The organism is Enterococcus sp. DIV0210g (assembly GCF_050559705.1).
GTDB classification, from domain to species: Bacteria; Bacillota; Bacilli; order Lactobacillales; family Enterococcaceae; genus Enterococcus_B; species Enterococcus_B faecalis_A.
Genome location: NZ_CP187903.1, coordinates 230,686 through 685,000 on the forward strand (window position 1 = coordinate 230,686; position 454,315 = coordinate 685,000).

Annotated in this window: 426 protein-coding genes, 3 tRNA genes, 4 rRNA genes, 1 other RNA gene, 10 pseudogenes, 1 riboswitch and 2 other annotated features (2 of these 447 running past the window's edge); of the genes and pseudogenes, 334 read left to right on the top strand and 110 right to left on the bottom strand. The window is 38.2% G+C overall.

From position 1 onward, the window contains the following. A protein-coding gene (locus IGI64_RS01145; protein WP_429939205.1) for a zinc-binding dehydrogenase crosses the window boundary here: on the top strand, positions 1-896 show its 3' portion. 151 nt of this gene lie to the left of the window's left edge; only the last 896 of its 1,047 coding nucleotides appear in the window; its start codon lies beyond the left edge, outside the window; it ends in the stop codon at positions 894-896. Between the two features lie 88 nt (positions 897-984). Here the strand turns inward: IGI64_RS01145 and fni are convergent, their stop codons facing one another. From fni to mvk, 4 genes are read right to left on the bottom strand one after another with little or no spacing between them, the layout of a single operon-like run. Beyond that, entirely contained in the window at positions 985-2,028 is a 1,044-nt protein-coding gene (fni, locus tag IGI64_RS01150) for a type 2 isopentenyl-diphosphate Delta-isomerase (RefSeq protein WP_429939206.1), read from the bottom strand. After that, positions 2,025-3,110: a phosphomevalonate kinase gene (locus IGI64_RS01155; protein ID WP_016623671.1), complete on the bottom strand. Its 1,086-nt coding sequence runs from the start codon at positions 3,108-3,110 to the stop codon at positions 2,025-2,027. The genes fni and IGI64_RS01155 overlap by 4 nt, the downstream gene beginning before the upstream one ends. A gap of 12 nt (positions 3,111-3,122) precedes the next feature. Then, positions 3,123-4,103, bottom strand: coding sequence for a diphosphomevalonate decarboxylase (mvaD, locus tag IGI64_RS01160; RefSeq protein ID WP_429939207.1), 981 nt, complete (start codon positions 4,101-4,103; stop codon positions 3,123-3,125). Continuing rightward, positions 4,096-5,031, bottom strand: a complete 936-nt coding sequence (gene mvk / locus IGI64_RS01165; protein WP_429939208.1) for a mevalonate kinase — start codon at positions 5,029-5,031, stop codon at positions 4,096-4,098. Before mvk ends, mvaD begins: the two co-directional genes overlap by 8 nt. A 317-nt stretch (positions 5,032-5,348) precedes the next feature. On the opposite strand from mvk, the gene IGI64_RS01170 reads away from it, so the two are divergent. Beyond that, positions 5,349-6,002: a deoxynucleoside kinase gene (locus IGI64_RS01170; protein WP_429940737.1), complete on the top strand. Its 654-nt coding sequence runs from the start codon at positions 5,349-5,351 to the stop codon at positions 6,000-6,002. 90 nt (positions 6,003-6,092) lie between these two features. Here the strand turns inward: IGI64_RS01170 and IGI64_RS01175 are convergent, their stop codons facing one another. Both IGI64_RS01175 and IGI64_RS01180 read right to left on the bottom strand, forming a co-directional pair. Further along, positions 6,093-6,689, bottom strand: coding sequence for a hypothetical protein (locus tag IGI64_RS01175; RefSeq protein WP_429939209.1), 597 nt, complete (start codon positions 6,687-6,689; stop codon positions 6,093-6,095). A 282-nt stretch (positions 6,690-6,971) separates the two neighbouring features. Then, positions 6,972-7,604, bottom strand: coding sequence for a pentapeptide repeat-containing protein (locus IGI64_RS01180; RefSeq protein ID WP_429939210.1), 633 nt, complete (start codon positions 7,602-7,604; stop codon positions 6,972-6,974). 94 nt (positions 7,605-7,698) lie between these two features. Then, positions 7,699-7,823, top strand: a sequence feature (ribosomal protein L20 leader region). Positions 7,824-7,888: 65 nt separating this feature from the next. On the opposite strand from IGI64_RS01180, the gene infC reads away from it, so the two are divergent. The 13 genes and pseudogenes from infC (at position 7,889) to IGI64_RS01245 (ending at position 18,662) form a co-directional block, all read left to right on the top strand. Then, positions 7,889-8,392, top strand: coding sequence for a translation initiation factor IF-3 (gene infC, locus IGI64_RS01185; protein WP_195742395.1), 504 nt, complete (start codon positions 7,889-7,891; stop codon positions 8,390-8,392). 70 nt (positions 8,393-8,462) lie between these two features. After that, positions 8,463-8,663, top strand: a complete 201-nt coding sequence (rpmI, locus tag IGI64_RS01190; protein ID WP_016623662.1) for a 50S ribosomal protein L35 — start codon at positions 8,463-8,465, stop codon at positions 8,661-8,663. A 53-nt stretch (positions 8,664-8,716) separates the two neighbouring features. After that, positions 8,717-9,076 (top strand): 50S ribosomal protein L20, encoded by a 360-nt coding sequence (gene rplT / locus IGI64_RS01195; RefSeq protein ID WP_016623661.1) that lies wholly within the window; start codon positions 8,717-8,719, stop codon positions 9,074-9,076. Positions 9,077-9,254: 178 nt separating this feature from the next. Beyond that, complete coding sequence (locus IGI64_RS01200; RefSeq protein ID WP_429939211.1) at positions 9,255-9,596, top strand: ribonuclease G; 342 nt, start codon at positions 9,255-9,257, stop codon at positions 9,594-9,596. 338 nt (positions 9,597-9,934) lie between these two features. Further along, on the top strand, positions 9,935-10,267 hold the full coding sequence (locus IGI64_RS01205) for a DUF7006 family protein (RefSeq protein WP_429939212.1): 333 nt from the start codon (positions 9,935-9,937) through the stop codon (positions 10,265-10,267). A 475-nt stretch (positions 10,268-10,742) separates the two neighbouring features. After that, positions 10,743-11,936, top strand: coding sequence for a glycine C-acetyltransferase (locus IGI64_RS01210; RefSeq protein ID WP_429939213.1), 1,194 nt, complete (start codon positions 10,743-10,745; stop codon positions 11,934-11,936). Between the two features lie 28 nt (positions 11,937-11,964). Then, positions 11,965-12,966, top strand: coding sequence for an NAD-dependent epimerase/dehydratase family protein (locus IGI64_RS01215; RefSeq protein WP_429939214.1), 1,002 nt, complete (start codon positions 11,965-11,967; stop codon positions 12,964-12,966). Positions 12,967-13,142: 176 nt separating this feature from the next. Further along, the gene (locus IGI64_RS01220) at positions 13,143-14,495 is read left to right on the top strand and encodes an APC family permease (RefSeq protein WP_429939215.1); all 1,353 of its coding nucleotides are present in this window, start codon (positions 13,143-13,145) and stop codon (positions 14,493-14,495) included. 289 nt (positions 14,496-14,784) lie between these two features. Beyond that, the gene (locus tag IGI64_RS01225; RefSeq protein ID WP_429939216.1) at positions 14,785-16,284 is read left to right on the top strand and encodes a helix-turn-helix domain-containing protein; all 1,500 of its coding nucleotides are present in this window, start codon (positions 14,785-14,787) and stop codon (positions 16,282-16,284) included. 114 nt (positions 16,285-16,398) lie between these two features. After that, positions 16,399-16,914 (top strand): annotated as a pseudogene (locus IGI64_RS01230) (lytic polysaccharide monooxygenase); the annotation flags it as partial. A 39-nt stretch (positions 16,915-16,953) separates the two neighbouring features. Continuing rightward, positions 16,954-17,406 carry a MarR family winged helix-turn-helix transcriptional regulator gene (locus IGI64_RS01235; protein WP_429939217.1) on the top strand — a complete coding sequence of 151 codons (453 nt, stop codon included), beginning with the start codon at positions 16,954-16,956 and terminating at the stop codon, positions 17,404-17,406. 13 nt (positions 17,407-17,419) lie between these two features. After that, the gene (locus IGI64_RS01240) at positions 17,420-17,947 is read left to right on the top strand and encodes a GNAT family N-acetyltransferase (protein WP_429939218.1); all 528 of its coding nucleotides are present in this window, start codon (positions 17,420-17,422) and stop codon (positions 17,945-17,947) included. Between the two features lies 1 nt (position 17,948). Beyond that, on the top strand, positions 17,949-18,662 hold the full coding sequence (locus IGI64_RS01245; protein ID WP_429939219.1) for a B3/B4 domain-containing protein: 714 nt from the start codon (positions 17,949-17,951) through the stop codon (positions 18,660-18,662). Between the two features lie 402 nt (positions 18,663-19,064). On the opposite strand, the gene IGI64_RS01250 is transcribed toward IGI64_RS01245, so the two are convergent. Both IGI64_RS01250 and IGI64_RS01255 read right to left on the bottom strand, forming a co-directional pair. Next, entirely contained in the window at positions 19,065-20,822 is a 1,758-nt protein-coding gene (locus IGI64_RS01250) for an ABC transporter ATP-binding protein (protein ID WP_429940738.1), read from the bottom strand. A 76-nt stretch (positions 20,823-20,898) separates the two neighbouring features. Then, positions 20,899-21,684 (bottom strand): MarR family winged helix-turn-helix transcriptional regulator, encoded by a 786-nt coding sequence (locus IGI64_RS01255; protein ID WP_016623633.1) that lies wholly within the window; start codon positions 21,682-21,684, stop codon positions 20,899-20,901. Positions 21,685-22,250: 566 nt separating this feature from the next. Here IGI64_RS01255 and IGI64_RS01260 point away from each other — a divergent pair. The 7 genes from IGI64_RS01260 to IGI64_RS01290 all read left to right on the top strand — a co-directional run bounded on the left by IGI64_RS01260 (position 22,251) and on the right by IGI64_RS01290 (position 30,554). Continuing rightward, positions 22,251-22,949, top strand: coding sequence for a WxL domain-containing protein (locus IGI64_RS01260; protein WP_429939220.1), 699 nt, complete (start codon positions 22,251-22,253; stop codon positions 22,947-22,949). 26 nt (positions 22,950-22,975) lie between these two features. Further along, entirely contained in the window at positions 22,976-23,674 is a 699-nt protein-coding gene (locus tag IGI64_RS01265) for a WxL domain-containing protein (protein ID WP_429939221.1), read from the top strand. Between the two features lie 48 nt (positions 23,675-23,722). Next, a complete protein-coding gene (locus IGI64_RS01270) occupies positions 23,723-24,778 on the top strand; it encodes a WxL protein host-binding domain-containing protein (protein ID WP_429939222.1) in 1,056 nt (351 codons plus the stop codon). 17 nt (positions 24,779-24,795) lie between these two features. Next, complete coding sequence (locus IGI64_RS01275) at positions 24,796-25,107, top strand: LPXTG cell wall anchor domain-containing protein (protein WP_429939223.1); 312 nt, start codon at positions 24,796-24,798, stop codon at positions 25,105-25,107. Further along, the gene (locus IGI64_RS01280) at positions 25,088-28,501 is read left to right on the top strand and encodes a WxL domain-containing protein (RefSeq protein ID WP_429939224.1); all 3,414 of its coding nucleotides are present in this window, start codon (positions 25,088-25,090) and stop codon (positions 28,499-28,501) included. Before IGI64_RS01275 ends, IGI64_RS01280 begins: the two co-directional genes overlap by 20 nt. 306 nt (positions 28,502-28,807) lie before the next feature. Further along, on the top strand, positions 28,808-29,875 hold the full coding sequence (locus tag IGI64_RS01285) for a glycosyltransferase (protein ID WP_429939225.1): 1,068 nt from the start codon (positions 28,808-28,810) through the stop codon (positions 29,873-29,875). 148 nt (positions 29,876-30,023) lie between these two features. Then, positions 30,024-30,554, top strand: coding sequence for a hypothetical protein (locus tag IGI64_RS01290; protein ID WP_429939226.1), 531 nt, complete (start codon positions 30,024-30,026; stop codon positions 30,552-30,554). A gap of 45 nt (positions 30,555-30,599) precedes the next feature. Here the strand turns inward: IGI64_RS01290 and IGI64_RS01295 are convergent, their stop codons facing one another. Beyond that, on the bottom strand, positions 30,600-31,037 hold the full coding sequence (locus IGI64_RS01295; RefSeq protein WP_016623625.1) for an acyl-CoA thioesterase: 438 nt from the start codon (positions 31,035-31,037) through the stop codon (positions 30,600-30,602). Between the two features lie 9 nt (positions 31,038-31,046). Next, positions 31,047-31,886, bottom strand: a complete 840-nt coding sequence (locus tag IGI64_RS01300; protein ID WP_429939227.1) for an NAD(P)H-hydrate dehydratase — start codon at positions 31,884-31,886, stop codon at positions 31,047-31,049. 221 nt (positions 31,887-32,107) lie between these two features. On the opposite strand from IGI64_RS01300, the gene pepV reads away from it, so the two are divergent. Next, positions 32,108-33,526, top strand: a complete 1,419-nt coding sequence (pepV, locus tag IGI64_RS01305) for a dipeptidase PepV (protein ID WP_429939228.1) — start codon at positions 32,108-32,110, stop codon at positions 33,524-33,526. A 94-nt stretch (positions 33,527-33,620) separates the two neighbouring features. Here pepV and IGI64_RS01310 read toward each other — a convergent pair whose 3' ends face one another. Further along, positions 33,621-34,604 carry a glycosyltransferase family 2 protein gene (locus IGI64_RS01310; RefSeq protein WP_429939229.1) on the bottom strand — a complete coding sequence of 328 codons (984 nt, stop codon included), beginning with the start codon at positions 34,602-34,604 and terminating at the stop codon, positions 33,621-33,623. Positions 34,605-34,779: 175 nt separating this feature from the next. On the opposite strand from IGI64_RS01310, the gene IGI64_RS01315 reads away from it, so the two are divergent. Beyond that, positions 34,780-35,571, top strand: a complete 792-nt coding sequence (locus IGI64_RS01315; protein WP_429939230.1) for a tryptophan-rich sensory protein — start codon at positions 34,780-34,782, stop codon at positions 35,569-35,571. 120 nt (positions 35,572-35,691) lie between these two features. Here the strand turns inward: IGI64_RS01315 and IGI64_RS01320 are convergent, their stop codons facing one another. Next, complete coding sequence (locus tag IGI64_RS01320; RefSeq protein ID WP_429939231.1) at positions 35,692-36,042, bottom strand: peptidase; 351 nt, start codon at positions 36,040-36,042, stop codon at positions 35,692-35,694. Positions 36,043-36,233: 191 nt separating this feature from the next. On the opposite strand from IGI64_RS01320, the gene pepA reads away from it, so the two are divergent. The 4 genes from pepA (at position 36,234) to ytpR (ending at position 39,039) form a co-directional block, all read left to right on the top strand. Further along, complete coding sequence (gene pepA, locus IGI64_RS01325; RefSeq protein WP_016623617.1) at positions 36,234-37,313, top strand: glutamyl aminopeptidase; 1,080 nt, start codon at positions 36,234-36,236, stop codon at positions 37,311-37,313. 139 nt (positions 37,314-37,452) lie between these two features. Further along, positions 37,453-37,773 (top strand): thioredoxin family protein, encoded by a 321-nt coding sequence (locus IGI64_RS01330; protein ID WP_016623616.1) that lies wholly within the window; start codon positions 37,453-37,455, stop codon positions 37,771-37,773. A 21-nt stretch (positions 37,774-37,794) separates the two neighbouring features. After that, the gene (locus IGI64_RS01335; protein ID WP_016623615.1) at positions 37,795-38,259 is read left to right on the top strand and encodes a universal stress protein; all 465 of its coding nucleotides are present in this window, start codon (positions 37,795-37,797) and stop codon (positions 38,257-38,259) included. A 168-nt stretch (positions 38,260-38,427) separates the two neighbouring features. Beyond that, on the top strand, positions 38,428-39,039 hold the full coding sequence (gene ytpR / locus IGI64_RS01340) for a YtpR family tRNA-binding protein (protein ID WP_429939232.1): 612 nt from the start codon (positions 38,428-38,430) through the stop codon (positions 39,037-39,039). Between the two features lie 334 nt (positions 39,040-39,373). Here the strand turns inward: ytpR and IGI64_RS01345 are convergent, their stop codons facing one another. Then, positions 39,374-40,669, bottom strand: coding sequence for a S1C family serine protease (locus tag IGI64_RS01345; protein WP_429939233.1), 1,296 nt, complete (start codon positions 40,667-40,669; stop codon positions 39,374-39,376). A 410-nt stretch (positions 40,670-41,079) separates the two neighbouring features. Between IGI64_RS01345 and rlmH the strand changes: the two genes are divergently transcribed. The 4 genes from rlmH to IGI64_RS01365 all read left to right on the top strand — a co-directional run bounded on the left by rlmH (position 41,080) and on the right by IGI64_RS01365 (position 43,628). Continuing rightward, positions 41,080-41,556, top strand: coding sequence for a 23S rRNA (pseudouridine(1915)-N(3))-methyltransferase RlmH (rlmH, locus tag IGI64_RS01350; RefSeq protein ID WP_016623611.1), 477 nt, complete (start codon positions 41,080-41,082; stop codon positions 41,554-41,556). Positions 41,557-41,758: 202 nt separating this feature from the next. Beyond that, the gene (locus IGI64_RS01355; protein ID WP_010726126.1) at positions 41,759-41,920 is read left to right on the top strand and encodes a hypothetical protein; all 162 of its coding nucleotides are present in this window, start codon (positions 41,759-41,761) and stop codon (positions 41,918-41,920) included. A gap of 82 nt (positions 41,921-42,002) precedes the next feature. Next, complete coding sequence (locus IGI64_RS01360) at positions 42,003-42,956, top strand: IS30 family transposase (RefSeq protein ID WP_100970591.1); 954 nt, start codon at positions 42,003-42,005, stop codon at positions 42,954-42,956. 165 nt (positions 42,957-43,121) lie between these two features. After that, entirely contained in the window at positions 43,122-43,628 is a 507-nt protein-coding gene (locus tag IGI64_RS01365) for a hypothetical protein (protein WP_094940919.1), read from the top strand. A 388-nt stretch (positions 43,629-44,016) separates the two neighbouring features. Here IGI64_RS01365 and IGI64_RS01370 read toward each other — a convergent pair whose 3' ends face one another. After that, the gene (locus IGI64_RS01370) at positions 44,017-45,330 is read right to left on the bottom strand and encodes a hypothetical protein (protein ID WP_260318611.1); all 1,314 of its coding nucleotides are present in this window, start codon (positions 45,328-45,330) and stop codon (positions 44,017-44,019) included. Positions 45,331-45,483: 153 nt separating this feature from the next. On the opposite strand from IGI64_RS01370, the gene IGI64_RS01375 reads away from it, so the two are divergent. The 6 genes from IGI64_RS01375 (at position 45,484) to IGI64_RS01400 (ending at position 49,147) form a co-directional block, all read left to right on the top strand. Continuing rightward, the gene (locus IGI64_RS01375; RefSeq protein ID WP_002317115.1) at positions 45,484-45,792 is read left to right on the top strand and encodes a DUF960 domain-containing protein; all 309 of its coding nucleotides are present in this window, start codon (positions 45,484-45,486) and stop codon (positions 45,790-45,792) included. A 26-nt stretch (positions 45,793-45,818) separates the two neighbouring features. Further along, positions 45,819-46,118, top strand: a complete 300-nt coding sequence (locus IGI64_RS01380) for a 4'-phosphopantetheinyl transferase (protein WP_100970590.1) — start codon at positions 45,819-45,821, stop codon at positions 46,116-46,118. Between the two features lie 173 nt (positions 46,119-46,291). Continuing rightward, entirely contained in the window at positions 46,292-46,837 is a 546-nt protein-coding gene (locus IGI64_RS01385; protein ID WP_129201247.1) for a DUF1643 domain-containing protein, read from the top strand. A 155-nt stretch (positions 46,838-46,992) separates the two neighbouring features. Next, positions 46,993-47,289: a hypothetical protein gene (locus IGI64_RS01390; RefSeq protein WP_002324318.1), complete on the top strand. Its 297-nt coding sequence runs from the start codon at positions 46,993-46,995 to the stop codon at positions 47,287-47,289. After that, on the top strand, positions 47,282-48,172 hold the full coding sequence (locus IGI64_RS01395) for an EcsC family protein (RefSeq protein WP_086310348.1): 891 nt from the start codon (positions 47,282-47,284) through the stop codon (positions 48,170-48,172). The genes IGI64_RS01390 and IGI64_RS01395 overlap by 8 nt, the downstream gene beginning before the upstream one ends. Before the next feature lie 81 nt (positions 48,173-48,253). Beyond that, entirely contained in the window at positions 48,254-49,147 is an 894-nt protein-coding gene (locus IGI64_RS01400) for a DUF4767 domain-containing protein (protein WP_081125820.1), read from the top strand. Positions 49,148-49,586: 439 nt separating this feature from the next. On the opposite strand, the gene IGI64_RS01405 is transcribed toward IGI64_RS01400, so the two are convergent. After that, positions 49,587-50,963: a hypothetical protein gene (locus IGI64_RS01405; RefSeq protein WP_283597275.1), complete on the bottom strand. Its 1,377-nt coding sequence runs from the start codon at positions 50,961-50,963 to the stop codon at positions 49,587-49,589. 175 nt (positions 50,964-51,138) lie between these two features. On the opposite strand from IGI64_RS01405, the gene IGI64_RS01410 reads away from it, so the two are divergent. The 19 genes and pseudogenes from IGI64_RS01410 to IGI64_RS01500 form a co-directional block, all read left to right on the top strand. Next, positions 51,139-51,510: a hypothetical protein gene (locus IGI64_RS01410; RefSeq protein WP_002390894.1), complete on the top strand. Its 372-nt coding sequence runs from the start codon at positions 51,139-51,141 to the stop codon at positions 51,508-51,510. Further along, a complete protein-coding gene (locus IGI64_RS01415) occupies positions 51,503-52,909 on the top strand; it encodes a DNA primase family protein (RefSeq protein WP_024636247.1) in 1,407 nt (468 codons plus the stop codon). The genes IGI64_RS01410 and IGI64_RS01415 overlap by 8 nt, the downstream gene beginning before the upstream one ends. A gap of 430 nt (positions 52,910-53,339) precedes the next feature. Continuing rightward, positions 53,340-53,579 (top strand): hypothetical protein, encoded by a 240-nt coding sequence (locus IGI64_RS01420; protein ID WP_430596462.1) that lies wholly within the window; start codon positions 53,340-53,342, stop codon positions 53,577-53,579. Positions 53,580-53,594: 15 nt separating this feature from the next. Next, a complete protein-coding gene (locus IGI64_RS01425) occupies positions 53,595-54,968 on the top strand; it encodes a recombinase family protein (protein ID WP_144339726.1) in 1,374 nt (457 codons plus the stop codon). A 3-nt stretch (positions 54,969-54,971) separates the two neighbouring features. Then, positions 54,972-56,609 carry a recombinase family protein gene (locus tag IGI64_RS01430; protein WP_430596463.1) on the top strand — a complete coding sequence of 546 codons (1,638 nt, stop codon included), beginning with the start codon at positions 54,972-54,974 and terminating at the stop codon, positions 56,607-56,609. 80 nt (positions 56,610-56,689) lie between these two features. Then, entirely contained in the window at positions 56,690-56,851 is a 162-nt protein-coding gene (locus tag IGI64_RS01435; protein ID WP_010721775.1) for a hypothetical protein, read from the top strand. A gap of 515 nt (positions 56,852-57,366) precedes the next feature. Beyond that, complete coding sequence (locus IGI64_RS01440; protein WP_010721777.1) at positions 57,367-58,272, top strand: EcsC family protein; 906 nt, start codon at positions 57,367-57,369, stop codon at positions 58,270-58,272. A gap of 442 nt (positions 58,273-58,714) precedes the next feature. Beyond that, complete coding sequence (locus tag IGI64_RS01445) at positions 58,715-60,307, top strand: type I restriction-modification system subunit M (protein WP_284590216.1); 1,593 nt, start codon at positions 58,715-58,717, stop codon at positions 60,305-60,307. Next, positions 60,300-61,463 carry a restriction endonuclease subunit S gene (locus IGI64_RS01450; RefSeq protein ID WP_430596464.1) on the top strand — a complete coding sequence of 388 codons (1,164 nt, stop codon included), beginning with the start codon at positions 60,300-60,302 and terminating at the stop codon, positions 61,461-61,463. The genes IGI64_RS01445 and IGI64_RS01450 overlap by 8 nt, the downstream gene beginning before the upstream one ends. 12 nt (positions 61,464-61,475) lie before the next feature. Then, complete coding sequence (locus tag IGI64_RS01455; RefSeq protein ID WP_429939241.1) at positions 61,476-64,625, top strand: type I restriction endonuclease subunit R; 3,150 nt, start codon at positions 61,476-61,478, stop codon at positions 64,623-64,625. A gap of 575 nt (positions 64,626-65,200) precedes the next feature. Further along, positions 65,201-65,320, top strand: a pseudogene (locus IGI64_RS01460) (IS256 family transposase); the annotation flags it as partial. A gap of 68 nt (positions 65,321-65,388) precedes the next feature. After that, a protein-coding gene (locus IGI64_RS01465; RefSeq protein WP_430596444.1) for an IS3 family transposase occupies positions 65,389-66,530 on the top strand; the annotation gives its coding sequence in 2 pieces (ribosomal slippage) (positions 65,389-65,617 and positions 65,617-66,530; 1,143 coding nt in all). Between the two features lie 195 nt (positions 66,531-66,725). Beyond that, positions 66,726-69,515 carry a phage tail spike protein gene (locus IGI64_RS01470; RefSeq protein WP_430596465.1) on the top strand — a complete coding sequence of 930 codons (2,790 nt, stop codon included), beginning with the start codon at positions 66,726-66,728 and terminating at the stop codon, positions 69,513-69,515. Between the two features lie 28 nt (positions 69,516-69,543). Then, positions 69,544-71,877, top strand: coding sequence for a phage baseplate upper protein (locus tag IGI64_RS01475; protein ID WP_430596466.1), 2,334 nt, complete (start codon positions 69,544-69,546; stop codon positions 71,875-71,877). 53 nt (positions 71,878-71,930) lie between these two features. Next, on the top strand, positions 71,931-72,941 hold the full coding sequence (locus IGI64_RS01480) for an acyltransferase family protein (RefSeq protein WP_430596467.1): 1,011 nt from the start codon (positions 71,931-71,933) through the stop codon (positions 72,939-72,941). A 202-nt stretch (positions 72,942-73,143) separates the two neighbouring features. After that, positions 73,144-73,434, top strand: a complete 291-nt coding sequence (locus tag IGI64_RS01485; RefSeq protein ID WP_430596468.1) for a hypothetical protein — start codon at positions 73,144-73,146, stop codon at positions 73,432-73,434. Positions 73,435-73,436: 2 nt separating this feature from the next. Beyond that, the gene (locus tag IGI64_RS01490; RefSeq protein ID WP_430596469.1) at positions 73,437-73,628 is read left to right on the top strand and encodes a phage holin; all 192 of its coding nucleotides are present in this window, start codon (positions 73,437-73,439) and stop codon (positions 73,626-73,628) included. Between the two features lie 65 nt (positions 73,629-73,693). Beyond that, a protein-coding gene (locus tag IGI64_RS01495; protein WP_430596444.1) for an IS3 family transposase occupies positions 73,694-74,835 on the top strand; the annotation gives its coding sequence in 2 pieces (ribosomal slippage) (positions 73,694-73,922 and positions 73,922-74,835; 1,143 coding nt in all). Between the two features lie 177 nt (positions 74,836-75,012). After that, positions 75,013-76,063: pseudogene (locus IGI64_RS01500) on the top strand (IS256-like element ISEfm2 family transposase); the annotation flags it as partial. 239 nt (positions 76,064-76,302) lie between these two features. Here IGI64_RS01500 and istB read toward each other — a convergent pair. Both istB and IGI64_RS01510 read right to left on the bottom strand, forming a co-directional pair. Further along, positions 76,303-77,063, bottom strand: a pseudogene (gene istB / locus IGI64_RS01505) (IS21-like element helper ATPase IstB). A gap of 10 nt (positions 77,064-77,073) precedes the next feature. Continuing rightward, on the bottom strand, positions 77,074-77,721 hold the full coding sequence (locus IGI64_RS01510) for a Mu transposase domain-containing protein (protein ID WP_411245463.1): 648 nt from the start codon (positions 77,719-77,721) through the stop codon (positions 77,074-77,076). Positions 77,722-78,341: 620 nt separating this feature from the next. Between IGI64_RS01510 and IGI64_RS01515 the strand changes: the two genes are divergently transcribed. The 6 genes and pseudogenes from IGI64_RS01515 to IGI64_RS01540 all read left to right on the top strand — a co-directional run bounded on the left by IGI64_RS01515 (position 78,342) and on the right by IGI64_RS01540 (position 83,696). Next, a complete protein-coding gene (locus IGI64_RS01515) occupies positions 78,342-78,914 on the top strand; it encodes a Dps family protein (RefSeq protein ID WP_002292150.1) in 573 nt (190 codons plus the stop codon). Between the two features lie 144 nt (positions 78,915-79,058). Continuing rightward, positions 79,059-79,763 (top strand): Crp/Fnr family transcriptional regulator, encoded by a 705-nt coding sequence (locus tag IGI64_RS01520; protein ID WP_429939242.1) that lies wholly within the window; start codon positions 79,059-79,061, stop codon positions 79,761-79,763. 228 nt (positions 79,764-79,991) lie between these two features. Continuing rightward, entirely contained in the window at positions 79,992-80,330 is a 339-nt protein-coding gene (locus IGI64_RS01525) for a hypothetical protein (RefSeq protein WP_081123411.1), read from the top strand. Further along, a pseudogene (gene lgt / locus IGI64_RS01530) lies at positions 80,315-81,092 on the top strand (prolipoprotein diacylglyceryl transferase). The gene IGI64_RS01525 and the pseudogene lgt overlap by 16 nt, the downstream one beginning before the upstream one ends. A gap of 146 nt (positions 81,093-81,238) precedes the next feature. Next, positions 81,239-81,472, top strand: coding sequence for a heavy-metal-associated domain-containing protein (locus IGI64_RS01535; RefSeq protein WP_003703288.1), 234 nt, complete (start codon positions 81,239-81,241; stop codon positions 81,470-81,472). Between the two features lie 319 nt (positions 81,473-81,791). After that, positions 81,792-83,696, top strand: coding sequence for a heavy metal translocating P-type ATPase (locus IGI64_RS01540; protein WP_005225221.1), 1,905 nt, complete (start codon positions 81,792-81,794; stop codon positions 83,694-83,696). A 221-nt stretch (positions 83,697-83,917) separates the two neighbouring features. On the opposite strand, the gene IGI64_RS01545 is transcribed toward IGI64_RS01540, so the two are convergent. Next, entirely contained in the window at positions 83,918-84,598 is a 681-nt protein-coding gene (locus IGI64_RS01545) for an IS6-like element IS1216 family transposase (RefSeq protein WP_396001227.1), read from the bottom strand. 791 nt (positions 84,599-85,389) lie between these two features. Here IGI64_RS01545 and IGI64_RS01550 point away from each other — a divergent pair. From IGI64_RS01550 to IGI64_RS01585, 8 genes are all read left to right on the top strand, one after another. Then, on the top strand, positions 85,390-85,638 hold the full coding sequence (locus IGI64_RS01550; RefSeq protein ID WP_429939243.1) for a GlsB/YeaQ/YmgE family stress response membrane protein: 249 nt from the start codon (positions 85,390-85,392) through the stop codon (positions 85,636-85,638). 199 nt (positions 85,639-85,837) lie between these two features. Continuing rightward, positions 85,838-86,242 (top strand): organic hydroperoxide resistance protein, encoded by a 405-nt coding sequence (locus tag IGI64_RS01555; RefSeq protein WP_002292291.1) that lies wholly within the window; start codon positions 85,838-85,840, stop codon positions 86,240-86,242. A 162-nt stretch (positions 86,243-86,404) separates the two neighbouring features. Beyond that, positions 86,405-87,448, top strand: a complete 1,044-nt coding sequence (locus IGI64_RS01560; RefSeq protein ID WP_002292292.1) for a hypothetical protein — start codon at positions 86,405-86,407, stop codon at positions 87,446-87,448. Positions 87,449-87,462: 14 nt separating this feature from the next. Beyond that, positions 87,463-88,026: a restriction endonuclease subunit S gene (locus IGI64_RS01565; RefSeq protein ID WP_002294754.1), complete on the top strand. Its 564-nt coding sequence runs from the start codon at positions 87,463-87,465 to the stop codon at positions 88,024-88,026. 356 nt (positions 88,027-88,382) lie between these two features. After that, a complete protein-coding gene (locus tag IGI64_RS01570; RefSeq protein ID WP_429939244.1) occupies positions 88,383-89,102 on the top strand; it encodes a DUF4767 domain-containing protein in 720 nt (239 codons plus the stop codon). A gap of 233 nt (positions 89,103-89,335) precedes the next feature. Beyond that, positions 89,336-90,274, top strand: coding sequence for a 2-dehydropantoate 2-reductase (locus tag IGI64_RS01575; RefSeq protein WP_429939245.1), 939 nt, complete (start codon positions 89,336-89,338; stop codon positions 90,272-90,274). Between the two features lie 12 nt (positions 90,275-90,286). Beyond that, entirely contained in the window at positions 90,287-91,339 is a 1,053-nt protein-coding gene (locus tag IGI64_RS01580) for a PTS sugar transporter subunit IIC (protein ID WP_429939246.1), read from the top strand. A gap of 170 nt (positions 91,340-91,509) precedes the next feature. Next, on the top strand, positions 91,510-91,779 hold the full coding sequence (locus tag IGI64_RS01585) for a hypothetical protein (protein ID WP_429939247.1): 270 nt from the start codon (positions 91,510-91,512) through the stop codon (positions 91,777-91,779). Between the two features lie 64 nt (positions 91,780-91,843). Here the strand turns inward: IGI64_RS01585 and IGI64_RS01590 are convergent, their stop codons facing one another. Both IGI64_RS01590 and IGI64_RS01595 read right to left on the bottom strand, forming a co-directional pair. Beyond that, complete coding sequence (locus IGI64_RS01590) at positions 91,844-94,849, bottom strand: LTA synthase family protein (protein ID WP_429939248.1); 3,006 nt, start codon at positions 94,847-94,849, stop codon at positions 91,844-91,846. 227 nt (positions 94,850-95,076) lie between these two features. After that, positions 95,077-95,994, bottom strand: a complete 918-nt coding sequence (locus tag IGI64_RS01595; RefSeq protein WP_429939249.1) for an NAD(P)H-binding protein — start codon at positions 95,992-95,994, stop codon at positions 95,077-95,079. A gap of 96 nt (positions 95,995-96,090) precedes the next feature. On the opposite strand from IGI64_RS01595, the gene IGI64_RS01600 reads away from it, so the two are divergent. Next, a complete protein-coding gene (locus IGI64_RS01600; RefSeq protein WP_429939251.1) occupies positions 96,091-96,684 on the top strand; it encodes a TetR/AcrR family transcriptional regulator in 594 nt (197 codons plus the stop codon). A 106-nt stretch (positions 96,685-96,790) separates the two neighbouring features. On the opposite strand, the gene IGI64_RS01605 is transcribed toward IGI64_RS01600, so the two are convergent. Then, positions 96,791-98,407, bottom strand: coding sequence for a hypothetical protein (locus tag IGI64_RS01605; RefSeq protein ID WP_429939252.1), 1,617 nt, complete (start codon positions 98,405-98,407; stop codon positions 96,791-96,793). 149 nt (positions 98,408-98,556) lie between these two features. Here IGI64_RS01605 and IGI64_RS01610 point away from each other — a divergent pair, with 149 nt between their 5' ends. From IGI64_RS01610 to truA, 3 genes are read left to right on the top strand one after another with little or no spacing between them, the layout of a single operon-like run. Further along, positions 98,557-100,197: a hypothetical protein gene (locus IGI64_RS01610; protein ID WP_429939253.1), complete on the top strand. Its 1,641-nt coding sequence runs from the start codon at positions 98,557-98,559 to the stop codon at positions 100,195-100,197. A gap of 35 nt (positions 100,198-100,232) precedes the next feature. Next, positions 100,233-101,897: a hypothetical protein gene (locus IGI64_RS01615; RefSeq protein ID WP_429939254.1), complete on the top strand. Its 1,665-nt coding sequence runs from the start codon at positions 100,233-100,235 to the stop codon at positions 101,895-101,897. Positions 101,898-101,945: 48 nt separating this feature from the next. Continuing rightward, a complete protein-coding gene (truA, locus tag IGI64_RS01620) occupies positions 101,946-102,686 on the top strand; it encodes a tRNA pseudouridine(38-40) synthase TruA (protein WP_429939255.1) in 741 nt (246 codons plus the stop codon). Positions 102,687-102,751: 65 nt separating this feature from the next. Here the strand turns inward: truA and mprF are convergent, their stop codons facing one another. After that, positions 102,752-105,346, bottom strand: a complete 2,595-nt coding sequence (gene mprF / locus IGI64_RS01625; protein ID WP_429939256.1) for a bifunctional lysylphosphatidylglycerol flippase/synthetase MprF — start codon at positions 105,344-105,346, stop codon at positions 102,752-102,754. A 344-nt stretch (positions 105,347-105,690) separates the two neighbouring features. On the opposite strand from mprF, the gene IGI64_RS01630 reads away from it, so the two are divergent. The 4 genes from IGI64_RS01630 to IGI64_RS01645 all read left to right on the top strand — a co-directional run bounded on the left by IGI64_RS01630 (position 105,691) and on the right by IGI64_RS01645 (position 108,055). After that, positions 105,691-106,008 carry a PTS sugar transporter subunit IIB gene (locus tag IGI64_RS01630; protein WP_016623601.1) on the top strand — a complete coding sequence of 106 codons (318 nt, stop codon included), beginning with the start codon at positions 105,691-105,693 and terminating at the stop codon, positions 106,006-106,008. Between the two features lie 15 nt (positions 106,009-106,023). Beyond that, positions 106,024-106,341: a PTS lactose/cellobiose transporter subunit IIA gene (locus tag IGI64_RS01635; RefSeq protein ID WP_034861628.1), complete on the top strand. Its 318-nt coding sequence runs from the start codon at positions 106,024-106,026 to the stop codon at positions 106,339-106,341. Between the two features lie 30 nt (positions 106,342-106,371). Beyond that, positions 106,372-107,625, top strand: coding sequence for a PTS sugar transporter subunit IIC (locus IGI64_RS01640; RefSeq protein WP_429939257.1), 1,254 nt, complete (start codon positions 106,372-106,374; stop codon positions 107,623-107,625). A 139-nt stretch (positions 107,626-107,764) separates the two neighbouring features. Continuing rightward, positions 107,765-108,055 carry a putative quinol monooxygenase gene (locus tag IGI64_RS01645; protein ID WP_429939258.1) on the top strand — a complete coding sequence of 97 codons (291 nt, stop codon included), beginning with the start codon at positions 107,765-107,767 and terminating at the stop codon, positions 108,053-108,055. 325 nt (positions 108,056-108,380) lie between these two features. Here the strand turns inward: IGI64_RS01645 and IGI64_RS01650 are convergent, their stop codons facing one another. Both IGI64_RS01650 and IGI64_RS01655 read right to left on the bottom strand, forming a co-directional pair. Continuing rightward, entirely contained in the window at positions 108,381-108,467 is an 87-nt protein-coding gene (locus tag IGI64_RS01650; protein WP_429940739.1) for a putative holin-like toxin, read from the bottom strand. Between the two features lie 161 nt (positions 108,468-108,628). After that, positions 108,629-108,997: a hypothetical protein gene (locus IGI64_RS01655; RefSeq protein WP_429939260.1), complete on the bottom strand. Its 369-nt coding sequence runs from the start codon at positions 108,995-108,997 to the stop codon at positions 108,629-108,631. Between the two features lie 278 nt (positions 108,998-109,275). Between IGI64_RS01655 and celB the strand changes: the two genes are divergently transcribed. Then, entirely contained in the window at positions 109,276-110,616 is a 1,341-nt protein-coding gene (celB, locus tag IGI64_RS01660) for a PTS cellobiose transporter subunit IIC (RefSeq protein ID WP_429939261.1), read from the top strand. Positions 110,617-110,653: 37 nt separating this feature from the next. On the opposite strand, the gene IGI64_RS01665 is transcribed toward celB, so the two are convergent. Next, a complete protein-coding gene (locus IGI64_RS01665) occupies positions 110,654-111,448 on the bottom strand; it encodes an SDR family NAD(P)-dependent oxidoreductase (protein WP_429939262.1) in 795 nt (264 codons plus the stop codon). A 22-nt stretch (positions 111,449-111,470) separates the two neighbouring features. Further along, positions 111,471-112,310: an aldo/keto reductase gene (locus IGI64_RS01670; protein ID WP_429939263.1), complete on the bottom strand. Its 840-nt coding sequence runs from the start codon at positions 112,308-112,310 to the stop codon at positions 111,471-111,473. Positions 112,311-112,442: 132 nt separating this feature from the next. Between IGI64_RS01670 and IGI64_RS01675 the strand changes: the two genes are divergently transcribed. The 19 genes and pseudogenes from IGI64_RS01675 to abc-f all read left to right on the top strand — a co-directional run bounded on the left by IGI64_RS01675 (position 112,443) and on the right by abc-f (position 130,017). Then, on the top strand, positions 112,443-112,799 hold the full coding sequence (locus IGI64_RS01675) for a winged helix-turn-helix transcriptional regulator (RefSeq protein WP_429939264.1): 357 nt from the start codon (positions 112,443-112,445) through the stop codon (positions 112,797-112,799). Positions 112,800-112,876: 77 nt separating this feature from the next. After that, on the top strand, positions 112,877-112,984 hold the full coding sequence (locus IGI64_RS01680) for a putative holin-like toxin (protein ID WP_429939266.1): 108 nt from the start codon (positions 112,877-112,879) through the stop codon (positions 112,982-112,984). A gap of 524 nt (positions 112,985-113,508) precedes the next feature. Beyond that, positions 113,509-114,807, top strand: coding sequence for a type II CRISPR RNA-guided endonuclease Cas9 (gene cas9 / locus IGI64_RS01685; RefSeq protein ID WP_429939267.1), 1,299 nt, complete (start codon positions 113,509-113,511; stop codon positions 114,805-114,807). 16 nt (positions 114,808-114,823) lie between these two features. Further along, the gene (cas9, locus tag IGI64_RS01690) at positions 114,824-115,990 is read left to right on the top strand and encodes a type II CRISPR RNA-guided endonuclease Cas9 (RefSeq protein ID WP_429939269.1); all 1,167 of its coding nucleotides are present in this window, start codon (positions 114,824-114,826) and stop codon (positions 115,988-115,990) included. After that, positions 115,987-116,853, top strand: a pseudogene (cas1, locus tag IGI64_RS01695) (type II CRISPR-associated endonuclease Cas1). The gene cas9 (IGI64_RS01690) and the pseudogene cas1 overlap by 4 nt, the downstream one beginning before the upstream one ends. Then, positions 116,850-117,191 carry a CRISPR-associated endonuclease Cas2 gene (gene cas2 / locus IGI64_RS01700; protein WP_429939271.1) on the top strand — a complete coding sequence of 114 codons (342 nt, stop codon included), beginning with the start codon at positions 116,850-116,852 and terminating at the stop codon, positions 117,189-117,191. The pseudogene cas1 and the gene cas2 overlap by 4 nt, the downstream one beginning before the upstream one ends. Then, the gene (csn2, locus tag IGI64_RS01705) at positions 117,181-117,843 is read left to right on the top strand and encodes a type II-A CRISPR-associated protein Csn2 (protein ID WP_429940740.1); all 663 of its coding nucleotides are present in this window, start codon (positions 117,181-117,183) and stop codon (positions 117,841-117,843) included. Before cas2 ends, csn2 begins: the two co-directional genes overlap by 11 nt. Positions 117,844-118,444: 601 nt before the next feature. Beyond that, positions 118,445-120,466, top strand: coding sequence for a BglG family transcription antiterminator (locus IGI64_RS01710; RefSeq protein WP_429939272.1), 2,022 nt, complete (start codon positions 118,445-118,447; stop codon positions 120,464-120,466). 1 nt (position 120,467) lies between these two features. Then, positions 120,468-120,755, top strand: a complete 288-nt coding sequence (locus IGI64_RS01715) for a PTS sugar transporter subunit IIB (protein WP_016625139.1) — start codon at positions 120,468-120,470, stop codon at positions 120,753-120,755. Between the two features lie 30 nt (positions 120,756-120,785). Beyond that, on the top strand, positions 120,786-122,162 hold the full coding sequence (locus tag IGI64_RS01720) for a PTS ascorbate transporter subunit IIC (RefSeq protein WP_429939273.1): 1,377 nt from the start codon (positions 120,786-120,788) through the stop codon (positions 122,160-122,162). A 97-nt stretch (positions 122,163-122,259) separates the two neighbouring features. Further along, positions 122,260-122,979 (top strand): DUF2087 domain-containing protein, encoded by a 720-nt coding sequence (locus IGI64_RS01725; protein ID WP_429939274.1) that lies wholly within the window; start codon positions 122,260-122,262, stop codon positions 122,977-122,979. A 12-nt stretch (positions 122,980-122,991) separates the two neighbouring features. Further along, positions 122,992-123,351 carry a GIY-YIG nuclease family protein gene (locus tag IGI64_RS01730; protein ID WP_429939276.1) on the top strand — a complete coding sequence of 120 codons (360 nt, stop codon included), beginning with the start codon at positions 122,992-122,994 and terminating at the stop codon, positions 123,349-123,351. Between the two features lie 55 nt (positions 123,352-123,406). Then, on the top strand, positions 123,407-124,141 hold the full coding sequence (locus IGI64_RS01735; RefSeq protein WP_429939277.1) for a class I SAM-dependent methyltransferase: 735 nt from the start codon (positions 123,407-123,409) through the stop codon (positions 124,139-124,141). A 202-nt stretch (positions 124,142-124,343) separates the two neighbouring features. Then, positions 124,344-125,237, top strand: a complete 894-nt coding sequence (locus IGI64_RS01740; protein WP_429939278.1) for an Rgg/GadR/MutR family transcriptional regulator — start codon at positions 124,344-124,346, stop codon at positions 125,235-125,237. 181 nt (positions 125,238-125,418) lie between these two features. Beyond that, the gene (locus IGI64_RS01745; RefSeq protein ID WP_429939279.1) at positions 125,419-125,700 is read left to right on the top strand and encodes a WXG100 family type VII secretion target; all 282 of its coding nucleotides are present in this window, start codon (positions 125,419-125,421) and stop codon (positions 125,698-125,700) included. Positions 125,701-125,921: 221 nt separating this feature from the next. Then, positions 125,922-126,647, top strand: a complete 726-nt coding sequence (locus IGI64_RS01750) for an ABC transporter ATP-binding protein (protein WP_429939281.1) — start codon at positions 125,922-125,924, stop codon at positions 126,645-126,647. Continuing rightward, a complete protein-coding gene (locus IGI64_RS01755; protein WP_429939282.1) occupies positions 126,644-127,735 on the top strand; it encodes an ABC transporter permease in 1,092 nt (363 codons plus the stop codon). Before IGI64_RS01750 ends, IGI64_RS01755 begins: the two co-directional genes overlap by 4 nt. Positions 127,736-127,768: 33 nt before the next feature. Beyond that, positions 127,769-128,248 (top strand): flavodoxin family protein, encoded by a 480-nt coding sequence (locus tag IGI64_RS01760; protein WP_429939283.1) that lies wholly within the window; start codon positions 127,769-127,771, stop codon positions 128,246-128,248. A gap of 299 nt (positions 128,249-128,547) precedes the next feature. Then, the gene (gene abc-f / locus IGI64_RS01765) at positions 128,548-130,017 is read left to right on the top strand and encodes a ribosomal protection-like ABC-F family protein (RefSeq protein ID WP_429939284.1); all 1,470 of its coding nucleotides are present in this window, start codon (positions 128,548-128,550) and stop codon (positions 130,015-130,017) included. Between the two features lie 86 nt (positions 130,018-130,103). Here abc-f and IGI64_RS01770 read toward each other — a convergent pair whose 3' ends face one another. After that, positions 130,104-130,745, bottom strand: coding sequence for an ankyrin repeat domain-containing protein (locus IGI64_RS01770; protein ID WP_429939285.1), 642 nt, complete (start codon positions 130,743-130,745; stop codon positions 130,104-130,106). A 322-nt stretch (positions 130,746-131,067) separates the two neighbouring features. Between IGI64_RS01770 and IGI64_RS01775 the strand changes: the two genes are divergently transcribed. After that, positions 131,068-132,378 (top strand): NCS2 family permease, encoded by a 1,311-nt coding sequence (locus IGI64_RS01775; protein WP_429939286.1) that lies wholly within the window; start codon positions 131,068-131,070, stop codon positions 132,376-132,378. Positions 132,379-132,551: 173 nt separating this feature from the next. Further along, positions 132,552-132,701, top strand: a complete 150-nt coding sequence (locus IGI64_RS01780) for a hypothetical protein (RefSeq protein WP_429939287.1) — start codon at positions 132,552-132,554, stop codon at positions 132,699-132,701. 131 nt (positions 132,702-132,832) lie between these two features. Here IGI64_RS01780 and IGI64_RS01785 read toward each other — a convergent pair whose 3' ends face one another. From IGI64_RS01785 to IGI64_RS01795, 3 genes are all read right to left on the bottom strand, one after another. Beyond that, positions 132,833-133,435 (bottom strand): alpha/beta hydrolase, encoded by a 603-nt coding sequence (locus tag IGI64_RS01785; RefSeq protein WP_016625121.1) that lies wholly within the window; start codon positions 133,433-133,435, stop codon positions 132,833-132,835. Positions 133,436-133,457: 22 nt separating this feature from the next. Next, positions 133,458-134,078, bottom strand: coding sequence for a flavin reductase family protein (locus tag IGI64_RS01790; RefSeq protein WP_429939288.1), 621 nt, complete (start codon positions 134,076-134,078; stop codon positions 133,458-133,460). 113 nt (positions 134,079-134,191) lie between these two features. After that, complete coding sequence (locus tag IGI64_RS01795) at positions 134,192-135,166, bottom strand: ring-cleaving dioxygenase (protein WP_429939289.1); 975 nt, start codon at positions 135,164-135,166, stop codon at positions 134,192-134,194. A 205-nt stretch (positions 135,167-135,371) separates the two neighbouring features. Between IGI64_RS01795 and IGI64_RS01800 the strand changes: the two genes are divergently transcribed. Genes IGI64_RS01800 through IGI64_RS01810 form a run of 3 tightly spaced genes read left to right on the top strand, consistent with a single transcriptional unit; the run spans position 135,372 to position 136,518 of the window. After that, positions 135,372-135,845, top strand: a complete 474-nt coding sequence (locus IGI64_RS01800) for a DUF2975 domain-containing protein (protein ID WP_430596470.1) — start codon at positions 135,372-135,374, stop codon at positions 135,843-135,845. A gap of 11 nt (positions 135,846-135,856) precedes the next feature. Beyond that, positions 135,857-136,072, top strand: coding sequence for a helix-turn-helix domain-containing protein (locus IGI64_RS01805; RefSeq protein WP_016625117.1), 216 nt, complete (start codon positions 135,857-135,859; stop codon positions 136,070-136,072). Further along, positions 136,069-136,518: a GNAT family N-acetyltransferase gene (locus IGI64_RS01810; protein ID WP_429939291.1), complete on the top strand. Its 450-nt coding sequence runs from the start codon at positions 136,069-136,071 to the stop codon at positions 136,516-136,518. Before IGI64_RS01805 ends, IGI64_RS01810 begins: the two co-directional genes overlap by 4 nt. 96 nt (positions 136,519-136,614) lie before the next feature. Here the strand turns inward: IGI64_RS01810 and IGI64_RS01815 are convergent, their stop codons facing one another. Next, positions 136,615-136,935: a putative heavy metal-binding protein gene (locus IGI64_RS01815; RefSeq protein WP_429939293.1), complete on the bottom strand. Its 321-nt coding sequence runs from the start codon at positions 136,933-136,935 to the stop codon at positions 136,615-136,617. A 337-nt stretch (positions 136,936-137,272) separates the two neighbouring features. On the opposite strand from IGI64_RS01815, the gene IGI64_RS01820 reads away from it, so the two are divergent. From IGI64_RS01820 to IGI64_RS01890, 15 genes are all read left to right on the top strand, one after another. Next, complete coding sequence (locus tag IGI64_RS01820; protein WP_016625114.1) at positions 137,273-137,629, top strand: iron-sulfur cluster biosynthesis family protein; 357 nt, start codon at positions 137,273-137,275, stop codon at positions 137,627-137,629. 170 nt (positions 137,630-137,799) lie between these two features. Beyond that, complete coding sequence (locus tag IGI64_RS01825; RefSeq protein ID WP_429939294.1) at positions 137,800-139,293, top strand: helix-turn-helix domain-containing protein; 1,494 nt, start codon at positions 137,800-137,802, stop codon at positions 139,291-139,293. A gap of 11 nt (positions 139,294-139,304) precedes the next feature. Then, entirely contained in the window at positions 139,305-140,084 is a 780-nt protein-coding gene (locus tag IGI64_RS01830; RefSeq protein ID WP_429939296.1) for a sulfite exporter TauE/SafE family protein, read from the top strand. An 89-nt stretch (positions 140,085-140,173) separates the two neighbouring features. Beyond that, on the top strand, positions 140,174-140,803 hold the full coding sequence (locus tag IGI64_RS01835) for a cysteine hydrolase (RefSeq protein WP_016625111.1): 630 nt from the start codon (positions 140,174-140,176) through the stop codon (positions 140,801-140,803). 114 nt (positions 140,804-140,917) lie between these two features. After that, complete coding sequence (gene trxA / locus IGI64_RS01840; RefSeq protein ID WP_429939297.1) at positions 140,918-141,232, top strand: thioredoxin; 315 nt, start codon at positions 140,918-140,920, stop codon at positions 141,230-141,232. Positions 141,233-141,545: 313 nt separating this feature from the next. Continuing rightward, positions 141,546-142,136 (top strand): TetR/AcrR family transcriptional regulator, encoded by a 591-nt coding sequence (locus IGI64_RS01845; protein WP_034862872.1) that lies wholly within the window; start codon positions 141,546-141,548, stop codon positions 142,134-142,136. Between the two features lie 380 nt (positions 142,137-142,516). Beyond that, entirely contained in the window at positions 142,517-145,408 is a 2,892-nt protein-coding gene (locus IGI64_RS01850) for a hypothetical protein (protein WP_430596471.1), read from the top strand. A gap of 25 nt (positions 145,409-145,433) precedes the next feature. Then, a complete protein-coding gene (locus IGI64_RS01855) occupies positions 145,434-145,754 on the top strand; it encodes an LPXTG cell wall anchor domain-containing protein (protein WP_429939299.1) in 321 nt (106 codons plus the stop codon). Next, positions 145,744-146,337, top strand: a complete 594-nt coding sequence (locus IGI64_RS01860) for a WxL domain-containing protein (protein WP_429939300.1) — start codon at positions 145,744-145,746, stop codon at positions 146,335-146,337. Before IGI64_RS01855 ends, IGI64_RS01860 begins: the two co-directional genes overlap by 11 nt. A gap of 32 nt (positions 146,338-146,369) precedes the next feature. Further along, positions 146,370-147,014: a hypothetical protein gene (locus tag IGI64_RS01865; protein WP_429939301.1), complete on the top strand. Its 645-nt coding sequence runs from the start codon at positions 146,370-146,372 to the stop codon at positions 147,012-147,014. A gap of 78 nt (positions 147,015-147,092) precedes the next feature. Next, a complete protein-coding gene (locus tag IGI64_RS01870) occupies positions 147,093-148,130 on the top strand; it encodes a DUF916 and DUF3324 domain-containing protein (RefSeq protein ID WP_429939302.1) in 1,038 nt (345 codons plus the stop codon). Positions 148,131-148,483: 353 nt separating this feature from the next. Next, the gene (locus IGI64_RS01875; RefSeq protein WP_016625102.1) at positions 148,484-149,269 is read left to right on the top strand and encodes a glucose-1-dehydrogenase; all 786 of its coding nucleotides are present in this window, start codon (positions 148,484-148,486) and stop codon (positions 149,267-149,269) included. A 27-nt stretch (positions 149,270-149,296) separates the two neighbouring features. Beyond that, positions 149,297-150,661 carry an FAD-dependent oxidoreductase gene (locus IGI64_RS01880; protein WP_429939303.1) on the top strand — a complete coding sequence of 455 codons (1,365 nt, stop codon included), beginning with the start codon at positions 149,297-149,299 and terminating at the stop codon, positions 150,659-150,661. Between the two features lie 108 nt (positions 150,662-150,769). Further along, the gene (locus IGI64_RS01885; protein ID WP_429939304.1) at positions 150,770-152,101 is read left to right on the top strand and encodes an FAD-dependent oxidoreductase; all 1,332 of its coding nucleotides are present in this window, start codon (positions 150,770-150,772) and stop codon (positions 152,099-152,101) included. 132 nt (positions 152,102-152,233) lie between these two features. After that, positions 152,234-152,890, top strand: a complete 657-nt coding sequence (locus IGI64_RS01890; protein ID WP_429939305.1) for an HI_0552 family protein — start codon at positions 152,234-152,236, stop codon at positions 152,888-152,890. A gap of 38 nt (positions 152,891-152,928) precedes the next feature. Here IGI64_RS01890 and IGI64_RS01895 read toward each other — a convergent pair whose 3' ends face one another. Next, a complete protein-coding gene (locus tag IGI64_RS01895) occupies positions 152,929-154,422 on the bottom strand; it encodes a helix-turn-helix domain-containing protein (protein ID WP_429939306.1) in 1,494 nt (497 codons plus the stop codon). Positions 154,423-154,661: 239 nt separating this feature from the next. Here IGI64_RS01895 and IGI64_RS01900 point away from each other — a divergent pair, with 239 nt between their 5' ends. Both IGI64_RS01900 and IGI64_RS01905 read left to right on the top strand, forming a co-directional pair. Further along, positions 154,662-155,066 (top strand): hypothetical protein, encoded by a 405-nt coding sequence (locus IGI64_RS01900; protein ID WP_429939307.1) that lies wholly within the window; start codon positions 154,662-154,664, stop codon positions 155,064-155,066. A gap of 26 nt (positions 155,067-155,092) precedes the next feature. Next, positions 155,093-156,583 carry a helix-turn-helix domain-containing protein gene (locus IGI64_RS01905; protein WP_429939308.1) on the top strand — a complete coding sequence of 497 codons (1,491 nt, stop codon included), beginning with the start codon at positions 155,093-155,095 and terminating at the stop codon, positions 156,581-156,583. 27 nt (positions 156,584-156,610) lie between these two features. Here IGI64_RS01905 and IGI64_RS01910 read toward each other — a convergent pair whose 3' ends face one another. Continuing rightward, positions 156,611-158,077 (bottom strand): helix-turn-helix domain-containing protein, encoded by a 1,467-nt coding sequence (locus IGI64_RS01910; RefSeq protein ID WP_429939309.1) that lies wholly within the window; start codon positions 158,075-158,077, stop codon positions 156,611-156,613. A gap of 594 nt (positions 158,078-158,671) precedes the next feature. Between IGI64_RS01910 and IGI64_RS01915 the strand changes: the two genes are divergently transcribed. The 10 genes from IGI64_RS01915 to IGI64_RS01960 all read left to right on the top strand — a co-directional run bounded on the left by IGI64_RS01915 (position 158,672) and on the right by IGI64_RS01960 (position 168,380). After that, positions 158,672-158,950, top strand: a complete 279-nt coding sequence (locus IGI64_RS01915) for a hypothetical protein (protein WP_429939310.1) — start codon at positions 158,672-158,674, stop codon at positions 158,948-158,950. Between the two features lie 216 nt (positions 158,951-159,166). Beyond that, entirely contained in the window at positions 159,167-161,344 is a 2,178-nt protein-coding gene (locus IGI64_RS01920; protein ID WP_429939311.1) for a leucine-rich repeat domain-containing protein, read from the top strand. Further along, positions 161,325-161,849, top strand: a complete 525-nt coding sequence (locus tag IGI64_RS01925; RefSeq protein ID WP_429939312.1) for a hypothetical protein — start codon at positions 161,325-161,327, stop codon at positions 161,847-161,849. The genes IGI64_RS01920 and IGI64_RS01925 overlap by 20 nt, the downstream gene beginning before the upstream one ends. Positions 161,850-161,851: 2 nt before the next feature. Beyond that, a complete protein-coding gene (locus tag IGI64_RS01930; RefSeq protein WP_429939313.1) occupies positions 161,852-162,088 on the top strand; it encodes a hypothetical protein in 237 nt (78 codons plus the stop codon). After that, complete coding sequence (locus IGI64_RS01935) at positions 162,075-162,686, top strand: hypothetical protein (RefSeq protein ID WP_429939314.1); 612 nt, start codon at positions 162,075-162,077, stop codon at positions 162,684-162,686. The genes IGI64_RS01930 and IGI64_RS01935 overlap by 14 nt, the downstream gene beginning before the upstream one ends. Positions 162,687-163,008: 322 nt before the next feature. Then, positions 163,009-163,743 (top strand): WxL domain-containing protein, encoded by a 735-nt coding sequence (locus IGI64_RS01940; protein ID WP_429939315.1) that lies wholly within the window; start codon positions 163,009-163,011, stop codon positions 163,741-163,743. Positions 163,744-163,819: 76 nt separating this feature from the next. Next, positions 163,820-164,821 carry a DUF916 and DUF3324 domain-containing protein gene (locus tag IGI64_RS01945; RefSeq protein ID WP_429939316.1) on the top strand — a complete coding sequence of 334 codons (1,002 nt, stop codon included), beginning with the start codon at positions 163,820-163,822 and terminating at the stop codon, positions 164,819-164,821. A 16-nt stretch (positions 164,822-164,837) separates the two neighbouring features. After that, positions 164,838-165,104 carry an LPXTG cell wall anchor domain-containing protein gene (locus IGI64_RS01950; protein ID WP_429952183.1) on the top strand — a complete coding sequence of 89 codons (267 nt, stop codon included), beginning with the start codon at positions 164,838-164,840 and terminating at the stop codon, positions 165,102-165,104. Continuing rightward, complete coding sequence (locus IGI64_RS01955; RefSeq protein ID WP_429939318.1) at positions 165,101-167,509, top strand: bacterial Ig-like domain-containing protein; 2,409 nt, start codon at positions 165,101-165,103, stop codon at positions 167,507-167,509. Before IGI64_RS01950 ends, IGI64_RS01955 begins: the two co-directional genes overlap by 4 nt. A 160-nt stretch (positions 167,510-167,669) precedes the next feature. Continuing rightward, positions 167,670-168,380, top strand: coding sequence for an MgtC/SapB family protein (locus tag IGI64_RS01960; RefSeq protein WP_429939319.1), 711 nt, complete (start codon positions 167,670-167,672; stop codon positions 168,378-168,380). A gap of 155 nt (positions 168,381-168,535) precedes the next feature. On the opposite strand, the gene IGI64_RS01965 is transcribed toward IGI64_RS01960, so the two are convergent. Beyond that, positions 168,536-169,252, bottom strand: a complete 717-nt coding sequence (locus IGI64_RS01965) for a DUF92 domain-containing protein (protein WP_429939320.1) — start codon at positions 169,250-169,252, stop codon at positions 168,536-168,538. Positions 169,253-169,358: 106 nt separating this feature from the next. Here IGI64_RS01965 and IGI64_RS01970 point away from each other — a divergent pair, with 106 nt between their 5' ends. Further along, entirely contained in the window at positions 169,359-170,492 is a 1,134-nt protein-coding gene (locus IGI64_RS01970; RefSeq protein WP_016625078.1) for an AI-2E family transporter, read from the top strand. A 40-nt stretch (positions 170,493-170,532) separates the two neighbouring features. Here the strand turns inward: IGI64_RS01970 and nrdF are convergent, their stop codons facing one another. The 3 genes from nrdF to nrdH form a co-directional block, all read right to left on the bottom strand. Continuing rightward, complete coding sequence (gene nrdF, locus IGI64_RS01975) at positions 170,533-171,498, bottom strand: class 1b ribonucleoside-diphosphate reductase subunit beta (protein WP_016625077.1); 966 nt, start codon at positions 171,496-171,498, stop codon at positions 170,533-170,535. A gap of 54 nt (positions 171,499-171,552) precedes the next feature. Further along, the gene (gene nrdE, locus IGI64_RS01980) at positions 171,553-173,712 is read right to left on the bottom strand and encodes a class 1b ribonucleoside-diphosphate reductase subunit alpha (RefSeq protein WP_429939321.1); all 2,160 of its coding nucleotides are present in this window, start codon (positions 173,710-173,712) and stop codon (positions 171,553-171,555) included. A gap of 176 nt (positions 173,713-173,888) precedes the next feature. Next, entirely contained in the window at positions 173,889-174,113 is a 225-nt protein-coding gene (gene nrdH / locus IGI64_RS01985; RefSeq protein WP_016625075.1) for a glutaredoxin-like protein NrdH, read from the bottom strand. 393 nt (positions 174,114-174,506) lie between these two features. Here nrdH and IGI64_RS01990 point away from each other — a divergent pair, with 393 nt between their 5' ends. From IGI64_RS01990 to IGI64_RS02025, 8 genes are all read left to right on the top strand, one after another. Then, a complete protein-coding gene (locus IGI64_RS01990; protein WP_429939322.1) occupies positions 174,507-174,980 on the top strand; it encodes a FeoA family protein in 474 nt (157 codons plus the stop codon). Further along, positions 174,977-177,109 carry a ferrous iron transport protein B gene (gene feoB, locus IGI64_RS01995; protein WP_429939323.1) on the top strand — a complete coding sequence of 711 codons (2,133 nt, stop codon included), beginning with the start codon at positions 174,977-174,979 and terminating at the stop codon, positions 177,107-177,109. Before IGI64_RS01990 ends, feoB begins: the two co-directional genes overlap by 4 nt. 1 nt (position 177,110) lies before the next feature. Next, positions 177,111-177,239: a FeoB-associated Cys-rich membrane protein gene (locus tag IGI64_RS02000; RefSeq protein WP_154213313.1), complete on the top strand. Its 129-nt coding sequence runs from the start codon at positions 177,111-177,113 to the stop codon at positions 177,237-177,239. Between the two features lie 103 nt (positions 177,240-177,342). Beyond that, the gene (locus tag IGI64_RS02005; RefSeq protein WP_016625072.1) at positions 177,343-177,975 is read left to right on the top strand and encodes a GntR family transcriptional regulator; all 633 of its coding nucleotides are present in this window, start codon (positions 177,343-177,345) and stop codon (positions 177,973-177,975) included. Between the two features lie 421 nt (positions 177,976-178,396). After that, positions 178,397-179,590 carry a quaternary amine ABC transporter ATP-binding protein gene (locus IGI64_RS02010; RefSeq protein ID WP_429939324.1) on the top strand — a complete coding sequence of 398 codons (1,194 nt, stop codon included), beginning with the start codon at positions 178,397-178,399 and terminating at the stop codon, positions 179,588-179,590. Further along, positions 179,583-181,295: an ABC transporter permease/substrate binding protein gene (locus tag IGI64_RS02015; RefSeq protein WP_429939325.1), complete on the top strand. Its 1,713-nt coding sequence runs from the start codon at positions 179,583-179,585 to the stop codon at positions 181,293-181,295. The genes IGI64_RS02010 and IGI64_RS02015 overlap by 8 nt, the downstream gene beginning before the upstream one ends. A 242-nt stretch (positions 181,296-181,537) precedes the next feature. Next, positions 181,538-182,728, top strand: coding sequence for an MFS transporter (locus IGI64_RS02020; RefSeq protein WP_429939326.1), 1,191 nt, complete (start codon positions 181,538-181,540; stop codon positions 182,726-182,728). Between the two features lie 18 nt (positions 182,729-182,746). Further along, positions 182,747-183,094, top strand: a complete 348-nt coding sequence (locus tag IGI64_RS02025; RefSeq protein ID WP_016625068.1) for a MerR family transcriptional regulator — start codon at positions 182,747-182,749, stop codon at positions 183,092-183,094. A 119-nt stretch (positions 183,095-183,213) separates the two neighbouring features. Here the strand turns inward: IGI64_RS02025 and IGI64_RS02030 are convergent. Then, positions 183,214-183,286: transfer RNA gene (locus IGI64_RS02030), tRNA-Lys, on the bottom strand. A gap of 342 nt (positions 183,287-183,628) precedes the next feature. Here IGI64_RS02030 and IGI64_RS02035 point away from each other — a divergent pair. From IGI64_RS02035 to IGI64_RS02065, 7 genes are all read left to right on the top strand, one after another. After that, positions 183,629-184,198 carry a DUF1836 domain-containing protein gene (locus tag IGI64_RS02035; protein ID WP_429939327.1) on the top strand — a complete coding sequence of 190 codons (570 nt, stop codon included), beginning with the start codon at positions 183,629-183,631 and terminating at the stop codon, positions 184,196-184,198. Further along, positions 184,191-185,051, top strand: coding sequence for a DegV family protein (locus IGI64_RS02040; RefSeq protein ID WP_429939328.1), 861 nt, complete (start codon positions 184,191-184,193; stop codon positions 185,049-185,051). The genes IGI64_RS02035 and IGI64_RS02040 overlap by 8 nt, the downstream gene beginning before the upstream one ends. Positions 185,052-185,253: 202 nt before the next feature. Beyond that, positions 185,254-185,958, top strand: coding sequence for a response regulator YycF (gene yycF, locus IGI64_RS02045; protein ID WP_016625064.1), 705 nt, complete (start codon positions 185,254-185,256; stop codon positions 185,956-185,958). Positions 185,959-185,962: 4 nt separating this feature from the next. Then, positions 185,963-187,795 carry a cell wall metabolism sensor histidine kinase WalK gene (gene walK, locus IGI64_RS02050; protein ID WP_016625063.1) on the top strand — a complete coding sequence of 611 codons (1,833 nt, stop codon included), beginning with the start codon at positions 185,963-185,965 and terminating at the stop codon, positions 187,793-187,795. Next, entirely contained in the window at positions 187,792-189,099 is a 1,308-nt protein-coding gene (locus IGI64_RS02055; protein WP_429939329.1) for a YycH family regulatory protein, read from the top strand. The genes walK and IGI64_RS02055 overlap by 4 nt, the downstream gene beginning before the upstream one ends. Continuing rightward, on the top strand, positions 189,100-189,978 hold the full coding sequence (locus IGI64_RS02060; RefSeq protein WP_016625061.1) for a two-component system regulatory protein YycI: 879 nt from the start codon (positions 189,100-189,102) through the stop codon (positions 189,976-189,978). A gap of 57 nt (positions 189,979-190,035) precedes the next feature. Then, positions 190,036-190,845 (top strand): MBL fold metallo-hydrolase, encoded by an 810-nt coding sequence (locus IGI64_RS02065; RefSeq protein WP_034862848.1) that lies wholly within the window; start codon positions 190,036-190,038, stop codon positions 190,843-190,845. A gap of 191 nt (positions 190,846-191,036) precedes the next feature. Here the strand turns inward: IGI64_RS02065 and IGI64_RS02070 are convergent, their stop codons facing one another. The 3 genes from IGI64_RS02070 to IGI64_RS02080 form a co-directional block, all read right to left on the bottom strand. After that, positions 191,037-191,666, bottom strand: coding sequence for an NAD(P)-dependent oxidoreductase (locus tag IGI64_RS02070; protein WP_429939330.1), 630 nt, complete (start codon positions 191,664-191,666; stop codon positions 191,037-191,039). A gap of 146 nt (positions 191,667-191,812) precedes the next feature. Next, complete coding sequence (locus tag IGI64_RS02075) at positions 191,813-192,253, bottom strand: nucleoside 2-deoxyribosyltransferase (protein ID WP_429939331.1); 441 nt, start codon at positions 192,251-192,253, stop codon at positions 191,813-191,815. Then, positions 192,253-192,828, bottom strand: a complete 576-nt coding sequence (locus IGI64_RS02080; RefSeq protein WP_429939332.1) for a TIGR00730 family Rossman fold protein — start codon at positions 192,826-192,828, stop codon at positions 192,253-192,255. Before IGI64_RS02080 ends, IGI64_RS02075 begins: the two co-directional genes overlap by 1 nt. Positions 192,829-193,287: 459 nt before the next feature. Between IGI64_RS02080 and IGI64_RS02085 the strand changes: the two genes are divergently transcribed. The 5 genes and pseudogenes from IGI64_RS02085 to IGI64_RS02105 all read left to right on the top strand — a co-directional run bounded on the left by IGI64_RS02085 (position 193,288) and on the right by IGI64_RS02105 (position 198,799). Continuing rightward, entirely contained in the window at positions 193,288-194,133 is an 846-nt protein-coding gene (locus IGI64_RS02085) for an acyltransferase domain-containing protein (RefSeq protein WP_429939333.1), read from the top strand. 192 nt (positions 194,134-194,325) lie between these two features. Then, on the top strand, positions 194,326-195,093 hold the full coding sequence (locus tag IGI64_RS02090) for a MurR/RpiR family transcriptional regulator (RefSeq protein ID WP_429939334.1): 768 nt from the start codon (positions 194,326-194,328) through the stop codon (positions 195,091-195,093). Between the two features lie 254 nt (positions 195,094-195,347). Continuing rightward, positions 195,348-196,742: pseudogene (locus IGI64_RS02095) on the top strand (PTS sugar transporter subunit IIC). Between the two features lie 18 nt (positions 196,743-196,760). Then, a complete protein-coding gene (locus tag IGI64_RS02100) occupies positions 196,761-198,224 on the top strand; it encodes a 6-phospho-beta-glucosidase (protein ID WP_429939335.1) in 1,464 nt (487 codons plus the stop codon). Between the two features lie 143 nt (positions 198,225-198,367). Continuing rightward, positions 198,368-198,799, top strand: coding sequence for a GNAT family N-acetyltransferase (locus tag IGI64_RS02105; RefSeq protein WP_429939336.1), 432 nt, complete (start codon positions 198,368-198,370; stop codon positions 198,797-198,799). Positions 198,800-198,861: 62 nt separating this feature from the next. Here IGI64_RS02105 and IGI64_RS02110 read toward each other — a convergent pair whose 3' ends face one another. The 4 genes from IGI64_RS02110 to IGI64_RS02125 form a co-directional block, all read right to left on the bottom strand. Further along, positions 198,862-199,542 carry a hypothetical protein gene (locus IGI64_RS02110; protein ID WP_429939337.1) on the bottom strand — a complete coding sequence of 227 codons (681 nt, stop codon included), beginning with the start codon at positions 199,540-199,542 and terminating at the stop codon, positions 198,862-198,864. Positions 199,543-199,823: 281 nt separating this feature from the next. After that, complete coding sequence (locus IGI64_RS02115) at positions 199,824-199,898, bottom strand: type I toxin-antitoxin system Fst family toxin (RefSeq protein ID WP_429940741.1); 75 nt, start codon at positions 199,896-199,898, stop codon at positions 199,824-199,826. Positions 199,899-200,215: 317 nt separating this feature from the next. After that, on the bottom strand, positions 200,216-200,314 hold the full coding sequence (locus tag IGI64_RS02120; RefSeq protein WP_429939338.1) for a type I toxin-antitoxin system Fst family toxin: 99 nt from the start codon (positions 200,312-200,314) through the stop codon (positions 200,216-200,218). 421 nt (positions 200,315-200,735) lie between these two features. Further along, complete coding sequence (locus IGI64_RS02125; RefSeq protein WP_429940785.1) at positions 200,736-201,269, bottom strand: hypothetical protein; 534 nt, start codon at positions 201,267-201,269, stop codon at positions 200,736-200,738. Positions 201,270-201,303: 34 nt separating this feature from the next. On the opposite strand from IGI64_RS02125, the pseudogene IGI64_RS02130 reads away from it, so the two are divergent. Both IGI64_RS02130 and IGI64_RS02135 read left to right on the top strand, forming a co-directional pair. After that, positions 201,304-201,648: pseudogene (locus IGI64_RS02130) on the top strand (class II aldolase/adducin family protein); the annotation flags it as partial. Between the two features lie 280 nt (positions 201,649-201,928). Continuing rightward, the gene (locus IGI64_RS02135) at positions 201,929-203,239 is read left to right on the top strand and encodes a glycoside hydrolase family 28 protein (RefSeq protein ID WP_429939339.1); all 1,311 of its coding nucleotides are present in this window, start codon (positions 201,929-201,931) and stop codon (positions 203,237-203,239) included. Between the two features lie 77 nt (positions 203,240-203,316). On the opposite strand, the gene IGI64_RS02140 is transcribed toward IGI64_RS02135, so the two are convergent. Next, entirely contained in the window at positions 203,317-203,985 is a 669-nt protein-coding gene (locus tag IGI64_RS02140) for a CPBP family intramembrane glutamic endopeptidase (protein ID WP_016623953.1), read from the bottom strand. A gap of 189 nt (positions 203,986-204,174) precedes the next feature. On the opposite strand from IGI64_RS02140, the gene groES reads away from it, so the two are divergent. Together groES and groL are read left to right on the top strand one after the other, a co-directional pair. Continuing rightward, positions 204,175-204,459, top strand: a complete 285-nt coding sequence (groES, locus tag IGI64_RS02145) for a co-chaperone GroES (protein ID WP_016623954.1) — start codon at positions 204,175-204,177, stop codon at positions 204,457-204,459. 33 nt (positions 204,460-204,492) lie between these two features. Then, on the top strand, positions 204,493-206,118 hold the full coding sequence (groL, locus tag IGI64_RS02150; RefSeq protein ID WP_016623955.1) for a chaperonin GroEL: 1,626 nt from the start codon (positions 204,493-204,495) through the stop codon (positions 206,116-206,118). Between the two features lie 61 nt (positions 206,119-206,179). Here the strand turns inward: groL and IGI64_RS02155 are convergent, their stop codons facing one another. Continuing rightward, a complete protein-coding gene (locus tag IGI64_RS02155; RefSeq protein ID WP_034861920.1) occupies positions 206,180-206,479 on the bottom strand; it encodes a hypothetical protein in 300 nt (99 codons plus the stop codon). 232 nt (positions 206,480-206,711) lie between these two features. On the opposite strand from IGI64_RS02155, the gene IGI64_RS02160 reads away from it, so the two are divergent. After that, entirely contained in the window at positions 206,712-208,112 is a 1,401-nt protein-coding gene (locus IGI64_RS02160) for a PTS sugar transporter subunit IIC (RefSeq protein ID WP_429939340.1), read from the top strand. A 191-nt stretch (positions 208,113-208,303) separates the two neighbouring features. Here IGI64_RS02160 and IGI64_RS02165 read toward each other — a convergent pair whose 3' ends face one another. Beyond that, the gene (locus IGI64_RS02165; protein ID WP_429939341.1) at positions 208,304-209,062 is read right to left on the bottom strand and encodes a MerR family transcriptional regulator; all 759 of its coding nucleotides are present in this window, start codon (positions 209,060-209,062) and stop codon (positions 208,304-208,306) included. 354 nt (positions 209,063-209,416) lie between these two features. On the opposite strand from IGI64_RS02165, the gene IGI64_RS02170 reads away from it, so the two are divergent. Together IGI64_RS02170 and IGI64_RS02175 are read left to right on the top strand one after the other, a co-directional pair. After that, complete coding sequence (locus IGI64_RS02170) at positions 209,417-209,776, top strand: DUF1827 family protein (protein WP_034861923.1); 360 nt, start codon at positions 209,417-209,419, stop codon at positions 209,774-209,776. A 169-nt stretch (positions 209,777-209,945) separates the two neighbouring features. Then, entirely contained in the window at positions 209,946-210,968 is a 1,023-nt protein-coding gene (locus tag IGI64_RS02175) for an alpha/beta hydrolase (protein WP_429939342.1), read from the top strand. 71 nt (positions 210,969-211,039) lie between these two features. On the opposite strand, the gene IGI64_RS02180 is transcribed toward IGI64_RS02175, so the two are convergent. Then, positions 211,040-212,326, bottom strand: a complete 1,287-nt coding sequence (locus tag IGI64_RS02180) for an adenylosuccinate synthase (RefSeq protein WP_429939343.1) — start codon at positions 212,324-212,326, stop codon at positions 211,040-211,042. Positions 212,327-212,543: 217 nt separating this feature from the next. On the opposite strand from IGI64_RS02180, the gene IGI64_RS02185 reads away from it, so the two are divergent. From IGI64_RS02185 to IGI64_RS02250, 14 genes are all read left to right on the top strand, one after another. Continuing rightward, complete coding sequence (locus IGI64_RS02185; RefSeq protein ID WP_429939344.1) at positions 212,544-213,140, top strand: TetR/AcrR family transcriptional regulator; 597 nt, start codon at positions 212,544-212,546, stop codon at positions 213,138-213,140. A 13-nt stretch (positions 213,141-213,153) separates the two neighbouring features. Beyond that, positions 213,154-214,086, top strand: a complete 933-nt coding sequence (locus tag IGI64_RS02190; RefSeq protein ID WP_429939345.1) for an ABC transporter ATP-binding protein — start codon at positions 213,154-213,156, stop codon at positions 214,084-214,086. Positions 214,087-214,090: 4 nt separating this feature from the next. After that, on the top strand, positions 214,091-214,837 hold the full coding sequence (locus IGI64_RS02195; protein WP_429939346.1) for an ABC transporter permease: 747 nt from the start codon (positions 214,091-214,093) through the stop codon (positions 214,835-214,837). A gap of 844 nt (positions 214,838-215,681) precedes the next feature. Next, positions 215,682-217,154, top strand: coding sequence for a nicotinate phosphoribosyltransferase (locus IGI64_RS02200; RefSeq protein WP_016623966.1), 1,473 nt, complete (start codon positions 215,682-215,684; stop codon positions 217,152-217,154). A gap of 12 nt (positions 217,155-217,166) precedes the next feature. Continuing rightward, positions 217,167-217,994, top strand: a complete 828-nt coding sequence (gene nadE / locus IGI64_RS02205; RefSeq protein ID WP_429939347.1) for an ammonia-dependent NAD(+) synthetase — start codon at positions 217,167-217,169, stop codon at positions 217,992-217,994. Positions 217,995-218,192: 198 nt separating this feature from the next. Then, a complete protein-coding gene (locus IGI64_RS02210) occupies positions 218,193-218,513 on the top strand; it encodes a PadR family transcriptional regulator (protein ID WP_034861932.1) in 321 nt (106 codons plus the stop codon). A 3-nt stretch (positions 218,514-218,516) separates the two neighbouring features. After that, the gene (locus IGI64_RS02215) at positions 218,517-218,852 is read left to right on the top strand and encodes a DUF1048 domain-containing protein (protein ID WP_016623969.1); all 336 of its coding nucleotides are present in this window, start codon (positions 218,517-218,519) and stop codon (positions 218,850-218,852) included. Positions 218,853-218,854: 2 nt separating this feature from the next. Beyond that, a complete protein-coding gene (locus tag IGI64_RS02220; RefSeq protein WP_429939348.1) occupies positions 218,855-219,763 on the top strand; it encodes an ATP-binding cassette domain-containing protein in 909 nt (302 codons plus the stop codon). Beyond that, the gene (locus IGI64_RS02225; RefSeq protein ID WP_429939349.1) at positions 219,760-220,542 is read left to right on the top strand and encodes an ABC transporter permease; all 783 of its coding nucleotides are present in this window, start codon (positions 219,760-219,762) and stop codon (positions 220,540-220,542) included. Before IGI64_RS02220 ends, IGI64_RS02225 begins: the two co-directional genes overlap by 4 nt. Before the next feature lie 27 nt (positions 220,543-220,569). Next, positions 220,570-221,010 carry a VOC family protein gene (locus tag IGI64_RS02230; RefSeq protein WP_429939350.1) on the top strand — a complete coding sequence of 147 codons (441 nt, stop codon included), beginning with the start codon at positions 220,570-220,572 and terminating at the stop codon, positions 221,008-221,010. Positions 221,011-221,189: 179 nt separating this feature from the next. Then, complete coding sequence (locus IGI64_RS02235; protein WP_429939351.1) at positions 221,190-222,344, top strand: NAD(P)-dependent oxidoreductase; 1,155 nt, start codon at positions 221,190-221,192, stop codon at positions 222,342-222,344. Between the two features lie 86 nt (positions 222,345-222,430). Then, positions 222,431-224,278 carry an LTA synthase family protein gene (locus IGI64_RS02240; protein WP_429939352.1) on the top strand — a complete coding sequence of 616 codons (1,848 nt, stop codon included), beginning with the start codon at positions 222,431-222,433 and terminating at the stop codon, positions 224,276-224,278. Between the two features lie 87 nt (positions 224,279-224,365). Next, positions 224,366-224,800 carry a hypothetical protein gene (locus IGI64_RS02245; RefSeq protein WP_429939353.1) on the top strand — a complete coding sequence of 145 codons (435 nt, stop codon included), beginning with the start codon at positions 224,366-224,368 and terminating at the stop codon, positions 224,798-224,800. Between the two features lie 284 nt (positions 224,801-225,084). After that, positions 225,085-226,269, top strand: coding sequence for an FtsW/RodA/SpoVE family cell cycle protein (locus tag IGI64_RS02250; RefSeq protein WP_429939354.1), 1,185 nt, complete (start codon positions 225,085-225,087; stop codon positions 226,267-226,269). 63 nt (positions 226,270-226,332) lie between these two features. Here IGI64_RS02250 and IGI64_RS02255 read toward each other — a convergent pair whose 3' ends face one another. Both IGI64_RS02255 and IGI64_RS02260 read right to left on the bottom strand, forming a co-directional pair. After that, entirely contained in the window at positions 226,333-226,494 is a 162-nt protein-coding gene (locus tag IGI64_RS02255) for a hypothetical protein (RefSeq protein WP_195742396.1), read from the bottom strand. 13 nt (positions 226,495-226,507) lie between these two features. Next, positions 226,508-227,530 (bottom strand): lactonase family protein, encoded by a 1,023-nt coding sequence (locus IGI64_RS02260; protein ID WP_429939355.1) that lies wholly within the window; start codon positions 227,528-227,530, stop codon positions 226,508-226,510. Between the two features lie 117 nt (positions 227,531-227,647). Here IGI64_RS02260 and IGI64_RS02265 point away from each other — a divergent pair, with 117 nt between their 5' ends. Together IGI64_RS02265 and IGI64_RS02270 are read left to right on the top strand one after the other, a co-directional pair. Further along, positions 227,648-228,001 (top strand): PTS glucitol/sorbitol transporter subunit IIA, encoded by a 354-nt coding sequence (locus IGI64_RS02265; RefSeq protein WP_429939356.1) that lies wholly within the window; start codon positions 227,648-227,650, stop codon positions 227,999-228,001. A 10-nt stretch (positions 228,002-228,011) separates the two neighbouring features. After that, entirely contained in the window at positions 228,012-229,178 is a 1,167-nt protein-coding gene (locus tag IGI64_RS02270) for an AI-2E family transporter (RefSeq protein WP_016623981.1), read from the top strand. Positions 229,179-229,217: 39 nt separating this feature from the next. Here the strand turns inward: IGI64_RS02270 and IGI64_RS02275 are convergent, their stop codons facing one another. Further along, on the bottom strand, positions 229,218-229,838 hold the full coding sequence (locus IGI64_RS02275) for an NAD(P)H-dependent oxidoreductase (RefSeq protein ID WP_016623982.1): 621 nt from the start codon (positions 229,836-229,838) through the stop codon (positions 229,218-229,220). Positions 229,839-230,023: 185 nt separating this feature from the next. On the opposite strand from IGI64_RS02275, the gene IGI64_RS02280 reads away from it, so the two are divergent. The 7 genes from IGI64_RS02280 to upp all read left to right on the top strand — a co-directional run bounded on the left by IGI64_RS02280 (position 230,024) and on the right by upp (position 237,101). After that, positions 230,024-231,169: a cation:proton antiporter gene (locus IGI64_RS02280; protein ID WP_429939357.1), complete on the top strand. Its 1,146-nt coding sequence runs from the start codon at positions 230,024-230,026 to the stop codon at positions 231,167-231,169. Positions 231,170-231,340: 171 nt separating this feature from the next. Continuing rightward, a complete protein-coding gene (locus IGI64_RS02285) occupies positions 231,341-231,925 on the top strand; it encodes a thymidine kinase (RefSeq protein WP_016623985.1) in 585 nt (194 codons plus the stop codon). A gap of 2 nt (positions 231,926-231,927) precedes the next feature. Next, the gene (gene prfA, locus IGI64_RS02290) at positions 231,928-233,001 is read left to right on the top strand and encodes a peptide chain release factor 1 (RefSeq protein ID WP_016623986.1); all 1,074 of its coding nucleotides are present in this window, start codon (positions 231,928-231,930) and stop codon (positions 232,999-233,001) included. Continuing rightward, on the top strand, positions 232,994-233,830 hold the full coding sequence (gene prmC / locus IGI64_RS02295; RefSeq protein ID WP_429939358.1) for a peptide chain release factor N(5)-glutamine methyltransferase: 837 nt from the start codon (positions 232,994-232,996) through the stop codon (positions 233,828-233,830). The genes prfA and prmC overlap by 8 nt, the downstream gene beginning before the upstream one ends. A gap of 192 nt (positions 233,831-234,022) precedes the next feature. After that, complete coding sequence (locus IGI64_RS02300; protein WP_429939359.1) at positions 234,023-235,051, top strand: L-threonylcarbamoyladenylate synthase; 1,029 nt, start codon at positions 234,023-234,025, stop codon at positions 235,049-235,051. A gap of 76 nt (positions 235,052-235,127) precedes the next feature. Continuing rightward, positions 235,128-236,375: a serine hydroxymethyltransferase gene (gene glyA, locus IGI64_RS02305; protein ID WP_429939360.1), complete on the top strand. Its 1,248-nt coding sequence runs from the start codon at positions 235,128-235,130 to the stop codon at positions 236,373-236,375. Positions 236,376-236,471: 96 nt separating this feature from the next. Beyond that, the gene (gene upp / locus IGI64_RS02310; protein WP_016623990.1) at positions 236,472-237,101 is read left to right on the top strand and encodes a uracil phosphoribosyltransferase; all 630 of its coding nucleotides are present in this window, start codon (positions 236,472-236,474) and stop codon (positions 237,099-237,101) included. Between the two features lie 51 nt (positions 237,102-237,152). On the opposite strand, the gene IGI64_RS02315 is transcribed toward upp, so the two are convergent. Beyond that, the gene (locus tag IGI64_RS02315; RefSeq protein ID WP_034861940.1) at positions 237,153-237,389 is read right to left on the bottom strand and encodes a hypothetical protein; all 237 of its coding nucleotides are present in this window, start codon (positions 237,387-237,389) and stop codon (positions 237,153-237,155) included. 127 nt (positions 237,390-237,516) lie between these two features. Here IGI64_RS02315 and IGI64_RS02320 point away from each other — a divergent pair. Next, positions 237,517-237,589: transfer RNA gene (locus IGI64_RS02320), tRNA-Thr, on the top strand. 129 nt (positions 237,590-237,718) lie between these two features. Here IGI64_RS02320 and IGI64_RS02325 read toward each other — a convergent pair. After that, entirely contained in the window at positions 237,719-237,940 is a 222-nt protein-coding gene (locus IGI64_RS02325) for a DUF378 domain-containing protein (protein WP_016624534.1), read from the bottom strand. Between the two features lie 273 nt (positions 237,941-238,213). On the opposite strand from IGI64_RS02325, the gene IGI64_RS02330 reads away from it, so the two are divergent. Beyond that, complete coding sequence (locus tag IGI64_RS02330; RefSeq protein WP_016624535.1) at positions 238,214-238,411, top strand: cold-shock protein; 198 nt, start codon at positions 238,214-238,216, stop codon at positions 238,409-238,411. A gap of 77 nt (positions 238,412-238,488) precedes the next feature. Here IGI64_RS02330 and IGI64_RS02335 read toward each other — a convergent pair whose 3' ends face one another. The 4 genes from IGI64_RS02335 to IGI64_RS02350 all read right to left on the bottom strand — a co-directional run bounded on the left by IGI64_RS02335 (position 238,489) and on the right by IGI64_RS02350 (position 242,036). After that, on the bottom strand, positions 238,489-238,902 hold the full coding sequence (locus IGI64_RS02335; RefSeq protein ID WP_429939361.1) for an amino acid decarboxylase: 414 nt from the start codon (positions 238,900-238,902) through the stop codon (positions 238,489-238,491). Between the two features lie 2 nt (positions 238,903-238,904). Further along, complete coding sequence (locus IGI64_RS02340; RefSeq protein WP_429939362.1) at positions 238,905-239,477, bottom strand: UbiX family flavin prenyltransferase; 573 nt, start codon at positions 239,475-239,477, stop codon at positions 238,905-238,907. A 105-nt stretch (positions 239,478-239,582) separates the two neighbouring features. After that, complete coding sequence (locus tag IGI64_RS02345; protein WP_430596472.1) at positions 239,583-241,064, bottom strand: UbiD family decarboxylase; 1,482 nt, start codon at positions 241,062-241,064, stop codon at positions 239,583-239,585. Positions 241,065-241,160: 96 nt separating this feature from the next. Then, positions 241,161-242,036, bottom strand: a complete 876-nt coding sequence (locus IGI64_RS02350; RefSeq protein WP_429939364.1) for a LysR family transcriptional regulator — start codon at positions 242,034-242,036, stop codon at positions 241,161-241,163. A gap of 138 nt (positions 242,037-242,174) precedes the next feature. On the opposite strand from IGI64_RS02350, the gene IGI64_RS02355 reads away from it, so the two are divergent. Then, positions 242,175-242,906 (top strand): DUF554 domain-containing protein, encoded by a 732-nt coding sequence (locus IGI64_RS02355; RefSeq protein ID WP_016624540.1) that lies wholly within the window; start codon positions 242,175-242,177, stop codon positions 242,904-242,906. 267 nt (positions 242,907-243,173) lie between these two features. Beyond that, positions 243,174-243,464, top strand: coding sequence for a DUF1905 domain-containing protein (locus tag IGI64_RS02360; protein ID WP_016624542.1), 291 nt, complete (start codon positions 243,174-243,176; stop codon positions 243,462-243,464). A 49-nt stretch (positions 243,465-243,513) separates the two neighbouring features. On the opposite strand, the gene IGI64_RS02365 is transcribed toward IGI64_RS02360, so the two are convergent. Next, complete coding sequence (locus IGI64_RS02365; RefSeq protein ID WP_429939365.1) at positions 243,514-245,853, bottom strand: ATP-binding cassette domain-containing protein; 2,340 nt, start codon at positions 245,851-245,853, stop codon at positions 243,514-243,516. Positions 245,854-245,984: 131 nt separating this feature from the next. Between IGI64_RS02365 and IGI64_RS02370 the strand changes: the two genes are divergently transcribed. The 10 genes from IGI64_RS02370 (at position 245,985) to IGI64_RS02415 (ending at position 253,777) form a co-directional block, all read left to right on the top strand. Continuing rightward, positions 245,985-246,659, top strand: a complete 675-nt coding sequence (locus IGI64_RS02370; protein ID WP_429939366.1) for a response regulator transcription factor — start codon at positions 245,985-245,987, stop codon at positions 246,657-246,659. Next, positions 246,656-247,699, top strand: a complete 1,044-nt coding sequence (locus IGI64_RS02375) for a HAMP domain-containing sensor histidine kinase (RefSeq protein ID WP_016624545.1) — start codon at positions 246,656-246,658, stop codon at positions 247,697-247,699. Before IGI64_RS02370 ends, IGI64_RS02375 begins: the two co-directional genes overlap by 4 nt. Positions 247,700-247,879: 180 nt before the next feature. Beyond that, entirely contained in the window at positions 247,880-248,197 is a 318-nt protein-coding gene (locus IGI64_RS02380) for a PadR family transcriptional regulator (protein WP_016624546.1), read from the top strand. Continuing rightward, positions 248,190-248,807, top strand: coding sequence for a DUF1700 domain-containing protein (locus tag IGI64_RS02385; RefSeq protein ID WP_016624547.1), 618 nt, complete (start codon positions 248,190-248,192; stop codon positions 248,805-248,807). The genes IGI64_RS02380 and IGI64_RS02385 overlap by 8 nt, the downstream gene beginning before the upstream one ends. A gap of 18 nt (positions 248,808-248,825) precedes the next feature. Beyond that, positions 248,826-249,647 (top strand): DUF4097 family beta strand repeat-containing protein, encoded by an 822-nt coding sequence (locus IGI64_RS02390; RefSeq protein WP_429939367.1) that lies wholly within the window; start codon positions 248,826-248,828, stop codon positions 249,645-249,647. A gap of 126 nt (positions 249,648-249,773) precedes the next feature. Continuing rightward, on the top strand, positions 249,774-250,271 hold the full coding sequence (locus IGI64_RS02395; RefSeq protein WP_016624549.1) for a DUF5348 domain-containing protein: 498 nt from the start codon (positions 249,774-249,776) through the stop codon (positions 250,269-250,271). Between the two features lie 13 nt (positions 250,272-250,284). Then, complete coding sequence (locus tag IGI64_RS02400; RefSeq protein ID WP_429939368.1) at positions 250,285-250,668, top strand: iron chaperone; 384 nt, start codon at positions 250,285-250,287, stop codon at positions 250,666-250,668. A 166-nt stretch (positions 250,669-250,834) separates the two neighbouring features. Next, positions 250,835-251,200, top strand: a complete 366-nt coding sequence (locus IGI64_RS02405) for a YxeA family protein (protein WP_016624551.1) — start codon at positions 250,835-250,837, stop codon at positions 251,198-251,200. A gap of 1 nt (position 251,201) precedes the next feature. Further along, the gene (locus IGI64_RS02410) at positions 251,202-251,954 is read left to right on the top strand and encodes an ABC transporter ATP-binding protein (protein ID WP_429939369.1); all 753 of its coding nucleotides are present in this window, start codon (positions 251,202-251,204) and stop codon (positions 251,952-251,954) included. A 14-nt stretch (positions 251,955-251,968) separates the two neighbouring features. Continuing rightward, the gene (locus tag IGI64_RS02415) at positions 251,969-253,777 is read left to right on the top strand and encodes an ABC transporter permease (RefSeq protein WP_016624553.1); all 1,809 of its coding nucleotides are present in this window, start codon (positions 251,969-251,971) and stop codon (positions 253,775-253,777) included. Positions 253,778-253,977: 200 nt separating this feature from the next. Here the strand turns inward: IGI64_RS02415 and IGI64_RS02420 are convergent, their stop codons facing one another. Then, on the bottom strand, positions 253,978-254,883 hold the full coding sequence (locus IGI64_RS02420; RefSeq protein WP_429939370.1) for an AraC family ligand binding domain-containing protein: 906 nt from the start codon (positions 254,881-254,883) through the stop codon (positions 253,978-253,980). 190 nt (positions 254,884-255,073) lie between these two features. Here IGI64_RS02420 and IGI64_RS02425 point away from each other — a divergent pair, with 190 nt between their 5' ends. From IGI64_RS02425 to IGI64_RS02435, 3 genes are read left to right on the top strand one after another with little or no spacing between them, the layout of a single operon-like run. Then, complete coding sequence (locus IGI64_RS02425) at positions 255,074-256,525, top strand: glycoside-pentoside-hexuronide (GPH):cation symporter (protein WP_429939371.1); 1,452 nt, start codon at positions 255,074-255,076, stop codon at positions 256,523-256,525. 11 nt (positions 256,526-256,536) lie between these two features. Then, entirely contained in the window at positions 256,537-257,571 is a 1,035-nt protein-coding gene (locus tag IGI64_RS02430) for an aldose epimerase family protein (RefSeq protein ID WP_429939372.1), read from the top strand. Between the two features lie 10 nt (positions 257,572-257,581). Beyond that, a complete protein-coding gene (locus tag IGI64_RS02435; RefSeq protein ID WP_429939373.1) occupies positions 257,582-258,769 on the top strand; it encodes a galactokinase in 1,188 nt (395 codons plus the stop codon). 82 nt (positions 258,770-258,851) lie between these two features. On the opposite strand, the gene IGI64_RS02440 is transcribed toward IGI64_RS02435, so the two are convergent. Together IGI64_RS02440 and IGI64_RS02445 are read right to left on the bottom strand one after the other, a co-directional pair. Further along, positions 258,852-260,993 carry a glucosaminidase domain-containing protein gene (locus IGI64_RS02440; RefSeq protein ID WP_429939374.1) on the bottom strand — a complete coding sequence of 714 codons (2,142 nt, stop codon included), beginning with the start codon at positions 260,991-260,993 and terminating at the stop codon, positions 258,852-258,854. Between the two features lie 196 nt (positions 260,994-261,189). Continuing rightward, on the bottom strand, positions 261,190-261,777 hold the full coding sequence (locus tag IGI64_RS02445) for an isochorismatase family protein (RefSeq protein ID WP_429939375.1): 588 nt from the start codon (positions 261,775-261,777) through the stop codon (positions 261,190-261,192). Between the two features lie 320 nt (positions 261,778-262,097). Here IGI64_RS02445 and IGI64_RS02450 point away from each other — a divergent pair, with 320 nt between their 5' ends. The 3 genes from IGI64_RS02450 to treC all read left to right on the top strand — a co-directional run bounded on the left by IGI64_RS02450 (position 262,098) and on the right by treC (position 267,228). After that, positions 262,098-262,799 carry an ABC transporter ATP-binding protein gene (locus IGI64_RS02450; protein WP_429939376.1) on the top strand — a complete coding sequence of 234 codons (702 nt, stop codon included), beginning with the start codon at positions 262,098-262,100 and terminating at the stop codon, positions 262,797-262,799. Between the two features lie 12 nt (positions 262,800-262,811). Continuing rightward, positions 262,812-265,430, top strand: coding sequence for an FtsX-like permease family protein (locus IGI64_RS02455; RefSeq protein WP_429939377.1), 2,619 nt, complete (start codon positions 262,812-262,814; stop codon positions 265,428-265,430). A 169-nt stretch (positions 265,431-265,599) separates the two neighbouring features. Further along, entirely contained in the window at positions 265,600-267,228 is a 1,629-nt protein-coding gene (treC, locus tag IGI64_RS02460; protein WP_429939378.1) for an alpha,alpha-phosphotrehalase, read from the top strand. 96 nt (positions 267,229-267,324) lie between these two features. Here treC and IGI64_RS02465 read toward each other — a convergent pair whose 3' ends face one another. The 5 genes from IGI64_RS02465 to IGI64_RS02485 all read right to left on the bottom strand — a co-directional run bounded on the left by IGI64_RS02465 (position 267,325) and on the right by IGI64_RS02485 (position 271,419). Further along, positions 267,325-268,542, bottom strand: coding sequence for an AI-2E family transporter (locus IGI64_RS02465; RefSeq protein WP_429939379.1), 1,218 nt, complete (start codon positions 268,540-268,542; stop codon positions 267,325-267,327). Positions 268,543-268,657: 115 nt separating this feature from the next. Continuing rightward, complete coding sequence (locus IGI64_RS02470; RefSeq protein ID WP_016624565.1) at positions 268,658-269,383, bottom strand: LytR/AlgR family response regulator transcription factor; 726 nt, start codon at positions 269,381-269,383, stop codon at positions 268,658-268,660. 13 nt (positions 269,384-269,396) lie between these two features. Further along, positions 269,397-270,677, bottom strand: a complete 1,281-nt coding sequence (locus IGI64_RS02475) for a sensor histidine kinase (protein WP_016624566.1) — start codon at positions 270,675-270,677, stop codon at positions 269,397-269,399. A 48-nt stretch (positions 270,678-270,725) separates the two neighbouring features. Continuing rightward, the gene (locus IGI64_RS02480; RefSeq protein ID WP_080120487.1) at positions 270,726-270,836 is read right to left on the bottom strand and encodes an AgrD family cyclic lactone autoinducer peptide; all 111 of its coding nucleotides are present in this window, start codon (positions 270,834-270,836) and stop codon (positions 270,726-270,728) included. Beyond that, positions 270,817-271,419, bottom strand: coding sequence for an accessory gene regulator B family protein (locus IGI64_RS02485; protein WP_429939380.1), 603 nt, complete (start codon positions 271,417-271,419; stop codon positions 270,817-270,819). Before IGI64_RS02485 ends, IGI64_RS02480 begins: the two co-directional genes overlap by 20 nt. 234 nt (positions 271,420-271,653) lie before the next feature. Between IGI64_RS02485 and IGI64_RS02490 the strand changes: the two genes are divergently transcribed. Beyond that, positions 271,654-271,860: a hypothetical protein gene (locus IGI64_RS02490; protein WP_430596473.1), complete on the top strand. Its 207-nt coding sequence runs from the start codon at positions 271,654-271,656 to the stop codon at positions 271,858-271,860. 58 nt (positions 271,861-271,918) lie between these two features. On the opposite strand, the gene IGI64_RS02495 is transcribed toward IGI64_RS02490, so the two are convergent. After that, positions 271,919-272,605 (bottom strand): YoaK family protein, encoded by a 687-nt coding sequence (locus IGI64_RS02495; RefSeq protein WP_016624569.1) that lies wholly within the window; start codon positions 272,603-272,605, stop codon positions 271,919-271,921. Positions 272,606-272,790: 185 nt separating this feature from the next. On the opposite strand from IGI64_RS02495, the gene IGI64_RS02500 reads away from it, so the two are divergent. From IGI64_RS02500 to IGI64_RS02510, 3 genes are all read left to right on the top strand, one after another. Then, positions 272,791-274,971 carry an ATP-dependent helicase gene (locus tag IGI64_RS02500; RefSeq protein ID WP_429940742.1) on the top strand — a complete coding sequence of 727 codons (2,181 nt, stop codon included), beginning with the start codon at positions 272,791-272,793 and terminating at the stop codon, positions 274,969-274,971. Between the two features lie 293 nt (positions 274,972-275,264). After that, positions 275,265-275,666 carry a transcriptional regulator Spx gene (gene spx, locus IGI64_RS02505; protein ID WP_429939381.1) on the top strand — a complete coding sequence of 134 codons (402 nt, stop codon included), beginning with the start codon at positions 275,265-275,267 and terminating at the stop codon, positions 275,664-275,666. A gap of 30 nt (positions 275,667-275,696) precedes the next feature. Further along, on the top strand, positions 275,697-276,065 hold the full coding sequence (locus IGI64_RS02510) for an ArsC/Spx/MgsR family protein (protein WP_016624572.1): 369 nt from the start codon (positions 275,697-275,699) through the stop codon (positions 276,063-276,065). Between the two features lie 68 nt (positions 276,066-276,133). Here the strand turns inward: IGI64_RS02510 and IGI64_RS02515 are convergent, their stop codons facing one another. Further along, the gene (locus IGI64_RS02515; RefSeq protein WP_429939382.1) at positions 276,134-277,339 is read right to left on the bottom strand and encodes an MFS transporter; all 1,206 of its coding nucleotides are present in this window, start codon (positions 277,337-277,339) and stop codon (positions 276,134-276,136) included. 45 nt (positions 277,340-277,384) lie between these two features. Then, positions 277,385-277,714, bottom strand: a complete 330-nt coding sequence (locus IGI64_RS02520) for a hypothetical protein (RefSeq protein ID WP_016624574.1) — start codon at positions 277,712-277,714, stop codon at positions 277,385-277,387. A 236-nt stretch (positions 277,715-277,950) separates the two neighbouring features. Between IGI64_RS02520 and IGI64_RS02525 the strand changes: the two genes are divergently transcribed. The 5 genes from IGI64_RS02525 (at position 277,951) to rrf (ending at position 285,035) form a co-directional block, all read left to right on the top strand. Beyond that, the gene (locus tag IGI64_RS02525) at positions 277,951-278,610 is read left to right on the top strand and encodes a Crp/Fnr family transcriptional regulator (protein WP_429939383.1); all 660 of its coding nucleotides are present in this window, start codon (positions 277,951-277,953) and stop codon (positions 278,608-278,610) included. A 167-nt stretch (positions 278,611-278,777) separates the two neighbouring features. Then, a complete protein-coding gene (locus IGI64_RS02530; protein ID WP_429939384.1) occupies positions 278,778-279,707 on the top strand; it encodes an alpha/beta hydrolase in 930 nt (309 codons plus the stop codon). 436 nt (positions 279,708-280,143) lie between these two features. Further along, positions 280,144-281,703: ribosomal RNA gene (locus IGI64_RS02535) — 16S ribosomal RNA — on the top strand. Between the two features lie 225 nt (positions 281,704-281,928). Beyond that, positions 281,929-284,842, top strand: a 23S ribosomal RNA gene (locus tag IGI64_RS02540). A gap of 77 nt (positions 284,843-284,919) precedes the next feature. Further along, positions 284,920-285,035 (top strand): 5S ribosomal RNA (rrf, locus tag IGI64_RS02545). The 16S, 23S and 5S rRNA genes sit together here, the layout of an rRNA operon. A gap of 125 nt (positions 285,036-285,160) precedes the next feature. Here the strand turns inward: rrf and IGI64_RS02550 are convergent. Continuing rightward, complete coding sequence (locus tag IGI64_RS02550; protein WP_016625870.1) at positions 285,161-285,631, bottom strand: glutathione peroxidase; 471 nt, start codon at positions 285,629-285,631, stop codon at positions 285,161-285,163. 76 nt (positions 285,632-285,707) lie between these two features. Further along, on the bottom strand, positions 285,708-286,166 hold the full coding sequence (locus tag IGI64_RS02555) for an S-ribosylhomocysteine lyase (protein WP_016625869.1): 459 nt from the start codon (positions 286,164-286,166) through the stop codon (positions 285,708-285,710). A 227-nt stretch (positions 286,167-286,393) separates the two neighbouring features. Between IGI64_RS02555 and efp the strand changes: the two genes are divergently transcribed. Continuing rightward, a complete protein-coding gene (gene efp / locus IGI64_RS02560) occupies positions 286,394-286,957 on the top strand; it encodes an elongation factor P (protein WP_016625868.1) in 564 nt (187 codons plus the stop codon). Between the two features lie 92 nt (positions 286,958-287,049). Here the strand turns inward: efp and IGI64_RS02565 are convergent, their stop codons facing one another. Continuing rightward, on the bottom strand, positions 287,050-287,853 hold the full coding sequence (locus IGI64_RS02565) for a TraX family protein (RefSeq protein ID WP_429939385.1): 804 nt from the start codon (positions 287,851-287,853) through the stop codon (positions 287,050-287,052). 183 nt (positions 287,854-288,036) lie between these two features. Here IGI64_RS02565 and IGI64_RS02570 point away from each other — a divergent pair, with 183 nt between their 5' ends. The 14 genes from IGI64_RS02570 to IGI64_RS02635 all read left to right on the top strand — a co-directional run bounded on the left by IGI64_RS02570 (position 288,037) and on the right by IGI64_RS02635 (position 301,412). Next, entirely contained in the window at positions 288,037-288,354 is a 318-nt protein-coding gene (locus IGI64_RS02570; protein ID WP_016625866.1) for a PadR family transcriptional regulator, read from the top strand. A gap of 12 nt (positions 288,355-288,366) precedes the next feature. After that, positions 288,367-289,311 (top strand): permease prefix domain 1-containing protein, encoded by a 945-nt coding sequence (locus IGI64_RS02575; protein ID WP_016625865.1) that lies wholly within the window; start codon positions 288,367-288,369, stop codon positions 289,309-289,311. Between the two features lie 117 nt (positions 289,312-289,428). After that, positions 289,429-290,103 (top strand): NAD(P)H-dependent oxidoreductase, encoded by a 675-nt coding sequence (locus IGI64_RS02580; protein WP_429939386.1) that lies wholly within the window; start codon positions 289,429-289,431, stop codon positions 290,101-290,103. Beyond that, the gene (locus tag IGI64_RS02585; RefSeq protein ID WP_429939387.1) at positions 290,100-290,273 is read left to right on the top strand and encodes a hypothetical protein; all 174 of its coding nucleotides are present in this window, start codon (positions 290,100-290,102) and stop codon (positions 290,271-290,273) included. Before IGI64_RS02580 ends, IGI64_RS02585 begins: the two co-directional genes overlap by 4 nt. Before the next feature lie 109 nt (positions 290,274-290,382). Beyond that, the gene (locus tag IGI64_RS02590; RefSeq protein WP_429939388.1) at positions 290,383-291,294 is read left to right on the top strand and encodes a LysM peptidoglycan-binding domain-containing protein; all 912 of its coding nucleotides are present in this window, start codon (positions 290,383-290,385) and stop codon (positions 291,292-291,294) included. Between the two features lie 216 nt (positions 291,295-291,510). Then, complete coding sequence (locus IGI64_RS02595; protein ID WP_429939389.1) at positions 291,511-292,260, top strand: metal ABC transporter ATP-binding protein; 750 nt, start codon at positions 291,511-291,513, stop codon at positions 292,258-292,260. Beyond that, positions 292,257-293,108, top strand: a complete 852-nt coding sequence (locus IGI64_RS02600; protein ID WP_429939390.1) for a metal ABC transporter permease — start codon at positions 292,257-292,259, stop codon at positions 293,106-293,108. The genes IGI64_RS02595 and IGI64_RS02600 overlap by 4 nt, the downstream gene beginning before the upstream one ends. Next, on the top strand, positions 293,105-294,043 hold the full coding sequence (locus tag IGI64_RS02605) for a metal ABC transporter substrate-binding protein (protein ID WP_016625859.1): 939 nt from the start codon (positions 293,105-293,107) through the stop codon (positions 294,041-294,043). Before IGI64_RS02600 ends, IGI64_RS02605 begins: the two co-directional genes overlap by 4 nt. A gap of 112 nt (positions 294,044-294,155) precedes the next feature. Continuing rightward, positions 294,156-294,884 (top strand): hypothetical protein, encoded by a 729-nt coding sequence (locus IGI64_RS02610; RefSeq protein ID WP_016625858.1) that lies wholly within the window; start codon positions 294,156-294,158, stop codon positions 294,882-294,884. 38 nt (positions 294,885-294,922) lie between these two features. Next, positions 294,923-296,089: a tRNA epoxyqueuosine(34) reductase QueG gene (queG, locus tag IGI64_RS02615; RefSeq protein ID WP_016625857.1), complete on the top strand. Its 1,167-nt coding sequence runs from the start codon at positions 294,923-294,925 to the stop codon at positions 296,087-296,089. Between the two features lie 377 nt (positions 296,090-296,466). After that, positions 296,467-297,057, top strand: a complete 591-nt coding sequence (locus tag IGI64_RS02620; RefSeq protein ID WP_034860911.1) for a LysM peptidoglycan-binding domain-containing protein — start codon at positions 296,467-296,469, stop codon at positions 297,055-297,057. Positions 297,058-297,322: 265 nt separating this feature from the next. Next, positions 297,323-299,161 carry a type 1 glycerol-3-phosphate oxidase gene (gene glpO / locus IGI64_RS02625; RefSeq protein WP_429939391.1) on the top strand — a complete coding sequence of 613 codons (1,839 nt, stop codon included), beginning with the start codon at positions 297,323-297,325 and terminating at the stop codon, positions 299,159-299,161. Between the two features lie 4 nt (positions 299,162-299,165). Beyond that, positions 299,166-300,677 (top strand): glycerol kinase GlpK, encoded by a 1,512-nt coding sequence (glpK, locus tag IGI64_RS02630; protein ID WP_429939392.1) that lies wholly within the window; start codon positions 299,166-299,168, stop codon positions 300,675-300,677. A gap of 15 nt (positions 300,678-300,692) precedes the next feature. After that, entirely contained in the window at positions 300,693-301,412 is a 720-nt protein-coding gene (locus tag IGI64_RS02635; RefSeq protein WP_429939393.1) for an MIP/aquaporin family protein, read from the top strand. Positions 301,413-301,461: 49 nt separating this feature from the next. On the opposite strand, the gene IGI64_RS02640 is transcribed toward IGI64_RS02635, so the two are convergent. After that, the gene (locus IGI64_RS02640; protein ID WP_429939394.1) at positions 301,462-302,568 is read right to left on the bottom strand and encodes an NAD(P)/FAD-dependent oxidoreductase; all 1,107 of its coding nucleotides are present in this window, start codon (positions 302,566-302,568) and stop codon (positions 301,462-301,464) included. A 352-nt stretch (positions 302,569-302,920) separates the two neighbouring features. Here IGI64_RS02640 and IGI64_RS02645 point away from each other — a divergent pair, with 352 nt between their 5' ends. The 4 genes from IGI64_RS02645 to IGI64_RS02660 all read left to right on the top strand — a co-directional run bounded on the left by IGI64_RS02645 (position 302,921) and on the right by IGI64_RS02660 (position 307,341). Beyond that, complete coding sequence (locus tag IGI64_RS02645) at positions 302,921-304,291, top strand: SLC13 family permease (RefSeq protein WP_429939395.1); 1,371 nt, start codon at positions 302,921-302,923, stop codon at positions 304,289-304,291. A gap of 18 nt (positions 304,292-304,309) precedes the next feature. Next, positions 304,310-306,439 (top strand): hydantoinase/oxoprolinase family protein, encoded by a 2,130-nt coding sequence (locus IGI64_RS02650; RefSeq protein ID WP_429939397.1) that lies wholly within the window; start codon positions 304,310-304,312, stop codon positions 306,437-306,439. Then, positions 306,414-307,088: a hypothetical protein gene (locus IGI64_RS02655; RefSeq protein WP_429939398.1), complete on the top strand. Its 675-nt coding sequence runs from the start codon at positions 306,414-306,416 to the stop codon at positions 307,086-307,088. Before IGI64_RS02650 ends, IGI64_RS02655 begins: the two co-directional genes overlap by 26 nt. A gap of 169 nt (positions 307,089-307,257) precedes the next feature. After that, positions 307,258-307,341, top strand: a tRNA-Leu gene (locus IGI64_RS02660). A 343-nt stretch (positions 307,342-307,684) separates the two neighbouring features. On the opposite strand, the gene IGI64_RS02665 is transcribed toward IGI64_RS02660, so the two are convergent. Then, a complete protein-coding gene (locus tag IGI64_RS02665) occupies positions 307,685-309,064 on the bottom strand; it encodes an MFS transporter (RefSeq protein WP_429939399.1) in 1,380 nt (459 codons plus the stop codon). A gap of 243 nt (positions 309,065-309,307) precedes the next feature. On the opposite strand from IGI64_RS02665, the gene IGI64_RS02670 reads away from it, so the two are divergent. From IGI64_RS02670 to IGI64_RS02725, 12 genes and pseudogenes are all read left to right on the top strand, one after another. Next, positions 309,308-309,934: a GyrI-like domain-containing protein gene (locus tag IGI64_RS02670; protein WP_429939400.1), complete on the top strand. Its 627-nt coding sequence runs from the start codon at positions 309,308-309,310 to the stop codon at positions 309,932-309,934. 62 nt (positions 309,935-309,996) lie between these two features. Next, the gene (locus tag IGI64_RS02675) at positions 309,997-310,452 is read left to right on the top strand and encodes an arginine repressor (RefSeq protein ID WP_016625845.1); all 456 of its coding nucleotides are present in this window, start codon (positions 309,997-309,999) and stop codon (positions 310,450-310,452) included. 38 nt (positions 310,453-310,490) lie between these two features. Continuing rightward, positions 310,491-310,694 carry a hypothetical protein gene (locus tag IGI64_RS02680; RefSeq protein ID WP_016625844.1) on the top strand — a complete coding sequence of 68 codons (204 nt, stop codon included), beginning with the start codon at positions 310,491-310,493 and terminating at the stop codon, positions 310,692-310,694. A 70-nt stretch (positions 310,695-310,764) separates the two neighbouring features. After that, on the top strand, positions 310,765-311,166 hold the full coding sequence (locus tag IGI64_RS02685; protein ID WP_429939401.1) for an organic hydroperoxide resistance protein: 402 nt from the start codon (positions 310,765-310,767) through the stop codon (positions 311,164-311,166). A gap of 508 nt (positions 311,167-311,674) precedes the next feature. Further along, entirely contained in the window at positions 311,675-312,649 is a 975-nt protein-coding gene (locus tag IGI64_RS02690) for a hypothetical protein (protein ID WP_429939402.1), read from the top strand. Between the two features lie 115 nt (positions 312,650-312,764). Beyond that, a complete protein-coding gene (locus IGI64_RS02695; protein WP_429939403.1) occupies positions 312,765-313,766 on the top strand; it encodes a hypothetical protein in 1,002 nt (333 codons plus the stop codon). 194 nt (positions 313,767-313,960) lie between these two features. Then, positions 313,961-314,173: pseudogene (locus tag IGI64_RS02700) on the top strand (hypothetical protein); the annotation flags it as partial. Positions 314,174-314,758: 585 nt separating this feature from the next. Next, a complete protein-coding gene (locus IGI64_RS02705) occupies positions 314,759-315,775 on the top strand; it encodes a peptidase inhibitor family I36 protein (RefSeq protein ID WP_429939404.1) in 1,017 nt (338 codons plus the stop codon). 274 nt (positions 315,776-316,049) lie between these two features. Continuing rightward, complete coding sequence (gene sapR / locus IGI64_RS02710) at positions 316,050-316,724, top strand: two-component system response regulator SapR (RefSeq protein WP_034860902.1); 675 nt, start codon at positions 316,050-316,052, stop codon at positions 316,722-316,724. Between the two features lie 436 nt (positions 316,725-317,160). Next, positions 317,161-318,186: a two-component system sensor histidine kinase SapS gene (gene sapS, locus IGI64_RS02715; protein ID WP_016625840.1), complete on the top strand. Its 1,026-nt coding sequence runs from the start codon at positions 317,161-317,163 to the stop codon at positions 318,184-318,186. Between the two features lie 89 nt (positions 318,187-318,275). Further along, complete coding sequence (locus tag IGI64_RS02720; RefSeq protein WP_016625839.1) at positions 318,276-319,142, top strand: GRP family sugar transporter; 867 nt, start codon at positions 318,276-318,278, stop codon at positions 319,140-319,142. Positions 319,143-319,336: 194 nt separating this feature from the next. Next, complete coding sequence (locus tag IGI64_RS02725; protein WP_429939405.1) at positions 319,337-320,722, top strand: amino acid permease; 1,386 nt, start codon at positions 319,337-319,339, stop codon at positions 320,720-320,722. Between the two features lie 43 nt (positions 320,723-320,765). Here the strand turns inward: IGI64_RS02725 and IGI64_RS02730 are convergent, their stop codons facing one another. Further along, complete coding sequence (locus IGI64_RS02730) at positions 320,766-321,959, bottom strand: toxic anion resistance protein (protein WP_429939406.1); 1,194 nt, start codon at positions 321,957-321,959, stop codon at positions 320,766-320,768. 20 nt (positions 321,960-321,979) lie between these two features. After that, entirely contained in the window at positions 321,980-322,648 is a 669-nt protein-coding gene (locus IGI64_RS02735; protein ID WP_429939407.1) for a 5-bromo-4-chloroindolyl phosphate hydrolysis family protein, read from the bottom strand. 235 nt (positions 322,649-322,883) lie between these two features. Between IGI64_RS02735 and IGI64_RS02740 the strand changes: the two genes are divergently transcribed. Genes IGI64_RS02740 through IGI64_RS02755 form a run of 4 tightly spaced genes read left to right on the top strand, consistent with a single transcriptional unit; the run spans position 322,884 to position 325,019 of the window. Next, positions 322,884-323,447 carry an NUDIX hydrolase gene (locus tag IGI64_RS02740; RefSeq protein ID WP_429939408.1) on the top strand — a complete coding sequence of 188 codons (564 nt, stop codon included), beginning with the start codon at positions 322,884-322,886 and terminating at the stop codon, positions 323,445-323,447. Positions 323,448-323,455: 8 nt separating this feature from the next. Continuing rightward, a complete protein-coding gene (macP, locus tag IGI64_RS02745) occupies positions 323,456-323,731 on the top strand; it encodes a cell wall synthase accessory phosphoprotein MacP (RefSeq protein ID WP_429939409.1) in 276 nt (91 codons plus the stop codon). Between the two features lie 16 nt (positions 323,732-323,747). Then, on the top strand, positions 323,748-324,440 hold the full coding sequence (locus IGI64_RS02750) for a 5'-methylthioadenosine/adenosylhomocysteine nucleosidase (protein WP_034860897.1): 693 nt from the start codon (positions 323,748-323,750) through the stop codon (positions 324,438-324,440). Between the two features lie 12 nt (positions 324,441-324,452). Then, positions 324,453-325,019 carry a cysteine hydrolase family protein gene (locus IGI64_RS02755; protein ID WP_429939410.1) on the top strand — a complete coding sequence of 189 codons (567 nt, stop codon included), beginning with the start codon at positions 324,453-324,455 and terminating at the stop codon, positions 325,017-325,019. A gap of 157 nt (positions 325,020-325,176) precedes the next feature. Here IGI64_RS02755 and IGI64_RS02760 read toward each other — a convergent pair whose 3' ends face one another. Next, on the bottom strand, positions 325,177-327,081 hold the full coding sequence (locus tag IGI64_RS02760) for a M13 family metallopeptidase (RefSeq protein WP_429939411.1): 1,905 nt from the start codon (positions 327,079-327,081) through the stop codon (positions 325,177-325,179). Between the two features lie 157 nt (positions 327,082-327,238). Between IGI64_RS02760 and IGI64_RS02765 the strand changes: the two genes are divergently transcribed. The 4 genes from IGI64_RS02765 to IGI64_RS02780 all read left to right on the top strand — a co-directional run bounded on the left by IGI64_RS02765 (position 327,239) and on the right by IGI64_RS02780 (position 331,094). Continuing rightward, positions 327,239-327,778: a C39 family peptidase gene (locus IGI64_RS02765; protein ID WP_430596474.1), complete on the top strand. Its 540-nt coding sequence runs from the start codon at positions 327,239-327,241 to the stop codon at positions 327,776-327,778. Positions 327,779-327,854: 76 nt separating this feature from the next. Then, positions 327,855-328,829, top strand: coding sequence for a ribose-phosphate diphosphokinase (locus tag IGI64_RS02770; RefSeq protein WP_016625829.1), 975 nt, complete (start codon positions 327,855-327,857; stop codon positions 328,827-328,829). A 658-nt stretch (positions 328,830-329,487) separates the two neighbouring features. Then, the gene (locus IGI64_RS02775) at positions 329,488-330,624 is read left to right on the top strand and encodes a cysteine desulfurase family protein (RefSeq protein WP_429939412.1); all 1,137 of its coding nucleotides are present in this window, start codon (positions 329,488-329,490) and stop codon (positions 330,622-330,624) included. A 125-nt stretch (positions 330,625-330,749) separates the two neighbouring features. Then, the gene (locus IGI64_RS02780; protein WP_016625827.1) at positions 330,750-331,094 is read left to right on the top strand and encodes a DUF1831 domain-containing protein; all 345 of its coding nucleotides are present in this window, start codon (positions 330,750-330,752) and stop codon (positions 331,092-331,094) included. Positions 331,095-331,166: 72 nt separating this feature from the next. Here IGI64_RS02780 and IGI64_RS02785 read toward each other — a convergent pair whose 3' ends face one another. Further along, positions 331,167-331,943 (bottom strand): hypothetical protein, encoded by a 777-nt coding sequence (locus IGI64_RS02785; protein WP_429939413.1) that lies wholly within the window; start codon positions 331,941-331,943, stop codon positions 331,167-331,169. Positions 331,944-332,145: 202 nt separating this feature from the next. On the opposite strand from IGI64_RS02785, the gene IGI64_RS02790 reads away from it, so the two are divergent. Further along, complete coding sequence (locus IGI64_RS02790) at positions 332,146-333,411, top strand: MFS transporter (RefSeq protein WP_429939414.1); 1,266 nt, start codon at positions 332,146-332,148, stop codon at positions 333,409-333,411. Positions 333,412-334,444: 1,033 nt separating this feature from the next. Further along, positions 334,445-335,050: a metallophosphoesterase gene (locus tag IGI64_RS02795; protein WP_429939415.1), complete on the top strand. Its 606-nt coding sequence runs from the start codon at positions 334,445-334,447 to the stop codon at positions 335,048-335,050. 46 nt (positions 335,051-335,096) lie between these two features. Here the strand turns inward: IGI64_RS02795 and IGI64_RS02800 are convergent, their stop codons facing one another. From IGI64_RS02800 to IGI64_RS02810, 3 genes are read right to left on the bottom strand one after another with little or no spacing between them, the layout of a single operon-like run. After that, positions 335,097-335,603, bottom strand: coding sequence for a PH domain-containing protein (locus IGI64_RS02800; protein WP_429939416.1), 507 nt, complete (start codon positions 335,601-335,603; stop codon positions 335,097-335,099). Continuing rightward, positions 335,573-336,478, bottom strand: a complete 906-nt coding sequence (locus IGI64_RS02805) for a hypothetical protein (protein WP_429939417.1) — start codon at positions 336,476-336,478, stop codon at positions 335,573-335,575. Before IGI64_RS02805 ends, IGI64_RS02800 begins: the two co-directional genes overlap by 31 nt. Further along, the gene (locus tag IGI64_RS02810; RefSeq protein ID WP_429939418.1) at positions 336,478-336,852 is read right to left on the bottom strand and encodes a GntR family transcriptional regulator; all 375 of its coding nucleotides are present in this window, start codon (positions 336,850-336,852) and stop codon (positions 336,478-336,480) included. The genes IGI64_RS02805 and IGI64_RS02810 overlap by 1 nt, the downstream gene beginning before the upstream one ends. Before the next feature lie 176 nt (positions 336,853-337,028). Between IGI64_RS02810 and mnmA the strand changes: the two genes are divergently transcribed. The 3 genes from mnmA (at position 337,029) to IGI64_RS02825 (ending at position 338,914) form a co-directional block, all read left to right on the top strand. Next, positions 337,029-338,150, top strand: a complete 1,122-nt coding sequence (gene mnmA, locus IGI64_RS02815) for a tRNA 2-thiouridine(34) synthase MnmA (RefSeq protein WP_429939419.1) — start codon at positions 337,029-337,031, stop codon at positions 338,148-338,150. 156 nt (positions 338,151-338,306) lie between these two features. After that, positions 338,307-338,609, top strand: coding sequence for a hypothetical protein (locus IGI64_RS02820; RefSeq protein ID WP_429939420.1), 303 nt, complete (start codon positions 338,307-338,309; stop codon positions 338,607-338,609). 122 nt (positions 338,610-338,731) lie between these two features. Further along, the gene (locus IGI64_RS02825; RefSeq protein WP_429939421.1) at positions 338,732-338,914 is read left to right on the top strand and encodes a hypothetical protein; all 183 of its coding nucleotides are present in this window, start codon (positions 338,732-338,734) and stop codon (positions 338,912-338,914) included. Between the two features lie 70 nt (positions 338,915-338,984). On the opposite strand, the gene IGI64_RS02830 is transcribed toward IGI64_RS02825, so the two are convergent. Further along, positions 338,985-340,289 (bottom strand): multidrug efflux MFS transporter, encoded by a 1,305-nt coding sequence (locus IGI64_RS02830; RefSeq protein WP_016625817.1) that lies wholly within the window; start codon positions 340,287-340,289, stop codon positions 338,985-338,987. A 114-nt stretch (positions 340,290-340,403) separates the two neighbouring features. Between IGI64_RS02830 and IGI64_RS02835 the strand changes: the two genes are divergently transcribed. The 3 genes from IGI64_RS02835 to IGI64_RS02845 all read left to right on the top strand — a co-directional run bounded on the left by IGI64_RS02835 (position 340,404) and on the right by IGI64_RS02845 (position 343,477). After that, entirely contained in the window at positions 340,404-340,976 is a 573-nt protein-coding gene (locus IGI64_RS02835; protein WP_034860879.1) for a TetR-like C-terminal domain-containing protein, read from the top strand. Between the two features lie 118 nt (positions 340,977-341,094). Next, a complete protein-coding gene (locus tag IGI64_RS02840) occupies positions 341,095-341,466 on the top strand; it encodes a DUF1033 family protein (protein ID WP_016625815.1) in 372 nt (123 codons plus the stop codon). After that, positions 341,405-343,477, top strand: a complete 2,073-nt coding sequence (locus IGI64_RS02845; RefSeq protein WP_429939422.1) for a DNA topoisomerase III — start codon at positions 341,405-341,407, stop codon at positions 343,475-343,477. The genes IGI64_RS02840 and IGI64_RS02845 overlap by 62 nt, the downstream gene beginning before the upstream one ends. Before the next feature lie 96 nt (positions 343,478-343,573). Here the strand turns inward: IGI64_RS02845 and IGI64_RS02850 are convergent, their stop codons facing one another. Then, entirely contained in the window at positions 343,574-344,059 is a 486-nt protein-coding gene (locus IGI64_RS02850; protein WP_429939423.1) for a prolyl-tRNA synthetase associated domain-containing protein, read from the bottom strand. A gap of 94 nt (positions 344,060-344,153) precedes the next feature. After that, positions 344,154-344,387: a binding site (T-box leader), on the top strand. Between the two features lie 159 nt (positions 344,388-344,546). Between IGI64_RS02850 and IGI64_RS02855 the strand changes: the two genes are divergently transcribed. The 9 genes from IGI64_RS02855 to IGI64_RS02895 all read left to right on the top strand — a co-directional run bounded on the left by IGI64_RS02855 (position 344,547) and on the right by IGI64_RS02895 (position 356,184). Then, a complete protein-coding gene (locus IGI64_RS02855) occupies positions 344,547-345,188 on the top strand; it encodes an amino acid ABC transporter permease (protein ID WP_429939424.1) in 642 nt (213 codons plus the stop codon). Positions 345,189-345,200: 12 nt separating this feature from the next. Further along, on the top strand, positions 345,201-345,842 hold the full coding sequence (locus tag IGI64_RS02860; protein WP_016625811.1) for an amino acid ABC transporter ATP-binding protein: 642 nt from the start codon (positions 345,201-345,203) through the stop codon (positions 345,840-345,842). 6 nt (positions 345,843-345,848) lie between these two features. Beyond that, on the top strand, positions 345,849-346,679 hold the full coding sequence (locus tag IGI64_RS02865) for an amino acid ABC transporter substrate-binding protein (protein ID WP_016625810.1): 831 nt from the start codon (positions 345,849-345,851) through the stop codon (positions 346,677-346,679). Between the two features lie 207 nt (positions 346,680-346,886). Continuing rightward, complete coding sequence (locus IGI64_RS02870; protein ID WP_429939425.1) at positions 346,887-348,323, top strand: glycoside hydrolase family 1 protein; 1,437 nt, start codon at positions 346,887-346,889, stop codon at positions 348,321-348,323. 203 nt (positions 348,324-348,526) lie between these two features. After that, positions 348,527-350,965, top strand: a complete 2,439-nt coding sequence (locus IGI64_RS02875) for a DNA translocase FtsK (RefSeq protein ID WP_429939426.1) — start codon at positions 348,527-348,529, stop codon at positions 350,963-350,965. Positions 350,966-351,154: 189 nt separating this feature from the next. After that, positions 351,155-351,970: a Bax inhibitor-1 family protein gene (locus tag IGI64_RS02880; RefSeq protein ID WP_429939427.1), complete on the top strand. Its 816-nt coding sequence runs from the start codon at positions 351,155-351,157 to the stop codon at positions 351,968-351,970. Positions 351,971-352,076: 106 nt separating this feature from the next. Then, positions 352,077-353,144 carry a 23S rRNA (adenine(2503)-C(2))-methyltransferase RlmN gene (gene rlmN, locus IGI64_RS02885; protein WP_016625805.1) on the top strand — a complete coding sequence of 356 codons (1,068 nt, stop codon included), beginning with the start codon at positions 352,077-352,079 and terminating at the stop codon, positions 353,142-353,144. 500 nt (positions 353,145-353,644) lie between these two features. After that, a complete protein-coding gene (aac(6'), locus tag IGI64_RS02890) occupies positions 353,645-354,193 on the top strand; it encodes an aminoglycoside N-acetyltransferase AAC(6')-Ii (RefSeq protein ID WP_429939428.1) in 549 nt (182 codons plus the stop codon). 323 nt (positions 354,194-354,516) lie between these two features. Then, positions 354,517-356,184, top strand: a complete 1,668-nt coding sequence (locus tag IGI64_RS02895) for a peptide ABC transporter substrate-binding protein (protein ID WP_016625803.1) — start codon at positions 354,517-354,519, stop codon at positions 356,182-356,184. A 174-nt stretch (positions 356,185-356,358) separates the two neighbouring features. Here the strand turns inward: IGI64_RS02895 and IGI64_RS02900 are convergent, their stop codons facing one another. Next, entirely contained in the window at positions 356,359-356,694 is a 336-nt protein-coding gene (locus IGI64_RS02900) for a DUF3899 domain-containing protein (RefSeq protein ID WP_016625802.1), read from the bottom strand. Between the two features lie 83 nt (positions 356,695-356,777). On the opposite strand from IGI64_RS02900, the gene opp3b reads away from it, so the two are divergent. From opp3b to IGI64_RS02930, 6 genes are all read left to right on the top strand, one after another. Next, positions 356,778-357,719, top strand: a complete 942-nt coding sequence (gene opp3b / locus IGI64_RS02905) for an oligopeptide ABC transporter permease (RefSeq protein ID WP_034860865.1) — start codon at positions 356,778-356,780, stop codon at positions 357,717-357,719. Next, complete coding sequence (opp3C, locus tag IGI64_RS02910) at positions 357,719-358,762, top strand: oligopeptide ABC transporter permease (RefSeq protein ID WP_016625800.1); 1,044 nt, start codon at positions 357,719-357,721, stop codon at positions 358,760-358,762. The genes opp3b and opp3C overlap by 1 nt, the downstream gene beginning before the upstream one ends. A 5-nt stretch (positions 358,763-358,767) precedes the next feature. Next, positions 358,768-359,823 carry an ABC transporter ATP-binding protein gene (locus tag IGI64_RS02915; protein WP_016625799.1) on the top strand — a complete coding sequence of 352 codons (1,056 nt, stop codon included), beginning with the start codon at positions 358,768-358,770 and terminating at the stop codon, positions 359,821-359,823. Positions 359,824-359,825: 2 nt separating this feature from the next. Continuing rightward, positions 359,826-360,776: an ABC transporter ATP-binding protein gene (locus tag IGI64_RS02920; RefSeq protein WP_016625798.1), complete on the top strand. Its 951-nt coding sequence runs from the start codon at positions 359,826-359,828 to the stop codon at positions 360,774-360,776. Positions 360,777-360,869: 93 nt separating this feature from the next. Then, positions 360,870-361,751, top strand: a complete 882-nt coding sequence (locus tag IGI64_RS02925; protein ID WP_429939429.1) for an alpha/beta hydrolase fold domain-containing protein — start codon at positions 360,870-360,872, stop codon at positions 361,749-361,751. Continuing rightward, entirely contained in the window at positions 361,744-362,310 is a 567-nt protein-coding gene (locus tag IGI64_RS02930; protein ID WP_016625796.1) for a GNAT family N-acetyltransferase, read from the top strand. The genes IGI64_RS02925 and IGI64_RS02930 overlap by 8 nt, the downstream gene beginning before the upstream one ends. A gap of 774 nt (positions 362,311-363,084) precedes the next feature. Here the strand turns inward: IGI64_RS02930 and IGI64_RS02935 are convergent. Together IGI64_RS02935 and IGI64_RS02940 are read right to left on the bottom strand one after the other, a co-directional pair. Beyond that, positions 363,085-363,918 (bottom strand): NUDIX hydrolase, encoded by an 834-nt coding sequence (locus IGI64_RS02935; protein WP_034860856.1) that lies wholly within the window; start codon positions 363,916-363,918, stop codon positions 363,085-363,087. Between the two features lie 92 nt (positions 363,919-364,010). Then, positions 364,011-364,289: a hypothetical protein gene (locus IGI64_RS02940; protein ID WP_016625789.1), complete on the bottom strand. Its 279-nt coding sequence runs from the start codon at positions 364,287-364,289 to the stop codon at positions 364,011-364,013. Positions 364,290-364,443: 154 nt separating this feature from the next. Here IGI64_RS02940 and metG point away from each other — a divergent pair, with 154 nt between their 5' ends. After that, positions 364,444-366,453 carry a methionine--tRNA ligase gene (gene metG, locus IGI64_RS02945; protein ID WP_429939430.1) on the top strand — a complete coding sequence of 670 codons (2,010 nt, stop codon included), beginning with the start codon at positions 364,444-364,446 and terminating at the stop codon, positions 366,451-366,453. A gap of 70 nt (positions 366,454-366,523) precedes the next feature. On the opposite strand, the gene IGI64_RS02950 is transcribed toward metG, so the two are convergent. Then, a complete protein-coding gene (locus IGI64_RS02950) occupies positions 366,524-367,222 on the bottom strand; it encodes a hypothetical protein (protein ID WP_429939431.1) in 699 nt (232 codons plus the stop codon). 162 nt (positions 367,223-367,384) lie between these two features. Between IGI64_RS02950 and IGI64_RS02955 the strand changes: the two genes are divergently transcribed. The 5 genes from IGI64_RS02955 to IGI64_RS02975 all read left to right on the top strand — a co-directional run bounded on the left by IGI64_RS02955 (position 367,385) and on the right by IGI64_RS02975 (position 371,707). Then, positions 367,385-368,698 (top strand): APC family permease, encoded by a 1,314-nt coding sequence (locus IGI64_RS02955; RefSeq protein WP_429939432.1) that lies wholly within the window; start codon positions 367,385-367,387, stop codon positions 368,696-368,698. A gap of 90 nt (positions 368,699-368,788) precedes the next feature. Then, the gene (locus IGI64_RS02960) at positions 368,789-369,565 is read left to right on the top strand and encodes a TatD family hydrolase (protein ID WP_429939433.1); all 777 of its coding nucleotides are present in this window, start codon (positions 368,789-368,791) and stop codon (positions 369,563-369,565) included. Then, positions 369,558-370,130 carry a ribonuclease M5 gene (gene rnmV / locus IGI64_RS02965; RefSeq protein WP_016625784.1) on the top strand — a complete coding sequence of 191 codons (573 nt, stop codon included), beginning with the start codon at positions 369,558-369,560 and terminating at the stop codon, positions 370,128-370,130. Before IGI64_RS02960 ends, rnmV begins: the two co-directional genes overlap by 8 nt. Then, positions 370,117-370,995 carry a 16S rRNA (adenine(1518)-N(6)/adenine(1519)-N(6))-dimethyltransferase RsmA gene (gene rsmA / locus IGI64_RS02970; RefSeq protein ID WP_016625783.1) on the top strand — a complete coding sequence of 293 codons (879 nt, stop codon included), beginning with the start codon at positions 370,117-370,119 and terminating at the stop codon, positions 370,993-370,995. Before rnmV ends, rsmA begins: the two co-directional genes overlap by 14 nt. Before the next feature lie 91 nt (positions 370,996-371,086). Beyond that, positions 371,087-371,707 (top strand): hypothetical protein, encoded by a 621-nt coding sequence (locus tag IGI64_RS02975; RefSeq protein WP_429939434.1) that lies wholly within the window; start codon positions 371,087-371,089, stop codon positions 371,705-371,707. 334 nt (positions 371,708-372,041) lie between these two features. On the opposite strand, the pseudogene IGI64_RS02980 reads toward IGI64_RS02975, so the two are convergent. From IGI64_RS02980 to IGI64_RS02990, 3 genes and pseudogenes are all read right to left on the bottom strand, one after another. Then, positions 372,042-372,179, bottom strand: a pseudogene (locus IGI64_RS02980) (type II toxin-antitoxin system PemK/MazF family toxin); the annotation flags it as partial. Further along, positions 372,173-372,394, bottom strand: a complete 222-nt coding sequence (mazE, locus tag IGI64_RS02985) for a type II toxin-antitoxin system PemI/MazE family antitoxin (protein WP_429939435.1) — start codon at positions 372,392-372,394, stop codon at positions 372,173-372,175. The gene mazE and the pseudogene IGI64_RS02980, both read right to left, overlap by 7 nt. Positions 372,395-372,633: 239 nt before the next feature. After that, entirely contained in the window at positions 372,634-373,743 is a 1,110-nt protein-coding gene (locus IGI64_RS02990) for an ABC transporter ATP-binding protein (RefSeq protein WP_016625778.1), read from the bottom strand. Between the two features lie 173 nt (positions 373,744-373,916). On the opposite strand from IGI64_RS02990, the gene mgsA reads away from it, so the two are divergent. Together mgsA and IGI64_RS03000 are read left to right on the top strand one after the other, a co-directional pair. Beyond that, positions 373,917-374,339, top strand: coding sequence for a methylglyoxal synthase (mgsA, locus tag IGI64_RS02995; protein WP_034860845.1), 423 nt, complete (start codon positions 373,917-373,919; stop codon positions 374,337-374,339). 103 nt (positions 374,340-374,442) lie between these two features. Then, a riboswitch (THF riboswitch) is annotated at positions 374,443-374,542 on the top strand. Between the two features lie 42 nt (positions 374,543-374,584). Next, the gene (locus IGI64_RS03000) at positions 374,585-375,121 is read left to right on the top strand and encodes a folate family ECF transporter S component (protein ID WP_429939436.1); all 537 of its coding nucleotides are present in this window, start codon (positions 374,585-374,587) and stop codon (positions 375,119-375,121) included. A gap of 59 nt (positions 375,122-375,180) precedes the next feature. On the opposite strand, the gene IGI64_RS03005 is transcribed toward IGI64_RS03000, so the two are convergent. Beyond that, complete coding sequence (locus IGI64_RS03005; RefSeq protein WP_429940743.1) at positions 375,181-376,944, bottom strand: ABC transporter ATP-binding protein; 1,764 nt, start codon at positions 376,942-376,944, stop codon at positions 375,181-375,183. Positions 376,945-376,946: 2 nt separating this feature from the next. Further along, positions 376,947-378,662 (bottom strand): ABC transporter ATP-binding protein, encoded by a 1,716-nt coding sequence (locus tag IGI64_RS03010; protein WP_429939437.1) that lies wholly within the window; start codon positions 378,660-378,662, stop codon positions 376,947-376,949. 381 nt (positions 378,663-379,043) lie between these two features. Here IGI64_RS03010 and IGI64_RS03015 point away from each other — a divergent pair, with 381 nt between their 5' ends. From IGI64_RS03015 to IGI64_RS03075, 13 genes are all read left to right on the top strand, one after another. Continuing rightward, positions 379,044-379,607: a coiled-coil domain-containing protein gene (locus tag IGI64_RS03015; protein ID WP_429939438.1), complete on the top strand. Its 564-nt coding sequence runs from the start codon at positions 379,044-379,046 to the stop codon at positions 379,605-379,607. 89 nt (positions 379,608-379,696) lie between these two features. After that, positions 379,697-380,638: a 3D domain-containing protein gene (locus IGI64_RS03020; RefSeq protein WP_429940744.1), complete on the top strand. Its 942-nt coding sequence runs from the start codon at positions 379,697-379,699 to the stop codon at positions 380,636-380,638. Positions 380,639-380,778: 140 nt separating this feature from the next. Then, the gene (locus tag IGI64_RS03025) at positions 380,779-383,553 is read left to right on the top strand and encodes a sigma 54-interacting transcriptional regulator (RefSeq protein ID WP_429939439.1); all 2,775 of its coding nucleotides are present in this window, start codon (positions 380,779-380,781) and stop codon (positions 383,551-383,553) included. A gap of 70 nt (positions 383,554-383,623) precedes the next feature. After that, positions 383,624-384,040 carry a PTS sugar transporter subunit IIA gene (locus IGI64_RS03030; RefSeq protein ID WP_429939440.1) on the top strand — a complete coding sequence of 139 codons (417 nt, stop codon included), beginning with the start codon at positions 383,624-383,626 and terminating at the stop codon, positions 384,038-384,040. 13 nt (positions 384,041-384,053) lie between these two features. After that, the gene (locus IGI64_RS03035) at positions 384,054-384,524 is read left to right on the top strand and encodes a PTS sugar transporter subunit IIB (protein WP_016625770.1); all 471 of its coding nucleotides are present in this window, start codon (positions 384,054-384,056) and stop codon (positions 384,522-384,524) included. A gap of 22 nt (positions 384,525-384,546) precedes the next feature. Then, entirely contained in the window at positions 384,547-385,323 is a 777-nt protein-coding gene (locus IGI64_RS03040) for a PTS mannose/fructose/sorbose/N-acetylgalactosamine transporter subunit IIC (protein WP_016625769.1), read from the top strand. Continuing rightward, the gene (locus IGI64_RS03045) at positions 385,310-386,128 is read left to right on the top strand and encodes a PTS system mannose/fructose/sorbose family transporter subunit IID (protein WP_016625768.1); all 819 of its coding nucleotides are present in this window, start codon (positions 385,310-385,312) and stop codon (positions 386,126-386,128) included. The genes IGI64_RS03040 and IGI64_RS03045 overlap by 14 nt, the downstream gene beginning before the upstream one ends. A gap of 15 nt (positions 386,129-386,143) precedes the next feature. After that, a complete protein-coding gene (locus IGI64_RS03050; protein ID WP_429939441.1) occupies positions 386,144-387,190 on the top strand; it encodes an SIS domain-containing protein in 1,047 nt (348 codons plus the stop codon). Positions 387,191-387,201: 11 nt separating this feature from the next. Further along, positions 387,202-388,206 carry an SIS domain-containing protein gene (locus IGI64_RS03055; protein WP_429939442.1) on the top strand — a complete coding sequence of 335 codons (1,005 nt, stop codon included), beginning with the start codon at positions 387,202-387,204 and terminating at the stop codon, positions 388,204-388,206. A 320-nt stretch (positions 388,207-388,526) separates the two neighbouring features. Continuing rightward, entirely contained in the window at positions 388,527-388,901 is a 375-nt protein-coding gene (locus tag IGI64_RS03060; protein WP_016625765.1) for a hypothetical protein, read from the top strand. Between the two features lie 848 nt (positions 388,902-389,749). Continuing rightward, positions 389,750-390,343, top strand: a complete 594-nt coding sequence (locus tag IGI64_RS03065) for an SIS domain-containing protein (protein ID WP_429939443.1) — start codon at positions 389,750-389,752, stop codon at positions 390,341-390,343. Positions 390,344-390,404: 61 nt separating this feature from the next. Further along, positions 390,405-391,124, top strand: coding sequence for a hypothetical protein (locus IGI64_RS03070; protein ID WP_429939444.1), 720 nt, complete (start codon positions 390,405-390,407; stop codon positions 391,122-391,124). 148 nt (positions 391,125-391,272) lie between these two features. Then, a complete protein-coding gene (locus IGI64_RS03075; protein WP_429940745.1) occupies positions 391,273-392,208 on the top strand; it encodes an LCP family protein in 936 nt (311 codons plus the stop codon). Between the two features lie 208 nt (positions 392,209-392,416). Here IGI64_RS03075 and spx (IGI64_RS03080) read toward each other — a convergent pair whose 3' ends face one another. Then, entirely contained in the window at positions 392,417-392,824 is a 408-nt protein-coding gene (gene spx / locus IGI64_RS03080) for a transcriptional regulator Spx (protein ID WP_034860836.1), read from the bottom strand. Positions 392,825-392,866: 42 nt separating this feature from the next. Then, positions 392,867-393,646 (bottom strand): CPBP family intramembrane glutamic endopeptidase, encoded by a 780-nt coding sequence (locus tag IGI64_RS03085; protein WP_429939445.1) that lies wholly within the window; start codon positions 393,644-393,646, stop codon positions 392,867-392,869. Between the two features lie 603 nt (positions 393,647-394,249). On the opposite strand from IGI64_RS03085, the gene IGI64_RS03090 reads away from it, so the two are divergent. From IGI64_RS03090 to IGI64_RS03105, 4 genes are all read left to right on the top strand, one after another. Continuing rightward, positions 394,250-394,429: a hypothetical protein gene (locus IGI64_RS03090; protein ID WP_429939446.1), complete on the top strand. Its 180-nt coding sequence runs from the start codon at positions 394,250-394,252 to the stop codon at positions 394,427-394,429. 461 nt (positions 394,430-394,890) lie between these two features. Beyond that, positions 394,891-396,630 (top strand): putative basic amino acid antiporter YfcC, encoded by a 1,740-nt coding sequence (yfcC, locus tag IGI64_RS03095; RefSeq protein ID WP_034860830.1) that lies wholly within the window; start codon positions 394,891-394,893, stop codon positions 396,628-396,630. Positions 396,631-396,817: 187 nt separating this feature from the next. Next, complete coding sequence (gene iadA, locus IGI64_RS03100; protein WP_429940746.1) at positions 396,818-398,002, top strand: beta-aspartyl-peptidase; 1,185 nt, start codon at positions 396,818-396,820, stop codon at positions 398,000-398,002. A gap of 101 nt (positions 398,003-398,103) precedes the next feature. Beyond that, positions 398,104-398,334 (top strand): CsbD family protein, encoded by a 231-nt coding sequence (locus IGI64_RS03105; protein ID WP_016625752.1) that lies wholly within the window; start codon positions 398,104-398,106, stop codon positions 398,332-398,334. A 90-nt stretch (positions 398,335-398,424) separates the two neighbouring features. Here IGI64_RS03105 and IGI64_RS03110 read toward each other — a convergent pair whose 3' ends face one another. Both IGI64_RS03110 and IGI64_RS03115 read right to left on the bottom strand, forming a co-directional pair. Next, positions 398,425-399,105: an ABC transporter ATP-binding protein gene (locus tag IGI64_RS03110; protein ID WP_429939447.1), complete on the bottom strand. Its 681-nt coding sequence runs from the start codon at positions 399,103-399,105 to the stop codon at positions 398,425-398,427. A gap of 14 nt (positions 399,106-399,119) precedes the next feature. Further along, positions 399,120-400,622 (bottom strand): ABC transporter permease, encoded by a 1,503-nt coding sequence (locus IGI64_RS03115; protein WP_429939448.1) that lies wholly within the window; start codon positions 400,620-400,622, stop codon positions 399,120-399,122. A 590-nt stretch (positions 400,623-401,212) separates the two neighbouring features. Here IGI64_RS03115 and IGI64_RS03120 point away from each other — a divergent pair. From IGI64_RS03120 to IGI64_RS03150, 7 genes are all read left to right on the top strand, one after another. Then, positions 401,213-402,892, top strand: a complete 1,680-nt coding sequence (locus IGI64_RS03120; RefSeq protein ID WP_034860829.1) for a ribonuclease J — start codon at positions 401,213-401,215, stop codon at positions 402,890-402,892. A gap of 155 nt (positions 402,893-403,047) precedes the next feature. Then, complete coding sequence (locus tag IGI64_RS03125; protein WP_429939449.1) at positions 403,048-404,487, top strand: MFS transporter; 1,440 nt, start codon at positions 403,048-403,050, stop codon at positions 404,485-404,487. A gap of 185 nt (positions 404,488-404,672) precedes the next feature. Further along, positions 404,673-405,353 (top strand): metal-dependent hydrolase, encoded by a 681-nt coding sequence (locus tag IGI64_RS03130; RefSeq protein WP_429939450.1) that lies wholly within the window; start codon positions 404,673-404,675, stop codon positions 405,351-405,353. A gap of 8 nt (positions 405,354-405,361) precedes the next feature. After that, positions 405,362-406,693: a DRTGG domain-containing protein gene (locus IGI64_RS03135; protein ID WP_429939451.1), complete on the top strand. Its 1,332-nt coding sequence runs from the start codon at positions 405,362-405,364 to the stop codon at positions 406,691-406,693. A gap of 13 nt (positions 406,694-406,706) precedes the next feature. Further along, positions 406,707-407,672 (top strand): DHH family phosphoesterase, encoded by a 966-nt coding sequence (locus IGI64_RS03140; RefSeq protein WP_429939452.1) that lies wholly within the window; start codon positions 406,707-406,709, stop codon positions 407,670-407,672. A gap of 135 nt (positions 407,673-407,807) precedes the next feature. Next, on the top strand, positions 407,808-408,149 hold the full coding sequence (locus IGI64_RS03145; protein WP_034860824.1) for a zinc ribbon domain-containing protein YjdM: 342 nt from the start codon (positions 407,808-407,810) through the stop codon (positions 408,147-408,149). Positions 408,150-408,226: 77 nt separating this feature from the next. After that, positions 408,227-408,931, top strand: a complete 705-nt coding sequence (locus IGI64_RS03150; protein WP_429939453.1) for a zinc metallopeptidase — start codon at positions 408,227-408,229, stop codon at positions 408,929-408,931. Positions 408,932-408,972: 41 nt separating this feature from the next. Here IGI64_RS03150 and IGI64_RS03155 read toward each other — a convergent pair whose 3' ends face one another. Continuing rightward, positions 408,973-410,451 (bottom strand): helix-turn-helix domain-containing protein, encoded by a 1,479-nt coding sequence (locus tag IGI64_RS03155; protein ID WP_429939454.1) that lies wholly within the window; start codon positions 410,449-410,451, stop codon positions 408,973-408,975. Positions 410,452-410,853: 402 nt separating this feature from the next. Between IGI64_RS03155 and IGI64_RS03160 the strand changes: the two genes are divergently transcribed. Both IGI64_RS03160 and IGI64_RS03165 read left to right on the top strand, forming a co-directional pair. Continuing rightward, positions 410,854-411,405 (top strand): TetR/AcrR family transcriptional regulator, encoded by a 552-nt coding sequence (locus IGI64_RS03160; protein WP_016625740.1) that lies wholly within the window; start codon positions 410,854-410,856, stop codon positions 411,403-411,405. A gap of 119 nt (positions 411,406-411,524) precedes the next feature. Then, complete coding sequence (locus IGI64_RS03165; RefSeq protein ID WP_016625739.1) at positions 411,525-411,863, top strand: hypothetical protein; 339 nt, start codon at positions 411,525-411,527, stop codon at positions 411,861-411,863. A gap of 100 nt (positions 411,864-411,963) precedes the next feature. Here IGI64_RS03165 and IGI64_RS03170 read toward each other — a convergent pair whose 3' ends face one another. After that, a complete protein-coding gene (locus IGI64_RS03170) occupies positions 411,964-412,827 on the bottom strand; it encodes a PucR family transcriptional regulator (RefSeq protein WP_429939455.1) in 864 nt (287 codons plus the stop codon). Between the two features lie 113 nt (positions 412,828-412,940). On the opposite strand from IGI64_RS03170, the gene tadA reads away from it, so the two are divergent. From tadA to IGI64_RS03245, 15 genes are all read left to right on the top strand, one after another. Next, a complete protein-coding gene (gene tadA / locus IGI64_RS03175; protein ID WP_429940747.1) occupies positions 412,941-413,450 on the top strand; it encodes a tRNA adenosine(34) deaminase TadA in 510 nt (169 codons plus the stop codon). Positions 413,451-413,477: 27 nt separating this feature from the next. Then, an RNA gene (ffs, locus tag IGI64_RS03180) (signal recognition particle sRNA small type) lies at positions 413,478-413,562 on the top strand. 586 nt (positions 413,563-414,148) lie between these two features. Beyond that, positions 414,149-416,758, top strand: coding sequence for an immunoglobulin-like domain-containing protein (locus tag IGI64_RS03185; RefSeq protein ID WP_429939456.1), 2,610 nt, complete (start codon positions 414,149-414,151; stop codon positions 416,756-416,758). A gap of 48 nt (positions 416,759-416,806) precedes the next feature. Beyond that, on the top strand, positions 416,807-417,259 hold the full coding sequence (locus IGI64_RS03190) for a DUF4352 domain-containing protein (RefSeq protein ID WP_429939457.1): 453 nt from the start codon (positions 416,807-416,809) through the stop codon (positions 417,257-417,259). Positions 417,260-417,332: 73 nt separating this feature from the next. Further along, a complete protein-coding gene (locus tag IGI64_RS03195) occupies positions 417,333-418,751 on the top strand; it encodes an oligosaccharide flippase family protein (protein ID WP_429939458.1) in 1,419 nt (472 codons plus the stop codon). Then, positions 418,748-419,875: a non-hydrolyzing UDP-N-acetylglucosamine 2-epimerase gene (gene wecB / locus IGI64_RS03200; RefSeq protein ID WP_429939459.1), complete on the top strand. Its 1,128-nt coding sequence runs from the start codon at positions 418,748-418,750 to the stop codon at positions 419,873-419,875. The genes IGI64_RS03195 and wecB overlap by 4 nt, the downstream gene beginning before the upstream one ends. An 18-nt stretch (positions 419,876-419,893) precedes the next feature. After that, positions 419,894-420,667: a YveK family protein gene (locus IGI64_RS03205; protein WP_429939460.1), complete on the top strand. Its 774-nt coding sequence runs from the start codon at positions 419,894-419,896 to the stop codon at positions 420,665-420,667. Further along, positions 420,660-421,343 (top strand): CpsD/CapB family tyrosine-protein kinase, encoded by a 684-nt coding sequence (locus tag IGI64_RS03210; protein ID WP_429939461.1) that lies wholly within the window; start codon positions 420,660-420,662, stop codon positions 421,341-421,343. Before IGI64_RS03205 ends, IGI64_RS03210 begins: the two co-directional genes overlap by 8 nt. A 17-nt stretch (positions 421,344-421,360) precedes the next feature. Then, positions 421,361-421,972: a sugar transferase gene (locus IGI64_RS03215; RefSeq protein WP_429939462.1), complete on the top strand. Its 612-nt coding sequence runs from the start codon at positions 421,361-421,363 to the stop codon at positions 421,970-421,972. A 2-nt stretch (positions 421,973-421,974) separates the two neighbouring features. Continuing rightward, a complete protein-coding gene (locus IGI64_RS03220) occupies positions 421,975-422,853 on the top strand; it encodes a glycosyltransferase (protein WP_429939463.1) in 879 nt (292 codons plus the stop codon). Between the two features lie 11 nt (positions 422,854-422,864). After that, complete coding sequence (locus IGI64_RS03225; RefSeq protein WP_429939464.1) at positions 422,865-423,587, top strand: WecB/TagA/CpsF family glycosyltransferase; 723 nt, start codon at positions 422,865-422,867, stop codon at positions 423,585-423,587. Beyond that, positions 423,584-424,087: a polysaccharide pyruvyl transferase family protein gene (locus IGI64_RS03230; RefSeq protein WP_429939465.1), complete on the top strand. Its 504-nt coding sequence runs from the start codon at positions 423,584-423,586 to the stop codon at positions 424,085-424,087. The genes IGI64_RS03225 and IGI64_RS03230 overlap by 4 nt, the downstream gene beginning before the upstream one ends. A gap of 147 nt (positions 424,088-424,234) precedes the next feature. Continuing rightward, positions 424,235-425,443 carry a hypothetical protein gene (locus IGI64_RS03235; RefSeq protein WP_429939466.1) on the top strand — a complete coding sequence of 403 codons (1,209 nt, stop codon included), beginning with the start codon at positions 424,235-424,237 and terminating at the stop codon, positions 425,441-425,443. A 94-nt stretch (positions 425,444-425,537) separates the two neighbouring features. Next, a complete protein-coding gene (locus IGI64_RS03240) occupies positions 425,538-426,383 on the top strand; it encodes an NAD-dependent epimerase/dehydratase family protein (RefSeq protein WP_429939467.1) in 846 nt (281 codons plus the stop codon). Between the two features lie 92 nt (positions 426,384-426,475). Further along, the gene (locus IGI64_RS03245) at positions 426,476-427,489 is read left to right on the top strand and encodes an acyltransferase family protein (RefSeq protein WP_429939468.1); all 1,014 of its coding nucleotides are present in this window, start codon (positions 426,476-426,478) and stop codon (positions 427,487-427,489) included. 114 nt (positions 427,490-427,603) lie between these two features. On the opposite strand, the gene IGI64_RS03250 is transcribed toward IGI64_RS03245, so the two are convergent. The 3 genes from IGI64_RS03250 to IGI64_RS03260 all read right to left on the bottom strand — a co-directional run bounded on the left by IGI64_RS03250 (position 427,604) and on the right by IGI64_RS03260 (position 431,545). Beyond that, positions 427,604-428,869, bottom strand: a complete 1,266-nt coding sequence (locus IGI64_RS03250) for a GHKL domain-containing protein (RefSeq protein WP_429939469.1) — start codon at positions 428,867-428,869, stop codon at positions 427,604-427,606. A 24-nt stretch (positions 428,870-428,893) separates the two neighbouring features. After that, positions 428,894-429,646 carry a LytTR family transcriptional regulator DNA-binding domain-containing protein gene (locus IGI64_RS03255; protein WP_429939470.1) on the bottom strand — a complete coding sequence of 251 codons (753 nt, stop codon included), beginning with the start codon at positions 429,644-429,646 and terminating at the stop codon, positions 428,894-428,896. Between the two features lie 757 nt (positions 429,647-430,403). Further along, a protein-coding gene (locus IGI64_RS03260) for an IS3 family transposase (protein WP_430596444.1) occupies positions 430,404-431,545 on the bottom strand; the annotation gives its coding sequence in 2 pieces (ribosomal slippage) (positions 430,404-431,317 and positions 431,317-431,545; 1,143 coding nt in all). Positions 431,546-431,953: 408 nt separating this feature from the next. Here IGI64_RS03260 and IGI64_RS03265 point away from each other — a divergent pair. From IGI64_RS03265 to IGI64_RS03290, 6 genes are all read left to right on the top strand, one after another. Continuing rightward, a complete protein-coding gene (locus IGI64_RS03265; RefSeq protein ID WP_429939471.1) occupies positions 431,954-433,315 on the top strand; it encodes a hypothetical protein in 1,362 nt (453 codons plus the stop codon). A gap of 295 nt (positions 433,316-433,610) precedes the next feature. Then, complete coding sequence (locus IGI64_RS03270; RefSeq protein WP_016625736.1) at positions 433,611-434,015, top strand: Ohr family peroxiredoxin; 405 nt, start codon at positions 433,611-433,613, stop codon at positions 434,013-434,015. A gap of 162 nt (positions 434,016-434,177) precedes the next feature. Beyond that, positions 434,178-435,560 carry a bifunctional metallophosphatase/5'-nucleotidase gene (locus tag IGI64_RS03275; RefSeq protein WP_429939472.1) on the top strand — a complete coding sequence of 461 codons (1,383 nt, stop codon included), beginning with the start codon at positions 434,178-434,180 and terminating at the stop codon, positions 435,558-435,560. A 37-nt stretch (positions 435,561-435,597) separates the two neighbouring features. After that, entirely contained in the window at positions 435,598-436,257 is a 660-nt protein-coding gene (locus IGI64_RS03280; protein ID WP_429939473.1) for a YutD family protein, read from the top strand. 4 nt (positions 436,258-436,261) lie between these two features. Continuing rightward, a complete protein-coding gene (locus tag IGI64_RS03285) occupies positions 436,262-437,026 on the top strand; it encodes a TIGR01457 family HAD-type hydrolase (protein ID WP_016625733.1) in 765 nt (254 codons plus the stop codon). 1 nt (position 437,027) lies between these two features. Beyond that, positions 437,028-437,666, top strand: coding sequence for a TIGR01906 family membrane protein (locus tag IGI64_RS03290; RefSeq protein WP_429939474.1), 639 nt, complete (start codon positions 437,028-437,030; stop codon positions 437,664-437,666). 454 nt (positions 437,667-438,120) lie between these two features. On the opposite strand, the gene IGI64_RS03295 is transcribed toward IGI64_RS03290, so the two are convergent. Both IGI64_RS03295 and IGI64_RS03300 read right to left on the bottom strand, forming a co-directional pair. Next, a complete protein-coding gene (locus IGI64_RS03295) occupies positions 438,121-438,630 on the bottom strand; it encodes a phosphatidylglycerophosphatase A family protein (protein WP_034860819.1) in 510 nt (169 codons plus the stop codon). A gap of 35 nt (positions 438,631-438,665) precedes the next feature. After that, positions 438,666-439,658 (bottom strand): NAD(P)/FAD-dependent oxidoreductase, encoded by a 993-nt coding sequence (locus IGI64_RS03300; RefSeq protein WP_016625730.1) that lies wholly within the window; start codon positions 439,656-439,658, stop codon positions 438,666-438,668. 169 nt (positions 439,659-439,827) lie between these two features. Between IGI64_RS03300 and IGI64_RS03305 the strand changes: the two genes are divergently transcribed. Further along, a complete protein-coding gene (locus tag IGI64_RS03305) occupies positions 439,828-440,412 on the top strand; it encodes a peptidylprolyl isomerase (RefSeq protein WP_016625729.1) in 585 nt (194 codons plus the stop codon). Between the two features lie 73 nt (positions 440,413-440,485). Here IGI64_RS03305 and IGI64_RS03310 read toward each other — a convergent pair whose 3' ends face one another. Continuing rightward, on the bottom strand, positions 440,486-441,655 hold the full coding sequence (locus IGI64_RS03310) for a MalY/PatB family protein (RefSeq protein ID WP_429939476.1): 1,170 nt from the start codon (positions 441,653-441,655) through the stop codon (positions 440,486-440,488). Positions 441,656-441,743: 88 nt separating this feature from the next. On the opposite strand from IGI64_RS03310, the gene IGI64_RS03315 reads away from it, so the two are divergent. Continuing rightward, positions 441,744-442,118 carry a CvfD/Ygs/GSP13 family RNA-binding post-transcriptional regulator gene (locus IGI64_RS03315; RefSeq protein WP_034860817.1) on the top strand — a complete coding sequence of 125 codons (375 nt, stop codon included), beginning with the start codon at positions 441,744-441,746 and terminating at the stop codon, positions 442,116-442,118. Between the two features lie 80 nt (positions 442,119-442,198). Continuing rightward, positions 442,199-442,561: a hypothetical protein gene (locus IGI64_RS03320; protein WP_034860815.1), complete on the top strand. Its 363-nt coding sequence runs from the start codon at positions 442,199-442,201 to the stop codon at positions 442,559-442,561. Between the two features lie 147 nt (positions 442,562-442,708). Here the strand turns inward: IGI64_RS03320 and IGI64_RS03325 are convergent, their stop codons facing one another. The 5 genes from IGI64_RS03325 to IGI64_RS03345 are packed head-to-tail and all read right to left on the bottom strand — an operon-like array spanning position 442,709 to position 449,694. Beyond that, positions 442,709-444,454 (bottom strand): glycoside hydrolase family 35 protein, encoded by a 1,746-nt coding sequence (locus IGI64_RS03325; RefSeq protein WP_429939477.1) that lies wholly within the window; start codon positions 444,452-444,454, stop codon positions 442,709-442,711. After that, complete coding sequence (locus IGI64_RS03330) at positions 444,441-446,663, bottom strand: alpha-galactosidase (protein ID WP_429939478.1); 2,223 nt, start codon at positions 446,661-446,663, stop codon at positions 444,441-444,443. Before IGI64_RS03330 ends, IGI64_RS03325 begins: the two co-directional genes overlap by 14 nt. Before the next feature lie 14 nt (positions 446,664-446,677). Then, positions 446,678-447,499 (bottom strand): carbohydrate ABC transporter permease, encoded by an 822-nt coding sequence (locus IGI64_RS03335; RefSeq protein ID WP_429939479.1) that lies wholly within the window; start codon positions 447,497-447,499, stop codon positions 446,678-446,680. Continuing rightward, a complete protein-coding gene (locus IGI64_RS03340; protein ID WP_429939480.1) occupies positions 447,496-448,365 on the bottom strand; it encodes a carbohydrate ABC transporter permease in 870 nt (289 codons plus the stop codon). The genes IGI64_RS03335 and IGI64_RS03340 overlap by 4 nt, the downstream gene beginning before the upstream one ends. Before the next feature lie 42 nt (positions 448,366-448,407). Continuing rightward, positions 448,408-449,694 carry an ABC transporter substrate-binding protein gene (locus IGI64_RS03345; protein WP_429939481.1) on the bottom strand — a complete coding sequence of 429 codons (1,287 nt, stop codon included), beginning with the start codon at positions 449,692-449,694 and terminating at the stop codon, positions 448,408-448,410. Positions 449,695-449,876: 182 nt separating this feature from the next. Here IGI64_RS03345 and IGI64_RS03350 point away from each other — a divergent pair, with 182 nt between their 5' ends. The 3 genes from IGI64_RS03350 to IGI64_RS03360 form a co-directional block, all read left to right on the top strand. Then, complete coding sequence (locus IGI64_RS03350; RefSeq protein ID WP_429939482.1) at positions 449,877-451,388, top strand: response regulator transcription factor; 1,512 nt, start codon at positions 449,877-449,879, stop codon at positions 451,386-451,388. Beyond that, positions 451,385-453,085, top strand: a complete 1,701-nt coding sequence (locus tag IGI64_RS03355; RefSeq protein ID WP_429939483.1) for a sensor histidine kinase — start codon at positions 451,385-451,387, stop codon at positions 453,083-453,085. Before IGI64_RS03350 ends, IGI64_RS03355 begins: the two co-directional genes overlap by 4 nt. A 510-nt stretch (positions 453,086-453,595) precedes the next feature. Continuing rightward, a 16S ribosomal RNA gene (locus IGI64_RS03360) occupies positions 453,596-454,315 on the top strand (it continues 840 nt past the right edge of the window).

A 454,315-nucleotide genomic window follows, 5' to 3' on the forward strand; every position in this document is an offset into this window, starting at 1 on the left:
AAGAAGCACATTCTGTGAATGATGGACATGAGGCACTTGGTATTGTTGAAGAAATTGGTTCAGATATCACAACTGTGAAACCTGGCGATTTTGTGATCGTACCGTTTACTCACGGCTGCGGTGAATGTGATGCTTGCCGTGCTGGTTTTGATGGAACATGTGACCGTCATCAAGGCGGTACGAACTGGTCTAAAGGGTTCCAGTCCGAATATATTCGTTTCCATTACGCAAATTGGGCGTTGGTCAAAGTTCCTGGGCAGCCGTCCGATTATACAGAAGGCATGATCAAATCACTACTGACTTTGGCAGATGTAATGCCAACCGGATACCATGCCGCGCGATGTGCCAATGTCCAAAGAGGGGATAAAGTGGTCGTTATCGGGGATGGCGCTGTAGGTCAATGTGCTGTGATTGCAGCTAAAATGCGTGGTGCATCCCAAATCGTTCTCATGAGCCGACATGAAGATCGTCAGCAAATGGCGCTTCAGTCAGGCGCTACAGCTGTTGTAGCAGAACGTGGAGAAGAAGGGATCGCTAAAGTACGTGAAATTCTCGGAGGCGGTGCAGATGCTGCGCTTGAATGTGTAGGTACAGAAGCTGCTATTGAGCAAGCGATTGGTGTTCTTCACAATGGCGGACGTATTGGTTATGTAGGTGTTCCGCATTATAACAATCGGCCACTTGGTTCAACTTTTGCTCAAAATATCTCAGTAGCAGGCGGTTCTGCTTCTGTGACGACCTATGATAAAGATTTTCTTCTTAAAGCAGTTCTTGACGGCGACATCAATCCAGGACGTGTCTTTACTGACACATACAGCTTGGATGAAATCAATCAAGCGTATCAAGATATGCAAGAACGTAAAACAATCAAGTCAATGGTTGTTGTTTCTGAATAATCATCGGCATAAAAATAGTTAGATTTCAGTTTTAAAAAAAGACCGAAGAATGGACAGTTCCGTTCTTTGGTCTTTTTGCGTTGTTTGCTTATGCACGCATGCTGTATTTGGAAAGAGGAATATCCCTTGATTGGCACCAATCTTTAACGGAACCAGAAAAAATCAAGGATTGTTTTTGCACGTCATTGGTGTTTTTTGCGCCAACCATTGTGTACAGCATTTGCAATTCTTCTTGCCATTTTTTCACCATTTGGATCGTTTCATCTACACCATTTTTCATCAACTGATTCAAAATCGTTCCAGAAACGCCTACAGCATCTGCTCCTAAACAAAGAGCTTTGAAAATATCGTACGCATTCCGAATGCCGCCGGAAGCGATGCGTTCAAAAGATGCTTCAACTTCGTTTGCTTCTAAGAGTGAAATAACTGCTGATTGCCCCCAATCGTTTAAATAAGCCAATTCGCGTTGGGGACGGCGAGCATTCTCGATTTGTGTGAAACTAGTACCGCCTTGCCCGCTGATATCGATTGTTTTAACGCCTAATTCAACGAGTTGAGCAATTGTTTGCCGTGTCATCCCAAAACCAACTTCTTTTACAATGACGGGGACAGAAAGAGAAGCAGTGATTTCTTGGATCGTTTCAGCCCAATTGGTAAAATCTCGGTCTCCTTCAGGCATCACAAGTTCTTGTGGTACGTTCAAATGGATCTGAAGGGCATCTGCTTGGAAAAGTTCAACTGCTTTTTTTGCTGCTTCCAGCGTATTTCCTGCACCAATGTTCGCCAAAATACGTCCATCTGGATATTCCTCCCGCATGACCTGATACGTTTCAGCTAATGAAGGATCTTTTAAAGCAGCGCTGACTGAACCTGTGGCAATCATTAATCCAGCTTCTCGGGCAACGATGGCTAATTGCTGGTTGATTTCTTTGGTTCTTTTGCTTCCGCCAGTCATCGCATTGATATAAAAAGGACTAGACAAAGTGAACCCTAAAAGTTCTGTTTGGATATCAGTCGTTTCGACTTTTGATAAAGGTAAAGCATTATGAACGACTTTAACTGCATCAAAATCATTTGGTTTTGCCGTGTGAAATGCTTTTGCTAAAGAAACATGTTCGTCTTTGCGATTCATTCTTTTTCCTTTCTCTGACAGTCATAAACATGCAGCGGTAAAGGGGTGATATCGGCATTTTCCCAAGAACTCATCAATGGCAGGATACCAGATTTTTGATCAACGATAACAATGCCGCAGTCGCCGCCGCCAGCGCCAGATGATTTTGCGGCACCTTGGTATTCTTCTGCTAGGCTGCATAATTTTTTCAATGCAGGCGTTTCGATGACAACACCTGTGATTTTTGCTAGTTCATTCAGCAGTTGACGATTTTTGCGAATCATCTGCTGGATCTTTTTGACATTATTTTCTTTGAAACCGCGAATCATTTCGTTCACGCATTCTTTGCTTTCTTCGAGAAAGGCAGTATAACAAGCTTCTTGTTCTTTTCTGGATTGATGTACTTGGTCGACTAAATCAGAAGTAGAAGCAGGGCTGCCTGTCCAACCAATCAGTAAACGCAAATCTTTTGGCGCTGTTAAAGGTTCGATCGACAGACCCGGCCAATCCATTTCTAATAGTTCGACGAGTGAAGAGTCTTGTTGTTTTTCTTTGATCCATGCGTGGTCAAATGTAGAAAAAGCAATCCAACCGCCATAACAGCTTGCTGCAATATCGCCGCAAGAACCGTTATCTTGAACGGCTAGATTGGCTAAAGCAGCAATCTTGAATATTTGAAGTTGTGTCAAATTCAAATCATAAAATATATTTAGTGCTTTGACTGTAGCGACTGTCACTGCGCCGCTCGAACCTAGACCGTATTTTCGGCCATTTGAGCTGTCCAGTTCGCTGATAACTTTCAAGTCATAAAAAGATAATAAAATATTTTTTTCCTGTGCGTATTTTTCAGTCAAACGAATCGCAGCAAGAATGTAATGGAAAGGATTTTCCCGAATATCTAAAACCAGTTCTCCTTTACGTCGTGTCCAGCGAATCGGAAGATCACTGTACTGTGCAGATTGGATACTACCGACTTTGCGTGCTGCTTCAACTGTCACTGTGACAAATTGATCCACAGCAACAATAATCGCAGGGTGGCCAGTTTCTACTACTGCATATTCTCCAGCAATGTAAAGTTTTCCTGGGGCTGATACTTCAATCATAAAAACGCTCCTCTAATTATCGATAATAGTGATTCCTGGACCTGCTTGAGCAGTAATGACTTGTTTTTCGTTGAAAAGTTTGGCGAATGCTTGTGTCACTGCTTCTAGATTCTTTTTCTCTGTCAGTACTTTGACATTTGGCCCAGCGTCCATAGTGAAATAACAAGGGATTCCTTGGTTGCGAAGTTCTCTCACAGCTTGCATCGCCTTCAAACTATCTGGCGACCAGTAAGTGAAAGGAGGAACAGCAGCTAATGTTGTACCGTGCATTTTCAACCCATTGCGTTCCATTGCTTCACCAAGCATCTGGAAATCTTTTCTCTCAATCGCTTCTTTGACTTGGGCTAAATCTGCCTCTAATGTATCTAACCAGCCTTGGTAAAAACTAGATGTTTCTACCGTTCGTCGCATGCCATCTCTGCTGGAAACATCTTTTTTCTGATCGTTTATCAAAACAAAGACCATAGCTAGCTCTTCTTCAAAAGAATCTGAGACAACAGGATGTGCATAAGAACTCTGGTCATCTGTTCCTTTTTTCCATTCGACAAATCCGCCAAAAATACTGCGGCAGGCAGAACCTGATCCTCTCCGTGCTAAACGTGAAAGTTCAGTAGGAGAAAGTTTTAATCCTAATGCTTCGTTACAAGCGCCAGCTAAAGCAGCCAGACCACTGGCAGAAGAGGCTAGACCAGCAGCAGTCGGCACAAAATTGATACTAACAACTTTGGCTTTTTTCTGCGTATCTGCTTTTTCCCGAACAAGGTCTAGAAAACGAGAGATTTTTGCAGTTGCTTTTTGATCTTGCAATACGTCATCAAGATAAAATTGATCCTTGGTATATTCATCGGAGAAAATCACTTCAGTTTCTGTATAAAAAGCATCCAATGTGAGTGACAAACTATTGTTCATTGGCAAAATCAATGTCTCGTCTTTTTTCCCCCAATACTTGATAAGGGCGATATTTGTATAAGCGCGTGCTTTTCCTTTAAACATGTGTATGTACTCCTAATCCTTGAATCCAAGTCGCCGCCGCTCCTGCTTCCAGCAATGCTTGACTAACTTCTTGGGCTTTTTGTTTTGTTGTTGCCAAAGCGATCATGCATCCGCCGCGTCCGCCGCCGGTTAATTTAGCAGCAAGGGCACCGTTTTCTACCGCTGTATGGATCAGCAAGTCAAGAAATTGATTACTGATCGTCAAGTCTCTTAAAATCGTTTGAGCATGGTTCATCGTTTGGGCAAGTTGTTCGGTATGGTTATCCGTAATGGCTTGTTTTGCGAGCTGGGTCAGTAAACCAAGCTGCTGGATTTTTTTACCAACTGATTTTGGCGATTGGGTAAACAAATGAGCAACGTCTTTGACTGCTTCTCTTGTCTGACCTTTGATCCCGGTGTCTGCTACAATCAAAAAAGCATCGATATTCAATGGGAAATAATCGAAAGGCTGTCCCTTTGTAAAATAAATCGGATCTTTGCTGCTTGTTGCCGCTGCATCGATACCGCTGGGGTTGCCATGGGCGATTTTTTCCGAAGTCTGAACATGATCCAATAACCGTTCTTGCGAAAGAGGCACAGATAAATAATCATAAAAAGCACGAGTGACTGCGACAGCAACTGCTGCACTTGACCCCATGCCTCGCTCTGCTGGGATCGTACTTTCAATGATTATCTTTAGTGACTCGATCAAGTCATAGTCTTTTTTCAATCGGAAAACCAATTGCTTGATATTCTTTAAAGCGTGAGGAGCATTGGCTAATTCTCCTGTGTAATAAGAAGAAACAAGGGTATCTTCAATCGCTGGTTCGATCGTTGCAACGACTTTGGCAGCATAAAAAGGAAATGCGATTGCAGGCTCCCCATATACAACCGAGTGTTCCCCCATCAAAATAATCTTTCCGCTCGATTCTCCTTGACCCTTTATCATAATAAATAAAACTCCTTCACTGACAGCCTGTAAGGCAAAAAATAAAGCGCTCAAAATTGCGCTGGCTGCCAAAAATTGTCAAAATATATCCGGCTTCAAAAAACATTTCCTTTTTATTTTACTAAAACACACGAAGAAGTAAAATAAAGAATTCGTTTTCCAATAAAAAAAGTGCGTTTTCTTAAGAATTTTTTTGTTTTTCTGCTAGTTTTTTGAAATGAAAGTTTGTTTGACATCACAAGATATTGGGGCTATATTTAATAATGTTAGTTTTATATACAATATTTAGTAATCAAAGTGAGTTGGGGGAAGCAATCGTGATTGTTTTATCAGGAACTATTGGAGCAGGGAAGACAAGTTTGACGACAATGCTGGCGGAACATTTTGGTACGCAAGCATTTTATGAATCGATTGAAGAAAATGAGATTTTGCCATTATTTTATGAAAACCCGGAGCAGTACGCGTTTTTGCTGCAAATTTATTTCTTGAATCATCGTTTTGCTAGTATCAAACAAGCTGTACAAGAAGAAAACAATGTGATGGATCGTTCGATTTACGAAGATTCATTATTGTTCCATTTGAATGCAGATTTAGGCAGAGCAACCGCAGCAGAAGTGAATGTCTATGATGAGCTTCTAGGGAATATGATGGAAGAATTACCTTATGCTTCCCACAAAAAACATCCAGATCTTTTAGTTCATATCCGAGTCTCTTTTGAAACGATGCTGAGAAGAATTGAAAAACGCGGCCGTGAGTATGAACAATTTGCAGAAAATACAGCGTTGCGTGACTATTATCAAGAATTGCATGCACGTTATGACGACTGGTTTGAATCATATAATGAAAGTCCTAAAATGCTGATTGACGGCGATGTATATAATTTTGTGGAATGTCCAGAAGCGAAAACAGAAGTGCTGAAAATGATTGAAGAGAAATTAGCAGAAATCAAAGAAGAACAGCTTATCTCATAAAAACTGAAAACAAAAAAGAACGGAACAGCGGAGTAGGTCTGCTGTTTCGTTCTTTTTTTTTACAACACAAATGAGTGTTTTCTTTATCAATTAAAAAGGTACACTTGAATGATGGACATTGATTCTTAAGTTTCCATCCTCATCTTGGATATAACCAAAAGTATATTCGACTCGTACTTCTTCTTCAGTTTCACCAGAAGTAAAGTAGTAGATACCAGAAGCTACGGCATTGTCGCCGTTTAAGATCGTATCATGGTTTTCGAAGCGGACATCTGTCCAAGGCTCTAAAGCAAATCCTGTGTCTTCCTCGATATCTCCGCCGACAAAGTAAGACAAAGCATCTTCTCTAGTCGAACGGAAAGGAACTTCAGAAGCTTTTGTCGGCTTGAATAACACTGTACCGTAATCATAGTTGTACAAAGTATCCAATACATTTTCTGCTTCTTCTCGAGCGGCATCTTCGCTGATCAAACTCGCTTCTCCAATGGCAACGATGCTTTCAGCCCATTCTTCTTGTGCTGCTTCGACATCCAACTTAGTAATGGCCGGGGCAGCTTCTGGAGCATCAATAGACTCCGCTGTTTCGATCGTATCTTCTGTTGGTTCCTCAGCTGCTGCATTATTTGTGCATCCTGCTAATCCTACTGCAAAAAGTAAAACTGAACTTAATAAAATTTTCTTTAACAAAATATATCACTCTCCCTTAACTTTCATGCTAATGGATAACAATGTTATTTAAAATAGATACAAATGTTATTTAAAGTTTCAGTTTATTTTTTTAAAAGAAAAAAAAGAATCGTGGAAAAAGTGTGAGCTTATCAATAGAAAAGATAGAAAGATGGAGGGAAGGGGAAAATAAAATGCTATAATAATTTGTTATTCATAACCAGCGTGATTATTTTGGAAAAAACAAAAAAAGCACAAAATACACGTATCTTGTACTTTAAATGTTTTGTATCAACTGGGATTTTATTCTTGGATAACCAATCCTAAACTTTCAGCGATGGTCAATGCTTGTTCTTGGTTGACGATAAGGCCGGATAACTGCTCTTGCGACAACATGATCGAATGGAAATCATTGGTTGTCAAATCTAGATTCTTCAATGGTGTCCGCAGCCAGTTTGAACCAGACAGCTGGTTATTTTGCAAAGAGAGATGCTGCCATTTGGTTTCATAAAATTCTGTGTTTTCTAATTGGCAGTTCTCAAAAGCAACCACTTTAAGATCTGTATTACTGAAAGAAGCCATTGAAGCAACACAATCAATAAATTGACAGTCGCGCAAATAACTTTCAGAAAAATTTGTTCCAATAAGTTTACATTGTTTGAACGTCACTTGGCGAAAACTGCCGCTCAGCCATTCCAAATTGGAGAAATCACAATTTTCAAATAGAACATTGCTGCATTCGACGTTTGTCAGTACTGATTTTTGCATGACCAGTTTAGAGACATGGCTTTCACTGATCCGCAAATTATCAGCGGTCAAGTAACTTTGATCACCGTCTTGGATGTCGAGACCAACGAAATCAGCTTCATCTTCAAGATAGAAATCACCAGCAGCTAAAGAAGGAAGCATGGGAGAGATAGGTATTTTTTTCTTCATAAGAACCGTCCTTTTTTCTTCGATTATATCAAAGACAAGCTTTAAATACTTTATTGACAAGGTAATAGAAAAATGGTAAGATAGCAGAGTTGAGAAATAAAAGCAGAAGCACCCGCTTCTCGCCTTAGTTGAGAAAATCACTGGGCTAGATAGTTTTTACTTGTTTTACAGGTAAAGTACGTGCGGGTTCTATAGAGGAACTCGTTTTTTTTATGGCCGATTATTCGGTACGCTTTTCTTTCTCTCAAAATATTTGGAGGTGAACGACCATAGCAAAGGATATGATGGTAAACGACGGCATTCGTGCACGTGAGTTACGATTGATCGGTTCAGATGGCGAGCAATTAGGAGTTAAAACAAAAGCCGAATCTCTAAAAATCGCTGAACAAGCGAATTTGGATCTAGTTTTAGTTGCTCCAGGAGCTAAGCCACCGGTTGCGCGAATCATGGATTACGGTAAATTCCGTTTTGAACAACAGAAAAAAGAACGTGAAGCGCGTAAGAAACAAAAAGTGATCAACGTAAAAGAAGTTCGTTTGAGTCCGACGATCGACGTCAATGACTTCAACACAAAGCTTCGTAATGCACGTAAGTTCTTAGAAAAAGGGGACAAAGTGAAAGCTTCGATCCGTTTCAAAGGCCGTGCCATTACCCATAAAGAAATTGGTCAGAAAGTCTTGACTCGCCTAGCTGAAGAAACTGCGGATATTGCCACAGTGGAACAAAAAGCGAAGATGGACGGACGCAGCATGTTCATGACGCTGGCACCGAAAAGCGATAATAAGTAATTCGAATGACTGGCTGGCTGTTGAACAGTCAATAGTCGGATAACGAAAGATTTTGAGGAGGAAATTAGACATGCCAAAACAAAAAACACACCGCGGATCAGCAAAACGCTTCAAACGTACCGGTAAAGGCGGATTGAAAAGATTCCGTGCGTTTACAAGTCACCGTTTCCACGGCAAAACTAAAAAACAACGCCGTCAATTGCGTAAAGCAAGCATGGTTGCTAAAGGCGATTACAAACGTATCCGTCAACAATTAGCAGGAATGAAATAAAAAAACGCAAAAAAATAATTTCAAGAAGAAGATTTATTTAGGAGGAATTAAACATGGCACGTGTTAAAGGTGGAACAGTAACTCGTAAACGTCGTAAAAAAGTGCTTAAATTAGCAAAAGGTTACTACGGTTCAAAACACACTCTATTTAAAACAGCAAAAGAACAAGTAATGAATTCATACAACTACGCATACCGCGATCGTCGTCAGAAAAAACGCGACTTCCGTAAATTGTGGATTGCACGTATCAACGCTGCAGCTCGTATGAATGGCTTAAGCTACTCAAAATTGATGCACGGCTTGAAATTAGCTGAAATCGACATCAACCGTAAAATGTTAGCTGACCTAGCTGTAAACGATGCAGCTGCATTTACTGCATTGGCTGACCAAGCTAAAGACGCTTTAGCTAAATAATCAAACAACCGTTTACCCCCGCTTGAAGAAGCGGGGGTTTTTGTGTTTTCTAGAGATTATGTGTTTTTCCGCAAAACACTTTTACTCACATAAATCTTCCCCATTTTTTCTATAGAAGATTAGCCGCTTTTAATGTTGGTTTGATAAAATAATCTTTATAGAAAGGAGCGTGAAGCTGATGGAGGAACAATCAATGGAATTCATCCCGCAAGAAATAAAAGGTTGGAATTGGGGTGCATTTATGTACAATATCGTGTGGGGAATCGGAAACAAATCATATCTGCCGCTTTTTTGTTTGATCCCGATTTTTAACATCGTATGGGTTTTTGTATGCGGATTCAAAGGGAACGAATGGGCATGGCAAAAAGGGGACTATCAAGATATCGAAACATTTTTAGCTGTACAAAAAACCTGGAATCGTGCAGGATTTGTGGCATTTATTATAACAATAGCCGTTTTGATACTGTATCTCGTAGTTTTTTTCTTGTTGGTAAGCTCAATAATAAATCAGTTGGATTAAGTAAAAAAAGCGAATTGGAATGTTGATTTGGAGAATCTCTGCTTTTTGATGAGTAAATCAAGAAATAGGGATTTTTTTATTTGAAGTTTATATATTCTATAACGAAATAGTTATTTTTTATAAGGGATAATTCTGGGTAAATGTACGCTTGTATTGATATAAAACGAGTTATTTAAATGGTTTCGCATAATAGTACCACTTGTCTGTTTAAGAAAAAGTATTTTTTACATAACATTTTTATTATTTGTGTTACTCTATGATAAGGTTTTCATGTATACTAGTAATAAATGACAGCTTATCGTCAAAAAATTTCTTATTAGTAATTCAAAGGAGTAACTATGTGTTATTTATGGAACTATGTACTGACAGAGAAATATGAAATGCAAGTGGACCAAGTGTTTGAAAAGTATTATTCTGATTTAGCAGAGCGTGCAGAAAAGCTCATTTCGGCGATTTCCAGTGATTCTTTTCGGGATATCCTGCAAGAGCTTCACGGAATCGAGGAACGTTGCCGATTACTGCTGTTTTATTTGGATCACCCAGATTTGTGGAAACATTCGTCTTCTGAACAAGTGATCGATACGATCGAAGAAGAGTACAAGCAATCTTATCTGGAAAATCTGATGCACGTAGACGAAAAAATTGGTACATCTCTTTTGACATTGATTTAAAAATTTATAATTGAAAAGCCGAAAATGGATAAACAATCTGTTTTCGGCTTTTTCTTCATGAAACCATTTTAATTTAAGAAAACTCTAAATGAAAAAACGACATAATTGATTTTTTTTGGTATAGACAGATTGTAAAAATGTTTTTTGATAAAAATTGTGTCTTTTTGAACAAGCGAAAAAACATTCGATTTTGAAAACAGCAAGTAAAAAAGAAGAATATCTTGTTGTTTCAAAATTGCTTGTGAAAAAATAGATAATAAAAAAATACGCGATTCGGTAAGCGATTTCTTTGTTAGGCTGATTTCGTATATGTTATTAAAAAAATCCAATTAAAAAGTAATGGTTGATTATTATAATTTAAAAAGATGTTAAATCAATTTATTGTAAGCGTTATCATTAATCGGTAGACTAATTATGTAAAGAGCGATTTTGAATTATGAGTATAAAATAGCATGGAAAAAGAGAGGGAGAGAGTATGAGCTCGAAAGTACTGGATCAATTTTTAGAAGAAAACTTGAAAGATTTAAAAGAAAAAGGCTTATTCAACACCATCGATGTATTAGAAGGCAGTAATGGTCCAATGATTACAGTAGAAGGCCAAGAATTGATTAACCTAGCTTCGAACAATTATCTAGGATTTGCAACACGTCCTGAATTGATCGAAGCAGATATTCAAGCAACAAAAAAATATGGTGTGGGTGCAGGAGCGGTGCGAACAATCAATGGAACGTTATCCATCCACCAAGAATTAGAAGAGAAAATCGCTGAATTTAAAGGAACGGAAGCTGCGATTGTTTTCCAATCTGGTTTCAACTGTAATATGGGTGCGATTTCCGCAGTGATGAAAAAAGGAGATGCTATTTTATCCGATGAACTCAACCATGCCTCGATTATTGACGGCTGCCGCTTATCTGGCGCGAAAATCATTCGGGTCAAGCACCAAGATATGACAGATTTAGAAGCAAAGGCGAAAGAAGCAGCCGAAAGCGGTGAATACAACAAAATCATGTATATCACAGATGGTGTTTTTTCAATGGACGGAGATGTAGCGAAAGTCCCTGAAATCGTCGAAATCTGTGAAAAATACAATGTCATTACGTATGTCGACGATGCTCACGGAACTGGCGTGATGGGGAAAGGTGCAGGAACGGTCAAACATTTTGGCATGCAAAAGCATATTGATTTTCAAATGGGGACACTTTCTAAAGGAATTGGTGTGGTCGGCGGCTATGTTGCTGGAACAAACGAATTGATCACATGGCTGAAATCTCAAGCGCGGCCGTTTTTATTTTCTACTTCATTGATCCCAGGAGCAGCCGGCGCGTGCATCAAAGCAATCGAACTGATTCAGGAACATCCAGAATATGTCGAAAAACTGTGGGACAATGCAATGTATTTCAAAGATGAATTAAAACGGATTGGCTATGATATTGGGCATTCTGAAACGCCGATTACACCAGTGATTGTTGGTGACGAGAAACTAGCACAAAAATTTTCTAAAAAATTGATCGAGAATGGCGTATACGCAAAACCAATCGTTTATCCAACTGTACCGCTTGGAACCGGGCGTGTGCGAAATATGCCAAATGCGGGCCATACAAAAGAAATGTTAGCTGATGCAGTGAAAGTATATGAAAAAGTAGGGAAAGAATTAGGGATCATCAAATAAACAATCAATTGAGAAGGGAAGAAAACACATGAAAAAAGTATTGATCACAGGTGCATTAGGACAAATTGGTTCAGAATTGACAGAACGTCTTCGCAAAGACCTGGGTGCAGAAAATGTTATTTCTACAGATATTCGAACGGTATCTGGGAGTCCAGTCGTAGAAAATGGCCAGTTTGAAGAGTTGGATGTCACCGACCACGAAAAGTTTTTAGAAATTGCACAACGCTACCAAGTCGATACGATTATTCACTTAGCAGCTCTGTTATCTGCGACTGCAGAAAAACGTCCAGCTTTTGCTTGGCAGCTGAATATGACTGGTTTGATGAATGCGTTGGAAATTGCTCGGGAAATCGGACCAAAAACGAAATTCTTTGCTCCGTCGTCGATTGCGGCTTATGGGCCAGATGCTGAGCCGGACAATACACCGCAAGACACCGTCATGCACCCAACGACGATGTATGGTGTTACCAAAGTTGCTGGTGAATTACTAGCAGACTATTACCACACGAAATACGATGTCGATACTCGATCTGTGCGCTTTCCTGGATTGATTTCCTACAAAGTTGAACCTGGCGGCGGCACGACTGATTATGCAGTGGATATTTACTATGAAGCCTTGAAACAGAAATCTTATACTTCATTTATTGATTCAGGCACTTATATGGATATGATGTACATGGATGATGCAATCGATGCGGTTGTTCAGTTGATGAACGCAGATCCAGAATGTTTGAAACATCGGAATGGTTTCAATATCACAGCGATGTCATTTGATCCGGAACAAATCGCAGCTTCGATCCGTCGCCGCATCCCGGATTTTGAGCTGAGACATGATGTTGATCCTGCTCGTCAAAAAATTGCGGAATCTTGGCCAAATGCAATTGATGATAGTGATGCGCGAAATGAATGGGGATTTTCGCCTTGTTTTGATTTGGATAAAATGACCGATGAGATGTTGGAAAAATTATCTAAAAAATTTGAAAAAGAAGGTATAGAAACGGCAATTTCTATTGATACTGTCATCTCTTGAGTAATAAATAACAATAGTAGAATGAGAGGAAGATAAAAAAAGCGGAAATGTAGGGCATTTAGCATTTCCCTTTTTCCTCCTTCATATTAAAATAGATTTCAAGCTGCCAAGCAGTTTGGATTTTATTTGAAAAAAATCAAAGGAAAGAAGGTCGACACTTCAGAATAGGAGGAAATATGGTGGAAAACCAGCAAAACGAAGTAAAATTACACGAAGGTGATTTAAAACGGACGATGACGTTTTTTCCAGCACTTTCAACGGTTATGGGAACAGTCATCGGAGCAGGTGTATTCTTTAAAGCGGCAAGCGTCGCAGAAGTAACGGGTTCAGCAAGCTTGCATCTGTTTTCTTGGTTTTTAGGCGGCTTGATCAGTGTCTGTGCAGGGCTGACAGCGGCGGAATTAGCAGCAGCGATTCCTGAAACAGGCGGGATGCTGCGTTATATCGAACGTTCTTACGGTGAATTCTGGAGTTTCTTGCTTGGCTGGGCACAAGTAATTATTTATTTTCCAGCAAATGTCGCGGCATTATCTATTATTTTTGGTACACAATTCAAGAATTTATTCGACTTGCCGAATGAAACGATTATCCCGATAGCAGTTCTTGCAGCATTTACGATCATGCTGATCAACTTTTTAGGCTCAAAAGCCAGCGGGATGTTCCAATCAATCACGTTGGTCTGTAAACTTGTTCCATTAGCGCTGATCGTTATTTTTGGACTTTTGCGTGAAGGGGATGTAGCAGTGAGTCTTTTCCCAGTTGAAGCTGGATCGCATGTTGGCGGATTTTGGGCAGCATTAGGAGCAGGTTTGTTATCAACAATGTTTGCTTATGACGGCTGGATCCACGTTGGGAATATTGCAGGAGAACTGAAAAAACCTGCACGAGATCTTCCTAAAGCAATCGCAGGCGGGATTTTGGGAATCATGGTAGTTTACTTATTCGTCCAATTTGCCTTTTTACGCACACTGGATATTTCTCAATTAAGCGGTAATGAGAATGCAGCGATGGAAGTAGCTGGCAAGATTTTTGGCGGCATCGGTGGTAAATTAGTAACAATCGGTATCTTGGTTTCTGTTTATGGTACAATCAACGGCTATACGATGACCGGGATGCGTCTTCCTTATTCGATGGGCTTAGAAAAACAATTACCTTTCTCTGATAAACTTGCAAAGTTGAACAAAAACAAAGTTCCGTATATTGCAGGTATTTTAGAGTTGGCTATTGCCATTGTCATGATGATGATCGGTGGTTTCGATATGCTGACAGATATGCTGATTTTTGTTATTTGGATTTTCTATACATTGGTTTTTGCAGCAGTGATCAAATTACGTAAAACAGAGCCAGATTTGGAACGGCCATATCGTGTGCCTTTCTATCCGGTTATTCCAATCATTGCGATTTTAGGTGGGATCTTTATCTTAGCGATGACTCTGATCAATCAATTCCAATTGGCGATGACAGGAATCTTGTTAACGTTGATAGGCATACCGTTTTATCTATATATGAAAAAGAAATATAATCAATAGAATAAAAAGAATCCAGAACTGTTTTTTACAAATTGTTAAAACAGTTCTGGATTCTTTTTGCGTTCAATTTAGGATAAATCAGCAGTAATATTTTTTATTGAGGCTGACAAAAAGCAAAGTATATGGAATACACTTTCCCTCTTGCAGTTAGTTATTATATAAAATAAAATTATTATAAATAAGGAGGTTGGATGCTTTTATATCAATATTTTATATTAGTTTTCTGTTTTTATTATTTTTATATTAGTTATTTTGGTCATAATAATCGTAGGAAGTGAAGGGCAAGTATATGAGAAGAATATTAAACAAAGTAGACCAGCGGCACTTAAGATTATTGGAAATACTCTGGGGACATGGATGGAAACGTATCACTGAAACAGCAAAGATACTTAAAGTAACGGAACGTACCCTTAAAAAGGATATCCAAGTAATCAATGATTTTATACAACCTCTATACTTGGAGACTACAGATAAGGCAGAAATATACTTACATACACAACCAGAACAAGGAAAAAGCTATGTATATGCGAAAATATTGGCGAAAAGTTGGGAGTTTTCTCTAATTGAATATTCTTTTTTAAAAGACTTCTCAGATTTGTATGACTTTTGTGAAATGAATTTCTTTTCTGAAGAAACAACGAGAAAAAGAATGCGCAGATTAAATATGGTGCTAAAAGAAAAAGGATTTTCTTTTGATACTTCGGGACATCTGATTGGATCAGAGCACACGTTAAGGAATTTTATGGCCCAATTTATGATAGAAAAATATGAACATGTTTTTTATGTATGTGACAGAAAACAGATGAATCTAATCAATGAACTTGTTGATTATTTTTTATTGAAAAATCTCCCTAAAATAGATGCCTCCTTTTTTTACTATGGCGAATTGAATCGTCTGAAAATGAGTATCTATTTGTCAATCAAACGAATCCAGCTAGGACATTATATTGCGCAAAAAACTGTGAACGAAAAGAAACAAATAGATATAGTAGTTGAAAAAAACTTAGCAAAAAAATTTGAAGAACAGTTCCACATACCTCTGACCGATAACAATATTCAGGATTTGTTTTATCTAGCTATCGAACAATTGCAAGTCAGCAGTTTTGAAGATTTGCTGCTTGTAACAGAAAAAAGTAAAAAAGGACAAAATCTGCTGAATCGCTTGTTAGATTTGATCCATGAACTAGAAGAGGTTTTTGAAATCGCATGCACGAATAAAGAACAGCTGTTGATTAAACTATACCGAGTATTATCTATCAGCGGACCATACTATATTATTTACGACAAAATCCAGGATTTCTTTGTTGGGATTTCTTCTGAATGTAATTTTGTCGTTGATTTTTTAGAACAGAAAATTGAAAAGCAGCTCCTAGATGGGAAAAATGATTCCCAATTGACACATCAAATCATCTTCGAATTATTGACAAGCTGGAATGGCTTGCTCGAGCAAATCAAAAGTTTCATGCCGAAAATCCGGGCATGTTTATTCTTAGATTCTACTAAAGAACATGCCGAATTCTTAAAAGATAAATTAGGACATCATCTTCACCCGCGCTTCGTTTTTGAAATTGCCAATGTGACGATGACAGAAAATCTGATAGAAAATGCAAGCAATTATGATTGCATATTGACCAATGTATCTTGTTTAAAACTCTCAAATATACCAGTTATTTCCATATCTAATTATGTGAATGCAGCTGAACTTGATTTATTACTCAAATTTTACGAGAACAATGTAACGACATGGGACAAGATTTCCCCTGAAAGTATCAATAATGATCATATTTAGGTAAAAAAATTCCATTTTTTGGAAATTTTATGCCTTTTAAGCGCTTTACTGGTGTTCTATATTATAAGTGTAATGTTATTAAAATAATTTTAAAGTAGAAAAGGGGAGTTTAAGATGTTTTTGAGTAAAAAAAAGGTAAGTGCAGTGTTATTAACAGTTGGTATTGCCGGAGCATTTTTTATGAATGGAGATGTTGCTGATGCGCATGGGTACGTTGAAGCTCCAGCAAGCCGCGGTTACCAAGGTTCGCTGGATAAAGAATCTTCCATTTTAGGATATGATAAAGCCTTCGAACTTTATGGAGCGGTCATCAATAATCCTCAATCATTAGAGGCACGCAAAGGATTTCCTGAAGCGGGACCTGCTGATGGGAAAATTGCTTCAGCAGAAGGCGGACTTGGTCAAATCAATGACTTTGTTCTAGATAATCAAACAGCAGATCGTTGGAAAAAACAAGATATCAAAACGGGTCCTTTAAGTGTTACTTGGCATTATACGGCTGCTCACAGTACAACAAAATGGCACTACTACATGACTAAACCAGGATGGGATCCAAATAAACCACTTGTCCGCAGTGAATTTGAAGAAATCGGCGTAATTAATCATGACGGCTCAGCAGCATCGAATACTATTCTTTAAATGTTGCAAATGCAACAAAAAGGAGAAGCGATGACAGAAGTACTTAGAGATATCGGTGTGATTTCTAGAGCCCTGGATTCAATTGCCAATATCGAGTTCAAAGACTTGGACTTGACGCGAGGACAATATTTGTACCTCGTTCGCATCAAAGAAAATCCTGGGATCATCCCAGACCACTTGGCAGAAATGATCAAAGTCGATCGTACAACGGCCTCTCGAGCAATCCAAAAGTTGGAGAAAAATGGTTTTATTGAAAAAAAGAATGACCAAACGAACAAAAAAATCAAACGGCTGTATGTTACGGAAAAAGGTGCAGAAGGTGCGGCATTTATTCTTAGAGAAAATGAGTATTCCAATCGCACCGCATTGCAAGATTTTACTACAGAAGAAGCAGAAGAATTTTCGAGATTATTGAAAAAAATGAAAAGAAACGTTGAAAAAGATTGGAACTACATCAAGGATGGCAACAAACGGATTTATTAAAGGGGATGGAAAGATGTCGAAAGAATTGATTCGTTGTGAAGCACAAGATCTTTTCGCGCTGCAAGAATTGAGTATCGAGACCTTCAAAGAGACTTTTGCTGCACAGAATCAGGCAGAAAATCTGAATGATTACTTGAAACGAGCATTTACTTTAGAAAAGCTTGAAGCAGAATTGAACGATCCAGAATCGTTTTTCTACTTTTTGAAAAAAGACAGCCAAACTGCTGGTTATTTGAAATTGAATATTGGCGCGGCGCAAAGTGAAGAACAAGGGACAGATGCCTTGGAAATTGAACGGATCTATCTCAAAAAAGCGTATCAGAGGATGGGTCTGGGAGAATATTTAATAAAAGAATCAGAAGAAAAAGCAAAACAATTGCAGAAAAAAAGAGTTTGGCTTGGCGTCTGGGAGGAAAATAGCCCAGCACGCTCCTTTTATGAAAAGATGGGTTATCATGCATTTTCCGCCCATACTTTTATGATGGGAACAGATAAGCAAACGGATATATTGTTAGAAAAAAAGATAAGAGGAGCCATTTAAAATGAAAAAATTTATTGTTGATCCAGAATTTTGGGAGCTATTTCCCGAAGCAGCCATCCATGTATTGGTTGTTGAAAATATTGATAACAAAGCTGACACAGAAAAAGAAGCAGCGTACACTGAATTATTAGCGCAGGGGAAAAAGGAAGCACAAAAATTTTTAGGTGAAGAAACCTTTAGTCAAAATCCTGTCATTGAGCAATGGCGAAATGCGTTCAGCCAATTCAAAACGAAGAAAGGTGCCCGTTCTTCAATCGAAGCATTATTGAAAAGAGTCAGCCAAGACCGCGATTTTTATCCAATCAATCCGTTGGTAGATATATATAACAGTGTATCTATGAAATACGCAGTTCCTTGCGGGGGCGAAGATTTAGAAGCAATCAGCGGCGATTTACATTTAGGAAAAGCAGCTGGCGGAGAATCATTCTTTCCATTGGGTGCCGAAACAGATGCACCAGCACTTCCAGAAGAAATCATTTACTTTGATGATGAAGGAGCAGTGTGCCGATGCTTGAACTGGCGGGAAGCACAACGAACAATGCTTCAAGAAACAACGAAACAAGCAGTCTTAGTCATTGAGGCAGTTAACGAAGAACAAGATCAACGTGCTGCGCAAGCTATGCAAGAATTAAAAGAATTGATTGTACAACATCTAGGTGTTGAAGGGAAAAGTTATACAGCGACAAAAGAAAATCCAGAAGTTCCTTTGGTATAAAAAGTGGTTGAATAGCTGATTTCTTAGATAGAACAAAAAAGCAGCAAAACATGAAAAATGTTTTGCTGCTTTTAGTGTTGGAGCGGTTCGTTTATAACCTCCCACTAAACGGTGTTTTCTCAGTTGTTCCTCGACATTAAGCTTTCTGATTGAAAAATATGAGAAGCTATTTCCCAATCAGAAAGAGGGTTAATGCTGTGAAACACGAAGAATGGAATGATTCGATGTCTAATAGTACCTACTTGGTGTTCGGAACAGAACACTGAGAAAACGACCTCTCATTAAACGGTGTTCGAGAGCTAGCTCCTTAACGATAAGCTTTTATCAGAAAAAATGTGAAAAGCCATTTTCCCTGATAAAAGAGTCTTATCGCGTTGGAGCTGAACAGCTCTCTCACAACCTCTAATTAATAATCTGCTCACTTACATACTGCGCATAAAGCGGATGTTTTTGGATAAGCTCGCCATGCGTTCCGTTCCCGGTGATTTGCCCTTTTTCGATAAAATAGATTTGATCTGCATCAACGATCGTCGATAGGCGGTGCGCGATGACTAAGGTTGTGCGTCCTTCCATCAATTGTTCTAAAGCACGCTGCACTTTTTCTTCAGATTGGGAGTCCAGACTGGCTGTAGCTTCATCAAGCATCAAGATTTTTGGATCACGTAAAAATGCTCGAGCAATAGCAATTCGCTGTTTTTGTCCGCCAGATAACTTCACGCCGCGTTCGCCGATCTCTGTTTCTAATTGTTCAGGGAAATCTTTAACAAATGCATCTGCATAGGCTAAAGATAAGCCGTGCCAAAGTTCTTCGTCAGATAACGTACGATCAAGTCCATATTGCAGATTTTCACGGATGCTTCCAGCAAAAACTGCACTATCTTGAGAAACATAACCGATTTGTTTCCGCCAATTCGATAAGCGTATATCACGGATATCTTGACCGCCAATAGTTAGTTTTCCGCTAGTTGGCTGGTAAAAACGTTCCAGCAAAGCAAATATAGTCGATTTCCCGCCGCCGCTTGGTCCTGCAAAAGCAATGACAGAGTTGGGGGCTGCTTTGAAAGAAATATTTTGCAGTACAGGATGTTCTTCATCGTAACGGAAAGACACATTTTCAGCACTGATTTCTTGACCTGTGACATCAACTTCTTTGCCTTGATCAGCTAGTTCGATCTCTGTTTGCAAAATTTGTTCAATACGTTCGGTTGCTCCCATGGCTTTTGGCACTTGAGAGAAGAACATTGCAAGACTTGCTACCGGCATGATGATATTGAACAGGTACAAAAGAAAGGCAATCAACTCACCACTGGTTAATGAACCAGCTTGCACACGAACAGCGCCATAGCCTAATACTCCAACGAATAAACCAAGCATCGTCGTCATCATGATCGGCTGCAAAACAGCTTCGACTTTGGCATCTTTGACTCCTAGTGAAAAAATCCGATTTACAAGCGCATGACCATTTTCTGATTCGAATTTTTCACCGTTACTTGATTTGATCAAACGAATCTCTGATAGTTTTTCGCTGGCCTCGCCGTTAAAATCAGCGGTTGCTGCTTGAAGCTGTTTTCCTATTTTTGACATGATTTTACCAATTGGCATCATGATCAGTCCGATGATCGGTACCGATAAAAACATGATCGAAGCCATTTTCCAGTCCATGATGAACAAGATGATCATAGAACCGACTAATTGGATCGCGCCCGTGATGAAGTTTGGAAATTGCGAACTGACAAGGTCTTTGATAACTGTTGTGTCATTGACAAGGCGAGAACTGCTTTCGCCAGATTTGTGGTCGTCAAAATAACTGACAGGCAATTTCAATAAGTGGTTCCACAATCTTTCCCGTAATGTTTTTACAGCACTTTCGCCAACAAAACGCAGAAAATAGCTGCCAAGTGTTCCAAATCCTAGTTGAGCAGCAAATGCTAAGATAAGGACGATAAGCATTTTGCCATCGATTTTTGCTAACTGGCTAGTGTCGATCAGCCCTTTTGTTAATTGCGGGACGACCAAACTTGCACCGCTCGTGGCTAAACTAAGGAGCAAGCCTAAAGCGAAAAGCCCTTTTTTAGGATTGACGCTGTTAATCAATTTGATAAAGTCTTTTAATTTAAATGTTTTGGCTTTTGCCGTTTTGTCTGCTGCTGCAGGATTCATTTGTTCCAATTTTTTTCCTCCTAAGAGCTGCTAAGGCAGTCTTACACATAATTCTGAAAATAATGACCGTTTGGATTTAAAAATCTTTCCAGTCATCTTCAGTTGGTTCTTGATTTCTGTCTTTTGGATCATATCGGTCAGGTTTTTGTCCGCCTTCTTGCCAAAATGGAGGGAAGGGGCGAGAGCCGTTTGGTGGAAATCCGCCATGGTGGTTTCTTCCAAAACGATGCATATTACGGAATTCTTCTCTCATTTCTTTTTTGAGGTTCTTTCGATCTTCTCGAGACATGTTCCGCCAATTCTCATCCATCTTTCTTCGTATATTTTTCCGTTCTTCCCGCGACATGTTTCGCCAATCTTCACCGCGTTGTTCAAAAAATATTTGTCTAAGATCCTGCATTTGGCGCAAACGATCGATAGGATCTGCAAAACGTTCAGATTGCTGCTGGAATTTTGGGTCCCAGCCATCGATGATTTTTGTTAGAGAAGCTTGGAACTGCTCTTGTTCGTCCTTGTCGAGACCAGCAAAAAAGGCTTCGCTTTGCGTATGATTATTATATTCTGCTGCTTTTTCTTTGCCTTTTTCTGTTAGATAAACACGTTTGAGCCGTTTGTCTGTTTCGTCTTCTACACGATAGACTGTTTCATTCATTTCCATTTTTTTGATTAATTCTGCTAATGAACTTGGCCGAATATCAAGAATCTCTGCTAAATGGCTCTGAATCAATCCGTCTTCTTCTTTCAAAATGACCAATACTCGTTGCTGCCCAGAAAACTTTTCTTTTCTTTCCTGCATGAACATCTCGCTTGCCGCATGGACAAAGCGTAATTGTTTTAGTAAGTCGTCAGTAAATCTGCTCATAAAAATAGCCTCTTTCTTTTTTTGTTAGGTACCTAACTTGTTTCTTCGCTTTGCATTATAGTTCGGTACCGAACGAAATGTCAAATGTTTTTTATTTTTCTTGCTGCGAAAAATTAGTCAAGAATACTTTGTTTTTGGATAACATCGTTATTTAAAAACACTTTTTTTATTAATTTCAAAATAATACAAATTACATATTGACTATAGTTTATCAGTAAAATATAATTTAGTTAATTTGGATTTAATATTTTGTTCCATTTTTTATTTTAAAAAGAAAAATAATAACACTTTTTTAAATAAAGATAGTTATAAATAAAGCTTTAAATAACAGGTTTTATAAAGAAATACCAGTTGATGTTGCTGTTATAAAAATTTCGTTAGTTTTTTTATTTTTTGAATTCGGAATAACTGCGTGTATTCGTTTTCATTTAATCGTATTTTAATATTTCGGTATAGTAAGAATCGGGTTTGTTTTTCATTTTTTTCTGTAAAAATAAATTTTTGATTCTTAGTTATTTTTTAGGGTGGGGGCGTGGGGAAAGTTTCTTATTGAAGGAGGTGAATAAATGAAAAAATGGCTGTTTGGAAAATCAGTTTTTGCAGTGTTAGTCAGTTTGGTAGCAAGTAACGGAATTCCTGTAACAGCAAGTAGTCATGGAACAAATTCAGAAGGAACCGTACGTCTTGAAGAAAATCGGCAGACGACAGATCCAAAAAATCCAACTGATCCTTCGAGACCGCAGCAGCCAGATCCGAATAATCCGCCGACAAATAATCGCGGCCCTTTGTCACTTGATGTTGCGCCAAAAGGTTTTTATTTCGGCAACCAGAAAATGTACCATACAGAGCACGAATATCAAGCGCAAGGAAAAGAAAATCATATCCAATATCTGCAAGTGACAGACAATCGGGATGAAGGGATTTACGGCTGGATGGTAAAAGTTCGTCAAGATGGCTATTTGAGGGATGAAGAGTCAGGGCATGAACTAAAAGGAGCAGTGCTAACGCTGCCTAAAGGAGAAGTTAGAAACAGTATTGACAGAAAAGAGTCAGGATTAAGGGGGGAATCAATCGAAATAACAAATGAAGAGCAGACGATTTTTAGTGCATCGGCAGATAAATCTGTAAAAGCAGGAAAAGCCGCTTCTACGTATTTCTGGCAGTCGCAAGAAGTTACATTGACGATTCCAAGAAACACCGCACGAGCAGGAGAATATTCAAAAAAAATTTATTGGATCTTAATGGATGGAGGTCCAGAAAATTAAACTAAAAATGAAAGAGGTAATAGAGGATGAAAAAATTGAAATTAGCAGCAACGGGGATGTTGTTGGCAGGAATGTTTGCAGTAAATAGTACGGTAACAGTTTTAGCAGCAGATTCGACAGCAGAAGTGGGATTGACTCCCAATCAAGGTGGCGGTTCAGGTCCGACAGATCCAACAGATCCAGGAACTCCAAATCCAAATCCAGTTGACCCTACACCAGAAGCAGGGCCGCTGATTTTGAAAGTTGTTCCGCGTTTTAACTTTGGGACGCATGAAATCGAACAAACTGGGGGAACTCACGAAGATACTGAACCAAACACAAACTATATTGAAGTACGCGACAATCGAGAAGCTGGAACGAATGGATGGTCCGTTACCGTTTCTCGTACTGAATTTGCTGACGGGCAAAATACATTGACAGGTGCTTCGATCGAGCTTCCAGCAGGTGTGGTTCGGAACAGTATCGCAAGTAGCCCACAAGGAAATAGTACAACAGCTGACCCTGTTGACGCAACTGCTATTCGCTCAACTTCTGGAGAAATCCCAGTCACAGGCAGTTCATTGACTGTTTTAGAAACCCTTGTGGATAATGATACAGTAGGAAAAGGGATTACTACAAGCAATATCATTGAAAATGGACGCGCAAAATTAAAAATCGCACCTGGAACAGCTAAAACAGGTACCTTTACTTCAACTATCACCTGGACAGTGACAGCAGCACCATAGATTTTTTAGCGATCAGACAAAATCAATTGGTTGGAAAGGAAGATTACCGTGCGAAAGATTCAGCGATTTTTTTCAGCGCTTATCATTGTGGTTGCTATCCAGTTTGCCCCTTTCGTCTACGCGGAAGAAGGTGAGAGTGCTGGCTACAGTGTAGCGAAAGTCACACCAGATGTATCTCAAGTAAATGAATCAAGTGCGTTTTACGATTTGTTGGTAAAACCTGGCGAAGAATTCACGATCAAAGCAGAATTGAACAATCATGGTTCAGAAAATGTGACAGTTCGGATGGGTGTGTTTACTACCTATACAAATGATAATGGGGAAATCAATTATTCTGCTGCGCTCCCTGAAGAAGACCGAGATGAAAGTTTAGAAATACCTTTTGAAGACATCGCAGAACTTGAAGGCGACAATCCTGTGACACTAAAAGCAGGAGAAAAAAAGACAGTCTCTATGACGGTCGCGGTGCCTAAAGACGCTGCAGAAGGTGTTATTTTAGGGTCATGGTATTTTGAAAGAGAAATCAAAGACAGTCAAAAAACATCTTCAGGGATCACGATCGAGAATCGTTTTGCCTATGCAATGGCTGTGAAATTGACCGTCCAGCAAGAAATCGAAACACCAAATTTGAATCTTTTGAGCGCTGCACCTGGATTGAACAACTATCGCAAAGTAATCAATGCTAATGTGCAAAACGATCAGCCGGCGATTATCTCTAATTTGGATTTTGACGGAAGGATCACGAAAAAAGGAAGTGACCGCACGCTTTATTCAGGAAGTCTGACGAACAGACAAATGGCGCCGAATTCCAATTTCAACATCCCTTTTTTCCTAGAGCAGGCTCAATTAGCTCCAGGCGACTACACGCTTCATCTATCTGCAGTGACGACAGATGAGAAGTGGGACGAGAAAACGTGGGAATGGACAGAAGATTTTACCATCACAAGAGAAGAAGCACAAAAACTGAATAAAGAAGCGATCAATGATCCTGAACCAGAGGCAGAAAATAATCCGTTGATTTATGTTCTGATCGCTATCATTGCTGTACTTGCTGTTCTCTTATTTATTGTTTTGATACGCCGAAAAAAAGAGCGTAAAAACTAAAGAAAGAAGGGAAAGCCGTGAAACATGTATTTCGAGTAATCTGTTGTGCACTGCTGTTCCATTCCATTCTTTTTCCTCCAGTCTTTGCAGACGCTGCTGATGCAGTCTCAGAAGCAGCAATCACTTTATCTGGTTGGGGAGATAAATCGGACGAAAAAGCAGGAGAACAAAAGATTTCAGCCGGTATCTCGGAAGCAAAACCATTGCCGAAAACAGGAACAGCTTCCAGCAGATCCATGTTCTTTTTGGGGCTGATACTGCTTTCAGTCATGTTCATTGCTGTTTTTAGAAGGCAAAGGGGAGAAAAAAATGAAAAGCAAGATTTTTAAAAGCATGATGTGTTTTTTACTGCTTTGCCATTCTTTGTCAGGAACAGTAATGGTTCTTGCAACAGAAAATGAACAAAGCAATTTTGCACAAGAAACATTGCCCGAAAATACAGCTGATATTTCTGCAGATGATCAGAATGCTGTAAATGGGACAACTACTTCTTCCGTTGAAAAGGAAAAAGATACTGATACTGAGTCATCGGGAGAAAAAACAGAAATCGATGAAACTGCAACGGAAAATGGAACAGAAAATACTGAAGAGTCGTCGGAAGAAACGACAGAGAATGCAGATGTAGAAACGACAGAGTCAACCAATGAAGAGACAGCAGAAAATGAACCCGCTTCTGATGTCGTGCCGCTTAATACATTGGATATGGCGACGCCGACAACTAGACAGCTGCCGATCCAATCTGTGACAGCAGGAGAATTCAGCAATGTGAGCTATTTTGATGTTGGAACCTTCAATCAGTGGACCAATGCATTGACTACCAGCAACAATAATCAAAATGAAATCACCTATATCAATTTGACAGCTAATATCACATTAGATACAGCAACGAGTTCGATTATCGGAACTTCGAATCGCACGTATCATTCTACCCGCTCAGGTAAAAAATTAGTTGTCAACGGGAATGGGCATACCATTGACTTGCGGATTCGCCACCTTCGTTTTACAGGAACGAGCTGGGATGTCATTTTCCAAAATATCAATTTGCAAAGTGCCAATGAATGGGGCGTGATCAACGGGTATGATTCAGCCAATCGAGGGACGTACACATTCCACAATGTCACACATTATGGACATCAGCTATATGAAGGTTCAAGAGGACGAGTGATTCTTTCTGGGACGACTTCTACAGTAATGTCTCCTAATGGCAACTACACTTCTTTTACAGGAGAGAATGTTCGGCTGAATTCTGCATACGGAAGTGGAAACGGAAATATAGAAGCTGGGGAAATCTACATCAAGGCGGGCTCGAATTTAACGATTGAAAACAGTCATCTAGGTTCAAGCCTTGCTGTTTTTCGAGATGGGAATATCTTTTTTGAAGAAGGTGGAACGACTTCCCTCACCATCGACAATTTGACGTCCAATTCTCTAGGATGGAATTCTTGGACAGGTACCCGAGATTATTCTGTCGCTTCGATGTCAATTACCAATCAAATCGTTTCTGGCGCGCAATGGGCAGCAAATGAACGGCCGGCTGGTTCTGCTCTTGTCGGCTTGCAAAATAGTATTTATATTGCGGATAATACCCAAGTGACGATTCGCAACGGAGTACAGCGAAGAAACTTTCCAAGTGCTATCCAAATCGGTCATTCTGGCGGACGTTTTCATGTTGGAGAAAACGCTGATGTGGATATTTTGATTGAAGAAGATGCAGGGAACGACAATACGACGAACTGGTCAATGCGAGGAAACAGCCAGACGCCGGTATTCTTTACCCATGATATACCGATCGAATTGAAAGATAATGCAAGTTTCAGGCTTGTTGTCGGTCAACTTGCTAGTACTGGGACACTTTTAAATGCGCAAGGGCCTGCTTTTCGAGCGGGGAATGGCGGAAATGCAAACTTTGCCTTAACACTTGGGGAAAATGCTCATTTTGAAATAAAATCGACGAGCTCCGCTGCGTTAATACAAGCCAATAAAAATGGTTCGACCATCAATGTAGGGAATCAAGCTGTTTTAGATTTGGAAAGCAGGGCGACGGTCAATCCTATTTTATTCAGTTTGCCTAATGCGCAATTGAATGTTCCGGGAAGCGGGAATTATATTCACCGAATCAGCCAATGGAATAACGGAAATAGAGATCCAAACATACCATCTTTTCAATTTGAGCCGCTTGATCAAACGAGTATCCCGATTCAAGGAACGACTTTAGGCAATGTGTCAACTCAGCTGGCCGATGGTTTTGATGATTCTGTTCCAAGTGTGGCAGATTATTTTCGGACAAACATCAACTCTTTAAGTCAGCGTTGGAAAATCGAACCAATCGTTTTTAATGTCAAAACGATTGAAGATATTACCAATGAAACTAAATCGACTTACACAGTTAGAGGAACGGCTGAACCACCAGGAGGGTATGTGTCATTGTCTGGCGGACCGTTTGACAACTCTTCTTTGACAGATGAACAAAAGAAAGTACGTATTCAATCAAATGGTACATTTGAATGGACTGGCGCACTTGATCGGCCATTTTATTGGGGCGAAACCATCAGAGTCACTTATGTTGGGCACACGGGAAATTTCCATGAAACGAATGTTAAAGACGTGACCAAGCCTACTGGTGTCGGACGAACGATCCATGTGAAAGAGCAAGAAACGACACCTGCAGCAAAAGATTTCATTGCCAGCGTAGAGGATACAAATGCTTTAGAAACAGATAAAGACAAGTTTGGCTATCGTTTTTTAGGAACAACAATCCAAGATGGCATGCCGGCAGGAATCTTCAATGGAGAAGATGTCCAAGAATTCGAAGATCAAATCATTATTGATGATACGCGGGGAAATGAATCAGATCCTGTTGATGTCAAATTAGTTGTTCACAAAAGGTCGACGATTGATGAGATCAAAGCAGCAGATATTTCTGTCCGTTTGAGTGATGTGTCGAGCTTTACGCCAAACAGTCCAGAATATGCTGAATACTTGATTCGTTCAGCAGGCGGGAGTGCCACTACAATCATAAATGGTGAACTTGTTGATTTGTCTTCCTCAATTGAAGTGGAAAACTTAGCAGCGGTTCCTAACAATGTGGGTGGTCCGTATCCTGTAAAATTGGTCGTAAGAAAAACAGCGCAAAATCAGTTAGCAGACGATTTGGAAATCGAGGTAAACTTGACGATCCGTTCGAATCTCATCAAGCCTAGAGATCCTTCATTGGAGAATCCAGATAATCCAGAAAACGGCGGAACAGGCGAAAATGGTGAATTGCGGATCGATTATGTACCGACTGCTTTTGATTTTGGCGAAACCGAGATCGAATGGAAAGAAAGAAGTATCAATGCTGTTGGGACAAATGATCAATGGGTCCAAGTAGCAGATGAGCGAACCAATGCTACTGGTTGGAAACTTCAAGCAGCAGCAACAGACTTTATTGCAAATGATGATCGCTTAACAGGTGCATATCTGACAATTCCAGCTGGCGATCTCTACAATCGGAGAACGACTTCAACGTTGAATCCAGCAGGTTTATCCTCACAAGGAGACGTAGCCTTGTCTACTTCACCAACGACGATTTTCAGCGGTGCTGGAGAAAATTCCAAAGATGAATCAACGTATGTCTGGCAGCAAGACCAAGTGAAACTAACGATTCCAGCTGGCCAAGGAAAAGTTGGACGAAATTATCAAGCTACGATCACTTGGACGCTGACGGCGGGAGTAACGAATTAAAGATTTTCTATTTAAAAAAGCTGCAGCTGTTTTTAAGCGCAAGGAGAATCGCCGCAAAGGCATCTCTTTGCGCTTTTTTTGAAAATTATTATAAAAAAATTTGTATATACATAGGATTAGAGAAAAATTTTTTTAAGTTAGGATTTTCAATTGACTTTGAATATCGCTTTTTTTATTATGAAATTGTTTATTTTGGTCGTTTTCATTTTCTGAAAATGTTTGTTTTTTTCTAAAATAAGTAGGATCTATAAAAGTTTCACCAACTTTTTAGAGAATATAAACAAAAAATAGAAAAGGAAGATTGAAATGAAAGTGGATGTAGAATTTATTTTGAATCTCGTGTTTTTCTATCCTTTTTTCATGAGTATTTTAGTCACGATGGAAGGATTGAATTTTCATTGGACAAGAAGAAAACATGAAAAAGAAATAAAGCAGTATTTTCCTGATAAAAAACGTCTAGTCTCCATTCTTGTCCCCTGTTATAACGAAGAAGAGACAGTGATAGAAACAATTGAGATGCTGGAACGGGAAACGACTTACCCAAATGTAGAATTCATATTTATTGATGACGGTTCCAAAGATAAAACGGGCATTTTGTTAGAAGCAGCTTTAGCAAGCGGGAAATATCCGCATTTGAACGTAATCAAAATCGAGCAGAACATGGGGAAAGCACATGCGCTGACGCAAGGAGCAATTGCCGCAAATGGAGAGTTATTGTTAGTAGTCGATGCTGATTCTTTTCTTGAAAGAGGAAGCATTGAAAAAATGACTGCGTATTTTGACGGCGAGCAAGGAATGAGCGTAGGTGCAGTAACTGGGCAGCCAATCGTGCGTAATCGGTCAACTTTGCTGGCAAAAATCCAATTAGCGGAGTATGCAAGTATTGTGAGTCTGACAAAACGTGCGCAAAGTGTTTATGGAAAATTGAACACCGTTTCCGGAGTCTGCGTGATGTTTAGAAAACAAGCATTGTTAGATGTTGGCTGGTGGGATCAAGATATGATTACTGAAGATATATCAATTACTTGGCAGCTGCAACGTGCAGGCTGGGAAGTAAGATATGCGCCTGAAGCATTGTGCTGGATGCTTGTACCAGAAACGATCAGAGGTTTATGGAATCAGCGTGTACGTTGGGCTCAAGGTGGGATAGAGGTGCTTATTCGCCATCTCGACATTATTACTTCTCCTAAAAATTGGGGATTATTACCGCTTATTTTAGAACAAATCACTAGTTTGATTTGGTGTGTATTATGGTATGTGTCGCTTTTTTATTTGTTTATGATTGGATCGCAGCAGGCACGCCTAATCAAATTTCGATCATCCTTGGTTCTTTATTGGTTATCACTTGTTTGTTCCAATTCTTTATTTCTTTAGTTGTAATGAGACAATACGATAAAACCGCTTTTCGCTATATTTTTTGGGCCGGATGGTATCCATTTTTATATTGGCTGATCAACCCGCTGACAAGTATTGCTGCTTTGCCAAAAGCGATTATTCGAACAATCAAAGGAGGTCAAGCTGTATGGAACAGTCCAGACAGAGGGATAAACATAAAAGAGGAGATTTAGTTGTTGAGACTAAGGTGTCGAAAGTCAGACGATGTATCGAATGTTTTGTGACAGTTTTCTTTTGGCTGCTGATTTTATTTTTTATCCTTTTCGTCGTCGTTTCAGTCATTTATCACTTTAGACACTTTGTACCGGAATTTTTCCGAGTGATCTATCTTCAAATTGGCTGGTTTGGGATGAGCTTGGGATTCTTCGGAGCAGTTTTGCTGTATATTTTCTTTTTCTTATGGGTCAATGCACGAGCAATCTATCGAAAGAAAAAGAAAGAGGCTAGTTCCGTTACCTGTGAGAAGATCGCGGGGTTTTTCGAATTAACAGAAGAAGAGGTACAAGAACGACGTATGCAAAAAATGATCGTTATCAAATCTTATCAGAATTTTGACTCAAGCAAGATGGCGGAGCTGCGTAAGAAACAGTTGGATAAAAAAGAGACCAGAATTGTTGAAGAAAGAAACCAAGGCAGATTTATGGATGAAGTGTTTTAGTGAAAACTAAAAATACGGGCGCATTTTTTATGCGCCCGTATTTTTTTATTTCTGTTCTTCTAAAGCAGCATATCCATGAAAAATCTCGTCTAATGCTGGGATAACTTTTCCTAGTTTAACTAAGCGCTGCGTTTCTTTTGAAAGAAAGCAATGTTTGCTTGTACCAGTGGTCAGCAGTTTTTCTCCAGAAGTATCACGGATCTCATAAGAAAAATCTAAGCGTGTTCCTGTATATTTTGCGATCTTAGGAATGATCCTCACGGTTTCCCCATAACGAATCATTTCTTTATATTGGCAGCTGACTTCGAGTACAGGAATGATGACACCATTTTCTTCGATTTTCAGGTAGCTGTAATCCAGATGTTCTAACAGGGCAACCCGAGCTTCTTCAAACCAGCGGATATAGTTGCTGTGGTGGATGATTCCCATCTGATCTGTTTCATAGTAAAAAGGCTGACGTACATAACCGTCAAAGCGTTCCATTTTGTTTCCTCATTTCTGTTCGTTTTTTGCACAAAATCTTTTCATATAACGCGGTAATTCCGCACTTATAGCAGTAGGAAGTACAACATAATTCTCTTTGGCTAATTCATCGCCAATCAAACTGTGGAGGTAGACGGCAGCTGCAATCGTTTGATCCGTTTTTGGAAATTGCGCTAGAAATCCAGTGATGATGCCGGCAAGTGTGTCACCCATGCCGCCTGTTGCCATAGCAGGAGAACCAACTGTATTTTCGTAGATTTCTTGCTGCCCGTAAATCGTTGTTCGATGGCTTTTCAAAACAACAGTTGCACCAATCTTTTTCTGAACAGCTTTATTTTGTTCAGGCTGCTGTTGCGCAACTGGGATTTTACTTAGACGCTGCCATTCCATCTGATGTGGTGTCAGTACTGTTTTTTCTGGGTAAGAAAGCTTGATATTGGCTTTAGCTAAAAGCGTTAAAGCAGATCCATCGACTACTAGCCATTGTTCCGGCTTTTGCTTGCCTAAAATAGTTTTCAACAATTCCTGACTTTCTTGTGAAGTGCCCATTCCAGGTCCAATCAAAAGAACATCTGATGAATCAAGCACATCCGTTATTTCTTCCGTTGCGTGCCAATCCAGAACCATTGCTTCAGGGAGCAGCGTGTGAAGAGGTGTATGGTTTTTCGGATCGGTCAAAACGGTCGTCAATCCTGCTCCACTGGATACAGCTGCCAAGGCACTCATCATGATGGCTCCGCCGTATTGCGCATTGCCGCCGATCAAAACCACACGTCCAAATGTTCCTTTGTGGGATTCTTGGGGGCGTGGTGTGATGACTTCTGTTAAGATTTTATCAGTCAATTCCATAAAATACCTCCTTTTTTTCATTATAACGCAGAAATTTCTCCCCAGCTGTAAATAACTATGGTTTCCTGAACCTTTTTTCACCTATTTTTTTTGCTTTTTTGTGGTATCATGAAACAATAATAGTCAGAATCGTTTCACTTTTTCAATTTGTATCAGTTTTTTTCGAAACAAATACTTTCTGAAAAACAAAACGGTTTCTTAAGAAGTGGAGGAATATTTTTATGACAATCGATTGGCAAAAAGAAGTAGAAGCGCGCAAAGATGACTTGTTGGAAGACTTGAAAAATCTTTTACGTGTGAAAAGTGAGCGTGATGATTCACAAGTGACGCCAGATGCGCCATTTGGACCTGGTCCCCGTGACGCGCTGAAACACATGCTTGCATATGGTGAGCGCGATGGTTTTGTCGTGAAAAACGTGGATAACTACGCTGGACATATCGACATGGGTGAAGGTGACGAAACATTAGGGATCTTTGGGCACATGGATGTCGTACCTGCTGGAGACGGCTGGGATACAGATCCTTATGAACCAGTTATCAAAGACGGCAAAATCTATGCCCGCGGTTCAAGTGATGACAAAGGCCCAAGTATGGCTGCGTATTACGCAATGAAAATCATCAAAGATTTAGACTTAGAATTGTCTAAAAAAGTTCGTTTTGTCGTAGGTAGTGACGAAGAAAGCGGCTGGGGCGACATGGCTTACTACTTTGAACATGAAGAAGAACCAGACTTCGGTTTCTCTCCAGATGCGGAATTCCCGATCATCAATGGAGAAAAAGGAAACGTTTCTCTTAAACTTCACTTTGACGGAAGCAACGAAGGCGATTACGTCCTTGAATCATTCAAATCAGGGTTGAGAGAAAACATGGTTCCAGGAACAGCAAGTGCAGCATTCACTGTACCAACGATCGATGAAGCAGCTGCAATGGAAAAAGCTTTCCTAGCATTTGTTGAAGAGCATCCAATCAGCGGTATGTTTGAAGCTGAAAATAATGTCGTAAAAATCGATGTAACAGGTAAAGGTGCACATGGCGCAAGCCCTCAATCAGGAATCAATGCTGGTTCATTCTTAGCTCTTTTCCTAGACAACTACGGTTTTGGCGGCGGAGCAAAAGAATTTATCCACACATCAGCTGCATATATCCATGAAGATTTCTACGGTGAAAAAATCGGAGCGGCACATGAAGACGAAAAAATGGGCAAACTAACAATGAATGCTGGTTTATTCGCTTTTGAAGCAGGCACTGAAAAAACAGAAAACTTCATCAATATGAACTTCCGTTATCCAAAAGGTGTGACTGCGGATGATCTAGAAAAAGAAATTGCTGAAACAATCGGGTTAGATGCTTCTGCAATCTCTCGCGGACCACGCAACATGGCACCTCATTATGTACCAATCGATGATCCTTTGGTAGCAACATTGCTGCAAGTTTACGAAGATCATACAGGTGAAAAAGGCTACGAACAAATCATCGGCGGCGGAACTTACGGACGTTTGCTGAAACGAGGCGTAGCTTACGGTGCGATGTTCCCAGGATACACAGACACAATGCACCAAGCAAATGAATTTATGAACTTAGACGATCTGTTCCGTGCAACAGCTATCTATGCGGATGCGATTTACCGTTTGGCGAAGTAAGCTTGTTGAATAAACAAAAAGAAGAAGACCGAGATTTTGGTCTTCTTCTTTTTTTGAAAATAAATTGTTATAAATATCAAACTTTATTCAAATTTTACTTTTCAGATAACTGAGTTTCTTCTTCTTTTGTAATAATTACTGTTTTCGCTTCATTATAAACATGATACAAATTCAATTCATATTCCTTTTTTGTGTTTGTTACCACGGTATCCAAAATCAAACCCGTAACGAGGGAAAGGGAAGATAATGTCATTAAACCAGTACTTAGAATGGCAGAAGGGATTTTGCTGATCAAACCAGTCAGCATAAATTCACGGATAACTGGAATGCCAAATAACAAACCTAATACTAAGAAAAAGATGGTCCAAATCCCAAAGAAAAATAATGGTTTATAATCTTTGAACATTTTGATGATCATCATAATAACTTTGAAACCATCAGAAAAAGTATTCAATTTTGATTCGCTGCCTTCTGGACGATCGCGATAGTCGATTGGGACTTCGACTAATTTGAATTTCTTGTCTAAGGCGTGAATCGTAAATTCTGTTTCAATTTGGAAACCTGTACTCATAACAGGAAAACTTTTAACGAAAATACGATTGAATCCACGATAGCCGGTCATAACATCGCGGATTTTAGTTTTATACAGTCTAGTAATTGAATTTTTCACTAGATTGTTTCCAAAATCATGGAAAGGTCGCTTGTTTTCTTCAAAATAAGTCCCATTTGACAAACGATCCCCGATTACCATATCTGCTTCGCCTGAACGTAGTCGTTTCAGTAATTCGTGAACATATTCGGCAGGATAAGTATCATCACCATCTACCATCAAATAATAATCTGCTTCAATGTCAAAAAACATTTGACGAATAACGTTTCCTTTTCCTTGGCGCGGCTCTTTTTTTACGATGGCGCCTCCTTGAATAGCCAGTTCATAAGTTTTATCAGTTGAGTTATTGTCATAGACATAAATATCTGCTTGTGGTAATTCTCGTTGAAAGTCGGAAATGACTTTCGAGATAGTTGCTTCTTCATTGTAGCAAGGAATCAACACAGCGATTTTTTCTTGTTGCGTCATTTCTACACTCCTTCATCATTAAACATTAATTTAAGAATACGTTATTTCTATAGGAAAAGCTAGACTTGGGGATAGTTTTTGGCAATAAATAAATGCCGTTTTCTTATTATTATCCAGAAAAGGCCGAAGATGGTAAAGTAAAAATGAGGAATAAATTTTGAAGGAGAGGATAAAAATGGAAAAAAATAAACATATAGGGAGAAAATGGATCGTTACGATTTCGTATCTAATCATGGTCGCTGCAAATGCCGCCGCTGTGTTGCTGCCAGTGAACGGCGTGACGACACAGGAAGTTTCAGATTATTATGCTAATCTATTTGCTCCGGCTGGTTTTACTTTTATGATCTGGTCTGTGATTTATGTACTTTTAGCAGCATTTGTCGTTTATCAATGGGTTGTGAGAGATCGGAATTCTGCTTTGAGAGATCAGCAAACAAACAACAGGATCAGTATAGCATTTATCATTTCATCACTTTGCAACGGTGCGTGGCTGATTGCATGGCAATATTTCAAAGTAGATTTATCTGTTGCTATCATGTTAGTGCTGCTTCTTTCCTTGATTTATGTCAATCATTTGCTGACATCGATTCATTCAGGTAAAGATTATTGGTTGATCCGATTGCCGTTCAGTATTTATTTCAGTTGGATCACAGTTGCAACGATCGCTGATATTACAGCAAGCATTGTTGACAAAAAAATATCATTGTTTAACGATCACCAAGAAATCTGGATGATTATTATTCTTTTAGTTGGGTTGCTGATTATTTGCGCAACAACGCTTAGAAACAATAATACAGCCTATGGAGTAACTGCTTTGTGGTCTTACAGCGGTATTTTAGTAAAACATACATCTGCAAGCGGCTGGGATGGAAAATACCCATTGATCATCTATCTTACTGGTTTTTGTCTAGTGGTTATTGCGGCTGTCAGTATTTATAATCTGGTGAAAAACATGCGAAAAGCCTAACACGGAAAAAATAATAACGAGGTTATGAAAAATAAAAGTTCCTAAAACCATACACGAACCAGCGTGTGGTTTTAGGAACTTTTTTGTGTTATTTAGTCTGTTAGTCAAAAAACTCGAAATCTATACAAGGCTGTCTTTTTTGCGGACGATCTCTAAAACACTGCCAGTATAAGCATCTGCTAAAAATTCATAGCGAACCAATTCGCCATCTTCCATTCTTGAAATACCGCCTCGGAATCCTTTTGAGTGGACAGCGAATTTGCGCACAGGCTCTTTTTCAAATGAAATCCAAGAACCTTCGATAGGACCTTCTTTTAAAAATGCGTTTTTTATATGTGTCAATACTTGATCTGCATCAAGCGTTTTTTTGCGATGATACCAGATGGCCGAAGCGATACCGCTTAAAAGCCCAACGCCCATTCCTAAAGCAAGGCCGCCTTTAAAATAATTCAATTCGCTTTCTTCATACATCGACGATTCCTCCTTCGCACGTATATTTTCTTCACTAATATTCTAACATACTCCAAAGGTTTTCTTGGAAATAAATATCCAGGAAGTAAAAAAATGCGTTATAATAAGTACGATTGACTTATTATAGAAGAAAAGATAGGTTGAATTTTAACTTTTGAGAGGAGTGACGTCTGAATTTCAGACAGCTGCATATGGAAGAAAAAACATTTCAACGAATCAAAGAATTAACAGAATTACAAGGAACAAGCGGATTTGAGCAAGACATTCGCGATTACATGGAAAGTCGCATGGAACCTCTTGTGGATGAACTGCAAGCAGATGGACTTGGTGGCATTTTCGGCTTGCGCCATCATGAAGCAGAAGATGCTCCACGCGTAATGGTTGCGGCTCACATGGACGAAGTGGGCTTTATGCTAACACAGATCCAAGACAATGGTTTATTCAAAGTTGTACCTTTAGGCGGCTGGAATCCGTATGTTGTCTCTGCACAACGCTATACTCTAAAAACAGCTTCCGGCAAAAACTATCCTTGCATCTCTTCATCTGTACCGCCTCATTTATTGCGCGGAACAAGCGGACAAAAATCAGTAGAAGTAACAGATATCTTGTTCGATGCTGGGTTTGAATCTCGCGAAGAAGCAATCAGCTTTGGTGTATTGCCAGGCGATACGATCGTTCCTTTTGCTGAAACAGTGAAAACAGCGAACGGCAAAAACATCATCAGCAAATCATGGGATAACCGTTATGGCTGTACAATGGTCTTAGAAGCATTGGAAGCTTTGCAAAATGAAAAATTAGGACATACATTGATCGCTGGTGCAAATGTACAAGAAGAAGTTGGTTTGCGCGGATCAAAAGTCTCTGTCAATAAATTCAAACCAGATCTTTTCTTTGCCGTAGACTGCTCTGCAGCAGATGATACAGTAACGAAAAAAGGAACATTCGGCCACCTAGGAGAAGGAACATTGATGCGTATCCAAGATCCCGGCTTGATCATGCTTCCGCGTTTACGTGAATACTTGCTGGATATTGCAGAAACAAACAATATCCCTTACCAATATTTTGTTTCAAAAGGCGGAACAGATGCTGGAGCTGCCCATACACAAAACGAAGGTATCCCAAGTACAGTTATTGGTGTCGTTGGTCGTTATATCCATACCCATCAAACAATGTTTAGTATCCGAGATTTTGAAGCAGCACGAGAAATGCTGATCCAAACATTAAAAGGGCTAGACAAATCAACAGTTAACACGATTGTTTACGGAAAATAAAAGAGAGAGGAGCTGCAGCATTTGCTGGCGAGCTCCTTTTTTCTTTTTAGAAAAACTGAGACTCTTAAATTGTTGGTCAGTAAGCAAGAAAGGTGTATAATTTAAGTGAGAAAGCCATAGAAAGCAGGGAAATCAAGCAATGATCATTCCAAAAAATTTAGAAGAACTAGCAAGTTACGTTGAAAAAGGGAAAAACATCTTTTTCTTCACAGCAGGCTGGTGCGGCGATTGTAATTTTATCAAACCACAAATGCCGGAGATTGAAAAAGACTTTCCAAACTGGAACTTTATTGAAGTAGACCGTGACAAATATATCGACGTGGCTGCTGAATGGAGCATTTTCGGTATCCCAAGTTTTGTTGTGATTGAAGATGGCAAAGAATTAGGTCGTCTAGTGAACAAAAACCGCAAAACAAAACAAGAAATCGAAGACTTTTTAAAAAGCGTTCATGTAGACTGAGACCTGTTAGGAGGAAGCAAGATGGATCAAGAGTATAAGAATATTTTAGTAGGGATCGATGGAAGCAAACAAGCAGCTGATGCCTTTAAAAAAGCGGTAGAAGTTGCCCGCAGAAACAACGGAAAAGTTTATGCGGCAAATGTCATTGACCAGCAATTTTACAATTTTATGGGGTATACCCCAATGGATCAGAGTTTGATTGATCAAGAAACCGAAACTGCTAAAGAACTTATCGAAGACTGTAAAAAATATGGCGCCTCTGTAGATTTCACCGATATCGAAGGAGTCGTAGCTTACGGTTCTGCCAAAGAAGCAATGGCTGTCAATCTGCCAGAAAAATATGGAATCGATCTAGTGATGGTCGGTCAATCAGGATTGAATGCTGTTGAACGCTTCATGACAGGAAGCGTAGCAAGCTATGTTATCCGTCAAGCACCTTGTGATGTCTTGATCGTCAGAGGAGTACCAGAAAACGAAGAAGAATAAGATTTTTTGTAAATAGAAAACGGCAAAAGCGCCAAGCTTAGGACAGGATACTGTCCTAAGCTTTTTCTATTTGATTGGATCTCTTTATGTCAAATGAAAAATGGCATGCATTTTCTCTATTTTTTTGTTAAGATGAGTTGTCAGCAAGTAATATTGGAGGTAAAGACAATGATTTTTGCTTATAACAAAGCACATGTCGGGGACACATTGATGGTCGTTGCGGCAGATGATAAAGGAACTGAAAATACTGTAGAACGAAAATGGAACGTAGCGCAAGTCAAAGACGCAGAAGGCCAAATCGTTGCTTGGAACTTTTTCCACATTTCAGAACATTTGACAATTGAAGGAAATGGCCAAGTAGAACTAACAGATGAACAAATCGAAAAATTAAATCAATTGATCAAAGATGCTGGTTTCAAGGAAACGTTAGAACCAGACCATGAACCAAAAATCGTTGTCGGCTTTGTGAAAAGCTGCAAGAAACATCCGGATTCAGATCATTTGTCGATCACACAGACAGACGTAGGAAACGGTGAGATCCTGCAAATCGTTTGCGGGGCACCAAATATCAAAGCAGGTCTGAAAGTCGTAGTAGCAAAACCTGGAGCAATGATGCCGGACGGACTAATGATCTGGCCAGGTAACTTGCGCGGTGTAGAAAGCTATGGCATGATCTGCTCTGCAAAAGAACTTCATTTACCAAATGCGCCGGAGAAAAAAGGGATTTTAGAATTACCTTTTGATTCAGAAGTCGGCGAAGCATTTGCAGTAGACAAATAATAAAGAACCCCCAACGTTTGAAACGTTGGGGGGTTTGTTTTTTCGAGGAAAAAGGAGGTTAAAGCTTGAGGCTGGAAAGCTTTTTTACCACCTCTTTAAATAGTGTTCACTCAGCTAACTTTCGGTATTAACTCAAAAAACCGCAAAACATAAGGTACTGTTTCACGGTTTTTCTCTTTAATACTCAAGTCATAACGCTGAGTTCACGACCTCTATCCACGGTGTTCAAGAACCAGCTCTTCGGCAATAACTCACAAAAATATAAAATATGAGAAGCTATTTTTTATTTTTTTTCGTTATTGCTCAGAGCTGAACGGTTCTTTCACAACCTTTTTTATTGATTTCCATTCGTCGTACTATTTTGCTTCAAAGCAGATTGATCGATTGTCAAATCCACAGTGACTGTTTTTTCTTCTGATTCATCGTAATAAGTGATTTTCACACTGTCGCCGACTTGTTTTTTGAACAATGCGGCTTGTAATTCAATGCCAGAAGAAACTTCTGTATCATCGATTTTTGTGATTACATCATATTGTTTCAAGCCTGCTTTTTCAGCAGGTGTCGCAGATTGAACAGATGTCACGATCACGCCATTTGTTACAGAAGATGGGATTTTCAAGACTTGTTCTTGCTGCTGGGTTGAAACAGAAGATAAGTCGACCATCGTGATACCTAATGCAGGGCGTGAGACTTTGCCATCTTTTTCAAGTTGATTGATCACATTGACAACATCGTTACTTGGAATTGCAAATCCCATACCTTCGATACTTACATCTGAACTAGATTCAGATGAGCTGGCGATTTTGCTGGAGTTGATCCCGATTACTTGACCTTCGATATTTACTAAAGGCCCACCGGAATTCCCAGGATTGATTGCGGCATCTGTTTGGATAGCATTGATATTGACTGTTTCATTTGATTCATTGGTACTTGTCACTTGGCGGTTCAGAGAAGAGACGATACCTGAAGTAACAGAGTTTGCATATTCTGAGCCAAGAGGAGAACCAATCGCAATGGCCGGTTCACCGACTTTCAATGCACTTGAGTCACCAAAAGAAGCTACGGTGTCGACTTTATCTGACTTGATTTTTAAAACGGCCAAATCAGAATAAGAATCGGTTCCGACAAGTTCAGCTGTTACTTTGCTGCCGTCTTTCATTAGGACTTCTAATCCTTCCTGACCTTCGACCACGTGGTTATTTGTTACTACATAAGCAGTGTCGCCGTCTTTCTTATAAATCACACCGCTTCCTTCACTATAAGCTTCTAGACTTCCATCATCTGAGCTGGATTCACTTTCGTTTTGCTGTTGACCAAAAAGTTCACCGAAGCTATTGCTGGATTGTTTATTGCTTTGAAGATTGATAACAGATACGACCGCATCTTGTACTTTTGAGACAGCCGCTGTGATGTCAGAATTTACATCGACTTTCACATTATCCACAACTGTTTCGCCTTTTGTATTTTGATTCCCGCTGCTTGTTGGAGAATCATTATTTGTTCCGACAGCTACATAGAAGATTCCTACTGTCAATAATCCGCCAACGATCCCTCCTAAAAGTCCTAAGCCGAATCGGCGCCAAAAATGATTATTCTTTCGATAGCTTGGGGTCACATTTTTTCTAACCATATACGTTTCCTCCGTCCATTTACTATGTAATTTCAGTATAGCGTTATTTGCTAAAATTAGTCTACTTTTAGACTGTGAACTTTTTATGAAAAAGGTTGGTAAAATTCATTTTTTTCGAATGAAAAATTTTTCCACAGAAAGCGATTAAAAGTCGTGGAAAGAATTGGGGAAAAATAAATAAAACAGTTATCCACAAACTGTTGATAACGTGGATAAATCTATAAAAACACATGTTTGCTTATGAAATACTTAAGAAATCAAGGTTAATAACGTGCTGTTTTGTGGATAAGTCTGTGGATGATGTGTATAAGTCTGTGAGAAAAATTGGGTATAACTATACACAAGATAAAAACATAAGAAGAAAAATCGTGGTAAAATAGGGAAATGGAAAAAACGAAAGGAATCAAAAAATGAATATCAAAATAATCAGCGTAGGAAAACTAAAAGAAAAATACTTGATCCAAGGTATCGCAGAATATGTAAAACGTCTGGGCGCTTATGCAAAAATCGAATTGATCGAGGTACCAGACGAAAAAGCTCCTGAAAATTTAAGCGAAGCACAAATGCTGCAAGTCAAGGAAAAAGAAGGCGAACGGATCTTAAGCAAAATCAAAGAGGAATATGTTTTTGCCTTAGCCATCGATGGCAAAAATCCGACCAGCGAAGCTTTTGCCAAACAAATCGAACAACTTGGTATCCAAGGAAAAAGCCAGCTTGTCTTTGTGATCGGCGGTTCGCTGGGACTAAGCGACGCAGTAATGAAACGAAGCAATGCCCAAATCTCATTTGGCAAGATGACTTATCCACATCAATTGATGCGCTTGATCCTGGTCGAGCAAATCTACCGAGCGTTTCGGATCAATGCAGGGGCTCCATACCACAAATAATGATATTTTTTAAGAGAAAAAATTATCCCTATTTTAAATAATAGCAATAGGTAGTGGTAGGGAGAAATTTATAAATAACTTTTTTATTTGCTTTGGTAGCCAAGTAAGTTGCAAAAGAAAAATAGATACTGTTAAAAAGATAATGTAGACATAGAAACAAATACGTAAAATTTTAGTTAGAATAATGGCAAGGAGAAAAAACATGATAGATGAAAAAAAGTGTTTAAAAAATCTATTGGAGGATATGGATGATATTGAAGAAAAACTATCTAAATGGACTGGGAAAACAAATATATTTCAGATACTTAAGCTATCTAAAAATGAAATAAGACATAGTAATTTTTTAGCTTCGCCGTTTGTATAATTAAGCGAGACAAATAAAAAAGCCATTTATGTTACACTCAAATTGTAATACCCGCTAAAGCATACAAGGAGAGTGAACATAAATGACTTATACCCATCTTACACCAAACGAGCTTGTAATGATAGAAGCATATTTTCATCAAGAAACTCCGGTTGCTATCGCTGCGAAGCAGCTTAAACGTGGACGCCAAACAATTTACAATGTCTATAACTTTCTCAAATGTGGTGGAACAGCACTTGAATACTTTGAACAATACAAAGAAAATAAGCGACGTTGTGGGAGAACCGAAATCATTTTTCCTGCTGAGGAAAAAGAATACATTGCAAAAAGATCAACTGAAGGTTGGACCCCAGACGTCATTATTGGCCGTGCAGAGCGAACCTTCTCTTGTTCAGTAAGTACCCTCTATCGCCGGTTTAAGACGGGAGAATTCAATGTTTTACATTTACCGATGCAAGGAAAACGAAAACCAAATGGTTATAAGGAAAAACGTGGAAAACAGGCATTCAAAAGAAATATTTCTGAACGTAAAAAAGATTATGTCGTTTTCGAAGAAGAATTTGGACATTTAGAGGGTGATACGATTGTCGGCATCCACCATAAAAGTGCCGTCATCACACTCGTTGAGCGACTTTCAAAAGCCATTATCGCCTTGAAACCAGAAGGCCGTAAGGCAGTTGATATTGAAAATTCGATTAATGAATGGTTTCAATCCGTACCCAAAAATCTTTTCAAATCAATTACCTTTGATTGTGGAAAAGAATTCTCTAATTGGAAAAGTATTAGTAATACGAATGATATTGATATTTATTTCGCAGACCCAGGAACGCCTTCCCAACGGGGATTAAATGAACATTCAAACGGATTCCTCCGAAAAGATGGACTACCAAAAGAAATGGACTTCAACCAAGTCAATCAAGGATTCATCTCATCCGTTGCGTCCAAAAGAAACCATATCCCTAGAAAATCACTAAATTACCAAACACCATTAGAAGTTTTTTTGAGTTACGTAAATGGAAAGTTTTGTCTCGCTTAATTTGACAAATAATAGATATAAAAGAAAAAGCCAGTGAATACGAAAAGATAAAAAATAATTTTATTCTGAAGTCAGAGAATAGTATAATAAATTTTGAGAAAACAAATGTAAATTTAATTGAATAGAAGTTCAGATACATTCTTTGGGAGGTAAGTATGAATATTAATGAAATTTGGCAAATCAGAAGATGAAGAAATTTGGAAAAAAGCTTTAACAGAAGCTATGGTAGAAACCGGTAGAGATAATTGTATTGAAACAAAATTATCGAGGATTAATATTGATTATGTGAGTCAACTTGAAGTAGAAGATTTTTATGATTTTTTATACGATAGTTATTTCGTTTGGAAATATACGGCAAAAAATAGATTAGCTACTTCAAGATCACATTTTGAAAAACATAAAAATAATCTATCAGAGTTAAGTAAAATTCAAAAGGAAATTTTTAGTTTTGAATTACCTAATACTAAGTTGGGATTAATGTACGCTACACAAATCAACGGATTTGGTGTAGCTGGTGCATCAGGATTACTAGCGTTATTATTTCCAAGCTACTTTGGTACGGTGGATGAAATGGTTGTTCGATCGTTATTAAAAACTGAAGAATTTAAAACTGATGAAAAAATAAAACAAATGAATCCACAAAATTTGAAGATAGAAGATGCAGTATATTGAATTGATGTCTATCGTAAAAAAGCAAATCATTTAAATAAAATTTTTAAAACTTACAGCTGAACACCTGGAAATATTGACGTTATTCTATGGTATTTCCGGTAGTATTAGTTATCTGAAATAAATATAAATCCAAATATATTATCGATGAAGTCCAATTTTCTCTGTAGAAGATTGGACTATTTTTAATGACAAAGGATTTGTGCGCGTTTATTCATATCTTGTTTTGAGACATCTGGATATACCTAAAATTTATGCTTTTATTTTAACGGATAAAAAAGACAAAGCACTAAAACCTCAGTACTTTGTCTATAGTCTGAAACCACTAGCTTGCACCAATGGTTTTAATTAATTGAATTACTTGTATCACGTTTTTTACCAACTGAATTTTTTATTCTTTTTCCTCTTCTTCTTTTTCTAAAGTTTCTATTAACTCCGGAAAAGATATTATGAATTCCCCTTCTATTTTGAGCGTATCAATAAATTCTATAAGAAAGGCTTTTTCCAATTGTATTTCTAGCAAGAAGACTTTTTCAGGAAACAGTTTTCTTAAATTCTCATGTTCTAGTCTATGTTTAATTTTAGAGTTTAAATTTTCATCCTCGTGGTGAGAGACAGCCTGAAGATCGTAGATGTTAAAATTGAAATATGTCTTTGTTAAAGTTTCAAGAATTTTCATATGATCGTAACCATTCCAAGGACCTTCATATTTCATTTGCATAAGATGAATTTTTTCTATCCATTCACTCCACGAATTCTTTTTTTCTCGAATTATTGGTAAAGCGTATTCAACTATATTATTTATAATATCTTTATAGTCAATAGTTAATTCAAATTCTCCTCCATTTAAATTATTATATTTATATATATCATAATTTATTTGTACAGGACAATTATTTTTAAGATACTCACTAACTTTATCGAAAACGGACTTATTTATAGTAGAATAAGAAAACCCATCACAATTTATAAAAAGTTCCACATGTTTTTTCATAATTTCTTTTATACTTCGAATTCTTGGAGTTGATTCACATTCATAATAATCAGCAACACGACTACGATCATTAATATATATATTCATATCCCATTTTTCCGCTTCACCAATGGAACACAATGCTGTTACTTCACATAAAATATCAATTAGTATTTTGTTTACATATTCAAAGTCTAATTTATTCCAACCTAATTTTTCTAAATTTGTTCTAGTTTCAAAGTCTAATTTATGCCAACCTAATCTTTCTAAATTTGTTCTAGTTTCATTAGATAAAAATTCACTGGGAAAGATGGGGAGATGATAGCATACTTTTTTTATATTAAATATATCAGGGTGTAGATAACTCTGGTTACCAGTAATAGCTGTTGCTGGATACCAAGTGCCATTTACTATGCTTTTTCTAGTAAATAATTCATTTATCAAAAGTATTAGTTTTCTTATTTCGCCATCTTCAAGTAGTCTTCTTGCTTCATTTAAATAAGAACTAGAAAAATTATTATAATCTTGAAAAGTCCATTCCTTAGAACGATAAGTTATTTCGTGTTCTAATTGTTCTTTTCTATATTCATCTATTTCAAGTTCATGTCTTTCAATATTGTTTCTTAACATTGTTAGTTGTAAATCATTTGTAGCACGTTGTTTATCTTGCTTTTTTCTATAGTTAATATCTTTTATAGCTTTTATGGAAAAAATATCATTAATCCAAGACATATAAGAATTCCTCCGATAAATTATTTTTAGTACTATCTGTGTTTAATAGTATAAAATGAATCAAATTGAATATCAAATATATATTATATCCATGAAGCCCAATCTTCTTTAATAGAAGATTGGGCTATTTTTATGGCAAAGGAGGGAAAAGAAATGTTTCAAAATAAAGGACAACGTTATGTCACAAAGGGAGTAATGGACAGTTTACCAGTGGAATTACAAGCTTTATGTTGGAATCTAATCGATCAAAACGTTCAAAAGCAACTTCCTTTAGACTATCTTCAAATTTTTGAATTTTCTACGGAAAAAGGAAATCAAAAGTTGGTTCATCGTCAAGAAGAACCGGAAGAAAGAAAAGAGTATCTGATTTCACCTAAGCTTCGTTTGAAATCAGTGTCTCAAAAAATATGGGTCATTGATTCGGGTGAGTATCAAACGATGTTATTACCAGAAGAATACTAATATCTAAAAGAAAGGAGAGAAATGACTTGTTAGAAACGGCTATCGAAGTACTGGAAAAGTGTGCACAGCTAGTCACTACTCCTGAAGAGTGGGGCTATGAATCCGTTACGATGGAAAAAGAGGAAATTGAAATGGGTACGCTTCCTAAAGATGTTCATCTACCACGTTTAGTGATGACACATCTTTATATTTATTGCGCACCAGAAGATGGAAAAGACTATATAGTTTATTTCATTACAGATATTACCAGCCAGCGAGAATTTGTTCGTGGGTTACTGGTAGAAGGACGATTGGTTTGGAGTCAGATTGGAGGAACGAATGAATAAGATCGATTATTTGAGAATGATTGCGAAATGTTTAGAAGATATCCTTATAGCGATTTATCAAATTCTGAAGAAAAAAGGAGAAAGAATATGAAATATTTTCAACTAGTATTGACACTTATAACGGCAATGGTGATTGAATTGCTTGAACAAAAATTAGCATAGGAGAAAAAGAGATGATTGAAAAAGAATTAGTGACCACACAAACAGAAGTTTGGCGAGATCCTCATCAAACCCATCGCTATGTTTTCAAACGACAATGGGCGATCAAAGGAAAAGAAGTGGAAGAGAAATTAGCGGTAGTCATTACTATTCGTCCAACAGATACAGAACCATTTACGAATGATTTGAGTATGTTATTAATCGAAAAGAATATCCGACAATTAGGATTTACTGGTTTTATTGCCGTGAATCTTTTTTCGTATACAAAAGCGAAAAGTCCTCGGGTATTTCCTCGTGGAAATGATGAACAATCTTTGGAAATATTAACGACTGTTTTCACAGAAAAGAAAATCAATACCATTATTTTTGCTTGTGGTTCGATTACAGCGACGAGTCAAGTGGCTTATGAACAAGCGAAGACTATTTACGATCAATTGAGTGCGAAACAAAAGAAGATGACCAAAGTATTGATAAATGCAGAAGGTAAGTTATCCCACCCACTAAGTATTCATGTTCGTAATGAATGGCAATTGGCGGATCATTCTTTGTTATTTCAATAAACAAAAATAAGTATTCAATGTATATGTTTCTTTTTCTGTTATTTTACTTGTTCTTTTACAGACTAAACAACTTGTAAAACCTCTTGTTATATGCATTATCAATGAAGGAATCAATATGATATTTTTAAAATGTCAGAGGAAATGGAGGTGAGCAAGTGAAAGTAGATGGGGAATGTTTGACGAGTTCGTATAAAAGTATCTATGAATTTTTTGAGGAAAAAGGACTAGACACGGATTTACTTTATCAGTTTTATATTGCTTTTCGTGGGCAACAGTTATCGTTTCCAATGAAAATGTATGACCGAGAATTAGTCGCTCAAAAAATTGAAACAATGGTACAAGAAAACCATTCCATTGATTCTAGGAAATTAACGGATCGGTATGGTTTTTCAACGAGATGGATTCAAAGTATTATCAGACAACAACAAAAGGAGCAACATGTACATGGCTAATGAAGAAACAGTAGGTTTGAGAATCATAGAAGAAGCATTCAAATTACCAATGGTCAAAGTTGATCGTCGAGCATTTTTGATTCAAACATTTCAAGGGAAAGTTTCTGATATTGAAGGACTCATAGAAAAGGGACCACAAGCGTTTTTATCCAAAGAAATGCTAGATCGTGAAGCACAAAAATGTATTCAATCGATTACCTTGAAATCAAGTGCGGTATCGTTAGCAACTGGACTTCCAGGAGGCATTGCTATGGCAGCAACTATTCCAGCGGATCTCCTTCAGTTCTTTGGTTATTCATTACGATTAGCACAGGAAATTTCATATATTTATGGATTTAAGGATTTAATGGGAGAGAATGGAGAGCTCAGTGAAGAAGCAAAGAATACGTTGATACTGTATTTGGGAATTATGCTTGGAGTAACTTCTGCAGGTTCTGCCGTACGAGCGTTGTCTGGAAAGCTGTCTACACAAGCATTGAAAAAAATTCCTCAAAAAGCATTGACTCAAACGTTGTATTATCCAGTAATCAAACGAGTACTAGGCATTTTTGGTACAAAGTTAACTAAAAATACCTTTGCGAAAGGTATTTCTAAAGCAGTACCAGTCGTGGGAGGCGTTGTTTCAGGAGGCATCAATTACTTGTCTATGAAACCAATGGCAACAAAGCTTCAAACAGAGTTAGGGAAAAATGTAGCGTATACAGAAGAAAGTCTCCAACAAGATTTAGATATTTTAGAAGGTGAATTTGAAGAAGTATCTTCTGATATCGCGTCTTCTGATACAGTTCTTTCTCAATTAGAAAGACTTTCTCACTTGTTGGAAACGAATATGATTACAGAAGAAGAGTTTCAACAATTGAAGCAAGAGCTGTTAAAGAAATAATTATTTAGAAAAAGCAACCACTTATACGGGTGGTTCTTTTTCTTGAATGAATTCAAATTTATTATTAGGAGAAGAAACAGGATGAAAGCAAAACGATTATTCCTATTAGGCACGATTCTTTTACTTGGAGGATGTTCTACTGTCTCTCAAAACGAACAAAAGAAACAAGTGGATTCAACAACTCATGAAATTGAAACAACAAGAAAGGAATCTTCTACAAAAGAAATAGAAAAAACTACTCAAGAAACTAACACAACAGAGTCTAGTAAGGCAACGAGTTCAGATACGAGTGATTCTCAAATAAAACAAGAATTATGGGATACAAATAAAGCATCTCAATTAGAAACTTTTGTCCCACAATGGGGAAAGACATTAGGTCAAGAATATAAAAGCTACAATCCTCAGAGCAATGTAAGTCTGTATGGCACTCCTTTACCCCAAGCTGTGATTAATGGCAATTGGAAAATGGCAATCAATGAAGCACCAGTTACCGTACAATGGTCAGAAGATGGAACTGGTCATGCAGATTTCAATTTAGTAGCAGTTTATTCTGATGTAGAAACTGGAGAATATTTAGGGCAGCATGTTTACTTTTTCGGTTTTCAAAATGGACAACCTAAAGTTTATTTAACGCAACAAAATCAAGGCAATGATAAAAACTACATGTACTTCAATGAAACTCAGAACCAACAGTTAAAACAAGGTTTCAGTGATATTGTGAATGGACAAACTCCTCAAACTCCAGTAGTAGAAGAATCTACTCAACAAGCAACAACTGATTCAGCTATGCCAAGTTCACATGAAAGAGCACAAGCAATTAGGGAAATATTAAAACAAAATCAAGGATTTAATGAAGAGGTATTAAACTCAATTCCAGATGAAGAAATACTTGATTCTTTCGTAGGTAATGCGACCAATGCACAACTTGCACAAAGTACAACGAATCTATTAGAAAAATACCCTAATTTGAAATAAGAGTTACAAATGGACGAGGCTTTTAGGATGATTCATCATTCTAACATGGTTCAATAATTAGAGTTATACATCATCAAGTAATAACTGATTCTTAAAAAGCACCATAAGCTTTTTAAGAATCAGTTTTATCTATAAAGAGGGAGAAAGAATGTATTAAATGACTTTTTAACTAATATACATAAAAATAATAGTAACGATAATTGAAAGAGCACAAGCATTCTTTTGAATGAGATATTTAATTGAAAACCAATACAGTACTAGAAGTACCCAAAGTGACCAAAAGATAGTTGATAAAAAATGAGTAAGAAAAGTAAAATGAAATAAAAAATTGTCACTTTAAGTACTTTGGTACTTAGAAAAGGCTTATTTTTATCTATTTGTTTTAATTATCTATATAAAAAGTGTACAAGAAATCATAGAAATCTTGTACACTCTATTTTTACTTATCTAAAGGCATAGCAGATAAAGTAATTTGTTCGAAGTCTTTTTTACAGAATGCAGAAGAATCAGTCCGTCCTTGAACAAACTTATTTTTAAAATCATAGGTATTTAGATACGCCATGATTTCATCTAGATTATTTGAGATGTTATCGAACGAATATAGCTTCTTGAATTTGTCTATAAAAGTTTTTTGTAAATTTATAGATGTTAATAAAAAACAGTCGACATCCTCAAATATTAAGTAACAACTTTGGAAGAAAGATTCGTAACTGGTATAATCAAATGCCATGAATTGAGCAGCTAATTCAAAAAATAAAAATTGATTAAAAGTTAAGAGGGGAGAACCATTCAAGATTTTGTTGCATAAAGTAATAAATCTATGAACCGATAGTTCAATTTGTTCTTTCGATACTTTCTTATTTTCTAAATGGACTTTCAATCTTTTAGAAGCGGTAATGAGTGCAAATTGCTGATTGAATTGGAATCTACGTTCGATCCGATATTTTTCTATTATTGAGTTATAGACAGGTGGTTGCTCAAATAGGAAATTTTGAAAACCTTGGATTTGAGAAAAAGTTATATTTTCAGGCTTCTTATCTATATTACAGAGTTTATTATAGCTATTTTTTATTTTAGGATTTTCATCTAAAATAGAAATCATTACATTAAGAACATTTTCATGAATATCTCCTAAATGGTTTAAGGAAGTTGATAATAATTTTTCTGTTTGGTCCACTAGATTACTTACTTCTTCCACATTGTCATTTTTTGATTCATTTGTAAAAAATCTTATTAGGTTACTTAGGTTATTTGAAAGCTTGCTTATGTTTTTATTATTAACAGCAGCTTGATTGCTTAGTTTAATTATAAAATGTTGTAACACTATTAAGTTCTTACGAACTTCTTCTTTGTCGATTGTTTGAATAGACGTGGATTTTAGTTTATTGTTTACCATTCTTAAAATAAATTTAGGATAATCCAGATACGTAGGAAATGAGTGCGTATCTAAATTTTTTAATAGACGTGTGTACTCCAATTTAGGATCAATTTTTGTAGTTTGTTCAATTATATTATTAATTTTTAAATGAGTGGATTTTTTAAAATTGTCTGCATCTAAAATTGAGCCGATGGCTAGAATTGGTACGATTTGACTAATATCGTACCAAAAAAGTTCTCTCAAGTATGCATCTTTTTTATCTATAGGATCTTCTGTTAAGCTTGTCTTTGGCAAAAAATCCCAGAAAAACTTTCTATTAATTAATAGATCCTTTCTGTAGTCCAAATAAAAAGAATTATTATAAATGCCATAATCACCTACATTTTTTCTTTGATCATAAATGAAAGCATTCATGGTCGATTTGATATTAAGGCTCATACTGTTATTCTCCTAATCTTCAAAAATTAATTCCAAGTAAATTGGAATCTTTTTTATTTTAACTTATGAAAACGGTTACTTAGTAGCCTTTTGGAAGCATTCAAATCTTTTAAAGTTCGATAAGATTAGATTGTCGAAAAGACCTCTATAAAATATTTGATAGGAGCGAAGGAATATGTTGAAGAATACTAAAGTATCAGTCAATCAAGTGTTAGGAGAAACTTATCACTTTTATGGAGTGGTGAAAGAAATTAGTGCCGCGAATAATGGAATCGTCACTATTCAACTGAATATGTTTCAAAGTACACATCCTAATCAAGGATTATTTGAAATTAACCTGAACAATCAGTTTGAATATGAGCGACTCTTAACGAGTATTTCCAGATATATAGAAAGAGATATCATTGACTTAAGTTTCCTAATTAACAAAGAAATTTTACTTGTATATATGGATACTTGTCGAAATGATCGTTGTTACTGTAATTTTCATGGGCTAGTAATTTTGGAGGAATTAATAAACGAAGGAGAAGAAGTGAATCATGAATAAAAAAGAAATGGATAATACACAAATCTTCAAGAACTATCTAAATCCCACTAAACTACGATCAGTTGAAGAAGTCAAAAAAGCTTTTTTTATGCTCATTGAAGCTATTCCCAAAAACTTGACTGAAGAAGCATTTAACGAGCAGGTGGCAGATCTAATAATAGAATATACACATATGGTCATGTTGAAATCAACCAATGGTGTGTATATCTATAATTACACTACTCATAGATGGGAATCAAAAGGAGAAATCTGGTTGCAAAGATTGGTGTATGAAGTCACAAAAAGTGTAGATGAAACAAACTTATGGTATCGCGAAAGAAATACGTGTGAACATATTAAAAGGAAACTTTGTATGCTTGAGACTTTCTCTGATGATTATTTAGTGTTGACAAATGGCACTTTTGATAGGCGAACTGGAGAGATTATTGAGAGTCAATCCAATCACTATGCTTATTTTTTTAGCACGGTTGTGTATGATTCCGAAAAGAAGTGCGCTCGATTTCTTCAATTTCTTAATGAAGTTTTCTATTCTGATCAATCAACAATTGCGTTTGTTCAAGAATGGTTCGGCTATGTTCTTTTGTCGAGCCATCAGGCGAATGCTTTTCTGATTGGATATGGATCGGGAGCGAACGGTAAATCTTTGTTGTTTGCTCTTTTAGCAAAGCTTGTTGGCGAATGTAATACGAGTTCTTCTGGAATTTCAGCTTTTCAAAGTCGATTTGGAATGGAAGTGATGCACAATAAGTTACTCAACTTAGCTACAGAAAGTGATGTAAATAGTTTTGAAACAGCTACTTTAAAAGCTGTTACAGCGGGAGAGCCAATCACGTTAAATCGGAAAGGCATCAAAGAAATCACTTGTATACTTCCTACTAAGTTCATTTTTTTAATGAATCATTTGCCTTTGATAACGGATTCTTCTTACGGATTTTCTCGTAGATTACTGATTCTTCCATTTCCTCGAACGTTTCGTCCAGAAGAGCAAGATCCTTTTCTACTAGAAAAAATGACACTTGAAATGTCTGGAATTTTAAACTTTGCCTTAGAAGGGGCGAAGCGATTAATTAAGAACGGATATCAATTTACTATATCTGATTTGATGAATGAGGCAAAAGAACAGTTTTTAGGATGCGTACATCCTTTGTCCTATTTTAAGGCGCATTATTTATCGAAAAATCCAACAAGAAAGGTGGAGAGTAACCTTCTTTTTCAAACTTTCCAAAAAATGTTAAAGGAAAAGAATTGGTCGGCTAGACAATACGGAACGCTTCGTTCATTCAACAAAGGGTTGATTGAACTTTTTGAAGCAGAAGGCTTTGTTATTTCCACTAAAAAAAGTAATGGCAAAACCTATCTCTCTGGAATTGTCTTAAATCAGTCAATACAAGAACTGTAAGACATTAATAAGGGAGAGTGAAAAAAATTGATGGAACAAGAAAATTTCAATTCTTTGGTTTTAGAATTGATGAAAGCAGAAAACGGGGATTTTTCTATTGACCTGAGCATTTTTTATGAGGATATGGGGGTGGAAAAATAATGGAAGAATTTTTATCTCAACTTGCAAAAGACATGATTTCTTATTTTCATCATGAAAAAGATCTCGAAAAGCGAGCGATCGAAGACTAAATTCAATCGAAAGAGGAACAGTCAAAGTTTTTCTTTCAGTTGGTTATAGGAAATAGACAAGGGAAAGTTATTGGCTGCGATTTCAAAGCTACTGATTACTTATTTATATGATAGCGAGCAAACCCAAACGGAAGTAAATGAAGCTTGATCTATGCTTCATTTACTTCATTCAATCAAACATTTAAGAAAGGGGAATTCTAATGACTAAAAATAAAATGACACTAAAAGCAGAGGTTCTTCTGTATATTCAAGAACATTTTTCTAATCAAGCCTTTTTTACAAAACCAATTTACTTGTCTTTCGAAATAAGAGGGGTATCTGCTGGATCTATTGGAGGTACTCTTCAAGCGTTGAAGAACGAAGGATATTTAGAAAATCACTTTGTGCAACGTTCGTTCAATGGAAGAGATGTGAAAGAATGGTATTTAGTTCATTCATAGAGAGGGGAATCAAGCATGCGTGTGGCTTGTTATGATCGAACGTCTGTTTATGAAGAAGCGAAAATCAGTAATGACGCCCAATATGATGCAGTGAAAGAGTACGTTTTAGAGAAATATGAACAAATTCCCCAACGATTTTCAGACAAAGGAGAATCAGGGGGAAAAGCGGATCGTCCAGCTTTTCGACAGCTTAGAGCTTGGGTTTGTGCGTCAGAAGAAGAGGGGGTGATCTATGTCTGGCGTTATGATCGATTGGCACGTCAAGCCAAAATAGCCTTAGAATTTATTGAGTTGTGCCAACAACATCAAGTTCAAGTTTGTTCGATTTCTGAACCTCTTCCTGCTTCTTTCTCGCACACTTCAACGAATAAACTATTTGTGCAATTATTGTTCACTTTTGCAGAACAACAACGAAACGTCATTATTGAAAATGTTCGTGCCGGACTTGCCTATAAAAAGCAACAACGGCAATATTTGTCTTCTGCGGTTCCATATGGGTATCGTTTAGTGAATGGGAAAATCCAACAAGAAGCACACGAAGCAAAAGTTGTCCGCCATATCTTTCAACTTTATTTGACTAAAAAATATGGCTACAAAAAGCTTTGTCAACGATTGACGCAACAAAAGTTCTTCTTCCGTGAACGTCCTTTTCAGCCCTATCATATTTATAGTATCCTAAAAAATCCATTGTACTATGGCGAAATCAAAGGAGGATCTTTGGGGAAGTATCTAGGAACCTTTGAACCGATTCTCTCGAAAACAATCTTTTTACAAGCCCAAGAGATTCGCCAATCAAGGTGTACAGCTAAAAAAGATACGTATCCGTACTTATTACGTCAAAAAATTCGGTGTCCCTTCTGTGGTCGTCATCTGAGTTCGAAGTATCAATGGAATACAAAGAAGACGAAGACGCTTCATTATTATCATTGTACCGACCGAAGCTGCCAAGGAATCTTTCTTCGGGCAGAAAGGGTTGAGTCAGAAGTATTGGAAAAGATACAGGCTTTTTTTCAATACGAAGGTGTCTATCAAGCCTTGATTGCCCAATTGACGCAACAATTAGCCGAAAAGCGAAAAGATGAAAAACACAAAGTAATCCAACAAAAGAAACAAGAAGCACAATGGCTCAAGGCATTTGAAGAGGGCAATTGTTCACTGGAAGAACTCAAGCAACAGCTGCAAGCTCTTCAAAAGCCGAGGTCTACTTCTTCGTTTCTTTCACTCCAACAGTGTGAAGCAAAAGTGAAAGAATGGCTTCAACTAAAAGACCTCTCTAGTCGACAATTGTTATGTGACCATGTTTGTCGGATCGAGGTAACAAAGGAAAAAACAGTCTGTGGGATTTACTTCCGACAAATGACACAAAATATTTTAGAAGGGAACAAATGATCTATGGAAACGACACCAACCAAACGAGTCGCATTGTATATTCGGGTGAGTACCCAAGAACAAGCTTTAGAAGGACATAGTATTCAAGCACAAGAACAAAATGGACGACAGTTTGCCGAACGGATGGGCTATGAAGTGGTAGAAGTTTATGCCGATGAAGGGATTAGTGGGAAATCCACAAAAAATCGGTTCGCCTATCAACGAATGATGAACGATGCTCGGTACCATCGTTTTGATCTACTAGTGATTTGGAAATTGACCCGTCTCGGACGCAATATGTTAGATGTCTTACAAACCGTCGAGGAACTATTGCGATATGATGTGGGGTTACATTCGATCTCGGAACAATTTGACGTGACTACTTCGACAGGAAAACTAATGTTACAACTCCTTGGGAGTTTCGGTGAATTTGAACGCAACCAAATTGCGGAGAATGTTCAGATGTCAATGCAAAGCTTAGTGAAAGATAAAAAGCGTTATGCAGGAGGACGACGTTTAGGCTATGTCAGTGGTATTGACGCGAACGGTCAAAAACAATTGGTCATTGAACCAGAAGAGGCGAAAATTGTTCGTCTGATTTATGCAAAATATTTAGGTGGAGCAGGGTATCGAGCGATTGCCAATTTTTTGAATCGTCAAGGATATCAAACAGTCAAAAAGAATGCTTTTTCTACCACGGCAGTCAAAGATATCTTACGCAATAAAATTTATGCAGGGTATTTAGAATATGCGCGCTATATCAATTGGGAAACCAAACGACGGAAAGGAAAAAATCCGAAACCGATTTTAGTGAAAGGAACCCATGAGCCGATTATTTCGGAAGAAGATTATCAAAAAGTACAAGAACGCCTTGCTTTAGAAGGAAAACAACCCAAATGGAACCATACAGGTGAAAATGTATTGACGGGGTTGTTAAGATGTCCAGAATGTGGGGCACCGATGGCAGCGAGTAATGTCACAAATACCCTAAAGGATGGCACAAAGAAACGGATTCGATATTATTCTTGTTCAGTTTTTCGAAATAAGGGAGCAAGTGTGTGTCATGCCAATTCGATTCGTGCCGAACAAGCGGAAACATTTGTCGCCGACCGATTAAAGGAGATCGTTCAGCTACCAGAAGTTCTTCCCCGATTGGTGGCAGCATTAAATGAAGAAATAGTGCGACAAAGCCAACCATTGGAACAAGAACTCGTGGTGTTACTGGAACGAAAGGAAGAATTGAAGACTAAAATTGAAAAATGGGAAGTTGCTTTGGAAGATAGTCCTGAATTGTTTCCGATGTTAAAAGACCGCTTAGACGAATTGACTGAAAAACGACGACAGTTGCACATTCGAGAAAATGAAATCTTAGGGATCTTTCAACAACAAGGAGAGCCGATTCAAGTCAAAGATGTCCAACGGATATTGACTAGTTTGGATCGTTTTCTTGCCCAGAGTGAGAAGAAGCAAATCAAAGCCTTGTATCGTACCTTTATTGAGAAAATCACCTTTGATCCTAACCATAAGGAGATGTTGGAAATTACGATGAAATTCACGCCTGCCGTGGTACAACAATTGAATGAGCAATATCAAATAGCCGTATCCAAAACAAAGGATACGGCTATTTTTGTGTTAAAAACACCCTTTACGTTAACGATCTAGTCTAGGTTATATCAAACAACGTTAGAGGGGCGCTAACACTTCTCTAGCGATTTGAAATCGTTAGAGGAGTCGTTAGGGAGGTGCGTATCGACAATCAAGATTCTAAGAAAACTATTCAGAAAACAAATATAGATGCTTCTATTTCATGGAAAAAAGATAAAAATAAAATTTCAGAAGTATCTATTGAAGAAATAGCCCTTACTCACAAGGCTCATACGATTTTGATATATTTCAGAGAATAGCAAAAGAGGGGAGAAAATATGGTTTATTAATGTGTGTGTCCACACAAAGACCCAGTGATTTATCTAAAACAGTAGTTTCACAATGTAGTAATTTTATTGTCCACAGAATACAGAATCCTGATGACTTAATCTACATATCTAGCATGGTACCTTATATTGATAAAGATACAATCAATAGATTAACCTATTTGCAAACTGGTCATGCTTTAGTATTCGGATCATCAATACGAATTCCTATGTTAACTGCTTTTGAAGAAGCAATACCTAATACAGACGGTAATAGTGCGCGTATTTCAGAAAAATGGTATATCGAATCAAGAGATAAAAATAGGTCAATATAAATTCTATAGTTCTCAAATTGATATTTTAAGAGGGGAAATTATTAGTGAAATAAGCTCATATTTTCATATATTTATTTGAGACAGAGGTGTATAATATTTTTATTGGAAATAGAAATATTATATACAAAGAGATGTTTATGTAAAACTGTTTATAAATGAGGGGAAGGAATAAATTTGGAAAATAATGAAAGCTTGGCATTAAGGGTAGTAAATGAATCGCTGAAATTACCTGTCGTAAAAGTGAATCGGTCAGAATTTTTAGTGAAAGTATTTGGTGACAAGGTAGAAGATATCAATCAATTGATTGAAGAGGGACCACAAGCATTTTTATCTATAGAGGACCTAGATCGAGCTGCGAATAATCGAATCTATTCTATCGTTGCTCAGTCGAGTACATTGTCATTTGCTACAGGATTACCCGGAGGATTAGCTATGGCAGCAACAATACCAGCAGATATCACACAGTTTTACGGCTATTCTTTAAAATTGGCACAAGAAATTTCTTATATCTATGGGTATGAAGATATTTGGAATCAACAAGGAGAATTGACTGAAGAAGCTAAAGAAACGCTGATCTTGTACTTAGGGATCATGTTAGGTGTAACAACTGCTAGCTCTGCTGTTAGGGTATTATCAGGAAAACTTTCTGTACAGGCTCTGAAAAAGATCCCACAAAAAGCATTAACAAAAACGATCTATTATCCAGTTATAAAGAAAGTACTTGCAGTATTTGGAACAAAACTAACAAAAGCAACATTTGCAAAAGGAGTTTCCAAAGTGGTGCCTGTTGTAGGTGGTGTAGTATCAGGAGGATTGAACTATTTTTCAATGAAACCGATGGCTACAAAATTAAAAAATGAATTGAGAAAAGGCATCAATTATTCTGAAGAAAATTTGAAACAAGATTTGAAAATTTTAAACGTTGAAGACATCATCATCGAAGAATCTAATTTATCGGAAACTAGCATGAAAGGTGAAAATGTCATCGAACAAATAGAAAAGGCACATGAATTGTTGAAACAAAAAATTATTACTGAAGAAGAATTTATATCAATTAAACAAAACATACTTTCGAAATAATTAACTAATTACATGTCATAGAAAAGTACTTAGCACTCAATAAAATTCAGAAAATAAGAGCTTCATTTTTAATTTCTTAGTTATAGAAGTAATAAATTTGATAGATTATATTCGCAAAGCCCATTCATCTATATCAAATGATTAGGCTATTCTTACTAGAATCAAAAGCCCTAAGTCGAGAAAATCACCTTTGATCCTAATCAGAAGGAGATATTGCCGATTCCGATAAGGTTCACACCTATTGTGATTTGACAATTAAATGAATAATATCAAATAGCCGTATCCAAACCAAAGGATATGGCTATTTTTGTGTTAGGGATATACGTCATGTAGCTTGTTATCAAGAATAAAATTCTTTCTTTTTTTTTGCTTTTTCTAAAAGGGAGTATGCTAAAATAAGAGGGTATATAGCAACTTTAAATAAGAGATAGGAGTGTATCTTTTGGGTGCAGAATTAAATCAAAAATTATTTAGTGCGGCAGATAATCTCCGTAGTAAAATGGATGCGTCAGAATATAAAAATTATTTATTGGGGCTGATTTTCTATAAATATTTATCCGACCGTTTGCTGGAACAAGTGGTTCTTTTAGCAGATGAATCCTTAGAGGAATATGACACAGTAAGCAAACAAACAATGTTGTATCGTGAATTACTTTCAGATGAAGAATCAAAAGAAGATCTGATTGCCACAATCGTGGATATTTTAGGTTATGCGATCTCACCAGAGTATCTTTTCAATGTGTTAGCAGATCAAGCAAAACAAGCAATTTTTCAATTGAATGATTTAAATAAAGCATTTGTACAACTTTCAACGACCTATGACCAATTCAATGGGTTATTTGATGATGTGGATCTCCAATCGAAAAAACTTGGGACAGATGAGCAACAACGAAATGTCACGATTACCGAAGTTATCAAGAAATTAAACGACGTAGATGTTTTAGGACACGATGGAGACGTGATCGGTGATGCATATGAATTTTTGATCAGTCAATTTGCTTCAGAAGCAGGGAAGAAAGCCGGAGAATTTTACACGCCTCATATGGTTTCTGATATGATGGCACAAATCGTGACGTTGGATCAAAAAGAACGACGATTCTTTAGTGTTTTTGATCCAACGATGGGTTCAGGTTCATTGATGTTAAACGTACGTAACTACTTAACTCACCCAGATAACGTTAAATATCATGGGCAAGAATTAAATACAACGACATACAATCTAGCAAAAATGAACTTGATTTTACATGGAGTAGATGCCGAAGAAATGAATCTCCGCAATGGGGATACGTTGAATAAGGACTGGCCAACAGATGAACCTTACACATTTGATGCAGTAGTAATGAACCCACCTTATTCGGCTAATTGGTCAGCAGATACGACCTTCTTAGACGATTCTCGATTTAATCGTTATGGAAAATTAGCACCAAAATCCAAAGCAGATTTTGCGTTTCTTCTTCATGGGTTCTATCATTTGAAGGAAACAGGTACCATGGCTATCGTCTTGCCACACGGGGTTTTATTCCGTGGCGCTGCAGAAGGGGTCATTCGTCAAAAATTATTAGAAGACGGCAGTATTTACGCCGTGATTGGTATGCCTGCGAACTTGTTCTTTGGTACATCGATTCCAACGACGGTTATTGTATTGAAAAAGAACCGCCAAACTCGAGATGTATTATTCATTGATGCTAGTCGAGAATTTGTCAAAGGAAAAAATCAGAATAAATTATCGGAAGAAAACATTCAAAAAATTCTCGAAACCTACGCTGAAAGAAAAGATGTTGAGAAATACGCTCATTTGGCAACCTTTGAGGAAATCAAAGAAAATGACTATAACTTAAATATCCCACGCTATGTAGATACGTTTGAAGAAGAAGAACCAATTGATATGGTTCATGTCGGAAATGACATCAAGAAGATACGACAAGAACAGCAAGTGCTAGAAAAAGAACTTTTAGAAGCGATCTCTTCCCTGCAAACAACACCTGAAAATGAAGCGTGGTTACAAGGTGCGCTGGAGGTGTTTAAGCATGAGTAATGATACACGACCAGAAATTCGTTTTCCGGGATTTACGGAAGATTGGGAAGAGCGTAAGTTGGGAGAAGTTTTTCAACAAACAGTTGAATATATTGACCCCAAAGAAGTAGGTCTTGAACTTTGGAGTGTAACTGTCGAAAATGGTTTAACTCCAAAATCAGAAAGATATAATCGAGAGTTCCTAGTTAAAAAGAATGATAAATTCAAAGCAATTCATCCAGATGAAATTGTATATAATCCTATGAACATGACATTAGGGTCAATCGGGTTCAATAATTCAGGGAAAAATGTTGCTGTATCAGGTTATTATGTGACCATGAAATTAAATAAAGGCTTTGATAGTAAGTATTTTGCTGCGTGGTTGCCTTCTCCAAATGCAATTAATTTATATAAGTTGTATGCAACAGGTTCATTAATTGAGCGTCAACGTGTTCAGTTTCCAACTCTTTCAGGAATTAAAACTTTAATGCCTATTTTGAACGAACAAAAACAAATAGGTTTATTTTTTAAACAACTCGACGACACTATCGCTCTTCATCAACGTAAGTTAGATTTGCTGAAGGAAACGAAAAAAGGATTCTTACAAAAAATGTTCCCTAAAAACGGAGCAAAAGTGCCAGAAATCCGGTTTCCTGGATTTACGGAAGATTGGGAAGAGCGTAAGTTAGGAGATATTACTAAAATAAGCACCGGAAAATTAGATGCAAATGCAATGGTTGAAAATGGCAAGTATGATTTTTATACTTCTGGAATTAAAAAATATAGGATCGATGTAGCAGCGTTTGAAGGACCGTCCATTACAATTGCAGGTAATGGAGCAACAGTTGGATACATGCATTTAGCGGATAATAAGTTCAATGCCTATCAACGAACTTATGTGCTCCAAGAGTTTCTAGTAGATAGAAGTTTTATATTTTCAGAAATTGGAAATAAGCTGCCTAAAAAAATAAAACAGGAAGCTCGTACAGGAAATATTCCGTACATTGTTATGGACATGTTGACTGAACTGAAGCTATCGATTCCTCAGAATAATTCAGAGCAACAAAAAATAGGTTCATTCTTTAAACAGCTAGATGACACTATCGCTCTTCATCAACGTAAGTTGGATTTACTAAAAGAAACGAAAAAAGGCTTCTTACAAAAGATGTTTGTCTAGGAGGGAAGAAAAATGAAAATTAGTCATCGTGAGGAAGCGGAAGTCGAAGAACAGTTGATTCGTGTACTGGGAGAAGGGCATAATCAGTGGACGTATCGTCCGGATCTAAAATCAGAAGAAGATCTTTGGGTTAATTTACGCCAAAAAATCATCTCAAATAATCAAGCAGAACTGAATGATTCTCCTTTGACCGATAAAGAGTTTGAAACGATCAAAACCGAATTATTGCTACGGACGAAAACCCCATTTGATGCTGCGAAATGGTTAAAAGGTGAAAATGGGATGGCTCGGATCACGATTGAACGGGAAAATCCGCAATTGGGTTCTGTCTCACTTATCCTTTATTCCAATCAAGACATTGGTGGAGGAATCTCTACTTATGAAGTGGTCCATCAAATTGCAAAACGTGGAAGTAACATAGAAGCACGAGATCGACGTTTTGACGTCACCTTATTGATCAATGGATTACCGATTGTTCAAATCGAGTTGAAACAAGTAACCGCAAGAGATGGCGTCTATCAGGCGTTTAACCAAATCAAAAAGTATGCAGAAGAAGGCATGTTTCGGAACAATATCTTTTCGACCTTGCAGTTGTTTGTGGTTTCCAATGAACAAACGACCCGGTATTTTGCAAATGCCTTACCGAAAGACTTGCACCCTAAGTTTTTATTTAGTTGGCGAACGAAAGACAATGAAAAAGTAGAAAACTTATATGAGTTTTGTAAACAAGTGCTAAATATCCCGGATGCCCATCGCTTGATTGCGGATTATACGATTGTCAGTGAAGATCAAGACAATAAAACCCTCATGGTGTTACATCCTTATCAAGTTCATGCGATTCAAGCCTTGTTTATTGCCGCAAATAAACATCAATCAGGGTATGTGTGGCATGCGACTGGTTCAGGAAAGACGTTGACTAGTTTTGTATCTACTAAGCTTTTAGCACGAAAATCGGGGATCGATCGAACGATCATGTTAGTGGACCGCAAAGATTTAGATAATCAGACCACCACAGAGTTTACGAAATTTGCTTCGGAATTTAATACGGGGATTTCTTCCGGGAATGCTAAAGCGAATAGCTTGATCGTTGGAACAGGAAGTGCCAAAGAATTAAGTGAAACCTTATTGGCAGATGCCAATGCGAATGTTGTAATCATTACAACCCGTCAAAAGCTGGATGCGGCGTTGAAATATGCAAAGAAACAAGAAGAGAAAAAAGGAACCAATCGCTTCCAAAAATTAATGGGGCAACATATCGTGTTTGTAGTCGATGAGTGTCATCGAGCGCTAAGTGCTGAAAATATGGAAGAAATCAAAAAAATGTTTCCGAAGTCCACTTGGTTTGGCTTTACAGGTACACCGATTTTCCCTGAGAATCGGAAACAAGCCAAAGGGCAATTGGCACGTACAACCCATGATCAGTATGGAGAGGTCTTGCACACCTATACCATTAAGAATGCGCTAGAAGATGGCTCTGTCTTAGGATTTCAAGTAGAGCATGAAAATACCGTTGAGCCGACTTCATTAGAGAATAAAATCTATCGGAAATTAAAAGAAGTAGAAACATATGCAGAGTATTCATCAGAACAGATCAATCGTATGATCGATCAAATGGAGCCTGTCAAAAAAGAAAGTTATTTGGACCCTGCTGTTTTTGAAGCAGATGAACATATCCAAAAAGTCATCCATAAAATGTTCCGTCCAGATAATGCCTATACAAAATTTGATTTTCGAAATGGCCGTCCAACGAAATCTGCAATCTTAACCACGAGTTCCATTGACATGGCCAAAAAGTATTATCGGGCCATCAAAGAGATGACGAAAGAACCTGACTGGTTAACAAAAGAGTTTCCTAATCAGCCCATTCGTGAAGGAAGAACGATGGAGGATCCTGATTTTCCACGAATCGCTATTACCTATTCATTAGAAGAAAACAGCCGAGATTCAAGTGTCCAACAAGAAGAAATGCAAAAAATTATTGAGGAATATAATCAGTATTATGATACTTCCTGGTCATTAGCAGACATTGAGCGTTATAACGGAGACATCAATAATCGTTTGGCACGAAAAAGAGCGGAATTTAAACAATTTGGGAAACAAATTGATTTAGTGATTGTAGTGGATCGTCTATTGACAGGTTTTGACGCACCTACGATTCAAACCCTATTTGTGGATCGTAATCTAGAGTATGCAGGATTGATTCAAGCTTTTTCACGTACGAACCGTACGTATCCTGAAAAGACAAAAGGATTGATTGTGACGTTTCGTAAGCCAGCGACAATGGAGAAGAATGTCGAGGATGCGACAAAACTGTATTCAGAAGCAAAAGAAGAATCGGGTTTGATTTATCCAAGTTATCAGGAATCCAAAAAAAGATTCAAGCAGGCATATGGTAAGTTAAAAGAGGTTTCATCCATGGAATCCATTGATGAACATACGCCACTTGAAATCCGTATCGAATATGTCAAAGCATTTCAAGAATTGAATCGTGCGTATGAATCGTTAGTGACTTATGACGATTACAATGATGACATGGTGAAATCTCCAACCTTGAACAATCAAATTCAACTTTTGGAAGAACAAATTGGCGTGTACGAGACCGTGAAGGGTTCATTAATAGAGGAAGAACCAGAAAAAGAAGGAGAAGATTTTTCAACGATCGAATTTTATAGTGAAAATACCACGAAGTTGTATGATATTGATTCAACTTATATTGATCAATTACTAGGAACTTATGCTGCAAATAGTTCAGATGCACGAGAAGAAATTGAAAAAGCTTTGGCTAAATTGAATAAAACAGAAGGAGTCAAAGAAGTTTACCGACAAATTTTAAATGCATTTGATGTGGGGACTTTAGATAGCAATGAAGATATCTTTGTCATTAAACGTCGCTATTTTACACAAGCAAGTGATGATTTGATTCATGCCTTTTCCAATGAGTGGTTTGTCTCTGAGAAAGAATTACATGCTTCTAATCTGCAATATCTACCAGGTGAAGATCCAATTCCTAATATGAAAGCAATTATCAACAGTAAGGATTACGAAGGATATAAAGCCAAACATCCAGAAGCGAAGCCATTTAAATACCCACAAGAAATGAAGCGAGCATGGCGTAAAATGTTAGATGATGAGTTGATTCCACTTGAAAATGAATTGAGGTAAAAAAATCATTATTTAATTCTTTTAATTATTACCGATAACAAGTGATATTTATAGATTCTGTAACAAGCTGATATCAAAAATAGAACTAAGGGGAAATTTTTATACCCATTTCTAGATATTAATTCCATGAGTTTATACTTTTTCATTTATGATCGGAATCATGTGGACACATTCTTCTAGAGACTCTTGAAATAGAATCCTATTTCTCACTTGAAACTAACCAGCTAATTTTTTTATTGTGTTATTTTATTTGGAAATTTAATGATAAAGAGGAATAGAATATTTAGAGTATAGTGGATGTGAGGAGGTAACACAACTGGATGATTTGCAAGAAAAAAGAATTTTAAAAAAATTAATCGATTTTGGCATTACAGATATAGAATCGTTTCTTAAATTAAATTTTAGAAGAAACTAGTTAAATTAATAATAGATATGTTTATATTATGGGTTATACAGTATCTATGAAAGCTGGAAATAAAGCGAGAGTGTAAAATATTTTGTGTAAATAGAAAAAAGGAAGTCCCTTCTGTAGAATAGAGTTACCACAACACATTCACAGAAAAGAGGACTTCCATATGAACGATTTTACTACAGAAATTCTAAAGACTCTAGCGAACAAAGGCGATTTGAATGAATTATTCCGTGTCCATTTGGAAAAAGCTGTTAATACGCTTCTCAAAACGGAGTTAACGGCTTGATGTTAAGATGATTTCATGGACACGATTTGGTAGAATTTAACTACTAAGAAAAGGACGTGTCCAAGATGGCAAAAGCCAAGAAAAAATTTGATGAAGACTTTAAGAAGATGATTTTAGATTTAAACCAGTCTGGCCAATCGGTCGAGGAACTGGCAGAGCAATATGGTATCGCTACACAAACGATTTATCGCTGGAAGAAGCTTCATACAAAGAATGAAGCAACCGGCATGACTGAGGCAGAAATCCTAGCAATGAAAAAGGAAATGGCCCGCATGCAGGAGGAAAACACCATCCTAAAAAAGGCTTTAACCATATTCGCTCAAAAGTAAAAACGAGTGATGTCTTCGAATTTATTCAATCAAATGCAAATGATCATGACGTAAAACAGATGTGTACCGTTTTGGAAACACCAAAATCCAGCTACTATGACTGGAAGAAAAAGAAGCCTTCCAAACGCCAATCAGAAAACGAACGCCTAAGCCGCTTGATTTCGGGGATTTACTTTGAAAACAAGGGTATCTATGGTGCGCCCAAAATTCATAAGATTCTTGTTGGCCGCGGCGAAACCTTGTCCCTAAAGCGAGTACAAAAACTGATGAGAAAGTTGGGCTTACGTTCAATCACCCTCAAAAAATACAAGCCTGGCAAGCAAGCGAAAGTTAAAAGTGAAGGACGCAAAAACCTGTTAAACCAAGATTTCACCACTACGTCGATCAATCAAAAATGGGTGACAGATATCACCTATATTCATACCCTAAAAGATGGCTGGACCTACCTCTCCACTATCCAAGACCTCCACACAAAGAAAATCATCGGTTGGAAGTTTGGCAAGCAGATGACCAAAGAATTGGTCATCGAAACCCTTGACCATGCGCTCTTAAACCACATACCCTCCGAGAACCTAGTCATCCACTCAGATTTGGGTTCTCAGTACACCAGCGAAGCCTACGAGGTAAAGCTGAAAGAATTAAACATCCGGCACTCCTTCAGTCGTAAGGGCTGTCCCTACGATAATGCCGGTATCGAATCATTTCACGCATCACTCAAAAAAGAAGAAGTCTATCCATCAAAAGCGTATGAAAACTTTGAAGCCGCTCATTTAGCGTTATTTCAATACATTGAAGGATTTTACAATCGCAAGCGAATCCATAGCAGTATTAATTATTTAACACCAAATCAGATGGAGGAGTTGGCATTGCAGGCATAGTTCCTAGCTGCCACCTACATTTTTTTTGCGAGATTTCCACAGGGCTTCAACTTCATCGCTTCGATCAGCGGTCAAACGGTTTTGGTTTGACGGCTGGTCGAAACGATGAGATACTCGCCCGCCGGAATCTCGAAAAAAACTCTCGCAAATCGTGTCCGAGGTCTTGACTCAAATCCACTTACTGATTGGGAAGATTTGCCAGAAATTAATCGTATTTTAAATAACGACTTTACTTTTTATGGTAATTACTCAATTAATGGACAAAACGTAAATTATTTAAAAGAAGGCAACTTTGTTCGCGCAAAAGACGAGAATGGAAAAAATCAATACTTTGAAATTTATAAAGTTGTAAAAAACCTTAACTCGTTTTCTATTTCCGCAAGAGCAATTGGTTATATGTTAAGTCGCAATTTTATCGAAAATGCGTTCGTATCTTCTGGAAACGGCACAACAATCATGAACAAATTAAAGGCTAGCTTGGCATTCGAGCAGCCTTTTTCTTTTTCTTCCACAGTTTCAACCGTCCATCAATTTACAGTAAAACAGACAAATCCAATCGATGCACTAATTGGGTCTAATAATGGGAACGAAAATCTAGCTAGCGTAACCGATGGTGAGTTAGATATGGATAATTACAACATTAAGTTATTGAGCCGAATTGGTGAAGATAACGGCTATCGTGTGGACTTAGGTGTCAACCTAGAATCAATCGAAGAAGAAGTAGATAATAATTATTACAATAGTTTGTACTTAGTCGGGGGCGTACCTGAGGGGGATTATGACGAGAACAAAGAACCAATCACTTACAAATATTTAGAAATTGATGGTGTAACTGATAAAAATAGACGAATTGGAAAATACGAAAATTCTGAATGTTTGACGGTCGAAGATTTAAAAAAATGGGGTCAAACAAAATTTAACAATGATCGTGTGCATGAACCTTCCGTTACTCATTCTGTGTCTATGGTCAACTTAGAACACACATTGGAGTACAAAGATATTTATGATACGATTGCTAGTTTACATTTTGGAGATACGTGTCATGTTAAAGTTGCAAAATTGGGAATTGAAGTGTCTGAACGAATGGTGGAATATACCTGGTATCCTACTTTAGGTAAATACAAAGAAGTTATTTTGGGTAACGATATTACATTTTACACAAACAATGTAGCAACAGAAACAGCAAAATTAAAGCAAAAAGTAGAAAAAAGAACAGAAGTTTTAGTTGAAGCTGTAAGAAATGCGTCCAGCTGGATTACTGGTACAAAAGGCGGTTACGTACGATTTAGACCGGAAAAAGCACCTAGTGAAATTTTAATCATGGATAAACCTGATGCTTCAGAAGCTGAAAAAGTTTGGCGGTGGAATTTAGGTGGATTAGGTTACTCAAACAATGGTATCAACGGTCCGTTCGAATTGGCTATGACACAAGATGGCGCAATAGTTGCTGATTTTATCACTGCTGGCATTCTGTCAGGTATCCTCGTTCAAGGGGTAGCTTTAAAGACATTGGATGATAAATCATTCCAAGTGGTGGTTGAAGGCGGTAAAGTTTCTTTTGAAAAGAAAGTTATTTCTACAGGCTTGGATGATGTTCATGGAGAATCATTAGGGTCGATTACATCTACCTATGGAGCAGATAAAAATATCAACGGCTTTGCCATTTGGAAAAACCCAAACTACATTTTCTCGATTAACACTGGTGGAGGCGATGGAAAATCAATTGCAGTCTTTCAAATTCCGAAAGAAAGTACACCTGACAAACCACTGTATAGACTAACCGGCGAAGGAACTTTTCGCAATGGGAAAGTGACGTTTGAAGATGCGGTTGCAATGAATGGTCGTTTGGATGTCAAAGAACTATATGTAAATGGCGTTAAAATTGATACAAATGGCGGAGGTTCAAGTGGTGGCGGTGGCGATGCTGGCGGAGATTTAAGTATATTTGTCAGAGTGTTAGCATTAACAGCCAAGTACGAAATGGGCGATAGAAGTTCAGGATATTATCACGAGCCTTTAAACGATGGAGCTGGATGGAATTATGGTAAATACTCGTTTACACAAGCCTATGAGATGGATAATTTCTTGAGTTGGTTAGCTGATAACTATCCAGAAACCAGAAGTGCATTACAAGGTGAAGTGGGGTCAACAGAGTTTAACAATTCATGGGAAGCCTATGGTAATGCGAACGATGAACTGTTTACTGGCCTGCAAGCAGAGTATTTCTGTCGCAAAAAACTGAAACCGATGATTGATTACTTAAAATCAAACACATCTGTTGATTTTAACGATGGTTCTAAGTGGCTAGGTACTCTATCGCTATTAAGTTCTATCACAAACTGGTATCCAGCAGCGGTTCAAGGCGGCTTTTTCTATAGCTTCGTACAGCAATATTCTAGCAATTGGAACGATGGCGCTTTTATTACTTCTGTGTGCGATTATATCGTTGCAAACGCAGAATCAATGGTTGCTCCGGAATACGCACAAGGCATAAGAAATCGATTTACAAACGAAAAACAAGATGCTTTGCAATTAACCGCAGCAACGAAAATACCATTCGATGCAGCTTCAAGTGGATGGCAAATGCCGATTGCTAAACCTGTGACAGTTACAAGTGAATTTGGACCAAGAACACTTGATGGAGTGGAAGAGTTTCACAATGGGATTGATATTGTTAATAACAATTCAACTACTCCAATTTATGCAGCACAAGCAGGAGAGGTTATTATATCAACGTTCGAAAATAGCTATGGGAATTACGTTGTTATTTTACACGCTGATGGTATTTATACAGGTTATGCGCATATGTCTGAACGGATTGTTAGTGTAGGTGATACAGTAAATCGTGGTCAACAAATTGGTAATATGGGAAATACTGGTAATAGTTATGGTGCACATTTACACTTCCAGTTCTTTAGAAATGGTCCATGGCCTCAAGACTGGCCGAACGATTTCATTAATCCGCGCGACATGATGCAATTTTGATACAATATAATAAAGGAGTGTGATACGAGTGGCAATTAAACATGAGATAACACTGTCGACAACAGAGCCTAACAACGAGATTGGATTGCTTAAAATTCGGCAATCCGACGAAGAAACTCAAACATTAGTAGTACAAATCACCGAAAATGGGTTACCAAAGTCCTATGCCGGATTGGAAGTCTTTTTTTGTGCGAAACTAGGACAGACAGCTGGATTGGGGATTATAGAACAAAAATTAAAGCCAAACGAAATGACTAGCCCTGGTACAGGACAATTGAAGTACACACTACGTGATGAGGATTGGCAACAACTAGGTAGACAAACGGCTTATTTTAGTTTTCGAAAAATGAAAAATGCACATGAATGGACAGAACAATTTTCTACGAGAGATTTTACTTACAATGTTACTAAAAATGTATTTTCCGAAGGTGTAAAGGAAGTTAAAAAAGACGGCTCAACTTACGTGTGGACAATCGAAGATTTAATCCGATTATTCAAGGAATACATCCAATCAGGCAAAAATGATTGGGAAGAATTTATAGAACAAAATAAAGAGATTATTGAAAACGTTGATCCGGGTGGTAAAGTGTTAACAGAATTGATTGAGGCTAGAAAACCGTTTGGAGAAGAGGCGTATCCGAATTTAGGTAAAAGATTAGATGCAGATTATAGTAAATTATCAAATTTAATTATATTATCTAACACTCACGCAAGCGCACGCCGACTGGGGCGATTTTATAGAAAATCAAACGAAATCCCATCGAATAATCAAGCTTTTTGTGCATTAAACTCTAATATTGTTGTACAATATATGCAAAATGATGGGGATAGAGACAAACAATATGGCTCGTTAGTAAAATTTGATATTAATACGGGTCAAATTTTACTCGAAAATGTAATTAAAGGTTATCATGGCAACTCGATGACATATTGCAAAAAAGATGGATATATTTATTTTTGTCCATCAGAGGATAGTACTACTGTTGATAGAACACAGCAGTTTAAATTATATAAAATTGATACAGCAACTTTAGAGGTGACTGACGAGTTTGATTTTAGTGATAAAACTACTTTGTCAATTCTGCATTCGGTTGGCTATGACGATGTAAGTGAGTCGTTTTTTGTTGCAAACAATAAAATAATTGAGTGTTATGGTTATGATCTAGAATTTAAATTTAAAGTAAATTTAGAAAGTCTGCTAGGTTATGAGCCGACTTATGGCCAAGGTATACAAGTAAATAATGGAGTATTATATTACATTGGAGGCCGTAAGAGTCAGATATGGACATTTAAGATTAATGTTAAAAAAGAAAAACTGGAATATATGACCACATATGAATTCGATGTTTATCAAGAAAATTTTTACGCTCTAGGAGAAATAGAAGGTATAGGATTTAATGATGTAGATGGTTTAATCTATTTATCAACACAAGCTAGATTGAGTACTTTCGGGGGATTATCTCAGTACTTTGTTACTAATAATAATTTTAGTCATCCGTCAAGCGGGAGTGGCGTAGTCAAATTGCCTCATTACAGTACAGCATCGAGCGCAATTTTTTACGGTAATAATACAGGTTATAACCCTGATGGCACACAAAATAATCCTTTTCCGACTTTATTAGAGTGTGGATTGTCTATCACATCACCTTATTTATCAAAAAGAGAAATTAATTTTTTAAATGACGGTCGAGAAGACACATTAGCATTATTTGATGCACATAATGTAACGATTGTCACAAATGGTTACAAGATAAGAGCTGCTGTTTTAGTTAGTTGTACAAATATTTATGCGCATCAATTAGATTGTGTTTATTTTACAGGATACAATAACAATGCTTTTTATGCATATCACTCTAGCTTTCGGATAAATAATTTAACAACAAGTGACAATGGATTGTTATATCCAAACTTTATCGAGCGCTGTGACTGTGTGATTGCAAATATCACAGCAAAGACATTTGTTAAAAATTCCAGTATAACAATGCCCACGGAATCAGAACTTTTATTAAAAGAAAATATGATGGCAAGATTAAGTGGTTTAAAGCGATTAGGTGAAATCAATAATATTACCGATTTTGGTACAATTTTATCTCAAGATTTTAGCTACTACAATAAAATTGCTGTTGATTTAACTATTGTTGCAGATAAAACTATATATATGTCAGCAGATGCAATCCGTAAATCATCAACAGATTTGTCAATGATTGGTCTTGCGAGTGGTACAACTTATATGTGTATTTTGCATTTAGTATCATCAGTTCCGACTAATAGTACGATAGATTTATATAAACTTACAGCAGGTAATTGGACTAAAATTACAATCGTAAGCTTCGAATTAACGGTACGATTATCAGATATCTAATTGACTGTTAAAAGCGAATACTGTATCCTTTTAAATGGATAGGAGTGGATAAATTGAAGGCGTTTTTAGTATTTACATTGTTTTTATTAATTTTAGTAATAGCTTCATCACTTGTTAAAAAGAAAAAATTTAATTTTTTTGATAAAACACATACAAATTTATTAAAAGGCTTTGCTATACTAACTGTTTTTTGGGCACATATAGGAAGTTCCTATGATATCGGAGGGATTCAGTGGATTGCGGCTATTGGAGTTTCTTTGTTTTTAATTGCTTCAGGATATGGGCTTCGTTACTCATATAAAAAATCAGGTTTGAATAATTTTTGGAAGAAACGATTTTTTACGGTTATTGTACCCTATTGGTTTGTCTATTTAGTAGGTGCGATTTTTACAGCGAAGGTTTATAACATAAAGTTAGTTTCCGAGATATTTTTTTTTACTAGAGCAAACTGGTACATTAGGTATATCCTAATTATTTATATTGTTTATTGGATTATAATGAAACTAGTCAGTCGATATAAATTAAACGACGGAATATTTTACGGCCTGTTACTCGCATCTTTTACAGTATGGTTTATTGTGGAGTCAGTGTATTTTGCTAAAGCAGATGCACCATCTCTGTTAGCTCGTCAGATGTTTGCCTTTCCGTTAGGCACCATATTTTGTGATTACTACGGAAAAATTAAATTATTCTTCACAGAAAAAAAATATCATTTCGCACATATTTTAATAGGAATTGGATCTTTCTTGATATTCGTATTCAGTCAAACATCAACAATTCTCAACCTACCATACTTGCTATCAAATACCATAGCTTTGTTTACAGTCTTACCAATGGCATTAACAGTAATTTGGATGTCTATTATTATCCAAAGACTCTTTAATAACTATTTATTTTCTTTATTAGGGACAATATCATATGAGATTTTTCTGGTACAGTATATGTCGCGTAACTTAGTAGTTGAAGGTCAGCAACTTTCATTGTATATTTGCTTCTTTGCTACTATATTGATTTCATACTGTGTTCATTATGGCTATAAAAAACTTGTTTTAAGTAAAATCTAAAATAATAAAAAGAGACTATATTTTTAGTCTCTTTTTATTATGCCAAAAATTAAAAAGGAGTAATCAAATGAAAAATATTTTATCCCTATTCATCGACCAATTATCAAAAAATGGCAGATTGTACGTATTTTACAATTAAACAAATGTTTGACTGAGCATACTCAATCGAGTGTGTTACTTAATTTTATGCAGGAGGTGTCAAATGTTAGATGTATTAACAATCGCGGCTTGGAGTGGCGCAATCATGACAATAATCGGACTTGTATCTTATTTGGTAAAGCCGATTATGTCTAATTTTACTAAAATATCCGATAATTTAACTAAAATGAGTCACACGTTAGATATGATTAACAAAGATTTAGAATCGAGTAAATCAGATAGAATCGCTATCCATGACGAGTTAAAGGAGCATGACAGACGTTTGGATAGTCACAAAGAAACTCTCATTGAACATGGAGCGCAATTAAAATCCATTTGGAAGAAGGTGGGATAACCATGATTTTATCAGATAAACAGTATCAAATTATTAAGTGGGTAGTGCTAACCGTACTGCCCGCTTTATCTGTACTTATTAGCGTGTTAGGCAAGGCTTACAGCTTTGAGTATACAGATTTAACCGTATTGACAATTAACGCTGTAGCGGTGTTCCTAGGGGCTGTAACAGGCGTTAGTCAATTAAATTACTGATGTTAAGATGATTTCATGGACACGATTTGGTAGAATTTAACTACTAAGAAAAGGACGTGTCCAAGATGGCAAAAGCCAAGAAAAAATTTGATGAAGACTTTAAGAAGATGATTTTAGATTTAAACCAGTCTGGCCAATCGGTCGAGGAACTGGCAGAGCAATATGGTATCGCTACACAAACGATTTATCGCTGGAAGAAGCTTCATACAAAGAATGAAGCAACCGGCATGACTGAGGCAGAAATCCTAGCAATGAAAAAGGAAATGGCCCGCATGCAGGAGGAAAACACCATCCTAAAAAAGGCTTTAACCATATTCGCTCAAAAGTAAAAACGAGTGATGTCTTCGAATTTATTCAATCAAATGCAAATGATCATGACGTAAAACAGATGTGTACCGTTTTGGAAACACCAAAATCCAGCTACTATGACTGGAAGAAAAAGAAGCCTTCCAAACGCCAATCAGAAAACGAACGCCTAAGCCGCTTGATTTCGGGGATTTACTTTGAAAACAAGGGTATCTATGGTGCGCCCAAAATTCATAAGATTCTTGTTGGCCGCGGCGAAACCTTGTCCCTAAAGCGAGTACAAAAACTGATGAGAAAGTTGGGCTTACGTTCAATCACCCTCAAAAAATACAAGCCTGGCAAGCAAGCGAAAGTTAAAAGTGAAGGACGCAAAAACCTGTTAAACCAAGATTTCACCACTACGTCGATCAATCAAAAATGGGTGACAGATATCACCTATATTCATACCCTAAAAGATGGCTGGACCTACCTCTCCACTATCCAAGACCTCCACACAAAGAAAATCATCGGTTGGAAGTTTGGCAAGCAGATGACCAAAGAATTGGTCATCGAAACCCTTGACCATGCGCTCTTAAACCACATACCCTCCGAGAACCTAGTCATCCACTCAGATTTGGGTTCTCAGTACACCAGCGAAGCCTACGAGGTAAAGCTGAAAGAATTAAACATCCGGCACTCCTTCAGTCGTAAGGGCTGTCCCTACGATAATGCCGGTATCGAATCATTTCACGCATCACTCAAAAAAGAAGAAGTCTATCCATCAAAAGCGTATGAAAACTTTGAAGCCGCTCATTTAGCGTTATTTCAATACATTGAAGGATTTTACAATCGCAAGCGAATCCATAGCAGTATTAATTATTTAACACCAAATCAGATGGAGGAGTTGGCATTGCAGGCATAGTTCCTAGCTGCCACCTACATTTTTTTTGCGAGATTTCCACAGGGCTTCAACTTCATCGCTTCGATCAGCGGTCAAACGGTTTTGGTTTGACGGCTGGTCGAAACGATGAGATACTCGCCCGCCGGAATCTCGAAAAAAACTCTCGCAAATCGTGTCCGAGGTCTTGACTCAAATCCAGCTTTCCTCGATTACGAAAAGTACGATCGCATTGGTTTTAACACGGGTAATTCTCGTAACGGCTCCTATGACCGTACGGTCAAGACCGAGTACGGGGAACTTCATCTCCAGATTCCGCGCGACCGCAACGGCGAGTTCAAGCAACAGACTGTTCCTGCTTATAGACGGACGAATGATACCTTAGAGGAGACCGTCATTCACCTCTTCCGAAAAGGTATTACCATGTCGGAAATCGCAGACTTGATTGAGAAAATGTATGGGCATCACTACACGCCCCAAACCATGTCCAACATGACTAAAGTGCTGACTGAAGAAGTAAATGCATTTAAAGTTAGAACTCTAAATGATAAGTATGTCGCTATTTTCATGGATGCTACTTATATTCCTTTAAAACGGCAAACCGTCTCCAAAGAAGCAATCTATATTGCCATTGGTATACGAGAAGACGGCACTAAAGAAGTACTAAGTTATGCGATTGCTCCGACTGAATCGACCTACGTTTGGAATGAGTTGTTACAGGACATTTACTCCAGAGGGGTTCATGATGTCTTACTGTTTATTACCGATGGCTTAAAAGGCATGAAAGATACGATTCACCAGATTTATCCTAAAGCTAAATACCAACATTGCTGTGTTCACGTTTCCCGTAATATTGCTCATAAAGTACGTGTCAAAGATCGAAAAGAAATCTGTGATGATTTTAAGGCTGTTTATCAAGCTAGCTCAAAGGAAGAGGCAAATACCTTTTTAGGGAGTAAGATAGAGAAGTGGCAGAAAACTTATCCTAAAGTGACGCAGTCACTGATAAAAAATCGAGATTTATTGACTTTTTATGAGTTTCCGCCGAAGCATTTACTCAACTAATTTAATCGAATCTTTCAATAAACAAATCAAGAAATACAGCCGCAGAAAAGATCAGTTTCAAAATGAAGAATCACTAGAGCGTTTCCTAGTATCCATCTTTGATACATACAATCAAAAATTCTTAAATAGAAGCCATAAAGGCTTCCAACAAGTGACGGATACATTAGCTTCAATGTTTACTGAGTAACCCATTATTTTGCAGAAGGACGAGTTATTTACACAAAATTATTGACGCTCCCTAAAAAAATATAATACAATTTGCAAGGAGAATAAAGATGACAGATACATATAAGTATATTGATAAATTCACAGTTGAGACTATATTTAAAGATTTCTATTTTTTTAATGTGGGTTACGAAACATGTCTATCAAGGGCCATAATAAAATGTTGGTTTTGGGCCATTGAAATTGTAGGTAGTTTTCTCTTTATCGTTTCGTTTCTTTTCCTTTCGTTTCACTATAACTTTTCATTCGATAGGAAGGTCCTGTAATTTGAATAATTTTAGAATGATGGACCAATCGGTCCAATAAAGCATTAGTCAATTTCTTATTACCAAAAATTTCGGATCATTGAGACAGAGGAATATTCGTTGTAATAATCGTTGATTTTCTTTCGTATCGCATATTAATTAGTTGAAACAGTAAGTTAGATCCTTCTTTTGAGAAGGGGAGATACCCGACTTCATCAATAATTAATACAGAATAGCTCGCATATTTTTTGAGCATGGTATCACTTGTCCCACGTTTATGTGCCCGGATAAGTCGATTAACCAGTTCTGTACTAGTGATAAATAAACAGCTCTGCCCTCTATCAATACACTCTAAACCAATTGAAACGGCTAAATGGGTTTTTCCAACACCGCTATTCCAATGAATAAAAGGTTGTCATACGTGTCTAAAAAGCGTAATGTCACTAAATCTTGAATTTCACTTTTTTTGATTTTGGGTTGAAAATCAAAGTTAAAATCAAGAAGGCGTTTATGATAGGGAAACATTGCCCGTTTTAAAATTTTTCTTTGGGTCTCCTTTCTACGATAGCTAATTTCTTGATGTGTTAATTCAAATAAAGAATCAACTAGAGATTGTTCATTTTTAGCTACTTCATCTAAATGGGCAGGTAAAATTTCTTTGATACAGGTAAGATTTAAATCTGATAATTGATTTAATAACTGATGGTAATTTGACATATGAGCCTCCTTATAATTCATCGTAAGCATCTAAATTTTCTTCTACAAAGCGCTCCAATTCTTCGTCTTCTAAGTATTTGAAGACATCAGATCGAAGAATCTCAAGAGAGTCATCACGTTGATAATTTAAGGTTTTTTTGCTTAATGGGTGCGAGCGAATACATTGATGGCCATACCAAATGAATAGACTGTCCTTACGGACATCTAAAGTTACCTCTTTACCAATATATTTCATGGGAACAGAATACTTTGAGTTTTGATATTGGACCATGGATTCAATGGAAACTTTTCTAATTACGTGTTGGGTTCTAGAAACATATCTGACTAGTTCTGAACGATTGAAAGGACGCAACACCGATTGTTCATCTATAAGAAGCTTAGAGGGATGATTATTCACTGCTTGAGAACGTTCATTATTTAAGTCATTCATAAACTCATAGACGATTCGTTTTAGCTCCTGCTCATTTTCAAACTCGTAGTTAAAGACCATTAAGCGGTTAACAGTACGAGCTAAAGCTTCAACTTTGCCTTTGGTTTGTGGACGAAAAGGGCGACAAGCAATCGGATTGAATCCAGCATCTTTAGCAAATTGACGAAATTTTTCGTTAAAAACGGTTTGACTAAATTGGCTTTTACTTCTATCAACAACTGTTTTCATATTGTCAAACCAAATTTCTTGAGGAACACCATTCCCGCAGTACTCAAACGCATTGACCAAACAATTGAAGACATTCGCTTGGGTTCGATCAAAGGTTACCTCTAAAGAACCATTTACACAAAATTATTGACGCTCCCAAGCTAAAACTCCTATTAATCGATCTACTAAAAATAAATAAAAAATTCTTTTCAATTTTTATTTATGGTATGACATAAATAAAGTAAAGTTATTCTTCTAGGTTAATCTTATTAATACTCTTTCTCACTAGTGTTGCATGCAACACTAGTGAGAAAGAGCATTAAATATACTGCAAGGCAAGACATTTGGTAATTGAAGAATAACAAGTAAAAAAATAGCAGTCAGGTCTCTTGACAAAGTATAGTTGCTATTCTTTTTTTAGGACCTACTTTAATGAAATTTTTGTTTGGAGGGAACGACTTCATTCCTTTGATTATTTCAGTTGAATTTAATAGAGAAGCCTGGCGTCTATTAAGAAATACTTTTCTTGATGAGCGTCAATTTTTTTAACGGAAATCTATCCTATACTAAATTCAGTAAAGAAAAAGGAGGAATCAAAGAAAGCTATTTTAAACAAACCAAAATTATAGGAGGAATAAATCATGACTGAAAATAAAGCTACTCAAGAAAGAACACCCCAAGAAAGATTGCAAGAAGAACAAGAACACAAGGAACATGTTCATCATACGAAAATTAATGCAGCGGCCATTGCGGATCATCTTTTAGGCAACATGCATACATTACATGTGAAACTGCACCAATATCACTGGTATGTAAAAGGAGCCAATTTCTTTACGTTGCATGAAAAATTTGAAGAGTTGTATAACGAAAATGAAAAATGGTTCGACAAACTTGCGGAGCGTCTAATTACTTCTGGGCATAAACCTGCTTCGACAACGGTTGAATTTGAAAAATATTCGATGCTTTCGGAAGATGCAGTTAATAAATACGCTAAAGCAGAAGACATGGTTGAAAATATTATCGAGGACTTCAGAAGCACTCGTGACCTAACTATTCGCGCGATTCGTTTAGCTCAAGACGAGGGTGACGATGCTTTAGAAGATACATTGATTGCTTTTAAAAATGACTTAGACAAGAACATTTGGATGCTGCAAGCGTTCATTGGTAAAGAAGCATTAGAAGATGATGACGCTCTTGATGAGGATGAAGATTAAGGTAAAAGTAGAAGCTGATTTAGGGATTGGAATTCTTTCCAGTCCTTTTTCCATTTTCTTGATGTGCATCAATTTTTTTGTAGTAAGAGACTTATATAATAAAAGCAGCGAATATAAACAAAATAAATAAAGGGGGAGAATGAATTGACTAAACATATCCATCATGAAATTGGCGACCACGCAGCCTGTATCCGCTTGGTTCCAATATTCAATCACTTAGAGGATAGCGCGATGAATTACATTGCTGAAAAAGCCCACACGAAACAGTATCGAAAAGGAGAGTTTCTGTTTCGTTCACAAGAAAAAGATGATGCCTTGTATATTGTGAATCGCGGAAAAGTCCGTATTTATCGATTGGCAGACTCTGGCAAAGAGCAGCTAGTGCGGATCTTGAACCCTGGTGATTTCACCGGAGAATGGACCTTGTTCAACCCGGATGCAGTACACGAGGAATATGCCGAAGCAACCCGAGATACCGTTGTCTGTATGATTCAGCAAAAAGATGTCCAAGATTTTCTGGAACAATACCCAGCTATTTCTTTAAAACTATTGGCGGAAATGTCTAAACGATTAGAAAGTTCAGAACGTCAAACGACACAAGTAGCCTTGGAGAGTGTCATTACCCGTTTAGTTTTGTTTTTGGCAGAAAATGTGGAACCTGAAATGGGCAACTCTCCCACCATCACCCTGCCGATGGGAAAAAAGGACATTGCTTCCTATTTAGGAACGACACCTGAGACCATCAGTCGCAAATTTGGAGAATTGGAGGACGAGGGATTGATTCAACAGCTGTCTGGGAAAAGGATCAAGATTCAGGATTTAGATGATTTATTGCTTTACAGCGAATAATCGGACACACTTTTTTCTACACGTTGGTGTTCTGTCGCTCTTCATTAACAACGGGACAGAACTCAGTGCTTTTACTTCCATCTGTCCGTTTTTGGCTTTTTTAAGACAGAACGACCTTCATTCATTGGAAAAATAAAAGCACAAACATGATAACCCTCAAGTTTTTTTGTTTTATTTTTCTTTAAGATAGGGTTGTCGAACAAAACGTAAAAATAAGTAGGGGTGAATGTGCATTATTTTTGGGTGATAGTTGCCATCACGTTGTCAGCAGCGGGTGCATTCTTTGTCGTCCCTTTCACCAAGAACACGATTGGCGGCGAAGCAAAAACGTCTAACGTTGTTGAGGCAGGTAGGTTAGCTATGGAAAAAGAAGAGGAAGTTGTAAAAGGAGCCGGCGTAATCGGACACGGAAAAGTGGCGTATTACGAAGCGAGTGATCAGGGAGATAAAAGTGTATTCACTGTTTGGTTTCCATGGAGCTTAGCCGGAATCTTGTTCAGCATCACCATGACTAGAATGACGCGAAAAATTGAAGAAATGGAGCAAATAGAATGGAATTCGTATTAGGCGTTTTGAATCCCCATGCGGTGGAGATTGGTTCTGTTGTGATTCATTGGTATGGAGTCATTATCGATATGGCCTTATGGGCAATTCCGATTGGACTCCTCGGCGCTCGGCTTTATTATGTGTTATTTGAACTTGGTTATTATCTGCAAAATCCAGGACAAATCCTTGCGATTTGGAATGGCGGCATTGCGATTTATGGGGGATTGATTGCAGGAGGGGGTACGCTATATTGGTATGCAAAGAAAAAAGGTACTTCTTTGGCACTCGTTCTTGATATTTTAGCGCCCAATGTATTGTTAGCCCAGTCCATTGGTCGTTGGGGCAATTTTATGAATCAGGAAGCTCATGGTGGACCGGTTACTCGTCAATTCTTGGAAAATCTTTATTTACCTGAATTTATCATTTGAACAAATGAATATCAATGGTACCTACTACCATCCGACTTTTTTATACGAGTCATTGTGGAGTTTGTTGGGCTTTGTCCTCATCGTCACTATACGGAACCGAAAACAGCTTTTGCTTCAAGGAGAAGTCGCTTTGAGTTACGTTTTGTGGTACTCAGTGGGTCGGTTCTTCATTGAAGGTATGCGAACGGACAGTTTATGGATTGGCGAGTGGATCCGCGTTTCGCAAGCCTTGTCTCTGGCCCTGTTTATTGGCGCGATTGTAGTATGGTTTATACGCAGACAAGACTATCCACCAATTTCTTATTATTCTGATGGCAATAAGGGGCAGAAAAAGACTATTAAGATGGTGAATTGAGCAAAAAGATAAAAAGAAGTGCAAAACTTGATATGCGTCAATTTTCGTTTGCTAAAAGTGAGCTATACTACAGTTGTAAAGAGGAAAAGGCAGTGTTCATTAATCTGCTGCGGATAAAATAAAAACACATAAAGGAGATAGGAATTATGGAAAAAGCTATATTGCAATTAGAAACGTTGTCTTGTCCAAGTTGTATGCAAAAAATTGAAGGTGCCTTGAAATCAGTTAACGGTATTGATAAAGACAGCATTAAAGTATTATTCAACTCCAGCAAAGTCAAAATCAATTTTGATTCAGCTGTCACTTCGATTGAAGAGATTCAAAAAGCTATCGAAAACGTAGGCTATCCGGTCCTTAAAGCAAAAGTCAAGGCCGCTTAACAGATTAAATGAACTAGGCAATTCTGGAAGAAAAGCTATTTTTCCGGGATTGCTTTTTTGTTGCAATCTGATTCGAGGTGCTTAGAAACGATAAAAGAGAACTTTCTAAACTTGATAGCCGTAAATTTTTATTCGATAAAAAGAGGGTATCGTTATAACTGTAAAGAGGAATAAATGTCATTGAGGCTGTTAGATCAAAAAAATAGTGAGAAGGGACACGTATTTTTTCAAAACTTGATGTCAGTCAATTAATTACTTAGGCAATTATCTTATACTGTATTTATCAATAAAAGAGAAATTAAATTTGGAGGGAAAAAGCATGCAACAATATATATTAAGCAAGAAAAATGTTATCACCGTCATCAGTGGATTGTTAATTGCACTCGGTTTCTTCAGTCACTTTGTTTTAGAAAACGTAGGACTTTCAGAGTGGTCTTTGATCATCGCCTCTGTCTTTGGGATTACGCCAATTGCCATTCAAGCGTTTCAAGCAATGAAAGTCAAAGTCATCAGTATTGATGTCTTAGTCAGTATTGCAGCGATTGGTGCGCTTTTTATTCAAAATTATGAAGAATCGGCTATTGTCACGTTCTTATTCTTATTCGGACACTACTTGGAACAACGAACATTGAACCAAACACGATCTGCTATCAAAGAATTGACTGAAATGGCACCCGAAAGCGCCTTGAAACAAATGGATAATGGCGAATTTGAAGAAGTAGAAGTGGATGATGTAGATGAAGGGGATATCTTGCTCGTTAAAACGGGTGCGAAAGTTCCAGTGGATGGCACAGTCCTTACGGGCGAAGGGCATATCAATGAAGCTAGCATTACAGGGGAAGCTGTTCCGGTCAACAAGCTAGCTGATGCAGAAGTTTTTGCAGGAACCATTTTAGAAAACGGAACGATTCAAATCAGAGCTGACCGAGTTGGTGAGGACACCACATTTGGAAAAATTATTGAACTCGTGGAAGAAGCACAAGATTCTAAATCCGAAGCGGAACGGTTCATTGATCGCTTTTCTAAATACTACACACCAGCTGTCTTGGTTCTGGCAATTGTTGTATGGGCGTTCAGTCAAAATATTGAGTTAGCAATCACCATCTTGGTTCTAGGTTGCCCAGGCGCATTAGTTATCGGAGTGCCTGTCTCAAACGTTGCCGGTATCGGGAATGGTGCTCGTAACGGTGTTCTTTTAAAAGGGAGTGAAGTCATTCAAGACTTCAGCAATGTGGATACAATTGTATTTGATAAGACAGGTACTTTAACTGTCGGAAACCCAACCGTTGCAGCGACTGAACTGTATGAAAAAGATTCTGCTGAAACGCTTGGCTATCTGGCCAGTGTGGAACGGGAATCAGATCATCCATTAGCAAAAGCGGTCTTAAATCAAATTGGAGAAACAAATTTTTATCCTGTTGAAGGAACTGAAGTCGTGAAAGGCGGCGGAATCGTTTCAAGTGTAGCTGGACATAGAGTGGCTGTTGGGAATGTGGCCTTGATGGAAAAAGAAAATGTCACTCTCAGCAAAAAAGTGCAAAAAGATGTCAAACGGTTTGAACAACAAGGGAACTCTCTCGTTTTGACAGCGGTCGACGGTGAATTAAAAGTACTGATGGGCATTCGCGATCAAGTCCGTCCGGGTGTGAAAGCTAATTTGCAGGAATTAAAAGACTTGGGCGTGAAAAATCTAGTCGTTCTTTCAGGAGATAACCAAGGAACCGTTGATGTGGTCGCCGGCGAACTTGGTTTGACCGAAGCTCACGGCCACATGTTGCCGGAAGACAAATCGGCTTATATCGGAAAACTTCAACAACGTGGTCAAATTGTAGCCTTTGTTGGAGATGGCGTTAACGATAGTCCGTCCTTAGCTTTAGCAGACATTGGAATCGCAATGGGAAGCGGAACGGACGTAGCGATTGAAACATCCGATGTCGTTTTAATGAACTCGAACTTCAGCAACTTGCCTCACGCATTAGGATTAGTAAAAGCCACCGCAAATAATATGAAACAAAATATCGTGATTTCAATTGGAGTAGTGTTGGTCTTGTTGACCAGCGTCTTCTTCAGCGAATGGATGAATATGTCTATCGGAATGTTGGTTCATGAAGGTAGTATCTTGGTGGTAATTTTCAATGGCATGAGATTAATGAAGTATAAGTTGAAAGGTCGAAAAGAACAAAAAGAAGTATCAGCACCTGCAGAGAAAGTAAAAATATCTTAAGAATAAATTAGAAGAGGCTGAGACAATAGTCCATCCTTGAAATGACAAAAGCGGAAACTCAGATTTTTAAATCTGGGATTTTCCGCTTTTTTGAGTTCTTGAAAAAAAAGAAGAGTATAGAGTATGCTCTTTATAAAATTAATTTTCGTGTAAATGATTAAAAAATCGGTTCTGTTGCAAAGTTTTAAATAAAGAATAAAATCCCTTACGGTATCTATGATTTAAGCTGGGATTCCCAATAATACCTTGATTTCAGTACAGACCGAAAACCCGAAGAGAGTACCTTCTTTTCGGGTTTTCTTATATAATCCTCGGATGGCTTCCATGCCTTTAATCGTGGTAGAGGCAGTGCGTAAACTTCGATAGAATTTATTGCGTCTCTTTACTGGACGAAGGTCTTGTTCAATCAAATTATTCAGGTATTTAATGGTACGATGTTCTGTCCCTTGATAAAAGCCGTATTCTTTTAGTTTCTTAAAGGCACTTGTAATAGAGGGGGTTTTATCTGTGACTACAACCTTCGGTTCATCAAACTGCTTCACTAACCGCTTAAGAAAAGCATAGGCTGCTTGTGTGTCCCGTTTTTTACGTAACCAAATATCCAAGGTTAAACCATCTGCATCGATGGCTAGATACAAATAATGCCATTTTCCTTTAATTTTGATGTACGTTTCATCCATTTTCCATGAATAAAAGGATTTTTTATTTTTCTTTTTCCAAATTTGATAGAGTAGTTTGCCATATTCTTGCACCCAACGATAAATCGTCGTATGAGAAACGTTAATGCCACGATCATATAAGATTTCTTGAACTTCACGATAGCTAAGGTTATAACGAAGATAGTAGCCCACGGCTACAATAATCACATCCTGCTGAAATTGCTTTCCTTTAAAATGATTCATCGTCATTCCTCCTGCTATCTTTTTCTATTATTCTACCTTATTTGATAGTAGATTTAAAACTTTGCAACAGAACCGTTATGAGTCTCATGGTAAAAAAGGAAGTCTCCCGAAGACTGTTGAAACAGCTATGGACGAAAACAGATAAAAAGGTATCTATTCAAACACCTAACAACCATAGTGGTTATGTTGTATTACTCGTCATTTTTGTTCCTAGTCCGAATAAACTTTCTCTTTTGAAGAAGCAAGAACAAGAAACTATTATTAATATCCATATTAGGGATTCAGAAGATGTAGAAGAATTAAAGAAAAAAGTGTGAGAATATTAGTATACCCCTTCAAAGTAATGTTAACTTGATTCAAGCGCAACAGATTGATTAATTTTGAAATAAGACTCTATTATTACAAGTTCATCCGTTGTAAGATGGGTATAGGTCATTTGTACTCACTCCTTATAATTCTTTGGTCGGAACTATTTTGAGTGTAGCACAAATGACTTTTTTAGTTGTCTAGCTTAATTTTACAATCGGCGTTCCGCAAGCTGCGTCAAGTTATTTGGAATTTGTAGAACAGATGAGAGAGATAGAAGCAGCACTACAAACTACTTTTCAATAAGTAGGAATTATAGAAATGTTACTCAAAAAATCTTCATTAAAAAATCTGACTAAATAAGTTGAGAAAACAGAATATACTTCAATATCTAGTGATTTATAAATATCATTCACTCATGATACCCAGCTGAGAGTGTAAAATATTTTGTGTAATAAATATTTCACAGAAAGAAAGAGAAAATTATGCATTGGTTATGGGTATTAATCGTAGGAGATATTATCGGTTTGATTGCCGGAGCAATTACAAATAAAGGTGGATCAATGGGATGGATAGCTAACATCGTTGCAGGTTTAGTTGGTTCAGCAATTGGACAAGCATTGTTAGGTAGCTGGGGTCCTCAATTAGCAGGAATGGCTTTGATTCCTTCTATCATTGGTGCGATCATCGTTGTTGCTGTAGTATCATTTTTCTTGGGACGTTCAAGAGGTTAATCGTCAAATATATCAGCAATTTTACCTATTATCTTAAGGAGCAGCTTTTCGCTGCTTCTTTTTTTGTATAGATAAACTGCTTCTATCACTGATCATCGATGTTGTCTAACTGATGTCGCCGAATGCAAGCATTACCTTTGTCAGATTAAAAAATACTCGTTACACTTAATATAGAACGACGAAAGAAAGGATGATCTCAATGAAAAAAATGTACGAAACAGCAATGATCAATCGTGGAGGCCGTGATGGCGAGGTTGAGGCACCAAACGGAAGTATGCACATGAAGATCGACCGCCCAGGAATCCATAGTGAAGGGACAAATCCGGAACAACTTTTTGCGGCTGGATACGCATCTTGCTTCAACGGCGCGGTTCAACACATGCTGGAAGAAAATAATCTTGAGTCTGATTCTGAAGTCAAAGCACGGGTATCTTTATTTCAATTAGAAGATGGGGGCTACCAAATCGGGGTTGTTTTAGAAGTTTCTTTGCCAGGACTTGAGAAGGACCAAGCAGAGAAAATCGCAGAAGAAGCCCACGCATTTTGCCCATACTCTAAAGCAACAAGAGGCAATATTGATGTGGAAGTGACTATAGTAGAATAAGGGATTCTTAATGTTACTATAAATGAGATTATGAAAGATCCTATAAAGAAACGCTAGTAAAAGAAACGCTAGTAAAAGAAACGCTAGTAAAAGAAACATGTAGTTACGGTAATTAATAGCGGTATATGTACGATTGATCGAATAGAACAAGGAGGCAAAAAAATGACACAGCGGGTAGCAATAATGATTTTAGTGTTGCTGGTCATTGGCCTCCTTGTTTACTATGTCCTAAAGTTTAAGCATTGGAAGCAGCAACGGATACATCAGGATATTGAAAAAAAGTTAAAACGGTATCCTATTGTTCAAGCAGCTTGGGAAAAGGCTGAAGCAAAACAATATAACATTCCTGGATTAACAGAAACAAGAATGGTGGTGCCGGAAACCGGCGAAAATGAGGTTTGTCAATGGATGACGCCGCAAGGGTTGGCTTTTTCTCAAGATTTTGTGTTTATTTCTGCCTACTGCTATGACCATCAGCATCATTCTATTATTCATGTACTGGATAGAGAAACAGGACAGCCGATCAAACTGCTGATTTTACCTAAACGGCCACATGTAGGGGGCTTAGTATATGATACAAAACGGGAACTTTTATGGTTGACAATCACAGGATCTGCTACTGGACGAGTAGCCGCTTTACGTTTGATCGATATCTTAGCAGATACATCTGAAGAGACGGGACAGCCAATCGCTTATTGGCTGACAACTGATCTCTCAGAGATTCCACAAGCATCGTATTTGACTCAAAACAATGATCAACTGGTATCTGGCAACTTCACACTAAAAGGTGAAGGACAGTTGACTTTCTATCTATTGCCGACGATAGCTGAAATGAAAACAGCAATTCGCCGCAAAGACAAAATCCAACCAACCGTGACAATGAGCAGAAAAACATCTGATAAGATTCAAGGTGTGGCTTTTTATGGCCATTATCTCTTAGCCAGTCGTTCTTATGGTCCTTATACCTCGGAACTCTTAGTGTCCGAGCGGGACTCTCCTAGCCGGATCCTAAAACGAATCAAATTTCCACCGTATTTGGAACAAATCGTTGTTGTAGAAGATCGTCTAGCAGTATTGTTTGAAAGTGGCGCCGCAGCGTATCGCGAGAAAGCCAATCCTGTGTTAGCCAATGTTTTATTACTAGACTTAGCAACGTTGCTTCATGCAAATAAGCGTCCCAAAAAGATTGCTGCAACTAAAAAATAGTCGGACAACTCAAGATGATCACTGTTGTTCATAAAGAACGACAAGAAAAATCATCTAGCGATGTTCGACTATGGGTTTATTTAGGAAGTATTTCTACTAAGATTCAATATGGCTATACAGATTCGGCGAAAAAACAAGGCAATGTTAAGTTTTTGAGAATCACAGATATACAAGAGGGACGTGTAAATTGGTCCAGTGTGCCTTACTGTGATATTAGTAATTCTAAACTAGTTGATTTAAGATTGGAAGAAAATGACATTTTGATAGCAAGGACAGGAGGAACTATGGGAAAAAGTTTCTTGGTTAAGGAAATAAGTGAGGAATCTGTTTTTGCTTCTTACTTGATTCGAATTAGGTTAGTTGAGAAATTATTATCAGAATACGTAGACTGCTTCTTAGACTCGCCATTATATTGGAAGTTATTAGAAAAAATTTCTTACGGAACTGGGCAACCAAATGTAAATGGTACAAATTTATCTAAACTACTTATACCATTACCACCTTTAGAAGAACAACAACGCATGACTACTAAAATAGAAATGATAAGAAGATCTATTCGTAGAATCAATTTTGAGTAAATATAACGGACCTAGCATCCATTTTATACCAGATGATGCTAGGTCTATTATTTATATTTTATGGAATTTAATTGATTTGTGCTAGTGTTTTAATATTATTACGACAGTAAAAAAATAGTTTGATTCTTCTAACATGAATGACCATCTAGAAGTGGAAATGTATAAAAGATTTATTTTATGAAGTTTTCCTAATATCATTCACTCATGATACGCAGCTCCTTATCATAAGTGATTCTTACAACATCCCTATCAAAGATGAGATTCCCACAAAAAAACTCATCAAAACGTTAAGACATATTTCACCTATTGTTTGCTAAAATAAACAGGGTAAACAATAGACGGAGGGAGTCTTTTAAATGAAAAAAGGAATAGCTGCAATTGGATTGCTTTTCTTGTTGACGGGTTGTGCAGCAAATGGGGGAAAGGAAGCTTCTGCTAAAGTAGCGAATGCAACAACAGAAATAACAGAAACAAGTGCCAACGAATCATCAAGTTCAGAAAAAGAAAGTTCAACTGTTTCAACAACAGTATCAGATACACAAACAACTGTTTCTTCGGAGCCGACAACAACTACCTCAGAAGCCCAAAGTACGACTGAATCTAGTCAGTTTACTGCTTCAAGTACTTCGGAGACAAGCGTTCAAATGGAAGAACAAACATTGTGGAATGTAACCAAAGCTTCAGAACTAGCAGCATTTATGTCAACGTGGGGACAAGAAATGGGTCAGCAATACAGAAGTTATAATAATCAAGCAAATGTTAATTACTATGGTATGCCAGTACCACAAGCGATTTTAGCTGGCGAATGGACCATGGTCATTGATCAAACGCCGGTCTCTGTGGAATGGACAGGAGACGGTACAGGACAAGCAAACTTTCAATTAGCAGCAGTTTATTCTGATATAGAGGATTCAAAACCAGGAGTTAAACATCTTTATTTCTTTGGATTCCAGCAAAACCAGCCGAAAGTTTTAGTTACACAGCAAAATCAAGGCAACCCAAACAATTATCTTTATTTTAAAGAAACTGGTAATGCAGAATTGAAAAATGGGTTTGATCAGATCATCAACAGCTAAGTTTCAAAAAATTTTTTAAATCAGATATAAAAGAGTTATGATTTTTGTCATAGCTCTTTTTTGCAACTATTTTTTTATATCCGTTTACTTAATCGCCAAGCGAAGTTGCAAAAATCTCTACTTATTAAAAAATAAGGGAAAGAAAACAGTATAGCAGAATATAGTATTTAAACAAGATTGTGAAACCGATATCAAACAAGTATAATATAAAGAAAAAGAAGGAGGAAGTACAAATGAAAATTGCGATTGCAGGGGCTGGAGCAATGGGAAGCCGTTTTGGGTTGATGCTTCACCAAGGCGGAAATGATGTATTATTGATTGATGGATGGGCGGAACATGTCCAAAAAATCAAAGAATCGGGACTGAAGGCAAATTTTAATGGGCAAGAAATGTCGGTTCAATTACCCATCGTTCTTCAGTCAGAAGTGAGAGAAGAAGATAAAGTAGATTTGATTATTTTATTTACAAAAGCGATGCAGTTAGAAAAAATGCTGCAAGATATCCAATCCTTGATCAAAGAAGATACAGAAGTCTTGTGTTTATTAAATGGTATCGGACATGAAGATATTATTGAAAAATTTGTACCAATGGAAAATATCTATATCGGAAACACGATGTGGACTGCTGGTTTAGAAGGACCCGGACAAGTCAAATTATTTGGAAGCGGTTCTGTAGAATTGCAAAATTTAGGTGTTGGAAAAGAAACAGCTGCGAAAGAACTAGCGGATAAGTTATCTGAATCAGGGTTAAATGCTCAATTCTCTGAAAATATTCATTATTCTATTTATCGTAAAGCATGTGTAAATGGAACAATGAATGGATTATGTACGATTTTAGATGTCAATATGGCAGAACTTGGGAAAACGTCAACAGCACATAAAATGGTGGAAACAATTGTCAATGAATTTGCTAAAGTAGCAGCAATAGAAAACATTGAATTAGATATTCCGGAAGTGATTGCACATTGCGAATCTTGTTTTGATCCAGAAACGATCGGGTTGCATTACCCTTCTATGTATCAGGACTTGATTAAAAACCATCGATTAACGGAAATCGATTATATCAACGGAGCAATCTCAAGAAAAGGAAAGAAATATGGTGTTGCAACACCATATTGTGATTTTTTAACTGAACTCGTTCATGCAAAAGAAGATAGTTTGAACGTAAAATAAAGGGAGAATTAAATGGAAACCACACAAAAGATAACACCAAAAATTTTTTTGAATAAAGTTTTAGCTGGAACAGCCACTGGTATTATTATCGGATTGATTCCTAACGCTGTACTAGGCGCGATTTTAAAATACTTTAGCGAATATCCTTTTGCAGTAACGATTGCACAATTAGCAGTTATTTTTCAATTAGCGACACCTTTGATCATTGGTGGTCTGATTGCATTGCAATTTGGTTTTAATCCGATGAAAATGATGGTTGTAGCAGGAGCTTCGTTTGTTGGTTCTGGCGTGGTCAAATTTGTTCCAGAACTGGGTGAAGCTGGTGTTTACGTCGGTTCTGGTACAGGAGATATCATCAATACAATGATCACGGCTTCGATTGCTGTTGGATTGATTTTGTTGATTGGCGAACGTTTTGGTTCTGTTTCGATCGTACTGACACCGATTGTTGTAGGCGTAGGAGCAGGATTGCTTGGTTTTTATCTGTTTCCTTATGTAACGGCGATTACTTCCGCAATTGGAGCATTGATTAATAATTTCACCACTTTACAACCATTGCTTATGTCAATATTGATTGGCTGTTCATTCGCATTTCTGATTATTTCTCCAATTTCAACAGTGGCTATTGGGATGGCGATTCAATTGGACGGTGTTTCTGCTGGTGCTGCTGCGATGGGCGTGGCTGCAACAACGCTTGTTTTAGTGGTGAATTCTTGGAAGGTCAATAGATCAGGAGTGACGATAGCGATTGCTTTAGGCGCGATGAAAATGATGATGCCGAATTTATTCAGAAAACCGATCATTTTAGTTCCGTGTTTAATTAGTGCAGTGATCACAGCTATACCGGTCGCGCTATTCTCCATTTCTGGCACGCCTGCTTCTGCTGGTTTCGGCGTAGTAGGACTTGTTGGGCCGCTTGCTTCATTAGATGCGGGATTAAATCTTTTACTTGTTTTCCTATGCTGGTTGATCATCCCAGTGCTTGCAGCGCTTCTTACTCAATTTTTATGTGAAAAAGTCTTAAAATTATATGATAGAGAAGACGTATTTAGATTTTTGGGTTAATGTTCTTTGTTAAACAATTCTTTTGGTAGTTTTAAGCTATAAATGATGAAAAAGACACGCAAATCAGTTATTTCACGATCTGCGTGTCTTTCTTTGTTACTTGCTTACAATCGTTTGTGCTTTCGGTCCGTTTCTGTTTTAGTAATTTTTAGTTATTTTTCAGGCTGAAGATGAATTGTGCTAATAGTAGGTGGGGAGTGATTGGCGCGATTTTTGCTATTACAATACCTGCACTTGCGAAACCAATTATCCGAAAGTATCAGTATGAAGTATTATCGATTCGTTTAATAGCTGATTTTGATATTTTGTGGAATCAATTAGAAAAAATTATCAACGAACGTAAATATAATGAATTTCGTTTAGGAGAACTTTATGGATTTGATGTTAGCGACTTTGATAAAGTAGATTATCAGCCATTTTTACGTGAATTGAAACAATAAAACAGACACGCAAACCGTTTTTACAGCGGACTGCGTGTCTGTTTATTATTTATTTCCCAAAAAGCTATTCATACAAATCACTAACTTTTTGCTCTGCCCAAGCAGCACTGTATTGGTTGCCAGCCACAAGATCATATTGAATCAATCGGAAGTCTTCCAAAAGCTGCTTTTGTTCTTTTGTTAAATCGTCTTCTCGAATGATTTTATTCTCATCTGTAATGAACACTTGTTTACCGTTGAAGCGATTGGTTGAACTTTCTATTGGGTCAATTGTTGCGGCAGGAAGTTTTTCAGCAATTTCAGTCAACAGTGCATAGTAAGGAGTTACTTTGATATTTGCTTGTTTAAGAGCCATTGCACCAAAATTATCAGTGGAAACAACAGGTTTATTTAATTTTACTGCTTGTTCGCGACTATATTTGTTGCTATAGATAAAATAGTCTGTTTGGTGTTGTTCTAAACCGTATTTCTTTGAATCATTCCCGCTATAAAGAGCAGGCAAATGGTCTCCATAAAAGACAAAAGTAATCGGTTTTTCGATTTTATCGATTTCTTGGATAAATTCTTTCACCGCTTCATCCGTATAGTGGATTCCCTGCATATAAGTCTGTAATTCTTTTTTCCGGCTAGCTGGTACAGCAGAACCTTCGCTTGTGTAATCTAATGAATCATAATAATTATTTTCGTAAGGCATATGATTTTGCATAGTAGACAATTGGATGAATTGTGAAGTTTCTGTATTGCTTCGCAGTGCCTTTAATGTTTCTTTATAGGCTGATTCATCCGATACTCGAGGACTTTGACCAAGTTTATCAGTATAAGTCAGTTTATCTGGACTATCTAAATAGTAAAATCTATCAAATCCAAATTTTTCAAAAACCTGCTTTCGACGATAAAGAGTAGAAGTAAAAGGATGTATCGCAATTTTTTCATCGAATAGATTTGTAATATTTGGACTTGTCTCTTGTTTCTCAACTAGCTGAGTATATGGCGTAACTAATGAAGGCGCCAGATTACTGATATTCAAACCTGTTAGACCTTCCCACTCCATGTTAGCTGTTCCGCCGCCATAACCAGCAGATAACATCAAGCCGCCTGTTTCACTCTGTATCTTACTGTTGATAAAAGGAATAGGATCTGCTGACAAAGTTAGGTTAGGGACGCGTGCTGGGTTACTGAAACTTTCGCTTAAATTGAGAATAATCGTTTGATTGGCTAACCATTCATTTCTTGTTTGATTGATTTCGTTTGCTTTTTTGGTGTATTTTTTCATCAATTCATCGATTTTTTCCTGAGAATAGTTGTCTGGTTTTTCCATGATTTTAATATCGATGTTGTTTAAAAATTGGATAACAGGACCATTGTCTCTCACGGCGCCTTGCTGATTAAAGAAAGCTTTATTTACTTTGAAAAGGTTAAACAATAGGAACGAAGGTGAATTTTTATGATTGATAAAGAAAACACCTGAAAAACATGCCAACAACACAGCAATACTGATAAATCGACGTTTCCAATGAATTTTCAACGAATATTGTTTTTGTAATCTTCGCTGAACGATAATGCTCATAATCAGTAAGAAAAGTAAGATAATACTGCCGACAATTAATACGATAGGGCTGACCATAGAAAGTAATTCGGAAAAGCCAGCTAACATTTTTAAATCAGAAGGAAAAACAGGTTCTTCCCGCATCTGCATTTTGATTACTGTAGAAATCGTCAATAATAAATTGATGATCAAAGTAGCTGTAAAAGCATACCAAAAGCGATTCGCAAGTAATAACAACAAGAAAAAGAATCCCATGATGATGATAACTGTCAAAATCATTGGTGCTTGTCGCTGTGTCAATATTTTCAAAGCAGCTTGGATGGTTTGTTTCCAACCCTCTTTTGGCTCTAACACAAAGATTTGAACAAACGTAAAGAAATAAAAGAATGCGGCAACAAAAAAGTAACTCTTATTTTTAGAAAACCATCTTGCTGTACGACTAAAACCTTGCATCAACTGTTCAATAGAATCAAAAGCGAAAGTATCGAACAACCGTTGAATGAATCGTATTTTTTGCAGATAATAGAATACTGCAGTCAAAATAACGATTACTAAGAGGTAATAACCAAAAAATTCGCCCATATTGAACAACCATGCTCTACCAGAATTTGGAAAATCCCGTTTCATAGATGCAGATACGCGATAAGCAATAATGGGCAAGTTGCAGATAACTTGAGACGTGATCAAAAGTGTAGCCAGAAAACGTCCAGTTCCTTTGAATTTTATTTTGTCAGAAATCGATTCCAAGGATAAAAACAGAGCAAGTGTATAATACATTGCAAAAATCGAATATGGCGCAGAAAATCGCGTAGCAGTTCCAGCATTTCCTCTAAGGATCAGAGAGATTTGCGTCATCAAAAGGACCAAAGCACATAGAATACCCAGACCAATGATTGCTTGCGGAAGTTTCCAACGAATTTTTTCTTTCCAGTTCCATTCCTTCATTCCGTAACCGACTAAAAACAAATAAAAAATCCAAATAACACTTTTTCCTTGTTGAAGAGCAAATGGGTCTTTATTGAATAAAGTAGAGCTGCCTACTAAAACAATCGTTAAAAGCAAAAGAAGACGTTTTAGCGTTACCATTGATAACTGTTTTAGCAAGTTGACAATATAAGGGATACTGCAAAAGAGCAGAACGCAAGAAACGGCATAGGTGAAATAACTTTGGCTGATTGGGGTGAACAGCACCCAAAAATCGCGAATATTTAAATAACTAGCTGTGACATAAAAAAAGATATTACATCCCAGTGCTGTGGTTATGAAGATAAAACTAAACCGGCTTAAGTAATGCAGAACTTTTAGTCGAGCTATTTTTTGATACTGGTAACCCATATAAAGTGGGATCAAATTTGTTCCAATCACTACAGCCGCTTGTAAAAACGAGTAGATATAAAATCTTCCAGGATTCGTTTCATATGTAGGGACAGTTATCGCAGTAATCAGTACACGTTGCAAAACAATCATTGCACAAGCAATAAAAATCGTTAGGAGACCATAACGCTCCTCATACCTTTTTTTCAAAAATAAACACCTCACAAAATATTGAACAAAGCTAAAAATAAGAGATTTTTAGCTTCTGTTGACTAGTAATATCCTAACTTAATCTATAGTAAAAAACAATGTGAGTTGTGAAAAAATGAAAGATTACTAGCAAAAAAGCAGTTGTATTTGTATAAACATTCGTTTTGAGCATAAAAATCATTAGCAAACAAAAAAGGAGCTGATAAAAATCAGCTCCTTTTTCAAGTTTATTTGCTTACAATCGTTTGTGCTTTTGGACCGTTTCCGGTAGTGTTTTGTACTGCTTTAGCATAGGTATCAACAAAGTCATTCAATTTTACTTGTCCGAAGTTTGGCGCATAAGCAGCAAGATCTTTGTAAGCAGCTTCAGAATTTCTTTGATAAACAGTCATTTGGATAAACGCATCAATGGCTTGTTCTGGAACATTGTTTTTTTGCAGTGCAGCTCTATAGTGTTCATCAGAGATTTCAACAATAGTCAAATCGTTCCAGCCTAATTTTTGTTTCAACGCTTCAGTAAACTCTTTTAAAGAAAAAGAATCACTTACAGCATAATGGACTGTATGACCGTTGGGAGTGCTCTCCAGAAGCGGTAAAACGACTTCTGCAATATCAGCAGGAGAAGCATAATAACTAGTTATATCTGGTGAAAGGTTTGTGTAAATCTTATGTTCATTTTGAATTGTTTGTAAATGACTGAAAAGATTATTATAGAAGGCAACTGGGCGAACATAAGCAATATTCACAGGAAGTTGATTCAACCGTTCTTCAATCAAGTTATATGCATAAAGAGCACCTGCTTCCGGACCCGCATCTGCACCAACACTGCTCAAGTTGACAACATTCTTGACTCCAGAATTCTGAATTGCTTCAGCAAAAATGTCTGCTCGTTCTTTGGCCTCTTGGAATATATCAGCAGAGCCGCCGCTAATCATCAAGTAAACAACGTCTTGACCAGTAAATGTTTGGGTTAAGAAAGCTGCATCTTTCATTGTTCCAATTGCGGCTTTTGCGCCTAATTCTTGAATAGCTTCTTTTTTATTTTCATTGGTCGTGATAACTGTTACTTCATGACCATCCGCGACTAAATGCGGAATGACAAATTGATTGATATTACCTAATGAACCTAATAAAGTGATTTTCATGTTATATGCTCCTTTTATTAAAGATAGTTCTATCTTTTAATTATCGGAATAATAACAGATAGATCTATCTTTGTCAATGTTGCAGTTTTTGTCTATTTGTTTTACACTCAAATCATGAGAAAAAGAGATGATAGTAAAGAAAGAAAAATCCAAAATGCAGTAGCAGAAATTATTTTGACAGAAGGAGCTGCGGCTGTTTCTACAACACGTGTTGCGAAAAAAGTCGGAATCGCGCAATCGAATGTTTACCTTTATTTTAAGAACAAGGAAGCACTGATCGATAGTGTATTTGAAAGAGAGATGAGTAAAGTACGGAAAGCCCAAGGAATGGATCAGCTGCAAGATCAGTCATTATCGTTAGAAGAGCGGATCAATAGTTATCTAAACAGCCTTTTGCGTTTTGCTGTAGAAAATCCTGAAAGTTTAATGTTGATCGGGGATATAAAGTTCTTGAAAAAAGTAGAGACAGGAACAGCGCTTGCCGAAACACCGGCAAATAATGCAGTGATAAAACTTTTGACAGAGGGCAAAGCTGCAGGAATCCTAAAAGAACTGCCAATATCTTTAATGATGGCTTTCATCTTCACGACAGTCCAAGCGTACGGATTAGGCGTCAAAAAAGGAGAATACGTTGAGTCAGATTCTCGTGAACTTGTTCTGCAAACGTTACGAGATGCAATCAAAAAATAGTGGTTTAAAGAAGCGTGTCTATCTAGATACGCTTTTTTATATAAAAGAAAGACCACTTGAAATAGCAAGTGGTCAAAATGGTAATGCATTTAAATGTGTTTATCTTTTATTTAGAGAAAAATATTCTTCTGATCAGTGTGTAAAGAAGACAAATAATTAATGTTAAGATAGAAAGGTACCTTGCAGCAAGGGCTAAATTATCGTAACGATAAGAGATTTTAATTGTATTTTTACCTGAAGGAATTTTGATTTCAGTAGTACCAATAGCAGATAAAGTACTTGAAGCTTCTTTGCCGTTTATTGAAACTTGCTGTCCTTTATAACGATACAAAGGAGTAACCAAATTGCCAGTCTCTTGAGTCGGGTTATTAACGATGATTGTAAACTCACTACTTGAGAAATCTGTTTGCGGCTTAATTTCTTCATCATTCAAAGTATAATGATCATTCAAAACAAAGTCCAAATGATTCATAGATTCAGCATTTGCATAATCGGTATGATGATAATTCCCTACAGCTTCTACAATTCTATCAGATGGAATTGTAGAAATATTTTCTCGATTGCTCGTATACAAATTGATGATACTTGATCCATGAAGAAACATTGTCAGCAAGATAACAGAGAAAACAGTATAGCCGTTACGTTTGTTGTTGGCGAATCCATAAAAGATTGCAACACTCATAATGTAAGCAATAAATAAAGCAGTAAAAGTATTCAATCGCCAAACAAATTGCAGCTTATCAATAGGGGTGTCTGTAAAAAATCTCCAAGGAAAAAGGTTCGTTGAACAAAATATAACTATTATTCCAAGAGCAAAAATAAACCAATCACTGTTCGTAAAATATTTTTTAAATGCAATTGAAATTATGATGCCAGCAAGTAAAAGCAGCCCAGGATTGGGACTAGCTAGGTTATTGTTTAAAGCTTGTACCAACATGTCAGCAGGCAACATTCCAGAAAGAACTTTGCCAGCAGGAACATGTAAACTTTGGGCAAAAGATTGCTGAATAAAAGGAATCAAAAATCCAGCTGACAATAATATAGTAAGAATAGTTGCTTTAGTTAAACTGACAAGACGATGCATTTTGTCGTTCCAAAAATAAAAGGTGAGAATAAAGGATGCAGCAATCAAAACTGCTGTCATCGCTACCGAGAGCAAGTGTGTGTAAACAATAAATGTCATCCCGATAGTAAGAAAATACCATTTCTTGTAGTTGCCAACATATATTTCATAACATCCTAATAAAACGAAAGGGAGAAAAGTAAGTGCTACAGCTTCTCCTAAAGAAGCGCGATGGAAAATGTCCGTTGCTCTATAGGCGGAAAATGTATAGATAATAGAAAAAAGTAAAGAAATGACTCTGTTATTCTTGATTTTCCCCATCGAATAATATGCAATCAACATGGTGAGGACTGTGATGAACCAATAATAAAGTCCATATCCAAGAGTAAGATTGTTCGTTAAATGGTAAAAAAGATAAGCTGGATATAAAGTAAGCCAAGGATAGAATATATTCATCATTGTGCCATTATGTCCGAAATTATTGAAATTCACAGGACTAGACCAAACATTATCTAACCCAATTAAACGAGATAGGTGAAAATAAGTATCTTGATTTCTGGTATGTAAAACACCGTCGGGCAAAAATAAAGGCAAAACATAAAAAGTGCTCATAAAAAGTATGATAATTATGTCAATAATACGTGCATGTTTTTTTCTCATCGTATACTCCTAAAAATGATTATTAAAAAGCCTTCTATAAGTATAACATACTGAAAATATAGATAAAAACTAGAAATAAATTACAAAATTATTTAATAAATCAGTTATACTTAAATGAAATGGTTTATGAAAGGAGAACACAAGTAATAATGAAAGTGCAAAAAAAAATAATTTTGTTGTCTCTTTTAGCAGTTATTGCTAGTCTTTACTCAGTTATCTTTTTTAGAAATGCTCATATAATCTACACGACAGGGGATCTTTCTTTCCATCTATCAAGAATTAAAGGATTGGCTTCTGTTTTTTCTGGTCCTGTCAATTTTACGATATTTAATAATTACGGAAGCGGAGTCAATTATTTTTATCCTTATTTAACGATTTTTCCGGCAGTTATTTTCTATTGGATCACAAACAATTTGGTATTAAGCTATGTTTTGTATGTATGGGTATTAAATATCTGTACGATTTTGGTGATTTTTCACTATGGACAAAAGTTTTTGAAACGGATAGACGCAGCTTTTTTGTTCAGCTGTTTATATACATTTTATGGTTACAGAACTATTGACATTTATCATCGTTCTGCTATTGCAGAAGCAATTGCACTCACAATTATTCCGGCGGTTTTATACTATGCTTATGAAATTATTTTTGAAGGGAAAAAGAGTGCGGTTCCTTTAGCAATCAGCATGAGTTTGCTCGTTTACACCCATGTTCTTTCAACTTTGATGAGCAGCGTTATTATTGGTTTGCTGATAGTTGGTTGTTTACTCATGAAAAAAATAACAAAAAGGAATATTACTCGACTGCTTTCCAGTATGGCTCAAGCTGTTGGTATGACAATAATTTTATCAGCATATTTTTGGTATCCGATGATTCGTCAGGCACTCTACCAGGAAGTAAATAAACCTTTTAAGACAGAACTGCAGTCGCAAGCATTGAGTATTTTTGACAGCTTTAAAGGTGCATTGAACAATGATATGACTACTTATACCATGGGGATCATTGGTATGGCTTCTTTAATCTTACCGCTTATTATTTTCAAAAAATTTACCGGGAAAGAAAAAATTATTTATATCAGTGCGGTCATTTCTTGGTTTTTATCGACTACTCTTTTTCCTTGGGTAATAGTACAAAACACACCGGTTCAACTAATACAGTTTCCTTGGCGAGTATTAGGTTTTCAAGTGCTTTTCGGTTCATTGATACTGACAATCACGTTCATGAAAAGTGTTGCTGATAAGAAAAAAAGTTCATGGATCATCCTTGGTTCGGTGCTATTATTAGTTGTTATGGCGGTGGCAGCCAAAGAAAATTACTTACAAAAAATTGAGTCTATACATGGTCATATCGTAGTAACAGAAGAAAAACTAGATTATTATACAACTTCAGGAACAGGCGGGTTATATGATTATGCACCAATAGAGGCATTGAACTATAAAGAGCATTTGGAAAAGCATGAGGTAAGAGTTGGCAATAAATGGGAGGCGTCTTCTCATGAAGTTTTTGATTCAAGTATCGTTTATAAGGTACAAGATGCAGATGGACAAAAAATCACATTACCCGTGTATGAATACTGGGGAACTGTTGTAAAAGTAAATGGAGAAAAAAGAAGAGCAGAAAGTCACGCGGGTCTAGTTACCGTTGAAGGAACAGAAGGAGTAAATACAATTGAAGTTTCTTCCCGATATCCACTAACAATGTTGATTGCTTTATTTATCAGTTTAGTATCATTCATTTTTATGATAAGTAGAATTTGGCTAGAATATCGGAAGAATAAAATGAACTTATTTTAAAGCAATAAAAACTATAAGAGGAGCAGTTAAAAGCAATGAAAGTGCAGAAAAAGTTAATTTTGCCTATAATACTTATTTTATTAGGCAGCCTTTATTCAATTGTCTATTTCAGAAATGCCCAAACGATATACTCGACAGGCGATTTATCTTTTCATCTATCTAGGATAAAAAGTTTGTCTTCTATTTTTTCTGGACCTATAGATTATTCTACATTCAATTTTACTGGGTACGGTGTCAATTATTTTTATCCATTTCTCACATTTTTTCCGTCAGTATTTTTTTATTGGATAACAAATAATCTGATTTTAAGTTATGTTCTTTATGTTTGGTTATTGAATGTATGTACTATTCTGATCATTTTTTATTATGGTAAAAAGTTTTTAAAACATACTGGGGCAGCGTTTCTGCTCAGTTGTGTATATACATTTTCTGCTTATAGAACAATCAATATTTATCATCGTTCCGCGATAGCAGAAGCAATAGCAATGACGATTGTCCCAGTAGTATTATATTATGCTTACAAAATTATTTTTGAAAATGAAAAGAAATATATTGGTTTATCGATAAGTATGAGTCTGTTAGTTTACACACATGTATTGTCTACGTTGATGTGCAGTGCAGTTATTGCTGTTTTTATTGTGACAAAAATCATTTCAGGGAAAGTAGATAGAAAAACATTTTTAGAAATGATAAAAGAGATGGCCAAAGCTGTTGTTGGAACAGGGATTCTATCGATTTATTTTTGGTACCCTATGCTGCAGCAAATGTTGTATCAGCAAATCAATAGGCCTGGAAAAACGGATCTTCAAAGTAAAGCATTCACCTTATCAGATAGTTTGATTAACGCAATGAATAATGATTTAACTACCTACACGATGGGAATCGTGGGAATCATGTCTTTGATTTTACCATTGATTTTTATAAAATTATTGAATAAACGTGAGAAATTTGTTTATTACAGTACAGTAGTTACGTGGTTGTTAACAACTACTTTTTTTCCATGGATCCTTGTTCAAGAAACTCCTCTCAATCTTATTCAATTTCCTTGGAGAATTTTAGGATTACAAGCATTTTTTGGTTCTCTCATATTAGTGATGCTTTATTCAAAAAGTGAAAAAAGAAAGAAGAATCAAGTAGTATGGATAACATTAGCTGTGATTTCTCTGCTCTTTCTATCCATAGCAACAAAAAGAAATTATTCTGCTAAAATCCAAGACTTTCCAGGACATATTAGAGTTGATAAGGAGTCGATCAAAGAGTACACGACAAAAGGGATGGATTATTTCTTGTATGATTATTCTCCAGTAGCTGCATTAACTTATAGAGAACAGATAAGGAATCGAGAGATTAAAGTAGGAAATGATTGGAAAGAAAGTCTTTATGAAGCGACAGAAGACCATATTACTTTTAAGGTTCAAAGTGCGAATAAACAAACTATTCAACTACCTGTTTATGCATATATTGGAACAAAAGCATTGGTAAATGGTAAAGAAGTCACTTCTTCTATTAATCAAGAGGGATTAGTAACAGTTGTGGGGACGAGAGGGACAAATACGATTAAAGTTTATACCAACTACACGTTTACTTCAATTATTGCCTTTATTATTTCTTTAAGTGGCTATCTTTTACTGTTGGTCCGTTTACTAGTAAGTAAATCAGCGGGTTCTAAAAAGAAACTAAATCATAGTGTTATAAAGTAAGAAATAAATTAAACAGTAAATAAACAATCAAGGGAGCACATAAAAAAGATGAGAAATATCAAATTAACGATTGAATATGACGGGAAAAGATATGCTGGCTGGCAAAGATTAAATGGATCAGAAAAAACAATTCAAGGAAAAATAGAAAGTATCTTATCTCAAATGACAGGTGAAAAAATAGAAATCATCGGTTCTGGACGCACAGATGCGGGAACCCATGCAAGAGGCCAAGTCGCCAATTTTAAAACGAACACTCAAATGGCGCTCCCTGAGATCCTTGATTTTCTGAACCGTTATTTGCCGCAAGATATTGTCGTAAAAGCAGTAGAAGAAATGCCTGAACGATTCCATGCAAGATATAATGCTGTGAGAAAACAGTACAGCTATTATGTTTGGAATAATCCAATTCCGTCAGCATTTGAACGTCAGCATAGTTTTTTCTTTCCGCAAAAACTTGATATTGAAAAAATGGAACAAGCTTGCAAAAAATTGGAAGGCAGCCATGATTTCTTAGGGTTTTCTGCACTAAAAAAATCAAAAAAGTCCACCGTTCGAACGATTGAAAAAATAGCTGTCGAACAAGAAGGAAGCATGCTGCATGTTACTTTTATAGGAGAAGGATTTTTATACAAAATGGTGCGTATCATCACGGGGACTATTTTGGAAATCGGCGCTGGAACGATGGAATTAGAAGATATCGATAAGGTGTTTGAAACAAGAATCAGAGAAAATGCAGGAGAAACGGCTCCTGCACAAGGATTGTTCCTTGATGAAGTCGAATATCGCTAAATTCGACACTCTTTAGAAAAAGCACGCTGCTACCTAAGTTATGATCTTAGGCAGCAGCGTGCTTTTTATTCGTTAGTCTCTGTTTTTTTGTTTCGAGCCAACCAGAAAAAGGAAGAATTTTTTTCTTTGTTGACTGGCATATTATCAGTGATCAGTAAAGCAATCATGATATAAGCAATCCAGCTGTCGCGAGAATAAAGAACATATTCTGCGATCCATTTATTCGAAAACTTGTCTTTGTAATCTTTTAATCCGCCAAAAGAATAGAAGCGGGAACCAAAATTATAGACAAGATAAGCGATCCGCTCTTGTGTAAAACTTTTGCGAGAAGTTCCGACATTTGCCAACGGAGCCATCCCCAAATCGAAATATTCCAGCTGTTCTTCATCTCTCATGTATTGGAAGAGATTGATAAACAAAAAGTCCATCGTGCCGCTTGGTGCTTTAGAAGGGCTGTGGCGCATCAAGTCGATCGTTCCGATATTATCTGTATAAGTCGGCATAAAGTTAGCAAAGGCAACGATTGTATCATCCTTGTCTTTAATAACAGCAATTGGCGCACGTTGCAAGTAGTCTTCTGAAAAGAATCCTAATGAAAATCCTTTTTCTTTTCGTCCGCCTAGCCATTCATCAGAGACTTCTTTTAAAGCTGCCATCGTTTGCGCTGAAAAAGGAGGCTGGAGAACGTCGAAAGTGAAGCCTTCTTTGAGTACTTTATTGAAACTTGCCCGCTGACCCTTCCTCTTTTTCCCGCTCATAGTGAAATCAGGCAGATAAACCAGAGCGCGTTCGCCAAATTTGATGAAATCATAGCCGAATTCATGCAGGATCATGACCATATCTTCCGTATTTTCATAGAAAACCGGCAAATAATTATAAAGATCTGCTTCTTGGATCAACGCTTCTGTAGCAGCTTCAAAATCAGTGCTTTTACCAGAAGGATTTCCCATGATCAGCAGTTTATTGTTGAATGTTGCCAATTGGAAAAAGACGGTATCTTCTGTGCCATCATTATAATAGTAAACTTCTTTGTCCATCAAAAACACCAGTTGACTGTCGCAATTTCCGCCATAGGTATGCAAGATGTGGTTCAAGCGCGCCTCATTTGGTTTTTCGCCGATTTTGATTCGTTTGTTTTTCAAAAAAGTGATAAACAGCAATATCACAAATGAAACGATCAGAATAGCAACAAACCCAGCCATCCAGATTTTTTCGTTAGGGAACAAAAAGAAATCAGGCAAGCGATGCCGATGATGGATATTCGGACGATTGTACACACCAATGGCGATATACAAGATAGCAAGTCCGCCAATGATAATCCCATCGATCGTCATCCATTCTGCTGAATAAACCAGTTGTTTGCGGTAAAGTTCTCCTTTTGAAAAGATAACAAATAGAAGAAGTAAAGCCAAAAACAAACCTGTTGAAACGCGAAAACCAGCAGCAAAAGCATATAAAAAAGTCAAGAAAACGATAGAAATCGTCGGCAAGTAAGCGCGCTTCACTCGTGCACTAATCCCGCGACCAGCAATAATCAACAAGAATCCCAGCAAGATTGCTGGAAAAACAACGATGACTCTCGAATGAATCGGGTTCAAGTGCTGCAAGAAAGGCAACCGTATAAATGCTTCTGGTATTGTTGCAGATAAAACCAGCATCGTACCTGTAAAATAGAGAAAGAAAACTTCCAATTTATGGGATAGTTCTTTCATCAAGCTAAGCGGTATCTCGTTATAACGGCTGTTGATCGTACTGCCAAGATTCTTGAAGAAGAGAACGAGTCCAATGAAAAATGGCACAATATAATAGAATAAACGAAAAAGCAACAGCCAAACAATCACTGTTTCTTTTGGGATACCCAAAACTGAAAGACCAATAATCATCATCAAGTCAAAACTTCCTAATTCTCCTGGGATCATCGAAACGATACCGATCACAGTTGCTGCGATAAATAGCGGAAGAACGTCAAGAATACTTAAATGAAGACCCATCAAAAGACCAGTTGAAATAAAACTGATCAGCACCCCTGTCCATTCAAAGAAAGAAACAGCAACAAGTTGAAGGCGCTGTTTGCTTTTTAATCCGCCTAAATAATTTCCTTTTCCAAAAATACTTAGACAAAAAACAATTGGAAAGTACAAACCACCGCCAATCAGCCAAATCCAATATTGCTGCAAATATTCATTATGATCATTGAAAATGACCAAAAAGAAAGAAAGCAGCGCATAAATCGACAAACCAGACATGGTAAAAATCAATATTTTTGACAATGCTTGGACAACTTCTTTACCAGAATTCTTTTTCCCATAAAATTCAGATCGAAGTCCTGCACTAATAAATCCGCCAAAACCAGCAAGATTGTTCAAGGTATTCACTAACCAGCTTGTTTCGATAATATATGATTTTTTGGGTTTCTGATCCAATATATTGTTTAAAATAAAATCATACCCGAGCATCGGCAGTATCGAAAGAAGACCAATAACAGCCATTAACCCAATATTAGGTAACGGAATCTCTTTAAAAATATGTGCAAGCTGCGAAACAGAGACATTTTTTGCGAGATTCATGATTTCAAAAACAATGATAACGATCACGGAAAGCAAAAAAATAAGCTTGAACTTGCTTGCGTGTGTTTTAAACCATTGGATTATTTTTCCCACTTAATCACTCCTTTCAATTTATACTAACATTCATTTCCAACTGTCTCAATGGAAGTGAGAATCAACTGGGGATTTGAGGAAATATTTTTGCTTCTTCTTAAGAAAGAGTACGGAAAGCTGGGCTGTTCTAAGCATAATTTTTTTGGTTTCTAAGAAAATGGTGTTTGTGCACAAGTTTGTGAAGTGTTTTGCACACTAAATATAACTTACGTACTTTATTCTTTTAGTGTGCGCACACTAAAAGATGAGCAAAAGCTTTGAAAGCGCTATTCGTAAGCGTTTTACTTTTGGCACGCTTCTTGCATTATAATTAAGTGTAAAACAAATGAAGAGGAGTGGAGAATATGGCGAAAAAAACAATCATGTTAGTATGTTCTGCCGGAATGAGTACAAGTTTATTAGTAACAAAAATGCAAAAAGCAGCGGAAGAAAAAGGAGTGGAAGCTGATATCTTTGCAGTATCTGCTTCAGATGCGGACAACAACTTAGAAGCAAAAAACGTAGATGTTTTACTTTTAGGGCCTCAAGTTCGTTTCATGAAAGGTCAATTTGAACAAAAATTAGCACCAAAAGGAATTCCTTTAGATGTTATCAATATGCAAGATTACGGTATGATGAACGGTGCCAAAGTATTGGAACAAGCTGAAAAATTGATGAAATAATTGGAGGGTACAATGATGGAAACAGAACAAAACTTAGAAGCAATCATGGGTTTGATCATGTATGGCGGCAATGCAAAAAGCGATGCAATGGAAGCGATTGCGGCTGCGAAAAAAGGGGATTTCGAATTAGCAGATCAAAAAATCGCTGATGCGGAAGAATCATTAGTGCAAGCACACCATTCTCAAACAGAGATGCTGACACAAGAAGCACAAGGAAACCATATACAAGTAACATTATTAACAGTCCACAGTCAAGATCACTTGATGACTTCGATTGCCTTTACAGACTTAGCAAAAGAAATCATTGATTTATATCGTCGTGTGGATGCATAAAAGTTTTTAAAAAGAAAAGAGGAAGAAAAGATGGATAAATTTGTTGCATTTATGGAAAAACATTTTATACCCGTTGCTTCAAAAATCGGCGCACAACGCCACCTGATCGCTATTCGTGATTCATTTATGGTCAGTATGCCGTTGATGATCCTAGGAGCTTTAGCTGTTATGATCAATAACTTGCCGATTCCTGGATTCCAAGAATTGATGAATTCGATTTTTGGCGGTGAAGCATGGAAAGGATTTGGAGCTGCGGCTTGGAACGGAACGTTTGCCATTCTTTCCGTATTGATTGCTTTCTTGCTTGCTTATCATTTAGCACATGGCTACCAAAAAGACGGCGTATCTGCCGGCGTTATCTCATTAGGTTCATTCTTCGCATTAGGCGGAGCTTTAGGAATGAGTTCAAACGGATTATTCATTGCAATTATTGTAGGGATTATTTCAACAGAGATTTTTGTACGTTTGAGCGGAAACGAAAAATTGATCATCAAAATGCCTGACGGAGTACCGCCAGCAGTTGCTAAAGCTTTTGCAGCATTATTGCCTGCTATGATTACTATTTCTATTTTTGCATTGATTGCAGCGATTTTCGCAGCATTTGGCGTAGACGATATCGTGGGCGCATTCTACACTGCAGTTCAAGAACCATTTATGGGACTTGCAAATTCTTACCCATCAGCATTATTACTTGCTTTCATTACACCATTCTTATGGTTCTTTGGTCTTCATGGTGCCAATATGATCGATCCTTTGATGCAAACAATCAATGCACCAGCTATTGAAGCAAACGTTCGCGCTTTGGGAGCAGGACAAGAAGCACCATTTATCGTAAACAAACCTTTCTTTGACAGTTTTGTAAACTTAGGTGGTACAGGAGCAACGATCGGTCTGCTGCTAGCTATCTATCTAGTTGGACGTAAAAACAAACCATACATGGTCGTAACAAACTTATCGATTGCACCAGGTATCTTCAACATCAATGAACCAACAATGTTTGGGTTGCCAATCGTTCTGAATCCAATCATGTTCATTCCATTTATCTTGACGCCAATGGTCTTGGTAAGTGTGGCATATTTCGCAACATCAACAGGATTGGTTCCAGCTGCAACAGTTATGCCGCCATGGGTAACACCTCCTATTATCGGTGGTGTCTTGGCTACAAACAGTATTGCCGGCGGAGTGCTAGCTGCAGTAAACTTAGTTATTTCCGTTCTGATCTACATGCCTTTTGTTAAAGTAGCAGCAGTTCAAGAACAAAGAAGAGAAGCAGCAAACGCTTAAAATATCACTTAAAACGAGATCGGCTGAAACGAAGCCAATCTCGTTTTTTTATGCAGAGAATACCAAAAAATATTTTTGTTAGAAAAAGAGATGGTATACTTTAAGAAAGGGTTTGCACACAAACTTAGGAGGAATCGGGATGAGTATAACAGTTACTATTTTATACACAGGAAAAAATGGCAGTGCGAGAGATTTTGCCAAAGAAATGACAGATAGCGGAATTATTGCTGATATATGTGCAGAAGAAGGGAATGAACGATATGAGTATTTTTTTCCAATGGAAGATCCTGAATCTGTTTTATTGATCGATCGCTGGAAAAACCAAGAAGCGATTGATTTTCATCATCAGACAGAAATGATGAAAAAAATAGCAGATTTAAGAAAGAAATACCAGCTGAAAATGAAAGTAGAAAGATACGAAGACCTATAAGTAAAGAAAGAACAGATCGATTTGTCTATTTTTTAGCAAAATGCTATACTAGAAACAGAAAAGAGGCTATGCGTCAACATAGCCCCGATGCAGAACCGTTAAAAAGACGGCAGCTTTGTTTTAGTGGTTTAACCATCTATCCTCGTCAAAGTGTTAGATGATTATTTTTTGGTTTTTTGGTCAATAATCAGCAAAAATGCTATACTAGAAACAGAAAAGAGGCTATGCGTCAACATAGCCCCAATGCAGAACCGTTAAAAAGACGGCAGCTTTTATTAGTTTGATATTGTAACCATCTAATTACTAGCCAAAGTGGATTAGATGGTTACTTTTTTTGGTCTTTGCGGTCAATAATCAGCAAAACCAACGTCGCAAAAGCGATCATCAGTTGAATTGCTTCAAAAGTTGACACGTGCTCGCCCCCTTCTAGGGATAAAGCGCTGAACCATAGGCATCACCCCTTTTTTCAAGAGATTAGCCACCATCTTTTCACTTTTCTACGTTTTCATTGTACCATAAGCGATAAAATGAAAGCGATACTTTATAAGGGTTTTCGATGCTTTATTTCAAAAATTATTCAGATGTATGTGTTATTTTTAGATCATTTTTTCGATAAAAAATAGCAGCAGCTTGAGCGGCAAAAAGGATAGCCAAGACAATAAGATAGGACCCGATTGTTAAGCTTATTTTTTCTGTACCAAAGAAATCAACTACTTTTAATGGCAAATAAAAACTCATAAAAGTAACTATCCAATATCTAAACTTTTTCCAACCTTTACCAATTGTCAGCTCATTCATCACGATAAGTCCAAGCGGATATTCATAGAAAATACTGGAAAGAGTAAATGAATGACGCCCTTCTAAAACGAAATAAATGATTCCTCTCAAAATAAACATCACCATAAATGCTCCGATTATGTATCTGACATCCAACTTCTTCATTTTTGCTCCTTTTCACTGTTTTACATAGTATTCCTTAAAATATGTTTGTGTTTATCAGCATTTAGTGAATCAACTTTTATGCTAAATGTATTAAATCATATTTTTTTCAGAGGTGATGTATAATGTGTGTTTTTTTATCTAATGAATGTTGTCTGTTCTTTAACTAAAGATAACAGAACTTTTCATTTGTTAAGTAATCGCTTACGTAATATGCTTAATACATATAAAAATTTCTTGTATTTACGATGTTTTTTAGTTGTTAAGAAAGGAGAGAAGCGATGTTTCGATTCTTGCAAAATTATTTGTCTGGACCAGCAGAGAAAATTGCACAGTATAAAATCATTCGAGCGGTCATGGCTGCTGGAGTAGCGACATTGCCATTTACAATCGTCGGTTCAATGTTTTTAGTATTGGATAACTTGCCAATGCATTTGCCATTTTTAGAGGGTTTATTTAAAATAAGCGATTTATATAGAATTATCTATACTATGACTTTAGGCATCTTAGCAGTTTACTTCACGGCAGCCTTTGCCTATGAGCTGACGTCTATAGAGAAAGAACAAGACCTCGATGTCAACCCGTTAACTGGTGCGTTATTATCGGTGCTGGCTTTCTTTATGTGTGTGCCAGAATTGATAGTCGAAAATGGACGAATCAGCTTAGTTTCTTCAATCAATGAAACAGAGACCGTGGTAAATGGCATACGAATGGGTGCATTTGCTGAACGATTGGGGACATCAGGGATTTTTACAGGTATTATTGTGGCGATTTTGGCAGTAAAGTTATATTGTTTTTGCGTCAAACATCACTTAGTTATTAAAATGCCAGCTAGTGTTCCCCCTGGCGTTTCACAGTCATTTTCTTCACTGATTCCGACAGTTGTTATTGTTTTTGCAATTACTCTTATTAATGGAAGTTTGATCATCTTAGGAACAGATATTTTCAATATTCTTTATCTGCCATTTAGTTTAGTCATCTATCTGACCAATACTTGGATGGGGCTGATAGTGATTTATTTCTTTATCCATGCGCTTTGGATCGTTGGTATTCACGGAGCAAACATCATTACTTCTTTTTTAGCTCCTGTCGTCTTAGCAAATATGGCAGAGAATGCAACGGGCGCAAGCTATCCTTTAGCAGGCGAATTTAATAATTCTTATGTCACTATCGGCGGATCAGGTGCCACATTAGGGTTGGTTCTCTTTATTGCTTTTTTTGCGAAATCCAAACAATTGAAGGTACTTGGGAAGGCTGCATTGATTCCTGGACTTTTTAATATTAATGAACCAATTATTTTTGGTATGCCAATCGTTTACAATCCTTATTTAGCTTTTCCGTTTTTTTTGGCTCCTATGGCTTCAGCGTCACTTGCCTATTTTGCTATTCGTTTTGGATTTGTTCAGCCGATGATCGCCCAACTGCCTTGGCCGTCACCAGTAGGAATCGCTGCTTTGATTGGGAGCGGAGGCGATTGGAAAGCGGCTGTTTTAGCAATTTTGTGTGCGCTCCTCGCTTTTGTTATCTGGTTTCCCTTTATCACATTTTATGACAATAAGCTTTTGAAGGAAGAAAATACTGCACTTTCTGACCAAACAGAAAAAAAGAACGCCGGAATTTAAATCCGGCGTTCTCATTTTTAGCAAAAATTTTTTCAATTTAATAAATCGTCGGTACCAAACCGCCGTCTAATCGCAATGCAGCACCAGAAAAGGAAGAAGCATAGGGGCTGGAAACAAAAGCTGCAAAACGACCGATTTCTTCTGGGCGGATCAATCGTTGGATCTGAGAAAGAGGACGATGGTTTTTCATAAAATCCTGCTCCCATTCAGATTGGGGAATATCACTATCGGCATACATATTTTCCAACATTTCTTGTACGCCTTCTGTCAACGTAGAGCCGGGCATAATCGTATTGACAGTCACTTGAGAGCCTGCCGTTAATTTAGATAAGCTTTTTGCTAAAGAGAGGTTCATCGTTTTTGTCATACTATACTGCGCCATTTCTCCAGAAGGCATGATTGCTTCCTCGCTGGCAATAAAAATGACACGGCCAAAATCTTGTTCCAGCATCTTAGGTAAATAAAATTTTGCTAAAGCATTGCCAGACAAAACATTGACATGGAAAAATCGTTCCCAGACTTCATCTGTAATGTCCATGTAATCCATTGGTTCAAAAATACCCATGTTATTGATCAAGATATCTACTTTAGGACATTGGGCAAATAACGCTTCACGGGCATTCGGATCAGCTAGATCAAAAGGCGCACTTTGCGGATTTGTGTCCGGAAAACGTTCTTTAAGTTCAGCTGTCACTTGGTCAACAACAGATGCTTGGCGGCCATTGATGATAACATCAGCGCCTTCTTTAGCTAATTCAATAGCGATTGCTTTTCCAATACCTTTTGTTGAACCAGTAACTAGAGCAGTTTTATGTTTTAAACCTAATTCCATGCTGCACACTCCATTCTATTTATTAAAAATCAAAAGTATCAGGATTTGGTCCGACACGCCAATCTTCATTTAAATTATTCAAAGCTGTCATCTCTTCGTTAGAAAGTACAAAATTGAAAATATCTGCATTGCTTTGCATCCGTTCTGGCTTCACTGATTTGACAACCAATAAGATTTCTTGCTGTACATCCCAGCGCAAGATGACTTGAGCCGCAGAAACGTTATGTTTTTCAGCGATTTCCAATACAACTGGATGATTTAACAACTGACCTTGCATCAAAGGAGACCACGCTTGGATCTTGATATCATGTTTGGCACAAAAATCACGTAGTTCTTTTTGTGATAATTTTGGATGAAGTTCAATCTGGTTGATAACAGGAACGATCTCAGTTTCTGCTAATAATTTTTCAAGATGGTGTACTTGAAAATTGCTGACGCCAATTGCTTTGATTTTTCCGTCACGATACAATGTTTCCAATGCGCGCCAAGCTTCTAAATAGGCATCTTCTCCAGGCCAGTGGATCAAATAAAGATCCAGATAATCCAAGCCTAAGCGTTCTAGACTTTCTTCAAACGCACGAATCGTTTCGTCATAGGACAAGTGAGCGTTCCACACTTTTGATGTTACAAATAACTCGTCACGGGAAAGACCCGCAGTTTCGAGCCCTTCTTTGATCCCAACACCTGTACCAGTTTCATTATCATATATCTGTGCAGTATCAATCAAACGATAGCCCTTCAAAATCCCTTCTTTTACAACCTCTGCCGTTTCAGCATCTGGAATTTGAAAGACCCCTAACCCCATACCGGAAATGCTTGTTTGATTATTTAATATGATTTTATCGTTCAATGAATGAATCATGTTTATTTCCTCCTTTGAAATTCAATAGATATACTGTATACTAGAAAAGTTCAAATGGATAGTACCTACTTTTTTGTATCATAGTATCTAAAAAGTAACTTTTGTATAATAAAAGCTTTTTTGGAGGTAAAAATGAACGAAAAAACATATAATATCGGCGTAGAAGCAACAATGGACGTTATTGGCGGTAAATGGAAGCCGATAATTTTGTGCAATCTTCGTCATGGTTCGCTGCGCCCAAGCGATTTGAAACGAAAAATCCCTAATATCAGTCAAAAGATGTTGACTCAACAACTGCGAGAATTAGAAGCAGATAACATTGTTTTGCGAACATCCTATCATCAAGTTCCGCCAAAAGTAGTGTATTCTTTAAGTGATTACGGTGAAACATTAAGCAGTGTCCTAGATGCATTATGCAGTTGGGGAGAAATGCATGTGTCTGCATTACAAGAACAAGGTGCACCCGTGATATTGCGTTGTGAAGACTAAATAAAAAACCAGCAAGCGAGCACTTTTGAAAAGTGGGTTTGTTGGTTTTTTGTTATATGTTATTTTAAAAGGTGTTTATGGTACATTCAAGGAGCAGGCACGTGTCAACTTTTGAAGCAATTCAGCTGATGATCGCTTTTGCGATGTTGGTTTTACTGATTATTGACAAAAAAGTAACCATCTAACACTTTGACCGGCGTTTAGATGGTTAAAATACTATTTATATCGTAGTCACCGTCTTTTTAACGTTTCTGCAAGAGGGCTATGTTGAGAGCATAGCCTCTTTTCTATTTTTAGTATATCATTTTTGCTGATAGATACAAATCTTTAACGGAGGATAAATGCTCACTTCATTTTTGAAGAGAGGGTTTGTTGGTTTTCTTAATATATAAAGTTGTTATTATAAAAAATACGAGATAAAGAAATGAAAAAGTTTTAAAATAGTACAGCAACTGAATTTTTCATGGTAAATTTATAATAAGTTGTTTTAGAAAGCGTTTGCTTTTTGCGTAATAAAAAAAGCACCGAAACAGTGCCCCAAATAGGTGATAACGGACTAAGCCTTATTTTAACTCGCTATGCTGTTTTGAATAGTTCCAATAATTTAACTATAGCAAATTTTTTGAAAGATGCAAGCATAATAAAAATATTTTTTAATATTGCTGTTTATGTTTGGTTATTTTATCTGGTAAATGAAAAAGGAGGAAACATGAAGCAAGAATACACAATTGCATTAGATATCGGGGTCGCTTCTGTCGGATGGGCTGTGTTAAAGGATAACGATGACTTGATCAAGAAAAAAATGACTGTCCTGGGAAACACAGAGAAAAAATCAATCAAAAAAAATTTTTGGGGCGTTCGACTTTTTGATAGTGGAAAAACAGCCCAAGAACGCAGGTTGAAGAGAACTAACAGAAGACGGATTGCCCGTCGCCGAAATAGAATTTTAATACTGCAAGAAATATTTAGTGACGATATACAAAAAATCGATACAAATTTTTTTCAAAGATTAGACGAAAGTTTTTTGACGATTGAAGACAAAAAAACAGAAAAGTATCCAATTTTTGGGACGATTACAGAGGAAACTGAGTATCATGAAAAATTTCCAACAATCTATCATTTGAGAAAATATTTAGCAGACACCAAGAAAAAAGCGGATCTTCGTTTAGTGTATCTTGCAATGGCACATATATTAAAATTTCGCGGTCATTTTTTGATTGAAGGAACGTTGAATACACAAAATACTTCGATTGAAGAGACATTCAAAATATTTATCAAAAACTATAATCAGCAATTTCTAGAAGAAAATGAATGGTTAGATAACAAACATGCAGCAGAAGCAGCTGTTATTTTGAATGGATCTTTCTCGCGAACCAAAAAATCAGAGAGGATTTTGTCTCTTTTTCCAAGTGAAAAAAGCAATAGTACGTTTGCCCAGTTTGTAAAAATGATCGTAGGGAATCAAGGGAAGTTCAAAAAAGCATTTGGATTAGAGGAAGATATGAATCTTCAGATGACAAAAGAAGAGTACGATACAAATCTAGAAGAGTTACTAGGTAAGATCGGTGATGAATTTAGCGATGTGTTCGTCGCTGCTAAAAATACGTATGATGCGGTGGAATTGTCAGGAATATTGACCACCAAAGATTCTTCGACTAATGCTAAACTTTCTGCAAGTATGATTGAACGTTACGACCAACATAAAACAGATTTAAAAAAATTCAAATTATTTATCAAAGAAAACTTGCCAGAAAAATACGCAGAGATTTTTAAAAACGAAGCTGCAAATGGCTACGCAGGATTCATTGATGGAAAAACGAAGCAAGAAGATTTTTATAAATATATCAAGAAAGAGATAAGTAGTGCGCGAGGAGCCGAATACTTTCTGGAAAAAATAGAAGAAGAGAGTTTTTTAAGAAAACAGCGCACCATAGATAACGGAGTAATCCCGCATCAAATACATCTAGAAGAACTATCCTCAATCCTAGAACAACAATCTGTTTACTAAGCATGTAGCAGGAATCTTGCACCAGCGGTTTAATACAGAAAAAAAACGAAAAACACAAATTATTACGTTGAAATCACTATTGACTAGTCAGTTTAGAAAAAATTTCAAACTATATAAAGTTCGTGAAATAAATGACTACCATCATGCACATGACGCATATTTGAACGGTGTGATCGCGAATAAATTATTAAAAGTATATCCAAAGCTGAGACCAGAATTTGTTTATGGTGAATATAAAAAAGTGGATTTTCGTTCAGACGAAAAAGCTACCGAAAAAAAATATTTTTATAGTAATATCATGAAATTTTTCGCAGAGGAAAAGAAAATCTCTGATGAAAACGGGGAAGTCGTTTGGGACAAAGAAAAAAGCATTGCCAGAATCAAAAAGGTTCTAGAATATCGTCAAATGAATATTGTGAAAAAAACGGAGATCCAAACGGGTGCATTCTCAAATGAAACAATCAAGCCAAAAGGACCGTCCGCGAAATTGATTTCTCGGAAAAATGGCTGGGATCCTGTAAAATATGGAGGATTTGATAGTCCAATCGTTGCCTATTCAGTAGCCATTATGCACAAGAAAAAGGAAAAGATAAATAAAGCAATTGTAGGAATAACGGTAATGGAACAAGAGGCATTTGAAAAAAATAGTATCAAGTTTCTTGAACAAAAAGGATTTATCCAACCAGAAGTGTTGCTAAAATTACCTAAATATACTCTTTATGAATTAGAAAATGGACGCAGAAGAATGCTTGCCAGCGCGAGTGAGGCTCAAAAAGGAAATCAACTGTGTTTGCCGCGTTCTTTAGCAGGTCTGTTATATCACGCAAAAAACTATGAGAAGAGTGCTGAAAGTCTTGAATATATCGAAAAAAATCGAGAAAGTTTTTCTGAATTATTGGATCATGTTCGAGTATTTGCCGAAAACTATACATTAGTACCGAAAAACTTGAAATTGATTCTGGAAACTTACGAGAAGAATAAGCAAGCAGATATAAAAGATACTGCTCGTTCTTTCATAGCATTAATGCAGCTGAACATGATGGGCGCGCCATCAGATTTCAATTTTTTTGGAGTAACTATACCACGCAGCCGATATAAAGGAGTGAAAGAACTACTGGAAGGTGTGATCATCCAGCAATCAATTACTGGTTTATATGAGACTAGAAACAGGTTTGTTGAATGAGTTGGCGAACAATCGTAATCAACACACATTCAAAACTAGCTTATAAAAATAATCACTTGATTTATAAATCAGCTACACAAAATGAGATTATCCATTTATCGGAAATCGATGTACTTTTATTGGAAACAACAGATATAACGATCACGACGATGCTTATAAAAAAGTTGATAGATCAAAATGTTCTGGTGCTATTCTGCGATGATAAGAGACAGCCGATTGCAAAGCTTCTGCCTTTCTATGGTCGTCATGATAGCAGCTTGCAATTAACGAAACAAATCAAATGGATAGATGAAAGAAAAGCTTTAGTTTGAACAGAGATTATTACTCAAAAAATAACTAATCAGAGTCAATATTTAATCACGCAAAAGTATCATGACAAAGCGTTAGCTGTTTTAAAACTAAATGAAGGACTCGAAACTTTTGATCCCTCAAATCGTGAAGGACATGCGGCGAGAATTTATTTCAACACACTGTTTGGCCAAACATTTTCTCGTGAACAAGAAAATCCAATCAATGCTGGTTTGGATTATGGATATACATTATTGATGAGTTTATTTGCTCGAGAAATTGTAAAGAATGGTTGCATGACACAATTTGGGCTCAAACATGCTAATCAATTTAATGATTTTAATTTAGCCAGTGATTTGATGGAGCCATTCCGAATATTGATCGATCAAATCGTCTATGAAAACAAGTCCAATTCGTTTCCTGTGATAAAACGGGCGTTGTTTAGTTTATTTTCAAATAATTATTTATATAACAACAAGTCTATGTTCTTGACGAATATCGTTACGGATTACACGAAGAAAGTGATAAAAGTATTGAACCATGAAGAAGAAAGGATCCCGGAATTCAGGATATGAGTTATCGCTATATGAGAATGTTATTGATGTTTGATATGCCGACAGAAACGGCTGATGATAGGAAATCTTACCGGAAATTCCGGAAATTTTTATTGAATGAAGGGTTCATCATGCATCAGTTTTCTGTCTACAGCAAGCTTTTATTAAATGGGACGGCAAGCAATGCAATGGTTGCTCGTTTGAAGCAAAATAATCCTAAAAAAGGTATGATCACGTTATTGAAAGTGACAGAAAAACAGTTTTCAAGAATGATTTATTTAAATGGAGAACAGGATTTCAGCATTGGAAATACAGATTCAAGAATTGTTTTTTTAGGAGACGATTATGCTGAATCTTAATTTTCCATTGCTAGATGGTTCGATACGATTCTCTTCTTCCACATTTCTTGTTGTTGAAGATATAACAATGTTTGCTCATTTGATAAAGTTGTTTTATTCCTATCCAGAGAAAGATGAGTTAAAGTTATTTGATCAAAAACAAAATGAAATCAAATCTTCAGAGCTGCTTTTGATTACTGATATATTGGATTATGACTTGAATTCTGCGTCCGTAATAAAATTGATTTACGCAGATTTGAGTGGGCAGATAAATGAAAAACCTGAAGTTAAGACAGAAATAGAAAAATCAATTGCAGCAATCAGTGAGCTGATTGAAGTAGAATTATTGGAACATGAACTTGACTTGGAACAAAAAGAAATTACTTTGACAGAGTTGTTTAAAATGTCTGGGGTAAAAATCGAAACAAAAAGTGATACGATCTTCGAAAAAACATTAGAAATCATCCAAGTCTATAAATATTTGGGAAAGAAGAAGTTGCTTGTGTTTTGTAATATATGTTCATACCTTACGCAACCAGAATTAAAAGAATTATCCGAGTATATTTCTTTAAATGGCGTTACTGTATTGTTTATTGAACCCAGAAAAGTGTATAATTTTCCGCAATTTATTTTAGATGAGGATTATTTTCTAAATCTAGAAAACATGGTATAGTTGTTAAAAGTAAACTGTGAATAATTGATTCGTTCTAGACAAAACTTTGCTATGAGGGAGTAGCGCGATTACGAAATCTTGTGCTGATATTTTTTGTGCGAGGTTTTAGAGCTATGCTGTTTAGAATGGGTCCAAAACAAGTATTCAGTAAATGGGCGCAGGAACAGGGTTTTAGAGCTATGCTGTTTAGAATGGATCCAAAACTAAAACATTCACACCGCTGTTCGTATTTCGAGTTTTAGAGCTATACTGTTTAGAATGGGTCCAAAACGATGAAATCTGTGTCAAGTTTCGTTAGTTCGTTTTAGAGGTATGCTGTTTAGAATGGGTCCAAAACCTACACCCTGATGCGCCCCAGAACGTAACTGTTTTAGAGCTATGCTGTTTAGAATGAATCCAAAAATCATAGACATGTGTTCGTGCTCGTCTGTTTTAGAGTCACGCTGTTTAATTCCAATTAATCACCCCAAGCCTGCCTACCAGCAGGCTTTTTTGTTGGTTCGGTTCAATCAAGTTGGCCGGCTATTTGAAAATTGTACCGAATACCGCTTGTTTTAAAAGCGTTTTCCTAATAAAGTTGAACTAGGAGGTGGACAGCGCTGTGGACCACAAAATAAGTTATCTCCTGAAACTATATTCCGGAAAAGAACTAACACTTGATCAAGCGGTACAAAAACTCAACTGTTCAATAGAGCAAGCTGAAATTGAACTAAAAGAATTTACCACACAAAAATCAGAGAACACTTTTTTTGTAAAATCTATAACACCAGTGTTCTGGACAGAAAAATTTCTGAATCTTTCTAGATATGACATCGTATATACAGAGATGGAAAGAAAACAGCTGATTTATTTACTGGTATATGCGAATACAGAAAAACTATCGATTTTTCATTTTCAAGATTTCTTGAAGTTATCAAAAGGGACTGTTTTGGCAGAAATCAAGAAAATCCGCAGTCATTTGAAAAAAGAAGGTATCGAACTTCTTTACACAAGAAAGACAGGATTCACTCTTAAAGGAAAAGAATTTTCGATTCGCAGAAAAGCGAAAAATGCAATCGTTCAGCTGTTAGAATCAGAGACTGGAAAATTTGGCTTAGCATTTTGGTTAGCTTCTGTATCCATTGATTACTATGCACAGATTAGAGATATCATCAGTGAAGCAGAAAAGAAGATGAATTTAAATCTTGCGCCAAGCAGAATGGAAGAACTTGCTTATTTTCTTGCTTTTTCAAAAGAACGGATCAATAAAAAAGAACTTGAATGTTTAAAAGATGAAAAATTATTATCGAAATTGAGTGTTGCGAAAGCAAGCCGATTTATTTTGGAGAATTGGCTCACCGAACCTATTTCAAAAAAAGAGCTGAGTTTTTTTTCATTATGTCTGGCAGCAACAGTTCAAGGGGATCCTAAAGACAGAAATTTAGATTTTCTATTAGGCTGTTCTGCGGAGGTTATCTATCGAGTGGAAGCATCAATGGCGATTGAATTTGATTCTTTCAGGGAACTATTGACGAACCTGTTTTATCATTTAGTTCCGACTTATTTTAGAGCTTCTTATGGATTTCAGATGCCAAATGTCATGATTGAACAAATCAAACAACAGTATTTTTCACTTTTCGAGCTGACTCGTAAAGCATTATTGCCTTTTGAAAAACTGACTGAACAAACTCTTTCTGAAGACGAACTTGGTTTTGTCACGATCCTTTTTGGCGGAGAGATGCGAAAAAAACAAAATGATCCAGTTCAAAAAGAGATCAGAGCAGTGATTGTCTGTCCGAATGGGGTCAGTTCTTCATTGATAGTAAAAAGAGAACTTCAAGAGCTGTTTCCTGGCATATGTTTTGCTGGCACAAATTCCATTAATCAATTACAAGAAATCGAAAAAGAATCCTACGATATCATTTTTTCTACGGTTACTCTAAAAGAAAAATTTACAGGGAAATCTGTTTATCTGCTGAGACCGCTGATGAGCGAAAAAGAAAAAAATCAACTGATCCGCCAAGTCCAAAAAGAATGGTTAGTACCAGGATTTACTTTGCCAACACCCCAAGAGATTTTGCAGGTGCTGAGTCCGTATATCACTTTGAAAGAAGGCGTGACAGAAGAAAAACTATATGCAGTATTGAATCGTAAAATGGATAGACTACTAGAAAAAAGCGAGGCTGGACGACCTATGTTATCTGAACTTTTAACTGAAGAAATGATCCAATTGACAGAGCGGCAAGAAGATTGGGAAAGTGCGATCCGATTAGCGGCAGATCCGTTGAAAAAAACAAACAAAATCACGGAAGAATACGTACAAGCCATGATTGATCGAGTGAAAAAATATGGAGCTTTCATCCACATTGGAGAATACACAGCATTACCTCATGCACGCCCAGAAGAAGGAGTCAATCAAGTAGGGATGTCTTTACTAAAGGTAGACGAATCAGTAAATCTCATTGATGACCCGAAACATCCAATCAAATTATTTATTTGTCTTGCTGCGATAGATAATGATGCGCATTTGCGTGCATTAGCCAACTTAACGAAATTATTATCAAATAAAGAAAACTTGAAGGATTTGCTTCAAGCAACAACGAAAAAAGAAATCTTAGCAATCATTCAAAAAGGAGACGAATAAAATGAAAATTTTAGCAGTTTGTCAAAGTGGCTTAGGGACAAGTTTCATGGTGGAGATGAATATCAAACAAGCGTTAGAAGATGCAGGTGAAGATTTATCACAATTTGAGATTGGTCATGCAGATGTCGGCAGTGTTTCAGGCGATATGGCCGATTATTTCTTTATTGAACACACGCTTAAGGATACTTTGACTGCGATACCGGAAGAGAAGCTGGTATTACTTCAATCAATCATTGATATGGATGAGATAAAAGAGAAAATTGGCAAATTGTTGTTGGAAACGCATTGAGAACAAACTTGACGAAGGGGAGGTCTTTTTATGGACGCATTATTAAATCTGTTTGTTTCGATCGTAAGCCAACCTGCAATTCTTGTTTCTCTGATTGCATTGGTTGGTTTGGTACTTCAAAAAAAGAAATTTTCTGAAATCATTCAAGGTACATTTAAAACATTTGTTGGCTTTTTAGTATTGATTGGCGGAGCAGGTTTAATCAGTAATTCTCTCACACCATTTGCGGCGATGTTTCAGACAGCGCTGCATACGCAAGGAGTAGTGCCCAGTAACGAAGCAGTAGTGGCAATTGCTTTGCAAGAATTTGGTACACCCACTGCATTGATTATGTTTGTAGGGATGATCGTCAATATTCTTCTTGCTCGATTTACTCGCTATAAATTCATCTTTTTGACAGGTCAGGCAATGCTGTATGTTTCTTGTCTGACAGCAGTTATTTTAGTTAGTGCAGGATTTCGTTCATCATTAGGAATGATTCTTCTTGGTGGAATTTTCGAAGGAACGTTGCTGACGATCACACCAGCCCTCTGTCAGCCTTTTATGAAAAATATCACTGGAAACAATCAAGTATCTATGGGGCATACTGGGAATATTGGTTATGCTGCTAGTGGCTGGATCGGCAAGTTTTTTGGAAACAAAGAAAAATCGACAGAAGACATCAAAATACCAAAAAGTTTCAGCTTTTTACGAGATTCAACAATCTCGATCATGCTGTTGATGTCGATCGTATATGTTTCGTTGACTTTGCTAGCAGGTCCAAGTTATGTAGCACAAGAATTGAGTAATGGAGATAATGCTGTGATTTTTGCATTGATCCAAGCGGGAACATTTACTGCAGGATTTGTGATTGTGCTTCAAGGTGTACGGATGCTTTTAGCAGAAATCGTACCTGCTTTTCAAGGGATTGCGAAGAAACTTGTTCCTGATTCCAAACCAGCCTTGGATGTGCCAATCATATTCCCTTATGCACCCAACGCTGTATTGATCGGCTTTTTCGTTAGTTTTCTTACAGGAACGTTGTCTATGTTTGCGATGATTGGTCTGCAAACTACTGTGATTATTCCTGGAGTTGTTGGACACTTCTTTTGCGGCGCAGCTGCTGGTGTTTTTGGCAACTCGACTGGTGGACGAAAGGGTGCCGTTTTGGGCTCGGCGTTCAATGGCTTATTGATTAGCTGGCTACCGTTGCTGATTTTACCAGTTCTTGGGGATTTGCAGCTTGCTTCCTCGACTTTTGCAGATACAGACTATTTGATTCCTGGCTTTATTTTAGGCAAATTAGGAGAATATGGACAAACAACATTGACCGTTGGTATTTTAGGTTTCTTAGCTGTGGTTGTTTTATCAAGTATTTTAGGGACACTTCGTTCAAAGAAGACACTGCCGGAACAAAGAAACAGCTGAAAAAACAACTAAACGACTGATGCAGAATTTTGCATCAGTTTTTTTGTTGACAAAATTTATAAACTGTTTATAATTTTAATAAACAAGGAGGGCGGCTATGAATATTTCTGAATGGACATTACAGCAAATAGAAAAAGGTTATCAAAAACAAAAAAATAGTTTTGTCTGTAATTATTGTGGACAAAATTTTGTAGATGAAGGCGAAAATCCTGAAAAACAGATAAAGGAACATATCCAAGAAATTCATCAAGGGAATGGCTATCAGCTGATTCATGCAGACACTAAATATAACACGTTGACAGAAGTACAGAAAAAATTGCTTGAAGCATTTCTCCAAGGAAAAAAAGACAAAGAAATCGCAGAAGAAATGGGGATCACTCCCTCAACTGTTCGGCATCAGAAATTTACATTTAGAGAAAAATACAAACAAGCAAAATTTTATATGGCGATGTATCAGCAGGTTTTTGCTTCTAAAAGTTCTTCAGAGAATCTATTAGCCGTGCCCGATAAAATGAATAAAGTCGATGAACGTTTCTTTATCACAGAAGAAGAATATGATATAGCGATTCGAAAATATTTTGATTTTTCGCAAGGAAAAGTTGTCTTAAAGCAATTGCCAAGAGGACAAAAGAAAGTCATTACTGTATTGAATCGAATCATTGAAGAATTTGAAAAAGACAGACATTATACAGCAAAAGAAACGGATGAGATCCTAAGCAGTATCTATTTGGATTATGTCCTGCTTAGAAGATATCTGGTTGACTACGGTTTTCTTAGCCGCACGGTAGATGGACGTTCTTATTGGCGCGAAACGTAAAGGAGAAATAAAATGGATATCAAACGAAAAAGAGAGCTGCTACAAGCTTACAGAGAAATGCCGACTTATTACGGCGTGATCCAGATAAAAAATAATGAAAATGGAAAAATCTTTATCGAAACTGTTCCTAATACGAAAAATCGTTGGAATTACTACAAATTGAATTTGAATGAAAACTTCTTCGTCAACAGCGAACTGCAAAAAGAGTGGAATCAATATGGAGAAGCTGCTTTTTCTTTTGAGGTTTTATGGGAAAAGAAAACTGATGATGTCACGAATATGAAAGACGAATTGAAAAAGTTGAAGAAATTGTGGCTTGAAAAACTGCAGCCGTTCGGTGAAAAAGGGTATAATAAGCCCATGAAAGATTAACTCTCTCAGAATCGTTTTTTAGAATAAAACGTTGGTAAAACAAGGAGAAAACTTTATGAAAAAGCCGATTTATGACAACGAAGATTTTTTTGAAAGTTACAGCCAAATGACACGAAGCAAGCAAGGTTTAGAAGGTGCTGGAGAATGGCAAACGCTGCAGCAGCTGCTTCCTGATTTTAAGGGCAAACAGGTACTCGACTTGGGCTGTGGTTATGGCTGGCACTGCATTTACGCAGCTGAAAATGGCGCAGAGAAAGTAGTAGGTGTCGATATTTCCGAAAAAATGCTGGCTGTTGCCAGAGAGAAGACTAAGTTTGAGAACGTTTCGTATCTTCATGAATCGATAGAAGATGCGTCTTTTGAAGAAAATCAATTTGATGTCGTTATCAGTTCGCTTGCTTTTCATTATCTGGAATCTTTTGAAGAAATCGTCAAGAAAATCCAGCGCTATTTGAAGCCAGATGGGCAGCTGATTTTTTCAGTAGAACATCCGATTTTTACAGCACAAGGCTCTCAAAATTGGGCGTATGATAAAGAAGGGAATATTCGATTTTTCCCAGTAGATAACTATTTCTATGAAGGAGAAAGAACAGCGGATTTTCTCGATAAACAAATAGTGAAATATCATAGCACCTTGACCACTTACTTAGAGAGTTTGCTTTGCAACGGCTTTCGATTGATACATGTCGTAGAGCCGGCACCACCAGAGAGTATGCTGGATCTGCCAGGAATGAAAGATGAATTCAGACGTCCGATGATGCTGATCATTTCCGCGGAAAATAAAAAATAAGGAATAGGTAAGCAGGTTTTGCATACAGCAGAGCCTGTTTTCTCTTTTCATAAACAAGATACGCTGAAAATCATTTCTTTTTTTCTTTTTTGAAAAAAATCCGTGCAGCTAGGCTTTTTGAAAGAGCTTGATTTTTACTAAGTTATCATGAATAATTATTATAACTTAATAAAAATTTTGCTTAGCGCAAAGGAGATGACAAATGTATATTGGCGAAACCATCGACCATGTAAGGAAACAAAAAGGATTAACGATCAAGCAAATCTGCGGAGAAAAAATCAGCCGCACGACCTACCATCGTTTTGTAAAAGAACAGTCTGATACCAGTATCGGCAATCTGACCTATTTGCTCCAAAAAGTAAATCTCTATTATGATGAACTCAAAACGTTTGACTATCCTGAAAATGTCAATTGGATCAATCAAATAATGAAAGAAATCAAACAAGCTTTTTTTGCGAAAGATATCGACGAACTGAAAAGAATCCAAGCGTTTTGTTCTGAACAGACGATTGAAATAGCAGAACAGCAAACCAAAAGAGTACATATGGCTAGTTTATGTGATTTATTGATCGCAAAACTGGAAAATAAAAAATTCAATGTGACTTGTACAGAAATTTATTCTTACTTGATCAATGCCCAGACATGGACACGTTATGAATTAGTCCTTTTCAACAATTGTATGTATGCCTTCCATGCCGAATTTTTGGAATCTGTTTTAGAAAAAGCAGTCAGAGGAATCGGTCATTATAGAGGAACCGGCGAAGGGAAAAGTGAAGGATTTCGAATGTTGGCAAATGCAGTCATCCACTTTATACAAATGCATAACTTGAATAGTGCCTGGAAATACTTAGAAAAAATGAATAACTATCCTTTGAGCGAAGAGATGTTTTTCGAAAAGAGTTTAAAGCTGATCATCAACGGCATCTGGGAATGTTTGAGAAGAAACACGAAAGGAAATGAAAAAATCAAGCAAGGACTCCAAGTCTTCAAATCTTTGGAGGCAAAAAATCATTACAAAATGAATGTTGAACTGATCCGTTTTATTGAAAAAAGATACGGAATCGAGTTCGATATTGTTCTGGATAATCACGAATAAACACTGGATGTTTTCTAAAGTAATTTTAGAAAGCATCCAGTATTTATTTATGTAACGTTTTTGCTACTTATAAAACGAATAGGCTACTAAATCTATTTTTATAAAAAACAAATGATATTGTGGCTCTGACTGGGAATAATCAGTAATAGTTTTATTTAAAAATAAAAAGGAGCAAAAAACGATGGCAAGTGAAAACATACTTACACCAGAACAACTTAAAGAACAAGCGAAAATCTATCAGCAAGCAGCTTTGCAGATCCAAGAAGCAACACGCCGGATAAATTCAATGAATCAACAAATCACACAAGAAGAGACTTTTCGTGTTTATTTAGAACAGTATCAGCAACTAGAAGAAAAAGTAAAACAAATGGAGCAGCTGCTTGAAAATTTTCATCAGCAATTGATGGCGTATGCAGAAACTGCGGCGGAAAGCCAAAAGGAGGAGGCGACGGGATTAGGCTGAACTCTTTTTTTGGACCTATAAAGCGCGTAACTGACTTCAAGTTTAGCTGATAGAAAATACATTAAATTTGAACTCTTTTTACAGTTCCCCAAAAAGTACTTCCTGCTAGAGAAACCGCTCTCTGTGGTATACTTATGCCTAACCATAGTATATTTAAATAAAGTGTTTTGTTCGCCTGATAGGTTTAGGCACAGCAAAACAGTTTCAAAGGGAGTGGGAAAATGGCGCAGCATATTGCATCGATCCAACATGCGCATAAATCTTTTGGGAAAAGGGAAGTGCTGAAAGATGTTTCTTTGGAAATTAAGGAAGGAACGATTTTAGGACTGATAGGTCCCAGTGGTTCAGGAAAAACGACCACAATCAAATGTTTGTTAGGAATGGAAAAGCTGGACCAAGGTACAACGAAGGTTTTCGGCACACCCATGCCAAATCGGAAAGTCTTAGAAAAAATCGGATTTATGGGCCAAAGCGATGCGCTCTACGAAAGGCTTACTGCTAAAGAAAATCTAGTTTTTTTTGGTCATTTGATGGGAATGAAAGGAAAAGAATTAACAGAAGCTATCCAAAAACATACTGAACTAGTCAATTTAACTGATTTTTTGGATCAACCTGTAAAAAGCTTTTCTGGAGGCATGAAACGGCGATTGTCTTTGGCTGTGACACTTCTTTCAAATCCGGAATTTATTTTATTAGATGAGCCTACTGTTGGGATTGATCCTAGCCTACGGATCGAGATCTGGAAGCAGCTGCGCGCGCTGGCAGAGGAACAAAAAGCAATCATTGTGACGACACATGTTATGGATGAAGCCGAGCGATGTGACTTTGTTGGGTTGATTATCGAAGGGCAGCTTTTCGCATTTGGCACACCTGCTGAATTAAAGGAACGGTTTTCTGCTGAAAGCATTGAAGAAGTCTTCTTGAAGGCGGAGGTGTCAGCAAAATGATTCGATTAAATGCTGTTTGTCAGCGAGTTATCCATGAATTGATCCGAGACAAGCGAACCTTAGCTTTGATGCTGATTGCGCCAATGTTTATTTTGACATTGATGAACATCGTGTTTGATGCAAATGGAAATACTGATGTGCGTATCGGAGTAGATCAAACGGTTCCTGCAGAAGTCAAAAAAGCATTGCCTTCTGATGATGTTTCAATCAAGTCCTATACTAAAGAGGAAGACATAGAAAAAACAGTAAAAAATGATGAACTGGACGCATTTATCACTTTAAAAGATGACGCATTCCATATTACTTATGAAAATGCCGATCCAAGTAAAACAGCACAAATCAAAAATCTATTTCGCAGTGCTTTAACAGGAGTAAAGATAGAGACACTCACTAAAGAAGTCCAAAAGGCAGCACAAACTTCTGGACAGCCGCTGGCAATGAAGGATTACTCTATACAAAACAGCTATATTTATGGTGATGGAAACAGCACATTTTTTGATAAGATCTTTCCGATTTTGATTGGCTTCTTCATCTTTTTCTTTGTTTTTTTAGTTTCAGGAATCGCCTTGTTGAAAGAGCGTACTTCAGGAACATTAGAACGGCTTTTGGCTACACCGATCAAACGTAGTGAAGTGATTTTCGGATATTTAGCAGGTTATGGTTTATTTGCAATCATTCAAACAGTCTTGATCGTTGCTTTTTCTATTTTTGTATTGGATCTAGAAATCGCAGGCAATATCGGCTGGGTATTAGTAACTGCGATATTGTTAGCTTTAGTGGCGTTGTCAATGGGGATTTTTGTATCGACATTTGCAAATTCGGAATTTCAAATGGTACAATTTATTCCAGTGATCGTCGTTCCGCAGATTTTTTTCTCAGGACTTATCCCGTTAGAAACAATGGCAGATTGGGTCAAAGAAATAAGCTATATCTTTCCTTTGAAATACGCTGGTGATGCTTTATCGAATGTTATTTTGAAAGGTCAAGGATTAGCAGACATTTGGCTGGATTTGTTGATATTGTTTTTATTTATCGTAGTTTTCACAATGATAAATATCGTAGGGATGCGGCGTTATCGAAAAGTATAGCGTGAGCAGTACGCTTAGCGGAGGTGCACAGCAGTGAAATGTATTTTCCTCAATGCGAGTCCAAACAAAGAAGGTATCACAACGAAATGGGCAGCGAAAGTAATGGAAGGACTTGAATATGAGACCCTGCATCTGGTGGATTATCAAATCCATCAGTTGGGACAAAGCAGTGAATACGATGAGTTTAAGCAAGTAATAGAGACTATCGCACATGCGGATCTTTTGGTGATTGGTACGCCGATTTATTGGTGGGATGTCACAGGACTGTTGAAAACATTTATTGACCGCCTGACTGATTTGTTCCAGCAAGATATTTCTTCGCCAGAAGCACCACTTTATCAAGTGCCAGTGCTATGGATAGTTCAAGGTTCTACACCCAAGGAAGCTATTTCTGGTATCAAAAATATGTTAGAAAAAGTTAGTGACCGTTTTTATATGGAAAATTTTGGTGTTCTTTACCAAAAAAGTGAAATCAAACCAATGAATACGCAATTGAAAAAATCGTATTCATGATTTATGTTGAAAACGGATAAAAGTCATGATATGATAAAATAAATAACGAAAAAGGAGAACTGATATGACTGCATCCATGAGATTACGTATGAAACTTTTGAATAAGTAATTAAATAAAACTTTCAAAAGTCTTGTAATATGCGATTTCAAGGGATAAGTGTCGGCTTTTTTCGTAAAATCAATTAATAAAAACAGGCTTATGAAAGCTGCTTTATGCAGTTTTTTGTAAGCCTGTTTTTGATTAAAATAACAAAAATCTGACCTCTCTTTTTGCTTTTGCAAGTAAAGGAGCGGAAAATATGGAAACATTAGCAGTTAGATTAGAAAACATCACCATGAGTTTTGGTGCAAAAGATATTTTAGATATTCAAGAGTTATCAGCTTATCAAAATGATCGAATCGGGATCATCGGCGGCAATGGACAAGGAAAATCAACATTGATCAAGCTGATTGCTGGTAAAATCCAGCCTAGCCAAGGGAAAATCCAGAGAGAAACAGAATTCAGCTATTTTTCACAAGTGGCTGAGATCGACGAGCTGGACCAAGCAGATTCTTTGGATTGGGAGTTGATGGGACAACTAAAAGTACCTAAAAATGACAAAGACACGTTAAGCGGTGGTGAAGAAGCGAAATATCGTTTGGTCCAAACATTATCGGTTTATCAAACAGGCTTGCTGCTGGATGAGCCAACTACCCATTTAGATGCAGCTAGCGTCAAAAAACTAGCAGAAGAATTACGATATTATTATGGTACGCTTCTTTTTGTTAGTCATGACCGCTACTTTTTGAACCAATTAGCGACTAAGATATGGGAAGTCAAAGATGGACGAGTGCGAGAATTTGTTGGAAATTACGACGATTATAAAAAGCAGATCGCATTAGAAAAACTGGAAAATGAACGAAAAGAAGCTGTGTATGTAAAAGAGAAGCGGCGTTTAGAGCAAGCAGCAGAAAAGAAAAAAGAGCAAGCGGAAAAAATGGCTCAGGTCTCCGCTAAAAAGAAGAAGCAAAATATTCGTCCAGATCGTCTTTCTTCCTCTAAACAAAAAGATACTGTTCAAAAAAATGTCCAAAAAACAGCCAAAGCGATTGAAAAACGATTGACTCAGCTTACGGAAGTTTCTGGCATAGAAAAAGAAACAAAGATTTACTTTCCAAAACCGCGTTCAGTGGAAATCCACAATAAGTTTCCTATCCGAGGAGAAAGTGTCTTTCTGCAAAAAGGAGAAAAAGTCTTACTGGAAAATGCAGATTTTCAATTTTCTTTGGAAAAGAAAATCGCAATCGTCGGCGAAAATGGTATTGGAAAATCAAGTTTACTTGAACATATTTTGTCTTATGGTGAAGGAATCGTTATTTCTCCTAAGGTTGTGTTTGCGACATATCAGCAAATGGATTATAAGATAAAAGCAGAAGAAACCATTTTGAGTTATCTGATGAAGCAAACAGAGTATAGTGAGCAAGTTGTTCGCAGCCTTTTGAATAATCTGGGGTTTTCTCAAAGTGAGATTTTAAAATCGATGCACGTATTGAGTGGAGGAGAAGCAACGCGAATTTCAATCGCGCTGCTGTTTGTAAGACCATCGAATGTTTTGATTCTTGATGAACCAACGAACTTTATTGATCTGCCGACGATGGAAGCATTAGAAATGCTGATTCAGGCTTATCCGGGTACAGTTGTATTTACTTCTCACGATCCTTATTTTGTTCGCCGAACTGCGGACGAAATTTATCATTTAGAAGAGAAGAAACTTGTTTTAAAAGAATGATCAGTTATTAGTTGTTCAACGAAATGTAAATAAAGCAGCGGCAGGAAGTTTTAGTGGACTTTCTGGCGCTGCTTTTTTCTTGTGAACTAAGTGTTTTCTAACAGTTTCTGCATTTCTGGATAATTTAATTCTTTTGCATAATCTAAAGCGGTTTTCCCGTCGTTATCTCTGAGTTCTTTATCTGCACCAGCAGCTAGCAATTCAGTTGCGATTTTTTGATAAAGAGGAGAGCCGTCCCGCAAAGCAACTGTTTCGATCAATGCAGTGTACCCGTAATTATTTTGGTGGTCGATATCTACTGAACCGTCTGCTAAAAGTAATTTCACATTATCTAAATGACCTTTTTCTGCGGCTGGGATCAGTGCGTTTCCGCCAAAACGATTATAAACGGTTTGGTCAGCTGTTCCTTTTTCCAACATGTAAGATAAGATCTCATTTTTGCCTTGAGCACTCGCGTAGAGGTAAGGGCTGTCTTTGATATGGTCTTGTTTATTGATATCTGCTCCGCTGTCAATCAGTTCTTTTGCAATAGAAATTTGATTGTTATGCACAGCTGCCAGCAAAGGTGTTTCTCCACGATGATTGGTTTCATCGATGGGAAAATCTGTTTTTAAAATAGCCTGTACTGTTTCGATTTGATTGTTTTGGACTGCTTCAAGTAACGCGCCAGGTGAATAACTCATGATTTTTCCTCCTTTTAGTTCGTTCTTTGGTAGTTTTAAAAACATTGTTTATTTAATAGTAAAGGTTTTGTTCTTATTTTTGAACTAAGACGCTGTGGTAAGTTTTTAAAAAAAGAATGTATAAGAAAAGTTTTTTTGAAATGATTTTTTATTTTCAGAATAAAGGGCGAAGAAACAGTTTTATTGACAGTTTCTTTTAGTGAGGATTACCATGAAAATACACAAGAAGACGTCAGATAAAATAGGAAATTTCCCCCGTATGTTATTTACTTATTTTGAGATTTATTATATGATAAGTTCCGTTGTCTTGATGAAAAGATGAATTTTGACGAATGGTTTATTGTTCGGATTTTAGGAGGATAAAGAAATGAAGGAAAAATTGGTTTCCTATTTCGACATTGAAAAATTAGGCACGACGATCAATCGGGAAATCTTAGCTGGGTTTACGACATTTATCTCAATGGCATACATTTTATTTGTAAATCCAACAGTTCTTGGTGCCACAGGTATGGATGAAGGTGCTGTTTTCACAGCAACCGCATTATCAAGTGCGCTAGGCTGTATTTTAATGGGTGTGCTAGCAAAATATCCGATTGCTTCTGCGCCAGCATTAGGTGTCAATGCGTTTTTTGCTTATTCTGTTTGTATCGGCATGGGGATTCCATGGCAAACAGCATTAGCAGGAGTTTTTGTTGCTTCGCTGATTTTTATCGTAATCACGATTTTCAAATTACGTGAAATGATCATCAATGCGATTCCTGAAGACCTTAAACATGCGATTTCAGGCGGTATTGGTCTGTTTATTGCTTTTCTTGGCTTGAGTGAAGGCGGATTGATCGTTGCAAATGATTCAACATTAGTAGGGATAGGTTCATTGAGTGTTCCTACTACTTGGCTGACGATTTTCGGACTTGTTGTAACAGCAATTTTGATGGTGCGTCGTGTGCCGGGCGGTATCTTTATTAGCATGGCGGCAACTACAGTGTTAGGTTTAGTTACAGGTTTGATAGAAATGCCTGATACGATCATTTCAAGTGCACCAAGTATGAAACCGACATTCCTTGTTGCATTGAATCATCTAGGGGATATCAATACGGTACAGATGTGGGTAGTCGTTTTAACATTCTTGCTAGTTACATTCTTTGATACAGCAGGAACGTTAGTAGGCTTGGCAAACCAAGCTGGATTCATGGAAGACAATAAAATGCCTCGGGTTGGCCGCGCATTAGCTTCTGATTCAACAGCAATGTTGGCTGGTTCACTGCTTGGGACTTCACCAGTAGGCGCATATGTAGAATCATCAGCAGGGATCGCAGTTGGCGGTCGTTCTGGTTTGACAGCTGTTGTGACAGGGATTTTCTTCTTGTTTGGATTATTCTTCTCACCCTTGCTATCTGTAGTTACTTCCCAAGTAACAGCGCCTGCTTTGATCATCGTGGGTGTTTTGATGGCACAATCACTTCGACAAATCAAATGGGAAGAAATGGAAACAGCTATTCCTTCATTCTTGATTTTGTTGGGGATGCCGTTGACCTATAGTATTTCGGATGGGATTGCTCTTGGTTTTATCTTTTATCCAATCACGATGTTAGCAGCAAAACGCGGCAAAGAAGTTTCGCCGATCATGTACATCTTATTCTTTATTTTCCTTGGATTTATGTGGATCATGAACGCGTAAACGAACAATAGTAAATAAAACGAAAAGGAACTGACCGTTATGGATCAGTTCCTTTTTTCTTATAAAACACTTAATTAGCTATTATTTATCTGCCATGCTATAATAATAAATGGAATTTCGTTATTAACGTTATCGTTGCCTTTCAAAAGAAAACACAGAAAGGAGAATGCCCTATGACATTCTATAACAAAGAATTAGAATATCGAGTAACACTGGATACAAAAATGAATATGTTTGTCGTTTTTAACAAAAACAATTCAAATCATTTTGCTACAGGCGTTACAATCGAGCAAGCAGTCCAAGAACTTAAAAAATCGGCTTAAGGAGTGAACCTTCTGATGGACGCAAGCAGTTCTCTGTAAAAGCATCTACTGAAATCAATCGGTAGGTGCTTTTTTGTATACAAAAAAATCCCTTAAAAAAGCTGAAAAACGCTTTTTCAAGGGAAGTCTGCTTAGTCTTGGTCATTAAGCCAGTCTTTGGCAGCATCTACTTCTTCTTGAATGATTTGATGCCCCATTGGTGTTTTTGCAACTGTCACGTCAGCATCACGTTCATAAAACGCAGTAATCAATTCTTCAAAATCAGGCTGGTTGACGATTGGATCGTTTTCTCCATAAGAAATCCAGACTTTTTTATCACTTAATAGTGTTTCTTTTGTATGGACACCTAAAGAAATAGGATGGAAAAAAATTCCTTTTGTTAATTCAGTTTCGCGTTCTAAAAGCAGGTGAGCCCCAATATTCGCACCATTAGAATAGCCGACCAAGATCCAGCTTTCTAAAGGAACGTTTTTTTCAGCACTGATTTTTTTGATTTCTTCATAAAGAAGATCGGTTTCTTCTTCCAAACTTTCAATATCGAACTGGTTTAAGCCATTACGTTTAAAGTATCGGTTCATTCCATTTTCTTGGATATTGCCTCGAAAAGAAAGAATGCGGCTAGTGTCATCTAGATAATGGGCAATATCAACTAAAGAATATTCATCTCCGCCAGTTCCGTGAAGGAGAAGCAAGTTTTTGCTGCTGTTTGGTTTTTCGTCATAATAATAATTCATAATAGCCTCCTAAATGATAGTGTTATTTTGGTCGAATCTCTTCAAAGGTGTTTCCTAACGTACCATAAAAATTGCCAGCTAAACGTGATACTGGTTTTAATTTTTCTGGTAAAACATATTCTTTTTCTGGATCAAAGACCTTTTCATCAAAAAAATACTCTTTGATTTCTAAGATAAATAAATCGCTGATAATTGTACCAGCTGGATCTTTTATAGGTACATATTGATAGAGAACAGTTTCAAAGCGGATCAGTGCTTCTTTGATTGCTGGTACAGTTACGCTGCTGCTTTTTGCAAGTGTTGCAGGAATCAATTGCAGTTCACTTTCTTCTGAGGAAAGCGAAGCAGCTGTTTCATTCATTTGTTTGACCAATTGTTCATCCACGATGTGTACCACTGCTTCGTTAGCAACTAAAAGATTTCTAGCTGTATCTTTTAATTCACCGTTTTTTCGATTGATTGATACGCTGATCAAAGGAGGCAATTTAGAAATAACAGTAAAATAGCTGAACGGCGCAGCATTGATGATTTCTGATTCTTTATTTTGTGTCGTTATCCAAGCGATAGGGCGAGGAATCACGCTGCCTGTAAGAAATTTGTAATGCTGTTTATCAGTTAATTGATCCGCTTGATAATGAAACATAAAAGTCCTCCTAACATAAAAATAAAAAAAGTATTTCTGTGTAGTTCTGAATAAGAAAATTGGACAGAAATCTATTGAAAAATTCCCGTCCAACTTTTATTATTCGATTGGTTTTATTGACGTTTTTTGTTGGCGTCTGAAGTATCGAAAGGACGTACATAGTCTTCGATTTCTTGACGTTTAGGTTCTAAGAATGGTGGTAAAGATAATTTTTCCCCAGCTGTTTCATAGGTTTCATCTAGCAAGAAGCCAGGACCGTCAGTTGCTAATTCAAATAGTACATGTTTTGCTGCCAAGAAGTATTCAGATTCAAAATAGAATCGTTCAACAAATCCAGAATTAGGGAATTGCAATTGGCTGATTTTATCGACCCATTCTTCTAAAGCTTCGCGATCTTTTACACGTAATGCAAGATGGTGGACGTTTCCGTATCCTTCTCGAGCATAGGGCAGATCATCTCTGAATTCAACAATGATGCTTGCACCATTTCCGCCTTCAGCAATTTCGAATAAGTGGAACGCGCCGTCTGCATCAGTTTCTTTAAAGCCTAAAACATCTTCAAGTACACGTTTCATGTGGTCGAAATCTTCAACGGTAACAAATACTGGGCCTAAGCCTAATAATGAAAATTCTGCCGGAACATTACTATTTTTCCAAGGAAGACCTGCTTCAACGCCTGTATTGTTTTCATCTGAAATCAATTGATAACGTTGTTCATCAAAGTCTTCGAATTCCAAATATTTTTTGCCGAAACGTTCCATTACTTGACTATGTTCGATATTGTGTTCTTCGAAACGCTCAACCCAGAAATCTAAAGCAGCGTCACTAGGAACGCGGAAGGACGTACGAGAAATCGAATTTGTTCCTTTTGTTCCTTTTACGATATTTGGGAAGTCAAAAAATGTCATGTCTGTACCAGCTGCACCAGTGTCATCTGTAAAGAAAAGATGATAAGTAGCTATGTCGTCTTGGTTAACTGTTTTTTTGATTAAACGTAAACCTAAAATATCAGTAAAAAAGCGGTAGATTTTTTCAGCGCTTGATGTCATTGCAGTTACGTGGTGAATTCCTCTAATTTGTGTGTCCATTATGTACCTCCTAAGATTATCACTTACAAAAAGTAAGTTAATTTATGTACCTAGTATACTGACACTCGTATAGTTTGGCAATCAATTTGTCTCGCAAAATAAGAAGGTGTTTAATAAAAAGTAAAGAAATATTGTATTTCGATATTTTTTTATCGTTTTTCGATAAAAAGTATGCTATATTTTTTTTGAGAGGAGAGATAAAAAGATGAAACAAACAACACTTTTTTTAAAAGCAGCAATAGGGTTGTTAGCAGCTATGGTCGCTTTTTTTGACTTTATGCTGGCAATGGGTTTGAATAATTCTGCTGAAAACACAACTTTATATGGAGAAAAAATACTTTGCGGAGCAGCGTTATACATAACAAGTTTTCTGATATTCTTTGGATTGTATCAAATATATCGTTTGCTGAAATTGATTGACAAAGATTTGGCTTTTTCTAATGATTCATTGAAAATCGTACGAAAAATCAAAAACACGATCTTGGTTATTTTTCCGATATTGTTAGGAATATTGCCAATGGCTTATCGAATCGCAGATGGAGAAGATGCACCAGGGATCATGGTGATAGGATTAGGGATAACTATGATACCTTTAGTTGCAGGAGCTTTTGCAGCAACGATCGAAAAACTTTTAAGAAATGCGATATCTATCAAAAATGAAAATGATCTGTCAGTTTAGGCGGTGAAAAAATGGCAATCAAGGTTAATATCGATTTGATGCTGGCAAAAAGGAAGATGAGTGTCACAGAATTGTCTGAAAAAGTCGGTATCACTATGGCAAATATCTCTATTTTAAAAAATGGAAAAGCAAAAGCAATACGTTTTTCGACATTGAATGCGTTATGTAAAGTATTAGACTGTCAACCAAAAGACTTGCTTGAATACGTAGAGGAGGAAGAAGAATGAAGATAGAAGTACTCAGAAAAGATTCTTCAAATTGGCTTGACTATGCAGAAAAAATTGCTGAAAAAGATTGGGCAGCAGCGGACTATCTAGCAAAAAATATGCGGCAAGGAAAATTTGCCGATTGGGAAGCTGTTATTATAGTAGAAGAAAAAGATCGATTGGCTGGCTTTTGCTCAATCGTCAAACATGACATCGTTGATACCATCGATTATCAGCCGTATATTGCTACGGTTTATGTCGATCCAGCTTTTAGAGGACAGAATCTCAGTGAAAAAATTGTTTCTTACGCAGAAAAAGAATTGAAAAAACAAGGATTTGAAAAAATCTATATCGTAACTCAGCTTGTTGATTTTTATGAAAAGCTTGGCTATCAAAAAATCGGAGAAGCGAATGACCGATTCGATCGTAAAATGTCGGTCTATTGCAAAGCTATCACCAACAAATAACTTTTATATATAGGAAGAAAACCGAAAAGCAGGTTAGATATGCTTTTCGGTTTTCTTCCTATTATACATTTATTGTGTCAAAGACTGCTTTTCTTTTTATCGCGTAACAACTGCTGTACCGCTGCAAGTGACCATCAGCATACCGTTGTCACTGCCTAAAACTTCATAATCCATTTTCATACCGATAACTGCGGTAGCACCTAAAGCAGCAGCGCGTTCTTCCATTTCGCCAAGTGCTTCGTTACGAGCTTTCATCAATTCATCTTCATAATTTTTTGAGCGGCCGCCGAATACGTTACGCAATCCTGCACCAATATCTTTGATGATGTTGATCCCAGTGATGACTTCACCGAACACGATACCTTTGTATTCAGTAACTGTTTGACCCTCAATACTGTTTGTCGTTGTGATAATCATATTATCAACCTCCTTTTTACCTATTATAACAATAAAACCATTTGATCGTTATGATTCTTTCTTCTCTTCTCGCTTTCGAACGAAAATAAATATCTCTTATTCTTGAAAGTGGAGAAAAAATGAAATTGACTGAAAGCGAGTTAAACTAAATAATAATGAAGTGTAAACAAGCGTTTTACCTATTTTAGGTAGAAAAAGAGTGCGGCCTCGGCTATGTGTAGAAGTGAAAAGTTTTGTAAAAAAATGGAAATTAATTGAAAATGAGCAAAATAATTTACAATCATGAGAAATCTTGTTATTGTGTACCTACCGAACGGTAAAGAAAGGGTGCTGACAAATGAAATTGGAAATTACAGAAGATGCAAAACAAATGATCGAAAAGAAACTAGCTGAAGGGGACAAAATTTTCTTAGATTACGAAAATGGCGACAGCATTTTTAGTTCTAAAGGATATAGTTGTGGTCTTGACTTTGTTTTCAAATTGATCCTTTTAGGCAAAGAGTCAACAGGATATGACACTTCTTCTTACGATATTCCATTAGAAACAAGCTTAGGCACTGTCTGGATCAACAAGAGCGCAGAACATTATTTAGATAAAAATATCAAATTTTCTTTTGATAAAAGCTACTATAGTTTACGACTATCCGGCGACAGCGGTTTGATTACCGGTGATGTCACTATCGAACGCAAATAATGATTTAGATAATCTTGCTTCTAAAAAAATAAAGCCGGCGAAAAATCAGCAAATACGATTTTCCGTCGGCTTTTTCTTGTATATTTAAGAAAAAAATGCACAAAGAGAGCGCTTTTTTTGTTTACCTGTTAAATTAGTGATAAGCAAATAAAAATAAAGGGATGAAAAAAATGGAATTATTGGATTTGCTGGATGCCTCAGAAAGACGAAAAGCAGCTTTGCTGAAATATATTATTCAGAGTGGTGGGAAAACAACGATTGCACAAGCGAGTCAACAGCTTGGCGCAGATCGAAATACGATCAAGGAGGCCGTCTCTAGTTTGATCGATGATTTTTATCACAGTAATTTAGAAATCAAATTGGCTTTGGTGAAAGAAAAAATCGAGCTGGATTCAGATGGAAGTATCAGTCTTATTGAATTATTGTTTCCTTTATATTCTCAATCAAAAAAATATCAGCTGCTTCTTTATCTATTTCTAAATGGGGAAACCACCGCAGATGATGCAATCGATAATCTGCTGATCAGCCGGGCAACTTTGTTTAGAAAAACGAAAGAGCTGAATCAACTGATGAATGCAAAAAATCTAGGCATCAAAAGCGGTAAATTCATTGGTTCAGAAAGGCAGACCCGTTATTTCTTTTATTCTTTATTTACAGCAGTTATGCCTTGTTATATGATTCGAGATTATTTTTCGATTCCGCCGGCAAAAGATTTGTCTGAAAAAATCATTGATAAATTTGGGACATCTTTGGAAGATTTCTCTGTTTTGAAAATCCAGCTTTGGGTTTTTATCAATGCACACCGAGATGCGCAAGGATATTATTTAGAAACAAGAGAAGGCGAAGAATTTGAATTGATCGAAGCTGAAAAATTATCGATTTTCTTTGAAGAAAACGAGATTGTTTTAGCGGAAAAAAGCACCGAATCTTCAAGAAAGCTGTTAGCGATATTTTTATTTGCGAATTTCATTTTACCGAGCCAAACAATTACGGAACAGCTGCTGGAAAAAATGCCGCCGCTTTTTTTGGATATCATCCAGTTGTTTTCCAGTGAGATTGAGCAGATGGTGCCAGGAGAGATCGATGCAGAATTGTTAGCAGAAAGTAAGATTTCTTTGTTTCAAATATTATTAGGTTTTTCTACATTTGATACGTTTTTCCATGCCTTCAACTCGGAACGTTTCCATACATTGATTGAAGAGTATATCAATAAAGAAGCAACTGACAGAGCCAAGAGACTAGTACAGCAAACAGGAATCATTTTACAGCAATATCAAATTAGCCTTACAGGAAAAGAAGATCTTATCCCTTATCTGTTTTATCGTTATTCCGTACTGATCAGCAATATCCAACTGGTCTATTCTGAAAAAATAAAAGTTGGTTTGGATCTTCCATTTGAACGTTCCGTTGGTCATGCAGTACTTAAACTGATGGAAAGCCGCTTTTCTAAAAAATTGAATTTGGAAATTACTGCGTATGATAAAAGAGAGCAGTATGATCTGGTGCTGACAATCCAACGTAAAAAATTCCCAGAACAGCAGTCAGCAAAAATATATATCTTTTTAGGAGTGGAATATGAATATGACACTGCTAAAATCGACCAAATCCTTCAAGAAATAGAACACACAAAAATCAAGCAAGCCGTTAAATCGATACACGAATAGGAGGAATGCTGATGCGAACTGGTTTTATTTATTTTCTGATCATCTTATTAGCCAATACATTCGGATCTATTTCTGGGATGGGCGGCGGCGTCATCATCAAACCGGCGCTGGACTTTTTCCAACTGCATACAATTGAAGAGATTTCTTTTTATTCAACTACTGCTGTTTTTATTACAGCTATGGTCTCGACCGCTTTTCACCTTAAAAGCGGTCCGACATTCAAATGGAGTTTGGCACTATGGCTTTCTTTTGGCTCGATCGTCGGAGGATATTTAGGGAATGCTGCCTTTGAGTATCTCTTAGGCATCATGACTGCTGAGAGTGTCAATCTTTTACAAATCGTCACGATGTTCATTTTGCTGCTGTTGTCTTTGATCTATGGAGTAAAAAACAAACCTTCTTATCATTTGAAAAACGTCAGCTGGTATGTCATCAGCGGATTGATCCTAGGATTCATTGGGAGTTTGTTAGGCATCGGGGGAGGACCGATGAATCTTGCTTTACTGATTTTACTGTTTTCTGTTCCCATCAAAGAAGCAGCTGCATACTCTATCACGGTCATTTTCTTTTCACAGCTCACAAAGATCTTGGCAATCACTACATCTGGAGAATTAGCCAATTATGATTTGTCGATGCTCTGGTTTATTGTTCCAGCAGCTGTGATTGGAGGCGTCTCGGGAGCATTAATCAGCGACCATGTTTCGTCTGGTTTTGTTCGAAACACATACTTAGTGATTGTCTTATTAGTGCTAGGGATCAACGTTTACAATGGATTTGAGATTTTTTTCTAAAAAGGTGAGCAACATATTTTACCTTATTGGAAAAACGTGGTATATTCTTTTTGTACCGACCGGTATGTAAATAAAAGGAGGAATATAAAATGTTTGAAAATAAAAATGTAGCTATCGTTGTTACTGACCCTCAAGTAGAATTCTTGAAACCCGCTGGTGGAGGCTATGGTCTGACAAAAGACATTTTAGAAGAAGTAAACACTATCGATAACTTGACTACTCTTTTGAAAGAAGCAAAAGAACGTGGATTTAAAGTATTTATCTCACCACATTACTTCTATCCTCATGACCACAAATGGGAATTTGGCGGTGCTGGCGAAAAAATGATGATCGAACAAGGTATGTTTGCTCGTCCAAACCAATACAGTGAAGTTGCTGAAGGATCAGGTGCTGATTTCATCGAAGAAATCAAACCAATGTTAGATGAAAATACAATCATCACATCACCACACAAAATCTTTGGTCCAGAAAGTAATGACTTAGCATTACAATTAAGAAAAAATGGTATTGATACTGTGATTTTAGCTGGTATGAATGCGAACCTATGTGTTGACTCACATATGCGTGAATTAGTCGAAGACGGCTTCAAAGTAGTTGTTGCTACAGATGCTATCGGCGCTCCTGGTAAAGATGCTTACAATGCAGCATTGACAAACTTTGGATTCATCGCAGACGAAGTATTGACAACAGCTGAAACACTTGAAAAATTAAGCAAATAATAGATTGAAGAAAACTTTTCTTCTATATTAATAGTTATTCGACTGGGCGGCCGATCGATGAAAGACGAGCCGCTCAGAGCTACATATTTACTGAAAAAATTGGAGGAAAAAAGAATGATCCAAACATTGACTAAAGAAAATTTTAACGAAAAAACAGATAAAGGCGTAGTTTTGATTGATTTCTGGGCATCATGGTGTGGTCCTTGTAAAATGCAAAGCCCGATTTTAGATGATTTAGCTTCAGAATATCCAAATAATGAAGTAACGATCGCGAAAGTGAACGTAGATGAACAACCAGAACTAGCACAAGCATTCGGTGTGATGAGTATTCCAACATTGCTTGTGAAGAAAGATGGTGCTATTGCAGACCGTTTTGTCGGTGTGCAAATAAAAGATCGTTTGAAACAAGTTTTGGATAGTAAACTATAATCATTTCATTGCTAAATAGACAATCAACGTGATTTGTCTAGAAATATATAGTAGAAAGAATTTTTGTGTTGAAAAATTTTTGGGGAACTATTGGGTATTTTAAATACCCAATAGTTATTTAGAAGCGCAACGATTTTGGCTAGTATGAATAGACAAAGCATTTTTTTGAATAGCGCTTCACAAGTGTGCATGAGCGGTAGAGGTTATGAGCAGTTTGACTTGCATATAACCTCTATATTGACGTATATTTTTTGTTTTGTTATACTCGCCCTAGCATTTTCAGTTTTTCTCAATGAAAGGGGGGATTACTACCATGGGATCTAAACAAAAGTTATTGCAAAGTGCCAGAGAATTGATATACAAAAATGGATACAACAATACTTCGATTCGAGACATTTTAATTGATGCAGATGCAGGAAAAGGTCAGCTTTATTATTATTTTGATTCGAAGAAAAGTATTGGTTTGGCTGTGATCCAGGCAAATATCGAAGAATGGCGTACAGAATTGTTTACAGATATTTTAGCGCCAAGTGTTGAGCCAGAGAAAGATTTTTTAGACATGCTGAATTGGTTTTATTCATTTCATAATAGTCAATCGCACTATTATGGCTGTCCAATCGGCAATCTGATTATTGAACTATCGATGGAAGACGAAGAGTTCCGTGAAGTCTTGGAAGATTTCATGACGGAATGGATCAATGTTTTAGCTGCCAAATTGATTGAATTGGATTCAGAAGCGTATTTGAACTTTGAAGAAGCTCAAGATGAAGCACGAATGATCATCTCGCAAATCCAAGGTAGTATCGTCTTATTGAAAGCAACACAAGATTTGACGATTTTGAAAGAAACATTTACACGATTAGAGAAGAAATATGTTTATTCAAACACATTAAAGGCAGAATAAGAAGAGAAAAAAAGGATGTCTTTATTCGCTGATAGACATAGGTTATCGGGTATTTCTACTCGTTTTTCTCCTTATTTTCTCGATATAATTGCATTTAGGAAAAAAAGACAAGAAAAAGCAAATTCGCTTTTTCTTGTCTTTTTTGTTTTTATAACTGTTGTATTTTTTTATAAACGCTTTATTTGTGATTTTTTTAATTAATTCGATTATCAATGTTCGGAATATTGAATAACAACGTAATCTCTTTTTTTCTTTTCGGTAAGTGAAAAAAAGAAATTGACGGGAGGTGTCTAGACACTGCATAATTCATTCTGTAATCACGTTTGGTTACTTTTTGTAAGTAAGTTAGTTAGAAAATTATTGAAAGGAGTGGAGCAAATATGCTGCGTTCTTCCAAAAACGTTCTGCATTTAGTGATGTCTGCTATGCTGGCAGGTTCAATCGGTTTAGAGGCCGGAGTAACAGTTGCTGCGGAAACAGCTGCAGACAGTGCAGTATTTCCGGCTGTTAAAAGCCCAGAAGCAGAATCTGAATTATCTTATCAAGCCGATAGAGAAAACAAGATCGTCAATTGGACACTGAAATTCAAAAAAATTGCTGATCCAGAAGTATTGCGCCAGATGCAATTTAAACTGACGGATAAAAATGATCAAACTGCAGTTGTTGATTTCGGAGAAGAGGATCAAACGCTTGAAGGATTGAAAGATGATTGGATAGGAATCGGCAGTCACACAAATACAGAGGATCAAGCAACGATCCATTTTCAAACGAAAATACCAGAAGATGCTGGAAACTACACGTTGAAACTTTGGACAAGATTAAGCGAGCAGCAAGACAGTGAACCAGAAAAAATAGTTCCTATCGGCGATTCGGAAAATGTTACTTATTCCATTGACTTCCCCAATGAAACAGAAGAATCGGTTGTTGAAACTTCAACAGAAAATCAAACAGAAAGCGCATCAGAAAGTACTGTTTCATCTGTTAGCGGTTCAAATGACACCGAAACAGAGACAAACAGTTCTGAAAATGACCAAATTGCTGAAACCTCGGAAACAACGAGTGAAGCAGCCAAAGAAACAACTGCGGAAACGAAAGCAGAAAAACAAAAAGCAGCTGTTTCGTCAAGATCGGCCAGAAGCGTCATTCCCCAAAGTTTAACAGGCGCTGGGCTCTCTTCCATTCCTTTTGGAGCAAAAAAACTAACAGGACTTTTTGCAGAAGTGAACCAAAACGGTGGTCAAGGATCTGGAGCAGTTAAGCCGCAAAATCCAGTTGACGGAACAAATGATAATCGTCCTTACGATATGGTTGAACTTTCCGGAAGTAAAAACTGGCTTTCGATTTGGTCAAATGAATCCAGTAAATTGAATTTCAATTCAAATTTCAAAGGACGCACATATATCAAATTTGATAAAGCCAATTCAGATGGATTAGCTTTTGTCATGCACAATGATTCTCGAAAAACAACTGCAATCACTCAAGCGCAAAGAAGCAGTGATGGACAGAACTTAGGTGTTTATGGAACCAATAATGGACGAAACAAAGGCCCTCAAAGCGAAGCTGTCCAAAATTCAGTAGCTGTCGAATTTGATATGAAAGCCAGCTTGAGCAATACCCAGGCAAATGCGTTGGATAGTACCGGCGGACATGCCTTTGATATTGGAACGGGTGTAACTGATTCGGAAGCAGCGCATATGGCGTATTCTTTTCCTGGTAACCCGAATACGTATGTTCCGCTAAAAGATAATGCTGGAGACACTAGTGGTTGGACTGCTTTCCCAGCTGTTGTACGAAATGCGCGAGTCCGGCATTATAGTTCTCCAAATGTTGAAGGTGTCCAATCCCTTTCAGGAATCAGCAGCGGCTGGTATGAATTTCGTTTTAATTATACAGTCGGAGCGGGTATGACTTATTATTTGGTCAATCCTGCAAATGGTTCTCAAACAACGCCGGTAACTATCGGTGAATCTGAGCTGCGTACCAACCTTGCATTAGCAAGTAACAACAACCAAGCGTATTGGGGATTTACAGCAGCAAATGGGAGCGCGCAAGGAACGACGGATTTTGTCTTTACTGAAACGCCATCAGATGCGCAATTGGATTTGATCAATGATGTCAAAGATACAAATAACCAATCTGTTCAAACAGGAAAAGATACCCCGCTAACAGATAAATATATTACAAGTGCATCACCAGCAAATTTTGAAACAGTTTTTCATTTAAAAGAAAGTGAGCGAACATTTTCTCTTTCAAAATGGACAGGAAAAGTCGACCCAACATATTACGACATCCCGGTAGATGGAACGATAAAAGTTTCGTATAAAATCGACGACGGTGTTTTACAAGAAACATCTGCAACAATCGATCCAAATGGAAATATCGCTCTTTCTTTAAGTGGGGTGACAATCAACAAAGGCCAAAAAGTAACTTTTACAACAAATCTGCCAACGAAAAAATCGTCTGGCGATCATCAAACTTCTTTTTACAGCCAGTTGACAGGAAAATACGGCACAGATACAACTGAAACGAGTGTCGAAAGTACTTCGATTTATTTTTGGATAAAAAATGCACCGATAGCGCCAAATATCAAACGTCTGGCAGCTGCTCCGAGTGATCAGCTAACCGATTTCGTGGACACTTTCGGACTTCAATTTGATTATGAAGATCTAGATGCTGCGTCAAATGAACTAAACTACGAAATAACAATCAATGGTAAAAGTGCTGGTAAAGGAACTCTGGCTGATGCAATTGCAACCAATCAGCAATGGAGCGACACTGGAAAAATCGATCTTTTAAGCAGCGGATTTTATCATCGAGGCGAAAATATTGCTGTTTTGAAAATCACGGATGCAAATGGATTGAGTGATGAAGAGACGATTACGTTCAACGTAGCTGGTTACAAAGGATTTGAGATCGTGACAGAAAACTATGACTGGTCCTTTGATAAAACGCAGCTGCCAGACGAAAAAACAGCTCAAAACCGTCTGCAAGACATGACGATCAAAGGCAGAGATACAACACAAGATAACAGTACAGCCAAAATCGTTGCTTCGGCTACCGATATCGTGAATGAAAAAGGGACAGTGATCAGCAAAGAGAATTTCACTTTCAAAGATTCTGGTACAGAACAGCCATTAGCAAATCAGCAGTTATCTTTGAATGAAACACATGCGTATTCATCATCGGAAGGATTATTACTTTCGTTATCCGATCAAAATGATACAGGTCAGTACAAAGGAACGATTACTTGGACAATCAGTGATGCACCATGACAATTCATTTAAGGAGGTGGTTTTAGTGGAAAAGGTCAAAAGAACAATCGTTGCGGCAGGTTTGACAGCAATGTTTTTAATGGGACTTTCACAAAAAATCTATGCCGCAGAAACACCTTCCTCAAAAGCATACCTCGACACGAAAGATTATCTTTCGATCACACATGAGGAAGCTGGAAAATCTGGCGGGTGGTTTGACCTGCAAGGTGTAAAAGAAAGCTTGATAGATATGTTCCCAAAAACCAATGAAGCAGCAACTATTTGGTGGCTGCTCCTAGGCCTCGCATTGATTGTACTCGTTCTTTTGATTTTTCGACGTCAAAAGGAGAAGAAAGATGAAAAATAACTTTTTATACTTTTTACTTTTCTTAACTCTGGGAACAGCAGGCACATTTTTATTCGCACCAGAGGTAAAAGCGGACATAGCGGACAGCGGTACTGGGCGAAGCGCGTTAACGATTGTTCCGTTAGATGAAGATGTACCAAGAATCTATGAAATCAATGATTTGTATTTTGGGACGCATCAAGATACAGAAACAAACAGAAAACACCAAGCAGAAAATGATTTGACGATCCGTATCTTGGATGCAAGAAAAAACCCGACAGATTGGGAATTACAGCTGCAGATCGAATCCTTCAAAGAAGAAGACGGAGGAAAACTAAAAGAGGCCGTCTTGAATCTAGGCAAAGGAACCTTCGAAACAGCTTCAACCGATGCAGCATCAGGATTGACTGGAAAAACGTATCAAGAAGATTTTGATACAGGCGAATACGCTACAGTCATTACCTCAACTGGACAAAAAAACAGAGGCTGGGTCGTTTACCATATTCCTAAAGAAAAAATATCTTTAGCATACGGCAAAGGAAATCCAGTCGGCAACTATCAAACGACAAGCCATTGGCGCTTAATCAATGCCAATTTGACTTAATAAAATCAGGTAAAAAAATGGAGGAATTTAAAATGAAATTACGAGTATTAGGTGGATTATTAGCAGGAGCAACAATTTTAACAGTATCAACACCAGCAATGGCAGCAGAATTGAACGTACAAAGTGATCCAGGAACAACAACTTTGGAAATCACAGATTACACAGTAGATCCAACAACACAACTACCAAGTGATCCAGGTGCATTTACATTCAAAAATGTACCAAATATCGACTTTGGTACACACAGCTTAGACAGCATTGCAGATACAAATGCAACATTTGACGGAACATTTGACGCAGCATTGCAAATCAAAGACACACGTCCTACAGCACAAAGTATCACAGATGCTAAAGCACAAATCGCTACAGCTGCAACAGCAGGAGCCGACCAAGCTTTAGTAGATGCAGCAACAGCAGCTTGGGATAACGCAGTAGAAGCAGGCGCTTGGAAAATCGACGCATCTGCTACACAACTTGACGGTATTGGCACATCTTTGACAATCGACGGTACAGAAGTTTTAGCTGCACCAGGAACAGTAGTCACTGAAAATGCAACAACACCAGTCGGAACAAAAGATTACACATTGAACAACCCAGTTTTAACAATTGCCAATAACAACTTGGAAGTAAAAACGTACAACGGAACAATCACATACACAGCAACAGCAGCAGTTTAATGTTGTAAAGGAAGCGGAGCTGCGGTCTATGCCGCGGCTCCTTGCTCCTTTTTATCCTGAAAGAAAGAGGTATTTTATATGAAAAAGACGAACGTATTTATTGTTTTATTCGCACTTATTGCATTTATTTATCCATCACAAACGATTTTTGGTGAAGAAGCAGAAACCGGCGGAGCTGACTACAGCGTAAAAGCAATTTTACCAGATAACCAGATAGACAAAGAAAAGAGTTTCTATGATTTACGCGTGTCACCAGGACAAAAAGAAACGATCCAATTGCAAGTAAACAATTATTCTGATAAAGAACAAACATACGATATCAGTGTAAATACAGCACAAACAACAGGAAATGTGACCATTGATTATGGCGTAAAAGACCTTCCTGACAAATCAGTAAATAATCTGCCAATCTCAAATTATGTCTCTTATCCTGAAACAATCAAGATTCCAGCAAAAAAAGCGGGGCTTGTTTCAATCGAGATCAACGTTCCTAAAGAAAAATGGGATGGTATTTTATTAGGCGGTATCCAAGTCAAAAAAGATTTCACAGAAGAAAAAGAAGAAAGTGATCAAGCGATTTTTAGTGAATATGCCTATGTGGTTGGCCTAATGCTTTCTCAAAATGATACAAAAGTCGAACCAGATTTGACCTACGAAGGGATCGAAGCGAAGTCGATTGCACGAAATGCAGGGCTGATCGCTACCTTGAAAAATACCCAGCCAATGAATATCAGCAACGCACATCTTGTAGGAAAAATCTATAAAGAAGGCGAAGAAGAACCAGTCATCACAAGAGAAGTCAAGGATGGCGGAATCGCCCCTGATTCTACTGTGGATGTACAGCTTTTTAATGGCGAAGCTGGTCATACAAAACCGCTGGAAGCTGGAAAATATCGTTTAGAAATCGCTGTCGATGACAAAGAAAACCATCATTGGACATTTACAGATGAGTTTGAAATCACCAAAGAAGCAGCCGAAAAAGTAAACAATAAAGTCTTCACAGTCAAAAAAGAACAAAACTATCTATTGTATTTCATTATTGGACTTTTGGTTCTTTTGATTTTGATTCTGTTCATTTTCTTAGCCAAAAACAAAAAGAAAAAAGAAGAAAACTAAACATGTCGTCTTTCATTTCAAATGAAATGCTTTAACAATACCGCTTCTTTCAGAGAAAACACAACATCAATAAAAAGTCTTGGTCAAAAAACGGTTATCTGTTTTTCGCTCAAGGCTTTTTTGCAAAACTGTCTAATAGCGTAAGCGGAGCCTTTTCAGGTCGAATTGCTTTCCATTTATATGATAATCTCTATAATAAAAAGTGTATCTAACAAAAGATAAAAAATAACAATTTTATTTATTAATGAATATCAAAAAATCTGTTTATGAGTGTTGATTGTGCGACTGGAGTGTACCAGATTTTTTACTATCAATAAAAAAATAAACAGTTTAAAAAATAGGAGGAATTTAGGATGTATACAGAATTGACAGGCAAAACTGCCGTTGTTACTGGCGGCTCAAAAGGGATCGGAACAGCAATCGCTGAACGTTTCGGTAAAGAAAAAATGAATGTTGTCATCAATTATCATTCTGACAGTAAAGGAGCCGACGAAGCTGTTGCAGCAGTTATCAAAAACGGCGGCCAAGCAATCGCTGTCCAAGCAGATCTAGGTTCAGAAAATGGCGCCCAAACCTTACTGGATGCAGCTGTCGAAACGTACGGACAACTAGATGTTTGGGTCAATAACGCCGGAATGGAAAACCAGCATGAAACGCATGAACTTTCTTTAGAAGATTGGGAAAAAGTCCTCAACGTAAACTTAACAGGCGTATTTCTTGGTACAAAAGCAGCATTAGCTTATTTTGTTAAAAATGACGTCAAAGGAAACATCATCAACATGTCTTCTGTCCATGAACAAATCCCTTGGCCTACATTTGCTCACTATGCAGCTTCAAAAGGCGGCGTGAAATTATTTACCCAAACAGTAGCCATGGAATATGCAGCAAGAAATATCCGTGTAAATGCAATCGGACCTGGCGCAATCAATACACCCATCAACGCAGAAAAATTCTCTGATCCTGAAAAATTGGAAACAACAACAAGTATGATCCCTATGCAAAGAATCGGTAAACCAGAAGAAGTCGCAGCAGTTGCAGCATGGCTTGCTTCAGACGAATCAAGCTATGTCACTGGTATCACATTGTTTGTTGACGGCGGTATGACATTGTATCCTTCATTCCAAGGTGGAAGAGGTTAATCAAAAATTTATAAGGAGTGCGCGGATATGAAACAAGCACAAAACGTTTTTATCGGTTTTGGGAAGGCAGCCAAAACGTTAGCAGTCAAAATGGCAGCAAAAGGCGAAACAGTTATACTCATAGAAAAAGATGACCACAATTATGGCGGAACATGCATCAATCAAGCCTGTATTCCGTCAAAAAATCTTTATCTAGCCTCACAACAGCGCATCGTTGGCAGCAAATCATTCAACTATCGCCAAGCAATCAGCCGAAAAAATGAATTAACAAGTGATTTGAGAGAAATGAATCTGCATAATCTAGCAGACAAAGAACGAATCGATGTTATCAATGGACAAGCTGTTTTTCAAAATGATGAACAGATTCTTGTAACCATGAAAAACGGTGAAACCGAAGAAATCACAGGTGATCGGATTTTTATCAATACGGGCAGCCAGCCGAATATGCCGGCTATTCCTGGTATCGACAGCCCTTTTGTCGTAAACAGTACAGAACTGATGGAACAAAAAGAATTGCCTGAGAAACTTGTGATCATCGGCGGCGGCTATATTGGGTTGGAATTTGCCTCTATTTATCGAAATTTCGGCAGTGAAGTAACAGTTATTGATCAAAGAAAAACATTGCTTCCTCAAGCCGATCCTGATATCGCAGTGGAAATCGCCAAAAGTTTCGATCAAGATAAAATCAAACGAATCCATTCTGCTGCAATTGAAAAAATAGAAGATAAAGCAACTCATGCTGTTGTGACGCTTACAGCTGAAGGAACGACACAAAATATAGAAGCTGATTTGATTTTAGTAGCTGCTGGCAGAAAACCAAATGTCTACGGACTAGGTTTGGAAAATACTTCTGTCCAATATAACGAACGTGGGATAATCGTTGATCGCGTATTAAAAACAACTGCTGAAAAAATCTGGGCAGTTGGTGACGTCAAAGGCGGACCGCAATTTACTTATATTTCTCAAGATGATGCACGAATCATTGAAAATCAGTTATATGGTGATGGTTCTCATACACTTGATCAGCAAGTCGATTTTGCAACAACGGCATTTTTGAACCCGCCTTATTCTAGAGTAGGCTTAAGTGAAGCAGAACTTCAAAAAACTGGCCGTCCTTATGGTAAATCACAAATGAAAATCGCTGCTTTGCCAAAAGGAAGAATCTACGACGATCCTCGTGGAATGGTCAAGATCCTGGTCAATGAAGACCATAAAGTCGTTGGTGCAGAATTATTCTGCCGTGAATCTCCTGAAATGATCAACTTGCTTTCTGTCTCCATCAAATTAGGCGCAGACTATGAAATATTGAGAGATCATATCTATACGCATCCAACAATGACTGAAATCTTGAATCCTGTATTGAACAAAATGGAATGGATCGAAAATCAGTAAGAATAATCAAAAACGAATACACGAAAGAAGCAAAAAGTTTTGTTTCTTTCGTGTTCTGTTGTATACTAAATGTACCTACCGAACGGTACAAAAATAGGAGGCAGTCTCATGGAAAAATATAAAAATATTGTTATCGGCTTTGGTAAAGGCGGTAAAACATTAGCAAAAAACCTAGCATCTAAAGGTGAATCCGTATTAGTGATCGAAAAATCACAACGCATGTATGGAGGAACTTGTATCAATGTCGGCTGTATTCCTTCAAAATCATTGATTATCAATGGTGAAAGAAAACTTGACTTTACAGATGCAGTCGAACACAAAGAAAAATTAACAGGCATGTTGCGTAACAAAAACTATCACATGATTGCCGATGAAGAAACTGGAACGGTGATGGACGGAACGGCAAAATTTGTTTCTGACCATGTATTAGAAGTAACATTACCTGATGGCACAACAACTCAAGTAGAAGGAGAACGTATTTTCATCAATACAGGAGCAACTTCTGTTATTTTGCCAATCCAAGGATTACGCGAAAGCCGCTACTTATTAGATTCTACAAGTGCAATGGATCAAACAACGCTTCCTGAATCATTAGTAATCATCGGAGCGGGTTACATTGGCTTGGAATTTGCTTCTATGTTTGCAAGCTATGGTACAAAAGTCACTGTTTTAGATGCAAATCCTAACTTTATTGCTCGTGAAGACGACGATATTGCTGAAATGATCTACAAAGATTTAACAGACAAAGGAATCGAATTCCATTTAGGCATTTCAGTAGATGAAGTTACAGATGGAGAAGATTTTGTCCAAGTAGCCTATACTGAAAACGGCGAAGCTAAAACTGTGAAAGCTGCGAAAATCCTTGCTGCTACAGGAAGAAAACCAAATACAGAAAACTTAGGACTAGAAAACACAAATGTCGAAGTAGACGCACGCGGCAGTATTATCATAGACGATCAATTAAAAACAGGCGCAGAAAACGTGTGGGCAATTGGAGATGTCAAAGGCGGATTACAATTTACGTATATCTCTTTAGATGATTACCGAATCATTATGAGTCAATTGCAAGGAGACGGTTCAAGAAGAATCTCTGATCGTAAAGTAGTACCTTACAGTGTCTTTATCACTCCGCCATTATCAAATGTCGGACTGACTGAAAAAGAAGCAAAACGTCAAGGTGTAGACTACAAACTATTCAAATTCATGACCGGCGGCGTGCCAAAAGCGCAAGTACTCGAAGATCCAAAAGGAATGTTCAAAGTGTTGGTTGATCCAACAACAGAACAAATCTTAGGAGCAAGTATCTATGCAGAAGAATCTCATGAAGTCATCAACTTGATTGCTTTAGCAATGAAAGGCAACTTGCCATATACAATGCTGCGTGACCATATTTATTCTCATCCAACAATGAGCGAAGCATTGAATGATGTATTAAAATAAACTTTTAAAAACACTTGTCTGGATCAGTTGATCGATCCAGATAAGTGTTTTTTACATAACCAGCTATTGAACAAGTAAAGAAGCAGCAGTAAGATAAGAAATAAAAACTACAGAGGAGCACACGCGTACGAAATGGATTTGACGAAAGCAGACTATGAATTATTTGATCAAGAAGAATTTACCTTCAAAAAATTAAAAGAGCAGCGTACAGAAGCTGAGATCGAACAAATCAAAACCTTATATAAAAAGCATTGGACGAAATGGAAAGAAATGCAGCTTTTAGCCAACGAGTCAGTATCTGAAAGTTTGAACATCACAAAACCTAAAATCGAAAGCTGGACGAACGGCTGGAATTTGAGAAATCACTTTTGGAGTGCTTATCGCAGTGATGACAGACAGAACGAAAATGCCTGCTTAGCTGTTTTATTGAACAAGAAGCAATTGCAAATCTATTTGATGTTCCAACACTATAAAAGTGAAAAAAGAAATGGAACAGTAGAAACATACAATGCTTTATTAAAACAGCTGACAGAATGGAGCAAAAAAACAGATATTTCTGATTACTATATTTGGCCGCAGCAAGAATCAGAATTCAAAGATCATCTTCCTTTAAAAGAGTATCTGGAAAATCCTAACAAACAACAAGCGCTCCATCAGCAGCTGGAAGATCGAAGCTTCCAGCTGGGCAAGTTTTATTTCCGTCCAACAGAAGTAGAACAAGTTGAGCAAAAAATCAGTCAAGCATTATTAGAATTAAGCCCTCTTTACCAGCAACTTGCAGAAAACTAAAAAACTCCGCGATTCGCTACTATGAATCGCGGAGTTTTTTATTGAGCATGATCCATTTTTTCGACGATCTGCTGGTTGATTTTCGATAAAATCATCTTCCATTCTGAAGGTTCCAAAAAATTATTGATGGCCAGATGTTCACCAGCAACCGTTGCTAATTCATATTTGTCAGTAATGACAAGATCAGCAAGAATTGGGCTATGTGTAAATTGGATCATTTTGTTATTGTAGATAGAATAGATCTTACTTTTGATAAATTCGATCGCATGATAATCTTTAAAAAAAGAAACATGGATTGTCACAACTGGAGAGGACAGCATTTTTGTTTCTATATATAACAGATTGCAAAGATAAGAAAACTGATGCTGGTAGAAAAAGTCTTTATCCAAATCCTTTGTTTGGCATTCTTTCACATGCCGATCCACTAAAGCATTGATTTTTTCCATTAAGAAATGATCGGCGTTTTTGATAAAAGTAGCAGAAAAATAATTCAAGTCCCAAGTAAATAACAAATCAATATAGATAAGAATCGACAAATTATAAATAAGGGTTGCATTATAAACAAAATAATAATACTGATTATCAGGAATCTGCGGCGCAAACTGGTTCTTCCAATCGGTCAGCATCCCATTGAAAAAAGTGGTTAACGGATTACGAGATTCATGGATCTGCTTTCCAAGTTCGATAAAGTTGGTTTCGTTGATTACACTAGGGATAAAGATACGAATAAAAAAATTCAGATAAAAATATTCTTTTTGCAAATGTTTTTTATCAAGTTGTTCCGGCAATAATTGACTGACTTGATCATACGAAAGAAAGGCATAGTAGTCAAATATGCCTTGATGCAGCGCATTGATTTTTGGTAAGAAACGTTTTCCGGAAACTCGATTTTTTATGATCGAAAGAAAGCAGACAAGGTTATGGTAAGTAGACGTACTCATCACTGAAGTATCGAAAACAGCAGCTATTTTCTGCTGAACTTCTTGTCTATCAACAATTGGAAAAAGCCAAACATCAGAAGGTATACATTGAGAAATAAAGTGAAACAAGAAAATTCGGATATTTAGTTCCTTTCCTTTGAAATAATAGACAGCCTCTGAATTCGAAGTAATCTGGATCTGAAAAGCCGATAAACATGTATTCAATTTTCCGATGATTCGGTAAGCATGCGAAACACTTGTATGGAGCTCCTCGCAAATTTTAGTTAAGGTTAAGTGTTTGTGACTTATAAATAATTGACAAAGCTGAAAAGTGAGGGAAGAAAGACCGTAAAAATACAGAGATTTTGAATAAGTTTCCCAAGCTGTCTGTTTATCGCCAGCAAGCCGATAGCGGTGATCCTCATTTTTTTGGATATGATGGACAGAAAAATCAGCTAATTCTTTATTGAGCTCATTGATATATCTCTTTACCGTATTTGTAGAAATATCCAAAGTTTCTGCTAGTTCATGTAAGGTTTGGTCCGAATTGATCAATTCCCGCAAAATCTCTAATTTATGAGTATTTGCGGCTGAAATAAAATGATTGATCATATTTTTTCCTTCTTTCGTTCTCTTTTAATTGAAGATTTTAAAAAAAAGATGAGAAAATCAAGTAGTTGCGTCAATGTATACTAACACTATCTAAGTTATGTGTAAATTTATTCTTTTAAATAAAAATGCTTTCATAGAAACATTACAAGAAACTAAAATATTGTATTTCTTCTGTTTTTATAAGTTAGCTGTTATGTAAATAATAATGACTTTAAACAAGGTGGGTTGCATTTAACAAAATGAATTTTAAGGATTGTAATATTTATTATACGTTTGACAAAAAAGAAGACTTTAGAAAACAAGATTTTCAATCAATAATCATCACAGATATGGATAAGAAACCACACGATTTATATGAGCAGTTGGGTTTGGAAACATCGACTATCAAGGCAGAACATTTGTATGAAGGCCATTTGCCCGCGAGGTTTTTAGAAGGTATAGATGAAAATGACTTTATTTTAGAAGAAATGTTAGCTGTTTATTATGTTCGCTTTGTTTCTTCATTAACAGGAAAAACATTTCAAAAAATCATCGTGAGTGATCTAGATACAGAGATTTATCAAGAGGTCATGGACATGTATGACAATATCCAAGTGATTGAAAAAGCAGCATGTATTATTCCGCATAAAAAAACATTGATTTAATTAGATAGAGGAGGGGAAGGAGAAAGATGGAAAATCTTTTTTTCGTTATGCAGACAGATAAACAATATAAACGGCAAATGAGATTGCTGAATTACTTGAAAAAAGTACATTCATCCGTCTCAATCACAGAATTATCCCGCGAATTATCTTGTTCTGCACCGACTTTGCGCAGCGATATCAAATCGCTGAATCTAAAAATGCCAGAAAACTTTGTTATCAAATATCAAGAAAGAGAAGGTGTTACGTTTACTTATCCAGAATGGAGTTCGATTGATTTTTGTATTATGGATCTAGCGAAACAGTCACTTTCTTTTCAACTCATCGATAACATTTTTCGACAACGAAACTTTTCTTTTCTTCAAGCAATGGAACAGTTATTTATCTCAGAATCAACTTTAAGAAAAACGATCCATCACATGAATCAGGTATTAAAAGAGTATCAAATCGCAATCTCTCCCGTGGATCTGCAGTTCACAGGAAGAGAAACTGATATCCGTTTTTTTCTTTTTTCATTTTATTCGGATTTTAGAGATTATTGTGTGATGTATAACATAAATGATACAGAAAGCCGTACATATATCCATCTTCTTCGTTCCGCTAAAAAAGCAAAACTGCCAAAATTGCATTACAGTTATTTTCGTGCCACGATTTGGATCATGGTCATCAAAGAACGAATGTTTTCAAAACAGTTTATTTCGATAGAGGAAAGCGTCCAGCAGAAGATTGTAGCAAAGAAAAGTTTCCAACGTTTTTACCAAGTTTTTTATAAATTATTTGCACCGAATTTTTCCCAACGAAAAAACGCAATAGAAGAAGCAGTCTGGATGTACCAAGTTTGCTTGCATTGTATTTCTTATTCTGATCCAATTGATCAGAAGGACAATGAAACAGAAGACTATGTTTATACTAGAGAAGAACCAATAGAAATCATTGAGGAGAAACAAGCATTTTTAGAGATGTTTTTTGGAGGAAAAAAAATAGATACCAAAGAATTGGAAAAAATCAGAGCTTTTTTGATCAATCTTTCTTCTTTGAGTCAGCTATCGCCATTATTTGAAAAGGTTTCTTATCCGTTAAAAAACTTTATCAAAAGTACCCAAAGAGAACTTTTCATCTTATGGTATGAGTACCTGAAAAAATCAGCACCCGTCTTTCCCGTCACGTATCCAGAAGATGTAGCAGTTAGTCTAACGATGTTGTCTTTTTCTATTTTTGATAGGGAAAAACAAAAAAAGCCGCATGTTCTCTTTTCTTTCCAAGGAGAATCCGGCTACGATGAATATCTTGTGCATTCCAGCAAAATGATGATTCCTGAACATGTTCAAACAGAATATCATCTGCATGGGATGGTGACAGAAAAAGTAATCAAAGAAAAACAAACAGATTTAGTTGTATGCAACTATGAACTTCCATTTATCAAAAATCCTTCCTGTCGAATCATGCGACTGTCTTATATCCCTACGATGACTGAATGGATGCAAATGAAAGCTGTGTTATATCAGTTGACGAATGAATAGAATATCAAATAGAAAAACCACCTTCGTTCAAGCAAATGAAGGTGGTTTTTGTTGATGGACAGGTAAAGGTTTCTTTAGGTCCTCCAACAGTTCTTTCAAAATCGATTGTTGAAATAGATGATTCAAATATTGGATATCTTTATCTGTGGGAAAGATATCAGAAACAATACAGTTCTTTTTATTAAGCGTTGGAAAATTGGTCAGACAAAAATCATAGTTATCTAATTTTTCTTCTACCGATTCTGAAGTATGGAAATCAATAACTTCAAAAGTCAAATAATCCTCAAAAATATGTTCGAAACGTTTTGCGAGCATGTTGCTATGTTCTTCATCAAAAGTATACAAGATCCCAACTGTTTTTTTCTGCTGGTTCTTGATGATCAGGTTCGTTAACACAGGATCATGGGTCAGCATCAAATACAATAAATCAAAAAATAGATCATCGTCTCTCAGAACACCTCTAAAAACAGTTAGTTCTTTCTTGAGCTGCTGCGAGATGAGAGAAGAAAAGCTGCCATTTTGTTTGAAAAACTCAAAAACAAACCGCTTTTTCGCGTGATTGAGTATATGGCTTCTTCCTTGATATAGAGATAACGATGTATCGAAAACCATAGGAACTTCTTTGAATGTTTGGTTGCCGAACAATTCATACAGTCGTTTATACAAATGATTCAGTGCATCTTTTTTCAAATTCATTTCGGGGGAGAGTATAGGTTTCTTCAACATATAATGCAATTTTGACAATGTTGAATGAACGAACCCAGTATAAGGAATCTTGAAAACATGTTCGAATTTTTGATTATTGATAACGATTTGGTAATTATCGAAATCAAGAAATTCAGTCGTTGTGACGAGACGTGGGAAATGGGAACTCATTTTTATAACCACCCAAATCCAAACTTTAAGTCTTTGATAGTCTTGAAAACCAGAAAGATGGGGAAGATTAGAAAATCCTTGAACGATTTGCTCAATCAAAGGCGCCTCTTCCTCGTTAATAAATTCTTTCAAAGAAAAATATTTTTCGGTAATAAAAGTGACAAAAAAATTGCACAGTTTACTGAATTCACCTGTGAAATGAAACGGCGAATCCGTCAAAGTGACGCCGTAATATTCCAAACATTCTGACAATTGTTTTTTGATTCTTCTAAATTGTGATTTGCTGATATCTAACTGATCTAAAATATCTGTCGTAGATAAAAATGGTTGAAGCAAAACAAGTTCCAATAATTTGAATTGAAGGGAATGCTGATAAAAATAATGATAGATTGCACTGTAATTGATGCGATTATTTTTCAATAAGTAGAGTTCACTCTTCTTTTTTTGGATTTGGAAAAAATCAGTCATCTGCTCTAATTCTTCTATATATCGTAAAATCGTTTGCTTCGAGGCTCCTGTAGTTTCTTCAAGTTCTTCTAGTGAAGACTGCTGCTGTTCTAAAAAAATCTCCATGATTTCCAACTGGACCTGATGTTTCGTGGATAAGAATACTTTCATATATGGAACTCCTTTCTATAAATCTTAGCTTATTAGAATTGTACCAATGAGAATATTGTTATAATTTTTAGTTTTTTTCTTTGGAAAAAAATTTTTAACAGAATAAATAATGTGTGCGAAGACAATAGATGAAGGTTTTTTGATAACGATGTTATTTTTAAGGAGGAATGCCTTATATATTGCAGTAACAACATTGATATGAAACGGTTTCTATTTTAGATGTTGTTTTAGTAACGTCAGTTTTTTAATTTTTTAAAAATAAAAATAACGACAGCGCTTAAACTTTAATGAAAAAAAGATCGTATTCATTCCGATAAAAAGTAGAAAGCGTTAAGTTTGTGGTGTGTTATGTACCTAGCACTATTTCAAATAAAAGGAGGATTGGGTCGATAAAAGCAGTACTTAAAAATTTTTAATAGCAAAAAGCTAGAAGAATATCAAAAATGGGGGAATATTCTTCTGTGGCTGAATGCCGTTAAAAAGAACTGCTTTAAGGAAACATTTATTTGTCAGCAGCATGTTTATAGTTAGGTTTGTTAGAGGCAACAAAAAGCTGTATGCAAGTAAATAATAAATACATAAAAGGGGGAGAAAATGTACAGCATAACAAGACATACTTATTTTGAAAAAGAAGGTTTTGGCGTTTTGCATGTAGATAATTTGCATAGCCCGTTTATGAAATATGAAAAAACGGGTAATCAAGTGGAATTGCTGCCAAAGCTCTTCTTCGCTAATCCGAATTCTTCAACAGCAAAAGTAAAAAAGATTGACCAAGAACACGCGATGTTTATCGCTGTTCAAAAAAATTTAAAAAAATTATTGGAAAAGGAGTTAACAAATGAAAAAGAGTACAGCAGCAAAGAAAACAGCTAAAAAACTTGTTACATTGTCATTGATTGGAATCTCTACGGAAAAATAGACTCACTGGAAGGGCTTCAATATGCAGAAAATTTATTTTATTTATCATTTGGTACAGTAAATAATAATGACTATGACATAGATGATTTAACCCCTTTAAGTAATCTGGAGAATTTACGCCGGCTGGAACTGCCAAATTCAAAAGTATCTGATTTTCGTCCGCTAAAAAAGATGGCTGAAAATATTGCTAAGGGAATTCCATCAGCATCAGCAGATCGATCATTTGCAACAGGTATCAACATAGGTACTAGAATCAATGCAAGACAAACAAATACCAATGATCAAAAATTTGATCCATTGAATAAATTTGAACGAATAATAGTCAATCCTGATGGTGAAACATGGGATTTTGACATGCCGTTCTACTCTTATGATGGCAGCCGATTAGAAACAAATGGAGGAGATATTACATATATCGGGGATGGCATTAAGGCTCGAATTGGTAGTGATATCGATAATGTTTTTCAGATAAATTTAAGCCAAGATATTTATGGATTACCTAATCCGCATGGCACTAATCCAGGAAGCTTGAATTTTAAAGTAGAATATACATCTGAATTAAGTAAGCCTACTTCTCCTTTTGCCCAAAAATTATCCTTAAGAGGGATCTTGACAGAAATCGACCGTGAAACGCTAGAACAAAAAACAACAGACTACGGGATCGTACAAGAAATGCATGGGTATGTCGGCGAGTCAATCAATACAAGAAATGTACTATTTGAAGAGTCAAAACCTGTTCGCGAAATATTTAGCGGAACCATCCAGCGAAAAGCATCAGAAGAAACGATTCATTACGTAGATAAAGCAATTGATAATGGCTTGAGTTATGTGCAGCTCAACTATAAGGGAATCAATAATGATGTGTTAAAACCATCTGCCTTGCATATTCGAGCCGCTGACACGAATTTTACATTGCCGCAAGTTCCTGAAATCAGCGAGTATGGCTTGATTGACGATCCGCCTGAAAGAATACGAACGCCTGCAGAAGGTGAAGTGTTAGATGTCGATTATATCTATGCTGGGGTAATCAATATTACTGATCCGGTATTGGAACAACAAATCAAAAAAACATTGGCTCTCAGTGAAGATCAGGAAATAACGGATTATGCGATGCAAAGTTTGGAGACACTAGAATATGATGCTGGAGAAAATGGCGAAAGAATCAAAGATGTCCGAGGTTTGCAATATGCAGTTAATTTGCAAAAACTGGTTTTGAAGAATCAAGAAATCGGGAATAGTTTTACATTGCTAGTCACCCAGTATTTGACAAAGCTGACGCATCTTGACTTATCAAAAAATAAAGATCAGCTATATTTAGGAGCAACGCGTTATTTGACAAATCTGAATTATTTGGATGTCAGCGAAACGGAAATCAAACAAACTTCAACTTCGGAACTACCCGAGAATTTAGAGATTCTCCGAATGAAAAAAATGAACAATACCGACTTTGATTTTATTTCCGCAGCACGATTAACTAAATTGAAAAGAATCGATTTAAGTGAAAATCCAGAAACAGTAACGAATGATTTGCTGTCTCGATTTGCGCAAATCGCAGAAAATGGTTCTTTGGAATATGTTGACCTAAGCGGAAACCAATTAACGGATCTGAGTGCATTGTCCGCGGTAGAAGATTTAGGGTATTATCTTGCGGGAAGCACTTCCGATTTTATGAATGATCGCGGCTGGAATTTTGCTGGTCAAACATTTTCAGCTTCTCAAAGAATCACAGCAGGAAAAGAAGCTAAAATCGAGAATATGGTGAAAGATAAAAATAATCAAAATTATTTTCCGAAAACTGGAGATGTTGATTTTCGAATTGAAAATAACGAAATTATCTGGGATATGGAACTTAATGGAGATGGCACGTTGAAGAACGAACAAGCTGTTTTTCAATATAACGATTATGAAGATACAAATTACAGTGCGGAGATCACAGTAGAACTAAGTTATCAGCCATTGAAAATCGAAATCCCTTTAAACTTGGAATTCAGCAACAATGCTTCCGCAGAAAACATCAAATCAAAAGAGTATCAAATAAAAAATCTGTCGGGATTTCCAATTGAAATAGCATTAGAAGAAGTTGCAGATACGAGTGAAAATCCATTGCCATTAGTGGAAGAAGTTGTTCAAGGGACAGAAGGAATCGCGCTCAAATTAAAAACGTCAGATAAAGAAATTAATTTAGCTGGACAAAGGAATAATGTCGGACGACTAGACGAAGGAAATACTCTTCAATTTGCATTGACTGGGGATTATTTTGCGGAAACTTCAGAAGAAAAACAATTTGCTTATTCTTTCCAATTTACATTCAAAGAAAGTGGGGATTCTATTGAAAAAAAAGCAGAATGACAAGAAAAAACGATTGATAGCATTGATTTTAACTGGTTTGTTTGCCTTAGGTTGCGGTTATTTTTATCTCCAGCATGTAAAACCAAGCGACACGCAAACAATCGTAATTGGCAGCGATGTTCAAGACGGTGTATATAAAAAAAATAAAACAAAAAAAGAATTGGAAGAAGAATTGCAAAAAGAAGCTGATGGAAATTCGTTTGCTTTGGAATTGAATACAGAATGGAATTTCAAAGATTCAAAGACACCTGGTTTGATCGGAATTGTTAATCCAAAAAGCAATAAGCATTTGATGCAAGTTGCTGTCTATACAAAAGAAGAGAAAAAACTGTTGTATGATTCTGGTTATTTAAAACCAGAACAATATATCGAATACGGAAAATTAACAAATGAATTGTCTGCTGGAAACCATCAAGCAGTGGCACGTGTGAAAATCTACGATGAATCGGGGCAGCGAATGCTTTCGGAGAATTCAGTAAACGTCAATATCTATGTGGAGAGCTGAAAATGGAAGCTATCATGAACTATCTCATTTTATTGAATCAGCTGACGATCCACGAAGAATCAGACTCGATCAATGTCGGTATCGAAGTAATGGGGAAAATCCTTCCTTCAGAAAATACTGCGGGAGATTTATTACCTAAATTAAATACTTATGCGGGAATCACACCAATACTTTTGGGTGTTTTAATAATTACAATTATTCTTATGAAAAGAAAGAGGGAAAACAATGAAAAAAATTAGTCTTGCAATTTTAAGTGTATTAGGAGTTACAATGCTTTCATCCGTCCTTGTTAATGCAGAAACAATCCAAGGTCAAGAAAGTGCAACCGTACCGGTAACTGGTCAAATCAAGGAATTTGATCCAGAGAATCCAGACGAGGGAGAAGAAGAGAACCCAGAGATCCCAGACGATCAATGGATCAAAGTCGATATCCCAAGTTCTGTTTCCTTTGCGGCAAGTGAAGCAAGTAATGGTAATGTTATCTCACCTACATATACGATCAAAAACCGTTCAGCAGAAGGTGTAAAGGTATCGGTTGACAACTTTGCTTCTCGCGGGACAGAAAATGCTTTATTTGGCGGAACAGTATTGGATCTATCTTCAGAAAGTACAACAGTCAACTTGCGTCACGCAGATGATACTTTCATCAGCGCACGTACAGAATTGATGTCACTAGCAGGAAATATCGTTGGTGGACAACCGACAGAAACACAAGAAGAAAAAACATTCAGCATGACTGGTAAATTAGGAGACAGTTTCGACTTCACTCAAATTCCAACAGAAGGCGTAAGTCAAACGTATGATCTTGTTTTCAACTTTGAACGAGTAGCTGATTAATTATTGAAAAATAAGAAGCATTGACCTCAATTATTTGAGTGTCAGTGCTTTTTTTTATTATATAAAACAAAAAAGAATGGGTTTTATTGCAGTATGGAAAACTGAATGAGAAAAAAATAGGGTTTATTAAATTATAGGAAAACAGAAAAAAGATTCTTTTTGTTTTTTGTTTTTTTATTTATCTATTAAAAATTAAATACCACAATTATGTTTAGCGGTTGCTAAAAAATAATGATTTACACAGGACGCCCCAAAAAATCCTTGTAGAATAATGATGTGCGAAATAACTACTATATTTTATTTTTGAAAGGAAGAATAACAAATGAAGAAACAAATCTTTATTAGTGCCGCTACGGTGATGCTGTTATCACTAACAGGGGGGAAAGTTTTTGCGACATCTTATCCAGATGGCATTTCAGCAACAACAGATGCCGCAGTTGCGTTCAATAATGACGCTGTTGACCCAGAAAATCCAATCCCGCCAATCGTAGATCCAGAGAATCCAGAAGAGCCAGGAATCGATCCAGAAGATCCAAATCCAAATCCGCCAGTTGATGGGTTGCATTTGAGTTATGTCTCTGATTTCAATTTTGGCGAAGGTTCTAAAAATACGACGACTTTTTACGCAGAAGCGGATACTGTAAATAACGGTGAGCGTTCGATTGTACCTTTTGTTGCAACGAATGACAGCCGAGGGACAGATCGAACTGGATGGACGTTATCAGCAAAATTGGATGCACCATTAACAAATGACGGACATGAATTAGCTGCTCGTTTGAGTTTAGAAAACTTGAACTATGCAATTGGTGGCGATCATACAGCAGATAAAGCACCAGAAGCTGCATCAGGAGAAATTGTTTTGATTCCAGGGCAAGAACAAGTGATTGCTTCTGCGAATACTGTGCAAGGGATTGGCAGCTGGTCATTGGCATTGGGGCAATTAAATGAAGAAAAAACGCATACCAATGGCGTGAAATTAGTTGTACCAAGTACAAGTGTCAAAAATACTGGAACTTACAGCAGTTCGCTTTCTTGGACATTGACTGCTCAGCCTTAAAATAGTCAGGCTGTGATAAAAGTTATCGGCTTTCTCACAGCCTGTTTATTTTAGAAAGAATGAGGACTTATTTATCATGAAAAAGTTTTTATGGATACCAATTATATTTCTAAGTATTTTGTTCTTTAGTTTTCCTGCTCAGGCAGCAGAAGAATTTTCGGTCACACCGCTAGATCCGGAAACGGGGGAATCGCAGTCTAACTATTTTGACTTGCTTGTTTCGCCAGGAGAAGAAAAAATACTGAAAGTACGGGTGAACAATCCAAATGAAGAAGAAATCACTGTCGAGGCATCTTTCAATACAAGTATGACGAATGATGCAGGTGCAACAATCTATACGGAAGAAAATAAAGACACGAGTTTAAAAACAGATATCTCTCGTTTCTCTGTGTTATCTGACAGTAAGATAACAATACCTGCAAACAGTGCCAAAGAAGTCTCTTTGACGATCAATGTGCCAGAAGATCCGTTTGAAGGAGAGCTGATCGGTGGTTTTTATTTTCGTACCCCAGATGAAGAAGGAAGTTTTTCTGGCTTAAAAAGCAATTATGCTTATGCAATTGCGGTACGGCTAAGAGAAGCAGATGAGTTTCCTGCGCCATCAATGAAACTGAATCATGTTTACATAGATCAGGAATCTTTACAAAATTACATTCGAATCAATTTACAAAATGAAGCAGCCGTTTTGATCAAAGAGCTGAATGTAAAAGCAGAAGTGTATCGAAAAGGTGAAAAAGACCCAGTATATGCAGCAACGTCAAAACAATTACGTATGGCACCAAATTCAAATTTTAATTATGGGATCAATCTCGATACCCGCCACTTTAAAGCAGGAAATTATCATTGCAAAGTTTCAGGGACCGCAAATGGGCAAAAATTTTCTTTAGAAACGGATTTCGTGATTGAAAAGGAAGCCGCGAGACAATTGAACGAAACAACGATCCAAGAAACTACGGAAGATCATGCTTTGTGGCTATTGCTTGGAAGCATGATCGGTGCCCTATTGCTTTTTTGGTTGATATTCTTGTTTCTGTACAGACATCGAAAGGGGCAGATTTATGAGAAAAAAACATCATAAGTGGTGGTATCTCCTAGTGTTAGTATCCTTTTTATTTGGAAATGATACAGCTGCAGCAGAATATCCTGCTGGAAACGCTGGAAATACGTCTGTTGGGATTACGTTTGAGGGGGAAGACCAGGAAAGAGAAGCAGAACTTTCTATAACAAATGATACGAATCAAGCTGATGGAAAAACAGCTCACTTGCCTAAAACAGGAGAAATGAAACAAAACAGCTATCTTTTTTTAGGGATTCTTTGTCTGATATTTGTTATAAATAGAAAGAAAGGAGAACCGGAATGAAAAAAGTTTTAATTGGTCTTCTCATTGTAATTCTCTGTTTTCATGTTTTTTATCCTTGCGCAAGCGTAATTGCTGAAACGTTATCTGCTGAAGTTGTTGATACTGACAAAAACGAAACGGAAGAAAGTTCTGAAACAACAGAAACAGATGTCGAAAAAACCGAGACAATCGTTGAAGATTTGAGTAGAGAAGAAAAACAGATGGAAGAGATCACTCCTTTTGCGAATGCTACAGTTACTGCTCATTTTACCGACTTTTTTTTAAATAAAATTGGAGAATGGCCGCAGTATCGGCTTGGCAACCCACAATACCTTTGGAAAGAGATGTTTGAAAATCAACATGTCACTTCAAATGGACAAGCAAATATATTTCCCCAGGTTGGCAGTTTAACAAGTACTTTCGGACAAATTAAGAATAACAGTCGTTCGTTTCCTCATAGTTGGGACACGGGCGGATCATATACTATAGTGACAGCAGATATCGCTGCTTTGTATAATCCGCATATCGAAAATCATAGTCAAAAAGTTATAGGAACAAATCGAACGAATGACATTGAAGCGTCCCTTGTACTATCAAATACTGGAATTACTGCACAGTTTCGCCGCTTGAAAAATTTTGATTATAACAATCAAACTTCTACTATTTTTACGTTTGAAAATATAGAAAGTTATCTATTTCTATGGGAATATCGATATCCATTAGCTGTGGGGGTTTCTTCGCCCGGCAGTAATTTACGTCTCGTTGGTACAGCAGCAAGTGTTGATTTGGATTTAAGTCGTTTTTTTCAAGTGAAAACGCGTAATCCAATCATCTCTGCACAAGGAACGGAACATTATCAAAATGAATCTTTAGATGCTTCAAAAAATTTTATAAGCGGAACGGGTTTTTTTGGCGAACGCCTTTTTCATACAGATGTAAAATTAATCCAAGAGAATGTCGATTGGACAAAACCAGGGAGATACACAGCACAATTTGATTATTATGGATATCGGGTTGATTTTCCTGTGACTGTCAAAGAAGATAAATCGACCTTGAATGTTATAAGTTCACAGATTTACAAAGGAGACACGTGGAATCCGCAAGACAATTTTGTATCAGCTACCGAAAAAAATGGAGCAAATATCCCTTATTCAACAACACGGATCCGCACTAGCGGCACTGTTGATACGAACACACCAGGAACATACACTATTCATTATAATTCGTATGATGCAAGTGGAAATATCCTTCAAACACAGCGAGCTGTTGTAACTGTTAGTGAAGATAAATCAGAATTGGTCGTTAAAGATTCGCAAATAACTGCTGGCAGCAATTGGTCGCCGCAAGATAATTTCGTATCAGCTTCAACAAAAACGGGTATCAATATTCCTTATTCAACCACGCGGATTCAGACAAGCGGAACAGTAAATACCAATGTTGCAGGAACGTATCCGATTGTCTATACTTCTCATGAAGCAAATGGAGATCTTCTGCGGACGGAGACAGCAACTGTCACAGTTATACCTGCGTCAGTTCAAGTCAATCATATTGATAGTGCTACAGGTAATACATTTGGCAGTAAAGAACTCACTGGTATAATAGGTGGAGGTTTTCGAGCTAGTCCAGAAAAAAATGACAATTATAAATATCGTTATGCAACAGTCAACGGAATGAATACAGAGGAACAAGAAATCACAGGGACATTTACGGAAGAAAAGCAAACTGTTAATTTTTATTACAATAGTCGCGGCGGAAATATAACTGTGATGCATTTAGAAGAAGGCAGCAATAAAATATTAGGGGACACAGCTGTTTTAGAAGGATATATCGATGATTCTTATTCGATTGATCTTAAAGAGCCGCAACATATTTTCGAAGGCTATGTCTATTCGCGGGTAAATGGGAGTTTGACAGGTTCGTTCAATGCAAATGGTCAAGTAATCACATTGTATTACACAAGAGAAATGCCTAAGATAAGCACGATTGACTTTTCTTTTGGTCAATTAAATAAAATGACAACACTTGCTTACGCAGAAAAAACACAAGATAAAATGACGATTACTTTGCCAAAAGTCTTAGAAAATGAGACGGAAAGCAGTTGGCGTCTTTCAGCAATGCTTGAGCGTCCCTTCAAAGCAGGTAATCATGAAATCACGAGCCAGCTTTCTCTTTCTGATCTTCAATTTTCTGGCAGTTCGGGTTCGCAGATTTTAAATGGGAATAATTGGCAGTTAGAGCCAGGGGTTGCCGTTCCGTTGGCGCAACTGACAAATTCTAAACAAGAAGAACGCAAATGGTCTGTTCAATTTGGTGAAGAGAGTCAAAATAAAATGTCTGGGGTGGCGTTGCGACTTTCAGCAACGGAAGCCAAAGACAACATAGAATATTCGAGTACAGTTCATTGGATACTGACCAACGAACCATAATGAGTGATTTCGATTAAAAGAATCCATATTAAAAGAATCCATAAAACATGAAAGATGCTTTATGGGTTCTTTTTTTGTTGTTTTTTAACTTTCAATAGTATAAAGCTATTTTTTGTTTGTCATGTTCGGCCATGGTATAGTAATTTAAGAGGTGAGGTCCATGGTAGATATGGTTTTAACGATTCCAGAAATTATTTTAAGGTTAAGTATTGCCATGCTGTTTGGCGGTGTAATTGGTTTTGAACGACAATATAAAAATCGTCCGGCCGGTATGCGAACACATATTTTGGTTTGTATGGGTGCATGTATCATTGCTTTGATCCAGTCAGAAATTGCCAGCAGTGCGATGCGAGACGCCATCAATCATCCAGATTTAGCTGGAGTGATCCGTTCTGATGAAGCGCGATTAATTGCGCAAGTAGTCAGCGGTATTGGTTTTCTTGGTGCGGGTACGATCATTGTCACGAAGCGTTCTGTCACTGGGTTAACAACAGCCGCGTCATTATGGGCGAGTGCTGGGTTGGGGATCGCGATTGGAATGGGGTTTTATCCAATTGCTATCACAAGCTTCCTCGGTGTTTTAGCCGCCTTGACTTTAGTGAAAAAAGTGATCCACGTACCGACGATGAAAAAATTGGAGATTCAATATATCCATCGAAAAGAAACCAAGGATTTTTTGACAGAATACTTTGAATCAAAAAAAATCACCATCGAAAATGTGAATTTCGATGTGAAGTTTGTTGAAGATTATCAAATCTACACAAATATCTATACGATCGATTTGCCAAGAGGCGTGACTTATACAGAAGTGATTGAGGAGTTATCTGTTTATAAAAATATAATAAAGCTCAGATTAGTAACAATATCTTGAGTATACAATCAAAAAACGAACGAATGGAAAATTTTTTATAACCCCCATTTGTTCGTTTTTTTCTACTTATTAAAAATAAAAAGAACCAATTATCCAGCTGAATAAAGTCACTAAGCTAGTCGCAAAAAAGTTCGTCCAATTATTCGTAAACCAGCTCAGCCCTGCACTTTTTTTGTTTCTGTTTGATGATGGCTCCTTTTTTCAGTCAGTTCTCCGCAAATTTGACAACGGTAAATGACTTGGAAAACAGCGCCTAAAAGACTATCGATCAAGGAACCAAGGATACCTAATAAGAACGGAAGCCAGAAATAATGAGCGGCAGCTAAATGAAATAAAGAAAGAGAATACAGCAGATAAAATAAGCCAGATAGAAAACCAGCACCGCAGATGGAGGCAAATGTACCTAAAATACTGATGCCGCCGGATATTCCGGTAGGCATCGTTCGAAAAGTGAGAATGGAACGGGGGACTTTTTTGCTTAGGGTACCAATCTCAGAAGCCCAAGTATCCGCGGCAGCGCTGGAAATACTCGCCGCATAGCCCATCAAAAACAATTCATTCTGTGTTTGGAAAAAGAAAAGCAGACTGCACACCCCTGGCAGCAAATTTGCCAAAACTTGTTTATGATTTCTCGTTTCCGTAAGTTGAGGAGAACGAGTCAATCTTTTTTTGCTTAATGAAATCATACCTGAACTGAAAAAAAGAGCGCCAGCGAGCAAAACGCTGTACCAAGGGCCAGTGCCGATGATGGTCGTTCCTAAAATTAGAGCAGCAATCCCGCCTGAAAAGGAAAGTGTTTTGGTCAAAACAGCAGCAAGACTGACAATGAGGCTAATGATAAAACCAAGCAAAAGTTGATAAAAAAGAATCATTTTTCTCTATTCTCCAATCGCCGTTTTTTCTGTAAGTTTATCATAAAAGGTGCGAGAATGATTTTAGAAATGGTAAAATAAAAGTATCAAAAGTTGGAGGAGATTTATGCAGTCACGTTTTAAACAGTCGAAGTTGTTTTTTTGGACAGCAGAATTAGTTTTGACCATTGTTGGTGTCTATTTTATCTTACAGATGCCGCATCTTTTCAGCCCAATCTTGACTATGCTTTCAGCGATTTTCTTACCATTGCTAGTCGCAGGATTTCTTTACTACATGTTTGATCCAATCGTTGTTTTTTTGGAAAAAAGAAAAGTACCGCGCGTTTTAGGTTTTTTGATTTCGTTTGCTGTGTTACTGATCATTATCATACTAATGGCGATGAATGTCGTACCTCAATTGGCAGAGCAAGCAATCCAGCTGACCCAAAGTCTTCCTGCTTATGCAGAAGAGACCAGCAAATGGCTGAACGAACTGGCACAACGAGAAGACTTGCGAGGATTTAATCTGGAAGAACAGTTAGCTAATGCAAATTTATCGATCAGCAATTTGATCAATTTGGCAATCGTAAGTGTTACTTCAGGGTTATCGCGTATTGTCGGAGCGATGATGAAATTTTTGGTCCTTCTTTTCACCGTACCGTTTATTTTACTTTTTATGTTCAAAGATGGGCATAAATTTATTGATGCGTTATCGCCATTTTTTCCACAGCGTATTCGCGGTGAGCTGCGCCAAACCGTGCGGGAATTGAATGAAACTCTTTCTGCTTATATCAGCAGTACCGTTTTAGATGCATTTATCATTGGGATTTTGAGCTTTATTGCCATGACGATTTTTGGACAGCCATATAGCCTTTTATTAGCAGTTTTTTGTGCGGTCACGAATATCATTCCTTATGTAGGACCATTTATCGGTGCAGTTCCGGCTGTGGCGGTGGGGTTATTTGTGTCACCGTGGCAAGCACTCTACATGGCGTTATCGATCTTGGTCATCCAGCAGCTAGACGGAAACCTGATCAAACCGCTGTTATTCGGAAAATCATTAAACATCCATCCATTAACGATCATTTTGGTTTTGATTGGGGCAGGAAGTGTTGCCGGGATCATTGGTATGCTGATCTGTATCCCTGTTTATGCAGTAATCAAAACGTTGACTTTGAATATTCGAAAAATCTATTTGTTGAGAAAAGAAACGGCGATCATCCAGCCGGAAAAGCAAGAGAAGAAAAATGAACTGATTTAAAAAAAAGCCCCTCCGCTTTTAAAGCGGAGGGGCTTCTGTTTTATTCTAAACCAATCAAATAATCATCATCATTCATTGCTTCTACATTCCCAAGCAAGTAGCCGTTTCCTACTTGTGAGAAGAAGTCATGGTTGCTTGTACCTGTTGAGATACCGTTCATAACGATTGGATTGACATCATTAGCAGAGTCAGGGAATAGCGGATCCATCCCTAGATTCATCAATGCTTTATTGGCATTGTAACGCAAGAATGTTTTTACTTCTTCCGTCCAGCCGACTGCATCATACAATTCTTCTGTATAGCGTTCTTCATTTTCATATAACTCATACAGCAAATTATACATCCAGTCTTTCAACGCTTCTTGTTCTTCTTCAGGCAATTCGTTATAGCCTAATTGGAATTTGTAGCCGATATATGTGCCGTGGACAGATTCATCGCGAATGATCAATTTGATGATTTCAGCGACGTTTGCCAGTTTGTTATTTCCTAGATAATAAAGCGGTGTGTAAAAGCCAGAATAAAACAAGAATGTTTCTAAAAAGACGCTGGCGATTTTTTTCTCTAATGGTGAACCATTTTTATAGATTTCATTGATCCGTTCTGCTTTTTTCTGCAAGTATGGATTGGTGTTCGTCCATTCAAAGATTTCTTCGATTTCTGCTTTGGTATTCAATGTGCTGAAAATAGAAGAATAGCTTTTGGCATGAACAGATTCCATAAATTGGATATTATTCAAAACAGCTTCTTCATGCGGTGTACGAACATCTGCACGCAAACGTTCCATTCCGCTTTCTGACTGCACCGTATCCAATAAAGTAAGTCCGCCGAAGACATGTCCTACGATCTCTTTTTCAAGATCAGAAAGAGTGCGCCAATCATCTAAGTCGTTTGATAAAGGAATACGTGTGTCTAACCAAAATTGTTCTGTTAGTTTTTCCCACGTCGATTTATCGATGATATCCTCGATTTCATTCCAGTTTATAGCTTCATAGTAAGTTTCTGACATAAAGATTCTCCTTTTATTCCTGAGAGATAGACGTTCAAAAAGTGACGAGCTGATTTAGATGACACAACTTTCACATTGGTTGCTGCCGATTTCTTCCGCATCATCTGTAAAGGTACGAACATAATAAATCGATTTGATCCCTTTATGGAAAGCATAATGTCTCAAGATGTTCAAATCACGTGTGGATTGTTTTGAGTTTGTTTTCCATTCATAAAGGCCTTCAGGAATCTCTGAACGCATGAACAATGTCAAACTCATTCCTTGGTCCACGTGTTCTTGTGCTGCGGCATAAATGTCGATCACTTTACGCATATCCATATCGTAAGCAGAAGTATAGTAAGGGATCGTTTCGTTTGACAAGTAAGGAGCAGGGTAATAGATTTTACCGATTTTCTTTTCTTGACGTTCTTCGATCATACGTGTGATTGGGTGGATACTTGCACTTGTATCATTGATATAAGAGATTGATCCGTTTGGCGCTACTGCTAGACGATTTTGATGGTAAAGACCGTCTTTCATGATTGCTTGTTTTAATTCTTCCCAATCTTCTGCTGTTGGAATAAAGATTCCTTCAAAAAGATTTTTGACTTTTTCTGATTTCGGCTGATATTGGCCGCTGACATACTTGTCAAAATAAGTGCCGTTTGCATAATCTGATTTTTCAAAGTTATGGAAAACTTGTTTTCTTTCGCGAGCGATATTGTTGCTTTCTACTAATGTCCAGTAGTTCAACAACATGAAATAAACATTAGTAAAATCGATAGAATCTTCTGATCCGTATGCCATTTGTTGTTTTGCAAAATAAGTATGCAGTCCCATGGCGCCTAAACCAATCGTATGATTCAAACGATTGCCGTTTTGGATAGGAGGAACAACATCGATTTCAGAAGCATCTGTGATATATGTCAACGCGCGTGTCATCGTACGAACAGATCTTCCAAAATCTGGACTGTCCATCAAGTTGACGATGTTCGTTGAACCAAGATTACATGAAATGTCTGTACCAAGTTCTTCGTATTCTTGTTTTCCATTGATGACAGAAGGTGTTTGGACTTGAAGAATCTCTGAACACAAGTTGCTCATGATGATTTTTCCGTCAATCGGGTTGGCACGGTTTGCTGTGTCAACGTTCACGATATAAGGATAACCAGATTCTTGCTGTAATTTAGAAATTTCGTTTTCTAGATCACGTGCTTTGATTTTTTGTTTGCGGATATTTGGATTTGCGACCATGTTGTCATATTCTTTTGTGATATCGACATAAGAATATGGTACACCGTATTCTTTTTCCACACTATAAGGGCTGAATAGGTACATTTCTTCATTTTTACGTGTCAATTCATAGAATTTATCTGGTACAAGTACTCCAAGAGACAAAGTTTTCACCCGGATTTTTTCATCTGCATTTTCTTTTTTAGCAGAAAGGAATGAAATGATATCTGGGTGGAAAACATTTAGGTAAACAACTCCGGCACCTTGACGTTGGCCAAGCTGGTTAGAATAGCTGAAGCTGTCTTCGAATAATTTCATTACAGGAACAACACCGCTGGCAGCTCCTTCATATCCTTTGATTGGTGCGCCGGCTTCGCGAAGATTGGATAAAGTGATCCCAACACCGCCGCCGATTCGTGAAAGCTGTAAAGCAGAGTTGATCGAGCGTCCGATCGAATTCATGTCATCTGTCACTTGAATCAGGAAACAAGAAACAAGTTCACCCCGGCGTTTACGTCCAGCATTCAAGAAAGAAGGTGTAGCAGGCTGGTAACGCTGATGGATCATTTCGTCCGCTAAAGCTAAAGCCAATTCTTCATTTCCGTTCGCAAAATAAAGCGCATTGAAGGCCACACGATCTTCATAAGTTTCAAGATAAGCTGTACCATCATTTGTTTTCAACGCATATTGCGAATAGAATTTATAAGCCGCCATGAAAGATTTGAATTCAAAATGCTGCTCGTCCAAGAAATGATAAAGTTTCTCGATAAAACGGTCAGAATATAATTGGATGAATTCTTCCTCCAAATAATCATGTTTGATCAGATAATCGATTTTTTCTTTTGGCGAAGAAAAAGTCAGTGTGTTCGGCTCAACATTTTCTTTAAAGAAGGCAGCCAACGCATCTTTATCTTTATTTAAAGGAATCTGTCCGTTGACAGGTCGATTGATTTCATTGTTCAGTTTAAAATAGCTTACATCTTTTAACTCTTTGAGGCTCATAATGTACTCAACCTTTCATAGTGCAAGAGTTCTAGTTAAAATCCTCTTGGCACGACTTTTTTATATAATAATGAGAATAACAGCTGAATGAAAAGAAGAAAAAGCCAATACTTTAAAAAAAGGATTTGGGGCAAAAGCCTTCAAATCCAATCATTTTTGTACTGCTTTAGTTTTCTTTAGCTAGCAAGTTTACGAAGTTGATCTGGGCGGAAGCCAATAACAGTTTCAGCGTCTGAAGTAATTACTGGGACACTTTGGAAACCTTGATCTTTCAGCCAATCAATAGCGGCGGGTTGTTCATCGATGTTCACTTCTTCGAAATCGATGTGATTTTCAGTTAAAAAACGTTTGACCATTTTACATTGCATACAATTATTTTTAGAGAAGATTTTTACGTTCATGGGAGAGTCCTCCTTCTACAAGTTTTCTACAAAGACTAGTATAAAACTCTGAATGAAAAAGTCAATCATAAAACACTACATATGGTGTTGTGGAAATTGTGGAATACTAAATTTTGTGTTTTTGAAAAAGAAGTGAAAGCAGACGCTGAGCGGAGAAATAAAAGTTTCGGCTGTTGAAAAGTTGTGGAAAACTATTTTTAATTTATTTTTTCTCATTTTTAGAGCAAAAATAGTGAGGTTTCGCTCATTGAATCACAAGGTCTGTTGACATTCATTAGCGGGGGCAGTATCCTATGTGAGAATGATTCTCAATATCGTAGTTATTATAGGAAATAACCAGTAAATATCATAGTCCGTTCGTTGCAAGAATGATTTCACAAGTGAGGGGTCTGTATGCAAACTTTAGCACAAGCAAAACAACATTTAGTTTACCATGTAGAAAAAATCTGTACGGAAGAAAATGTGAAAAGACATTTACAAAATATCGGGGTAACACCAGGAAGCAAAGTTGTAGTAGTGAATATGTCAGGAGAGAACGCTATTTTATTAGTGAAAAGTCAGCGCGTAGCTGTCAGCCGTGAGCTGTTAAGCCAAATCTTTATCCAAAAAACCCAAACTTCTGCTGAAAGCTGGGCTTCTCTAGAACAATTGAAAGCAGGAGAAAGCGGAACGGTGGTCGCTGTCCATGGTCAAGGTGCAGTGAAAAGAAGGCTGATGGATATGGGGCTTACGAGAAATGTCCAAGTATCGATCCGCAAGCTTGCTCCTTTAGGTGATCCAATCGAATTGACAGTTCGGGGATACGAGTTGACACTTCGAAAAACAGAAGCGGAACTGATCCTCGTGCAAAGGGAGGAACAAGGATGAATATCGCATTAGTTGGCAACCCCAACAGCGGAAAAACCAGTTTGTTCAATCTATTGACTGGATCGAATCAATATGTAGGGAATTGGCCGGGCGTAACAGTAGAAAAAAAAGAAGGATTACTGAAAAAGCACCCAGATATCTATATCCAAGACTTGCCTGGTATCTATTCGCTTTCACCTTATACACCGGAAGAAGTGATTGCCAGAGATTATTTGGTCCATGAAAAACCTGAATTGATCATCAACATCATCGATGCCTCAAATATAGAAAGAAATCTTTACTTAACCACCCAATTGCTTGATTTAGGGATTCCGATGATCATTGGGTTGAATATGATGGATGTGATAAAAAAAGAAGGAAAGAAAATCAATTTAGAAAAGCTTTCTTATGGGCTTGGCGTTCCTGTTTTGCCTATCAGCGCACTAAAAAAACAAGGCACAGAAAAACTAATTGAAAAAATGATTGCAGCTTCAAAAAACTCCCCAGAGCTTCCTGAACCTTGTGCGTACGATGCACGTTTAGAAGCTGCTTTGCATGAAATCGAAGACATATTAGCAGAAAAAAGCAGCAAAAAACGCTGGTATGCAATGAAGTATTTTGAACGAGATCAAAAAGCGATGGAAGAATATGGTGCTTCTGCTTCTCAAGAAAAAGAGATCGAACAACTGATCCAGCTGACAGAAAAAATCTTTGAAGATGACAGTGAAACGGTCCTCGTAAACGAACGTTATGAATTTATCACGCAGTTATGTGCGTTGTGTGTAGTATCCAATGATTCTTTTCAATTGTCGATGAGCGACAAAATCGACCAAATCGCAACGAATCGCTGGCTGGCTTTACCACTTTTCGCGTTTGTTATGTGGCTGATTTATTATCTTGCTATTCAAACAGTAGGAACCATGGGGACAGATTGGATCAATGATACGGTGTTCGGGGCCTGGATCCCAGAAAAAGTTGGTCATCTTTTAGCGCAATGGCAAGTAGCTGATTGGATGCAGCAATTGATCTTAAATGGGATCATTGCTGGCGTTGGAGCAGTTTTAGGTTTCTTACCGCAATTGATCGTCTTGTTTTTGTGTTTGAGCTTTTTAGAAGATTGCGGCTACATGGCAAGAATCGCGTTTGTTATGGATCGTCTTTTCAGAAAATTTGGCCTCTCTGGAAAATCTTTTATTCCGATGCTGATTGCTACAGGTTGCGGTGTTCCAGGTGTCATGGCCAGCCGAACGATTGAAAATGAACAAGATCGGCGGTTGACGATCATGGTGACCACATTTATGCCTTGTTCTGCAAAGCTGCCAATCATCGCTTTAGTAGCAGGTGCATTTTTCCCGCATCGTTCTTGGGTAGCGCCATCTGCTTATTTCCTGGGAATGACAGCTATTATTTTATCAGGGATCAGTTTGAAAAAAACACGTTTATTTTCTGGTGATACAACACCTTTTATTATGGAATTGCCAACCTATCATTTGCCGCAGTGGTCTGCGATTTTGCGTCAAACCTATGATCGAAGCAAATCGTTTGTCAAAAAAGCTGGAACAATTATTTTTGTTTCGAGTATCGTTATCTGGTTTAGCTCTTCTTATAATTTTGTTGGGGAAGCTGTTTCAGAAAATCAAAGTATCTTAGCCTTTTTTGGGCGAATAGCCGCCGTTCTTTTTCAACCGCTGGGGTGGGGGAATTGGCAAGGAACAGTGGCAGCAATTACTGGTTTAGTTGCTAAAGAAAATATTATCGGCACATTTGGTATCTTATTTGGGCAGAGCGAAGTGTCTGAAAATGGCCGTGAAATTTGGCAAACGCTGCAACAGACCTACACACCAGCAGCGGCTTACGCATTATTAGCGTTTAATTTGCTTTGTGCACCTTGTTTCGCAGCAATTGGCGCCATACATCGAGAAATGAATGCCAGCAAATGGACGTGGATCGCTATTGGTTATCAATGTGGTCTGGCTTATCTTGTTAGTTTTATCCTTTATCAATTTGGGCATTTATTAGAAGGCGGTTCTATCGTGATGAGTACGTATCTTGCTGGTCTATTAACGATTGGTGTGATTTATGCTTTGTTCCGCAAGCCGAAAAGAGTGAAGACAAAGTATCCGGTACTTTCTTTAGAAGGGGAGAAATGAGATGGCTACATTTTTATTAAGTATTCTGATATTTGGAAGTGCAGGTTTCATTGTGTATAAACGTTTAAAATCAGGTAAATCTTGTGATGAGTGCAAAACGTCTTGTCCTGTGAAAAAAGCTAGTAAATAAAATAAACAGAAAAGTAAACCATCGGGCGCTGTTTTTTAGCGCCCTCTTTTGCTTATTTTGTCAGGGCATAGTAAGATGAAGAAAAAAAGGAAAGAGGAATAAAATGGCTGGGAAAAAGAAGATCGTTCGCCCACGCTACCAGCAGATTGCCGTAGATTTAGCAGAGCGAATCGTTGAAAACAGATATAAAGTAGGCGAAAAAATCCATGCACGTTCCACTTTAGCAAGTACATATAACGCTTCTCCGGAAACGACCAGAAAAGCAATCAATGTATTAGTAGATTTGGGTATCATGGAAGTGCGCCATGGAAGCGGGGCTTTTGTTTCTTCCAAAGAAAAAGCAAAAGAATTCCTGCTGCAATATCAAGATGTCCAATCGATCCAGGAAACCAAAGCAGAGATTATGGAAAGTGTGGAAAAGCAAAAGGAAGAATTGGATAATTTTTCACAGCTGCTAGACCAGCTTGTCAATCAAACCAAGCGGATCCACAAAATGAATCCGCTGCTGCCGTTTGAGCTTCAACTGACCAAACATGCCAAACATTTAGATCGTTCTATTAGCGAGTTGAATATTTGGCAAGAAACAGGAGCAACCGTTATTGCGATTTCCCACGAAGAAGAATTGCTTGTTTCACCAGGTCCGTATGCTAAATTGAGCGAAGGGGATACTGTGCATTTTATCGGAAATGAGTATACGTTGCAGCGGATGAATAACTTTTTTTATCCGGAAGTGTAGAGGTTGTGAAAAAGCTGTTCAGCTCTGAGCGATAAGACTCTTTTTTACTGGGAAATAGCTTTTCATATTTCCCAGTAAAAAAGCTTATCGCCGAAAGAGCTAGCTTTTGAACACCGTTTAAGTAGAGGTCGTGAATGAACCGTTCAGTTTCTTGCATCGTCAATAAGAAATCCCAGTTGTTTACTGCAAAAAATAAATTTTTTCATGTTTTTTTATAGTAGAAATTGAACACTTTTCATTGCGGCAGGCCTTGCACAGCTAAGGGAAAACACTTTTTAGACAAAAAGAGGAAAATGACATAACTGGTGTCATTTTCCTCTTTTTCTTTTTTGACAAAGTGACCACACGATGTTACCCTAGTGTAGTCACTTTTTTCAGAAAGTAAAATGAAAATACATAAAAAGAGAAAAGGAGAATCGTTTTGAGGAAACTTGAAGTAAAAAATTTAACAAAGATTTTCGGCAAAAAAACGCAAACTGCTCTTGAAATGATCAAGGATAGACAGTCCAAAACAGACATTTTGAAAAAAACAGGAGCAACAGTCGGTGTTTACGATGTGAACTTTGATGTAGAAGAAGGCGAGATTTTCGTAATCATGGGGCTTTCCGGAAGTGGGAAATCAACATTGATCCGATTATTGAATCGATTGATCGAACCAACTTCTGGCGATATCTATATTGATGGCAAAGATATTGCGAAGTTAAGTAAAGAAGAACTGAGAGAAGTCCGCAGACATAAAATAAACATGGTATTTCAAAATTTTGGTTTATTTCCCCATCGGACGATTTTAGAAAATACAGAATATGGATTAGAAGTTCGTGGAGTGCCAAAAGAAGAAAGAACCAAAAAAGCAGAGCAAGCGCTGGAAAATTCAGGATTGCTTTCATTTAAAGATCAGCTTCCAAATCAGCTTTCTGGAGGAATGCAGCAACGTGTTGGTTTAGCCAGAGCGTTAGCAAATGATCCAGAAATCTTATTGATGGACGAAGCATTTTCTGCGTTAGATCCGTTGATTCGAAGAGAAATGCAAGATGAACTGCTTGAGCTGCAAGCGACTGTTCAAAAAACGATCATTTTTATTACACATGATTTAAATGAGGCACTTCGAATCGGTGACCGGATTGCTTTGATGAAAGATGGACAAATCATGCAGATCGGAACTGGTGAAGAAATATTGACGAACCCGGCAAATGAATATGTCCGAGAATTCGTTGAAGAAGTTGACCGTTCGAAAGTATTGACGGCGCAAAATATCATGGTTCCAGCGTTGACAGCGACACTTGAAATAGATGGACCAAATGTTGCCTTGACAAAAATGCGTAAAGAAGAGGTCAGCATGTTGATGGTCGTTGATAAAAAACGTCATTTGAAAGGGATCATCACTGCGGAAGCAGCACTGGAAGCCAGAAAACAAAAACGCCCGCTTGCTGATTTCATCGATGAGAATGTAACGGTGATCGACAAAGATATGCTAGTCAATGATATTTTCAATGTGATTTATGACTCGCCGACACCATTAGCTGTAGTTGACGGTGAAAAATTAAAAGGGGTCGTTATCCGAGGCAGCGTTCTAGAAGCTTTGGCAGAAACAAGTGAGGTGACCGAACATGAATAATTTATTAAACTACCGCTTACCAATTGCAGATGGAGTCGAAAAATTAACCGATTGGCTGACAACGACATTTGCTGGATTGTTTTCTTTTCTTCAAACGATTGGGCAACATGTCATGGATGGCATTACGAATTTACTGCTGCTGATTCCAGCGCCAATCTTCATTTTATTGATGGGTGTTATAGCATTCTTTATTTCAAAAAAACGTCCTGGATTGACGATCTTTACGTTGGTCGGATTATGGTTTATCTATAATCAAGGATTATGGAATGACTTGATGAGTACTGTAACACTTGTATTGTTATCAAGTGTGATTTCAATCGTGATCGGCGTGCCGTTAGGGATATTAATGGCAAAAAATGATCGCGCACAAAACATTATCAAACCAATTCTTGACTTTATGCAAACAATGCCTGGATTTGTTTATTTGATTCCAGCAGTCGCATTTTTTGGGATCGGAATGGTTCCTGGTGTCTTTGCCTCAGTGATTTTCGCATTGCCGCCAACTGTTCGTTTTGCTAATCTAGGTATTCGCCAAGTGCCAAAAGAACTGGTTGAAGCTTCTGATTCTTTCGGCGGTACTAGCTGGCAGAAGTTGTTCAAATTAGAGTTGCCGTTAGCTAAAGGAACGATTATGGCTGGGATCAATCAAACAACGATGCTTTCCTTATCCATGGTTGTTATTGCTTCAATGATCGGGGCGCCCGGTTTAGGTAGAGGTGTGCTTTCAGCTTTACAACGCGCACAAGTCGGTAATGGCTTTGTTAATGGTGTGGCATTGGTTATTTTGGCAATCATCATTGACCGTTTTACTCAACATTTGAATCAGCCGCGTGTAAAAAAAGCGCAACGTGTTTCTAAAAAACAACGTATCTATCTTGCTGCAGCTGCAATCGTTGTTTTGATTGGTGCAATCGGCGCAGGTACTGTTTTTTCTGATAAAGCAGATAAAACAATCAATTTGTCTTACGTAGAATGGGATACAGAAGTTGCTTCGACCAATGTTGTCGGAGAAGTGTTAAAAGAAATGGGTTATAAAGTAAATCTTACACCATTAGATAATTCGATTATGTGGGAATCTGTAGCAAAGGGCGAGTCTGACGGAATGGTCGCAGCCTGGCTGCCAAAAACCCATGGCTCGCAATATGATAAATATAAAAATGAAGTAACAGATTTAGGGGCCAATTTAGAAGGTGCGAAAGTAGGTATTGCTGTTCCTTCCTATATGGATGTGGATTCTATTGAAGATTTAACGGATGAAGCTGGACAAAAAATCACTGGGATCGAGCCAGGTGCAGGCGTAGTGAAAGCTGCTGAAAACACGATCGGTACTTATGACAATCTGAAAAACTGGTCCGTGGAAACTTCTTCTTCAGGTGCAATGACTGTAGCGCTAGGCCAAGCTATCAAAAAGAAAGAGCCAATTGTTATTACAGGCTGGTCGCCACATTGGATGTTCGCAAAATATGATTTGAAATATTTAGCTGATCCGAAGAACGGTATGGGCAAAGAAGAAAAAATCCATACGATAGTAAGAAAAGATCTTAAAGAAGATGCGCCAGATGCTTACAAAGTATTAGATAATTTCCATTGGGACGAAAAAGACATGGAAAAAGTCATGCTAGCCATCAATAATGGCAAAGATCCGCAAGAAGCTGCAAAAGAGTGGATCAAAGAAAATCAAGACAAAGTTGAAAGATGGAAATAAAAAAGAACGCTTGTGTTGATAGCATCATGACAAACTTATAATTTCTACTTTCATTTAAAAAGAAAAAGAGACAAAATACTAAGGATAATGTTTTTCCACAGCAAAGCTACCAAGTAAAATTGGTAGCTTTTTCTGTTTCACGATAAAATTTTATTCGTTTGAAAAGAAAAGTTTCCCCTTGACTTAATCTTAAGGTTAACAAGTAACATAAATATATCAAAGGTTAGAAAAGGAGAGCGCTAATGAAAGAAAGAGTGAAAAGAAATATAGTATTGTTAATTTTAATAGTTGGTGTTTTTGGTATAATAAATACTGAAATCGGTATCATTGGTATACTTCCTTTAGTGGTAGAACATTTCAATGTAGCTGTCCCTACTGCAGGACTGCTGGTGAGTGGATTTGCTCTAACAGTAGCTATTTCTGGATTGATTACTCCATTGGTGTTTTCGAGGTTTGATAGAAGAAAAGTTATGATCCTTTCTCTTAGTGTTTTTGTTGCAGGTAATCTTATTTCTGTGTACACACATAACTTTAACATTCTTCTTGCAGCAAGAATTGTATCCGCGATTTTTCAACCAGTTTATGTTTCTATGGCTTTTACAATCGCAGCAGTTTCCGTTGAACCGAGGGAAGCTGCAAAAGCTGTATCGAAGATTTTTATTGGTGTTTCTGCAGGCATGGTAATAGGTGTTCCAATTATCAATGTTTTAGCAACAACATACTCATTTCAAACAGCTATGGCTTTTCTTACACTAGTAAACACAATCATTTTATTAGCAACTTTTTTCTTAATTCCTGCAATCCCAACTAAAGAAATAAAATCTTATGGAAAACAGATAGGGATTATTAAGAAACCTGTGATGCTTGTCTCAATCATCACAGTTATTTTACTTAATGCAGGAGTATTCGGTTTTTTTAGTTACATTTCTGATTATCTCGCTTCTGTTATGGCAGCTTCTGCTTATACAGTTAGTATAATATTATTTCTTTATGGTCTAACTAATATGTTGGGGAATATCGTAGCTGGTAAAATTCTAACATCTTTCGCAAAAGCAACTATTGCCATCTTGCCAGTTACGTTGATTCTCACTTATTTACTTTTATTCTTCTTGGGACATCGGGAGGTTATAACTTTCATTCTTATACTTTTGCTGGGAATGTTAGCTGGAGTCGTTGGAAATGTGAATCAGTATATTATTACAAAAGCAGGTAAAGACGCACTTGAATTTTCAAATGGTTTATTTTTAACAGCGGCAAATCTTGGAACGACAATAGGTACATCGATTTGCGGTATGTTTATCGTCGCTTTTAGTACAAGACATATCTTGATTGGAGCGATTGGATTTCTACTATTGAGTATCATATCAATAATGATCTATCATTATTTATTAAGTAAAAAGCAAGTCGAGATTTATGATAAGAGTCTAAACTAGAAGGGTGAGATTTTGAGTATGAATATTTCAGAAGCAGCAAGAATTTCAGAATTAACTCCGGTTACACTACGTTATTACGAAAGAATCGGGCTAATCCCTCCGGTAAAAAGAAAAAATGGCGGTGTGCGAGATTATGGAGAAGATGACTTAACCTGGATCGACTTCATTAAATGCATGCGGACAGCAGGTCTTTCTATTGAATCTTTGATAGAGTATACGAAACTTTTTCCAGAAGGGGATGCGACTGCAGCCGCGAGAAAAGAGATTTTGATTGAGGAACGGAATCGATTAGAAGAACGATACAAGATTCTGGGGATAACTCTTAATAAACTAAATGACAAAATTGATTGGTACGAAAAATGTTAATCATCAAATATTGAAAAAGTGGAATCCTGTCCGAAAACAAAAAAATGAGACTACGCACTCCCTTTTCCAAACGTCCGAAGACGCCAAGGGAGTACTAGTCTCGTGGGTTTGGCACCCAATGGGCCGTGAGGGGCTCGAACCCGCGACCCGCTGATTAAGAGTCAGCTGCTCTACCAACTGAGCTAACGGCCCATCAAAATTACTTTTTCATATTAGCACTAAGCATTTCAAAATGCAAGAAATGCCCAAAGAAAAGCTGTAAAAAATTTACAAGTTAACAGAAATTCCTTCAAGGATTATTCATAATTTCTCAGTAGTATATAAGTATACCAACTAATGAATGTTCTTTTTAGAACAACCCTAAACGCTTTTTCATTTTTTAACTCCTTCCCCATAAATAGAAAAGACCGGTGATGAACATGCTGCGTTCGTCATCGGTTTTTTCTTTGATTTTACATCTAGTTTCGATAACTAGTTTGCACAATCTTAGAAACTTTGTTACGATATTAATGAAACTAAAAGCGAGGCGAGGAAATGGAGAAAATAAAACAGCAGCTGAAAGAATGGGGCGCTGAACTAGAATCTTTTCGTTTGCCCAGATGGGAAGAACTCCCAGATTTGGAATTATATATGGATCAGGTCATCACACTGATTGATCGTTATTTGTCGCCAGTGATCCAAGGAGAGAAGCATCCGCTTCTGACTTCTTCAATGGTCAACAACTATGTGAAACTAGGTTTGATCCCCGCGCCGACGAAAAAAAAATACGACCGACAGCATGTTGCTTTTTTGATAGCGATCACATCGTTGAAGCAAGTCTTGACGATTCCCGAAATCAAAGAAGGTATCTTGTTTCAAGGAAAAGCAGTGGGCATTCGAGAAGCCTATGATCTTTTCTGTGAAGAACAAGAATCAGCGGTCAAATTGGTCAGTTGTCTAGCACAAGAAAAAGCACATCCCTATATATTAGATCAAGCAATTCCCATAGAATATGTTGCAGTAAAGACCGCAACTTTATCTTTTGCGATGAGGTTATTAGCAGAAAGAACGATTGAATTAGAAAAAATCTATTTGGCAGAATTGAAGGAGGAACACCATGAATAAAGAAAAAATAGCTATTTTAGTAGATTCTGGAACAGATGTCCCACAAGAATTGATGGAAAAACATCAAATGTTTATGATCCCGTTAAAAATCATTTATAAAGACCGAGTATATACGGACAAAGTAGATATCACCCCAGAAGAAATCTACGAAAAATTACCGCAAGAGATTCCAAGCACTTCTTTGCCAGATGGAGAAGCAATCACGGAAATCTTTGACGAAATAAAAAAACAAGGTTATGAAAAAATCCTTGCTGTAACCATCTCCAGCGGACTTAGCGGTACTTATAATGTTGTTCGTCTTCTTGGTGAGCAGTATGAAGGTCTGGAAACTTATGTGCTGGATACAAAAAATATCGGTATCGGCGCTGGGTTCTCCGCGATTCAAGCCGCAGAATGGTTGGAAGAAGGCATGGATTGGGAATCATTGAAAACTAATCTTGAAAAACATGTCCCTCAAAATAAAGTGTTTTTCAATGTAGCGACATTAGAATACTTGCAAAAAGGCGGACGAATCGGGCTTGTTGCTTCGATTTTAGGAACAGCATTAAAATTGAATCCGATTATTTCTTGTAATGATGAAGGTATCTATTATACTGTGGCGAAAGCGCGAGGACGCAAAAAGAGTTTAGATAAAGCGATGAACTTGGTCAAAGAGTTTATTGGTTCTGCTAAATCATACAATCTTGCAGTAGCGCATGGGCATGCAGAAGTTGAAGCTAGAGAAATGGAAGAACGTATGCGAAAAGAATTTCCTGGAGCGGAAAAAATCTATTTCGGTCAAATCTCGCCAGCTCTGGTCGTCCACACAGGCCCAGGTCTGCTAGGATTAGGGATTCAAATTTTGGAAAAATAAAGAAAAAATAGAAACAACACGCTAGCTCATAGAACAGAAGTTGAAAGTCATTGGAAAAACTGTTTTAAGAAAGGTTTTCCATTCGAACATCAGCTTCTGTTCTTTAACTTTTCATTGCTTTCAAAATGCAAAGATGAAACAGAACCCGAAATACGGTATAATGAAAAAGTATGGACAAGAATAAAAGAAGAGGTGGCTCTTTATGAAGAAAATTTTAGTTGTCGATGATGAGAAGCCGATTTCAGATATTGTCAAATTTAACTTAGCAAAAGAAGGATATGACGTTTACACTGCTTACGATGGCGAAGAAGCCTTAGAAAGAGTTGAAGAAGTTGTACCGGATTTGATTTTATTAGATTTGATGCTGCCGAAAATGGACGGCTTAGAAGTCGCGCGGGAAGTCCGCAAAACATATGATATGCCGATTATTATGGTCACGGCCAAAGATTCCGAAATCGATAAAGTATTAGGCTTGGAACTAGGCGCAGATGATTATGTGACAAAACCTTTTTCAAACCGTGAATTAGTTGCACGTGTCAAAGCAAATCTGCGACGCGGAGCTGCAGCAGCGAAAGAAACAGAAGAAGCAGCGCCATCAGAATTGAACATTGGTGATTTGACGATCCATCCTGATGCATACATGGTCACCAAACGAGGAGAAACAATCGAATTGACTCACCGTGAGTTTGAATTATTGTTTTATTTAGCAAAACATCTTGGTCAAGTAATGACACGGGAACATTTGCTGCAGACAGTATGGGGCTATGATTATTTCGGTGATGTACGAACAGTTGACGTAACTGTAAGACGTCTTCGTGAAAAAATCGAAGACAACCCAAGCCACCCAAGCTATTTGGTCACGCGCCGCGGGGTAGGTTATTATTTGCGCAACCCGGAACAGGAGTAATGGAATGAAGAAAAAAGTCCGCTTTTTTCGATCGGTCAATTTCAAGATCGCCATTACGTTTATCTTGATTTTGTTGATCTCGATCGAAATCATTGGCGCGTATTTTATACGAGGCCTTGAGCGTTCGACAATCGATACGTTTATCAAAGATATGAACCAAACCGTTGTTTCATTGGCTGCGACGGTCTCTCCGGAACTTAATCGCAAAGACAGCAATGAAGCAGAAGAAGTCAACGCAAATATCAAACGATTTATCGAAAACAGCAAATCCAGCGATATCCTCGAGATTCGAGTGGTTGATGAAAGAGGGATCATTCGAGGAACAACGGATGTAAGTGAGCAGAACTCCGTGGGCAAGAAGAATGATTATGCGGATATCAATGATTTTACAACGAAAAGATATGTCGCTTTAGATAAAAATGGCAACCGAGTAAATATCAATGTCCAACCTATCTTGTCCCCGACCGGTGATGCCGTTATCGGGGCTCTTTACGTCAGAAGCAATATCGAACAGAAATATGGAGAAATCAATAATACTGCATTTATTTTCTTCACCGCTTCATTGATTGCTGCATTTATCTCAATTATCGTTGCTGTCTTGATTGCAAGGTCCATCACCCAGCCAATTGGTGAGATGAGGGAGCAAGCAATCCGAATCGCAAGAGGAGACTACAGCAGAAAAGTCAAAGTCCACGGACAAGATGAACTTGGACAACTGGCAGATACATTTAATCAGCTGGCAGAAAGAATCGAAGAAGCGCAAGACACGATGGAAGCAGAAAGAAACCGGTTAGACAGCGTACTTTCTCATATGACAGATGGTGTCGTCGCTACTGACCGCCGAGGAAAAGTCATTACCATCAACGATATGGCTCTTTCCCTTTTAGATGTGAAAAATGAAGAAGCAATTGGACAATCGATTTTAACACTTTTAGATATTGAAGAAGAATACACCCTGCGCAAACTGTTGGAAAATCCAAGCGAAATGATTTTAGACCGCTCGGACGAAACCGAAAATACGCAGATGATCTTGCGCGTCGATTTTTCGATGATCCGTCGCGAATCAGGTTTTATCAGCGGTCTAGTAGCTGTTTTGCATGATGTAACGGAACAAGAGAAAAACGAACGCGACCGTCGCGAATTTGTTTCAAATGTTTCTCATGAATTGCGTACGCCATTAACGAGTATGCGAAGTTATATCGAAGCATTGAGCGAAGGCGCTTGGAGAGAAGAAGAAATCGCCCCCAACTTTTTGAAAGTCACGTTAGATGAAACAGACCGCATGATCCGCATGATTAATGATCTGCTTAGTCTTTCCAGAATGGATGCTGGGAACACACCGCTTCAGCTGGAATATGTGAATTTCAATGAGTTGATCAATTTTGTATTGGATCGCTTTGATATGATGGTCGTCAATCAAGAAAAGAAATATAAGATCGTCAGAGAATTTACCCAAAGAGATCTATGGGTAGAAATCGACACAGATAAAATCATCCAAGTGATCGATAATATCATGAATAATGCAATCAAATATTCACCAGATGGCGGAACAATTACTTGTCGTCTTTTAGAAACACATAATAACATCGTTTTGAGTATCAGCGACCAAGGTCTGGGGATTCCGAAAAAAGACCTTAATCGTGTATTCGAACGTTTTTACCGAGTGGACAAGGCACGGGCAAGAGCGCAAGGCGGAACAGGTTTAGGGTTAGCAATCTCTAAAGAAGTGATCAAATCGCACGGCGGCTCGATCTGGGCTGAAAGCAAAGAAGGGCAAGGCTCTACTTTCTATATCTCCTTGCCATATGAACCTTATGAGGAGGAATGGTGGGAATGAGAATATCAGAAAAAGTCGTCCGCATCGGATTGATTGCTATGATCATCCTTAGTCTTTATTTCTCCTATGTGATTTGGCTAAGTCCAGCGAGCAAAAAAACGATCGATGTGGATGAATCAAATTCGCAAATGATCTCAGATACGCAAAGCAATCGAAGTACTTCCGAGATTTTTCTGCCATTGCGTGTGACGCAACACAAAGGCGGTAAGATCCAGGAAACAAATAGCGAGAACCTGATCACTCGTTTGCAAAACCATATTACTCAAGCAAGATTTGGAAAGCTGACAGAAACAGTATCGGGAGACCAAAATGCTTTTAATGAACGTTTGGATATCACGGACGGATTTGAATTGAGCTATGTCGCACCATTTTTGATTAGTGAATACAAAACTGCTTTTGACCTGGGAATAGATCTTTCTGGATTACCTAAAGAAGGAACGGCAGAATACTTTACCCGTGTCCAATTTGATGAAAAAGAGAATAAACTCCGATTTTTCAATTTTGCGCATCATACGATCTATGAAGCGAATCTTGTATTAGATTGGACAACCATCAAAAAAGAAATGGACACTGGAAACAACAAGTGGATCGCTATGAGTCAAACCGATTCGCTTTTGAAACGGCAATATGATACCGAAAAATCGGTAAAACTGAAAAAATACAGTTATATCCTTTCGCAGCAGACCTATACCTTATTCCGAAATTCTTTCTTCCAATCACCAGATGAAGTAATGAATAATGACGAAAGCAATGAACTTGTTTTTTACGGGAATAATGAGTCTTTGACAATCAAGTCAGAAACACAGGAAGTTGATTTTGGCGGTACATTGCCGCAGGATGAAATCGGGAAAGACTTTTACAGCGAAACATCGGCTTATATCAGCAGATTAGGCAGCGCGCTAGGCAATCTTCGTTATTTTGACCGAGAGAATACACAGATCGATTACCGGATATTTATTGAAGGTTTCCCTGTTTTTGGAACAGAAAATAAAGGCAAGGTTCGTGTAGCGGTTGAAAATGAATCAAAAGTCAATATCCAGACAAGTTTGAATACCATCCAAGTTCCGATACCTTCTGATGAAGAAGTGGAACTTCCAAGTACGTCGGATATCATTCAGCAGCTGATTGATAAAGGGGCAAAAAAAGAAGCGATCCATTCAGTCGTGATCGGCTATACATGGCAGAATATCAAAGAAACGAATCGAGTCGTTGATCTGCTTCCAGAATGGTATGTAAAATACAATAATAATTGGTTCTCTGCAAATGAACTGTTAGACAAACTTCCAGAAATGGAGGCTGAATAGATGGATTTTAAGAAAATCGAATGGATCTTCTTCATTGCCTTCTTAGGACTGAATATCTTTTTATTCAGCATCTATCATGAAGCTGTGAACCAAGAAAACAATGTTATTCGTTATGACCAGACAGAATCGATCCAACAGCGTTTGACGAGTGATGATATTACGTATGAAGGAAAACTTTCCACAGAAATAAGACAAGGTTATTACCTTAGTGCAGAACAAACAAGCATTTATGAATCACTAGTGGATTATCGAAAAACGCAAGATGATAATTCAAGCGGCGTGTTGAAAAATGGGGTAAGTGTCCATGATAATGTATTGACGAACGAGTTGTCTTCTACAGAATCAGCACGCTATATGATCGATCCAGAAAATGTGAAGGACGATCTGAATAAATTTTTACGAAACAGCGACAATGTTTTATTTGGCAGGGAATATGTATACACGCCGCAATTTTCTTCATTGGACAACGAGTTTCCAGAAATAGAAGCCAGCCAGCAATATGAAGGGATTCCGTTCCATGATGATACATCCAAATTGACACTGACGATCGACAACAGCGATGATAAGCTAAAAGTCACGAAGTATTCCCAAACACATTTGTCTCATATCGAACAGTTACGGGAAAAGATGGACCTATACTCGGAAGAAGATGCTGTCAAGACGTTGTATATCAACAATAAGATTTCCAGCGGTTCCAAGATTCTTTGGAGAAAACTTGCGTATACGCGTATTTTGAAAGTAAGAGAAAAAAATGTCTACGTCCCGGTATGGTATATTGCCATCGAAACCAGCGATAAAAGTGTTCAAGTTGAGACTGTCAACGCATTGAATAATACGATCATCACAAATAATGCAGTACCAAAAGTGGAAGATCAATAAAAATAATCGTATAATGTAAAAATGTTGAATGATGTAAGAAGGGAAGTCTTAGTTACAATGGCTGAAGAAAATGCAGCTTTTAAAATCAGTATCCTTGCCAGCGGAAGTTCTGGAAACTCGCTTTACATCGAAACCGGCAAAAAAAAATTGCTGGTTGATGCAGGATTAAGCGGGAAAAAAATCACTTCTCTCATGGCTCAGATCGACCGGACACCAGATCAATTAGATGGGATCTTGGTTACCCACGAGCATCGCGATCATATCCATGGAGTAGGCGTTCTTGCACGAAAATATAAACTAGATGTCTATGCCAACGAAAAAACGTGGGAAGCGATGGATACAATGATCGGCAATGTCCCAGTTGAGCAAAAGCATCTTTTCGAAATGGGCAAAGTCCAAACGTTTGGCGATTTAGATATCGAAAGCTTTGGTGTTTCCCATGATGCAGCAGCACCACAGTTTTACCGTTTCTATAAAGATAATCGATCATTCGTGATGCTGACAGACACAGGTTACTGCAGCGACTATATGCGCGGTACGATCAAAAATGCTGATGGTTATTTGATGGAAAGTAATCATGACTTGGAAATGCTGCGAATGGGCCCTTATCCATGGAATCTGAAGCAGCGTATCTTAGGCGACCGCGGTCATTTATCCAATGAAGATGGTGCTTTAGTTATGACAGATGTTATTGGTGATCGGACAAAACGCATCTATTTAGGGCATTTGAGCCGAGAAAATAATCTGAAAGAATTAGCACATCTAACCATGGAAAATGTTTTGCGAGAAAAAGATAAAGGTGTCGGCGAAGCCTTTGAAGTGTATGATACAGATCCAGATGAGGCGACAGAGTTGTTTTCAATCTAGAGGTCGTGAGCAAAGCACCTTGACTTGAGCGTTAAGACTCTTTATCCAGAGAAAATGGCTTTTCACATTTTTTCTGGATAAAGCTTAACGCCGAGAGTCAGCTGAAAAAACAATTCAAGAAAAAACCGGAAAACATCTATGTATGTTTTCCGGTTTTTTGTTTTTTTACTGAAGAAACTGCTCCTTTTTATTTACAGACTCACCACACTGATATGTTCTTGGCAATGTGTATTGTTTTCTGCCTCGTCCATCATAGCAATAGCGTAATCAGCCATACTGATATAACTTTCACCAGAAGCATTCTTAAGTAAACGATCGTCACTTATTTGATAATCGCCTGTCCGTTCGCCATTTGGATCAAAAGAAGCAGCCGGACTCAAATAAGTCCAATAAACATCTTTGACATTTTTCAAATCAAGCAATGCTTGTGACATATTGTAGGCAGTAGGATAGAAGGGCGCATTTTCAGGCACATTGTCGATCATTCTCGTATGCTTCTCTTCATCCAAGAATAACGAGGAAGCCCCGCCAACGACCAATAAGCGTGTTTGAGTGCCATGTAAGATCGATAAGAGATGATCGATCGAAGTTTTATGCATTTCTTCTTTACCTTGCGGCGCATTGAAAGCATCAATAACGACATCAAAAGGTGCTAAATCTTCTTTTGTCAGTTGGTAAAGATCTTTTTGAAAATAAGGAACATCTGCTGGCAGTTTTTCCGGAGAGCGGACGATAGCTGTTGCATCGATTTGACGATCTTGTGCTTCTTTCAAAATATGTGAACCAGCATTTCCAGTGGCGCCGATAATAGCAATGTTCATGTGAATTCCTCCAGAATATTTTTTCTTTATTTTATGTTTAAGAAAAAGATACGTCAAAATATTCGATTCCGAAAATTACTGACAAGAAGCACATTTTTGCTATTCATATACGCGCTGGAAAAAATGGTTTAATAAAGCTGTTATTTTTACAGGTATTCACCCTGGTAATTTTTAGCAGGCAGTTTGTCGAAATCATAGTTTTTCAACTCTTCTGCTGTTTTCAAGTAAGCATGCAGACTTTGAGTAATCATCAAATTCGTCGGGAATGTTTCTTCTTGGACAACGATGACAGGTTTGTTCATCATCGCAGCAGCGCCCAATTCGTACGCGGTTCCTGGATCCGTGGATTGATGCTCAAAGTCTAAAATTGCTGCAACGGCATCCGCCTCTGTTAATTCTTTCATATCCAATTCATAAATTTCTTGCGCCCAGCCAGCGCTGAACATGTCATAATTGGTCTCTTGATGCTCTCTTGGAGAATAAAAGCTTGTTACTGTTGTATTTTCCGTCAATGCTTTTTCAATGCGGCTTATCCGCTCGATTTGCTCCTTTGAAAAAAACGGTCCTGCTAGATAGATTCGACTCATTATTTTGCCTCCTTCAATAGTGTAAGGTTGTCATTTGTTTCGGCTTGCAGAAGATCCACAAGCTCTAACGGATTGTTTGAAAAGAACACGCGATCCAACCATTTTTTATCCATAAATCCTTCTTCAGCAAAAGTATTCAATAGGGTTTCTAATCCAGTATAATAGCCGCCGACGTTCAAGATCCCGATCGGTTTATCCGGAGAAAGACCAATGGCGATCCAAGAAAGCAGTTGTGAAAATTCTTCTAATGTTCCTAAACCACCAGGGAAGATCAAAACAGCATCTCCTTTTTCAAACAACAAAACCTTTCTTTCGTCGATCGTTTGGGTTGGGATAAAAGTTGTGACATCTGTTTCAGGAAATTCTTCATCAAAAAGACCCACAGGATAAATTCCTGTGACTTTTCCATTGTTTTCCATGACCGTTTTACTGATTGTTCCCATAATGCCAGAATTAGAACCGCCGTAAACCAGTTCAATTTCTTCTTGTGCCATATATTTTCCTAACGTTTGGGCAATAAATCTGTAACTTTCTTTATCACCAAAACGGGAGCCGCAAAATACTGTAAGTTTCAAAAAAAACACATCCAATCTCTAAAATCTAAACTTTATTCTACTCTTGTTTTTTTATAATTAAAGTCTAGATTTTGTGGTTTTTTAGTGTTATAAGGAATGGAGACACAATATATAGTGTCTGTGAACTTGCGGTTAAAAGCCTGGAATGAGCATTTTATTTTTTTAAAAAAGAAATAAAAAAACATTTTTTGAAAAAAAGATTGGAAGCAGACTAGTTCAGAAAGTAAAGGCTCCCAAGTAAAAATGCTGAAAAAAATCCATTTTTTAAATATAAAGATTTTTTTGTTATTTTAAAAAATAAAATCAATTGTGTTATTATTGATGCAGTTATATAATTAATAGGAATCGTACTTAAAGAAAATCGAGATGAAAGCAAAAAGTTTTTTGAAAACGTTGTCTTTTTGCAAGTGGAATTACTGTCGTTTATCTAAATGGTTTGTTAAAAATAGGAGAAAATATATGGAAAAAATCATCAATGAATTAACGAAATTAACAGAATCGATCGAACTTCCTGAAGTCGTTGCTGAACACGTACAGAAAAAAGCAAAGACGATTCCTGCTGAATATTTTGAGCATTGGGGTCGCAAACTTCTTGACGCTCGCACAGCAAAAAATGCGGCAAAAGAATTAGATGAAAAATATCAAGAAGATAACTTTACAGCATTAGCGATTTATTTATATGCTGCATCTTTGAGTTGGGAAAAAATCTATCGGCCATTGAATATCCCAAAAGAAATCTATATCGATACAATGAAGGCATTTTCGCGATTTATCCAAGAATACTATGAAGCAGCAGCAGTTTATCAGTTTAATCGCGGTTTCTGGATTTGGCGTCAAATCAGCGGACTGATTTTTCGAATCGGTGAATTAGAATATGAATTGACGAAATTTCCGCAAAATGACAAAAAAGCAGAATTGGCAGGAAAAGAAAGCTTATCAGTACATATTCCTTCAGATGCTGATTTGTCACCAGAAAAAATCACAAACAGTTACCATCAAGCGGCTGTTTTTTTTCGACTGTATTTCCCAAGATATCAATATCAAGCCATCTATACTGATACATGGTTGTTGTCGCCGAATCTTTCAACATGGCTCAAACCTGAATCAAAAATCAGACGTTTTGCTGACAATTATGAGCTTTTGACAGTGGACGAAACGAATGACAGCGGCGTTCCGTGGATTTTTAAACGTGCAGATGCTCAAATTCAGGATTACCCTGAAAAAACGAGTTTGCAGCGGCAAGCAAAAAAACAGCTGCTGGCAGGTAAGCATATTGGTGCAGGATTAGGTATTCTTTCTATATAAAAACCAACAATTGATATCCGGTCAAAAGACGCGAGCTTCTCTTGCTCGCGCCTTTTTTGTTTAAATAAGATAATTCGTTATGTCTTATTCACGAAAAGGTCCTTTTTAATAACGACGATATAAAATATAAATACTAGTTTTGTTATTTCTATATTTGCTATAATTAAAGTCAATGAATCAGGAGGTGGTAGTTTGTTCGAAGCAGAAAAGATCAAGCAGCTGAATGAATTAGAAATGTTGGTGTATGACTATCTTTTGACCCACACAGCAGAAATTCCTTCTTTAACGATCCGCCAGCTTTCCGAATCTTGTCATGTCTCGACTTCAACGATTTTGAGATGCTGTACCAAGCTGGGCTTTCAGGGATTTTCAGAACTGAAATATGTACTTAAGAAAAACGAGCTTCAGGAAAAAGAAAAAGCATTAGAACAATATTATGATGCAACAGTTCAGATCGATCATTTTTTGAAAAGAATAAATAATGATAGTTACCAGAAAGTGATTCAAAATGCAGTGGATATGATCGTTTCAGCTAATCATGTTTCTTTTATCGGCATTGGCACAAGTGGTGTTTTAGGAAGCTACGGCAGCCGCTATTTTGTCAATCTTGGACTAAATGCATACAGTATTACTGATCCTTTTGAACCCGTTCCTTCACGGGGGTTGACAACAACACTTGCCATTATTTTGTCTGTATCAGGAGAAACCGATGTGATAATCGAGAAAACGGAAACGCTCAAAAGAAATGGCGCTGCTGTTTTAAGTTTGACAAATGATGAAACGTCCACGATTTCACGCTTAGCGGATTATAATATTTCTTATTATATGCCGGAAGCTCGCGGGAAAGATACTTCTCTTAATTTGACGACACAAGTTCCAGTAATCGCTCTCCTGGAGATTTTGGGACAAAAAGCCAGCCAAGTATTAGATGAGCGGATAAATAATCAGACGAATGGCTAGCTCAATGGAAGAAAATATTTTTAGAAAGCAGCAAATCAGCGGTAATTTGCTGCTTTTTTCTTGATTTTGGAAGAAATAGGTGTGAAACTTTCACTTTTTTGTTTTTTTCGTTGGAACATGTTTTTCTTGAACAGCCAAATATGTTTGTCAGAAGAATAATGAGATATAGTAAAGATGTAAACGGATACAAAAAAGTTTCGACTGCATTTATTTTTTTGGAAAGAGCCTACAAAATAGAAAAGGAGAGAATGAAGATGAACGAATGGATCAACAATAAAGTTTTACCCTCCGTTTTAACATTTGTAAACACGAAACCAATCACGGCACTGCGGAATGGGATGCTGTACACGATGCCCTTTACGATCGTAGGGTCAGTTTTTCTGCTGTTAGCAAATTTCCCAGTCCCGATCATTTCAGAATGGGTCACTAATTCTGGATTAGGTATTTATTTTAACCAAGCATATGGCGCATCTTTTGCAATCATGGCGATTTTTGCAGTAATGGGCATTGCATATTCTTATGTAAAAGCAGAAGGTTTTGAGGGTCTTCCAGCTGGAATGATCAGTTTGGTGATTTTTTTGCTGACAATGAGTTCTGATGTCACAGATCCTGAGTCTGGTATCACGATCGGAAATATCATCGATAAAACATGGACTGGCGGTCAAGGAATGATCAGCGCCATTTTTGTTGGACTGTTTGTCGGCTGGGGCTATGTATGGTTTTTAAAACGAGATATTCGGATCAAGCTGCCTGAGCAAGTGCCAGATAATGTAGCGAACTCTTTTACCGCACTTATTCCTGCCGCTGTATTGATTACAGCAGCGATGCTTATTTATATTTTATTTGATGTAGTATTCCATACGACATTTGTGGAATGGATCTATGAAGTGATCTAAAGCCCAATCCAAGGAGTGACCGATTCGCTAGGCGGAGCCGTCATGTTAGGATTCTTAGTTCCTTTCCTATGGTTTTTCGGGGTGCATGGTTCAACGATCGTCGGCGGGATCATGGGTCCGATCTTGCAAGCAAATTCATTAGCGAACACACAAATTTTGGATTCTGGAAGAGAATTGACTGTTGCAAATGGCGGACATATCGTTACCCAGCAGTTCCTTGACCAATTTATGACAGTTACAGGTGCTGGGATGACGATCGGCGTAGTAATGTATATGGTCTTTTTCTCGAAATCAGCCCAGTTCAAACAATTAGGCCGATTATCCGTTGCACCAGCTGTTTTCAACATCAATGAACCGATTATTTTTGCAGCACCAATCGTTATGAACCCAATCATGGCGATTCCATTTATCTTGACACCAATCGTTTCTGGTTTGATCACTTATTTTGCATTATATACAGGGCTTGTTCCGCTGTTCACGGCAGTCCAAGTACCTTGGACGACCCCGCCGATCATTTCTGGATTTTTGGTTGGAGGTTGGCAAGCAGCGCTTTTACAAGTATTTGTACTAACGATCGGCTTCTTCATTTACCTGCCATTTGTGAAGAAAATAGATGAATTGAACTACGCACAAGAAAACGATATGACATTGGATGAAGTAGAAGAAATGGGAACGACCGAAGCTCCGGAAGTGCCGGTTACAGGTGCAGAAGCTGTGGAAGCAGCAGAAGGAGTAAACGAAAGCAAGATTTAAAGTAAAGGAAGTGGCGAAATGAGTAGCTTAAGAAAAGATTTTTTATGGGGCGGAGCTGTCGCAGCCCATCAATTAGAAGGCGGCTGGCAAGAAGGAAACAAAGGGATCAGTGTTGCTGATGTCATGACCGCTGGCGCAAATGGTATTCCCCGAAAAATCACAGACGGTGTAATTGAAGGTAATTATTATCCAAATCATGAAGCAATCGATTTTTATCACCGGTACAAAGAAGATGTTAAATTATTCGCAGAACTAGGATTAAAGTGTTTTCGCACATCGATTGCTTGGTCAAGGATTTTTCCAAATGGAGATGAAGCAGAACCAAATGAAGAAGGGCTTCGTTTTTATGAGGATTTATTCAATGAATGTCATAAATACGGCATAGAGCCTGTGATTACTTTGTCGCATTTTGAGATGCCGTATCATCTTGTTGAAGAATACGGCGGCTGGCGCAATCGAAAAATGATTGATTTCTTCGTTCGATTTGCAGAAGTATGTTTCGAACGTTATAAAAATCAAGTGACCTATTGGATGACATTTAATGAAATCAACAATCAAACAAATTACAATAATGACTTTTTCCCTTTTACAAATTCAGGTATTCGCTATGAAGAGGGAGAAGACAGAGAACAAATCATGTATCAAGCGGCCCATTATGAATTAGTTGCAAGTGCAAAAGCGGTGGAGATTGCTCGTGAAATAAATCCCGATTTCCAGATGGGATGTATGATTGCCATGGTACCGATATACAGTTATTCTTGTGATCCCAAAGAATTGATGGCCGCAACAGTCGCAATGCAGCGGCGTTATTGGTTTACTGATGTGCATTGCCGCGGACATTATCCGAGTTTCATCGAAGCTTATTTTAGACGAAAAGGCTATTCTCTTGATCGAACAGAAGAAGATTTTGAAACGTTGAAAAAAGGCTGTGTGGACTATATTGGGTTCAGCTACTACATGTCATTTGCAGTCAAGGATACAGGAAAAGGACCTTCTTTCGATTATGATGAAGAGGCTGATTTGGTAAAAAATCCATTTATTGAAGCTTCTGATTGGGGCTGGCAGATTGATCCAATGGGCATGCGTTATGCGATGAATTGGTTCAATGACCGTTATGAAAAACCACTCTTTATTGTTGAAAACGGCTTTGGTGCCATTGATGTGCCAGATGAAAATGGACAAATCGATGATGCGTATCGAATCGACTATTTAGCTGCCCATATCGAGATGATGAAAGAAGCAGTAGAATATGACGGCATTGATTTGATGGGTTACACACCATGGGGATTCATCGATTTGGTCTCTGCCGGAACAGGCGAAATGGAAAAACGTTATGGTTTCATCTATGTAGACAAAGATAACCAAGGAAATGGTACGCTAGAAAGAAGAAAAAAACGGTCCTTTGCTTGGTATCAGCAAGTGATTGCTTCTAACGGCGAAAAGACGGATTTAAACGAAGATATTTCTATCTCGGTTTCATGATTTTAACAAAGAGCTATGTTCAAAGCATAGCTCTTTTTATTTATAAGAAGGAAATTCAAAACAAGTTAGCTGAAAAAGGTTGTTATTGACAAAAGAAGAGGGTAAATTTAAGAGAATAGATTGTCGATAACGGAGGAAATAACATGGTTATAGATAAGATGACAGAACAACAGCGGAATGAACTAAGAGAGCTTTATTTTATTTCACGAAAAAAGGCCTTTTTTTGGGAAGATGAATCAGCATTCGATCTGGCTGACTTTGATCATGATACCAAAGATGAACTGGTTTTAGTTGCAACTGACAACAAACAAATCGTCGGATTCATTTCTTTATATGTAGAAGATAACTTTATCCATACATTATTTGTTTCTCCAGAAAAGCAAGGACTCGGTGCAGGAACTGCTCTCTTACAAGAAGCAAAAAAAGTATTGGAGATGCCGATGAAACTTAAATGTTTATCTAAAAATACAGCAGCCTTGAAATTTTATGAATCACAAGGTTGGAGAAAAATCGATGAAGTAAAGTATGAGAATGCGAACGATAATTATTGGAATCTTTTGTTGGAAGGAAATTGACAATAATAAGTGCAAAAAAAAGCAAGATCTATAATAAATAGATCCTGCTTTTTTATTAAGTGTCATTCATTTGGTAAAACAATATCACCTGTATACTGTTCTAATTGGATCAAACGTTTTACTTGTACAGAATCACCGACATCTACTGACACCAGTTTCGTGCTGTTAAGAACTTTTTGGGCTTCAATTTTAAGTGTTTCAGCATCGGGTGTTCCATTTTGTGCATACGATTCCCAATATAAGTTGATTGGCACATTATAGACATTGATCGTTCCGTTATGATTACTTCCATAAGTCACAGAACCATCAAATCTGCGTCCGCCAGACAACTGGATGACGTCTTCTGGGAAAACAGCACTTCCGGGAATGGAGGGAACAATTGGTGTACCAGCAGGGATTCTTTGAATGTACAAAGTATCGAGTGCCTGATTTGCGCCAAGTTGTAACCAGATGCGAGCATATTCGATTTGATCGTCGGTATAGTTTGATAAGATTTCGTTTTCTGTTTCAACAGTAGTGCTTGTTTCTTCTGAAGTAGTTTGTAAAGTGCTAGTTGATGTTGAACTGCTTGTGGTTTCTTCATTTGTGGAACTAGAAATAATATTACTGCTTATTATTACTTCGCTTTCGCTAGAACGGGTTGCTTTATTGCTAACCTCTTGATTATTGTTGGCATCCTCGATAGTGCATCCTGACAAGAAAATAATGCCTATTAAAATAAATAGCAAAGCAGACTTTTTCATCGAACTTCTCCCTGGAAATAATTAATAAATAACTTTTCCTAAGAATAGTTTAACTTTTTAAGCCTGTCAATCAGAAAAAAAGTTGATTTTTCGGATGCACTGGTTAAGTCTGCATACGCAAAGTTGCAAGTATACCGTGAGGATGCTATAATTTAGATGCGAAACGAAATCATGACGAACACGTCAAACACCAAAAAGCCCTTCTACTGTGAATAGAAGGGCTTTTTTATGCGCTGATGCGACTACAGCGTTGGGGTTAGGGCAACTGCTTCAGTTATCCACTAATCATCTAACCAATGATCAACTAAAGTAAGAATTAGACCCACAAGAAGTGGAGCGATAACCAACGAAATCATTTGTTCGAACACAGCAAACACTCCCTCACAGGGCAGTTGCCATTAATAAGTATACCATTGAAACTTTTACTGGCAAAATCTGCTTCGATTCGCTTTATAAGCACTATAAAAAAGCTAAATAAAACTATACAATGAATGATTGAAGCTCTACACACAAAGTTGCAAGTTTACTGTGAGGATGCTATAATTTAGATGCGAAACGAAATTACAACAATCACAAGTAACACCAAAAAGCCCTTCTACTGAGAATAGAAGGGCTTTTTTATGCGCTGATGCGACTGCAGCGTTGGGGTTAGGGCAACTGCTTCAGTTATCCACTAATCATCTAACCAATGATCAACTAAAGTAAGAATTAGACCCACAAGAAGTGGAGCGATAACCAACGAAATTACTTGTTCAATCACAGTAACACCCACTCACAGGGCAGTTGCCATTATAAGTATACCATTGGAACTTTTACGGGCAAAATCTGCTTATTGCAACATAAAACCCTTCTATCAGCATTAAGCAGCAGAAGGGAAAAAAGGTTATTTATGTTTTATTTTGAGTTTTTATACTATCTAAAATAATCAAAATCAGTATGAAAAACAAACCCGATTTATATAGTTGACCGCCAGTTAACATATTGACAAACAATGAAATGCTTATTGCTAAAATAACAAATCGCAGCGCAGCTGAAATCGGATATTTCTTTATAAAAAGAGTTGATTTAGAGATCATCTAGTAACACTCCTTGACTTATAAATTTGCAAATATGATAGCTGCGTCTGTCGTTAGACTATTCTAAAGACAAGCACAGATTGTTGTTTTTGCTTAAAAATTATCGCAAATCTTTCCCTAGAGATTTTTACGTTTTTCTTCGATTTCTTTCATCAGATTTTTTATTTCTTGAGAAGGTTGCTGCGGTACTGCTTTTACGTCTTTTAAAAGAGTCTCAACTAAAGGTATGCCATTTTCTGCTTCTTTTTGCCACGATTTATCTTTCGAATTCTTCTCAAGGAGTATACCTGCTGCGCCGCCTAAATCATAAGATTCACTGTCAGCCAAACCATCTACGCGATCAAAATTTAAAGCATAATCTTTTTCCATTAATTCCTGATATTTTTGATAAACAGCTTCTTTGCTTGCGTTCATCCCAATAGTTGAACGCACGTTAACTGCTATATCAAAATAACGAGCTGTTCCTTCCAGAACATCGATTTCTTTAACTATTTCATAATCTTTTTTATGTTCTTTTTGATATTTTTCATACCAATATTTGGCAGCTTCCAAATGCTCTTTTTCTTTATCTGTCTCTATAACGGCTTTTCTCAGGCTGTTAATTAATTCGAGCCGGATTTGTCTTGCCTCTTTATTATTTACGAGTTCCATAACCTTTTCTTTATCGGTAGAGGCATTTTGCCAACTACCCTGTACACGTCAATTAACTGAAGAAGAAGTCAAGGATGCTTACGAAAAAAATACAGGCAAAGTCATTGTCGAAACATTTGAAGAAAAACGATTAAAAGTGAATGAAGTTCCTGGTGTGCTGGTTTATGGTCACGGGCCGTTTACTTGGGGAAAAACGCCTATAGATGCTGTAGAAAATAGTTTGATTTTGGATGAAATATGTTTAATGGCAAAAGAAAATGAAAAACTAAATCCTGCTATCCAAGAGATCCCAAAATATCTTTTAGATAAACATTATTATCGGAAACATGGTGAGAGTGCTTACTACGGACAAAAACAAGCAAACCAGTTTAAGATATAACGACAAACGAACACCCGCAAAAGCATATTTCACTGCTTTTGCGGGTGTTTGTTACTAAGTACAGGTTTAATTAAAAGCATATTTCAGACTCCTTTTAAAAATATCGTTGCCTTCCTTCTTCAAAAACCAAGATAATATAATTATCTATCAATATTGTGAATATAAAAACACATCGAAAGAGTTTATAATTTTTGAAAACGTTATCAAATCGTGCGGCATATAAATGGAAAAACAAATAATCAATAACATTTTATTTAATAAAGTATAAAGGTGAGTACTTATGGAAAAAATAATCAATGTTTTAACGTACCATCCAATGGCTGATGGGAAGACAAAAGACACAGAAGCCATCCAGCAAGCAATCGACGCTGGTGCAAAACAAAAACTTCCAGTAAAGTTTCCTGAAGGTGTTTATTTAGTCGGTTCATTGTTTTTAAGAGAAAACAGCCATTTGATTTTTGAAGAAGGAGCGGTATTGAAAGGAAGTCTTGATATCCATGATTATCCGGAAATCCCCACAAGAATCGCAGGCATAGAACTTTCATGGCCAGCAGCTATTGTAAATATCATCGAAATGAAAAATGTAAAAATCGAAGGTCCCGGATGTATCGATGGACAAGGAGAATATTGGTGGAATCTTTACTGGGGAAAGGATCAAAAAAGCGGACAACGAGCAATATATGATCAGCAAGGATTGCGCTGGTTGGCAGATTATCTTGTAAAACGTCCAAGAAATTGTTTAGTCTATCAGGCAGAAAACATAACAATAAATGATCTCTATCTGGAACGCTCCGGCTTTTGGAATCTCCAAGTAACTTACAGCAGAAACGTACACTTAGAAAACTTGACGATCCAAAACAATCACGGACCAAGTACAGATGGGATAGACATTGATTCTTCAACCGATATCCGCATAACTGGATGTTCTTTTGACTGCGGAGACGACTGTATTTCTATCAAATCCGGCAGAGACGGCGATGGACGACGCGTGAACAAGCCTTCAGAAAAAATAGAAATCGATCATTGCAAAGTATTGGGCGGATATGGCGTTACGATTGGAAGTGAAGTAAGCGGCGGAGTACGGGATGTTTTTATCCATGATATTGAATTTGACCATGCAGATTGCGGTATTCGAATGAAATCTTCGAAAGAAAGAGGAGGCTTCATTGAAAACATCAATGTAGAAAATCTGCGAATGACGAATGTCCAGTTTCCTTTTTCTTGGATCATGGACTGGCACAATGAATACAATCGGAAAAAAGTTACAGCAACAGATAAAATACCCCATCCGGAAATCTGGCACGTGGTTGCAGAAGAAATACCTGAGGAGCTGCAAATGACAAAAGTCCGAAACATCCATATCAAAAATGTACGTGCAACACTAGAAAAAAACGACCAGAAATCTTCACGCGCATTTGACTTAGTTGCTTTTCCAAACAAACCGATGGAAAAGATCCTATTTGAAGATTGCCAAATAGAAGCCGCAGAATTTGGCCGAATCGCAGCAGTAGAAAAGCTGGTATTGAAAAATGTAGAAATAAAAGTCGCTCAAACCAACAACCAGAACAATGATACTTTTGACAACCGATAAACAAAACACCGCCATCTCTTCACAATCAAACTGAAGAGATGGCGGTGTTTTTTATGAAAGGCTCTTTGAATTAAAAATCACACATTTATCCAACCATAGTGAAGAGCCAGTTGGACAAGAACGACCAAACTATTCATGCCGACGTGGGTAATCATCGAAGTCCAGATTCTGCCAGTTGATTTATATAAGAGACTAAAGAACGCACCTAAAAAGAAGTAAAGAAGCAAATGACCATCATTGTGTGCGACAGCGAAAAGAAGCGAACTGATGATCAAACCAACCCAGAAATTAGAATAACGAGCAACGATTCCCAAAATACTGCGGCGGAAAACCAATTCCTCCATGATTGGGCCAGCAATCGTCGTCGCTAAAATAAACGCTGGTGAAGTTAAAATCATTTTGATGATATCTTGCGTATTTTGTGATGGAGCGGTCTCTCCGAACAGCCAAACTTCCAACATGATTGCGATATTCTGTAAAATCAATGCAGCGAAGATCCCTAACAAACCGAAAAGAATGATTTTCCAAACAGAAGCTTTTTTAACTTCTGACTCTATCTTCAAAGGTTCTTTTTGCATAAAGTAAAAAACAAGTAACACAACTGCACCTAGACTGTAAGTCAATGTGGTAGCAGTAATCAAATCAGCTGCTGAATGGACCAGTCCTAGATAGCCTAGGATCAAAGGGGAAACAAACACAAGTCCATAGCAGAAAATACTCCAAAAACTGTATTTTTTCAGTGACATAAAATTCCTCCTTACTTATTAAATAGTATAGCATAATTGTTTACCCCCAGCACTTTGCCTAAAATAGAAAATCTTTGAACGAAAAGCTTGCAAAAAATAGAGAGAATGAGTATTATTAGAAACGTAGGTTAGCACTCTTGGTTAGAGAGTGCTAATAGATAAAAACTAGAGTTAACGGAGGGATTTATCGTGTTAAAACCATTAGGAGACCGCGTCATTATTGAAGTCGCAAAAGAAGAAGAAAAAAGTGTAGGTGGTATCGTTTTAGCTTCAACTGCTAAAGAAAAACCACAAACTGGTACTATCATTGCGGTAGGCGAAGGTCGTTTGTTAGAAAACGGAGAAAAAGTTCCTGCCGCTGTTAAAGAAGGCGACACAGTAATGTTTGAGAAATACGCCGGTACAGAAGTAAAATTTGATGGAAAAGAATATTTGATCGTGTCTGGAAAAGACATTATGGCAATTGTTGAATAAATACTAAAAAATTTATGATGAGGTGAATGGAACATGGCAAAAGAATTGAAATTTGCAGAAGACGCACGCGCTGCAATGCTTCGCGGAGTAGATAAATTAGCAGATACAGTAAAAGTAACATTAGGACCAAAAGGACGTAACGTTGTTTTAGAAAAATCATACGGTTCTCCTTTGATCACAAATGACGGTGTAACTATCGCAAAAGAAATCGAATTAGAAGATCATTTCGAAAATATGGGTGCAAAACTTGTTTCTGAAGTTGCATCAAAAACAAATGATATCGCAGGTGACGGAACAACAACAGCAACAGTTCTAACACAAGCAATCGTTCGTGAAGGCTTGAAAAACGTAACTGCCGGCGCAAACCCATTAGGCATTCGCCGCGGAATCGAATTAGCAACAAAAGCAGCAGTTGAAGAATTGCACAATATCTCTACAGTTGTAGATTCAAAAGAAGCTATCGCACAAGTTGCAGCTGTTTCTTCAGGTTCTGACAAAGTAGGTCACTTGATTGCTGATGCAATGGAAAAAGTCGGCAACGACGGTGTTATCACAATCGAAGAATCAAAAGGGATCGAAACAGAATTAGACGTTGTAGAAGGTATGCAATTTGATCGCGGCTACTTGTCACAATACATGGTTACAGATAACGACAAAATGGAAGCTGTTTTAGAAAATCCATACATTTTGATCACTGATAAAAAAATCTCTAACATTCAAGATATCTTGCCATTGTTGGAACAAATCTTACAACAATCTCGTCCATTGCTAATCATTGCAGACGACGTAGACGGTGAAGCATTACCAACATTAGTCTTGAATAAAATCCGCGGAACATTCAATGTAGTAGCTGTTAAAGCTCCAGGATTCGGCGATCGCCGCAAAGCAATGCTGGAAGATATCGCAATCTTGACAGGCGGAACAGTGATTACAGAAGACCTAGGATTAGATTTGAAAGATGCAACCATCGACAACTTAGGTAACGCATCAAAAGTCGTTGTTGACAAAGATAACACAACAATCGTTGAAGGTTCAGGCGACAAAACAGCGATCGAAGCACGTGTCCAATTGATCAAAAACCAAATCGCTGACACTACTTCAGACTTTGACCGTGAAAAACTGCAAGAACGCTTAGCTAAATTAGCCGGCGGTGTCGCAGTGGTAAAAGTCGGTGCTGCAACTGAAACAGAATTGAAAGAATTAAAACTACGTATCGAAGACGCATTGAATGCGACTCGTGCAGCGGTTGAAGAAGGTATGGTATCAGGTGGGGGAACTGCTTTGGTCAACGTGATTGAAAAAGTTTCTTCAGTAGAAGCTGAAGGCGACGTAGCAACAGGTGTGAAAATCGTTGTTCGTTCATTAGAAGAACCAATCCGTCAAATCGCTGAAAATGCTGGTTATGAAGGTTCAGTAATCGTCGACAAACTAAAAAATGTCGAACTTGGAACAGGATTTAACGCTGCAACTGGCGAATGGGTAAACATGGTTGAAGCAGGAATCGTTGACCCAACAAAAGTAACTCGTTCAGCATTGCAAAATGCAGCTTCTGTATCTGCATTATTATTAACAACAGAAGCAGTTGTAGCAGACAAACCAGAACCACAAGCACCAGCAGCACCAGGAATGGATCCATCAATGATGGGCGGAATGATGTAAAATCATCCCTTTAAACAAAAAGACTCGTCTCAGAATCGAGACGAGTCTTTTTTATTTACGTTTAAATCGTTGAAAAAACAACCGAATTGATGTCTAAATAATTCAAGATATATAGAAACAAAACCGCACCGTTGATCAAAAAAGAAAAGACGATAATGGCATATCTTATTGTAAAATATGGATAGCCTTTTGGTCGAAAATTCGTGAATTTTTTGCCGCGATAGATGAAAACAAGCAAAAGCAGCAGGATGACCATTACGCCTTGAAAAATAAGACCAATATATCTTAGAGCAGGATTATGGACCTGCATAAAGTAAGCACCCATAGTCAAAAGATCGATAATAATAGCAAAAAATGGCAAGTAAATCCCTCCTTTTCCGTAATGATACAATAGAACTCTTCCAGAAGATAGTGACAATATTGTTCGTTTAATGTTAGATAGACCAATAGGAAATGAATCAAAAAATGGATAAATAATAAAAAAATGAGATAGTAAGTTCCAATTTTTTATGTTAAGATTTCCTTAACATTATAATGTATGCGCTTTCTAGAAGGTGAGGAAGAAAAAATAAAAAAACAGGAGGAAGGTTTGGATGAATGGTTTGATGAGTTGGATGGAAAAGTATATTTTGCCTGTCGCTACAAAGGTTGGTTCTGAGAAACACTTAGTCGCTTTGAGAGATGCGTTTATTGGTACGATGCCAGCAACAATGGCTGGTGCGGTCGCTGTGTTGCTGAATGCATTTATGCGTGATTTCCCAAATACATATTTGGGGCCGGAAAATGCTATTACTGCTTTTTTTCGACCGGTTATTGGCGTCAATGGGCTGATTTGGAATGGAACACTTGCTGTGATGGCGGTCGTTTTTGCGTTATCTTTAGGTGCAAATTTGGCGAAAGCTTATGAAGTAGACCCAGTATCTGGAAGTATTGTATCGCTAGTTGCCTTTATTATTGGATTGCCAGATAGTGCTTCGGCTGTTTTGTCATTGCCAGCAGCGTTATCGCAAGAAGCGGCGGACATGATTACCGCAGCGGGAGGTGTTTTGGAAAGTGCTGATGGGGGTCAGACACTGACATTAGGTGCATGGGGGTATTTCAACTTTGGCCGTTATATGGGCGGGTCAGGTCTCTTTACTGCCATGATTTTTGGTTTTATCTCTGTTCTCATTTTCTCTTTTTTGATCCGAAAAAATATTATTATTCGGATGCCTGATTCTGTTCCGCCTGCGGTCTCAAAAGCGTTTGCCGCTATCATACCAGCAGCTGTTGCTCTTTACACAGTGGGTGTCATCCATTACTTATTTAGAGAAGCAGCTGGCGTACCATTGATCGACTGGATTTCTGAAGCGATCCAAGCGCCATTGATGCAACTGTCTCAAGGGTATGGAGCTGTCTTTATCATTGTTCTGCTCGTTCACGTTCTCTGGTTCTTCGGTTTGCATGGTACCAATATCATGTCTCCAGTTTTACAGACTTTATATGGCACTGCGATGGTCGAAAATACCAATGCGTTTCAAAATGGCGATAAGATCCCGTTCAAATGGGTCGCTGGTTCGTTTGAAGCATTTGTTTGGCCTGGCGGAGCGGGAGTCACGCTTGTATTGATCATTATGATCTTGGTTCTTTCGAAACGGGCTGATTATAAATTGGTCGGGAAATTAGGCGCTGCTCCTGGAATTTTCAATATCAATGAACCTGTTATGTTTGGTTTGCCAGTCGTATTGAACCCAGTATTGATGATCCCCTTTATCCTGGCTCCTCTGGCTACGGCAACAATTGCTTATTTTGCTACCGTTGGCGGATTAGTGGACCCGGTAGTTGTGAATGTTATTTGGGTAATGCCGACGATCATCAGCGGATTTTTAGCGACTGCGGGCGATTGGCGGGCAATTGTTCTGACACTCGTCAATCTAGCTGTCGCAGCAGTGATTTGGGCACCGTTTATCTTAGCTGCTAATAAAATCGATCCGAATTTAGGAGAACCAGAATAGAAAAGGTCTCCCCTAACTAAAAATATCCGAACGATAATTGGTTTGCTTCTGCATTTTAGCAATTCCTTGTCATAAATAAGGCAAGGGATTTTAACCAAAAAATCGTTCGGATATTCTTTTTTCTGATGTTCAAAAAAGTTTACTTGAAAATAAATCAATTAGTTTACTAAAACAGTCAATTGGTCAATCTTCTACATAGCATAACGATTAATAATCTTGTTCAATGCATCCGCAGCACCGTTGCCAATACGGTCATTGTAATAAGAAGCAAAGCGTTCATCTGCCACATACATTTCTCCTAGCCCTTTATGAGCTTCAGGCGCGTAAGAACCCCAACTGAAAGATAACCATTTTTTGTGTAATTGAAAGATCTCTTTCGCCAAATTGCTTTCGATGTCTGGTTCTTTTAGATAGCCAGAAAGTTTTACAAAGAGTTCTTGTTCTGTCTGCTGCATTTCTTGGAAATCTTCTTCACTCATTGCTCCCCATTTTTTATTAGAGGCTTCGACTGTTTCTTTGCCGTATTTTTCACGGATTTCTTGTCCATATTTCTCTTCATTTTCTTGTAACTTTTGTTTCTTGAATGCTTCGAATTTTTCTTCGCTGCTCATGTTTCTCTCTCCTTTGTGATGGTCAATCGTATGTTGGATATTCGTCAAGAGGGCATCTAACTGTTCTCTTTTTTTCAGCAGCAGTTGTTTTTGCTCTTCAAACGATTGGATCTTGTCGAATTCTTTGTTATCTAACAGTTCACGAATCGTTTCTAATTTAAAGTCTAGCGAACGATAAAACAAAATCTGCTGCAGGCGGTCGATCTCATTTTCTCCATAGATGCGGTATCCGGAAGAATTGATTCTTGCTGGTCTGAGAAGTCCGATTTCATCGTAAAATCGTAATGTTCGTGCACTAACACCCGATAATTGTGTCATCTTTTTGATCGTATATTCCATTTTTTAACCTCCTGACATCATTAAGGATAACCCTTGACGTAACGGAAAGGTCAAGGATAAAATAAATAAAAACACTATTAATTTTATGTTATAATATAATTATAACGAACGAAAGAAAAAATAGACGGAAACTATTTTTTCAAATAGAAACGGTGTTGAAAAAATAAGTGTTAGTGACAAGAAAAGGTAACATTTTGAATGGAAATAATTTAAAAACCACTTTATGAAAACGATTGCTTTCTAAAGGCGGAGGAATATTTAAATGTTTTGTTTCAAAAACCTGTGAGACTTTTTCTTGTCAATGATGCAAGGAGCCGTTTCAAAAGAACTGAATCAAATGAAAAGAGGGATTTTATGAAATTAGTCGAAACACCAATCAATACAAACCTTACCATTAAAACTTTCTATCCGAAAGTCGTGGATTTTTTCTTAGGTGATGCCAACATCAAATACTACAAATTTTACGCTTTAGATCGTACGCAAATCCTTTATGCAGATACCTATGATAAAGAAGAACTGATCATGATCAATTCGAAAAAGAAAATCACCAAACAAGAAATCGATTATGCGATTCGCCGTATTTTGAAAAGTACACGTGAAGAAGCGGAAGTCCATGTCGGGGTAAAACAACAAATGGAGCGACTTGGTATCCAATTTACACGCCCAAATAAAGATATCGTGATCATCGCGAAAGAAAAAGAATCAGAAAGCTGATCTATTTCTTTAAAGAAATCGGTAAAGTTTTTTATCAAATAAGAACTGTTTCTTTCAAAATCCTATTATTTATCAAAATACAGAGAAATTATAAAGAAATTTGACAAACAAATGCTTGTTTTTTTGTTATAATACGAACGGATCAATCAAGAGGAACGGAGCGGACAGTTTGAAAAAGTTTTTAAAAATAATTTCTTGGATAATAGGTGTTTTGTTAGGTATCGCTTTATGTATCTTCATTGCTTTCGAAGTATCACCGAGACCAGGTGTTTTCGTTATCAAAAAAGCTTTTGAGGAACAAGATAAAGTGACAGAGGTAAAAAGCTATAACGAAAATAAAGAGAAAGTGACAAAAATCAGCGATATCGCATATAAATCAGAATATAAAAAGAACCAGTTAGATATCTATTATCCAAAAGGTACGGAAGAAAAATTGCCAGTGATTTTTTGGGTGCATGGCGGCGGTTACGTGGCTGGAGACAAATCAGGGATGGAAGAATTTGCGTTGAGGATCACTTCTCAGGCGAAAGTTGCGGTTGTTTCTGTGAACTACGAATTAGCACCAGATTTAGAATATCCTGGTCAAGTAAAACAAGTGGATGAAATGTATCGTTATTTGAGTAAACAGAAAAGCAAGTATCCAATGTTGGATTTCGACCATGTATTTTTTGGCGGAGACAGCGCTGGGTCTCAAATCGCGTTACAGTATGCAGCCATCCAAACAAATTCTGAGTATGCGAAACAGATGAAAATGGATCAAGTGGTAAAACCGCAGCATATTATAGGAACGATTTCCTATTGCGGTCCAGTAGACTTAAAGCAGACAGCGAACGAACATTCAGATGACCGATTTTTGAAATTTTTTGTAAAAACAGTCGCATGGTCACTGATTGGAGAAAAAGACTGGAAAAACAGTCCGCAGCTGCTGGAAGCTAGTTTAGTTGATCATGTAACGAAAGATTTTCCGCCTACCTATATCACAGACGGGAATGCTTTTTCATTCCAGAAGCAGGGAATTGCTTTTGCAGATAAATTAAAACAGCTGAATGTTCCTGTACAGACACTCTTTTATGATGGAGAGAATAAAGTCATTACCCATGAATATCAATTTGATTATACGACACAGGAAGCTGAAACTTGTTATCAGCAGACAGTAGAGTTTATCCAACAGCAAATCAGCAGGGCGACTTAAAGATCATCCATAGAACAAAAGCGCCGCCGAATCATTTTCGGCGGCGTTTTTTTTATATTTATATAATGTTGTTATTCCCAGATTGGTTTCATAAAAGCTGTTTTTTCTCGTTCTGGTCCAACTGAAAAAGTCGCGATTTCAACACCAGCTAGTTGGGCGATTCGTTCAACATAGTGTTGGGCATTTTTAGGGAGTTCTTTAAATGTCTGACATTCAGTAATATCTTCAGACCAACCAGGAAGCTCTTCATAAATAGGGGTGCAGCGGCTTAAATCTTTCAAACTAGCAGGATAGTGTTCGATTTTTTTGCCATCTAATTCATAAGCAGTACAAATTTTCACTGTTTCTAACCCGCTGAGTACATCAATAGAATTTAACGATAACTCGGTAATTTCAGAGACACGTTTTGAATGTCTGATAGCTACAGCATCAAACCAGCCGATTCGGCGCGGACGTCCAGTATTTGTCCCATATTCATGAGCGACTTCACGGATATGGTCGCCGATTTTGTCGGTTAATTCGCTTGGGAAAGGACCTTCGCCAACGCGGGAAGTATAGGCTTTGCAGACACCGACGACTTTATCTATTCGAGATGGTCCGATTCCGCTACCACTTGCAACGCCGCCAGCAGAAGCATTAGAAGAAGTCACATAAGGATAAGTACCATGATCGATATCAAGCATGACTGCTTGGGCACCTTCAAACAAGACTTTTTTATTACTATCTAAGGCTTGGTTTAAGAGAACAGATGTATCGGTGACGTATTGTTTTAGCTGCTGGCCATATGCGTAATATTCTTCAAAAAGCGTTTCTGCATCCATTGCAGGCTGATTATAGATTTTTGTAAATAGTTGATTCTTTTCTTTTAAATTATCAATTAAGCGTTCTTTAAAGACATCTTTATCCAACAACTCATTCATTCGAATACCTATACGACTAGCTTTGTCGATATAAGCAGGACCGATACCATTGATCGTCGTACCGATTTTTTTATTTCCTTTTGCTTCTTCTTGCAGACGATCCAATTCGATATGATAAGGTAAGACAACGTGTGCGCGATCAGAAATACGAAGATTATCTGTCGAAATACCGTTGTTTTTTAAATATTCAAGTTCCTTGATCAAAGATTTAGGATTTACTACCACACCATTTCCGATAATGCTTAATTTAGAAGGGTAGAAAATACCTGATGGAACAAGCCGCAGCTTGAAGTTTCTTTCTCCTAACTGGATTGTATGACCAGCATTGTCTCCACCTTGATAACGAGCAATAATATCTGCGTCTTTACTCAAAAAGTCCGTGATTTTTCCTTTTCCTTCGTCGCCCCATTGTGTGCCAATTACTACTATTGCAGTCACGCTAAACACCTCACTATGATTGATTACTGAACGATCATAACAAAAAAAGTTCTTTTAATCAATAAAATACGAAAAATAAAAAATAAAATAAGTTTATTTTGGTTTAAAAACGAACTATATAAAATATTCTTGTTGGATATTGACAGCGTAATTTTTATCTTTTATGATGAATATATGTTCATTCATCTTTTTTAGAAACAAAAATGGAGGGAAAAAGATGGCAACGAGAGAAGAACGTTTCAAGGCAATGCGAGAAGAAACAAGAAATAAAATCAAAGCAGTAGCAACCAAGTTATTTATCCAAAAAAGTTATGAAAAAACGACGATGGCAGATATTGCGAAAGCAGCAGGAGTCAGCAATGGCTTGGCTTATCGCTATTTTTCTTCCAAAAGTGAATTGTTTGCTGAAATCGTTGAAGAAGCAACAAGCGGTATTGGCGAAGTAGGCCGATTTTTACAGCAAGAAAAAGAACCAATCGATTTAGTAAAAGAGTTAGCAGAAATCATGCTTTTAGGTTTGAAAGAAGAGGAGGAGACAAAAGATCTATTGTTATTAGTGGTTCAATCTCTCTTTTCTAAAGATGAGACAGCGGTCATTAATAATTTGTTGGAAGAAGACAAACGGTTTATTGCGAAACTCGCTGAAGTTATTGAAGAAGGTCAAAAACGAGGACAATTTAAAGAAGGAAATCCGCTTGAACTAGCGATGCATTATATTGCTACCTATCAAGGAATCGGGATGGTCAAACTGGTTTTTGAAGAAGAATATATTTTTCCAGATATAGAGATGATATTAGGATTCTTAATCAAATAAGGAGAGAAAAAAGATGAGAAAAATAATAATCGAAGTAAAGAATCTAAGCAAAAAATACAAAAAGCAAGCAGCGGTCAAAGATGTCTCTTTCAATGTTTTTGAAGGAGAGATCTTCAGTATGTTAGGGTCAAATGGAGCAGGAAAAACAACGACGATCAATATGCTCAATACGTTGATCAAACCAACCTCAGGGCAAGTACTCATCAACGGGCATGATTTGATGCAGGAGAGTGAGGCTATTCGGAAGGAAATCAGTGTGACAGGGCAGTTCGCTTCATTGGAAGAAGAACTGACAGGTTATGAAAACTTGTCTTTACTAGGTAAATTAAACCATATTGAACCGAAAAAATTGAAGTCAAGAATAGCTGAACTTTTGAAAGAGTTTGATTTAGAAAATGCAGCAAACAAGCTGGTGAAGGAATATTCTGGCGGGATGAAACGTCGATTAGATATTGCAGCGAGTTTATTGAGTAGTCCTAAAATCTTGTTCTTAGATGAACCTACGACAGGAATCGATCCCCAAAATCGCATCAAATTATGGCAAATGATCAAAAAAATCGCAAAAGAAGAGAAAATGACGATCTTTTTGACGACCCAATATCTGGAAGAAGCAGAGTATTTAGCTGATTTTGTCATTATAATGAATAATGGTTCAATCATTGAAAAAGGAACAGTTCAACGTTTGAAAAATAGTTACGAACAGCAAACTGTAGAACTTCTTTTTGAAACAATTACAGAAGAGACTGTTTTTGAACTGCTGCAAGTAACAAAAGGCAGTTATGACAAAGAAAAGCAGCTTCTTTCGTTCCAAACGGCAGATAAAAGCCGAGATCTCCACCATGTTTTTGCTGTTTTAGCTGAAAAGCAAGTTCAGTTAGAGGATCTGTTTGTAAAAGAGCCTCGCTTGGAAGATGTTTATCTAGACGTAATAAAAAAAGGAGCGTGAAACGATGTATTATTTGAACGATATCAAAGCAATGACTTATCGTAGTTGGAAATTAGGATTCAGAAGTGTGGACGCAATCATAACTGCGTTAGCTTTACCTATATTAATCTTGCTTGCATTTGTTTTTATTTTTGGCGGAGCAATCGATCATACTGGGCAGTATATTCAATATATCGTTCCGGGTATTATTGTGATGGGTGTGGGGCAAGTAGCTTCGACTACCGCTGTTTCGTTGGCAAATTCCAGAGAAAAAGGGATCTTGAAACGTTTTAAAACGATGGCTATCAATCAAACGGCTGTTTTATACGGCGAGATGAATATGACGATTTTTAAAGTTTTCTGTTCGTTGACGGTTTTATTGACTACGGCTTATCTTTTAGGTTTCAGAAGTAATTTTTCTGGTATTAGTTTTGTTCAATTTGCAGTGATCTTGCTTTTGTTAACGGCATTGATCAGCTGGATAGGCTTCCTTATTGGTTTGAGCGCTAGTCCAGATGCAGCGAGTGCTTTCTCATTTGTACTGGTTTTTCTGCCTTATCTAAGCAGTGCATTTGTGGATACAGAAACCATGCCGGAATTTTTGCAGATGATTGCCAAATATTCGCCATTTACTTGGGTGACAGAAGCGATTAGGGATGCAATCCATAATCAATTAAGCAATCAAGACTTTTTTATCACCTGTGGTTTTTTAGGGGCAGTACTTTTGATTTTTGTCTTTTGGACCACAGCTCGCTACCGAAAAAAAGCGTAAAGCAGCGAATTTTGGGAAAAAGATTTTGGTCGTTAACTTTCCAGTGTAATATAAAGATCCGCAAAACAGAAGAAGCTGTTTTGTGGATCTTTTTTGTTGTTTAGGAATGAATAGCTTGTTTATAGATTCTGCAGCAGTAATCCAAAATCTGCAAAACATGAAAAGCTGTTTCACAGATTTCTTCTTTAATGCTCAAGTCAAAACGCTTGCTCACGACCTCTAACTAAACGGTGTTCACAAAGCTGTCCCTCGGCATTAAGTTTTTACCCGAAAAAATGTGGAAAGCCATTTTCTCGGATAAAAGAGTCTTAATGCTCGGGCCATAGCACTTTGCTCACGACCTCTTTATAAACGGTATTCAAATGATTGCTTCTGCGGAATTAAGTCTGACAAATTAAAAATATGAGAAGCTATTTCTAATTTGTCATTCTTAATTCTTGAAGCAGAACATCATTTTCACAACCTCTTCCTAAACGGTGTTCAAGAACCAACTCCCTCGGCATTAACTCGAAAATACACAAAATATAGGGAGCTATTTTGCGTATTTACTCTTTAACGCTCGGAGTTGAGCGGTTCTTTCACAACCTCTCCCATAAACGGTGTTCACTCAGCTGCTTCTTGGCATTAAGTCAAATTTTTGCAAAAGTCTGAGAAGCGACTTTCGAAAAATTCTCCTTAATGCTCAAAGCAGAGCGCTGGGTTCACGACCTCTTTTTTACAAATAAATGAAAGTATCGTGAAAAATTCCTGTTTTGTAGTGGATAAGCTCCTTTTACACGATTTTTTGAAACATTATATGTTAATATATAGAAAATGAAATCTTGTAAGAGGAGTACTTATTACGATGAATAAAATTTACCCAGATGACAGTTTGACGCTACACACTGATTTGTATCAGATCAACATGATGCAGACGTACTGGGAATTAGGTCGAGCTGACTTGAATGCTGTATTTGAATGTTATTTCCGCGAAATGCCTTTTAACCATGGTTATGCGGTTTTTGCAGGCTTGGAACGCCTTGTCCATTATTTAGAAAACTTGACGTTCAGTGAGACGGATATTGCTTATTTAAGAGAAGTCGGTCATTATCCAGAAGCGTTTTTAGATTATTTAAAAGATTTTGAATTCAAAGCAACTGTTCGTTCCGCGCGAGAAGGCGAACTTGTTTTTAATAACGAGCCATTGATCCAAGTAGAAGGACCGCTTGCACAATGCCAGCTTGTGGAAACAGCGTTATTGAATATGGTGAATTTCCAAACATTGATTGCAACAAAAGCAGCCCGCATCAAATCAGTGATAGGTGACGATCCTCTTCTAGAATTCGGGACCCGTCGTGCGCAAGAATTAGATGCAGCGATTTGGGGAACAAGAGCTGCTTATATCGGTGGTGCAGACGCAACGAGCAATGTGCGCGCAAGTAAGATTTTCGGCATTCCTGCCAGCGGGACTCATGCGCATTCATTAGTCCAATCATACGGCAATGATTACGACGCATTTATGGCCTATGCCAAAACGCACAAAGATTGTGTCTTTCTTGTAGATACCTATGACACATTGAAATCGGGTGTGCCAAGCGCTATCCGTGTAGCAAAAGAAATGGGCAGCAAAATCAATTTTCAAGGTGTCCGTATCGATAGCGGGGACATGGCATATATTTCAAAACGCGTACGTGAACAGTTGGATGCAGCTGGTTTTACGGAGGCAAGAATTTATGCATCAAATGATTTAGATGAAGCGACGATTTTGAACTTGAAAATGCAAAAAGCAAAAATCGATGTTTGGGGCGTAGGAACAAAATTGATCACTGCTTATGATCAGCCAGCTTTAGGCGCGGTGTTCAAACTTGTTTCGATTGAAGATGAAAATGGCGAAATGATCGATACGATAAAACTTTCCAGCAATGCTGAAAAAGTAACGACCCCTGGAAAAAAACAAGTGTGGCGTATTACCCGCAATTTTGATGGGAAATCAGAAGGCGATTACGTTACACTTTGGGAAGAAGATCCAAGAAAAGAAGAAGCTATTTTCATGTTCCATCCTGTTCATACGTTTATCAATAAAACAGTGGAAGATTTCTCTGCTCGTCCAATTCTTCAAGATATCTTTATTGAAGGAAAACGAGTGTATGAATTGCCGACATTGGATCAAATAAAAGAATATACAAAACAAAACCTAGACTCGCTTTGGGAAGAATATAAACGAGATTTGAACCCTCAAAAATATCCAGTCGATCTGTCAACAGAATGCTGGAACCACAAAATGGCGATCATGGAACGTATGAAACGAGAAGTAGCAACATTGCATACTGAAATGTAAGGAGTGGAAAAGATGACATTACAACAAGAAATCATCAAAGAATTAGGTGTTCGGCCAACGATTGATCCAAAAGAAGAAATCCGAACAAGCATCGAATTTATGAAAGATTATTTGCGTCAATATCCATTTTTGAAATCATTTGTTCTTGGTATCAGCGGCGGACAAGACTCTACATTAGCTGGCCGTCTCGCACAATTAGCGATGGAAGAGATGAGAAAAGAAACAGGCGACGATGCTTACCGTTTTATCGCTGTGCGCTTGCCTTATGGTACACAAGCTGACGAAGAAGATGCAAAAAAAGCACTTGCCTTCATTAATCCGGATGTCAGCTTAAGCGTGAACATCAAACCCGCTGTGGATGCACAAGCCGAAGCATTGGAAGAAGCTGGTGTAGTGATCAGTGATTTCAATAAAGGTAATGTCAAAGCACGTCAACGAATGATCACGCAATATGCGGTCGCAGGTGAAAATGCCGGAGCCGTTTTGGGGACTGATCATGCCGCAGAAAATATCACAGGATTCTTTACAAAATACGGAGACGGCGGAGCAGATCTATTGCCATTATTCCGTTTGAACAAACGTCAAGGAAGACAGCTGCTGCAAGAATTAGGCGCACCAGCTGAGCTTTATACAAAAATCCCGACTGCTGATTTAGAAGACGGAAAACCAATGATCGCAGATGAAGTTGCTTTAGGAGTAACTTATGATGAGATCGATGATTATCTAGAAGGAAAAACAGTGCCAGATTCAGCACAAGAAAAAATCGAAGCTTGGTGGAACAAAACACAACACAAACGTCATATGCCAATCTCGATTTTCGATGACTTTTGGAAAAAATAAAAATGAGCTGTACAAGCCTTGTGTTTGTACAGCTTTTTTGTCAAAATATTCTTTTTTTAGAGTATAAGACTTTAGACCGATTTTCGCCAAAACGTTTGACACTCTGGCTACTTAGTAATATTATATAGAGGAACTAAGCGATACTAAGTAGTGGAAAATAGGTTAACTACTTAGTAATACAATATAGAGGTGAGACATTTGAAAGGACTAACGGAACTGCTTAAAGGTGTCTTAGAAGGAATCGTTTTGCAGCACATCAGCAAAGGCGAAACGTACGGATACGAGATAACTAGTTATTTGATTGATCTAGGGTTCGAAGATATTGTGGAAGGAACTGTTTATACCGTACTGCTTCGGTTAGAAAAAAAAGGATTATTAAATGTTGAAAAAAGAAAATCTGAATTAGGACCACCAAGAAAATTTTATACATTGAATGATGAGGGAAAACGTTATTTAGCTGAGTTTTGGGAAAAGTGGTCGTTTCTTGAAGAACGTTTGAACGAATTAAAAGGAGAATAAAAAATGAAAAATATTTTTGAAACATTGATCGGCTCGAAAAAAAGATATAACCAATATAAAAAAGAAAAAAATGCCTTGCCGGAAAATTACCGTTTAGCAATGGAAGCATTGGAAAAATACATGTTCAATTTTGCAAAAGGCGACGGATTCATGGTTGTATTAGAAGACGTTTTGCATCTTTTTCAAGAAAGTGCCATCGAAAATGTTCCTGTCAAAGAAATCATCGGAGAAGACCCTGTTGAATTTGCTGATGCAATCATGGCGCAATATCCAGAAGAACTATGGATCGTCAAAATCAGAACACGTCTGACAGAAGAAATCAAAAAGATAGGTGAATAAAGATGGAAGCAGTAAAAATAAAAAATATCAAAAAAAGTTATCAGCAGCAAGAAGTATTGAAAGGTATCACGTTATCTATCCAGCAAGGAGAAGTCTTTACTTTATTAGGTGAAAACGGTGCTGGAAAAACGACACTCATCAATATTTTAGCAACCTTGATCAAACCGACAGCGGGAGAAGCAGAAATCATGGGACAATCGATTTCTTCTGACCAATCAGCTATTCGTGAGATGATCAGCTTAAATTCGCAAGCGAACACATTAGACGAGGAGTTCAGCGGCTATGAGAATCTCAAATTAGTTGCGCAATTACGCGGATTGAAAAATAGTGATGCAGAAATCGAAAAGTTATCCCAACGTCTAGAAATGCAAGGCTTTTTAAAACGCCGAGTAGCAGAGTATTCTGGCGGGATGAAACGACGACTGGATATTGCGATGTCTTTGATCGGTGACCCTCAGATCCTGTTTTTAGATGAACCAACCACAGGAGTCGATCCGAAAAACCGCTTGGAAATCTGGTCGATCATTGAAGAGATCCGTGCAGCTGGCAAGACGATTTTTTTAACGACACAATATTTGGAAGAAGCAGATCGTCTTTCAGACCACATTGCTTTTATCAAAGACGGAAAAATCGCTCTTTATGGAACACCTGCAGAAATCAAGAAAAATGTAGAAAAACGCGTAGCTCTGAAAGTAGCAGAAGCAGACAAAGAGAAAGCTCGGAAATTATTGAAAGAACAAGGACTCTTATATGAAGAAACTACAGAATCTTGGGAAATCGAAGAACATTCTGCGCAAGAAGTCTTGAAAGTTTTGGCAGAACATCAACTGACGATTGAAAGTTTTGGTTTGATTGAAACAAATCTTGAAACGATCTTTTTAGATGTCACAAGAAAAGAGGAAGAAAAATGAAATCACTCAAACAATTACTCGTATTGACGAAAAGGATCATGAAACAAAACATCACAAACGCAGATACTTTGATCACGGTTGTGGGCACCCCAGTTTTCATGTTGCTGTTTTTCGTCTATGTCTTTGGCGGCAGCATTGCAGTCAGCGGCAGTGAAACAAGTGCACAAGACTACTTGAACTATTCATTACCAGGATTTTTATTGATCACGATGACGATGGGCTCAGCCTATACAGCTTTGCGGATCAATAATGACAAATTAAAAGGATTCTTGAACCGCCTGCATTCTTTGCCCATCAAGCGCTGGGTGATTTTAGGCTCTCATGTGACAGCTTCTGTTCTTTTTATGATTTTGGCAGAAGCAATCATTTTCCTTATTGGTCTGGTGATGGGTTTTGAAATCAAAACTTCGCTGTTTGGGGTTCTTGGATTCTTTGGATTATCTGTTCTTTTTGCTTTTGCCATTACGCTATTGGCGATCCCATTCTCTTTGAAAGCAAAAAGCTATGAAGGAGCTGGTGGTTTTTCATATATTTTGATCATGTTGTTATTTGTAAGTTCAGCATTGATGCCAATGGATGGAATGGCAAAACCAATCGAACTTTTTGCGAAATACCAGCCGATGACACCTATTGTTGAAACTGCGAGAAACCTTTTGAATGCCACGTTTTCTGTAAATGCCAGCTACACGATTCAAGCAAGTGCTTGGTTAATTGGGCTGATCGTTTTATTCGCTTTGATGTCGTATAAGCGCTACCAAAAAGTTTTTTCTAATGTATAATAAAGAAAGAACGGGAGGCGGTAGAAGTTGAAAGCAATCGAGATGAATATGGTCGTCAAAGACAGTTTAGAAGCATTAGCGTTATATGAAAAGATTTTCGACGTAAAAAGAATCGAAGTCAATGACTTTGTCAAAGGCCAAAATGAAGTGGTCTTTAGCATTTATGAGATGCGTATCCATATGTTGGATGAAAATCCTGAATTTCAAATGTATGCGCCAGACAAAGAAAAAAGTTTGCCGATTTGGTTCAATGTTATTGTACCTGATATAGCTGAAACATATCAAAAAGCGATCGATGCAGGCTGTACAAGTATCCAGCCAGTTACAGAAATGCCTGAAATGGGTATCGCTATGGCAATGGTTCTTGATCCTTTTGGTTATGCATGGATGATCCATCAAATAAAAAAAGAAATTAGCCGCGAAGAACGCCTAGAGATTTTAGAAAAAGAGTTTGATCGTAAAGAATAAAATCAACTGTCCAAGTTTCTGTTTTTATCCAGAAGCTTGGACTATTTTTTTTTGAAAAATGGAATAAATGATGTTATGGAAAAGAAAATAATCATTTGCATGAAATCGGTTGTTTTTCCTAGCCTTCTGCTTGTTTCCCAAGCTGAAATCATAGATACTAGTAGAAAAGGGGGGATTTGATGTATAAGATTCGCTTAGTAGATACTATTTCAAAAAACTTTTTGAATCGGCTGCCAGCGCCGGTTTTTCAAATCGATGATCAGCGTCCAGACGCATTGTTGACTCGAAGTTCAGTCATCAAAGACAGCTGGATCACACCAGAACTTTTGGCAATTTCAAGAGCTGGGGTAGGAACGAACACGATCAATCGAACCAAAGCAACGGCAAACGGTACGATCATTATGAATACACCAGGAATAAATGCGAATGCAGTGAAAGAATTAGTCCTAGCTTGTTTACTGACTGCTGTACGTCCAATCTTTCAAGCACAAGAAATGGTGCAATCTTTATCAGGTCCCGGACTTCTTGAACAGGCAGAAGCAAAAAGAAGTGCTTTTGTTGGACAGGAACTTCAAGGAAAAACAGTTGGTCTGCTGGGCTTAGGTGCTATTGGAAAAGAAGTTGCGCGAATTTGTTATGAATTAGGGATGGATGTATTAGGTTATTCCCGCAATACGCCAAATCTAGAATATATAGAACAAGTATCGTTGGAGAATGTCTTGCGTTATTCTGATTTTGTAATAGTTATGCTGCCTTTGACAGAAGAGACGAAATATCTTTTAAATAAAGAAAGATTATCGCTGATGAAAAAAGAAGCAGTCCTGATCAATGTCGGACGTGGAGAAATTGTTCAGAATGAGCACTTATTAGAAATATTGAATGAAGAGAAGCTCTCAAGATATATCACCGATTTTCCCAATGAGCTGTTTCTAGGAAATGAGAAAGTTTTTATGTTGCCGCATATCGGAGGTTCTACTCAAGAAGCTTTGGCAGACAGCAGCAGAGCAGCAATACAAGCACTGCGCAATTTTTTATTGTTTGGGACAGTCAGGGATTCGGTGAATTTTCCATCAGTACGTTTGGTTTTCCGTTCGCCTTATCGCTTGACGGTTTTTTATGAAAGAACAGGACACACATTAACGGAGATTTTGCGTATTTTAGATAAAGAACAGCTCCTGATTGGGGATATGACCCGAAACCACAAAGAGGATTATATTTATACCTTGATTAATATAGAAAGTACAGATAAAGAAAAGTTGATCAAAGCAAAACAAAGGATCGAAGAGTTTCCAGAAGTAAAAAGAGTAAGACTTCTTCAACGACCAGCAAACTGATAGCCGATTTTCGAGAAGTGCTTTACTTATAGGAAGACAAACTCTACAATAAAGCTACTAAAAATAGAAAAGAATGGAGCAGTCCGTTGAAAAAATATACCGCATACCTTTCTGATAAGCAAAAACGAACGCTGCGCTATCTGCTGGTGGGCATAGCTGTTTTATTTTTGGTTATCGCAAGTAATCTTTTTTTGCAATGGTGTCAAAATGATCTTTCTGCTGAATTAGCAATGAAATTTGCTTTTTCTTGGCATACTCAGAAATTCCTGCTGGGCAGTTTTGTTTTGCTGACCTTTCTGGTTTTCTTGATCTCGGTGTCAGGCTCGATCTTATATGGCTCGATTTTCTACAGTATCTTGATCGTGATCTTAGGAATAGCGAATTACCTGAAAATGAACTATCGCCAAGAACCGATTTACCCAGATGATTTAAAAATGATCACAGAGTTCCAGCTATTGAGAGAGATGGCTGGAACAGGAACCTTTCTTCTTTTGAGCGGTCTGGGATTGGTGGCTGTCGGACTTTTTATTTGGAGTGTGTACCGCAGTTTCAAAAAAGGCCGCCGTTTCCAAGTCGTACGAGGGGCACTGTTGATAACGTCAATCGCATTAATGGGTTATATCAGCAATTTCAATAATCCAAATAACTTGCTGCGCCAAGCGTATAATCGAACAGCGTTGTGGATTCCTTACAGTCAAAAAATGAATTACTATAATACAGGTTTTATCGGCGGCTTTTTATACAATCTGAAAGTTGATCCTATGGAAAAGCCAGACGGATATTCCAAAGAACGTATCCAAGAAATAACTAAGAAGTATCAAAAAGCAGCTGATGAAAGAAACAAGAAAGCTGACACAGAACAGCCGAATATTATTTATGTTATGAGTGAAAGCTTTTCTGATCCAAGCCGCTTGAATGGAGTCGAAGTCACCGGCAATCCATTAGCTGAATATTATAAAGTAGCAAATCAGACTTACAGCGGCAATATGCTTTCGCAAAATTACGGAGGCGGGACAGCAAACATCGAATTTGAAGCATTAACAGGTTTATCGATGGCGCTGCTCAATCCGCAAATGACTACACCTTACACGATGCTCGTGCCTAAGATGGATCAGCTTCCTTCTCTTGTTTCGACACTGCAAGCACGACAATATAAAACAACAGCGATCCATCCGTATAACACATCTATGTATAAGAGAAAAGATGTGTATGATGTGTTGGGATTTGATCAGTTTTTACATCAGGATACAATGACTCATACCGATACGATCGAAAATAATCCATATATCTCTGATGAATCTGCGTATCAAGAAGTGTTAGATATTTTAGCCGATCAAAAACAGCCGCAGTTCGTTCATTTAGTGACCATGCAGACGCATATGCCCTATAATGGAAAATATTCGAACTTAGACTATTCTGTAAAAGCGGATGGCGATGTCACGTCTATCAAAAATTATCTGCAAGATATTTCTTACAGCAGCCAGGCGTTGAAAAACTTTACCGAAGAATTGAAGAAACTTCCGCGTCGGACACTTGTCGTTTTTTGGGGCGACCACTTGCCAGGGATTTATTCACAAGAGACACAAGATGCAAATGATAAGCAGACGCTTCATGAAACGCAATTTTTGATGTTTGATAGTCAAGGGAATCTTGAAAAACAAGAAACACAAGATGCAATCACCAGTCCGTTTTATTTTGCCGCTAATCTTCTCGAGCAAAGTAATCAGCCGACAACAGGTTTTTATCAGCTATTGCTGGCTTTAGAAGAAGAGATTCCCGCATTTGAAAGAAGTTTGTTCTATCAAAATGGCCAGTGGCACGAAGAAGCACAGTTAAATGCAGACCAAGAAACGATTTTTGAAGAGTATCAACTCTTACAATACGATTTGGCAGCAGGTGAACAATATAGTTTACAAGAAGGTTTTTTTGAGTAAGGAATTTGTACTTGAAAAATAAGCTTGTCATTTTATAAAAGAAACAGGTAAAATAAAAAAGAAGAGAAAAGGAAAGTAGGGATAGCAATGCGGCCGAATCTAGGTTATTATGTTCAATCCATCGATAATATCGTAAAAGAAACAGAAGCAATCGGTGAAGAAATGAACCCAAGTTATGAAAACATCAGAAAAGCGATCAATGAAGAAAAAGTCAGTGAACTATCAACCAAAATGTTAGCAGAAACACACGACTTATTTGAAAAAGGAACAGCGAAATATCGCGATATGCTGAAAAAAATCAGTACATTGAGACCACCAGCAAAAGTCATGGGTATCCACAAGAAATTTGAACGTTCTTATATGGAATATGTGGCAGGATGCGAAGAAATGATCCAAAGTATCGACTTGGAAAAAGGGGTACAAGTAGACCTGTTTGACCAAGCAGAAGAAAAACAAGATCAAGCAACAGATGCAATCTCTGTGTCGATCCAAAAAATGACAAAAATGATGCTAGGTAAATAATTCTAAAATTAAACCGTATAAAATAAGAGGCTAACCTGTTATTTTGTACGGTTTTTAGATACAAAAAAATAATTAATACTAGCTAAGTATGCGTTTACATATGGAATCTGTATTAAGAAATATTAAAGAACGTTCGTTTCGTTTGAAGAAAGATTGTTATCATCTATAGGAACAGGTACCATTTTTGTGACTGTGAAACGAACATTTAGATTCAGATGTTATTTAATTCTATACAAGAAATCTTGTTCAATTTTTCACGTGACATTCGTTAAGGGAGGTTTGATATGAAACTAAAAAATAAAATCGATTGGCAGCTGCTCATTCCCTATCTTTTGTTAAGCATTATTGGGTTGCTGATGGTTTACAGCGCTAGTTCTTTTCGTTTGATTACATCGGATCAGCGAGCAGAACAGCTGCTGATTCGGCAGTTTGTGTTTATTTTGATGAGCTGGTTAATGATCTTTCTTCTTCAAAAAGTAAAACTAGAGTTAGTGATGAGGCCATTGTTTGCTTACGGGATCCTTAGCTTTGGGATACTGAGTTTATTTCTGACACGTATTAGTTTTTTTTGCAGAACGATTAATGGTGCACAGCGCTGGGTTTCTATTTTAGGTATCCAATTCCAGCCTTCTGAAATCGTGAATGTGGGATTGATCCTTTATCTTGCTTATTATTTCCGCTACCGCAGAGGGACGCTGAAAGAATTGAAGAAGCCGCTGTTTCTGCTGGGGATTTGTTGTCTCCTGATTTTTTTACAGCCGAAAGTTGCAGGGGTCTTTCTGATTCTTGTTCTGGCACTGACCATGATTGCTACAGCGGAATCACCATTTTGGCTGACCTTGATTTTTTTCGGAACATTGATTGGCGGAGTATTGATTACTGGCGGTTTGGTGGTTTATTTGGGAGACCATGGCTGGCTGCCTGATTTTTTAGGGCATACGTATGATCGGATTCGGTTGATTGGCAATCCTTTTGAAGATCTTTATGGCCATGGATTTCAGATGGCGCATTCTTATTATGCGTTGTTCAATGGAGGGCTGTTAGGTCTTGGTCTTGGAAACAGCATCACGAAGCGCGGATTTCTGCCAGTAGCAGAGACAGATTTTATTTTTTCTGTTTTGGTGGAAGAGTTGGGATTGATCGCTGGGATCTTGGTTTTGGGAATCTTGTTCTTTTTGATTCTTCGTTTGTTCAGAAAAGCGGCATCAGCTTCTAATCAGCAGATTGGGTTGATTTTTCTGGGAACAGGGATGCTTCTGCTGCTCCAGACGAGTATCAACATTGCAAGTATCGTCGGTTTGATCCCGATGACTGGTGTACCGCTGCCGTTTATCAGCTATGGTGGTTCAAGTTATCTTATCCTAAGTTTTATCTTAGGGATCTGTTTGAGATTTTCCAACAGTGAAAAAGAGAAAAGTACAAAACGCCTTAACACGTTTGTAAAAAGGAAAATATCTATTCAAAAATAAAGAAATAAAGACCTTTACTCCTTGGTACACCAAGGAGTAAAGGTCTTTTTAAGACTAGAAAAATCAGTTTTCTACGTTTCGAACGTAGTCATTGAAGTAATTTTCTAAGTCTTTTTTTAATTGCTGATAGTCTTCTTCGCTGTATTCTTTTTGTTCGATTTTTCCATTAAAAAATGGAATAGCCAAATCTTCGCGTAATCTGTCTAATACTTCTTCGGGAGTCATTTTTTCACCTCTGTTATCGTTCAAAATACACACATACACATTCTGGCGCGTAGATGTCTTTTTGGATCAAAGTCAGTTTTCCTGTTTCAGCTTCTCGTTTATATAAAGTCAGATTGTCAGAATTTTGATTCGCGCAAACTAAGAACTCATTTTCTGGGTTTAAGGAAAAATCTCGCGGGAAATCGCCTTCTGTAGAAATAAGTTGAATGCGTTCGATTTCTTTTCCGTCTTCTGAGATTTGGAAGACTGCAATCGAATTATGACCGCGATTGGAAGCGTAAAGGAAGCGGCCGTCGTTTGAAATGCGGATAGCTGCACCACCATTTTCACCTTCGAAATCATCAGGGATAGTTGAAGTTTTTTGCAATTCTTCAAAGGTACCTGTTTCCGCTTGATAAGATAAAACAGTGACTGTGCTGTCTAATTCGCCAAAAAGATAAGCAAGCGGTTTTTCAGGATGGAAGACAAGATGTCTTGGTCCGGTGCCGTCTGCTGCTTTATAAATGGCCGCCTCAGTTAATTCTCCATTGTCAGAAACATCATACGTATAGACACGATCAGTTCCTAGATCGCAAACAACTAAACGACCGTCTGGAGTCAAATCAGTGTAGTGGACATGTGCGTGGTCTTGGTTTTTATGGGGACCAGTGGGCTCGTCATGGTAAACAGAACTAGCAGCTTCTAATCCGCCGTTTTCTAAAATTCTGTAAACATTGATCTCGCCTTTGTGATAATTTGAGCCGTAAACGAGTTGTCGTTTTTCGTCAACTGCCACGTAACAAAGAGGAGCTCCTTCTTCTGTTACCGCATTCAAAAAGTGATATTCTGAATCATATGAGCCTGCGCCGCCTTGTTGGTCGACTGTGGTCACTGTATATAGATTTCCAGCTTGGCTTTTTGTCAGATAAGTTGGGCTAACCTCTTTAGCTGCTAATGAAAGACCAGATAACTGTCCTTTTCTTGTGTCTAATTCGATGGTGTAGATACCTTCGCTTATGCGGCGTGTGTAAGTACCCAAAATGAGTTTCTGAATCATATGATACCTCCTAAAATTTAAGATTTCTTCTTTATTCTAGCATATAATTATTCTCCGGGGACAAAGAAAGAGAGTGTGTTATAATAATTTTTGAAAGCAATTGAAGGAGCGATGTATATGATTCATTCAAATGTAATAGAAATCGGAACAGAAGCAATTAGCGAAAATGATCCAATTATGATTTTATTCGATAAAACGGCTACGCCTGCTTTAAGAAATTATTCAGTTATCCAAGAATTTCAAGAAAGTCCGACTTTTTCATTAGATGAAGGAGACACGATCACTTTCGATAACCAGGAATACCGCATTGAACATGTCGGCAGAACAGCCAATCAAAATCTAGAAGCTGTTGGTCATGTCACACTGATTTTTGATGAATATAATCGAGAAGATGCTATCGTTAATGGTATTTATCTTTCACCGTATCAAGTACCTGAAATCCATCTAGGAACACATATACGCTACGACTAGGAGGATTGTCATGGGAGAGAAGAAAGAAAAAAAGAATTCCTGGTTTTGGAAATGGTTTTTAAATAATCAAGTTGTCACTGCATTGTTAGTCGTCTTGCTTTTGCTGGTAATCGTCTTTTTATTCACAAAAGTCTCTTACTTGTTTGAGCCGGTCTGGCAATTTTTAGCAATTGTAGGGTTACCGATCATCTTAGCGGGGATCTTGTACTATTTGATGAATCCGGTAGTTGATTATTTAGAAAAGAGAAATGTCCCTCGCATTTACAGCATTATCGGCTTATTTATTTTAGTCGTTGCGTTGATTGTGTGGGGAAGTGTTGTGATCATTCCGAAAATCCAAGAGCAAACAGTAAGTTTTATTAGTAATTTTCCAGAGTATATCCATACAATTGATGACAAGCTTACAGAATTTTTACGTAATCCGTTATTCAATCAATTTCGCAGTCAAATCGAGAGTACTGGTGACAAGCTGATGAATTCCTTTGGTGATATGTTCCAAAGTATTTCAAAAAGCACAGTTCAAAGTTTAGGAAGTTTCGTCGGTGCTGTTGCAACAGTCATCGTCGCCTTGCTGACAATGCCGTTCATCTTGTTTTATTTGTTGAAAGACGGACGTCAATTGGCTCCTTATTTCGTGAAATTTTTACCGACGCGAATGAGAAAACCGACGTTAACTGTTTTAGGAGAAATGAATGCACAGGTTTCTTCTTATATCCGTGGTCAATTGACTGTCGCATTTTCTGTCGCAGTCATGTTCATTATTGGTTTTGCGATTATTGGGCTTGATTATGCGGTGACGTTAGGGATAATTGCAGGTTTCTTAAACTTGATTCCTTATCTTGGTTCGTTTTTAGCGATGATCCCAGCGGTATTTCTAGGTATCGTTGCAGGACCAGTCATGCTCATCAAGGTATTGATTGTTTTTGCAATCGAGCAAACGATCGAGGGCCGCGTGATCTCGCCATTGGTTTTAGGTAACCAGCTGTCGATCCATCCGGTGACGATTTTACTGGTTTTATTGACTTCAGGGAAATTGTTCGGTGTAGTAGGAGTTATTTTAGGAATTCCAGTTTATGCAGCGGCAAAAGTAGTGATTACGCATATCTTTGAATGGTATGCAACGATCTCAACGTTGTACGAAGATAATCCATTACAAAAAGTAGAGAAAAAAGAATAAAAAAACTGCCGGCGCATTAAAGCGTCGGCAGTTTTTTGATTAAAATGTTTTACCGTATTCGTCAGCTTTAGCTAAAGCTGCGCCTAATAATTCTTCTGCGCGGTCTGGTGTATGGTCGATTCCTTCGATGAATAATTGATCGACTTCTTCCACACCAATAAAGTTCAAGATTCCTTTTACATATTGAGAAGCAAGATCTTGTCCTCCGTAAACGCCGCCATTTGATTGGATATGTAAGGCTTTTTTGCCTTTCACAAGACCTTCTGGACCGTGTTCTGTGTAACGGAATGTTTTTCCAGCGACATTGACAGTGTCAAACCAAGCTTTTAGGCGAGTTGGAATGTTCAAGTTCCAAAGTGCATTTGCGATAACTACTTTGTCTGCTTGTAAAAATTGTTCTGTCAATTCGTTGAAACGAGTGATTTTTTGTTGTTGGCTTTCAGATAGACCTTCGAATGTTTCGCCAGCGCGCAAAGCGCCCCAGCCAGAAAGTAATTCTGCATCGATTTCAGGAATGTCATCTTGGTAAAGATCTAAAACAGTGATTGTATCTTCTGGATTTGTTTCTTTGTAGCTTTTCAAAAAAGTATCTAGTGCTTTGACTGAACGAGATTCTTCAGCAGTCAAAGGATGGCCTTTGACGATTAAAACAGTTGCCATAGAGCGGATTCTCCTTTAAATATGTTTTTTTTAGTTGAGTTCAACAGCGTTAGTTTACTTCAAAACAGCAGTGTCGGCAAGCGATATTCACCAAAACAGACAGAGAAGACAGCCATAATATTCTTCATTTTAAGTAACTGGTGTTATAATTAAGTAGGAATTGAAGAAAAGAAAGGACTGGTGAAATGCATTTTATCGGCATACTCTGTTTGATTCTATTTGCTACGACTATTGCTTCGCATATCTCAAGAAAGCTGGGTATCCCAGCAGTTATTGGTCAGCTTTTAGTTGGCGTTTTGCTGGGTGGAGCAGGATTGAACTGGGTACATCCAGATATATTAGTAACTGATTTTTCAGAAATAGGCGTTATTTTATTGATGTTTTTAGCAGGTCTGGAAAGTGATCTTTCTTTACTGAAAAAATATTTCCGTCCTGCAATACTGGTGGCTGTTTTTGGGATTGTTCTCCCAGTGGTCTTAGGATGGGGAACGGGTCTAGGATTTGATGTCACCCAAAAAGAAGCGTTGTTTTTAGGAATTATTCTGGCAGCTACTTCTGTCAGCATCTCAGTAGAAGTATTAAAAGAACTGAATGTCGTCAATACAAAAGAAGGTTCAACGATTTTGGGCGCTTCGGTCTTAGACGATATTTTAGTGGTCTTGGTTTTGAGTTTGAACTTGACTTTCTTAACTGGAGAATCAGAAGGCAGTGTTTCATTACCGATTTTGATTTTGGAACAGATTTTTTACTTTATCCTGATTTTTTTATTGGTCAAATGGATTGCACCGTTTCTGATGCGTTTATCTGAAAAAATTTATGCAAATTCAGCAGTGATCATCATGTCTCTAGTTATTTGTTTGAGCATGTCGTATGTCGCTGATTTGGTAGGATTAAGTGCAGTGATCGGGGCTTTCTTTGCAGGGATCGCGGTTAGTCAGACCAAGGTCCAAAAAGAAGTGTTCCATAATATCGAAGCGTTAGGTTATTCTGTTTTCATCCCCGTCTTTTTTGTGAGTGTGGGACTTGAAGTGACATTTGACAGTATTGCTGAACGCTGGTTTTTCATTTTAGCGTTTACGATTATTGCGATTCTTTCCAAATTATTGGGCGGTTATCTGGGCGCAAAAGCAGCTGGTTTTTCAAGCAATAGTTCATTGATGGTTGGTTCAGGAATGATTTCACGAGGCGAAATGGCATTGATCATCTTGCAAATCGGACAACAAAGCCAGTTGATCGAAGAAAGCTATTATTCGCCGCTTGTGCTGATTATCTTGATTAGTACGCTTGTTTCACCCCTTGTGTTGAAGTATTTTACGAAGAAGATCTATTAAGAGGTTGGAAAATTTTTTACTGAGTAACAAAAAAATCCACTATTTATCTGAAGTCAGGCCATTATCTGGTCCTGACTTTTTTCTTTCTTTGCGGGAATGAAAATCACACTGTAAAAAATTCTGTTTTTCAAGTATAATACCTTAGGAACAAACTGGAAGGTGAGCGAGAAGATGGCACAACTATTTTTTAAGTACGGCGCAATGAATAGCGGAAAAACCATTGAGATTTTGAAAGTCGCACATAATTACGAAGAACAAAACAAACCAGTCGTATTGATGACTAGCGGGATCGATACTCGCGACGGTGTAGGCGTAGTGTCTAGCCGAATTGGTTTGAAAAGAACAGCGATCCCTATTTTTGAAGAAACAGATGTTTTTAAGACGATTGAAGAAATGACCTTTCGACCTTACTGTGTGCTAATTGATGAAGCACAGTTTTTGACAAAAGAACATGTCATTGCTTTTACAAAAATCGTTGATGAATTATCGATTCCAGTAATGGCCTTTGGATTGAAAAATGATTTCCGTAATGAATTATTTGAAGGTTCAAAATACCTGTTGCTCTATGCAGATAAAATCGAAGAAATGAAAACGATCTGCTGGTTTTGTCATAAAAAAGCGATCATGAACTTACATTATATCGACGGGCTCCCAGTTTACGAAGGCGAGCAAGTCCAAATCGGCGGAAATGAAGCGTATTATCCCGTCTGCCGACATCATTATTTTCACCCAGAGATCATAAGAGAAGGAGAATAACTATGTACGATCAATTACAATCAATTGAAGACCGTTACGAAGAGCTTGGCGAACTGTTAAGTGACCCAGAAGTCATCTCGGATACGAAACGTTTCATGCAGCTATCTAAAGAAGAAGCAAGTACGCGCGAAACAGTAGAAGTTTACCGTCATTACAAAGAAGTTGTCCAAGGAATCAAAGATACAGAGGAACTTTTGGGCGAAAAACTAGATGATGAAATGGCAGAGATGGCCAAAGAAGAATTATCTGATTTGAAAAAAGAAAAAGAAGTCTTGGAAGATCGCATCAAGATCCTTTTACTGCCAAAAGATCCAAATGATGACAAAAATATCATCATGGAAATCCGCGGAGCAGCTGGCGGAGATGAAGCTGCTTTATTTGCAGGAAATCTTTTCAACATGTACCAAAAATATGCCGAAGCACAAGGCTGGAAAACAGAGATCATGGAAGCAAGCCTAACGGATATCGGCGGTTATAAAGAAGTCATCATGATGATTTCCGGCGATAATGTTTATTCAAAATTGAAATACGAAAGCGGCGCGCACCGTGTCCAACGTGTTCCTTCCACAGAATCACAAGGACGTATCCACACATCAACGGCGACTGTTGTTGTAATGCCAGAAGCAGAAGAAGTAGAAATCGACATTGAAGATAAAGACATTCGTACAGATATCTACCATGCTTCAGGAGCCGGCGGACAGCACGTCAATAAAACAGCTTCTGCCGTTCGTTTGACTCACTTGCCGACAGGAATCGTTGTAGCCATGCAAGATGAACGTTCACAGTTGAAAAACCGAGAAAAAGCGATGAAGATCTTACGTGCCCGCGTGTATGATAAAATCCAGCAAGAAGCACAAAGCGAATACGATGCAAACCGTAAATCAGCAGTCGGTACTGGGGATCGTTCAGAACGTATCCGTACGTATAACTTTCCGCAAAATCGCGTGACAGACCATCGAATTGGTTTGACGATCCAAAAATTAGACCAAATCCTAGCTGGCAAATTAGATGAGATCGTTGATGCATTGATCATGTACGATCAAACATCTAAATTGGAAGCAATGCAAAATGGATAAAGTCACTTATAGAGAAGTCCTTGCACGGGCTTCTTCTTTTTTAGAAAAGCAGGGCAAAGAAGGTTACAGTATCCAATTTTTATTTTTGGAACGCAAAGGCTGGACCAAACTTGACTGGCTTTTACACATGAACGAGACAATAACGAAAGAAGACCAGGAGCAGATCAGCCAAGATTTAAAATTATTGGCAGAAAATCACCCGCCGCAATACATCCTGGGCTATGCTGACTTTTATGGACGACGATTAAAAGTAACTCAAGATACATTGATTCCTCGACCTGAAACGGAAGAATTAGTCGAGCTTTGTTTGAACGAAACTTCAGAAAAGAGCTTGCACGTGGTGGATATAGGGACAGGAACAGGTGCCATTGCTATTAGTTTGAAAGCAAACCGAGAAAACTGGCAGGTCAGCGCCATCGATTTGTCACCTAAAGCGTTGGAAGTAGCGAAAGAAAATGCACGCCAAGCAAAAACAGCGATCCAATTTTATGTAGGAGACACACTTTCTCCTGTTAAAGACCAAACGTTCGATATTATTATCTCGAATCCTCCGTATATCAGTAAATCTGAATGGTCATTGATGGATGAGAGTGTCCGAACTTTTGAACCGAAACTTGCATTGTTTGCTGAAGAGGATGGATTAGCAATTTACCGCAAAATCGCGCTGGAGGCGCCAGCTGTTTTAGCAGAGGATGGTAAACTGTTCTTGGAAATCGGATTTCAGCAAGGGGTAAAAGTCCAGGCGATTTTCCAGCAAGCATTTCCTCAGAAAAAAGTCGAGGTCAAAAAAGATCTTTTTGGAAATGAACGAATGGTTTATGTTTATTGACAATTGTGGAAAAAAATTTTTTTTGAAGTTTTCCATTATAAAAAAACACTGATATACCAATAAAAAATATTGTAAAAAACTTATCAACAGACTTATCCACTATTGACAAATCAATTTTCCACATTCTGTGGGTAACTAAGGAATAAATGGGTAAAAATCACTATTTTTATAAAAAGGGGTTGTGGACAAACTGTGGAAACTAAATTATACAAAGAAGAAGAATTGACAGAAGCAGCACAAGCGCTTAAAAACGGATCACTCGTTGCTTTTCCTACTGAAACGGTCTACGGATTGGGTGCTAATGCACTTTTGCCCGAGGCTGTCATGAATGTTTTCAAGGTAAAAGGCAGACCGCAAGACAACCCTCTGATCGTGCACGTTTCTTCTTTTGAAGAAGTGAAAGCGTATGTGGATAACTTTCATCCGGCCACACGTAAAATTGTTGATCATTTCTGGCCTGGACCCCTCACAATGATTTTTGAGATCAAAAAAGGCAGTTTACCATCCGTTGTAACGGGCGGTTTATCCACAGCAGCATTTCGTATGCCGGATAACAAAAAAACGCTTAACGTTATTAAAAAAGCAGGTGTGCCGCTGGTAGGACCGAGCGCCAATACATCCGGAAAACCAAGCCCAACGACTGCCGAACATGTTTACCATGATCTTAAAGGCAAGATTACTGGAATCATTGATGATGGTGCGACAAGAATCGGTGTAGAATCAACTGTTTTAGATTTAAGCGATCCAACCAATGCGCCTGTAATCTTGCGACCTGGAGCGGTGACGAAAGAACAGTTAGAAACAGTAATCGGCAGCGAAGTGAAAATCGATGCACATTTAGTCAAAGAGGAAGAAACACCAAAAGCACCAGGAATGAAATATAAGCATTATTCACCAGATACAAAAGTCTTGATGGTTCGTGATGAAGATTGGGAAGCTGCGATGGCTTGGATAAAAAAAGAGCATTTACGTGCAGGTATCTTGGCAGGTCCGACAATCGCTGAAAAGGTACGCACAGAATCTGCTGCTGTCATGATGTACTATGATGACACGGCAGAAGCTGCTGCAAAAGGTTTGTTTGCAGGGTTAAGAGGGCTTGATGAAGAAATACTTGGTTTGGATTATATCTTAGCCCAAGTTTTCCCGGAAAAAGGAATTGGAAGTGCCTATATGAATCGTTTGAAAAAAGCTGCTGGACAAAATTATTTTGAAAATAAGTAATTTCTTTTTTGTAGCATTTTTCAAGTATGATACAATGCAGTAAATGAATTTGAAATTTTAAAAGGAGTTGTTGTTTGTGGTAGATTACAAAACGTTTGATCCTGATTTGTGGGCAGCAATTGCAAAAGAAGAAGAACGTCAAGAAAATAATCTGGAATTGATTGCTTCTGAAAATGTGGTATCTCCAGCAGTTATGGCAGCACAAGGCAGTATTTTGACGAACAAATATGCGGAAGGATATCCCGGACATCGTTATTATGGCGGTTGTGAATTTGTTGATATCGTTGAGAATTTAGCAATCGATCGTGCAAAAGAATTGTTCGGCGCAAAATTTGCCAATGTCCAACCGCATTCTGGTTCTCAAGCTAACACTGCGGCTTATCTAGCACTGGTAGAACCTGGAGACACGATTTTAGGAATGGACTTAGCAGCAGGAGGACATTTGACTCATGGTTCTCCAGTCAATTTCAGCGGAAAAACGTACCACTTCGTTGCTTACGGCGTTGACCCGTCCACTGAAGTTATCGATTATAACGTTGTTCGTATTTTAGCACGCCAACATCAACCTAAATTGATTGTTGCAGGAGCCAGTGCCTATGGTCGAACGATCGATTTTGCAAAATTCAGAGAAATCGCCGATGAAGTCGGTGCAAAATTAATGGTTGATATGGCGCACATCGCTGGTCTAGTAGCAGCTGGATTGCATCCTAATCCTGTGCCATATGCTGATATCACAACGACAACTACCCACAAAACATTGCGCGGACCACGAGGCGGAATGATTTTGACAAATAGCGAAGAATTGGCTAAAAAAATCAACAGCGCTGTTTTCCCTGGAATCCAAGGCGGACCATTGGAACACGTGATTGCTGGAAAAGCCGCGGCTTTCAAAGAAGCACTTGATCCAAGTTTCAAAGACTATTCTTACCAAGTGATCGCGAATGCGCAGGCAATGGTCAAAGTCTTTAACCAAGCAGTAGGAACAAGAGTGATCTCAGGTGCCACAGACAATCACTTGTTCTTAGTTGATGTACGCGAATTGGGAATAAATGGTAAAGAGGCAGAAGCCATTTTAGACAGTGTAAATATCACAGTCAATAAAAACTCGATTCCATTTGAAACATTAAGTCCGTTCAAAACAAGCGGTATCCGCATTGGCACTCCTGCAATCACATCACGAGGATTCAATGAGCGGGATGCTATGCAAGTCGCTGAACTTGTTGTGAAAGCATTGCAAGCCAATGGGGATGAACAAGCTTTGGATGAAGTAAAAGCAGGCGTTCAAGAGCTGACACAAAAATATCCTTTATATCAAGCAAAATAACACGATTTTCTTGCCAAAAATCGGGAGATAGACTGGTCTTTCTCTCGGTTTTGTTTTACAATTAAAAAGAAACGACAGAACAAAGGAGAGTTACAAATGGGCAAATTTCAAGTGATCGACCATCCATTGATTCAACACAAACTGACTATTATCCGAGACAAAAATTGCGGTACGAAAGTTTTCCGTGAAGTTGTCGATGAAATCGCTATGTTAATGGCATATGAAGTATCACGTGATATGCCGTTAGAAGACACAGTGATCGAAACACCAATCACTAAGTCTACTCAAAAAACATTATCTGGTAAAAAAGTAGCAATCGTACCGATTTTACGTGCAGGTATCGGAATGGTAGATGGCATCTTGGAATTGATCCCAGCTGCTAAAGTCGGACACATCGGCTTATACCGTGATGAAGAAACATTAGAACCTCATGAATACTTTGTAAAATTACCTGAAGACATCGACGCTCGTCAATTGTTCGTCGTAGATCCAATGCTTGCGACTGGCGGTTCAGCAATCATGGCAATCGATGCATTGAAAGAACGCGGCGCTTCAAATATCAAATTCGTCTGCTTAGTTGCGGCTCCAGAAGGCGTGAAAGCTTTACAAGAAGCACATCCAGACATTGATATCTATACAGCTGCATTAGATGAAAAACTAAACGAACACGGCTATATCGTTCCTGGTCTAGGGGATGCCGGCGACCGTTTGTTTGGCACAAAATAGTACAGCACAAAAAAGCTTGGAGAAGCGGGAAAACCGCTCATCCAAGCTTTTTTAGATCTTTGTCAATTGTTTGTAGTTTACAATCACTACGCCTTTGCTCTGAGTCATCAAGTTGTTGTTGTCATCGGTTTTATCGATTTCAACGACAGCGGAATTCTTCAGCTGTTTTGAAATCGTGCCGGTTTGCGTCTCGCCGTTAATTTGGAAGGTGACATGGGTATCGATCGTAAATTTCTTTCCCAATTCTGAGGGAATCACTGCTGTCGTAAACTGTCCAAAAGTTGCCATTTCACAAAACCTACCTTTCATATTCTATTATACCACGTTTTATGAAAAAATTCATGAAATCCACAAGAAACGACTGCTAACCACTTTACAATTCAAAAAATAACGTATATAATTTCACTTGTAATTCGCCAGCTTAGCTCAGTTGGTAGAGCAACGCACTCGTAACGCGTAGGTCGTAGGTTCGATCCCTATAGCTGGCATAAGAAAAACCCTTGTTTATCAAGGGTTTTATTTTTTTGTTCTTTTCCATAGCAACAAAACTTAGACAAAATAAAAAACGACCAACCGCTTATTAAGAGCGAATGATCGTTTTTCGGATGGCACACATCTTAATATTGGTCACGATTTCTAACTTTAGCAGAAATCATTGGGAAAAATTTTAAGCAATAAAGAGCACATAAACCAACGACAACATAAATGATTTTTGCCAAAATAGTTGTAGATCCGCCTGAGATAGAAGCAACTAAATCGTATTCAAATAAGCCGACAAGCAACCAGTTCAAGCCTCCAACGATCAATAGTGCTAATGCGATAGAATCTAAAATTTTCATTATAAAAACCTCCTTTTTATTATAAAATGATTATATAGCAATAAACATAACAATGCTTATATTATGCTTGGATGATTTTGAATGGTTTGTATGCTTCAAGAGAAGAGGAAAAGATAATCCTTGTACTATATCGGAAAGCATGTTATAGTAATTAAGTAATCTAATTTGAACCGTAATCTGAGCAATATATTCTATTATAGACCTCCTTTTACTAAGTAATAATTAATTGCAATAAAAAACGTATCTCGAATACGTAACAGGAGGAAACATAATATGAATAATGGTACAGTAAAATGGTTTAACGCAGACAAAGGTTTTGGTTTTATCACTGGTGAAGACGGAAATGACGTATTTGCACATTTCTCAGCTATCCAAGGTGAAGGCTTCAAATCTTTAGAAGAAGGTCAAGCAGTAACTTACGATATCGAAGAAGGCCAACGTGGACCTCAAGCAGTAAATATCGTTAAATAATTACGAACTTTAACCGTCTCATTGAGGCGGTTTTTTTGTGTCTTGATTTAAATAAAAAACGCGGTTATCTGACCGCGTTATTTGGGTTTTTCTTGATTTGTATAATAAATCGGGGCGGCTTGCTCAAAGGTAAAGGTATCAAACCAATCAGCAATTTGGCGGCCGAGAGATTTTGCCATTGCCGAAGAAGCTTGGATTTGAGCATTCGAGATGTGGTTGACGTGAACACCAGCTGTAATGACACAATTTCCTGGTAATTTTTCTTTTATTTCAGCAAATAGAAAATCAGCGAGTACATCATCTTTGTGAAATCTTCCGTGATGACTGGGAAAACGAGTGGTTTCTTTCCTTCCATTTTTTGAAAATGCGGTAATTGTACCAATATGAGGAGTATCACCGCCAGTAATCGTAATCAGCACATCATTGCCAATGATTGTTGTTTCTGCAATCATTGGGTAATTTTCTTTTACCACTTTAAATCTTTTTACCATGCTCAGATTCCTTTCCAACGTCCGCCGGTATCATTTTCGATGCCTAGTGCATCCATGATTTTCATGGAATGATGATCGACTAGGTCTTGGATAGTTTTCGGCTGGTTATAGAAAGCTGGGATAGGCGGGATGATTTGGACACCTAAATGGGCTAATTTAGTAAGGTTTTCTAAATGGATCGCATTTAAAGGTGTTTCTCGAGGAACAATGATCAGTTTTCGTTGTTCTTTCAAAGTGACATCTGCAGCACGATTGATTAAATTATCGCCAAATCCCATTGAGATCGCAGCAACAGTTTTCATGCTAGCTGGTACAACGACCATGCCATCTGTTAAAAATGAACCACTAGCGATAGCTGCACCTAAATCTCGTATCGAATAATGATAATCTAGTAAATTTTCTAATTCTTTTAAGCTAAGTTCAGATTCTAATTTTAAATTTTCTTTCGCCCAGCTGCTGATGACGCCGTGTGTTTCTACATTGGGGATTGTTTTTAATTTTTTGATTAGGTCAATAGCGTAGATAGTGCCGGAAGCACCAGTTACACCAATGACGATTCGTTTTGGTCTATTCATTTTATCCACCTCGTAAAAGTTATCAAAAAAAGAAGTTGAAAAATGCAAAAACAGCTTTAAACGTTTTTGCATTTTTCAAATTTGGTTATTGAAACAATTAATTATTTATTTTAGATATTTCTTCCAATCAGATACTTCTTTGAAACGTGCACGCACAAAATGTTCTTTCATGTCGTACGGCGCTGTACCGTCAAAAATAGTTTTTGCACTCATGCCGCGATAGCGGATAACGCCTGGGTTGTATGCTGGAAGTTCGGATGGATCAAGCGGATGGTTCCGCATGCCAGGAAGAACGATGATATCTTTATCTCCTTGGAAACGTGTATTAAACGTCCACATCACATCATTCATATCAAAAATATCGACATCTTCATCTACCAAAATCACTGTTTTTAATTCCTTGAAAGAAGAAAGAGCAAGAATCGCTGCTTGCCGCTGAATACCTTCATCTGCTTCGTTTTCTTTACGGATCTGCATGATCGTCATCAATTTTCCGCCGCCCGCAGGAGGATTATAGACATTTACGACTTTATTTGGGATTGCTTTGTCAACCAATGATAGGATGCTTGCTTCAGTTGGGATTCCCGCCATTGAAACATGCTCTTCGCTTGGTCCAATCGTTGTTTGCATAATTGGGTTATCTTTTCGATGAGTGACTGCTTTAACTTTGACCACATTCACGGCAGGATTTGCATCACCATTGTAACCTGGAAATTCCGGCATCGCTTTTCCTGTATTTGTGTTGATATCTTCTTGCATTGTCTGGTTTGGCAAAATCTCTGCTTCAATGATAAATTCAGCGCGAGCAATACCAACTTCGTCAACACTGACGCCATCAACTAATTGGACAGGTTCATTTCTTAAAGCACCTGCTACCCATAATTCATTGTAGCCAAGAGGCGTGGTTGGCGGTTCAAAAGTTGTACCAATAGCTATAGCTGGGTCTAAGCCGATATTGATCGTGATCGGCATGGGTTTTCCTAGAGCTTCAAATTGTTTCTGGAAATGACCGATATGGCGTCCGCCAGGCATAATATACATGCCGATTGTGTCTTTATCTTCTAAGACCATACGATGGATCGTAACGTCGCTCATGGTTTTTTCTGGATCTGACCCATAAACAACACCCATAGTAATATAAGGTCCAGCATCTTCAGGGGTATTTGTTGGAGCAGGTAAAATTTTACGGATATCAAAGTCTTTCTCTGTAGCTAAATGAATCACTTCTTGTGCAGGCGCGTCTTCTTTTGCTACTTTTACAGGTTTAACTGGGTTCTCAACAGAATCTTTTAGAAGGCGTCCCGATGTTTTGTAATCGTGGTGTAAAATTTCGCCTACTCTTTTTCTGCTAGCCATTGTTCCGATAGAGACACGTGTATTTGGAAACCCTTTGATGTTATTGAAGGTCATAGCAGGTCCTTCTTGAGTGGGGCGCATCACAGTACCTCCAGCACCGATATAGCGGTAAACACCTGAAAGTTCAGCATCAGGATCAACTTCGACATCGGTTTCGTGATACTGTCCAGGGATTTCTTTTAGTTCATCCAACACTTTTCTTAAATCATAAGGCTGATGTTCTTTTGTCATAAAAAAATGACCTCCTTTTTCTCTCTGCATCTATCGTAAGATGTGAAGAAAAAGGAAGCAATTCAACTTCGGCGTTCTGCTATTCCAAAATGGAATTTAATAATTTGTTTTGAGTTCTTCCCAAAATAAATCGGAAGCTTTAGAATGTTCACCTGGTTTTCGGATAAAGGAAAGGTAACTGATCTGATTTTCTTTTAAGGGACGCGAAACAACTTGAGAAGAGAGCAGTTTGTCTACAGTTTCATTCATAACGACAGCGATACCTAAATCACTTGCTACCATATTAAGCAATAAATCGATTCTTGTTCCTTCATAATCGATCACGGGTTCAAAACCAGCTTTATGACAGAGTTCAACGACTGCTTGATATAAATTGGTATTTTTTCCCAGCATCAAAAAATGTTCATTTTTCAACTGTTCAATAGACAAGACTTCTTGTTTTGATAAAGGATGATTTTTCGGTAGTAAAACAACAAATTGATCTTTATCTGTAATGATCGATTCGTACTCTTCAAGTTCGAGTTGAAAAGTACGCGCGAAAAGAATACTGTTTTCTGACTGCCGCAATGTCGGAAAGAGTTCATTGCTTTCTTTTTCTTGGATCTGGATCTTTATCTCTGGGTGTCTTTTCAAGAATTCGGATATTTTTTGAAAACCGCGGTAATTTGACATAGTGGGAATCGTATAAATCGTCAATGTTTGATTTTGTTTTGCTTCATGCTCCGCTAAAGTATGTTTCAAACCTTGATATTGAGACACGATACTTTTGGCAAAAGGCAAAGTCAATTTTCCTGATTCTGTCAGGTTGACTTTGCGGTGTGAACGTTCAAATAACTTTGTCTCTAATTCTTTTTCTAAAGCAATGATCTGTTTAGAGACATTTCCTTGTGTGGTGTAGAAATTCTCTGCAGTTTCAGTAAAATTTTTTGTTTGGGTCAAATCGATGAATAATTCTAATTTTGAAATTTCCACAAGTCTCGCATCCTTCTTTTACTATTCCATTTGAGAATAGGATAACACAAAAAATTGAATAGGTAAGCAGAAAAAATCTTGTTAAAATGGATATGCACGTTTCAAGGCAAGAAGATTTATGAAAGAAGGAGAATTTATATGCCAATTGGTGTAATCATTAATACATTATCTATTTTGCTAGGAGGGATCATTGGCGGACTTCTAGGCAGCAGATTAACAGAAAAATTCAAAACAGAAATCAATTTGGTCTTTGGTATTTGTTCCATGGGGATGGGAATCAGCTCGATTGGTTTGATGAAAGATATGCCAGCTGTTATTTTTGCATTGGTTATCGGAACTGGTGTAGGGTTAGTTCTTCATTTTGGTGAATGGATCAATAAAGGGGCCGCACTTATGCAAAGACCAATCGCAAAATTGATTCCAAACGAACATCTAGACATGTCAGAAGAAGAATTCATCAATACATTAGTGACTGTGATCGTCTTATTTTGTGCAAGCGGCACGGGGATTTACGGAAGCTTGGATTCAGGAATGACTGGCGACAGTACGATTTTGATCTCAAAATCGATTTTAGACTTTTTCACCGCATTGATTTTTGCATGTAATTTAGGATATGTGGTTTCTGTTATTGCTATACCGCAATTTATTATTTTCGGCAGTTTGTTTTTATTAGCAGGAGTCATTTATCCTTTAACAACCCCTGATATGATTGCTGATTTCAAAGCATGCGGCGGCTTTTTGATGTTAGCTACAGGTTTCCGAATGATCAAATTGAAGATGTTTCCCACAGCGGATATGATTCCGGCAATGATACTGGCCATGCCATTTACATGGATGTGGATCAATTGGATAGTGCCGCTTATTAGTTAGAGGTTGTGAAAGAACCGCTCAGCTCCGAGCATTAAAGAGGAAGTCTACAAAATAGCTCTACATATTTTGTGGATTTTTGAGTTAACGCCGAGGAACAACTGAGAAAATACCTTTTGATTAGAGGTTGTGAAAGAACCGCTCAGCTCCAAGTATAAAAAAAGAAACGCCGCAAACAATTTTAGCTGTTTGCGGCATTTTTTATTTGGCTTTATTTGAAAAAATGTTCAAAACACTGTGCTATAATCGTTTAAAAAAAGGAGCTTGTTTATGACTGAAAAACAATACAGCTTTGATTCAGCTATTTATTCTTCTGAAGTAGGAAAAGGCGGTGCGTATGTTGTTTTTCCATACGATGTCCGCGAAGAATTTTCTGCCGGCAGAGTCAAGGTTTCTGCCACTTTTGACGAAGAACCTTATGAAGGAAGTATCGTCAATATGGGTCAAAAAAATCCAGATGGTTCGATCTGCTATATTTTAGGGATCAGAAAAGATATTCGCAAAAAAATCGGCAAGGATGTCGGGGATACAGTGCACGTGACTGTGGAAAGAAGAATGTAATTGTGTTTTGGTTAAAAACATAAAAAAAAAGAGGCCGCGGCCTCTTTTTTTATTCTGCACGCAATGCAATTGCTGCATCTTTTTTCGCTGCCATTCTAGCAGGGATGTGTCCACCAATCATTGTCAAAATCGTTGAAATAACAATCAAGATCAATGCATGGATCGGATTTAATTGTGCGACATTTTTTAAGTCAGTCATGCTGTATAAGAGACTGTTGATAGGGAATGTAGCTAGCCATGCAATCAGGATACCCAGCACACCAGAAGTGATACCTAAGATACATGTCTCAGCATCGAATACACGAGTAATATCTTTTTTACGTGCACCTAATGCTTTCAATACACCAATTTCTTTTGTTCGTTCGATAACAGAAGTATAAGTGATGATACTGATCATGATCATACTTGTAACTAAAGAAATTCCGGCAAATGCAATCAGAACATAAGTGATCGCATCCATCAATCCGCCAGTCAATTCCGTCATCGTACCAGCTAAGTCAGTATAAATGATTTTATCTTCTTCAGATTTTCCTTTGTTGAAATCATCTAAATAATCCAAGACTTTTTCTTTGTCGCCGAAGTTATTTGGATAGATCATGATGCTTGAAGGAAGGCTGTCGCCGCCAAGGTAGCTGATAACTGTTTCTTTTGCTGAAGCATCTAACGTTTCGTTTGTCAAAACATTACGGTCGCTGTCTTTTTGAGCAGTGACGATTTCAGAATTTTTGTTTTCATCGACGATTTGTGTTGTCAATTGATCACTGTACGCAACACCTGGTGCCAAAAGATTCATAGTTGAAGAAGATTTGACACGCAAGATTCCGCTGATTTTTACTTCTTTATTTGAAGCAGCGTACATTGCATCATAGTCTGTATTTGGAATAAAGTTTCCAGTTGGTAATTTTTGATAGAATGTATCGTTATTGATTACTTTGAATGTTGTACCAACGATTTTATCGAAATCGATTTTTTCGTTTTCTTTTACATCAAAGCCTAGATTTTTCAGAGCATTGATGTTGGTATTGTTATTTCCATCCACAATGATCACAGCATCAGTCGCTGAACTTGGGTATTCACCAGAAAGCAGAGAATAATTGTCTTTTAGGAAATCGCCGTGGCCGTCTTCCAATTGTGTTGGGAAAGTAGAAACACCGACCCCAGTCATTGAAGCCATTGCGTTGGCCATAGAAGGTGCATCGGATGCAAGATTGTCATTTGACAAGTTCACGGTTTGGACTTTGCCGTCTACATCACGTAAAAGATTGATTCCTGTTGAACGTGTAAAACCGATATTGTTGCTTAATTCAGGATCGATATTTTTGATGTAATCCACGTATTCTTGGTCAATATTGTTTGTATGTTGGGATCTGTCTGAATCACTTACTTTTGCAGTTACTGTTTTAGTATCTGGGAATGAGCTATTGCTTGAACCAAGAGAATCTTCGTCAGAAGTTGGTTGGCTTGTCGTAACTTTTGAGATCGTTATCGGGAATTGCGACATTGTTTCTGACTGGGTTTGGTCGATTTGCTTTTGGAATCCTGTTGATAAAGATAACACGATTGCGATTCCGATGATACCAATACTAGATGCAAAAGAGGTCAAGAATGTACGACCTTTTTTTGTACGAATATTATTGAAAGAAAGTTTTAACGCTGTCCAAAAACTCATTTTTGTCCGACGTAAATTAAATTGATCATCTTTTGGACGTTCGATGTGCGGATTTGAGTCGTTACGGATTTGTCCGTCTGAAAATTCAATGATCCGATCAGCGTATTGATGTGCTAATTCTGGGTTATGGGTAACCATGATAACAAGTTTTTCTTTCGAAAGTTCTTGGATCAGTTCCATGATCTGAAGACTTGTTTCTGTATCTAATGCGCCAGTTGGCTCGTCGCAAAGCAGGATATCTGGATCATTTGCTAACGCTCGGGCAATCGCCACACGCTGCATTTGACCACCAGAAAGCTGGTTTGGTTTTTTGTGCATGTGTTCGTTCAACCCAACTCGGCGCAATGCTTCAGTTGCTTTGGCGCGTTTTTCGTCTTTGGATACACCACTCAAGGTCATCCCAAGCTCTACATTTTCGATGATGCCTAGATGACCGATTAAGTTGTAGCTTTGGAAAACAAAACCGATCGAATTGTTTCGGTAAGCATCCCAATCTGCATCTTTAAAGTCTTTGGTTGATTTTCCGTTGATGACCATGTCGCCAGAGTCATAATTGTCCAATCCGCCAATTACGTTCAGCATCGTTGTTTTACCAGAACCGCTGGGACCTAGAATCGCCACGAATTCTTGTTTACGAAAAGCGACAGATACGCCATCTAATGCTTTTGTCGTCGTTTCGCCAACTTTATAATATTTTTTTATATCTTTAAGTTGTAACATATGTTTCCTTCTCTCCTTTAACAATCTTCTGTATACTACAATGTAGAATAACATGAACAGTATAACAAGTGAATGTTAACTGAATATGAACAAACTACCAAAAATACATACATAATTTAGGAGAACAATAAATGAATGTGATTTTAGTGATAGAAGATGATGAAAATCTTCGTTTATTATATCAATCAGTGCTTATACGCGCAGGTTTTCGCGTGTTTTTAGCAGCAGAAGGGGACGAAGCCTTGCAAATCATGGATCAGCACCATGTGGACCTGGTAATTACAGATATCATGATGCCGCATATGGATGGTTATCAGTTCTTGACACTGCTTCGTGAGTCAGGGATGGAATTGCCTTGTCTTTTGATCACGGCAAAGGAAACATTGGAAGACAAGAAAAAAGGGTTTCGTTTAGGAGCGGATGACTATATGGTCAAACCTATCGATGTCGATGAGATGCTTTTACGTGTGGAGGCTTTGCTGCGTCGGGCAAAAATCAACCACAGCAGTCAGTTGACGATTGGCGAAACCATACTTGATCAGCAAACATATATGGTACAAATGAGCGACCATAAAGAAGAATTACCGCAAAAAGAATTCCAAGTACTTTATAAATTACTTGCTTATCCAAACAAAATTTTTACCAGACAACAACTGATGGACGAAATCTGGGGACTCGACTCCAACACCGATGAGCGAACAATCGATGTCCATATCAAACGTTTAAGAAATCGGTTTGAGGGAAATCATGATTTTCAAATCGCGACGATCAGAGGTCTGGGCTATAAGGCGGTCCTTGCAGAATGAAAAAGAAGATTTACTCACAGTTATGGATTTATTTTTCCAGCATCGTTTTCTTGACGATTCTGGTCACGATTGCTTGTTTAACAGGGATCATCTATGTGATGACACGCAGCGATACTTGGCAGCCTAGTCACGAACCGCCGCTTGTGCCGCTTTTTATTTTTGCTGGTTTCAGTATTATTGTAGGAACAGGAACATCGGTTTTTGTAGGACATCGAATCTTGCAGCCAATTGTGGAATTACGAAAAAGTATGCGGGAAGTAGCTAATGGTGATTTTTCGATCCAGCTTGATGAAGAAAACCAAAAAGTGGCAGAGGTCCAACAGCTTTATGCAGATTTCAATACCATGGTTCAAAAACTAAACAGTATCGAGCTGCTGCGCGATGATTTTGTCTCCAATGTGTCCCATGAATTCAAAACGCCTCTTGCAACGATTCAAGGGTATCTCCAGCTTTTACAGAAATCAGATCTTTCTGAAACAGAACGGCAAGTCTTTTTGCAGCGCATGCTTGATGGGATGGGACAGCTCTCGCAATTGACAGAGAATACACTAAAACTCAACAAATTAGAAAATCAGGGCGGGATTTTTGAAAAGAAAGTCTTTCGGATCGATGAACAAATCCGCGAAGTACTGCTTTTTTTACAACCAAAATGGGAAAAAGAAGAACTGGAATTAGATTTGGATCTAGAAAAAATCGAATTCTGTGGAGATGAAGAACTCTTATATCAAGTTTGGTTGAATATCGTTGACAATGCAATCAAATATAATCGTTCGAATGGGAAGATAAGCGTCAAAATGATCCAGAAAAATGGACGGATACTAGTTGAAGTTACGGATTCGGGAATAGGGATGAGCCCAGAAACGATGGAGCGGATCTTTGATAAATTTTATCAAGGCGATACCAGCCACAAAACAAAAGGCAATGGACTTGGATTAGCGCTAGTCAAAAAAATCATTGATCTTCATGGGGGAAAAATCACTTATAACAGTCTTTTAAACGTAGGAACAACTGTTGTAATCGTTTTGCCTGAAAAAGAATGAAACAATAAAATAACTTGAATAATGCCAGTGTATTGGAGAAACGCCCAAAAAGTCAGTTTTTTCGGAATAACTTTTGAGGTCTCTCCATATCACTGGTATTTTTTATTGACATAATATTATATTTCATATAATATTGATTTAAATAAAATATGATGTCTAATAAAGAATGAAGGTGAATTTATGCATATTCAAGTCCCAACGCTCTTGCTTGATGGAACGGTACTCGCTGCTTTGAGCAGAGAAGATATGTATGGCTATGCATTAACAAAAATCGTACAGGAAAGTTTGAATATCAGTGAATCAACGATGTATCCAGTATTAAGAAGATTGAAACAAGAAGGATATCTGGAAACTTATGATGAGCCGTTTGAAGGAAGAAACAGAAGATATTATCGACTGACAGATCGAGGACATGAACAATTGAAAGAAATCATTGTCCATTGGGTCGTGTTTCGGGATTCTTTAGATAAGTTATTGGAGGATAATAAAAATGAATGAATACTTAAATGATGTCATGGACTATACTCGCGAGATCCCAGAAGATGATCGTATAGACCTGATCCAGTATTATGAAGAATATTTTTTGGACTCTGGAAAAACAGTCGAAGATATTTATGAAGAATACGGTACACCGAAACAATTCGCACTGATGCTGAAAATCAATTATTTCTCTGAAGAAGATGATTCCCCGGAAGCTGAAAGACGTCCCAAAAAAAGCAGTCCCAAAAGACAAATGCGCTTGATATGGCTGATCATCTTAGGGTTATTCGCTTCACCGATCTTGCTTCCGCTCGCACTTGCCTTTGTTTTAGTGATCGGCGGTCTGCTTTTTGCATTGATGGCACTTATCTTTAGTATCTATGTGTTTTTCATTTCGATTTTAGGCGCAGGTCTGTTCTTAGTTATTTCTGGGGTCGGTGTGTTTACCCAATCGATTCTCAGCGGCTTATTCTTTATCGGTTTAGGAATGTTAGCGACAGGTGTTGGACTATTTTTCGTACCGCTGCTATTAAAAGGAACAAAAGCCTTGTTCCAATTAGTCATAAATTTTGCGAAATGGGTGGGCCGACGATTCGTAACTAAAAGAAGAATCTACCCTACATTATAGAAAGGACAGTGCCTAGAAATGAAAATAAAGAATCTGTTAGTGATTGGCGCAGGCTTGATGTTAGTTGGCGGTCTGTTGGCAGGAATCACTTATACCCTAGGAGCTCAAAGAAGCATGACATGGGATCACGGGCCTAAATTGATTGAGATGGGTACAAAAACGACGCAGGTCGATTCATCTGAAGTCAAGAAACTTGTTATCCATACTGAAAACCAAGGAATTGAAATCAGAAGAGGGTTGAATTTTGAAGTAAATGCAAAATATATCAAAGGCTATGAACCAAAAATAACCACTGAAAATGGCACACTAACAGTCGATGGAGCTGGTTCAACTGGACGAGTACAAGTCAGTCTTGGCGATACCAGTGAAAGAATCGTGATTACGATCCCTCGAGATAAAGAATTAACAGAGGTTGCAGTGGCAACTACGGACGGTTCTATTGAAATGGAAGGAATCAACAGTAAGAAATTCCAAATCGAATCGTATGATACATGGTTAGATCTATCTGAACTTAGAGGGGAAACCTTGTCCCTGAACCAGCAAGACAGCCATCTAGAGGCGGAACACCTTGATTTTTCAGAGATGCACGTCACTGGCAGCGACAACTCAATGAACATTGAGGATTTAACTTTACGAAAAGCAAGTTCAATCAACATCAATGATGGTCATGTTTCTCTGGAAAATATTTCTATCCCAGGCTTTTTGATCCAAATGGAAGATGGTCATCTGCTCTATAACGATGAAGAAATACAACAAAATCCTTATGAACAAGGAGATCAAAAGAAAGCATTGGCTATCGATATGAGAGATGGACAGCTGTCGATCGATACGGAGGATTAAAAGCGAGAGGAGGTTTTTTACAAACCTTCTCTTCTTTTTGTTGTTCTAGGAGATATTTTAGCTATTTCACAGAAAAATATAGTAAAATAGACGTATACATAACTGAGAAAAACCGGGGGAGAAAAAATGGAGAAAGAACCATCACTAACGCTTTTACAAGAGGAATTTGAAACTTTACATAACATGCTTGAGGAATTGACAAAAACATTTTATGACGAAAAAGAAGAAAAATTGAAAGTATCTTATCCAAATAATTCGGAAGGACGTCAATTGAAGCAAGCACATTTTGAGATTTTCAATCATCTGGAACAAGTGAGAAAACAGTTGGAATACTTTTCTCAGCCAATCGCAGATACAGGAATCTTGAAATATGATCATGAAAAAGAAGGCTTTGTTTTTAAATCGCTCTATCATGATTTTCCATTAGTTTCTGGTATGACTTTGGAAGTGTTAGTTGAGGATTACTTTACCGAGGAAAAACATTGGTTGAAAACACGGTTAGAATACTTGCCTCAATCTGCCGGTGAAGGCTACCGCTCTAAAAATCATTCATATGGCTGGTACGTAGCTGAAGACAAAGAACTGCAGCTAGAAGGTGCGAAAGCAAGGTTGAGAAAGAAGTGAGGAGAGGATAAAAATGGCGACTTTCCAAGAATATTTAGATACGATCGAAGAACCAGCACATAAAGAAAAATTAACAGAAGTATTACAATGGGTAGAAGAAGAATTTCCTGAATTGGGGACAAGAATTGCTTGGAACCAGCCGATGTTCACCCATCACGAGACCTTTATCATTGGTTTCAGCACAGCAAAAAAACATTTTGCAGTGGCACCTGAACATGCTGGAATCGTGAAATTTGCAGAAAAAATCGAAGCAGCGGGCTATACTTATACGAATCAATTATTCCGTATTCAGTGGAACCAGCCAGTCAACTACGCACTTTTAAAAGAAATTATCGCTTTCAACATCACGGACAAAGCAGAATACACCACATTTTGGCGCAAAGAAAACAAAAAATAACTGATAAATTGTATTTTCAAAGGACTGTTGACGAATGTCGCAGTCCTTTTTTGTGTTCTAACGTTAATATGACAAAATTGAAAGACGATTGAAAGCCGAAAACAAGGAAATTTTCAGAAATGTTTTCTATACTAAACACAACAGTTAAACGAAAGAAGGAAAAACAATGAAAAAATTACTTTGGGGTCTAGTGATCACTATTATTCTGATTTTCGGTGCCTATAAAATCACTGAGATGACGGTGATGGGCGGAGATACGTATTACGTACAAATCACAACGGATGGGCAAAAAGAAGTAGCCAAAGACGACAAAGGACAAGAATACGTTTCTTATGGATATTCCTTACCTGGATTTAAGGAAGACGGTTCTGAAAAAACAATGGAATTTAAAGGTATGAATCCTCGTCCATTGAAAAAAGATGCTTATTTAAAAATTACTTGGAACAAATCAAAAGGCGTAACAGGCTATGAAGAAGTCAAAAAAGCTGATGTACCTAAAAAAGCAGCTGAAAAACTGGAGGAGGAAAAATAAAATGGAAAAAATCGTTGATATAAAAGACATCACAAAAGTTTATGGAAAAAGCGGCGAACAACAAACTAAAGCGTTAAAAGGGATTTCTTTCAATGTGGAAAAAGGAGAATTCATCGGGATCATGGGGGCTTCCGGATCAGGGAAATCCACACTTTTGAATCTTTTATCTACATTAGATAAACCAACTTCTGGAGAAATCCGAATCAACCAATCGGATGTGACGAAATTAAAAGGAAATAAATTAGCCGATTTCCGAGCAAAAGAAATCGGATTTATCTTCCAAGATTTCAATTTGCTGGAAAACTTAACTGCACGAGAAAATATCGCTGTTCCGCTTTCGCTGCAAAATGTGAAACCAAAAGAAATCAAACGAAGAGTCCAAGAAGTGGCAGAAAGATTATCGATCACCCATATCTTAGACAGCTATCCATCTAAAATATCTGGGGGACAAAAACAAAGGGTTGCCGCAGCACGTGCCTTGGTTACTCAACCAACGATTTTACTTGGTGACGAACCAACTGGAGCCTTGGATTCAAAAAGTGCCAGAGATTTGCTTGACACAATGGATGAGTTGAACCGTAAAGATGATGTATCGATCTTACTTGTGACGCATGATCCATTTTCAGCAAGTTATTGTCAAAGAATCTTATTCATTAAAGATGGTGTTATCCATGAAGAAGTAAAACGCGAAGATCAAACAAGAGATGAATTTTATCGTCAAATCTTGATGATTTTAGGCAATTTGGAACAGTAAGGGAGGAAAAAAGCATGTTATGGAAATTATCACTTACTGGTATCAAAGGCAGAATGCGTGATTATATCGTACTGTTTTCTGGACTAGTTATGGCTTCAGCAATCTTTTACATGTTCGAATCAATGGCGAGCAATGAAGCTTTTCTTAAAAGTAATTCGACCGTTGCATCCACTGTATTGATTTTTCGTTTAGGCTCTGTATTATTAGGAATCATCACCTTTGTATATGTACTGTATGCCAATTCATTTCTGATGATGATGCGTCAGAAAGACTATGCGATGTTTATGACATTAGGAGCAAAAGGAAGTAAAATTGCTCAAATGATCTTTACCGAAACATTTGTTGTGGGATCAATTGCGACTCTTGTCGGATCAGCAGTTGGTATTGGATTAACCACGATCGTTAACAGTTTGCTAGTCGAACAGTTAAATTTGAAAATCACTCATTTTTCACCGCTCAGTGTTCATGGGTTGATTTATACAATCGTATTTTTTGTTCTTTTGTTCTTGCTTGCTGCTATTGTCAATGCTGTATCGATCGTAAAAAAACCGATTTTGACTCTTTTACGTGCCAATCAAACACCAGCAGAAGTGAAACAAAACAAACTTTCTTTTGCACTTGAAGTCATCTTCGGTGTTGTATTTTTAGGTATTGGTTATTATGTAATGACAGAATTAGGTAAATTCCAGTTGATGGGTATCGTTATTGCTTTGATCACTATCGTATTGGGAACATATCTTGTTTTCCATTCAGTTATTATCTTCTGTCTTTCATTGTTGAAAAAATCTGAAAGCATCTCAATGCGCAAATTGAACAATTTCACGATTTCTCAATTGACTTTCCGCATGCGTGAATATACACAGATGTTGTCAATGGTCGCAATGCTTTTCGCTCTTGCATTAGGCGCCTTGACTGTTGGTCTAGGGTTCAGAAATGAGATTGCAGAATTTACAAGATCAGTGTCTCCATATGATGTTTATTTAAATAATGCACAAAAAGTAGATCAATCTAAAGTAGATAAAGCAGATCCAACATTCAGTGCAGTCTATGACCAAAAAGAAAATGATTCAACGATTTATTTCAACATTCAGCAATTTGAAGAAAAACCGTTATATATGTTCAAATCAAAGAACATTGAAAAACGAAGCTATACATTTGAAAAGATACCTGCAGATAAGTTAGCAGCAGATGTAAGTATGCAAGATGAATTGCGACAATATCTATTACCAGAACAAGAGACAAAAGAAATCAAAGTTGTCTCAAAAGCAGAATTTGACCAACTTGCTTTACCAGATTCACAACTTCAATTGATCAAAGTAAAAGATTTCGCAGCTTCTTTAGAACCAATCGAGAAATTAGTAAATCTAAATGTAGAAAATAACCCATCCTACAAAGGAAGAGAATATGCAGTGACACAAAAATACGATGCATATGAAATGTTTAATGGGATATTCTCAGGACTTGAGTTCATGGGCTTCTTCCTAGGTCTTGCTTTCTTGACAATGCTGGCAAGCTGCCTGATGTTCAAAATCTTGTCAGGTGCAAACAGCGACACAGTCCGTTACGAAATGCTTGAAAAAATCGGGACGCGCCAACATTTGTTGAAACAATCGATCCGAAGAGAAATCGGTGTGTTATTCTTAGCACCAGGAATCTTGGGTGTGGTCCATGTACTATTTGGTTTGAATATGTTCAAACTATTGATGAGCAACCCATACTATGATCTTTGGATACCATTTACGATTTTCTTTGTTCTATATCTGTTTTACTATATTTTAACAACGTGGATCTACACGGGAATCGTATTGAAAAAGAGGTCGTGAGCAAAGCGTTATGACTCGAGCACCAAGTAGGTACTATTCGACATTGAATCCCTTCGTTCTTCGTGCTTCACAGCATTAAGACTCTTTTATCAGCAGAAATGGCTTTCCATATTTCAGCTGATAAAAGCTTAATGCCGAGAGTCAGCTTTGAGAACACCGTTTAGAGAGAACCGCGACGGATACCGGCCGTCGCGGTTTTTTTATGTTGCTCGTGAAACGATTTCTTGATGTTCCAGCTGCTTCAAAATGTGCTGCAGCGAAAGATTTTCGTATTCTTCTTTTTTTGCACGTTTTCGATAATCGGTAGGTGTCTCACCAGTTTTTTTCTTGAACATGCGGCTGAAAACGATCAAACTATGAAAGCCGGCTTGATAAGCGATTGCTTCTACCGTTTCATTTGTCATCGAAAGCAGGAACGCAGCTCGGTTGATTCGGATACCCAACAGATACTCTTTGACAGACATCCCTAGATTTTCATGGAACACACGAGAAAGGTGACTCCGATTGACCGATAAATGATCAGCGATTTCTTGAACAGTGATATCTTCAGTATAATGTTCACGAATAAATTCGATCGTTTCCAACGACAACTGTGACAGCTTTTTTTTATTTGGACTGGGAATCACACCGTTATCTGCTAAAAGTAATCGAAGAAATCGATACAGCAGCTCTGTCAATTTTAGTTCATTCGCCAATGTATCAGCAGCGTAATCAAAACACTCTAAAATCACATCGGTATATTTTTGGATATCTTCTGAAATAATTGTATAATTTTCTTCTTTAAAAGGCGTGTGGGCAATGATTTTTTTTGCTGTGTCTCCGCTAAATGAAATCCAGGCATAGACCCAGGGCATTTCGACATCTGAGCGGTAAAACGTGGATTCACCAGGACGTATCAAGAAAATATCGCCTTTTTTCAACGTATATTGCTGATCACGAACATGATACGTTCCTTTGCCGTCTAAAACGATGTGGACGATGTAATTATGGCGGATCGCCGGGCCAAATGAATGGAAAGGCAATGTTTTAGAGATGCCGCAAAAATCGAAGACCAGGTCATTAGATAGAAAATGTTGTTCTTTTTTTAAAAATAAAGCTTGTTCCACCTGCATTCCCCCTTTAATTAACAATCTAGTAGTTTCTTTTGATAAATGCAACAAAAAGTTAAATAGTCGTCACATTCGGCTGATGGAAAGTAAGCGATTACTTGTTAAGATAAATGTATGAAAAATTTCTTTATATGACAAATTAAAGCGCTTTATTTGTTAAAATAAATGAAAAGGGGCTAGCAATAAAATGAATGAGAAAATGAAACAACGAGTGTCGTATGCTTTAGGCGCGTTTGGACATGATACGTTTTATGTCACGTTAAGCACTTATTTTATGATTTTCGTTACCAGTTCTTTATTTGCAGGTGCAGATAAAGCAACAACAGCTAAAATGATCGGTGTTGTGACAAGTTTAGTCGTAGGGATTCGTTTAGTTGAAATCTTTTTTGATCCAATCATCGGAGGAATCATCGATAATACGCGATCGAAATATGGCAAGTTCAAACCGTGGTTAGTGATTGGCGGGATAACCAGTTCTGTTTTGCTGATTTTTCTTTTCAGTAATTTTTTCGGTCTATCGACAGCTAATCCAACCGTCTTTATTTTTGTTTTTGCAATCGTTTTTATATTGCTTGATAGTTTTTATTCATTCAAAGATATCGCTTTTTGGTCAATGATCCCAGCTTTGAGTACAGAGACAAAAGAACGTGAAACATTAGCTACTTTCGCTCGTTTCGGTTCTTCACTTGGTGCAAATGGTACGACATTGATCGTTGTTCCAATCGTTACGCTTTTTACGTATTTAGTGACTGGTTCACATACACAAGGAGCATCTGGCTGGTTCTGGTTTGGGGTCATCGCGGCGGTTATTTCTGGCGGTACAGCAATCTTGACTGCTTTTGGGACAAAAGAAAATGATAGCGTTATCCGTCAGCAAACCGAAAAAAGCGGAATCAAAGAAGTGTTTAAAGCAATTGGGCAAAACGACCAGCTGATGTGGCTTTCTTTGGCTTATGTCGCTTATGCAATTGCAAATGTAGCAACGACTGCTGTTTTATTTTATTTCTTCAAATATGTGCTGGATCAACAAGCCATTTATTGGGTCGTCGGATTAGTAGCAGCAATCTTAGGTTTGATCGCTGTTCCACTGTTTCCAGTTTTAACAAGACTGATTTCCCGACGTTATGTTTATCTTGGCGGACTAGCTTTGATGATCTTATCTTATGTATTGTTTACTATTTCAGGAACAAATTTGGTGTTAGTTATTATTGGTTTGGTTCTCTTTTATTTCCCGCAACAGCTTATTTTCCTTTCTGCACTGATGACGATTACCGATTCAGTAGAATATGGCCAATGGAAAAATGGGATCCGCAACGAAGCTGTGACCCTTTCGATTCGTCCGCTTTTAGATAAAATCGCCGGCGCCTTATCAAATGGGATCGTTGGTTTTATCGCTGTCGCTTCAGGAATGACAGGTAAAGCAACCGCTTCGGATATCACGATGCAAGGAATCGCGACATTTAAAGCATATGCATTTTATGCTCCTGCAGCATTGATGATTTTCTCAGCTGCAATCTTTGCTTGGAAAATCACACTGACTGAAAAGAAACATGCGAAAATCGTAGCAGAATTAGAAACCAAATTAGAAACCAAATTAGGTGTTGAGGAAGAAGAGTCCGTACTTATCAGCGAAATTTAGGAGGAAAATGGATGAAAATCGATAAACAAGACTTTGGCGGCGGTTGTCACTTGCTGACGATCGAAAATGACAACAAAACAACACTTGCAGTATCTGATTTTGGTGCCAGGATCGTTCGCTTGACTGTTTTAATTGATGGGGAGCCGCGCGAATTGATTTTAGGGTTTGACCAAGCGGAAGAATATCAAGAAAAAGATCCTTACATCGGTGCATCGATCGGCCGTGTAGCTGGAAGAATCAAAGAAGGACGTTTTGTGATCAATGGTAAAAGCTGTCAAGCAGATACGGATCCGAAAACTGGTCATACATTACACGGAAATAATGGTTTTGATACAAAAAAATGGGCCTACACAACAGTCATCGGCAAAAATGAAGCTTCAGTCATTTTTTCATTGACTAGTCCAGACCAAGAAAACGGTTTTCCAGGAAATCTAGATGCAGAAGTTCGCTATACATTGACAAATGATGATGTTTGGCGTGTGACTACTCGCGGTATTAGCGACCAAGATACATTGTTCAATCCGACTAATCATGTGTATTTCAATTTGTCAGGAAATGTGGACGAACCAATTGATGAACACACATTGCAAGTAGATAGTGACCTGTTTGCTAAGTTAAAAGAAGACATGATCCCAACAGGTGAGATTTGTGCAGTTGAACAAACACCATTTGATTTTCAGGAACCGAAAAAATTGAAGACGGTCTTCGAAAGTGAGTTTCAACAATCACAAATGGTAGATGGCATCGATCATCCATTTTTCCTAAAAAACAATGGTCATTTTCTTCCTGTAGCAACCTTGACTAGTCCAGATGAAAAAGCAGCAATCAAAGTCTCAACAAATGCTTCGTGTGCGGTGATCTTCACAGCGAATTTTGGCGAAAATGGTCCAAAAATGAAAGGAAAAAAACTGGTAAATCATGGCGGTATCACTTTTGAGACGCAAGAAGCACCAGGTTCAGAACAATTCGGCAGCTTTGGCAATATCTTTTTGCCAGCTGGGCATGCGCGAGAATGGGTAACAGAGTTTAAAATTTTAAGCAAATGAGGGAAGTACAATGAAAAGAAGTCGTGAATTAAATACAAAATTTGCAGAAATATTTGGTCCGAAAGAAACGACTCAATATTTTTCTCCCGGACGAATCAATTTGATTGGAGAACATACCGATTATAATGGCGGACATGTTTTTCCGGCAGCAATCACTTACGGTACATTTGGTGTAGCTGCACCGCGAGAGGATAATAAAGTCTTTGTTTATTCGACCAATTTTGAAGAAGCGGGTGTCATCAGTTTTTCACTCGATGATCTTTCTTATGATAAACATGCAGGCTGGGCAAATTATGTCAAAGGCATGATTTGGAAGGTCACAGAAGCTGGTTATTCTATTCCTAGAGGGTTTGATCTTTTAGTTGAAGGGACGATCCCGAATGGTGCAGGACTTTCCAGCAGTGCTTCTTTGGAATTGCTGGTTGGGGTTGTTTTAGAATCTCTATTTGAATTGCCCATCGATCGTTTAGAGTTAGTAAAATTAGGTAAAAAAGTCGAAAATGAATTTATTGGTGTCAATTCAGGGATCATGGATCAATTTGCCATCGGTTTTGGCGAAAAAGATCAAGCCATCTTATTAGATACCAATACATTAAAATATGAAATGGTCCCTACACAATTAGGCAATTACGCTGTAGTCATCATGAATACGAACAAACGCCGTGAGCTTGCAGATTCAAAATACAATGAGCGAAGAAGCGAGTGTGAAGAAGCGCTGAAAAGATTACAGGAAAAATTGTCCATCAATTCTTTAGGCGAATTGTCAGAAGAACAATTCGCTGAAAACGAATCACTTATCGGAGATGAAACACTGATCAAACGCGCAAAACATGCAGTGACAGAAAACCAGCGCACATTAAAAGCAAAAAAAGCATTAGCAGGTGGGGACTTAGACTACTTCGGTCAGCTGCTGAATGCCTCCCATACGTCCTTGCAGCATGATTATGAAGTGACAGGAATCGAATTAGATACGTTAGTAGAATCGGCACAAAAACAACCAGGTGTTCTAGGCGCCCGAATGACTGGGGCAGGATTTGGCGGCTGCGCTATTGCTTTAGTCGAAGAAAAACAAATCCCGACATTCAAGAATAACGTTTATGATGAATATGTCAAAACGATCGGCTATGCGCCTGACTTCTATGTTGCGCATATTGGAAGCGGCACGCAAAAAATAGAAGAGCCGGAAGCTGTACGATAAAACGAAAACAACGATCGGCTCCACAAATAAAAAGGACTAAGGCATAACGCCTTAGTCCTTTTTATTGAAACGCTGGTTTATCTTACAAGTTGGATTTCCACCAGCTGTTTGCCAAAATCGTACCTAAAATCGGCAATTGTTCAGTGGTAGTAGTTAAAACCTGGCTGCGCGGCGGGATTTGATTGGCTGAAAAGTGATAGAAAATATCCCAAACAGTCGCAATCTTGAATCCTGCGAAACCAGATAAGAAAGAAGAAGCAGATGTACGTCGAATAGCAAAAGGACTTGTTCGATCGTTCAATCTTTGTTGACTTGACCAGCGAACAGGAGCAGTAAAGGTTCTTGTATCCTGTCTTGTGTTTTGTCTTGTTCCCTGATTAGTCTCTTCTTTTGGCTCATCGTATTGTGTAAGATCATACGCTTCGATGATCGCATTTAATTTTTGAGCATATTGTCTGTCTGTGGCATAACGACCTTGTAAGTGAGCTGTCGCTTCACGATAGGTTGCTGCTTCAGATTTCCAAGCAGGTTTGTAGAAATCTTTATTGCCGGAAATACCATTTTTAAGCAAATCAGCATAATCATCTAAGCTCTCTTTGTAACTTGGATATTTTCGGAATTGAGCACGGATTTGGTAGCTGTTGCCTTGTAAATCCTGTTCAAGTGTATTGAAAGAGACACTGCTGCCTTCAAAACTTCCCTTGATACCGAATAGATTATGATTTGGTTCTCTTGACAACAAACTATTCCCTGATCCGCTCTCCAAAATTGCTTGTGCTAACATCACAGAAGCATAGAGACCTTCCCGCTGACCAATTTCTTGAGCAAAACCGGATATTTTTTCCAAAAATTGATCCGTTGTCTGATTTCTTGAAAATTGGAATTGGTTCAAGCCGTCTAAGACTGAAGAACCTCCGGGAGTCAAAGAACCAGATGCTGTTGGCAAACCACTGATGTTCACGCGCACAGCAAAATCAGGCGTGAAATCTGAGATCGATGTGACACGAACTGAATCATTTGGTTGCGGAGCATGGATAAATCTGCCGCCGCCAATATAAATCGCTACGTGGTGAGTAACGCCGGTAGATGGTCCCCAGAAAAGTAAATCTCCAGGTTGTGCTTGGCTGACAGGGATTTGGGTCCCAGCATATTGCTGTTCGCCTGTCCAAGCGCCGATGTTATGTCCCGTTGCTTTCAGATAGACGAATTGGGTCAAACCAGAACAGTCAAAACTTGATGGTCCTCTTGCTCCCCAAACATATGGCGCACCAATATGTTTGAACGCTTCCTCTACGATGGCTCTTTGGACAGCTGTCGTATTCGTAGGAAGGGCAGCATCAACAGGTGTCTTCGTAACAAACTGTGAGGAATCTGTCCCAGCCACAGCTAACGGATCAGAAGCTGGTCTTGGGTTGTTTGACGAGTTGGCTGTGTTTGATCCAGAAGCAGGGCGATTTGGCCGATTCGTTGTTGACGAATTGCTTGAATTATTTTGCTGATTGTTACCCGACGGACGGTTATTGTTTCCGCCAGATGTCGAAGAACCTGAACCATTGTTGTTCGTATTGTTATTGTTGTTTCCTTGGTTTCCATTTTCAGGAGTAGTAGTTGAATCGGTTGTTTCATCTGTTGACGGCGTCGTTGACGAATCTGTGGATGAATCAGTTGTCTCATCCGTTGAAGAATCCGTCGTCGTATCTTCAGTTGAAGAATCTGTACTTGAGTCAATCGTTTGGAAGACGGCTGTAAAAGTCGCGTCTTGCTTGCCGATAGTGAATGTCCCGCTCAGTTGATCTGCTTCTGGGCTGAATAAGTCAGCACCAGTGATCTCAACAGAAACGATTTGTTCACCTTCTGATGGTTGGATCGTATAAGTGATCTTCGTTCCTTCAGCTAATCCGCTTAGTGAACCAGAAGATACATCAAGAAGTTGTCCGTCTGCTGTTTTGAACTGGACCTTGCTCGCAAGTTCTGAATCGATGAACAATGTGTGTACTGCTTCGGGCGTTTGCGATGAATCTGTCGTTGCCGCAGTATCGCCTGTACTTTCTGAGGAAGACGAAGACGTTGTATCTGTCGTCGCTTCAGCAGAAGAACTAGCAATTGCTCCTACATCAGAACTTTGAGACGTTTGATCATCAGCAAAAACAGGATGCGCGGCTAAGATAGTCGGCGCAATCAACCAAGAAGCGGCTAAAAGTCGCAGTGTTTTGTTTGTTTTCATGATTATCTAGTCCTTTTTCGTATTTTGTTCAGAAAATAGTTCTTATTAGTTAAATGGGGGAAAGGATACGGATTTTATATAAAATACGCATGCCTGCCTAAATTGTACCAGAGGATCCATTATTTCACAAAAAATATCCGTACCTTTTTTGTACAATTATTTCTCTCATTTGGAAAAAAAAGAAAAAATAGTAAATTTATTCTGAATCGAAAATCGTCAATAGTTCTGCGGTTGTTCGGATATCAGCGATTTTTGGGAAAAGTTTTTGGAAAAACACGCGATGCAGTTCTTCATCACGATCGCCGCACGCATCTTCGACAAGAATCAAATTGTATCCGCGTTGATAGGCATCTAAAGCAGTAGCGTAAACCCCGTTTGCTGTAGCTACGCCAGTCAAGATCAATGTATCGATCCCTCGTCGACGAAGCTGCAGATCAAGAGAAGTGCCATAAAAAGCACTTGGGTTATATTTAGTGATCTCAACGACATTTTCAGCTTCAGGATCAGAAGCGATAGGTAAAGCAAACGTTGTGAAGTCTGCTGGGACTTGCATTGGAGAATGCATGGTTTGTTCTTTGTTTGAACCTATCAAATGGAAGGTTTGGACATCTACATTAACTAGTGCAAGCAAAGCGGGTGTGTTTTTTAAAGCTGCAGCGAGCTGATTGTTTTTTTCAAGAACACTTTCTACAGGATAAGGAACGAGGGTACCGTTTAAAATTCCTTTTTGCATGTCGATAGGGACAAATGCTGTTTTGTGCAAATCTAAAGTATTTTTGGACATAAAAAAAGCCTTCTTTCAGTTATTTTTATACACGATTTTTTAGAGACAGTGTAAATTTATGCCTTCTTTTCTTTTTTGTCAATTCTTTCTACACCTAGCTGATTGCCTTTTTTATTGGTAGAATAGGTATGAAAGCGGAATTTATCTGATTAATAATAAAAATTTGGATAAAAAGAGTGAGCAGATCATCCTGCTGATTCTGGATATAGAGGAATAAGGGAGGGAACCGCAATGTCGAAATCAGGCAGCAAATCAAGCGGAAGTTTGGTAAAGGACTTTGCTGAACATTGCCAGTTCTCTGATTTTGACAGCGTAAATCAATGAATTATGTAGAAGTCAATCATGTATCAAAACGATATAAAATGGGTGAAACAATCATCACGGCAAACGATGACTTATCTTTTTCGATTGAAGAAGGAGAATTAGTGATCATCTTAGGTCCCAGCGGCGCAGGCAAATCAACTGTCTTAAATATATTAGGGGGAATGGATACACCTGATGAAGGCGAAATCATTATAGATGGGGTAGATATCGCCGCTTTTTCAGACAAAAAGCTTACAGCTTATCGACGAACGGATGTCGGGTTTGTTTTTCAATTTTATAACTTAGTTCCTAATTTGACAGCAAAAGAAAACGTAGAATTAGCCACAGAAGTCGCACCAGATGCTTTAGATCCTGTAGAAGTCTTGACGCAAGTAGGGCTTTCGCATCGTTTAAATAATTTCCCCGCACAACTTTCTGGCGGCGAACAGCAGCGAGTATCCATCGCTCGTGCCCTTGCTAAAAATCCCAAATTACTATTGTGCGACGAACCTACAGGAGCACTGGATTTTGAAACAGGAAAACAAGTACTCAAATTACTTCAGAGCGCAAGCAGAGATCATGGAAATACCGTTTTGATCATCACCCACAATTCGGCGCTGGCACCTATCGCAGATCGAGTGATCCATATCAATGATGCAAAAGTACGCCAGATCGAGCGGAATGAACATCCTCAATCAATCGATGATATCGTATGGTAGGAGGACAGAAAAATGAAAAACAAAACCTATCTCAAAGCTAGTTTTAGAGAAATAAAGCAATCAAAAGGCCGATTTATCGCGATAATAATGATTGTTTTATTAGGTACACTATTATATGTTGGTGTAAAAACAGCTGGTCCTGTTATGCAAAAGACAATGGATCATTATGTCACGCAGCAACATCTATCTGATCTGCAAATCATTTCAACAGCTGGTCTATCACAAAAAGATATCGATCTCGCAGAAGAAGTGCCAGGTGCCGAGGCAGAACCCGGCTATCAATTCTATTATGCAGATGCAAATAAAAATGAAGTCGTCCAAGTGTTTTCTTATGATGCACAAGGAAAACAAAACCAGCTGACACTGACAGAAGGGCATTTTCCGAAAGATAAAAATCAAATCATTTTAGATGAAAAAGCAAAATCAGCTGGATATAAAATCGGGGATGAGTATCAAGTCAAAGAAGATATGCTTGATGTGACAAAGTATACGATCTCAGGCTTTGTCCGGTCACCGCTGTTCATCAATAAACTGGAACGAGGATACACGAATATCGGGAATGGTTCAGTTGATTATTTTGCTTATATCCCTAAAGAAAACTTTACTTCTGAAAATTACTCGATCCTATATTTAAGCTTTGGAGAAATGGATTCAGAAACAGTATACAGTGACAGTTACCAAGAAAAAATGGACGACAAACAAGATCTGGTCGAAAAGAAATTCGAAAATCGTCCTGAAGAACGTTTAGCAGAACTGAAAAGTACAGCAGAAGATGCACTTTCTGGCGAGAAACAGAAAGTTGCAGACGGCAAAGAACAATTAGAACAAGCAAGAGCGCAAAGTGCCGCTTTTGCACAACTTGATCCATCGATAACTGCTTCTTTAGATCAGCAAGAAGCAGAGCTGAATGCAGCGAAAGAAGAGATTGCTGCTCAGGAACAAAAAATCGCCGAACTGCCAGAGCCTTCTTACTTGTATCGTCAACGCTCGGAAAATGTCGGTTTCCAAGAATTTGGTGATTTAGCGGATCGAATTGCAGCCATTGCGAATGTTTTCCCATTATTCTTTTTCTTTATTGCTGCATTGATCACTTTTACGACAATGACACGAATGGTGGAAGAAAACCGTAGTGAGATTGGGATGCTGAAAGCATTAGGCTATACCAAATTGGAGATTTCTACAAAGTACATTATCTACGCGTTGTTGGCTTCTATTTTAGGTGTTGGATTTGGTGTAGTTTTAGGAACGAACTTGCTGCCAAGAATCATTTTTGAACTTTCCAGTGCCCAATATGATGTGGGTGAAGCACGGATTTTTTATGATTGGGTGCCGATTGCTCAAGCTTCCGCAGCTTTTCTTGCAGCAACATTTGGTTCGGCATTGATTGTTTTGCTGAAAGAATTACGGGAACGTCCAGCGACACTTTTACAACCTAAAGCACCAAAACCAGGGAAAAGAATTCTTTTGGAATATATAAAACCATTATGGTCAAGATTGAGTTTCAATCAGAAAATCAGCTATCGCAACTTGTTCCGCTATAAATCCAGAATGTTCATGGCAATCGTCGGTATTGCAGGCTGTGCTGGTCTGATGGTCGCTGGTGTCGGACTGAAAGATTCTTTAAGTGCCGTTGGAGACAAACAATTTGGACCAATCACTGATTATCAAGCAATCGTTACTGCGAATGAAGATGCGGATAATCAGAAAATCGAAGACACGCTTTCTGATCAAAAAGACGTAACGAGCTGGCTAACGACAGAAAGCCAAACGATGGAACTTAGGAAATCGGGAATTCCGTCACAAAATGTCACGATGTTTGTACCAGAAGACAGTCAAGATTTCGCAAACTATGTCCACTTAGAAGATTTGAAGGGAACGGCTGTCGATCTGCCAGAAGATGGAGCAGTAATCACTGAAAAAATCGCTGATACCTTTGAAGTGAAAAATGGAGACAAGATTACTTTATATGATACAGATCAAAACAAGATAGAAGTAACGATCAAACACATCGTTCGAAACTATCTAGGAAACTTTATCTACCTATCGAAAAATGCATATCAGCAAGCATCAGATAAAGAGTATTCTCCAAATGCCTTTTTAGTCAAAACAGAAAAAATGTCTAAAAAAGAAGAAGAAAACTTGTCTAAAGCATTTCTTGATACAAAAGAAGTGTCGAATACTTCCTTTATCTCTAAACAAATCGAAGTTCAGGAAGATTCGATGGCCAATCTAGATGTCGTCGTGTTGATTTTTGTGGTATTGTCTGGTTTATTGGCATTCATCGTGCTTTATAATCTGACGAATATCAATATTTCTGAACGTGTGCGAGAACTATCCACAATCAAAGTATTAGGTTTCTTTGACAAAGAAGTAACGATGTATATCGTTCGTGAAAACATCATTTTCACGATTTTAGGAATCATTGGCGGAGCAGGTGTCGGCTATGTCCTGACTGAGTTCATCTTGCAGCAGGCATCAATGGAAAATGTTATCTTCCCATTAGTCATCAGCTGGCAAGCTTATGTTCTGTCTGCAAGTTTGACCATCCTTTTCACAGTCATCGTTATGATCGTTACCCATTTCAAATTGAAGCACATCAACATGATCGATGCGCTGAAATCGAACGAATAGAGTTTAAGAAGAAGCTGTTTGACTACTGTCGCAGCTTCTTTTTTATTTTGGGGTGTACAAGAACTTTTAGGAAAATGGTGTAAGCGGTATACAAAGAAGCTTTTTTTCGCTATAATAAAAGAAAATGCAACTTGTATATATAAGTTACAAATGGCAAAGGAGCGGGAAAATGACTTTTAAAGAAAAAGTAATCTATCAAATTTATCCTAAGTCTTATAAAGATACAAATGGCGACGGAATCGGGGATTTACAAGGAATCAAAGAAAAATTGCCTTATTTAGAAAAATTAGGTGTTGATATGGTCTGGTTGAATCCAATCTATCCCAGCCCGCAAAAAGATAATGGTTATGATATTTCAAATTACACAGCAGTCGATCCGATGTTTGGAACAATGGAAGACTTTGAAGAACTAGTGGCTGAAGGAAAAGAACATGGTATTGAATTTATGTTAGATATGGTACTGAATCATGTATCGACAGAACATCCTTGGTTCCAAAAAGCACTTGCAGGAGATACTTATTATCAAGATTTCTTTATCCTGCGTGATGAACCCACAGATTGGATCTCAAAATTCGGCGGCAGTGCTTGGGCACCATTTGGACACACTGGAAAATATTACTTGTGTCTATATGATGATACACAAGCAGATCTTAATTGGCGAAATCCAGCAGTTAGAGAAGAGTTATATAAAGTCGTTCGCTTTTGGATGACAAAAGGAGTCAAGGGATTCCGCTTCGATGTGATCAATGTTATTGGAAAAGATGAAGTTCTTAAAGACAATCCAGTAAATGAAGGAAAAGCAGAATATACAGACAAACCAATCACGCATGAATACTTAAAAATGCTCAATCAAGAAACATTTGGCAATGATCCTGAAATCATCACAGTTGGTGAAATGAGTTCAACGACCATCGAAAACTGTGTCTTGTATACAAATCCTAAGCGAAAAGAATTGACGATGACGTTCAATTTCCATCACTTAAAAGTGGATTATGAAAATGGCAAGAAATGGGCCACTATCCCATTTGATTTTAAAGAGCTGAAACGTCTCTTCCATTCATGGGGAGAAAAAATGAGTGAAGAAGATGGCTGGAATGCTTTATTTTGGAATAACCATGATCAGCCTCGTGCCTTGAATCGTTTCGTCGATGTCGAAAATTATCGCGAAGAAGGCGCAAAAATGCTTGCTTCAGTCATTCATTTAAATCGTGGAACACCATATATTTATATGGGAGAAGAAATCGGGATGATCGATCCAGCCTATACTTCGATCGATGATTATGTCGACGTGGAATGTTTAAATGCTTATCAGATGCTGATAGCTGAAGGAGCCGGCGAAGAAGAAGCTTTCAAACAAATCACCAAGAAATCCAGAGATAATTCCCGGACACCTATGCAATGGACAGCGGAGGAAAATGCTGGGTTTACATCCGGTACTCCTTGGCTGAAAGCAGGGGCTTCCTTCAAAGAAATCAATGTTGAAAATGAAACAGCAGATGGTATTTTTGCTTATTACCAAGAGCTGATCCAGCTTCGTAAAGAAAAGCGATTGATTGCTGAAGGCGAGTATAAACCGTATGCGCCAGAACACCCTCAAATCTATAGTTATATTCGTACACTTGAAGACGAAGAACTATTGGTTGCAGCTAATTTTTATGATAAAGAAACAGAACTTGAAGTACCAGAAAGATTTTTAGACTCAGAAATCTTGATAAGTAATTATTCTGATCCCGAAATTCAAGAACAGACAACATTACAGCCTTACCAAGTAATTGCTTTGTACCGGAAAGCAAAGTAGAAAGTAAATAGAACAGATTTTTAGAATCATCAAAAAAGACTGATCCGCATAGTGATCAGTCTTTTTTATGCAGCTAAAACAAGTTTTTAGAGAAGATTATTCGAAATAATCTTCCTCTGAGAAAGCAGATTTGTCATAAGTTCCTTTGTCTCCGTAATAACGGTTATATCTTTGTTTGAACTTACGGAAGAGATAAACGACCAGCAATTTGACCAAGGTATAGAATGGAATACCAAAAATCACACCAACTAGTCCTAACAAGTCCCCCATTACCAATAAAATAATCAAAATCGTGATTGGATGGATGTTCAATCTGTTTCCCATTACTTTAGGAATAATCAAGTCGCCATGCAGCAGCTGGACAGCAAACCAGACAATAACGAATTTTACAGCCATAAAAGTTGAATCTTGGAATGCAATAAACAGCCCAGGGAAAAAGGCGACAAATGGACCGATATAAGGAACAATGCACAAAATCCCCGCAGCGATCGCTAAGATACTTGCAAACTTAAGTCCAATAAGCAAGAAAATCCCCCAGTAAATCGCACCTAAAAGCAGTGATGCAATAATCTGTCCTTTTATGAAACCTCCAAGCTGGCGATTAGCAATTCTAACCAATGAACGAAAGTCTTCCCGAAAAGCTGGCGGAACGATATCCAAAGTCGTCTGATAAAATTTACGCGGATCTTTCAATAAAAAGAAAGCAATGATCGGACCTGTAAATAACGTAATGAAAGTGGTCGTGATCGCTGAAAAAATATTGCTGATTTTTTCAGCACCGCTTTGCCAATAATCACCAATGAAAGCAGACAGGTTTTTTGTTGCCTGGTCAATAGAGTGAGAAATTTGGTTCAAAGAGTCTGCAAAAGGTGTATCCACAGCAAACTGCTGCAGCTGTACTTGGACGTCATTAACGACCTTTGGAAACTGTTGGATCAAGTCTTCTGCTTGCTTCTGGAGTATGGGATAGACCAAGACACCGGCAAAGCCAAGGACGGTAAGAATCACACAATAAACAATAACAAGCGCGATACTCCGCGACATTTTTTTACTCATCCTTGTAATAATGGGGTCTAGTAAGTAATAAATAATCAAAGTAAATAAAAGAGGCGGCATTGTTGTTGCAAAAATTACCCAAAAAGGTTTAAAAATAAATGATATCCGATGAAATAAAAAAATAGCAAATGCACTTAAAATAAGCAGCCCTAAAATATAATAAGACGTTTTACCTCCCAGAAACCGAATAAGCTTCGATTGTTTCTTTTCCACAATAATCCTCCTTTTCTTTCTAGTTTCAATTATAAACAGAAGCATTTGAAAAAAGAAAGCCGGACGTCGCGAGGAAACTAAATTCTTTCAAATGTACAAAAATAAAAGAACTCCAGCAAACAAATCTGATTTGTTTGCTGGAGTTCTGCTCTTCGATGATTCAGATCAATTTTTTTAATCCTCGAATGGAAACCGGAATGACTTCACCGTTATTCAAGGTCACTTCACGAGCCCGTTTATTGATTGAACGGATATTTTGGCTGTTGATGACATAAGATTTGTGACAGCGAACGAAATCTGCGTGCTGTTTTTCAACATCTTTGATCTTTTCATAAAACTGCATTTGCGCATGCGTAAGGTGGACCTCTAATTTATGAGGAGTACCGGAAGCTGTTGAAAAGTATTGGATATCTTTGACTGGCAGAAATTTGATCTCATCATTGAACTCTACTTTGAAGATGTCTTTTTGAGGTTCAGATGTTCGGAAATCCAAAAAGATCTTGCTGAGTAATTGTTCTACATTTTCTTTTAGGTCAAAAATATCTTCCTTTAAGATATAGTCTGTAGGCTCAATGTTGCTTTTTAAAATCGTCAATGAAAGATCGTTATGTGAAGTTACATAAATAATCTTGCCTAATGGATCAAGTTCGCGAATCTTTTTACCAAGAATGATTCCGTTGAAGTCGCTGCCTTCTAATTCGATATCCAAAAAGTAGATGCCGAAAGAAGAAGTACGTACTTTTGCCGCTTCCAATAATTCTAAAGGATCCGAGGTCGCGCAATGAACATAACTATCCAATTTTTCGATCATGATCCGGTTTTTGATCACTGCGTTTAGAATCTCTAATTGTCTCTGATCGTCTTCACAAATATATATGGGAATCATTATTCTTCTCCTTCTATGTAAGCTGGATGTGGATCGTCTGGATAAAACGCTGATTCTCAATCGTCGTTTCTAAAAATAAATGATTGCTGCTGTTGATAAGTTCATCCAAAATGAAGAGTCCGAGACCATCATTCTGGTTTTTATTTTTCGTTGAGAATCCTTTTTGTTTCAAGACGTTTAGTGGTAGTTCGTTTAAAGTCGAATTTGCTACCCGGAATAAAATAAAGTTGTTCTTTTTCAAAATAGATAGTTCGATGGTTTTCTTTTTCGTGATCTCTGCACCTTCGATGGCATTGTCTAAAATGATGCCGATCATACGAACAAGATTTACGGTGTGTTTTTTGTTCAAGGAAACTGTTTCTGGGAAATCGATATGGACATGCAAGCCCTTTTCCTGTGCAATCATCAGCTTCAGCGAAAGTAAACTGCGTAATTCAGGGCTTTCCATTTTGTCTAAAACACTGAGGTTAGCAGGAAAAAGATTCAACATCTTTCTTGTCGGCAATATTTGCTCATCATAATACTTTTTCAAACCGTCTAAATCTCTTTCTTCTATATAACTAGTTAATGAAAACAGCAAGTTCTGATAATCATGTTTGAATTCGCGAAGTTCTTGATAGTTTTTCTCAAGATCTTTGATATATTCGCTTTGTAGTCGAACTTGCTGTTCTAATAATTCATCTGCTAATTTTTTGTTGGTGATTTTTCGGTAATAAAACAAAATGAAAAGACCGATCACAAGGTAAAAAATGAAAAATCCTGTGTTCACTTTCAGCGTTTGGGGAGTTTCGCCGGAAAAACGTGTATAAAAAATTATGACGTAATAAGTGAATACAATACCGTTACCAACAATTCCTAGAATATAACGATCAATTTCACGGAAAAAGTTCTTCATGCAGAATCGGAATCCTAATGACAAACTAAAAGAAAGTGTCGTTGCAATAAACAAATGTAAATATTGTAGAGAATCGCCTGGTTTTATAACGGCAGTGTTTTTAATAAAAAAGTCAACAAAGCTTGCAAGATGATCTCCTAGCAAAGAAGCTAGAATACCGTAAGGAAAAGCATACAGAAGTTGATTTTTCTCTTTTGAAAAAATCAAGAAAGTAATTGCAAGCACTCCAATAACAAAAAAGGTTGTAAAAATGTCAATCAGTGAATACATGTATCCTGAGACGATACTGAATAGCAACGTAGTAATTAAAAAAATCCGCTTATGTTTTATTTCATTGTCAATAAACAGAATATTAGATGTATAGACGAGATATTGTAAGGCTATAGGCCATAAAAACATAAAGTACAGCTCCCATTGATTTTTCCCAATTATAGCATATCTAAGAGCTTATTTTTTTAATTTCTCAGGGATTTTGAACTCTGACATGATACCAAAGCAGCAGCCTGAAACAAAGAAATCTGAAAGGCTTGAAAGTTGGTTAATGATTACTTTTTTCATGTGAAATCCTCCTAAAATTCATTAATGTATTTACACTTGGAAGTAACATACATATTTCTAAGACAATCCCTAGTATTAAATAAGTAGCGAAGTCATAAGAAGAAAAGAATAGACTAACTACTGCAAACAAGACAAACATACCAATCGCTTTTTTCAGTAAGGGTGGACGTTTTTCGGGTTCAATGGGATTTAATGCTGTACCTTTTGATCCATAGCGCAGCAGCAAGCCAAAGCAGACTGCCAAAATCAGACACATCAAGAAAAAAGGGATTTGGATATCCAGTAATTTGAAGCCTAAAGGAAGGCCCCAGAGATATGCGATGGTCCAGATAAGACAAGCAAATTCTGAATCAGAATGCAGTCCATAAGCATAACGTCGTATACAAATGTATGAAAGAAAAGTAATTCCTGTTTCATACAATGAGTGAGTGACGAGAGCAAACAGAAAAACGACTGCCAGTTTCAAAACATTGTTTATCAGTACATCGATCGCAAATTTTACTTGGATATACTTCAGATCTTCCGGTGATGTTTCTGTATCAAAAAGGATGGACATGATCTTGTTTACAAACTTTTCTTTCATTTATGATTACCTCCACTATCTAGTTTATGCTAAAAATAAAAAAAGATTCTTTTTACATCATAAAAAGACGTTTTGAGCTCAAAAACGAAGAAATTTAACATAATTGACACATAACAGGTGAGCAAGTTGAACAGTTTTGATGCCAAAACTGCTTTTTAAGACATTTTTTGTCCAAAGCCCGTTTTTTATGGTAAAAAGTTAGTGACTTAGAAAACAGGATCGGAGGAGCGCACGATGGAAAATGGATACGTATTTGAAATCGGAGAAACGTTAGCTTTTGAATCAGATTTGTTTGAAAAACCGGTAGAAGGAAAAATCGAAAAAATCTATGAAAATAGTGTGATGATCCGCGTGACAAATTGTTGTTCATCGAATGAGGAAACAGCACATCAGTTGCATTGGCAGCTTATTGTAAAAAAATCGCGAGCAGTACATGCATAAAAAAAGAGAGATAAAAAAGATGCGGCCAGTAAACGATCCTGGACGCATCTTTTTGCAATTATGATCTTTTTATTCCTGACTCATGATAAAAGTACCAAATTTTGAATGTTTCGAAACAAGCAAGCAGGAAAAGCAGGATAGAGACCATGAAGATCGCCTTCGCTGCAAACAAATGATAGCAAAAAACAGAAGCCGCAGCCCCAAAAATAAACGCAAGGACTACTAACAAATAATGGATGAATTCATCGAAAGCACTTTGTTTTTTTGTGGTCATATAATCGTAAAAATTTGTTGCTACACCTTTTAGATTTCCTGTCGTAAATACATTCGTATACACACGTCCGTTGATTTTATCAAAAGATACCCATTGAACAGCAGCTGTAAAAGCAATCAAGATCGTCACCAATGCAGGATGGACATTCAACGGTGCCAAACCAATCAGGAAAAAGACAATTGCTTCAAAATAAAGGACAAACAAACGCCAAGAATGCTGTTCTTTCTTTTTGAAATAATCGATCAAAAATTTTGTCAGCAAGATCCCTAAGACAAAAAAGCAGGTAGACAAGACTTTTGTACCTACGCTGAGCCATTTTCCATCAAACGCTTGGATGATCGTCAGAATGATGTTGCCTGTCTGTGCAGAAGCAAATGCATCATAATGGATATACGTATAACTATCGATTGCACCACCGATAAATGTTAATAAAAGTCCGATATTCCGTTTTTCATGGAAGGAAGACTTCATATTTCATCACCTTCATCTCTAATTTACATAGTAATATTAGCACATTTTTTGAAAATAAACTGTATATTTTCTGAACGAACAAATAAATAAAAACATTCATTTCATTTTTAGGTCAAGTTTTGTTACTATTAAGAAAACCAAAACACAGAGAAAACATACAGAAGGATGGGAGTACAATCAATCAGCTGGAAGAAACCAAAATTCGTCAGCTAGAAAAAGAAGTCAAAAGCTGGAAACAAAAATATCAAAAATTGCAGCAGATCTTCCGTCTGCAAGAAGAGATCATTGCTAGTTACGAAGCAGCTTACGGGGAAGCCCCCGGACTTATTGACGAAACAAAAGAAGAAAAAGGGACATCTGATCAACTGTTTTTCGACCATATGGAAAAACGTTCCTATAATCGCTTTAATCAGGAACAGAGAGAAGCCATCATTTATGATATGGAGAAAAATCTGCGGATCATTGCGGGCGCTGGAAGCGGGAAGACGCAAACGATTTGTGCCAAAGCTGTTTATTTGATGAAAGAAAAACAAGTAGCAGAACAACGGATCTTGATGATCACCTTTACGAGAAATGCAGCAAATGAACTGAAAAAAAGAGTAGATAACTTTAGTCAAAGAAAAACAGACGTACATATAGGTACTTTTCACAGCATTTTTTTCCGTCTATATAAAGAAATCAGCCATCATTTTCCAGAATCAGTCAGAAGCATCGGAGATTTTGGAAAAGAAAGCAGTCAGCGGCTGTCTGGGTATTTGCAGCAGCTGATCCGAAAATATAATCTTTTTGTATTTGATCAATTCGGCGAAAAAACCATTGCCTCACGCCTTGATTATTGGCAAAATATGGATTTATCTCACGAAGAAATCGTAGAGTTAGTAAGAGAAAAATTTGATTCGATCGAAAAAAATGCGGCACAACCTATCTCCCAAAGGCTGCATTTGCTGCTGGATGAGTTAGAACAAATCAAAGAATCGGAGCGTCTGACAGATTTCAATGATGTGTTGAAGAACTTGAAAAATGCTTTGGAGATAAAAGAGATCCAGCAGTTTATCGGTGAAAAATACGATTATTTATTTATTGATGAGTTTCAAGATACCAATCCTTTGCAATGGGGGATCGTTAAACGCTTGGTGAAGGATACAAAGATCAAACTGATCGTTGTAGGTGATGATGATCAAAGTATTTACAGTTTCAGAGGTTCAGAACCTGCATATATCAAAAATTTTGACCAAGAGTTTCCGACTGAGACACTGTTCTTATTGACAAATTATCGTTCAAGAGCAAGTATCGTCCAAAGTGCGAATCGACTAATCAAACACAATAAGAATGAGCGCATCGAAAAATCAATGGTGCCGGCACAAGCAGAAAAAGGCATTACAGAAGCATTGTATTTTCCTGATACACAAGCAGAGAGCCGCTGGATCATCCAGCAAGTTCGTTCGTTTTTGCGGAAAAAAGGAAAATATAAAGAAACCATCATTTTGTATCGATCCTTTTCGCAAACCCAACAGCTTATCCAGCAACTATTAACTACAGAAATCCCATTTGTTGTGGAAGCAGATACTACGTATGAAGGAGTCTTTGGGCTCAAAGTCTTCCGCATTTTCTATGAGCGTTGGTCTGCTTGGCTGAAAGCTGATACAGAAAAGAAAAAAAGAGATGCCTATCGTCAATTGTTACGTACGTTTTTTGCCAATTGTTATTTGAAGAAAAAGGATATTGATCAATTTTTCTATGGAAAACAATCTGAAAATCCAGCTTCTTATATCAGCAAGAAAAATCCTGCGCTTAAAGACAAAGAAAACTTGCTAAATGGCATGCTCAAGGAACTAGAAAAATCAGAGCATCCGGGGTACAAAATAAAACCGTTATTCCAATATTTTATACAATTGCCTAGAGTGACAAAAGAGCTGGATAAAAGCGAATCAGGCTGGTTGATGGAAGAAATCGAAAAACATCCGACTTTCCATAAACTGCAAAAAATGGAAAAACAGATCCAAAGCGAAGCGAAACAATTAAAAACACGCTTGATTGCGTATCATCAAGGAAAACTAGATGCGCTTTGCATCCAAAGTATCCATAAAAGTAAAGGCCTAAGTTACCGAAATGTTTTCTTGATTGGTTGTAATGAAGGAAATATTCCGCACAGCGGCGTGATGGAAAGAGCAGCGGTGCCGGCAGAAACGATTAAAAGCGAACCAGTCACAACGATCGAAGAAGAACGCCGCCTGTTCTATGTAGCAATGACAAGGGCCAGAAATCGTTTATATTTATGCGTCCCTCAAACAAAAGGTTCACGCTCGTTAAAATCTTCGAGATTTATTAGAGAAGCAGGTATATATCCTAGAAAAATCACAGAATAAATGAGAAACATAATGATTTTATTCTCTGTTTGTGATAGTTTTTTAACTTTTTTATGTTTTTTGCTCACAAAACTTAAAATTTTTTATGTTATTTAAAAATAAAATGTATAAAAATAAAAAATCTATAAATATGATGAAATATAACTTTAAAGAAGATTTTTTAATGTGTTCTATTAAGAAATAACTTAGTAATTAAATTTACTAAGTTATTTTTTTATTTTTTGATACCTTTCTGTTGGTTTTTTATCAAATTTTCATGTAATATTGTATTATAATTAAAAAGGAGTGAGAAAATGATAAAATTATATACTTCACCTAGTTGTACTTCTTGTCGAAAAGCACGTGCTTGGCTGCAAACCAATCAACTTGACTTTGAGGAAAAGAATATTTTTGCTGAACCTCTTAACGAAAATGAGATTCGTGCAATCTTGGCTGCAACTGAGGGAGGAGTCGAGGATATTATTTCCACTCGGTCGAAGATTTACGAAAAACTTGACTTAGACTTTAATGAATTATCATTGACACAAATGATTGTTTTGTTTACAGAATATCCGTCTCTTCTAAGACGTCCGATCTTGATTGATGATCGTCGTGTGCTGATTGGATTCAATGAAGACGAAATACGGTCGTTTGTTCCTCGTGATGTTCGCTGTGTGGCAAGAAACTTGATTTATATGCAAAACGCGGTCTTTTAAAAAGAGTCAAGGAGGAGAGAAGGGAGAAAAGTGAAAGTAAAAATCTATGGAGCTGCTAACTGCATCACTTGTTTGAAAGCAAAAGTGTGGCTGGAAACGAATCATTTGCCGTATGATTTTATTGATCTTGACAGAACTAGTTTAAGCCAAGAAGAAGCAGAAGAGTTGTGCAGTTTTAAAGAAGCCGTGCCGGAGCAGATGTTTGCAACATGGTCCGAAGCTTTCCCGCAAGAACTTGAAGAAAATCTCTCTTGTTTAGACAAAAAACAGATCGTAAAATTATGCAGCGAACATTCTAAAGCTTTAAGACGACCGATTATTATCATCGATGAGGTATTGTTTGTTGGGTATGATGAACGATTGCTTTCAAAAATCGTTATGAATGAACAGAATAAATAAATAAAAAACAAGAAATGAATTGTGCAGCATAGATTTATGCCGGAATTCACTTCTTGTTTTTTTAGTGATTATTCAGTGATTGTTTCTGGTTCAGTAAGTGTGTCTTTGTTTTTAGGACTTTTTTTATAAAATAAAGCATACAGCACAGCGCATAATACAGGGATCACTGCACAGAATTGATATAAACCTGAGAAGGATAACAGATTGCGTAATTCACCCATAATGTAAGGTCCTACACCTAAGCCTAAGTCTAAACCAATAAAATAAGTGGATAAAGCAATACTTATACGTGGTCCTATTACTTTTTTCAAACAGATTGCTTGTCCATTCGACATAAAGGTACCATAACCAAGTCCGATTAATGCACCAGAAAGTAACAGCATCCAGCTAGATGTCACGAAACTTAATACGATCAAGCCGATAGTCAAAAAGAAATAGCTGGGATACATCACGTAATTTTCACCCTTGTTGTCAAAGATACGACCAGAAAGCGGACGAGTAAGAGTGATCACCGTAGCATAAACAACGAAGAAAAATGAACTTGCTGTTACTAAATGGATCACTTGTGCATAAGAAGAAAGGAAGGCAAGAACACTTGAATAAGCCAAACCAATCAAAAAGGCAATCAATGCGATGAACAGTACTTTGTATTCGATAAAACTGTCTAAGGTCCATTTTTTCAAGTTTTCGCGATGTTCTGATGTTAGTACGATATTTTTTATCGGCATGAAGAAACATGCGATTGTCGTCAGCAAAATCAGAACTGTCGAAAATACGATAATGAAGTAGAAGTTTGTTGTATTTAGCAAAATCATTCCAATGAAAGGTCCGATAGCTGCTGCTAAACTAGTGCTCAATCCGTAATAATTGATTCCTTCACCATTTTTTGATTTAGGGATATAAGCGGTCACGATGGCATTGGTTGCCGTGGATACAGCGCCGTAACCAAATCCGTTTAAGAAACGAATCAGATAAAGAATCGTGATCGTCGGCATGTACAGATATGCTGCAGTAGTTATCAAATAGAAAAGAGCGCCGTAACGCAAAACTGCTTTTCGACCGTATAATTCGATTTTCTTACCGATATACAAACGAGCAAGCAGCGTACCTATGATATAGATACCTGATGCAAGGCCAGCTTGACCAGTCGTAGCGCCGAGGTGATCTTGTGCAATAACAGCAATGATAACCATCAAAAGATAATAAACAAGATAGACGATAAAATTGATAACAGTGATACTTATAAATCCTTTATTAAATAATTTCTCTTCCATTACGGATTGTTCACTCCAATAGTTTAATTGATATTCGATTGTATGTTAAAAAGCAGGATGCAAGTGTAAAGAAAATTCATCTGCTGTGTTTTCAGATGTGCCGGCACATAATTCTTTCAATTGATTGATTTTTTTCTCAACGTCGCTGTAATTAGAAGGATAGCGATCGACTAATTGATAGATAAACAAATCGCGAATTTCCATGAATTCTTCAACGATTTTTTCTTCTTGAAGATTCAATGTTTCTTGACTCGTACGCAACAGTAAATATTCTTGATATGCATCATTTAGGAAAATAAGTGCAGCATCACGATCGAAGCGAGCGCGGTAAGCAGTATCAAGTCTCTCTAATAACAAATCAGTCCATTTTTTCATAGTAACAACCTCTTTCTTTTTTGTTTTACAAGAGCAACTATAGCAGTCTCTTTTTAGAAAAAAATTCGGTTTTGTTATGCTTTTTCGTAAATGACAAATAAAAAACAGAAAAAACAACAACATATGTTAATGTTTTTTGTAAATTTTCAGAAATCAGGAGTAGTGTATCTTAATATTGCAATTGATTTGATGTACAATAAGAATAAAGTTGGTAGTGAAAAGGAGTGCGCCAAAAAGTGGATAGCAGGATCTTGAGGAAGTATATTGACGAGCATTCATTTCCGGTCGTGATAAAGAAAAAGAAAAAGTATTTGATTTACGAGGGATTGCAAGATAAGTACGTTTATGTTCTGAAAAAAGGGGTTATCAAAACAAGCGTCATTTCGAAAGATGGGCGGGAATTCAATATTGAATATATCAATGGTCTGGAAATCGTCTCTTTATTGAAAGATGAATACTCGCAGTTTATTGACGCACCATTCAATATCCGTGTCGAATCGGATGAAGCAGAGCTGTATAAAATCAACCGTGTAGAGTTCTGGCGGCACATCAATAGTAATCTTGAATTGCAAAATTATGTCAAAGATTATTATCGGATCCGTTTGCTTCGTTCGATGAAAAAAATGCAACAGATGCTGATGAATGGGAAATTCGGGGCGGTTTGTACCCAATTATATGAACTTTATGATATGTTCGGTGTTGTGGTAGAAGGAAAAGGCATCTTGATTGATTTTGTAGTAACAAATGAGGAAATCGCTCGTTTCTGCGGGATAGCTTCCGCTAGTTCTGTTAATAGAATGATGCAGCAATTGAAAGAACTAGGAGCAATCGAGGTCAAAAACAGACATATTTGGATCAAGAATCTTGATATTATCAAAGAAAATATCATTTTTTAAGTAAATGAATAGAACACATAGGAAAGTTGAAGGGAATCAATCAGCAAGTTGATTTTTCTTCGGCTTTTTTATTTTTTTCTTCAATAATCATTTTATATATTTTGCGAGACGCCTTGATATCATGTATGCTCTAAAAAGTAAGTTAAGCAGGATTGGAGGAAAACGAAATGCAGAAAGAAAGTTTTCTATCAGCAGATCAAAAAACGAAAATCGGTCTTACTGTTTGGCGGCCGGAAAAGGAACCAATCGCTGTCGTTCAACTTGTTCATGGAATGGCCGAGTTTAGTGAAAGGTATGCAGGATTTGCTGATTTCTTGACTAGTAAAGGTATCGTTGTTGCAGCACACGATCATTTAGGACATGGAGAGTCTATCAGAACCCCGGAAGATTATGGCCATTTTTCAAATGAAAAAGGAATCAATCTTCTATTAGAAGATATTTCATTCGTCAATCAAAGATTTCAGGAAGAATACAGCCATTTGCCTTACTTTATCTTGGGGCACAGTATGGGATCGTTCCTTTTGAAAAGTTATTTAGGAAAATATCCGACTTCTTTGGATGGGGCAATCTTGATGGGGAGCGGCTGGCATGCTGCTTTAGAAATGCGTGCAGCAGAAATGCTTTCTTCGGTTATTGGTTTATTATATGGGAAAAAACATCGTTCGCAATTTATCGATAACTTAGCCTTTGGGGGATACAACAAAAAGTTTGAACCTGCCGACACAACAAAAGATTGGCTGACCAGAGATAAAACAGAAGTAGCAAAATACCTGCAAGATAAACGGACGCAATTTATCTTTACAACAGCTGCCTATAATGATCTTTTCAAAGCAATCCGTATGGGAAGTGAGAAAAAACAATTACGCAATATTCAAGAAGGACTGCCGCTGCTAGTGATTTCTGGAATGGCTGATCCAGTAGGAAATCAAGCAAAAGGGGTCCGGAAATTAGCGAAGCGTTTGAGCAGTGAAACGGGGAACCCGGTAGAAGTAAGATTATACGAAGATGCAAGGCATGAACTGCTGAACGAAATAAATAAACAAGAGGTTTTTCAAGACATATACCAATGGCTAAAAAAGAATATTAAAAAAATTTGAAGTTTTCGTTGACAGAATAAAAACGGCATGGTATATTTTTTCTTGTCGTTTCGACCACTAATTTTAAAATAAATCTCGTTATTATAACACGGTGATTTTAATTGGTTTTGAAAGACAAGTTGAGAAGATTGAAAAAACTTCAAAAAACTTGTTGACAAATAACAACGAAACGGTTATGATTAATGAGTTGCTAAAAGCACTTCGCGAAACAAGCGAAAAAACTTTTTGAAAAAAGTGTTGACATCGACTCCGATGTTTGCTAAGATATAAAAGTTGCTACGGCAATTCAAGTAGACCTTTGAAAACTGAACAAAGTAAGACGAACCAAATGTGTAGGGCGTTCTTGATTCGATCAAGAACAACAAACATTTTTAAAAGCAAGCAATATGCTAGCAAACAATTTTTGAGCTTAACAATCGCAAGGTTGTTTCAAACTTTTTATGAGAGTTTGATCCTGGCTCAGGACGAACGCTGGCGGCGTGCCTAATACATGCAAGTCGTACGCTTTTTCTTTCACCGAAGCTTGCTTCACCGAAAGAAAAAGAGTGGCGAACGGGTGAGTAACACGTGGGTAACCTGCCCATCAGAAGGGGATAACACTTGGAAACAGGTGCTAATACCGTATAACAATCAGAAACGCATGTTTCCGATTTGAAAGGCGCTTTCGGGTGTCGCTGATGGATGGACCCGCGGTGCATTAGCTAGTTGGTGAGGTAACGGCTCACCAAGGCAACGATGCATAGCCGACCTGAGAGGGTGATCGGCCACACTGGGACTGAGACACGGCCCAGACTCCTACGGGAGGCAGCAGTAGGGAATCTTCGGCAATGGACGAAAGTCTGACCGAGCAACGCCGCGTGAGTGAAGAAGGTTTTCGGATCGTAAAACTCTGTTGTTAGAGAAGAACAAGGATGAGAGTAACTGTTCATCCCTTGACGGTATCTAACCAGAAAGCCACGGCTAACTACGTGCCAGCAGCCGCGGTAATACGTAGGTGGCAAGCGTTGTCCGGATTTATTGGGCGTAAAGCGAGCGCAGGCGGTTTCTTAAGTCTGATGTGAAAGCCCCCGGCTCAACCGGGGAGGGTCATTGGAAACTGGGAGACTTGAGTGCAGAAGAGGAGAGTGGAATTCCATGTGTAGCGGTGAAATGCGTAGATATATGGAGGAACACCAGTGGCGAAGGCGGCTCTCTGGTCTGTAACTGACGCTGAGGCTCGAAAGCGTGGGGAGCAAACAGGATTAGATACCCTGGTAGTCCACGCCGTAAACGATGAGTGCTAAGTGTTGGAGGGTTTCCGCCCTTCAGTGCTGCAGCTAACGCATTAAGCACTCCGCCTGGGGAGTACGACCGCAAGGTTGAAACTCAAAGGAATTGACGGGGGCCCGCACAAGCGGTGGAGCATGTGGTTTAATTCGAAGCAACGCGAAGAACCTTACCAGGTCTTGACATCCTTTGACCACTCTAGAGATAGAGCTTCCCCTTCGGGGGCAAAGTGACAGGTGGTGCATGGTTGTCGTCAGCTCGTGTCGTGAGATGTTGGGTTAAGTCCCGCAACGAGCGCAACCCTTATTGTTAGTTGCCATCATTTAGTTGGGCACTCTAGCAAGACTGCCGGTGACAAACCGGAGGAAGGTGGGGATGACGTCAAATCATCATGCCCCTTATGACCTGGGCTACACACGTGCTACAATGGGAAGTACAACGAGTTGCGAAGTCGCAAGGCTAAGCGAATCTCTTAAAGCTTCTCTCAGTTCGGATTGTAGGCTGCAACTCGCCTACATGAAGCCGGAATCGCTAGTAATCGCGGATCAGCACGCCGCGGTGAATACGTTCCCGGGCCTTGTACACACCGCCCGTCACACCACGAGAGTTTGTAACACCCGAAGTCGGTGAGGTAACCTTTTGGAGCCAGCCGCCTAAGGTGGGATAGATGATTGGGGTGAAGTCGTAACAAGGTAGCCGTATCGGAAGGTGCGGCTGGATCACCTCCTTTCTAAGGAATATTACGGAGACTACACATTCGTCGATACTTTGTTCAGTTTTGAGAGGTTTACTCTCAAACGTTTGCTCATTGAAAACTGGATATTGAAGTAAAAATTGTAACAAAACCGAGAACACCGCGTTGAATGAGTTTTTTAATAAGTTCAATTGCTTATTTTCTTGATCCGTCTTCTATCGCTAGAAGTAACGATCAAAACCCAACCGCAAGGTTGATTAAGGTTAAGTGAATAAGGGCGCACGGTGGATGCCTTGGCACTAGGAGCCGATGAAGGACGGGACTAACACCGATATGCTTTGGGGAGCTGTACGTAAGCTTTGATCCAGAGATTTCCGAATGGGGGAACCCAACATCTTTTATAGGATGTTACGTTTGCGTGAATACATAGCGCATTCGAGGTAGACGCAGAGAACTGAAACATCTAAGTACCTGCAGGAAGAGAAAGAAAATTCGATTCCCTGAGTAGCGGCGAGCGAAACGGGAAAAGCCCAAACCAGCAAGCTTGCTTGCTGGGGTTGTAGGACTCCGATATGGTAGTTTTTTCAGATAGTCGAATGACTTGGAAAAGTCAGTCAAAGAGGGTGAAAGCCCCGTAGACAAAATTTGGAAAGCACCTAGGAGGATCCTGAGTACGGCGGAACACGAGGAATTCCGTCGGAATCCGGGAGGACCATCTCCCAAGGCTAAATACTCCCTAGTGACCGATAGTGAACCAGTACCGTGAGGGAAAGGTGAAAAGCACCCCGGAAGGGGAGTGAAATAGAACCTGAAACCGTGTGCCTACAACAAGTCAAAGCCCGTTAATGGGTGATGGCGTGCCTTTTGTAGAATGAACCGGCGAGTTACGATTGCATGCGAGGTTAAGTTGAAGAGACGGAGCCGCAGCGAAAGCGAGTCTGAATAGGGCGATTGAGTATGTAGTCGTAGACCCGAAACCATGTGATCTACCCATGTCCAGGTTGAAGGTGCGGTAAAACGCACTGGAGGACCGAACCCACGTACGTTGAAAAGTGCGGGGATGAGGTGTGGGTAGCGGAGAAATTCCAAACGAACTTGGAGATAGCTGGTTCTCTCCGAAATAGCTTTAGGGCTAGCCTCGGAAGAAAGAATGATGGAGGTAGAGCACTGTTTGGACTAGGGGCCCATCTCGGGTTACCGAATTCAGATAAACTCCGAATGCCATTCATTTATATCCGGGAGTCAGACTGTGAGTGATAAGATCCATAGTCGAAAGGGAAACAGCCCAGACCACCAGCTAAGGTCCCAAAATATATGTTAAGTGGAAAAGGATGTGGGGTTGCACAGACAACTAGGATGTTGGCTTAGAAGCAGCCACCATTTAAAGAGTGCGTAATAGCTCACTAGTCGAGTGACCCTGCGCCGAAAATGTACCGGGGCTAAACATATTACCGAAGCTGTGGATGATACCTTTAGGTATCATGGTAGGAGAGCGTTCTAAGGGCGTTGAAGGCAGATCGTGAGGACTGCTGGAGCGCTTAGAAGTGAGAATGCCGGTATGAGTAGCGAAAGACAGGTGAGAATCCTGTCCACCGAATGACTAAGGTTTCCTGGGGAAGGCTCGTCCGCCCAGGGTTAGTCGGGACCTAAGCCGAGGCCGACAGGCGTAGGCGATGGACAACAGGTTGATATTCCTGTACCCGTTGTTTTTGTTTGAGCAATGGAGGGACGCAGGAGGCTAAGGAATGCAGACGATCGGAAATGTCTGTCCAAGCAGCAAGTCTTAAGAGGAGTCAAATGCTTCTTTTTCTAAGGACAAGCTGTGATGGGGAGGGAAATAATAGTACCGAAGTTCCTGATGTCACACTGCCGAGAAAAGCTTCTAGTGAGAAAACAACGGCCCGTACCGCAAACCGACACAGGTAGTCGAGGAGAGAATCCTAAGGTGAGCGAGAGAACTCTCGTTAAGGAACTCGGCAAAATGACCCCGTAACTTCGGGAGAAGGGGTGCTGATCTTCGATCAGCCGCAGTGAATAGGCCCAAGCGACTGTTTATCAAAAACACAGGTCTCTGCAAAATCGTAAGATGAAGTATAGGGGCTGACGCCTGCCCGGTGCTGGAAGGTTAAGAGGAGTGCTTAGCGTATGCGAAGGTACGAATTGAAGCCCCAGTAAACGGCGGCCGTAACTATAACGGTCCTAAGGTAGCGAAATTCCTTGTCGGGTAAGTTCCGACCCGCACGAAAGGCGTAACGATTTGGGCACTGTCTCAACGAGAGACTCGGTGAAATTTTAGTACCTGTGAAGATGCAGGTTACCCGCGACAGGACGGAAAGACCCCATGGAGCTTTACTGTAGTTTGATATTGAGTGTCTGTACCGCATGTACAGGATAGGTAGGAGCCGTAGAAATCGGAACGCTAGTTTCGATGGAGGCGCTGGTGGGATACTACCCTTGCGTTATGGCCACTCTAACCCGCACCACTGATCGTGGTGGGAGACAGTGTCAGATGGGCAGTTTGACTGGGGCGGTCGCCTCCTAAAAGGTAACGGAGGCGCCCAAAGGTTCCCTCAGAATGGTTGGAAATCATTCGAAGAGTGTAAAGGCAGAAGGGAGCTTGACTGCGAGACCAACAAGTCGAGCAGGGACGAAAGTCGGGCTTAGTGATCCGGTGGTTCCGCATGGAAGGGCCATCGCTCAACGGATAAAAGCTACCCTGGGGATAACAGGCTTATCTCCCCCAAGAGTCCACATCGACGGGGAGGTTTGGCACCTCGATGTCGGCTCGTCGCATCCTGGGGCTGTAGTCGGTCCCAAGGGTTGGGCTGTTCGCCCATTAAAGCGGCACGCGAGCTGGGTTCAGAACGTCGTGAGACAGTTCGGTCCCTATCCGTCGCGGGCGTTGGAAATTTGAGAGGAGCTGTCCTTAGTACGAGAGGACCGGGATGGACTTACCGCTGGTGTACCAGTTGTTCTGCCAAGGGCATTGCTGGGTAGCTATGTAGGGAAGGGATAAACGCTGAAAGCATCTAAGTGTGAAGCCCACCTCAAGATGAGATTTCCCATTTCTTTAAGAAAGTAAGATCCCTGAGAGATGATCAGGTAGATAGGTCAGGAGTGGAAGTACAGTGATGTATGGAGCGGACTGATACTAATCGATCGAGGACTTAACCAAAATGAAAAACTCGATGAGAGTTTTTACTTCAAATCCAGTTTTGAGTGAGGGAACTCATTCATATAGACAACCACTAGTGTGGTGGCGATAGCAAGAAGGATACACCTGTAACCATGCCGAACACAGAAGTTAAGCTTCTTAGCGCCGATTGTAGTGAGGGGTTGCCCCTTGTGAGAGTAGGACGTCGCCATGCTTAAGTTGACGGTGGACATCGAGAAATCGATGTCCTTTTTTTTGTGTAAATGTGTAAAAAATAGCTGCTAAAAAGTTCTTTAGTAAAAGATTTTTTAGCAGAAGTTTAATTGTTGCAGATTTAGGTTAGAGTATTTCTTTTATAGATTCTTCCATCTTCATGGGAGAGGTTTGGGGAGCAAATCGTTCAATGACTTCACCATCTTTATTGATTAAGAATTTTGTGAAATTCCATTTGATTTTTTTGTTAAGTGTGCCAGAAGTGTTTTCTTTCAAATAAGTAAAAAGCGGATCTTCTTCATCACCATTTACTTTAATGATCTGATGCATAGGGAATGTAACGCCATAAGTAGTCCGGCAAGCTTCAGCAGCTTCTTCTGCTGAAGATACTTCTTGTTTGAACTGATTCGATGGAAAACCAAGAATAACTAATCCTTGTGCTTGGTATTTTTTATAGAGTTCTTCAAGTTCTTCAAATTGTGGAGCTAGCCCGCATTTTGTTGCTGTGTTGACGATGATTACAGGTTTTCCTCGGTATTTTTCGAGTGAATAGCTTGTTCCATCTTCTAAAACAGCATTATAGTCATAGATTGTCATAGTAATCCCTCCATTTTTTTGAAATAGATAAATAAAAGAGACGGTGATACGTGGATCACTGTCTCTTTTTCGGAAATTATGCGTAGACTTCAGACCATTCGTCGCGTTTTGCCAAAAATTCTTTCGCTAATTCTTGGGCGCCTTCAAGTGTATGGCTTGCTGCCCAGCCGCATTGTGTTTCATTGCTTGCTGGAACTTCTGTTGCTTTCAAAACATCTTTCATCGTTTTTTCAACGACATCAAGAACTTCATCATAATTGTCATGGTTCAAAACAGTCAAATAAAACCCTGTTTGGCAGCCCATAGGTGACCAGTCAACGATATAATCTGCATGGTTGCGGATCAATTCAGCAGTTAAATGTTCAAGAGAATGTAAACTTGGCATATCCATGTGTTCTTTATTTGGTTGTTTGAAACGGACATCATATTTAATGATCAAATCGCCATTTGCGCCTGTTTTGCGGTCTGCGACACGGATGTACGGTGCTTTGACTTTTGTGTGATCTAGATTGAAACTTTCAACATTCATTTTCATTACGATTACCCCTATCTGTAAATGTATTGATCTCACTCAAGGAGCAGATCAATCGGTTCAACTTTGATTTTAACACTTATTTGTTGGAAGTTGTAGCAATCAGCAAAGACTTTTGAAATTCCTTTACCTAAAAGAACAAGAAGATGAATATCGAAACTTGACTAGTTTTATATGCAGTTGTTTGCTATAATAAGAAGGATGATTACAAGAAAAAGGAGACGACTAATATGATTACAGCAAGTGATTTAAGAGCTGGTATGACATTTGTACAAGACGGAAAGTTGATCAAAGTTTTAGACGCAAGCCACCACAAACCAGGTAAAGGAAATACGGTTATGCGTATGAAATTGAAAGACGTTCGTTCTGGTGCGACTTATGATACAACATTCCGCCCAGAAGAAAAATTTGAAAAAGCGCATATCGATACAAAACCTGTTCAATATTTATATACAATGGATGATACAGCATTCTTTATGGATTTGGAAACATATGAACAATACGAAATCCCAGTAGAAACTGTTGAAGAAGATATGAAATATATCTTGGAAAACATGGAAGTGAAAATCCAATTCTTCGGTGACGAAGTAATCGGTGTTCAATTACCAACAACTGTTGTCTTGCGTGTCGTAGAAACACAACCTTCTATCAAAGGAGCAACAGTAACTGGTTCTGGTAAACCTGCAACAATGGAAACAGGTTTAGTAGTCAATGTTCCTGACTTTGTTGAAGTAGATGAATTGCTAGAAATCAATACAGCAGAAGGTTCATATATCAAACGCGCTTCAAAATAATCAGGCGTAAAAAGATACAAAAATCAACCCCAAACAAAACACTTGAATGTTTTGTTTGGGGTTTTTGTTTATTCTATCAATAAAAAATAGCTTTATTTTTGGATAAAGTAAGCAATGAATGCCAATAGATAAATGTGGGCTGGGTAAAAAAAGTAGAAGAAATTGCGCATCCCGCGGCCTTTTTGTCCATTGTACAGAACCAATGGAATTGCTGCGAGGAACATCATCCATTGATAATTGACTAAGAAGATATCGACTGGAGATAATATCAGCGTAAGAATACTCATTGCAATAAGCGATAAGACTTGTGCCCATTTTTTTCCATGGAATACATAGAATAATACAGCTAACACGACAAGTAGAAATCCGCCTTCGACAGAAATAAGTGTAGGAACAAATGTCATGAATCCTATCATAAGATAACTGTTTATTGGTGAAGATAAATCCAAGGTCATAAGATAACCCATGACAACAGATGTCAGAATTGGGAGCAGAGCTAAAAGAATGCCGCGAAGCAGTGTTTTTCCACCTTTAAGACCGCCTTTGATCCATTCGATGGCTTGCATATATAAGACACCCATAAAAATCGTCCCAAAAATGTTGTTCATAATAACAGTATCACCGGTAGTAAAATAATGATTGAAAAGCAGATTTCCTATACCCATCGCCCAGAAACCCGCTAGTAAACGGAACATATATTTTTTTCGGTCTCGAGTATAAATAAAACCCTCTGAACTGGTAAATAGAAAAATCGGTGCAACGATCCTGCCTAACCAATGGAACCAAATAGGGATATGTGCAAAATAGAAAAATTGTGCGATATGGTCCAATACCATAAGAATAATACCTAAAAATTTGATATCAAAACTTGTTAAACCTTGTCTCAATTTGTTCATAAATTAACTCCTTTCATCTGTATATACTAGTGTAACTTGTTTATCGAATACCTGCCTTTTTTTTGACGAACAATCCAGTGACAGTTTTGTCATGAGAAAATCCAAATAATTACTTTACCTATCGTAGTAATTATGCTACTATAATTACTATGATAGACGTAGTAAAAAGCAGGAGGCGGAAGTATGATTTCTAGTGATGGGATTCGAGGCTATAATGACGCAATCATCTTATCTATTTTGAGCAAAGGGGAATCCTATGGCTATGCTGTATCTAAAGAAATCCGGACAGTCACCGATGAAACATATCTGATCAAAGAAACAACATTATATTCGGCTTTCGCCCGTTTAGAAAAAAATGGGTATATCGAGTCTTTTCCAGGAATCATCACACATGGAAAGAAACGAACCTATTACCGGATCACTTCATCTGGGCTTGCTTATCTCGAAGAAAAGCGAGCCGATTGGGAAACAACAAAACAAGTCGTAGATCGATTTATTTAGGAGGAAAAAATCATGGACGCAATCAAAGAATATATTGAAAGTTTGTTTTTGGGCATCCCTGAAAGTCATGAAAAAGAGCAATTGAAAAATGATTTATTGGCGAATATGGAAGATCGTTATGAAGAATTGATCCAAGAAGGAAAAGAAGAGAACGAAGCCATCGGTATCACGATCAAGGAATTTGGATCAATGGATGAAATAGTAGAAGAATTGGACTTCCCAAATTATGAAACAGAAAAAACAGTATTTGAAGGAAAAGAAATCTTGGAAGAAGAAGCAGAAGATTACTTCAAAGTTTTTCAAAAATCGGCAATTGGGATTGGTACCGGTGTCGTCTTATCGCTGTTGAGTATCGCTTCATTAGTTGCTTTGACTCACCTTGAAGGTATATTGATCGGCGTTCCCGCTATGCTTATTTTTATAGCTGTCGCTGTAGGTTTTTTTATTATTTCAGGCTTCTCCTTGACAACGATCAACAAAAAGATGGATGATCGGCCAATTTCTTACAGCGCAAGCAAACTGGCAGCAAAATCAAAAATGGAATTTCGGCTTTCTTTTATTATTTGTATCGTCAGCGGCGTTATTTTGTGTATTGCTTCCATTGCATTGCTTTTCATTGTCAGCTGGTACAGTTCCTTTGCTGCCGGCTTGCTGTGGATGTTTTTGACTATTGGATTTGGCGTTTTCTTTTTGATATACGGTGGAATGGTCCAAAGCAGTTATACTCGTTTGGCAGACGGCCGAATCTTTATTGCTGATGAAGATAACCTTGGACCACGTGCCAGAAGCGAAAGAAATAAAGAAATGACACCTTTACAACAACTTTTAGATAACTATTTTTGGCCGCTCACAATTGTTATCTACTTGCTTTGGAGCTTTATCTTCCATGGTTGGGCGATTTCATGGATCATTTTCCCAGTATTTGCTTTCCTACATGAAGCATTGGAGAAAAAATAATACTATTTGAAAGATCACAGTTTGTGGTCTTTTTTCTTTTTGTGAGCAAGACGAAAATGGTTCGTCAAACAGATATGCTACACTAATGGAGAAATCTCTTATAAAGAAGGAGAAAATATGAAAACTTTACTTATTGTCAGCCATCCTGCAATCGATACATCATTGAATCAGCAATTTTTCAAGGAAGCTTCAGCAGATCTTCCTGTGACTTGGCATCATTTAGAATCTATTTATCCAGACTATGCAATTGATTCAGAAAAAGAATTAGCTTTACTTTCAGAACATCAGAGAATTATTTTTCAATTTCCTTTTTACTGGTATAGTTCGCCTGCTCATCTAAAATTATGGCAAGACACGGTTCTCTCACGTGCAGGGAACGCCTTGGAAGGAAAAGAGTTAGGAATCGTTTTGACAACAGGCGTAGCAGAAAAAGAATACCAAGCAGGCGGAAAAGAAGAATATACGATATCGGAATTTTTGCGTCCTTTTCAGCGAATTGCCGGGAAATTCAAGATGACTTACCTAGAGCCATTCGTTCTTGCGCAATTTATGTATTTGACCAAGGAAGAAAGATATAAAAAACTCGTAAACTATCAGCAATATATCACACTTTCAGGAAAAAAAAGCCTGTTGAATCGAATCGAATGGTTTAAAGAACAATTAAACAATCAAAAACGCAGTTCAAAAAATGAACAGATGATTGATTATCTGCTTATGGGATTGGAAGAAGGAAAAGAGCAAATCGAAGAACTGGATTTTCTGTTAAAAGAAGTCAAAGGAGAAGAAGGATGAATAAAGAATGGCTGCTTCAACAGATAGAAGCTTTAGAAGCACAAGAAACGGACTATAAAAATCTTGCGTTATTAAGTGAGATGAAAAATTTAGTAAAAGAAATGCATCAGCGAATCGAATTATTACAAGGAGAAATCGACGGACGGGTATGGAATCCCAGCGATTGGTAAAATTAACGACTTAAATAAACAGATTAGAATTTTCAGGAGCCGCTTTCTTTGTTAAAATAAAAGAAAGAGATAAAATCGTTTATTTCTAGGAATTATCGGGGGTGAGAACTTGAACTATGATGAACGCGACCAGAATGTCCGAACGACACGAAGACGCCAGCAAAAAGAAAAAATGAGAAAACGTATGATCATGGTTGGTGTGCCGGCAGCAGTTGTTTTGCTGATAGCTGGCGGAGCAGGTGCCTACTATCTTTATGGACGAGAAGATACAGCTGCCCAAGCAACGAAAGAAACAACTGTTCAGGAGACGGTACAGACGACAGCAACAACGGAAACCACAGAGAAAACAACAGAATCTTCAACGACCGAAGAAAAAGAACCGACAAAGGAAACAGTCAACCAAGATTTGCAGTCGATCTTGACTACCTATAGCGAAAAAATCACTCAAAAAACGCCAGAGCTGATTGATGAATACCATGCAGAGATTCAAGAGAATCAAAATGGCTTAGCGGGCTTATCCACGATTGCCAACCAAAAAGCCAATGCTCTTCACGCAGTAGCGAATGAAGGTATCCAGAAAATGCAGGAGCTTTATCATAATGCAGGAAGTTTAGAAACGGTCGATTTAGGAAGTTGGACCAGCCAGCTTTCTGAAAAATATACGGAACAAGTAGCGCGGATCTCCGATGTATTACTTCAATCACGTGCGACATTCCAAGCAGAAACTCAGCCGACGAGTGAAGAAACGCAGGAGACAACTGAAGAAACCACAGAAACAGCAGAAACAACTAGCGCAGAGACCACAGAGATGGCAGAAACAACTGAAACATCAGAAAGCAATCATACTTATGATCAAAATACTTCTCAAGCAAGTGGTTCGACAACCGTCGTTTATGAAGGCGAAGGGCCAAATCAGATTGCAGAACGTACGGGTGTATCTGTTGATCGTCTGTTAGAATTGAACGGAATGACGATGGACAACTTCTTCCTGAATCCTGGCGATGTTTTGCGCTTGAACTAAATGAATAAACCAATGAAAAGACTTGTCATTTTAAATGGCAGGTCTTTTTTTGTTCTGAATTTTCATAAGTTTGTTATGTTTTGGTGAAAAAAAGAGAAAACAACGTAATGTTCCTCTTTTTCATCGTTTTATCCGAAAGCGACTTGCGAAATTTTTTGAAATTAGTTAAACTATAATTAAATAAAAAATTAGGCAAACCTAAAAAGAGGGAAAGAAATGAGAAATCAAAAAATAAATGTAGAAAATCTAACTGTTTCTTATCATAAACAGCCAGTATTTGAACAGCTTTCTGTCGAAATCGCGCCTCATAAATTAACGGGGATCATCGGACCAAACGGCGCAGGAAAATCCACTTTTATGAAAGCGTTGTTAGGACTTGTTCCTAAAAATGATGGAAAGATAACACTTGACGGAAAGACCCTTCGAACCTATCAAAAAGAGATTGCTTATATCGAGCAGCGCACCAAATTGGATACTTCTTTTCCAATCGATGTCTTCGGAGTCGTACTGATGGGAACTTATCCATCATTAAAAATCGGACGCCGACCAAGAAAACAAGAAAAAGAACGGGCAAAACAGGCTTTGGAAAAAGTAGGGATGGAAGACTATGCAAAACGCCAGATAGGTGAATTATCTGGCGGCCAGCTGCAGCGTGTACTTATTGCTCGCGCATTGGTGCAGGAAGCACAATGGCTATTCTTGGATGAACCTTTTGCAGGAATCGATGCAGTTAGCGAAAAGCTGATCTTTGATTTGCTGAAAGAATTAAAAGAAGAAGGCAAATCAATCGTGATCGTCCATCATGATCTGCATAAAGTGGCTGATTACTTTGATGATGTGATCTTATTGAATAAAGGTGTTGTGGCTTACGGATCAGTACCAGAAACCTTTACTTTGAAAAATTTGAATCAGGCATATGGGATGATGTTTGATTATTTTGGAACAGAAAGCGGGGAACAGAAATGATCCAGGATTTTTTAGAAGGAATCTTCCAGTATCAATTTTTACAATACGCATTGCTTACGTCAATATTGATTGGTCTGATTTGCGGCGTCGTGAGTTCATTTGTCGTTCTGAGAGGGATGTCGCTGATGGGGGATGCGATTTCCCATGCCGTGCTTCCAGGAGTAGCAATCTCTTATATGTTTGGGTTCAGTTATATGATCGGTGCGACGTTTTTTGGGATATTAACGTCTGTCGTGATTGGCTTCGTTACCCAGAAATCACAGTTGAAAAACGATACAGCAATCGGGATCGTTTTTAGTTCATTTTTTGCATTAGGGATCTTATTGATTTCTTTTGCGCAAAGTACAACGAATCTTTACCATATCCTTTTTGGGAATGTCTTAGCTGTCCGGACGAGTGAACTTTGGATGACAGCTATTATTAGCTTGATTATTCTCTTTTTTATTGGATTGTTTTACAAAGAATTGAAAATAAGCTCGTTTGACCCAGTGGCTGCAAAAGCTTATGGACTGAATACGACAGTGATCCATTATATGCTGATGTTTTTCTTGACCCTTGTAGCAGTGGTCAGTTTGCAGACAGTAGGAACGATCCTTGTTATTGCGATGCTGATTACGCCAGCCGCTACAGCTTATCAGCTGACGAACCGCTTTTCGACGATGCTGTTTTTATCTGCCTTTTTCGGTATGGCAAGTGCAGTGATCGGTGTCTTTTTCAGTTACAGTTACAACTTGCCTTCAGGTGCGGCAATCGTTCTGACTTCTTCAGGATTTTTCTTGCTGGCATTTCTTTTTTCACCTGTCAAAGGCGTCTTGTTTGGAAAAAATAAAGGAGGGATCCAAAGATGAAAAATTTAAAGATAGCTGCTCTGTTCCTGACAGCCGTTTTTCTTTTAGCAGGTTGCGGTAATGGAAGCCAAAGTGGTCAAGAAGCAGAAGAGAAAACAGAAAAGCTGCAGATCACTGCAGCAAATTCGATTCTTGCTGACATGGCAGAAAATGTGACCGGTGACTTGGCAGAAATCCATAGTATCGTACCAAGAGGGGTTGATCCGCATGAATATGAGGTTTTGCCGGAAGATATCAGAAAAGCAAGTGATGCAGATATCATTCTAGCAAATGGGTTAAATTTGGAGACAGGAAACGGCTGGTTTGAACAATTGATGGAGACAGCGAAAAAAGAAGAAAACAATGATTATTTCTTTTTGGGCAATGTCATCGAACCCATTTATCTAACAGCAAACGGACAAACAGATAATCCCGATCCGCATGCGTGGCTTGATCTTTCGAACGGTATCAAATATGTAGAAGAAATCAATCGGATAGTCAGTGAAAAAGATCCTGAAAATAAAGAAAGTTATCAAAAGAATACTGACGATTATATCGAAAAATTAAGAGCGCTTGACCAAGCTGGAAAAGAAAAAATACAAGCCATCCCAGAAGACAAAAAATTGCTCGTTACAAGTGAAGGTGCATTTAAATATTTTGCGGAAGCTTACGGCATCGACAGTGCATATATCTGGGAAATCAACACCGAGAGTCAAGGAACACCAGAGCAGATGAAAAATGTGATCAATAGAGTCAAAGAATCAGCTATTCCAGCCTTGTTTTTAGAAACGAGCGTAGACAAAAGAAGTCTTGAACGTGTCTCTAATGAAACAGGTGTACCAATCTATGACAAAATCTTTACGGATTCGCTGGCTGAAGAAGGAACCGAGGGCGACAATTATCATGATATGATGAAATGGAACCTTGAAAAAATCAGTGCAGGTCTTTCTCAATAAAAGAAAAAGAAGTAAGCTTTGCTCGTACAAAAAAGCACAGTATTTTTCACTAACCAATACCTTTTTTCTGCATTTTCCGTTATAGTTAATACTATGAAAGGAAGGTGCGGCTATGGATTTTACTCGTGAAGATAAACGGATGATCAAGGAAGAAGTCTTTCGATTATTAGACCAGCAATTACCTAAAGAAAAAAGTCAAGATATCGAGTATCTTGAAAATGAATTAGCCAAATTATTCATAGCTGATGAAGAAATTTACTCAGGCGCGTGGTTATTTGATGAATTCCAGTCCTTAGATGAAAAAACAGGAGTAGGATATTTTGTTTTTATTACTTCTCACGGATTTGTCCCTGGACTGCAAGTCAAACAAGGTCAAGAAGTTCGTGTGCAAGCTTGGCCAGCGTTATTTTCGATTATGAATCCAGAAGGTGTCTTGAAAAAGATCCAATCTGCTTATTATAAAAGCTTGTTTATTGCCAATAGCGAGGAAATGAATCGATTTTATAATCGTCTTGTCCAAATCATTCGGCCTGGCAAAATCCCGCAAACATTTACTCTCGAGCAGCAGAAAAATCTCTATGAAGAAGTTCTTTATTCAAGAGATCTTGCCGAATTATCTGATGTTGAACAACTGAGACTGTTTGAACTGATCCATACGAAACCTGTCTCTCAGTACTTTTTTGAAGTAATCGAGAATCAAAGGAAATTCCTTTCTGAAAACTATTGGGAAATCTATGCTGTCCGGAAGCGCTGGATGAAAGAGAAAAAACTAAAAGACCAGCAGCTGCAGTTTGTCCAATTGAAAAAAGACAAGTTGTATTATGGTATCTACAGTCGTTAGCCAGGGAAACTATTTTTTGTAAATGAAGTGAGGAAACAATGACATTAAAAGAAGAAATCATTCAGGAGAGCCGACGTTTAGGAATCGATAAAATCGGATTTACCACGGCAGAACCTTTTGATCATTTGAAAGAATCTCTAGAAGAGCAAAAGGCAAAAGGACACACTTCTGGATTTGAACATCCAATCATCGAAGAAAGACTTTATCCAGAAAAAACATTCGAGAACGCGCGCTCGATCATCGCGATTGCTCTAGCATATCCAACCAAGATTCGTGAAGAAGTCCCTAAAGATGAAAAAAGAGGGCAATTTGCCCGTGCTTCTTGGGGCATCGATTATCATGATATTTTACGAGATCGTTTAGGTAAATTAATTGATTTTATCAGAGAAAAAAGTGCTCAATATCAACAAGAAGAAGAATGGCGGTTTGCGCCGCAAGTCGATACAGGCGAATTGATCGATGTAGCCGTTGCACAAAGAGCAGGACTTGGCTTTATCGGCAGAAACGGATTGTTGATTACCGAAGAGTTCGGTTCATTCGTGTATCTAGGCGAGATCGTAACTAATATTGAATTTGAGCCAGATGAACCGGGTGTATTCGGCTGCGGTGAGTGTACGCGCTGTGTTACGGCATGTCCTACAAAAGCCTTGCTAGGCGATGGCCGCATGAATGCGCAAAGATGTCTTTCTTATCAAACCCAGACAAAAGGGATGATGCCGGAAGAATATCGGAAAAAAATGCGGAATGTCGTTTACGGCTGTGACATTTGCCAACTTGTTTGTCCTTATAATCAAAACAAAGATTTTCATTTCCATGAAGAAATGGAACCAAAGGCTGATGAAGTTTATCCTAAACTAAAACCAATGCTTTCCATGTCAAATAAGGAATTCAAAAACCAATTTGGTCATCTTGCGGGTTCGTGGCGCGGAAAAAAACCGCTGCAGCGTAATGCGTTGATTGCTTTGGCTAACCTGGGAGATAAAAGTGCACTTCCAGAGATTCAAGAATGCTTGAGTGATGTGCGGCCAGTGATTCGCGGAACGGCGGCTTGGGCAATTGGGCGATTAGGGACGAAAGAGCCAGAAAAATGGACAGAAATCCTGCAAACAGTACTGGAGAATGAGACAGAAGACGAAGTGATACAAGAATGTAAAAAAGCGCAAGAAGCGTTGTCAAACAAAACAAAACGAAGAAAATTACGTTAAATGACAGAAAAAGAGTAAAAAAACAGTAAAAAAGGCGGTAATTATTGTAATAATTACTGTCTTTTTTCTTTTTTTTGCCAAAAATGAGAAAAAAGCAAGAAAAAAATCGGTTTTTTGTATTCTTTTTGAAGGAGAAATATTACAAAAAAACGGCAAAAGTAGAAAAATAGGGGAAAATAAAATGGCGTTTTCTTTTCTTTCATATCAATGTTTAAACCGTTTTACTTATTTTTAGTAAACGTGAGAAATGTTACAAATATTAAATAATTCGTCATTTTGTCATGAATTGTCACGGAGCTTTTACCTATGAAATATTTCCAAATGGTAAAGTTAGTATCGTTGAAAGCAAAGAAGAAGAAATTAAAAGGAGTTTATATATGTCAATCAAAAAGATCGTTTTAGGAACAACTTTAGCTGCCGGTGCTGCAATTTTCGCAGGAGCTACAGAAGCACATGCGGATACTGCATATACAGTAAAATCTGGTGATACTTTATCAACGATTTCACAAAAATTTGCTGGTGATAACTCATTAGTTGAAAAAATCGCAAAAGCAAACTCAATCGAAAATATCAACTGGATCTATGTTGGTGAAGAATTATCTATTCCATCTGACAACGAAGCAACTGTACAAAAAGAAGAAGTACAACAATCTACATATGTTGCACCAGCACAAACACAAGCTGCAACTACAACACCTGCTGCAACTGAACAAGCTGCTGCTCCAGCTGCAACAGTAACAGCAAGCGATTCTAACTCTGCAAAAGAATGGATTGCACAAAAAGAATCAAGCGGTTCTTACACAGCTACAAACGGCCGTTACATCGGACGTTACCAATTAGACGCTTCTTACTTGAACGGCGACTACTCAGCTGCTAACCAAGAACGCGTTGCTGAACAATATGTATCATCTCGTTATGGGTCATGGGAAGCTGCAAAAACTTTCTGGGTTGCAAACGGCTGGTACTAAGAAAAACTTTTTATCAATGACTTAACAAGTGTCCACGGGATTTCCTGTGGACACTTTTTTTTGCTGCTTGAATATATGTGTTTTTTTGCTGGCGCTTATTGTAAGTTTTTACCTAATAATATAGGAAGTATTTTTCATTACAAGGAAAAATAAATTTGCTCAAGGCTGTAAAGTTTGTACTCAAACCTGGATTTAAGACAAAAAAAAGCAGGTATTATATAATAGAAAAATAGAAAGCGTTTTACTGAATTGGAGGAATGTTTGTATGTTTTCATTTAAGGAAAGGCCAGCTCTCTTACAACAACTGCAAGACGAGTTCGATGTATTGATTATCGGCGGAGGAATCACTGGTGCAGGGCTGGCAGTCCAAGCAGCTGCTTCCGGACTCAAAACAGCATTGATCGAGATGCAGGATTTCGCTGAAGGTACTTCTTCTCGCTCGACAAAATTAGTCCATGGCGGTATTCGATATTTGAAGAACTTCGATGTCGAGGTCGTGGCAGACACAGTAAGAGAACGAGCAATCGTTCAACAAATCGCACCTCATGTTCCAAAACCTGATCCGATGCTTTTGCCGATTTATGATGAACCGGGTTCGACTTTTACGATGTTTTCCGTGAAAATCGCCATGGATCTCTATGATCATTTGGCAGATATAGAAGACAGTCCTTGGACAAACCAGCTGCTGACGAAAGAAGAAGTGTTGGAAAAAGAACCCCAAATCAAGCAAGAAAATCTGCAAGGCGGCGGTATCTATTTGGATTACCGAAACAATGACTCACGTCTAGTCATCGAAAACATCAAAAAAGCAGTCGAAGATGGTGCAGTGATCGTCAGCAGAGTCAAAGCAGGAAAAATCCTTCATAACGAGGAAGGAAGAGCTTCTGGAGTAGAAGCCGTTGATCAATTGACGGGCGATACATTTGAGATCAAAGCAAAAATCGTCGTCAACACGAGCGGTCCTTGGTCAGATTTGGTAAAAGAAAGCGATGATGCTCTAAGGTTCACTCCGAAAATGCGTCCAACAAAAGGTGTACATCTAGTCGTTCCAGCAGAAAAATTAAAAGTACCTCAACCTACTTATTTTGACACCGGCAAACAAGACGGCCGTATGGTTTTCGTGATCCCTCGAGAAAACAAAACGTACTTTGGGACAACAGATACGGATTATACAGGAGATTTAAAACATCCAAGAGTTACTCAAGAAGACGTCGATTATCTGCTTTCAGTCGTCAATAACCGTTATCCTTCAGCCGATTTGACACTGCAAGATATCGAAGCCAGCTGGGCAGGATTAAGACCTCTTTTATCAGAAAACGGCAGTTCAGATTACAATGGCGGAAACGCTGGGAAGTTGACGGATAAAAGTTTTGAGCTGTTATTAACTGTTGTTAACAAATATGAAGAACATTTAGTTGATCGATTAGAAGTCGAAAAAACAGTACGTGATCTGCAGACGACACAAGGTGAAAAAGAAGCGAATCCTTCTGCTGTATCCAGAGGCAGCGATTTAAATGAAGCAGAAGACGGTCTGCTTACTCTAGCCGGCGGGAAATTGACAGACTACCGTATGATGGCTGAAGGTGCAATGAAAAAAATAGCGGATATCCTAGGCAGAGAAGGGCGAAAAATCACTTTAGTCGACTCAACGACATATCGTATTTCTGGCGGAGATATCGATGCCAATCATGTAGAAGCAGAATTAGAAAAAATCGTTGACACAGGTGTGAAAAACGGCGTAGATCAGGAGGCAGCTCTTTATCTTGCAGAACTTTACGGTTCGAATGCCAATATTATTTTTCAAGAGTATGCGACACGAGAAGGCGAAAAAGGACTAAATAAAGCAGATACTTTAGGGCTCCATTATTCACTCGATCATGAGATGGTCCATACACCTGTCGATTATTTGCTGAGACGTACAAATCATCTGCTCTTTATGAAAGAATCCTTAGATGAAGTCAAACAACCAGTTATCGATATCATGGCTGAATACTTCGAATGGGATGAAGCAGAAAAAGTAAAAATGACCGAAGAACTAGAAGCACAGATCCAAGAAACGCAGTTGGCTTATTTAAAAGAAGCAGCAAACGGAAAAGGAGAATAATTCTATGGCAGCTAAATATATTTTATCGATCGATCAAGGAACAACTAGTTCAAGAGCAATTATTTTTGATCAAAAAGGCGAACAAATCTCTGTTTCGCAAAAAGAATTTACCCAGCATTTCCCAAAAGCAGGCTGGGTCGAGCATGATGCAAATGAAATCTGGAATTCTGTACAATCAGTAATTGCTGGTGCGTTGATCGAAGGCGGCATTCGACCACCTGAAGTCGCTGCCATCGGAATCACGAATCAGCGGGAAACAACAGTCATTTGGGATAAAAACACTGGACAGCCGATTTATCACGCTATTGTGTGGCAGTCAAAACAAACCAATGAAATCGCCGATGAATTGAAAAAAGCTGGACACGAAGAAATGATCCAGAAGAAAACAGGTCTGATCATCGATTCTTATTTTTCTGCGACTAAAATCAAATGGATCTTAGATAACGTAGAGGGTGCAAGAGAAAAAGCAGAAAAAGGCGATCTTCTTTTCGGGACGATCGATACTTGGCTCGTTTGGAAACTGACAGGCGGAGAAGCTCATGTAACAGATTATACAAACGCCAGCAGAACAATGCTTTTCAATATCTATGATTTAGCTTGGGATAAAGAGATCTTGCAATTATTAGATATTCCAGAACAGATGCTTCCAGAAGTTCGTTCAAATTCTGAGATTTACGGGTATACACAAGATTATCATTTTTATGGCCAAGAAATCCCGATTGCCGGCATGGCAGGAGACCAGCAAGCGGCTTTATTTGGACAGACAGCATTTGAAAAAGGAACCATCAAAAACACGTATGGTACCGGGGCGTTCATTATCATGAATACAGGTGACGCGCCGATTTTATCGGAAAATGGTCTTTTGACAACGATTGGCTATGGTATCGACGGAAAAATCACCTATGCGCTAGAAGGAAGTATTTTCGTCGCTGGATCTGCTATCCAATGGCTGCGTGACGGTTTGCGGATGTTTCCTAATTCTCCTGATTCGGAAAAATATGCCGCTCGTGTAGAAGACAGCGACAATGTTTACGTAGTTCCAGCATTTACAGGTCTAGGAGCACCATATTGGGATCAAGAAGCTCGAGGCGCAGTTTTTGGGCTGACACGAGGCACAACAAAAGAACACTTTATCCGAGCAACGTTGGAATCTCTTGCCTATCAAACAATGGATGTCGTGAAAACAATGGCAGAAGACTCTGAGACAGAAATCAAGCTTTTGCGTGTTGACGGCGGCGCTTCGAAAAATGATTTGCTGATGCAATTCCAAGCAGACATTCTGCAAACGGATGTTGAACGTGCAGCATATCTTGAAACAACAGCATTAGGTGTAGCTTATTTGGCTGGTTTAGCAGTTGGTTTTTGGAAAGATATGGATGAAATCAAGAAATTCAATAAGACTGGTGAACATTTTACACCAAAAATGGCGCCAGAAGTTTGCGAAAATCTTTATGCTGGCTGGCAAGAAGCAGTTCAAGCGACGATGCAATACAAACACCGTCCATTAGAAAAATAGAAAGAAGGAGAACGCATGGATACTAGTCTAACAATGCAGTTTGTTGGTGAGATGATCGGTACAGCGATTTTAGTGCTTTTAGGTGATGGTGTAGTAGCTGGCGTGAATTTGAAAAAATCAAAAGCGGAAGGTGCCGGCTGGGTAGCTGTGACACTTGGCTGGGGAGCGGCTGTTGCAATCGCTGCTTATGCATCTGGATTTCTGTCCTTTGCACATTTGAATCCAGCAGTGACGATAGGGATGGCAATCAACGGAACAATCGGCTGGGATGCAGTGTTTCCTTATATTGCTGGCCAAATGATTGGTGCATTCATTGGTGCCGTACTTGTTTACCTGCAATACCTGCCTCATTGGAAAGAGACAGAAGATCAGGCGGCGATTTTAGGTACTTTCTCAACAGGACCTACAATCAGAAATTATGCGAGCAACCTATTGAGTGAAATCATCGGAACCTTTGTCCTTGTTTTTGTTCTTTTGGCATTTGGGATCAGCAAATTTGGAGACGGATTGACGCCTCTAGCTGTAGGTGTGTTGATCTTAGCGATTGGTCTTTCATTAGGAGGACCGACAGGCTATGCGATCAATCCTGCCCGTGACTTAGGACCAAGGATCGCACATGCGATTTTACCAATTCCAAACAAGGGAGATTCAGACTGGAGTTACAGCTGGGTTCCAGTTGTTGGTCCAATCATCGGTGGTATACTAGCAGCCTTTGTGTTTATAATGGTGAAATAAAAAAAGTGTTTAAAAAGAAGCTGATCTGTGAGATGATCAGCTTCTTTTTTTATGCTTTTTTTATATACGTAGCGATTGGTTTTTGATAATGTTCGGTATCGAAACGTCCGTTATTTAAATAGTCAGCTAGCAAATAGCCGATATAAGGTCCTGTTGTTAGTCCTGAAGAACCTAGACCGCTAGCAGCTAAAAGGGTTTCGTCATTTAGGACTGGACCAAAAAAGGGAGCAAAATCAGAAGTATACGCTCTTGTTCCTACACGAAAATGGTAAGGCCAGTTTAAAAGATCCGCAGAATCCGTTAAAAATTCGGCTGTTTTGGTGGTCAGCTGCTGATAAGCCGCTTCGCTTGGAGATAAATCCCAACCGCCGTCGTTTTCATGGGTAGCACCAATCAAAATCTTTCCATCATTGAATGGGATCAAATCCGCTTCGCCATCTAAAATGGCGACCGGCCAATTTCTGCTTTCAGCATATTCGGTTTCGAAAACAAGCAATTGCCCTTTTTGCGGACGGATATCTGCTTGGTAACCGATTTGTTCCAAGAGTGAGGCAAGTGAAGGACCAGGAGTTAAAACCAGCCGATCAAATGAGGAAGTGCCGAACGAACCTGAAACAAGCCAAGCACCATTTTTCCGTGAAAGAGTGATTTTTTCATCAAAAAAGGTTGTTCCTTTCGCGCTTGCTAATTTTCGTAAATGCTGCAAATAAGCTTTACCATCCAGACGACCGCCGCCGCTGATTTTCAAAGACTGGACTGGGCGAAGCAATGGAAGGGCAGACGCAGTTTGTTCTGGTGTTAAACGCTCGATCGTGCCGATTTCTGGTGCTTCTTGTTTTCGTTCTTCTGCCAATTCTGCAAGCTGATCCAATTCTTCGTCTGCGCGAAGCAATAGTGTGCCAGATTGATAATAGATTGAATCATCAAGAGAGAGATCTTGAACCAATTTCGGGAAAAAAGCAGCGCCATCTTTCGCCAAATGATACCATTTTTTGTTTCTTCTTTTCGAAAGCCAAGGTGAAATGATCCCTGCGCTTGCGCTGGTTGCTTGGCCTGTTTTCCCATCGAATAGAGAGACAGAGAATTTTTCCTGGTCGATATAATTTGCTAAGGTCATCCCAATGATTCCGCCGCCGATGATTGCGATTTTTTCCATATTGGAACACTCCTTTTTTATTAAATAAATAGTGATAGGTTGTCTAACAAACATACATACTATACCACAAACTGAAATGCTTTTTTTGAAAAATCCAAAGACAGATATATTAGTATTTGAAGTTTTCAAAACTTAATTTTGTATGCTATTTTTTATCAATAAGATGTTAGAATAGATTTCTTACTTGGAAATAACCTAGTTATAGCGGGTTTGTCGGAATGATAACGTGGATTTTTTAATTTCATTCACCCCTATAAAACTCTGAAATTTCATCTTTCTTTAATATGGAAACGCTTTAATTAGTATATCTAATATATCAGTTTTGAGTATATTTAGGAATGGAGGAAAAAGTATGAGTAATATTATTATTGGGATCTTGTTGATTTGTTCGTTCTTCTTCATGGTCTGGTACTGCGTCAAAGGATTCAATCTGATGGTAGGATTCGCAATGATGGCGGTGCTTTGGGTGATTTTAGCTCTTATCGGCAATTATTTTGAGCCTAATGCAGCCATGCAGAACATTGTCGCATTGTATCCGGATTTTGCTGATCGGCCGATATTAGCTGTGCTGACCCATATCTTTACAACTGGTCCGGCAGATTATGCCCGCTCGATTTTAGTAAACATCTTCTTTGGGGCTTTCTTTGGCAGAGTTTTGGTTGAAACAGGAATTGCTGCTACGCTGATTCGTAAAGTGGTCGAATTAGGAGGAGACAAACCTCGGATCACAATGAGTCTTCTTTGTGTCGTGACAGCTGTGATTTTCATGTCGTTAACAGGGATCGGACCAGTCATCTCTATTGCGGTTATCGTATTGCCGATCTTATTGTCATTGGGGATCTCGACTTCAGTAGCGATGTTTGCTTTTATGGGCTCGATCATGGCAGGGATTTTTGGGAATATCGTCAATTTCAAACAGTATCAAGCGATTTATGCTGGGTTCAATGATGCAGCGAATGCTTATTCTTTCAGCGAATACATTCGTTTCGGGATCATCGCGATGGTCATCTCTTTGGTCGTGGTACTGCTGGTTGCAAATCTTTCGATGAATAAAAAGAAAACTTATGCTATGGCAGCAGAAATGCGTACCGATCAGTCAGCAGATGCGCCCGCGATTTCTTGGTTAGCTGTACTGCTTCCAGTATTGGGCACTGCGCTATTGGATTTGCCGATCATCTTTTGTTTCATTGTTTCAGGAATCTATGCAATGTTGTTTACAGGAAGATTGAATGCAAGCTTTACAGAAGTGTGCCGTCGTTTTGCCAAGATTTTTACAGATGGTGCCATCGATGTCGCGCCAATGGTTGGTTTCTTGCTTACATTGGCGATGTTCAATAATGCGGCTGCTTTGTCTGCTCCATATTTTACAGCGATCATTGGTGATTTCATCCCAACAAGTCCGCTTGTTCTGGCAATTGCTTTTGCTATTTTGACTCCGCTAGGCTTTTTCCGCGGACCAATGAATCTAGTAGGTTCAGGTTCTGCGATTTTAGCCGTCGTTTTAGCAGTCAATCCAACGATGCCCGTTGCCTTTTTATTCCCGCTTTTTGCAACAACAACGATTGCTCCGCAGCATTTAGACATTACCCAATCATGGGTTGCTTGGGGACTTGGATATACGAAAGTTTCTTCAAGAGAATATATGAAAAAATCGATTCCGACTGGTTGGATCGTTGGAGCGATCATCTGTATTCTGGTCTTCGTATTATACGGAACATTCTAAAAGAGAGGGGAAATCATTATGAAACGTTCAGTACGCATGGGGATCGATGTCGGCGGTACGCACACGAAAGCTGTCGCAATCGACAATAGCACACACGAGATTATCGGAAAAGCATCAGTAAAGACCACGCATGATGAGGTAAGCGGCGTTGCTGCTGGAGTTGTCCAGTCTTTTATGAATTGCTTAAGAGAAAATGATATCCACCCTGAAGATGTCGTTTTCGTTGCCCACTCAACCACACAAGCAACCAATGCGTTGATTGAAGGAGATGTAGCAAAAGTAGGGGTTATCGGGATGGCAAAAGGCGGGATCGAAGGATTTTTAGCGAAACGCCAGACCCGTTTGAACAATATTGATCTTGGCAATAATAAACAAATCGAGATCGTCAATGAATTTCTGCCTGTAAAAAAATTATCGCCAGAGAGTATCGGACAACTGATCCAAAATCTATCACAAAATGGTGCCCAAGTTTTGGTTTCCTCAATGGCTTTTGGTGTAGACAACGGGACACCAGAACAAATAGCGTATGAAGCTGCTTCTTTGAAAAATATCCCTACAACGATGGCATCAGACATCACGAAACTTTATGGTCTGACACGCCGGACACGGACGGCAGCAATCAATGCGTCTATTTTGCCGAAAATGCTGGATACAGCCACCTCAACGGAAGATTCTGTGCGTCAAGCTGGAGTCAATGTTCCTTTGATGATTATGCGCGGAGATGGCGGTGTAATGGAAATCACTGAGATGAAAAAACGCCCTGTACTGACGATGCTTTCAGGACCTGCCGCTTCTGTCATGGGATCATTGATGTATTTGCGTGCGTCAAATGGCGTTTATTTTGAAGTCGGCGGGACAACAACAAATATCGGCGTGATCCGCAACGGACGTCCAGCAATCGATTACTCGATCGTGGGCGGCCATCCTACGTATATTTCTTCGTTAGATGTACGCGTATTAGGTGTCGCAGGTGGATCAATGGTTCGAGCAGACAAAAACGGGATCATCGATGTTGGTCCGCGTTCGGCGCATATCGCTGGTTTGGATTATGCTGTTTATACACCAGAAGAGCAAATCAAGGAGCCAAAAGTTGCCTTCTTTTCACCAAAAGAGGGAGATCCGGCTGATTATGTCAAAGTCATCTTGGAAGACGGCCGAGAAGTAACGATCACGAATTCTTGCGCAGCCAATATCTTAGGACTTGTCCAAGAAGATCATTTTTCTTACGGCGACATTGCTGCAGCGAAAAAAGCATTCAAAGCATTAGCCGATTATTGCGGAACGACGATTGAAGATATCGCTACACAAATCATGGAGAAATCTTATGCGAAAATCGAACCAGTGATCTTGGAATTAGCAGAAAAATACAAACTTGAAAAAGATCAGATTTCGCTAGTCGGTGTCGGGGGCGGAGCATCTTCATTGATCGTTTATTTCAGCAACAAGATGGGTGTAAAGTATTCCATCCCAGAAAATGCCGAAGTGATTTCTTCTATCGGAGTAGCTCTAGCGATGGTTCGAGATGTGGTTGAACGAATCATTCCTTCGCCAAGCAAAGAAGATATCCGCGCAATCAAAAACGAAGCATTGAACAAAGCCGTTGAATCTGGTGCAACGCCAGAATCCATTGAGATCCATGTTGAAATCGATGCGCAAACGTCAAAAGTCACTGCTATTGCTACAGGTTCCACAGAAGTAAAAGCGACAGACTTGACTAAAGAAGTCGATGAGACAGAAGCAGCAGAGATTGCAGCAGAAGATTTGCGTATATCTGTTACAGAAGCAGAACTATTAGCAAAGACGAAATTCTTCTATATTTTTGGTGAAAAAACTGCTTCAGACAATGCAGGACCAGTACGGATCATCGATAAAAAAGGATTTATCAAAGTACAGCGAGGCAATACGATGTGCCGTAAAACAACGGCTGGAAATTATTTAGAGGCGGTCCATGAATTATGGGATAAAATGGCGGTCTATCAAACAGAGCTGATTGCACGTCCAGAATTTTATCTCTGCTTAGGTGCACGAGTGACTGACTTTTCTGCCCCAGAATTAGATCAGCTGGAAGTATTGATGGACTTAGAGGTGTCTTCTCTTGAGCCTGATGAAGAGGTGATCGTCGTTGCCGGTAACGTTAAACAAAACTAAATTAGACACGGTTATTTCAGAGTTGAAAAAAGTACCAGAAACTGTTTGGGGACAGTATCAGTTCCAACGTGAGCTTTTGGGAAAAAGATTTACAGAAGATGAAAAGCAAGCAATGATCAAAAAAGCAGTCATCTGCGGACAAGAAGAAGCTGCGAAAATAAAACAAATCTATCCGCATCATAACATAGAAGAAATCTACCAGAAACTTGGACTTTCCATCCAATATGAAGAGGAAGAGATGATTGGCGGAAGATTGGTGCTTGCTACATTTAATAACGAAGACGGCGTAACATTCATGAAAAAGCCGTTGGAAAATCTATTGATGCAGCAAAAACCTTTTTGCTGGACAGAAGAACAAATGGCGGCAATGATCCTAGGGCATGAATTGTTTCATTATATTGAAACGAATACTTCACAAATCTACACGCAATCAACGAAAATAACATTGTGGCGTTTACCGTTTTACAACCATCGTTCGTCGATTCGTGCGCTTAGCGAAATTGCTGCTATGAGTTTTTCAAAACAATTGAATCAATTAGATTTTTCTCCCTATCTTTTGGAAATCATCTTGCTTTGGTCCTATGATCAACAACGTGTCCAAACGTTGTATGAAGAAGTGATGGAATTAATGGAAAAAAATAAGAAATAAAAAAGAGATTACGAGCATAAAAAGAAACCACCAATGGAAGGATTAACAGGAGTCCTTCCATTGGTGGTTTTCTTTATTTCTTTATATAGTAGATAACATTAACGTGAAGACTAACAAGAAACTCATCCTTGACAAAAAACATATGTAATTTTAAACTAAGAATGATTAGGCGGCTATGGCGGAATTGGCAGACGCGCTAGCTTCAGGCGCTAGTGAGGGAGACCTCGTGGAAGTTCGAATCTTCTTAGCCGCATAAGAGGTTGTGAAAAAAGAGTTTTGTCCCAAGTACCAAGTAGGTACTGTTCGACATCGAATCACTTCGTTCTTCGTGTATCACAGCATTAAGACTCTTTTCAATTTGGAAATAGCTTTTTATATTTTCAATTTGAAAAGCTTAATACCGAGGGACAGCTTTTTGAACACCGTTTGAGGAGAGGTTGTTCAAGAACCGTTTAGCTCCGAGCAGTAACGAAGAAAAAATAAAACCAGATTCTATCCAAATAAAAAACCAAGAATTACCTGTCGTTCAAATCAGGTATTCTTGGTTTTTTATTATAAGATTATTTTTTATACAGCTTTTATTTTACTAACAATGATTATTTGCTGGGAACCGTTTGTTTATTAAAGAATCGAAGTGCACTTGCAGCACTTAACAGCAGCAAAATGAGCAAGATCACTAAAGCGATTTTTGACCCATTTGTCGTAGCTTGAACGTAAGACTGAGACGTGTAATCTTGGACGATATGAAGAATAACTGCAACAAAGGAAGTAGCAACAGCACCAGAAAATTGCTGCAACGTATTAAATAGTGCATTCCCATCTCCTTGGAAAGTCTCGGTCAGCTGATTCATACCGACCGTCATCATATTGCTGTAAGAAAGGCCAACACCTAACATAAATATAACATGGCAGCCAATCAATAAACCTAGCGAAATGTGACCTAATAAAAACAGTAAAGCTGTCAAGCCAGCAAGGGAGAAAAGCAAACCAAGCAAAATCGGTTTTTTCGGTCCATGACTATCAAGAAGTTTTCCAGCCATTGGTGAAAGAATAGCACCAATCGCTGCACCAGGAAGCATTGCTAATCCCGCAATAAATGGATTTTGATGCTGGACGATCTGAACAAAATTCGGCAAGATAAAGGAAATACCTAATAACAGCATTTGATAAACAAGAAAACCTGACAAAAATAAACGGAAAGCTCTATTTTTCAAAACAGAAAGTTGAATCAACGGAGTTTCAGAATGTTTCGAACGTTGGTAAAACCAAACAAATCCGATCAGACCAATCAGCAAACTAATCCAACCTTCCAGCGATTCTAACGCACTCAAGAAGTTCAAACTTCCACCGAAAAATAAACATAGACCCAACAAACTTTTCCAGTCCAATCTGCCGCTTTTCTTTACTGGGAAATTTGGGATAGCATACAGGCCGATGATAAGTGATAAAAGCAGTACGGGAATCAAAAATAAGAATAAATGATTCCATGTAAAATGTGCCGTCATCAATCCGCCATATGTGGGTCCGATTGCTGGGGCGATCGCGGTAACCAAGGTTCCTACACCTATCATTGTTCCGCGTTTATTGAGCGGAGCAAAAGAAAGAATGATATGGAACATCAGCGGCAAGGCAATTCCTGTAGCAATCCCCTGCAAGACACGCCCTAAAAGCAAGACCATAAAAGTAGGAGAAAAGAAATCAATGACAATGCCTAGCAAAAATAAAAGATTTGAACTAAGAAATAACTTGCGGATATTGTAATTTTGATTCAAATAGGTCGAAAGAGGCACAATGATTGAGATCATCAATAAATAGATGGTCGTCACCCATTGGACTTGTGCTGTGGTTAATTGAAATTGCCGAATCAATGTCGGAAAAGTGACATTCATTGCCGTTTCGATCAATACTCCTGCAAAAGACATCATACCTGTTGCAAGAACAGCGGGAACTAATACTAATTTGTTTTGTTTATTCATTTACTCACCTCAAAAAATTATTCAAAAAAAGAGAGGGATTTCTATAAAAATAGAAATCGCCTCTCTCTCGGAAATCAAGAAAACTGACAATAACAGTGTTTCCTGATTTCTATCTGTACGATTGTTGCTTTATTATTTTTATCCTAACATAGCAAAGAAAATGCTGTCAATAGATGATTTCATAGAAATAACTAAAGCAGAAAGAGTGATTATTTGTTAGAATGAAGCTGGAGGTGGTTCAAAATGGAAAAGCTGCAATGGCGTAAAGAACCGTGGTACAAGGCGAATAAAAAACCACAAATCTTAGAGATCCCAACTCAGAGATTTTTCAGCATCAAAGGAGATGGCGATCCTAACCAGCCTGAGTTTCAACAAAAAGTCGAATGTTTATACACTGTCAGTTACGCGATACGTATGGCACAAAAAGCAGGTTGGGAGATTCCTGGCTATCAATTGTACACCGTCTATCCTTTAGAAGGCTGGTGGAGTCTCCAAGAAAAATATCTGCATGAATCAGTAATGAAAAAAGAACACTTTACTTACGAGATCATGATTCAGCAACCTGCTTTTGTGACAAAAGAAATAGCAGAAGAAGCCATAACACGTGTCTCAAAAAAACTACCAGCAGATTTGATCAGCCAGTTGATGTTCAGTGAAAAAAATGAAGGACTTTGCGCGCAGATTTTGCATATTGGACCCTACGATGAAGAGCCTCAAACCTTTCAGCAGCTGGAAGGATTTTTGCAGGAAGAAGGATATGAACGTACGGCGCTGTCACATAAAGAAATTTATATAAGTGATGTAAGAAAAACAGCACCAGAAAAGCTGAAAACATTGCTGCGTGTTCCTGTCAAAAAATTGGATGCCTAGATGCTCTCTAGCAAGAGATAAATAAGAATAGATTGCTTGTCTATTAGATAAAGAGGTGTTTTATGAAGAAACAAGAACGTCAAAAAATCATTCGCCAGCTGATTCTTGAACAGCCGATCAGTACCCAAGAAGAGCTGTTGGAACATCTGCAAAAAGCTGGAATCTCGGCAACGCAAGCAACGATTTCCCGAGATATTCGCGAGATGAATATCATCAAGTCCCATGATGCCAACAAAAATGTTCGGTATACACTTTTCACGCACGCGCCTATTTCGACAAATGAACAAAAGCTGCGCGCGTCTGTTCGTCGAGATGTTTTGCGGATCCAGCAAGTCCAGTTTATGATTGTTGTATTAACAGAAAAAAATGGCGCAGACATCGTAACGAATTGGCTGGATGAAATCAAGTATCCAGAAGTCGTGGCAACTGTTGCTGGGGTGGATACGTTTATTATTATTTGCCGAACAGAGAAAGAAGCTCAATTATTCGCTGAAAAACTCGAGAGAATGCGAGATTAAAAATCCAACAGAAACGATATGAGATAGAGGAAATAAAAATGCAAAACATGATTATTTTTTTAACACTGCTTGTTTACAGTGTGAATTTCTTGGTATTTGCCTATACCAGAATTTATCGTATTGAAGATTGTTTAGAAAAAATGGCTATTTATTTTGGCACGAATATGTCGCTTCTTTTTACCAGCGGGATTTTTTTGTTTTTTGAAAAAATCATCGAAGACGGTATTTTAGTGCTGGAGTAAAAGCAGAATTTTTGAACAACCTCTTTTCTTGCCTTACACTAGTAAGTATACAGAAAGAGAGGGAATAGATATGAAAAAAGCTTATGAAACAGCAATGATCAACAAAGGCGGACGTGAAGGCGAAGTAGAAGCACCAAATGGATCAATGCACATGAAGATCACAGCACCAGGTATCCATGCTGATGGGACTAATCCGGAACAATTGTTTGCAGCTGGCTATGCATCTTGTTTCAACGGCGCTGTACAGCATATGCTGAAAGAAGACGGCATCAAAGCTGAATCTACCGTCAAAGCACGCGTCTCTCTTTACACACTTGATGAAGGCGGCTATACGATTGGTGCAGTCTTGGAAGTCCATATCGATGGCATGGACCAAGCGCAAGCAGAAGATATTGCAAATCGAGCGCACGAATTTTGTCCATATTCCAAAGCGACCAGAGGGAATATTGAAGTGAAAGTGGAGATTGTGTAAGAGGTCGTGAGCAAAGAGCTATGACTTGAGTATTAAAGAGGAAAAACGTGAAACAGATTCTCATGTTTTGCGTTTTTTTGAGTTAATACCGAAAGTCAGCTTTGTGAACACCGTTTAGGTAGAGGTTGTGAACAACATGGTCTGCTTCAAGAATTAAGAATGACAAATTAGAAACAGCTTCTCATATTTTGCCATTTTTTGGCTTCTTACCATAATTGATTCTTTAAATACCATTTAAAAAAGGGTGGAGACAAACTATTGTCTTCAGCCTTTTTTTGCGCTTAAAACACTGATTTGAACCAAAAAAAGAAGAGACAAAAATTTCTTTCCAAAAATAATTCTTGAAGTAAAGAAAGAATAAATCAAGGTTACACTAAAAGAGAGTAGAGAACGCTTTCTTTTGTTTCTCTGCCGAATCGTTCTTGTTGCTTTTTATCCAGGGGAGGAGTGGTTGGACAGATAAATAAGGAAAAAAGAAGTGTAACTAAACGTTAAAGGAGGAATGAAGATGAAGAAAACTATAGGCCTTGCATTAGCAAGTATAGCGATTTGGACAGCAATAAGTGGGTTTTCTAGTAAAGTGGAAGCTAGAGAGTCTGCAGCTATTCCGGAGGTTCAGACCCACTCGATCCAGCATTCAAGCATTATCCCTGATTTTCAAGCAACTAATTTTTCAAGACCAGAAGAGGTGAATGTTACTTTCAATTCAAATACACAAGAATATACAATTACTGCGCCTGTACATAGTTATTCAAGTTGGTCATCGTATACTATTCGCGAAGCAAGTACTGGTAGAATGATTGCATCGGAGAGATGGCTTACGAATGTTCGAACAATTGTAGCTAGGTTTAGAAGTACTGGTGCGAATGCGTATACCTTTGTTTTAGGATCAAATAATACTATTTCTACATTGATGATCTATATGAATCATCGAGTGACTGCTTATGAACATGTAGACGGTGAAGGTGAAAAATTAGATATTTTGGGGTTTGCAACTAACCCATCACTTGGAGAGTGGGAAGCACGTATCTCCTCAATTCGCGTTCAACCTAGAATGAAAATCACTTTTTATGAAAATCGAGTTTTTAGAAATGGTTCTCGTACGATCATGAATAATAGCAACCAAGAGAGATTGATAAATCTTACAGAACTTGGTTGGAATGATCGGATTTCCTCGATGGTAGTAGAGCCAATTACGGGAAGTGAATTTGGCGCAAATTTCTTTGAAAATTCCAACCAAACTGGGCGAGCTCTTCGATACAGGGTTTCAGCAGGTAATCCTAATTTACAGGTTAGTGGATTGGATAGAATTAATTCTATTGAACTTTATCCTAATACAGGAGTAGAGCTGTTTACTGAACTTAATTTCAGTGGCGAAAGGATAATTTACGAAAATCGCGGGTTTGAGCCAATGTCTATAGAATTGGCTGGAACGTCTTTGAATAATCGTATTTCTTCTTTCCGAGTTGTACGATTGAATTAATAATAACAAGAAATCTGGAAGCATATAGCAATGTTTTTTGACGCACATAAAAAGTTTGCGGCAATCACCACTACTCAATTTGTTTTCTGAAATATACTTTAAGGAGGAGATGAAGATGAAAAGAATTTTTGAACTTGCATTAGTCAGTGCAGCGTTTTTGTCAACAATGGTCGGTTTTTCTGGAACAGTAACAGCTGAAGAAGTTCAAGTTTTTCCGACAAACCAGTCGTCATCCATTCAACGTAACTGGGTGATCCCTGATTTAACATTAACCGATGTTTTTGATCCGCGTCTGAGTGTTATTTATAATTCATCCACACAAGAATATTCAATCATTGTGCCGACTAATGGAGAAAGAAACCCAGGCGGTTGGCAAACAAGATACACTATTCGAGAAAGAGATTCTGGAAGGCTGATTACAGAAGGGAGAGTAGGAAATTCGCCAGAAACAATTGAAAGGAGGTTCAGGGATACTGGAGTGAGTGCTTACACAGTAGTTTTGTATTGTACGGATGATTTATGGGGAATTACCGCTACTTCGAGAGTTGATATCGTGATGAATCACCGAGTGACTGTCTACGAAGGTCCAAATGGCACTGGTGCAAGTTTAGATAATTTGGGATTTGTGAATCGACCAAAGCTTCTGGGGTGGGCGAATCGCATCAATTCAATTCGTGTTCAACCTAGAATGAAAGTCACTTTTTATGAAGAGACCGGTTTTAGAAATGGTTCTCGCACGATTATGAACAGTGGGACTCAAGAGAGATTAATCAATCTCTTAAATTCTTCTTGGAGTAATCGGATTTCTTCCATGAGAGTAGAGCCGATTACAGGAAATGAATTTGGTGCAAATTTCTTTGAAAATAGTGACCAAACGGGGGCAGCTATTCGTCATACAACTCCTTTTAATAATCCCCTCGTACAAGGTGAACTATTTAATCGAATTAGTTCTATTGAACTCTACCCCAATACAGGTGTAGAAATATTTAATAGGCCTAATTTCAGTGGTCGAAGAGAGTATTTCGAAAATCGAACAAATGAAATGCTCCATGTGGGCGTGTCCGCTTTGCCGATAAACGACAGTGTTACTTCCTATCGAGTCACTCGATTGAATTAGAAGAACTATCCCCATACCGCAAGCACATAAAAACGCCCCTTAACGCACATAGAAAAAAATTGTGGTACACTTGAAGCATGATTTAGCAAACGCATATACTTTGAACAAAAAAAGCGGCTTGAAAGAGGCAGATATCGTATCTGTTTCTTTCAAGCCGCTTTTATGTTTCTTTTAAAATTTGGTTTTCAGTAGTTGATTTTGTCACGAAACCTTTTCAAATCGACGTACTGATTGCTAAAATCAATGCGTTGCTTCGCCGTTCTTATAATTATGCAGAAACAACCAATGAAACGATGATGCATAACGGAACTATTTTAAATGTAGACAACAGCAGCATGGAAAGATCCTCAGCAGGAATCGAAGGATATATTGAAACAAAAGTAGGGCAAGGGTATATCGTGCCATAGAGGTTGTGAGCAAAGCGCTTTGACTTGAGCGTTAAGACTCTTTATTCAGAGAAAATGGCCTTTCACATTTTTTCTGGATAAAGCTTAATGCCGAAAGTCAGCTTTGTGAACACCGTTTAATAGAGGTCATTTTCTCAGTGTTCTGATCTGAGTATTAAGACTCTTTTACAATGCAAAACAACTTTCTATGTTTTGCGTTGTAAAAGCTTAATACCGAGGATCAACTGAGAAAATACCGTTTAACTAGAGGTTGTGAACAACATGGGCTGCTTCAAGAATTAAGAATGACAAATTAGAAATAGCTCCTCATATTTTCCAGTATAAAAACTTATCGCCGCTTGCCGCTTTTTTTGCGGTAAAAACACTGATTTGGTCCTACAAGAGAGAAGAGTCAAAAATTTCTTTCCAAAAATAATTTTTGAAGTAAAGAAAGAATAAATCAAGGGTACACTAAAAGAGGATAGATGGCGCTTCCTTTTGTTTCTCTGCCGAATCGTTCTTATTACTTTTTATCCAGAGGAGGAGGGATTGGACAGAGAAATCAAGAACTAGAGGATAATGATAAACTTAAAGGAGATAACGGAAATGAAAAAAATGATTGGAGTGGCATTGGCAAGTACAGCGCTTTGGACATCGATGATTGGGTTTTCTGACATAGCGAAAGCTGGCAACCTAGATGTTCTAACAATTCAACGCAATTGGGTTATTCCCGAGTTTGAGCATCATAATTTCAATGTTTTTTGGCAAGGTCCGCCAAGTGTTGTCTATAATACAGAAACAGGGGATTATAGGATTGTCGCAAGACCTTGGGGGCAAGTATCCCCCGGAGGAACTTGGCATGCCAGTTATGTTTTACGAGAAAGAACTTCTGGTAATGTCATTTTAAGTGGTCGAGAAAACGATAGCCCCTACTCAGTCACAACGACATTTAGAGATGTAGGAGATATAGGATATACTTTTGAAATAACATCTGTAGATCATCTCTGGTATACTCCCGTAGTTTCCACAATAAATATCAACACAATGAGACCAACTCATCAACGAGTGACTGCTTATATACATTTTAATGGTGAAGGTCAGCATTTAGAAAATGTTGGGATAGCAAATAGAGCAAACCTAGGAAGTTGGAATGACCAGATTTCTTCCCTGCGCATCCAATCAGGAATGAAAGTGACTTTTTACGAAGATAACAATTTTCAAAACGGCTCTAGAACTATCATGAATAATACAAACAGCTTGCAGCTGATTAATATGTCCTCGTTTGGAAACTGGAATGATCGTATCTCTTCTCTGAGTGTAGCGCCGATTACAGGAAATGAATTTGGAGCTAACTTATTCCAAAATAGTAATCAAACGGGACGAGTGATTCGACACACAGATTCTGCTGACAACGCTAATTTAGCAACGAATAACAACTTGAATGATCAAATAAGCGCTATTGAATTGTATCCAAATACAAGAATCATTTTATTTGAACATACTAATTATAATGGGGAGTCTATCTTGTATGAAAACAGAACAAATGGGATGATGAATGTTTCTTTAAGCAACACAGATTGGAACGATCGTATCTCTTCCTATCGAGTCACTCGATTGAATTAAAAGAACCATTCCCACACCGCAAGCACATAGAAACGCCCCTTAACGCACATAGAAAAAATTTGCGGTGTAACGAAATATCATATATACATATATTTTCAACTAAACAAAAACAGTTTGAAAGAAACAGATAAGATATCTGGCTCTTTCAAACTGTTTTTGTGTTTCTTTAAGCAGTAGAAAGAATATCTATGTTTCTTTTAAAATTTGGTTTTCAGCTGTTTTTTCTTAGAATCTTTGTTATGGTATAGTGGAGAGAAAAAGTGGAGGGATGAACATGGCAAAAATCATGGTTGTCGAAGATGAAGAGGTTATCCGCGACCTGATAATGGAAGAACTTGAAAAATGGCAATTTGAGACATTTGGAACCACAGATTTCGAACAGGTATTCAATGATTTTGAACAGGAAGACCCGCAGTTGATTTTGTTAGATATCAATTTACCTGTATTTGACGGTTATTATTGGTGCCAAAAAATCCGTGAAGTCTCAAAAGTCCCGATCATTTTCATTTCAAGCCGTAATACAAATATGGACATGATCATGGCAATGAATATGGGAGCAGATGATTTTGTCACGAAACCTTTTCAAATCGACGTACTGATTGCTAAAATCAATGCGCTGCTTCGCCGTTCTTATAATTATGCAGAAACAACCAATGAAACGATGACGCATAACGGAATTATTTTAAATGTAGACAACAGCAGCATGGAAATCAATGGGGAAACCATCGATCTCAGTAAAAATGAATACCGGCTGTTATACATATTGATGAAACAGCATGGAAAGATCCTCAGCAGGGAAAAACTGCTGCGGGCGCTGTGGGACGATGAACGGTTTGTGGATGATAATACGCTGACTGTCAACATCAATCGTCTGCGCAGAAAAATCGAGCAAGCAGGAATCGAAGGATATATTGAGACAAAAGTAGGGCAAGGGTATATCGTGCCATAGAGGTTGTGAAAAAGCTGTTTAGCCTCAAGCATTAAAGAAGAATCCGTTAAAATAGCTTTCCATATTTTAACGGATTTTGAGTTAATGCCGAAGAGGCTAGCTTTTGAACACCGTTTGGCTAGAGGTTGTGAACTCAGCGTTCTGCTTTGAGCAGTAAGGAGGATTTTTCGAAAGTCGCTTCTCAGACTTTTGCAAAAATTTGACTTAGTGCCGAGAAGCAGATGAGTGAACACCGTTTAACTAGAGGTCATTTTCTCAGTGTTCTAATCTGAGTATCAAGACTCTTTATCCAGAGAAAATGGCTTTTCACATTTTTTCTGGATAAAGCTTAATACTGAAAACCAGATTTTCAAATACCATTTTAACAACTAGCAAAAGTGAGTTGCTCAGAAAAAATCTGCAAGCTCACTTTTTTAGTTCAAGCAAAGGAGAATTTATGAAATTCAGAGATTATTTAAAAGATCAGTGGTCGTTGATCCTCGGCTGGCTTTTTTTTGTGCTCCTCACCGCATTTGTGATGTGGCTGACGCCAGATATCACCATTGACTGGGAAATCATCGCTTATTTGATGCTGATTGAGGCGGTTTTTTTAATTGTCTATCTTACGGCTGTTTATCTAAGTAAGCGACGCTGGTGGAAAAAACTTGATGCAGAACGTAAAGAATCTCCGCTGCAAAATTATCTGGACGGCGGACACACATCCGAAGAAAAATTAGTCGAAGAATATGTCAATCAGTTGATCCGAGATCATCAAGAGGTGATGCAAGAAGCAATCACCAATCAAAAAAATCAAAAAGACTATATTGATTCTTGGGTCCATGAAATCAAGGTACCGCTAGCTGCTTCTGAATTGCTCGTCCGTTCCATTGAATTTGACATTGACGACCAAAAATATATGCAATTAGAAAATGAGTTAGCGAAAATCAACGAGTATGTAGAACAAGTTTTGTATTATGCTCGTTTAGATAGTTTTTCTAGAGATTATCTGATCCAAGAATACGATTTGAAGGCAATCATCCAGCCTGTGATCCGCAGCCAAGCAAACTATTTTATCCAAAAAAATCTGCATTACGAGATTATAGGAGAAGACCAGCCAGTACTAACAGATGCAAAGTGGGTAGCGTTTATTTTTCAGCAATTGATCAGCAATGCGATAAAATATACACCTAATCATGGCAAAATCGAAATCCGTATCGAAAAAACAGAAAATGGTGTGAAACTTCTTCTGAAAGACTCAGGGATCGGCATACCAAAAGAAGATCTTGGACGAATTTTTGATAAAGGATTTACTGGGACAAACGGTCGGTTAAGCAAGCAGCATTCCACTGGTTTAGGCTTATATTTAGCGAAAAGTTTAGCTGAAAAGCTAGGAATCGAATTGTCCGCCGAATCAGTTGAAAAAAAAGGGACAACCATGGTATTATTCTTCCCAACATTAAATTTTTATAATGAAAAACGTTAGAAAATCGTGAGAGTTGAAATTTTTTTCTTGTGTTGTTAACGTTTTCCTTGATAAGTTTTTTTACATGTGAAAAATAAAGGAGAATAGACATGGAGATTTTAATAGCATTAGTACCTATGCTTGCATGGGGTAGTATTGGTTTAGTCAGTGGTAAAATTGGCGGAGACGCAAATCAACAGACATTAGGAATGACAATTGGCGCGTTTTTATTCTCGCTGATCGTATTTTTCGTCGTTGGTCCTACAATTACACCATGGGTTTTCTTGATTGGATTTTTATCAGGTCTAGCATGGAGTGTTGGTCAAAATGGTCAGTTCCACGGAATGAAATTTATGGGCGTATCTGTAGGTTTGCCTCTTTCAACTGGTTTTCAATTAATTTTGAATACGATTGCGGGAGCCGTTTTCTTCCATGAATGGACAAAAACGAAAGATTTTGTATACGGATTCCTTGCACTAGCTTTGCTTGTCCTAGGTGCCTATTTAACAGCGCGCCGCGACAAAAATGCTGCACCTGACACAGACAACAAAATGTTTGATTTTGCTAAAGGTTTCAGAGCATTGATTTATTCAACAATTGGTTATGGTGTGTATACGATTATCATCAACTGGGCTGGACTTGATGCATTGGCTGTTATCTTACCACAAAGTATCGGTATGATTTTAGGCGCAAGCTTCTTTGCCTTCAAGAAAGTTAAAATGGACCAATATGTTTGGAAAAACATGGCTTCAGGACTATTGTGGGGCTTAGGGAATATCTGTATGTTATTGACAGTTAAGAGCCTTGGACTAGCAGTTGGTTTCTCACTTTCTCAAATGGGGATCATCATTTCTACACTTGGCGGAATCTTCATCTTAGGTGAAAGAAAAACTAAAAAAGAACTTGTTTACGTAGTTACTGGTTGTATTTTAGTTATTTTAGGTGGTATTCTATTAGGGTACATGAAAACAGCTTAATAAGCTGTTTTCTTTTTGAGAAGAAGTGATGGAATGAAGTATTTGTACATTGGACAGCTTTCATGACTTCAAGATTTCCGTCAGCTTTAAGCTGACGGAAGAAATCATTTTTTGCTCATTCAAATTTAAGAGGATGTGAATAGCCATTTTTGACTATTTTCACATCCTCTTTTTTTAAAAAGGGGGAAGACTAAATGGATTTGTTCCGTAAAAAGACAATTGAAAACAATAAAATAAGCGGAATGAAAAAAGAACTAAAAACAGCTGATTTGATCATGTTGGGCGTCGGTGCAATCATTGGAACGGGGATTTTCGTCGTTACTGGTGTGGCAGCGAATCAAAATGCAGGACCAGCGCTGTCACTTTCATTCGTCTTAGCTGCAATTGTTGTAGTGTTATCTGGGTTAAGCTTTGCTGAATTTTCTTCACGCGTACCTGTTATTGGCGGACCGTATGCTTATTTATATGTTGTGTTTGGTGAATTTGCGGCGTGGTTGACAGGCTGGCTGCTGATTTGTGAATTTTTATTAGCGGTTTCATCTGTCGCATCTGGCTGGTCTGGTTATGTACAAGGATTCTTAGCCAGTTTTGGCGTGAATTTGTCTCAAGCACTGACAGGAGGATATAACGCAGCGAACGGAACGTATATTGATTTGATCGCAGTATTAGTAGTTATTTTTGTTACGTACATTGTATCTTTAGAAGCGAAAAAAGCCTTGCGTCTGAATAATATGATGGTTGTTGTTAAATTTGCCATTATTTTATTGTTCGTTGCAGTAGGGATCTTCTTCGTGAAGCCTGACAATTGGCAACCGTTTATGCCTTTTGGTTTTTCTGGTGTCCTAGATGGCGCAGCATTAGTTTTCTTTGCTTTTCTAGGATTTGATGCCGTAGCGATGGCTGCTGAAGAAGTAAAGAATCCGCAAAAAGATGTGCCGAGAGGAATCATTGGTTCGATTTTGATTGCAACAGCATTATATATCGTGGTGACATTGATTTTGACAGGAATGGTCCCATTTACAGAACTAGGTGTGAATGATCCTGTGGCATTTGCGATGCGTTATATCGGACATGGAAGTATCGGCGGAGTTATTTCTGTTGGCGCGATTTTGACCCTTTTGACAGTGACGATCTCTATGATGTATTCGTTGGCACGTTTATTGTATGCAATCAGCAGTGATGGACTTTTGCCTAGTTATATGAAAGAAATCGATAAAAAGCATCATACGCCTAAAAAGGCCACATATACAGCAGGGATCATCGCGATGATCTTTGCAGGTGCTTTTCCATTGGATATCTTAGCAGAATTGACGAATATCAGTGCGTTAGCCTATCTAATGCTCGTCAGTTTAGGGCTGTTGAAATTGAGAAAAATGTTTGGCCAGCCGAAAAAAGGGGAGTTCAAAGTACCTTTTGTACCGCTGCTGCCGATTCTTTCCATTGCAGCGTGTGTAGTCTTGATGTTGCGACTGCAAGCAGTAACCTGGCTTGTTTTTGCCATCGTAATGGTCATTAGTTTAGTGATTTATTTTGGTTATGGGTATAAACACAGCTTAATGAATGAAAAAATCAATAAATAAAAAGAAGTTGCAGACGAACGAAACCGCTCGTCTGCAACCTTTTTTATTGTGTCAGATCCAATAATTTTTGTTTCAGATCTTCTTCCATGTGGGTTAGTTCTACTTCCGCATGGCGACGTTTTTCTTTTCCTTCTTGTTGGATACGTAATGTTTCTTGGATAGTTTCCACAAGATCATTTTGTGTTTTTTGCAATGTTTCGATATCTACGATGCCGCGTTCATTTTCTTTGGCTGTTTCGATTGCAGAGATTTTCAACATTTCAGAATTTTTCTTCAGCAAGTCATTCGTTGTTTCAGAGACTTGGCGTTGTGCAGTAACAGCATCTTTTTGACGAAGAAGAGTTAAAGCAATCACAACTTGGTTTTTCCAAAGCGGAATCGCTGTTGCGACAGAAGCTTGGATTTTTTCCGCTAATGCTTGGTTTGTGTTTTGGATCAAACGAATCTGCGGTGCTTGTTGGATCGTGATTTGACGAGCTAAACGCAAATCGTGTGTTCGTTTATCTAGACGATCTAGGAATTGTGTATAGTCATTTGCGATCTGTACATCCATTTGGTCGCCTGTTTCTTCTGCTTTTTTCATCGCTGCGGGGATCGTCACGGTTTGAAGTTCTTCCATTTTCAATTCACCAGCTGCAATGTAAATGTTCAACGCATCGAAGTAATCTTTGTTTTTTTGATAAAGTTGTTCAAGCATCAAGTTGTCTTTTAACAGACCGTCTTTTTCTTTATCTAGTTTGACAGCGATTTTGTCGATTTGTGCGCCGATTTTTTGGTATTTTGCGGTTACTTCATAAATGGATTGTTTTACTTTACCAAACACACGTTGGAAAATGTTTCCTTCTCCTGCACGAAGTTCATCGGGATTTGCTTCTTGTAAACGATACATCAATTCAGTCAAAGAATCTCCGACAGGCCCGATGTCTTGTACTTGGACGTGGTTCAGCATCGATTGCGAGAACTCGCTCAATTTGGTTTGTGCTGCTGATCCGTAGCTGATAACTGACTGGGCATCGGCTGTGTCGATCTTTGCCGCTAATTCTTTTGCTTGAGCTTGACGTTCAGGCGGTAATTTGTCGATCAAACGTGCTGCCTGCTGTTGTTCTTGCAGCTGAGTGATTTCTGCTTCTTGCGACTGTGTCAGTGAATTCGTCGGTGTTGAAAATGGATTATTTAAAAGATCTTCTAACGTGTCGTTGACAGGTGTCACGTCCGTTGGTTTATTTTCTTCATTCATCATAAGTTCCTCCTATGATCTTAGGATTTTGTATCGGTGTTTGTTCTATTATTATCTTGTTTTAAACTGTTTTTTGCAATTGAAATCTCTACATCGATGTCTTCTAGATCATCTGCAACAAAACGTTGGTAATCTTGGCTGATCAGACTAGCCAGCTGATCGATGATTTGCGCGCTTTCTTCTAATTTTGCATAGGTCTGCTTGTTTTTGATTTCATGATCATTGATCTCGATATATTTATCTGTCAAATCAATCAAGTTAGGCAAGTGCGTATAAAGAAAGTGGCTGGCTTCATGGAGCCGTGTTGGTTCTTTAACTAATTCTTTGAATAAAGCTTTGGAAGCTTTCGTTGTATTGTGGCGTAAATCGATTGCTTTTAATTTTGCTGTTTTGTTCATGTTTTCTTGCAGTTTCGTGATATCTGCTTTTGTTTGGTGCATCGTTTGTCTAAAAAGATCGATCTCACTAGATGACATACCGCTTGTTAAATAGTGTTCTTCCAAATCTTTAGACAATCCAGGCATTTCTGCTTGTGTTGTTTTTTTGTTTTTCCCGCCGAATATGCCCCAAAGCAGCAGAGCAGCACCAAATAGGAAAATCCAAGTGACACCAGAAGTTGTGCCTGCATGCCCAATGAAGACCATACCAAGAATCAAAACGATCAAAAACAGCCAGGTGCGTTTTTTCATATATACTCCCTCCAGAAGTTCGATTATTGGGTTATTTACCGGTTAACCTTCTTTTCGTTTACTTTATTTATTTTAGCACAGTCCTCCTGGAAAAGAGTATCCGTCTAAAGATTGATTTTATAGATTTAGAGAATTTGTAAGATTTACTTATGGTAAACTAAAGAAGAGTAAGACGACAAATTGAAAAAAATCGTCAAAGCGGTTATTATTACAAAGAAAGTATGGTGGATAGAGTATGATGGAGTATGAGCAATTTGAAGAGAAGACGCTAGAGCGCAAAGAAATATTCAAAGGGAAAATCATCGATGTCGCTGTTGACCAAGTCCGCTTGCCCGATGGAAAAATCGGACAGCGGGAATTAGTTTTTCATCCTGGTGGTGTAGGGATCGTTGCCTTTGATGAGCAAGATCGGCTGCTTTTGGTGAAACAATTTAGAAAACCTTTAGAAAAAGTGATTTTAGAGATTCCTGCTGGCAAAATCGATCCAGGAGAAAATAACAGCCCTGAAAAAACTGCACTGAGAGAACTGGAAGAAGAAACCGGCTATCGCGCACAATCTTTGACACACCTGACTTCAATGTATCTATCTCCAGGATTTGCGAACGAAATACTGCACATCTATCATGCGCATGATTTAGAAAAAGCACTGAAACCTTTGGAACAAGACGAAGATGAAGTGCTTGAACTTTACGCACTGACTTTACCTGAAGCAAAACAAGCAATCGCAGATCAAGTAATCTGTGATGCAAAAACATTATATGCTATCCAATATTGGGAACTATCTGCGGGAAGAAAGTAGGAAGATACATGGCGAAAGGACCGTTGATTACGCGTTCAGAGATTCGCAGACGCCAACAAGAAGAAGCGCTGCGGGCACAACGGGAATCTGAAAAAAGTTATAGACAGGAAGAAAAGAAGATTTCAAATTTCTATCGTAAAGAAAAAAAAAAGAACCGGCCTGTAACGAAAACAAGGACAGGCGAACGAGAAAGACAGAACAAATGGAATTCATTTTTGATGAAAGCATTGATCATCGTTATTTTGATGCTTTGTGTCGTCTTTTTAGCAATTGCATTTATTTAAGAAAGAAGGATTATTTATGAAAATCGGTATTATCGGAGCAATGGAAGAAGAAATCAAGATTTTAAGAGAACATTTAAGCGAACCGTTATCTTGGGAACGTGCAGGAGCGCTTTTCATTTCAGGATCTTTGGGACGGCATGAGGTCATCATTGTTCGTTCAGGTATCGGAAAAGTTCTTGCTTCTATTACAACAAGTTTATTGATTCAGCAATATGGCGTAAACATGGTTATCAACACTGGTTCTGCCGGCGGGATCGGTCAAGGATTGCAAGTGGGAGATATCGTGATCTCAGATAAAGTCGCTTATTTTGATGCAGATGCAACAGGTTTCGGCTATAAACCAGGTCAATTGCCAGGAATGCCTTTATACTATGAAGCAAGCAAATATTTACGCAGCGAAATGGAAAAAGCCGCTGAAGCAGCGAATTTGAATGCCAAACAAGGATTGATCGTTACTGGGGATACATTTGTGGATTCGCCTGATAAAGTAAAAGAGATCTTGACGAATTTCCCTGAAGCATTGGCTTGTGAAATGGAAGGTGCCGCAGTAGGACAAACGGCCCGCCAATTCAACATCCCATTCTTGATCGTTCGTGCAATGAGCGATACAGCAGATCATCAAGCAACAAAAAGTTTTGACGAATTTATTGAAGAAGCAGGAAAACGTTCTGCGGACATGGTTATCCAATTTGTCCGTCATCTTGTTTAGGAGGTCTTTGACATGAAAGCATTGATTTCGATTGATTACACGAATGACTTTGTCGCTTCAGACGGCAAACTGACTACTGGTGAAGCAGGACAAATTATTGAGCCGGCTTTGATTCGAAATACGAAAAAATTTATCGATAATAAAGACTTTGTGGTTTTTGCAATCGATGCACATGATCCAAATGATTCTTTTCATCCTGAAAATAAATTGTTTCCGCCGCACAATGTGATTGGAACGGAAGGCCGTGATTTATACGGCAAGCTTTCTGAACTTTATGCGCAAAATAAAGAGCAGGGAAATGTTTATTGGATGGACAAGAGACATTATTCTGCTTTTAGCGGGACAGATTTAGATGTCCGCTTAAGAGAACGAAAAATAACAGAGATTTATCTAACAGGTGTCTGCACAGATATTTGTGTACTGCATACGGCAGTAGATGCCTATAATCTAGGGTATGATCTGTATATCTATGAAGATTCTGTAGCTAGCTTTGATCCAGCAGGGCATGAATGGGCATTACGCCATTTCGAAACAGCCTTGGGTGCAAAAATCATCAAAGAAACAAATGCAATCGATTAATTAAAAAAAGAAGCTCGACATCTTGTGTCGGGCTTCTTTTTTATGGTGTTTACAGCATTGCTTCTGCGGAATTAAGTTCAAAAAAGCGAAAAACATGAGAAGCTGTTTTTACTTTTTTGTCCTTAATTCTTGAAGCAGAACATGCTGCTCACAACCTCTACCAGATATGCACTCTCTTTTCTGGTGCTAGATACATTTCGTCTGCTTCAGTGATAGCAAAGGTCTCATAAAATTCTTCCAGATTTTTTGGTTGGACATTTGCCCGAAGTTTCGTTGGCGCATGTACATCGATTTGTAATAAAAGAGCTTGATATTCTGGTTTTGCTTTCGTACGCCAAATCGTTGCCCAATTGACAAAGAAGTCTTCCAACGAAACATCTTCTTCTTGTTTTGCTGCTTCTAGTGCGCAGCTGAGACCGCCAGCATCAGCGATATTTTCAGATACAGTTAATTTTCCATTTACTTTTCCATCAGCAAAAGGCAGTTGATCAAATTGTTGGATCATTGCTTCGGCTTTTGCTTGGAATTGTTTGAAATCTTCGTCTGTCCACCAGTTATTTAGGTTACCGAATTCATCGAATAATGCCCCGTTGTTGTCAAATGCGTGGGAGATCTCGTGCGCGATTACTGCACCGATACCGCCGAAATTAGCCGAACTTGATTGGTCGATACTGTAAAAAGGCGCTTGTAAAATCGCTGCTGGGAAAACAATGACGTTACGGAATGGATGGTAGTAAGCATTCACTGTATTCGCACTCATTTCCCATTCGGAACGATCAACAGGCTTATTCCATTTGCTTAAACGATCTTTGTAAGACAATTTGCTGAAATGTAAAGCATTGCTTAATAAAGTGCCGCCTTCTTCTGCTGGAACTGTAATAAATTGGTCAAATAAAGCTGGGATCTTGTCTGGATAACCTACTTGGATGCCCAGTTTGTCTAATTTGGTGATGGCTTTTTCTCTTGTTTTGCTGCTTAACCAAGTGTTGTTTTCCAGACGTTTTTTATAAACGCCAATCATTTTTTCAATCATTTGTTTTACGTCGTTTTTGGCAGCTTCACCAAAATATTTTTTGCCATAGTAGTCCCCAATCACTTGGTCAAATTGACGAAGGGCTAAATAGTACGCTGCTTTTTTCTGCGGCATCGCTTCTTCTGTACCAGATAAAATACGAGAGAACGTACCGCTGATTTGACGAAACTCTTCTGAAAGATAACTGCTTAATCCGCGTACAGTTTGAACAATCATCCAACTGCGCATCAATGGAAAGTGTGTGGTTGTCAAGATTTCTGAAAGATGCTCGAAATAAACTGGATCTGTGACGATCACTTTGTCTGGTTCTGTGCCAATCAGACCTAAAACCGTTTTTTTCAAGTCGATCAAAGAAGTATGCTGGATAAATGTGTCAAAAGATTGCGGATTATACATTTCACTGTAATTAGCATTCTCTTCAGCACTTTTCACATGAGGCGCAAGCATTTTATCAAAGCAAATCGCTTGTTCTGTGATTGTTTCGGCTTCTGTTTTTTCTTTTCCGGCGAGCTCTAACAATTGCACCATCATATCGAAAAAGACAGACAGAAGCTGTGCGCCGTTTGGATGGTCCGCTTCATAATAAGTTTTGTCAGGTAAAAACAAAGAAGGCGGAGAAGCAAAGAAAGCATGTGTCTGTGCATTTTTCATATCTGCATCTACATCAAAGTCGATCGGAAGCGGCAGACTTTCAAACAGCCAATCAGGTAAGGCTGCATTTAATGTGTCAAAAGAATCCAGTTGTTCGATTTTTTCCAGAAGCGGAAGGAGCGGCTTTGCGCCAGCTTCATTTCTTTTTGGATAATCGTTAGCAAGTTTATAGTAAGCTAAAAAGTTTTGCAGTTTTGAAGAAAGTTTCTGCGGTTCTTCCGCCATCTTTTCTACATCAGCCATCAACTGTTTATCGATTGTTTGGACCAAGACTTCAAAACCGCCAGTTGCTGGTTTGTCCGCCGGGATAACAGCTGATTTTAGCCATTCTTCATTTACTGCTTCGTAAAAATCTTTTTTTGCTAAAATTTTATCCATTATTGTATCCTCCTTTTGATTTAATGACCTTATTATCTAACAAGTTTGGTTTTTTAACAATCCACAGCAAATAAACAAATCGATTTGTTTTTTCTTTCGGGTCACTTATAATTGAAATGAGGTGAGGAAGCTGAAAAATCAAAAAGCAGATCAACCAGTGATTAAAGATAGCCAATGGACAGGTATCTCTGAAGAACATTTTGCACGTTACAAAAATTGGAAGACACCCTCTGGCAATTTGTGCGGTACTTATGCAGCGGCAGTTTTGCTTGCTTATTATCAGGATCAGCTCGATGAAAACATTTTACCGAGAGAAATCCGAAAAAAAGCGGGAGACCGAAAAGTGCTGATCGATTTTTTACAAGCGTGCATCCAACCAGCAGGATATCCAACGATTCCTTTTCAAGTCAGCCGAGGGTTAAAGAAACTATGCCAAACGTTTCAGCTCCCTTATAAACCTAGAAGTACGTCTGTGGGTTCATGGCAGCGGGCAACGAAACGGATCAACCAAGGAAAGCCTGTGATACTCGGTATTCTAAAAGTTTTAGGAAGTACTTACGGCAATCATTGGGTCGTCGCTTACGCGTATGCAGAGACGGATTCTGGCGAGAGATATTACAAAGTACATGACAATTGGGGAAACTATAAACAAGTCATTCCAGCTTCTTGGGCGAATGGAACTGTTTCTTTTACATGATTATTTACTGAAAACCACAGAAAATATCAAAAATATATGTTAAAATGTCAAAGAATAGAAGTTTAAGGAGGACTACATGGGTAAAAAGTATCAGGACGATACATTAAAAATCTTTAGTTTGAATGGGAATCGTCCATTAGCAGAAAAAATCGCAAAAGTCTTTGGGACAGAACTAGGAAAAAGCGTGGTAAAACAGTTCAGTGATGGCGAGATCTCAATGAACATCGAAGAAAGTATTCGAGGAGACCATGTTTATATCGTCCAATCAACTAATGCACCAGTAAATGATTATTATATGGAATTATTGATCATGATCGATGCAATGAAACGCGCCAGCGCAAAAACAATCAATGTAGTTCTGCCTTATTATGGTTATGCACGACAAGACCGTACCGCAAAACCGCATGAGCCGATCACAGCAAAATTGATTGCGAACTTGATCGAAGAAGCAGGTGCGACACGTGTATTGACGCTTGATTTGCATACTGTGCAAGTCCAAGGATTTTTTGATATTCCTGTAGATAACTTATTTACAATGCCTTTGTTTGCCCATTATTATCGTGAATTAGGCCTGATGGGAGACGATATCGTTGTTGTTACACCAAAAAACAGCGGTGTGCAGCGTGCTAGAAGCTTATCAGAATACTTGAACAGCACATTAGCAATCGTTGACCATGCAGAAGATGGTGACCCTGACAGCGGCTATGTGATTGGGGATGTTGAAGGAAAAACATGTATCATGGTCGATGATATTTTGAATACCGGAGCCACTCTGGCACGAGCAGCAAAAGTTTTAGAAAAAAGCGGAGCAAAAGATATTTATGCCTGCGCTTCACACGGACTTTTGTCACCTCCTGCAAAAGAAATATTAGAGAATGCGCCAATCAAAGATATCTGCATCACAGACTCTGTTTGGACAGTCCCAGAAAGACAACCCGAACAGTTGACGATCGTTACTTGTTCTGAATTGATGGGAGAAGCAGTGAAACGAATCCATGAAAATACGCCAATGAGTCCGCTGTTTCGATTAGAACAAAAAGATTTTGAATAAAGAGGTCATGAAAGAACCGTTCAGCTCCGAGCATTAAAGAAGAATTTCGTAAAATAGATTCTCATATTTTGCGGAATTTTGAGTTAATGCCGAAGGAGTTGGTTCTTGAATACCGTTTTGATAGAGGTTGTTTTCTCAGTGCTCTGATCTGAGCATTAAGACTCTTTTCTGCTGGAAAATAGCTTTTCATATTTTTCAGCAGAAAAGCTTAATGCCGAAGATCAACTGAGAAAACACCGTTTAAGAAGAGGTTGTGAGCAAAGCGTTTTAACTTGAGCAATTAAGACTCTTTATCCAGAGAAAATGGCTTTTCACATTTTTTCTGGATAAAGCTTAATGCTGAAAGTCAGCTTTGCGAACACCATTTAGATAGAGGTCATGAAAGAACCGCTCAGCTCCGAGCATTAAGACTCTTTTAAAATTGAAAATAGTTTTTCCTAAATAAAGCTTAGCGACAAAAGTTTTTTTAAGAAAAAAACCTAAATTTCGCAACTTTCTTTAATCAAATAAACCCCCTTGAAACAGTTATTCGTGTTTCAAGGGGGTTTTGCTTATTTCCGCTGTTTTATTTTTTTACTACCTTTTTTACAGTTATTTTTGGCAAGTTTTTTTATTATATGCTAGAATGACCCTAGTTTATTGGAAAGAAGGGGAAAAGATGGAAACTATCTATTTAGATCATGCTGCAACAACACCCATGCATCCAAAAGTGATCGACGCAATGTCTGACATCATGAAAGATGTTTTTGGGAATCCATCAAGTATCCACGGTTTTGGCCGTCAAGCAAATGTAAAATTAGAAGAAGCGCGGCAAATCGTCGCAGACAGTCTTCAAGTTTCTGCACACGAAATCATTTTCAACAGCGGAGGAACAGAAGGGGACAATACAGCATTGCTGGAAACAGCTTTTTCAAGACAAGAAGAAGGCAAACATTTAATCACCACAGCAATTGAACATCCTGCTGTTTTGAATACGATGCATTATCTTGAATCAAAAGGGTTTGAAGTTACATACCTTCCTGTAGATGAAAAAGGTACTCTTTCTATCGAGGATGTAAAAAATGCATTAAGAGAAGATACGATCCTTGTTTCAGTCATGTATGGAAACAATGAAATCGGAAACTTGATGCCAATCAAAGAAATCGGTGAATTGCTTCGCGACCACCCAGCATATTTCCACACAGATGCAGTGCAAGCTTATGGCAGCCAAACCATCCGTCCTTATGAGTCAAATATTGATTTGTTGAGTGTTTCGGGACATAAGATCAATGGACCAAAAGGCGTCGGCTTTTTATTCAAACGAGATGGCGTCAAACTTCCTTCAATGCTGATTGGCGGGGAACAAGAGGAAAAACGCCGCGCCGGTACTGAAAATCTGCCAGGAATCTGGGGAATGAGCCAAGCTGTAGCAATTTTAACAGAAGAAGAACGTGAACAACGCAAACAAAAATATTTAGAATATCAAACAACTATTTTAGAAAGATTGGATCAAGCAGGGATCGATTATCAAGTAAATGGTGATTTAGAAAATAAATTAGCACATATCTTGAACTTAAGATTCCCTGGTGCAGCGAGTGATTTGCTGTTGATGAAACTTGACTTGCAAGGAATCGCTGTTTCAACAGGTTCCGCATGTACAGCTGGAAACGTCGAACCTTCCCATGTTTTGGAAGCTATGTATGGCGAAAACACGGATGCAGTAAAAGAATCGATTCGTGTCAGCTTTGGTTATGGTACAACAAACGAACACGTGGAGCAGTTTACTGATAAATTGATCAGTATCTTGAAAAAATAATTTTAGATTGTATGTACGTGTATCTCTGTCTTTCTTTAGAAATTGAAACAGAAAAAGCAGCTGGTCAAATGTCTGAAAACCTTCTATAATGAAAAAGAGTACATAAAATTATCGAGGTGAACAACATGGCATTTTCAGAAACAGCGACTGTTTTAGGCGCGAATACCGTTTATCGTCTGCACCCAAATGCAAAACGCTATACATTGAAGGATAACGGATTTACAGAAACGAATGGCGGCAACTATCAATTGATCCAGCCGTTAGATGCAACACCGCAAAGTAAAGAAGGCTTCAAGTTGAAGATTACTGTTTCAAAAGATATCAAATCATTCAAAATGTCAGTGACCACGGCAAATGGTTTAAGAGCAGTAGATATCTTCAAAGATGAAAACCAAAAAATGAGCCAAGACAAGTTTTATTTCTTGATGGACAGCATGATCAGCCGCGGTTTATTTGAAAAAGCAGAATAACAAAAAACGAAGACTCGCGAGTCTTCGTTTTTTGTTTTTTTACATTCACTTTTAAAGAATATTGTCAGAAAATCATTCCACACGTGTCCATTCATCAATGGTTTTCCCATTTTCATCCGTAAATTCCAGCCAGCTGTTCGTACCGCCGAAATACAAAAGCAGACTCGCTTCATTGACACTTTTCACAATGATATCCTCAATGGTTTTGCTGCCGCTGATTTTTTCTTGATGATCAGCGCGCAATTTTTCGCCGTATTTTGCGGCATAACCTAGAGAGCCGTCTTTATTGAGCGGTGCTTCCGGCATCAGAGAAGCCCCAGCTTTGATAAGCATCTCGTTTCGTTTGATCCAATAAATCGTAGCTGTACTTCCTCTGAAATCGACAGTAAAAGGGATCTCGCTGACTTCTTTGCTCCAACGATGACGTGCTTTTGCCGGCTTTTTCTTTTCGGGTGTTTGTGTTTGTCCGAAATAGCCGAAGACAGTGAGGATTTCCGTGATTTTTTCATAGATGTCTGTCACGTTTTTTTGCACATGCGCAGGCACAGAAGTTAGCGCATTTTTGTCCGTTTCAATCGTTTTTCCTGTCTCCTTTGCATGTTCTGAAAATAGATGGATCAAATGTTCAGCGTCCATCTCCCAAGGAAGCTGAACCATAACTACTGTGTCGAATTTTTTTGGCAAGATTGTTTTACCCACGGCAACCCAGTTTTTTTGTTGGAAAAAAAGATAAAACGCATGATCTGGTAATTCAGGTACTTCAGATGTTACAAATAAATCAACCTGTTCATTTTCAAGCTGGATGTGGATCTTTGAAGAAGACAAGGTTGTTTTAAAGGTGATAGCCATCAAAATCCCTCCGAAATATGTTTTTTACAGTTTAGCATATTTTACTTTTTCTTTCTTTTTTTCTGATTTTTTGATATATGATAAGAAATTCAAATTAAAACAATTGTTATTTAGGGAAAGCTCTTTTTTTGAAAAAAAGAATCACGTATAATATTTGTTTGTGCAAACGCTGCACAAATGAAAAAAGAAAAGAGGGTTGTTTATGGAGAATGAACAGTCGGCTGTTTTAACGAACTGGAAGAAGAATTATGCGTTCTTTTTATCAGGTCAATTTTTATCAGGAATAACTAGTATGGTGGTCCAGTATGCAATTATTTGGTATTTGACCAGAGCAACAGGTTCGGCAACGATCTTGAGTTTTGCTACATTGCTGGGGATGATTCCGATGGTTTTGTTAAGCCCATTTGTGGGACCGCTCGTCGATCGATGGGATAAAAAGATCCTATTGATTGTCACGGATATTATTGTTGCGATTTTTGCGCTTGTATTAGCAATAGTTGGAACCGTTTCGGAATCCTTTCCGATTTGGCTGGTTTTTGTTTCCTTGTTTATGCGGTCAGTCGCACAAACATTCCAAATGCCTACGATTCAGTCGATTTTGCCGACAATTGTTCCAGCCTCTCAGATAACGAGGACGAATGGCCAATTAGGAATGGTCCAATCAGCGAATTTCATCATTGCCCCGGCTTTAGGCGCTGCTCTGTTTTCGGTTGTACCAGTCAATTATCTGATTTTATTAGATGTGCTGGGTGCAGTATTCGGGGTAGGATTATTGGTTTTTGTAAAGATACCAAGAGTTGCTCCTGAAACATTGGATGTACCGCTGGCAGTTTTCAAAGACGCGAAATTGGGTCTGCAAAAATTATTAGAGAATAAAGGATTATGGTACATAACGATCAATGGCGCATTTGTGACGCTGTTGTTCATGCCGGCAGCGAGTCTGTATCCTTTAATGACCCTAGATTACTTTGGGGGTTCAGTAGGACAAGCAGGCGTTGTAGAAGTGGTGTATGCGGTTGGGATGCTTTTAGGTGGAGCGCTGATCAGTTTTGTGGGCACGTGGAAAGATCGGATGAAACCTATTTTTATCGCTTATATCGTTATTGGTTTGACAATTGGTGCAAGCGGGTTAGTTCCAAGTGACAGTCAAGGTTTCTTGTATTTCATTATCTTAAATGCAGGTGCAGGTTTTGCAACACCTTATTTCAATACGCTGCTGATGGCAATGATCCAACAAAGCTATGAGCCAAGTGTTTTAGGACGTGTTTTGGGTGTTTTCAACTCTTTGATGAGTTTGACAGGACCAATCGGGTTGTTATTTGCAGGACCATTAGCTGACCGATTCGGTGTGGAAAAAATGTTTCTGTTTGCCGGAATCGGGATTTTATTATGTGGAATTGCTTTGTTTATGAGTCCAACCGCACGTGATTACGATAAAAAATTGCAGAAAGAATTAGAGAAAAATTGAAGAAACAGCAAAAAGCCGGCATTTAAAATGTCGGCTTTTTTATATTGCTTGATTTATTAACTAAGTGCAGAAATTTCCAAAGCTGGAAAAAATGAGCGAATCATTCGGATCGTTCCTGTGATAAGCTTTTTTAGAAATGGGAAGCGTTTACGTTATTTGTTATTTAATTTTAGTGTTATTAGAATTTGTTTCGGTTTTTTTAGATTTTTTGGAATTATTGAGAAACGTTAATTATTAAAAAGGAGGCATTTGAATGATCTTATCGAAGAGTAAAATATGTACCGTTATTTCGGTTGTTTTGTTGATGATTTCTATGGCGTTTGCGAGCTTATACGTTGGTTCTTCTAGGAGATTTAATTATGATTTAGTGACGTTGATTGATTTCTGTTGTTGGGTATGTGGGGGGATAAGCTTGATTTTTTCAACGCAAATCGAATCTAAGTTTTTTAAAGCTGTAGTTATTGTTCTTAATTGGATCTGTATCTATAGTTGGCTTCTTTTTAGCAGATAAAGGAATTGCCTTAATCAAAAAATGAAAATTGAAAGGAGAAAAAATGGAAAAAACTTTATATAGAAATGGGCTAGTAGGATCCATGTGTCTGTCATTTCTTTTTCTAGGGATAATTTTTTTAGGAGGAAATAGTCCGCAAAGTGCAGTTTTAAGTTTCTTTATGTTTGTACCTGGTTTGCCAGGGATCTATTTTTCCACCAAAATACAAAATAACAGAATCAAATGGACGTTTATGGTCATCAATTACTTCTTAGCTACTTACTATGTATGGGAGCAAATTTATCGTTACTATTGTTATATAAGTTCATAATGTTGCTGAAAAGGAGCTGATTGGATGGCTTTGTCAAAGAGTAAATAAAGTATGTACCATTAAAAAGACAGATTCCTATTACTTAAATCTATACATAAAAAGACTCAAAACAAAGAAGCTGCCGCACTTTCTTCCAGCTAGCAGTACGTAACAGTTGCGCTTGTCTGCATGTTTGTTTACTCTGAAAAAAAGAACTGCTGGAGGAAAGAAAGATGAACTATTTTATCAGCGATACTCATTTTTTTCATGAAAAACTTTTAGGTCAAAATGACTTTGCCCCACGACTCTTCAATACGGTAGAAGAAATGAACCAAGCATTGGTTACGAGCTGGAATGAGGTAGTGACAGAGAAGGATGTCGTCTATCATTTAGGGGATATCGCTATGCATCCGCAATATGAAAAAGGAAGTGCAGAAATCTTGACTGTCCTGCTCCAGTTGAATGGTAAGATCCACTTTATCAAAGGGAACCATGACAGTCGTGCTTTTTTTCGTTATTTAGAAAAACACAATCCTGACATGCCTGATGGAGAGAAAAAATTTGCTTTCGCAGATGTCGGAAGTATTGTCAAATTTAATCACCAGCAATATTATTTGACGCATTATCCAATGCTTTTGGGACAAAAAGACCCTATCCGAAATCTGCATGGTCATATCCATCATTACAGTGTTCCGATAGCTGCGGTGGTGAATGTAGGGGTCGATGCGCCAGAACGCGCATTTTTAGGTGAGATTTCCTTTGGTGTACCGTTGTCAGAGAAGCAAATTGAAGAGATTTTCCAGAAAAAAGAAGCAGAGCTGCAAAAACTAAACAATTGAACAAAAAAGAACGTGCAGATTTATTGCACGTTCTTTTTTGTCTGTTTTATTCGTCTTGAAGACGATTTTGGATTTGCCGGTACAAATTTTTGGTTTGTTCCGGTTGTTTGCTGGTAAAGAAATAATCTCGTTTGGCAGTTTTTATTTTTAGGACGGGCGTTGATTGCCGGTCTACGTACATCACTGCGGGACGATCGCCAACTTTGAAGTTTCCAATCGTATAGTTTTGAGTCGCAAGGCCGCTTGTTTTAGCCAAAGTATCAGGTACTTTGTCAATCAATTCTGCGGATTGGATCGTCTCAAATGGGATCACGCGTTGTGGTGTAAAGGGCGCGTCTAATGTAACTTGGTTTTGCGTGACTGTGCTTGTCAAAGGATCTGGATGATAATCTAGGACATATAAGGGACCAATCGTGAACAGCATAGCGAAAAACAAAAGAACAGCAACAAGTCCAAGAGAAATCTTTCCACCTGTTCGAGCAAGATTGATGGAAAGGTTCATCCCGATTCTATCTGGTACCATCACTCGAGTATCATCAGGATTATAGTACATCCCATAACGCCAATAATAATCATCTCCTTGATAACGGAAAGTATCTGTTTGCTGCAATAATTGATCTTGTTTTTTCCGCAGACGCAAAAGCCACCAGCAAGTAAATCCGCAGAAAAAATCAGCAGAGCAGCTTCTACGAACGTCAAAAGAACAAATAAATCAGCAGAAAAGTTCATCGTCAAAAGCGGAAGGTAAAAAATGACAGGAAACGCTGTACTCATAAATATAATCAAAAAGGACCAGTAGAATTTTGTCAGATCGTTATATTTTTGGTTGATTTCCTGGTTTTCGGTAAGCGAACGGACAGGTAACCGTCCAATAAACCACCAGCCAAGAACAAAGAAAACCAAGATAGCTAACATCATAAATAGGAAAAGGATAGAAAGCGGCTGCTGCATCGAATGACTGATCCAACTTAATATTCCTGTCAGGATGAAGCTAGGGACGAACCACCAAATAGACAGCAGTTTTCGGTTTTTTTCTGTCAATAATCGCGTGTTTATTTGAACTGGACTGGAAGGCAGCTGCCAATCATTTTCAACAATCAGTTTTCTTGTCTTGCGTATATAGTAAATGAGCAAAGAATAATTACTGCCGATTGTAAGAAACAGCAGGACGAAAAATAATGTCATAAAAAGCGAGTCTTTCATAGGTAAAAGCAGCAGCAAGTCAAAAATGCTCAATATGAGAGCTGTTTGAAACAGCCGTCTCCGGTATTCTTTCGTTAAAGAAAGAACTTTTGGATCTTGGAGTTTTTCTTTAGGAAAAGTGTTCTCGATAATAACATAGCTGTGCGGCTTTGCAGCTAAAGATTGAACGAAAGCAAAGATAAAATTACAAAAAATCAAAATAAGTGTCAGAATCAATGAAATCATCAAGATTCCCCCTTTCTAAAATCAGCTAGAAGATTGTTTATCTTCTTTTTTAAAGATAGTTCATCCAGACCGCTCAAATAAAGTTCGGCCAATACCAAGGTCAATTCTTCCTCTTTTCCTTTTTTTTCTGGAACAGGGAGCGGAGCAACCAACGTACCTTTTCGGCGATCGGTCAGCAGATAACCTTCTTCTTTCAGTTGTTGATAACCTTTTGACACAGTCATGTGATTGACTCCGAGTTCGTCAGCGATTTGGCGAACAGTCGGCAGCTGGTCATATGGTTTCAGCTCGCCTTTTGCGATTCCGATAATGATTTGTTTTCTTAATTGGAGATAAATCGGCTCCGCAGAACGAGGATCTATTTCTAAAATCATCCAATCCCTCCTTTGTATTATTTATATTAATGCATATAATACAAAAATTCAAGAAACTTCTCTTGAAAATTAGTAGTCGAAAAAAATCCATTTCTGTTGTATAATGCTTAATACTGAAAAGTTGCGACCTTCAACTCGTAGATGTTTCAGAATCTAATTGAAATGATGGTGATCAAATGACAGACAACAGCAAAACTCGCGTTGTCGTTGGGATGAGCGGCGGTGTCGATTCATCCGTAACAGCACTTTTGTTAAAAGAACAAGGGTACGACGTTATTGGTATTTTTATGAAAAATTGGGACGATACTGATGAAAACGGCGTATGTACAGCGACAGAAGACTACAAAGATGTAGCAAAAGTGGCTTCGCAAATCGGGATTCCTTATTATTCTGTAAACTTTGAAAAAGAATACTGGGATCGTGTCTTCGAATATTTCTTAGCAGAATATCGTGCAGGACGCACACCAAATCCAGACGTAATGTGTAATAAAGAAATCAAATTCAAAGCATTTTTAGATTACGCAATGGATCTTGGCGCAGATTATGTAGCAACAGGGCACTACGCACAAGTTACTCGTGACGAAGATGGAACTGTCCATATGCTGCGAGGCGTAGATAATAACAAAGACCAAACATACTTTTTAAGTCAATTATCCCAAGAACAACTTTCTAAGACGATGTTTCCTTTAGGCGGTATGGAAAAATCTGAAGTTCGTGCAATTGCAGAACGCGCAAACTTGGCAACAGCTAAAAAGAAAGATTCGACAGGGATCTGCTTTATCGGTGAAAAGAATTTCAAACAATTTCTAAGCAACTACTTACCTGCAAAACAAGGGAACATGGTGACATTAGACGGCGAAGTCAAAGGACAACACGCTGGTCTGATGTATTACACGATCGGCCAACGCCAAGGATTAGGTATCGGCGGGGGCGGCGGCTCTCAAGAACCATGGTTTGTTATAGGTAAAGACTTAGAAACAAACACTTTATATGTAGGACAAGGATTCCATCATCCAGCGCTTTATGCAACAAGCTTGGATGCAAGTGAAATCCATTTTACAACAACGGAAGATAAACCAGCAGAATTTAAATGTACAGCTAAATTCCGTTACCGTCAGCAAGACGTACCAGTAACTGTACGTTTGTTGGAAGACAATCGTGCAGAAGTGATTTTTGACGAACCCGTTCGTGCCATCACACCTGGACAAGCAGTCGTTTTTTATGACGGCATGGAATGCTTAGGCGGCGGTTTGATCGACCACGCATACAATGAAGAAAAAGTTCTTCAATATATCTAAACAAATAAATAAGACGACTTGCAAGACTGGATCATCAGACTTGCAAGTCGTCTTTTTATCCATCTGCATAGGGATTTTTTGGAAAGAAAACGATTGATTTTTCATGTTAAATTGACAGTATGAAAAAAATCGTTGTTTTTTAAAGGGGAAGATTGGATGGAAATAGCAAAGAATAAAAAATATATGGGTCTGTCATTCTTATTGTTGGCCCTTTGTATTTTGTTGACCGGCAATTTTGTTTTTAGCAATTATCAAATACCAGGCGGGATATTCATTTATTATGCTTCTTGGGGGTTAAGCGGGATCAACTTATTTTTGTCTTCCAGTATTCCGTTTAAAATCTTGAAAGGAGCAGTGATCACCCTTCAATTTTTGTGTGTTTATATAGTACCCTATCTTTTTTTACGGGGATGGACTTCTCTGGATTTTAGTCAAGTAGTGATGTGGGTTCTTGTTTGATTATTGTTCGAGCAATAGAGTCTTTTATACAGAGTGAAAAAGGGATAAAAATTGCTGCGTGGATCCCTGTATCCATATCTGTGTGCTGTGTGGCAGGTATCCATTATCTGATGTTTTTTCATATGAATAGTTACAATGGATTATATATTCTTCCTTTATTGATCCTGCTAGCTGTCACAGGATCGTCTGGTCTTTATTTTGCAACCAAGCTTGATCCTGGAAAAATAAAATGGCTGCTGTTGATAGCCAATTATTTGTTTGCTACCTATTTTAATATCGTTGTTCTTTTCATGCAGTGGTATTAAGGATAAATAGAAAAATAAAAAACGGAGAGCCGATTTGTTTGGCTGTCCGTTTTTTTATTGGAAGGAAAGTTTATTTAGTTTTAGAAACAGGAACTTCGGCATGCTGTGTCTCTGCTTCTTTTCCTTCATGCAATTCTTTGGTGTTATGTCGGACAAGTAAGAAGTTGACCAACACGAGCAAGGAAGTAGAGAAGAAGACGCCGCGGTAACCGAAAATACTTGAAACACTTGAACCAATCATTGGGCCAACGACATTCCCTGTTGCTTGAAACGATTGATTGTAGCTGAAGATTCGTCCTGCTGCTTGTTGAGGCGAGTATTTCGTAATGAGTGCTTGGACAGCTGGAAGCAGACAAGCATCGGAAATACCAATGAAAAAGCGCAGCGCACCCAACTGCCAGACATTTGTGACAAACCCCATCGGAATATACACAAGGATCGCAAACCCAAGTCCAATCGCTAAAATCCGTTCACTACCGATCTTGTCACCTAATCGACCAAGACGAGGAGCAGCAATCAACGTCGCGATACCCGGAATCGAAGCAATGATCCCGCTGACGAGTGTTACATTTCCGTGGCCGTTCAGCAATTGGCGAATGTATAAGCTGATGATCGGGCTGATCGAGTTATTTGAAGCTTGAATGATCAAAGTAGTGACGAACATGCCGATCACGACATGGGGATAAGCAAGATCTTTGTAGATTTGTTTTGCCGAGACCATATCTGCTTTTTTTACGGGAACGAATTCTTCATGTACCAAGAACAAGCTTAATAAGAAGACTAAGAATAAGATGGCTGAAGTAATGAAAAATGTTGGTCGGAAGCCGAATGCTGAAGCAGAGATCCCGCCAAGAAGGGGACCAAGCAAACTTCCGGTCACAGAACCAGTGGCTAATGTTCCTAGTACTTGGCCGCTTTTTTCTTTTGGCGTGCCTGTAGCAACTAAGGCAGTAGAATTACTGATGTAGCCAGAAAAAACACCTTGCAGCAGCCGTAAAGCGACTAGTTGATAGACACTTGTAACAAAGCCCATCAGACCGATGACCACTGCCATCCCAAGAGAAGCTCTTAAAAGCATGAGCTTTCGTCCTTTTTGGTCAGCTAATTTTCCCCACCAAGGTGAGATCAGTGTCGTGATCAAAAAAGTTGAGGAGAAGGTGACCCCGCTCCAAAAATTCAGCTGAGCGTGTGAATAATGACCTAAAGTATCTATGTAAAGCGACATAAACGGCATGACCAAGCTAAAACCAATTCCTGCCATGAATGTACCGAACCACAAAACGAGCAGATTTTGTTCCCAAGTTTCTCTTTTTCTGAAAAGTTTATTTTTAAAATGTGCGACCAACGATAAAGCCTTCTTTCTGAAAATTTTCATCTATGCTCATTCATTATAAACTACAATCTGTAGTTTATCAAATCCGTTACTTTTTTATTCCTATTATTCGTGGTAAACTAAAGAGTGAAGGATTTTTTAGAATGGATGAGAAAAATGAAAAAAAGAAATTTGTCCGCTGATAAAATCGTTGAGTGCTTGCGTGAATTGTCAAAAGAACTTCCACCGCAGCAGATAACGTTTCAGCACTTAGCAAAACAACTTGATATCAAGTCTCCTTCTCTATACAACTATTTTAAAAACATCCAAGAAGTCCGCAATGCACTGACGGTAAAATTACTGCAAGAATTAAATGATCAGCTGCGGCGGCGATTAGTCGGGTTAAGCGGCGCAGAAGCGATACGCAGCTATGCTGATACCTACCAAACGTTCGCTTTTGAAAATCAGCCAATCTATGAATTGATGATCAATATCCCGCAGACAGGGGATGAGCGTTCGATAGATGCTATCCATGAGACCAATCAGATCATTCTTCAGATATTGGGTGCCTTTCCTCTTACAGAGCAAGAAAAGATCCATCGAAGCCGAGAATTGAGAAGTTTGATCCACGGCTATGTCTCCTTGCGCTTTTTAGGGTATTTCACGAAAGAGACCCAAGTGGATTCGGAAGAAAGCTATCATTGGATGATTGATCATTTTATTGAGACATTACCAGAAATCGAGGGTTAACTGGCACGGGTGCTTTTTTTAAAACTTAAGACTTTTTTAGTTCACAAGGTGATTTTCTTGCAACTTTCATGAAAAGTTACTAATATGTGTCTAGAAAAACAAAAGAAGGAGCGATAATATGTACCAAGTGATAACTATGTTTGGCGATAATGAGCCATGGTGGTTTTTTGAAGACTGGAAAGAAGACATCCAAGAAGTAGAAACATTTGAATCGTTCGATGAAGCAAAAGAATTTTATCAAAAAAAATGGCAATCCATTCATAAAGATTACTCTTACATAAATGCAAAAAGCAATTTCTTGAGCGCTTTTTGGAATGACGGTGATGAACGCTGGTGCGAAGAGTGTGATGATGATTTGCAGCAATATAAAGGACTCGCATTATTAAAGAAATATGAACCAATAAAAGTAGAGAGCGGAAAGGAATTTTATGAAGCAACTAATTCTAGCGGAAAAGCCAAGCGTTGCGAAAGATCTCAGCAAAGTGCTTAACGCGAATCAAAAACATAAAAATTATTATGAAGGACCCAAGGCAGTCGTGACTTGGGCTCTTGGTCATTTATTAGGGCTGAAAATGCCTGAAGATCTAAACAAAGAATGGCAGAGCTGGCAGATGGAAACATTGCCGATGATCCCTAAAAAATTGGGTATCAAACCTTTGCCGAAAACGGGGCATCAGCTAAAAGCAATCAAGCAGCTGGTGAATCGAAAAGATATCTCTGAAATCGTCATTGCGACGGATGCAGGAAGAGAAGGCGAACTTGTTGCGCGCTGGATATTAGAATATGCCAACTGTAATAAACCAGTGAAACGTTTATGGATCTCTTCTCAAACAGACAAAGCAATCAAAAGCGGTTTTAGCAAATTGAGACCTGCCAAAGAATATGACGATCTTTACTATTCAGCATTGGCACGGGCAAAAGCAGACTGGCTGATTGGTTTGAACGTAACAAGAGCCTTGACTGTAAAATATCAAGATAACCTTTCAGCGGGACGGGTCCAAACGCCAACGCTGGCTTTAGTGCGCAATCAAGAAAAGAAAATCGAACAATTTCGTCCGCAAACATACTATACGATTTCTTTGACAGCCGGAAAAGAAACAGCAAAAATGGTGCAGAAAAACCAATTTGCTTTCCAAAAACCTGAAGAAGCAGAAGCAGTGGTAAAAACATTGAGCCAAACAAAAGGAATCGTCCGCGATATCCAAGAAAAAGTCAAAGTCGAACCTGCTCCGCTGCCTTATGATTTGACGGAGATCCAAAGAGAAGCGAACCAGCGTTTTGGTTATTCTGCAAAGAAAACATTAGGACTTGTCCAAAGTCTTTATGAAACACACAAAATCGTGACTTATCCGCGAACAGACAGCAAATATTTGACAAGTGACATGAAAAATACGATGAAAGAACGTCTGCAAGCAGTCAGTGATTTTCTGCCAGAAGCAAAACAATATTTGAAAAACGGCGCTGTCGTCAAACAAACCAAAGTATTCCAAGACAGCAAAGTAACAGATCACCATGCTTTGATCCCGACAGAAAAACAGGCACGTTATGAAAAGTTAAGCAATGAGGAACAAAAAATCTATCAAATGATCGTCACCCGCTTTTTAGGCTTGTTTGCCGAAGCGCATAAAGTCAGCCAAACAAAAGTAACCGTAGAATTTGGCAAAGAAACCTTTATTTTCCGCCAAAATCAAGTGATCGAAGCAGGTTGGAAAACGAGCACCGAAACCCAAGAATATGTTCCTTGGACGAAAGAAATGCGCGTTGTTCCTGATTTTTCAATCAAAAAAGAATTATCTGCGCCGCCGAAACCTTTGACAGAAGCGAGTCTTCTAGGCTTGATGGAAAAGCACAGCTTAGGAACACCAGCAACACGTGCCGAAATCATCGAAAAACTGATCAAATCAGAATTGATGGAGCGTACGCCAGCTGGACTGCAAGTCTCACCAAAAGGGAAGCAGCTGTTGGAATTAGTCAATCCTTCATTGGTCACACCAGAATTGACCGAAAGCTGGGAGCGGGATCTGGAAAAAATTGCCCGTGGACAGCAAAAAGCAGCAATGTTCTTGCAAACGATCGAAAAAGATACGAAACGATTAGTTCAAGAAATCAAGTCAAGCGAGCAGAAATATCAGGACTTTTCAATCACACAGAAAAAATGTCCAGATTGCGGATCGAATCTCAGAGAAAAAAATACACGAGATGGCAAAATCTATGTATGTACAAATATAGATTGCAGCTATCGCCGAAGAAAAGATCCCAAAGTCTCTAATCATCGTTGTCCGCAATGTCATCGAAAAATGGAGATCATCGAAGGGAAAAATGGTGCATATTTCCGCTGTAAATTCGATGGCACAACAGAAAAAATGTTAGGTAAAAAAGAACAAAAGAAAAAAATGACGAAACACGAAGAACGTCGTTTACTCAAAAAATATTCACAAGCAGAAGAACCAGAAGAAAGCCCATTAGCAGCAGCGCTTAAAGCAGCAATGAGCGAAGATTGATTTAGAAAAAACAGGACAAACGTCTCTTCCCGCCGCCAAGTCAATGGAGGCTGGGAAAAGATATTTGTCCTGTTTTTTTGTCTGTTCAGACGATTTTTACAAGGAAAGATAAATGGGTTCATAACCTAAATAAGCTAGTAATTTTTCAAAGTCGGTATAGGCAATAATCAAAGTGGCAGTATTGGTATTTGGGTGGAAACCTACCGTATCTTGATGGTCGATGGAATTGTCGATCACGATAGTTATTTTGTGTTCCGTATCGTGTGTCAAAGCAAGGGGCGTAACTGTTCCTGCTGAGACACCAAGCATGGTTTGCAATTGTTCTTCTGAAACAAAAGATAACCGTTTTTCTTCTAATTGTTCTGCTAATCGTTTTAAATCTGCTTGTTTTTCATCAGGCAAAATCACTAAATAAATGGCAGAGCCTTTTTTTGCTTTTAACACGAGATTCTTGACTTGCGGTCCAGGTAAATCAATGGCCAAGTTTTTGACTGATGTAATGGCGGGATGATCTACTTTTTGGTAAGGAATTGCTAATTTTTCCAATAATGCATAAGCTTCTTGTTCAGTTGCTGAAGGCATGCCGCATCCTCCTTTTTCATCTTTTTCTCTAGTTTATCAGGAAAAAAATATTTGACAAAAAGAAAAGAATCATGTAAATTACTCTTAAATTAATAAAATGACATCGAAAAGAAGAGTAGCGATGCGTTGTTTTTAAGAGAGTCTCTGGGTGGTGAAAAGAGGCAGCAGCGGATAGTGAAACACATCTTGGAGTCGGTTTTTTGAATAGAGTAGGAAAACCCGGGAAAGCCCGTTAAAGCTGCGGTCATTGTTTGATGACCAGATGAGGCTGTATTTTTGTGAGAAAATCAGCGAAAAAAGGTGGAACCACGTAATTAACGTCCTTTGATCTGCGGATCAAAGGATTTTTTTTTGACACTGATCATCTGGGAAAAGACTGCTGGAGTTCTTTTTTGCGAAAAAAAGATAAATAGAGGTGGAACCACGCGATCTGTGTCCTCTTGGCGCAAGCCAAGGGGACTTTTTTTATTAAAAGGAGGAGAAAAAAATGAATTATTTACTTGATGTTATGCCCCAATTATTGACAGGTGCTTTAACGACACTGAAATTATTTGTCTTGACTTTAGCCGGCTCATTGCCGCTAGGGATCTTGCTTGCTTTGGCTTTGTCTGTGCGGTTTCGTCCAGTACGTTATATTTTTCAAACGTATATCTGGATCATGCGCGGGACGCCATTATTGCTGCAGCTGATTTTTGTATTTTATGGTTTACCGACGATCGGAATCGTTTTTGACCGTTTTGAGGCGGCTTTGCTAGCTTTCGTTTTAAATTACGCTGCTTACTTTGCGGAGATTTTCCGTGGCGGTATCCAATCGATCCCCCAAGGCCAATACGAAGCAGCGCAAGTATTGCAGTTGAATCCTTTCCAAACAGTGACTAAGATCATCATTCCTCAAGTCTTTAAGATCGTTCTACCATCTGTTGGTAATGAAGTTATCAATTTGGTAAAAGATTCTTCATTGATTTACATCTTAGGTTTAGGCGATGTGATGCGTGCAGGGAAAATCGCGATGGAACGTGATGCGACATTGCTTCCTTTGCTTGGCGTGGCAATGATTTACTTATTACTGACAGGAATATTGACACTTATCATGAAGCAAGTAGAAACAAAATTAGATTACTATCGTTAGGAGGAAAAAAGCATGATCGAATTGAAAAAAGTAAACAAATCATTTGGTGAAAAAAAGGTAATCAATCAGTTGGATTTGGTAATTCCTGACGGCCAGACATTAGCAATCGTTGGACCATCTGGCGGCGGGAAAACAACACTTCTGCGTATTTTAGCTGGGCTGGAAGAAGCGGACAGCGGTGAATTTTATTTAGACGGCCAAGCATTTGATCCATTTGGTTTAAAAAACCACGAACAAGTCGTAGGCGTCGTTTTTCAAGATTTTCAACTTTTTCCTCACTTAACGATTTTTGATAATATTACCTTGGCACCAAAAACCGTTTTAAAACAAGAAAAATCTGTTTATACAAAAAAAGCACAAGAATTAGCTGAATCGCTTGGTATTAGTGATCTGCTGAAAAATTATCCGTACCAGCTGTCTGGCGGACAGAAACAACGGGTAGCGATTGCCAGAGCATTAGCAATGAATCCGCGTGTCCTGGCTTACGATGAACCAACAAGCGCGCTTGACCCTGAACTAAGACAGCAAGTTGAAAACTTGATCGTTACATTAAAAGAAGATGGTGTGACTCAAATCATCGTGACCCATGATCTGGTCTTTGCAGAAAATGTCGCAGATCAACTGCTGAAAGTAACGCCTAATCAGAAAGGATAGAAGAACATGAAAAAAACAAGCTTATTTTTAGCATTAGTTTTTGGTCTCTTTCTTTTTTCCAGCTGTGCGAAAAAAACACCAGAGGGCGATACATGGGCCTCTATCCAAGAAGAAAAAGAAATCACGATTGGTTTGGATGATACCTTCGTACCTATGGGATTTCGCGATAAAGACGGCAAAATAACTGGGTTTGACATCGATCTTGCGCGAGCAGTTTTTGCCCAATATGATATCAAAGTGAATTTTCAGCCCATCGACTGGTCAATGAAAGAATTCGAATTGACAAACGGCACAATCGATTTGATTTGGAACGGCTATACCAAAACACCAGCGCGAGCAGAAAAAGTCCAATTTACAAAACCGTATATGGAAAATGACCAGATTCTAGTAACACCAAAATCTTCAAATATCACTAGCTTTGCCCAAATGAAAGGGAAGATCTTAGGTGCGCAAAATGGTTCTTCTGGTTTTGAAGCATTCAACAAACAGCCAGAAGTCTTGAAAAATATCATAAAAAACCAAGAAGCAGTTTTATATGACAGTTTCAATGAAGCATTGATCGATTTGAAAAGCGGACGGATCGACGGCTTGCTGATGGACAAGGTTTACGCGAATTACTACTTGAAACAAAGAGGAGAACTAGATCAATTCAATACGATCACCGGCGCGTACGAAAGTGAAGACTTTGCTGTCGGTGTCCGTAAAGAAGATGATACACTCGTTGAAAAAATCAATGACGGCATTGCCCATTTGGAAGAAACAGGAGAATTTCTGAAAATTTCCGAAAAATGGTTTGGTGATGATGTGACACCCCATGACACAGCAAAAGAGAATTGATTATCCAAAAAAGCTTGATCGAGAGAAAGCAAAAATGCTTTTTCTCGATTTTTTTCATGAATCAAAAAGGGTTATTTTCAAGCAATTATTTTCATGTCGATAGTTCTAAGTTATTTTATTTTGGGAAATTTTTCAAAATTCACTTTGTTTTGTAAGGGGTTTCGTGTTACTCTAGAAAAGAGAAAGATATTGGAAAGGAAGTTATTTATGGAACATCAAAAACTTAGTAATTTTCCTAAAGATTTTCTTTGGGGCTCTGCTTCTGCAGCATATCAAGTAGAAGGGGCATGGCAAGAAGACGGCAAAGGCGAATCTGTCTGGGATCGTTTCGTACGGATTCCCGGCAAAACTTTTAAAGGAACAAACGGCGATTTAGCGGTGGATCATTATCATCGTTTTAAAGAAGATATAGCATTGATGAAAGAACAAGGATTGAAAGCATACCGTTTCTCTGTAGCTTGGACACGGATTTTTCCTGAAGGCCGCGGTACAGTGAATCAAGCGGGCTTGGATTTTTACCACAATCTGATCGATGAACTTTTGAGAAATGACATCGAACCAATGCTGACACTTTACCATTGGGACTTGCCGCAAGCTTTGCAAGATGAATACAACGGCTGGGAGTCAAGAGAAATCATCGAAGACTTCACCAATTATGCCGCAACATTATTCGAAGCATTCCGCGGAAAAGTAAATTATTGGATCAGCTTGAATGAACAAAACATCTTTACTTCTTTAGGCTATTTATTGGCAGCGCATCCACCTGGTGTGACAGATCCAAAAAGAATGTATGCCGTGAATCACATCGCAAACCTTGCGAACGCTTCCGTGATCAATAAATTCCACGACATGGATATGCCAGGAAAAATCGGGCCAAGTTTTGCGTATACACCAAACTACCCGATCGACAGCGATCCGAAGAATGTGTTGGCAGCAGAAAATGCGGAAGACTTGATGGCAAATTATTGGATGGACGTCTATCTATGGGGCAAATATCCAATTGCTGCAATGAAGTTTCTTGAAGAAAAAGGCTGGGCACCAGAGATCCAAGAAGGTGATCAAGAACTTTTAGAATCAGCTAAACCTGACTTCTTAGGGATCAACTATTATCAAACAGCAACCAATGCCTTCAATCCATTAGACGGCGTCGGCGCTGGGAAAATGAATACGACCGGCAAAAAAGGTTCTTCAGAAGAAACTGGTGTACCGGGAATGTACAAAAAAGTCGAAAATCCATTTGTCGAACGCACGAACTGGGATTGGGAAATCGATCCAGAAGGTCTGCGCATCGGTCTGAGAAGAATCACAAGCCGTTACCGTATCCCTGTTTTGATTACTGAAAATGGATTAGGCGAATATGACAAATTGACACCAGACAAACAAATCCATGACGATTACCGAATCGCTTATTTGGAGAGCCATGTACGAGCAATCAAAGAAGCAATATCTGATGGCGCAGAAGTTCTTGGCTACTGCACTTGGTCTTACACTGACTTGTTAAGCTGGCTGAACGGCTATCAAAAACGTTACGGTTTCGTTTATGTCGACCAAGATGAAACACAAGAAGGTTCATTAGAACGCTACAAAAAAGACAGCTACTACTGGTATCAGTCTGTCATTAAAGAAAACGGAAACAATATCTAATCAAACGAATTTGCATGAAGTCAAGTGTTCTTTGGCTTTATGCAAATTTTTTTGTCAAAAAAAGTTTTCGGATCACAAGGAAAGATTTCTTAAGAAAAAATTAGTTTCTTCAGCAGCGGCAAAAGAGATCTTCTTTTAAACAAAACTTTTGTTCGCTTGCTTTTTTTTGTATAATGGAAGTTGATGAAATGAGGGATATGAAAATGGCAAAGAAAAAACGTCCTGCGAAAAAAAAGCGGAAGACGAAAAAACAACAGCAGCAGCAAGAACAAACGCTGATGATCATATTAGGCTTTGCAGTGATTCTTTTAGCTGTCTTCGGCTTTTTGAGACTCGGGTTTTTGGGGACTTTGATCGCGAACGGTTTTCGGATCGTTGCGGGAAATACATTTCCGTTTCTCTGTCTTTTATTAGCAGCTTTTGGGTTTTGGATCGTCGTCAAAAACAGAGACTTTTCGATCACGAAACCGCGACGCTGGATTGGAGGCGCTCTTCTTTACTTAGGTATCCTGCTATTATTCCATGCACATCTATTTGGCAAGCTGCATACAGGAGAGCCCAATATTCTTGGAACTACGTGGGATCTGCTAAGCAGTGATATCCGGCAAAGCCAAGTCAGCCGAAATGTAGGCGGCGGGATGCTGGGCGCCATGTTGTACAACTTCACGTACTTTTTGATTGCTCAGCCGGGCAGTTATTTAGCAGCAATCTTACTAATGGGTGCAGGTGCTTTTCTATTCAGTAATCTGGAAGGCTACCAGCTGTTGGAATCCATTCAGCATTTTGGCGAAAACGTGCAAGAATGGTTAGCTGGCGATCCAGAAGAACAAGCGAAAAAACAAGCAGCAAAAGAAGCACGGAAGCAGCAGCGGGAAGAAGAACGAAATGCTAAGCGCCAAGCAGCAAAAGAAGCCGCAGAAGCAGAATTGGCAGAAATCGAAAAAAATCGGGTACGCAAAAAAACGCCTGGTGAAGAATTAGCAGAAACACAACAAGAAGAGTTATCGGAAACAGAACCAGAACAATTAAGTTTTGTGCCAATCAACAGTTTCCAAGAAAATGCACAACCTGTAATGGAAAAACCATTACAGCCGCAAGCGCAAAACACTTCCTTTGAAAAGGAAGAAACACCAGAAGAAGATGGCGGATTGCTTGAATTTGAGATCACTGGAGAGACAGAAAACCAAGATTACGAATTGCCGCCAACAGACCTGCTTGATTCTCTGCCTTCAACAGATCAAAGTGATGAGTATAAGAAAATCGAGAAGAATATTGGCGTGCTGGAACAAACTTTCCAAAGTTTCGGCGTTGATGCTAAAGTCGTTAAAGCAAGTTTAGGGCCTTCTGTAACCAAATTTGAAGTCCAGCCTGCTGTAGGGGTCAAAGTCAGCAAAATCGTTAGTCTGACAGATGATATCGCATTGGCTTTAGCAGCAAAAGATGTTCGGATGGAAGCACCGATTCCTGGGAAATCTTTGATCGGGATCGAAGTGCCAAACAGCAAAATCAGTATGGTTTCTTTCAGAGAAATCATCGAAGCACAGCCAAATCATCCAGATAAACTGTTAGAAGTTCCTTTAGGTCGTGATATCTCAGGAAAAGTCCAAACAGCCGATTTGACGAAAATGCCCCACTTGCTGATTGCTGGTTCAACAGGGAGCGGGAAATCAGTGGCAATCAACGGGATCATCACAAGCATCTTGATGCGCGCAAAACCGCATGAAGTGAAACTGATGATGATCGATCCGAAAATGGTGGAATTGAATGTTTATAATGGTATCCCGCATTTATTGACACCTGTTGTTACTAACCCAAGAAAAGCGGCACAAGCGTTGCAGAAAGTCGTTCAAGAAATGGAAGAACGTTATGAAAAGTTTGCAGCAACTGGGGTAAGAAACATTTCAGGGTTCAATGAATTTATCCAACAAAGAAATCTGGAAGAAGGAGCGAAACATCCAACCTTGCCATTTATCGTCGTGATTGTTGATGAGTTGGCAGATTTGATGATGGTCGCAAGTAATGAAGTGGAAGATGCAATCATTCGTCTGGCTCAAATGGCGCGGGCTGCAGGAATCCATATGATTTTGGCTACACAACGACCAAGTGTAGATGTTATTACTGGGATTATTAAAGCGAACGTGCCTTCACGGATGGCGTTTGCGGTTTCCAGCGGGACAGATTCACGGACGATCATTGATTCAAATGGTGCGGAAAAACTGCTTGGACGAGGAGATATGCTCTTCTTGCCGATGGGTGAAAACAAACCAATACGTGTCCAAGGCGCCTTTATCTCTGACCATGAAGTCGAACGGATCGTAAGCTTTGTAACGGATCAGCAAGAAGCTCATTATGAAGAAAAAATGATGCCGACAGATGAAGTGGAAACACCGGCTTCTTCTGAAAATCCGCAAGATGAATTATATGAAGAAGCAAAAGCGTTAGTCGTGGAGATGCAAACGGCAAGTATCTCATTGCTGCAGCGCAGGTTCAGGATCGGTTATAATCGCGCTGCCCGTTTAGTAGATGAATTAGAAGAACGAGGAGTTGTCGGACCGTCAGAAGGCAGCAAGCCGCGGAAAGTATTTGTCGAGCAAATGGAAGAGCCGGCAGAGCCGATGATGGAAGAAGATCAGACACTTTAATACTCTGACATGGAAATAACAGACAGTACCAAGGCTGGACAATTCAATTGTCCAGCCTTTTTTGCGGGAAATTCGCGCGCTCTTTCTATCGAAAAAATAATCGGATTATTAGGATCATTTTATTTAAGTCGGGTATCCTAACAAAAAATAGCCTAAATCTGGCAGCAAAAGAAAAAGAACTGCGATTTTTTGCCAGTTATAGGAAAATTATCTAAAGAAATGGGTGTTGAAATGGCTTTTAGTCAGCAAAGAAACTCTAGACAAATCGATCGTTTAAGCGGCAGGATCAATTCGGCTGCCAAAATCCGCTATGGTTATCTGACGATGATTGCTGCGGTCCTCTCGTTTGGATTATGTTTGTTAGCAACAGATTACCTGGTCCATACAAATTCGCTTTATGTTCAATGGTTGTTTACTTTTACCGCTGCCCTGCATGGGTTTATTCGAACATGTCTGCTGGTCTTTTTAGGGATAGTCCCAATGTGGTGTTGTCGATCGACAGCGTATACCAAACCGATAATATCGCTCTTTTTTTTCCTTTTATCTTTAGTTGTTCTGGGTTTTCCTATGGGCCTCATCTTCCTTTATTTTCCTAATCAAATGATCGTGCCCGCCATTCTGGAAACAATAGGAGTTACTTTTTTATTTTGTTCGATCGGTTTACTTACGAAAAAAGATTTGACCAATTGGGGCGGTTTTCTAAGCTTGGCTCTGGCAAGTCTTGCTATGGACAGCGTGCTTAACCTGCAGTTTTTTCATTTATCTTGGTTCGCTTACTCTATCTCATTTGGCACCACGGTATTGTTTTTAGCTTATTTGATTTACGATGCAAATCAAGCGATGCAGAATTATGATGAAGCTAAACGATTAGGCGGTATTTATTTTATCGCCATCTTGCTCGCTAGCTCCTTGGAAATCTTGTTAGACATGATTTATTTATTCTGGAATAACCTCGTACCAGGAGACGATAATGATGCCGACAGCGGCTTTGACAGTTTTTGGTAAATAGTATAGGAAAGAAAGCTTTTATTTTCCGTTTGTGATCTATTGCATAAGCTGGCATAATAAGTTATAGTATGTAGCGAAATTTGAGAAAAAGAGGGAAACGAACGTGGAAAAACAATCCATCTACGGCTTGAGAAAAGAAGAGCTGACTAACTGGCTTTTAGAAAATGGCGAAAAGAAGTTCAGAGCTGCACAAATCTGGGAATGGCTTTACCAAAAAAGAGTCGCAGAATTTTCAGAAATGACGAACTTATCAAAACATCTAACTGACAAATTATCTGAACATTTTATCATCAATCCATTGAATCAAGTAATCGTCCAAGAAGCTTCTGACGGTACAGTAAAATATTTATTTGAACTTCCTGACAAAAATATGATCGAAACAGTTTTGATGCGTCAAGAATATGGCTTATCTGTTTGCGTAACTACGCAAGTTGGCTGTAATATCGGCTGTACATTTTGTGCTAGCGGATTGTTGAAAAAAAATCGTGATTTGACAGCGGGAGAAATTACTGCCCAAATCATGATGGTCCAACGTTATTTTGACGAAAGAGAACTAGGAGAACGCGTTTCTCACGTCGTTGTGATGGGAATCGGCGAACCTTTTGACAACTATGATAATGTGATGGACTTCCTTCATATCATCAATGATGCAAAGGGATTAGCAATCGGTGCACGTCATATCACTGTTTCAACAAGCGGGTTAGCAAATAAAATCAAAGAATTTGCGGACAATGGACTTCAAGTAAACTTGGCGATTTCTTTGCATGCGTCAAATAACGATGTGCGGACATCGATCATGCGGATCAACCGCAGTTTCCCGATTGAAAAATTGATGGAAGCAATCGATGAATATTTAGAGAAAACAAACCGCAGAATCACTTTTGAATATATCATGTTAAGTCATGTAAACGACCGTCCAGAACATGCCCAAGAATTGGCAGAGTTGTTAAAAGACAAGAAAAAATTGGCCTATGTGAACTTGATTCCTTATAATCCAGTCAGCGAACACGACCAATATTCACGCAGCTCGAAAAAAGATGTTTTGCGTTTCTATGATGTATTGAAGAAAAACGGCGTCAACTGTGTTATCCGAAAAGAACATGGAACAGACATCGATGCAGCATGCGGGCAATTAAGAAGTAAGCAAATGAAGAAAGAAAAAGCGGTATAAAAGAGGTTGTGAGCAAAGCGCTATGACTTGAGTATTAAAGAAGAAATCTGTAAAACAGCTTTTCATGTTTTGCGGATTTTTGAGTTAATACCGAAAGTCAGCTTTGCGAACACCGTTTACCAGAGGTTGTTTTCTCAGTGCTCTGATCTGAGCATTAAGACTCTTTTCTGCTGGAAAATAGCTTTTCATATTTTTCAGCAGAAAAGCTTAATGCCGAGGATCAACTGAGAAAACACCGTTTATTAGAGGTTGTGAAAGTGATGTTCTGCTTCAAGAATTAAGAAGGAGAAATTAGAAATAGCTCTTCCTATTTTTAATTTCTCAGACTTAATTCCGTAGAAGCAATCACTTGAACGCCGTTTGCTAAAGATCGTAAGCAAACCGCACTTCCAAAAGAGGCTGTTTTAAACAGTCTCTTTTCTTTTTTTCAGGATCGGCAAGTCAGAAGTTTCGCTTTTTTTACGAGAGTTGTTAAAATAGGAAAAGAATGGGGGGATTCGATGATTATCACAGAATTTGATCGCGAGGATCGAAGTTTAAAATCTCAATTAGCTGATCTTTTGCGGCTAACTTGGCCAGAAGAATATGGGGAGACAGCTGTTCAAGAAGCAGACCAGCTGATGGAAGCTGACAGAATCGCAGTCGCAGCGATAGAGGGAGACGAATTAGTCGGCTTTGCTGGAGCGATTCCTCAATATCAGCAAACAGGTTGGGAATTACACCCATTAGTAGTAGAAAGTGCTAAGAGGAAGAATCAAATAGGCACTCGGCTGCTTCATTATGTAGAAAGAGAAGTCGTATCCAGAGGCGGAATCACGCTTTATTTAGGTACAGACGATCTGGAACATGAAACGTCTTTAAGTTCTGGGGATCTATTCGAAGAGACATTCAAAAAAATACAAGAAATTGAAAATTTGAAAAAACATCCTTATGAATTTTACAAGAAACTTGGATATACCATCGTCGGTGTCATCCCTGACGCAAATGGCTGGGACCGACCTGACATCTGGATGGCAAAACGCTTGGTCGAACGACCACATAACACTTAAGCAAACAAAAAAAGTAATTTTAAAAATGAGCCTAGATAGTTTGCTGAAAACTGTAAAACAAGCAAAATGAACAATAAAAAGAGAAGAATAGCAAAAACAGCCGATAAAAAACGGCTGTTTTTTTATTTGTGATTTTTTATGAAAAAACACTTATATAACAAGGGTTTTCATAAGAAAATCATTAATGCAGATAACGGAAAAATCATTTTTGGGTAAAAAAGAATAAAAAAACTATTGCTTTTTTTAGAAATATTTATTAAACTCTTAAACAACTTCAGAAAAAAACTAATTATTCTGAAAATTCAATAAAAGGGGTACACAAAATGAAAAAGAGTTTAACGTTTGGTATTGTCGCAGTATGCGGACTTGTACTTTCAGGCTGTTACGGCGGCGGCAGTGCAGATTCAGATAGCAATTCATCAGGAAGCAGTTCTTCTGGTGACAGCAATGGGGTTTTCAATCTCGTCGTACCTCAAGAAATGCCGACAGCCGATTTATCAGTAGCAACAGACACAATCAGTTTTACAGCATTAAATAATGTTTATGAAGGAATCTACCGTTTAGATGAAGACAGCAAACCTCAACCAGCAGGAGCGACTGAGATGGCTGAAGTCAGCGATGACGGTTTAACGTACAAAATCAAATTAAGAGACGATGCTAAATGGTCAAACGGCGATCCTGTAACAGCAGCAGATTATGTTTATGGATGGCAAAGAACCGTGACACCAGCTACAGCTTCTGAATATGCGTACTTATTTGAACCAGTAGAAAACGCAGCAGATATCACAGCCGGTAAAAAAGATCCATCTGAACTAGGGATCAAAGCAGTTGGCGAACATGAATTAGAAATCAAATTGGCAAAACCAACGCCATATTTCCAATACTTATTAGCATTCCCTTCATTCTTCCCGCAAAATCAAAAAGTGGTAGAAGAAAATGGCGACGCTTATGCATCAGCAAGTGACAAAGCTGTTTATAACGGACCATTTACTTTAGCAGGATTTGACGGACCAGGAACAGATACAGAATGGTCATACAAGAAAAATGACAATTATTGGGACAAAGATTCTGTGAAACTGTCAGAAATCAAAGTCAGCGTTGTAAAAGAATCTTCAACAGCATTGAACTTGTTTAAAGACGGCCAAGCAGATGATGTTATCCTATCTGGTGAATTAGCACAACAAAATGCAAATGATCCAGCATACACTTCATTTAAAGAAGCAAGTACAAGTTACCTTGAATTGAATCAGCGTGATGCAGATTCTCCATTCAATAACGTTAACTTGAGAAAAGCAATCTCTTACGCAATCAACCGCGAATCAATCGTGAAACAAGTATTAGGTGATGGTTCTGTTGTTTCAACAAGTTTAGTACCAGCTGATATGTCTTCAAACCCAGAATCAGATGAAGACTTTGCAAAAGAAGCAGGCGAACTAGTTGCTTTCGATAAGAAGAAAGCCGGAGAATACTGGGATAAAGCAAAAGAAGAATTGGGAATCGATTCATTAGAATTTGAATTGATGGCATCTGATACAGATTCTTCTAAGAAAGTTATTGAATACATCCAAAATGTTATTCAAGAAAACTTGCCAGGTGTGACAGTTAAACCAACACCAGTTCCATTCTCTGTTCGTTTAGATCGTTCATCATCAGGTGATTTTGATGCCGTACTTGGCGGATGGTCAGCTGACTACGCAGATCCAAGCAGCTTCACAGACTTGTTTGTAACTGGGAATTCTTACAACCGTGGACAATGGAGCAATGACGAATACGATGCAGCAGTGAAATCAGCAGCAACAACAAATGCTGGCGATCCAGATGCACGTTGGAAAGATTTGCAAGAAGCAAATAAAATCATTGCAGACGACATGGGCGTTATCCCAATCTACCAAAAAGCAGAAGGACATTTAGTAAATCCAAATGTCAAAGGCATCGTACACCACGCAGCCGGCGCATCATGGGATTACAAATGGACATATATCGAAGAATAATCGCAGAAGTTGAAGTTTGAAAGAGAAATGAAGTTAAGGTAAAGAGACAACTTTCGAATAAGTTTTGACAAATTATTGAGCGATAAGCCGGAATTTCCGAAAATTGTTTCACTGATTTTTGAGAAATTCCGGCTTTTTTTATTATAAAAGCCAAAATGTTTTTCTTGTCTTGCTTTAAAAGATAAGCAGCAGTACAGCAATCACCAGCAAAACACCTGCGATGATCAGCCAAAAAGAATAAATGCCGTAACCAACAGAAGATAAGGGCATGAAATCCGGTTTTTTCTTCCGGTTTCTTGTACGAGCAAGGAAAACCGATCGTTGAAAATGATCAAAGAAACCAGAGGAAAAAACCCATAAAAAACCGCCAATGATCAGAAACGGCAATGCCAGTAAAAAGAGATCATTGGAAAGATTTGTCAGGGTAAGGGTTCCAGAAAAGTTGTTTTTTAAAACCACGATCAGGACCAAAACCAAACTGACCAGATAGGGAATATATTTTTTCTTCATTTTTGTATTTACGCTCCTTTTTCTTATTAGTTAATAATGTAGCGAAACATTCGCCAGAAGTCAAAAGCTAGGAGGAAACACCAGTGAACAGTTATCTGAAATATTTTTTTAAACGCGTCTTTTTCATGTTGATCACATTATGGCTGATTGCCACGATCACTTTTTTCTTAATGCAATTTTTACCAGGTACACCTTATACCAATCAAGAACGGTTAAGTCCTGAAACAATTGAAATGTTGAACAAGCAAGTAGGGTTAGATAAACCAGTGATCGTACAATACGGTATCTATCTTTCAAATCTAGTACAGGGCGATTTTGGGATCTCCTTCCAATTCAAGAATCAGCCTGTTGCAAATCTGCTAGCTGGAAGAATCGGACCTTCTCTGCAGCTGGGATTGCAGGCCATTTTATTTGGTACCTTCATGGGTGTTATTTTAGGTTCGATTTCTGCAATGAAACAAAACACTTGGGCAGATACGGCTTCAACATTAGTAGCAATCCTTGGCCGTTCAATTCCGAACTTTGTATTTGCGGTCTTGCTTCAATACGTTTTTGCTATCAAGTTAGGTCTTTTGCCAATTGCTAAATGGGAAGGATTTGCCTTTACGATTTTACCGACGATTGCATTGGCGATGTCGCCTTTAGCCGATTCAGCCCGTTTTATACGGACAGAGATGGTAGAAGTCCTGCATAGTGATTATGTCGAGTTAGCACGAGCAAAAGGACTGAGCCGCTGGGAAATCACATTTAAGCATGGTCTTCGAAACAGTTTAATCCCATTGATGACATTATTAGGACCTTTAGCTGTTGCTTTGATGACAGGTTCATTAGTTGTTGAAAATATTTTTGCGATTCCGGGTATCGGCGAACAATTCGTTAAATCAATTACGACCAATGACTATCCAACAATCATGGCTGTAACGATCTTGTATTCATTCATGTTGATTTTCGTGATTTTGATCGTTGACTTGCTGTATGGATTAGTTGACCCAAGAATCCGTGTTTCTGAAGGGAGCCGAAGCTAATGGAAATCATACCAAAACGTTATAATACAGTGAAAGACATCCCAGCAGATGAATTCTTGCCACTGCAAAAAAATACCGAAGCAGAACGTGAACAGATTACTGCTCCTTCATTGAATTTCATCCAAGATTCATGGCGCAGACTGAAAAAGAACAAAGCTGCGGTTGCATCGATGGTATTGTTAGGAATCATTATCTTTACATCAATCATCACGATTTTTGTTTCACCACATGATCCAACAACCCAAAACATCGATTACAGCAATCTGCCGCCAAGAATCCCTGGATTAAATATTGACGGTTTGAACGGAAAAGCGATGGTCGGCGGCGAATTAGTCGACAAATATGCCCAGGCAAATGTACCTGCGGATGTCAATTATTTCTTAGGAACAGATGGTTTAGGACGTGATGTATTGAGCCGTTTGTTCATGGGAACAAGAATCTCATTATTGATTGCCTTTATTGCCGCGTTGCTGGATGTAACGATCGGTGTTGCTTACGGCTTGATCTCCGGTTTGTTAGGCGGACGTGTCGATAACGTCATGCAGCGTTTCTTAGAGATTTTATCTGGTATCCCAAACTTGGTAGTAATGATCTTGATGCTGGTTGTTTTTGAACCAGGTATTTTCTCGATCGTCGCTGCGATGGCTATTACGAACTGGATCCCAATGGCGCGTATCGTCAGGGCGCAGACATTGAAATTAAAAGACCAGGAATATGTTTTAGCTGGTATGACTTTAGGCGAATCAAAATTAAAGATCGCTTTTAAACACATTTTGCCGAATATCTCTAGTGTCATCATTATCCAAATGATGTTTAGTATCCCATCAGCGATATTCTTTGAAGCATTCTTGAGCTTCATCGGTTTGGGATTAACACCGCCATCTGCTTCTCTAGGTACGATGCTGAGTGACGGTTACAAAACATTCTTGTACTTGCCATACTTGCTATGGATTCCTGCAGCAACATTGTCAGTGATCATGATTGGTTTCAATCTATTGGCAGATGGCTTGCGCGATGCCTTTGACCCTAAAATGAAAGAGTGAGGAATATGACAAAAGTTTTAGAAGTAAAGAACTTAGAGATCTCTTTTGATACGTATGCCGGAAAAGTAAGAGCGATCCGCGGCGTAGATTTCCATTTGAACAAAGGAGAAACGCTAGCTATCGTCGGAGAGTCCGGAAGCGGAAAATCTGTGACGACGCGCAGTATCATGAGACTTCTTTCCAGCAATGCATCAATCGACAATGGCGAGATTTTGTTTAAAGGACAGAATCTTATCAATAAAACAGAAAAAGAAATGCAAAAAATCCGCGGAAAAGAAATCGCGATGATCTTCCAAGATCCAATGACTTCTCTTGACCCGACCATGACAATCGGTAAACAAGTAGCGGAGTCTTTAAGAAAACACAACAAAGTTTCGAAAAAAGAAGGATTGAAAGCTGCATTAGAACTTTTGAAACTGGTCGGGATTCCTGAAGCAGAAAAAAGATTGAGCAGTTATCCGCATCAATTTTCTGGTGGGCAGCGTCAGCGGATCGTTATTGCGATCGCGTTGATCTGCTATCCAGAGATCCTGATTGCCGATGAACCGACAACAGCACTTGATGTAACGATCCAAGCACAGATTTTAGAGCTTTTAAAAGAAATCCAAGAAAAAATCAATACATCGATCATTTTTATCACCCATGACTTAGGGGTGGTGGCTAACGTAGCTGACAGAGTTGCTGTCATGTATGGCGGCAAAATCATCGAAGTAGGAACATCTGAAGAGATTTTCTACAATCCGCAACATCCTTATACATGGGGCTTGCTTGGCTCGATGCCGACACTGGAAAGCACAGGAAGCCGCTTGTACGCGATTCCTGGTTCGCCGCCAGACTTGTTGAACCCGCCAAAAGGAGATGCTTTCTATCCGCGGAACGAATATGCATTGAAAATCGATGCAGAACAAGAACCGCCATTTTTCGAATTATCCGAAACACATAAAGCTGCTACTTGGTTGTTAGCACCTCAAGCACCAGCTGTGACACCGCCAGAAGAGATCCAACGACGCTGGGCGATTTTTAAAGAAAAACAAAAAATGCACGCAGCGAAGGAGGGCTAGCCATGAAAAAATTATTAGAAGTAACAGGTCTGAAACAATATTTCAACGTTGGCAAGAAAAATGAAGTCCACGCTGTAAATGACATTAGTTTCCATATCTATGAAGGCGAAACGTTTGGTTTAGTTGGCGAATCCGGAAGCGGAAAGTCTACAACAGGACGTACGATTATTCGTCTAAATGAACCAACAGGAGGAGAAATCCTTTTTGATGGTCAAGATGTAACAAAAATCAAAAGTAAAAAAGACCTTGCTGCATTTCGCCGCGAAGTCCAAATGATTTTCCAAGATCCATATGCTTCTTTGAATCCGCGGATGAAAGTTCGCGACATTATCGCAGAAGGAATCGATGTCAATAATCTGGCCTCTTCTGCAGATGAAAGAAACAAAATGGTCGATGATCTTTTAAAAACAGTTGGCTTGAATCCTAGTCATGGTACACGTTATCCCCATGAGTTTTCTGGTGGGCAGCGACAACGGATCGGGATTGCCCGAGCATTAGCTGTTCAGCCGCGTTTTATCATTTGTGACGAACCAATCTCTGCTTTGGACGTTTCGATCCAAGCACAGGTAGTCAACTTGCTGCAAGATTTGCAGGAAAAACAAAACTTGACTTATTTGTTCATCGCACATGATTTGTCGATGGTCAAACATATCAGTGACCGTATCGGTGTGATGCACAATGGCTTGCTGTTGGAAATGGGTACAAGTGAAGAAATCTATAATTTTGGTGTCCATCCATATACAGAAAGCTTGTTGTCAGCTATTCCGTTACCTGATCCAGATCACGAGCGTCAACGCCGCCGTATCAAGTATCAGCCAGAACCAGCAGATGGCAAAAATCGTGCATTGAGAGAAATCGCACCAGAACATTTTGTTTATGCAACAGAAGAAGAAATCCCCTATTATGCGAAAAAACTGCAACGTAAAAAAGAAGCAGTATTAGCAGTAAATTAAAACAAACAAAAAAGCGGCGCGGACGAAAGGTCCCGCCGCTTTTTTTGTTTCTGTGGTAAAATAGCAGAAAGTGATTTGCCCGAGGGGAATAAAATGAGTGTTCAATTACAATTGATCATAGGCGCAACAAAGTTATTAAATGTAAAAAAGATCTTTACATTAAAAGGACAGCGATTTTTAGATGCCATCGAAAAGAAGCAGAAAAAAATTGCAGCACCTTTAGAAAAGCAATTTAAAGGATACAAAAAAGAAGTTATTGAAAAGCAAGGAATCAAGTCTTATTTGTTTTCACAAAAAAGAAAAGAATTGATTGTGTATCTTGCTGGCGGAGGATTTGTTTTACCGATTTCCAGCTTGCATTGGGAATACCTTGATTTTCTTTCTGCTTCTGTCCAAAAAGATTTTTTTGTACTCAATTATCCGTTAGTTCCTGCTGTTGCGGTAGAAGAGCTGATGCTGTACATCCAAGAGCTGTTAGAACCGATGCTTGACAACTATGAGTTGATTACTTTGATGGGCGACTCTGCGGGCGGGAATATCGCATTGAGTTATATCCAATCTTCTTATAATAAAGAAAAAAGAATCAAAACGGCCGTTGCTTTGTCGCCGCTGGTAGATTTTTCGATGAGTAACCCGGAAATCAAGGAAACTGCCAAGCGAGATACCATTGTTTCACCCATCGCTCTTCCTGAGATTCGAAAAATGTACGCACCAGATAAACCCCTGACAGACCCGTTGATCAGTCCAATGTATGGTGATTTTTCAATGTTTGATATTATTGTTTTATCTGGGACAAGAGATATTACCAATCCTGATACAAAAAAGATGATTGAAATGAATCCGAACATCACATACATCGAAAAGAAAGAGTTGCCGCATGTTTTTATGCTTTATCAAATGCTTCCGGAAGCACAGGAAGTCAATGCACAGCTGATTGCTGAATTAAAGAGAGAAAAGAGGAGAGAAGATGCTTGATAAATCATTGCCATATGCTGAATTTTGGATGACGCGCCCACTGAATGATCCAGTGCCTGAGATACCATTAGCAGAAGGATTCCGTTTTGAGTTCTATACGCCAGGAGCAGAAGCAGATTGGGCAGCAATTGAGACTTCTGTAGGGGAATTTGAGAATAGGGAAGAAGCGTTGACTTACTTTCAAAAAACTTTTGCACCGTATCCCGATGAATTGGCAGAAAGAATGCTTTTTGTCGTAACAGAAAAAGGGGAACGGATCGCCACCTGCAGTGCTTGGCGAAAAGACCGCCAAGGTGAAAGCTATCCTGTTTTCCATTGGTTGGCTGTGAAACCAGGCTATCAAGGAAAAGGAATCGCCAAAGCGCTGATTGCCAAAGTTCTGACGCTGTTTCCTGATTTATCAGAAAACAGCCCAATCTATCTCCATACTCAAACGTGGAGTTATCCCGCCGTCAAATTATATCAAACATTTGGTTTTGATTTTATTGCGGAAAATATGGATGGATCAGTGAATCCAGACTATGAGAAAGCAAAAAAAATATTGACCGAGCGCAGCTGAACAAAAAATAGCAACAAGAAAAAACGCCCTTTGGAAAAAGGCGTTTTTTTGTTACTTCGTTTCTCAGATAATCTTCGGCAAAACGCAAAAAACCGCAAAACATGAAAAGCTGTTTTGCGGATTTCTTCTTTAATACTCAGGTCAAAACGCTTTGTTCACAACCTCAATAAACGGTGTTCAAAAGCTAGCTCCTACGGCGATAAGCTTTTATACTGGAAAATATGAGAAGCTATTTCCCAGTATAAAAGAGTCTTACCGCTTGGAGCTGGACAGCTTTTTCACAACCTCTAGTAAACGGTATTCAAAAGCTAGCCTCTGCGGCATTAATTCAAAATCCACTAAAATATGAAGAAGCTATTTTAGTGGATTCTTCTTTAATGCTTGAGGCTGATCAGCTTTTTCACAACCTCAATAAACGGTGTTCATGAACCAACTCCTTCGGCACTAACTTAAAAACCAGCAAAACATGAAGAGCTGTTTTACTGGTTTTTTCGTTACTGCTCGGAGTTGAACGGTTCATTCACAACCTCTGGTAAACGGTGTTCATTCAGCTGCTTCTCAGCACTAAGTCAAATTTTCGCAAAAGTCTGGGAAGCGACTTTCGAAAAATTCTCCTTACTGCTCAAAGCAAAGCGCTGAGTTCACGACCTCTAGATAAACGGTGTTCACAAAGCTGACCTTCGGCAACAAGCCAAAAAACGGTAAAGTGTGGAAAGCCACTTTACCGTTTTCTTTCTTGTTGCTCAGGTCAAAACGCTGTGTTCACAACCTCTTTTAATCCACTTCTTTTCTTTGCACTTCATCCTTCAGCTGATAGATCTTAGAAGGGCGGCCAATTCCCACTGGCCGCTCACCGATTTCATCAAAATACTGGAGCATGGCTTTTTTGAAATTGGAGTGGTCGATCGATTTGAAATCGATACCCAAAAATTTAGCGAAGACTTTTCGCGCTTCAGTGATCGTGAAATCTTTTCCCAAAACTTGCAGTACTTGTGGTTCGTGTTCCATTTTGTTCACGACACGATTGAAGGCTTTCAAGATGATTTCGCTATGGTCAAAGGCAAGTGTATCTTTTCCAGAAGATATGCCTGTTTGTAAATCTAAAGAAATAGCTACTTCTCCGCTGGTCAAATGGATCATTTGTCCGTTGCGTTCAACAGTGAACCATTGGACTTCTTTGGCATCATCGCCGGCAATCAATGGCTCTTCACCAATAAAGGCAAGATAACTGACTGTCACGACCCAGCCTCGCGGGTCACGATCGGGTGTACTGAAGGTATGGAGTTGTTCGATATTCTCCTTTGAAATAACGACACCCGTTTCTTCTTGTGTTTCCCGCAGCACGCTTTCTCCAGTAGATTCATTTCTTTCTACGAATCCGCCGGGCAGCGCCCATGAATTACGGTAAGGATGGCTTTTTCGCTGGATCAGCAGGACTTTCAACTGATCTTCTTCTTTGTTGTAACACATAAGGACGATATCGACAGTCAAAGAAGGTTTTTCATATTCCGGGCGTTTCTGTTTTTTGTACCAAGAGAGAAATTCTGTCTCGCTTGCTTGTTGTTCATAATACAGTTTTTCTTCTTCTTTAGAAGCAAATGTAGACAAATCTGCAACCTCCTCCAACTATAAAAGTACTTTTTACTTTATTTTAGCAGACTAAAAGAAAAATCCCAAGTTCTAAACCAAAAAACATAAGGTTATACTTGAAACAAGAAAGGTAGAATCAAGTTGAATAGAAAGAAAAGCAGATAAAACGGCAACAACCGTTTTTTATTTTCTCGGACTGCAAGAAAACCACATATAACGATATAAGCGTTTAGAATCAATCTCAAAAACTGACTAGCCATAACGAAACCAGAGAGAGAGCCTTGAAGATTGAAGTAGCCGTACAACCGCATATAATAATAGCTGAAAATAAGATGCAATAATGAAAAGAAAGCAATACTGATCATAAAAAATAAATGTTTTTTTCCCATAAATACTTCCTGCCTGTTCTAAGTGATAAGTACACTACGCATTATACCATTCTTTGGAAAAGAGAAGGACGAAAAAAAGCTAACAGAGCGTTTGATTTATGGTATACTAGCAAGGAAACGAATTCGCGTCATGCGATAAAGGAGGAAGAGCCCCGTGGCAGAAAAGGAAACTTTTTATATTACTACGCCAATCTATTATCCAAGCGGCAAGCTGCATATCGGCAATTCATATACGACGATTGCTTGTGATGCAGTCGCGCGTTACAAACGTTTAATGGGCTTTGATGTGTTTTATCTAACTGGGGTGGATGAACATGGTCAAAAAATCGAGAAAAAAGCAGAAGAACTAGGTGTCAAACCGCAAGAATACGTGGATAAGATGGCTGCAGATGTGAAGAAATTATGGAAAACACTGGATATCAGCTATGACAAATTTATCCGTACGACGGATGATTATCACCGTGCCGCTGTACAAAAAATCTTTGATCGTTTAGTTGAACAAGGCGATATCTATTTAGGCGAATACGAAGGCTGGTATTCTGTTTCAGATGAAGAATTCTTTACAGAAACACAACTAGCTGAAGTTTATAAAGATGAAGACGGCAAAGTGATCGGCGGAAAAGCGCCAAGCGGACACGAAGTTGAATTAGTTAAAGAAGAATCTTATTTCTTCCGTATGAGCAAATATGCAGATCGTCTGCTTGCTTACTATGAAGAACATCCTGAATTTATTCAGCCAGAATCACGCAAAAATGAAATGATCAACAATTTCATCAAACCAGGATTAGAAGATCTAGCTGTTTCAAGAACAACTTTCAGCTGGGGCGTGCCTGTCAAAAATGATCCGAAACACGTGGTTTATGTTTGGATCGATGCTTTATCAAACTATATCACAGCACTTGGCTACGGCTCAGAAGACGACCAGTTGTTTGAAAAGTATTGGCCTGCTGACGTCCATATGGTTGGGAAAGAAATCGTACGTTTCCACACGATTTACTGGCCAATCATGTTAATGGCTCTTGATTTGCCATTACCGAAAAAAGTCTTCGGCCATGGATGGCTATTGATGAAAGACGGCAAAATGTCGAAATCTAAAGGAAATGTCGTTTACCCAGAAATGTTAGTAGAACGGTATGGACTAGATGCTTTGCGCTATTATCTATTGCGTGCTGTTCCATTTGGTTCAGACGGCGTATTCACACCAGAAGATTTTGTTTCACGTGTCAATTATGATTTAGCAAATGACTTAGGGAACTTGTTGAATCGTACGATTGCCATGATCAATAAATATTGTGACGGCATCGTGCCAAACTATGCGTCTCTTGTTACACCGTTTGACAGCGAATTGTCCACGACAGCGGCAAATGTTGTCGGCCATTACCATGATGCCATGGAAAAAATGGAATTCAACACAGCACTGGCAGAAATTTGGACATTGATCTCACGTGCGAATAAATATATCGATGAAACTGAGCCATGGGTCTTAGCAAAAGATGAAGAAAAACGTGCGGAGTTAGACAGCGTGATGGTCCATTTAGCAGAATGTCTGCGAATCACAGCTATTTTACTTCAACCAATCATGACAGAAACACCGGTCAAAATCTTCAATCAGCTTGGACTTGATCCAGAGACAATGAATCTTGAAGGCTTGCATTTCGGAGAATTCCCAGCTGGGACAAAAGTAGCTGCGAAAGGGACACCGATTTTCCCTCGTCTTGAAATCGACGAAGAAGTAGCTTATATCCAAGAAAAAATGTCAGAAGGCACACAAAGCAATGAAGATACGGTCAAATGGGACCCAGAAGAAACAGAGCTTGTGTCAAGAAAAGATGCACAAATCAAATATGACGTATTTGATAAAGTGGAATTAAAAGTAGCGGAAGTCATCAACTGCCAAAAAGTAGAAGGTGCCGATAAATTACTGCAATTCCGTTTAGATGCTGGGGATAAACAAGACCGTCAAATCCTTTCAGGAATCGCGGAATTCTATCCAGATCCAAGCGAATTGATCGGTAAAAAAGTAGTAATTGTCGCAAACTTGAAACCACGTAAGATGCGCGGCCAAATCAGCCAAGGTATGATCCTATCTGCAGAATCAGCAGATGGCAAGCTTCAAGTGATCGAAGCACCAAAAGGAATGCCGAACGGTTCAGAAATCGCGTAAGCAATTGCTGAAGAAATAAAAAAGCTGGAACAAACCGATTCGTTTGTTCCAGCTTTTTTTGTGGTCTGAGTTATTTTTTGACTCTTGCCCAACGCTTGAAGGTTCCTTTTTTGGGGAGGATCGCCGACAAGACCATAAATGGCAAAGAGAACAGGTACCAAAAAACAGAACGGCTGATACCGTATTTTTTATATAAAGCTGTTAGGAATACATGAAGCAGTAATAGACCTGTAAGTACGCTTGCGAAAGAAACCCAAGGCTGATCGAAGTGACCGAAATGTCTGATTGCGAGTGTGATCACAGGATACAGATAGAAAAACATACCTACTAATGTTACCCGCCAATTTTTTGTAAATGAACCAACATTCAGCAAAAAGATAATCAAAGAAAGCAGCACTCCGAGCGGTGGAAAAAGTGAGACCAGAAAAGAGTACACAATGCCAAATAAAATCATTCCTGGACCTTTGATCAATGCAGAGGCAACAATCAAAAAGCCTACCAGCCACAATTGCTGAGTAAATGAAGCAGCAGTCAGTAGGCCGAACAAAATCAATGCCATCCAGTGCCAAAGAGTATTTTGCTGAGGGTATCTTGTTTGCACCTCGGCAGGTCGTCGATTATTGATAAACTGCTGTTCCCAGCGTTGCTTTTGCGGAAAAAAGTCTAGCAAGCGGGAAAATTCCAGCAGCTGCTTGTCGTTTTTGGTTCTTGTGTCATGAAATTGCGTCTGTTTCTTAGAACCTTGTGAAAAAATATGTCGTAAATTCATCAAGACGCCTCCTTTATGCTCCATCTTACCGAATCTCCAAAAGAAAAACATCCGTCTTAAGAGGTAAAATGACTTGGGTTGTTTCTGTAATTTTCATTAGTAAAATACGTCTTTCTCAGTTATACTGACACTTATATTCAAAAAGAAACAAGGGGGAAGAAGATGGGAAGCAACTTAAAAAAAGAAATCCATCTATTTGGTGCATTATCCACAGTCATGGGAACGGTGATTGGAGCAGGTGTATTCTTTAAGACAGCTGCGGTCGTCTCTCATACACAGTCTGCTAGTTTGACATTGTTTGCGTGGCTTTTGGGCGGTATTTTGACGATTTGTGCCGGTTTGACAGTCGCAGAATTAGCAACGGCGATTCCTGAAACAGGCGGTGCGGTCAAATATATCGAAGCAGCTTATGGCAAACTGCCAAGCTTTCTTTTAGGCTGGTCGCAAAGTTTGATCTATTTTCCAGCGAATATTGCGGCATTATCGATTATTTTTGCTACTCAGCTGATCAATCTCTTTCATTTATCTGCTGGTATATTGTTGCCGATCGCTGTTTTGACGGCTATTTCGATTACTTGTTTGAATTTGTTAGGGACAAAAGTTGGTTCAATTGTCCAATCCGCTACGTTGATCATCAAATTGATTCCAATCGCTGTGATCGTTTTGTGGGGGCTGTTTGTACCAGGACAAGGAACAGTCAGTTTGTTTCCTGTAGAAGCAGGAGCAGACCAATCTTTTCTTGGCGGTTTGAGCGGCGCATTGTTAGCTTCTTTGTTTGCTTATGACGGCTGGCTAGGTGTAGGCGCGATGGCTGGGGAAATGAAGCAGCCGGAAAAAGATCTGCCTAAAGCAATTATTTTCGGCTTGAGTTTTGTAACATTGATTTATTTATTGATCAATTATATTTTCTTGAAAACTTTACCAGTGGATCAGCTGGCAGGAAATCTTAATGCAGCCTCAGATGCTTCGGCTGTCATTTTTGGCGAAAATGGAGGGAAATTGGTAACGATCGGAATACTGGTTTCGGTTTATGGCGCATTAAATGGCTACACATTAACAGGGATACGTGTACCTTATGCAATGGCATTGGAAAACGAACTGCCTTTCAGCAACTATTTGAGCAAATTATCGAAACGTTTTACTGTTCCGTATGTACCTGCACTTTTTCAATTAGGTGTGGCTAGTATTATGATGATGCTGGGGTCATTCGACTTTTTGACGGATATGCTGATATTTGTTATGTGGCTGTTTAGTTTACTGATCTTTATCGGTGTCTTTATTTTACGGAAAAAAGAACCTGACATGCCTCGCCCATATAAAGTACCGCTTTATCCAGTAATTCCGCTGATTGCGATTCTGGGTGCCGTCTTTATTTTAGGTATGACGTTGTTTACCCAGCCTGTTCTTGCGTTGATTGGAGTAGGAGTGACAGCTCTAGGAATTCCCGTTTATTATGCAAAACTAAAAACGAAGTAAAAATTAAAAAAACTCTTAGTGATTTTGGAGACAGATACTTCTGTCAAGCTTGCTTATATGCTAAAGTAAGAAGGAAAAGGAGCGATACAAATGATATTTGATTCTCATACGCATTTAAATGCTGAGCAATTCAACGAAGATATCCCACAAACAGTAGAACGTGCACGAGAAATGGGTGTCACAAAAATGGCGGTAGTTGGTTTTGATACACCAACGATCGAAAAATCCTTGATGTTGAACCAACAGTATCCAGATATTTATAGTATTATCGGCTGGCATCCAACAGAAGCTGGCAGTTATTCAAAGGAAATTGAAAAGGACCTTCAAGAAAAATTGACTTTGCCTAAAGTCGTCGCACTTGGCGAAATCGGCTTGGATTATTATTGGATGGAAGATCCTAAAGATGTGCAAGAAGCAGTTTTTAGACGGCAAATCGCGATTGCTAGAGAAATGAAACTTCCAATCAGCGTACATACGCGTGAAGCGTTGGAAGATACTTATAAGATTCTAAAAGATGAAAAAATCGGCAATGTAGGCGGCATTATGCATAGTTTCAGCGGAGATGAGACATGGGCGGAACGTTTCATGGACTTAGGCATGCATATCTCATTCAGCGGTGTCGTTACTTTCAAAAAAGCCCTAGATGTCCAAGAAGCAGCTAAAACGATTCCGTTAGAACGAATGTTAGTGGAAACAGATGCTCCTTATCTTGCACCTGTCCCTTACCGAGGCAAGAGAAATGAACCTGGATATACAAAATATACCGTAGAAAAAATAGCAGAACTTCGAAACACAGCGCCAGAAGAAATAGCCAGACAGACATGGAAAAATGCGCATCGTTTGTTCGGATTGGAAGACCATGACTAAATTAAAAATCGAAGAAATCATTGTCGTGGAAGGAAAAGACGATACACGACGTTTACAAGAAGTTGTTGAAGCAGACACGATCGAAACAATTGGTTCAGCAATCAACGACGAGATACTGGCGCAAATCGAACACGCGCAGGAAACACGCGGGGTAATCGTATTTACAGATCCAGATTTTCCGGGCGAAAAGATCAGAAAAACGATCATGGAATATGTTCCTCAAGCCAAACATGCTTTTTTACCGCGTGAGCAAGCCAGACCCAAACGAAAAGGAAGTCTCGGAGTCGAACATGCCAGTAATCAAGCAATTTTGGAAGCATTGGAAAAGGTCGTTACACCTGTTTTAACTGATGAAGAACCAGAAATCCCGCGTCAACTTCTTTTGACTTATGGGCTGATTGCCGGAGAGAAAGCAAAAGAAAAACGAGAAAAACTAGGTGACGAACTGCGAATCGGCTATACAAATGGAAAACAATTGCCGAAACGGCTGAAAATGTTCCGAATAACCGCAGAGGAATTTGAAGAAGCAATGAAAAAAGTGGAGGAAGAAAATGACTTATCGTGAAATCGCAACCCCATCCCGCACGAGTGAAATATTAAAGAAACATGGTTTTTCATTCAAGAAAAGTTTAGGACAAAACTTTTTGACTGAACCGAATATCTTGAGAAAAATCGTAGAAACTGCCGCAATCGATGACCAGACAAATGTAATCGAAGTGGGCCCAGGTATTGGTGCCTTGACTGAACAGTTGGCAAAATCAGCGAAACAAGTCGTTGCATTTGAAATCGATGACCGTTTGATTCCTGTTTTAGCTGATACTTTGCAGCCTTATTCAAACGTTACTGTGGTTCATCAAGATATCTTGGCCGTTGACATCAAAAAAGTTATTCCAGAACAATTCAAAGAAAATCTGCCGATCAAAGTCGTGGCAAACTTGCCGTATTACATCACGACACCGATTATGATGCATTTTCTTGAATCTGGCGCAGATGTAGCAGAAATGGTCGTCATGATGCAAAAAGAAGTAGCAGACCGGATTTCAGCAAAACCAGGAACAAAAGCTTATGGTTCTTTGTCGATCGCTGTCCAATATTTCATGGAAGCAAAACTGGCATTTATCGTTCCAAAAACAGTCTTTGTTCCTCAACCAAATGTGGACTCAGCTATTTTGAAATTGACAAGAAGAGCCGAACCAGCTGTCGATGTGGTGGATGAGAAAGCATTTTTCCGTTTAACGAAAGCAGCCTTCCAATTACGCAGAAAAACTCTTTGGAACAACCTTCAGCATGCGTATGGAAAAGATGAAGAAACAAAAGCTTGGTTGGCGAAAAGTCTAGAAGCTGCTTCGATCGATCCAAAAAGACGAGGAGAAACCTTATCTTTAGAAGAATTTGCAGCATTAAGCAATGCAATGGAAAATTTGCGCTGATTTTTTCTGATGAAGGTGTCTTGACATATGTGAGACTTTTGGTAAAATAAGTCTCATGATATGTCTTGACACCTTTTTGAGGAGGAAAAAAATGAAAAAGAATTCTGTTCGTCAATTGACGATCACCGCGCTGCTTGTAGGGATGGGTATTATTATTCCTATGGTTATGCCTAAAATCATAATCCCGCCTGCATCATTTACGCTTGCTTCACATGTGCCGTTGATGATCGCGATGTTTTTCTCACCTGGCATGGCTGTTGCTGTTGCTTTGGGGACAACATTTGGTTTCTTTTTAACTACACCTGTTATTATTGCTTTGCGCGCATTATCTCATATTGTTTTTGCACTGATTGGCGCATTATATTTACAAAAGAAACCAGGTATCGTTTTGAAAAATGGCCGTTTTGATTTAGCAAATTGGCGTTTCCAAGGGTTTAATTTAGTGATTGGTATCATCCATTCCGTAGTGGAGATGCTGGTAGTAAGTGCGTTTTATTTCATGGGGAATATGCCTGATACGTATTATGCACAAGGTTATTTTTACACAGTCTTCATTTTGATGGGGATCGGCGGACTTATCCACAGTTTGGTCGATTACAATATCGCTTATTTCTTAGCTGGAACATTAAGTAAATACTTTGATATCCCTGTCTTTACCAAAGCAATGAAGCAAGGGGACAGTGTGAGAGAGTGGAAGAAGAGAACCGTTTAAAGAGGTCGTGAAAAAGCTGTCCAGCTCCAAGCGATAAGACTCTTTTATACTGGGAAATAGCTTCTCATATTTTCCAGTATAAAAGCTTATCGCCGTAGGAGCTAGCTTTTGAACACCGTTTAAAGAGGTCGTGAAAAAGCTGACCAGCTCCAAGTGATAAGACTCTTTTATACTGGGAAATAGCTTCTCATATTTTCCAGTATAAAAGCTTATCACCGCAGGAGCTAGCTTTTGAACACCGTTTAAAGAGATCATGAAAGAGTGATCCAGTCTTACGTATTAAAAAAACGCTAAAACATGAAAAACTGTTTTAGCGTTTTTTGCCTTATAATAATCAAAAGATATATTTTATAATCTGATCAATTTTTGCCATATCTTGTAATGGTAAATTTTCTATTTTTTTCAGTTTTCGTTCTTTAAAATCAAGTGATTTTAATTGGGAAATAAGTATTTGTCCCTTGGTATCTACTTTATTTCAGGAGTTAAATCTTTCCACTCATCTTTTTCGTAATATTCTGCTACTTTACCACCACTAAATGGATCTTCGATTTTAGGGACTAAGATAATTGTGCCATCCTCAGAATAAACGACTACATATTCTTGGTTTTCAGCAGGTTTTTTTCCGTGATCAGCAGGCAAAGTCACTACTACAGAATTCCCTTGTAATCTAGATTTTGTAATAAGCATTGCTATCACTCCTTTTTTATAATTTATCATACAACATTCAGTAACGCAAAGTTTAGGTAGATTACGTTTTATTATGAAACTGCTTATGCATTAAAAATAATAGAAAAAGTCTCTCTATGTTTTTTATTTATAAAGTTAATAAAGATGATTTTTTATCAGAAATAAATCAAAGAATAATTAAAATAAAAAACAGCCTCACCGTTTTTTCAAACGGATAAAGCTGTTAAAAGGGGGCCTGCTTAAGGTAACTTGATGACATTCTCTGTTTCTTTATCAAAGAAATGTGCTTTATTGAGGTTGAACGCTAAATCAATGATTGCACCTGGTTTGTGGTAATCGCGCGCATCAACTTTAGAAATAAATTCAGTTGAACCAGTTTTCGTGTAAAGCATTGTTTCTGCTCCTAATAATTCAGAAACAACAACTTCTGAACGTACGACAGCTTCTGGAGAGGCTTCCAGAGCGATTGGTTCGCTGTGGATATCTTCTGGACGAATACCGAAAATCACTTCTTTTCCATCATAGCCTTTTTCAACTAGAACTTTCAGTTTTCCTTCTGGGATTTTCAAGGATAAGCCGTGTCCGTCGACGATCATGCCGTCTTTCAATGTCACATTGAAGAAGTTCATCGCAGGCGAGCCGATAAATCCGGCAACGAAAACATTGACAGGTGTATCATAAACTTCTTTTGGTGAGCCGATTTGCTGTACAAAACCATCTTTCATGATAACGATACGGTCAGCCATAGTCATTGCTTCTGTTTGGTCGTGGGTCACGTAGATCGTTGTTGTTTCCAAACGCTGATGAAGTTTAGCAATCTCCGCACGCATCGCTACACGCAGTTTTGCATCCAAGTTGGATAAAGGCTCATCCATCAAGAAGACTTTGGCATCACGCACGATGGCACGTCCTAAAGCTACACGCTGACGCTGACCACCAGAAAGAGCAGCTGGTTTACGTTTTAGGTACTCTGTCAAACCTAGGATCTCCGCAGCATTTTCAACACGCTGTTTGATGTCTGCTTTGTTGTATTTACGTAATTTCAAACCAAAAGCCATGTTGTCATAAACAGACATGTGCGGATAAAGTGCGTAGTTCTGGAAAACCATAGCGATATCGCGGTCTTTTGGTGCAACATCATTCATGACTTTGCCGCCGATATTCAATTCGCCTTCTGTGATATCTTCTAAACCAGCAATCATTCGCAAAGTTGTTGATTTTCCACAGCCGGAAGGACCAACGAACACGATGAATTCGCGATCTTTGATGTCTAGATTAAAATCTGTTACTGAATAATTTTCTGCATTATCATATTTTTTAAAGACATGTTTCAACGCCATTTCTACCATAAGTTCATTCCACGCTTTCTTTTATTTTTTTCTTTAATCAAAGTATAAATGAAAGCGCTGACTTTCATCAATGGCAAACTGCACAAGAATCAGCCGATTTTTTGAGCAAAGTGACAAATAGTTCAACCAGCAGATCAAATTTGTTACACTGGAAGAAAGAGGAGGGAGCGTTTATGAAAATCGCATTGATTGCCCATGATAGAAAAAAAGAGTTGATGATCAAGCTGACGACGGCTTATAAGAAGATTTTAGAAAAGCACGAATTGTTTGCCACAGGAACAACAGGTCTGCGTGTCCAAGAAGCAACGAATCTGCCTGTTCATCGTTTCAAATCTGGTCCGCTCGGCGGAGATCAGCAGATTGGAGCGATGATTTCTGAAGATCAGCTGGATATGGTTATTTTTCTCCGTGATCCTCTAGCAGCACAGCCGCATGAACCAGATGTGACTGCTTTGATCCGTCTTTGTGATGTTTATGAGATCCCGCTGGCAACAAATATCGGAACAGCAGAAGTCTTGCTTCGCGGCTTAGATGCAGGATTTGTGGATTTTCGAGAAATCGTCCATGAATTGGAAGATAAACCGCTTTCGTTTTGAAAACACGAACATCTGATGAGAAATGTTGTTAGAATAAGCTTGCGTGATTGCTTCTCCATATGAGCTATGCTATAGTTTTTCTGGGATTGATTCCCGCAAATAAATCAGAGTAGGAGATAAAGCGTTAAGTGCTGAAAGGATGGGATGTTGCCTTTCGGACGAAGGACAAAGATGTTCGCGGTTTTATCTTCGCATTCGCTGCATATTTATTGTGTAGCAGCTCTTAAAGGAGATGCTAGTTAGTTATGAAGAAAAACAAATTAGACGCACGGATGATTGCTATCATGGGTTTGTTGATTGCTTTGATGGTCACACTTTCTCGCTTGATATCGATCGAAACACAGTTCCTGAAAATCAGCGTGACTTTTATTCCTCAAGTGGTGATGGGGATTCTATTTGGTCCGTTTTGGGCAGGGATTGGCGGTGTACTCGCTGATTTAACTGGAATGGCTTTGTTTGCCAAATCCACTTTTTTCCTTGGGTTTACACTGAACGCATTCATTGAAGGGGCGATTTACGGGTTCTTTTTTTATCGGAAAGAGATCACTTGGAAAAATGCGATTCTTGCTACCCTTAGCGTCACATTGGTCATCAACTTGATTTTGACGCCTTTATGGTTAGCGCTGATGTACAATGTGCCATTATTCAGCTGGGTCGTTTGGGCGCCGCGTCTGTTGAAAACAGTGATCTGGGTACCTATCCAAATTGTTGCGATCTATTTTACTGGAAAATTGATTCCTTATAAACGAGTATTAAGAAGTTTGACTTCTCATGTAAAATAAAAAAAGCTCTGCTTCCCATCCCAGAAGCAGAGTTTTTTTGTACAAAAAATTTAAAATAATCAAGAACGCTGATATTGTGCTTGGTACAAACGATGATAATAACCCTCTTGTTTAAGAAGCTCTTCATGGGAACCCATTTCAACGATTTGTCCTTGATCCATTACCAGGATTTGATCCGCATTTTTGATGGTGGAAAGCCGATGCGCAATCACGAAACTGGTTTTTCCTTCCATCATTGCGAGAAAGGCCTGTTGGATTTTTTTCTCCGTCAATGTATCAACAGAACTGGTCGCTTCATCTAAAATCAGCATTGGCGGATTACTGATCATCGTGCGTGCGATTGTAAGGAGCTGACGTTGGCCATCAGAGATTTTCAAACCATGTCCGCCGATTTTCGTGTCTAATTTTTCTGGCAATCGCTGTACAAAGTCATCCATATACGCACGTTTCAATGCTTCATAGATTTCTTCATCGCTAGCCTCCGGATTTCCATAGCGCAAATTGGCTCGCAAGGTGTTATCGAAAAGCCAAGTATCTTGTAAGACCATTCCAAAACTTTTTCGTAATTCCTCGCGTTTTATGTTTCGGATGTCTGTTCCATCAATAGTGATCGTTCCTTTATCTGTATCGTAGAAACGCATCAAAAGATTGACCAGTGTTGATTTTCCTGCACCTGTCTTTCCGACGATCGCAATCGTTTGTCCAGATTTTGCAGTGAAGGTAAAGTCTTCGATCAATGGCTGTTCAGGTACATAAGAGAAGTAGACATCTTTGAAAGCAACTTCGCCTTTGATCTCGCTTGGACGCAAAGAAACAGCATGGGGAACGTCAGGGGTTTCCACTGGCTGATCCATTAGATCAAACACTCTTTCCAAACCAGCTAAAGCTGTTTGGATTTGGGTCGTGATACCTGAAAGTTCGATAAACGGTTTCGAAAACTGGCTTGAATAGATCGTGAAACTTGAGATCACACCTACTGTAATCGCTGAATGGCCATTTAAAGCCAGCAGACCACCAACCAAACCAATCATAAGATAAGCGGCATGATCAATAAAACGTGAGATTGGATTGGTTAATGAAGAAGAAAATTGCGCGCGCTGCCCTTTTTTATACAACAATGTATTTACTTCTTCAAATTTATCCTGACTTGCTTGTTCTTGGCGAAAGATCTTAACGATTTTTTGGTTTCCAATACGTTCTGTGATAAAACCCGAAATATCACCGATGATAGCTTGCTGGTTCGTAAAATCATTTTGCGAAGCACGAGTGACAGCCCAGCTGACGAAAAAGATGATCGGGGTAGACAACAAAACAACAAGTGTCAAAAGCGGACTCAACATAATCATGAAAATGAACGATAATACGATCATTGCTGCCCCAGAAAAAAGCTGATTGAACGTAGCAGCAGTCGCAATCGATATATTATCCATATCATTTGTGAAGCGGCTGATGATCGTACCATGAGGTGTTTGATCATAATAGCGCAGTGGCAGTTTATTCAAATGGTCAAAGCTGTCCTGTCTAAGTTTGGCAATCGACAAGTAAGCAAGCCGGTTGCTGAAAACTTGGATCAGCCACTGACTGATGACATTGACTACGACGATACCGGCAAAGAGGAAGATAAGCTGAGATAATTCAGAAAAATCCACAGAGCCTTTACCAATCATCTGATCAATACTTTTCCCAATCTGTAAAGTCATCGTGACCGTAGCAGCGCCATTTATGATCCCTAAAATAACTGCGACCCATAGTTCTTTTTTATAAGCAGTCAAATAAGGAGAAAAACGTCTAAGTGTTGTTAAAAGATTCTTTTTCGGTTTGATCATCATTCATCCTCCTGTGAAGCAGCGATTGCTTGATATTCCGCTGATTGATCCAGTAGTTCTTGATGGGTACCTTGGGCTAAGATCGCGCCTCGTTCCATGACCAAGATCGTTTCTGCTTCTTGGATCGAACGGATTCTTTGCGAAATAATAAGGACAGTGCAATCCAAATCTGTTTGCAGTGCTTTACGAAGATCAAGATCTGTTTGATAATCAAGTGCACTCAATGAATCATCTAAAGTCAAGATTTCAGGCTTTGCAATCAATGCGCGGGCAATCGTTAGACGTTGTTTTTGACCGCCAGAGAAGTTTTTCCCGTTTTCCATCACCAACGTATCCAGACCTTCAGGAAGTTGACGAACAAATTCGGCAGCTTGAGCAGTTGCTAATGCTTGCCAACATTCTTCATCAGAGGCATCTTCTTTTCCCCATTGCAAATTTTCCCGGATCGATCCTGTGAACAAGACAGAAGTCTGAGGAACGATTGCGATTTTTTTTCGTAATGTTGAAAGAGGCCATTGACGAACATCTAGACCATCGATTTTTATTTCACCAGCACTGACATCATAGAAACGAGGGATCAGCTGGATCAGAGAAGATTTTCCGCTCCCAGTTGGTCCAATAATACCAACCACACTTTTTCGTTCAATAGAAAAAGTTAAATCGCGTAATGCAAGACCAGCGTCTTTGGTATAACGGAAATCGACATGGTCGAATTGGATAATTGCCGTGCTTTTTTCTGTTGGTTCAGACGGTTTTTCTGGATCAGTGATCGAGCTTTCTTTGCCTAAAACTTCTTTCACCCGATTTCCAGAAGCTTCCGCACGAGTAAAAATCACGACCAAATTAGAGACAACGATCAATGCAAGAAGCATTTGGTTCATATAGTTGATCAATGCAAGAACTTGACCTTGCTGCAACGAACCAATGTTGACTTTGATTCCGCCAACTGTCAATAAACCGATAATGCCAAGGTTCATGATCAATGTGGTAGCAGGCGTCAATAAAGCAGAGATATTTGAGACACGCAAATAAGTATTGGATAAATCATCTGCTTGCTGATCGAAAGAACGTGTTTCTGTTTTGGTACGCGCAAACGCACGAATCACGCGGACACCGCTTAAATTTTGACTGACAGATTCATTGATACTGTCTAATTTTTGTTGGACTTTTTGATATAAAGGAATCGTTTTTTTGATGATCAAATATAAAATAACTGCAAAAATCGGTAAAAGCAGCAGGAAGAACAATCCAGCTTGCCAATCAATAACAAAAGCCATGACGACAGAACCAATACTCAAAAAAGGCGCTCGGATCAGCAATCGAATAACCATAGCTAAAGCCAATTGCAGCTGATTGATGTCATTCGTCATCCGAGTAATCAACGTATCTGTTCCAAAATAATCTAATTCAGCATGGGAAAAGGTGTTGATTTTTTTCAGCAGCTGATTTCGAAGTTCTGTCCCAAACCCTTGAGAAGCAACCGAAGCATAATATTGACAGATGATTGCACAAAGCAGACCAACCAAAGACATCACAGCCATCCAAACCGCCATTTCGATCACCGTATGCTGGTCATTTCTTTGGATACCATGGTCGACAAGATAAGCCATCATCAAAGGCAAGACCAATTCAAAAACAGCTTCAAGAAATTTGAAAAGAGGCCCCAAAATAATCTGTTTGCGGTATTTTTTTGCATAACGCAATAAATAGAGCATAAATTTCCTCCTAAGTGGTGCATTGTTTGTTTACATATAAATAAGTACTGTTTTATTTTAGCGCAAGAAAATTAGAATGAAAAGAGAACAAAAAGTTATGAAAGAAGAATGAATTTCTAAATAAGCGGAAAGTGAATCATTGAACAAATCTAAAAAATGACAATGTTACGAATCCATGACAAAAAGAATGACAGATGTATAAACAAGTTCGGAGGTTCATTTATCCAAAAAACGTTAGATAACAATTGTAACTAAGGGTTTGTGTTTATTCGAAAGGGAGAATGTAACAAAATGTAACCTGCATGAAATCCTTTTCCTTCTTTCCACTTGTATAATTAAGTCAGCAAATAAATATATAATGGAAGAAAGGTGTTGTCGTTCGTGAAAAAAAGTACATTTGCCATGGTTGCTGTTTTGTTATCGGCAAACTTGGCATCTCCTTTATTGGCCCAAGCAGATTCTCTTGATTCGTTGACACAGCAAGAGCAAACCGCAAAACGCCAAGGCGAGGAAATCAGTGTCTCTGTTCAAATCGCATTAGATGATGTCAATAGCAAATACGCTGAAGTAGAAGCAATCAAAGCAAAAATTTCTGAAAGCGAAACTGTCATCCAGCAAACAGAAGCAGAGATCACACAAACAGAAGAAATGATCGAACAGCGTAAAGCTGTCGTTGCAGAACGAATGAAAGAAGTTCAATTGAACAATCCCAATAAGCGGAATCTACATATCTTGCTGGAGTCTAGTTCTTTAACAGAATTCATCAGCCGTGCCTATGCGATGACTGTGCTGCACCAAGCAGAAAGAACCAAAATCAGCAGTTTGGACGAAGAGCGTGAGAAATCTGTTTCGCTAAAAGCAGAATTAGAGCAGACAAAAAATGCTCTAGAAGAAAGCCGCAAAGCATTAGAAACAGAAGCAGTGTCTCTGTTCAAATCGCATTAGATGATGTCAATAGCAAATACGCTGAAGTAGAAGCAATCAAAGCAAAAATTTCTGAAAGCGAAACTGTCATCCAGCAAACAGAAGCAGAGATCACACAAACAGAAGAAATGATCGAACAGCGTAAAGCTGTCGTTGCAGAACGAATGAAAGAAGTTCAATTGAACAATCCCAATAAGCGGAATCTACATATCTTGCTGGAGTCTAGTTCTTTAACAGAATTCATCAGCCGTGCCTATGCGATGACTGTGCTGCACCAAGCAGAAAGAACCAAAATCAGCAGTTTGGACGAAGAGCGTGAGAAATCTGTTTCGCTAAAAGCAGAATTAGAGCAGACAAAAAATGCTCTAGAAGAAAGCCGCAAAGCATTAGAAACAGAAGCAGCGTCTCTCGATTCAAAAATCGGTAATTTAAAACAGCAGCTGGCTGAAAACGAAAATACATTGAGTCAGATAGCGAAAAATAAAGAAGCTGAACGCACACGTTTAGAAAGAGAACGTGAAGAAAAAGAACGGGCAGAAGCCGAACGCCAGGCAAAAGCGGAACGCGAAGAAGCCGAGCGCAAAGAAGCGGAACGAAAAGAATCAGAACGCCGAGAAGCAGCGCAAGAAGCAGAGAGAAAAGCAGCTGAGGAAGCAGAAACAGCTGCATCTGCTGAAACAGCATCAGAAGAACCAAAAAATGAACCAGTCTCTGTTCCCGCCCAACCTGAAAATACGCCAAATGATACTGGCGGGCAACCAAGCAGCGGTACGACAAGAATGATGGAATCCACTGCGTATTCATTTGCTGAACCAGGGATGGGACATATCACAGCAACTGGCTTAGATTTGCATGTCAATCCTCGCGTAGTAGCGGTTGATCCAAGAGTGATCCCTTTGAATACGATCGTTCACGTAGAAGGCTACGGCATGGCGATTGCTGCAGATACAGGCGGTGCAATCAAAGGAAATATCATTGACGTCCATTTCACGACAATTGCGGAATGTATTGCCTGGGGACGCCGTCAGGTAAAAGTCACAATCATGAACTAAACTACAGCAGGTCATAAAAGAAGTTGAAGTTATCTAAGGGAAAGATCCTTGGATGCTCCAGCTTCTTTTCTTTCTATTGATTTCTGCCAAATCGTCTTGACAAAAAGAAATCGTTTTCTATTATTAAGAGGGGTGAGAGAATGCTTAAACAAGAATTACTTGATTATTTAGAGAATCAAACAGCTTTTATCGATTTGTCTGCAATTGATGAGATTTTTACAGCAAAAAAATTAGCAGAATTATTCCAAGTAAAACGAAACACCATTAGCCATTATTTAAACCAGTTGAATGAAGAGCATCAGCTTGTCAAAATCAATTCGCGTCCAGTCGTCTATTTTCATAAAGAAGCCTTTGAAAAACAATTTTTTGCCATCAAACATGCCTTTTATTCTTCCGTAGAGGAAATCCAGAAAGAACGACCGCTTTTTGGTCAGGAACAGGAAATGTTTTCTTTACTGATTGGCCACGACAAAAGTCTCAGTCCAATCATTGAGCAGATCAAGACAGCATTGTATTATCCGGAAAATGGCTTGCCTGTCTTGATCAACGGAGAAAGCGGAACAGGGAAAAGCTACCTTGTCAATTTGATCCATCAATATTGCCTTCAAAAAGAACTGATTGATGAATCCGCACCATTGATTACATTGAACTGTGCCCAATATGCCAACAATCCAGAATTGTTGTCCAGTAATTTATTTGGTCATGTGGCTGGAGCTTACACTGGCGCAAGTTCCGATAAAAAAGGGGCATTTGAAGCAGCTGATGGCGGGATTTTATTTCTTGATGAGGTCCATCGATTGAATGCGGAAGGTCAAGAAAAATTATTTACCTACCTTGACCAAGGTGTGATTTATCGAATGGGGGACACCAATCAGCCGCGACCTGTGAAAACGCGTCTCTTTTTTGCTACGACAGAAGAATTGACCAGTAGTTTTCTGACAACTTTTATTCGCAGAATTCCCATCAAAATCGAGTTGCCTTCTTTAGCAGAGCGCAGCCGAAATGAACGCTTGGAACTGATTTATTCCTTTTTTATTCGAGAACAAAAGAAAATCCAACGTCCGCTCCATATCAGCGGCCAAGTGTTGAACTTATTAGCGAGCCAAAATTTTTCAGGGAATATCGGTGAATTAAAAAACAGCGTGAAAGTCACTGCTGCCAGAGCTTTTTCGCTGCAAAAGGATCGTTCAACAATCGATGTGACGATCCATCATCTGCAAGAACATCTGTTGAAACTTTCTCATACAAGTGTCCAGCTTCCTGGTCCGCAATCAATCATTATTACAGAAAATAGCAGTTTAGAACGATTGATGGAAAAAAATCAGCCAGAACAGCGGCGGATACTGACTTGTTTTGAAAGAATCTTAGTCGAATATCAAAAAAACAACTGTCAGATTTTGCCTTGCGAAGAGAAAATCAAACAAGAAGTAATCCAATTATTTGATTTTCTTTTATTTGAAACAGGTCGCCAGCAAAAACAAGAATTGCTGGTTTACTTGACCCAATACGTTCGAGAAACATTAAAGCAAATGGAATCTGCTTACCAAATCAAATTTGACGGAAACAGTGTCTATGCCATTAGTTATTATCTGTATCAGCGCGGTTCGATCAAATGGCATCCTGAAGAACCAGCCATTGCGCAAAAGGTCAAACAACTAGAACGCCAAGTGTCAGAAACTTACGCTTCCAGCTACAATTACGTGACAAGGATTCTTGAACTGTGTCAGCCGAAACTGGATCTGGATGTGTCGGCGATCGACAAAATACTTCTTACGCTTTATTTGAGAAAAAGTACTTGGACGAGAGAAGCACGAATGCCTAAAGCAATCGTAGCTGCTCATGGCTATGCAACCGCCAGCAGTATGGCAAATGTAGCAAATCGGCTGCTAGGAAAAGACATTTTCGAATCTTTTGATATGCCTTTAGATGTTACGCCGGAAGATATCTCAGAAGAAATTTTGGATTACAGCGAGAATAATGATATTTCGAATGGGCTGGTTATTTTGGTCGATATGGGTTCTTTGAAAGAAATCTATCAATTTTTTCCCAAACAGTTATCTGCACCTATTGCAATCATGAACAACGTATCCACGCCTACTGTTTTAGCTTGCGGAGAATTGCTTCAAGAAAAACGTTCATTAGATGAGACACTGGCCGCACTAGTCGAACAAACAAAAACAGAATGGGAATTGATTTACCCGAAAGCCAACAAAACAAAAGCATTGATCACCACTTGTTTCACTGGCATCGGTACAGCAGCACATATCAGCAGTTTGTTGGAAAAAAGCTTGCCGGCAACCAGTGACTTGGAGATTTTGCCTTATGACTATGATACTTTGAGAAACAAAAAAAGCAGTGAGCCTGTTTTTTCTATGTATGATGTACTCGGGATCATCGGTACGGCCAATCCAAAAATCGAAGCGGTGGATTATCTCTCTTTAGAAGAGCTTATTTCAGAAGCGGCGCCTATGATCCTAGATGACTGGCTTGATCCAATTATGACAGCCGAAGAAAAAAAGATTTTCAACAGCAATCTGATCCGAAATTTCTCTTTAGAAAAAGTGATCGATTCTGTAACAATTTTGGATACCGAAAAAGTCATGAAAGAAATCGATTTGTTTATGCGGGAGTTGGAAAATAAGGCAGAAGCAGTGCTCACCAATCCGAAAAAAGTTTCGCTGTATGTCCATGTCAGCTGTCTGATTGAACGGTTGATCCGCAATATGCCCATCGAGACCTATCTTGGCTATGACACACTCTATCAGTGTCAAAAAGAAAGGCTGCAATGGATCAAACAATCTTTTAGTGTCATCGAGGAGCATTACAGTGTCAAAATCCCTGAATCTGAAATCGCTTATATTTATGATATTTTGTTCAAAACTGCTGATATGATTGGGATTGAAGAAGAATTTTAAAAAAGCAAGATGCGCGCCACTATTTTTGGCACGCATCTTGCTTTTTATATAAGTGAAAGAGGTGAAACAAATGGAACGTAAGATTATTCTGGCATCCCATGGAAAATTTGCATCTGGGATCTTGGACTCGATGGAACTGATTTATGGAAAAACAACTATCATCGCATTGGACTGTTACACAACCCCAGCATTTGATTTGGCACAAACAGTCGAACAAATGATGGAACAATATAAAGAACAAGAATTGATCATTATTACAGATATTTTTGGCGGCAGTGTCAATAACGAATTTTTGCGTTACATCCATCAGCCGAATCTTTATCTGATCGCTGGGTTAAATCTTCCTTTTCTGATCGAGTTAGCAGCGCAGATCGAAACAGCCGATTCTATCGAGCAGACGATCCAGCAGACATTAATAAATTCCAAGCAAACCATTCAATTTTGCAATGAAAGTGTCCACAAAAAAGTAGAAGAAGAAGAATTCTAGGAGGGAAAACATCATGATTTTATTAACAAGAGTCGATCATCGCTTATTACACGGACAAGTCGCTTTTTCTTGGACTCAAAACCTAGGAGCAGATTGTATTTTGATTGCAAACAATGATGTTCCGCAAAATGAGATCCGCAAAACAACCATCAAACTCGCAAAACCTCAGGGCGTGAAACTGGTCATCAAATCGATCGACGACGCAATTGCTGCACTGCAAAGCGGCGTTACAGATAAATACAAACTCTTTATTGTCGTTGAGTCGATTGAAGATGCTTATAAAATGGCAGAAGCGTATCCAGAAATCAAACATATCAATCTAGGAGGGATCAAGGCAAAAGAAGGAACGAAAAGTATTGGCAAAGCAGTCAATGTATTGCCGGAAGAAGAAGAGCTTTTGAAGAAAATGGCAGCCAAAGATATTGAAGTAGAAATTCGCCAAGTACCTACAGACAAGAAAATTTATGCTTCAGAGGTGTTATAAGAGATAGAAAGGTAGTGGGAACATGATTTTACAAGCTGTACTTTTGGGAATCGTTGCCTTTGTTGCCCAGTCTGAATACGCATTAGGAACCTCCTTATTATCGCGTCCGATCGTTACAGGACTCTTTACCGGAATCGTTTTAGGCGACATCAAAACTGGGATCATCATGGGCGCTACGCTCGAATTAGCATTTATTGGTTCATTCTCCGTTGGCGCATCGATTCCGCCAGATGTCGTAACTGGCGGGATCTTAGGAACAGCTTTTGCAATCACTGCAGGAGCAGGAACAGAAACAGCGTTATTATTAGGACTTCCGATCGCAACATTGACACTGATTTTAAAAAATATTTATTTAGGACTATTGATACCAATCATGAACCACAAAGCGGATGATTACGCGGAAGAAGGAAACTTCAAAGGTGTCGAGCGGATGCATTTGACGGCAGGATTTGGTCTTTCGCTTATGCTAGGTCTTGTGGTAATGATTTCCTTCATGGTAGGAAGCAAAACAATTGGTAATTTATTAGAGATGATTCCTGATTTTGTTCAAAATGGTTTGTCCGTAGCAACGGGCTTGATTCCAGCCCTTGGTTTTGCGATGCTGGCACGACTTTTGATCAATAAACAAGTGGCGCCGTATTTCTTTTTAGGTTTTGCGTTAGCCGCTTATCTTGAAATTCCAGTAACTGGGATCGCGATTTTCGGAGCGATTACAGCAGTAGTTGTCGTCAATATCATGAATGTTCGAGGATCTGGTCCAACAACAGCAGTGGAGGTGGGAGAAGATGAAGACTTCTGATGATCAAAATAAAATTACAAAAAAAGATTTGAATAAGGTGTTCTGGCGCTCTTTTCAAATGGAATTTTCTTGGAATTATGAACGTCAAATGAACATGGCGTATGTCTATGCACTGATTCCTATCTTGAAAAAACTCTATCATACAAAAGAAGAAATGGCTTCTGCACTGAAACGCCATTTAGAATTTTTCAATACGACACCACATATCGTGACGCTGATTCTCGGGATCAATGCAGCGATGGAAGAAGAAAATATCCATGACAAAGACTTTGATGTTACTGCAATCGATAGTATCAAAACGTCATTAATGGGTCCTTTAGCTGGTATTGGTGATTCCTTTTTCTGGGGCACATTGCGGCTGATCGCCACAGGTGTAGGTACTTCATTAGCCTTGCAGGGGAATATTTTGGGACCAATTTTGTTCCTTTTGATTTTCAACATCCCGCATATCTTGTTTCGCTACTTAGCGACAGGCTGGGGCTACAAATTAGGTACAGGATTCTTGAAGAAAATCCAAGAAAACGGAATGATGGATAGTTTGACATTAGGCGCTTCGATCATTGGATTGATGGTTGTAGGCGGCATGACGGCAACAATGATCGATATCTCGATTCCGTTAAAAATCGGTACTGGAGACAACGCCGTAACGGTACAAAGTATTTTTGACGATATCGTTCCGCAGATCCTTTCGCTCGGTGCATTTGGTGCAGTATTCTATTTGCTGAAAAAAGAAGTGAAACCATTGATGATCCTTTTAGGGTTAGCTGTAGTAGGTATTTTAGGTTCACTTATTGGTCTTTTCTAAAAGGAGGTTATGACATTGGTTACGATGTTTGACTATATCAAGGAAGAAAAAGAAGTATTATCCAAAATTTTAACGAATTATGATTTTTCCAAAAATAAGTTGGCTAAAGCAGATTCCGTATTGATCTTAGCAACAGGTTCTTCTAATAATGCTTGCTTGGCAGCAAAAAATGCGTTGGAATCTTTTGGCGGCGTGACTGTCGAAATCCAAGAACCCTATCATTTCAATCATTACGGCCATCTTCCCAAAGCGGTGGATACAGTTATTGCTGTCTCACAAAGCGGGAAAAGTGCCTCGACAGTCGATGCACTGGCTGGTTTAAAAGAGACAAGCATCCAGACGATTGCACTGACGAGCGACTTGGAAAGTCCCATCGTGGAAGCAGCAGAGCAGGTCATTGACTTAAGTATCGGGATCGAAAAAGTCGGTTTTGTGACAAAAGGGTATAGTGCGACTGTTTTGCAGCTGATTCTTTTGGGCTTAGCAATTGGTTGGCAAAAACAGCATTTATCAGATGAAGAATTAGCATCTTATAAAAAACAACTGGAACAATTGATTCAAGAAATACCAGCGATCATCCAAAAAACAGAAACCTTTTTTGAACAAAACGAAGCACTGTTCAAAATTGCCCAGCGCTTTGCTGCGATCGGCTACGGCCCAAACTGGGGAACAGCCAAAGAATTTGAAACAAAATTTACTGAAACTGTCCGTGTTCCTTCACAAGGATTTGAGTTAGAAGCATATATGCATGGCCCATATTTGGAAGCAAATTCTTCACACATTCTGTTTTTTACAGAGACAGCCAGCGAAAATTTAGCCCGTTCACGTAAATTAGCTGCCTATATGGAACCGCATATTGGAAAAGCATTAACGATCACCACAGAAAAAACAAACGAGGAAGGTCAATTATCCTTAGACATCAACTGTCATGAATATTTTTCTGTCTTGGCATTGGTCATTCCTTATCAGATTTTGGCCTATAAAATCGCCACAGCTAAAGGTATCGATTTAAATAAAAAGATTTTTGAAGATTTTGATCAAGTATTAAAAAGCAAACTATAGAGGTGAAAGAAATGTTGAAATTTAACGAAGAACAACAAATCAAAGATATCAATGGTGCATTAGCTTTACGTCCAGAAGTAGAAAAAATCGCGGATCTTTTATATGAACGTAAATTCGATGCTCTTTATTACTTAGGGATTGGCGGGACATATGCTTCGGCAATGCAAGCAGTCACTTATATTACTGGAAAAAGCAGCTTGCCAGCTTATGTGCAGCACGCAGCTGAATACTATACAACAGGAAATAAACGTTTAACAAAAGATTCCGTAGTTATTCTTTCTTCTGTCACAGGAACCACCCAAGAAGTAGTGCAAGCAGTCAAAGAAATCAAAAAAGTCGGTGCAGTTTTAGTTGGGTTTATCGATAAAGAAGGCAGTCCGTTGGCAGAACTTTGCGACCACGTCATCACTTATCCGGCACCAGGAACCGAACAAATCAAATTCTTTATGATTGCGGATCGTCTGATGCAAAAAAATGGTGAATTCGAGGACTATGAAGAATATTACCAAGAACTAGAACAATCACTTGCTGTTGGTTTGGCAGAAGCGGAAAAACAAGCAGATGCATTTGGGCAAGCTTTCGCAGAAAAACATCGTCATGATGCAATGCATTACTTCATTGGTGCCGGCAATCAATGGGGCGCCGTTTACTCTTATGCGATGTGTTATTGGGAAGAACAAAGCTGGTTACGTTCGAAATCGATCCATGCTGCAGAATTCCTTCATGGAACATTGGAAATCGTTGACGAGACGACACCAGTCACACTATTCTTAGGAGAAGATGAACAACGTCCATTAGCAGAACGGGTCGCAAATCTTTTACCAAGAATCTGCGGAAATTATACGCTGATCGATACGAAAGATTATCCAGTAGAAGGAATCAGTGAAAAATTCCGCGGCCGCGTTCTTTCATTCTTGTTGATGCATGCAGTTACACAAAGAATCGACGCACATGTTGAAAAATTGAATTGCCATCCATTAGAAATCCGTCGTTATTATCGTCAATTCGATTATTAAAATCAAGAAAAACAGAGCTGGCAGCTGCCAGCTCTGTTTTTGTGCAGCAAGCATAAGATATCTTGTATTAAATAACTTTGTTACAACGAAAGATAGCGAAATGCCTTTAAAAATAAAGAGTCTTCTAACAATAGATTAGCGAGATTTGTTTTTTCATACCAAAGAACATCGGTTTAATTTTTCTTTAAACTGTTCAAAAGAAATCGATTATACGAATAAAAAAGAAGACGAAAAAGGAAAAACGTAGTAGAATGAAACGAAAAGTCTTTCGATGAAAATCAATCGATCAAAAAAATAGTTAAAGAGAGAGTGAATGATCTATGCGAGTATTAATAACGATTGCACAGACATTATTAAACGCCCTTCAGTGGATGGTCGAAGGATATAATTGGCTTATTTTGCTGCCATTTTTAGCTGTCAGCTTATTTACGATGTATCAAATGGTCAAAAGAAAAGAACGTTTGCTGATTTTTATTTGGTACGCTGCCTCTGTTGCCATTGCTGCTTTGATCGTCCAAATTTTATTTGGCGGAATAGCTGCATTGATTTTTGCTGGTGTATTTGCGGTCTTCTATCTGTTTTTCTACTTCCGCTATACAGAAAGAAAAATCAAACGAGGAAAAAGAAACCGGAATACACGAAGCAGCCGACATCGCCGTGCACGAAGAAGAGGGGCTGGAGAAGACAATATTTGAACTTTGTATAAGTTTGTTATTTTATTGTCGGACTTTTGAAAAATAAATGATTCTGCTGCTTGCTGAAGCAGCTGGATCTCTGTTTTTCCAAAATAAGAACAAGGATGTCCGAATAATAAATCTCCAGAAGCTGGTAATTTTCCTAAGCTTCTTTTTTTTGTTCAAGAAGACAGACAGTGGATTTTTCGCGATTTATCATTGACTTTCCATTGTTTTTCAAGGAAAATAAAGAAGGATAGAAGAAAATAACTCAGACTTTAAATACACTAGTTGGCGCTGGTGTTTTGAAGAGTTGAATGGTCAGTACGCGCTGAACAATCAAACGGCTGTTAAATATAAGTGGTTTTTGTTATTTAATGAAAAGTCTTGGAACATTCTATTTTGAAAAGGCAGAAAGAGACCGAAGATTATTGACTGGTTTTCTGGTGTCTCTGTTTATTTCTGGAGTGTTTTCAGCGGATTTTTTATTGAAGGATGGGCGGAGCTTGTCCAAAAATTGCTTGTTTTGATGTCAAAGGATTGGGCGGCTGCCCCATCCTTTTTTTGTTGCAGTCATTTTTCAAAACATTCCCCTAATGATCGCTTGACTGAGTGGCTGCAGCAGCTCAGCTGAAGAGTTGCTTTCTTCTATCTATTCGTTTACGATGATTTGCTTGGGAAATTTGGTCGAAAAAAAAAGGCTCCCCGATACCCAGTTGGCGCTGGGCATCGGGGAATGAAAGAGTCAGTACGCGCTGACTCGATCATCTTGCCATAGTCAATGTGTGCACATCGACCTTAATAATTGTACCTAATATATTGGGAAAATTCCACCCCTAGCGATCAATTTTTAAGCAGAGGTGAGAAAGATGAGTTTGGTTTATTTTGATTATTGTCAAAAATTGGAAAGACAATTAAGAGTTGAAGAGCCGCTGATGGAACAAGCAAGCCAATGGATCGCAGAGATGATCCATTTAGGCGGCCGCCTGCAGATTTTTGCTGACCGAAGCTTATCTGGTACAGCCTTTGATTTTTTTCAGCAGCTGCCGCAAGAAATCCCTGGTTTTTTTATCAAAAATCCAGCGAATGGACGATATGAGCAATTGGAGGGTGCAGGCACACCAGTTATCGAGGAAATCGTTTGTCAAAGTGAAGATGTGTTTCTAATGTTGTCAAATGAAGGCAGGAATCCCGCAAGTATCGAGTTGGCGCAATGGATCAAACAAAAGGGCTGCCGGCTGATCCTTGTGACAGGGTTTGATTTATCAAGAAGTCTTAAATCAAAGCACAGCAGCGGATTGCGGTTATTTGAATATGCAGATTTGATCTTAGATAACTATGCTCAATTGGAAGACAAGGTTCTGCTGCTTCCCCAGAAAAATACTGCTGTTTGTGGGACAACAGCTATTTCCACCATGCTTCTGCTTCAGCAAATCTTATTTTTTACGATGGAAAAATTATAGTACAGCTCCTCCTGACAATAAGAGAAAATGATATACTGAAAGAAAACGGGAGGAACGCGCGATGGCTGACAATAAAAGAAGAGGACAGCTGCTCATGGAGGGTGCAGCCGCTGTTTTATGCTTGGGTGTTTTTTGTTACAGTATTTATCGCAGCTACTCTCTTTTGCATCTTCTGTCTGGAAAAGTTTTCCATTCAGAGAAGTTGTTAGCGGAAGCCGCTGCTTGGGGATTTATTGCCGCGGTTTGTCTGTGGGGGATCTATCGTGCCGCTAAAAACGGCTACCGGAAGTTCGAGGGAGAAGGAACAGCCCATTTCTATCGAAAAAGGAATCAACTGTTCGGGACAGAAAATCAGTCCATTTCTTTGCATAAATCGTTCCGAGGAATACCAGAATATTTGTTAGGTCCAGATGAATGGAACTACCTTGGTTTTGATTATCAAGAAAAACTGCTTTTTCTTTCAAAAGAAGAAACGATCCAAGCTGATACGGTTTTAAAAATCCCTTTTGCTGCTGTCGAAGCTTATTGTGTTCAAAAAACAGCCAGACGAACGACAAATCTAAGCATAGCAGCAACCTATCGCTGGGGTGCTGCGATTCCTAAGACAGCCAACCGAAAAACGGGCGATATTTGTTTAGAAATCTATACGCAAAATGAAAAGCTGCCTGCTTTGTCGGTTATTTTAGCTGAGATTGAAAATGAAAGTGTTATACAAAAATCTGATTTCAATGATATTTTCGAAGCTTTTCGTTTGGCTGGAATCGGGACTCTTAGAAATTAAGCAAGCTTTATTAAGAATGTCCATAGTTATTTCCAAAGGCGTTGAAACCTTTTAAAGAGTTTGGTACTTTTAATATGCATTAATAAAAACCGTTATTTTTAGCGAGCACTATTAAAAGGAGAACCTTATGAGAAGAGAGAAAAAACGCATGAGTGCAGGAAAAAAAGTCTTTTTATGGCTTTTGGGGATTTTGCTTGTCCTTATTGCAGGAGTAGGCGTCTACGCAGGGAAAGTTTATTTTGATGTCAAATCTGCTGCTGACAAAACCTATGAAACAGTGGATCGCATCAGTGATTCCAAACGTGAAGGAAACGTTGATTATGAGGCTGGCCAACCGTTTTCGATTTTGCTGTTGGGTGTAGATACAGGGGATTTTGGCCGAACAGAACAAGGACGCTCTGATTCGATCATGGTCGCAACTGTCAATCCTAAAACCAAAAAGACGACCTTAGTCAGCATTGCCCGTGATACGTATACGGAGATCGTGGGAGAAAACAAATCAGACAAAATCAACCATGCCTACGCATATGGTGGTATTCCTATGGCTATTGCGACTGTTGAGAATCTGCTGGATATCCCGATCGACCACTATGCCGAAATCAACATGAAGGGAATGAAAGACCTCGTAGATGCAGTTGATGGTGTAAATGTCACTAACAATTTGGCTTTCAGTTATGATGGGACAGATTTTGCTATCGGCGATCTGCATTTAAATGGAGAAGATGCAGTGAAGTATTCTCGCATGCGTTATGAGGACCCAAATGGAGATTACGGAAGACAAGAACGCCAACGTCAAGTCATTTCGGGCATCATCGATAAAATGAAATCCGTCAATACATTGACAAATTACCCAGATATACTGAATGTCTTAGGTGAAAATGCCAAAACAGATGTTTCTTGGGATACACTCCAAACATTAGCGAAAAATTACAATGCTGCATTAACAACGATCGATACGCAGCAATTAGCAGGAGAAGGCTTTACTGGAGATGGGACAACTGGCGAGCAAGGAATCTCTTACCAAAAAGTTGATGCAGCAGAACTTGAACGAGTGCAAAGTCTGTTGAAGGAACAGTTGAAGTAAGAGGTCGTGAATGAACCGCTCAGCTCCGAGCATTAAAGAAGAATTTCGTAAAACAGCTTTTCATGTTTTGCGAAATTTTGAGTTAATGTCGAAAAAACTAGCTTTATGAACAAGCTGAAAAAACACTCTACACAAAAAGAGCTGCAGCATTTGCCGCAGCTCTTTTTTGCTATTCTCATTTAAAGAAAATAACGCTAAATGATTCTTGTTATATTCCTGCCATCCCTGCAATCAATTGCGCTTTTCTAAATTTTACTTTGCGCACATCGCGAGGAAGGAAACGGCGAAGATCTTCTTCATTGAAACCGACTTGCAGACGTTTGCTGTCGGCCATAATAGGACGACGGATCAAACTTGGATTTTCTTGAACAAGTTCTACAAGTTCTTTTAATGAAAGATCATCTAGATCCATATCCAATTTTTGGAAAACTTTAGAACGAGTTGAAATGATTTCTTCTGTTCCGTCTTCTGTCATTTTTAATATCGCTTTCAATTCAGCACTATCAAGAGGCTGCGCAAAAACGTTTCTTTCTTTAAATGGAATATCATGTGCTTTTAACCATGCCCGTGCTTTTCTGCAAGAGGTACAGCTAGGGGAAATATATAAAGTCAACAACGTATATCACTCCGATTCTATTAAAATAATTGATTTTTTTAATTACATATGCAAATGTGTGGCTGCCCAAAAAGTTAGTAAAAATGAGATTGAATCAAATAGATAATGGACAAGATAACTTACCCACAGATTTTTCGTTTTTACATAAGCCATAGTCATTACGATTCGACTGAAAAAGACAGCTACGATTCCTTGCAGCAAACCTCCATAAGTCCACGTGTGTGCCATGCCAAAAATCAAGGACGAAATCACGATAGCTATAGCCAGTGTAAGTGTTTGGCTAAAATGTAATCTTTTTCCTAAACTTACAACGAGCAGAAACGGAATAATCGCTACAAACTCTTCGCCGACCACTTGGAATGAGGCCTCTATAAGGGTTGTGATAGTCGCAGTAAGGGTAACATCTGACGCGACTACTGGGTTTTTTGCGTTTACTCCGAATATCCATTGGAACAGATGGCCGTCTATTAGAATGCTGACAAGAAAAGTTAAGATCGTAAAACCAATCACGATTTTCAAATCTTTGAAAGTCAGTTTTTTAAACAAAAGCTTCCAATTTTTCTTCGCAGCCCATTCTAATCCAGCAAGATTCATCAATAAATAGAGAATCCCAGAGAAAATAGTGATTTCAATGGTGTATTTTTTGATGAGCGTTGGAAAAGAATCACGTAATAAATCGACAACATCACCGAAAAAGAAACTAAGAGTAAAGAAGGCCAAAATGGCAATAGAGAAAATCTTGAACCAAGCAAATAGATCGAATTCAGATTTCTCTCCGTATGTGTAAGGATAATCCAAATCATATTTTTTCTTTGATATCATGATGAAACAACTCCTATTCGTTTTGTGGAACGTCGCTAGCAAAACGTTAGCTGAATGTTATATTGGAATAGGTTTGCTGTCAAATAATAACGATTTTTTATGACGCTTGCGTTTTTCAATAAATCGCTTAACTGAAGAATATTTCATTTGTTTCTAATATGTCAAGACAATATAAAACTTTATTTATCAAGTGTTTTAGCGTTGTTATGTTTTGTATTACAACACGCGTTTATTAAAATAAAATGATAGAAAAAAGAAGTAAAATAACACGTTTCTTGTATTTTTTACTTCTGCTGTTTTTTCAATGCGTTCTTTTAAATATGTATATTTTGAGCTAATTGTATAAAATTTCGCATAAAATACAAAAAGAGGATGATATATGCACAAAAAATAATAGGAAAATGGTGGTTTTCTTCTCGAAATTCCTGTTTTTTCGAATAAATGAAAAAAATAAGAAAAAATCACTAGTTTCTGTTTTTAGGAAAAAGTATAGAAGTAAAAAAATATACAGTAAAAAAGCCTAGAAATGGGAAGTGTTGAAAAAAAGCTTTGTCATTCGCACAAATTATAGGAAAGAAAGAGAAAGAAAGGAGACATAATTCAGTGAAATATCATGGAACAAAAAATAGTTTTTTGGGAAATTTATGGAACAAGGAGGAAATGGATGAGGGAAAAGAGAGAAGCGCAGAAAAAAACATAGCAGCAAAAAAAGAAAACGGTTCAATTTTACTGAACAAAAAAATATCCGCAGAAACGGAAAAGAGCCAGATTGCAATTGGATAAAAGCAGCCCGACTCTTTATACACGTTGGCGAAAGAGTCTTCCCCAAAACTCTTTACTACTATATTATAATACAATTGTTATAGTTTGTGCAACGAAGTTTGTTTCCTATTAAAAAAAGAATTCGTCAAAAACCTTCAAATATACATAAATAATGGATTTTTATAATAAATAATTTGAAAAAATTCACAAATTTCCGTCAATCTAAATGAAAAATCGTCATCGAGTTGAGAAGGAAAATAAAAAAACACCTAGAAAAACAAACATTGAGCGAGATTGCTCTTTGCAAATTTCTTTGATTCTAACGACATTTTTTCTGATGGATGACCGTCTTGCAAAACCAGTGAATTTTCTTTTTTTAATAAATTACTAATGTGATAAAAAATTTTTTCATGTATAATATCTATAGTTTATCCACTTTTTATTCAAGGGATAGCAAAGACAAAGGGAAAGGAAGTTAAAATGTGAGTAAAGACTCTTCATCGGGGAAAAAGATGCTGGATTTTACTAAAATGCGGACGCCCCACACATATGTCATTATTTTTGGCGTTGTTATCTTCGCTTGGCTGCTGACGTTTCTTGTTCCAGCCGGTAAATTCAGTACACAGGAAATCGAATATAAAGATGCGAATGGGGAAACGAGTACCCGAACTGTTTTGCGTCAGGACTCATTCCGTTATGCTTATGAATTAGATAAAGGATATGTTTTTGATCAATTAGAAGAATTGCAAGATAATCCATCAGAAAGAGAAGCGTTAGATGTCCCTGAAAAAGGACTGGAAGAAGTTTTGGCAGCTGGTGAAAAAAATCTGACTCAGGAAAAATTAGATGAAATCTCTTTAACAGATGACGTACTATACGATCAATATGGGAATAAAATCTATGACACTTCTAAAAAGCTTCATAAAACAGCAAAAGTTTGGGGAACAGATGATTTTGGCGGTTTTGGTTTCTTGAACTTTGTATTTGAAGGTTTGGTTTCAGGTGATAAATATGGCTCAGCAGTCGGTATTGCCGCATTGATCTTGGTGGTTGGCGGAGCTTTTGGGATCATCATGCAGACAGGTGCTATCGATGCAGGGATTTATGCGTTTATCAGTAAAACGCGCGGATTAGAAAGACTTGCTTTACCGTTATTGTTCTTTGCCTTTTCATTTGGCGGAGCAACATTTGGGATGGCAGAAGAAGTTATTCCTTTCTCTATGGTCATGGTTCCTTTTGTGATTGCGTTAGGTTATGACTCGATTGTTGCGGTGACCGTCACGTATGTTGCCTCCCAAATAGGGAATGCAACATCCTGGATGAGTCCTTTCAGTGTCGCCGTTGCGCAAGGGATCGCAGGAATACCGGTGCTTTCAGGTGCTACGTTCCGTTTGATCATGTGGGTAATCGTTACTGGTCTATCCGCTGTTTACTTGATGGTCTATGCTGAAAAAGTGAGAAAAAATCCAGAAAGCTCATTAACACATAAATCTGATGAATATTTCAGAACACATATCCAAAAAACGACAGAAGAAAATACCAAATTCACATTTGGTCATGGACTGATCTTGATTGAAATGCTTGTCGTACTAATCTGGATCATTTGGGGCGTTACTCAAAAAGGATATTACATTCCAGAAATCGCTTCGCAATTCTTTGTGATGGGTCTAGTAGCTGGGATCATTGCTGTTATTTTTGACTTAAACGGAATGAAGATCAACGACATTGCTTCTTCTTTCCAATCTGGAGCTTCTGATTTAGCAGGAACAGCAATTGTTGTAGGTATGGCGAAAGGGATCTTGCTTGTTTTAGGCGGATCGGATGCTTCAGTACCTTCTGCATTGAACACTGTACTTCATAGTATTGGCACAGTATTGACAGGCGTTCCAGCTGCGATCGGTGCTTGGGCAATGTATATTTTCCAAAGCTTGTTCAATTTAGTTGTAACATCCAATTCTGGACAAGCAGCTTTAACAATGCCAATCATGGCACCGCTTGCTGATTTAGTAGGGGTTTCAAGACAGATCGCTGTATTGGCTTACCAGTTAGGTTCTGGTTTCATGGATGCGTTCACTCCTGTTTCAGCCAGCTTGATTGGTGTACTGGGAGTTGCTCGGATCGAATGGGCAAAATGGGCAAGATTCCAAATCAAGATGCAAGGATTCTTGTTTATCTTGGGAACGATCTTTATCATGATTGCTATAGCGATCGGCTTGCAGTAAGCGAAACTGATTTAAAGAAAAATAGCACAAAATCCTTGATGAAACATTTGTTATCCAAGGAATTTCCGAAAGCTGGTTTATTTTCAAAAGAAATTTGTCTGTATCAGATAAGTTTCTTGGAAGTAAAGCCAGCTTTTGTTTCCGAAAATAAAAATCATTCAAGTTTTACGAAGGAGAGAAAGTTATGTTGAAAATTATCCGACAAGCGGAAATCTATGCACCTGAATACTTAGGTAAAATGGACGTTTTGATTGCTGATGGGAAAATCGCAGCTGTGGAAGAAACGATTTCTGGTGGACTTGCAGGAGTGGAAATCGAAGAAATCGACGGTTCAGGGAAAATCTTGACACCTGGTTTTATCGACGGTCATTTTCATATCTTAGGCGGAGGAGGAGAAGGCGGCTATCAAAATCGTACGCCTGAAGTACAATTAAGCCAATTAACGACTGCTGGGGTAACAACAGTTGTCGGATGTCTAGGCACAGATGGTGAAGGCCGCGACATGGTTGCCCTGATCAGCAAAGCGAAAGGTCTGGAAGCAGAAGGTATCACAACTTATGTATATGAAGGCTCTTATCGTCTGCCTGTCAAAACAATTACAGATTCGCTAATCAAAGATTTCTTGGCAATCGATAAAGTGATTGGTATTGGAGAAATCGCCGTTTCCGATCATCGTTCTTCGCAACCGACTTTTGAAGAATTTGCTCGAGCAGCAGCGGATGCGCGTGTCGGCGGGATGCTTTCTGGAAAAGCCGGAGTTATCAATGTCCATTTAGGCGGCGGAAAAAGAAAACTGGAATTGCTTGATCGTTTAGTAGAAGAAACAGAGATTCCCATCACACAGTTATTGCCAACGCATGCCAACCGAACAGAAGAATTGTTTGAAGCTTGTGTAGCTTTTGCGAAAAAAGGCGGTACAATCGATTTTACTGCTAGTGAAGATCCTGATTTCTGGGAAAAAGAAGATGGAGAAGTACGTTTCAGCAAAGGATTGAAACGTTTGTTAGAAGAAGACGTTTCTTTGGATAATTTCACCATGACTTCAGATGGTCAAGGAAGCTTGCCTTATTTTGATGAAAACAATCACTTTATTGGATTGGGTGTTGGAAGTGCTAAAGCGTTGATGGTCGGAATCAAAGAAGCAGTAGAAAAAGAACAGATCCCTTTAGAAATCGCGTTGCGCGCAATCACGAAAAATCCTGCACGTATCTTGAAACTGGAACATAAAGGAGCCATCGAACCAGGAAAAGATGCCGATATCTGTCTGCTTGATCCAGAAACTTTCGCTATCGATACAGTATTAGCCAAAGGAAAAGTGATGGTGGAAAACAAAGAAGTCAAGGTATGGGGTACTTTCGAGAAAACGATTTAACAGTTCTTTAAAATCTTGAAGGATCCAAGGCATGTCTTTTGTCTGTTTTTTCTAATAATGTTATTCTGGAATTAGAGATACATTAAAAGGAGGAATAAACAATGGCAGATTTAAAAGGACGTTCAGAAGACTTGAAAGACAAAGTAGCAGGTGAAGGTAAAGAAGCTTACGGCAAAGCAACAGACGACAAGAAAAAAGAATACGAAGGAAAAGCACAATCTACAGGCGCTGATATCAAAGAAAAAGCACGCGACCTAGGTGAAGACATCAAAGAAGGATTTGAAAATATCAAAGAAAAATTCTCTCACAAAGATGACGAAAACAAAAGATAATTTTCCTGACTAACAAAAAAGCGCGTTGCCATAAAACTATGGCAGCGTGCTTTTTTATTTTTTCTAAAATGAGAAAGACATAGAAGCTTTTTAAGAATAAGCTGCTTCGCTGAGTTCTTTTTTCGCGAAAACTTTATCTTTCAATTCATAGATTTCATCACAACTGCGTGCGACTTCAGTCTCATGAGTCACAATGATGATGCAGCGGTTTTGCTCATGAGCGATTTCTTGGAACAGCTGAACGATTTCTTGAGAGGTGGCTTCGTCGAGGTTTCCTGTTGGTTCGTCCGCGACGATCAAATCATGGTCGCAGCAGATTGCTCGAACGATAGCGACACGCTGCTGCTGGCCGCCGGAAAGATGTGTCACTCGTTTTTGCGCCATTTCTTCATCGATTCCGACACGTGCCAGACTTTCAAGGGCGATTTTTTTGTAGTCGCCTTTTTTTGTTTTAGAGATTTCCATAGCTGCCAACACATTGTCTAGTGCTGAAAGATAAGGAAGCAAGTTATAAGATTGGAAGATGATCGATACATCTTTTTTGCGGTAGTTCCGCAAACCGATTTTATTTAAGGGTTCATCGTTGAAGTACACGGTTCCTTCTTTGGGTGTATCTAGACCAGAGATCAGTGATAAAAAGGTAGTTTTTCCTGAACCGCTGGCGCCTAAGATTGCGTACATTTTTCCTTTTTCAAATGAAAGATTCACTTCTTGATAAAGTGCTTCTTGCGGTGTTTGATACCAATAACTTAAATTTTCTGTTCGAAGCATAGATGATCCCTCCTTTAATTCAATAATATTTTACGCGGATTCAAACGCAGTATCCCGATTGATGAAAGGCAAACGGAGAATAAACCGATCCCAACAGCTACAGCTGCTAAAAATCCTAATTGTTCAGGTTGAACAGCAATATCCAAGTCATTGACTTCATCCGATACAGCTAATGGGTTACTGTTTTGTCCCATTCTGTTTCCTCCTTGGCCGCCTCCGCCAGGCATTTCTCCACCAGGTCCGCCATTATTGTTTTGCGTTTGTGTTTGATCTTGTGCAGTTTCTGTTTGTTGTGAAAGCAGTTGATTGCCAACAGCATTTGCTACGAGATTTCCGCTCACAGCAGCCACGCCAAATGCAAGAATCATACATACCAATACTTCGGTAAATAATTGAGAAACGATTTTCAAACGTGATTCGCCTAAAGAAAGCAAGACGCCAAGTTCATGGCGGCGTTCGCGAATCGTGATCATGATGATCAATGTCAAGATAATAACACCAGCTGCAGCAACTAATAGAACGACATTTTTAGAGAAACTTGCAACATTGTTCAATGGTTGAAGCATTTGTTGATACATTTGATCATTGGATTGCAAACTAAATGTGTCTGTATCAATTACTTTTTCTGCTTCACTAATGAAACTATCCATTTCTTCAGGATCAGATAATGTATAAACGGCAGAATCAACGGTGTCATCACCATCAGTTCCATTTACTTGATTAGCAAAAGTATAAGAAGTATAGAATGTGTTCGATGGGTTCATGAAATTGAATTGCATGCCCATACTGCTGCTTGATTCCGTCGATTCATAGATGCCTTTGATCGTCATTTCGTAAGTGGTATCTTCATCTTCTGAACTGCTGATCGTAAATGTATCTCCAACGGCCAAATCATTTGCTTCGGCTAATGTTGAATCGATCACGACGTTATTTGTATCTTTGTCTTCATCAGTGATTCCTTCACCATCGACGATTTTGGCTGTTCCAGCAGTAAAGCTGCTGTTTTGATCTGTAGAAGAAACACCTTTGATCTGGAAGTCAGCTTGTGTCATTTGGCCTCCGCCTGGCATACCGCCGCCATTTGGTGCATTGCTGTCAGTACTTTCCTCTGAATCTGAACTATCAGATGAATCAGAGATTGCCGTGATTCCATCAGAAGCCATGGCTGAAGCAGAGCTTTCGAAAGAATAACTTTTGACATTATCGAGTTTTGCGATTTTTTCAGCATCACTCAAAGATACAGGCGTCATAGAAAAACTGCCTGGATCAGGTCGTGTACCTGAACTATCTGTTCCGTCTTCAGATGCTTGCTTTTGGAAAGCCGCTTGCCGGTCTGCACTTAATGTAACAGTGGCTCCTACATCTTTTTGGGCGTCAGAAGCCGCTTGTTCGGCCGCGCTTCGAATCGTCAATCCTGCTAAGACAAATACTAAGATTGCTGAAAAGACGGCGAACAAAAGCAAGGAACGCCCCCATTTTGCTTTCGTACTTTTTAGTGCTCGTTTAAAAAAATTCATAAAAACAATCCCTCCTGTCGGTTACAAGAATGAAGTATAGAAAGGCAAACTTAAATGCAGCTTAAAAACTGGAAACGAAAAAAATGAGGGAATTAGAATTTGTTTCAATAATCCATTGTGCTGCGCGTATCTTCTATGTAATTGGACAAAGAATTGTGATAGAATGGAACAAGTATGTTCTACGAGGAAAAGCAGAGGAATGAAGCTTGCTTGGTGAAGCGAGCCGTTCCAGACAGCCTAAAGTAAATGAAGTTGCTCTTTGCAAGAAACAGTGCCTTTAAGATGAAGAAAGAAGCAGAATAAAATTCGTTTTTCCTAGTGTTTCGCTTGACGGTCAAACTGCTGGTGCTAGCGATTTGCTGAAATTATTGTATAATATACCTGAACAGCCGTTTGCTGGATAGGAAATACAGCAGTCGGCAAGAAGCAGAGATGAAAACGTCTGAACTGTCACAAGCGAGGTTCTTTTCTTTAATCAAAAAGTGCGGAAGATCGATCAGCTTAGGTCAGAGCGACTGCTTAAGGCAAGTAGATAAATAAAATAAAGCCGGTATCTATAAAGAAAAGATATCGCAGAAGAGGTGAATTTTGTGAGTACCATAAAAATTATTCCCTTAAGCGGTGTACGAGAAAATGGTAAAAATATGTATATCGCAGAAGTTGGGGAGGATATTTTCGTATTAGATTGCGGTCTGAAATATCCTGAAAATGAATTGTTGGGGATCGACGTCGTTATCCCGGACTTTTCGTATCTAGAAGAAAACATCGACCGTGTAGCGGGTGTCTTTTTAACACATGGACATGCAGATGCAATTGGCGCGCTGCCTTATTTGCTTTCAAAAATCACTGTTCCTGTTTTTGGGACAGAATTGACGATCGAATTAGCAAAATTGAACGTCAGCAGTCATGAAGAATCAAAAGGGTTCAAAGATTTCCACGTGATCGATGAAAATACTGAAATCGACTTTGGCGAAACAATCGTCAGCTTTTTCAGAACGACACATACGATTCCAGATTCTGTCGGGATCAATTTGAAAACAGCAGAAGGAAACATTGTTTATACTGGCGACTTCAAATTTGACCAAACAGCAATCCCTATGTATCAAACAAACTATGCACGACTTGCAGAAATCGGTAAAGAAGGCGTACTGGCTTTGCTGAGTGAATCAGCAAATGCCGAGAATCCAACACCTGTTGCTTCTGAATTGCAGATTGCGGATGAAGTCTTCGATACGATCAACTACTGGGAAGGTCGAATCATCGTCGCTTGTGTGGCAAGCAACTTGCAGCGAGTACAACAAGTTTTAGATGCTGCTGCTAAAGCAGACCGAAAAGTCGTTTTAACAGGACAAGATTTCGAACGGATCATCCGAACAGCGATGCGTTTAGAAAAATTGCGCTTGCCAAGTGAAGATCTTTTGGTCACTTTAAAAGATATGAAGAAATATAATCCAGAAGAATTGATTATTTTGGAAACAGGCAGAATGGGCGAGCCAATCAAATCATTGCAAAAAATGGCAAACGGTTCTCATCGAAACGTGAAAATCGAAGAAGGCGACCTTGTGTATATCACTACTACACCAAGTATTGCTATGGAAACAGTTGTTGCAAAAACAGAAGATATCATTTATCGTGCAGGCGGTACGGTTAAACTGATTTCTGAGAACTTGCGTGTTTCTGGTCATGCGAATCCAAATGATCTGCAACTGATGCTGAACTTGATGCATCCGAAATACTTTATCCCTGTACAAGGCGAATACCGCGAATTAGCTGCTCACGCAGATCTTGCGCATGCAGTAGGTATGCCGTATAAAGATATCTATATCACAGGCCGCGGCGATGTTTTAGAATATAAAAACAAACGAATGAGCGTTGCTGGCTCAATCAGCGCAGAAAATGTCATGATCGATGGTCTAGGAATCGGAGATATCGGAAATATTGTTTTACGAGATCGCAAAGTGTTATCTGAAGATGGGATTTTCGTTGCAGTTGTCACGATCAATCGCCGTGAACAAAAGATCATCTCAAAACCGCAGATTACTTCACGCGGATTTGTCTACCTTAAAGCGAGCCGTGATCTTATCAAAGAAAGCGGAAATATGATTGAGGAAATCGTTATGAAACATTTAGAGAGCAAAGACTTTGAATGGAGCAAACTGAAACAAGATATCCGTGATCAATTGAGCCGTTATTTGTTTGATCAAACAAAACGCCGTCCAGTCATCCTTCCAGTCATCATGGAAGCGACACAGCGTCGAGGAAAAAGATAAACCTGCGGAAGAAGAGCTGACGGACGATAAGTCCCGCAGTTAGAAGCGCAGTGCAAAAACTTGAATGTGGATACTTTTAAGGGAGGCTGATTGACAACTGTCACAGCCTCTTTTTTTGAGGAATAAAAAACATCGTTATAAAAAGGGAGTTTTATATGTTAAGTTATCAAGAAAATGCAACCGTCCAAAAAAATCGCTGGTGGATACTGATCGCAGTCGGGATGTTCACTTTTATGTCGACATTGGATTCTAGTATCGTCAATGTTGCTTTACCAACTATCTCAAGTGATTTATCGGTACCAATGAATCAAACAGAGTGGATCGTTTCTATTTATCTTATGGTTATTTGTTCTTGTCTTTTATTATTTGGAAAAGTCGGCGACAGTTTTGGGAAAATCAAAACGTTCCGCATCGGGACAGTCATTTTTTTAATTGGTTCATTGCTTTGCGGTTTTAATCATTCGCTTAATTTCTTATTGTTTGCACGTGTTGTCCAAGCGCTGGGTGCAAGCATGACAATGGCTACGAATACAGGGATCACCACAGAGATTTTTCCGATGAGTGAAAGAGGGCGCGCTTTAGGGATGATTGGCGCGTTTGTTTCTTTGGGGGCAATTACTGGACCGGGTATCGGCGGGATCATTTTGTCGCATTTTTCATGGTCTTATATTTTCTGGATCAATATTCCGATTGGTTTAATAACGTTATTCATTGGTGAAAAATTCTTGCCAAAAGATATCACGAAAAGTGGGAAATCTATCGACTACCTTGGCTTTACAGCTTTTTCTGCAGCAATTTTGAGTTTTTTCGGCGGGATTTTCCTTGGGCAAGAATTTGGTTTTGCTTCACTGCTAGTGCTTTTATTGTTTGCTGCGGCAATCATCGCTTTCCTGATTTTCATCTGGATCGAAAAAAGGGAAGCTTCTCCATTGATCCGTTTTGATATTTTCAAAAACAAAGCGTTCAGTTTAGGGCTTTTAACAGCAGTGCTGATCTTCTCTTCCAATTTCTTTGTCAATGTCGTGATCCCATTCTATCTGCAAGAAGCAAGAGGATTAACACCAAGTCTTGCTGGGATGCTGATGATGGTCTTTCCGTTGATGATGGTGATTGGGGCTCCTTTAAGCGGATATCTAACAGACAAAATTGGGTCAAGACCGTTGATTCTAATGGGACTAACGTTATTATCGTTAACGCAAATGATGTATATTTTCATGTCGGAAACGACACCAATTTGGTACTACGTATTAGCAACTGGGATCATGGGATTTGGGAATGCACTGTTTCAATCACCGAATAATACAGTTGTGATGAGCAGTGTTTCGACCAATGAACTGGGTGTAGCAGGAAGTATGAACTCTTTTGCACGAAATTTCGGTATGGTCATTGGGATCGCGCTAGCAACGACTGTATTATATGATGCAATGAGTGCCGCGTACGGTCAACGTGTCACAACGTATATCGCCCATCGTCCAGACGTGTTTATTTTTGGGATGAGAGTTGCTTTTTTCTGTTCCTTCCTTTTATGTATCGCAGCCTTTTTACTAACGATTTTCAGAAAAATAGAGCAGAAGCCGAAGACGATCCGCAGCTAAAAGAAAGTTTTGTCTGTTCGAAAGGAACGGTTGGTGAATAGACAGTTATCTGTTACAATTGCATTATAAATACTGTACTAGAATGAAATTGTTTTTTCTGTGGCGGCAGAGAGACAAAACCCGATATCCTCTTGTTGGAATCGTTTTATAAAAAGGAAGTACAGGAAAAGTGGGGGGAAAGAAAAATGAAAATCATCTATCATGGCCATTCATGTATCTCGGTAGAAATGAAGGATGGTCAACGCTTGCTGTTTGATCCGTTTATTACTGGAAACGACCAAACCGATTTGACAGTGGACGAAGTAAAAGCAGATTGGATCTTAGTGACACATGGACACAGCGATCACATTGGCGATATGATCGCAATTGCTGAAAAAAATGACGCCACGATCATTAGTATGGTAGAGATTTGCGACTATGCAGCAAGCCGCGGCGTAAAGGCCCATGGTATGAATATCGGCGGCAGTTTTCATTTTCCATTTGGTTCGGTCAAATTAGTTCCTGCTTTGCATAGTTCCAGCTATGAAGTCAATGGTATCCTCCAATATATGGGCGAACCATCTGGCATTGTTTTGCAAGCGGAAGGAAAAACGATTTATCATGCAGGTGATACTGCTTATTTCAGTGATCTTTCTTTATTAGCAGATGATTTTGCAATTGATTTGGCCTTTTTACCGATCGGGGACAACTTCACGATGGGACCAAAAGATGCAGCCAAAGCAGCGGAAACAATCAAGGCGAAGACGGTCGTGCCGATCCACTACAATACATTTCCTGTTATCCAACAAGATCCAGAAGAATTCGTTAAGCAATTGACGACGGCAGAAGGAAAAATAATGAGCGTTTCAGAAGCGCTGGAAATGTAGGGGAAAAAATGGCGACTAAACATGACTTGATTTTAGAATATATCGAAGGTCTTCCAGTAGGTAACCGGATTTCTGTAAGAAGCATTGCAAAAGAATTGAATGTCAGTGAAGGTACAGCATATCGTGCAATCAAAGATGCTGAAAACACCGGATTAGTATCCACGATCCAAAGAGTCGGAACAATCCGTATCGAACGAAAATTGAAGAAACATATCGAACGCCTGACGTTTGGCGAAGTTGTCAGAATCATTGAAGGAGATGTTCTTGGCGGTGCTTCAGGGCTCGACAAAGTATTGAACAAATTCGTTATCGGTGCCATGACGAAAAGCGCGATGGAACGTTATATCACACCTGGCTCATTGATGATCGTCGGAAACCGCCAAGAAGTCCAGAAGCTGGCATTAGAAGATGGAGCAGCAGTTCTGATCACTGGGGGCTTTGAAACGACGCAGGAAAATGCAGCGCTGGCAGATAAACTCGGGATGCCGATTTTACGAACGACTTATGATACGTTTACCGTGGCAACAATGATCAACCGCGCATTAAGTGATCAGCTAATCAAAAAAGATATCATGCTTGTCAGTGATATTTATCGGTCAACAGAGACGATCCAATACCTTCTTTCAACCGACACTATTGCAGAGTATCAAAAGCTGTCGGACAAGACAAAACATTCAAGATTCCCTGTCGTTAATAAACATCATCGGCTGGTAGGGATCGTCACAGCAAAAGATGTTCTAGGAAAACCGGTGAATCAAATCATTGAACGCGTGATGACGAAAGATCCAATCAGTGTGAAGAAAACAATGAGCATCGCATCAGTCAGCCATCAAATGATTTGGGACGGCTTAGACATGATGCCTGTGGTTTCAGATGACTTGACGCTAGAAGGTGTCATCAATCGGCAGGATGTAATGAAAGCCATGCAGCTGGTACAGCGCCAGCCGCAAATATCCGACACGATTTCTGATCAAATCTCAGGAGATATCTTGACGATCGATCAAGACCGAGACGGAAACCGATTGGAACATCCAAAATTCAAATTTACTGTAACGCCGCAAATGGTCAATGGCGTCGGAACGATTTCGTTTGGAGTATTGAGCGAAATTATTTCAGAAGTGGCCCAAAAAACAATGCTGATGAATCAAAAAAGAAACATCTTGATCGAACAAATGAATCTCCATTATCTGCGTTTGATCCAATTAGAAAGCGAATTGGACATCCGCCCGCGGGTACTAGAGATTGGCCGAAGATCTGCAAAGCTCGATATCGAAGTATTTATCGAAAACACCATCGTAGCCAAAGCAATCGTTGTATGCCAAGTCATGGAACGTTCGTAGAAAGCAGGAGACAATGACAATACAAGAAGAAATCTTACAAAAAATAAAAGCATACTCACGCATCATCATTCACCGCCATCAGCGTCCTGATCCCGATGCGCTTGGTTCGCAAGTTGGGCTGGCAGAGATTTTGCGTGCCAGTTTCCCAGAGAAAGAAATTTATCAAGTTGGTGAATCCGTTGAAGGACTTGAGTTTTTAGCAAAAATGCAGCAAATCGAAGACCAGCTTTACGACGGAGCACTCGTGATCGTGACAGATACAGCGAATGCACCGCGAATCAGTGACAAACGTTACGATCGCGGAAGCTGTCTAATCAAGATCGATCACCATCCAAACGATGATCCTTATGGCGATTTGGTATGGGTCGACACATCAGCCAGCAGCTGCAGCGAAATAATCGCTTCCTTTGCTTTGATGTTTCCAAATGACTTGAAGATGAACGAACATTCTGCTCGTTTGCTTTACGGGGGGATCGTTGGTGATACGGGACGATTCTTGTATCCAGCGACGACATCAAGAACATTTGAGATTGCAGCAGTTCTGCGTTCTTATCCTTTTGATGCATCCGCATTGAACCGTGAACTGGATCAAGTCTCGATGGCTGTAGCTAAACTTTCAGGTTATGTCTATCAAGCCATTGAAGTAGACGGGAACGGTGCAGGCAGGGTGATTTTAACAAAAGAAATCTTAGAAGAATATGGTATCTCAGATTCTGATACAGCTGCAATCGTAGCACTTCCTGGAAGAATCGATGAAGTCTTAGCCTGGGGAATCTTCGTGCAGCAGCCAGAAGGATATTACCGTGTACGTTTACGCTCAAAAGGACCAATAATCAATGAGCTGGCAAAAAGACACCATGGCGGCGGCCATCCGTTAGCCAGCGGTGCAAATGCAAAAGATCTAGCTGAAGCAGAACAGATCTATCAAGAGATCCAACAGCTTTGCGCAATATATAATGAACAACATTCAGATCTATAAAAAGCACTGTTATCTAAAATGAAAGTATCCAAACATCAATGTTTGGATATTTTTTTGCAAAAAAATGCCAAATCCTTCTTTAAACCAAAGCGAAACTTATGTAAAATAAGCTTTATTACTGTATACATAAGGAGAATGAAAATGACATTACCAAATTGCCCAATGTGCGATTCCGCTTATACTTATGAGGACCGCGACATGTATGTTTGTCCAGAATGCGGACATGAATGGAAAGCAGCAGAGACAGAAGAAACAGAAACAGGCCTTGTCGTAAAAGATGCAAACGGCAATCTTTTACAAGAAGGAGACAGTGTAACTGTTATCAAAGATTTGAAAGTCAAAGGTGCTTCAGGCGCAATCAAACAAGGAACAAAAGTAAAAAATATCCGTTTAGTCGAAGGCGACCACAATATCGATTGCAAAGTTGACGGATTTGGTCCAATGAAATTGAAATCTGAATTTGTCAAAAAGAACTAATCGAAAAAGTCAAAGTCTTTTCACACACTAGAGCAAGACTCGTGATAAAATAAAAGAAAAGGAAGGAGACGACCAAAATGTACGGTTTTTATAATTTTTTTGACCCAACATTCATTTTAGTGATTATCGGTCTAGTAATATCTGGTGCAGCCTCGGCCTACGTAAACAGTACCTTTCACAAATATGACAAGATGCGCAGTAAAAATAACGTAACAGGTGTACAAGCTGCTCAATATATCTTGAAAAGCCAAAATATCAATGATGTAGGTGTACAGCCGATTTCTGGTAATCTGACGGATAACTATAATTCTGGGAATAAGATCTTAAGTCTATCCCAATCGACTGCACAATCCACATCTGTTGCGGCTATCGGCGTTGCTGCTCACGAATGCGGCCATGCTGTCCAAGATGCAGTTGGATATGCGCCTCTGAGGATTCGTGCAGCACTTGTTCCAGTAGCGAATTTCGGTTCAATGATCTCTTTTCCGCTCATCATGGTTGGTGTGCTGTTCAGTTGGAACGCGACATTGATCAATATCGGGATCTTTGCTTTTTCACTTGCACTGCTGTTCCAGTTAGTGACACTTCCAGTGGAGTTCAATGCTTCGAGACGTGCTTTGCAGATTTTGAGTGACGGCGGCTTTTTGACAGAAGAGGAAGTCCCAGCAGCCAGACATGTCCTGTTTGCAGCAGCTTTGACCTATGTAGCAGCTGCGTTAGCTACGTTTTTACAATTGCTTCGCCTGATTTTGATTTTTGGCGGGAATAACCGCAGAGATTAAATGAAAAGACCTAGTATCTATGACAGATGCTAGGTCTTTTTTTAACAAATAATATTATTTTTTTTGAGATAAAGATCTTGTATCAAATGAGTCAATTTTTTCCAGATTTCTTGATTATTCGCGGAGTCGAAATAAAAAGCATGCTTTTTTCGCTCAGAAGCTTCTACCCAATCTGTAATGATCAAATCTGCATCATGATAATTATCTGTAAGCAAAATCGTCTGGTTATTGAACAATTGATACAAACGGTTTTGCAATGTATAGCTTTCGGTAATCGATTTAGTGATTTGTATGTAGATCATCAAAGGATATGTCGTTTCTGAATGCAGCATCGCATAAATCAATTCGCTAAGAAAGGTATTGAACGTTTTCGTTTTTTTAGACGGTCGGAAGACAGTATCGACGATTTTTTGGATTTTTGCTAATTCCTTCACTGAAGTTCCCGAAGCAGAGGCCATTTTTGGGAAATAAAGAGTATAGAATTCCGCTACAACGTCGCCGATCAGTAAAACAAGCACTGCTAACAACAAAATGAAATAATTATATGAGGCTTGTTTTTCAGGTATTTGAAGCGCTGCATACTCTTGAGAAAGTTTTTTTGTCAATTCCTTGACCTGATGACAAAGTTCATTGTTCTTTTCAAAAAATAGCTGGCCAACTTCTATTTTTTGTTCACTGGAAATCCAGTTAGGGAAAAGGGCACACATAAATAAATTGAAATGCTGATACTCGATTTCCCATTGTTTTTCAGAGATTCCTGTGTGAGCAGCGCGCTGGAGGATTCTTGAAAAATCTTGTTGTTCACGGAAAACGGTTAAAATCTCCTCGATATCGTCTGGAGGCTCCTCCAGCAGCTGTTGATGTTTGATCCGGATAATAAAGATAGCCACTAAGAAATAAAACTGCATATTACGGGCAGAAGATTGCTTTGCTGGTTCCGAGATGCCCGAACGATGCAGGAGTTTCTGCAGCTTTTTCAATGACAGCGCCTGAAATGGCCATTCAATACCTTGGAAAGAATCTGCTAAGAAAAGATAACTGTACATACGAATATGCAGTTCATCTCCAGTTAAAGAATACTTACCCTGTTGAACCACGACTTGCAAGTGATATTTTTTGATCTTTTCATTGATCTGGTTCGTCAGTTTATCTAAATAAGAAGCTGAGATAAACAACTCTTCCAGTAAAAATTCTTTTGATAAAACCGGATATTCGATCAGCAGCAATAAATAATTGAACCGCTGTGACTCCTTGAAATAGCAAATCCGCAATTTGTATAAAACCATCATTCCATTTTTTGCATATGCAGGTGAAATCAAAATCTCTCCTTTGGCTGTGGAGAGGATAAATGTATCGATTCCTAAATGGTAGCTGATGGCAGTGTTTAATTTGCGAATCAATTCTTTGACTGTCCTTTTTGGGATATCCAAGTGTTCTGACAGTTTTTGCAGCGAACATTTCTGCTTCTGAGTTAGTGTGTATAAAACCAGCAGCTCTTTTTCTTTGGCTTTGGTCAGCATGTAAATCTCCTTTTTATTCTATTCTTGTCCAGGGGGCGGCATAAAATGTGAGTGGAAAGTGCTTTCTAACTATGTTATTCTCACAGAGTATGAAAGTTTGATTATACAAAATGTTATTTTATAGTTATTCTATAGTTTGTTTATTTCTATTGTTTATTGATAAAGGCATTTTGTCAAGTCATTATAGACATAACCTTGTTATCTCTTGTTGGCTCAGAAAATGAAAAAGTGAAAAAGTGCACTAAATAACTATGTTATATTTAGAATGTGGGTTATTTTGTTATTTTTTAAAAGTTTTTTTGCATTATTTTTGCAAGATTCTTTTATAAAAATAGATTAGACGTATTTTCATTGCTGCACTGTTGTTCATAGAAAGGAAGTACAGAAAGGAAGGGAAGTTTGATGGGCAGAGTCACAAATTTTAGCAAAGAATATTTGTTGTTCAAAAGCATGGTCTATGCAGAAGAAAATGGATTGAATTCAATCACTGCGCGTAAATTAGCTGCATACTGCGGCTGCTCGACATATCCAATCTACGCACATTTTGAATCGATCGGTGTTTTGAAAGAAAAAATCACTGAAGAGATCGTCTATAGTTTCGACCGCTTTTTATTAGAATATGAGATCACCGATTTCCATAGTATCGTTCAACTGCTGAAAGAGTTTTTCCTCGTTCACGAGAGCATCCGAGGAATCGTCAACAAATCAAAACTAGATTTGGCTGCGTTATTCAAAAAAAGTTTTACCGAACATTTACGTTCAGGAACAGGGATCACTGAACAGTATCTGATCGAGTTGCTTTGGCTGAATGCGCTAGGTTGTTTGAATTCAGACGGTTCTTCTTTAGAATTTTACGAAACGATCACTGCTATCTGGAATAAATTGGCAGAGCTGGATGATGGACTGCCGGAAGTATTGATGAATATCGATTTAGGCGAGAAGCAATTTAGCTGAACGAGAAAATCCTGCAAGGGAAAAAAACAATGAACTATTTCTTGGATTGACCCTAATATTTCGCTTATTTTTTTGTCTATGCTATCATTGAAGTAGATAAAAAAGGAGCTGATGCAGATATGAAAACTTCAACAAAAGTAACAATCGGATTAAGTATCGCGGCTGCAGCAGGAGTCGCTGCCACAGCAATGGTCTCAGGTAAAGTGATAGAGAAGATGCAGCACCTTACAACACGCTGCAAAGTGAAAAAATTTGTGAATGACAAGTTCAATGGTAATGAAAAATTATTGGAAGTCGTTGATGGTCTTTCAGACAGTGACTTAGATTCTTTGATGAAGATCATGCATAAAATCAAGCATGGCAAAAAGAAAATCTCTGTTTACGGCGATTCTTTGAAAGATTCTAAAGAGCATCTTAGCGATCATTTGATGGAGATGGCAGAAAAATTCATGAAATAAAAACTGTTTCCTGTTTTAAGCAGATATATATCGCTTAAAAACACAGAACCCCAAAAATCAGCGATTCGGCTGTGTTTTTGGGGTTTTTGAATGGTTCAGATCAGAGAGGATTCGCATGATCCTGGATATAAACCAAATAACAAAACAGAAGATCATCTGTTTTTTGCAAGTTCAAACCGGTACTTTCTTGGAATTTCTCGATTCGATACTTTAATGTATTCCGATGGAGAAACAAAGCTTTCGCTGTCGAACTGATATTTCCTTGGTTTTTCCAAAGTTCACCAATGATCTCGTACATCTCGGTAGTCCGAATGATTTCCTGATAACTCTGGAGCAACGGACCGTGTAACAAAGAATGATCGATATAATAACGCAAGGCAATATCAGGTAAAGAAAATACACTTTCTTTGCGGCTGTTTTTACGTTGCGCTAGAAAAGCTTTGCGTTCTTCAGCAAAAATCTCAGGAAAAGGCTGCTCTGGTGAATGAAAAGAACCAACAAAAACTTGGGAAGTGACTTCGAAATCTGCATCAAGGGAAAGAAAAATCCCGGTCAATTGTTCAGTATCTAAAAAAGAAGTATTTTTTTCTTCGATAAGTATTGCATCTTTTTCTGTGTAAAAAAAGAAATCAGCTGCAAAAGGGAACATCTCCGTAACAGTTTTCTGCCATTCTTTTTTCAAAAAATCTTCTTTCATTTCTAAATGGATCTGAAAAATACGATGCGGTTTTGTCAATGTGAGTTCGCTCTTTTCGAATAAAAAGCGGTACCAGGGATGTTGGCAGGAACTCGTTACATCTTTGAATAGCGCTTTCAAAAGTTTGGTCTCTTGTTCGGAAATCGTCTCTTTATCTAACCAAAGAAATTCTTCTTCAACAACCAAAGAAAGAATAGCCGGATCAGAAGAAGGAACGGTTTTTTTGATTGCTTGCGGATAAAGTTTCAACAAATTTGCGGTATCCATTTTTTCACCTCTGTTTCTTGCTGATTTTATTTTAACACAGAAATTTTTTTGGGTTACAAATTTTTTTGAAGTATGCTAAAGTGAGGCAAGATCAGTTAAAGGCAGGAGATAGTTTGGAAAAAGAACAATTGACCCAAGCAGAAAAAGAAAAGTGGATGACAGCTGCATTGGAAGAGGCGCGCAAAGCAGAATCATTAAAAGAAGTCCCAATCGGCGCGGTCGTCGTATTAAATGGGGGAATCATCGGAAGAGGCTATAATTTGCGGGAAACCACGCAAAACGCAACGACACATGCAGAGATGATCGCCATCCAGCAAGCCTGCGAAACAGTCGGCAGCTGGCGGTTAGAAAAGGCGCAGTTGTTCGTTACCTTAGAACCTTGTCCTATGTGCAGCGGTGCCATGTTGTTGTCACGAGTGGAGGAAGTTTATTTTGGCGCATATGATCCGAAAGCAGGTGTTGTAGGTACCTTGATGAACTTATTAGAAGACGAGCGTTTCAATCATCAAGCTTATGTAGAGGGCGGGATTTTGGAAGAAGAATGCGGCAGTATTTTGACGAATTTTTTCCGTGAATTGAGAAAACAAAAAAAGAATGCAAAAAAGACTAGCCAAGAAGAATAAAATGCGTTATACTAGTTTTTGCCGAAAGGCTAGGACAATGGCGGGCTGGTGAAGCGTGTCAGATCTGGAAGGAAGCAGCACTAAGCGAGTGCCGCCATGTGTCTGATTAAAAAGTACGATAAGGCTGAGAAGCCTTTTTTTTATGTAAAAAATGAATAGAATGGTTGACCGGAAGGCCCCCTCAAAAGTTTAACTTTTGAGGGGCTTTTTTTATGCCAAAAATGGTCGTCTAAAAAGACATAAAAAAACGGCGATCTATTCAATTTAATACAGTTTTTTAAACATATATTTTTTTTGATTGTTGTTTTTTAAAAAAGTTTTTTCTATATAGAATCCATTGCTTTATTAGCAAAAATACATATATTAAATAACGTATTTTTTTTAAATGTAAACGAAAAATGTTTTTGCTATTTCTCTTTTTTATTTGATGTCAATTTATAACGTATTTTAAAATAATGCTATTTATAAGTGAATAAAACAAAAATAATTTCTTTGTAAAAAAGTATTTCACTTGTTTATTTGTTTAGATATGTCCTTTCGTGTTTCTATTCGAGCTGTTTAAGATAACTATTCCGATATTGATTGTAACTTAAAATCCTTTCCGGTATCTTATGTGATATAAAACGTTTTATGTTTAGGGATTGTTATAAAATGAATTCATTTTAACACTATCAATAGCGCTTAGGAGGAATATAAAAATGAAAAGAGGAACTATCAGAAAAGGTTTTACATGTCTTGCTTTATCTACATTATTCTCTACTTCACTAATTTCTATCACGAATTATCACGTTGATGCCGCTGAAAACAAAACACCTAATAATATATCTGCTAACTCAGATACAACAAATAAAACGCAGAACCCATCGAATGTACAAGCAAACTATGACGAAAATATTACGACGCTTAGTTTAAAAGTCTTACCAGATGCCGGTGACAATAAAAGGGAATCGAAATTAACATACATTCCTTCTGCTACATCGACAGATCCTTATGATGGTGGAGAATTGGTTGGGTCTTGCCATATTCCTTTAGAAGGAGACGTGATCAATAAATTTGGTGCTGATAATATAGGCAACCATATAAGAAATTTCGAGACAGGAAATTATGGCGCTCGTTTGAATATTACCTTTCCAACTGGCGTAGATGCAAAAGCGATGTATAAAGCTGTTGAATGGGAGAAATCCAATGAAAGTTTGGCTTCAGACTTTTTTATTCTTATAGGTGGTGTCCCTGTTTACAGTGATTTAACATGGGGACTTACTTGGGATCAAAGTTCTGTTTTGTTTGACGCAAACAAGCCAAATGAATTTTCTATCGTAGCTCGTGGAATCAATAAAGATGAAGTAAGTACCGAAAAATGGAATAGCTATAAACCGTGGCTTACTGAAACTGCGCTAAGAGCAGTGGGAATTGTTGATTGGGGAAATATTAAAGGCTGGGCTAAAGGCGGACTTTATTTCGACCTCGATAAGTATACAGGAAATAGTGATGATACTTCTAAAGACAAAGCATTGACATCGAAACATCTGATGCCTGCCAAAGATCGAACACTTGAAGCAGATATCAGTGTTCTAGACCGTGAATCTCTGGTTTCTGGAGCTGCAGGAGAAGGAAATATTTCAAAAGCAGAGATTAAAGAAGGTCATGAATATGATCATCAACAAGAAACGAATTCAGTGGATACTTGGTCTGATTATCTATCAGTTTGGGACAATGAATGGACATACAATACCAACGAAACAGAAGAACCAGAAATTCCTGGTATCAATAGTGCTTTACCTGGAAAATCGATTCTTAATCGAGATCTAGTGACGAACCCTGGAGATGACTTCAATAGTTTTGCTTCAAATCGATTTGATCGAGTAATCAATTACTTCACTAAACAAGATGTGACGCAAGGAAATATTGGCGATGTCGATCATATAGATATCACACATACACCTACAAAAGTTCCTGTAGGACAAACTGTTCCAGTTACTTATTCTGGAAAAGTGACTTACATCGATGGAACGACACGTTTGCTGATGCATAACGTATTGAATGTAACAAATAGTAAAGAAGCAGACTATTCATTGACAGCTGATACCTACACTGTGGGTGATGATACATTGACTGGAACATACGGTGCTGATGTAAAAGAAGTCCATTTATTTGTAAATGGCAAAGACATTGGAACTGCGACACTAAATAATGGGACGTATACTTTTACCGGCTTAAGTGGAAAAATCCAAGGCAACGACAAAGTAACTGTTGCAGCAATGGAAGGATCAGTTAAAAAGAACGAGATCCCAGTGACAGTGAAAGAAAACAACAAGCCAGTAATCAATGCAGCAGACAAAACAATAAAAGTAGGCGACACGTTTGATCCAAAAGCAGGTGTCACAGCAACTGACACTGAAGATGGTGATCTAACAAGTAAGATCCAAGTGGTGAGCAACACTGTCGACACATCACAAGTTGGCAAATATCCAGTCACATATAGCGTGACAGATTCAGATGGCAATACAGTTGAAAAAACAATCATAGTGACAGTGAAAGAAAACAACAAGCCAGTGATCAATGCAACAGACAAAACAATAAAAGTAGGCGACACGTTTGATCCAAAAGCAGGTGTCACAGCAACGGATAGTGAAGACGGTGATTTAACAAGTAAAATCCAAGTGGTGAGCAACACTGTCGACACATCACAAGCTGGCAAATATATAGTTATATACCGCGTAACAGATTCAGATGGGAATACAGTCGAAAAAACGATTACAGTAAAAGTGGAAGAAAATACAAATCAGGGAACAATTGCTCCCGATATTTATGATCTATCAAATAATCATCGTAAGATCACAGGAAGTTACACCGGCGATGTTGCCGAAGTAAAAGTAGAATTAAATGGTGAACTCTTACCAAGTATTGCTGCCTTAAAAGATGGAAAATTTGAATATTATATTGGTGGACATATCACATCAACTAAAGATCAAGTGTTTGTTATTGCCTACGATAAAAACAATAAAGAGTTGGACAGAAAACAAGTAAAAATCATTGACGAGCAAACACAAGGAACAGTTACACCGGACAGCTACGATCTATCGAATAACCATCGTAAAATCACAGGAAGTTATACGGGCGATGTCGCAGAAGTGAAAGTGGAACTAAATGATCAACTTTTACCGGGTAACGGTACGTTGAAAGATGGAAAATTTGAATTCTATATTGGCGGCCAAGTCAAATCAACAGACGATAAAGTATTTGTCGTTGCCTATGACAAAGACAACAAACAATTAGATAAAAAACAAGTTTCTATAGTAAAAAGCTAGATTAAAAAAATTCTGATCGAAGCTGAATAATGAAAGCGTGAATAACAAATGAGAAAAAATAAACTAGTTATTATCTTATCTGCATTAGCAGTACTGGCTTTGATTATTTTTGGAGGCATGCGCTTAAACGATCATTCAAAAAAATATGATGAAGCAACCAAGTCAGTCACAGCTCCAAATGAGATAAAACTTACTTTGAAGAAGAGCGAAGAAGCAAAATATTTAGGGAAAAGTAAGAAAGATAATCTGGAAACGTACACTATCGACGTACAAAATCAAGGAAAATCAACGGTGTCTTTGGGAGCCATTGATTTTCAAGCAAAACTATCAAACAAGAAATCGATTATGGTCGATCCAGCGTATGAAGCATTTTATTTAGATGCAGAACCAGGAAAGACGACGACGGAAAATCTATACTTCAAAGTACCAAAAGATAAGAAAGTAACTAAAATAATCTATCAAACAGATACCAATAAAACTGTAGAGTTAGGTATTAAATAATTGATGGCAGCTGATTGATTGGTGGAAAGAGAATTTTCCACCAGTTAATCGGCTATTAGAGTGGAAGGAAACAATGAAAAAAAATTTTATCTATCAAACAATTTACCAACTCACTTCCATGATTATCCCTATTATTACAGTGCCAATCATTACAAGAGTCTTTGGTGCTCATGGGGTAGGCGTTTGGAACTATGTATACTCAATTGTCTCGTATTTTATTCTCATCGCTGGTTTAGGTCTAGCCAATTATGGAACAAAAGAAATAGCTGTGGTAAGTGATGACTTAGATAAAATGTCGCAGAAATTTTGGGAATTAGAGTTATTTAATTTGTTTTTTGTGGTGGGTACTACAGTTTTATATCTTCTTATTACGTGGTTATGGCTTCCTTATAAGCTTTATTTTTACCTGTTGTCCTTAGCATTAATAGGCGTAGCATTTGATGTCTCATGGTTTTTCTTAGGGATTTCCGATTTTAAGCGAATCGCTTATGGAAATGTATTGATCAAGATCATCACATTTATCTTCATTCTGCTTTTCATCAAAAAAGAAACGGATTTTACGAAATATGTATTGCTGCAATCAGGATCCATGTTTTTTTCTCAGTTTATTTTTGTCTGTTTTCTAAGAAAAAAAATCAAGTTTGTATTACCGAAAATGAAGCAGATTTTTAGTCATTTTAAATTAGCCGTAATTTATTTTTTAGGGAAAATCAGTACGACGTTATTCAATAACGTAAACAAAACAATGTTAGGCATTTTTTCAACCATGACCATGGTAGGGATATATAGTAATTCCTTAGTGCTGGTATTGATGTCTGGTGGTGTATTGAATTCTTTAAATGCAGTAATGATTCCGTATATGAGCAAATTGTACAGTAAAAAAAAGAACGAAAAACAGTTTCTAGCTGTTTTAGAGCAGTCGCTGCTGTTTCAAATGTATTTAGCAGTTGCTATGTTTTTTGGAATCATCACGATCAATCAATCATTGATCCATTGGTTTTTTGGTCCTGGTTTTTCTTTGATGAACAAAGTGGTGCCGATTCTTGCATTATCGATTATTTTACAAGCTTTTTATAACACGATTGCCACTCAATATCTCATTCCGAGAAATGAGATGGGAATCTACAATAAAAGCCTTCTTTTTGGGATAGCAGCAACGCTGATTACTAGTTTAGTCAGCATTCCTTTATACGGCATATTTGGCGCTTCTTTCTCTTATATCCTAGGACAATTTGTGATTTGTGTCTTACGCTTTTCTTCTTTAAAAAAAGCAGGCTTTCGTTTTAATGTATACAAACTATCATTTTTTATTGGTGCAGGGCTTTTGATGTATGTACTAACTACAGCAATAACACAACAAATCGATGACTCTTTTTTTAAAACAATGCTGCAGGTTCTGATAGGTATGGTTATTTTTTTGGCAGTAACATTTAATATTTATTTAAAAAATTTATTTACAAAAAAGATTTCAAGAATTGAGGAACAAAGATGAAATTATTGATGGTGATAGGGACACGTCCTGAAGCAATAAAGATGTTGCCATTGTACAAAGAGTGCTTAAAAGATAACACTTTGGATATCAAATTGGTAGTTACAGGTCAACACAGAGAAATGCTGGACCAAGTATTAGAGGTGTTTGATGTTCGTCCAGACTATGATTTAAACATCATGGAGATGAAACAAACGTTGTATTCGATCACCGTTAAAATATTAACAAAACTTGAACTTATTTTAAAAGAAGAACAACCAGATTATTTGCTCGTTCATGGTGATACAACGACAACATTTGCTAGTTCTCTTGCAGCCTTTTATCAACAAATAAAAGTAGCTCATGTAGAAGCTGGACTAAGAACATTTCATAAATATTCGCCATTCCCGGAAGAAATGAATCGGAAATTAGTAGACGGCATGGCTGATTTGTTTTTCTGTCCAACACAAGAAACAAAATTGAATTTGATAGCGGAGAACGTTCCTGAAGAAAAAATATTCATCACAGGAAATACCGCAATCGATGCCTTAAACTATACTCTTTCATCTGAGAAAAAGTTATTCATGAAAGAATCTAAGCGGAAAATATTGATCACTATGCATAGAAGAGAGAATTTAGGAGAGCCGATGGAACAAGTTTTTCGTGCAATTTCTGCCTTTTCTAAAGAAAACCCGGAATTTGAATTTTATTTTCCCGTTCATCGAAATCCTCAAATCGTAAATCTAGCCAATCAATATTTCAGTCACAATCCCCTCTTTCATCTAACAAAACCTTTAGATGTAAAAGAATTCCATAACTTTATGGCTGAATGTTATTTGATATTGACCGATTCTGGAGGAATCCAAGAAGAAGCACCAACTTTAAATGTTCCTGTTTTAGTTCTAAGAGAGACGACAGAAAGAGATGAAGGAGTTAAAACCGGTGCTTTGAGATTGATCGGTACAGATGAAGAGAAAGTATACCAAGCATTGACGCATCTGCTTGAGGATAAAGAAACTTATAGAAAAATGGCTGAAGCAGTCAACCCTTATGGTGACGGCAAAGCAAGTGACAGAATAGTAAATATTCTAAAATACATCCACGGCCATTCTTATGAAAAACCCTCTATATTCGAATATGCCCGTTAGACCCAAGGAGATATTTTTATGAAAAACCAACTAAGCATACAAGAGCTGCTTTTAGATTTTAAAAAGAATGCATGGCTTTCAATCGTTGGAATCGGCATAGGGGTTCTAATTTCTGTATTTTTTACATTTTTTATTATTTCTCCTAAATACAGTTCGCAAGTAGATGTTATTCCTAACCAGTTAGAAACGCTAGAAGATCAGAATTCACAAAGTTACATCAATGCTGAGCTGCAGATGATCAACACCTATAAAGTATTTATAAAAAGTAATTTTATATTAACAAAGGTCAACAAAGAGTACCAAAAAATCCATGGTGAATCTCCCAAAATAAGTGAGTTGAAAAAAATGATCGATGTCGTGCAGACAGAAGATTCTCAAATATTTTCAATCAAGGTAACTTCAGATGATCCTGTAGAAGCTAGAGACACAGCTAATATAACTGCACAAATTTTTGCTAAAGAAGTTCCGAATGTTATTAGCAAGAATAAAATAACGATAATTTCGGACGCAGCAGCTGAATATACACCAATCTCACCAAATAAAAAAATCAATATCATGGCGGGGGCATTTATAGGATTTCTTATTACCACTATCCTAACAAGTATTCTTTCTATTTTTGGAAATAAAATACAATCTCCAGAAGAAATAAAAGAAAAACATAATTTTGTCATTTTAGGAGAAATACCCTTCCAAACGAAAAAAAGACATAGACAAATCATTGAAGAGACAACGAAATTCTTCTCTAGATCTGATACAGTGCCTCGCAAAAAAAGGAGAAGAGAACATGAGTAAAAGTAAAAAGAAAATCAAACGATGTGCGTTGATTGCTCAGGTGGATCCTAACGATATTTGCTCAGAACAGTATAGATCTATTAAGGCCAACATCGATTTTCTTTATAAGCATAAACAAAGTTGCCATTTCATGATGTTTACATCAGCTAGACCGAGTGAAGGCAAGTCAACTTGTACTGCAAATATGGCAGTAACATTTGCTCGCGCGAATAAAAAAATACTCCTCGTTGACGGAGATATCCGGCGATCAACGGTTCATGAAACATTTAATCTGCCTAATAGTTGGGGACTATCAAATTTTTTAAACGGAAGAATCGATTTCGAAGATGCGGTCTGTTCAACTAAAATTGAAAATTTAGAAATCATCCCTAGTGGACCGAATACCAATAATCTTGCTGAACTATTTAACTCGAGTCGTTTTGATGAGTTGTTTGAAACCGCAAGTGAAAAATATGATTTTGTTATTTTTGATACGCCGCCAGTCTTAGGTATGGCAGATTCAAAAGTACTTGCCTCAAAAATAAAAGACGTAGTACTCGTTGTTCGAGACGGGAAAACCACGAATCAAGATATAGACACGATGGCTGAGCAGCTGATGCTAGTCAATGCAAATATTCTTGGTGTCGTTTATTCGGGAGAAAAGATAAATAATAAATCTAATTATCAATATTATTAAGTAAGGAAAAGCTAAGTATGAAAAATAAATACTGTTTAATAAAGTATCCTGTTGATATTCTATTTAGCCTGATTACACTAATCGTTTTTATTCCGTTGTGGATAATCATTATCTTAGCAGTAAAAATAGATGATCCTCACGGGCCAGTCATATTTAAGCAAAGGCGAATGGGAAAAGATGGGAAGCCGTTTATCATGTATAAATTTCGCAGTATGGTCGTAAATGCGGAAGAAAAATTAAAAGAACTAGAAGAACTTAACGAACAAAAAGGACCACTATTTAAAATAAAGGAAGATCCAAGAGTCACGAGAGTTGGGCATTTTTTGCGGAGGACAAGTTTAGATGAATTTCCACAATTAGTCAATGTTATCAAGGGAGATATGAGCTTGATCGGGCCTCGCCCGCCTTTAGAAAAAGAAGTTTTTCAATACACTGAGTACCAGAAAAAAAGATTGCAAGTAAAGCCTGGATGTACTGGGCTTTGGCAAGTGAGTGGACGAAGCAATGTCGATTTTGAAAAAATGCTTCAATTGGATGTTGAATATATCGAACATTACAACATCTTAATGGATGCTAAAATATTTTTCAAAACATTCAAGGTCTTATTCACTGGGGAGGGATCGTACTAAGAATGCCAACAGAACAAAACAAAATCAATCATTATTTGATTACAAAGTTCAATATTCCGTTTATTGGTCAGACGATAAATACAGATGTTAAACAAATCGATGTGGGAACAGATGTGAATTATCTTGAATATCGATTCTCTATATTTGAGAAAAACACTGTACCTTCCATACAAAAGCAAACGAATAAAAATTTCGAATGGCTTGTACTTTTTAGTGATCAAACACCTGATTTTTTCAGAAACAAAATTGAACGAATACAAGAACAGGTTCCTAATTTAAAACCTCTGTTTCAAAGTAAAGAAGAGGATTTTCATGATGTTTTACTCCGCTACTTACAAGAAAATAGGAATGGAAACGTGGTTACCACACGTCTTGATAATGATGATGCACTTAATATTCGATTTGTTGAAATCATTCAAAAAAATATCCATTTTAATAAAAAAGCTGAGGTATTGATTTTCCCAGATGGTATCCAATATGACCTAAACAAACAGGTGATGACGAATTATCATTTTCCAAACAATCATTTTTCTACATTGTTTTGGAATGAAAAAGAAAGTGTAAAAACCATATTAGATTATAACCACATGGAAATCATAAATTTATTTGATACAAATTATTTAGAAGTGAATAAACCAATGTGGTTAGAAACTGTTCATGGGGGAAATATTTTAAATCGAATGTTTTTGAAATTTTCTATATTGACGTTTGATTTTTCTATTCTAAAAGAATTTGGCTATGTTGACATTCCACAACCTGCAAAAGCAATAAAAGTATATCCAATGGTGTTATTCAATAAGCCGCTTAATGCTTACTATATCCTTACCAATTATGGAATGAAAAGAACTCTGAAAAAAATAATAAATAGAATAAGGAGATAGTTCTTAAACATATGAGACACAGTATTTTAAATACAGCTATCGATTCTTTTACATTAAATGAAACGCTAGATAAAATAACGGAAAATATTGATAAAAAGCGTTCTGTCTACCAGGTATCGATTAATGCGAATAAAATCAATTTGATGGAAGAGAACGCTAAATTGAAAGCAATCATCAATAATGCAGATTTCGTAAATGCGGATGGCATGTCTATCATCTGGGCCGCTAAAATCCTCCATATTCCTATAAAAGAAAGAATTACAGGAGTCGACTTATTTTACCGATTGCTGGAAATCAGTGAACAGAAAAATTACCGTATTTATTTTCTTGGCGCAACACAAAAATCTCTTGAGGAAATGGTCGCACGTTTGAAAAATGATCATCCAACTTTAGAAATTGCTGGTTATCAAAATGGCTACTATTTGGATGAGAAAAAAGTAGTTGCCGATATAAAAGAAGCTCGGCCAGATATATTATTTTTAGGTTTCTCTAGTCCTAAAAAAGAGATTTGGATTGAAAACTACAAAGAAGAATTACAGATTCCTTTCATTATGGGAGTGGGTGGAAGTTTTGACATCTACTCTGGAAAAACGAAACGAGCACCTCGATGGATCCAAAAGATTGGGATGGAATGGTTTTACAGGTTTATCCAAGAACCCATCAGAATGTTTGACCGATATATCATTGGGAATGCGAGATTTGCTCAAATGGTCATCAGGGAGAAATTTAAATGAAAGTATTGATTGAAAATGCCGTTCCATTGAACAATGGCGATGCAGCCCTGATTTTTTCGATAGGACAAGAATTTGAGAATCGAGGAGACACTGTCTATTATTCTACTTTCCACTACCAAAAAGTTAAAAGGAAATATCCAGAAAAAAACTGGATAAAGTCTCCGTTAACCAAAAGAAGGATCACAAAAATCCCAGTTATAAATACTATTTATTTAAGTTTGCTGCTGCTGATCAATCCTTTGTTCAAAAAATTTGATGCTGTCATTAGTGCGCCTGGCGGGTACATCAATAGTTTTTATGGAATAGAAAAAAAGCTTTTATTATTAAACTTATATAGAAAAGTTTTAAAAAAGCCTATATATATGTATTCTCAATCAATTGGTCCATTAGATGAAAAAGACAAAAAAAGACTAAAAAAAGCAATGAACGATTTTAACTTATTTTACGTTCGAGATGATCGTTCGATGGAAAGAATAAATGAACTTGGCGTGTTTTGTTGATTCAGTTGATTTTATTGTCGTTATGACAGGTCATACACATATCAATAAAAATATTGATTTGATTAAAGACAAAATTATTTTAGATACTCAAGGAGTACTGGATTTTGGTTATAAGCTTTAAACCATAATGAAAAAGGGGGGGATTAAATGAAAAAAATGGAGGCGTACTTTTATTATTTTACGATTTTCTATTTATTGAACTATTTATGGATCGAAAAATATTTTCCAATTATAAAAGAACTTTCATTAGTCAATAGTTTGATTTTACTCCTTCTTTTGAAGCTTATTATGACTATCCCCAACTTGTTTGTAAAAAAAATGCCGAGAATAAATATTTCTATCTTGGGACTTTTTCTTCTAACAATTGTTATCGGTATACTAAGTGGGCTGGTGTATGCTTATCAACCAATAAAACCTATTTTAATTGATTTATTTCTATTTAGCAGGTTTTTTATTTTATATATATCTATTCAATTATTTGTTTCTGACACGTTAAAAAAAGACCTAATCCAGTTTTTTTTAGCCAACTTAAAAATAATAGCATTTGTTAATTTTATTTTACTGCTCATCAATATACCGATGCATGTTTTCCCGACACTAGATATAAGGTTTGGGTTTCCTTCTCAACAGTTGTTATATCCTCATCCAACCTATTTAGGGACTCTTGCCTTTTTAGGGTGGGCACTGATTACAGATCCCAAAGACAAGCATTATAAAGGAATGGCTTTCCTTTTGATGTTGTCCACGATGAGAACAAAGTTAATTATCATAGCCGTATCATATAGCCTATACAATTTTTTTAAACACCAAATGAAGATACCGATTAGTCAAAAAATTTTAGGAATACTGGGCTCCTTGAGTATAGTTTATTATTTTTTTTCAGATACGATCTATAACAAAATGTTTAGCCAGGAAAGTTCTGCCCGTTCTTTAATCATGACAACTGCAGTAAAAATAGCAAAAGATCATTTTCCTTTTGGTGCGGGTTTTGCTAGTTATGGCTCAAATACATCCTTCACTTCTTACTCACCAATATACGTGTTGTATGGCTTAAGCAGGACGTACGGTTTTTTGTTTGATTCCCATCAATATGGTGCAGACAGCTATATCTCGATGATACTTGCTCAATTTGGTATTTTCGGTTGTTTGTTGTATATCGCTATGTTTGCATTGATTATTTTTAATATGTTGAACGATACTATCGACAATAAAGCAAGCAAAAGAATGGGATTGTTAGCTTTTTATTTAATATTGAGTTTTTTTACGGAAAGTGTCATAAGCTCGGGAGCTGGAATAGCGATTTTTGGATTTATCAGCTCAAATACACAAAAACTATCTAGGAAAGTTGATTTTTGAGTATTTAATTAAAGCTTTTTTAGAATAACTCAAAATCATCAGATATATACGTTTTTTTAAGTTTTATAATATTTTCAAATAGGATGTGATAGAGATGAAAGTTTTAGTTACAGGAGCAAATGGATATTTAGGACAAGGAATTGTTACGGCTATTTTAGACAGAAATCATGAAGTGGTTGGAACAGATTTATCCACACAATATGTTGATGATCGAGCACAAAAAATCGATTGTAATATTTTTGAAGTCGAAAATCCCTATGATTTTTTTGGTGAACCAGATATTCTGCTTCATCTTGCTTGGAGAGATGGCTTTAAACATTACTCTAATTCCCATATAGTAGATTTAGCAAATCACTATAAATTTTTAAAAGAGATGATAGAATCCGGCGTAAAAAGAATTGCGGTATTAGGAAGCATGCATGAAATTGGTTTTTTTGAGGGGTGTATTAATGAAAATACTACTTGTCATCCAGTGACACCCTATGGCATTACGAAAAGGGCGCTTCGCGAGTTAGTGGACAGTTTAACTAAAAAATACGATTTTGAGTTTCAATGGTTGCGAGGCTATTATATAGTCGGAAACTCAAAATATGGTTCTTCTATTTTTTCAAAAATTACGGCTTTAGCCGAATTGGGGGAAAAAGAGTTACCTTTTACAATGGGACAAAACCAATATGATTTTATCGATTATGTTGATTTTTGTACGTATGTTGCTGCTGCAATTTCTCAAAGCGAGGTTACAGGAATTATTGAAATCTGCTCTGGCTATCCAGAAAAACTTGCGGATCGTGTCGAACGATTTATTAAAGAAAATAACTATGCACTCAACTTAAAATACGGTGCATTTCAAGATCGCCCATACGATTCAAAAGCGATTTGGGGAGACAATAGAAAAATCACTCGGATTATGGAAGCAAACGCTTCAAGTATAACCAAATAATCTATTTTTCTCATAAATCAAATGAAAATTCCAATTTGGATTTTCTCTTACTTTTATGAGATGTTGTTCTACAAATTAAGTGAGGTGTTTTTTTGAATAAAAGAATTGAGTGGATAGATTTTGGGAAAGTAGTGACTATGTCATTTGTCGTCCTTGTTCACGTCATAAATAATGTTTATATTCATAGTTCTTCAGGAAATCTAAATTACTTAGAAAATAGCATGGTGATAATCTTTATGTTCATTATGCCTGTTTTTTTCGCTTTTTCAGGATATTTATATCGACGACCTGCATCAGTGTCGGAATTCAAAAAATTAATTATTAAAAAATTCAAATACCTGATGTTTCCCTTTTTTGGACTGTCAATAGCGTATATCATTATGCAGCAAATTGGTAGTGAATTGTTAAATCATCCACCGATGAGCTGGTCAATATTACTATTGATTTTTGTTAAACCGTTTAGTTACTTATGGTATTTATATGTGCTTTTCTTTTTATTTGTTTTACAAGGAGTCCTTGATTTATTCTTTTTTAAAAATAAATTATTACAAGCAGCTATGGTTTTATTATTCTTTGTTATTGCTCTAAATTACCCAGATATGCCAGAATACCTCTATAGGATTCTAACCAATATGATTTGTTTTTATATTGGTGTTTTATTGAATCGTTATCATATCCAGTTTCGTAATCACTTAGTTTTTTTATTAGCAATATTCTTATTTTTAGGGGGATGCTATGTACAGAAAAAATTTGGAGGTGATCTATTTTATGATACAAATGGATTCACTAAATTAGATGCTGCTTTTAAGTTAATATCTATATACCTATGTTTATATATATATCAGCATGTTTATAACTGGAAATTTTTCTCATTTTTTAAGAAATATAGCAAGTACTCTTTCTACGTCTACCTTGCGCATTTTCCATTGATTACACCAATCCGATATATCTTAGAAAAAGCAGGTATCCATGAAATATACATTTTAATTACGCTTACTACATTCATAGTATTAGGTGTATGTTTACTATTTGGGAAATTATTCATAGCAGCCAATGCGAAAGCTTCTTCTTTTTTTAAAAGCGGAAATAGATTATATAAGTCATAAATCCCCTTGTCAGATAGTTGTATCTTGCGCTTGAACGTTTCAAAAAAGTTGGACAAGGATTCTAGAAACTCATCAGTGTTTTCTAGGATCTTTGCCCAACTTTTTATACATTTACTAATGGAGGATATCGATTGTTACAATGAATTCGTATTCTTGAGTATTTACTTCAAAATTATAGAAGAGATTTTTATACTGATCAGCAATTTTCACAAAATTAGCTAATCCTATTCCTTGATGCCCGTCTTTAGTTGAACGGCTCCTCTGAAATAAGTGTTCAATAGGAGAGGTGGGGATTGACGCTATTTTGTTTTTACAAATAATTTGTATATGTTTTCTACTTTCATTTGTAATAGATAAACTTATACTCGTTTTTTCTTTTTCACTTGCTTCCATTGCATTATTTATGATTATAAACATAAGCCGTATGAGATCGAATATCTCTATATTTCCAAAAGTTACTTTTTCAGGGATACTTAATTTGAGATCAATATTTTTTTCTTCTGCTTCAATTTGCAGGTTATTGATCATGCTGCGTAACGGTATATCGTTAATGTTCAATAATTGATTGTTATCGATTGCTTTAAAGGAATACTGACTGATATCATCCAAAATATTTTTCATTTCCAAAAACTTTTTTTCCTCGACATAGGTATATAAGCTGAATAAAATAGCTTTGAAGTCATGTCTGAATCCATCTAGTTCTTGATAGTAATTTTCTCTATCTATATTTAGCTGAAAATCAGACTTGACCTTGTTCATATAGCCTTCTAAATTAATAATATAAATAATTGAAGCAAATGATAACATAAAAAAGATAAATATCTGAGAAATAACAAGAAAATAAGATGTAAAATGTCTATCAAGGAAAAAATTTACTGCAGTAACTACAACTGAAAGCAAGATAGTGTAGATAGACAAAAACCAAAGATGTCCCTTTTTTTTAGTATCTAAATATTTCAATATATAATATTTTTTATCGGCAAACGTTAAAAAAATAAGTAAAAAAGAATATAAAAAAATCTCTAATACAGATGATTCTAATATGTTCAATTCTACTTTTAAATAGTTCATTAAATCATCTCTCAAAAATAAACTAGCACTAATAAGGACAACACAAACTAAACTTAACAGCCAAGCTCTGCCTATACTATGATAGATTTTATAAAAACAATAGAAAATATTTAATATAACAAGCATGAATATAATACTAAATGGCACTTTAGCTATTAGAATTACTATACATAAGAAGAAATGAGGAAATAGCCATTTGATTTTATTAATATTTTTTAATGGTATCGGTTTTAATAACCAAAAATAGAAAATTGCTATATTTATAAAAATCAACATACCAAAAAAAAAGCTATTCGTATTTGTAGCCATTACTGTTCTCCTTTACACCTATGTCTAATTATTCTTCTCCATAAAGTCCAATAATTTTTTTAATAATTTTCTGCCTAAGTACAGGCTATCTAGATTTTCAAATAAAATAGTACATTCCTTTTTATTTATATTTTTTATATTTACTGTATTGATGATGTACGATTTTAACCCCATAAAAATCAAGTCATTATTGATATTTTTTCTGAAAAATGAAAAACTTTTATTTACAAAAGAAGTACCATAGCTATAATAAACATTTACCGCATAACGATTTCCCTTAATTGTTTCTATATAATTCAGTTCATTTAAATCAATGAATTCTACCTCTTCTCTCATAGGAATAACGATTTTTTCTCCTAAAAGATCCTCTTTTTTTATCTGCTTTTCTACCTTGTTTAAAATAGATTGCAGTTGACTCTCTAACGTATCAGTCCCTTGAAACTGTTTACTCAAATAAGCAAATGGACGAATTGTCCGATTGATGATTTCTACGCCATGTCTCATATCACTACTGATAAAAACAATAAAACAATTTTTGCTTACAAAACGAATTTTTTCAGCAATATCTATCCCCGTATGTAGACAATTTAAGTCAATATCAATTAAAAATATATCCTCTTTTTTTATGTCCAATGAATCAGCATGTTTATAAAAATCTAGGATGTCTTCATTTTCAATTACAATGATATTGTATTTTTTTGCCACATCTAACTGAGCCAGCTTTAACGTAAGGTAGTTTCTATGTCGATAATTATCTTCCAATATATAGATATTCAAAATTTCCTCCTCCATATCTAATTAACCTTTTTCTAGTATTTGATTTTAAGATACCACTTTTATTGAAGAAAATAACAGTTATGTCACAAAATGGCTTTTTAGCATCATGAAAGACAGATGTTTCGTTGGAAACTCATTTCATAACATAAAAATAGTTGAAAAAAATATATAAGATAATACGTACGAAAAGAGGAACATAGAAAGGAAGAATAGAAAAAAAATCATTAGCAATCAATCATATGAGAGAGGAGGCAACTGTTTTATGTGTGGAATTAAACATTTATAAAAACAAAAAATTTCTCTCCAAATAAAATTCTATGAGAGAAATTTTCTGTATATTGATTTGGTTTTTTAGTTTTTCCTTCTTACTAACTGATTTATAGCCATTTATTTTGTAAGACCTTGATTAAACCCCCATTTAACCTAAGTACTATTGTTACTTAAACTTACATATCTTGGTCTATAAATCAATCCAAAATCCAGCCTCCTTTTTGTGTTAGCCTTTTACACCAAGAAAAAGTAACAGTGTTGTTTAGTTTTTCCTCTTGTTAAAAGGTACATAGTCTTGTGATGAATAGTTTGGATTTGAGTCAAGACCTCGGACACGATTTGCGAGAGTTTTTTTCGAGATTCCGGCGGGCGAGTATCTCATCGTTTCGACCAGCCGTCAAACCAAAACCGTTTGACCGCTGATCGAAGCGATGAAGTTGAAGCCCTGTGGAAATCTCGCAAAAAAAATGTAGGTGGCAGCTAGGAACTATGCCTGCAATGCCAACTCCTCCATCTGATTTGGTGTTAAATAATTAATACTGCTATGGATTCGCTTGCGATTGTAAAATCCTTCAATGTATTGAAATAACGCTAAATGAGCGGCTTCAAAGTTTTCATACGCTTTTGATGGATAGACTTCTTCTTTTTTGAGTGATGCGTGAAATGATTCGATACCGGCATTATCGTAGGGACAGCCCTTACGACTGAAGGAGTGCCGGATGTTTAATTCTTTCAGCTTTACCTCGTAGGCTTCGCTGGTGTACTGAGAACCCAAATCTGAGTGGATGACTAGGTTCTCGGAGGGTATGTGGTTTAAGAGCGCATGGTCAAGGGTTTCGATGACCAATTCTTTGGTCATCTGCTTGCCAAACTTCCAACCGATGATTTTCTTTGTGTGGAGGTCTTGGATAGTGGAGAGGTAGGTCCAGCCATCTTTTAGGGTATGAATATAGGTGATATCTGTCACCCATTTTTGATTGATCGACGTAGTGGTGAAATCTTGGTTTAACAGGTTTTTGCGTCCTTCACTTTTAACTTTCGCTTGCTTGCCAGGCTTGTATTTTTTGAGGGTGATTGAACGTAAGCCCAACTTTCTCATCAGTTTTTGTACTCGCTTTAGGGACAAGGTTTCGCCGCGGCCAACAAGAATCTTATGAATTTTGGGCGCACCATAGATACCCTTGTTTTCAAAGTAAATCCCCGAAATCAAGCGGCTTAGGCGTTCGTTTTCTGATTGGCGTTTGGAAGGCTTCTTTTTCTTCCAGTCATAGTAGCTGGATTTTGGTGTTTCCAAAACGGTACACATCTGTTTTACGTCATGATCATTTGCATTTGATTGAATAAATTCGAAGACATCACTCGTTTTTACTTTTGAGCGAATATGGTTAAAGCCTTTTTTAGGATGGTGTTTTCCTCCTGCATGCGGGCCATTTCCTTTTTCATTGCTAGGATTTCTGCCTCAGTCATGCCGGTTGCTTCATTCTTTGTATGAAGCTTCTTCCAGCGATAAATCGTTTGTGTAGCGATACCATATTGCTCTGCCAGTTCCTCGACCGATTGGCCAGACTGGTTTAAATCTAAAATCATCTTCTTAAAGTCTTCATCAAATTTTTTCTTGGCTTTTGCCATCTTGGACACGTCCTTTTCTTAGTAGTTAAATTCTACCAAATCGTGTCCATGAAATCATCTTAACATCAGTTTTCTTTCATACGCTACTATTTTAATATACATATCAGTTATTATAATCGCTTTTATGCTGTTAAATTAACGTTTCAGTACATCTGATAATGAAAGTTGAATACACAGAAATAAATGCTCGTACTAAAATTTTTTGCACCCTAATCAATTGTCTTAATTATGACCTACGTACGCCTTGTCTGCCTTTTTGTGCACAATCTTCGGCTATCTCTCATATGTGTTTTTTTGCATGCTATAATAAACAAAAATAACAGTAATGTACTATAAATGATTGAATGATGACTTTGTAAAAAGAGAATTTTTTATACGCATTCATTAGATGTAAAATGGAGGAAAGTAATGACTGATTCATTAGAGACACGACTAGCAATCCTAGAAACCAAATTAAAGAATCTAGAAAAAAATATGTCATCTAGAGGGATTTATGTTGACGATTTTATTGAGTATGCAAAAGAAAAGAAACTCATTCACCCTATCGTTTCAGGAATCAAATTAGCGGTTAAAGAAGCCAAAGAAAAGAAAATCAATAATATTTATTTCGCATCATCGCAATATATTCTTGAAGAAACATTGATTGTTCAAGGAGGAATTTCATTCATTGCATGTAATCCATACAGCGTCAGATTCACACCAAAACCTTGGAAATTTTACGACGACGGCTCTCTCAAAGAACAAGGCTTTTTTGGCAGTTCATTGATTAGAATTACTCGCGGAACTCAGCATAACAAAGGATTGACCATTGACGGTTTTATGATCGTGATGAAAGGATATGGTGAAGCACAGCCTGTTCCTGTGGATGGTATCGTGCTAGAAGATATTTATGACCAATGTATCATTAAAAATCTAGAGGTACGTCATGTTTCAGCAAGCAGCAAAGGAGTTGTTTTTCAGCGTTCAGAAAAAGATAACACTTTACCAATCGATCCGCGACCGGCTGTTTTGCAGACTATTATTTTAGAAAATGTATTCGCAACACGCGCACAGAGAGTAAAAAAAAGGATTGGATCGGGAGTACAGGATGATCAAGAACTACGTACAAAAATAACAGATTATTTAATTTCTAATAAAGAAAAAATACAGTCGATTTTAGATAAAAGCGATCCAATAATATTACCCAATAGAGAAGAAAGCTTCGAATTAATGTATCAAAGAACACTGAACACTTTAGCGCCTAGAGAAGAAAATAATGGCTTATTTTATTTTGAAAGAGTGCAAGAAACTACTTTGATTGGTTGCAAAGCATTTGCAAGTTCTAGCCCAGAAAACCCAACTCAGGAATATAACTATAATGATCCAACTAAGCCATTAAATCTATATTATGGCAGAAGCTTTGAATTCGTTGATTGCAGAGGTATCACTATGGTTGGCTGTTCAAGTGTTGCAGGTGATGAAGGGATAGCATGGCGGGCCAAAACTCGCGGTGCATTTGGTTTAACAATTGTAGGACACACAGATGAGCGGGTAACAAAAAGTTTAGTCACAGCAGCCGAACCTATAAATGATAACAAATATCAAGGGATAAATCGTTTAACTGTTTTACCAATAAGGGTAGAAAGTTCTATGAGTGAGTTCCATATAAATAACGTTACCAATAGTTTGATTTGCAATATGACGCAAACGATTAAACTAACCGACAGTTCTAGAAATCAAATTATGAGTACTATTCCTGATATGGGAAATAATCATATCGTACAGTTTTAACAACCTAGATTAGAAGATATTTTGCTGTACTTAAAGAGATTCGATTGAAAGCTCACTCCAAAATGGAACAAGTATGTCACAACGATTTAACATCAAAAAATTTTTTTATTTATACTTTAATCAAAAGAATCCTCTATTTTTATGCGTATTTTTTGTTTTATAAAGCAATGCGCGGTAAACTGAAAAATGAAGACGAACAGCTGGAAAAGACAAAAATAATTGGTCAAAGACAGCGGTTTTCTTTATTCAAAAACAGACAAAATGTTTAAATAAAGATCAAAAAGGAGCGAGTGTAATGAAAAAAATGTATTCAACAAAAATGATCAATACAGGTGGACGTTCAGGAGAAGTCCACAGTCCAGACCACTCTTTATCTTTAAATATCAAAGCACCCGGTACAAGAAGTGAAGGGGCAACAAACCCAGAACAATTATTTGCTGCGGGATATGCTTCCTGCTTTAACAGTGCATTAGAATTGATCATGGAGAAAAAAGGAATCAAAGCTGCTTCAACGATCAGCGCAACGGTTTCTCTTTATTCGGAAGGTGAAGCAGATTTTAAACTTGGCGTAGAATTAGAAGGGAAAATCGACGGCCTTTCCCAAGAAGAAACACAAGAATTGTTAGAAGAAGCACATCATGTTTGTCCATATTCTAAAGCAACAGCAGGCAATATCGATGTTGTATTGACAGCAGAATAACTCTGTATTGCCAAATATAGCAATCAAAGAAGGCGCAGTGAAAACTGTCCTTCTTTTTTTGTTTAAACAAATGATAAGTACTGGTATTCAGGCAAGCGCCTAGTTTTCCCAACTTTTTATGGGTATGTTATGATAAATGCAATGATGAAAAGAGGCGTTAATATGGAAAAAATCGTTTTGTTACATACCAATGATCTGCATTCGCATTTTGAGAATTGGCCTAAGATCCGCCGATTCCTTCGTGAACAAAAAGAACAGCATGAAAAAAACGGCGACACTGTTATAACAGTTGATCTCGGTGATTTTTCTGATCGCTGGCATCCATTGACGGAAGCAACAAATGGGCAAGCAAATGTCTTATTGATGAATGAGATCGGCTACGACGCAGCGACAATCGGCAACAATGAAGGCGTCGGAAACTCAAAAGAAGAATTGAACCATTTATATGATCATGCAGAATTTGATGTGATTCTTGGTAATCTTTTTGACAAAAAAACACTTCTTCCGCCAGAATGGACGATTCCGTATAAAATCATAGAAACTGCTCAAAAAACAAAAGTCGCTTTGATTGCTTTCACTGCACCTTTTCCGCTGACGTATAGTCCAAACGGCTGGGATATTCGAAATCCTTTCGATATCTTGCCCGAGATGATCGAAATGTTAAAAAAAGAAGCCGATGTGATTGTTTTGATGAGTCATTTAGGCATCCAAGATGATTTTCTGATTGCTCAAGAACTTCCGGCTATCGATGTTATTCTTGGGTCGCATACGCACCATTTATTTGAGACAGGCAAAAAAATAAATCAAGTTCAACTGTCTGCTGCAGGAAAATATGGCCAGTATGTCGGTGAAGTTTTTTTGACACTTAATGAAAAGAAACAGATTTTGCAAACTTCAGCAAAAGCCGTTGCGACACAAACACTGCCAGCTATTCCTGAAGATGAAAATGAGATCCAAGGCTATTTGGATGAAGGGCATCGCCTTTTAAAAGAGAAAAAAGTGGCAAACTTGCCTTTCAGTTTAACAACTGAAGTTTTCGGTGAACATCCTTTCATTCTTGAAGCACTTGAAGCGCTCAAACGGAGAGGAGAAACAGATGCAGCGATTTTGAACAGCGGTCTGTTCTTGACTGATTTACCAGAAGGCATCATAACCCAAGATGATCTCCATACGGCATTGCCGCACCCGATGCATTTATTGAGAGTCACCTTGTCAGGAGAGAATTTGATTCGTTTGATTTTGGAAATGGAAAAAAATCGTAACTTTTTGCGTAACTTTCCTATGAATGGGATGGGATTTCGCGGTAAGATTTTTGGTCAGATCGTTTATAGCGGGATCACCTATGATAGTGTCAATCATCAAATTTTATGGCAAAACCGCCCAGTCGAAAAAGATCGTTCCTACACGTTCACGACCGTTGATCATTTCATGTTTATTCCCTTTTTCCCAACGATCGAGATTGCAGGAGAGAATGAATTTTTATTCCCGGAATTTATCCGAAGTGTGGTAGGCGATTACTTAAATGCTCACTACCCAATCAAATAAAAACAAGGTATAATGAAACAGAATAGGTGGTGAAAGCGTGTCTAGTAAACCAAAAAATGAGCGAGTACACGATCTTAAACAATCAGAATCAGAAGAAACAAATCAAGTAACGGATGAATTGACTGCCGTTTTAGAAGAAATCGTCGAAGAACCAAAGCCGGAAAAAGTAAAAGGCGAACGGGTCACACCTTTAGATGAGCATACGTTTTTAGTGGGTGAGCGCCAATATCGGCTGGTAAGAGATCATCGAGAAGGATTCGACCTTGAAAAATTAGGTGAACGCTATAGCGAAGTGTTAGCGCGTTATGATTATATCGTCGGCGATTGGGGCTATGAACAGCTTCGTTTAAAAGGATTTTTCCGTGCAGATAACAGAAGAGCACATCCAGAACAGCGTATCGACTCGCTGGAGGATTATCTATATGAATACTGTAATTTCGGCTGCGCTTATTTTGTGATCGAACGTATCGGCGGAAAGAAAGAGAAAAACAACGCACGCCGTAAACGCAAGAAAACAGCGAATACCGCAAATTCAGCACCTGCATATATCGAAGAGAAGAAAGCACCAGCAAATCGAAAAAAAGCAGTAATCAAAAAGCGGAAACCTGACCAAGAAAAAACAGAGAAGCAGCCAAAAACTGCTTCAACGAAAGAAAAAAACAAAGCAAGTTTTACAATAAGGAAAAGAGAAGAGTAAATAGATGAAATATAAAGGTTATTTAATTGATTTGGATGGAACGATTTATCGCGGTACCGAAGTCATCCCTGCTGGTAAAAAATTTGTAGAAGAACTTCAGGCAAAACAACTGCCATTTTTATTTTTGACGAACAATACGACAAAAAGTCCAGAAACCGTTGCGGCTCGGCTAGCAAATGAATTTGACATCCATGTTTCGCCAGAAGTGATCTATACAGCAACACTTGCGACGATTGATTTTATGCTTGCAGATGGAAAAGGGAAAAAAGTCTTTATCATTGGAGAAGCAGGATTGATCGACCTTGTTTTGGCTGCAGGATTTGAATGGGAAGAAAAGGAACCGGATTATGTGATCGTTGGATTAGACAATAATGTGACGTATGAAAAATTTGTTACCGCAACATTAGCGATCCAAAAAGGCGCAACATTTATCGGAACGAACCCAGACAAAAACATACCGACAGAACGCGGATTGCTTCCTGGTGCCGGATCTGTCATCTCATTTGTAGAAACAGCGACACAAACACCGCCTATTTTTATTGGCAAGCCAGAATCTATCATTATGGATAAAGCAGTGGATGTTCTTGGCTTTGAAAAAGAAGATGTCATTATGGTAGGGGACAATTACGAGACCGATATCCAAGCAGGTATCCAAAACGGGATCGATACATTGCTCGTATTGACCGGGTTTACGAAGAAAGCGGAAGTCTCTTCTTTGCCGACTGCTCCGACCTATGTATTAGACACATTAGACGAGTGGGATATTTAAGATGAAGACAAACAAGAAATGGGTGGAATATGGCGGGATCATCTGCTTATTTTTGACAATCATTAGTTTGTCTATTGGTATTGCAATCAATTTTCGCCCTTTGTATGTTTTTGATATCCAGCATTTGAACATTTTAGATTATACGATTTTAGGGAAAGAACAGCTTTTGGAAAACTATGACAAGCTGCTGATGTATTTGAACAATCCGTTCCAGCAGACGTTATCTTTGCCTGATTTTCCGATGTCGGCTAGCGGATTGCATCATTTCCATGAAGTCAAGCTGCTGTTTTTGTTCAACTATGCTGTTTTTCTGGTTACGGTTGTTCCAAGTATCTTGTTTTTGCGCCAATCAAAAAAAGAAAAACGATTCTGGCGGCTGATCCGACCATTTCAAATCGGGATGGCAGTGCCAGTATTCATCGGATTTTTTATGTTGATCGGCTTTGATCGTTTTTTCATTGTTTTTCATGAGTTATTGTTCAATAATGATGACTGGTTATTTAATCCAGCTACTGATCCAATTATCAATGTGCTGCCGGAACAATTTTTTGTGCATAGTTTTGTCCTGTTTTTCATTGTATTAGAGCTTTTGTTTGCCCTCGTGATTTTTGCAGGGAAAAGGGAACTGAAAAAAGGATAGATAAAAAAGATAGAAAAAAGGATGCAAGCAAAAACGTTGCTTGCATCCTTTTTATCCTTATTTCTTGAAGCAGAACATCGTTTTCACAACCTCTATTAAACGGTGTTCAGGAACCAACTCCTTCGGCATTAACTCAAAATCCGCTAAAACATGGAAAGCTGTTTTAGCGGATTCTTCTTTAATGCTCGGAGCTGGACGGTTCTTTCACGACCTCTATTAAACGGTGTTCAAACGATTGCTTCTTCGGAAATAAGTCCAAAAAGACAAAAATGTGAAAAGCCATTTCTGTCTTTTTATCCTTATTTCTTGAAGCAGAACATCGTTTTCACGACCTCTATTAAACGGTGTTCACAAAGCTGACTTTCGGTATTAACTCAAAAATCCGCAAAACATGAAAAGCTGTTTCACGGATTTCTTCTTTAATACTCAAGTCACAGCGCTTTGTTCACAACCTCTATTGTGTCAAACGACTTCTTTTTTCCGGTTCGGCATGCGCTAGACGGCTTGCCGCAGCTGCTGCGATTGCACCGACGATATCATCCAAGAAAGTGTGGACTTTTGGACCTTCGTGGCTATTCAATTCTTCTAAGATACCAGGTTTTACTTTATCGATATAACCATAGTTGGTGAAACCGATCGATCCGTAAACATTTACGATAGATAACGCCAAGATTTCATCGATTCCGTACAAGCCTTCATCTTCTTCAATGATATTTTGCAGAGGAGCCATCAACTTGTGCTCTTCGGCTAAGATGTCTAGCTGGATCCCAGTGATGATCGTGTTATGGACTTCACGTTTTGTCAAAACGCTGTCGACACTGGACATGCAATCTTCAAGTGTAAGATCAGAAATATAATTTTTCTGCAAAAACATGACAAGCTCCGCAATATCTTGAACGCCGACACCGCGTTCTTTTAATAAATCGCGCGCTTTTTCTTCTAAAGTCGTTGATTTGATTACCATATTCATCCTCCTGTAGATCCGTTTTTTTCATCTTATCATTGAATCGTTTTATTGAACAGGCTTGTGCTGTGTGCAGGTTGTGTCCGTTCTTTTGGATTGATGAAATGAAGGGCATTATTTACAGCAGTCGGAGCTTCACCAAATCCTGTAGCGATCAATTTGACTTTTCCATCATAGCTGCAAATATCTCCCGCAGCATATACGCCAGGCATGGATGTAGACATATCCGAACGAACAGCAATAGCATTGCGGCTGCTTTCTAATCCCCATGAAGAAAGTTGACCTAAATTGGAAGTAAACCCATAATTGACGATCAAATGATCCACAGAAAGGGAAACTGTTTCATCTGTTTTTACTTTCTTCAATTGGATACCAGATAACCAGTTGTTTTCTTCCATCAATTCATCAATGATATAAGGAGTCATGATAGAGACGGAAGATTCCTGTAATCTTTCGACACTATGTTCATGCCCTCTGAAATTGTCGCGGCGATGGACTAAATAAACTTCACTGGCAATGGGTTCCAGCATCAGCGCCCAGTCAATGGCAGAATCGCCGCCGCCTGCAATCGCAACTTTTTTCCCTGCATATTTCATCAAATCGTTGACGTAGTAATCCAAACCTTTTGTCTCAAAAGATTCAGCATTTTCCAACCCTAATTTTCTTGGTTGAAATGAACCATTACCTAAAGCAAGGATCACGGCCTTGGAATAGTGGATACCTTTGTTCGTTGTGATCTCAATAATGTCTTCATCACGTACGATAGAAAGGACCTCTTCTTCAAGGTGGAATGTATGATTAAAAGTAGTCAGCTGTTTTTCTAAATTGCCGACTAATTCATTGGCTTTGACTGCAGGATAGCCCGGAATATCGTAAATATATTTTTCTGGATACAGAGTCGCCAATTGACCGCCTAACTGGGGCAGACTATCGATAATATTGGTTTTCGCTTTGCGCATCCCAGCGTAAAAAGCAGCAAACATCCCAACTGGACCGGCTCCGATGATCGTAATATCATAAATTTCCATTAAAAATTCCTCCTGTCTCGTTTACTATAGCAGAAATCAAAAAAGAATTCTTGTACTGCGAATGCTTTATAAAAAATATTAACAAGTCGCATTCTCCAAGAATCAATCATGGTAATTTTGGTTATCTTTGGTTATTATAAGAAGGAATCAAAAATTAGGAGGAACACTTATGTCATTTCCACAATTAAATCTAGAAAACGAAAAAGGCCCTAAAGCGCTGATCAAAACGAATCGCGGAGATATCAATATCCAATTATTTCCTGAACTAGCACCAAAAACAGTTCAAAATTTCGTTGAATTAGCAAAAAAAGGTTACTATGACGGCATCATTTTCCACCGTGTCATTCCAGATTTCATGATCCAAGGCGGCGATCCAACTGGTACAGGTATGGGCGGAGAAAGTATCTACGGAGAATCTTTCGAAGATGAATTCAGCCGTGAACTATTCAATTTACGCGGCGCTTTGTCTATGGCAAACTCTGGTCCAAATTCGAACGGCAGCCAATTTTTCATCGTCAACAATGAAAATGTTCCTGCAAACATGCTTGGCCAATTAGAAGGTGCTGGCTTCCCAGCAGAAATCATCGAAGCTTACAAAGGCGGAGGAACACCATGGTTAGACTTCCGTCATACAGTTTTTGGTCATGTAATAGACGGAATGGACGTTGTGGATGAAATTGCTAACGTTCAACGCGGACCACAAGATCGTCCCGTTCATGACGTTGTAATCGAAACAATCGAAATCTCAGAATAAATATTAAGTAAAATGCTTAAAAAAAGACCGCAAAACACATGTTTTGCGGTCTTTGTCATACATAATGGAAAAATCATTCCGTGCATGCTTTCTTGATACGTTGTAATCCATCCAGCAAGGTTTCTTTCGTGCAGGCCACATTCAAACGCATATGAAGATGTCCAGCAGGTCCAAACGCGATTCCAGGGTTCAAAACGACTTTTCCTTTTTGGATCAGATTGTCTTGTAAAACTTGATCGGATGCTGCATAGCCGGAAAAGTCCAGCCAAACCAAGTATGTTCCTTCTGGCTTCATAAATCTCACTTGAGGAAGATGTTCTGCAAAATAGTTTTCTGCTAACAAAATGTTTTCTTCTAAATAACTGCGTAATTCTTTTAGCCATTCTTCACCGTGTGCATAGGCTGCTTGTGTACCGGCAAGTCCAAACGAATTTACTTCTTGGTGCTGATTGATCATTTGCTGTTTTTTAAATGCTTCCCGCAAGTCTGGATCTTTGATCAAAGCCATAGAGCTTTTGATTCCTGCTAAGTTGAATGTTTTTGTTGCGGAAGTAAAAGCAATCGTAAATGTCGAAAATGCAGGATCAAGTGTATATATAGAAGTAAAGTGATTATCGAAAAGCACCAAATCTTGATGGATCTCATCTGATAACAGCAGTACCTCATTTTTTTTACACAATTCAGCGAGGGTTTGAAGCTCGTCTTTTGACCAAACGCGGCCGCCAGGATTATGAGGATTGCATAGGATTATCATTTTGACTTGGTTTTCTTTGATTTTTGTTTCCATATCTTGAAGGTCCATAACGAAATGACCCTCTTTTTCAAGTAATGGACTTCGAACAATTTTGCGCTGATTTGATTCAACGATCGATGTAAACGGCGGATAGACAGGATCGTGGATCAGGATACTGTCGCCGACTTCTGTAAATGCTTGGACAGCTGTTGCTAAGCTGGGCAAGACACCGCTGGAAAACAAGATTTGTTCTTTTTCCAGCGAAACTTGGTGCTGTTTTTTTTCCCAATCGATCACAGACTGATACAGGTCATCTGACGGAATCGGATAGCCGAAGATCCCGTGATCAATCATCTGCTGAAAAGCATCTCTGACGGGCTTAGGCGCTTGGAAGTCCATATCCGCCACCCACAATGGTAAAAGATCTTCTGCATGGTATGTTTCTGCGATAGAATCCCATTTGACACAGCTAGTGTGCTTTCTGGAAATCTCTTGGTCAAAATCAGTCATATAAGCTGCCTCCTGTTTAATTCATTTTCAAAACTTCTTTTTTCAACACATTTACAGTATAATGAATTATGCGAAGAGAGGGAAGCAGATGAATTATAGAATTGGCGAAATCATTAATGGCAAGATAACCGGCATTCAGCCTTATGGTGCATTTGTTTCATTGGATGATGAAACACAAGGCTTGATCCATGTTTCTGAAGTACAATCTGGTTATACTAAAAATATCCATGCTATCTTGACGATTGGACAACCCGTGACCGTTCAAATCATCGATATTGACGAATACACAAAGAAAATCAGTTTATCGCTAAGAACATTGGAAAAAAATGCACCAACGATCCCGCATCGGAGAAAACGATACTACACGAATAAAAACAAGAAAATCGGATTCCGAACAATCGAGGAACAATTACCAAAATGGATCAAAGAAGCATTAACAGAATTGGAAGCTCGAGAAAAATAAGAATTAAGAAGTGTATTTTTTCAGAAAATATGCTAAAATTTCTTTGAAAGCAATAGAACAAGTTGATCGAGGTGGAAATTTTGGCAAACAAAAGAGTCGCTGGTACTATTATGCTGCATTTGGAGGATGGAACAAAACGTTTTTTGGTTCATGCAATCGATGATACGGTGGAGTTTGCAGTAGCAAACATTTCGGAAGGAAAAACAGGTTTGGCAAATATACTGAATTTCTTAAAAGATATAGTACATATCGATGTAAGTACGATCAATTTGATGGAATTGACAAATACCCACATTGATCATGAAAATGTTCCGTTATTTGTTTTTGAAGCAACGCAGCAAAACCAGAAAAATGAACTTGCTGAAGGCTATCATTGGGAAGAGCCAGAACAAATGCGTGTTGTCTTAGGAACATATGAGATTGAAGGCGTACCACTTTTTTAAGATTCTTTGGAAATAGAAGATCGTTGGGATTTGAAGATTTTTATGTTGCTGGATAATAAAACAGAACAAATAAGAGCAGCTGGGAAAAACAGTCGATACTGTTTTTCTCCGGCTGCTCTTTTTTTGAATGAGATTGATTCCTTCTATCTAATAACTTGGCTGATCGGTCAAGGTAATCGTTTCTTGGATTTTTCCTTCTGACTCGAAAATAAGCAGGTCATTTTCACCTTTGTTCAACCAAGGACCTGGGACATACAATCGTTTTTGAGGACCAATCTCCCAAAAACGTCCTAAATGATGACCGTTGATGACAGCAAAGCCTTTGCCCCACCCGGTAAAATCGACAAATGTATCACCGATTTCTTCTGCTTGGAAACTGAAACGATAGAAACCAGGTGTATGTTCTTGCCAAGGAAGAGCAAAGTCCAGCTTTTCCAGATTATCCATTGGAAGACCATACATCGTCCAGCTGCTTTGAAACGCAGAATTGAAAAATACACCTTCAGTGATTCCTTTTTTCTGCTGATTGATTTCAGCGGAAAAGTTGACCCGGCCCATATTTTCAACCAAGATGCCTAATTCATTTTGCTGTTCTGTCAATTCAAAACTTTTCTTTTCTCCTAGTTCTAAATCTGTTTGAGTGAAAAGATGGGCTTGGTTGAGATAGACTTGCGCACGGTCTTTGCAGCCCAGCAAGCGGAAGTCTTCGATTTTTCTGGGAGCACCGATAGAACTAGTATAGTAAACATAACCGGTTCCTTGATCCAATTCTTCCATCGACAGCGGATAATTGTTCGCTCTTTTTTTGCCGATAGTTTCCAGATTTGCAAATAAACTTGTTTTTTGTTGGAGCGGTAATGTTCCATAGGCGATTTTTTTGATAGCTGTTGAGAAGGTAACATCAGGGATTTCGCGATGTTTGGCAATCACTTCTTTAAATTTGTGGTATTTCGGCGTCAAATCTCCCCACTCAGACAAAGGAGCATCATAATCATAGCTGGTCACATCAGCAGTTAATTTTCCATAGTAGTTAGCGCCATTATTGAAGCCGAAATTCGTCCCGCAGTGGAACATATAAAAGTTGACCGAACCTTCTGCTAAAATATCCGCTAATTCTTGCCCAACTTCTTCGCTGCTACGTGTATGATGTGCTTCATCGCCCCAAGCATCGAACCACCCGATCCAAAATTCCATGACCATCAATGGTTTTTTTTCTTTATGGAAACTTTTCAGACGTTTAAAATGTTTTTTGATTTCTGATCCGCAATTGATGGTTGGCAAAGCAATATCAGGGATCGAACCATTTTCCAGCATATCGCTCCACGGTCCATCAGAAGTGACTAAAGGAACATCGACACCGTGATTTTCCATCATTTGCGCTAATTTTCGCATATAATCCAGATCGTTTGCGTATCCGCCGTATTCATTTTCAATCTGCATCAAAAGGATCGGACCACCGTGAGTAAACTGCAAATCAACGACTTGTTTAAATAAAGCAGAGAAAAAGGCTTCGGTTTTATTCAAGAAAACTGGCTCGTCAAAACGAAGCTTGATTTTCGGCTCCTTCAAAAGCCAATAAGGAAGGCCGCCGAATTCCCATTCTGCACAAATATAAGGAGAAGGACGCAAAATCACATAAAGACCCAATTTTTCAGCAGTCTGGATAAAACGTCTTACATCTAATCCATCTTCAAAATGGAATTCTCCTTCTTGCGGCTCGTGTGCATTCCAAGGGACATAGGTCTCAACTGTATTACAGCCCATTGCTTTTAGCTTTTCCAAACGATCTTGCCAATATTCCGGTACTACACGAAAATAATGGATGGCACCGGAAATGATTTTAAATGGTTTGCCATCTAGATAAAACTCATCTTTGATCTCAAATTTTGTCATTGTGCTCCTCCTTTGAATCAATTGCTTTGAAATGATAACGTTCCGAGATGAAATCTCCTATTTGTTTCGGTGTGACATAAAAACCGATGCGCATCAATTCATCACCCCAAAAGTATTTGTCCGGTTCCTGTACCAGTTGATAACATTGATTGGGGTCTAATCCTGTTGGTTTTATTGTGACGAAAGGACTCGATGCTTCTTCTAAAAGTTGGAAATAGAAAACAAGCGCTTCTTTTTTATCAAGAGATGTTACTTGCCAAGCAGCATGATTGCCTTGGTAAGGATCTAACAAACGAGAAAAAGTACCAAACTGTAAAAGCTGACGATATTTTTTATAGAAAGAAACCTGTTCCTGGATTTCCTGTTTTTCTTCGATTGAAAGCTGTGTAAGATCCAATTCGTACCCGAAGACGCCAGCCATGGATACATTTCCTCGCGTAGATAAAGAAGTTTGACGACCGGTTTGATGATTGGGAATGCCAGAAACATGCGCGCCCATCGTCGAAAGCGGGTAAGCAAAACTTGTACTGTATTGGATTTTCATTCGTGCTGCGGCATCGGTATTATCGCTTGTCCACGTCTGAGGCATATAATAAAGCATTCCGGCATCAAAACGCCCGCCGCCGCCAGAACAGCTTTCAAAAAGTATCGTCGGGTATTTCTTTGTCAATTGTTCTAAAAGTTCATATAATCCTAACACGTAACGATGGGCAATCTCTCCTTGCTGATTGGGTGGAAAAGCAGCGGAGTAAACATCTGTCAGATTCCGATTCATGTCCCATTTTACATAGTCGATCGACGCTTCATCAAAAAGAGCAGACAATTGCAGATACAAATAATCACGAACTTCTTTTCGCGAAAGATCAAGAACGTATTGACTTCGACTAGGGGATTTTTCACGTCCAGGTACTTGTAAGACCCAGTCAGGATGCTTTTGATAAAGCAGACTGTTTTCAGAAATCATTTCTGGTTCGACCCAGATGCCGAATTTTAAGCCTAAATCATGGATTTTTTGCGAAAGCGGGGCTAAGCCATTAGGGAATTTTTCCAGATTTGGGCTCCAATCACCTAAAGAAGTACAATCATCGTTTCGCTGACCATACCACCCGTCATCTAAAACAAATAATTCGATCCCAAGCTGTTGGGCTTCTTTCGCAAGAAAGAAGATTTTTGCTTCATCAAAATCAAAATAAGTCGCTTCCCAATTATTGATCAAAATCGGCCGTTCTTTCTTTTTATAAAAACCCCGGATCAGATGCTGTTCAAAAAAAGCGTGATACGTATGCGAAAGACGATTCAATCCCTCGTCGCTGAAAGCAAGTACAGCTTCTGGTGTTTGAAAAGTTTGCTGCGGTTCAAGCCGCCAGCAAAAACGATGGGGATGAATGCCCATCACGACACGTGTCTGCTGGAAAGCATCACGTTGAACTGTGGTACAGTGGTTCCCGCTATAAACAAGACAAAAGCCGAAAGCTGCACCTTGGGATTCGGTCGTTTCTTTTTTTGCCAAAACAGCAAACGGATTTTGCTGATGACTGCTGCTTCCGCGTTTACTATCAAGTATCTTTGTTCCAGGGGAAAGTTTTTCCCGGATCAGATTGCGTTCTTGCGCCCATGTGCCGTTTAGATGGAGCAAGTCAAATTCCTGCGCTGGAAAATCCAATGCGCAACTAGCTAGTTGACGGATGTTCACTGTTTCGGTACTTTTGTTGATCACGGCTACTGAACGTGAAAGAACATCGTTATCTGCAAAAATCGTATAAGAAAGAATCAATTGTAGAGCAGCTGTTTCATCCCACAGAACAAGTTTCAATGTTTCTGCTTCTTTTTCATCTGTTGCATAAGAGGCAGGCAAGCCCGCTAAAGCCGGTTTACCAGAAAAAATCTCGTGGGATTGGTAGCTAAAATCAGTTATTTGACTACCATCTTGAAATTCAAACTGACAAGCAGGTTCTCTAAAATCACCATTGCCAAATGAAGGATACTCCTGCAGCAGAGTGTCCAACGAAAAGAGCCGATCTGATGAACCTGGGAGATTAGGGGAAAATGAACGATCGATTCGTGGATAACGGTAGTTTCCCGAATAGTTTTTCACCGCTTTGCCAAAATAAAGATGTGCTGGAAAACCGCCTGTTTCGATTTGGAACAAATAACTGATCGAGCCATTCGATAAATGAAAGACGTTTTGTTGCTGGTCAAATGTAATCATAAGTTCCTCGCTTTTTATTTTATTGAACCAATCATGCCTTGGACAAATTGTTTCTGTAATAAGAAGAAAAGCAATGCACTTGGCAAGGTTGCTAATACGATCCCGCACATCATCATGCCGTAGTCTGGGGTATAAGAAGCCCCCATTGCAGACAAAATCAACGGAATCGTTCGCTTATCTGGCGATTGCAATGCCACGAGCGGCCAAAGATAATTGTTCCAGCTGCTCATAAACGTGATGATTGCTGCTGCTGCGTAGGTGTTTTTAGCAGTAGGCATGTAGACGCGGAAAAAAATACTCAATTCACTCAAACCGTCGATTCGGGCAGCTTCTACTAGCTCTTTGGGGAAAGACTTGATATTTTGACGGAAAAAGAAAATCAGAAATGCTGTACAAATATTCGGTAAAATCACGATCCAAATACTATTGATCCCAAGAAATGTACCATTCAAGCGGCTAAACATTCGATAAAGGGGAATCATCAATGCAGCAAAAGGCACCATCATCGATAACAGCAAGATGGAAAATATCCGTTCTTTTGCCTTGGAACGATAAATCTCAAATCCGTAGCCAGCCATAGAAGAAAATATCAGAGCCAAAAAGGTCGTGATACCGGCAATCAGCGAAGAATTACCTAACGCTTGCCAAAAGTTCAAATCAGAAGCAAAGAGATTTTGAAAATTGATCAGCAGCTGATTGCCAATCATCAATTTTCCAGCTGTGATATCAACTGGCGTATTCGTCATGCCTAAGATCATCCAAACAAAAGGGAAGATAGATAGGACCGACAAAATCGACAGCAGCAGATATTTTCCGGTAAGGGAGAGAGTTTTCATGCTTCTTTACCTCCTAATTTGAGTTGTAAGATAGAAATCAGCACGATCGCAACAACGATAATGAATGAAACAGCTGCGGCATACCCAAAGTTAGGTGTAAATCGATAGCTCAGATTATAGATATACTGAGAAAGTGTCGTTGTTGCATTTGCCGGACCACCTCCTGTAATGTTTTGGACTTCATCAAAGAGCTGTAATGTACCGATTGTTGAAGTAATCGTCGTAAATAGAATAATCGGTTTCAAGTTTGGTAAAGTAATCTGAAAGAACTGCTGCCATTTTGATGCGCCGTCAATTTCTGCTGCCTCATAAATACTTGGATCGATATTCTGCATACCGGAGATAAAAAACACCATGTTATAACCTGTCCAGCGCCATGTGATCGCAAAGATGATCAAGACTCTTGCCCAAAATGGATTTGTCAGCCAATGGATAGGTGTATCAATAAGTTGGCTATTCATCAAAAGATTATTTACAAACCCGTTTGTCCCAAACAAACTTTTGATGATCAATGAATAAGAGACAAGAGAGGTGATACAAGGTAAAAACAACGCTGTTCGAAACAAGCCTTTGAACTTCAGTTTTTTATCGTTCAAGATGTTGGATAAAATCAACGCTAAAAAAATCATGATTGGTACTTGGACAAGCAAATATAGAAAAGTATTGGAAAAAGCTCTTCGAAACGTAGAATCGCTTAGCATACGACTGTAATTTCCTAACCCATTAAAAGTCATTGCAGTCGGCGGACCTGACTGAAACGAGGTGAAGAGAGCGAAGAACATTGGGATAAAAACAAACAACGTAATAAAACTAATGGGTAAAAGAATGAAAAGATTTCCGCTGAAGCGCCAAGCTTTCTTTTTCACAAAAGACCTCCTTTAGAAGTTGTTTTTTTGAAAGAATCGACGTTAGTTGGCGATTTGTGCTTCTACCTGTGTTTGTGCAGCAGCTAAAAGTTCGTCAATATCGCCGCCATTGATGATTGCTTGAAGTGTTTCGGTCATCACTGATTCAATGGCATACGTATGATTGCCGTAATTGACTGCTGGAACTTCGCTGGACCAGCGGGCAAAGTTTTCAAAAACTGGTTCATCACCATAAAATTCACTGCCTTCTGCATAAACATCTGTCTCTAAAGCAGCATTCATTGTCGAAACCAAACCGATTTCTTCAGCTAAGTGAGCCATCAATTCTTTGCTGGAAGCAAATGTAGCGCCTAAAAAGTCGATCGCATTTTCTTTTCCTGTGACATCCTCTAAAACATACCAGCCAGAACCTCCGATACTCGAAGCATGAATCGATTCATTGTTGTCGTCAAGAACAGGAATTGGAGCGATACGCCATTTACCAGATTGATCTTCTGCACCTTGAATCGTGCTGGAATACCAAGCGCCAGTTGGTGAAGTTGCGACACTTCCAGATTGGACTGCGTTGACGCCGCTGTCCCAATCAGAGATTTGTTCAACGATACCAGCATTGAAGAAGTCAGCAATTAAAGATAACGAAGAACGCAGCGCTGGATTGTTTTCGATCGTGACAGTTGTTCCATCTGCTGCTGTATACCAAGAACCAGCTGATTGCATCATGATTCTTGCTAAACCTAAATCACTCGGATCTAAGGCTAAGAAGGCATGACCCGTTTTTTCTTTCACTGTTTTAGCAATGTCTAAGTATTCTTTCCAAGTGATATTTTCTAAATCAGCTGCTTGATAACCAGCACCCTCTAAGTAATCCAATCGGTAAAATAACCCAGCAACACCGCTGTCAAAAGGGACGCCGTAAATCGTATCATCGATTTTATTAACGGCAAATTTATAACTGGAAAAATCATCTTCACTGACTATGGAAGACAAGTCTGCAAAAGCGCCAGGATAGGAAGTGAGGTACCCTTGGATACGATAATCTTCCACTAGTACGATATTTGGCAACCCGTCTGTATTTCCGGAAGCTAAACTTGTATTCAGTCTTTGGACGATATCATCTTGTGACATTGCAACGATCTCAATCTCTACCTCCTCGTTTTGATAATAATCAGCTGCTTCATGCATAGCGCGGATATTGAACGCTTCATCCCAAGCCCAGACAATGATATGCTCCTCATTTTGTGCATTTTCCTGAGTAGTGTTTCCAGTTCCGCAACCTGCCAATAATCCTGCTGCTAATAAAGAGAAGAGGGGGAATAAAAATTTTTTCATTTGAAAGCTCCTTTCGCTTGATAAGTTAACTAAAACATCAATTGAAAGCGCGTACAATATTTTGGAGGCAACCTCCGAAATATGTCCTGAAACCCAAAATATTTCCAGTTTTCAAAACTTGGATTGATTTCTAAAAGAGGGAAAAGATATACTTAAATCATTCAAGATAGGAGGGGAAGAAAATGGAACCGCCCATCACACTGTTATTGATAGATGACGAAGAAGCGATTCGTCATGGTATAAAAAATTTGCTGGATTGGGAAAAAGAAGGATTTGAAATCATTGGGGAGGCGGCAAATGGACAAGAAGGATTAGAAAAAATCATCCAGATGAGACCAGAAATCGTCATTACCGATTTAGTTATGCCAAAATTAAACGGCATAGAATTGGCTGAAATCATCCAAAGGCAATTTACCCAGACACATTTTTTAGTATTGAGCAGCTATGATGATTTTTCGTATGTGTCTAAAGTATTTAAATCTGGGGCTGTTGACTATTTGCTGAAACCGACACTTACGCCTGAAAATCTCTTAGAAGTGTTGAGGAAAATCGCCAACCAATTTACACGAAAAAAAGATGCCCATTTTGAGCATCATCGTTTATCGAATCGTTTCAATCGCTATCTTTCCGGAGGCCAAAACCAAGATACGGAGATTTTTGAGTATTTTTTCGAATTGCCGAATTTCTGTTTTCTTTATACAAATATGAAATGGTATCGAGAATCTCATCTGCTATTGGAACGTCTGGAAAGTTGTATTTCCAATAACGATAAAATGAAAACGCTGTCTTTTAAGCTGGAAGATGGAAATCTAGGTTTGCTGATCAATTTCAGTGATACAGAGGAAGAACTCAAAGCTATGTTGAAGCAATCCTTAAAAAGTATGAGAAGTGTTGATCCACAAGCATTCTTTGTTCTAAGCCGAATATTCTCGAAGATCGGCACGGCAAAAGAAGTATATGAAGAGGTGAGAAAACAAAGCGAAGAACAGCCTTTTTTCTTCAAAACGCAATTTATTGTTTCTATAGAAGAGCTTTTTGTTTTTGGGAATACAAAAAAGATCAAAGCGCCAAAGTTAGTACATACAGTTTCTAGAACAGACTATATACCGCTATTAGAAGAAATCCAGTGTTATTTTGATGAACTGGTTTTGACCATTGCTGCACCAAGTCTCTTGAAGCAGCAAGCCAGCAGTGTTTTTTATACTTTTTTCTCTCTCTTGGAAGAAACAGCGTGTCAAGAAAACTACAATCAAAGAAAACGGAATTTTTTGCACGAAATCACCCGAGCCAAACATCTTGAAGAATTTTCGGTAATACTTCTATCTGAAATCAAGCAAATGAAACAGCTGCTTGGTGAGGACAGTTCTTTTGAAAATGAATTTGTCCAAAAGTTACAAGCTTATATCTTTGCCAATTATCAAAAAGAATTGACACTCTCCCATCTTTCCGAAGTCTTTCACTTTAATTATACGTATTTGTCCACCTTGTTCACTGAAAAATTTATGATGAATTTTACGGAATACTTGAAGTTTGTCCGTTTAGAAAAAGCAGAAAAATTGTTGAGGGAATCTGACCTTTCGCTGGAAAAAATCAGCTTCAGTGTAGGATATATGGATGTAGGTTATTTTTCTCGGATTTTCAAAAGAGAATATGGATTGCCCCCATTACGTTATCGAAAGAGGCTGAAAAAATGAATAGTCTGAGATGGTTCAAGAAAAATCAGCTGTTCTGTCTGCTTGTTGGGCTTGTAGTAAGTTCGATCGTAATTACTGCTTGGGCTACTGCCTATTTAGTTGTCGGCCGCTCGCAAGAAACACATCTACAAGCTAACCGTCAAGCCAATCAAATCCTGTTGGAAAAAATCCAGCAAGAATATGAACAGCTGAACACAGCGATCAATCGAGTGTTCGAAGTGGTGGAAACCAGTCAGGCAGCCAAAAAATATCTGCAAAATCCGTTGAGTAATGGACAAACAATCATCGAAATGAAAAAACAGCTGAATACAACACGTGCTGCTTTTGAATCTGTTCCGTCAAATCTCATCCTTCTCGGAAAAAACGGCAACAGTTTTTTCCAAAATGATGCGGTGCGCAGTTCAGCTGTTGAAAAATTCTGGGAAAGTGAAATGTTCGATAAAGTAAATCGAACATTAGCGAAAACACAATTTTTCTATCGTAAAGAAGGGCTGACTACTGCAACAAAAGAAACCCCTGGATTATTGTTTGTCCGAAAACTTTTAGAAGGCGAAGATATCTATGGTTATGCGTTAGTTTTTATCAGCGAATCAGATTTTCGTGCTATTTATCAAGAATTACTAGATACTACGCTGCATACGATTTATATCCTTGATGAAGACCAGCAAATCATTTCTTCGCAAAATCAAGAGAAGCTGGGAGAAAAAATCGATAGAGCTGAGATCGAAAGAGACGGCTATCGAATCAATAAAAGGAATTTGTATTCTTATAATTTTGTTTTATATGATATTTTCAACGAAGAACAATTTATGTTAAATATGCGGATCGTTGAACCAACACTGCTTATTCTTAGTATCATTACTCTTTTTGTAGCCGGAACTTCTTTTTTGATTATCCGCAAGATGACGCAACCCATCTATCAGCTGATTGCTGCATTACCTGCTATAAAGCATGGTGATTTTACTAAGCAAGTAAAGGTCCAAGGAACAACAGAAGTAAGAGAATTGAGTCGTGCCTATAATCAGATGCTGAAAGACTTGACCGTTCATATAGAAAAAATCTACCAAAGCGAATCAGAAAAACGTCTGGCAGAAATCCAAGCATTGCAAATGCAGATCCAGCCGCACTTTGTCTACAATACATTGACAACGATCAAATTCCTGATTTGGCAATGTAAAAATAAAGAAGCAAGTGAAGCATTAGAACATTTTATCCAGCTTCTGCGTTATACACTCAGCCGCAAAGAAGAAAAAGTATATCTGAGAGAAGAACTAGAGATCATCAGAGAATATGTGGAAATACTCCAGCTTCGTTATGGGCGATCGATCCAATTAGAAATCGAAGCAACACAAGAAAGCAAAGAATCATATGTGCCCAAAATGCTCTTGCAGCCCTTAATAGAAAACATTTACCTCCATGCTTTTCCGGAAGGGCAAGCAGGTTATGCCCAAATCTTTGCAAGAAGCAATGAATCACAGTTGATTATTGAAATCATCGACAATGGAGTTGGTTTTGATATGAGAGGAATGGGGAAAATAGAAAAAGCGAATCATTATACAGGGATTGGTTTGCAGAATATAAAAGAGCGTTTGAAACTTTTATATGAAGAGGAATCCTGTTTTCTCATCCAAACAGAAAAAGACAAGGGAACAGTCATAACAATAATGCTGCCGAAAATAAAGAAAAAAGAGAACTAAAGAGATAGTCCGAATCAACAGAATCGATAAAAAGATAAAATTAGTGCTTGTGTTCGTCAACGATTAATGATACATTATTACTCGTTGGCGATTTAGATTGTCGATTTAAAAAAAGTTTTAAAAAAGTTGTTGACGAGTTGTTCTTAACATGATAGAATAACGAAGTCGCTTAAATGAGAAGTTGGTTTTTCGTTGATACATCAATAAAAAACTTGAAAAAACTTCTTGACAAATAACAACTGATAAGTTATTATGAATAAGTTGCTAAAAGCACTTCGCGAAACAAGCGAAAAAACTTTTTGAAAAAAATGTTGACATCGACTCCGGTGTTTGCTAAGATATAAAAGTTGCTACGGCAATTCAAGTAGACCTTTGAAAACTGAACAAAGTAAGACGAACCAAATGTGTAGGGCGTTCTTGATTCGATCAAGAACAACAAACATTTTTAAAAGCAAGCAATATGCTAGCAAACAATTTTTGAGCTTAACAATCGAAAGATTGTTTCGAACTTTTTATGAGAGTTTGATCCTGGCTCAGGACGAACGCTGGCGGCGTGCCTAATACATGCAAGTCGTACGCTTTTTCTTTCACCGAAGCTTGCTTCACCGAAAGAAAAAGAGTGGCGAACGGGTGAGTAACACGTGGGTAACCTGCCCATCAGAAGGGGATAACACTTGGAAACAGGTGCTAATACCGTATAACAATCAGAAACGCATGTTTCCGATTTGAAAGGCGCTTTCGGGTGTCGCTGATGGATGGACCCGCGGTGCATTAGCTAGTTGGTGAGGTAACGGCTCACCAAGGCAACGATGCATAGCCGACCTGAGAGGGTGATCGGCCACACTGGGACTGAGACACGGCCCAGACTCCTACGGGAGGCAGCAGTAGGGAATCTTCGGCAATGGACGAAAGTCTGACCGAGCAACGCCGCGTGAGTGAAGAAGGTTTTCGGATCGTAAAACTCTGTTGTTAGAGAAGAACAAGGATGAGAGTAACTGTTCATCCCTTGACGGTATCTAACCAGAAAGCCACGGCTAACTACGTGCCAGCAGCCGCGGTAATACGTAGGTGGCAAGCGTTGTCCGGATTTATTGGGCGTAAAGCGAGCGCAGGCGGTTTCTTAAGTCTGATGTGAAAGCCCCCGGCTCAACCGGGGAGGGTCATTGGAAACTGGGAGACTTGAGTGCAGAAGAGGAGAGTGGAATTCCATGTGTAGCGGTGAAATGCGTA

What these genes read in the sequence shown, in the direction of transcription:
- IGI64_RS02635 (WP_429939393.1), top strand. Translation starts at nt 300,693, where the DNA reads ATGGATACTAGTCTAACAATGCAGTTTGTTGGTGAGATGATCGGTACA.
- IGI64_RS02550 (WP_016625870.1), bottom strand. Translation starts at nt 285,631, where the DNA reads ATGACAATCTATGACTATAATGCTGTTTTAGAAGATGGAACAAGCTAT.
- IGI64_RS02855 (WP_429939424.1), top strand. Translation starts at nt 344,547, where the DNA reads ATGAATTATTTACTTGATGTTATGCCCCAATTATTGACAGGTGCTTTA.
- IGI64_RS01370 (WP_260318611.1), bottom strand. Translation starts at nt 45,330, where the DNA reads ATGTCTTGGATTAATGATATTTTTTCCATAAAAGCTATAAAAGATATT.
- IGI64_RS02225 (WP_429939349.1), top strand. Translation starts at nt 219,760, where the DNA reads ATGAAATCACTCAAACAATTACTCGTATTGACGAAAAGGATCATGAAA.
- prfA (WP_016623986.1), top strand. Translation starts at nt 231,928, where the DNA reads ATGTACGATCAATTACAATCAATTGAAGACCGTTACGAAGAGCTTGGC.
- IGI64_RS02650 (WP_429939397.1), top strand. Translation starts at nt 304,310, where the DNA reads ATGAAACGTTCAGTACGCATGGGGATCGATGTCGGCGGTACGCACACG.
- IGI64_RS02555 (WP_016625869.1), bottom strand. Translation starts at nt 286,166, where the DNA reads ATGAAAATGAATGTTGAAAGTTTCAATCTAGATCACACAAAAGTCAAA.
- nadE (WP_429939347.1), top strand. Translation starts at nt 217,167, where the DNA reads ATGACATTACAACAAGAAATCATCAAAGAATTAGGTGTTCGGCCAACG.
- IGI64_RS01545 (WP_396001227.1), bottom strand. Translation starts at nt 84,598, where the DNA reads ATGAATCATTTTAAAGGAAAGCAATTTCAGCAGGATGTGATTATTGTA.
- IGI64_RS03210 (WP_429939461.1), top strand. Translation starts at nt 420,660, where the DNA reads ATGAGTAAAAGTAAAAAGAAAATCAAACGATGTGCGTTGATTGCTCAG.
- IGI64_RS02340 (WP_429939362.1), bottom strand. Translation starts at nt 239,477, where the DNA reads ATGAATAGACCAAAACGAATCGTCATTGGTGTAACTGGTGCTTCCGGC.
- IGI64_RS02845 (WP_429939422.1), top strand. Translation starts at nt 341,405, where the DNA reads ATGAAGCAACTAATTCTAGCGGAAAAGCCAAGCGTTGCGAAAGATCTC.
- IGI64_RS02390 (WP_429939367.1), top strand. Translation starts at nt 248,826, where the DNA reads ATGAAAATAAAGAATCTGTTAGTGATTGGCGCAGGCTTGATGTTAGTT.
- IGI64_RS01375 (WP_002317115.1), top strand. Translation starts at nt 45,484, where the DNA reads ATGTTTCAAAATAAAGGACAACGTTATGTCACAAAGGGAGTAATGGAC.
- IGI64_RS01335 (WP_016623615.1), top strand. Translation starts at nt 37,795, where the DNA reads ATGGATCAAGAGTATAAGAATATTTTAGTAGGGATCGATGGAAGCAAA.
- IGI64_RS01605 (WP_429939252.1), bottom strand. Translation starts at nt 98,407, where the DNA reads ATGAGAAAAAAACATGCACGTATTATTGACATAATTATCATACTTTTT.
- fni (WP_429939206.1), bottom strand. Translation starts at nt 2,028, where the DNA reads ATGAATCGCAAAGACGAACATGTTTCTTTAGCAAAAGCATTTCACACG.
- IGI64_RS02920 (WP_016625798.1), top strand. Translation starts at nt 359,826, where the DNA reads ATGAAAAAATTATTAGAAGTAACAGGTCTGAAACAATATTTCAACGTT.
- IGI64_RS01960 (WP_429939319.1), top strand. Translation starts at nt 167,670, where the DNA reads ATGGTAGATATGGTTTTAACGATTCCAGAAATTATTTTAAGGTTAAGT.
- IGI64_RS02610 (WP_016625858.1), top strand. Translation starts at nt 294,156, where the DNA reads ATGGATTTTACTCGTGAAGATAAACGGATGATCAAGGAAGAAGTCTTT.
- IGI64_RS02435 (WP_429939373.1), top strand. Translation starts at nt 257,582, where the DNA reads ATGAAAAGAAGTCGTGAATTAAATACAAAATTTGCAGAAATATTTGGT.
- mvaD (WP_429939207.1), bottom strand. Translation starts at nt 4,103, where the DNA reads ATGTTTAAAGGAAAAGCACGCGCTTATACAAATATCGCCCTTATCAAG.
- pepA (WP_016623617.1), top strand. Translation starts at nt 36,234, where the DNA reads ATGGAAGAAAAAACATTTCAACGAATCAAAGAATTAACAGAATTACAA.
- IGI64_RS01320 (WP_429939231.1), bottom strand. Translation starts at nt 36,042, where the DNA reads ATGTATGAAGAAAGCGAATTGAATTATTTTAAAGGCGGCCTTGCTTTA.
- IGI64_RS02490 (WP_430596473.1), top strand. Translation starts at nt 271,654, where the DNA reads ATGGAAAATGGATACGTATTTGAAATCGGAGAAACGTTAGCTTTTGAA.
- IGI64_RS02900 (WP_016625802.1), bottom strand. Translation starts at nt 356,694, where the DNA reads ATGAAGAAAAAATATATTCCCTATCTGGTCAGTTTGGTTTTGGTCCTG.
- nrdE (WP_429939321.1), bottom strand. Translation starts at nt 173,712, where the DNA reads ATGAGCCTCAAAGAGTTAAAAGATGTAAGCTATTTTAAACTGAACAAT.
- prmC (WP_429939358.1), top strand. Translation starts at nt 232,994, where the DNA reads ATGGATAAAGTCACTTATAGAGAAGTCCTTGCACGGGCTTCTTCTTTT.
- IGI64_RS01200 (WP_429939211.1), top strand. Translation starts at nt 9,255, where the DNA reads ATGGAGGAACAATCAATGGAATTCATCCCGCAAGAAATAAAAGGTTGG.
- upp (WP_016623990.1), top strand. Translation starts at nt 236,472, where the DNA reads ATGGGCAAATTTCAAGTGATCGACCATCCATTGATTCAACACAAACTG.
- IGI64_RS01285 (WP_429939225.1), top strand. Translation starts at nt 28,808, where the DNA reads ATGAAAGTGGATGTAGAATTTATTTTGAATCTCGTGTTTTTCTATCCT.
- IGI64_RS02480 (WP_080120487.1), bottom strand. Translation starts at nt 270,836, where the DNA reads ATGAAAAAAGTAATCATTAACCAACTTTCAAGCCTTTCAGATTTCTTT.
- IGI64_RS01930 (WP_429939313.1), top strand. Translation starts at nt 161,852, where the DNA reads ATGGAAGCTATCATGAACTATCTCATTTTATTGAATCAGCTGACGATC.
- IGI64_RS02005 (WP_016625072.1), top strand. Translation starts at nt 177,343, where the DNA reads ATGGCTGGGAAAAAGAAGATCGTTCGCCCACGCTACCAGCAGATTGCC.
- IGI64_RS02485 (WP_429939380.1), bottom strand. Translation starts at nt 271,419, where the DNA reads ATGAAAGAAAAGTTTGTAAACAAGATCATGTCCATCCTTTTTGATACA.
- IGI64_RS01205 (WP_429939212.1), top strand. Translation starts at nt 9,935, where the DNA reads ATGTGTTATTTATGGAACTATGTACTGACAGAGAAATATGAAATGCAA.
- rplT (WP_016623661.1), top strand. Translation starts at nt 8,717, where the DNA reads ATGGCACGTGTTAAAGGTGGAACAGTAACTCGTAAACGTCGTAAAAAA.
- IGI64_RS03110 (WP_429939447.1), bottom strand. Translation starts at nt 399,105, where the DNA reads ATGCTTCGAACAGAAAATTTAAGTTATTGGTATCAAACACCGCAAGAA.
- IGI64_RS02425 (WP_429939371.1), top strand. Translation starts at nt 255,074, where the DNA reads ATGAATGAGAAAATGAAACAACGAGTGTCGTATGCTTTAGGCGCGTTT.
- IGI64_RS03165 (WP_016625739.1), top strand. Translation starts at nt 411,525, where the DNA reads ATGAAAACTTCAACAAAAGTAACAATCGGATTAAGTATCGCGGCTGCA.
- IGI64_RS02055 (WP_429939329.1), top strand. Translation starts at nt 187,792, where the DNA reads ATGAGAATATCAGAAAAAGTCGTCCGCATCGGATTGATTGCTATGATC.
- IGI64_RS03030 (WP_429939440.1), top strand. Translation starts at nt 383,624, where the DNA reads ATGGAACGTAAGATTATTCTGGCATCCCATGGAAAATTTGCATCTGGG.
- IGI64_RS03250 (WP_429939469.1), bottom strand. Translation starts at nt 428,869, where the DNA reads ATGGCTACAAATACGAATAGCTTTTTTTTTGGTATGTTGATTTTTATA.
- IGI64_RS01645 (WP_429939258.1), top strand. Translation starts at nt 107,765, where the DNA reads ATGAGTATAACAGTTACTATTTTATACACAGGAAAAAATGGCAGTGCG.
- IGI64_RS02685 (WP_429939401.1), top strand. Translation starts at nt 310,765, where the DNA reads ATGAAAAAAGCTTATGAAACAGCAATGATCAACAAAGGCGGACGTGAA.
- IGI64_RS01540 (WP_005225221.1), top strand. Translation starts at nt 81,792, where the DNA reads ATGCAACAATATATATTAAGCAAGAAAAATGTTATCACCGTCATCAGT.
- IGI64_RS02000 (WP_154213313.1), top strand. Translation starts at nt 177,111, where the DNA reads ATGGCTACATTTTTATTAAGTATTCTGATATTTGGAAGTGCAGGTTTC.
- IGI64_RS02200 (WP_016623966.1), top strand. Translation starts at nt 215,682, where the DNA reads ATGAATAAAATTTACCCAGATGACAGTTTGACGCTACACACTGATTTG.
- IGI64_RS01420 (WP_430596462.1), top strand. Translation starts at nt 53,340, where the DNA reads ATGACTAAAAATAAAATGACACTAAAAGCAGAGGTTCTTCTGTATATT.
- IGI64_RS01450 (WP_430596464.1), top strand. Translation starts at nt 60,300, where the DNA reads ATGAGTAATGATACACGACCAGAAATTCGTTTTCCGGGATTTACGGAA.
- IGI64_RS01945 (WP_429939316.1), top strand. Translation starts at nt 163,820, where the DNA reads ATGAAAAAGTTTTTATGGATACCAATTATATTTCTAAGTATTTTGTTC.
- IGI64_RS01635 (WP_034861628.1), top strand. Translation starts at nt 106,024, where the DNA reads ATGGAAACAGAACAAAACTTAGAAGCAATCATGGGTTTGATCATGTAT.
- IGI64_RS01940 (WP_429939315.1), top strand. Translation starts at nt 163,009, where the DNA reads ATGAAGAAACAAATCTTTATTAGTGCCGCTACGGTGATGCTGTTATCA.
- IGI64_RS02760 (WP_429939411.1), bottom strand. Translation starts at nt 327,081, where the DNA reads ATGGATAAAATTTTAGCAAAAAAAGATTTTTACGAAGCAGTAAATGAA.
- IGI64_RS01235 (WP_429939217.1), top strand. Translation starts at nt 16,954, where the DNA reads ATGACAGAAGTACTTAGAGATATCGGTGTGATTTCTAGAGCCCTGGAT.
- IGI64_RS03230 (WP_429939465.1), top strand. Translation starts at nt 423,584, where the DNA reads ATGAAAGTATTGATTGAAAATGCCGTTCCATTGAACAATGGCGATGCA.
- IGI64_RS01920 (WP_429939311.1), top strand. Translation starts at nt 159,167, where the DNA reads ATGGCTGAAAATATTGCTAAGGGAATTCCATCAGCATCAGCAGATCGA.
- IGI64_RS01860 (WP_429939300.1), top strand. Translation starts at nt 145,744, where the DNA reads ATGAAAAATAACTTTTTATACTTTTTACTTTTCTTAACTCTGGGAACA.
- IGI64_RS02835 (WP_034860879.1), top strand. Translation starts at nt 340,404, where the DNA reads ATGAAAAAAAGAAATTTGTCCGCTGATAAAATCGTTGAGTGCTTGCGT.
- IGI64_RS02160 (WP_429939340.1), top strand. Translation starts at nt 206,712, where the DNA reads ATGAATGGTTTGATGAGTTGGATGGAAAAGTATATTTTGCCTGTCGCT.
- IGI64_RS02515 (WP_429939382.1), bottom strand. Translation starts at nt 277,339, where the DNA reads ATGGAAGAGAAATTATTTAATAAAGGATTTATAAGTATCACTGTTATC.
- abc-f (WP_429939284.1), top strand. Translation starts at nt 128,548, where the DNA reads ATGGAAACATTAGCAGTTAGATTAGAAAACATCACCATGAGTTTTGGT.
- IGI64_RS01735 (WP_429939277.1), top strand. Translation starts at nt 123,407, where the DNA reads ATGAAAAAGCCGATTTATGACAACGAAGATTTTTTTGAAAGTTACAGC.
- IGI64_RS02585 (WP_429939387.1), top strand. Translation starts at nt 290,100, where the DNA reads ATGAATAAAGAATGGCTGCTTCAACAGATAGAAGCTTTAGAAGCACAA.
- efp (WP_016625868.1), top strand. Translation starts at nt 286,394, where the DNA reads ATGATTACAGCAAGTGATTTAAGAGCTGGTATGACATTTGTACAAGAC.
- IGI64_RS01515 (WP_002292150.1), top strand. Translation starts at nt 78,342, where the DNA reads ATGACTGAAAATAAAGCTACTCAAGAAAGAACACCCCAAGAAAGATTG.
- IGI64_RS01455 (WP_429939241.1), top strand. Translation starts at nt 61,476, where the DNA reads ATGAAAATTAGTCATCGTGAGGAAGCGGAAGTCGAAGAACAGTTGATT.
- IGI64_RS02675 (WP_016625845.1), top strand. Translation starts at nt 309,997, where the DNA reads ATGAAGAAACAAGAACGTCAAAAAATCATTCGCCAGCTGATTCTTGAA.
- IGI64_RS02235 (WP_429939351.1), top strand. Translation starts at nt 221,190, where the DNA reads ATGTATAAGATTCGCTTAGTAGATACTATTTCAAAAAACTTTTTGAAT.
- IGI64_RS02105 (WP_429939336.1), top strand. Translation starts at nt 198,368, where the DNA reads ATGGTTATAGATAAGATGACAGAACAACAGCGGAATGAACTAAGAGAG.
- pepV (WP_429939228.1), top strand. Translation starts at nt 32,108, where the DNA reads ATGACAATCGATTGGCAAAAAGAAGTAGAAGCGCGCAAAGATGACTTG.
- IGI64_RS03055 (WP_429939442.1), top strand. Translation starts at nt 387,202, where the DNA reads ATGTTGAAATTTAACGAAGAACAACAAATCAAAGATATCAATGGTGCA.
- IGI64_RS03220 (WP_429939463.1), top strand. Translation starts at nt 421,975, where the DNA reads ATGCCAACAGAACAAAACAAAATCAATCATTATTTGATTACAAAGTTC.
- IGI64_RS01255 (WP_016623633.1), bottom strand. Translation starts at nt 21,684, where the DNA reads ATGAGCAGATTTACTGACGACTTACTAAAACAATTACGCTTTGTCCAT.
- rnmV (WP_016625784.1), top strand. Translation starts at nt 369,558, where the DNA reads ATGACTAAATTAAAAATCGAAGAAATCATTGTCGTGGAAGGAAAAGAC.
- IGI64_RS02110 (WP_429939337.1), bottom strand. Translation starts at nt 199,542, where the DNA reads ATGAAAAAGTCTGCTTTGCTATTTATTTTAATAGGCATTATTTTCTTG.
- IGI64_RS01220 (WP_429939215.1), top strand. Translation starts at nt 13,143, where the DNA reads ATGGTGGAAAACCAGCAAAACGAAGTAAAATTACACGAAGGTGATTTA.
- IGI64_RS02580 (WP_429939386.1), top strand. Translation starts at nt 289,429, where the DNA reads ATGAAAACTTTACTTATTGTCAGCCATCCTGCAATCGATACATCATTG.
- IGI64_RS02950 (WP_429939431.1), bottom strand. Translation starts at nt 367,222, where the DNA reads ATGAATTTACGACATATTTTTTCACAAGGTTCTAAGAAACAGACGCAA.
- IGI64_RS01785 (WP_016625121.1), bottom strand. Translation starts at nt 133,435, where the DNA reads ATGAATTATTATTATGACGAAAAACCAAACAGCAGCAAAAACTTGCTT.
- IGI64_RS02355 (WP_016624540.1), top strand. Translation starts at nt 242,175, where the DNA reads ATGCCAATTGGTGTAATCATTAATACATTATCTATTTTGCTAGGAGGG.
- IGI64_RS02730 (WP_429939406.1), bottom strand. Translation starts at nt 321,959, where the DNA reads ATGAATGAAGAAAATAAACCAACGGACGTGACACCTGTCAACGACACG.
- IGI64_RS03300 (WP_016625730.1), bottom strand. Translation starts at nt 439,658, where the DNA reads ATGGAAATTTATGATATTACGATCATCGGAGCCGGTCCAGTTGGGATG.
- IGI64_RS01260 (WP_429939220.1), top strand. Translation starts at nt 22,251, where the DNA reads ATGAAAAAATGGCTGTTTGGAAAATCAGTTTTTGCAGTGTTAGTCAGT.
- IGI64_RS01820 (WP_016625114.1), top strand. Translation starts at nt 137,273, where the DNA reads ATGAAATTGGAAATTACAGAAGATGCAAAACAAATGATCGAAAAGAAA.
- IGI64_RS02475 (WP_016624566.1), bottom strand. Translation starts at nt 270,677, where the DNA reads ATGTTTTTATGGCCTATAGCCTTACAATATCTCGTCTATACATCTAAT.
- IGI64_RS02360 (WP_016624542.1), top strand. Translation starts at nt 243,174, where the DNA reads ATGACTGAAAAACAATACAGCTTTGATTCAGCTATTTATTCTTCTGAA.
- IGI64_RS02255 (WP_195742396.1), bottom strand. Translation starts at nt 226,494, where the DNA reads ATGACTCCCGAAGAAGTATTAGACAGATTACGCGAAGATTTGGCTATT.
- IGI64_RS01250 (WP_429940738.1), bottom strand. Translation starts at nt 20,822, where the DNA reads ATGAATCCTGCAGCAGCAGACAAAACGGCAAAAGCCAAAACATTTAAA.
- IGI64_RS01265 (WP_429939221.1), top strand. Translation starts at nt 22,976, where the DNA reads ATGAAAAAATTGAAATTAGCAGCAACGGGGATGTTGTTGGCAGGAATG.
- cas9 (WP_429939267.1), top strand. Translation starts at nt 113,509, where the DNA reads ATGAAGCAAGAATACACAATTGCATTAGATATCGGGGTCGCTTCTGTC.
- IGI64_RS03150 (WP_429939453.1), top strand. Translation starts at nt 408,227, where the DNA reads ATGTACGGTTTTTATAATTTTTTTGACCCAACATTCATTTTAGTGATT.
- IGI64_RS01300 (WP_429939227.1), bottom strand. Translation starts at nt 31,886, where the DNA reads ATGGAATTGACTGATAAAATCTTAACAGAAGTCATCACACCACGCCCC.
- IGI64_RS02195 (WP_429939346.1), top strand. Translation starts at nt 214,091, where the DNA reads ATGTATTATTTGAACGATATCAAAGCAATGACTTATCGTAGTTGGAAA.
- IGI64_RS02450 (WP_429939376.1), top strand. Translation starts at nt 262,098, where the DNA reads ATGAATTATGTAGAAGTCAATCATGTATCAAAACGATATAAAATGGGT.
- IGI64_RS02040 (WP_429939328.1), top strand. Translation starts at nt 184,191, where the DNA reads ATGAATAAAGAAAAAATAGCTATTTTAGTAGATTCTGGAACAGATGTC.
- IGI64_RS03065 (WP_429939443.1), top strand. Translation starts at nt 389,750, where the DNA reads ATGAGTTTGGTTTATTTTGATTATTGTCAAAAATTGGAAAGACAATTA.
- IGI64_RS01360 (WP_100970591.1), top strand. Translation starts at nt 42,003, where the DNA reads ATGACTTATACCCATCTTACACCAAACGAGCTTGTAATGATAGAAGCA.
- IGI64_RS01400 (WP_081125820.1), top strand. Translation starts at nt 48,254, where the DNA reads ATGAAAGCAAAACGATTATTCCTATTAGGCACGATTCTTTTACTTGGA.
- IGI64_RS01485 (WP_430596468.1), top strand. Translation starts at nt 73,144, where the DNA reads ATGTTAGATGTATTAACAATCGCGGCTTGGAGTGGCGCAATCATGACA.
- queG (WP_016625857.1), top strand. Translation starts at nt 294,923, where the DNA reads ATGACATTAAAAGAAGAAATCATTCAGGAGAGCCGACGTTTAGGAATC.
- IGI64_RS03285 (WP_016625733.1), top strand. Translation starts at nt 436,262, where the DNA reads ATGAAATATAAAGGTTATTTAATTGATTTGGATGGAACGATTTATCGC.
- IGI64_RS01880 (WP_429939303.1), top strand. Translation starts at nt 149,297, where the DNA reads ATGAAACAAGCACAAAACGTTTTTATCGGTTTTGGGAAGGCAGCCAAA.
- nrdF (WP_016625077.1), bottom strand. Translation starts at nt 171,498, where the DNA reads ATGTCAGAAACTTACTATGAAGCTATAAACTGGAATGAAATCGAGGAT.
- treC (WP_429939378.1), top strand. Translation starts at nt 265,600, where the DNA reads ATGACTTTTAAAGAAAAAGTAATCTATCAAATTTATCCTAAGTCTTAT.
- IGI64_RS01730 (WP_429939276.1), top strand. Translation starts at nt 122,992, where the DNA reads ATGGATATCAAACGAAAAAGAGAGCTGCTACAAGCTTACAGAGAAATG.
- IGI64_RS01550 (WP_429939243.1), top strand. Translation starts at nt 85,390, where the DNA reads ATGCATTGGTTATGGGTATTAATCGTAGGAGATATTATCGGTTTGATT.
- IGI64_RS02065 (WP_034862848.1), top strand. Translation starts at nt 190,036, where the DNA reads ATGGCTGAAGAAAATGCAGCTTTTAAAATCAGTATCCTTGCCAGCGGA.
- IGI64_RS02750 (WP_034860897.1), top strand. Translation starts at nt 323,748, where the DNA reads ATGAAAATCGGTATTATCGGAGCAATGGAAGAAGAAATCAAGATTTTA.
- IGI64_RS01725 (WP_429939274.1), top strand. Translation starts at nt 122,260, where the DNA reads ATGAATATTTCTGAATGGACATTACAGCAAATAGAAAAAGGTTATCAA.
- IGI64_RS02380 (WP_016624546.1), top strand. Translation starts at nt 247,880, where the DNA reads ATGCATATTCAAGTCCCAACGCTCTTGCTTGATGGAACGGTACTCGCT.
- IGI64_RS02705 (WP_429939404.1), top strand. Translation starts at nt 314,759, where the DNA reads ATGAAAAAAATGATTGGAGTGGCATTGGCAAGTACAGCGCTTTGGACA.
- IGI64_RS01805 (WP_016625117.1), top strand. Translation starts at nt 135,857, where the DNA reads ATGGCAATCAAGGTTAATATCGATTTGATGCTGGCAAAAAGGAAGATG.
- IGI64_RS02720 (WP_016625839.1), top strand. Translation starts at nt 318,276, where the DNA reads ATGGAGATTTTAATAGCATTAGTACCTATGCTTGCATGGGGTAGTATT.
- IGI64_RS02775 (WP_429939412.1), top strand. Translation starts at nt 329,488, where the DNA reads ATGGAAACTATCTATTTAGATCATGCTGCAACAACACCCATGCATCCA.
- IGI64_RS01510 (WP_411245463.1), bottom strand. Translation starts at nt 77,721, where the DNA reads ATGAAAACAGTTGTTGATAGAAGTAAAAGCCAATTTAGTCAAACCGTT.
- IGI64_RS02265 (WP_429939356.1), top strand. Translation starts at nt 227,648, where the DNA reads ATGATTCATTCAAATGTAATAGAAATCGGAACAGAAGCAATTAGCGAA.
- macP (WP_429939409.1), top strand. Translation starts at nt 323,456, where the DNA reads ATGGCGAAAGGACCGTTGATTACGCGTTCAGAGATTCGCAGACGCCAA.
- IGI64_RS01225 (WP_429939216.1), top strand. Translation starts at nt 14,785, where the DNA reads ATGAGAAGAATATTAAACAAAGTAGACCAGCGGCACTTAAGATTATTG.
- IGI64_RS03075 (WP_429940745.1), top strand. Translation starts at nt 391,273, where the DNA reads ATGAGTGCAGGAAAAAAAGTCTTTTTATGGCTTTTGGGGATTTTGCTT.
- IGI64_RS01715 (WP_016625139.1), top strand. Translation starts at nt 120,468, where the DNA reads ATGAAAATTTTAGCAGTTTGTCAAAGTGGCTTAGGGACAAGTTTCATG.
- IGI64_RS02470 (WP_016624565.1), bottom strand. Translation starts at nt 269,383, where the DNA reads ATGATTCCCATATATATTTGTGAAGACGATCAGAGACAATTAGAGATT.
- opp3C (WP_016625800.1), top strand. Translation starts at nt 357,719, where the DNA reads ATGGAAATCATACCAAAACGTTATAATACAGTGAAAGACATCCCAGCA.
- IGI64_RS02085 (WP_429939333.1), top strand. Translation starts at nt 193,288, where the DNA reads ATGGAAAAAATCATCAATGAATTAACGAAATTAACAGAATCGATCGAA.
- mnmA (WP_429939419.1), top strand. Translation starts at nt 337,029, where the DNA reads ATGACAGACAACAGCAAAACTCGCGTTGTCGTTGGGATGAGCGGCGGT.
- IGI64_RS01615 (WP_429939254.1), top strand. Translation starts at nt 100,233, where the DNA reads ATGAAAGTGCAGAAAAAGTTAATTTTGCCTATAATACTTATTTTATTA.
- IGI64_RS02840 (WP_016625815.1), top strand. Translation starts at nt 341,095, where the DNA reads ATGTACCAAGTGATAACTATGTTTGGCGATAATGAGCCATGGTGGTTT.
- IGI64_RS01665 (WP_429939262.1), bottom strand. Translation starts at nt 111,448, where the DNA reads ATGGAATTAGGTTTAAAACATAAAACTGCTCTAGTTACTGGTTCAACA.
- IGI64_RS02400 (WP_429939368.1), top strand. Translation starts at nt 250,285, where the DNA reads ATGGCGACTTTCCAAGAATATTTAGATACGATCGAAGAACCAGCACAT.
- IGI64_RS03335 (WP_429939479.1), bottom strand. Translation starts at nt 447,499, where the DNA reads ATGAAAACTCTCTCCCTTACCGGAAAATATCTGCTGCTGTCGATTTTG.
- IGI64_RS01610 (WP_429939253.1), top strand. Translation starts at nt 98,557, where the DNA reads ATGAAAGTGCAAAAAAAAATAATTTTGTTGTCTCTTTTAGCAGTTATT.
- groL (WP_016623955.1), top strand. Translation starts at nt 204,493, where the DNA reads ATGGCAAAAGAATTGAAATTTGCAGAAGACGCACGCGCTGCAATGCTT.
- IGI64_RS02735 (WP_429939407.1), bottom strand. Translation starts at nt 322,648, where the DNA reads ATGAAAAAACGCACCTGGCTGTTTTTGATCGTTTTGATTCTTGGTATG.
- IGI64_RS02275 (WP_016623982.1), bottom strand. Translation starts at nt 229,838, where the DNA reads ATGGCAACTGTTTTAATCGTCAAAGGCCATCCTTTGACTGCTGAAGAA.
- mazE (WP_429939435.1), bottom strand. Translation starts at nt 372,394, where the DNA reads ATGCTTATTACAAAATCTAGATTACAAGGGAATTCTGTAGTAGTGACT.
- IGI64_RS02280 (WP_429939357.1), top strand. Translation starts at nt 230,024, where the DNA reads ATGCATTTTATCGGCATACTCTGTTTGATTCTATTTGCTACGACTATT.
- glpO (WP_429939391.1), top strand. Translation starts at nt 297,323, where the DNA reads ATGTTTTCATTTAAGGAAAGGCCAGCTCTCTTACAACAACTGCAAGAC.
- IGI64_RS03060 (WP_016625765.1), top strand. Translation starts at nt 388,527, where the DNA reads ATGCGAGTATTAATAACGATTGCACAGACATTATTAAACGCCCTTCAG.
- feoB (WP_429939323.1), top strand. Translation starts at nt 174,977, where the DNA reads ATGAATATCGCATTAGTTGGCAACCCCAACAGCGGAAAAACCAGTTTG.
- IGI64_RS02385 (WP_016624547.1), top strand. Translation starts at nt 248,190, where the DNA reads ATGAATGAATACTTAAATGATGTCATGGACTATACTCGCGAGATCCCA.
- IGI64_RS01890 (WP_429939305.1), top strand. Translation starts at nt 152,234, where the DNA reads ATGGATTTGACGAAAGCAGACTATGAATTATTTGATCAAGAAGAATTT.
- IGI64_RS03040 (WP_016625769.1), top strand. Translation starts at nt 384,547, where the DNA reads ATGATTTTACAAGCTGTACTTTTGGGAATCGTTGCCTTTGTTGCCCAG.
- glpK (WP_429939392.1), top strand. Translation starts at nt 299,166, where the DNA reads ATGGCAGCTAAATATATTTTATCGATCGATCAAGGAACAACTAGTTCA.
- IGI64_RS01295 (WP_016623625.1), bottom strand. Translation starts at nt 31,037, where the DNA reads ATGGAACGCTTTGACGGTTATGTACGTCAGCCTTTTTACTATGAAACA.
- IGI64_RS02455 (WP_429939377.1), top strand. Translation starts at nt 262,812, where the DNA reads ATGAAAAACAAAACCTATCTCAAAGCTAGTTTTAGAGAAATAAAGCAA.
- IGI64_RS03190 (WP_429939457.1), top strand. Translation starts at nt 416,807, where the DNA reads ATGAGAAAAAATAAACTAGTTATTATCTTATCTGCATTAGCAGTACTG.
- IGI64_RS02875 (WP_429939426.1), top strand. Translation starts at nt 348,527, where the DNA reads ATGGCAAAGAAAAAACGTCCTGCGAAAAAAAAGCGGAAGACGAAAAAA.
- trxA (WP_429939297.1), top strand. Translation starts at nt 140,918, where the DNA reads ATGATCCAAACATTGACTAAAGAAAATTTTAACGAAAAAACAGATAAA.
- IGI64_RS01885 (WP_429939304.1), top strand. Translation starts at nt 150,770, where the DNA reads ATGGAAAAATATAAAAATATTGTTATCGGCTTTGGTAAAGGCGGTAAA.
- IGI64_RS03115 (WP_429939448.1), bottom strand. Translation starts at nt 400,622, where the DNA reads ATGAATTTTTTTAAACGAGCACTAAAAAGTACGAAAGCAAAATGGGGG.
- IGI64_RS02165 (WP_429939341.1), bottom strand. Translation starts at nt 209,062, where the DNA reads ATGGAATATACGATCAAAAAGATGACACAATTATCGGGTGTTAGTGCA.
- IGI64_RS03070 (WP_429939444.1), top strand. Translation starts at nt 390,405, where the DNA reads ATGGCTGACAATAAAAGAAGAGGACAGCTGCTCATGGAGGGTGCAGCC.
- IGI64_RS01875 (WP_016625102.1), top strand. Translation starts at nt 148,484, where the DNA reads ATGTATACAGAATTGACAGGCAAAACTGCCGTTGTTACTGGCGGCTCA.
- IGI64_RS02140 (WP_016623953.1), bottom strand. Translation starts at nt 203,985, where the DNA reads ATGTCACTGAAAAAATACAGTTTTTGGAGTATTTTCTGCTATGGACTT.
- IGI64_RS01210 (WP_429939213.1), top strand. Translation starts at nt 10,743, where the DNA reads ATGAGCTCGAAAGTACTGGATCAATTTTTAGAAGAAAACTTGAAAGAT.
- IGI64_RS01490 (WP_430596469.1), top strand. Translation starts at nt 73,437, where the DNA reads ATGATTTTATCAGATAAACAGTATCAAATTATTAAGTGGGTAGTGCTA.
- IGI64_RS03290 (WP_429939474.1), top strand. Translation starts at nt 437,028, where the DNA reads ATGAAGACAAACAAGAAATGGGTGGAATATGGCGGGATCATCTGCTTA.
- IGI64_RS01430 (WP_430596463.1), top strand. Translation starts at nt 54,972, where the DNA reads ATGGAAACGACACCAACCAAACGAGTCGCATTGTATATTCGGGTGAGT.
- celB (WP_429939261.1), top strand. Translation starts at nt 109,276, where the DNA reads ATGTTTCGATTCTTGCAAAATTATTTGTCTGGACCAGCAGAGAAAATT.
- IGI64_RS03295 (WP_034860819.1), bottom strand. Translation starts at nt 438,630, where the DNA reads ATGGTAATCAAATCAACGACTTTAGAAGAAAAAGCGCGCGATTTATTA.
- IGI64_RS01910 (WP_429939309.1), bottom strand. Translation starts at nt 158,077, where the DNA reads ATGAAAGTATTCTTATCCACGAAACATCAGGTCCAGTTGGAAATCATG.
- IGI64_RS01895 (WP_429939306.1), bottom strand. Translation starts at nt 154,422, where the DNA reads ATGATCAATCATTTTATTTCAGCCGCAAATACTCATAAATTAGAGATT.
- IGI64_RS03000 (WP_429939436.1), top strand. Translation starts at nt 374,585, where the DNA reads ATGAAGAAAAACAAATTAGACGCACGGATGATTGCTATCATGGGTTTG.
- IGI64_RS02170 (WP_034861923.1), top strand. Translation starts at nt 209,417, where the DNA reads ATGAAATTAGTCGAAACACCAATCAATACAAACCTTACCATTAAAACT.
- IGI64_RS02915 (WP_016625799.1), top strand. Translation starts at nt 358,768, where the DNA reads ATGACAAAAGTTTTAGAAGTAAAGAACTTAGAGATCTCTTTTGATACG.
- IGI64_RS03160 (WP_016625740.1), top strand. Translation starts at nt 410,854, where the DNA reads ATGGGCAGAGTCACAAATTTTAGCAAAGAATATTTGTTGTTCAAAAGC.
- IGI64_RS01425 (WP_144339726.1), top strand. Translation starts at nt 53,595, where the DNA reads ATGCGTGTGGCTTGTTATGATCGAACGTCTGTTTATGAAGAAGCGAAA.
- IGI64_RS02410 (WP_429939369.1), top strand. Translation starts at nt 251,202, where the DNA reads ATGGAAAAAATCGTTGATATAAAAGACATCACAAAAGTTTATGGAAAA.
- IGI64_RS02850 (WP_429939423.1), bottom strand. Translation starts at nt 344,059, where the DNA reads ATGCCTTCAGCAACTGAACAAGAAGCTTATGCATTATTGGAAAAATTA.
- IGI64_RS03225 (WP_429939464.1), top strand. Translation starts at nt 422,865, where the DNA reads ATGAGACACAGTATTTTAAATACAGCTATCGATTCTTTTACATTAAAT.
- IGI64_RS02465 (WP_429939379.1), bottom strand. Translation starts at nt 268,542, where the DNA reads ATGCTTCTGTTTATAATTGAAACTAGAAAGAAAAGGAGGATTATTGTG.
- IGI64_RS02825 (WP_429939421.1), top strand. Translation starts at nt 338,732, where the DNA reads ATGAATAGTTACAATGGATTATATATTCTTCCTTTATTGATCCTGCTA.
- IGI64_RS03345 (WP_429939481.1), bottom strand. Translation starts at nt 449,694, where the DNA reads ATGAAAAAATTTTTATTCCCCCTCTTCTCTTTATTAGCAGCAGGATTA.
- IGI64_RS02345 (WP_430596472.1), bottom strand. Translation starts at nt 241,064, where the DNA reads ATGACAAAAGAACATCAGCCTTATGATTTAAGAAAAGTGTTGGATGAA.
- IGI64_RS01755 (WP_429939282.1), top strand. Translation starts at nt 126,644, where the DNA reads ATGATTCGATTAAATGCTGTTTGTCAGCGAGTTATCCATGAATTGATC.
- IGI64_RS03155 (WP_429939454.1), bottom strand. Translation starts at nt 410,451, where the DNA reads ATGCTGACCAAAGCCAAAGAAAAAGAGCTGCTGGTTTTATACACACTA.
- IGI64_RS03185 (WP_429939456.1), top strand. Translation starts at nt 414,149, where the DNA reads ATGAAAAGAGGAACTATCAGAAAAGGTTTTACATGTCTTGCTTTATCT.
- infC (WP_195742395.1), top strand. Translation starts at nt 7,889, where the DNA reads ATGGTAAACGACGGCATTCGTGCACGTGAGTTACGATTGATCGGTTCA.
- IGI64_RS01865 (WP_429939301.1), top strand. Translation starts at nt 146,370, where the DNA reads ATGAAATTACGAGTATTAGGTGGATTATTAGCAGGAGCAACAATTTTA.
- IGI64_RS02930 (WP_016625796.1), top strand. Translation starts at nt 361,744, where the DNA reads ATGCTTGATAAATCATTGCCATATGCTGAATTTTGGATGACGCGCCCA.
- IGI64_RS03145 (WP_034860824.1), top strand. Translation starts at nt 407,808, where the DNA reads ATGAAAATGACATTACCAAATTGCCCAATGTGCGATTCCGCTTATACT.
- IGI64_RS03010 (WP_429939437.1), bottom strand. Translation starts at nt 378,662, where the DNA reads ATGCTCTATTTATTGCGTTATGCAAAAAAATACCGCAAACAGATTATT.
- IGI64_RS03130 (WP_429939450.1), top strand. Translation starts at nt 404,673, where the DNA reads ATGAAAATCATCTATCATGGCCATTCATGTATCTCGGTAGAAATGAAG.
- IGI64_RS03350 (WP_429939482.1), top strand. Translation starts at nt 449,877, where the DNA reads ATGGAACCGCCCATCACACTGTTATTGATAGATGACGAAGAAGCGATT.
- IGI64_RS01630 (WP_016623601.1), top strand. Translation starts at nt 105,691, where the DNA reads ATGGCGAAAAAAACAATCATGTTAGTATGTTCTGCCGGAATGAGTACA.
- IGI64_RS02690 (WP_429939402.1), top strand. Translation starts at nt 311,675, where the DNA reads ATGAAGAAAACTATAGGCCTTGCATTAGCAAGTATAGCGATTTGGACA.
- IGI64_RS02865 (WP_016625810.1), top strand. Translation starts at nt 345,849, where the DNA reads ATGAAAAAAACAAGCTTATTTTTAGCATTAGTTTTTGGTCTCTTTCTT.
- IGI64_RS01555 (WP_002292291.1), top strand. Translation starts at nt 85,838, where the DNA reads ATGAAAAAAATGTACGAAACAGCAATGATCAATCGTGGAGGCCGTGAT.
- IGI64_RS01580 (WP_429939246.1), top strand. Translation starts at nt 90,287, where the DNA reads ATGGAAACCACACAAAAGATAACACCAAAAATTTTTTTGAATAAAGTT.
- IGI64_RS03310 (WP_429939476.1), bottom strand. Translation starts at nt 441,655, where the DNA reads ATGACTGATTTTGACCAAGAGATTTCCAGAAAGCACACTAGCTGTGTC.
- IGI64_RS01595 (WP_429939249.1), bottom strand. Translation starts at nt 95,994, where the DNA reads ATGAAAATCACTTTATTAGGTTCATTAGGTAATATCAATCAATTTGTC.
- IGI64_RS03240 (WP_429939467.1), top strand. Translation starts at nt 425,538, where the DNA reads ATGAAAGTTTTAGTTACAGGAGCAAATGGATATTTAGGACAAGGAATT.
- IGI64_RS02025 (WP_016625068.1), top strand. Translation starts at nt 182,747, where the DNA reads ATGAATATTTCAGAAGCAGCAAGAATTTCAGAATTAACTCCGGTTACA.
- IGI64_RS01775 (WP_429939286.1), top strand. Translation starts at nt 131,068, where the DNA reads ATGAAGGAAAAATTGGTTTCCTATTTCGACATTGAAAAATTAGGCACG.
- sapS (WP_016625840.1), top strand. Translation starts at nt 317,161, where the DNA reads ATGAAATTCAGAGATTATTTAAAAGATCAGTGGTCGTTGATCCTCGGC.
- IGI64_RS02870 (WP_429939425.1), top strand. Translation starts at nt 346,887, where the DNA reads ATGGAACATCAAAAACTTAGTAATTTTCCTAAAGATTTTCTTTGGGGC.
- IGI64_RS01955 (WP_429939318.1), top strand. Translation starts at nt 165,101, where the DNA reads ATGAAAAAAGTTTTAATTGGTCTTCTCATTGTAATTCTCTGTTTTCAT.
- IGI64_RS02575 (WP_016625865.1), top strand. Translation starts at nt 288,367, where the DNA reads ATGGACGCAATCAAAGAATATATTGAAAGTTTGTTTTTGGGCATCCCT.
- IGI64_RS01240 (WP_429939218.1), top strand. Translation starts at nt 17,420, where the DNA reads ATGTCGAAAGAATTGATTCGTTGTGAAGCACAAGATCTTTTCGCGCTG.
- IGI64_RS02285 (WP_016623985.1), top strand. Translation starts at nt 231,341, where the DNA reads ATGGCACAACTATTTTTTAAGTACGGCGCAATGAATAGCGGAAAAACC.
- IGI64_RS01385 (WP_129201247.1), top strand. Translation starts at nt 46,292, where the DNA reads ATGATTGAAAAAGAATTAGTGACCACACAAACAGAAGTTTGGCGAGAT.
- IGI64_RS01850 (WP_430596471.1), top strand. Translation starts at nt 142,517, where the DNA reads ATGCTGCGTTCTTCCAAAAACGTTCTGCATTTAGTGATGTCTGCTATG.
- IGI64_RS02830 (WP_016625817.1), bottom strand. Translation starts at nt 340,289, where the DNA reads ATGAAAATTTTCAGAAAGAAGGCTTTATCGTTGGTCGCACATTTTAAA.
- IGI64_RS02680 (WP_016625844.1), top strand. Translation starts at nt 310,491, where the DNA reads ATGCAAAACATGATTATTTTTTTAACACTGCTTGTTTACAGTGTGAAT.
- cas2 (WP_429939271.1), top strand. Translation starts at nt 116,850, where the DNA reads ATGAGTTATCGCTATATGAGAATGTTATTGATGTTTGATATGCCGACA.
- mgsA (WP_034860845.1), top strand. Translation starts at nt 373,917, where the DNA reads ATGAAAATCGCATTGATTGCCCATGATAGAAAAAAAGAGTTGATGATC.
- IGI64_RS02260 (WP_429939355.1), bottom strand. Translation starts at nt 227,530, where the DNA reads ATGATTCAGAAACTCATTTTGGGTACTTACACACGCCGCATAAGCGAA.
- sapR (WP_034860902.1), top strand. Translation starts at nt 316,050, where the DNA reads ATGGCAAAAATCATGGTTGTCGAAGATGAAGAGGTTATCCGCGACCTG.
- IGI64_RS02405 (WP_016624551.1), top strand. Translation starts at nt 250,835, where the DNA reads ATGAAAAAATTACTTTGGGGTCTAGTGATCACTATTATTCTGATTTTC.
- IGI64_RS03125 (WP_429939449.1), top strand. Translation starts at nt 403,048, where the DNA reads ATGTTAAGTTATCAAGAAAATGCAACCGTCCAAAAAAATCGCTGGTGG.
- IGI64_RS02955 (WP_429939432.1), top strand. Translation starts at nt 367,385, where the DNA reads ATGGGAAGCAACTTAAAAAAAGAAATCCATCTATTTGGTGCATTATCC.
- IGI64_RS01570 (WP_429939244.1), top strand. Translation starts at nt 88,383, where the DNA reads ATGAAAAAAGGAATAGCTGCAATTGGATTGCTTTTCTTGTTGACGGGT.
- IGI64_RS01315 (WP_429939230.1), top strand. Translation starts at nt 34,780, where the DNA reads ATGGAAAAAAATAAACATATAGGGAGAAAATGGATCGTTACGATTTCG.
- IGI64_RS02250 (WP_429939354.1), top strand. Translation starts at nt 225,085, where the DNA reads ATGAAACTAAAAAATAAAATCGATTGGCAGCTGCTCATTCCCTATCTT.
- IGI64_RS02370 (WP_429939366.1), top strand. Translation starts at nt 245,985, where the DNA reads ATGAATGTGATTTTAGTGATAGAAGATGATGAAAATCTTCGTTTATTA.
- IGI64_RS02185 (WP_429939344.1), top strand. Translation starts at nt 212,544, where the DNA reads ATGGCAACGAGAGAAGAACGTTTCAAGGCAATGCGAGAAGAAACAAGA.
- IGI64_RS01345 (WP_429939233.1), bottom strand. Translation starts at nt 40,669, where the DNA reads ATGGTTAGAAAAAATGTGACCCCAAGCTATCGAAAGAATAATCATTTT.
- IGI64_RS02445 (WP_429939375.1), bottom strand. Translation starts at nt 261,777, where the DNA reads ATGTCCAAAAATACTTTAGATTTGCACAAAACAGCATTTGTCCCTATC.
- IGI64_RS02795 (WP_429939415.1), top strand. Translation starts at nt 334,445, where the DNA reads ATGAACTATTTTATCAGCGATACTCATTTTTTTCATGAAAAACTTTTA.
- IGI64_RS01670 (WP_429939263.1), bottom strand. Translation starts at nt 112,310, where the DNA reads ATGATTCATTCATTGAACGATAAAATCATATTAAATAATCAAACAAGC.
- IGI64_RS03045 (WP_016625768.1), top strand. Translation starts at nt 385,310, where the DNA reads ATGAAGACTTCTGATGATCAAAATAAAATTACAAAAAAAGATTTGAAT.
- IGI64_RS03265 (WP_429939471.1), top strand. Translation starts at nt 431,954, where the DNA reads ATGACTGATTCATTAGAGACACGACTAGCAATCCTAGAAACCAAATTA.
- IGI64_RS02975 (WP_429939434.1), top strand. Translation starts at nt 371,087, where the DNA reads ATGAAAAAGAATTCTGTTCGTCAATTGACGATCACCGCGCTGCTTGTA.
- IGI64_RS02190 (WP_429939345.1), top strand. Translation starts at nt 213,154, where the DNA reads ATGAGAAAAATAATAATCGAAGTAAAGAATCTAAGCAAAAAATACAAA.
- IGI64_RS01740 (WP_429939278.1), top strand. Translation starts at nt 124,344, where the DNA reads ATGTATATTGGCGAAACCATCGACCATGTAAGGAAACAAAAAGGATTA.
- IGI64_RS03205 (WP_429939460.1), top strand. Translation starts at nt 419,894, where the DNA reads ATGAAAAACCAACTAAGCATACAAGAGCTGCTTTTAGATTTTAAAAAG.
- IGI64_RS02365 (WP_429939365.1), bottom strand. Translation starts at nt 245,853, where the DNA reads ATGTTACAACTTAAAGATATAAAAAAATATTATAAAGTTGGCGAAACG.
- IGI64_RS02820 (WP_429939420.1), top strand. Translation starts at nt 338,307, where the DNA reads ATGGAAATAGCAAAGAATAAAAAATATATGGGTCTGTCATTCTTATTG.
- IGI64_RS02570 (WP_016625866.1), top strand. Translation starts at nt 288,037, where the DNA reads ATGATTTCTAGTGATGGGATTCGAGGCTATAATGACGCAATCATCTTA.
- IGI64_RS02860 (WP_016625811.1), top strand. Translation starts at nt 345,201, where the DNA reads ATGATCGAATTGAAAAAAGTAAACAAATCATTTGGTGAAAAAAAGGTA.
- IGI64_RS02565 (WP_429939385.1), bottom strand. Translation starts at nt 287,853, where the DNA reads ATGAACAAATTGAGACAAGGTTTAACAAGTTTTGATATCAAATTTTTA.
- IGI64_RS02335 (WP_429939361.1), bottom strand. Translation starts at nt 238,902, where the DNA reads ATGGTAAAAAGATTTAAAGTGGTAAAAGAAAATTACCCAATGATTGCA.
- IGI64_RS02125 (WP_429940785.1), bottom strand. Translation starts at nt 201,269, where the DNA reads ATGGAACTCGTAAATAATAAAGAGGCAAGACAAATCCGGCTCGAATTA.
- IGI64_RS02740 (WP_429939408.1), top strand. Translation starts at nt 322,884, where the DNA reads ATGATGGAGTATGAGCAATTTGAAGAGAAGACGCTAGAGCGCAAAGAA.
- IGI64_RS02665 (WP_429939399.1), bottom strand. Translation starts at nt 309,064, where the DNA reads ATGAATAAACAAAACAAATTAGTATTAGTTCCCGCTGTTCTTGCAACA.
- IGI64_RS02415 (WP_016624553.1), top strand. Translation starts at nt 251,969, where the DNA reads ATGTTATGGAAATTATCACTTACTGGTATCAAAGGCAGAATGCGTGAT.
- IGI64_RS03315 (WP_034860817.1), top strand. Translation starts at nt 441,744, where the DNA reads ATGAATTATAGAATTGGCGAAATCATTAATGGCAAGATAACCGGCATT.
- IGI64_RS02375 (WP_016624545.1), top strand. Translation starts at nt 246,656, where the DNA reads ATGAAAAAGAAGATTTACTCACAGTTATGGATTTATTTTTCCAGCATC.
- IGI64_RS02220 (WP_429939348.1), top strand. Translation starts at nt 218,855, where the DNA reads ATGGAAGCAGTAAAAATAAAAAATATCAAAAAAAGTTATCAGCAGCAA.
- IGI64_RS03305 (WP_016625729.1), top strand. Translation starts at nt 439,828, where the DNA reads ATGTCATTTCCACAATTAAATCTAGAAAACGAAAAAGGCCCTAAAGCG.
- rpmI (WP_016623662.1), top strand. Translation starts at nt 8,463, where the DNA reads ATGCCAAAACAAAAAACACACCGCGGATCAGCAAAACGCTTCAAACGT.
- IGI64_RS02805 (WP_429939417.1), bottom strand. Translation starts at nt 336,478, where the DNA reads ATGATTTCATTGATTCTGACACTTATTTTGATTTTTTGTAATTTTATC.
- IGI64_RS02315 (WP_034861940.1), bottom strand. Translation starts at nt 237,389, where the DNA reads ATGGCAACTTTTGGACAGTTTACGACAGCAGTGATTCCCTCAGAATTG.
- IGI64_RS01310 (WP_429939229.1), bottom strand. Translation starts at nt 34,604, where the DNA reads ATGACGCAACAAGAAAAAATCGCTGTGTTGATTCCTTGCTACAATGAA.
- IGI64_RS01830 (WP_429939296.1), top strand. Translation starts at nt 139,305, where the DNA reads ATGCGAACTGGTTTTATTTATTTTCTGATCATCTTATTAGCCAATACA.
- IGI64_RS01750 (WP_429939281.1), top strand. Translation starts at nt 125,922, where the DNA reads ATGGCGCAGCATATTGCATCGATCCAACATGCGCATAAATCTTTTGGG.
- IGI64_RS02725 (WP_429939405.1), top strand. Translation starts at nt 319,337, where the DNA reads ATGGATTTGTTCCGTAAAAAGACAATTGAAAACAATAAAATAAGCGGA.
- IGI64_RS02440 (WP_429939374.1), bottom strand. Translation starts at nt 260,993, where the DNA reads ATGAAAACAAACAAAACACTGCGACTTTTAGCCGCTTCTTGGTTGATT.
- IGI64_RS01795 (WP_429939289.1), bottom strand. Translation starts at nt 135,166, where the DNA reads ATGGACACACAAATTAGAGGAATTCACCACGTAACTGCAATGACATCA.
- IGI64_RS01410 (WP_002390894.1), top strand. Translation starts at nt 51,139, where the DNA reads ATGTTGAAGAATACTAAAGTATCAGTCAATCAAGTGTTAGGAGAAACT.
- IGI64_RS01575 (WP_429939245.1), top strand. Translation starts at nt 89,336, where the DNA reads ATGAAAATTGCGATTGCAGGGGCTGGAGCAATGGGAAGCCGTTTTGGG.
- IGI64_RS02520 (WP_016624574.1), bottom strand. Translation starts at nt 277,714, where the DNA reads ATGAAAAAATGGACTGATTTGTTATTAGAGAGACTTGATACTGCTTAC.
- IGI64_RS02960 (WP_429939433.1), top strand. Translation starts at nt 368,789, where the DNA reads ATGATATTTGATTCTCATACGCATTTAAATGCTGAGCAATTCAACGAA.
- IGI64_RS02135 (WP_429939339.1), top strand. Translation starts at nt 201,929, where the DNA reads ATGGAAAAAATAATCAATGTTTTAACGTACCATCCAATGGCTGATGGG.
- rsmA (WP_016625783.1), top strand. Translation starts at nt 370,117, where the DNA reads ATGACTTATCGTGAAATCGCAACCCCATCCCGCACGAGTGAAATATTA.
- IGI64_RS01905 (WP_429939308.1), top strand. Translation starts at nt 155,093, where the DNA reads ATGGAAAATCTTTTTTTCGTTATGCAGACAGATAAACAATATAAACGG.
- IGI64_RS02075 (WP_429939331.1), bottom strand. Translation starts at nt 192,253, where the DNA reads ATGAGTCGAATCTATCTAGCAGGACCGTTTTTTTCAAAGGAGCAAATC.
- IGI64_RS01585 (WP_429939247.1), top strand. Translation starts at nt 91,510, where the DNA reads ATGAATTGTGCTAATAGTAGGTGGGGAGTGATTGGCGCGATTTTTGCT.
- IGI64_RS02780 (WP_016625827.1), top strand. Translation starts at nt 330,750, where the DNA reads ATGGCATTTTCAGAAACAGCGACTGTTTTAGGCGCGAATACCGTTTAT.
- IGI64_RS01770 (WP_429939285.1), bottom strand. Translation starts at nt 130,745, where the DNA reads ATGTTTTTAAAACTACCAAAGAACGAACTAAAAGGAGGAAAAATCATG.
- IGI64_RS02270 (WP_016623981.1), top strand. Translation starts at nt 228,012, where the DNA reads ATGGGAGAGAAGAAAGAAAAAAAGAATTCCTGGTTTTGGAAATGGTTT.
- yycF (WP_016625064.1), top strand. Translation starts at nt 185,254, where the DNA reads ATGAAGAAAATTTTAGTTGTCGATGATGAGAAGCCGATTTCAGATATT.
- IGI64_RS01395 (WP_086310348.1), top strand. Translation starts at nt 47,282, where the DNA reads ATGGCTAATGAAGAAACAGTAGGTTTGAGAATCATAGAAGAAGCATTC.
- IGI64_RS01745 (WP_429939279.1), top strand. Translation starts at nt 125,419, where the DNA reads ATGGCAAGTGAAAACATACTTACACCAGAACAACTTAAAGAACAAGCG.
- IGI64_RS02020 (WP_429939326.1), top strand. Translation starts at nt 181,538, where the DNA reads ATGAAAGAAAGAGTGAAAAGAAATATAGTATTGTTAATTTTAATAGTT.
- IGI64_RS01900 (WP_429939307.1), top strand. Translation starts at nt 154,662, where the DNA reads ATGAATTTTAAGGATTGTAATATTTATTATACGTTTGACAAAAAAGAA.
- IGI64_RS03215 (WP_429939462.1), top strand. Translation starts at nt 421,361, where the DNA reads ATGAAAAATAAATACTGTTTAATAAAGTATCCTGTTGATATTCTATTT.
- IGI64_RS02800 (WP_429939416.1), bottom strand. Translation starts at nt 335,603, where the DNA reads ATGTACTATAATCCTGATGATACTCGAGTGATGGTACCAGATAGAATC.
- IGI64_RS02100 (WP_429939335.1), top strand. Translation starts at nt 196,761, where the DNA reads ATGAGTAGCTTAAGAAAAGATTTTTTATGGGGCGGAGCTGTCGCAGCC.
- IGI64_RS01655 (WP_429939260.1), bottom strand. Translation starts at nt 108,997, where the DNA reads ATGAAGAAGTTGGATGTCAGATACATAATCGGAGCATTTATGGTGATG.
- spx (WP_429939381.1), top strand. Translation starts at nt 275,265, where the DNA reads ATGATAAAATTATATACTTCACCTAGTTGTACTTCTTGTCGAAAAGCA.
- IGI64_RS01565 (WP_002294754.1), top strand. Translation starts at nt 87,463, where the DNA reads ATGATCACTGTTGTTCATAAAGAACGACAAGAAAAATCATCTAGCGAT.
- IGI64_RS01720 (WP_429939273.1), top strand. Translation starts at nt 120,786, where the DNA reads ATGGACGCATTATTAAATCTGTTTGTTTCGATCGTAAGCCAACCTGCA.
- IGI64_RS01915 (WP_429939310.1), top strand. Translation starts at nt 158,672, where the DNA reads ATGTACAGCATAACAAGACATACTTATTTTGAAAAAGAAGGTTTTGGC.
- IGI64_RS02605 (WP_016625859.1), top strand. Translation starts at nt 293,105, where the DNA reads ATGAAAAATTTAAAGATAGCTGCTCTGTTCCTGACAGCCGTTTTTCTT.
- IGI64_RS02895 (WP_016625803.1), top strand. Translation starts at nt 354,517, where the DNA reads ATGAAAAAGAGTTTAACGTTTGGTATTGTCGCAGTATGCGGACTTGTA.
- IGI64_RS01415 (WP_024636247.1), top strand. Translation starts at nt 51,503, where the DNA reads ATGAATAAAAAAGAAATGGATAATACACAAATCTTCAAGAACTATCTA.
- IGI64_RS02940 (WP_016625789.1), bottom strand. Translation starts at nt 364,289, where the DNA reads ATGGGAAAAAAACATTTATTTTTTATGATCAGTATTGCTTTCTTTTCA.
- IGI64_RS02640 (WP_429939394.1), bottom strand. Translation starts at nt 302,568, where the DNA reads ATGGAAAAAATCGCAATCATCGGCGGCGGAATCATTGGGATGACCTTA.
- IGI64_RS02620 (WP_034860911.1), top strand. Translation starts at nt 296,467, where the DNA reads ATGTCAATCAAAAAGATCGTTTTAGGAACAACTTTAGCTGCCGGTGCT.
- IGI64_RS02495 (WP_016624569.1), bottom strand. Translation starts at nt 272,605, where the DNA reads ATGAAGTCTTCCTTCCATGAAAAACGGAATATCGGACTTTTATTAACA.
- rlmH (WP_016623611.1), top strand. Translation starts at nt 41,080, where the DNA reads ATGAATATCAAAATAATCAGCGTAGGAAAACTAAAAGAAAAATACTTG.
- IGI64_RS03085 (WP_429939445.1), bottom strand. Translation starts at nt 393,646, where the DNA reads ATGATATCAAAGAAAAAATATGATTTGGATTATCCTTACACATACGGA.
- IGI64_RS02530 (WP_429939384.1), top strand. Translation starts at nt 278,778, where the DNA reads ATGCAGAAAGAAAGTTTTCTATCAGCAGATCAAAAAACGAAAATCGGT.
- walK (WP_016625063.1), top strand. Translation starts at nt 185,963, where the DNA reads ATGAAGAAAAAAGTCCGCTTTTTTCGATCGGTCAATTTCAAGATCGCC.
- IGI64_RS02785 (WP_429939413.1), bottom strand. Translation starts at nt 331,943, where the DNA reads ATGGCTATCACCTTTAAAACAACCTTGTCTTCTTCAAAGATCCACATC.
- IGI64_RS02695 (WP_429939403.1), top strand. Translation starts at nt 312,765, where the DNA reads ATGAAAAGAATTTTTGAACTTGCATTAGTCAGTGCAGCGTTTTTGTCA.
- IGI64_RS02060 (WP_016625061.1), top strand. Translation starts at nt 189,100, where the DNA reads ATGGATTTTAAGAAAATCGAATGGATCTTCTTCATTGCCTTCTTAGGA.
- IGI64_RS01815 (WP_429939293.1), bottom strand. Translation starts at nt 136,935, where the DNA reads ATGATTATCACAACGACAAACAGTATTGAGGGTCAAACAGTTACTGAA.
- IGI64_RS02070 (WP_429939330.1), bottom strand. Translation starts at nt 191,666, where the DNA reads ATGAACATTGCTATTATCGGCGCCACTGGAAATGCTGGTTCACATATT.
- IGI64_RS01970 (WP_016625078.1), top strand. Translation starts at nt 169,359, where the DNA reads ATGCAGTCACGTTTTAAACAGTCGAAGTTGTTTTTTTGGACAGCAGAA.
- IGI64_RS03330 (WP_429939478.1), bottom strand. Translation starts at nt 446,663, where the DNA reads ATGATTACATTTGACCAGCAACAAAACGTCTTTCATTTATCGAATGGC.
- IGI64_RS02015 (WP_429939325.1), top strand. Translation starts at nt 179,583, where the DNA reads ATGAATAATTTATTAAACTACCGCTTACCAATTGCAGATGGAGTCGAA.
- IGI64_RS01355 (WP_010726126.1), top strand. Translation starts at nt 41,759, where the DNA reads ATGATAGATGAAAAAAAGTGTTTAAAAAATCTATTGGAGGATATGGAT.
- IGI64_RS01835 (WP_016625111.1), top strand. Translation starts at nt 140,174, where the DNA reads ATGTTTGAAAATAAAAATGTAGCTATCGTTGTTACTGACCCTCAAGTA.
- IGI64_RS01810 (WP_429939291.1), top strand. Translation starts at nt 136,069, where the DNA reads ATGAAGATAGAAGTACTCAGAAAAGATTCTTCAAATTGGCTTGACTAT.
- IGI64_RS02645 (WP_429939395.1), top strand. Translation starts at nt 302,921, where the DNA reads ATGAGTAATATTATTATTGGGATCTTGTTGATTTGTTCGTTCTTCTTC.
- wecB (WP_429939459.1), top strand. Translation starts at nt 418,748, where the DNA reads ATGAAATTATTGATGGTGATAGGGACACGTCCTGAAGCAATAAAGATG.
- IGI64_RS02595 (WP_429939389.1), top strand. Translation starts at nt 291,511, where the DNA reads ATGAGAAATCAAAAAATAAATGTAGAAAATCTAACTGTTTCTTATCAT.
- IGI64_RS01535 (WP_003703288.1), top strand. Translation starts at nt 81,239, where the DNA reads ATGGAAAAAGCTATATTGCAATTAGAAACGTTGTCTTGTCCAAGTTGT.
- IGI64_RS01560 (WP_002292292.1), top strand. Translation starts at nt 86,405, where the DNA reads ATGACACAGCGGGTAGCAATAATGATTTTAGTGTTGCTGGTCATTGGC.
- IGI64_RS03025 (WP_429939439.1), top strand. Translation starts at nt 380,779, where the DNA reads ATGCTTAAACAAGAATTACTTGATTATTTAGAGAATCAAACAGCTTTT.
- IGI64_RS01870 (WP_429939302.1), top strand. Translation starts at nt 147,093, where the DNA reads ATGAAAAAGACGAACGTATTTATTGTTTTATTCGCACTTATTGCATTT.
- IGI64_RS03035 (WP_016625770.1), top strand. Translation starts at nt 384,054, where the DNA reads ATGATTTTATTAACAAGAGTCGATCATCGCTTATTACACGGACAAGTC.
- IGI64_RS02430 (WP_429939372.1), top strand. Translation starts at nt 256,537, where the DNA reads ATGAAAATCGATAAACAAGACTTTGGCGGCGGTTGTCACTTGCTGACG.
- IGI64_RS02395 (WP_016624549.1), top strand. Translation starts at nt 249,774, where the DNA reads ATGGAGAAAGAACCATCACTAACGCTTTTACAAGAGGAATTTGAAACT.
- IGI64_RS02245 (WP_429939353.1), top strand. Translation starts at nt 224,366, where the DNA reads ATGCGGCCGAATCTAGGTTATTATGTTCAATCCATCGATAATATCGTA.
- IGI64_RS02600 (WP_429939390.1), top strand. Translation starts at nt 292,257, where the DNA reads ATGATCCAGGATTTTTTAGAAGGAATCTTCCAGTATCAATTTTTACAA.
- IGI64_RS02325 (WP_016624534.1), bottom strand. Translation starts at nt 237,940, where the DNA reads ATGAAAATTTTAGATTCTATCGCATTAGCACTATTGATCGTTGGAGGC.
- IGI64_RS01290 (WP_429939226.1), top strand. Translation starts at nt 30,024, where the DNA reads ATGGAACAGTCCAGACAGAGGGATAAACATAAAAGAGGAGATTTAGTT.
- IGI64_RS02990 (WP_016625778.1), bottom strand. Translation starts at nt 373,743, where the DNA reads ATGGTAGAAATGGCGTTGAAACATGTCTTTAAAAAATATGATAATGCA.
- IGI64_RS03355 (WP_429939483.1), top strand. Translation starts at nt 451,385, where the DNA reads ATGAATAGTCTGAGATGGTTCAAGAAAAATCAGCTGTTCTGTCTGCTT.
- IGI64_RS01935 (WP_429939314.1), top strand. Translation starts at nt 162,075, where the DNA reads ATGAAAAAAATTAGTCTTGCAATTTTAAGTGTATTAGGAGTTACAATG.
- IGI64_RS03270 (WP_016625736.1), top strand. Translation starts at nt 433,611, where the DNA reads ATGAAAAAAATGTATTCAACAAAAATGATCAATACAGGTGGACGTTCA.
- IGI64_RS03275 (WP_429939472.1), top strand. Translation starts at nt 434,178, where the DNA reads ATGGAAAAAATCGTTTTGTTACATACCAATGATCTGCATTCGCATTTT.
- IGI64_RS03325 (WP_429939477.1), bottom strand. Translation starts at nt 444,454, where the DNA reads ATGACAAAATTTGAGATCAAAGATGAGTTTTATCTAGATGGCAAACCA.
- IGI64_RS01330 (WP_016623616.1), top strand. Translation starts at nt 37,453, where the DNA reads ATGATCATTCCAAAAAATTTAGAAGAACTAGCAAGTTACGTTGAAAAA.
- IGI64_RS02925 (WP_429939429.1), top strand. Translation starts at nt 360,870, where the DNA reads ATGAGTGTTCAATTACAATTGATCATAGGCGCAACAAAGTTATTAAAT.
- IGI64_RS01280 (WP_429939224.1), top strand. Translation starts at nt 25,088, where the DNA reads ATGAAAAGCAAGATTTTTAAAAGCATGATGTGTTTTTTACTGCTTTGC.
- IGI64_RS02790 (WP_429939414.1), top strand. Translation starts at nt 332,146, where the DNA reads ATGGAGAATGAACAGTCGGCTGTTTTAACGAACTGGAAGAAGAATTAT.
- IGI64_RS01155 (WP_016623671.1), bottom strand. Translation starts at nt 3,110, where the DNA reads ATGATTGAAGTATCAGCCCCAGGAAAACTTTACATTGCTGGAGAATAT.
- IGI64_RS01825 (WP_429939294.1), top strand. Translation starts at nt 137,800, where the DNA reads ATGGAATTATTGGATTTGCTGGATGCCTCAGAAAGACGAAAAGCAGCT.
- IGI64_RS01780 (WP_429939287.1), top strand. Translation starts at nt 132,552, where the DNA reads ATGACATTCTATAACAAAGAATTAGAATATCGAGTAACACTGGATACA.
- IGI64_RS02810 (WP_429939418.1), bottom strand. Translation starts at nt 336,852, where the DNA reads ATGATTTTAGAAATAGATCCTCGTTCTGCGGAGCCGATTTATCTCCAA.
- IGI64_RS02755 (WP_429939410.1), top strand. Translation starts at nt 324,453, where the DNA reads ATGAAAGCATTGATTTCGATTGATTACACGAATGACTTTGTCGCTTCA.
- IGI64_RS01675 (WP_429939264.1), top strand. Translation starts at nt 112,443, where the DNA reads ATGAACGAAAAAACATATAATATCGGCGTAGAAGCAACAATGGACGTT.
- IGI64_RS01680 (WP_429939266.1), top strand. Translation starts at nt 112,877, where the DNA reads ATGGTACATTCAAGGAGCAGGCACGTGTCAACTTTTGAAGCAATTCAG.
- nrdH (WP_016625075.1), bottom strand. Translation starts at nt 174,113, where the DNA reads ATGAACGTAAAAATCTTCTCTAAAAATAATTGTATGCAATGTAAAATG.
- IGI64_RS03235 (WP_429939466.1), top strand. Translation starts at nt 424,235, where the DNA reads ATGAAAAAAATGGAGGCGTACTTTTATTATTTTACGATTTTCTATTTA.
- IGI64_RS03195 (WP_429939458.1), top strand. Translation starts at nt 417,333, where the DNA reads ATGAAAAAAAATTTTATCTATCAAACAATTTACCAACTCACTTCCATG.
- IGI64_RS01845 (WP_034862872.1), top strand. Translation starts at nt 141,546, where the DNA reads ATGGGATCTAAACAAAAGTTATTGCAAAGTGCCAGAGAATTGATATAC.
- IGI64_RS01965 (WP_429939320.1), bottom strand. Translation starts at nt 169,252, where the DNA reads ATGATTCTTTTTTATCAACTTTTGCTTGGTTTTATCATTAGCCTCATT.
- IGI64_RS03140 (WP_429939452.1), top strand. Translation starts at nt 406,707, where the DNA reads ATGACAATACAAGAAGAAATCTTACAAAAAATAAAAGCATACTCACGC.
- IGI64_RS02330 (WP_016624535.1), top strand. Translation starts at nt 238,214, where the DNA reads ATGAATAATGGTACAGTAAAATGGTTTAACGCAGACAAAGGTTTTGGT.
- IGI64_RS02770 (WP_016625829.1), top strand. Translation starts at nt 327,855, where the DNA reads ATGGGTAAAAAGTATCAGGACGATACATTAAAAATCTTTAGTTTGAAT.
- truA (WP_429939255.1), top strand. Translation starts at nt 101,946, where the DNA reads ATGAGAAATATCAAATTAACGATTGAATATGACGGGAAAAGATATGCT.
- IGI64_RS01365 (WP_094940919.1), top strand. Translation starts at nt 43,122, where the DNA reads ATGAAATTTGGCAAATCAGAAGATGAAGAAATTTGGAAAAAAGCTTTA.
- mvk (WP_429939208.1), bottom strand. Translation starts at nt 5,031, where the DNA reads ATGATAAAGGGTCAAGGAGAATCGAGCGGAAAGATTATTTTGATGGGG.
- IGI64_RS02670 (WP_429939400.1), top strand. Translation starts at nt 309,308, where the DNA reads ATGGAAAAGCTGCAATGGCGTAAAGAACCGTGGTACAAGGCGAATAAA.
- IGI64_RS03170 (WP_429939455.1), bottom strand. Translation starts at nt 412,827, where the DNA reads ATGGATACCGCAAATTTGTTGAAACTTTATCCGCAAGCAATCAAAAAA.
- IGI64_RS02215 (WP_016623969.1), top strand. Translation starts at nt 218,517, where the DNA reads ATGAAAAATATTTTTGAAACATTGATCGGCTCGAAAAAAAGATATAAC.
- IGI64_RS03105 (WP_016625752.1), top strand. Translation starts at nt 398,104, where the DNA reads ATGGCAGATTTAAAAGGACGTTCAGAAGACTTGAAAGACAAAGTAGCA.
- IGI64_RS03135 (WP_429939451.1), top strand. Translation starts at nt 405,362, where the DNA reads ATGGCGACTAAACATGACTTGATTTTAGAATATATCGAAGGTCTTCCA.
- IGI64_RS01180 (WP_429939210.1), bottom strand. Translation starts at nt 7,604, where the DNA reads ATGAAGAAAAAAATACCTATCTCTCCCATGCTTCCTTCTTTAGCTGCT.
- IGI64_RS01245 (WP_429939219.1), top strand. Translation starts at nt 17,949, where the DNA reads ATGAAAAAATTTATTGTTGATCCAGAATTTTGGGAGCTATTTCCCGAA.
- IGI64_RS01800 (WP_430596470.1), top strand. Translation starts at nt 135,372, where the DNA reads ATGAAACAAACAACACTTTTTTTAAAAGCAGCAATAGGGTTGTTAGCA.
- ytpR (WP_429939232.1), top strand. Translation starts at nt 38,428, where the DNA reads ATGATTTTTGCTTATAACAAAGCACATGTCGGGGACACATTGATGGTC.
- IGI64_RS01990 (WP_429939322.1), top strand. Translation starts at nt 174,507, where the DNA reads ATGCAAACTTTAGCACAAGCAAAACAACATTTAGTTTACCATGTAGAA.
- IGI64_RS01215 (WP_429939214.1), top strand. Translation starts at nt 11,965, where the DNA reads ATGAAAAAAGTATTGATCACAGGTGCATTAGGACAAATTGGTTCAGAA.
- IGI64_RS01790 (WP_429939288.1), bottom strand. Translation starts at nt 134,078, where the DNA reads ATGTTTCATTATCAAGCGGATCAATTAACTGATAAACAGCATTACAAA.
- IGI64_RS01640 (WP_429939257.1), top strand. Translation starts at nt 106,372, where the DNA reads ATGGATAAATTTGTTGCATTTATGGAAAAACATTTTATACCCGTTGCT.
- IGI64_RS01405 (WP_283597275.1), bottom strand. Translation starts at nt 50,963, where the DNA reads ATGAGCCTTAATATCAAATCGACCATGAATGCTTTCATTTATGATCAA.
- IGI64_RS02035 (WP_429939327.1), top strand. Translation starts at nt 183,629, where the DNA reads ATGGAGAAAATAAAACAGCAGCTGAAAGAATGGGGCGCTGAACTAGAA.